This is a genomic window from Mycobacterium sp. JS623, from assembly GCF_000328565.1.
In the GTDB taxonomy this organism is placed as follows: Bacteria; Actinomycetota; Actinomycetes; order Mycobacteriales; family Mycobacteriaceae; genus Mycobacterium.
The window spans coordinates 1-394,147 of the sequence record NC_019957.1 but is presented as its reverse complement, the minus strand read 5'-3'; the positions used below and the strand labels follow the sequence as shown (position 1 = coordinate 394,147).

The 394,147-nt window shown below is 64.9% G+C and carries 319 protein-coding genes and 23 pseudogenes; 174 read left to right on the top strand and 168 right to left on the bottom strand.

Translation table 11 applies throughout. From position 1 onward, the window contains the following. Window positions 1-10: 10 nt before the first annotated feature. From MYCSM_RS33050 to MYCSM_RS32980, 15 genes are all read right to left on the bottom strand, one after another. On the bottom strand, window positions 11-976 hold the full coding sequence (locus MYCSM_RS33050) for a hypothetical protein (protein WP_157681579.1): 966 nt from the start codon (window positions 974-976) through the stop codon (window positions 11-13). 302 nt (window positions 977-1,278) lie between these two features. Further along, on the bottom strand, window positions 1,279-2,286 hold the full coding sequence (locus MYCSM_RS33045; RefSeq protein ID WP_015297871.1) for a glycosyltransferase: 1,008 nt from the start codon (window positions 2,284-2,286) through the stop codon (window positions 1,279-1,281). Next, on the bottom strand, window positions 2,283-3,740 hold the full coding sequence (locus MYCSM_RS33040; RefSeq protein WP_157681578.1) for a lipopolysaccharide biosynthesis protein: 1,458 nt from the start codon (window positions 3,738-3,740) through the stop codon (window positions 2,283-2,285). Before MYCSM_RS33040 ends, MYCSM_RS33045 begins: the two co-directional genes overlap by 4 nt. Then, window positions 3,727-4,521, bottom strand: coding sequence for a hypothetical protein (locus tag MYCSM_RS33035; RefSeq protein ID WP_442928553.1), 795 nt, complete (start codon window positions 4,519-4,521; stop codon window positions 3,727-3,729). The genes MYCSM_RS33040 and MYCSM_RS33035 overlap by 14 nt, the downstream gene beginning before the upstream one ends. Continuing rightward, a complete protein-coding gene (locus tag MYCSM_RS33030) occupies window positions 4,502-6,451 on the bottom strand; it encodes a PMT family glycosyltransferase 4-amino-4-deoxy-L-arabinose transferase (protein WP_015297868.1) in 1,950 nt (649 codons plus the stop codon). Before MYCSM_RS33030 ends, MYCSM_RS33035 begins: the two co-directional genes overlap by 20 nt. A gap of 61 nt (window positions 6,452-6,512) precedes the next feature. Further along, window positions 6,513-7,355 (bottom strand): glycosyltransferase family 2 protein, encoded by an 843-nt coding sequence (locus tag MYCSM_RS33025; RefSeq protein ID WP_015297867.1) that lies wholly within the window; start codon window positions 7,353-7,355, stop codon window positions 6,513-6,515. A gap of 913 nt (window positions 7,356-8,268) precedes the next feature. Beyond that, complete coding sequence (locus tag MYCSM_RS33020) at window positions 8,269-10,038, bottom strand: AAA family ATPase (RefSeq protein ID WP_015297866.1); 1,770 nt, start codon at window positions 10,036-10,038, stop codon at window positions 8,269-8,271. Window positions 10,039-10,056: 18 nt separating this feature from the next. Further along, the gene (locus MYCSM_RS33015) at window positions 10,057-11,979 is read right to left on the bottom strand and encodes a hypothetical protein (protein WP_015297865.1); all 1,923 of its coding nucleotides are present in this window, start codon (window positions 11,977-11,979) and stop codon (window positions 10,057-10,059) included. Next, a complete protein-coding gene (locus MYCSM_RS33010; RefSeq protein ID WP_015297864.1) occupies window positions 11,976-14,570 on the bottom strand; it encodes an ATP-binding protein in 2,595 nt (864 codons plus the stop codon). Before MYCSM_RS33010 ends, MYCSM_RS33015 begins: the two co-directional genes overlap by 4 nt. Next, on the bottom strand, window positions 14,567-14,923 hold the full coding sequence (locus MYCSM_RS33005; protein ID WP_015297863.1) for a hypothetical protein: 357 nt from the start codon (window positions 14,921-14,923) through the stop codon (window positions 14,567-14,569). Before MYCSM_RS33005 ends, MYCSM_RS33010 begins: the two co-directional genes overlap by 4 nt. Beyond that, on the bottom strand, window positions 14,923-15,201 hold the full coding sequence (locus MYCSM_RS33000; protein ID WP_015297862.1) for a hypothetical protein: 279 nt from the start codon (window positions 15,199-15,201) through the stop codon (window positions 14,923-14,925). Before MYCSM_RS33000 ends, MYCSM_RS33005 begins: the two co-directional genes overlap by 1 nt. Window positions 15,202-15,214: 13 nt before the next feature. Further along, entirely contained in the window at window positions 15,215-16,168 is a 954-nt protein-coding gene (locus MYCSM_RS32995; protein ID WP_232425882.1) for a conjugal transfer protein, read from the bottom strand. Further along, window positions 16,155-17,135: a hypothetical protein gene (locus tag MYCSM_RS32990; protein WP_015297860.1), complete on the bottom strand. Its 981-nt coding sequence runs from the start codon at window positions 17,133-17,135 to the stop codon at window positions 16,155-16,157. Before MYCSM_RS32990 ends, MYCSM_RS32995 begins: the two co-directional genes overlap by 14 nt. After that, on the bottom strand, window positions 17,128-17,421 hold the full coding sequence (locus MYCSM_RS32985) for a hypothetical protein (protein ID WP_015297859.1): 294 nt from the start codon (window positions 17,419-17,421) through the stop codon (window positions 17,128-17,130). The genes MYCSM_RS32990 and MYCSM_RS32985 overlap by 8 nt, the downstream gene beginning before the upstream one ends. Window positions 17,422-17,487: 66 nt before the next feature. Then, window positions 17,488-18,177, bottom strand: coding sequence for a hypothetical protein (locus tag MYCSM_RS32980; protein WP_015297858.1), 690 nt, complete (start codon window positions 18,175-18,177; stop codon window positions 17,488-17,490). Window positions 18,178-18,617: 440 nt separating this feature from the next. On the opposite strand from MYCSM_RS32980, the gene MYCSM_RS32975 reads away from it, so the two are divergent. The 3 genes from MYCSM_RS32975 (at window position 18,618) to MYCSM_RS32965 (ending at window position 20,347) form a co-directional block, all read left to right on the top strand. After that, window positions 18,618-18,839: a hypothetical protein gene (locus MYCSM_RS32975; protein WP_015297857.1), complete on the top strand. Its 222-nt coding sequence runs from the start codon at window positions 18,618-18,620 to the stop codon at window positions 18,837-18,839. 156 nt (window positions 18,840-18,995) lie between these two features. Next, window positions 18,996-19,802: a hypothetical protein gene (locus MYCSM_RS32970; protein WP_015297856.1), complete on the top strand. Its 807-nt coding sequence runs from the start codon at window positions 18,996-18,998 to the stop codon at window positions 19,800-19,802. After that, a complete protein-coding gene (locus MYCSM_RS32965; RefSeq protein ID WP_015297855.1) occupies window positions 19,799-20,347 on the top strand; it encodes a hypothetical protein in 549 nt (182 codons plus the stop codon). Before MYCSM_RS32970 ends, MYCSM_RS32965 begins: the two co-directional genes overlap by 4 nt. A gap of 373 nt (window positions 20,348-20,720) precedes the next feature. On the opposite strand, the gene MYCSM_RS32960 is transcribed toward MYCSM_RS32965, so the two are convergent. From MYCSM_RS32960 to MYCSM_RS38635, 3 genes are all read right to left on the bottom strand, one after another. After that, window positions 20,721-22,031, bottom strand: coding sequence for an adenylate/guanylate cyclase domain-containing protein (locus MYCSM_RS32960; RefSeq protein WP_015297854.1), 1,311 nt, complete (start codon window positions 22,029-22,031; stop codon window positions 20,721-20,723). A gap of 198 nt (window positions 22,032-22,229) precedes the next feature. Continuing rightward, the gene (locus MYCSM_RS32955) at window positions 22,230-23,546 is read right to left on the bottom strand and encodes an adenylate/guanylate cyclase domain-containing protein (protein WP_015297853.1); all 1,317 of its coding nucleotides are present in this window, start codon (window positions 23,544-23,546) and stop codon (window positions 22,230-22,232) included. 580 nt (window positions 23,547-24,126) lie between these two features. After that, window positions 24,127-24,345, bottom strand: a complete 219-nt coding sequence (locus MYCSM_RS38635; RefSeq protein WP_232425881.1) for a hypothetical protein — start codon at window positions 24,343-24,345, stop codon at window positions 24,127-24,129. Between the two features lie 751 nt (window positions 24,346-25,096). Here MYCSM_RS38635 and MYCSM_RS32945 point away from each other — a divergent pair. Then, window positions 25,097-26,467, top strand: coding sequence for a recombinase family protein (locus MYCSM_RS32945; protein WP_015297851.1), 1,371 nt, complete (start codon window positions 25,097-25,099; stop codon window positions 26,465-26,467). Between the two features lies 1 nt (window position 26,468). On the opposite strand, the gene MYCSM_RS32940 is transcribed toward MYCSM_RS32945, so the two are convergent. Both MYCSM_RS32940 and MYCSM_RS32935 read right to left on the bottom strand, forming a co-directional pair. Then, window positions 26,469-27,521 (bottom strand): polyprenyl synthetase family protein, encoded by a 1,053-nt coding sequence (locus MYCSM_RS32940; protein WP_015297850.1) that lies wholly within the window; start codon window positions 27,519-27,521, stop codon window positions 26,469-26,471. After that, window positions 27,518-28,207, bottom strand: coding sequence for a hypothetical protein (locus MYCSM_RS32935; RefSeq protein ID WP_015297849.1), 690 nt, complete (start codon window positions 28,205-28,207; stop codon window positions 27,518-27,520). Before MYCSM_RS32935 ends, MYCSM_RS32940 begins: the two co-directional genes overlap by 4 nt. An 85-nt stretch (window positions 28,208-28,292) precedes the next feature. Between MYCSM_RS32935 and MYCSM_RS32930 the strand changes: the two genes are divergently transcribed. From MYCSM_RS32930 to MYCSM_RS32915, 4 genes are all read left to right on the top strand, one after another. After that, a complete protein-coding gene (locus MYCSM_RS32930; protein ID WP_015297848.1) occupies window positions 28,293-29,738 on the top strand; it encodes a hypothetical protein in 1,446 nt (481 codons plus the stop codon). Next, the gene (locus tag MYCSM_RS32925; protein WP_015297847.1) at window positions 29,735-30,247 is read left to right on the top strand and encodes a hypothetical protein; all 513 of its coding nucleotides are present in this window, start codon (window positions 29,735-29,737) and stop codon (window positions 30,245-30,247) included. The genes MYCSM_RS32930 and MYCSM_RS32925 overlap by 4 nt, the downstream gene beginning before the upstream one ends. 215 nt (window positions 30,248-30,462) lie before the next feature. After that, entirely contained in the window at window positions 30,463-33,657 is a 3,195-nt protein-coding gene (locus MYCSM_RS32920; RefSeq protein WP_232425880.1) for an ATP-binding protein, read from the top strand. Continuing rightward, on the top strand, window positions 33,654-35,714 hold the full coding sequence (locus tag MYCSM_RS32915; RefSeq protein WP_015297845.1) for an FAD-dependent oxidoreductase: 2,061 nt from the start codon (window positions 33,654-33,656) through the stop codon (window positions 35,712-35,714). The genes MYCSM_RS32920 and MYCSM_RS32915 overlap by 4 nt, the downstream gene beginning before the upstream one ends. A gap of 12 nt (window positions 35,715-35,726) precedes the next feature. Here MYCSM_RS32915 and MYCSM_RS32910 read toward each other — a convergent pair whose 3' ends face one another. The 6 genes and pseudogenes from MYCSM_RS32910 to MYCSM_RS32885 form a co-directional block, all read right to left on the bottom strand. Then, complete coding sequence (locus MYCSM_RS32910; RefSeq protein WP_015297844.1) at window positions 35,727-36,977, bottom strand: saccharopine dehydrogenase family protein; 1,251 nt, start codon at window positions 36,975-36,977, stop codon at window positions 35,727-35,729. An 11-nt stretch (window positions 36,978-36,988) separates the two neighbouring features. Next, window positions 36,989-37,169 (bottom strand): annotated as a pseudogene (locus MYCSM_RS36510) (CGNR zinc finger domain-containing protein); the annotation flags it as partial. A gap of 276 nt (window positions 37,170-37,445) precedes the next feature. Continuing rightward, window positions 37,446-38,285: an energy-coupling factor transporter transmembrane component T family protein gene (locus tag MYCSM_RS32900; protein ID WP_015297843.1), complete on the bottom strand. Its 840-nt coding sequence runs from the start codon at window positions 38,283-38,285 to the stop codon at window positions 37,446-37,448. Continuing rightward, window positions 38,282-40,264: an ABC transporter ATP-binding protein gene (locus MYCSM_RS32895; RefSeq protein ID WP_232425887.1), complete on the bottom strand. Its 1,983-nt coding sequence runs from the start codon at window positions 40,262-40,264 to the stop codon at window positions 38,282-38,284. The genes MYCSM_RS32900 and MYCSM_RS32895 overlap by 4 nt, the downstream gene beginning before the upstream one ends. A 186-nt stretch (window positions 40,265-40,450) precedes the next feature. Then, window positions 40,451-40,657, bottom strand: a complete 207-nt coding sequence (locus MYCSM_RS36505; RefSeq protein WP_157681576.1) for a hypothetical protein — start codon at window positions 40,655-40,657, stop codon at window positions 40,451-40,453. Window positions 40,658-40,691: 34 nt separating this feature from the next. After that, complete coding sequence (locus MYCSM_RS32885; RefSeq protein ID WP_015297840.1) at window positions 40,692-41,246, bottom strand: CGNR zinc finger domain-containing protein; 555 nt, start codon at window positions 41,244-41,246, stop codon at window positions 40,692-40,694. A gap of 79 nt (window positions 41,247-41,325) precedes the next feature. On the opposite strand from MYCSM_RS32885, the gene MYCSM_RS32880 reads away from it, so the two are divergent. Further along, a complete protein-coding gene (locus tag MYCSM_RS32880) occupies window positions 41,326-42,309 on the top strand; it encodes an EamA family transporter (protein WP_015297839.1) in 984 nt (327 codons plus the stop codon). Between the two features lie 9 nt (window positions 42,310-42,318). Here the strand turns inward: MYCSM_RS32880 and MYCSM_RS32875 are convergent, their stop codons facing one another. Continuing rightward, window positions 42,319-43,326, bottom strand: a complete 1,008-nt coding sequence (locus MYCSM_RS32875; RefSeq protein ID WP_015297838.1) for a DUF4331 family protein — start codon at window positions 43,324-43,326, stop codon at window positions 42,319-42,321. Window positions 43,327-43,558: 232 nt separating this feature from the next. On the opposite strand from MYCSM_RS32875, the gene MYCSM_RS32870 reads away from it, so the two are divergent. Both MYCSM_RS32870 and MYCSM_RS32865 read left to right on the top strand, forming a co-directional pair. Beyond that, on the top strand, window positions 43,559-44,044 hold the full coding sequence (locus tag MYCSM_RS32870; protein ID WP_015297837.1) for a helix-turn-helix domain-containing protein: 486 nt from the start codon (window positions 43,559-43,561) through the stop codon (window positions 44,042-44,044). Then, the gene (locus MYCSM_RS32865) at window positions 44,044-44,514 is read left to right on the top strand and encodes a DUF6036 family nucleotidyltransferase (protein ID WP_232425879.1); all 471 of its coding nucleotides are present in this window, start codon (window positions 44,044-44,046) and stop codon (window positions 44,512-44,514) included. The genes MYCSM_RS32870 and MYCSM_RS32865 overlap by 1 nt, the downstream gene beginning before the upstream one ends. 101 nt (window positions 44,515-44,615) lie before the next feature. On the opposite strand, the gene MYCSM_RS32860 is transcribed toward MYCSM_RS32865, so the two are convergent. The 4 genes from MYCSM_RS32860 to MYCSM_RS38805 form a co-directional block, all read right to left on the bottom strand. After that, window positions 44,616-46,049: a type IV secretory system conjugative DNA transfer family protein gene (locus MYCSM_RS32860; protein ID WP_015297836.1), complete on the bottom strand. Its 1,434-nt coding sequence runs from the start codon at window positions 46,047-46,049 to the stop codon at window positions 44,616-44,618. A gap of 52 nt (window positions 46,050-46,101) precedes the next feature. After that, window positions 46,102-46,485, bottom strand: a complete 384-nt coding sequence (locus tag MYCSM_RS37950) for a hypothetical protein (protein WP_198345139.1) — start codon at window positions 46,483-46,485, stop codon at window positions 46,102-46,104. A 940-nt stretch (window positions 46,486-47,425) separates the two neighbouring features. Next, the gene (locus MYCSM_RS32845; RefSeq protein ID WP_015297834.1) at window positions 47,426-48,466 is read right to left on the bottom strand and encodes a protein phosphatase 2C domain-containing protein; all 1,041 of its coding nucleotides are present in this window, start codon (window positions 48,464-48,466) and stop codon (window positions 47,426-47,428) included. Then, window positions 48,463-48,594: a hypothetical protein gene (locus tag MYCSM_RS38805; protein WP_015297833.1), complete on the bottom strand. Its 132-nt coding sequence runs from the start codon at window positions 48,592-48,594 to the stop codon at window positions 48,463-48,465. Before MYCSM_RS38805 ends, MYCSM_RS32845 begins: the two co-directional genes overlap by 4 nt. 213 nt (window positions 48,595-48,807) lie before the next feature. Here MYCSM_RS38805 and MYCSM_RS32840 point away from each other — a divergent pair, with 213 nt between their 5' ends. From MYCSM_RS32840 to MYCSM_RS32825, 4 genes are all read left to right on the top strand, one after another. Continuing rightward, complete coding sequence (locus MYCSM_RS32840; RefSeq protein ID WP_015297832.1) at window positions 48,808-49,065, top strand: hypothetical protein; 258 nt, start codon at window positions 48,808-48,810, stop codon at window positions 49,063-49,065. Between the two features lie 116 nt (window positions 49,066-49,181). After that, complete coding sequence (locus tag MYCSM_RS32835; protein ID WP_015297831.1) at window positions 49,182-49,874, top strand: response regulator transcription factor; 693 nt, start codon at window positions 49,182-49,184, stop codon at window positions 49,872-49,874. Then, complete coding sequence (locus MYCSM_RS32830; protein WP_157681574.1) at window positions 49,871-51,301, top strand: sensor histidine kinase; 1,431 nt, start codon at window positions 49,871-49,873, stop codon at window positions 51,299-51,301. Before MYCSM_RS32835 ends, MYCSM_RS32830 begins: the two co-directional genes overlap by 4 nt. Before the next feature lie 662 nt (window positions 51,302-51,963). Next, on the top strand, window positions 51,964-52,410 hold the full coding sequence (locus MYCSM_RS32825; protein WP_232425878.1) for a nucleoside deaminase: 447 nt from the start codon (window positions 51,964-51,966) through the stop codon (window positions 52,408-52,410). Window positions 52,411-52,692: 282 nt separating this feature from the next. On the opposite strand, the gene MYCSM_RS32820 is transcribed toward MYCSM_RS32825, so the two are convergent. Further along, window positions 52,693-56,013 (bottom strand): helix-turn-helix transcriptional regulator, encoded by a 3,321-nt coding sequence (locus tag MYCSM_RS32820; RefSeq protein ID WP_015297828.1) that lies wholly within the window; start codon window positions 56,011-56,013, stop codon window positions 52,693-52,695. A 242-nt stretch (window positions 56,014-56,255) separates the two neighbouring features. Here MYCSM_RS32820 and MYCSM_RS32815 point away from each other — a divergent pair, with 242 nt between their 5' ends. From MYCSM_RS32815 to MYCSM_RS32805, 3 genes and pseudogenes are all read left to right on the top strand, one after another. Then, window positions 56,256-57,497, top strand: coding sequence for a cytochrome P450 (locus tag MYCSM_RS32815; RefSeq protein WP_015297827.1), 1,242 nt, complete (start codon window positions 56,256-56,258; stop codon window positions 57,495-57,497). Between the two features lie 24 nt (window positions 57,498-57,521). Continuing rightward, a pseudogene (locus MYCSM_RS38625) lies at window positions 57,522-57,623 on the top strand (IS21-like element helper ATPase IstB); the annotation flags it as partial. A 911-nt stretch (window positions 57,624-58,534) separates the two neighbouring features. Beyond that, complete coding sequence (locus tag MYCSM_RS32805) at window positions 58,535-59,377, top strand: COG4705 family protein (protein WP_015297826.1); 843 nt, start codon at window positions 58,535-58,537, stop codon at window positions 59,375-59,377. A gap of 9 nt (window positions 59,378-59,386) precedes the next feature. Here the strand turns inward: MYCSM_RS32805 and MYCSM_RS38620 are convergent. Continuing rightward, window positions 59,387-59,641: pseudogene (locus tag MYCSM_RS38620) on the bottom strand (hypothetical protein); the annotation flags it as partial. 835 nt (window positions 59,642-60,476) lie between these two features. Here MYCSM_RS38620 and MYCSM_RS32800 point away from each other — a divergent pair. After that, complete coding sequence (locus MYCSM_RS32800; protein ID WP_015297825.1) at window positions 60,477-61,328, top strand: C1 family peptidase; 852 nt, start codon at window positions 60,477-60,479, stop codon at window positions 61,326-61,328. Here the strand turns inward: MYCSM_RS32800 and MYCSM_RS32795 are convergent. The 3 genes from MYCSM_RS32795 to MYCSM_RS38800 form a co-directional block, all read right to left on the bottom strand. After that, complete coding sequence (locus tag MYCSM_RS32795; RefSeq protein WP_232425877.1) at window positions 61,307-62,233, bottom strand: TraM recognition domain-containing protein; 927 nt, start codon at window positions 62,231-62,233, stop codon at window positions 61,307-61,309. The genes MYCSM_RS32800 and MYCSM_RS32795 overlap by 22 nt on opposite strands. Window positions 62,234-62,676: 443 nt before the next feature. Next, window positions 62,677-63,225: a hypothetical protein gene (locus MYCSM_RS38615; protein ID WP_041315784.1), complete on the bottom strand. Its 549-nt coding sequence runs from the start codon at window positions 63,223-63,225 to the stop codon at window positions 62,677-62,679. A gap of 15 nt (window positions 63,226-63,240) precedes the next feature. Continuing rightward, entirely contained in the window at window positions 63,241-63,372 is a 132-nt protein-coding gene (locus tag MYCSM_RS38800; RefSeq protein WP_257720715.1) for a hypothetical protein, read from the bottom strand. Between MYCSM_RS38800 and MYCSM_RS32785 the strand changes: the two genes are divergently transcribed. Then, on the top strand, window positions 63,365-65,596 hold the full coding sequence (locus MYCSM_RS32785) for a YncE family protein (RefSeq protein ID WP_232425876.1): 2,232 nt from the start codon (window positions 63,365-63,367) through the stop codon (window positions 65,594-65,596). The two genes, MYCSM_RS38800 and MYCSM_RS32785, sit on opposite strands and share 8 nt — an antisense overlap. A 1,045-nt stretch (window positions 65,597-66,641) precedes the next feature. Here the strand turns inward: MYCSM_RS32785 and MYCSM_RS32780 are convergent. The 4 genes and pseudogenes from MYCSM_RS32780 to MYCSM_RS32765 all read right to left on the bottom strand — a co-directional run bounded on the left by MYCSM_RS32780 (window position 66,642) and on the right by MYCSM_RS32765 (window position 70,101). Beyond that, window positions 66,642-67,520 (bottom strand): sulfurtransferase, encoded by an 879-nt coding sequence (locus MYCSM_RS32780; protein ID WP_015297820.1) that lies wholly within the window; start codon window positions 67,518-67,520, stop codon window positions 66,642-66,644. Between the two features lie 4 nt (window positions 67,521-67,524). Beyond that, window positions 67,525-68,441 (bottom strand): annotated as a pseudogene (locus MYCSM_RS32775) (haloalkane dehalogenase). Between the two features lie 204 nt (window positions 68,442-68,645). Beyond that, window positions 68,646-69,548, bottom strand: coding sequence for an oxidoreductase (locus MYCSM_RS32770; RefSeq protein ID WP_015297819.1), 903 nt, complete (start codon window positions 69,546-69,548; stop codon window positions 68,646-68,648). 82 nt (window positions 69,549-69,630) lie between these two features. Next, a complete protein-coding gene (locus MYCSM_RS32765) occupies window positions 69,631-70,101 on the bottom strand; it encodes a nitroreductase/quinone reductase family protein (RefSeq protein WP_015297818.1) in 471 nt (156 codons plus the stop codon). A 428-nt stretch (window positions 70,102-70,529) separates the two neighbouring features. On the opposite strand from MYCSM_RS32765, the gene MYCSM_RS32755 reads away from it, so the two are divergent. Beyond that, a complete protein-coding gene (locus MYCSM_RS32755) occupies window positions 70,530-71,105 on the top strand; it encodes a TetR/AcrR family transcriptional regulator (protein ID WP_041315780.1) in 576 nt (191 codons plus the stop codon). 497 nt (window positions 71,106-71,602) lie between these two features. Here the strand turns inward: MYCSM_RS32755 and MYCSM_RS36495 are convergent. After that, a pseudogene (locus MYCSM_RS36495) lies at window positions 71,603-72,114 on the bottom strand (mammalian cell entry protein); the annotation flags it as partial. Window positions 72,115-72,268: 154 nt separating this feature from the next. Here MYCSM_RS36495 and MYCSM_RS32745 point away from each other — a divergent pair. Together MYCSM_RS32745 and MYCSM_RS32740 are read left to right on the top strand one after the other, a co-directional pair. Next, complete coding sequence (locus MYCSM_RS32745) at window positions 72,269-73,909, top strand: alkaline phosphatase family protein (RefSeq protein WP_015297814.1); 1,641 nt, start codon at window positions 72,269-72,271, stop codon at window positions 73,907-73,909. Between the two features lie 836 nt (window positions 73,910-74,745). Beyond that, the gene (locus MYCSM_RS32740; protein WP_015297813.1) at window positions 74,746-75,747 is read left to right on the top strand and encodes an LLM class flavin-dependent oxidoreductase; all 1,002 of its coding nucleotides are present in this window, start codon (window positions 74,746-74,748) and stop codon (window positions 75,745-75,747) included. Between the two features lie 14 nt (window positions 75,748-75,761). Here MYCSM_RS32740 and MYCSM_RS32735 read toward each other — a convergent pair whose 3' ends face one another. Both MYCSM_RS32735 and MYCSM_RS32730 read right to left on the bottom strand, forming a co-directional pair. Further along, window positions 75,762-76,178: an SRPBCC family protein gene (locus tag MYCSM_RS32735; RefSeq protein WP_015297812.1), complete on the bottom strand. Its 417-nt coding sequence runs from the start codon at window positions 76,176-76,178 to the stop codon at window positions 75,762-75,764. Window positions 76,179-76,274: 96 nt separating this feature from the next. Then, window positions 76,275-76,646: a nuclear transport factor 2 family protein gene (locus tag MYCSM_RS32730; RefSeq protein ID WP_015297811.1), complete on the bottom strand. Its 372-nt coding sequence runs from the start codon at window positions 76,644-76,646 to the stop codon at window positions 76,275-76,277. A gap of 97 nt (window positions 76,647-76,743) precedes the next feature. Here MYCSM_RS32730 and MYCSM_RS35530 point away from each other — a divergent pair, with 97 nt between their 5' ends. Further along, window positions 76,744-77,397: a TetR/AcrR family transcriptional regulator gene (locus MYCSM_RS35530; protein WP_015297810.1), complete on the top strand. Its 654-nt coding sequence runs from the start codon at window positions 76,744-76,746 to the stop codon at window positions 77,395-77,397. Window positions 77,398-77,545: 148 nt separating this feature from the next. Here MYCSM_RS35530 and MYCSM_RS32720 read toward each other — a convergent pair whose 3' ends face one another. Continuing rightward, window positions 77,546-78,295: an alpha/beta fold hydrolase gene (locus tag MYCSM_RS32720; RefSeq protein WP_015297809.1), complete on the bottom strand. Its 750-nt coding sequence runs from the start codon at window positions 78,293-78,295 to the stop codon at window positions 77,546-77,548. A 128-nt stretch (window positions 78,296-78,423) separates the two neighbouring features. Beyond that, on the bottom strand, window positions 78,424-78,921 hold the full coding sequence (locus tag MYCSM_RS32715) for a hypothetical protein (protein ID WP_015297808.1): 498 nt from the start codon (window positions 78,919-78,921) through the stop codon (window positions 78,424-78,426). Between the two features lie 29 nt (window positions 78,922-78,950). Between MYCSM_RS32715 and MYCSM_RS32710 the strand changes: the two genes are divergently transcribed. The 6 genes and pseudogenes from MYCSM_RS32710 to MYCSM_RS38610 form a co-directional block, all read left to right on the top strand. After that, on the top strand, window positions 78,951-79,355 hold the full coding sequence (locus MYCSM_RS32710) for a nuclear transport factor 2 family protein (protein ID WP_015297807.1): 405 nt from the start codon (window positions 78,951-78,953) through the stop codon (window positions 79,353-79,355). Between the two features lie 177 nt (window positions 79,356-79,532). Continuing rightward, window positions 79,533-80,270 (top strand): SDR family NAD(P)-dependent oxidoreductase, encoded by a 738-nt coding sequence (locus MYCSM_RS32705; protein ID WP_015297806.1) that lies wholly within the window; start codon window positions 79,533-79,535, stop codon window positions 80,268-80,270. Window positions 80,271-80,345: 75 nt separating this feature from the next. Then, window positions 80,346-81,329, top strand: a complete 984-nt coding sequence (locus MYCSM_RS32700; RefSeq protein WP_015297805.1) for an alpha/beta fold hydrolase — start codon at window positions 80,346-80,348, stop codon at window positions 81,327-81,329. A gap of 169 nt (window positions 81,330-81,498) precedes the next feature. After that, entirely contained in the window at window positions 81,499-81,858 is a 360-nt protein-coding gene (locus MYCSM_RS32695; RefSeq protein ID WP_015297804.1) for a putative quinol monooxygenase, read from the top strand. A 10-nt stretch (window positions 81,859-81,868) separates the two neighbouring features. Next, complete coding sequence (locus tag MYCSM_RS32690; protein ID WP_015297803.1) at window positions 81,869-82,870, top strand: aldo/keto reductase; 1,002 nt, start codon at window positions 81,869-81,871, stop codon at window positions 82,868-82,870. Window positions 82,871-82,905: 35 nt separating this feature from the next. Further along, window positions 82,906-83,025 (top strand): annotated as a pseudogene (locus tag MYCSM_RS38610) (hypothetical protein); the annotation flags it as partial. A 427-nt stretch (window positions 83,026-83,452) separates the two neighbouring features. Here the strand turns inward: MYCSM_RS38610 and MYCSM_RS32685 are convergent. Continuing rightward, window positions 83,453-84,043 carry a TetR/AcrR family transcriptional regulator gene (locus MYCSM_RS32685; RefSeq protein ID WP_015297801.1) on the bottom strand — a complete coding sequence of 197 codons (591 nt, stop codon included), beginning with the start codon at window positions 84,041-84,043 and terminating at the stop codon, window positions 83,453-83,455. A 168-nt stretch (window positions 84,044-84,211) separates the two neighbouring features. On the opposite strand from MYCSM_RS32685, the gene MYCSM_RS32680 reads away from it, so the two are divergent. The 6 genes from MYCSM_RS32680 (at window position 84,212) to MYCSM_RS32655 (ending at window position 88,400) form a co-directional block, all read left to right on the top strand. Further along, complete coding sequence (locus MYCSM_RS32680; protein WP_015297800.1) at window positions 84,212-84,619, top strand: nuclear transport factor 2 family protein; 408 nt, start codon at window positions 84,212-84,214, stop codon at window positions 84,617-84,619. A gap of 127 nt (window positions 84,620-84,746) precedes the next feature. Continuing rightward, window positions 84,747-85,496, top strand: a complete 750-nt coding sequence (locus MYCSM_RS32675) for an SDR family NAD(P)-dependent oxidoreductase (RefSeq protein WP_015297799.1) — start codon at window positions 84,747-84,749, stop codon at window positions 85,494-85,496. 38 nt (window positions 85,497-85,534) lie between these two features. Then, window positions 85,535-86,035: a nitroreductase/quinone reductase family protein gene (locus MYCSM_RS32670; RefSeq protein WP_015297798.1), complete on the top strand. Its 501-nt coding sequence runs from the start codon at window positions 85,535-85,537 to the stop codon at window positions 86,033-86,035. 13 nt (window positions 86,036-86,048) lie between these two features. Beyond that, on the top strand, window positions 86,049-87,059 hold the full coding sequence (locus MYCSM_RS32665; RefSeq protein WP_015297797.1) for an LLM class flavin-dependent oxidoreductase: 1,011 nt from the start codon (window positions 86,049-86,051) through the stop codon (window positions 87,057-87,059). Between the two features lie 139 nt (window positions 87,060-87,198). Then, window positions 87,199-87,936, top strand: a complete 738-nt coding sequence (locus MYCSM_RS32660; RefSeq protein WP_015297796.1) for an SDR family NAD(P)-dependent oxidoreductase — start codon at window positions 87,199-87,201, stop codon at window positions 87,934-87,936. Between the two features lie 107 nt (window positions 87,937-88,043). Beyond that, window positions 88,044-88,400 carry a VOC family protein gene (locus tag MYCSM_RS32655; RefSeq protein ID WP_015297795.1) on the top strand — a complete coding sequence of 119 codons (357 nt, stop codon included), beginning with the start codon at window positions 88,044-88,046 and terminating at the stop codon, window positions 88,398-88,400. A 257-nt stretch (window positions 88,401-88,657) separates the two neighbouring features. Here the strand turns inward: MYCSM_RS32655 and eccE are convergent, their stop codons facing one another. The 11 genes from eccE to MYCSM_RS38795 form a co-directional block, all read right to left on the bottom strand. Next, window positions 88,658-90,412 (bottom strand): type VII secretion protein EccE, encoded by a 1,755-nt coding sequence (gene eccE, locus MYCSM_RS32650; protein ID WP_015297794.1) that lies wholly within the window; start codon window positions 90,410-90,412, stop codon window positions 88,658-88,660. Beyond that, the gene (locus tag MYCSM_RS32645; protein ID WP_015297793.1) at window positions 90,409-92,043 is read right to left on the bottom strand and encodes a S8 family serine peptidase; all 1,635 of its coding nucleotides are present in this window, start codon (window positions 92,041-92,043) and stop codon (window positions 90,409-90,411) included. The genes eccE and MYCSM_RS32645 overlap by 4 nt, the downstream gene beginning before the upstream one ends. Continuing rightward, window positions 92,043-93,554: a type VII secretion integral membrane protein EccD gene (gene eccD / locus MYCSM_RS32640; protein WP_015297792.1), complete on the bottom strand. Its 1,512-nt coding sequence runs from the start codon at window positions 93,552-93,554 to the stop codon at window positions 92,043-92,045. The genes MYCSM_RS32645 and eccD overlap by 1 nt, the downstream gene beginning before the upstream one ends. Then, window positions 93,551-94,915: a MinD/ParA family ATP-binding protein gene (locus tag MYCSM_RS32635; protein WP_015297791.1), complete on the bottom strand. Its 1,365-nt coding sequence runs from the start codon at window positions 94,913-94,915 to the stop codon at window positions 93,551-93,553. Before MYCSM_RS32635 ends, eccD begins: the two co-directional genes overlap by 4 nt. Before the next feature lie 67 nt (window positions 94,916-94,982). Next, window positions 94,983-96,500, bottom strand: a complete 1,518-nt coding sequence (gene eccB, locus MYCSM_RS32630; RefSeq protein WP_015297790.1) for a type VII secretion protein EccB — start codon at window positions 96,498-96,500, stop codon at window positions 94,983-94,985. 43 nt (window positions 96,501-96,543) lie between these two features. After that, on the bottom strand, window positions 96,544-97,401 hold the full coding sequence (locus MYCSM_RS32625; RefSeq protein WP_015297789.1) for an ESX secretion-associated protein EspG: 858 nt from the start codon (window positions 97,399-97,401) through the stop codon (window positions 96,544-96,546). Between the two features lie 98 nt (window positions 97,402-97,499). Then, window positions 97,500-97,802, bottom strand: a complete 303-nt coding sequence (locus MYCSM_RS32620) for a WXG100 family type VII secretion target (protein WP_015297788.1) — start codon at window positions 97,800-97,802, stop codon at window positions 97,500-97,502. A gap of 62 nt (window positions 97,803-97,864) precedes the next feature. Then, window positions 97,865-98,200: a WXG100 family type VII secretion target gene (locus MYCSM_RS32615; RefSeq protein ID WP_015297787.1), complete on the bottom strand. Its 336-nt coding sequence runs from the start codon at window positions 98,198-98,200 to the stop codon at window positions 97,865-97,867. A gap of 84 nt (window positions 98,201-98,284) precedes the next feature. After that, the gene (locus MYCSM_RS32610; protein WP_015297786.1) at window positions 98,285-99,508 is read right to left on the bottom strand and encodes a PPE family protein; all 1,224 of its coding nucleotides are present in this window, start codon (window positions 99,506-99,508) and stop codon (window positions 98,285-98,287) included. Between the two features lie 15 nt (window positions 99,509-99,523). Beyond that, entirely contained in the window at window positions 99,524-99,829 is a 306-nt protein-coding gene (locus MYCSM_RS32605; RefSeq protein ID WP_015297785.1) for a PE domain-containing protein, read from the bottom strand. Between the two features lie 48 nt (window positions 99,830-99,877). Next, window positions 99,878-100,012, bottom strand: a complete 135-nt coding sequence (locus MYCSM_RS38795) for a hypothetical protein (RefSeq protein ID WP_257720771.1) — start codon at window positions 100,010-100,012, stop codon at window positions 99,878-99,880. 210 nt (window positions 100,013-100,222) lie between these two features. Between MYCSM_RS38795 and MYCSM_RS32600 the strand changes: the two genes are divergently transcribed. The 6 genes from MYCSM_RS32600 to MYCSM_RS32580 all read left to right on the top strand — a co-directional run bounded on the left by MYCSM_RS32600 (window position 100,223) and on the right by MYCSM_RS32580 (window position 103,443). Further along, complete coding sequence (locus MYCSM_RS32600; RefSeq protein ID WP_015297784.1) at window positions 100,223-100,738, top strand: sigma-70 family RNA polymerase sigma factor; 516 nt, start codon at window positions 100,223-100,225, stop codon at window positions 100,736-100,738. Between the two features lie 182 nt (window positions 100,739-100,920). Then, window positions 100,921-101,565 (top strand): TetR/AcrR family transcriptional regulator, encoded by a 645-nt coding sequence (locus MYCSM_RS32595; protein WP_015297783.1) that lies wholly within the window; start codon window positions 100,921-100,923, stop codon window positions 101,563-101,565. A 161-nt stretch (window positions 101,566-101,726) separates the two neighbouring features. Then, window positions 101,727-102,002: an anti-sigma factor family protein gene (locus tag MYCSM_RS37515; protein ID WP_015297781.1), complete on the top strand. Its 276-nt coding sequence runs from the start codon at window positions 101,727-101,729 to the stop codon at window positions 102,000-102,002. A 4-nt stretch (window positions 102,003-102,006) separates the two neighbouring features. Next, window positions 102,007-102,234, top strand: a complete 228-nt coding sequence (locus tag MYCSM_RS39185) for a hypothetical protein (RefSeq protein WP_051073987.1) — start codon at window positions 102,007-102,009, stop codon at window positions 102,232-102,234. 114 nt (window positions 102,235-102,348) lie between these two features. Next, entirely contained in the window at window positions 102,349-102,483 is a 135-nt protein-coding gene (locus MYCSM_RS38790) for a hypothetical protein (RefSeq protein WP_257720770.1), read from the top strand. A 354-nt stretch (window positions 102,484-102,837) separates the two neighbouring features. Then, window positions 102,838-103,443 (top strand): methyltransferase family protein, encoded by a 606-nt coding sequence (locus MYCSM_RS32580; RefSeq protein WP_015297780.1) that lies wholly within the window; start codon window positions 102,838-102,840, stop codon window positions 103,441-103,443. Window positions 103,444-103,457: 14 nt separating this feature from the next. Here MYCSM_RS32580 and idi read toward each other — a convergent pair whose 3' ends face one another. The 10 genes from idi to MYCSM_RS32530 all read right to left on the bottom strand — a co-directional run bounded on the left by idi (window position 103,458) and on the right by MYCSM_RS32530 (window position 118,699). Then, window positions 103,458-104,048, bottom strand: coding sequence for an isopentenyl-diphosphate Delta-isomerase (gene idi, locus MYCSM_RS32575; RefSeq protein ID WP_015297779.1), 591 nt, complete (start codon window positions 104,046-104,048; stop codon window positions 103,458-103,460). A gap of 28 nt (window positions 104,049-104,076) precedes the next feature. Beyond that, the gene (locus MYCSM_RS32570; protein ID WP_015297778.1) at window positions 104,077-105,003 is read right to left on the bottom strand and encodes a heme o synthase; all 927 of its coding nucleotides are present in this window, start codon (window positions 105,001-105,003) and stop codon (window positions 104,077-104,079) included. A gap of 541 nt (window positions 105,004-105,544) precedes the next feature. Continuing rightward, on the bottom strand, window positions 105,545-106,375 hold the full coding sequence (locus MYCSM_RS32565; protein ID WP_015297777.1) for a DUF3050 domain-containing protein: 831 nt from the start codon (window positions 106,373-106,375) through the stop codon (window positions 105,545-105,547). A gap of 821 nt (window positions 106,376-107,196) precedes the next feature. Further along, the gene (locus MYCSM_RS32560) at window positions 107,197-109,818 is read right to left on the bottom strand and encodes a helix-turn-helix transcriptional regulator (RefSeq protein ID WP_015297776.1); all 2,622 of its coding nucleotides are present in this window, start codon (window positions 109,816-109,818) and stop codon (window positions 107,197-107,199) included. A 22-nt stretch (window positions 109,819-109,840) separates the two neighbouring features. Next, window positions 109,841-110,044, bottom strand: a complete 204-nt coding sequence (locus tag MYCSM_RS32555; RefSeq protein ID WP_015297775.1) for a hypothetical protein — start codon at window positions 110,042-110,044, stop codon at window positions 109,841-109,843. A gap of 39 nt (window positions 110,045-110,083) precedes the next feature. Next, window positions 110,084-111,766, bottom strand: coding sequence for a hypothetical protein (locus MYCSM_RS38840; RefSeq protein ID WP_015297774.1), 1,683 nt, complete (start codon window positions 111,764-111,766; stop codon window positions 110,084-110,086). Window positions 111,767-112,299: 533 nt separating this feature from the next. Then, window positions 112,300-116,475: a type VII secretion protein EccC gene (locus MYCSM_RS32545; RefSeq protein ID WP_015297773.1), complete on the bottom strand. Its 4,176-nt coding sequence runs from the start codon at window positions 116,473-116,475 to the stop codon at window positions 112,300-112,302. A gap of 121 nt (window positions 116,476-116,596) precedes the next feature. Beyond that, entirely contained in the window at window positions 116,597-117,103 is a 507-nt protein-coding gene (locus tag MYCSM_RS32540) for a hypothetical protein (RefSeq protein ID WP_015297772.1), read from the bottom strand. A 260-nt stretch (window positions 117,104-117,363) separates the two neighbouring features. Beyond that, entirely contained in the window at window positions 117,364-117,756 is a 393-nt protein-coding gene (locus MYCSM_RS32535; protein WP_015297771.1) for a CDGP domain-containing protein, read from the bottom strand. 220 nt (window positions 117,757-117,976) lie between these two features. After that, window positions 117,977-118,699 (bottom strand): S1 family peptidase, encoded by a 723-nt coding sequence (locus tag MYCSM_RS32530; RefSeq protein ID WP_015297770.1) that lies wholly within the window; start codon window positions 118,697-118,699, stop codon window positions 117,977-117,979. 525 nt (window positions 118,700-119,224) lie between these two features. Between MYCSM_RS32530 and MYCSM_RS32525 the strand changes: the two genes are divergently transcribed. After that, window positions 119,225-120,319, top strand: a complete 1,095-nt coding sequence (locus MYCSM_RS32525) for a DUF2971 domain-containing protein (protein WP_015297769.1) — start codon at window positions 119,225-119,227, stop codon at window positions 120,317-120,319. Window positions 120,320-120,634: 315 nt separating this feature from the next. Here the strand turns inward: MYCSM_RS32525 and MYCSM_RS32520 are convergent, their stop codons facing one another. After that, window positions 120,635-120,910, bottom strand: coding sequence for a hypothetical protein (locus tag MYCSM_RS32520; protein WP_015297768.1), 276 nt, complete (start codon window positions 120,908-120,910; stop codon window positions 120,635-120,637). Between the two features lie 128 nt (window positions 120,911-121,038). On the opposite strand from MYCSM_RS32520, the gene MYCSM_RS32515 reads away from it, so the two are divergent. Both MYCSM_RS32515 and MYCSM_RS32510 read left to right on the top strand, forming a co-directional pair. Then, window positions 121,039-121,227, top strand: a complete 189-nt coding sequence (locus MYCSM_RS32515; RefSeq protein ID WP_015297767.1) for a helix-turn-helix domain-containing protein — start codon at window positions 121,039-121,041, stop codon at window positions 121,225-121,227. Continuing rightward, window positions 121,209-121,718, top strand: coding sequence for a hypothetical protein (locus MYCSM_RS32510; protein WP_232425873.1), 510 nt, complete (start codon window positions 121,209-121,211; stop codon window positions 121,716-121,718). The genes MYCSM_RS32515 and MYCSM_RS32510 overlap by 19 nt, the downstream gene beginning before the upstream one ends. 431 nt (window positions 121,719-122,149) lie before the next feature. On the opposite strand, the gene MYCSM_RS32505 is transcribed toward MYCSM_RS32510, so the two are convergent. Genes MYCSM_RS32505 through MYCSM_RS32475 form a run of 8 tightly spaced genes read right to left on the bottom strand, consistent with a single transcriptional unit; the run spans window position 122,150 to window position 128,247 of the window. After that, complete coding sequence (locus tag MYCSM_RS32505) at window positions 122,150-122,401, bottom strand: type II toxin-antitoxin system ParD family antitoxin (RefSeq protein WP_041315909.1); 252 nt, start codon at window positions 122,399-122,401, stop codon at window positions 122,150-122,152. A 50-nt stretch (window positions 122,402-122,451) separates the two neighbouring features. Next, on the bottom strand, window positions 122,452-122,763 hold the full coding sequence (locus tag MYCSM_RS32500) for a hypothetical protein (protein WP_015297763.1): 312 nt from the start codon (window positions 122,761-122,763) through the stop codon (window positions 122,452-122,454). Beyond that, the gene (locus tag MYCSM_RS32495; RefSeq protein ID WP_015297762.1) at window positions 122,760-124,403 is read right to left on the bottom strand and encodes a PPE domain-containing protein; all 1,644 of its coding nucleotides are present in this window, start codon (window positions 124,401-124,403) and stop codon (window positions 122,760-122,762) included. Before MYCSM_RS32495 ends, MYCSM_RS32500 begins: the two co-directional genes overlap by 4 nt. After that, window positions 124,400-124,714, bottom strand: a complete 315-nt coding sequence (locus MYCSM_RS32490; RefSeq protein ID WP_015297761.1) for a DUF2694 family protein — start codon at window positions 124,712-124,714, stop codon at window positions 124,400-124,402. The genes MYCSM_RS32495 and MYCSM_RS32490 overlap by 4 nt, the downstream gene beginning before the upstream one ends. Then, window positions 124,711-125,013, bottom strand: coding sequence for a type VII secretion target (locus tag MYCSM_RS32485; protein ID WP_015297760.1), 303 nt, complete (start codon window positions 125,011-125,013; stop codon window positions 124,711-124,713). The genes MYCSM_RS32490 and MYCSM_RS32485 overlap by 4 nt, the downstream gene beginning before the upstream one ends. A gap of 40 nt (window positions 125,014-125,053) precedes the next feature. Next, on the bottom strand, window positions 125,054-126,982 hold the full coding sequence (locus MYCSM_RS32480) for a DUF4226 domain-containing protein (protein ID WP_015297759.1): 1,929 nt from the start codon (window positions 126,980-126,982) through the stop codon (window positions 125,054-125,056). Beyond that, complete coding sequence (locus tag MYCSM_RS37510; protein ID WP_015297758.1) at window positions 126,979-127,140, bottom strand: hypothetical protein; 162 nt, start codon at window positions 127,138-127,140, stop codon at window positions 126,979-126,981. Before MYCSM_RS37510 ends, MYCSM_RS32480 begins: the two co-directional genes overlap by 4 nt. Before the next feature lie 60 nt (window positions 127,141-127,200). After that, window positions 127,201-128,247, bottom strand: coding sequence for a C40 family peptidase (locus MYCSM_RS32475; RefSeq protein WP_232425872.1), 1,047 nt, complete (start codon window positions 128,245-128,247; stop codon window positions 127,201-127,203). A gap of 245 nt (window positions 128,248-128,492) precedes the next feature. Here MYCSM_RS32475 and MYCSM_RS32470 point away from each other — a divergent pair, with 245 nt between their 5' ends. Next, window positions 128,493-130,175 (top strand): KAP family P-loop NTPase fold protein, encoded by a 1,683-nt coding sequence (locus MYCSM_RS32470; protein ID WP_015297756.1) that lies wholly within the window; start codon window positions 128,493-128,495, stop codon window positions 130,173-130,175. A gap of 124 nt (window positions 130,176-130,299) precedes the next feature. Here the strand turns inward: MYCSM_RS32470 and MYCSM_RS32465 are convergent. Further along, window positions 130,300-131,004, bottom strand: a pseudogene (locus MYCSM_RS32465) (polysaccharide deacetylase family protein); the annotation flags it as partial. A gap of 428 nt (window positions 131,005-131,432) precedes the next feature. Here MYCSM_RS32465 and MYCSM_RS32460 point away from each other — a divergent pair. After that, window positions 131,433-131,822, top strand: a pseudogene (locus tag MYCSM_RS32460) (DUF2127 domain-containing protein); the annotation flags it as partial. Between the two features lie 125 nt (window positions 131,823-131,947). Here the strand turns inward: MYCSM_RS32460 and MYCSM_RS32455 are convergent. From MYCSM_RS32455 to MYCSM_RS32440, 3 genes are all read right to left on the bottom strand, one after another. Then, on the bottom strand, window positions 131,948-135,118 hold the full coding sequence (locus MYCSM_RS32455; RefSeq protein ID WP_015297754.1) for an adenylate/guanylate cyclase domain-containing protein: 3,171 nt from the start codon (window positions 135,116-135,118) through the stop codon (window positions 131,948-131,950). A gap of 547 nt (window positions 135,119-135,665) precedes the next feature. After that, window positions 135,666-136,763 carry a hypothetical protein gene (locus MYCSM_RS35520; protein WP_015297753.1) on the bottom strand — a complete coding sequence of 366 codons (1,098 nt, stop codon included), beginning with the start codon at window positions 136,761-136,763 and terminating at the stop codon, window positions 135,666-135,668. An 89-nt stretch (window positions 136,764-136,852) separates the two neighbouring features. After that, complete coding sequence (locus MYCSM_RS32440; RefSeq protein WP_015297752.1) at window positions 136,853-137,566, bottom strand: helix-turn-helix domain-containing protein; 714 nt, start codon at window positions 137,564-137,566, stop codon at window positions 136,853-136,855. 207 nt (window positions 137,567-137,773) lie between these two features. Here MYCSM_RS32440 and MYCSM_RS32435 point away from each other — a divergent pair, with 207 nt between their 5' ends. The 3 genes from MYCSM_RS32435 to MYCSM_RS32425 all read left to right on the top strand — a co-directional run bounded on the left by MYCSM_RS32435 (window position 137,774) and on the right by MYCSM_RS32425 (window position 140,582). Next, window positions 137,774-138,058, top strand: coding sequence for a WhiB family transcriptional regulator (locus MYCSM_RS32435; RefSeq protein ID WP_015297751.1), 285 nt, complete (start codon window positions 137,774-137,776; stop codon window positions 138,056-138,058). 266 nt (window positions 138,059-138,324) lie between these two features. After that, window positions 138,325-139,704, top strand: a complete 1,380-nt coding sequence (locus MYCSM_RS32430) for an alpha/beta hydrolase (RefSeq protein ID WP_015297750.1) — start codon at window positions 138,325-138,327, stop codon at window positions 139,702-139,704. A 599-nt stretch (window positions 139,705-140,303) separates the two neighbouring features. Continuing rightward, a complete protein-coding gene (locus MYCSM_RS32425) occupies window positions 140,304-140,582 on the top strand; it encodes a WhiB family transcriptional regulator (RefSeq protein ID WP_015297749.1) in 279 nt (92 codons plus the stop codon). Window positions 140,583-140,609: 27 nt separating this feature from the next. Here the strand turns inward: MYCSM_RS32425 and MYCSM_RS32420 are convergent, their stop codons facing one another. The 3 genes from MYCSM_RS32420 to MYCSM_RS32410 are packed head-to-tail and all read right to left on the bottom strand — an operon-like array spanning window position 140,610 to window position 143,701. After that, a complete protein-coding gene (locus tag MYCSM_RS32420) occupies window positions 140,610-141,437 on the bottom strand; it encodes a hypothetical protein (RefSeq protein WP_015297748.1) in 828 nt (275 codons plus the stop codon). Continuing rightward, a complete protein-coding gene (locus MYCSM_RS32415; protein WP_015297747.1) occupies window positions 141,434-141,634 on the bottom strand; it encodes a hypothetical protein in 201 nt (66 codons plus the stop codon). Before MYCSM_RS32415 ends, MYCSM_RS32420 begins: the two co-directional genes overlap by 4 nt. Before the next feature lie 3 nt (window positions 141,635-141,637). Further along, on the bottom strand, window positions 141,638-143,701 hold the full coding sequence (locus MYCSM_RS32410) for a TPR repeat region-containing protein (protein WP_015297746.1): 2,064 nt from the start codon (window positions 143,699-143,701) through the stop codon (window positions 141,638-141,640). A gap of 215 nt (window positions 143,702-143,916) precedes the next feature. On the opposite strand from MYCSM_RS32410, the gene MYCSM_RS32405 reads away from it, so the two are divergent. The 11 genes from MYCSM_RS32405 to mobF all read left to right on the top strand — a co-directional run bounded on the left by MYCSM_RS32405 (window position 143,917) and on the right by mobF (window position 154,184). Then, a complete protein-coding gene (locus tag MYCSM_RS32405) occupies window positions 143,917-144,162 on the top strand; it encodes a hypothetical protein (RefSeq protein WP_015297745.1) in 246 nt (81 codons plus the stop codon). 62 nt (window positions 144,163-144,224) lie between these two features. After that, on the top strand, window positions 144,225-144,611 hold the full coding sequence (locus tag MYCSM_RS32400; protein ID WP_015297744.1) for a TA system antitoxin ParD family protein: 387 nt from the start codon (window positions 144,225-144,227) through the stop codon (window positions 144,609-144,611). A gap of 37 nt (window positions 144,612-144,648) precedes the next feature. Continuing rightward, window positions 144,649-145,230: a zeta toxin family protein gene (locus tag MYCSM_RS32395; RefSeq protein WP_015297743.1), complete on the top strand. Its 582-nt coding sequence runs from the start codon at window positions 144,649-144,651 to the stop codon at window positions 145,228-145,230. A 67-nt stretch (window positions 145,231-145,297) separates the two neighbouring features. Continuing rightward, a complete protein-coding gene (locus tag MYCSM_RS32390; protein ID WP_015297742.1) occupies window positions 145,298-146,050 on the top strand; it encodes a DUF2127 domain-containing protein in 753 nt (250 codons plus the stop codon). Between the two features lie 910 nt (window positions 146,051-146,960). Then, a complete protein-coding gene (nrdH, locus tag MYCSM_RS32385) occupies window positions 146,961-147,197 on the top strand; it encodes a glutaredoxin-like protein NrdH (protein WP_015297740.1) in 237 nt (78 codons plus the stop codon). A 3-nt stretch (window positions 147,198-147,200) separates the two neighbouring features. Then, window positions 147,201-147,554, top strand: coding sequence for a hypothetical protein (locus tag MYCSM_RS32380; protein ID WP_015297739.1), 354 nt, complete (start codon window positions 147,201-147,203; stop codon window positions 147,552-147,554). Then, entirely contained in the window at window positions 147,551-148,129 is a 579-nt protein-coding gene (locus MYCSM_RS32375; RefSeq protein ID WP_015297738.1) for a DnaB-like helicase N-terminal domain-containing protein, read from the top strand. Before MYCSM_RS32380 ends, MYCSM_RS32375 begins: the two co-directional genes overlap by 4 nt. 384 nt (window positions 148,130-148,513) lie before the next feature. Continuing rightward, entirely contained in the window at window positions 148,514-149,047 is a 534-nt protein-coding gene (locus MYCSM_RS32370; RefSeq protein WP_015297737.1) for a hypothetical protein, read from the top strand. A 50-nt stretch (window positions 149,048-149,097) separates the two neighbouring features. Further along, on the top strand, window positions 149,098-149,403 hold the full coding sequence (locus tag MYCSM_RS32365) for a hypothetical protein (protein ID WP_015297736.1): 306 nt from the start codon (window positions 149,098-149,100) through the stop codon (window positions 149,401-149,403). Window positions 149,404-149,826: 423 nt separating this feature from the next. Beyond that, entirely contained in the window at window positions 149,827-150,816 is a 990-nt protein-coding gene (locus MYCSM_RS32360) for a DUF4192 domain-containing protein (RefSeq protein WP_015297735.1), read from the top strand. 545 nt (window positions 150,817-151,361) lie between these two features. Next, entirely contained in the window at window positions 151,362-154,184 is a 2,823-nt protein-coding gene (gene mobF, locus MYCSM_RS32355; protein WP_041315893.1) for a MobF family relaxase, read from the top strand. A 310-nt stretch (window positions 154,185-154,494) separates the two neighbouring features. Here mobF and MYCSM_RS35515 read toward each other — a convergent pair whose 3' ends face one another. Together MYCSM_RS35515 and MYCSM_RS32345 are read right to left on the bottom strand one after the other, a co-directional pair. Then, on the bottom strand, window positions 154,495-154,803 hold the full coding sequence (locus tag MYCSM_RS35515) for a hypothetical protein (protein WP_015297733.1): 309 nt from the start codon (window positions 154,801-154,803) through the stop codon (window positions 154,495-154,497). Window positions 154,804-154,984: 181 nt separating this feature from the next. Further along, the gene (locus tag MYCSM_RS32345; protein WP_015297732.1) at window positions 154,985-156,625 is read right to left on the bottom strand and encodes a nucleotide-binding protein; all 1,641 of its coding nucleotides are present in this window, start codon (window positions 156,623-156,625) and stop codon (window positions 154,985-154,987) included. A gap of 346 nt (window positions 156,626-156,971) precedes the next feature. On the opposite strand from MYCSM_RS32345, the pseudogene MYCSM_RS38600 reads away from it, so the two are divergent. Then, a pseudogene (locus MYCSM_RS38600) lies at window positions 156,972-157,126 on the top strand (YegP family protein); the annotation flags it as partial. Window positions 157,127-157,721: 595 nt separating this feature from the next. Further along, on the top strand, window positions 157,722-158,057 hold the full coding sequence (locus tag MYCSM_RS32340; protein ID WP_015297731.1) for a WXG100 family type VII secretion target: 336 nt from the start codon (window positions 157,722-157,724) through the stop codon (window positions 158,055-158,057). On the opposite strand, the gene MYCSM_RS35510 is transcribed toward MYCSM_RS32340, so the two are convergent. Continuing rightward, complete coding sequence (locus MYCSM_RS35510; RefSeq protein WP_051073985.1) at window positions 158,012-158,581, bottom strand: phosphoribosyltransferase; 570 nt, start codon at window positions 158,579-158,581, stop codon at window positions 158,012-158,014. The two genes, MYCSM_RS32340 and MYCSM_RS35510, sit on opposite strands and share 46 nt — an antisense overlap. A 931-nt stretch (window positions 158,582-159,512) precedes the next feature. Here MYCSM_RS35510 and MYCSM_RS32330 point away from each other — a divergent pair. Continuing rightward, entirely contained in the window at window positions 159,513-160,622 is a 1,110-nt protein-coding gene (locus MYCSM_RS32330) for a hypothetical protein (protein WP_015297729.1), read from the top strand. Beyond that, a complete protein-coding gene (locus MYCSM_RS36470) occupies window positions 160,619-161,293 on the top strand; it encodes a WhiB family transcriptional regulator (RefSeq protein WP_015297728.1) in 675 nt (224 codons plus the stop codon). Before MYCSM_RS32330 ends, MYCSM_RS36470 begins: the two co-directional genes overlap by 4 nt. A gap of 30 nt (window positions 161,294-161,323) precedes the next feature. On the opposite strand, the gene MYCSM_RS32325 is transcribed toward MYCSM_RS36470, so the two are convergent. Together MYCSM_RS32325 and MYCSM_RS32320 are read right to left on the bottom strand one after the other, a co-directional pair. Continuing rightward, complete coding sequence (locus tag MYCSM_RS32325; RefSeq protein WP_157681572.1) at window positions 161,324-161,692, bottom strand: hypothetical protein; 369 nt, start codon at window positions 161,690-161,692, stop codon at window positions 161,324-161,326. Beyond that, entirely contained in the window at window positions 161,685-162,479 is a 795-nt protein-coding gene (locus MYCSM_RS32320; protein WP_015297726.1) for a ParA family protein, read from the bottom strand. Before MYCSM_RS32320 ends, MYCSM_RS32325 begins: the two co-directional genes overlap by 8 nt. 758 nt (window positions 162,480-163,237) lie before the next feature. On the opposite strand from MYCSM_RS32320, the gene MYCSM_RS32315 reads away from it, so the two are divergent. Genes MYCSM_RS32315 through MYCSM_RS38960 form a run of 3 tightly spaced genes read left to right on the top strand, consistent with a single transcriptional unit; the run spans window position 163,238 to window position 165,363 of the window. Next, window positions 163,238-163,771 (top strand): GrpB family protein, encoded by a 534-nt coding sequence (locus MYCSM_RS32315; RefSeq protein WP_015297725.1) that lies wholly within the window; start codon window positions 163,238-163,240, stop codon window positions 163,769-163,771. Window positions 163,772-163,810: 39 nt separating this feature from the next. Continuing rightward, window positions 163,811-164,647 (top strand): carboxylesterase family protein, encoded by an 837-nt coding sequence (locus MYCSM_RS38965; RefSeq protein WP_335337522.1) that lies wholly within the window; start codon window positions 163,811-163,813, stop codon window positions 164,645-164,647. Beyond that, entirely contained in the window at window positions 164,608-165,363 is a 756-nt protein-coding gene (locus MYCSM_RS38960) for a carboxylesterase family protein (RefSeq protein ID WP_335337521.1), read from the top strand. Before MYCSM_RS38965 ends, MYCSM_RS38960 begins: the two co-directional genes overlap by 40 nt. Before the next feature lie 175 nt (window positions 165,364-165,538). Here the strand turns inward: MYCSM_RS38960 and MYCSM_RS32305 are convergent, their stop codons facing one another. Then, entirely contained in the window at window positions 165,539-166,303 is a 765-nt protein-coding gene (locus tag MYCSM_RS32305; RefSeq protein WP_015297724.1) for a hypothetical protein, read from the bottom strand. A 445-nt stretch (window positions 166,304-166,748) separates the two neighbouring features. Here MYCSM_RS32305 and MYCSM_RS32300 point away from each other — a divergent pair, with 445 nt between their 5' ends. Together MYCSM_RS32300 and MYCSM_RS32295 are read left to right on the top strand one after the other, a co-directional pair. Beyond that, window positions 166,749-167,462, top strand: a complete 714-nt coding sequence (locus tag MYCSM_RS32300; RefSeq protein WP_015297722.1) for a ParA family protein — start codon at window positions 166,749-166,751, stop codon at window positions 167,460-167,462. Continuing rightward, window positions 167,462-168,304, top strand: a complete 843-nt coding sequence (locus MYCSM_RS32295) for a ParB/RepB/Spo0J family partition protein (RefSeq protein ID WP_015297721.1) — start codon at window positions 167,462-167,464, stop codon at window positions 168,302-168,304. Before MYCSM_RS32300 ends, MYCSM_RS32295 begins: the two co-directional genes overlap by 1 nt. 679 nt (window positions 168,305-168,983) lie before the next feature. Here the strand turns inward: MYCSM_RS32295 and MYCSM_RS32290 are convergent. Further along, a complete protein-coding gene (locus tag MYCSM_RS32290) occupies window positions 168,984-169,421 on the bottom strand; it encodes a hypothetical protein (protein ID WP_041315764.1) in 438 nt (145 codons plus the stop codon). Between the two features lie 187 nt (window positions 169,422-169,608). Between MYCSM_RS32290 and MYCSM_RS37505 the strand changes: the two genes are divergently transcribed. Together MYCSM_RS37505 and MYCSM_RS32285 are read left to right on the top strand one after the other, a co-directional pair. Further along, entirely contained in the window at window positions 169,609-169,785 is a 177-nt protein-coding gene (locus MYCSM_RS37505) for a hypothetical protein (RefSeq protein ID WP_157681571.1), read from the top strand. Window positions 169,786-169,803: 18 nt separating this feature from the next. Next, window positions 169,804-170,184 (top strand): thermonuclease family protein, encoded by a 381-nt coding sequence (locus tag MYCSM_RS32285; protein ID WP_015297719.1) that lies wholly within the window; start codon window positions 169,804-169,806, stop codon window positions 170,182-170,184. Window positions 170,185-170,242: 58 nt separating this feature from the next. Here MYCSM_RS32285 and MYCSM_RS32280 read toward each other — a convergent pair whose 3' ends face one another. From MYCSM_RS32280 to MYCSM_RS32255, 5 genes are all read right to left on the bottom strand, one after another. Then, a complete protein-coding gene (locus MYCSM_RS32280; protein WP_015297718.1) occupies window positions 170,243-173,752 on the bottom strand; it encodes a DEAD/DEAH box helicase in 3,510 nt (1,169 codons plus the stop codon). After that, the gene (locus tag MYCSM_RS36460) at window positions 173,737-174,588 is read right to left on the bottom strand and encodes a hypothetical protein (RefSeq protein WP_015297717.1); all 852 of its coding nucleotides are present in this window, start codon (window positions 174,586-174,588) and stop codon (window positions 173,737-173,739) included. The genes MYCSM_RS32280 and MYCSM_RS36460 overlap by 16 nt, the downstream gene beginning before the upstream one ends. Window positions 174,589-174,607: 19 nt before the next feature. Beyond that, window positions 174,608-175,810, bottom strand: a complete 1,203-nt coding sequence (locus tag MYCSM_RS36455; protein ID WP_015297716.1) for an XRE family transcriptional regulator — start codon at window positions 175,808-175,810, stop codon at window positions 174,608-174,610. Between the two features lie 870 nt (window positions 175,811-176,680). Continuing rightward, window positions 176,681-179,080, bottom strand: coding sequence for a tyrosine-type recombinase/integrase (locus MYCSM_RS32260; RefSeq protein WP_015297714.1), 2,400 nt, complete (start codon window positions 179,078-179,080; stop codon window positions 176,681-176,683). Further along, a complete protein-coding gene (locus tag MYCSM_RS32255; RefSeq protein ID WP_015297713.1) occupies window positions 179,080-180,303 on the bottom strand; it encodes a tyrosine-type recombinase/integrase in 1,224 nt (407 codons plus the stop codon). Before MYCSM_RS32255 ends, MYCSM_RS32260 begins: the two co-directional genes overlap by 1 nt. 21 nt (window positions 180,304-180,324) lie before the next feature. Between MYCSM_RS32255 and MYCSM_RS32250 the strand changes: the two genes are divergently transcribed. Then, window positions 180,325-180,618, top strand: a complete 294-nt coding sequence (locus tag MYCSM_RS32250) for a thermonuclease family protein (protein ID WP_015297712.1) — start codon at window positions 180,325-180,327, stop codon at window positions 180,616-180,618. 10 nt (window positions 180,619-180,628) lie between these two features. Here MYCSM_RS32250 and MYCSM_RS32245 read toward each other — a convergent pair whose 3' ends face one another. Then, the gene (locus tag MYCSM_RS32245; protein ID WP_015297711.1) at window positions 180,629-181,417 is read right to left on the bottom strand and encodes a DUF2637 domain-containing protein; all 789 of its coding nucleotides are present in this window, start codon (window positions 181,415-181,417) and stop codon (window positions 180,629-180,631) included. A gap of 203 nt (window positions 181,418-181,620) precedes the next feature. Between MYCSM_RS32245 and MYCSM_RS32240 the strand changes: the two genes are divergently transcribed. Then, window positions 181,621-182,574, top strand: a complete 954-nt coding sequence (locus MYCSM_RS32240; protein ID WP_041315756.1) for a DUF4226 domain-containing protein — start codon at window positions 181,621-181,623, stop codon at window positions 182,572-182,574. 434 nt (window positions 182,575-183,008) lie between these two features. Continuing rightward, the gene (locus MYCSM_RS32235) at window positions 183,009-183,218 is read left to right on the top strand and encodes a three-helix bundle dimerization domain-containing protein (RefSeq protein WP_015297709.1); all 210 of its coding nucleotides are present in this window, start codon (window positions 183,009-183,011) and stop codon (window positions 183,216-183,218) included. On the opposite strand, the gene MYCSM_RS32230 is transcribed toward MYCSM_RS32235, so the two are convergent. Beyond that, on the bottom strand, window positions 183,205-183,492 hold the full coding sequence (locus tag MYCSM_RS32230) for a hypothetical protein (RefSeq protein WP_015297708.1): 288 nt from the start codon (window positions 183,490-183,492) through the stop codon (window positions 183,205-183,207). The two genes, MYCSM_RS32235 and MYCSM_RS32230, sit on opposite strands and share 14 nt — an antisense overlap. 484 nt (window positions 183,493-183,976) lie before the next feature. On the opposite strand from MYCSM_RS32230, the gene MYCSM_RS32225 reads away from it, so the two are divergent. Continuing rightward, window positions 183,977-185,110, top strand: coding sequence for a VIT1/CCC1 transporter family protein (locus MYCSM_RS32225; protein WP_015297707.1), 1,134 nt, complete (start codon window positions 183,977-183,979; stop codon window positions 185,108-185,110). Window positions 185,111-185,348: 238 nt separating this feature from the next. Continuing rightward, window positions 185,349-185,983 (top strand): annotated as a pseudogene (locus MYCSM_RS32220) (VIT1/CCC1 transporter family protein). On the opposite strand, the gene MYCSM_RS32215 reads toward MYCSM_RS32220, so the two are convergent. The 6 genes from MYCSM_RS32215 to MYCSM_RS32195 are packed head-to-tail and all read right to left on the bottom strand — an operon-like array spanning window position 185,930 to window position 189,963. Then, window positions 185,930-186,406 carry a DUF2231 domain-containing protein gene (locus MYCSM_RS32215; protein ID WP_015297706.1) on the bottom strand — a complete coding sequence of 159 codons (477 nt, stop codon included), beginning with the start codon at window positions 186,404-186,406 and terminating at the stop codon, window positions 185,930-185,932. The pseudogene MYCSM_RS32220 and the gene MYCSM_RS32215 sit on opposite strands and share 54 nt — an antisense overlap. Window positions 186,407-186,454: 48 nt before the next feature. Then, on the bottom strand, window positions 186,455-186,727 hold the full coding sequence (locus MYCSM_RS36445) for a ferredoxin (protein ID WP_015297705.1): 273 nt from the start codon (window positions 186,725-186,727) through the stop codon (window positions 186,455-186,457). Further along, window positions 186,724-187,989, bottom strand: a complete 1,266-nt coding sequence (locus tag MYCSM_RS32210; RefSeq protein WP_015297704.1) for an NADH-ubiquinone oxidoreductase-F iron-sulfur binding region domain-containing protein — start codon at window positions 187,987-187,989, stop codon at window positions 186,724-186,726. The genes MYCSM_RS36445 and MYCSM_RS32210 overlap by 4 nt, the downstream gene beginning before the upstream one ends. After that, entirely contained in the window at window positions 187,986-188,546 is a 561-nt protein-coding gene (locus MYCSM_RS32205; protein ID WP_015297703.1) for a ferric reductase-like transmembrane domain-containing protein, read from the bottom strand. Before MYCSM_RS32205 ends, MYCSM_RS32210 begins: the two co-directional genes overlap by 4 nt. Further along, window positions 188,543-189,493 (bottom strand): FAD:protein FMN transferase, encoded by a 951-nt coding sequence (locus MYCSM_RS32200; RefSeq protein ID WP_015297702.1) that lies wholly within the window; start codon window positions 189,491-189,493, stop codon window positions 188,543-188,545. The genes MYCSM_RS32205 and MYCSM_RS32200 overlap by 4 nt, the downstream gene beginning before the upstream one ends. Continuing rightward, a complete protein-coding gene (locus MYCSM_RS32195; protein WP_015297701.1) occupies window positions 189,490-189,963 on the bottom strand; it encodes a hypothetical protein in 474 nt (157 codons plus the stop codon). The genes MYCSM_RS32200 and MYCSM_RS32195 overlap by 4 nt, the downstream gene beginning before the upstream one ends. Before the next feature lie 62 nt (window positions 189,964-190,025). Between MYCSM_RS32195 and MYCSM_RS32190 the strand changes: the two genes are divergently transcribed. Next, the gene (locus MYCSM_RS32190; protein WP_015297700.1) at window positions 190,026-190,703 is read left to right on the top strand and encodes a response regulator transcription factor; all 678 of its coding nucleotides are present in this window, start codon (window positions 190,026-190,028) and stop codon (window positions 190,701-190,703) included. Beyond that, the gene (locus tag MYCSM_RS32185; protein ID WP_015297699.1) at window positions 190,700-191,923 is read left to right on the top strand and encodes a sensor histidine kinase; all 1,224 of its coding nucleotides are present in this window, start codon (window positions 190,700-190,702) and stop codon (window positions 191,921-191,923) included. The genes MYCSM_RS32190 and MYCSM_RS32185 overlap by 4 nt, the downstream gene beginning before the upstream one ends. Here MYCSM_RS32185 and MYCSM_RS32180 read toward each other — a convergent pair. From MYCSM_RS32180 to MYCSM_RS32160, 7 genes and pseudogenes are all read right to left on the bottom strand, one after another. After that, a pseudogene (locus MYCSM_RS32180) lies at window positions 191,907-192,145 on the bottom strand (metal-sensing transcriptional repressor). The gene MYCSM_RS32185 and the pseudogene MYCSM_RS32180 sit on opposite strands and share 17 nt — an antisense overlap. Window positions 192,146-192,272: 127 nt before the next feature. Next, window positions 192,273-192,704 carry a type II toxin-antitoxin system VapC family toxin gene (locus MYCSM_RS32175; RefSeq protein ID WP_015297698.1) on the bottom strand — a complete coding sequence of 144 codons (432 nt, stop codon included), beginning with the start codon at window positions 192,702-192,704 and terminating at the stop codon, window positions 192,273-192,275. Further along, entirely contained in the window at window positions 192,685-192,939 is a 255-nt protein-coding gene (locus MYCSM_RS36440) for a type II toxin-antitoxin system Phd/YefM family antitoxin (protein WP_157681570.1), read from the bottom strand. Before MYCSM_RS36440 ends, MYCSM_RS32175 begins: the two co-directional genes overlap by 20 nt. Before the next feature lie 260 nt (window positions 192,940-193,199). After that, window positions 193,200-193,487 (bottom strand): annotated as a pseudogene (locus MYCSM_RS36435) (copper transporter); the annotation flags it as partial. 12 nt (window positions 193,488-193,499) lie between these two features. Continuing rightward, window positions 193,500-193,659 (bottom strand): annotated as a pseudogene (locus tag MYCSM_RS36930) (SteA domain-containing protein); the annotation flags it as partial. A 55-nt stretch (window positions 193,660-193,714) separates the two neighbouring features. Continuing rightward, entirely contained in the window at window positions 193,715-194,620 is a 906-nt protein-coding gene (locus tag MYCSM_RS32165) for an alpha/beta hydrolase (protein WP_015297695.1), read from the bottom strand. Next, entirely contained in the window at window positions 194,617-195,684 is a 1,068-nt protein-coding gene (locus tag MYCSM_RS32160) for a saccharopine dehydrogenase NADP-binding domain-containing protein (RefSeq protein ID WP_015297694.1), read from the bottom strand. The genes MYCSM_RS32165 and MYCSM_RS32160 overlap by 4 nt, the downstream gene beginning before the upstream one ends. Before the next feature lie 58 nt (window positions 195,685-195,742). Between MYCSM_RS32160 and MYCSM_RS32155 the strand changes: the two genes are divergently transcribed. From MYCSM_RS32155 to MYCSM_RS32150, 3 genes are all read left to right on the top strand, one after another. Continuing rightward, window positions 195,743-196,327: a TetR/AcrR family transcriptional regulator gene (locus MYCSM_RS32155; RefSeq protein ID WP_015297693.1), complete on the top strand. Its 585-nt coding sequence runs from the start codon at window positions 195,743-195,745 to the stop codon at window positions 196,325-196,327. Window positions 196,328-196,422: 95 nt separating this feature from the next. Then, on the top strand, window positions 196,423-196,605 hold the full coding sequence (locus MYCSM_RS37945; protein WP_051073983.1) for a hypothetical protein: 183 nt from the start codon (window positions 196,423-196,425) through the stop codon (window positions 196,603-196,605). A gap of 35 nt (window positions 196,606-196,640) precedes the next feature. Next, window positions 196,641-197,009, top strand: a complete 369-nt coding sequence (locus tag MYCSM_RS32150; protein ID WP_198345137.1) for a hypothetical protein — start codon at window positions 196,641-196,643, stop codon at window positions 197,007-197,009. A 330-nt stretch (window positions 197,010-197,339) separates the two neighbouring features. Here MYCSM_RS32150 and MYCSM_RS32145 read toward each other — a convergent pair whose 3' ends face one another. Together MYCSM_RS32145 and MYCSM_RS32140 are read right to left on the bottom strand one after the other, a co-directional pair. After that, on the bottom strand, window positions 197,340-198,065 hold the full coding sequence (locus MYCSM_RS32145; protein ID WP_015297692.1) for a polysaccharide deacetylase family protein: 726 nt from the start codon (window positions 198,063-198,065) through the stop codon (window positions 197,340-197,342). Window positions 198,066-198,864: 799 nt separating this feature from the next. Then, the gene (locus MYCSM_RS32140; protein WP_015297690.1) at window positions 198,865-199,605 is read right to left on the bottom strand and encodes a zf-HC2 domain-containing protein; all 741 of its coding nucleotides are present in this window, start codon (window positions 199,603-199,605) and stop codon (window positions 198,865-198,867) included. A 362-nt stretch (window positions 199,606-199,967) separates the two neighbouring features. Between MYCSM_RS32140 and MYCSM_RS38955 the strand changes: the two genes are divergently transcribed. After that, entirely contained in the window at window positions 199,968-200,339 is a 372-nt protein-coding gene (locus MYCSM_RS38955; protein ID WP_335337524.1) for a PIN domain-containing protein, read from the top strand. Window positions 200,340-200,617: 278 nt separating this feature from the next. Here MYCSM_RS38955 and MYCSM_RS32130 read toward each other — a convergent pair whose 3' ends face one another. The 3 genes from MYCSM_RS32130 to MYCSM_RS37495 all read right to left on the bottom strand — a co-directional run bounded on the left by MYCSM_RS32130 (window position 200,618) and on the right by MYCSM_RS37495 (window position 203,215). After that, a complete protein-coding gene (locus MYCSM_RS32130; RefSeq protein ID WP_015297689.1) occupies window positions 200,618-201,700 on the bottom strand; it encodes a helix-turn-helix transcriptional regulator in 1,083 nt (360 codons plus the stop codon). 411 nt (window positions 201,701-202,111) lie between these two features. Next, entirely contained in the window at window positions 202,112-202,465 is a 354-nt protein-coding gene (locus tag MYCSM_RS37500; RefSeq protein WP_051073981.1) for a hypothetical protein, read from the bottom strand. Between the two features lie 432 nt (window positions 202,466-202,897). Continuing rightward, window positions 202,898-203,215, bottom strand: a complete 318-nt coding sequence (locus MYCSM_RS37495) for a hypothetical protein (RefSeq protein WP_051073980.1) — start codon at window positions 203,213-203,215, stop codon at window positions 202,898-202,900. 22 nt (window positions 203,216-203,237) lie between these two features. Here MYCSM_RS37495 and MYCSM_RS36420 point away from each other — a divergent pair, with 22 nt between their 5' ends. From MYCSM_RS36420 to MYCSM_RS32100, 5 genes are all read left to right on the top strand, one after another. Beyond that, window positions 203,238-205,097: a S15 peptidase family protein gene (locus MYCSM_RS36420; protein WP_157681568.1), complete on the top strand. Its 1,860-nt coding sequence runs from the start codon at window positions 203,238-203,240 to the stop codon at window positions 205,095-205,097. A gap of 197 nt (window positions 205,098-205,294) precedes the next feature. After that, window positions 205,295-207,403 carry a prolyl oligopeptidase family serine peptidase gene (locus MYCSM_RS32115; protein WP_015297687.1) on the top strand — a complete coding sequence of 703 codons (2,109 nt, stop codon included), beginning with the start codon at window positions 205,295-205,297 and terminating at the stop codon, window positions 207,401-207,403. Between the two features lie 301 nt (window positions 207,404-207,704). Continuing rightward, a complete protein-coding gene (locus MYCSM_RS32110; RefSeq protein WP_015297686.1) occupies window positions 207,705-207,902 on the top strand; it encodes a hypothetical protein in 198 nt (65 codons plus the stop codon). Window positions 207,903-208,010: 108 nt separating this feature from the next. Beyond that, entirely contained in the window at window positions 208,011-209,453 is a 1,443-nt protein-coding gene (locus MYCSM_RS32105; protein WP_015297685.1) for a MinD/ParA family ATP-binding protein, read from the top strand. Window positions 209,454-209,543: 90 nt separating this feature from the next. Then, window positions 209,544-210,581, top strand: coding sequence for an IS110 family transposase (locus MYCSM_RS32100; RefSeq protein WP_015297684.1), 1,038 nt, complete (start codon window positions 209,544-209,546; stop codon window positions 210,579-210,581). A gap of 339 nt (window positions 210,582-210,920) precedes the next feature. Here the strand turns inward: MYCSM_RS32100 and MYCSM_RS32095 are convergent, their stop codons facing one another. The 3 genes from MYCSM_RS32095 to MYCSM_RS32085 all read right to left on the bottom strand — a co-directional run bounded on the left by MYCSM_RS32095 (window position 210,921) and on the right by MYCSM_RS32085 (window position 213,439). Further along, a complete protein-coding gene (locus MYCSM_RS32095) occupies window positions 210,921-211,361 on the bottom strand; it encodes a type II toxin-antitoxin system VapC family toxin (protein WP_015297683.1) in 441 nt (146 codons plus the stop codon). Further along, entirely contained in the window at window positions 211,358-211,612 is a 255-nt protein-coding gene (locus MYCSM_RS32090; RefSeq protein ID WP_015297682.1) for a hypothetical protein, read from the bottom strand. Before MYCSM_RS32090 ends, MYCSM_RS32095 begins: the two co-directional genes overlap by 4 nt. Window positions 211,613-211,864: 252 nt before the next feature. Further along, window positions 211,865-213,439, bottom strand: a complete 1,575-nt coding sequence (locus MYCSM_RS32085; protein ID WP_015297681.1) for an acyl-CoA carboxylase subunit beta — start codon at window positions 213,437-213,439, stop codon at window positions 211,865-211,867. Between the two features lie 138 nt (window positions 213,440-213,577). On the opposite strand from MYCSM_RS32085, the gene MYCSM_RS32080 reads away from it, so the two are divergent. From MYCSM_RS32080 to MYCSM_RS32060, 4 genes are all read left to right on the top strand, one after another. Beyond that, complete coding sequence (locus tag MYCSM_RS32080; RefSeq protein WP_015297680.1) at window positions 213,578-213,991, top strand: EVE domain-containing protein; 414 nt, start codon at window positions 213,578-213,580, stop codon at window positions 213,989-213,991. A gap of 724 nt (window positions 213,992-214,715) precedes the next feature. Further along, window positions 214,716-214,964 (top strand): hypothetical protein, encoded by a 249-nt coding sequence (locus MYCSM_RS32070; RefSeq protein ID WP_015297678.1) that lies wholly within the window; start codon window positions 214,716-214,718, stop codon window positions 214,962-214,964. A gap of 191 nt (window positions 214,965-215,155) precedes the next feature. Further along, on the top strand, window positions 215,156-215,377 hold the full coding sequence (vapB, locus tag MYCSM_RS32065) for a type II toxin-antitoxin system VapB family antitoxin (protein WP_041315748.1): 222 nt from the start codon (window positions 215,156-215,158) through the stop codon (window positions 215,375-215,377). Beyond that, window positions 215,374-215,805, top strand: a complete 432-nt coding sequence (locus MYCSM_RS32060; RefSeq protein WP_015297676.1) for a PIN domain nuclease — start codon at window positions 215,374-215,376, stop codon at window positions 215,803-215,805. Before vapB ends, MYCSM_RS32060 begins: the two co-directional genes overlap by 4 nt. Before the next feature lie 340 nt (window positions 215,806-216,145). Here MYCSM_RS32060 and MYCSM_RS32055 read toward each other — a convergent pair whose 3' ends face one another. Together MYCSM_RS32055 and MYCSM_RS32050 are read right to left on the bottom strand one after the other, a co-directional pair. Continuing rightward, a complete protein-coding gene (locus MYCSM_RS32055; RefSeq protein ID WP_015297675.1) occupies window positions 216,146-216,958 on the bottom strand; it encodes a ZIP family metal transporter in 813 nt (270 codons plus the stop codon). A gap of 1,159 nt (window positions 216,959-218,117) precedes the next feature. Next, window positions 218,118-220,325: an ATP-binding protein gene (locus tag MYCSM_RS32050; protein ID WP_232425885.1), complete on the bottom strand. Its 2,208-nt coding sequence runs from the start codon at window positions 220,323-220,325 to the stop codon at window positions 218,118-218,120. 461 nt (window positions 220,326-220,786) lie between these two features. Between MYCSM_RS32050 and MYCSM_RS32045 the strand changes: the two genes are divergently transcribed. The 3 genes from MYCSM_RS32045 (at window position 220,787) to MYCSM_RS32035 (ending at window position 222,476) form a co-directional block, all read left to right on the top strand. After that, window positions 220,787-221,854 carry a cytochrome P450 gene (locus tag MYCSM_RS32045; protein WP_335337525.1) on the top strand — a complete coding sequence of 356 codons (1,068 nt, stop codon included), beginning with the start codon at window positions 220,787-220,789 and terminating at the stop codon, window positions 221,852-221,854. After that, window positions 221,851-222,093, top strand: coding sequence for a ferredoxin (locus MYCSM_RS32040; protein WP_015297671.1), 243 nt, complete (start codon window positions 221,851-221,853; stop codon window positions 222,091-222,093). The genes MYCSM_RS32045 and MYCSM_RS32040 overlap by 4 nt, the downstream gene beginning before the upstream one ends. A 158-nt stretch (window positions 222,094-222,251) precedes the next feature. Beyond that, window positions 222,252-222,476 carry a hypothetical protein gene (locus MYCSM_RS32035; RefSeq protein WP_015297670.1) on the top strand — a complete coding sequence of 75 codons (225 nt, stop codon included), beginning with the start codon at window positions 222,252-222,254 and terminating at the stop codon, window positions 222,474-222,476. A gap of 82 nt (window positions 222,477-222,558) precedes the next feature. Here the strand turns inward: MYCSM_RS32035 and MYCSM_RS39180 are convergent, their stop codons facing one another. From MYCSM_RS39180 to MYCSM_RS32015, 4 genes are all read right to left on the bottom strand, one after another. Further along, on the bottom strand, window positions 222,559-222,723 hold the full coding sequence (locus tag MYCSM_RS39180; protein ID WP_157681566.1) for a cytochrome C oxidase subunit IV family protein: 165 nt from the start codon (window positions 222,721-222,723) through the stop codon (window positions 222,559-222,561). 427 nt (window positions 222,724-223,150) lie between these two features. After that, entirely contained in the window at window positions 223,151-223,813 is a 663-nt protein-coding gene (locus tag MYCSM_RS32025; RefSeq protein ID WP_015297669.1) for a 3-oxoacid CoA-transferase subunit B, read from the bottom strand. Continuing rightward, window positions 223,810-224,469: a 3-oxoacid CoA-transferase subunit A gene (locus MYCSM_RS32020; RefSeq protein WP_015297668.1), complete on the bottom strand. Its 660-nt coding sequence runs from the start codon at window positions 224,467-224,469 to the stop codon at window positions 223,810-223,812. The genes MYCSM_RS32025 and MYCSM_RS32020 overlap by 4 nt, the downstream gene beginning before the upstream one ends. Further along, window positions 224,466-225,677 (bottom strand): acetyl-CoA C-acetyltransferase, encoded by a 1,212-nt coding sequence (locus tag MYCSM_RS32015; protein ID WP_041315742.1) that lies wholly within the window; start codon window positions 225,675-225,677, stop codon window positions 224,466-224,468. The genes MYCSM_RS32020 and MYCSM_RS32015 overlap by 4 nt, the downstream gene beginning before the upstream one ends. A gap of 73 nt (window positions 225,678-225,750) precedes the next feature. On the opposite strand from MYCSM_RS32015, the gene MYCSM_RS32010 reads away from it, so the two are divergent. The 7 genes from MYCSM_RS32010 (at window position 225,751) to MYCSM_RS31980 (ending at window position 235,030) form a co-directional block, all read left to right on the top strand. Then, entirely contained in the window at window positions 225,751-226,635 is an 885-nt protein-coding gene (locus tag MYCSM_RS32010; RefSeq protein WP_015297666.1) for a LysR substrate-binding domain-containing protein, read from the top strand. 342 nt (window positions 226,636-226,977) lie between these two features. Further along, window positions 226,978-229,275, top strand: coding sequence for a CaiB/BaiF CoA transferase family protein (locus tag MYCSM_RS32005; protein WP_015297665.1), 2,298 nt, complete (start codon window positions 226,978-226,980; stop codon window positions 229,273-229,275). 7 nt (window positions 229,276-229,282) lie between these two features. Then, window positions 229,283-230,209: an alpha/beta hydrolase gene (locus MYCSM_RS32000; protein WP_015297664.1), complete on the top strand. Its 927-nt coding sequence runs from the start codon at window positions 229,283-229,285 to the stop codon at window positions 230,207-230,209. Between the two features lie 169 nt (window positions 230,210-230,378). Beyond that, a complete protein-coding gene (locus MYCSM_RS31995) occupies window positions 230,379-231,329 on the top strand; it encodes an AraC family transcriptional regulator (RefSeq protein ID WP_041315740.1) in 951 nt (316 codons plus the stop codon). A gap of 63 nt (window positions 231,330-231,392) precedes the next feature. Further along, window positions 231,393-232,964: a class I adenylate-forming enzyme family protein gene (locus MYCSM_RS31990; RefSeq protein ID WP_232425884.1), complete on the top strand. Its 1,572-nt coding sequence runs from the start codon at window positions 231,393-231,395 to the stop codon at window positions 232,962-232,964. A 129-nt stretch (window positions 232,965-233,093) separates the two neighbouring features. Then, complete coding sequence (locus MYCSM_RS31985; RefSeq protein ID WP_015297660.1) at window positions 233,094-234,146, top strand: maleylacetate reductase; 1,053 nt, start codon at window positions 233,094-233,096, stop codon at window positions 234,144-234,146. Beyond that, complete coding sequence (locus MYCSM_RS31980) at window positions 234,143-235,030, top strand: dioxygenase family protein (protein ID WP_015297659.1); 888 nt, start codon at window positions 234,143-234,145, stop codon at window positions 235,028-235,030. Before MYCSM_RS31985 ends, MYCSM_RS31980 begins: the two co-directional genes overlap by 4 nt. A 34-nt stretch (window positions 235,031-235,064) precedes the next feature. Here the strand turns inward: MYCSM_RS31980 and MYCSM_RS31975 are convergent, their stop codons facing one another. After that, window positions 235,065-236,573, bottom strand: coding sequence for an FAD-dependent monooxygenase (locus tag MYCSM_RS31975; RefSeq protein WP_015297658.1), 1,509 nt, complete (start codon window positions 236,571-236,573; stop codon window positions 235,065-235,067). A 338-nt stretch (window positions 236,574-236,911) separates the two neighbouring features. Here MYCSM_RS31975 and MYCSM_RS31970 point away from each other — a divergent pair, with 338 nt between their 5' ends. From MYCSM_RS31970 to MYCSM_RS31945, 6 genes are all read left to right on the top strand, one after another. Beyond that, window positions 236,912-237,322, top strand: coding sequence for a nuclear transport factor 2 family protein (locus tag MYCSM_RS31970; RefSeq protein WP_015297657.1), 411 nt, complete (start codon window positions 236,912-236,914; stop codon window positions 237,320-237,322). A 13-nt stretch (window positions 237,323-237,335) separates the two neighbouring features. Next, a complete protein-coding gene (locus MYCSM_RS31965) occupies window positions 237,336-238,100 on the top strand; it encodes an SDR family NAD(P)-dependent oxidoreductase (RefSeq protein ID WP_015297656.1) in 765 nt (254 codons plus the stop codon). Between the two features lie 78 nt (window positions 238,101-238,178). Next, the gene (locus tag MYCSM_RS31960) at window positions 238,179-239,927 is read left to right on the top strand and encodes a CocE/NonD family hydrolase (protein WP_198345144.1); all 1,749 of its coding nucleotides are present in this window, start codon (window positions 238,179-238,181) and stop codon (window positions 239,925-239,927) included. Between the two features lie 227 nt (window positions 239,928-240,154). Then, the gene (locus MYCSM_RS31955) at window positions 240,155-240,520 is read left to right on the top strand and encodes an oxidoreductase C-terminal domain-containing protein (RefSeq protein ID WP_041315737.1); all 366 of its coding nucleotides are present in this window, start codon (window positions 240,155-240,157) and stop codon (window positions 240,518-240,520) included. A 248-nt stretch (window positions 240,521-240,768) separates the two neighbouring features. Then, complete coding sequence (locus tag MYCSM_RS31950) at window positions 240,769-241,854, top strand: S-(hydroxymethyl)mycothiol dehydrogenase (protein WP_041315863.1); 1,086 nt, start codon at window positions 240,769-240,771, stop codon at window positions 241,852-241,854. Further along, window positions 241,851-242,471 (top strand): MBL fold metallo-hydrolase, encoded by a 621-nt coding sequence (locus MYCSM_RS31945; RefSeq protein WP_015297653.1) that lies wholly within the window; start codon window positions 241,851-241,853, stop codon window positions 242,469-242,471. The genes MYCSM_RS31950 and MYCSM_RS31945 overlap by 4 nt, the downstream gene beginning before the upstream one ends. A gap of 339 nt (window positions 242,472-242,810) precedes the next feature. On the opposite strand, the gene MYCSM_RS38785 is transcribed toward MYCSM_RS31945, so the two are convergent. Beyond that, on the bottom strand, window positions 242,811-242,942 hold the full coding sequence (locus tag MYCSM_RS38785; RefSeq protein WP_257720772.1) for a hypothetical protein: 132 nt from the start codon (window positions 242,940-242,942) through the stop codon (window positions 242,811-242,813). A gap of 76 nt (window positions 242,943-243,018) precedes the next feature. Beyond that, window positions 243,019-243,408, bottom strand: a complete 390-nt coding sequence (locus MYCSM_RS31940) for a helix-turn-helix domain-containing protein (RefSeq protein ID WP_015297651.1) — start codon at window positions 243,406-243,408, stop codon at window positions 243,019-243,021. Between the two features lie 311 nt (window positions 243,409-243,719). Here MYCSM_RS31940 and MYCSM_RS37485 point away from each other — a divergent pair, with 311 nt between their 5' ends. From MYCSM_RS37485 to MYCSM_RS31860, 18 genes and pseudogenes are all read left to right on the top strand, one after another. Next, window positions 243,720-243,881 carry a hypothetical protein gene (locus MYCSM_RS37485; protein ID WP_015297650.1) on the top strand — a complete coding sequence of 54 codons (162 nt, stop codon included), beginning with the start codon at window positions 243,720-243,722 and terminating at the stop codon, window positions 243,879-243,881. Between the two features lie 133 nt (window positions 243,882-244,014). Continuing rightward, window positions 244,015-244,851: an MlaE family ABC transporter permease gene (locus tag MYCSM_RS31935; RefSeq protein ID WP_157681563.1), complete on the top strand. Its 837-nt coding sequence runs from the start codon at window positions 244,015-244,017 to the stop codon at window positions 244,849-244,851. Then, window positions 244,848-245,705, top strand: a complete 858-nt coding sequence (locus MYCSM_RS31930) for an ABC transporter permease (RefSeq protein WP_015297648.1) — start codon at window positions 244,848-244,850, stop codon at window positions 245,703-245,705. Before MYCSM_RS31935 ends, MYCSM_RS31930 begins: the two co-directional genes overlap by 4 nt. 70 nt (window positions 245,706-245,775) lie before the next feature. Continuing rightward, a complete protein-coding gene (locus MYCSM_RS31925) occupies window positions 245,776-247,155 on the top strand; it encodes an MCE family protein (protein ID WP_083906454.1) in 1,380 nt (459 codons plus the stop codon). Between the two features lie 59 nt (window positions 247,156-247,214). Beyond that, the gene (locus MYCSM_RS31920) at window positions 247,215-248,243 is read left to right on the top strand and encodes an MCE family protein (protein ID WP_015297646.1); all 1,029 of its coding nucleotides are present in this window, start codon (window positions 247,215-247,217) and stop codon (window positions 248,241-248,243) included. Beyond that, complete coding sequence (locus MYCSM_RS31915; protein WP_015297645.1) at window positions 248,240-249,601, top strand: MCE family protein; 1,362 nt, start codon at window positions 248,240-248,242, stop codon at window positions 249,599-249,601. The genes MYCSM_RS31920 and MYCSM_RS31915 overlap by 4 nt, the downstream gene beginning before the upstream one ends. Then, entirely contained in the window at window positions 249,598-250,938 is a 1,341-nt protein-coding gene (locus MYCSM_RS31910; protein WP_015297644.1) for an MCE family protein, read from the top strand. The genes MYCSM_RS31915 and MYCSM_RS31910 overlap by 4 nt, the downstream gene beginning before the upstream one ends. After that, the gene (locus MYCSM_RS31905) at window positions 250,935-252,071 is read left to right on the top strand and encodes a virulence factor Mce family protein (protein ID WP_015297643.1); all 1,137 of its coding nucleotides are present in this window, start codon (window positions 250,935-250,937) and stop codon (window positions 252,069-252,071) included. Before MYCSM_RS31910 ends, MYCSM_RS31905 begins: the two co-directional genes overlap by 4 nt. A gap of 1 nt (window position 252,072) precedes the next feature. Then, window positions 252,073-253,521 carry an MCE family protein gene (locus tag MYCSM_RS31900; protein ID WP_015297642.1) on the top strand — a complete coding sequence of 483 codons (1,449 nt, stop codon included), beginning with the start codon at window positions 252,073-252,075 and terminating at the stop codon, window positions 253,519-253,521. A gap of 3 nt (window positions 253,522-253,524) precedes the next feature. Further along, window positions 253,525-254,172, top strand: coding sequence for a hypothetical protein (locus MYCSM_RS31895; protein WP_015297641.1), 648 nt, complete (start codon window positions 253,525-253,527; stop codon window positions 254,170-254,172). 158 nt (window positions 254,173-254,330) lie between these two features. Further along, window positions 254,331-254,897 carry a hypothetical protein gene (locus tag MYCSM_RS31890; protein ID WP_157681562.1) on the top strand — a complete coding sequence of 189 codons (567 nt, stop codon included), beginning with the start codon at window positions 254,331-254,333 and terminating at the stop codon, window positions 254,895-254,897. Further along, window positions 254,894-255,256 carry a DUF732 domain-containing protein gene (locus tag MYCSM_RS31885; protein ID WP_015297639.1) on the top strand — a complete coding sequence of 121 codons (363 nt, stop codon included), beginning with the start codon at window positions 254,894-254,896 and terminating at the stop codon, window positions 255,254-255,256. The genes MYCSM_RS31890 and MYCSM_RS31885 overlap by 4 nt, the downstream gene beginning before the upstream one ends. Before the next feature lie 48 nt (window positions 255,257-255,304). Continuing rightward, window positions 255,305-255,826, top strand: a complete 522-nt coding sequence (locus MYCSM_RS31880) for a CAP domain-containing protein (protein ID WP_015297638.1) — start codon at window positions 255,305-255,307, stop codon at window positions 255,824-255,826. A 109-nt stretch (window positions 255,827-255,935) separates the two neighbouring features. Further along, window positions 255,936-256,043 (top strand): annotated as a pseudogene (locus tag MYCSM_RS38595) (CAP domain-containing protein); the annotation flags it as partial. 75 nt (window positions 256,044-256,118) lie between these two features. Continuing rightward, window positions 256,119-257,006: an esterase family protein gene (locus MYCSM_RS31875; RefSeq protein ID WP_015297637.1), complete on the top strand. Its 888-nt coding sequence runs from the start codon at window positions 256,119-256,121 to the stop codon at window positions 257,004-257,006. Between the two features lie 565 nt (window positions 257,007-257,571). Then, window positions 257,572-258,567, top strand: coding sequence for a PDR/VanB family oxidoreductase (locus MYCSM_RS31870; RefSeq protein WP_015297636.1), 996 nt, complete (start codon window positions 257,572-257,574; stop codon window positions 258,565-258,567). Then, window positions 258,564-259,655 (top strand): Rieske 2Fe-2S domain-containing protein, encoded by a 1,092-nt coding sequence (locus MYCSM_RS31865; RefSeq protein ID WP_015297635.1) that lies wholly within the window; start codon window positions 258,564-258,566, stop codon window positions 259,653-259,655. Before MYCSM_RS31870 ends, MYCSM_RS31865 begins: the two co-directional genes overlap by 4 nt. Window positions 259,656-259,787: 132 nt before the next feature. Beyond that, window positions 259,788-260,256 (top strand): annotated as a pseudogene (locus tag MYCSM_RS31860) (transposase); the annotation flags it as partial. 1,255 nt (window positions 260,257-261,511) lie between these two features. Here MYCSM_RS31860 and MYCSM_RS31855 read toward each other — a convergent pair. From MYCSM_RS31855 to MYCSM_RS31840, 4 genes and pseudogenes are all read right to left on the bottom strand, one after another. Continuing rightward, window positions 261,512-262,834: a cytochrome P450 gene (locus tag MYCSM_RS31855; RefSeq protein WP_015297633.1), complete on the bottom strand. Its 1,323-nt coding sequence runs from the start codon at window positions 262,832-262,834 to the stop codon at window positions 261,512-261,514. A 667-nt stretch (window positions 262,835-263,501) separates the two neighbouring features. Then, on the bottom strand, window positions 263,502-266,498 hold the full coding sequence (locus tag MYCSM_RS31850; RefSeq protein ID WP_015297632.1) for a protein kinase domain-containing protein: 2,997 nt from the start codon (window positions 266,496-266,498) through the stop codon (window positions 263,502-263,504). 678 nt (window positions 266,499-267,176) lie between these two features. Continuing rightward, window positions 267,177-268,298 carry an adenylate/guanylate cyclase domain-containing protein gene (locus tag MYCSM_RS31845; protein WP_015297631.1) on the bottom strand — a complete coding sequence of 374 codons (1,122 nt, stop codon included), beginning with the start codon at window positions 268,296-268,298 and terminating at the stop codon, window positions 267,177-267,179. 121 nt (window positions 268,299-268,419) lie between these two features. Continuing rightward, window positions 268,420-268,630 (bottom strand): annotated as a pseudogene (locus tag MYCSM_RS31840) (GTP 3',8-cyclase MoaA); the annotation flags it as partial. A gap of 282 nt (window positions 268,631-268,912) precedes the next feature. Between MYCSM_RS31840 and MYCSM_RS31835 the strand changes: the two are divergent. Continuing rightward, window positions 268,913-270,094: an acetyl-CoA C-acetyltransferase gene (locus MYCSM_RS31835; protein ID WP_015297629.1), complete on the top strand. Its 1,182-nt coding sequence runs from the start codon at window positions 268,913-268,915 to the stop codon at window positions 270,092-270,094. A 12-nt stretch (window positions 270,095-270,106) separates the two neighbouring features. On the opposite strand, the gene MYCSM_RS31830 is transcribed toward MYCSM_RS31835, so the two are convergent. From MYCSM_RS31830 to MYCSM_RS31820, 3 genes are all read right to left on the bottom strand, one after another. Beyond that, window positions 270,107-270,970, bottom strand: a complete 864-nt coding sequence (locus MYCSM_RS31830) for an NAD(P)H-binding protein (RefSeq protein ID WP_015297628.1) — start codon at window positions 270,968-270,970, stop codon at window positions 270,107-270,109. Between the two features lie 79 nt (window positions 270,971-271,049). Continuing rightward, on the bottom strand, window positions 271,050-271,757 hold the full coding sequence (locus MYCSM_RS31825; RefSeq protein WP_015297627.1) for a CoA transferase subunit B: 708 nt from the start codon (window positions 271,755-271,757) through the stop codon (window positions 271,050-271,052). Further along, window positions 271,754-272,521, bottom strand: a complete 768-nt coding sequence (locus tag MYCSM_RS31820) for a CoA transferase subunit A (protein ID WP_015297626.1) — start codon at window positions 272,519-272,521, stop codon at window positions 271,754-271,756. Before MYCSM_RS31820 ends, MYCSM_RS31825 begins: the two co-directional genes overlap by 4 nt. Before the next feature lie 175 nt (window positions 272,522-272,696). Here MYCSM_RS31820 and MYCSM_RS31815 point away from each other — a divergent pair, with 175 nt between their 5' ends. After that, window positions 272,697-273,473, top strand: a complete 777-nt coding sequence (locus MYCSM_RS31815; RefSeq protein WP_015297625.1) for an IclR family transcriptional regulator — start codon at window positions 272,697-272,699, stop codon at window positions 273,471-273,473. 1,194 nt (window positions 273,474-274,667) lie between these two features. On the opposite strand, the pseudogene MYCSM_RS31810 reads toward MYCSM_RS31815, so the two are convergent. Next, window positions 274,668-274,889 (bottom strand): annotated as a pseudogene (locus tag MYCSM_RS31810) (VapC toxin family PIN domain ribonuclease); the annotation flags it as partial. A 205-nt stretch (window positions 274,890-275,094) separates the two neighbouring features. Here MYCSM_RS31810 and MYCSM_RS36390 point away from each other — a divergent pair. Then, window positions 275,095-275,298: pseudogene (locus tag MYCSM_RS36390) on the top strand (IS3 family transposase); the annotation flags it as partial. A gap of 174 nt (window positions 275,299-275,472) precedes the next feature. On the opposite strand, the gene MYCSM_RS38950 reads toward MYCSM_RS36390, so the two are convergent. The 4 genes from MYCSM_RS38950 to MYCSM_RS31785 form a co-directional block, all read right to left on the bottom strand. Then, complete coding sequence (locus MYCSM_RS38950; protein ID WP_335337523.1) at window positions 275,473-275,772, bottom strand: AAA family ATPase; 300 nt, start codon at window positions 275,770-275,772, stop codon at window positions 275,473-275,475. A 27-nt stretch (window positions 275,773-275,799) separates the two neighbouring features. Next, on the bottom strand, window positions 275,800-277,251 hold the full coding sequence (locus MYCSM_RS31795) for a toll/interleukin-1 receptor domain-containing protein (protein ID WP_015297624.1): 1,452 nt from the start codon (window positions 277,249-277,251) through the stop codon (window positions 275,800-275,802). A gap of 330 nt (window positions 277,252-277,581) precedes the next feature. Beyond that, entirely contained in the window at window positions 277,582-281,619 is a 4,038-nt protein-coding gene (locus MYCSM_RS31790) for an nSTAND1 domain-containing NTPase (protein WP_015297623.1), read from the bottom strand. Window positions 281,620-281,636: 17 nt separating this feature from the next. Next, complete coding sequence (locus tag MYCSM_RS31785; RefSeq protein WP_015297622.1) at window positions 281,637-283,913, bottom strand: WD40 repeat domain-containing protein; 2,277 nt, start codon at window positions 283,911-283,913, stop codon at window positions 281,637-281,639. A gap of 358 nt (window positions 283,914-284,271) precedes the next feature. Here MYCSM_RS31785 and MYCSM_RS31780 point away from each other — a divergent pair, with 358 nt between their 5' ends. Continuing rightward, window positions 284,272-284,946, top strand: coding sequence for a DUF5995 family protein (locus MYCSM_RS31780; RefSeq protein WP_015297621.1), 675 nt, complete (start codon window positions 284,272-284,274; stop codon window positions 284,944-284,946). A 75-nt stretch (window positions 284,947-285,021) separates the two neighbouring features. Here the strand turns inward: MYCSM_RS31780 and MYCSM_RS31775 are convergent, their stop codons facing one another. From MYCSM_RS31775 to MYCSM_RS31755, 5 genes are all read right to left on the bottom strand, one after another. After that, the gene (locus MYCSM_RS31775) at window positions 285,022-285,243 is read right to left on the bottom strand and encodes a hypothetical protein (RefSeq protein ID WP_041315725.1); all 222 of its coding nucleotides are present in this window, start codon (window positions 285,241-285,243) and stop codon (window positions 285,022-285,024) included. 33 nt (window positions 285,244-285,276) lie between these two features. Then, window positions 285,277-286,446 (bottom strand): hypothetical protein, encoded by a 1,170-nt coding sequence (locus MYCSM_RS35485; RefSeq protein ID WP_015297620.1) that lies wholly within the window; start codon window positions 286,444-286,446, stop codon window positions 285,277-285,279. Window positions 286,447-286,605: 159 nt separating this feature from the next. Next, window positions 286,606-287,703, bottom strand: coding sequence for a ComEC/Rec2 family competence protein (locus MYCSM_RS31765; protein WP_157681559.1), 1,098 nt, complete (start codon window positions 287,701-287,703; stop codon window positions 286,606-286,608). A 10-nt stretch (window positions 287,704-287,713) separates the two neighbouring features. Further along, entirely contained in the window at window positions 287,714-290,110 is a 2,397-nt protein-coding gene (locus MYCSM_RS31760) for a hypothetical protein (RefSeq protein ID WP_015297618.1), read from the bottom strand. 61 nt (window positions 290,111-290,171) lie between these two features. Continuing rightward, window positions 290,172-292,682: a hypothetical protein gene (locus tag MYCSM_RS31755; protein WP_015297617.1), complete on the bottom strand. Its 2,511-nt coding sequence runs from the start codon at window positions 292,680-292,682 to the stop codon at window positions 290,172-290,174. A 383-nt stretch (window positions 292,683-293,065) separates the two neighbouring features. On the opposite strand from MYCSM_RS31755, the gene MYCSM_RS31750 reads away from it, so the two are divergent. Both MYCSM_RS31750 and MYCSM_RS31745 read left to right on the top strand, forming a co-directional pair. Continuing rightward, window positions 293,066-294,058, top strand: coding sequence for a caspase family protein (locus tag MYCSM_RS31750; protein ID WP_015297616.1), 993 nt, complete (start codon window positions 293,066-293,068; stop codon window positions 294,056-294,058). A gap of 1 nt (window position 294,059) precedes the next feature. Next, window positions 294,060-294,347 (top strand): hypothetical protein, encoded by a 288-nt coding sequence (locus MYCSM_RS31745; RefSeq protein ID WP_015297615.1) that lies wholly within the window; start codon window positions 294,060-294,062, stop codon window positions 294,345-294,347. Window positions 294,348-294,352: 5 nt separating this feature from the next. On the opposite strand, the gene MYCSM_RS31740 is transcribed toward MYCSM_RS31745, so the two are convergent. After that, entirely contained in the window at window positions 294,353-297,133 is a 2,781-nt protein-coding gene (locus MYCSM_RS31740; RefSeq protein ID WP_015297614.1) for a toll/interleukin-1 receptor domain-containing protein, read from the bottom strand. A 279-nt stretch (window positions 297,134-297,412) separates the two neighbouring features. On the opposite strand from MYCSM_RS31740, the gene MYCSM_RS36920 reads away from it, so the two are divergent. Next, entirely contained in the window at window positions 297,413-297,541 is a 129-nt protein-coding gene (locus MYCSM_RS36920) for a TIR domain-containing protein (protein WP_015297613.1), read from the top strand. A gap of 60 nt (window positions 297,542-297,601) precedes the next feature. On the opposite strand, the gene MYCSM_RS31735 is transcribed toward MYCSM_RS36920, so the two are convergent. Beyond that, complete coding sequence (locus MYCSM_RS31735) at window positions 297,602-297,787, bottom strand: hypothetical protein (RefSeq protein ID WP_051073977.1); 186 nt, start codon at window positions 297,785-297,787, stop codon at window positions 297,602-297,604. A 75-nt stretch (window positions 297,788-297,862) separates the two neighbouring features. Between MYCSM_RS31735 and MYCSM_RS31730 the strand changes: the two genes are divergently transcribed. The 3 genes and pseudogenes from MYCSM_RS31730 to MYCSM_RS31720 all read left to right on the top strand — a co-directional run bounded on the left by MYCSM_RS31730 (window position 297,863) and on the right by MYCSM_RS31720 (window position 299,903). Next, complete coding sequence (locus MYCSM_RS31730) at window positions 297,863-298,765, top strand: hypothetical protein (RefSeq protein WP_083906447.1); 903 nt, start codon at window positions 297,863-297,865, stop codon at window positions 298,763-298,765. Window positions 298,766-299,027: 262 nt separating this feature from the next. Beyond that, a pseudogene (locus tag MYCSM_RS31725) lies at window positions 299,028-299,273 on the top strand (response regulator transcription factor); the annotation flags it as partial. A 267-nt stretch (window positions 299,274-299,540) separates the two neighbouring features. Beyond that, window positions 299,541-299,903 carry a nuclear transport factor 2 family protein gene (locus tag MYCSM_RS31720; protein ID WP_015297610.1) on the top strand — a complete coding sequence of 121 codons (363 nt, stop codon included), beginning with the start codon at window positions 299,541-299,543 and terminating at the stop codon, window positions 299,901-299,903. A gap of 630 nt (window positions 299,904-300,533) precedes the next feature. Here MYCSM_RS31720 and MYCSM_RS39175 read toward each other — a convergent pair. Further along, window positions 300,534-300,743: pseudogene (locus MYCSM_RS39175) on the bottom strand (hypothetical protein); the annotation flags it as partial. Window positions 300,744-301,485: 742 nt separating this feature from the next. Here MYCSM_RS39175 and MYCSM_RS31705 point away from each other — a divergent pair. After that, window positions 301,486-303,900 carry a DUF6185 family protein gene (locus MYCSM_RS31705; RefSeq protein ID WP_015297607.1) on the top strand — a complete coding sequence of 805 codons (2,415 nt, stop codon included), beginning with the start codon at window positions 301,486-301,488 and terminating at the stop codon, window positions 303,898-303,900. A 6-nt stretch (window positions 303,901-303,906) separates the two neighbouring features. Then, the gene (locus tag MYCSM_RS31700; RefSeq protein ID WP_015297606.1) at window positions 303,907-305,613 is read left to right on the top strand and encodes an ABC transporter family substrate-binding protein; all 1,707 of its coding nucleotides are present in this window, start codon (window positions 303,907-303,909) and stop codon (window positions 305,611-305,613) included. A gap of 229 nt (window positions 305,614-305,842) precedes the next feature. Here the strand turns inward: MYCSM_RS31700 and MYCSM_RS31695 are convergent, their stop codons facing one another. From MYCSM_RS31695 to MYCSM_RS31685, 3 genes are all read right to left on the bottom strand, one after another. Continuing rightward, window positions 305,843-306,406 (bottom strand): hypothetical protein, encoded by a 564-nt coding sequence (locus MYCSM_RS31695; protein WP_015297605.1) that lies wholly within the window; start codon window positions 306,404-306,406, stop codon window positions 305,843-305,845. A gap of 192 nt (window positions 306,407-306,598) precedes the next feature. Next, entirely contained in the window at window positions 306,599-307,672 is a 1,074-nt protein-coding gene (locus tag MYCSM_RS31690) for a DUF2235 domain-containing protein (RefSeq protein WP_015297604.1), read from the bottom strand. 628 nt (window positions 307,673-308,300) lie between these two features. Continuing rightward, on the bottom strand, window positions 308,301-309,500 hold the full coding sequence (locus MYCSM_RS31685; protein ID WP_015297603.1) for a hypothetical protein: 1,200 nt from the start codon (window positions 309,498-309,500) through the stop codon (window positions 308,301-308,303). A gap of 1,046 nt (window positions 309,501-310,546) precedes the next feature. On the opposite strand from MYCSM_RS31685, the gene MYCSM_RS31680 reads away from it, so the two are divergent. The 21 genes from MYCSM_RS31680 to MYCSM_RS31580 are packed head-to-tail and all read left to right on the top strand — an operon-like array spanning window position 310,547 to window position 343,812. Further along, a complete protein-coding gene (locus MYCSM_RS31680; protein WP_015297602.1) occupies window positions 310,547-312,283 on the top strand; it encodes a phage tail sheath family protein in 1,737 nt (578 codons plus the stop codon). 1 nt (window position 312,284) lies between these two features. Then, entirely contained in the window at window positions 312,285-312,809 is a 525-nt protein-coding gene (locus MYCSM_RS31675) for a phage tail protein (RefSeq protein WP_015297601.1), read from the top strand. 3 nt (window positions 312,810-312,812) lie between these two features. After that, complete coding sequence (locus MYCSM_RS31670) at window positions 312,813-313,556, top strand: T4 family baseplate hub assembly chaperone (protein WP_015297600.1); 744 nt, start codon at window positions 312,813-312,815, stop codon at window positions 313,554-313,556. Continuing rightward, complete coding sequence (locus tag MYCSM_RS31665) at window positions 313,553-314,317, top strand: hypothetical protein (protein WP_041315714.1); 765 nt, start codon at window positions 313,553-313,555, stop codon at window positions 314,315-314,317. Before MYCSM_RS31670 ends, MYCSM_RS31665 begins: the two co-directional genes overlap by 4 nt. After that, window positions 314,314-315,531 carry a DUF4255 domain-containing protein gene (locus MYCSM_RS35480; protein ID WP_015297599.1) on the top strand — a complete coding sequence of 406 codons (1,218 nt, stop codon included), beginning with the start codon at window positions 314,314-314,316 and terminating at the stop codon, window positions 315,529-315,531. Before MYCSM_RS31665 ends, MYCSM_RS35480 begins: the two co-directional genes overlap by 4 nt. Then, complete coding sequence (locus MYCSM_RS31655; protein ID WP_015297598.1) at window positions 315,528-317,411, top strand: ATP-binding protein; 1,884 nt, start codon at window positions 315,528-315,530, stop codon at window positions 317,409-317,411. The genes MYCSM_RS35480 and MYCSM_RS31655 overlap by 4 nt, the downstream gene beginning before the upstream one ends. Next, window positions 317,408-317,635, top strand: coding sequence for a hypothetical protein (locus MYCSM_RS31650; RefSeq protein WP_015297597.1), 228 nt, complete (start codon window positions 317,408-317,410; stop codon window positions 317,633-317,635). Before MYCSM_RS31655 ends, MYCSM_RS31650 begins: the two co-directional genes overlap by 4 nt. Continuing rightward, window positions 317,629-318,708, top strand: coding sequence for an eCIS core domain-containing protein (locus MYCSM_RS35475; protein ID WP_015297596.1), 1,080 nt, complete (start codon window positions 317,629-317,631; stop codon window positions 318,706-318,708). Before MYCSM_RS31650 ends, MYCSM_RS35475 begins: the two co-directional genes overlap by 7 nt. Then, complete coding sequence (locus tag MYCSM_RS31640) at window positions 318,705-324,164, top strand: eCIS core domain-containing protein (RefSeq protein WP_015297595.1); 5,460 nt, start codon at window positions 318,705-318,707, stop codon at window positions 324,162-324,164. The genes MYCSM_RS35475 and MYCSM_RS31640 overlap by 4 nt, the downstream gene beginning before the upstream one ends. Next, the gene (locus MYCSM_RS31635; protein ID WP_015297594.1) at window positions 324,161-324,817 is read left to right on the top strand and encodes a CIS tube protein; all 657 of its coding nucleotides are present in this window, start codon (window positions 324,161-324,163) and stop codon (window positions 324,815-324,817) included. The genes MYCSM_RS31640 and MYCSM_RS31635 overlap by 4 nt, the downstream gene beginning before the upstream one ends. Next, window positions 324,814-325,179, top strand: coding sequence for a hypothetical protein (locus tag MYCSM_RS31630; protein WP_015297593.1), 366 nt, complete (start codon window positions 324,814-324,816; stop codon window positions 325,177-325,179). Before MYCSM_RS31635 ends, MYCSM_RS31630 begins: the two co-directional genes overlap by 4 nt. Continuing rightward, the gene (locus tag MYCSM_RS31625; protein ID WP_015297592.1) at window positions 325,176-326,300 is read left to right on the top strand and encodes a hypothetical protein; all 1,125 of its coding nucleotides are present in this window, start codon (window positions 325,176-325,178) and stop codon (window positions 326,298-326,300) included. The genes MYCSM_RS31630 and MYCSM_RS31625 overlap by 4 nt, the downstream gene beginning before the upstream one ends. Continuing rightward, a complete protein-coding gene (locus MYCSM_RS31620) occupies window positions 326,297-326,824 on the top strand; it encodes a phage baseplate assembly protein V (RefSeq protein WP_015297591.1) in 528 nt (175 codons plus the stop codon). The genes MYCSM_RS31625 and MYCSM_RS31620 overlap by 4 nt, the downstream gene beginning before the upstream one ends. Continuing rightward, window positions 326,821-327,156 carry a hypothetical protein gene (locus tag MYCSM_RS31615; RefSeq protein WP_015297590.1) on the top strand — a complete coding sequence of 112 codons (336 nt, stop codon included), beginning with the start codon at window positions 326,821-326,823 and terminating at the stop codon, window positions 327,154-327,156. The genes MYCSM_RS31620 and MYCSM_RS31615 overlap by 4 nt, the downstream gene beginning before the upstream one ends. After that, a complete protein-coding gene (locus MYCSM_RS31610) occupies window positions 327,153-327,536 on the top strand; it encodes a GPW/gp25 family protein (protein WP_015297589.1) in 384 nt (127 codons plus the stop codon). The genes MYCSM_RS31615 and MYCSM_RS31610 overlap by 4 nt, the downstream gene beginning before the upstream one ends. Then, a complete protein-coding gene (locus tag MYCSM_RS31605) occupies window positions 327,533-329,941 on the top strand; it encodes a baseplate J/gp47 family protein (RefSeq protein ID WP_015297588.1) in 2,409 nt (802 codons plus the stop codon). Before MYCSM_RS31610 ends, MYCSM_RS31605 begins: the two co-directional genes overlap by 4 nt. Next, window positions 329,938-332,715 carry a hypothetical protein gene (locus tag MYCSM_RS31600; protein WP_015297587.1) on the top strand — a complete coding sequence of 926 codons (2,778 nt, stop codon included), beginning with the start codon at window positions 329,938-329,940 and terminating at the stop codon, window positions 332,713-332,715. The genes MYCSM_RS31605 and MYCSM_RS31600 overlap by 4 nt, the downstream gene beginning before the upstream one ends. After that, the gene (locus MYCSM_RS31595; RefSeq protein ID WP_015297586.1) at window positions 332,712-335,372 is read left to right on the top strand and encodes a hypothetical protein; all 2,661 of its coding nucleotides are present in this window, start codon (window positions 332,712-332,714) and stop codon (window positions 335,370-335,372) included. The genes MYCSM_RS31600 and MYCSM_RS31595 overlap by 4 nt, the downstream gene beginning before the upstream one ends. A gap of 37 nt (window positions 335,373-335,409) precedes the next feature. Beyond that, window positions 335,410-339,594: a kelch repeat-containing protein gene (locus MYCSM_RS35470; protein WP_015297585.1), complete on the top strand. Its 4,185-nt coding sequence runs from the start codon at window positions 335,410-335,412 to the stop codon at window positions 339,592-339,594. Next, complete coding sequence (locus MYCSM_RS35465; protein ID WP_015297584.1) at window positions 339,591-342,032, top strand: glycosyltransferase; 2,442 nt, start codon at window positions 339,591-339,593, stop codon at window positions 342,030-342,032. Before MYCSM_RS35470 ends, MYCSM_RS35465 begins: the two co-directional genes overlap by 4 nt. Window positions 342,033-342,066: 34 nt before the next feature. Further along, the gene (locus MYCSM_RS31580; protein WP_015297583.1) at window positions 342,067-343,812 is read left to right on the top strand and encodes a phospholipase D-like domain-containing protein; all 1,746 of its coding nucleotides are present in this window, start codon (window positions 342,067-342,069) and stop codon (window positions 343,810-343,812) included. Window positions 343,813-343,941: 129 nt separating this feature from the next. On the opposite strand, the gene MYCSM_RS31575 is transcribed toward MYCSM_RS31580, so the two are convergent. Next, a complete protein-coding gene (locus MYCSM_RS31575) occupies window positions 343,942-344,409 on the bottom strand; it encodes an RICIN domain-containing protein (protein WP_015297582.1) in 468 nt (155 codons plus the stop codon). 434 nt (window positions 344,410-344,843) lie between these two features. On the opposite strand from MYCSM_RS31575, the gene MYCSM_RS38835 reads away from it, so the two are divergent. The 5 genes from MYCSM_RS38835 to MYCSM_RS31540 all read left to right on the top strand — a co-directional run bounded on the left by MYCSM_RS38835 (window position 344,844) and on the right by MYCSM_RS31540 (window position 357,693). Further along, on the top strand, window positions 344,844-351,101 hold the full coding sequence (locus tag MYCSM_RS38835) for a DUF4185 domain-containing protein (RefSeq protein ID WP_015297580.1): 6,258 nt from the start codon (window positions 344,844-344,846) through the stop codon (window positions 351,099-351,101). A 46-nt stretch (window positions 351,102-351,147) separates the two neighbouring features. Continuing rightward, window positions 351,148-353,763, top strand: coding sequence for an MBL fold metallo-hydrolase (locus MYCSM_RS31555; RefSeq protein ID WP_015297579.1), 2,616 nt, complete (start codon window positions 351,148-351,150; stop codon window positions 353,761-353,763). A 61-nt stretch (window positions 353,764-353,824) separates the two neighbouring features. Further along, on the top strand, window positions 353,825-354,145 hold the full coding sequence (locus MYCSM_RS31550; RefSeq protein ID WP_015297578.1) for a hypothetical protein: 321 nt from the start codon (window positions 353,825-353,827) through the stop codon (window positions 354,143-354,145). A gap of 1,120 nt (window positions 354,146-355,265) precedes the next feature. Further along, entirely contained in the window at window positions 355,266-355,613 is a 348-nt protein-coding gene (locus tag MYCSM_RS31545) for a hypothetical protein (RefSeq protein WP_015297577.1), read from the top strand. Between the two features lie 334 nt (window positions 355,614-355,947). Next, a complete protein-coding gene (locus tag MYCSM_RS31540; RefSeq protein ID WP_015297576.1) occupies window positions 355,948-357,693 on the top strand; it encodes a hypothetical protein in 1,746 nt (581 codons plus the stop codon). A gap of 248 nt (window positions 357,694-357,941) precedes the next feature. Here MYCSM_RS31540 and MYCSM_RS31535 read toward each other — a convergent pair whose 3' ends face one another. From MYCSM_RS31535 to MYCSM_RS37455, 4 genes are all read right to left on the bottom strand, one after another. Beyond that, window positions 357,942-359,003 carry an FHA domain-containing protein gene (locus MYCSM_RS31535; protein ID WP_015297575.1) on the bottom strand — a complete coding sequence of 354 codons (1,062 nt, stop codon included), beginning with the start codon at window positions 359,001-359,003 and terminating at the stop codon, window positions 357,942-357,944. Between the two features lie 499 nt (window positions 359,004-359,502). Next, window positions 359,503-361,467, bottom strand: coding sequence for a serine/threonine-protein kinase (locus MYCSM_RS31530; protein ID WP_015297574.1), 1,965 nt, complete (start codon window positions 361,465-361,467; stop codon window positions 359,503-359,505). Window positions 361,468-361,528: 61 nt separating this feature from the next. Next, complete coding sequence (locus tag MYCSM_RS31525; protein WP_015297573.1) at window positions 361,529-362,770, bottom strand: DUF7373 family lipoprotein; 1,242 nt, start codon at window positions 362,768-362,770, stop codon at window positions 361,529-361,531. 491 nt (window positions 362,771-363,261) lie between these two features. After that, a complete protein-coding gene (locus MYCSM_RS37455; protein ID WP_157681557.1) occupies window positions 363,262-364,755 on the bottom strand; it encodes a methyl-accepting chemotaxis sensory transducer in 1,494 nt (497 codons plus the stop codon). A 603-nt stretch (window positions 364,756-365,358) separates the two neighbouring features. On the opposite strand from MYCSM_RS37455, the gene MYCSM_RS37450 reads away from it, so the two are divergent. After that, a complete protein-coding gene (locus MYCSM_RS37450) occupies window positions 365,359-365,595 on the top strand; it encodes a hypothetical protein (protein WP_157681556.1) in 237 nt (78 codons plus the stop codon). A gap of 146 nt (window positions 365,596-365,741) precedes the next feature. Here MYCSM_RS37450 and MYCSM_RS38570 read toward each other — a convergent pair whose 3' ends face one another. Beyond that, window positions 365,742-366,230, bottom strand: a complete 489-nt coding sequence (locus MYCSM_RS38570) for a hypothetical protein (RefSeq protein WP_442928552.1) — start codon at window positions 366,228-366,230, stop codon at window positions 365,742-365,744. Window positions 366,231-366,596: 366 nt separating this feature from the next. Between MYCSM_RS38570 and MYCSM_RS38565 the strand changes: the two are divergent. Then, a pseudogene (locus MYCSM_RS38565) lies at window positions 366,597-366,722 on the top strand (DUF4193 family protein); the annotation flags it as partial. 20 nt (window positions 366,723-366,742) lie between these two features. Here MYCSM_RS38565 and MYCSM_RS31510 read toward each other — a convergent pair. Beyond that, entirely contained in the window at window positions 366,743-367,855 is a 1,113-nt protein-coding gene (locus MYCSM_RS31510) for a hypothetical protein (protein WP_015297569.1), read from the bottom strand. A gap of 217 nt (window positions 367,856-368,072) precedes the next feature. Between MYCSM_RS31510 and MYCSM_RS31505 the strand changes: the two genes are divergently transcribed. After that, window positions 368,073-368,381, top strand: coding sequence for a hypothetical protein (locus tag MYCSM_RS31505; protein WP_015297568.1), 309 nt, complete (start codon window positions 368,073-368,075; stop codon window positions 368,379-368,381). An 11-nt stretch (window positions 368,382-368,392) separates the two neighbouring features. Here the strand turns inward: MYCSM_RS31505 and MYCSM_RS31500 are convergent, their stop codons facing one another. Then, a complete protein-coding gene (locus MYCSM_RS31500) occupies window positions 368,393-368,707 on the bottom strand; it encodes a hypothetical protein (RefSeq protein ID WP_051073973.1) in 315 nt (104 codons plus the stop codon). A 767-nt stretch (window positions 368,708-369,474) separates the two neighbouring features. On the opposite strand from MYCSM_RS31500, the pseudogene MYCSM_RS31495 reads away from it, so the two are divergent. Together MYCSM_RS31495 and MYCSM_RS31490 are read left to right on the top strand one after the other, a co-directional pair. Next, window positions 369,475-370,384: pseudogene (locus MYCSM_RS31495) on the top strand (UTP--glucose-1-phosphate uridylyltransferase). A gap of 1,431 nt (window positions 370,385-371,815) precedes the next feature. After that, a complete protein-coding gene (locus MYCSM_RS31490; protein ID WP_083906445.1) occupies window positions 371,816-372,766 on the top strand; it encodes an IS481 family transposase in 951 nt (316 codons plus the stop codon). Between the two features lie 13 nt (window positions 372,767-372,779). Here MYCSM_RS31490 and MYCSM_RS31485 read toward each other — a convergent pair whose 3' ends face one another. Next, window positions 372,780-373,628, bottom strand: a complete 849-nt coding sequence (locus MYCSM_RS31485; RefSeq protein ID WP_015297566.1) for a glycosyltransferase family 2 protein — start codon at window positions 373,626-373,628, stop codon at window positions 372,780-372,782. Between the two features lie 1,761 nt (window positions 373,629-375,389). On the opposite strand from MYCSM_RS31485, the gene MYCSM_RS31480 reads away from it, so the two are divergent. Together MYCSM_RS31480 and manA are read left to right on the top strand one after the other, a co-directional pair. Then, window positions 375,390-376,484 carry a sugar phosphate nucleotidyltransferase gene (locus tag MYCSM_RS31480; protein ID WP_015297565.1) on the top strand — a complete coding sequence of 365 codons (1,095 nt, stop codon included), beginning with the start codon at window positions 375,390-375,392 and terminating at the stop codon, window positions 376,482-376,484. 35 nt (window positions 376,485-376,519) lie between these two features. Beyond that, a pseudogene (manA, locus tag MYCSM_RS31475) lies at window positions 376,520-377,743 on the top strand (mannose-6-phosphate isomerase, class I); the annotation flags it as partial. Window positions 377,744-378,834: 1,091 nt separating this feature from the next. On the opposite strand, the gene MYCSM_RS31470 reads toward manA, so the two are convergent. Continuing rightward, window positions 378,835-379,788 carry an SGNH hydrolase domain-containing protein gene (locus MYCSM_RS31470; RefSeq protein WP_051073972.1) on the bottom strand — a complete coding sequence of 318 codons (954 nt, stop codon included), beginning with the start codon at window positions 379,786-379,788 and terminating at the stop codon, window positions 378,835-378,837. 241 nt (window positions 379,789-380,029) lie between these two features. On the opposite strand from MYCSM_RS31470, the gene MYCSM_RS31465 reads away from it, so the two are divergent. Continuing rightward, window positions 380,030-380,662, top strand: a complete 633-nt coding sequence (locus MYCSM_RS31465; RefSeq protein ID WP_015297562.1) for an SGNH/GDSL hydrolase family protein — start codon at window positions 380,030-380,032, stop codon at window positions 380,660-380,662. 317 nt (window positions 380,663-380,979) lie between these two features. After that, complete coding sequence (locus MYCSM_RS31460; protein ID WP_157681555.1) at window positions 380,980-382,131, top strand: acyltransferase family protein; 1,152 nt, start codon at window positions 380,980-380,982, stop codon at window positions 382,129-382,131. A 69-nt stretch (window positions 382,132-382,200) separates the two neighbouring features. Here the strand turns inward: MYCSM_RS31460 and MYCSM_RS31455 are convergent, their stop codons facing one another. Then, a complete protein-coding gene (locus MYCSM_RS31455) occupies window positions 382,201-383,376 on the bottom strand; it encodes an alpha/beta fold hydrolase (protein ID WP_015297560.1) in 1,176 nt (391 codons plus the stop codon). Between the two features lie 312 nt (window positions 383,377-383,688). Here MYCSM_RS31455 and MYCSM_RS31450 point away from each other — a divergent pair, with 312 nt between their 5' ends. Beyond that, a complete protein-coding gene (locus MYCSM_RS31450; RefSeq protein WP_015297559.1) occupies window positions 383,689-384,669 on the top strand; it encodes an endonuclease/exonuclease/phosphatase family protein in 981 nt (326 codons plus the stop codon). Window positions 384,670-384,903: 234 nt separating this feature from the next. On the opposite strand, the gene MYCSM_RS31445 is transcribed toward MYCSM_RS31450, so the two are convergent. The 7 genes from MYCSM_RS31445 to MYCSM_RS35455 all read right to left on the bottom strand — a co-directional run bounded on the left by MYCSM_RS31445 (window position 384,904) and on the right by MYCSM_RS35455 (window position 393,950). Further along, entirely contained in the window at window positions 384,904-386,094 is a 1,191-nt protein-coding gene (locus MYCSM_RS31445; RefSeq protein WP_083906444.1) for a polysaccharide pyruvyl transferase family protein, read from the bottom strand. Between the two features lie 102 nt (window positions 386,095-386,196). Next, the gene (locus tag MYCSM_RS31440; RefSeq protein ID WP_015297557.1) at window positions 386,197-387,159 is read right to left on the bottom strand and encodes a cellulase family glycosylhydrolase; all 963 of its coding nucleotides are present in this window, start codon (window positions 387,157-387,159) and stop codon (window positions 386,197-386,199) included. A gap of 80 nt (window positions 387,160-387,239) precedes the next feature. After that, complete coding sequence (locus MYCSM_RS31435; protein WP_157681554.1) at window positions 387,240-388,412, bottom strand: teichoic acid transporter; 1,173 nt, start codon at window positions 388,410-388,412, stop codon at window positions 387,240-387,242. Window positions 388,413-388,816: 404 nt separating this feature from the next. Then, complete coding sequence (locus MYCSM_RS31430) at window positions 388,817-389,824, bottom strand: glycoside hydrolase family 5 protein (protein ID WP_015297555.1); 1,008 nt, start codon at window positions 389,822-389,824, stop codon at window positions 388,817-388,819. A 152-nt stretch (window positions 389,825-389,976) separates the two neighbouring features. Continuing rightward, window positions 389,977-391,221: a glycosyltransferase family 2 protein gene (locus MYCSM_RS31425; RefSeq protein WP_015297554.1), complete on the bottom strand. Its 1,245-nt coding sequence runs from the start codon at window positions 391,219-391,221 to the stop codon at window positions 389,977-389,979. A gap of 57 nt (window positions 391,222-391,278) precedes the next feature. Further along, window positions 391,279-392,973: a GMC oxidoreductase gene (locus tag MYCSM_RS31420; protein WP_015297553.1), complete on the bottom strand. Its 1,695-nt coding sequence runs from the start codon at window positions 392,971-392,973 to the stop codon at window positions 391,279-391,281. Next, complete coding sequence (locus MYCSM_RS35455) at window positions 392,970-393,950, bottom strand: aldo/keto reductase (RefSeq protein ID WP_015297552.1); 981 nt, start codon at window positions 393,948-393,950, stop codon at window positions 392,970-392,972. The genes MYCSM_RS31420 and MYCSM_RS35455 overlap by 4 nt, the downstream gene beginning before the upstream one ends. Window positions 393,951-394,147: the final 197 nt, after the last annotated feature.

The following is a 394,147-nucleotide window of genomic DNA, read 5'->3' as shown; positions in this document are numbered from 1 at the left end:
CGATTTCTCGTTAAGCATGTGAGTTGGCGTTTCCATCCGAGCCTACGAAGTCCAGGAACTGCATCGGATTGGTCATGAGCCTGGCAGCATCGTCGATGAGCGCCCCGTCAAATACATTGTCGTGGAAGGTTATAGCGATATCGCGTACAGATTTCACCCGCCCGTTGAGGATGGTCAGGCTATGCGGACCGGCAGGGTCTATCAGAGCGGTAATCGTGCGCTTCTCGGGATCTTGCCAGGGCGCGTTGTCAAGATACGGAATGCGACCGAGGTCGGTAAACATGATGTCTGCGGGTGCATGTGTTTTCCTAGCAGTTGGCATGACCGTTTCACCGCCACCACCGATCAGTGATCGGATCCCGATCGCAGCCTGAGCCGCCAACGGAACGCCGGCGTCAATGAGGCCGCGAATCTGGTCATCGATCTCCTCAGGTGGTTCGTCGGCGGCGATAGGGAATGAGAGTCCGACGATGAAGTTTCCTTTGACCGCGTGTCGCTGCGCCAAATAGCGTCGTGAATCGAAGGCTACGAGAGCACGCTCCCGGACGGGAATGCCGACGGCCCGCAGCGCCTTGCGCACCACGTAGAGCCAAACCGCGGCGCTGCCGGGTGTGTCAGGATGCGACCGACGCCAATTCTCCACCTGCTCCTCGGTGGCCGCATCGACATGGACGATCCGTACGGCCAGCGACGATGCCCATGGAACGTGCTGTCTCGCATCAGAACCCTGGTCATCCTGGGCGGCGTATCGCAACTTAGCTGCCCTGCGAACTGCCATCAGTGCCCGACTAGGGTGGCGGCCGAATGTTGTGATTACCGCCCGTGGCAACGCCATTGGTGTAGTGCGCTTTTCAACCCACGCATGCCGGTTTCCGCTGACGAGATCGAAGACCGCCTCCAGCAATTCCATCGCGAACCGGCCGTCCCCCAGCCCGTGGTCGATGTCGAAGACGACGTGATTTCGGGAGGTGAACACCGTGAAGGGAGGAGTCGGCCCCGGCCGTCGGCGCACAAACTCCAACATCCCCGCAAGGTTGCCCTCGGCGACGTCATCGGGTAGTGCGGACACCACCGGTGCGGTTCCCCTTCTGCTCCAGATTCGCCGAGTCCTCCGCGGTTCCAGTCCAATCCGTGTTTGCGGGCCTGCTCGTAGGATCGTTTGCAGCGCTTCGCTGAGCTCCGAGTGAGACGGCACGTCAGAAAATTCACCGAAGCCGCCGATGAAGCGGGTGCCGGCGAGCAGGCGATCGCTGCCATTCGCCCACGTCGGAAGGCGAATCATCGCGCGCGACTGGCGGCGATGGCTGCAACCTCGGCAACCCAACCGGCAGCGGTAGTGCCGAATCCGATAACGATTGCGCCACAACGATCCAGTGCCGCGACGTCACGGCTGCGAAACGCCGTCCGCAGTTCGCGGCGCAAACCCCGCGGCAGCACCTTGGTTGTGTAATCCCGCTCCGACTCGATGCCGTCCGGTCCGACGAGCTGCACCAGCGCCGCCTTCCCGCGGCCCTCTTGCCAGCATCGCCTGAGAAAATACTTGCGGGTACTTCGTTGCGGCGGAACCAGATGCAAGACTTCGGCGTCCGGATCATAGAGCCAGACCCCCGACGGATGAGCCTTCTTGATCCGCAGACATAGGTCCGTGTCTTCCGGACGCGAGACATGGCCCACCTTCCCGAACCCGGAGCGGAAGCCGCCGACCGAGAGAAAGACGGATCGGCGAATTGCGGTGTTGCCACCCCACACGTTCCGAATCGGCGCGACCGTTTCCGGCATGCCGATATACGACGTGCTGATCACCCAGTCGAACTCGCCGGGAAACCATTGCGGCCGTATGTCATCCGGCCAATCCGGCACCAAACCGCCGCCGACGCCCAGGACCAGCGGATCGTCGAAGTGCCGGCACAGCATGCTGATCCAGTCCGACCGGATCGGAGTCTGGTCGTCGTCGAGGAACACAATGATCTCGCCGGCACTGTTCTCGACTCCGATGTTGCGAGTAGTCGACGCGCCTCTTGTGTCCGTGTTCTCGACCGTAGTGACACCGCTGATCTCGGTTCGGGCTCGTTGCGCGAGAGCGGGATTGTGATCGACGACCAGGATTACTTCTAGCGGAGGGGGGATCTGCGCCTGCGCCCCCTTGATGGCATTGACGATCCCGGGCCAGCGGTCTTCGCTGTGGGCCGCCACCACTACTGAAACCGTCTGTGCGCCAGGTGAACCGGCGTGGCCGCCGTCCTGGGCTGAAGCAGAGATTGGTGTTCGGGTGGATGAGCTCGTCATAGATGTTCCTCCAACGGGGTATCGCTGCGACGTCTGGGATTAAAAGGATGTTGCCGCGGGCTCGGCATCCCGGCGTACTGTCCGGATGATTCGGCCTGTGACTCATCGCCGAAGCGGGTATTGTCGTTGCGCGACATGTCATCTCCGCGTTTTGCGGCAGCAATTGCCGGCCAGAGGAATGTTGCCTCGACGGTGGCGGCCGCGCCCAATGCGATACCGAGACCTGTCACCCCGCCGATGAGCAATCCGACCTCAGCGGCGCCCAGTTCCCACGCCGCTCCTGCGACGGCGACTCTGGCGGCTGTCGTCAGGGCTCCAGTGGCGCGCCGGACAGCGATGTAGATTGCTTTGACGGCACCAGCGAAGGTGCAAATCGACAGCGCCATAAAGCAATAGTCGGCATGAACATATTCGGGACCGAACAGGGCCAATAATGGACGGGCGAGAAGCGGACCAGCGATCGCTGCGACGATTGACACTACTGCCGACAGCCGGATGGCCGCTTGCAAGCCTGCACGGAAGTGGGTCGGGTTGCCACTGTGCAGGGCGAACATCGCCACGCCGAGGTTGTTTGGGATTATCCAGATGAATGTGATCATCAACAGTGCCGCATAGAAACCCGCATTGGCCGCACTGCCGAGTTGGACGGCCACCATGATCGGGAGCAGGAGGCGCGGCGCCTGGATCGCCACGTTGATCCAATGGTGCGCTCCGACCGTGCGCCACATCGGCGCGAAGCCCTTCACCGACGGTGTGATCCAGAACCGTCGACGTGCCTCTCTAGTCCGTCGGCCGAGTAATACCAGCACGGATGCCAGATTCCCGAGTACCCACACCGACACCACTGTCTGAGGTGACAGGCCGGCGGTGAGCGCGGCGACCGGCAGTGCGGCCAGCTTCACTAACGCGAATACAAGATTCCGCAGTACCTGCTGATTGTGTAACGCGAACCCAACCAGCGCTCCGTCGAGAACGATCGCGACCGTGCTCACCGCGGTCCCGATAGCGAAGAGGAGAACGGATTCGGGCGACGCATACATCGACTCGCGGTCGTCAACGATGTGGTGCACGAGCGCGACGCACACTGCGCCAACCAATGCCATCCCGGCCGCCAGTGCGAAGCAGGTCACAACCAGTGACTCGGCACGCGCACCGTACCGGCGCGGCAACTCGGCGATCAGTAGGGTATGCAGGCCCAGGGTGGCGAACACCGCGATGAACTCGATGGTGGAGATCACGGCGGCCGAACGACCGATGACATCCGCGGTGGCCAGCCGTGCCGCGACGGCCCAGAACAGAAATCCGAGACCAGCCGTAATAGCCGTGGTGCTGCACAATGCGATCGCGATGCGGACCACTAGATGGCCACCCGATTTCACCCCTGAATCCGCGGCCGGGTCGCCACCGCGCAGCGACTGGCGCAGTTTCGCCCCCGCCGCTTTAACGCCGGGCAACCCACACCTTCCGATACGGATCGCCCTGCGTCTGGTCACCGAGATACAGCGCGGCGGACGCTTCGTCTCCGTCGATAGGTACGACCTTGGTCATTTCTTCCTCGGGGCCAAGCGTGAAATTTGTGGTGGTGACGTTTGCCCCGCTGTCGAAGACGAGCGTGTAGCGCCTCGACTCCCCTTCCTGGTTTTTAACGCCGACCGTCGCGTCAATCGCGCGGGTCGGGGAGTTGGACTCCAACACCTTGACCTGGGCACCCGCCGGATTATTCGGCACCAGCCACAGCTCAGTGAACTCACGATCCTTCGCGATGTTGCTGAACACCGAAACCAACACGGCCGCGATCAGCAAAGCCGCGGTGGCGCCGAGTTTCAAAACCGTGCGCCAGGTCGGCGCCCCAAACTCGATATGCCGCCAACTGAATACTTCCTGATTACCGCGGAAGCGGGCGATCAAATATCCGGCGATGCAGACGATGACCGCATATACCAGCCAATTCGTCCGGTTCAGGCCGGAAGGGAGGAAATTCAACAATAATCCGCCGACGATCGCCCAGCCGAGCGCGCAACTCGTAATCGCGACAAGTATCGTCACCACTGAACGGTTGGGAGTCAGGGGCGTAATCACCGCCGCCCAAATCACACCGACGAGTACGAAGCACAACACCACTGCCGCAGGGGAAGAGACAGCCACTGGAGCCCACGGCAGCGCGAACCCAAACGAGATGACTGCGGCTGCTGCGAACCCGTCGAGTTGTGTGAATTTACCGCGCATACGGCGCATTCCGTCCACCGCGTAGGTCGTACATCCGCGCTAGTCCCGAGTCATATACTCGCGACAGCCCGGGAATCCCGTCGAATTTTTCCAGCCGTTCGACGTCGATCGGCTTCCTCAACTTGCCGCCGTTTACGTCCGTGATGAAGTAACGTTCACCGATTGGCATATCCTGCGACATCCTCATATCGACGTCCACCATTATTATTGCCGACTGCTTTATGTGGTCTATTTCCTGAGCTGTGAATCGGTTTGACGGTTCCGAGTAATAGATTGTTCCCGGACTCTTCACGGGATCCATCTTGGCAACCGTGGAAAGCAGCCACATCGACGCGATGTCACCGGTATACCTGATACCGCCCCGCACGTATTTGTCTGCCCACTGCGCCCTGCTGACACCGACGTTGTCGATTCCTCCGGCAAATCCCTCAATCCAGAATCCACCGGGCACACGCTGATACCAGGCCGGCAAGCTGGTCATTATCGAGCTGGCGAGTAGCACGCAGGCGATCAGTGTGGCGACTGCCATACGGCCCGGGGCAGTGGCGGTGATCAGGCGCCTTATCCCGGTTGCGGTGATCACCTGCCGGAATCGGGAGGTGCCTGGCGGTGCGCCCTGGAATGCCGTCGACACGATCCGTGTCAACACAGTGCCGACCACCAAGGCGGAGAAGATCGCGGCGTACGTGAGGAGCCGCCCGGCCAACTCCGACCCATTGCTGACCAGCACCCGAATCAAACTCGCAGAACCGTAGAGACACAGCGCCAACCATGTCCAGCATTCCTCGAGGGGTCGGAGCGTTTTGGCGCGGCGGAGATTGTTCAGCGCCAGCATCAACGTAACCAGCACCCCGAACGGACCGAGCAACCGATCGATCAAAGGGGTGGGCGGCCCGGGCAATATCAACGGGGCCTTGCCGGTAAGGAACGCTCCGATGTTTTGCACCAGATCGCGGACGGGAGTACCTAGATATTCGATGGTGACCGGAGCAACCCCGAAGATCCAGACCGCCACAACAAGCGCCGAGCTGACCGCGCATATCGCCAACGCGGGGGCCAGGCTACGTGTCCACGGAAGAATGACAGCGACGATCGATACCGCCCCCAGGAGCGCGGCCGTGGACAAGGCCGTGACATGGTGAGTCATCACCACGAGTGCGGTGCTGACCAGCACAGCCCAATAGTTCAGCGGGCGGTGTTCGGTGCGCGTGGCGAAGCGGATCGCGAAAAGAACCGCGAGGATGGCGAACGGCAGGGCCGGCGCCTCGTACAGAAACGACGTGTTGAAGAACGACGCATGCGGATTCAGCAGATAGATCAGCGTGCCAATCGAGGCGACGTAGTTCGACCTGGACAGCTCTCGGAACAGCAGCAGAATGCACCCTGTCGACAGGAGATGTGTCAACGTCGCTACCGCTACACCGGCGGCGAACGGGTGAATGCTGGCCGTCTGTACCAGTTGGGCTGCAATATTCTCCAGCCCTGGGTAGTGGCCGCTCACCGGCAAGCTGTAGTTGTCGTTGAACAGATGGCCGGAGTCAAGGACGTTCCGAAGGGCCCGATAGTGCTGTAGTTCGTCGATGAACGTGAACATGTGCGGGCTGTAGGTCCATCGAATAAACGACTGGGCGGCCGCATACACGAAAACGAGCACGTCACGCTCGTGCTGCTTCGTGGATGGGGCCATCACGCGGTAGACGACGACAGCGAACAGTAAGAATTGCCCTGTCCAGTACAGCGGTGACGCAAACCCGATCTCCTCGCGGCCACGCGCATAGCCGTATGCAACGAGGAAGATTCCAAGAGCGACCAGTAGCAGTGAAGTCGGCAGTGAGCTCCTCTGGCCTCGCCTGCGTGAGAAAGGGCCGGCTTCCCGATGACGTTCCGATGGCGCTTGGAGATCAGAAGCGTCGGCAATCACGGTGTCCAGTGACGTCATCGACCCATCGCCCTTTCGAAGGGCGCCCGCACAACACGTCGGGCCGCTGCGGAATCAGCAGTCACGACGCACGTCCCGCCGCGGCACCACCCTCCGGCCCTGCCGTGCGGAGCTGTTTGGAGTCTTTCGCAAGCCGGACGGCCGATTTGCCCCTCTTGCGCCCGCTCTGGAATTCCCTGCGGATTGTGCGGAGCACCCGAATACCATCTGTGACGGCATTGAGGTTGCTCTCACCGTGAATCCGATGTGCTTCGTAACTACATACCTCGGCAATGGCGAGCCCGCTGGACGCGACCCGTACGTTGATCAACGTTTCAATCTCGAAGCCATCTCCCCACTGAGGTTCCGACTCAGCGGTCGACGGCAGTTGCATCGCATCCAAGCAACGCCGCCAGAACGCGTTGTAGCCGTAGCACAAATCTGTATATCGCGTCGAAAACAGCGCATTCACAATGACATTCAGTCCCCAGTTTCCCAGGCGCCGGAACCTTGTGATGTCGGCACTGCCACCGCCCTGGATGAAGCGCGACCCCTTGGCGAAATCCGCACCTGAGGTCAATGCCGCCACGTACCGCGGGATCTCCATTGGGTCGGTGCTGCCGTCTGCGTCGATCATCACGATGATGTCGCCAGACGCAGCGCGGAAGCCGCAAGCCAATGCGTTTCCCTTGCCTTTACGGGTCTGACTGACGTGCACCGCGTCAGGCCAAAGTTCACGCGCTACCGCCGCGGTATTGTCAATTGAAGGGCCATTGACGAATACGATTTCATCAATATCCCTTGGCATACGGGCCGCAACATGCGGTAAGTTGCGTTCCTCATTGAGAGCCGGGATGACGACTGTCACCGTCGGTCTATTCGTGCCGTGCGAAAGGCCTTCCCATATACTCACTACCTTAGCCATTGGGCTCTTTCTTCTATTGTTATCTAATTGTCTTCAGACGCGCATGATCGACGTGACTTCGACGTTGAAAGCCGACGTTGTCTGGCGCAAGCCCCCAGGGCTGAACTGAGGTTCCTGTCTCGCCGACAGGCATCCCCCAGTAGCCAGGCCAAGTGCCTGGCTGCTACCCCCATTCGCTAGTGCCCACCATGCGCTTCGATGCGCGTTAAGAAAGTCTTGGAATTGCGTAAAGAGTTGCACAGTGTCGACACTGCTGCAACCGCTGCCAGCAAAGAATGTGTATCACTACTGTGCGATTCCTCACCTTCAGGACTTGTCGAAGGCGTCAATAACTTCGCTGGTCAGCCTTGCAGCTCAAGAGGTATCACTCGAGAAACGTGCTTTTTAGAACACGTTCTATGTGATTGAGCTCACTTGCGGGTCACTGCGTCCCTCGGCAATCGTCTCGTCGCAACTCATCTGATACCGCCCGGTCACGCAGTGCAGCTCTAGCGGAAAAGGCACATTCAGAAGTTACATCGCAGTTAGCTGAAAAGAACGGGATGTTTCAGATCGAGCTACAAAATGTGATTGATCCGACGCGTCAATGGCGCAATGTTTCCTTCGTGCTACACAAAAACGACCACCTTGTGACGAAATCCCCGGCCGGTGGGGACCGTTATTAAATTTGGCCGTGGCCTGCTCGGAACCGGCACCTGTCGACGAAGTCGCCGTGCCTGCGGACTCGGGCTGCCGATCCATCCAATCTTTGCCTGGCCAGACGACTGCACTCGATAGAATCAACTATTGCGTATGACGATCGGAAAACCCCAATGTTCCAGACATTGCTCGCCAGGAAGAACGGCGATCTCTACAGCTATCTCCAAACGCGTCGCCTCGCTGGAGCGAGCTAGGGACTCGAACCCGCAAACCCTCAATCCGCCGCCGGACCCGACTCCGCCAACGCCCGCACCATGTCCTCTTCGTGCACACCTAGCACCGCCGGATCGGCGCGCACCAGTTCCTCGAGCTGCTGCGGAGACGGCGCCAACTTGTGCAGGCGTCGCGCCCGTTCGCGTTTGCAGGCGGCGACGACCTTGCGGGCATAACGGCCGTTGCCGGCGACATCGAGCAATGTGCCGCTGCCCGAACGGATTCCGCGCAGCCGCGCCGCCTCATCACGCAGCAGCGACCACGCTTGCGCGCTGACCGCCAGCCGTTCCTTGGCGGCCATCTGCTGGCCGATCGCGACGATCTCCTCGGGCGCGTAGCTGGTGAAGGTCAGCGTGAAGTGAAACCGTGAAGCCAGGCCGACATTGGCCTTCAGGAACGCCTTCATCTCCTCGGGGTAGCCGGCCACGATCACCACGAGTTCGTCGCGGAGATCCTCCATGTACTTCAGCAGGGTGTTGATCGCATCCAGACCGAAGGAGTGGCCTTCAGTCTTGGGCACCAGCCGGTAGGCCTCGTCGATGAAAAGCACTCCGCCGCGCGCCTCTTCGCAGACCTCCTTCATCCGGGTGGCGGTCTGCGACACGTAGCCGACGACGATGTCCTCCTCGGTGACTTCCTTGACGTCGGGGCGCGCGATCTTGCCCAACCCGAACAGCACCTCACCGACCACCCGGGCGAAGGTCGTTTTGGCGGTGCCGGGCGGGCCGAGGAACACCATGTGGTTCTCGTTGGCCGACTCGACGGGCTCGCCCTGGGCGGCCATCAGTTGCTCGATCTGAATCTCGGTGCGCCACACCGCGATCTGCTCCTTGGCGGCCTCCAGACCGACGAGTTCCTCGATGCGGCTCTGCGCCGCCGACAGCACCTTCTGGCGGTGGGAGGCGAGTTCGGCCTCGGCGCGCGCATCGGGGCTGACCTGGGTGGCGGGATCCCACTTGTCGGTGCGGCTCTCGATCGACTCAGGGTCGGTCACCACGATGCGGTAGTGCGGATTGTCCAGCGCGTCACGCGCCTGGCGGATCAGCTCACCGTCGATCACTGCGGCGCGAAAAGCGGCCTGCGCCTCGTCTTCTCGGCCCAACTCGCGCAGACACCAGCCGCGGGTCAGCGCGGTGTCGGCGGCGATCAGCTGATTCGGTGTGTCGATTGTCTCGGCGAGCTCCAATGCGGGCGCCAACCCACCCAGGCTGGCCAGCGCCGACGCGCGCAAAGCCGTTGTCGCGGCGGCAGTCTCGCGGTTGGTGTAGGTGGCGTGGCGCGGCGGGCTGACCTCGGTGACGGCGCGCACATCGGTCCAGCGGGCGGTCAGGTGATACAAGGCGGCCAGCACGAACTGGCGCAACTGCGCGGCCTGGGTGTCTTCCACCAATGCGGCATCGGCGAGCACCGCCTCGGCCTCGGCGTAGCGGCGCGCGGTGATCAGCGCACTGGCATACGCCAGCGCGATCGTCCCGCGCGACCAGACGGTCAGCGGGAGATACAGCGGCGCCGCCACCGTCGCCTGAAGGGCGCCGTCTTCGAGCCCGATGCGGCGGCTTTCGCGATACAGGGCGCGGGAGTTCTCGTGCGCACCCGCCAAGGCGGCCAGGCTGTGATCTCCGCAGGCGAGGCGGCCCATCCAGGCATCCGACATCGCCGGGTTCTGCGCGGTGATTCGAGTGAACGTGGCCAGCGCGCCGTCGCGGTCACCGCCCTGCAACCGGGTAATGGCCGCGTCGAACGCGCGGCGGTGCTCGGTCGGCGAATTCACGTCTGCGCGGCCCTCCTGCTAGCCGGTGATGGGGTCGACGGTAGTCGGTGACGCGTCCGCCTCGTCCGGCGGCGGCAGCAGATGGTCCTCCGGAGGTTCCTGCGGCAGCGGAATGTCTTCCCCGACACCGGTGCTCGCCGTGTCGCCGATGGGCTCGACCGTGACCACCTCCGCCACAGCACCGAAACCCGCTGCGCCCTCCAGCCCCGCACCCAGAGCCTCCAGCGTCGATCCCCGTCGGCCGCCCGAGCCCGCCTCGCCCACCGCTATCGGATCGACACCCACCACCTCCGCGCCGTCACCCGACGACCGGCCCGCGACCCGGTCCCCCGCCCCTCCCGAGACCCCGACGTCGTGCGCCGCCGCGGTGTCGGCGGCGGTCGGCACCGGATCGAAACCCTCCAGCGGTTCACCCAACACCTTCGTTGGCGCGCCACTGGCCATTTCGTCGAGCACCTCCCACGGCGCCTTGTCGCCCGACCCCAGCTTGCTGCGCAGGCCGCGCGCCCCACCCAGCGCGGCCGAGCTCACCCCGCCCACCGCGGCGCTCATCGCCAGACCGCCGACGACCTCGGCGCCGCGCACCAGCAGTCCCGGACCGGCGGGACGCCCGGCCAGATCGGCGCGGATGTGGTGCAACAGATACAGCGCCGCCACCGACGCCGCGGCCATCATCACCACGTGGGCAAACGGATTGGCGCCGCCGAGCTCGGCGGGCAGCGGCGCGGCGATGAGGCGTTCGATCGCCAGCCCGATCACGCTGACGAACACGATGAACACCGTCACCTCCAGGCCATGCTTGAAAAACTGCCACACCACCGCTTGGGCGTGGCGCTGCGGTGCACCGGAGATCGCACCGGCCAACAGGCTGGGCACCAGCTTGACGGTGGTGTACAGCGCGCGCAGCGACGCCATGAACACCGAGGCGCCTGCCGACACCATGAACCACCCGAACAGCAGCGCCGCGGCCACCAGCACCAGCCCCGTCCACACGTTGGTGCCGTCGAGGTGCTGCGCGTAGCGCACCGCCGCGCCGTCCCCGCAGCGCGCCATCGCGGTGATCGGCCCATCGAAGGCTCCGGCACGCACCCCCGCCGACCATTGCGCCCCGCAGCCGCCGACGCGGTCCACGACGTGCCCGAAGTTGAAGACCTGCAACGGTTCCCGCACCGCGTGGGTGATCAGGCTGGCCGTCAGCGCGTCGACCTGGCCGGTGAAACCGCCGCCGCTAACGGGCCCGTTATGGGTGGCGGCCTCGGCGGTGGAGAAGCCGATGCGCCGGCCGAACGCCAGCAGCCCGTCGGGCCCGTACATCATCCCGGCCGGATCGGAGAACACCGTCACCGCCAGCGCGGGCATGGTCAGCGCGGTCAGAATCAACGTCGCGCCCCGGCCCGCTTCACCGCGCCGCACGGCCAGCACCCCGAGGAACACGCCGACCGGCACCGCGACCGCGATCAGCCCCCACCGGGTCGTGACATTGATGACCGCGGTGCTGATCGCCCTGGCGACCTCGCCGATCACCGTCAGCCAATACGTCGAGATCGTCACCCGCATCACCCACAGCGCCAGCGTGATGACCCCGACGAAAAAGCCCACTTCGGCGGTCAGCATGCTGGCCGCGGCCACGCTGGTCAACAACACGTCCCAGCCGTGCACCATCCACGCACCCCACGTCGCGGGATCCCACGCCGACCCCTGCGGCCCGGCGGCGATGAGCTGATCGCGCACCGAGGCCAGCGACAGGTAGTAGTCGCCGACGGGCACCCCGTAGCTGTCGTGCAGACCCGTCCAATTGAGCACCACGGCGTTGGTGGACGCCCCGGCCGCCGGTGCGGTGCACACTGCCAGCACCGAAAGCGCCTGCAGCGCAACGAAAACCCGCACGTTGCATCGGACACGGGGGTGACGCGCCAGCCAGTACGCCACGCGCACCGTCACGGTGTGGTCCCGGTGCGCATCCGCCTGCGGTACGGGTTGGTGTCGTAAAGCTCGGCCAATTCCGGTGTCGGGGCCGAGAACAGCCGGATTTTGCCCCACCCGCCGAACTCGTCGAGCATCCACGCCTCACCTTCGCGGCCGGGAATCACCCGGCCGTGGCGGTGATCGATGGTGTCGTCGCCGTAGGCCATGATCTGGGCGGGGCTGGTGTTGGTGACGTAGTCGGCCAGCAGTTTGGGGTGGCGCGCCAGATCGCGGTTGCACCAGCGCAGGGTGTCCTCGGCGATCGCGGATTCCTTGAATCCCAAGCAGATTCGCTGCTCGATGAAGTGGTCCTCGAGCACACCGAAGTCGTGGCGCGGCGCCTGGCTGATCCCGACGAACTGTGTCCACGCCTTGCGGCCTTGGCGGATCAGGGTGTTGGCGCAGCGCTGCCCGCCTGGGGAGTGCGTCCAGGCCGCGCACTCCTCCACCACGAAGACGTCGGGTGTCGTGTCGCGGGCGAAGAACATCGACTGCGCCAGCTCGGCGGCCATCCCGTAGAGGGCCTGGGCGGCGCGCGCACTCGGGGTGCTCTGGTGGTGCAGGTGGGCCTGATATTCCTCGGTGACCGTGGGCAGCTTCAGTCCGCCGAAGTTCCAGATGACCAGCTGCCGTGACAGATCCGGCGGCGGGGCGGTGTCGTCGAACATCGGCGCCAGCAGCCGTTCGGCGCGCAACCCTTCCAGGGCGACCAGCAGGTCGTCGTCGACGCTGACGCGGTCGGGCCGCGTCCGGTCCCGCAGCAAGGTGATCAGCCCGTTGGTGGCGCCGATTCCGTTGGCGTGCCGCGACTCTGGTGCCAGCAGCCCCTTCAGCCGCGCGGCCTGCGGGCTGACCGGGGAAAAGCCCATCTGCGGCAACAGATGATCCACCGTGCGTTCGGCGGCTTCGGCGAATCCGAAGATGCGCAGCCCGTCGAGGGTGAACCGCGGCCGTCTGGCGTCGATGACGATCTTGCGGCCGTCGTCGAACATGCTCAGCGCGTGTTCGTGCTCGCGCGCCTCGGTCGGGTCGATGAGATGCACCCCGGCGCCCATCCGCAGCCAGGACAGGATCAAGTTCTTCGCGCACTGGCTCTTACCCCGTCCCGGTGAGCCGCCGATCACGAGGTTGCCCGGATTGTCGCGGGCGGGGGCGTTGAGCAGATCTAGCAGCACGACCTCGCGCAGGCCCGGGCTGGTGATCGTCTCCCCCAGCGGCACACCGGTGTTGTTGCCCAGCCCGGTGGCCAGCAGCGGAACGAACTTCGCGAACGCCGCGGTGGTGGTCGGATTGCGGATCTCCTGCAGCGCCGCAGAGGTTTCGGTGCCGGGGTTGAATGCGCGCCACCACGTCTGCTGGCTGCCGCGGCGCCGTCGCAGGTCCAGTCCCTGTCTGCGGTAGCGCCGGACGACTTCGGTGATCGCGGTGTCGACGGTCTGCGGATCGGGGGCTGCCGCGGCCACCAGCACGGCGGCGTTCACTCCGCGCTCGGCGCCGCGTTTGAGCGCGGAGGCAAGTTGCTTGCCCGACGCCAGCTTTCGGACCAGTTCGTCGTCGCTGTGGGCGTGCCGGCCGATCTGGCGGGCCTGGTCTTTGATGTTGAGGATGACGTTGTGCGCGGTGGCCACCGCCACGTCGGCGGAGTCGAAGGTCACGTGGATCGTCCAGTCCACCGTGGCGCTCGGTGTGCTCAGGTCATCGAGCATCTTGAACAGCGTCGACTGCGGCCAGCGCACGCCGGTGTCCGGGAACGACTCGATGCCCAGAAACGCTTGATACGAGTCGGCGATGCCGTCGTCGGGATCGCGGTAGGTGCGCAGGAACACCTCGGCGTCGCTGCGCGCGGCTCGCCAGCGTCGGCCCCGCGCGCCCGCACCGGAGGGGTCTGTCCACACCGGGGTGAACGCCGACCCCGGCAGCCGCGCATCCGGGTCATACGGTGTGCTCGGCAGCGGTTGGCGCCAGACGTGGCGGCTGGCGGTGTAGTTCCAGTGCCACCAGATCTGTTCGGCGCTGGCCGGTTTGGCGAACAGCGACGGCGGCAGCGCGCCAACCATGCCCGCCGCGAGTTCCCGGTACCGGTTCAGCGACTCGGCGCTGTCCTTGTCGGCGCCGACGATCGAGGTCAGCCGCCGCTGCCAGGTGCCCGTCGCGGTGGCCCCGCTCAGTCCGTAGTCCAGGGGCAGGCTCAGCCAGTAGATGCGGCGGCGTGATCCCCTGCGCCGCAACGCCGATTCCCACGTCCGGCAGTGCGCGACCCAGTCGCGGGTATGCGCGGGAAGCGCTGCGCCGCTGCCGATCTGCGCCGGGTGCAGGTCGGGGTGGGCGAACACCATCCGCCGGGCGATGTTGCGCGTTGACACGTCGGTGGTCAGCCCGCTGAGCATGGCGCCCGACGGCAGCGCCCGCAGCAGCTCGGCGTGCACATCGGCGACCCGGTCTTGGGCGTCTTTGGCCATGAAGATGAACGGCAGACCCGATACCAGGTAGTCGGCGTACACGCCGGTATCGGTGAACCGAAGGTTGCCGACAGCGGCGCGCGGGCAGTCGTAGCGGGCCGAACTCATCGCCGGGCAGCGTCGTTGGGCGGATGCGAGCACGACACGTGCGGCCGAAGGTCGGCGACAAACCACGCGAAGCGGGTGCGGATCGACGGCCGTGAGGCGGGCAGTTTCGACAGCACCCACACCGCGGCGGCGGTGACCGCCACACCGACGACGAGGATCAGCAGCGCACGCCCGCTGTCGAGGTTGAGTGTGACCGCGGTGCCGGTGACGATGAAGCCGATCAGCGCCGCGCACGCGTCGGGCAGGCGCCAGCGCTCCTTGAACGGCAACCGGAAGCCGTCGCCGGCGTCGCCGAGGTAGATCGGCAGATCACGTTGGTCGGACCAGACTTTGGCCGGTGACTCGTCGATCATCACTGGCCCCAGGGGTTGGGGACATTGACGTGGTTGGTCACGCCGTGGCTCTGGAATTCGTGGGTGATCAGTGCGGCGATGCCCGCGGAAAGGAAGATGGTGACCGACAGTCCGATGACGAGGAACTGGTGAGTCATTCCGGCGCCGGCGCCTTCTTTGGACGTTTTGCCCAGGGTGGTCATGGTGCCGGCCACCAGGGCGACCGCGGCGAGCAGGCCTTCGATCATGTACGCGATCGACGTGCCCGAGGTGAACAACCCATCAGCCAAATACCGCATGCAATAACACCTTTCAGCTGTGCGGAGTGCCCACCGGTGTGGCGGCGGTCTCCTCGCTGGTCTGTGGGATCAAGTCTATGTCGGCGATCATCCAGGTTCCGCCGCTATTTTCGACGGACAGCGGGAAGCTGAAGTTCAGCACCGCGAACTGCGATGTTTGCGCAGACACGCTGGCGCGCACGTGGATTCGGGTCCCCGAAGAGGCGTTATCGGGGATCGCAACGTCGGTCGCGGCGGTGGTAAGCACGGCGCTGTGGTAGCCGCCAACCGGTTTGATCCAGGAATCCGCCATCACATAACGGTCCAGCCCACTGGTGGCGGTCAGGTAGGTGGTGACGAATCCGCTGACGACCCCATAGACCGCGCTGGCGGTATCCAGCGGATGGGTGTAGCCGATCTTCACATCGGCGCCGGGGCCGGGGTCGCTGATGGGGGTGGGCATGTCCATGGCGCGCGGCTGATAGTTCCAGATCGCCACGGGCACACGGTAAAACGCGCGCGTCGCCTCCGCGGAGGCATAGGGCCGCTGCTGCACCTCGATGGTGACGCAGTACTCGCCGACATCCCCGGTCGAGCCGGCCGGGACAACCGACCACACCTTCGGGGTGGTGATGACCGCCGCGGGAAGCGAGCCGGTCGCCGGGGCCGGCGTGGGCGCCGGCGAGTCCGGTGGTGTGAGGTAACGTTGCAGGGCAGCGCTTTTCGAGCTCGGCGTCGTCAGCACCGCCCACACGAAATCCGCGGCGAACTCGCCGGCGGCGGCACGCTCGTTGGCGACCCTGGTGGCGATCGCCTCCACGTCGGCGTCGTCCGGGTGCGGTACGGTGAGAAAGTCTTTGGCCCCCGCGCACGCGCCGAGCACAGCACACACCACCAGAGTGGCCGCCCCGGCGGTGCGGGCGCGGCGCTGGCCGGTGTCGAGACGGTGGCGCCACGTCGCCGACATGGCCCGTTCAGCTGGGCGCATGACCCAGGAACTGCAGTTGGCTCATCGCGAACGTCGCATCCACCGGATCGGTGAACACCGTGGCGTCACTGGGGGTTTCGGTCGGGGCGGGCGTGGCGGTCGCGCTCTGGTCGTCAGTTCCCGTCGGTAGCGGGGCGGCCGGCGGGCGGCCGGTGTGCAGGACGAGCACGTCGACACGCGACGCCAGCACGCGGGTGGGCAGGGTGGCGGTCACCGGGCCGTGCACGCTGTTGGTGTCGACGAAGAACGGATCGGCGGCCAGCTGGTTGCCGTTGAAAAAGTTGAATTGCAGCCGGGTCACCACCCGGTGGGCCAGCCAGTTGTCCTGGCCGCCGACGGTTTTGGCGACCCAGCCCGGTGTGACCGACACCGAGGTGAGCATGTAGCTGCACGCCGACTCGGGCCGAGACTGCTCGCAGGTGAAGCGCACATGCAGCACCTGGCCGTCCAGGAAGCTCTCCTGGCTGCCGCGGGCGCACACCCACGCCGAGTCGGTGCTGGTGTCTGTGAGCGCTTGTGGCGAGGTCGAGCCGGGCCCGCAACCGGCGGTGGCCGCGGTGAAGGGCACGGCCGTCTCCCCCACTGGCGCCGATAGTGCGCTGGTCGTGGGAGCAGCCGAAAAGCCCGGTGGCACAACTATTCCCTGGTGTCGCAGGCCGGGTTCAGGGTCGGGCCCGCCGCCGAATACAGCGAACGCGACGATCATCAGCGCCGCCACAGCGACAGCGCCGGCGCACAGCCAGAGCCCGACGCGTTTGGCGCCGGCGTCGGCGTCGACGGGCGCGGCGGCGGGCTCTACGTCCAGTTCGACGGGCGGCTCGCTGGGCGGTGACTCGTCGTCGCCTTCAGGTAGATCGTCGTCACCGGCATGGCCAGCGGGCCTGGCGCGCAACGGAAGCGGGGTTTCGGTGAACAGTTGATTCACCCACTCCTCGTTCTCGGGCGCAGCGACCGTCTGCTCACTCACGGCGGGTGCCGTTCTCGCCGAGGACATCGATGTCGATGACCGCAGGCCGCGACGCCTCGATCGGCACCATCTGCACCGGCACCAGCACCCATCCGGCCGGCGGCGCTGCCGCGGGGCGCACCGGTGCCGGCGGTGTGCTGCGGCGGTCGAGCAGGCGCAGCAGCAGGACCACGACCAAAGCGACGGCGAGATAGGGCAGCGCCGCCACGAGCGCTTCGGCCACCGCGATCAGCGCTACGGCGAAAGCGATCATGCCCATGACGAGAAAAGCAAAGAAGATCCTCATGCCCGCAACCTAATCCCCCGGTCTGACACCACGACGGTCCCGGATTGCATTGACAGACGGGGTAATTCACGGGGACAGCGACACGTGCGCGTCATGGCAGCGTCCTCTCCCCCGCCTCGTTGAGCGGTGCGGCGGCAACGACGCCGGGCCGGTGAGATCGTAGCCGCCGAGAACAGCGGCGGCGTCCGCGGCGGTCAATGCGCGCTTGGCGGGTGTCAGGGGCCACCACTGTTCGGAGCCGCCAAGGGCCAACCAGCCGTTGGCGATCCCATAGATGCCGGCGACCACCGGCACCCCAGCCACCTGCAGGCAGCACCACGGCAACGCGGCGATCTGGCCGAATGACCCTGCGGGGTCATAGCACAACGCGTAGAGCAGCAGCCCGAGCAGGCCCAGCGCGGCTCCGGTCCACAGCATCGCCGCAATCGGAAACGCCCGCAGCGTGTGGGGAATCAGCCGCACGATCGCCTGGTAGGCCACGACGCCGGCTGGCCATCCGATCGGTGCGACCAGGGCAGCCAGCAGCACCGCGCACAATTCCACCTGGGCGCCAGGCGATTTCGACGCGCGCAGCCACAGTGGAGCGATCAAGGTGTCGTCGTGCGGGTCGGGCACTGCTGAGGTGCGGATCCGCTGGCGCTTGCGGACCACGCGACCCAGCTGCTCGGCGCGGCGACGCTGAATGGTCGACCAGCTTTGGTGATAGGCGATCCATTCGCGGCGCACGTCGTCGAAGCGGTCAGGCGGCAGCTGCATGCTTCGAGCCTAAGGGCAGTCAAACATGCTCTCGGACGCTATTTTTGCGGGCCAACTACCCGGCGCTGAGATGGTGCTAAGGCCCGATTGCGTTACGCCGTCTGGGTGACCGCGATCCGTCTTCGCACCCGTAGCAGCCGATTGCCAGGCAGATTCAAGTCCGCAATCGCCCGCCCGCATTCGCCCGGTGCGGGGTGCTCCGGACACGGGGTTAAGCCGCGGCCGACAGCGTGTCACGGCGAAGGTGATGGACAGGTTCCGTCCTCAGGTACGAAGGTTGGTTATGCCGTAACCGCGGGGCTCGGGAGCCATTTCGGGTACGGCCTGATGCGGCGGCTGCGGCGTTGCGGTCACCCTGCCCGACGAACCGGCGTCACGCGGCACGGTGATGGCCGGTCAGGTGATCGCGGAGCTTCACCATCCGTGAAAGACTTCCCGAGATGGGCTACCTCTACAACTTCCGTATTACGTTTGCCGATAACACCGTGGAGGTTTACGACGGGCTGGAACCCGCCAGTTACAAGATCAGTGAAGGCGGGGTTCTCACAGTCTGGCCGGAGGGAGATTTAGCAACCGCGGTCGTGTCCTATTCGCCCAACGTTTGGCGCTCCGTCGAAATCATCGGCATCAAGGGCGGGAACCGCCCTCCATCCGACGGTTAAGCCCACGCACGCCGCCCGACGCTGACGTTGGTTTCATCGAGGGTGACGAATCGGCTCCGCTACGCTGCCATTCTGCACTATCGTTTCGTATCGAAGCGTGAATCGAACACCCGGATTCGGAGTTCGAGTGGGCTTCATTGATCAAGGGGAACCCGCATGGGAGTTCTGCCACCGATCACCATCGACGCGACCTCCACTCCTCCGGACAGCCGCCTCAATTCCCCCGCAAGTTTGGCCTTCTTCGTCGGCAACCCGCCTCAGCAGATGCAAATCTTCACCGGCACCGTCGCAGTGCATCTGAAGAGCCATCGGTCGGTGACGCAACAAAAAGTCGGGGTCATACTTGGCAGCACGACACTTCAGGCTCAGGCCTGCTCCAAGGTAGACCTCGCCTCCATCACCAACTCGCATAGCGAGTTCATCTTTGCCGTCGATACCAACACCGTCGAGATCGACCCCAGCACTGGCCTCATCACCCTCGTCACCGACATCGGCGTGCAGGGAACCGATTCGATCTTTGAGCGATTCACCTACCACGTCGAGGTTCTGTCCAATCCGGTGGACACTCTCATCGCCGGAACTGTCCGCTGGAGCGAATCCCTCGGCGCGCCATCGCCTAGTGCCCTCGCCGGTCAGCCGCTATTCCGGGTCGATGCTGGGGTCTTCACCACTCCACCGACGGGTACCCCGCAAATGCAAGCTCCAAGAAGCGGCTTCAGCCACGGAAAGCCGGTCCTTACCGGAGGAACATGGGCCGTCGCCTATCAGATCGACAACGTCCCCCTCGGCCCCACCAATGTGGTGCTGCCAACCCTGCTGCCAAACGAACTCACCAACCTGCCTGCCGGGGCGACCGACAACTCCTTCCACTTCGCACCGCCCACCACCATCCAACTCACGCTCGCCGCCCCCTCCGCCGTCGGTGTCGATTTTGAAATGCTCCTCGACGCAGGCCCGCGATGAGCTACGCCGACTTCACCTGTACAGCGACCGGCTCAATCGACGGTCAAATCACCAATTTCTCCAGCATCCAGCTTCCCGTCCACGGCCACGGAAACCCAGGCAACCTGTGGGTCCGCGTAAGCGGTCATGCCCTGGCCTTCGGGGACGCGGACCCCCTCATCGCGAGCGACGGCCCACCTGTCCTGCGCGGGACTCTCTTCGCCATCACAGACCCCATCCTCGAGGCCGATGACAACTTGATTTCCGCCTGTGGGACCGCCGGATTCGCCCGCGTCGATAACCCCGAAGAGCACGACCCTGACTACGTCGCGGCCATCGACGAAGTCGCGGCGATCCAGATCTCAGGCGGAATCATCACCTTCACCATTCATGCCGCCTACGGGGGCGACGTCCAAATTGTCGCCTTCACCTTCGCCGCCGATCTCCTCATCTTTCGCCCGACTCTCCAGCCATCGCCTCCCGACAACAACCGCATTCGCCGGGTAGAAAGCGAGCGCGCCAAGGAAATCGGTCAACGTCTGGGATGTCTCACTCACCGCAAGTGATTCTCGCGAAGGGTCCTGGCGAGGGATTTCTCACCGGTCACAGGCACCGCGACGACTGTCCCACAAGGGCTTCCCGCACGGTCACCATCTACGGTTATCGAGAACCCCACATACGCACCGACATTGATCCATCCGCGCAGCAATAGCGCACCCATCCCGTCCCACCGACCAGAGACCATCGGTGGGGCGGTCCACCCCGTCCCGTGGGGCAGTGAACACGTGGCTGACACTGGTAACGGAGGTGGGCAGGCATCCGCTGGCGCAGGGCCGGTAGGCGCGGGTTGTTACCGCAATCCGGCGGTCGCACAGCGGTACTCGATCAGCGGTAGAAACGCCCGAACAAGTACACCGGGACTTATCGCCGTAAGTGCGGCTACGGGGCGACGGCGAAGAGTCGCCATTCGCCAGGCACTCCTTTGAGCGTGTGATCGCCTCGGTCTTCGAACTCGAGTCCTGACCCGATCACCAGATCGCGCAGCGTGCTCGACACGAGCACGTCGTTCGGTCCGGCCAGAGCGCTCACCCGTGCGCCAATGTGTACCGCGATGCCGCCGATGTCATCACCGCGAACTTCGCACTCGCCGGTGTGCAACCCGGCCCGCACCTGGATGCCGAGCGACTGCACCGCGTCGCGGATCGCCATGGCGCAACGGATCGCTCGTTGGGGGCCGTCGAACATCGCGAGGAAGCTGTCTCCCGAAGTGCTTACCTCGCGACCTCGAAAGCGGGCGAGTTGAGATCGGACGACGGCGTCGTGCGCATCGAGCAACGCACGCCAGTCACGGTCACCCACCTCCGCTGCCCGGCGCGTCGAGTCCACAATGTCGGTGAAAAGCACCGTGGCAAGAACCCGATCATCGGCCACGTCGGCCTGGTGACCGGTGAGAAACTCGGCGATCTCCCGGAAGGAATCCCGCCACGGTTCGACGACGTGGAAAATGTTGCGCCCAGGCAGCTCAACGTATTTCGCGGCCGGTATGTGATCGGCGACATCCTTGCCCATTGCGGGTGTGATCAGTGGGTCGTCGGCGTGCTGGAGGACAAGGGTGGGCACGGAGACGGCGGGAAGGATCGCGCGCACGTTCAATTCAGCCACAAGAGGCAGCATGAGAGCAACGGTTCCTGGGCTTGCCGCGAGGCGATTATGTCGTGCCCACGCTGCCCGGATCTCCTCGTTCCACGGCATGTCCGGGTTGAATAGATGCTGGAACTCTGCTGTACGCCACATGTCGACAAACGCAGGGAGAACTTCCTCTCTAAGCGACGGGGGGCTGTCTCCCGCATCTGCGTAGCCTTCGATCACGACGAGTGCGGTGGTGCGGGACGGATGTGTTGCTGCGAACAAGGCCGCTGTCGCGACTGCCCCGTCGATCGCGACGAGGACTGTTTCACGACTCCCGAGATCGTCAAGCACGGCGGTGATGCTGTCAGCCCATTGCTCCAAGGTTGGCAGTGCGGCCGATGTCGTGGGATCGGACGCTCCGGTGCCGGGCTGGTCGAAGAAGATTAGCCGACCGAGCGATGTCATCGCCTCGACCCATCCTTGAAGCGATGGCAGCTCCGGAAAGACCTCACAGTTTGTATACCAGTTAGAGACGAACACAATGTCGCAGGGACCCTCGGGCGAGGTGCGATAGGCGACACACAAGTCCCCGTTCATCGCATAGCGCGTCTCCGAGAACACGGCGGAAGTTTAAGACGGGAGCCGGGTCGAGTTTTTGGTCTCAAGAAAAAACCAGACGTCAGCACGAGCGGGATCAATCCGGTAACCACACGATTCCCCTAACACTTTCGCTGCGACCTTTGAGAAATTTCACGACGTTAGTTCTGGTACGCCCAACGCCCCGAGCGACCGCACCAGCCGTTTCACCCGCAGCGGCAACTACGAGGCGACGGCGAAGAGACGCCACTCGCCGGGCACGCCCTTGAGTTCATACGGACCCCGCTCCTCAAACTCCAGCCCCGACCCGATCACCAAATCGCGCAGCGTGCTGGACACGAGTACGTCGTTCGGCCCCGCCAGTGCGCTCACCCGTGCGCCGATGTGTACCGCGATGCCGCCGATGTCATCGCCGCGGACCTCGCACTCGCCGGTGTGCAACCCAGCCCGTACCTCGATGCCGAGTGCTTGCACGGCATCGCGGATGGCCATCGCGCAGCGGATCGCTCGCTGTGGACCGTCGAACATCGCCAGGAAGCTGTCTCCCGATGTGCTTACCTCGCGGCCTCGAAAGCGAGCGAGTTGAGATCGGACGACGGCGTCGTGCGCATCAAGCAGCGCATGCCAATCCCGGTCACCGATCTCCGCCGCCCGGCGCGTCGAGTCCACGATGTCGGTGAAAAGCACCGTGGCAAGCACACGGTCCTCGGCCACGTCGGCCTGGTGACCGGTCAGGAACTCGGCGATCTCCTGGAACGACGACCGCCAGGGTTCAACGAAGTGGAATATGTTGCGTCCCGGCAGTTCGACGTACTTCGCGCCAGATATGCGGTCAGCGACGTCCTTGCCCCACTCGGGCAGGACCACCGGATCGTCGGCGTGCTGGACGACCAGGGTTGGCACGCGGACTGCCGGAAGCAGCGCCCGCACGTCCATTTCGGACACTAGAGGCATCATGAGAGCAGCGGTTCCTGGACTCGCGGCCATACGTTCCAGCCGAGCCCACGTTGCCCGGATCTCCTCGTTCCACGGCATGTCCGGATTCAACACACGTTCGATGTCTCCCGTGCCCCATATGCCGACCATCGCGGCGAGGACTTCCTCGGGGACGAGCCCATCAGTTCGTTGAGCCATCGGATCCGCATAGACCTCGAGGGCGACCAGCGCACTTGTGCGAGACGGATGTGTTGCGGCGAATAGCGCTCCCGTCGCGAATGCGCCGACGCCCGCGATGAGGACCGCTTCTGGGCTCCCGAGATCGTCGAGCACCGCGGTGATGCTGTCGGCCCATTGCTCCAAGGTCGGCAGCGCGCCCGCTGTGACGGGATCGGAGCCTCCTGTGCCCGGTTGGTCGAAGAAGATGAGCCGACCGAGCGATGTCATCGCCTCGACCCACCCTTGAATGGACGGTAGCTCCGGAAGAACCTCACAGCACGTGAACCAGGTCGGGACGAACACGATGTCTCGTGGACCTTCGCGCGACGTGCGATAGGCGACGCGCAGGTCGCCGTTCAGCGCATAGCGCGTCTCCGAGAACACGGCGGAAGTTTAAGCCGGGAGCCGGGTCGAGTATTTGGTGTCGAGCAAACCCGCCAGCACGAACGGCGATCAAAGTCGTGACCCGCGCTGCACTGGATACTTTCGCCGCGGCTTTCGAGAAACCCATAACGTTACCTTTGAGACTTCTGCGCGGACGCGATAACCGGGAGGCGCGTTCACACAACGGATTACCGAACTGCGGTGCGCGCAGGCCCCCTACATGTTCTCGAAACTGCTCGGAAGACAGGCGATATAGCCGTCAAAAGTGCTTCGTGGCGACTGGCCGATTCCGATTGATTCCACCTCATTCTCGCCGAAAAAGCGGCAACTCAAACGGCTACGCGCGCAAGGATGGCGCCTGTGGGGTTTCTGGTGCTACACGTTCGTACCGGGCATGAAACGAGAATCGGCTAGCAGGCAGGTGCGCGCCTCTTGGCCGATGATGGGTTGCTGTATCCGCGCGCCTTTTGGCGGGTCAGAAGGAAGGCGCGATCCGCGATTCGCGTACTAGGTTGTCACCTGCCGTCGACACGAAAATGGCCGCCCTCGCGGTGAGGACGGCCATCTCGTTTCCGACAAGCTACGGCGTGTAGACGATGAACTGTCCGGGCGTGATCCAAACGCCCCATGCCGAGAGGTCAGGGTTCCAGACCAGCGGGAACGGAGGCGTGCCCGGGAGAATGCCGAGGTCTTCCCAGTTGTCGGGCAGCCAGGTGGACGGCAGACCTGCCCACGCCGGATCATTCCAATGGCCCGGCGGGACCCCGGTGAGCCCCGGAACCACTGGGTTCCCCTTCATCACCTGTCCGGGCGGACCGAACGGGTTATGCCCGGGGGGATCTCCCGGTGACCAACAACTAATCCCCGGCGCGCATGGATCGGAGCCATTCGGTTTGGCTTGAGCCACAGCACTTCCCACGCCAAGGACCCCCATCCCCAGCGCACCGGCCATGAGCGTTCCGACCGCAATCTTTTTGACTGTCACAGTGAACTCCTTGTCCTGCTGGTCAAGATTCGCCTCAGGCAAGCACCAGCGTCGACTTCTAGTCCCGTTGGGTGCCGTGTGTTTTGACCCCGCGTACACCCACTGAGTGACCCCCCGAGCAAAGTGCGAATACCCCTCGGCGGGCGCGCCGAAACCCCGACCATGCACTCCGCGGTGCCGTTACAGCACCTCAACGCCCCGCGGTGACGATCCCGCAACGCCCAACATCAACACCGGACAGTCCTTCACCTATCGCTTTTCCGCGCCACATCCGTCGTCGGCGGGGACTAGCTCGTCGCCGCCGGCACGCTCGGCCGCGTCCGCGGGCTGCAGACGGACGGGTCACGCCACCTGGCGCCACTGACGCCGGCGCTCGTCACGATGCTGCGCAGCAGCCGGGGACGGCGAAATCGGGGACCTGTTCGTCCCGAGCCAAACCGCCAACGGGATTGGCGATGAGGACAACGGTGACAACGTTTGAAGCGCCACATCGGGGGTTGATGCCGTTGGCGAGGTAAGACCGGGAACGGCGCTACCGTGGCAAGGTCGCGCCTAGTGTCTGCATATGGAAGCTGCGGTGTACCTGCGTCAGTCCGTCGATAAGTACGGTGACGAACTTGCGATCACCCGCCAGCGTGAGGATTGCCTCAAACTGTGCGGTGCGCGGGCGTGGATCCCCCACGAGTACGTGGATAACGACAGGTCGGCGACCAAGGGACCCCGGCCGGCCTACGAGCAGATGCTCGACGACATCCGAACCGGAGTCATCGGCGCGGTGGTCGTGTGGGACCTGGACCGCCTGCACCGCCGGCCGATGGAACTCGAGCACTTCATCGACCTCGCCGACGACAAGCATCTCGCGCTGGCCAGCGTGGGAGGCGATGCCGACCTGTCCACCGACAACGGTCGGTTGTTCGCGCGGATCAAAGGTGCGGTTTCGCGCGCTGAGATCGAACGCAAATCGGCTCGGCAGAAACGTGCAGCGCGTCAGCGGGCCGAGGCCGGCATCTGGTGGATAGGTCCACGACCATTCGGGTACACCGAGGCTGGCGAAGTCGTCGACACCGAGGCGGGAGCGCTGCGCGAGGCATACTCGGCCATACTTGCCAGCGCGTCGCTGTATTCCATTGCTGCACAATGGAACAGCGCGGGCATCAAGACCACTCGTGGCAACGCGTGGACCGGCAGATCGGTCAAGCAGACGTTGGTGCGACCGCGCTACGCCGGCTTTCGCTTCTACAGAGATGAAATCCTCGGCAAGGCGGACTGGCCGGCCATCGTGCCCGAGGCGCTGTGGCGCGCCGTGCGCGACATCCTCGCCGACCCGTCGCGGCGGGCTCCCTGGACCGGACGCAAGTACCTGCTCACCGGTCTCGCACGGTGCGGCAAGTGTGGCGCGACGGTCACGACCACCACCAAGGCTCAGGTGGGCCGGGTGGTGTACGTGTGCAAGCACTGCTACGGGATCTCGCGCAAACAAGCCGAGGTAGATAACTGGGTTATCTGGCGGGTGGCAAACGCACTGGCACAGCCTGATGCGTGGCGCGCCCTTCTGGGCGGCACCTCAGAGGACGCCGCGCTACTACGAGAGGAGCAGGCAGCGTTAAGGTCCCGACTTGACATGCTGGCAACCGACTTCGCCGACGGCGTGCTGACTCGCGATCAACTGCGCACCGCGACCGAACGAATCAGGCGGCGGCTAGCCGATGTGGAGTCACAGATGTTCGGTCCAGACGCTCACCGCTATTTCGGTGATGTGATCGACGCCGACGACCCGAGAGTCGCCTTCCGCGAATTGCCGCTGGACCGCAAACGTGCGCTGATCGAAACGATGGCCACCGTGACGATCATGCCGATTGGGCATGGCGGAACCAAAGTATTCGACCCGTTGATGGTAGAGATCCTGCCGCGCAATGGATTTGTCTGCCGGCCCTAGCTCATCGCCACCGGGCCCACACAAAGGGCACAAGGGCGCGCAGAAAATCCAGATCCGGCCCCGGCGTTGCGTCGGCGAAGGCTTGCTCGAAGTACTCCTCGGCGACCAGCAGTATTCCTTCGGCGTACTCGCGGGTAAACGCAATGCTGTCGTAAGTATCCATCAGCGCGCGAACACCGCGAACCATCTCGGGTGAACGCTCGGACCGCGTGCGGGCGAGATAATCACGAACGACAGCGAGGTCATCGTTCTGCGCGACGCTCAGCAAGTGCATGAGTGGCAGGGTGCGTTTGCCTTCGTACAGATCGCCCAAGATTTCCTTGCCATACATTTGTTCGTCGCCAACAAGATTGAGCAAGTCGTCGCGTATCTGGAACGCGGCGCCGAAATGAAACCCGAAGCGCACCAATGGACGCAGATCCGCCGTGCCCGCGGAACCGACGATCGCGCCGACACGAAGTGGGTGGATGGTGGTGTACCAGCACGTCTTGTGCATGATCAGATTCAAATAGTCTTCGGGTCTCAGCTTGTCCACATTGTCGAGTTGCCAACCGATCTCGGTGGCCTGGCCCTCCAGCGTCCGCAACGCCATGGTGTCGAACTCCGCCCAGACCAGCTCAGCGAGTTCACGATTCAGCCGGTGCGTCGCCCGGCGCAGCACCTGTCCTGCCACCACCGCGAGTCCGTCGCCAGCGTTGACCGCAGCCGCCGTGCCATACTGGGCAGCCAAAGTGGGTCTGCCTCGGCGCATTTCGCTTCCGTCGGCGACGTCGTCGTGAACGAGAAACGCGTTGTGCAGCAGCTCAATGGCAACGGCGAGGCCGAGTAGATCGTCACTGCTGGCACCGAAGGCGCGGCCAGCGGACAAACACAGCGCAGGCCGCAACGCCTTTCCCGGTCGCGAGGGGTATTCCCGCATCAGGGCATAGAGCCATTGGCTTGGTTCGCCGTCGGGCATCGCGTCGAGCATCGACCGGCGAACGAGCTTGGCGATCTCACGGAGTCGATTGTCCACGCCGACCACCAAGTCGGATGGGTCAGCGATGTCGGTCACGTGAGCGGCACGCGAACCGTGAGCACGACGGGCAGCCACAGCTTCGGGTGCCGCTGCGCCAGCAATGTGCCACGGTAGGTGCCTGGCTGAACCCCCTGCAGCACTTCAATGCTCATCTCGATGCCCCGACTCGACCTGCCGGGCATGGCAACTGCGGAGGGCTCGAACATCACCGCACCGGATTTGACCACACTGCCGTCGTGGGCCAGCAAGTCGCTGCACCGCAACTGAATCTGCCCAAGATCGGCTGTGGCCCTGTTATGCAGCCACACTTCGGCTTTCGCGGTACCAGGTGAGGTGGCCGCGAGCTCCAACCGCCCTTCTATTGCGGCGTTCGAAAAATCGAGGCTGGCTTCGTGCGCCGAATCCGGATCAGGCACACGGGGGGCAGATCCGAGCAGAAATTGGCCGATCATCACCCACCATGACCGGATCAACGGCTCGATGTCGGTGGCGCCGAAGAGATCAGCGCGCTGGTCATCGGTAAAGGGTCCAGCCGATGTCGTAGATCTGGCGTCGCGGCTTAAACCCGTCGTGGTGATGCGGGCGAAGCGATCAACAATCTCACTGGCTGCCCGAAATCCTTGCGCCTGTATCGCGCTGAGTGCACGTGCATTGGCGGCTGGATCAAATACCGACGCCCACGGCAGATCGTTGATGCTGCCGTCGCCAGTCCCCCGGTCCACCAGCAGTTAACCCTTCCCCCGAAATTTGCTCTGTGTGTGCACGTCTCACGGTATGCTAGCTGGGCAAACGGAGCGAGGGGGCGCTATGGCGGCGCTGCGTGATCTATTCGAGGTATACGGTGCGCTCGACGAGGCTGCCGCCAAATCCGGTAACCCCGCCGTTGGGACGACGCTGGATGAATTTCTCCCGAAGGCATCGCGGAATACCGGGTGGTACCGCGAGGTCGAGGACTTCTTTTTCCGTGAGAACGCGCAGCAGTCCCCGAATTTGGGTGAGGCCTGCGCCAGGCTCGGCGCGCAAGCCAAGCAAGCCGAGCAAGGCAACGCGCCACGCCTAACCGCGCCGCAGAAGCACCGGCTGTTCTATGGTCTCTCAGCTGCGGCACGCATACAGCAGGTCGCCCCTACGCCGCTGTTGGCATCGTCAAAGTCGGACCTCAAGGCTGCGATGGCGCCGGCGTTGGCCGCGGTAGGACCTGAGGAAAAGCCGTACGAAGCGCGGCTGCAGAACGTTGACGACCGCTTCGACGATTACCTCAACGGGGTGCAGTCTCGGTTTGTGGGCCGGGCGAACTACTACGGGTTCCGCGAAGCTGCCGCCGCGCCCGACATGGAAGTGGTCGACCCGTCGACGCTGAACATACCGTTGTGCCGATCCGGGATCGTGACGGTCGACCGCCTGCAGGCCGCGGTGGTCGACACCGACCTCTGTTCGGACGACATTTCGCTTAACAATTTGAAAGCGATCGTCAATCCGTTCAACTGGAACGAGAACTACCCCGACTTCTTCGTGAGGATGGCACCATTTCGTGACCCGTTCAGGAGCGACCGTTGGCGGCGCGTCCTCGAGACGGTCGGCTTCGGCGGCCTTGGCGCCCTCGAGATCACAACCGCGCTGAAGTACTTCCCGACCATAGGCGAGTGCGAAGCCCGCCTCGATTACGACCTGGACGACCCCACACCCGGTCCAGGCGATGGTCAGGTGCTTGTCGATCGCGGCTACATCAACATGTGGGTGACCAATCAAGACCGCAACCCAGATCTGCCCGGGGTCCGGGTGCGGACCCGGAAAGTGATCCACATCAGCGGCTTGTCGCCCTACGCGCAGCAGCGATTGGTCTGCCTGACGGGTTACGGCACAGCGTCATCGGAGTTTCTCTTCGGTCCCGCCGTCGATCCGCGGCCAGAGGCGCGCGGGTTCGACTACTACGATCACGAACAGCCGGAGGAAGATCCCCAGACCGCTACTTCGGGGCCATCGACGCACGTCGTCGCAACGGCCGTCAACCTCTGGACCGATTCGGTTGAAGGACTGGTGAGCGATTACTTCGACGTGGCCGAGAAGTGGATGGCCGGAGGTCTGCGGCTGAGCGACGTCACAGATTTCAGCCAGAAGGTCACTGGGCGACTGGTCAGCTCGCCGCTGGAGTTCCTGGAAAGGATTAACCAGCCCCGGAATCCGCGCGTTCGAGCCAACGAGGCGCAGCAAGGGGGCCAGGCGAACGAGACACAGCAAGGTGGTGCGCCATGACCGGCCCGAAGAACAGGATGGGGCACGCCGCCGACATGACGCGTGGCTATCTCCGCGAATTCAAGACCATCACGGAGAACGCGTCGAAAACCGACAAAGACGGAGACTGGGGGCTGGACGCCTGGGTGCGAATCATCCACGAACTCGTCGATCTTCAGGTGAGGACTGGCGCTTCGGTGCTTCAGGCCGCGATCTCCGGGCCATGGTGGACCGCACCATCCGACGACGAGCCCCAGCCGTCTGATCCGGTCACGGTGGACCCGACGAGCTATCCGCGGACCCTGCAGGCCGCCTCTGCGTTCAGTCGGGTCGGCTTACCCCAAACGAAGATTCCCGCATATTCGATCGGCTTCGACCCGGAGTTGCTACCCGCACAGGCCACAGAGTTCCGGGTAGTCCTCAAGGATCAACGCTTCATCGGCGCGAACTACACGGGAACGGTGCGCCTGACGAACGCGACCAATCCCACGGCTGCGCCCGCCGACAAAGAGGTCATCGTCGGACTGTGAGAGATCTTGAACGACCAGGCGCCGACCGATAAATCTGTCGGTTGGGAACGTTACACAAACCATGTATTTGTCAGCGACGGAACGGTTTCGGGCATGAACACCGGATGTATCGATGAGGCCACGCAGTCGGGGCTCTCGAGGTGGCCGCGCTCACGGCCTTGCGGCGCAGGAGACTTCCGCCATAGCTGGCCCAACATGCCAGCCACAATCGCAGAGTGCGTTCATCGGTGACCCAGCCCACGATCGATGAGTTGCTCGACCGCGCTGTGCAGGCGATCAACAGAGGCGATCGGGCGACTGCCGACGCTCTGGCCGGGCAGGTGCTGGCGGTCGACCGCAGCAACGCTGACGCAGAAGAACTGCTTGCCAGCCCCGGAGACACCGGGGAGATCCGTCGCCTGACGATTCTGTTCGCCGACCTGGTTGATTCCACCGCGCTGTCCACCCGCATCGAACCCGAGCTCTATCGCACCGTTCTCGGTAGATACCACCACCACGCTCATGAGGTCGTCGACCGTTACGAGGGACACATCGGCTCCACGCATGGTGACGGGCTGCTGGCGGTGTTTGGTCACCCGAAAGCCCACGAGAACGACGTGCACCGCGCGGTGCGGGCCGGACTCGACATCGTGCGTCAGGTCAGCAGGCTCAGCGAGCAGGTGCAGAAAGGGTTCGGGGTCGACATCAGCGTGCGGGTCGGTATTCATCGGGGACTGGTCTACCTCGACACCGCCGTCGATGACGTCTTCGGTTTCGGGGCCAACCTCGCCGCCCGAATATGCGACCTCGCTGAGCCAGGGACAGTCGTCATCTCCGAGACCGTTGAACGGCTCGTGCGGGATGCGTTCGAACTCGAAGCGCTGCCACCGAAATCCGTGAAGGGCGTGGAAGGTTTGGTCGCCCACTACCGCGTGGCCTCTGAACGCGACGCCGCGACCAGCACGCGCGGATTCTGGGTCGGCCGGGAGCGTGAGCTCGCCTCCCTTCGGAAAAGCTGGGCAGAGGCGACGGCCGGCACGCTGGCGACGCCGGGAATCGCGTTTCAGGGCGAGGGCGGGATCGGCAAGACTCGCCTCGCCAATGTCGCCGTCGACATGGCCGAACAAGCCGGCGCTGTCGTGCTGGGTCTGTTCGGATCACCATTTCACAGCGATGTCGGTTTGCGCCCGGTACGGCGGATGCTGGAAGTGCGGTGCGGGTTCAAGCGCAAATCGGATGCGGCGGACCGCATTCGCCGGCTGGAGGCCGAGGTCCGGAAGCGCTCGTTGGACCCGGCCGCGATCGTCCCGCTATTGGCGCCCGTCCTTGGCATCGATCCGGAGAGCGGCTATGAACCCGTTCGCGCCGGCGGCGGAAAGCTGTACGAACAGATCGCAGAGGGCATTCACGAATATCTGTTGGCGTGCCTGGGAACAGGACCCGGGCTGGTGCTGGCCGAAGACATGCACTGGTTCGATGAGGACACCATCGAGGTAGTGCGGGCGCTACTTCGTGAGGACAGCGGCCGGCTGCTCGTGGTCATCACCGGGCGCCAGCTTCCGGCACTGCCCGGCAATACCGAGGTGTTCGACTTGGAGCCTCTCAGCGACGCCGAAGCCGACAAACTGATCCTGGCACTGGATCCGGGGATGCCACCGGACGCGCGACAGGCGGTGCGAGACCGCTGCGACGGCATCCCACTGTTTATCGAGGAAGTTGTGGCCAAGCTCAAGGAGCACTCCTCCGATGCCGCCGAGTCCACTCTAGTACCCGACACTCTCTATGAAGCGTTGTTCGCCCGCCTGCGGTCGAGCACGGATGCGCTCTTCGTAGTCGAGGCGGCCGCGCTCATCGGCAGCCGTTTCGATCGACGCCTGCTGTCATCCGTGGTCGAGCTGAGCAAGCACCAGGTCGACGATGTGCTCCAGGAGCTCGGGCGTGGCCGGGTGCTCCAGCCGGTCGGCAAAGACAGCTGGCGCTTCCACCACGAGCTTCTGCGCGAGGTGGCCGCAGAGCTGTCGCCGCCGAGTCTTCGGCGCAGACTGCACAGTCGAATCGCAGATGCGCTCGTCGCGACGGCGGCCGACGGGGCCCCGGAATGGCCGCTGGTAGCGCACCACTACCAGCAAGCCGCGCGGTTCGACGAGGCAGCATCGGCCTACCAGAAAGCCTCTGCCAACGCCCGGCAGCGCGGCGCGCTCGGCGAGGCCCGCGCCCACCTCACCCGTGCACTGGAGAACATCGAGCGGCTCGCGGCTAATCAGGCGCGCGATCGGCGCGAGGTTGCCGTTCGCCTGGAGCGCGGGTTCCTCACCTCGGCGGCAGCGGGCCACGCAAGTACGGAGGCAGCCGCCGAGTTCGAACGGTGCCTGCAGCTCATCGGAGACGAGCCGACTCCGGAGATGTTCGCGACTTTCAGCGCCCTGTGGAGCTACTACGGCGCGGTTGGCGACCTCCACCGAGCGACACAGTTGGTGGAGGCGCTCAGGATGACGCTTGAGGACATGCCGGAGTGGTACCGGGTGGCCAACGACGCGTCGCGCGGCGCGCTGGCAGTGTTCCGCGGCCAGTACCACACGGCCCGGGCCACGCTGGAGGCAGCCGCGGCCGAACTCGATCACATCGGGTCGCCGGAAATCGAAGGGGCGTGGTTCGCGCCCAATGACCCGTTGGCGGCGATGTATAGCTTTGTCGCGCTTACGCGATTCATGCAGGGCGACCTGGCGGGCGTAGAGACCGCCTTCGCGCAGATGGACCGCCGGTGCGAAAAGCTGCCCTTCCCGCATGGCGCGTTCACCCTGTGCTATGGGCGGGCGATAGAAACAGGGATACGCAGCGAAGCCGGCCAATTTGATCGCGCCGCCGAACTGACCGAAGAGGTCGCCCGCCTTGGTGAGCAGAACGGCTTCGACGAATGGGTCGGGATCGCAACGTGCAACAAGGCCTCGTTGGCAGCGCGCGCCGCGCTCGTTGCGGGTACAGCCGAACCAGCTGCATTGCAGGAGCATATCGGCAACCTGACCGCGGTCGTCGAGGCGTGGCGCGCGATCGGCAGGAAGGCGTTTCTCGGGTCGTACGACGCCGCCTTGGCGCGGGTGCTCAACGCCGCCGGCATGAAGGACGCGGCGCGCGAACGCGTAGAGCTCGCGCTCCAGATGGCAGATGAAACCGGCTTTCGCATGTACGACGCGGACTTGCTGCGTATCAGGGCTCTAACGTATGACGACCCGCAAGCCCGGCACGCGGGCCTGCGGTCCGCCATTGAGCTAGCGCAAACCCAAGGCGTCCATGTATTCGAATTACGCGCCGCCGCAGATGATTTCGAGCTACTCGGTGAGCCCGCGCGGGCGGCGCTGGTCGACGCGCTGAGCCGATTTCCAGAGGACCAAACTTGGCCTGAGCTCGCGCGCGCGCGAGCGCTGCTCGGGTGAGGCGGCCCCGCGGACGGGTGGCCATCCTCGGCGGAGGCATGGCCGGCCTGAGCGCCGCATGGCGGCTGTCAGAACCCGGCTGGCGCGATCGTATCGAGTCGATCACCGTGTATCAGCGCGGATGGCGATTGGGCGGCAAGGCTGCCTCCAGCCGCGGGCAACACGGACGGATCGAGGAGCACGGCCTGCACGTCTGGCTGGGTTCCTACGAGAACGCCTTCGCGCTTCTTCGTGAGTGCTACGCCGAACTCGACCGTGCCACAACGGATCCCGCCGCACCCATCCGCAGCTGGGATCAGGCGCTGATTCCGGCGGACAACCTCGGTATGGCGGATCGGTCAGGCGATGACTGGCTGGTGTGGACGGGACGCTTCGCCCGCAACGACGAGCTGCCCGGTGAGCCGCACGCGACAGGCCGGGAACTGACCGTGATCGGATTCCTACGACGGGCCTTGCAGCTGATACTGGACTTCTCCGACTCGCTGATCGAGACGGCCGCTGGTCCCCTCGTCTTGTCTACCTCCCCTGACGCCACGTCGACACGCTGGCTTGAAGTGATCCAGCGCGGAGTGCTCGCCACGCTGGCGGAATTGGCCAATCCCCTTCCGCCCGAGGCGATTCGGGCCGGACTGCTCGGGGGGCCCCTCGACGCTGTGCGCCAAGCGATCGAATACGAGCGCCGACCCGACCAGAAACGATTCTGGCTGCTGATATCGCTTCTTACCGCAACGGTGCGTGGATTGATCGCCGACAGCTTGGTCACCGACCCTCGAGGTTTCCGAGCCATCAACGATGAGGACTACGGCGCGTGGATTCTGCGTCACGGCGCCCACCCCGATGTGCTGGACTTTCCGCTGGTGCGTGGCCTGTACGACATGGTGTTCGGCTACGAGGACGGTGACTACGAGCGCCCTGCGTTCGCTGCGGGGTTGGCCGTATTGCTCACCGGCATCGCACTTTTCCAGTACAAGGGTGCCTTCTTCTGGAAGATGACCGCCGGAATGGGCGACGTCGTGATCGCACCGCTTTATCAGGCGCTGCGAAGGCGCGGTGTCCAGTTCGAATTCTTCCATCGCGTTGACGCGTTGCATCTGGACGACCGCCGCCAGGTCATCGACGCGATCACAATCGGTCGGCAGGTGGGGCTTGCCGACGGTGTCGACCACTACGAACCGCTCACCAGGATCGGCGGCCTTCCGATATTCCCGAATACCCCGCTGGCCGACCAAATCGACGCAAAAGCCGGATTCGATGACCTGGAATCATATTTCGGTCAGCGCGAGGATGCCGAGACGAGGCTGCTGCGACGAGGTATCGACTTCGATCACGTCGTGCTGGCCGTATCGCTCGGCATGGTCGAGCTGGTGGCGCCGGAAATCATCGCCGACAGTCCGGAATGGCGCGAGATGACGACGCATGTGCGCACCGTTGCCACCCAGGCATTCCAACTGTGGCTGCAGCCCGACGAGTCGGCGCTGGGGTGGGCCAGCCCGGGCGTCACCACCAGCGGCTATGTTGCGCCCTTCGATACCTGGGCGTCGATGCCGCAGACGTTGTGGGCCGAGGAGTGGCCCGAACACTTTCGCCCACGAACTGTCGCGTACTTCTGTGGCGCCCTGGACGCGGAGTGGCCGACCACCGACGACCACGCCGACTATGTCGGCCAGTGCCGGCGGCGTGTGCTTACCCAGGCTGTCGGTTACCTCGACCGGCATGTGGGGCTGTACCTACCGGGCGCGATGACCGAACAAGGGTTCGGGTGGCACCTGCTGTGCGGGGCAAACGGCCACCGGGGCATCTCCGCGTTGAACACCCAGCACGTCAGCGTCAACATCGATCCCTCAGATCGGTACGTGCAGTCAGTTCCCGGCTCGGATAAGTATCGTCTGCGGTCGGATGAAAGTGGTTATGACAACCTCGTTTTGGCGGGCGATTGGACCGATTCCGGCATCAATGCCGGATGCATCGAGGCCGCTGTGATGTCGGGCTTGCAGGCAGCCAACGCGCTGCTCGGACGCGGCCGGTACCACCGGATCCGCGGCTTCTACATGCCCTGACCCCCAAGGCTGTCAGTTCAGGCGGGCGGTGTTGATCGTCACTCCGGCGGCGGGTAGCCGCGCCAACAGCACATCGCCCATCGCCGCAGCCGGCGTCAGCACACCCAACCTGTCGGGCAATCGATCCCGTTGGCAGGCAAGGGCAATCGCGCTCTCACCCACCATGGCCGCTGTGGCCGCATAGCCGGGGTCGCCCTGCTGAGTCATCGTGGCCACATACCGCGCCCCGCGCGTCGTCGTGGTGTAGGTCTCGACCTTGTAGTAGCCCCGCGAACCTTTGTTGTAGCCGGTGTCCGACGGCGGCATGATTCTCTTGAGCAGCTCAGGAGGGAGCAACCCCAAGTACCCGCCGCCGAATCGGGCGGCGCTGACGAGGCCCACGTTGCCCCACGCCGCGAAGGCGGGCGCGGCGAAGGACGAACCCATGCTCAACGTCTCGGTGTAGCGCAACCGGCGACCATAAGCCCAGTTGAGCAGCGCGTTGGTTCGCCGCACACACCGAGTGTTGTAAAGCGCCATCAGATACCCGCACATCCACAATCCCGTGAGCTCGGGCGCAATGTCTGTCCCCCTGCGCAACGGCAGATCCTGCTGAGGCCCGAGTTCGGGCTCGGCACTGCGGTCAGGACTGAGGCTGTACGGATCCTCGAGCAACCGCCGCATCGTGGGATCGCCCCAGCCGATTTGCATCAGTTCGACCATCGTGCCCACCGTGCCGCCACTGAAGCCGCCCGAGTACCCACGCAAAACGAAGGTGGTCTCGCCCAATTCGCCTGCGTCGTCGTCAAGGATGCGGCGGTGTAGGGCATAGACATTCAAATCCGAAGGAATCGAATCGAATCCGCAGGAGTGCACGATGCGGACACCGTTGTCGGCGGCCTGCTTGTGGTGCCCGTCGATGCTCTGGCGGACGAACGGAACCTCGCCCGTCAAATCCACATAGTCGGTCCCAGATGCAGCGCAGGCCGCCACGACCGGCAAACCACGTCTGCTGTAGGGCCCCACCGCACTGATCACCACCCGGGCTTGGTCCGCCATCGCCTCCAGCGCTGCCGGTTGTGACAGATCGGCCACGATCAGCGGCCAGCTCTGTGCGGCGGCGCCGAGCGAGTGCCGGACGGCGCGCAGCCGGTCAGCAGACCGGCCGGCCAACCCGACGCGGATATCCGGCCGTGCTTTGGCGAGGTACTCAGCGGTCAGCCTGCCGACGAAACCGGTGGCCCCATAGATCACGATGTCGAGGTCACGCCGCCCGTCGCGCATGGCAATCGACGCTAGCGTGCGCTACGCCTCCCTCGCACGCCGTTCGCGACATGCTGGAGGCTGCCGCAGTTGCCGGTGTCGCAGAAGATGCGGGATCGGTTGCGCGACAAGCCCAGTACGGCGGCATCACAATCGGGAGCCGCGCAGATCGTCAGCCGCCGCAGCTCCCGGCCGGATCAAGTCGGCCAGCGCCGTCGCCATATTTGCTCGCGGATGACGACCGCGGCGGTGAGGTGCAGCAATCGTACGACCGCCACTGCGAGGGTCAGCCGCATGTGCAGGCGTGGTAACCCTCGGCGTCGGCTGTGGTCGAACCGTCTTGGCTGGTGTGGCGTTCGACCACTGCCCGGTTCTGATTTACCTCACCCTGACTCGGCGACTGGCCGGTTTAGCGCCAGTCCGGCTGGCACGAACGCCGCAACGGGTTTGGGGCCCAGAGCACCGAATTGCAATTTGATCGCGGCTTGTTTAGTGCATCGTCGTGGGGAAGAGCATGAGTTCAGCGATCAGCGCGGCGCCACACACCAGCGCTACCACCGACAGAGCCACCCAGTCGCGGGTTTGAGGCCGCGACGGCATTGCCGAGATTTGGCCGGTGCCGCCCCGGGCGGTGATCGCGTCACCCATCTCGTCGGCGCGTCGCAGCGCTACCGTGATCGCGGCGGCCAGTACGTCGGTGATGTTTACTCCCCAGACGCGGATACGTGCCCGCCAGGTAGCCGGCGGGGGTGGTTTGGGCCGCAGCCGCCGAGCGGCGTAGAGGATCCGGAACTCCTCGAGAAGCATCGGGAACGCGCGCATCGCCAACGCAGTGGCCACCGCCCACTCGTCAATGGGAATGCGCATTAACCGTAGGGGACGACCCAGGACGGCAAGCGCTGGCGCGACATCGGCGACGTTAGTGGTCCACGAAACCATGCCGGCGAGTCCGAGCATAACGCCGGTGAGCGATGCGAACCGCAATACGTCCAACAGGCCGCCGAGCCCGACAGTGAACGGGCCGACGTCGACGAAGGGGCTGCCGCCGGCCAGCGCCGACATCGCTGCGGCCAGCACGGCGGTGATCCACAACCAGCGCGGTACCGACGGCAGCACGCCCCGCGGAATGTGCGCCAGTCGCGCGGCGACGATCAACAATGCGGCGGTCAGTGCGATCGGTGCCCATCCCGGATAGCTAGCCAGCAGTGCTGAAACCGCCAATGCGGTGATGAGTTTGGTGCCCGCCCAGAGGTCGTGGATCGGGGAGAGTCCCGGTACCGCGCGCAGCACGACAAGGGGCCGGTTCTGCCGCGGTTCGTCGTCCGTCATGAGTTGCCCCTACCGGCCAGGGTCGCGTAGTCCACTGTGCCGGCATGTAGATGTAACACCCGTGGGCACAGATCGCCCAATCCGGAGAAATCATGGGAGATGACGACTACCGTCAGCCCGGCGCGTCGCAGCCCGTGCAGCATCTGCACCAAAGAGCGCTGGCCAGCGGCGTCGAGTCCGGCCAGGGGTTCGTCGAGTACAAGAGCGCGCGGTGCGCGAGAAAGCAGTCCTGCCAGCACCACCCGACGCATCTGCCCGCCGCTGAGTTGGTCCACTCGCCGCTGCGCCAATTCGGGGTCCAACCCGACGCCGGCGAGCGCCGAGGTCACTCTATCGGCGTCTTCAGGTGAGAATCCCGCGGCCGACGCGACCTCGTGATCAACTCTGCCGCGCATGAGCTGTAGACGTGCAGCCTGAAACGAGATTGCCACCGCGCCAACTTGATTCGACACCGGCCTGCCGTCGAGCAGACAAGCGCCCTCGGTCGGTATGGTCAGCCCGGCCATGATCCATGCCAGCGTCGACTTCCCCGATCCGTTGCCACCGTGGATCAGCACACCGTCGCCCTCCTCTATCTTGAGATCGACTTTGCGCAACGCCGTTGCGGCCCAAGGGGTGCCACGGCCGTATTCATGGCCGACGCCGTCGATTTCGAGCAGCGGACCGGTCTCGGTGTGACCGATCGGGCCGTTGGCGATTGGCGGGGCAACCGTGTCAATCATGTCCGCCTCATGTGTCGGTTCTCGCCCTGTGAGCGCGATCATGCGGTCCGCGGTCTCGGCCTCGGCGTTGTAGTGGGTGATGTGCACCAATGCCATCCGCCGCCGGCCGGCGAGGTTGGAGAACACCGACAGCACGTCGTCTCGTCCCCGCTGGTCAATCATCGACGTCACTTCATCGGCGATGAGCAGTGATGGTTCGCGCGCCAACGCGGCCGCGACAGCCAGCCGTTGGAGTTCCCCGCCGGACAGGCCGCCGGTGTCGCGGTCGGCAAATCCCTCCAAACCGACTTCGGCGAGCAAGCGGCCCACCTCAGTGCGGTGTCCGGCGGGCAACCCCCACACCACGTCATCCGCGACTCGACTGCCCAGCACCTGACTCTCCGGATGCTGCAAGATCACCGCAGTTCCCCCGAATTGGCCGAGCCCGATTGCCCCGGGGCGTTCGATCGTGCCCGTGGCGGGATCGCGGCCCGCCAGGACCAGCATCAGCGTGGTTTTGCCCGAGCCGTTCGCGCCGGTGACGGCGACGTGCTCACCGGGACTGACACGTTCGGTCAGGGGACCAACAGCATCAAAGTCCATTCCCGGGTAGCGGAATGTCACCTCGCGCAGCACTACCGGTACGGGTGCGATCGGTGCGGACTCCGAGGGGACATCCAACTTGTGTGTGTCGGGGATCTCCCCCAGCCGACGTAACACCCGCGACAGCGCCCACCACCCGACGACCGTAGTACCGACCACACCCGTAGCCGTCGCGCCGCCGACGATCCACGGCCAGAAGTGAAGGCACGTCTCGAAAGTTCGCTTGATCCAGTTGGCGGCGCCGTGCAAGCCGGGGACGTGGCCCATCACCGCCGAGATACCGTCGACGTTGGCGCGCATCGATGCGAACGCCAGCTCGCGCAGCCTCGACAGCACCATCAGCGTCGCCACCGATGCGACACCGGCCAGCATGCCCGCCACCAGCGACACAACTAACACGGTCGTCAGCCCCCGCCCCCGGCGCTTGACGACACCGGTGATGCCACCGATGTAGGCGCAGCTCAAGACCGTGCTCAATCCACCGTTTCCTGCCGCCACGAACGCGATCACGCTTCCTGCCACTGTGCCGCCAACGAAGGCGCGGAAGCGGTAGCGGTACGCGAGCAACCCCATCGGGACGGTCCCCAGCACGGATAGTCCAGCGATCACAGGAACTAACGCGGACAGGATCGAAGTGGCTGCACATAGTGCAGCCATCACGGCGGCCTGGGCCATTTCCACGGGCCGCAATGGTCCACGGGACGCCGTTGGGGCTTGCGGCTTCCCCGACTCCGCTCTCTCATTTCGCGTGCACAGCACCATCGAGGCACGATAGGCGGTACGGCTGAAGAGAGGCTGAGGAGCACGTTGACACTAGCGCTGGCAGCCGAATGAACTACCCCACGCCTGCCCGCAATGGAACTACGAAACCAGCTCCTCGGCGGCCTGCTGCACCTGCCCGCCGCGCAGGCGGAGCCGATACTCGAGCTCGTCCCCGACAGCGCCGCCCGGCAGCCTGACAAGCGATGAGCCTACGAACTGATCGGTCACCTCGTGGCCGAGGCCCGCGGCTCCGACCCGGTGCTGGTGCGGCCACCGCACGGCACCGGCCGCCAGCGGGGCGCACAACGGAATCTGTTCCGCCCGTTGGCGTGCACCACAGCTAGGCCTGCGTGGCCCGACGTTCGCGATAAGCCGCCACATGCAGGCGGTTACCACAATTGCCGGTGTCACAGAAGATGCGGGACCGATTGCGCGACAGATCCATCACCACCGCGGTGCAGTGCGGCGCGGCACAGGTCTTCAGTCGCCGTAGCTCCCCGATTCGGATCAAGTCGGCCAACGCCATGGCCATCTCGGCGCCCATCCGTTGGGCCAGCGGGTCGTTCTGCGAGGCCAGATGCAGATGCCATTCGGGCATCTCGGGGTGGCGGGTGAGCCACGGTGAGGCGTTGGTGTCGGCCAATAGCGCGTTGACCCGCTCAACCGCGCGCTGCTCGTCGCCGGCCGATTCCCAGATCAACCCCAGCCGCCACCGCAGCGCGTGCACCGCCGCGAGCTCGGCGTCGTCGTGGTCACGGCGCCCGGTCCAGCCGAAGTAGTTCAGATAGTCGTCGAGCGCGGCCTGGTCGCCGAGGCGCTCACCGTCGTCGCGGTCGGTGTTGACCAGCATCGCCGCAGCTCGCAGGGTCAGCTCCGTGTCATGACTAAAAAGCATTTGACGCCTGACCCCTCTGCTCGCTAGCGTCGTCAGTACCAAAGATTATTTTACTCATGACGTCGACGGAGGGGTGCTGATGAACGCGAACAACACCTTCCGTGTCGGGCTGGCCTTCGCGTTCGCCTCCGCCGTCACCTTCGGCACCTCGGGGCCGTTCGCCAAGGTCCTGATGGAGGCAGGCTGGACACCGCTCGCGGCGGCCGCGGCACGGATGGCCGGCGGTGCGCTGGTGATGGCGGTGTTCGCCAGCATCGTGCGCCCGACCTGGTGGCGCGAGGCCCTCGCGCACGGCAGAACGGTCCTGTTCTACGGGGTCATCCCGATCGCCGGCGCACAACTGGCCTACTACAACGCCGTGGCCAACCTGTCCGTCGGCGTCGCCCTGCTGCTGGAATACCTGGCGCCGGTGCTGGTCGTCGGATGGGTGTGGGCCACGACGCGCCGCAGGCCGGCCACGCTGACCCTGCTCGGCGCCGCCCTCGCTCTGGCCGGGACGTTTGTCGTGCTCGACGTGTTCTCCGGGGCCCACATCAGCGGCGTCGGAGTCGCCTGGGCACTTGCCGCGGCCGTCTGCGCGGCCTGCTACTTCGTGCTCTCGGCCCGGGCATCGACCGACGAAGACGGGCTACACCCGCTGACCCTGGCCGCAGGCGGCCTGGTCGTCGGCGCAGCCGCCGTCGGCGTGCTCGGGGTCAGCGGCATCCTCCCGATGACCTGCACCACCACCGACACCGTCATCGCGGGCCACACCACGTCGTTCTGGGTTCCGGTGGTCGTGCTGGGCGTCGTGAGCACCGCGATGGCCTACGCGCTGGGCATCATCGGGGTGGCGCGGCTGCGGCCCAGCTACGCCTCGCTGATCGGCCTGGGTGAAGTGTTGGCAGCGGTGCTGTGGGCCTGGCTGCTGTTGGGTGAGGCGATCACCCCGACGCAAGCGGTCGGCGGCGCCGTGGTGCTGGCCGGCCTGGCGCTGGCCGGCCGCAGCACCGATCACCGCCTTGCCGAGTGGCCGGATCTGGCTGCACCGACCGACGCGAAGGAAGCCGAACCGATCGGCTGACCCGCACCGTCACCGATGGGGCGGCCCCAGATACGGGAAGACGTCGAGGGTGTCGGTGTGCGGGCTCAGCCCCGACGGCGGGCATTCGCCCTTGGTCAAAAACGCCAGCCGGTAGTCGATGACGTCGTCGGTGAACACGCGCCCGTTCGGGTACTTCGCCGGCTTGGACGGGTCGAAGGCCAGCATGTCGGGCAGCGTGCCCTCGGTGTCGATCGCCTCGATGGCTTCCTCGCGTGAATACCCGCCGGTGTGGCCCAGCTGATGGATGAACATGTCGATCCACCGCTCCCGGTCGTGCACCGGCTCGCTAGCGTTGTACTCCTCTTTGGTGTCGTCGGTGTTGAAAAAGCTGCTGACCGACGGGTGCCCTGCCCGATCGACGTGAAGCAGCTTGCCGTTTTCGCGCACGCTGCACCGGCCCCAGATCCGGATGTCGGGGTCGGCGCCCAGGAAGCTGGTCGGCATCTCGATAGCGGTGGAGAAGACGTTGGCCTGCGTGTTGGAATCCACACCGGTCCAAGGGGATTCGCCGGGCAGCGTCAAATCGGTGAAGTTGCGTTTGCCCGACGTGTCGAAGAGTTGCTTGACGCCGTCGAAGTCGAAGAAGAACGCGTCACTGCGGGCGCCCGCGAAGAACGTGAAGTCACCCGAGGTGGCGATGTAGGGCTCGTCGCCGACGAAGGAAACCGGGACGTTGGTAAAGATCCGTTCGCCGACGGCCTCGGCCTCCTCGGCTTCGTCGTTGGCCGCCAGGTACACATCGACGGTCTGCTTGCCGTCCTTCGGCTCGGAGAACACATAGCTGAATGCGATGTCGTTCAACAGATCTCCGTCGTTGTCGATCGCCACCCGGTAGATCGCTTCGGGGTGCAGCGCGTCGGCCAGCGGGTTGGCGTTGAGGATGATCACGGTCCGGCCCGGGTCGGCCGGAGAGACGAACGCGTAGAGGTCGCACAAGTCGAGTCGCTGATCACCCAGGGGTGGTCCGAGGGACAGGCCGGTGAAGTGGTTGGACATGCGCGATCGGCCCTCTCGATTGGTGTGGCGGCGGCACCCGGACGCTACATGGGCATCGATGCGCCGTCGCATCGAACAGGCGAAATTGAACGCAAAAGTCAGCGCCGTGGGCTGCCCGAATCGGTGGCTTCCCACGAGTATTGGACGCCCGGTCCGTACGGTAGCGCGCCGGGTATAGCATCCAGTGCTATAGTCGGGTATGAGCGATCGGAGTGACATACTCCGGACGGTGATGCACGAGACCGACACCACCCAATCAGAACTTTCTCGGCTCAGCGGTGTACACCAGCCGAGCATCAGCCAGTTCCTCGCCGACAAGGTCGACCTCAGCGACGAGCAGCTCGACCGGCTGCTGTCGTGCATGGGCTACCGACTCGAAATCACCCGCCAGCCTGTCACTCCTCACCTGACACGTTCCGAACGCCGCTCATGGAACCTGCACCGCGAGCTGGCCAGACAGCTGACCCGTTCCACCCTCACACAGTGGCAACCCACCATCGAACAGAACCTGCGTGGGCTACGGTCCGGCGTAACTGGTCAACCTCACATGAGAAACCTCGACCGCTGGGAATCGCTCGTGAAACACAGCGACCTACCTGGCCTTCATCGCGCTCTCACCGGTCTGGGTCGCGACTGCATAGAGATGCGCGAAGTCTCCCCGATGGGGGGACTGCTCCCCGATGAGGAGCGCATCCGCCTTCTGCGCACGGCTCACTGATGCGCCGCGACCAACTCGAGCACGCCATCCGGGCGGCATGCCAAATCGCCGGCATCAACGAAGTGATCATTGTCGGCTCTCAAGCGATCCTCGGCACATACACGGAGGATGAGCTGCCTTTCTACGCCACTCGGTCCGCCGAAGTCGACGTGATACCCATCGCCGACGATGCCTGCGAAATCGCTCGTCTCGCAGACGAAATCGAAGGGGTTGCAGGCGAGCTGTCCTCGTTTGCGCAGCTGCACGGCTTCGCTATCGACGGTGTGGATCTGAACACTTCAGCGTTACCCCACGGCTGGCACGATCGGCTGTTCAAGGTCCAGAACGAAAACACGGCCGCCCCATCGGGACAACCTCAGTTCATCGGATGGTGCCTCGACAAGGAAGACCTGTGCGTGGCGAAACTGTGTGCCCTTCGAGAGAAAGACCAGAACTTCGTCGACGCATTGATCACCGCCAAATCTTGTTGACCCGCAGGTGATCACTGTCCGCCTCGCGTCACTACCCGAACGGTATCGAGAAGCCACTGACAGAGCAGCCGCCTGGCTCGCTCACGCATAAAAAGCGCTGATTAACGCTCGGCCACGGCGCGCTCACTGCCCCAGCTCGGCGCAGCTACCGCCCCTCGGCGGCCGCCGCCGTCCGTCCGCCTCCATGCCTCCCGCAGCTCATCGAGATACACCACGAATTCATCGAAGTCGATGAGCTCGACCATCTGCCCGGGCTGTCCACGGGGAATCAGCCTGGCCTCTGAAGTGTTGCGGGGCAACAGTTCTGCGGCCTCCAGCGCATTGCCGAACTGACGGCCGGTGGTTTTGTCGTCGAGACCCGCGGCGTAGGACTGGTGGCTGCGGGTTGTCTTACCGGCCCACAGCGCGGCGGACTCCATCACGTCGCGTTCGTGGGAGCCGTACATCACCAGCGACGCCGGAGTCACGTCGCGGATCGCCTTGCCCTGCAGCGGACCGTAGACGGCGTCCAGTTGCGAACCCGCTTGCGCGGCAAAGCAGATCGAGCAGCCAAGCCCGCGGGACTCAGCCAGATACTGCGGCAGCCGCGGAATCGGCGTATTGGTGATCTCATCGAGAAACAGCCCGATGCGGGTGAACTCCTCCCACTGCGCCACCGTTGTGCGCTGCCGGTTGATCAGCGCATCCATCAACACGATCGCCTGCGCGGCGACCGTGCCGTCGGCCGGCGTCAACAGATACAGCGTGGCCGCCGGGTCATCGAAGAACGACAAGTCCAGCGCAGGATGGGACCGGTCCCGGCGCGCGGTCAGCAGCCAGGCGGTCAGCACCTTGGTCACCGTCATCTTCACCGAGTCCCGCTGCTTGGGCTCCATGTCCAGCACCGAGCGCACCCGCGCCTGCAACAGATGGTCTTGGCTCCACGCCGCCGCCTGCGCCCACCCGGGAGCAGTGCTGATCTGATACCCGCCGGCAGCGGCGGGACTGTCGACGTTCTCCGATGCCTCCAGCGTCCACTCCATCCCCAACCCGGTGGCCTGCGGGCTGGCCGCATACAGCAGACATGTCAACGGGGCTAGCGCCAGCTGATCCCACGGGCCGGTGTCCCCGCCGGTGCGAAACGCTGTGCCCGACAAGGCGACAGCAGAGGTGGACAGCAGACTCTGCGCGGTAGCGCTGGCATCGTCGAGAGTCGTGATCAACGCAGTCGGGTCGAAGCGTTGGGCGACAAAGTCTTTCGGATAATACGGGGCGCTGATCGGCCGCAGATCCAGCAGCGCAGCCGGACCCGCCCGCCGCGAGGCCACCATCTGCATCAGGTCGTCCTTGCTCGAGGACACCAGCGCCGGACCCGGCCACAGCACCGCCGCCTGCGACAACCACTTACGGGTCTTCCCGGTGCCCGGCGGCGCGTAGCCGCCAATATGGGGAGCCGATTCCAGCGGCACACGACGCCCCGCACCATCGCGGGTCCAGCCGGCGAACGCGGTGACCGGCGCCCGATACCGTTCGGCCAGAGCGCCATTCGCAGCCATGAGTCAACCGTAATGGCTCCTCAACCACGTGGCCGACACTAATTCAGCGCCGCTAGCTGCGCTGCTGCGGCGGGTGTTCCGGGCAAAACCCGTGCGGCTCAGCATCATCGAGCAGCAGCCAGCGCGCAGCGTCCACGGCGTCGGCAGGCTTGGTGCCGCAGACCTCACACCGCACGTACGCGCCCGCCTTGGACCACGCCAGGAAGCGCCGCAGATTCTCGCCCAACACGACCGACGTACGCACCTGCTCGCCGGTGTACATCCAGCCCGCGCCGTCCACCCAGGTCCGTGGCACCAGCTGCGCAATGACCGGTCCGGGCAGTCCGCATGCGACCGAGACATCCTTGATCGTGTAGTCCGCGCGGTCATCGGCGCGGCCGGTCACCGGGTCATCCATACTCGCTGGGCCCTGCGCATCCACACCGCCGCTGCTCACAGGCTCAAGATTAAAGCCTGCTGTCCAAGTCGCTGTGCACCTGTGAGTTGTCAACCCGCAGAGGTAACGGCATAGGGCCCAACAGGCAATGTGACTATCTTTGCCCCATCAACGACTCCGTCGGGGTACCAAACCGGGCAAGGGCACTGATCAGCTGGCCAGTGCCCGCATCACGGGGTTCACGATGGTGTCGGCGTCCTCCGCGGCATTCTCGGTGACCCGGGTAGCTGGAGTACGTGCCAGGCGTACGGCGCCGACTACGAAACCTCGGCCGCGGCGCGTTTCACCCCGGATCGTGCAAACCCACCTGTCCCGCGTCCACACCACTCGGCGGCATCGCCTGCACACACCTGGCGCCAAAGCTCAGGCTCGTCCCCGCGGCGGCCAACTGCATCCGTGTACACGCCGAATGGTGCGGATGGCGGCTACTTTCGGCGGCGGCGCAGACTGGCAGCGGCCGCGTCCACAGTGTCTGTGATGGTTTGGACTAACGGGCTGTCCAAACTTCCAGCACTGCCCGAACAGCGGCACGTCGAGGAGCTCGTCGAGGATTCGGACCAACGATCCTTCGCCCAGATGCGGTGCAGCGAGGCTGTCGGGGAACATGTCCCAACCTAAACCGGCGCGCACCGCGGCGCCGAATCCCGCAGCTGCCGGTACGAAATGTGCTGCGGCCGGGCGGTGTGCTGGCAAAACACGTTGCGCACCAATTCATCCTGGCGCACATCGTCGCGATTGCAGGCCGAGCAGGCGCAGCTGCGGCGGCAGTGCCGCCCGAAGTGATCGTCTATTCATCAGCGGTGACCACTAATCGATGGGAATCGCCGGGCTCTTATCGAGATCTGACCGACGTCAAATTCATTGGCGCCAAGTCGAAGACAGGCAGTACCGGGTCGTCGCGCGGACCTGACAAATCAGAATCCCTCGGCTGCACTTTGACCTAGGCATCCGAGCGGTGATCCCGAATGGCAAGAACGTCAACCACCAGTGCCGTTAGGTCGTCGTGGCCGCCGCCGTCGATCGCAGACGCGATCAGATTCTCGGCGGCGAGGTGCGGATCGGTGGTTGTCCGCAACACGTCTGCGATGAGGCCGTCGTCGAGCTCCCGCGTCAGACCGTCCGAACAGACGAGGATCCGGTCACCGGCTCGCATCGCCAGCACCGATATATCGGCCGGGTGCTCAGTCGCACCGAGTAGTGCACGGGTGAGCAGGTTGCGGCCAGGATGCGATGCGGCCGCGGACGGTGTGATCGCGCCGGCGTCGATCAATTCCTGAACGACGGTGTGGTCGATGGTGAGCTGCCGGAAGGCGTCTGAGTCCAACCGGTAGGTGCGTGAATCGCCGATGTTCACCACTATCCATGACGGAACGCCGTCGACGCGGGTGGCGATGACGCCACTGAGAGTGGATCCCGGGGGCCGTCCGCTGTCGACGGCGATGCGGTCAATCCGCTCCCTTGCATCGCTGAGGCAAGCCGTGAGCATCGCGACGGTCACCGGCACCCGGCCAACCAGTGGCAGGAGTGCCTGGATTACTTCGCGGCTGGCCACATCGCCGCCGCAGTGACCACCCATTCCGTCGGCCACGACGAACACCGGCGGTTCCGCGCGATAGGCGTCCTGGTTGCGTTCATGACGATGAACATGCACTGCACCCGCGTGGCTGGCCGCACCCCACTCGATCGCCGCGACATTCATCAACTCGCAATTTGGAATGCTCCGCACGGTCACGTGGTGTGCACCGATATGGATCGAGGAGCCCGCCGGGGCCGGAATACGCAGTCCTGGCGCGACGGCGGCCCGGTGGCCGTTCATCTCGATCACCGAGCCATTGGTGGAGGATCGGTCTCGGATCCACAAGCCCGATTCGCCGGTGCCGAACTCGAGGTGCGTCCTCGACACCGAGAGGGTGTCGTCGGCGAGGGTGATGAGATGTTCGAGTCGATCGCCGGTGGCGGGGGCGGGGTGGCGCCCGATCAAGCCCGCACCACGAACGCCGACCGCTGACCGTCATCGAACTCAAGCCAAATGCACGGCCGGTGCCGCGGCGCCATGACCGTAGGCGTGGCCGCCATGTCGATCGTGACCTCATCGTTTCGCTTCCGCATGGTCGGCCCCTTCGTACAGTTTCAGCCGTGTTCGGCTGCTGGCCTCAGCGTGCTCCGACCCGCTGACGCGACGCTGTGCCCGGCTGAGGATGCTCTCAGCTAGCGGGGATGACGGGGACTGTGAACGTTCTCAGGCTCGTTCAGCAACGACACAAGCCGCGGTTGCCATGTTGGATCCGACAGCCAAATTGGCTGCCACAGAAAGGATCGACAATGCTGAACCGAAAGAGCAGGGTCGTGGCGGCGGTGACGTCGGCACTTGCAGGCGCGGCGATCGGAGGAGGAATCGCGGTCGCCAACGCGGCACCGGCACCGCCGCCGCCGGCCCCGCCGACAGTGGTGGACGCTCCCGAACCGGGTGACAGCCCGGACGTTACGGGTGCCGCCGACACGGACAACCTCCAGGACGGCGACCAGAACGGCCCCGAGGTGCCCGACACTCCGGCTCCGCCTGCACCGCCGCCACGTTGACGCTCGGCGAACGCCTGGTGCCACGGCGGCGGACCCACGAAATCGTCGGGTCCGCCGCCGCGCGGCCACCCGGGAACCAGACTGGCAGGGCAGATCGGTGAAAGGCGGTTTTGGGTATGCGGGTTTTGCTCGTGGAAGACGAAGAGGCGCTGGCCGAAACGCTGGCTGCCGGATTGCGGGCGGACGGATTCGCCGTCGACATCGCCCGCGACGGCGTTCAGGCGTTGACCCGAATACGGAGCACCGAATACGACGCGATGGTCCTGGACATCATGTTGCCGGGGCCGTCCGGGTATGAGGTGGTGCGCAGACTTCGCAACGAAGGGGTCTGGGTTCCGATTCTGATGCTCACCGCCAAGGATGGCGAATACGACGAAGCCGACGCTCTTGATCTCGGCGCCGATGACTATCTGACCAAACCGTTTTCCTATGTTGTATTGCTGGCGCACCTGCGGGCGGTGATCCGCCGCGGGGCTCCCGAACGTCCGGCGCAGCTGGTGGCGGGCGACTTGATCCTCGACCCTGGAGCCCGCACCTGTCGTCGGGCCGCCACCGAAATCGACCTCACGCCAAGGGAGTTCGCGGTACTGGAGTATCTGATGCGTCACCGTGACCAAGTGGTGTCCAAGACCCAGATCATGGCCAACGTGTGGGACGCTTTCTACGACGGTGACCCCAATGTCGTCGAGGTGTATGTCGGCTATCTGCGCCGCAAGATCGATGCGCCCTTTGACCGGCGCAGCATTGAGACGGTCCGCGGGGCCGGATATCGGCTTCGCGACGACGTGGCACGACGTGTCTCTACGTGACTGCTGAAGCTGACCGGCCGCGCCCGACACCGCCGTGGTGGCGGCGGATATCACTGCGGGCCCGGCTAACTGCTGCCTCCACGCTGGTCATCGCGGTTGGGATGGCCGCCGCCGCAACGCTACTGGTGTGGCGGGTGGACAGCGTGCTGGCAGCCAATCTGGACGCGACCCTGACGCGGCAGGTCCGCGATGTGGCCGCCGACGTAGCCAAGGGGGTCGCCAATCCGAGGGTGGCGCGCTCCGCGGGAGAGTCGACCGTACTGCAGGTGGTCGACGGGGCCGGCACCGTGATCAGCAGTTCGGGAGACATTGACGGCGAACCCCGGTTGTTCTTCACCCTGCCTGCGGCGAGCGGCCCTACGCTCGACACGGTCACTCCTGCGGCATTGGATGGACCGTACCGGGTGGCCGCGCTCGCGGTCACCTCGCCCACTGGTCCGGTAACCGTGTACGTGGGTTCGCCGACGACCCCCCTGGCGGACAGCACAGCCGAACTGGGCGCTGCGTTGATCATCGGCGTGCCGACGATGGTGGCACTACTTGCACTGGTCGGCTGGTTGCTGGTCGGCAGGGCACTGCGGCCTGTCGACGTGATACGTCGCCAGGCGGCCGCCATCCCTGGGACAGATTTGCAGCAACGCCTCGACGTCCCCGCCTCAGACGATGAGCTGGGGCGGCTTGCCCAGACTTTCAATGACCTGTTGGAACGGATCGCGACCGCCGCAGATCGCCAACGCCGCTTCGTCGCCGACGCCGCCCACGAACTGCGCACTCCGCTAGCGACGCTGCGCGCCCGGCTGGAAATCGACCTCCGCCACCCACCCGAAGGAGAAAGCGACACCAAGACCACCGCTGCGAGACAACTGTCCTTGCAACAGGTCACGCGGCTCACCGCGCTGGTAGACGATCTGCTTCAACTGGCGCGCCTAGATGCTGATCCCCGCCTGCACCGCCGTCCCATCGACCTCGACGATCTGGTGTGGGAAACCGTGCGAGAAGCCCGCGAAGCGAGCGCGCCACAAATCGACACCACCGGCATCTCCCCGGTGCGCGTGCTCGGCGACCCGGTCGCCCTACACCGGATGGTGCGCAACCTCATCCGCAACGCCGTCCGACACGCCGACCAGACCGTGACCGTCCGCCTCGTCCGCCACACCCCAGCCGCGGATAGCCGCCCCTCCGCCAGTGAGGATGGAGCAGCGATGCTGACCATCGCCGATGACGGGCCGGGCATTCCGTTAGCAGACAGAGAACGAGTCTTCGAGCGCTTCGTCCGCCTCGACGAGGGACGGGCCCGCGACGCCGGGGGCACCGGTCTGGGCCTGGCGATCGTGGCCGACATCGTCGCCGCGCACGGCGGCCATGTGCGGATCGAGGACAACCACCCCGGGGCCAAGATCTCGGTGGAGTTACCGGCTCTGCCGTAATACACCGACCACCGATTGCCTCCGCAGCCCGACGACTGATTGCTTACTTAAGTTGTCGACGCGGGCTTTCAACAACGCACGAACTGACCTGGGTTGTGCGGGTTGTCTCACGTCATGTATCTGACTTTTGTCTCAGATTCGTGCCACCTTCTTCAGGACGACCCCAGCAAACGCCGATTGCCGCCCACGGCGCCGGCTGTTTTCGCGACGGTGACTGAGCCGAAGATTCCGTCACACCGGCAGTCGAATCTCTGGGGTTGCCGCGGCACGTTGCTGCATGGAGCCCGGGGCCTCCTGTCACGGCGTAAGTGAACCGACGCGAACCGTGCATAACGCGGAGTTCACATCCAAACGAACTTGCGTAACAGTCGGCTGGTTTAGTCTTCCTACGACTCACACCGTATGAGGCGTGTCTAGGGTTCCGCAGAATTCGTTGGACTTATCCGAGAGACGCAGGCGGTCGCCAATGATGTTCGACCGCTCCACGGCGGGACAAAAGCCCGGGGTGTCCCGTGGAGGGTGTCCTGCCTATGATCGGCGGTTCGTTCCTATCCGCGCTCGAGTGGGCACACCCGTGCTAGAGATACAGCGTCCGGATGTGTCCGAGCAGCGCATGCCAAATACCAAGGGCAGCAGGCAAACACGCAATGCACGATGAGTACATGCGGCTCGCACTGGCGCTCGCTGAGAAGGCGACGCGTGACGGTGAGCCGCCCTTCGGCGCCCTGGTGGTGGGCCCGGACGGAGATGTCGTAGCGGACAGCACCGATCGGGTCGTCGCGGAAGCCGACATGACCCGCCATGCGGAGGTGAACGTGGTGCGGATTGCTTCCCGCGCGATGGGACCGGATCTCACCGGTTGCACCCTCTACACGACTGTCGAGCCCTGTCCGATGTGTTTCACGTCGGCGTGGCTGGCCAGGGTGTCGCGGGTGGTGTTCGGTTGCACGATGGATGCCGTCCATTCAGTCACCCTGGGACAGCAGCGCGAGGTGCGAATTCCCGCCAGCGAGGTCAACGCACGTTCCGGTGAACCCATCGAGCTGCTGGGTGGCGTGCTGGCAGAGGCCTGTCTAAAACTATTCGAAGAACGCGACGCTGACCGTTGACCTGGACGCCACCCAACTTGCCGAACCGGTACGCACCGCCGCATACTCCGCGCTCGTCATCGACTTTCAGCGCGACTTCTGCGGAAGCGGGTGCATCCGGACGGCTTCCGAGTCGGAGTCGCGGGCCGGCCTCGGGTTCCCGGGTCACGCCAGAGGACGGCGAGTGTCCGATCGGCCCAGTCCTCGGAGAGCCCGGCACTGGTGAGGTACTGACCATAGAGGGCTCCGCACAGCATGCTGGTCGCGGCGTCGACGTCGAGGTGGGGTTCATGACGGTTGGGTTCAGGTGTGGCGTGCTGCTTCTTGGACCAGTTGTACGCGTGAAGTCAACGCGAGTTTGGTGTAGACGTGGGTGAGGTGGGTCTGCACGGTTCGCGGTGAGACGAACAGCCGCGCGCCGATGTCTTTGTTGGACAGGCCGTCGCTGACGAGTCGAACGACGTCAAGTTCGGTGGGCGTCAGCGATTCCCACCCGCGGGCCGGGCGCCCGCGAACGCCGCGACCGCGCTGCGTGTAGCCGATAGCCTCGCTTGTAGATAGCACGTTTCCTTCCGACCACGCGGCCTCAAAGGCTTTCTGTCCCAAGGCGTCTCGTGTTGTTGTCAGCGCTGTGTCGTGGGCGGCTTGGAAAACCTTGAATCGCTGGTTGCCATTACGCTGCCCGATGTTGTCGGCAGCACCGATGAGCCTGGCGGCATACTCGGGGCTGGTGTCGGCAGCTAGGGATGCCAGGCATTCCAGGGCATCCGGGAGGTATAGGTATCCGCCGGTGCGCTCGGCGATCGCGATGGCGTCGTGCAGGTCGGTTTCGGCTCGCCCCGGCTCGCTTTGGGCGATGGCGACTCGGGCGCGCGCGGTCAGCGCCACCATCCGGTGATGGCCGGAGGCGACCGTGACGGTGTCGTCGGCCCAGCGGCGGGCGGCGATCAGATCGCCGCAGCCCAGGGCGGCTTCGGCCATTGGCACGAGGCTTCTGGTGAACACCTCCTTCAACGGATAGGTGTGCTGCCAGGCCTTCTCGCATGCCTCCTTTGCGGCCACGGCATCGCCATCGGCCAAAGCCGAATTGGCCAGCGCGACATAGGCGGTGTCCTCGTGGAAACCGCCCAGCGCGGCTCCAATCTCTAGGGCAAGTTCGGCCGCGGCGCGCGCCGCAGTGGCGTCGCCGCTGAACGCGAGCGCTTGCGCCAGGGTAATCAGACCGAATACTTCCATCGGGCGGTCGGCGGTGGCCCGCGCCTCCCCGATCAGTAAACGGGGGACCAGGGCGCCCTCGATCAGCCTGCCTTGCTGTGCCAGCGCTGTCCCAAGGAACGTTCGGCTGTAGCGGGACGTGAAGCTGTCGCCGAGCGCATCGGCGAGGTCTCTACCTTCCTCGCCGGCCGCCTGCGCGGCGAGAGGCTCACCGGCGACACCGCCGACGAAGCATTGGTAGGCGCGCAGTTGAGAAAGGGCGGCAAGATCTCCGGTTGTACGGGCCAGATCCACCGCCTCGGCAAGATACGGGCCTGCCAACTCGGGGTTGAAAATTGCCAGCATGCCGCAGGTCGTCAGGCTATGCGCGACCAGTGCCCGGTCGTCGAGTTGGCGCGCCGCGGCCAGGGCTTCCTGCGCGCGTTGCAGGCTGAACGGCACTGAGAACCAGACCGCCAACAGCCCGGCGTCGGCGACAGCGCGCACCCACACCTCGGGCGCGACGTCGGCGTCCCGATATCGCTCGTCGCTGAAGACGGCGTCGAACCCGGCCACGCCCTCGCGGAACCGTCCGCGCGTGAGCCACAGCCGCTGCAACGCCGACACCAGCTGCAAAGCCGGCCCGAACTGCCCGACGTCGCAACTCCAGGCATGCGCTGCCCGCAGGTTGGCCATTTCGAGCTCGGCCCACGGAACCAACGGCGCCCCGTCGCCGCGTGCCTGTGCTGCCAGCGTGGCCGCGGCGGTCGTGTAGTGGTCGCGGTGGCGGGTGCGCACCGCTTCGGCTTCGCCGGACTCCGTGAGCTTTTCGAGACCGTACTGACGGACCGTCTCCAGCAGCCGGTATCGCATCGTGGCGTCGGCTTCTTCAGCGACGACCAGCGATTTATCGACGAGCAGTCCGAGCAGATCGATCAGCTGATAATGCTCGACGTCGGCGTCGGCTCCCACGGCGTGGGCGGCGTCGATGTTGAATTCACCCATGAACAGCGCCAGGCGGCGGAACAGGATGCGTTCGGGCTCAGTGAGCATGGCGTGTGACCAGTCGATGGACGCGCGCAGCGTCTGCTGGCGGCGAACCGCGCTGCGTGAGCTGCCGGCGAGTAGGCGGAAACTATGGTGCAGGCCGTCGACGATCTGGGTCAGCGACAGTGTGCGGGTTCGCGCGGCGGCCAGCTCGATCGCCAGCGGCATGCCATCCAGACGCCGACAAATCTCGGCGATCACCGACGAATTGTCTTCGGTGAGGCAGAAATCGGGCCTTGTGCGGCGGGCGCGGTCAACAAACAACTCGATCGCTTCGCTGTCCACCGACAGCGACGGCACCCGCCAGGTCAGCTCGCCGGCGATGCCGATCGGCTCGCGGCTGGTCGCCAGCACAGTCACATCCGGGCCCGCATCAAGCAGAACCATCACCAGATCCGCGGTGGCGTCCAAGAGGTGCTCGCAGTTGTCGAGAACCAGCAGCATCATGCGGTCCCGGACAAACCTCGACACCATCTCCATGGTGGAGCGGCCGGGTTGGTCGGCAAGACCCAACGTCCGCGCAAGCACGACGGGCGCCAGTAGCGGATTGGCGACCGGAGCAAGGTCGACAAACCAGACCCCGCCGGCGAATTCGTCGGCCACCTGGTCGGCGACCTGGACTGCCAACCGGGTCTTGCCCACGCCGCCCGCGCCGGTCAGCGTCACCAGCCTGTTCTCTTTGACGGTCTGTGCGATGTCGCTGATCTGTGAATTGCGGCCGACGAAGCTGGTCAACTGGACTGGAAGATGGGAATTGGCAACGTCATTGGCGGTGCGCAGCGGCGGGAAGTCGTTGGGCAGGTCGCGATGGTTGAGTTGGATCACTCGCTCCGGGCGAGGCAGGTCACGCAACGCGTGAACGCCCAAGTCGGACAACCAGGCATCGGCCGATAGCCGGTCAACGACCAATTGTTCGGTTGCGCCCGACAGCACCGTCTGTCCGCCGTGGGCTAGGTCGCGCAGCCGCGCGGTCCGGTTGATGGTGGGCCCGGCATAGTTGCCGGCGTCACGCAACTGCACTTCCCCGGTGTGCAGCGCAATCCGGATGCGGATCGGCGGGCGCACGGTCAACTGCAGCTGCAGTGCGCAGGCGACGGCGTCGCTGGCGCGGGCGAACGCAATGACGAAGCTGTCACCTTCGCCCTGCTCGACCGGCCGCACCCCGTCATGGGTACTGACCAGGTCGTCGACGGTGTGATTGAGCAGGTCGAGGGCGGCTGTCATGTCCTCGGGTTGGGTCTCCCACAACCGTGTCGAGCCCTCGACGTCGGCCAACAGCAGCGTCACCGTTCCGGTGGGCAAAAGCGCGCTCATGGCCAACTCGCTCCAGTCCACCAGCGGCATATCCGCGCGGCGATCGATCTCGCTCATGCTAGCCAGCATGCGGCCACCACGAACGGCAAACATCAGCGCAAACGCGCAGATTAGCGCCGCTCGCACGCGTATTGATGCGCCCTGGCCACACGTGTGGCGACCAGCCTCAGCGTCTAACCACACCGGCGTAGACCGCCACACGCGGCGCGATCTACGACCCCTCGGCGGGCGGATCTACGCGCTGGGGCGGATGGTCTGAGCCTTTGCTCACCGGATAGTCGACTCACACCCCGACAACCACGGAGGCCACCATGACCACCGACACCGTGCCCACAAACAGCGGCCCAACCGTTTTCGACGCTGGGCTGCCATCGATCGCTTATCTGCACGTACGCGACCCGTTCGAGGCGCACCACATCATCGCCGCAGCACGCCGCCGAGCGCCGATCGTGATCGGACCCTACGCCCCCGAGGTATTGACCTATGAGCTAGTGCGCACCGTGCTGCGCGACCCCAGATTCATCACCGCCCGCGGCCTTGGCCTTGACCTGCAGGGCGTGACCTCCGGCCCGCTGTGGGAGCGGGCAATCGCCAACATCCTCAGCCTCGACGGCGAAACGCACCATCGGCTGCGCCGACTGATCGCCAAGGCGTTCGCACCGCGCGGCGCAGAACGGATGCGCACGCTGGCCATCGAGGTCATCACCGAACTGATTGACCCGCTCACCGGACTCGGGCACTGCGACGTGGTCACCGACATCGCTCGGCGTTATCCGACGCCGATCATCTGCGCGCTGCTCGGTGCACCGCGAGAAGACTGGCCCCTTTTCGGCGCCTGGGCCGACGACATCAAGAAATTGTTCGACTGGAACATTGCCCAGGACGGGGCAGCGATCCTATCTGCCTGGCAGCAGCTCGACGCCTACCTCGAGGACATGATCACCCAGCGGCGTCACACCCTCACCGACGACATCATCTCGGATCTGATCCGCGCCGAAGACGACGGCGACCGCCTCACCCACGACGAGCTGCTCATGCTCGCCGCCACCCTGCTGGCCGCGGGCACCGACACCACCCGCAACCAGCTAGCCGCCGCGGTGCAAGTCCTCGCCGACCACCCCGACCAGTGGGCGCTGCTGGCCACGCATCCCGAACTGGCCCCCAACGCCGTTCACGAGCTGATGCGGTACTGCCCCATCATTTTCGCCGTCGGCCGCAAAGCCGCCCAAGACGTCGAACTGGCCGGGATCACCATCCCAGCTGGCACCGTGGTTTTGGCCAACACCGCTGCGGCCAACCGCGACCCCCTCGTATACCGCGACCCGGACAGCCTCGACATCACCCGCGACGATGCACCGGCCATAATGACCTTCGGCGGCGGCGCGCACTACTGCCTAGGCGCGCATCTGGCGCGAATCGAAATCACTGAAGCGCTCCGTGTCATCACTCAGCGCATGCCCAACCCACGCCGCGCGCATCCCGCGACCTGGAAGCCGATGACCGGAATCATCGGCCCAACCAGCGTGCCCCTCGAATTCGACGCTGGACGCTGAGCACGCCGCCGGCCACGACTGGCTAGGCGCGACGCCGGCTTTCCCCGCCCGAAGCGGTTGGAGGAGTTCTCCTTTGACGCCAACCCAGCCATCAACCCTGCAGTCGTCGGGCAATTGGCCAGCTGCGTTACCAGATAACTGATGCGAGTTGCCTTGCGTCACAGACGATTTCGCTTGCAATGGGGGCCTGAACGTTGACGCCGGTCACAGCCAAGACCGTCCGAGCTACCAGGCCAGGGTCCTCGACCATGGCGTCGTGACCGACGCCGGACAAAGTAATCCATGTCGTGCCGGGCAGACGTCCGCGTGCCCGCTTCCCGCAGGTCGCCCCAGCCGGGACAAGTCGATCACGTTCTGCCCACGCGAGAGTAGTGGGGCAGGGCTTGGGGTCTCACCGCCTTCAGGGCATCGCCTCAGCCCACGCGATATGGCCCTCGAAGCTAAGCGTTCTCGCCATATCGCGATAGCGATCCCGGAACTGTGCGTAAGCCCTGTCATCATCATGAGCCCGTGCTAGCAACGCCTGCAGGCGTAGCAGCCAGATGTCACGGATCACCGACCCATCAGCAGGCGCGGCCTCCAACTTGGCGATCGCCGCCTCCGCTTCGGCAATGTCACCGTCGGCACCACGCTCAAGCAAGGTCTCGACGAGCGCGCCTAGATAAGACGATCTCTCCGGCTTCGGGAGAGATGACCGATTCCGATCGATTCTCGGTCATTGGCGGTGAATAAACGGTGACCCGGAAGTCTTGGTGAGAATTCAGGGCGCCTCGATCCGCTGAGCGGCCTGGACCCGCGCTTCGGCGGCGCGGTTTGACTTCTTGCGTCGGAAGTCGCCTGCCGTTGCCGCCCACGGCGCAATTGCGGCCTGGCCGCAGGCCGGCCCAGCGGAGCATCTGGGCTACGTCACCGCAGGCGACGATCGGTGCGAATCCCACGAACAGCCTTGCATGCCCGGGACATACGCAGTCTGTGTGTTGACTGCCATCTCGATGTGATGGTGTGCCCGGCTCAGCGCCGTATGTCATCGTTCCGCTATGGTCCTGACGCCCGTCCAGTACGTCATGCGCAAGCTGCCGCACATCACCGCACTCTTCTGGGCGATGAAGATCCTCGCCACCACCCTGGGCGAGACCGCCGGTGACTACTTCGCCCAGACACTGGGGCTGGGCACCCTTCGTGCCGCGATCCTACTTCTCGCCATCTTCCTCGTTGCCGTGACAATCCAGTTGCGCGCCAAACGGTTTCACCCGGCGCTGTTCTGGACGGTCGTCGTGCTCACCAGCACCGCAGGCACCACCATCTCGGACTTCATCAACTACACATCACACCTGGGGCAGGCCACTGGTGCGCTGATTCTGGGTAGCGGACTGGCTGTCGTGCTGCTGATGTGGTGGCGCAGCGGCCAGACCCTCAACGTCGAGAACCTTGCAACGCTCACCGGTGAGGTGCTGTTCTGGATCGCCGTCGTGTTCTCCAACAGCCTGGGCACCTCCACCGGCGACTACCTCTCCGGCGGGCTGAACGTGGGACTGCGGCCGGCAGCGCTGATCCTGACCGCTGCCATGTTGGCGCTGTTGGCCGCGCACTACTTCACCAGCATCGACAGCATGCTGCTGTTCTGGATCGCCTTCATCCTGACCCGGCCGTGGGGCGCCGTGGTCGGCAACATCTTGAGCAAGAGCCGCGATCACGGCGGACTGAACTGGGGTAACGCCGGCGCCTCCGCGGTGCTCATCGCCGGACTGGTGGTCTTGGTGATCTACCAGACTCTCGACATCCGCCGCCATCCACTGGAGCCTTTGCCGATGCCACTTAACCGCCAGACCGGGCAGCCACAACGGCCCAACGGGGAAGTCATCATCGTCGCGCCAGCCTGAGGCGGTGCATCAGGAAGTCGGGCGCTTGGCGAGGTCGACTACCTCTTCGGGCGACAGCGGATTCGGCGGGCGGTAGGAGAGACATCACGGCGCGACGATGCGACGGACGGCTTCGCCTTCGATCGCGACGTAGAAATTGCCCGAACGCAGCCGGCTGATGTCGGGCATCAGCCGGCCCTTCGCCCGCGCCATCTCCTGCGCGGAGGCGATCTGCGCGGGCGCACTGAGCAGTCCGTAGAACTGGGTGACCGCGTTGCCGGGGATCTTCGTGCGTTCTCACGTTGGAGTTGTGTTCCAGAGCCAAGCTTTTGGGGCCCCGGTCGCAGTCGGTGGCGGTGTAGGCAGAGCGCGATGATGAGAAACTCGACCCGTCCTACCCCGTCCACGTCTGTTCCTGGCGGAACACCACCATCGCGATGTCGATGACGCGCGCGCCGGCGGTGATCCGCACCGTGTTCTCCGAGGTCTGATGGAACAACACGCCCACGGGCCGCTGATGGAGTGGGTATCACGCGCTGTCTCGATTCGCGCCCCGGATTCGAGTATTTCGTTGTGAGTCAGCGTAGCGTCGAGGTGTTACGCGGCAGAGCGCGATTCGCAAGACTTGCAGACGGCTATGCGGTGCCTGATGACGGGCAGGGGCCTTCGGACGACGGTGTTTAACGGCGTGCGGCGACGGTCGCGGTTGCGTTGCACGAACCGCTGACGCCTGCAAGCCGGACTGACCTGAACCAAGGAACCGCGGCAAGCCAGCGCGCGCTGGTGATGATTCCGCGCGGTACCCGCACCAGCGAAACAAGCGAAAACTCTAGCCATACATTCTTCCCGCTCACGCAGCATAAATTGCGCGAACGTAACCCCATCAGCCAACTAGTAAAGCGCCTTAAGTGATTTAAATTACTAACGGCGAAAATAATTTCATTTGAGTTGCTCCGGCCTGCGCACCGACGAATTCCGTAAAGGCCGTCAACCTCAAGCGACATCGGCGCGACCTCCATATGAAATTCGTCCTGAAACCATTTTCTATCGAGCGTCAATATCGTAAAACTAAGCATGCAGGAGTCACACGACACGATGAGAGCACCGAGGCGGTGAACCAATGAGCAGTACCGACCAATCCCCAACCATCAGCCCTGCTAGCGACATCTACCAGACGTTCGACTTCGGCTATGACCCGACCGTCGAGGAACCGATAACGCCCGCCGTGCCGCCCCGGCTTGCAGAGTTGCCGCCGGCAGCATCGGTCAATACCGAATGGTTGCCACCGGTCGGGAAGCAGACCGTCCCCAATTGTTTCGTCTGGTCATCGGTGTACGGCGCGACGACATTCTGGGCTGCGCAGAGCAGCGGCGTTGCCCCGACGTCACCGGACCGGCAGGCGGCGCCCGACTACACCTACATCCAAGTGGAAATGCAAAACGACATCGCGGCGGGCACTTGCCAGGGTGGGAAAATCACTGACTGCATGGGTTGGGTGGAAAAGAACGACGGCACCGCGTCACTGGCGGCCGCCCCCAATCTCAGCGCCTGCGGGGCTAACTGGAGCGCGTACGGGCCGGGCTCGCAGCCCATCCCGCCCGAGGCGATATTCGACCTCCCCGAGGTCGACGCGACCGAGCTCAAGGGCCCTGATGGCCTGCGGAATCTGCGGACGGTCATCGCCTCAGGTATGCCGCTTGCCTACGGCACGTTCCTTTACACCGACTTCCTGTCGTATAACGGCAGCCCCGACCCGTACGTCGGCAACGGCATCTGGCTGATCAACGAGAAGACCAAGCAGCGTGCCGGCCACTGCATGCTGATCATCGCCTACGACAACACGAAAGAAGCGGTGCTGATCCAGAACAGCATGGGCACCTCCTGGGGTAGTGATGGGTTCATGTGGATGGCCTACTCGACTCTGCAGACCACCGCCCAGGGACTGGGCTTCTACATCCCGGCCGGCTCGTAGTCGCGGGCGGCACACACGCGCGCTCCCCGTAGCTCGTCGAGATAGATGACGAATTCGTCGAAGTCGATGAGTTCGACCATCTGCCCCGGCTGCCCGCGCGGTATGAGCCGGGCCTCTGAAGTGTTGCGGGGCAACAGCTCTGTAGCCTCCAGCGCGTTGCCGAATTGGCGCCCGGTCGTCTTGTCGTCGAGACCCGCGGCGTAGGACTGGTGGCTGCGGGTGGTCTTGCCGGCCCAGAACGCCGCGGACTCCATCACGTCGCGTTCGTGTGAGCCGTAGAACACCAGCGACGCGGGTGTCACATCGCGGATCGCCTTGCCTTGCAGCGGACCGTACACCGCGTCCGGCTGCGAACCGGCTTGTGCGGCAAAGCAGATGGAGCAGCCCAGGCCGCGGGACTCGGCCAGATACTGCGGCAGGCGCGGGATGGGGGTGTTGGTGATCTCATCAAGGAATAGCCCGATGCGGGTGAACTCCTCCCACTGCGCGACCTTGGTGCGCTGTCGGTTGATCAGCTGATCCATCAACACGATCGCCTGCGCGGCGACGGTCCAATCGACGGGAGTCAACAGGTACAGCGTGGCGGCCGGGTCGTCGAAGAAGGATAGGTCCAGCCCAGGGTGAGGCCGGTCGCGGCGCGCGGTCAGCAGCCAGGCTGTCAGCACCTTGGTCATGGTCATCTTCACCGAGTCCCGTTGTTTGGGCTCCATGTCCAGCACCGAACGCACCCGCGCCTGCAGCAGGTGGTCTTGTGACCAGGCTGCGGCGTGCGCCCACCCCGGCGCGGTGACGATTTGATACCCGCCGCTACCCGCGGCGGTGTCGACGTTCTCCGAAGCCTGCAATGTCCAGTCCATCCCCCGCCCGGTGGCCTGTGGACTGGCGGCGTACAGCAGGCACGTCAACGGCGCCAACGCCAGCTGATCCCACGGTCCGGTATCGCCACCGGTACGAAACGCGGTGCCCGCCTACGGTCAGTACTGACGGGACGCGTTGGGAGATGGTGCGGCCCAAGTCAACATCCGGCAATATTCCCGGGCCGCCGTCGCCTGTTTGCCAGCTCTGGGGATCCATTTCGGCGGATGATTGGCCTGTGTCCTTTCGTTTTGCGGATAACGTTGCACGAGAAGCTGTTTGACCACCCGAAGAGCACCGCTCCCAGGTGACTCCCAGCCTTCCACTGTTTTCACGATTTTGCTGTCGGGTGTGGTAGTTATTGCTGCGGCAATTTCATTACCAGCTAGGGGGCCGCGGTGGCGGGTCGGCACAGTGCGCAGAGAACATCGAGGACACACCCTCAACGTGGCAAGGGCCGTCACCAGAAGACTAAGCAGCGCCTCGAGCCGTATCAGTGGTTGGGCGCCGGGGCAGTAGCGCTTGGTCTGGGTGCTGCTCTGGTCAATGGGTCAGGTTTTGCCCATGCCGACGACACTGGTTCGGCGCCCTCCTCGACTTCACCGAACGGCAGCGGCTCCTCGGACGCCGCGCGGACAACGGGCATTTCCACACCAGGTGGTGAGTCCGACGGCAAAAACGCCGGACCATCGACTGGTTCGTCGACCACCACCCACGAATCCCCGAAGAGCACTCTGTCCGCCAGCGGCGGCAACACCGGATCCACTACGACAGCCAACGCGGCAGCGGCCACCACGACCAGTGGCACCTCGCATTCCAATGCGACCGCTGGGACGAGTTCTCTTAACGCCACAGCGAATTCCGCGCCGACGGATTCGACGGCTACGGTCGGCTCGTCGACAACCACCACTTCGCCGTCGGAGCCGTCATCGAGTTCGAACACTTCGCCGAGCACGTCGACGGTTGAAACATCGTCGCCTACAACCTCGAAGAGCGCTGCGGCGTCGTCGCACACCGCCGAGACGTTAACCGCCACCGGCATAGCCTCGCTGGTCAGTCACCAAACCGTCGCGCCCGTGCCCTCATCCACCTCCTCCGCTTCCACCACGGTGGCGAGTGTTTCTGCGGCCAGCTCGGGCAGCACCTCGTCGACGGGTACTATGCCGACGGCGAATACGCCGGTGTCCACGCCCGCTCCTGTCGCCGCACCGGCGAGCGTGGCTGCCGCATCGCAGGCCGTTGCGCCGTCGTCGCCGAGCCTGCAGAGCCTGGCTGCGTCGGTGCTCACGGGCCTGTTCGGCGGGTTCGATCCCACCCAACCGGGTGCTCCAGCCGCACCCCTCACGCCGAACCCGCTCAGTGACGCTCTACTAGCCGCCTACCGGCAAACCCAAACCGGCTCCGCGATCCCGGCCACCGCTGCGAGCACCACCAGTCGCGTCGCCGCACCAACAGCGACCACTGACCTCACCGTCGCCAACACCATCCCCGTCGACCCCTACCAAATCGCACTGAGCCCCGACGGCAAAACGCTCTACGGCACCAGCGCCCCTTATGCGGTCAACTCGTCAGGTCAGCCCCAGGGGTTCATCGAGGTCGTCGACACCTCCACCAACACCCAGGTCGGCGCACCGATCCCCGTCGGCCAGGTCGCAAATGGTGTGGCGGTCAACCCGGTGACAAACCGCGTATACGTGACCGCACTGAATCCGTTCACCGTCAACGTCAACGGACAACACCTAACGGGGGCCACCGATTCGTTGGTCGTGATCGACCCAACAACCAGCAAGGTTATCGACACCATCCCGCTGACATCACTGACCGGGACACGGCTCACCGAAACGACACCGTCGTCTGCTCAGAACGTTGCGGTCAGCCCCGACGGCAGCCGCGTCTACGTTGCAGACACCACATACACCGTGGACCTTGCGAACCCGTTTAACCACACCTTCCAACCCTCGGTCTACGTCTTCGACACCACGACCAACACCCAAGTCGGTGCACCGATACCGATCGGGCCGTCGACCAACCCGCCGAGTTCCACGCCGTCTGCCAGCCAAATATTGGTCAGTCCGTCAGGTGACCGCCTGTACGTAACCACTGTTTCACGATCCGACATCAACAATCAGCTGGCTGCCACGCAGACGATCTACACCGTCAACCCGTCGACCGGAGCGACGGTCGGCACTCCCATCGTGCTCGACAACGGCTTGGCCGGGAGCGGCGCGGGTATGGCGCTGAGCCCCAATGGCAAGAAGCTCTACGTCGAAACCGTTCCCGCCAGTGCACTTACGACCTCACCGACTACCCCACCGACCCAGCCGCAAAGCGCCACTGTGCTGACTTATGACACCGCTACCGGACAACAGATCGGCACGCCGATCACCATCACCGGGTTTGGGCCGATGACGGTCAGTCCGGATGGCAAGACGCTTTACGTCGCCGACGTCTCAGACTCCCGCACCGGTCAAAGCGCCACCTTCCAACCCGTTCCAAGCGTGCCGAGTCAAACGGTGTACCTGGGCAGTGTGACTGGCTACGACTCCAACGCCGGCGCGGTAGTCAGCAACCCAGTCACCGTCGGCGTGATGCCGACATCCCTGGCGGTCAACTCCGCGGGCACCAAGCTCTATGTCGCCAACAGCGACAACACGATTTCGGTCATCAACATCACCCCAGCCACCACAAGTACTGGCAACCCGCTGGAGTTGGTGAGCAGTCTCGTTATAGGGCTCAGCAGCTTCGTCCAGGCCGCCACCACCGATTTTGGGGTGTTTCTAGGCAGCGTAGTCACAGCAGCAAACCGCTTCGTCCAGACGGCGAACACCAGCGTCGTTAACACGGTCGTACCGCAAGTGACGACGCAAGTGACGACGCAGGTGAACTCGGACGTGCACGCGGTCGCCGACGGAATCAGTTCCTTCGCAACACAAGTCGAAAACTTCTTTGGTTCGCTTCTTCCGCACGGCAGCCCGGGAGGTTCCTCGTCGAGTAGCGGTGGAAGTTCCGGCGGTTCCGGAAGCGGCAGCCACCCCGGCGATGTGCTTGGCAAGGCACTCGAAAACGGGGTCTCCGTCCTCAGCGGCGTGGTCGACGATCTCATCAAGACGACTGGTCAGGACTATGCTGCGGCGTTCAACGTGTCACCTCAAGTCGGCGAACTCCTTAAGAGGGCCGTACCTTTGGTCACCGGTGTGATCGACTTGGTTCAAGGTGGGTTTGACCTTCGCTCAGGGCATCAGATCACCGGCCCGCTGAAGATCGCCTCCGGCCTTCTGTCGTCGGCCGCTGGTATCGCCTTCTTCCTACCCTTCGTGCCCGGTGCGGAGGTCGTCGCGGCCGCGACCAAGGCCGCGTCGTTAGGCATCGACACATTGGTCTTGGTGCTCAACGCTGTCGATCCCAGGCTGTAACGCAGACAGCCGAATTGCGTTAGCGGGCACGCGACAACTCTGCACTGAGTACCTGTTCGCTCCCCTGTCACCCAGCCGCGGCACCGCCGCCAGGAGAGGAAATGAAAGCCACTCCACTGCACCGGTAACACGCAGATACGTCACCCGTTTTCGCATTAGGAAAGCTAATGCTACGGCGAATTATTAGCTCTGTTCACCGCCCCAGCTTTCCTTGCCGTCACAACGACGAGTCCCAGATCCTCGGCTCATTGGCCGACCGCTTCGCGCGGGGCATACGCGTCGCACTTGTCACCGGTGTCGCGCTATCGCCGCGTCAGCAAGTCATGGATAACATTCGTTATGCATGAGTAACGCCGCCGTATTCATCGGATGAACCAGCACCCGTCCGCCCCCAAGATCCGTCGCTGGAACCGCCTTTGAGTCCGAAAGGTGTTGGTAGATAAACTAGTTAATGTCGTCGACGGGGAGTGCCAATCGGGGCCATGCGTGCCTGAGCCCGCAATATCGGCGCCCCGCTGATAGCAGTCGCGGGCGTGTTGGACAAGGGGCACCTACAAAAATTCTCAAACTGGTGTCATAAAAGACATCGAGATGACGTCCTAATTGAGACTGCGACAAGGGTTTTGAGAAACTACTGTAGCTTCTCATTTCCGATGTCATATTGCGATCCCCTGACCTGGGGGGATGTAAGTTGTCTCAGGGCGTGTCATCTGCGTTTTGTCTCAAGCTCGTGTCATTTTTCCCGAGACCGCGGATGGTCGCCCATCGATGACGCACGTAGAGGCCGTTTCTCTGTTGGCCTGATATCGTTGATGACACGAAAGTGAGACTAGGACAAGGGTTTTGAGACCCGACAGGGTTGGAGGATCTCACATCAAGTGTCATCCGCCGATCCCTTGAACTGCGGCGATGCCGGTTGTCTCACACGCTGTCATCGAGCCCTTGTCTCAAACTCGTGTCATTTTTTCAGCACCCATCAGAAGCTACGCCGACAGTCCTGCCGTTCTGGGCGAACGTCATCGCGCCTTCGCGCAATTCCATCACGTCAGCCGACTTCGAGGGGGAGCTCGGGGTGGCTCGTCCATTCCTGTAGCGAGCCGTCGTAGACCGCCACGTCGGACTCGCCCAACAGGGTCAGCGCGAGCGCGTCACTTGTGGCCGAGATCCCGACACCGCAGTAAGTGACCTTGCGACCCGGTCGGGACAGAACGTCGGCGAAGATCTTGCGGAGTTCTCCGACCGACTTGTACGTGCCGTCGGCCTGGTTGAGCAGTGCGTCCATAAACACGTTGAGGCTGCCCGGGATGTGGCCGGCACGGGCGAAGTTGTTGGTCTCGACGGCGTGGTGGTCCTGCGGCGAGAGGCTGTTGATCAGGCAGGCGCCGGAACCGGTAGCGACCACCTTCTTGACCTCCTCGAGTTCGGCGAAAAAGCGCGGACGCGCCTCGCCGACGAACTCGGCCCCCGGGTAGCTATCCGCGCCGGTTGTGATCGGCCGCCCCTCAGCGGTCCACTTCCGCAAACCACCGTCGAGCACCGCGACGTTGTCAAAACCGTTGGCACGCAACAGCCACCATACTCGGGTCGCCCAGTGCACCTCGCGCGCATAGACCACCACCCGACTGAGCGGGCCGATGCCCAGCCGGCCGGCCGCCACCGCGAACCGCGCCGGGGACGGCTTGCTGAGCGCGCCCCCGTCGGGCTCGGATAGATCCTCGATGATGTCAGCGAACGCCGCGCCCGGAATATGTGCGGCAAGGTAGTCGTCGCGCCCGGGGCGCAGGCTCCACCCGACGGTGCTGCCAGACTCGGGCCCGGCCAGGTGCGCAGTCGCGTCCAGTACCCGCAGATCCGCGTCGCCAAGGTGGTTTGCGAGCCAGTCGGTGGACACCAGCGGGGTCGGCAGGATCGGTCGACTCGTCATCACGTCACTCAGTCAGAGGGATCGATTGTCTACTGGGGAAGCTGGAGTTTTTCCGGACGAATTCCGCGATGGCGGTGCCGATCTCGTCGGGGCTGTCCTCGGGGATGTATTGGGTTCCGTTGACGGTGGTCTCGGTCAGGTTGGGCCAGGTCCTGATGAGCTCGCGGATGGGTCCGCGCACGATGAAGCCCGGTTCGGCATTGATGAACAGCTTGGGCATATTGCTTTCGGCCAGCCAGCTGCTGTAGGCGTTGATCACCGCGACGACGTCGGCCGGCTCGCCGTCGATCGGAATGTTGCGCGGCCACGACAGGGTGGGGCGGCGGTCTTCACCGGGTTTGGCGACGGCGCCCGGTAGTGGTCCATTTCTTCGTCGCTGAGCCGGCGCTGTATCCGGGAGGGCAGCACAGCCTCGATGAACAGGTTCTGCTCCAGCACCATCCGCTCGCCCTCGGGGGACCGAAGGCGTGCAAACGCCTCCCGGAAGTCGCTGGGGAAATCCGCGGACGTCCTCGGGGTGACTATGGCTTCCATGAACGCGATGCCCCGTACCCGGCCGCGGTGCTGGTTGGCCCAGTCGAAACCCAGCACTGAACCCCAGTCGTGCAGTACCAGTGTCACGTTGTCGCCGAGATCCAGTGCGTCCCACAGCGCGAACAGATAGTCGCGCTGTTCGGCGTAGTGGTAGCGGTCCGGGCCCGACGGGTGCAGCTTGTCCGATCCGCCCATCCCGATCAGATCGCAGGCCACCAGCCGGCCCAGCTGCTCCAGGTGTGGCATCACATTGCGCCACAGATACGACGACGTCGGGTTGCCGTGCGCGAAGACGATCGCGTCGCCCTGGCCCTCATCGACGTAGGCCATCCGCTTACCGTTGACGTTGCGGTATCGCAAGTGCCCGTAGGGTTTTGCCCCAACCATGATCAGCCTCCTCGTTGTTTTCGTCGGGTTCGGTTCGGTGCTTGAGCCCACGATCGCTCGCTGCAGCCACACTGCCGAGTCCTGCGCGCCTTCCCGCGGAGATGATCCCGGGGGTGTCGATCACCGCAACCCGAGGACATCTCCTGGACAGCAGCGAAGGTGTGGCGCGATCAACCTCGTTCCACGGCGCAGGTTCGGCATGGTTCACGGCGCACGTCGAGGTGTCCCGCAGTCGAGTCGCGCGCCAGTCAGCGATTCTGATAGCTGCCAGAGCCGTTGTCCTAGTTCTGTGTTGGTGCCGATCTTCGACGACTTGACGATGCTGGGGAATCCGCGTAGTTGCTGAAAGCCCTTGGGGCCGATGAATGTTCCTCCGGGGATGTCCTGGGTGGCGGCGAACAGAGTGGGCAGGATGCCCTGATCGACGCCGTGGCCCACGATGCGTGAACCGATGTCGAGTAAGAGTCCCGATGCGCCCGCGACGTGGCCGAAGAGTCCGGTGCGCACAACTCCGGGGTGCGCGGCGACCGACAAGATTTGGCTACCGCAGGCCGAAAGCTGACGCTGCAGTTCGCGTGCGAACAGTAGGTTCGCCAGTTTGGAGTCTTTGTAGGCCTGGCTGCTGTTGTAGGGGCGCCGCAGCCAGTTGGGGTCGTCGAGGTTCAGTTTGGCGCCACGGTGGAGGGAGGAGCTTAGTGTGACGATGCGGCCGCGGATCTGGGGCAGCAGCAGATTTGTCAGTGCGAAGTGGCCGAGGTGGTTGGTACCGAATTGCAGTTCGAAGCCGTCGGGGGTGCGGGTTTCAGGTACCTGCATGATGCCGGCGTTGTTGATCAGGACATCGATGGGTTGCTGCCATGACGATGCGAAGGCACGCACCGACGACAGGGAACTCAGATCGAGTTCGCGGACCTCGGTGTCTCCCGTCATCCCTTTCGCCACGGCCCGTCCTTTGACGGGGTGGCGGACGGCCAGCACGACGTGTGCGCCTGCGTGGGCTAGCGCGTCGGCGGTGGCTTTGCCCAGCCCGCTTGTGGCGCCGGTGACAATGAACGTTTTGCCGGTCAAGTCGGGCAGTAGTGCTGCAGACCAGTTCGTGAGGGTCATGCGGGACTCCTTGAGAAGGTTCGGTTATGTGGTGGTGGGCGGGGCACCACGGCACCGCCACCGCGCCGGCCGGCGCGACGTCTCAGAGAGCTGGGGCGACCCGAAACACTGGATACTCGTCGACGATGCGCGCGAAGTCGCCCAGTGGCGCCCGGCGGGTGATCGGAAAGAATGGGCGGGCGCCGGCTGAGATCTCAAGGTATCGGCGCAATATCGCGGCGCGATTACTCGAGAAGTCCTCCACCACGGACACGTTTTCGCGCTTGCCCCGCTGCAAAACAGCATGATTGTCGGCGCGCAGGTTGCGCACCCAGTTCGTTTGGTCGCCCATCATGGCGACCAGGTAGCGCTCACCCTCGTAGTCGACGACAACGATGGGAAACGAGATCTTGCGCCCGGTCTTGCGGCCTCGCACCTCGATGGTGGCGGCTTGGCTGGGTCCGATGCCCGCGGCAAAGGCGATGCCGAGCAAGCCGCTTAAGACCTTTGCCGACCGATTTGGGCGCCCGTCGCGGAACTGCCACCGCTGAAACGCACTCACCGCCCCCCGCATCACACGAGCCTTCCGTTAGCGGCTACGACGGGGGTTGCGTTGGCGTTCTTGACGGTCATCGACCTGTCTGTCCGAGCCGACATGAGCAGGGCCGACATGGTGCTGGCACGCCTCGTCACACCGGTGGGCATGAGTATCTCGAGGCGAGTCAGTCCGCTGCAGGGTGGGTTCTCGGCGAGGAATTGATCAAGATCGGTATCGGTGCGTTTGTGCATCTCGATTCTCCTTGGTTGCGGTGCTCGTGCCGTTGGGGGAAGTCAGAGTTGGTAGAACGTCCACACCTCCATATGTGTCGATCACCCCGGCCTGCGCGGATGTCGAGATAGCGCCGGATTCTTGGATCACAGTCCAGACTGTAATCCCAGTCTGGATCAAAGTCCACACTGTAATCTCGACTCTGATCGAGATCGTGGCTTATGATTGGTCGCATGAGGAGGCCACCGTCCAAGCTGGTCGAGCGACTGGTCGGGGTGAGCGAGGAGGTGCTGCGCCCGGACCCGGCACTTCGGCTGGAGGACATCGCCGCACTGATTGGCTCAGCTCGCGCAACGCTGTACTACCACTTCTCTGGCCGCGACGACCTGGTCGCGTTCCTCCTGGAAGAGAACCTGCGCGTGGCGGCCGAGACCATTGAGCTCGCCATCACAACCCCTGGGCCACCAGTCGTCCAGCTGCGCTCAGCGATAACCGCGCTCGTCGGGTTCCTCGGCGAGCAGCCCGGAGTATGCGCCGGCCTGCTCTCCTTCGCGGGAGCCACCGGACGACTGGGAACCCTGATGGCCGCCAAGGACGCGAAGCTGGCCACGCCGCTTCGAAAGCTCCTCGACGAGGGCGCCGCCACCGACCAATTCACGTTCAGCGACTCTCGCGACGCTGCCAACGCCATCCTGGGGGCTGCAATGATCGCTAACCTCACCCGCTGGGAAGATGGCCGCGACACCCAAGATCCCGAGTTTCAGCAGGCACTAACAGACCAACTCGTCAGAAGCGTCGCACGTGCCTGAACAAGCGCGCCCCAAAGGGCAATAGGGCGGATACGGTGCCCAACGCCGGATGACCAAACGGGCCCGTCCGCCTTCGAGGCGACGAGGTTGTGGGTTCGAAGCCCGCCAGCCCGACGGCCCGGGGTCGGGGTCGGAGCCCACTTCGGTTACCAGTGGGTCGTTGTTGTCCAACTCGATCTATCGTTTCGATGATCAAGCCGCGCCTCCGCCGACTGCAGCGCGAACGAAAACCTCAGGCTGTCGTGCCATGACTACCTCCGCCGAGGCCTCCAGGCCCCACCGTGGCGGATCAAGACGTTGAGCGCCAACGTATCCGGCAACTGCGCGTAGATCGCATGTGACCGCAGCGGTGCCCGTCCGCCCGGAATCGACACGTTGGCGATACCACGCCACGACCCACACGCTGTCAGGACCGTGCCGACCACCGCCAGCGCCACGCTGCGACATGCGAGCCGCCCGATCGAGATGCTCCGTAGCCGCTTCACTGTCCCTGTCTTTCAGCTGGGTAGCTGCCGGGCCGGTGCCGACACGGGGGCTCCTAAGCTGGGCGGAGGCCCGGGAGCCACACCCGGCGCCGGCACCGGCGGCGGACCGGGCTGCATACACCACGGCGGCGGCAACGGGTTGTTCTCGCTGTAGGCGTCCGGCGGGCCTGGCAGGTTGCCGCCGGCCGGCGCCCCGAACGCGGGCGGAGCCTGCGGTATCGCAGCGTCGGGTCCGCCCATCAACTCCGAAGCGACTCTGGCGCCAGCATATTCGCGGTGAACGGCTGCACGTCGACACCCTGCATGCCTGGCGCCGTGACCCAGCCCGGCTCGTGGTTGCCGTGCGAGAACAAGGTATCGCGGGAGAAGATACCGGGCACCGTGGTGTCCTTGTAGCCCCCCGGCGGTTGCAGACGCGGCTCTGAGTACGCGATCTCCTTGGGCAGCGTCATCGCGGTGTTGAACTCATTGATACCGATCGGCGGGTAGTTCAACTTGATCGCGTCCAGGATCGGCGCCAGGTAATGCCGGAGGCTTCCGATCCCCGGCGCTTAGTCATGTGCACGTACGACAACACTCGTAAATTGTTCCCCGCAGTTCTATTTCCGTTCACCCGGCACTCGTTGTGTATCCCGTTAGATGCCTCACGACAGACTTTTCATAGTGATCGGAGTTCGGATGGGCATGCGTCGCGTCGGAGCCGTGGCTGCGGCGGTCTGCGTGGCGGCCGCGGGCGCGGGCTGTACGAGTGGACATGGTGGGCCCGGCACCGCCAAACCCGCGGAGAAGCACGTGGTGCTGGTATCGATCGACGGGATGCACGAATCCGATCTCACCGGATTCGTTGCCGCACACCCACAATCGGTGTTGGCGAAGCTGACCGAGCGAGGCGTGCACTACTCCGCGGCGCAGACACCGATCCCCAGCGATTCGTTTCCCGGACTGCTCGCTCAAGTCACCGGCGGAATGCCCAAGACCACCGGCGTGTACTACGACGACAGCTACGCCCACGACCTCGTCGAGGCTGGCACGACCAACTGTGCCGGTGCGAAACCCGGTGCCGCGGTGAGCTTCACCGAGGAGCTCGACAAGGACATCACCAAGATCGACGGAGGCCAAGGCCTGCCCAACCTGCCCGACGGGGTTCTGCAAATGACGCCAGACCCGACCCAGGTGATCGATCCAGCCAAACTGCCGGTGGACCCCACGAGCTGTAGGCCGCTGACCCCTGGCGCCTACCTCAAGGTCAACACCGTGTTCTCCGTCATCCACGACGCCGGACATCGCACCGCGTGGAGCGACAAGCACCCCGCCTACGCCATCCTCAACGGGCCTGGCGCCACCACGATCGACGATCTGTTCACCCCCGAGGTCGACAGCAGCCCCGCAGGCACCAGCGACGGCGATACCTGGGTCGACGACAACAACCTGACTCAGCGGTACGACACGTTCAAGGTCGACTCCGTGATCAACGAGATTGGCGGAAAGGATCATTCAGGCACACGGCAAGCCGACGTGCCCGCACTTCTCGGTATGAACTTCCAATCGGTATCCACAGCCGAGAAGCTCGCCACCTCCGGCAACCAACCGGGCGGCTACGGCCCCGACGGACACACCCCAGGCCCCGTCCTTGCGTCCGCACTCGGCTACGTCGACAGTCAAATCGGGCGCATCGTCGACGCGATCGATCACGCCGGAATCACCGATACCACCACCGTCATCGTCTCCGCCAAACACGGCCAAGCACCGATGCAGCCGCAGACCCTGACCCGTATCGACGACGGCCCAATCATCGATGACATCAACACCGCATGGGCCGCGAGCCACCCCGACACCCCCAAGTTGATCACGCATTCGGTCAACGACGACGCCATGATCATGTGGTTCGCCGACCGTTCCCCTCAGGCCGCCACCTTCGTCAAAGACCGCCTAGCATCCCGCACCGGGGTTGGCTACGACATCACGGGGAAACCCAAACCGTTCACCGCATCTGGCACCGACAAGATTTACGCCGGGGCGGACGCCGCGGCCTTCTTCGGCACCATCCCAACCGATCCACGCGTCCCCGATCTCTACGCAAGCACCCTCCCTGGAACCGTGTATACCTCGAAGACCAAGATCGCCGAACACGGCGGACTCGCCCCTGCCGATCGGAACGTGCTCCTCATCGTTACGGGACCGGGCATCACCCACCGCGACGACACCACGACTGTCAGCACCGCCCAGATCGCGCCCACCATCCTCAACCGACTCGACCTCGACCCGCAAAAGCTCCAAGCTGTCGCCATCGAACACACCCAAGCCCTGCCAGGGACATGAGCAGGCGGCGCGGCAGGGCCGTCAAATATCGCCGCAGTCGACGACACCCCGTGAGCATGCATCTGGCGCCGTTCGCGCGGTGGCGCCGCAGGGGCACGCAGCCTACGCCGGGTACCTCGCTCGGTGGGCGCCGCGCCCTCGCCGGACAGTCCGCGACAAGCGGGCCGCGGCCCACGTGCTCGCCGGCCTGTCTTCAGTGCGCGTAGGTGCGGCGATCGGGCCGCTCGACTGGCGAGTTGGAAGCCCACATCCTCACGAGGAACCGTATCGACGGTCCTTTGGCTCACCTAATGCCGCGGCAGCGCACCGACATGCCGCTGCTTCCTCGAACGAGTCACCGAATTTCGAGAATCTCACCTTGATGTCCAATTGGACGTCGGGTGGACATTTGGAAGGAGAATTGGACATAAAACTTGAGTAGCCACAACGGCCGACGACCTCCTACTGTAGGTTCCAAAATCGCGTGTCATCTCTCGATTCCCTGACCTGCAGCGATGCAGGTTGTCTCACGCGATGTCATCCGGGTTTCGTCTCAAATTCGTGCCATTTCTCCGGAGTGGCCGGACTGAAGGTTCAATCGGAAGTACGGGATGCCACGTGCGGCTCAGACGGGCGACTGCGGTTTCGTCACGTGACTCCCGTTCGCCTGCTCGGTAGCAACGGGCCGACGCCACCGCGCAACGTCGTTGAGACCGCCCCGTAAAGACGAAGGTAATCGGATTGATCTTTCGCCGATGTGCAAGCACTGGTGGCCGCCGCATCATCTCAGCCTCGGTCGTCGGGTTGGGTAGCGCGCCCCGCGGTGCTCCGATCGGCGTGATCGGTACGGTCGGAACGTGGACATCTCGTGCGCATTCGCGACGTCATCTGACAGCCCGGCGCATGTGGCATTAGCCGAAATGCTGGGCTACAGGCGAGCGTGGCTTTATGACTCTCCGGCCCTGGCGGCCGACGTGTGGATGGTGCTCAGCCGATGCGCGGAGCGCACGTCGCGCATCGGCCTAGGGCCAGGTGTGCTGGTGCCCAGCCTGCGCCATCCCATGGTTAACGCCGCCGCCATCGCCGAGCTTGTGGATCAAGCACCGGGCCGGGTTGTGGTGGCAATCGGCTCAGGCTTTACGGGTCGGCTAACACTGGGCAAGCGGCCGATGCCGTGGCGGCAGGTCGCCGACTACATCCGTTGCCTGAAGGCACTTCTCGCCGGCGAGACCGCGGATTGGGAGGGGGCCAAGATCCGCATGCTGCAGCTGCCCGGCTTCGGGGCTGAGCGACCCATTGATGTGCCGATCCTGATCGGGGCCGACGGCCCGAAGGGGCTGGCCGTGGCGGCCGAGTTGGCCGACGGCGTTTTCTCGGCGGCCCGACCTCAACCTGAAGCGGCGGGCGTAACCGATTGGCGGGCGCTGTTGTCCTTCGGCACGGTGCTCGACGAGGGCGAGGACCTGAACTCGCCGCGGGTCATCGACGCCGCCGGACCTGCCGCGGTCGTGCTGTATCACGCGAGCTATGAGCGCGGCGGCGCGGCCGCCGTCGACGCGCTACCGGGCGGGCGGGCATGGCGAGAGGCGATCGAGGCGTACCCCGAAAGTGAGCGACATCTCGTCATCCACGAGGGGCATCTGATCAAGGCGAACCCCCGTGACGAGCCGCACGTCGCTGAGCTCATGGCGTTTGCCAGCTCCATGGGGTTGACCGGCACAGCTGAGCAAGTGTCGGACAAGATCGCCGGAATGGCTGCGTTGGGAGTCACCGAGGTGGTGTACCAGCCGGCCGGATCCGACATTGGGCGCGAGCTCCGCGCCTTCGCGTCTGCCGCTGGCCTTCCGAGCCCCAACTGAGCCCATTCCGTGCGCTAGCTTTCCAGTGCCTTCGCGCAGCTGGCGAGGACAGCGAGGAAACTCCAGCGCAGCAGCCGACGGCTGACCGCCTCCATCAGCTTGCCTCCGGCGTAAGCAGGGTGCGTGTAGCTGGTCTGCCAGTCGACGTGCGTGCCGTCGGTCGACGGAGTGAACGTCAGTGTGCCGCCCTCGTGATCGAAGGGCGGGAATGAGCGCACGACGCGGTAGGAGTAGGCGCGCGGCCGATCGTGGGCCGTGATCTGTTCGCGAAACCACCCGCCAAACCCGATCGCCTCTCGCCGCGCGCCCACTTTCACCCAACGGACCGTGAGGATCACCGGAGCGGCGGTCAAGTTGGCCGGATCAACTAGCCAGTCGAAGACGCGTTCCGGAGATGCGGCGATCGTGCGATCAACGTGAAACTCGACCATGACACCTCCCGAGTTTCGCAAATGACATGCGGGCGGTGGCCGACACCGCCCGCACTACCCAGTCCGCGCTGCGGAGATGGGCAGAGCCCGTGCCGCTCACGTGGAGGCCTGAAGGGCGGCGAGGATCGGCGCGCTGTCGAAGATGTTGCGGCTGTAGGTGATCTTGCCGTCCTTGACGGTGACCCACTCGGCACCGGGAGCGCTTTTTACCGGCCCGGTTTCGGTGTCGTACATGACGAGCGCGGTGTCATCGTCACCGAAGGCGGCGATCATTGTCGAGCCGGTGAGGATCTGCAGGAACGGGCCCTGGAAACCGCGGTAGGCCTCGGCGCCCTGCAGCCGGCCAGCTGGCGTGTCGCAGACGAAGTCGTCGGCGATGTAGCTCATGGCCGTGTCCAGGTCGTGACTGGTCCAGGCCTGGTAGTAGGCCAGCCAGGTGCGCAGCGCGGGACTCGCGATATCCGTCATGGCTATCTTCCTTTCGTTATGGATGATCTGTTCGCGATTCTATACTAAGTACGCTACGTTGTACGCATAGTGACTGTCAATACGCTACGTTGTACGCATGCCGACGGTTAAGAAGCGCCCGGGCCGCAAACGAGGTGAGGTCACGGCTGATGACGTGGTCGCCGCCGCCATCGACATCGTCGACCGAGAAGGGGTCGACGCGTTGACCATCCGGCGTGTCGCCGAGGCGTGCGGGCTCAGCCCGATGGGGGTCTATCGCCACGTCCGAGACAAAGACGATCTGCTCGACCAGGCCGTTGACGCTGTTCTCGGACCGGGTCTTCGGGATCTCGACGCCGGCGGCTCCTGGGACCAGCAAGTGGCCGACCTGTTCCGGCATCTGCGGCGGCTCCTGCTCGAGCATCCCGGCATTGCCGTACTTTGTGTGCTGCGGCCCACGCCGGTCATCGGCGTCGCCCGCTTCTACGCCCGAATGCTTGCCGCACTCGCCGAGGGCGGGTTCACGGGCACCGAGGCCGTGCACGCCTTCGACACCTTGTTGATGTTCACGTTCGGATCGGTGCTCTGGGAAATCCCGCGCACCACCGATGTTCGTGTTCGCGAACGGCTCATCCCCATCGCGATCGGCGATGAGGCGGCGACCCAGATCATCGAGCGAGCCAATGAACTCAGCCAGCGTGACCCCACCGAGTATTTCGAAGCCGGCCTCAACGCCATCCTCGACGGACTCCGGGCCAGCCGCGAAAGCTAGACGGCGCCTGCGCCCCCCAACGTCCAGACATGCGCCCATCCCGGATCGACTGTGCGGCAACGAGATTCCTGCTCACCGCCGCCCGCAGCTCGTTTGGGCGCAGATGGTATGGGAGTCACACGTGAATGTCTGGGTGAGCGGTTCCCCCTCACCGCCCCACGGTGGTGGCAACGAATTGGGTGAGTAGCTTGCCGACCATTTCAGGCTGCTCGGCGTGAACCCAGTGCCCGGCGGTGCCCAGCGTGTGCAATATGGCGCCCTCAAAACGCGGCATCACTCCGGCGCGGATCACTTCGAGGGTGCTCACGGGATCCGCCCCGCCGCTGATGACCAGTACCGGCCCGGAAAAGGTCGACGGTTCTTGTCCCTGCGGTACCCCGAAGTTCCACAGATCAACGAGCCCGGGAATCGCGTCGGCCGCGATCTGTGCGCCCGCTTCGCTGATACGGACCAACTCCTGCTCCGGGAAATGCGGGCTCGCCTGCAGACGCAGTGCGCGCTGCGCGGCAGCGCTGCCGCCGACACTCTTGAACGGCGCAACCGCCGCCTCGGGCAGATGCGCACCTGCCAGCGGCATCGGGGTCAGAAGGGCCAACGCGACGACTCTGCCCGGGCGTTCGACGGCCGCCAATTCAGCGACCAGGGTGCCGATGCTGTGCCCAACCAGCACGACCGGTCCGCTGAGTCCGTCGATCAACTCGATCACATCGTTGGCATAGCGGCCCAGGGTGTAGGGCCCGGCCTCCTGCGGGCGCCCGCTCATGCCGGCCAGGTCGACGGCGCGGGACTCGCTGTCGGACACATGAAGCGCCGCGATCAACGGGCGCCAAACCGCTGCGTCGTCGAGGAATCCGTGGACAAACACAAACGTCGGCGGGCTCTTCTGCTGCGAGTTCACGATGAAACTTCCTTGCTGCTATGTGGGTTCACGATGAAACTTCCTTCGCTCGGGCGCTGGCAACGGCCCCGCCACGATTCGCGCTGAGCAATGACCTTGGGGCGAAGCTGCAATTGCTGTGCGTGGATTCAGATTTCGTAGATCGCGTCGTATTCGACCGTCGCGAGGTTCTCGACGACGAAGGGCAGGGCGTTGTCGATTCGTTCTCGGACGGCGTCGATGCTGGGTCCCTCGGCGAGCAGATAGAACCCTGGCCCTTCGGAGCGCCGGTATGCAGATCTGACGACACCCTCGGCCTTGAGATCTCCCAGTACCCGCATCTCGTCGTCAATAACGCGTGGTGTCAGTGCATCTGGACGAATCATCGAACCTTTGCCAATGACGATCATGTGTTCCTCTCCTATCAGGCATGGACGTGGAATCCGAAATTCGAACCAGCTGGTCAGCCCACGGTGATCGACTTCATCGCTCTCCTCGATCCAGTCGTCGGACTGCGGCGGCCGGTCAACGATGCCGATGGCCACGGCGACCACGTCGTCAGCGGTGACCTCGCCGCGTTCGCGGCCCGTGGGCTCCTTGACAGGCGCCCTGCGTACAATGTAGTGTACTAAGTACGAGATCGTCAACAGATCTCCGTAGCGAGAGGAAAATAGCCATGACAAACACCGCGGAGCAGAACAAGGCGCTGGTCCTGGAGGCGTTCGACACGTTGTTCAACCGGCGGGATTACGCTGCGGCGCAACGGTTCTGGTCTCCTGACTACATTCAGCACAGCGCGCACATCGAGCCGGGCCGAGACGGTCTGTTCAACCTGGTCAAAAACGCACCGGCGGAGATGCACTACGAGAACGCGCTGATCATCGCCGACGGCGACTATGTGATGGCCCACGGCCGGTTATCCAACACCGGCTTGGCGGCCAGCTGGATCGCCGTGGACATCGTGCGTCTGGAAGACGGGGTGTTCGCCGAACACTGGGATGTGCTGCAGTTCGAGGCCACCGCCGAGGAATCCAAAAGCGGGCTACCGATGTTCGGCGACAGTTTCCCGACCCGGGCCTGACGCGGCGCCGGCCACGATGCGCCCAGTGCACGAGCCGTGCCCGGTGAGCACATCGCGACCGCCCACATGGGCTGTGGCTTCGCATTACAACGTTGCGACGCATCGCCTGGGCGGCCGCACAAACGCACTCCGCATAAGCACGTCCACCACACCACACGACAATTGGAGGATCAACTGATGGCACGATTGGCTGGCAAGGCCGCCATGATCACCGGCGGCAGCAGCGGTATCGGGCTGGCGACCGCACAGCGGTTCGTCGATGAAGGCGCCCATGTCTTCATCGTGGGCCGCCGCCAAAGCGAATTGGACAAGGCCAAAGCGCTGATCGGCGACGGCGTGAGCACCCTCGCCGGCGACGTCACGGTCAACGCGGATCTGGACCGGCTGTTCGCGACCGTCCTGGCGGAGCAGGGCGGGCTGGACATTCTGCTGGCGGGCTCGGGACGGGTGGAGCCCGAGGAGCTGGGCAACATCACCGAAGAGAACTTCGATGCCACCTTCGACCTCAACGCCCGCGCAACGCTATTCACGGTGCAAAAGGCGCTCCCACTGATGCGGACCGGCGCTTCGGTCATTCTGATCGGCTCGGTCGCAGACTCCTTGGGCGTGCCCGGCAACACCACCTACAGCGCCACCAAGGCCGCCCTGCGTTCCTATGTCCGGACCTGGACTCGCGAGTTCACCGACCGCGGCATCCGATTCAACACCCTGAGTCCGGGCCCGATCGACACCCCCATGATCGACAGCACCGCCGACCCGGACGCGACCAGAGCGGCGTTCGTGGCGGCGATTCCCCTCAACCGGATGGGCCGCCCCGAAGAAATCGCCGCCGCCGCCCTGTTTTTGGCCTCCGACGACAGCAGTTTCGTGGCCGGAACCGAACTCAGCGTCGATGGCGGCATGGCACAGGTCTAACGACCGCACCCGCCTCTTCACCTCGGCTCACTCTGCGGTGCAGAGGCTTTGGATCAGTTCAGCGAAGGAGGCGTGATGTCACTCGACGCGCCGCGCTCGGGCGCCGCCATCGACATCCGGCACAGCGTCGTGCAGGTCAACGGAGCCCCGATGCGCCTCGCTGAAGCCGGGACCGGTCCGCTTGTCTTGCTGCTGCACGGCTTCCCGGAATGCTGGTATTCGTGGCGCCACCAACTGCGGGCGCTCGCCGAGGCCGGCTTCCGCGCCGTGGCACCCAACCAGCGCGGCTACCCGGGTACCCACACCCCAGCCGCTGTCGCCGACTACACGATGCTGCACCTGGTCAGCGACGTGGTCGGGCTCATCGGCGCGCTCGGTGAGCCCAACGCCACGGTGATCGGTCACGACTGGGGCGCACCGGTCGCCTGGTACACCGCCCTGCTGCGCCCGGATCTGGTCCGCGGCGTGGGCGGGCTCAGCGTGCCGTTTTCCGCACGCGCCCCGGTGCCCGACCTGAGCGCCGCACGGCAGCGCTACGGTGACACCTTTTACTGGTTCTATCTTCAGCACCGGGGCGCCGAGAAAGACTTCGAGTCCGATCTGAGCGGGGCGTTTCGGCGCATCCTGTTCGGCCTCTCCGGCGACAACCCCGAAGTCCGGCGGCTGCTGATCCCGCACGGGCAGCGCTTTTTCGACGGGTGGATCAACCCCGAGCAGCTACCCGCCTGGCTGACCGAGCGCGATATCGCCGCCTACATCGAAGAGTTCGCCAGGGCTGACTTCTTCGGGCCGCTGAACTGGTATCGCAACCTCGACTACAACTGGGCACTCGTCGCACCCTGGGACGGCGCCCAGATCACCCCACCCGCGATGTTTCTGGCCGGCGACCGCGACCCGGTGATCTCCGCCTACGACACCTCCACATTGGAGCACTCGCTGCGCGGACTGATCCCCAACCTGCGTCGCTTCGAGCTGGTGCCCGACGCCGGGCACTGGATCCAGCAAGAACGCGTGCAGCTCACCAACGCCGCACTGGTCGAGTTCGCAAGGGCCACATGACAAACCGATCTACGCGCGTTCCGACCGGCAACCACTGCCAACGCGCTCGCCGTCCGCACTAGTCGCTACGGCAGCAGGCGACCGGCGGAATTGTCCGGCCGGGCCAGCAGCAACGCAAAGAACACTGGCACGTCTGACAGGAAGCGTCACCTTCAGAAAGGGGCACATCATGGCCGATAGCACAAAGATCGTGGTAGCTCGGGTGTACCCGAAACCTGGTCGCCTGCAAGAGGTCATCGACATCTACGCCGGCATTGTGCCGCTCGTGTACCAAGAGCCGGGATGCGAACTGTTCTCCCTGCACACCGACGGCAAGACCGTCTTCGTGGTGGAAAAGTGGGCGTCGCCGGCGGATCTGCAGGGCCACGCCGACGGTGCGGCGTACGCGCAGATCCGCGCCGGGATCAGCGATCTCGTCGACCACCCCGCCGACGTGTGGGTCCTCGACCAGCTCCTGTTCGGCGGGGCAGCGAAGGGCACGATCGGCCCGGCGCCCATCACCAACCGGCACTCCAAAGACACAGCGTAGGAGCGTTCAGATGAGTATCAGAGACTTATTGGGGAACGGCCCGCTGGGTTTCGGTACTGCCCCGTTGGGCAACATGTTCCGCGACATTCCCGACCACGAGGCTGCGGCGACGGTGGATGCGGCCTGGAACCATGGCACCCGCTTTTTCGACACGGCACCGATGTACGGCGCCGGTCTAGCAGAGATCCGCTTAGGCAAGTACCTCGCCCAACACGACCGCGATGACTACGTGTTGAGCACCAAGGTGGGCCGGCTCGTCCTGGACGAGATCGACACCGACGAGCACGATTCCGAGATGTTCAAGTTCGGGCGGCCCAACCGTGTCGTCTATGACTACACGGAAAAGGGTGCACTGAAATCGATCGAGGGCAGCCTCAATCGCCTTGGAGCCGACCGGCTGGACTTCGTCTTCGTGCACGACCCCGCACAAGATTTTCACGGCGATGCGTGGCTGGCGCAGTTGGAAACCGCCCGCACCGGAGCATTCCGCGCCCTGACCCGGTTGCGCGACCAGGGCGTCATCAAAGGCTGGGGCCTGGGCGTAAACCTCACCGAGCCAGTCGAATTCACGTTGGGCCTGACCGAGGCACAACCGGACAGCGTGCTGCTGGCGGGCCGCTACACGCTGCTTGACCATGAGCACGCGCTGCAGCGTCTGATGCCGATCGCGGCCGCCCAAGGCATTGACATCGTCATCGGTGGCCCCTACAACTCCGGTATCCTCGCCGGCGGCACCCGCTACGAGTACCAAACTGCTCCAGCACAGATCAGTGCCGAAGTCGCCCGCATCACCGACATCGCACACCGGTACGACGTCCCCCTCAAGGCCGCCGCGTTGCAGTTCTCGCTCGCTCACCCGGCCACCGCCGCGGTCATCCCCGGCGCCAGCAGGCCTGAACGCATCGCAGAAGACTACGCGGCGCTCGATACCAAGATCCCCGACGACTTCTGGCACGAAATGCGCGACCGACGCCTCGTCGCTGCCAACGCGCCGCTGCCCACCAACCGATAAGCCAGGAGAAATGCCGGCTGACTAGGAGGCACGACGTGTTTGGAGCGAAACCGTATAGGCGACTGCAGTATCGCGAGGTCAACGGGAGGCGGATGGCCGAGGTCGATGAGGGCCAGGGCGATGCCGTCGTCTTTGCGCACGGCAACCCAACGTCGCGAGTCGATGGCCAAACTGCCAGCGGATATAGACAGACGGCTCGCTTATGTTCACGCCGCTAGGTGAGTTTGCACTCGGCTGGAAACGATCCGCCGTAATCCTCACACCGACAACGACTTTGACTCAACCCGGGAGCGCAGTGTTCGGCTCGACAGAGGACGTTCAGTGGTGGCCGGCACCGGCGCTTATCAACACGCTACTGGATGGTGCGCTCACCGTGTCGGTCAATCAGAAGTCCAAGTCCGAAGTCGCCGGCAGATTTCGCCTGAGCCCCCTGAGATTTCGGGGCTCGGGGGGACAGTCGAACGTCGCGAGGTCTCGCTACGTGATGCGGCCGCCCCTTCCGGCGCCGCCGCCAGTGGAGACTTCGGTGTGTGCTGGGCGCGCGTCAACCTGTGCCGCCGCCCGCCCAGCTTCTTGCCGGAATCAGACTGAGCTCGAGGCTTTCGCCGCTGCGAGGGTCAGCCGCGCAAGACGTTTAGCTGTCATCGCGGCGGCGCGCGAGGGCGGTCCCGTGTTTGCCGTCGCCAGCGCCCCGTTGTACAGGACGATGAGGGCTTCGGCCAGCGCCTGGGAGTCGGGCACTCCTGTGTCTGCGGCGAGTTGGAGTACGGACTGATGCAACCAATCGCGGTACTCCTTGATCGCCAGCACCTGGCACTGCCCTGTCGGCGCTTCGGCTGCCGCGCTGTCGAAGGGGCAGCCCCGGAACTCCGGAAGCGATACGTAATCAGCGAGCGCATCGAAGAGTGCCAGGATTTTGTCGGCCGGATCGTCGATACCGGACTGGGCGTTTTCGACCTGCTGGCGGAATCGTTCGTGGCGCCCACGGAGGTAGGCGGCGACCAGCTCGTCCTTCCCGCCGAAAATGTAGTACAGGGAGCCTTTTGCGACTCCCGCCTTCTCGATGACGGCGTCGATTCCGGTGGAATGCACGCCGTCGCGGTAGAACAGCTCGTCGGCCGCGGCGAGCAGTCGCTCGCGCGCCGATGGCCGTTCTGCTGTCTTCGTCGCCACCGCATCAGCCTATCAGACAGAGCTGTCTGATAAGTGTTGTCAAGTTTCCCGCCAACGCCTCGTGTCCTGGGCGTTTCTGCGTGGCATCGCGTGTCACGCCTTGACGCAGACCCCAGCAGGAATTATTGTTTGTACCGGTCTGTTCAAAGGTGGTGAAGGAGGCGGATCATGGCCACAGCAGTAGAGGATCGGAACCGTGCGTTCGTCCTGGAAGCGTTCGACACGTTGTTCAACCGGCGTGATTACGCGGGCGCACAGAGGTTTTGGTCGCCCGACTACGTCCAGCACAGCGCCCACATCGCGCCGGGGCGTGAGGGCTTGTTCGAGCTCGTGAAGGCCTCGCCGCCTGATATGCGTTACGAGAACGGGCTTGTCGTCGCGGGCGGTGACTACGTGATGTTGCACGGCCGGTTCCGCAACGTCGGGCAGCCCGCCGATTGGATCGTGGCCGACGTCGTCCGGATCGAAAACGGTCTTCTCGCTGAGCACTGGGATGTCATCCAAGACGAGGCAACCCACGATGAGTCCATCAGCGGGCTGCCCATGTTCGGCGCCGTTTTCCCGACGCGGGCCTGACCCGATGACACCCACGATGCGGGCGGGATGCCCTGGCATCCAACGGTTTCCGCGCAACGACAGCGTTGTCGCATAGACGGGCGCGGCTTGAAACGTCTCCCAACGCATTGGAAATGAGGATGAACTGATGGCACGACTGGATGGCAAGGTCGCCGTGATCACCGGCGGCAGCAGCGGTATCGGGCTGGCGAGCGCGCAGAGATTCGTTGACGAAGGCGCCTATGTGTTCATCACCGGGCGCCGGCAATCCGAATTGGACAAGGCCAAGGCGCTGATCGGAGAGGGCGTGACCACGCTCGCCGTCGACAGTACGAAAAGTGCAGACTTGGAGCGGCTGTTCGCGACGGTCCTGGCGGAAAAGGGTGGGCTGGACATCCTGCTGGTGAACTCGGGCCGGGTGGAGCCTGAGGAACTGGGCAAGGTCACCGAGGAGAACTTCGACCTGACCTTCGACCTCAACGCCCGGGGAGCCCTGTTCACGGTGCAGAAGGCGCTGCCTTTGGTGCGTGAGGGCGGCTCCGTCGTTCTGGTCGGCTCGGTGGCCGGTTACGTCGGGATTACTGGTTACAGCACCTACAGCGCCACCAAGGCCGCCCTGCGCTCCTACGTGCGGACGTGGACCCGGGAGTTCAACGACCGTGGTGTCCGGTTCAACACATTGAGCCCGGGCCCGATCGATACCCCCATCATGGACGGCCAGGCGAGCTCCCCGGAGGAAGCCGACCAGATCCGGGCGACGTTCGCCGCGGCGATACCACTGAAGCGGATGGGCCGCCCTGAAGAGATCGCGGCAGCCGCGTTGTTCTTGGCCTCTGACGACAGCAGCTTCGTGGCCGGCGCCGAGCTGAGCGTCGACGGCGGCTTTGCCCAGGTCTGACGGCCATCGACGACACCATTTGGGGCGAGGAGACGAGTTTGAACGCCGACTGCGACACCGGAAGCGGCGTTGATGGGCAGTACGTACCCAGCCAGTCGGAATGGGTACGTACGCAGGTGGCTGACTACGAAGCCAGCGGCGGCGTCGCGGGCGCACCGCTAAAAGGACGCCCGGTGGTGATCCTGACGTCGGTGGGTGCGAAATCGGGCAAGGTTCGCAAGAACCCGGTGATGCGCATCGTCGACGGTGACCGGTACGTCGCGGTGGCATCAGCGGGCGAGTCGCTTACCAACCCGTCGCGGTATGCCAATCTTGTTGCCCACCCCACGGTTCGACTTCAGGACGGTGCGAGTGTTCCGGTGTTTCAGGCCCGTGAGGTCAGCGGCAAAGAGAAGCGATACTACTGGACGGTCGCCGAGCGGTTCTGGCCGCACTTTCCCGAATACCGACGGCTAGCAGGTGGCCGCGACATCCCGATCATGGTGCTCGAGCCGATTGCACTCACGCATGCCGGCGCGACCGTCGGCGAGCAGACTTGATCGGGTGCCGGCCATGAAGATCTCGGCCCAGTTTGCGACCTCGTTGAGCTCAGCTGAGCACATTGTGGCCGCCGAACAGCTCGGTTACGACCGAGCGTGGTTGTTCGACACACCGCACGAAAGCCCCGATGTGTGGATGATGCTGGCGCTGGCGGCCGAACGCACCACCAGGATCGGCTTGGGCCCCGGTGTGCTCGTGCCCAGCCTGCGCCACCCCATGGTGAACGCCTCAGCCACCGCAGCACTGGAGGCGCTGGCGCCGGGCCGGGTCGCGGTCGCGTTTGGCACCGGCTTCGCGGGCGCCCGCGCGCTGGGCGCCGCACCGACCACATGGTCATATCTGCGCGACTATGTAGCCGCGTTCCGCGCTCTGCTCGCGGGTGCGACCGTCGCCTGGCAAGGCGACCGGATGCAGATGATGCACCCCGACGGGCATGCACCCGAGCGCCCCATCGACGTGCCGATCCTGATCTCGGCGCTGGGCCCCAAGGGGCTCGCCATCGCCGAAGAGCTGGCCGACGGTTTGTTCACGGTCAACGGCCAGACGGCCTTCGCCGCGCGGTTTGATTGGGCCGCGCTTGGCGTACACGGCACCGTGCTCGCCGACGGTGAGCCGCTGGACTCGCCGCGGGTGCAGGCGGCGGCGGGGCCCGGAAACGCCCTGGCCTACCACGCCGCCTATGAATTCGGCGGCGACGTCACCGCACTGCCTGGCGGGGCGGCGTGGCTTGACACCATCAACGCCACCCCACCGCGGGATCGCCACTTCGCCGTGCACGACCAGCATCTCATCGCCCTCAACCGCGCCGACACCGCCGCCTGGACAGCCGGCAGCTGGAAGGCCATCACCACGACAACCCTCACCGGCACCGGCCACGACGTCGGCCGCCGAATCAGACAGCTCTCCGCGCAACACATCACCGAGATCATCTATCAGCCGACCGGCCCGGACATCGACGGCGAACTGGAGGCCTTCCACGCCGCGGCACGAACCACGGTAGTCCCTGCAGCGCAAGATGATTGAGCGATCCGGCTGACCGTCAGCGCGACGACGAGCATGCGGGAAGACGTTCCGGTTGCGCGGGCGAGGCCGGAATAGTCGGCGACAGGCCTGCGTTGCGTCTAGAGGATTAGACAGGTCAGTACAAATTTGAGGAGTCACCATGACAGCCCCCACTGACGGCCGGGATTTGGTAGGCAAAGTTGCACTGGTCACCGGCGCGACGTCGGGGATCGGTCAGGCCGCGGCGCTACAACTGGCCGCGCAAGGCGCCACGGTGATCGTCCACGGCCGCGACGTCGGGCGGGGCGCGGCAGTGGTCAAAGAGATCGAAAGTGCCGGAGGCTCAGCGCGATTCGTGGGCGCCGACCTGACTCAACCTACAGAGGCGCTGCGACTGGCCACCCAGGTCGGCGAGGTGGACATCCTGGTCAACAACGCGGGATTCGCCTGGTTCGGCCCGACAGAAAAGCTGGCCGCCAACACCCTCAATCAATTGTTCGCCACGAACGTGCAAGCCCCCTACCTGCTGGTGTCGGTATTAGCACCGAAGATGGTGGCCCGCGGACACGGCGCGATCGTCAATGTGGCCAGCCGGGCCGGCGCTGTCGGTCAGCCCACAACCGCCGCCTACGGCGCCACCAAAGCCGCCTTGGCCTCGCTGACCCGTTCCTGGTCGGCCGAATTCGGACCCGTCGGCGTCCGCGTCAACTCCATCTCGCCAGGTCCGGTCTATACCAACGCAGCCGAACGGGAACTGTTCGACGCCATTGGTGAGACCACCGTGCTGCGCCGCGCCGGTGAACCACAGGAGGTCGCCGACCTCATCGGGTTTCTGGCGTCCCCCCGAGCGTCCTACATCACCGGTACTGACGTGGCCATCGACGGCGGCAGGCGATGAACACCACCGTCGCGACCCGACAGCACAGTCACCAAACCCCAACGACGGCAGGGAGTATCCCCCAATGGCCAAGAAAGCCATCTCTTGCCTGGACCGGAGGGACGTATATGAGCATCTCGGTACTGGGCATCAGCGTTGACGCCGTTGACGCTGCTGGACTCGCGAACTTTTGGGCTCAGGCCTTACATCGCACCGTCGACGACGGGGCCACCGAAGACTTCGCGTCGATCGCCGCGGGGGCCGACGCCGAGCGCGGACCCTTGCTGATGTTTCACAAGGTTCCCGAGGGCAAGACGGTCAAGAACCGGTTGCACTTCGACCTGCAGGCCGCCGACGTACGGGCCGAAGCCGACCGGCTGATGGGGCTGGGCGCCAAAGAGATCCGATCTCTGGCCGACAACAACAACCGGTGGATCAGCTTCATCGACCCTGAAGGCAACGAGTTCGACCTCGTCGCCCGCTGACCAACATGCATCGCGTGGCTTTACCGCCCTTGGCACACGAGGAGCCGCACCCGTGACCGCCCCGGCTGGCCGCAACGTCGCCTGCAATACAGAGGCTGGCGCCTGTTGGGTCTTCCACCGACATCGCCGATCACCGGCGGCCGCTCGGTCGTGCGCTTGACGGATAGGTCCGGTTTCACTGGGAAAGTTGCGATTTCGAACTTGAGCGAGCAGCCGATGACGAACGAGAGACGACGAGATGACGTCACTCGACCCACCTACCCCGTCCATGTCTGTTCCTGACGGAACACCACCATCGCGATGTCGACGACGCGCGCGCCGGCGGTGATCCGCACCGTGTTCTCCGAGGTCTGCTGGAACAACACGTCGGGTCGGGCGGCCTCAGATGGGTTGTGGCCCAACGTGATCACCGTCGAGGACAGTCCCGCCGAGGGCACGATCTGGGAGTGGTCGTTGACGATGATCGTCGGCACGAAGTCCGCATGCCTGCCCGGCTCGACGACGCTGAGGTGCCGCTGGGCCAGCGAATACCAGCGGCGCGGCTCCTCGGAGTAGATGACGATGCGCTCCCCGCACGCCGCGGCGCGGATCAACAGTTGCCGCAGATAAAACGCCGACGTGTCCATGGTGATGCGGGTGGCGCGCTGCGGATCGGTCAACGGCCACATCACCAGGTCGTCGCGCTGCATCGGTGGGCGTGCGGCGGGGTCGTCGCTGATCGCCGCGCCCACCAGCACACCGGTCGCCCCGATCGGGATGGCCAGCTCGTCGCGCGCCTTCAGCACCCGCCGCGGCAGGGCCAGCCGGGGCCGCGATGTCGGGGCGGCGGCGAGTGCGGCCGAATATTGGTCGCCTGGCAGCGGATTGAGGAACAGCGTGGGCGGCTGCTGGGTGGCTTGCGGGTCGGTGGTGCGTACCAGCGCCGACACCGCGATCTTCCCGTCGCGCTGCTTGCGCAGCGTCGTCATCTGGACCACGTGATCGCTGCGCAGCGCCCACATCGCATTCAGGCTCTCGGTGGTGATGTCCTCGGCGGAGAAGTAGTACGTCGTCAGATAGCCCGGCCTGGTGTTGATGGTGCGCCACCCCACATTGGCTGTGGGGCGCACCCGCACCGGACGTGCGTCGCTGTGCTCACCGACGTCGGCCACCGGCTCGGCGGGTGCGCCGACACCGGCGAACACCTCGGACTCCAGTTCGTCGTAGCCGGGCTCCTCGAGCACGTCGGGCGCGATCTCCTCGTCGGCCACCGCAACCGCAGGCCGCGGCGGCGGCGCCGCCAGCCCGACCCCCAGCGCAGCGAGCGCCGCGTCGTGTTCCTCGGCGTTGCACGGCACCGCCCGAATCCCCTGCTGCAGCAGAGCTTTGAGGATCCGGTCAGACGCCGCGGCCGCGGCCGTGCCGATCGAGTGCCGGTAGGACAGGCCGGCCACCGACTCGGGCAGGATCAGCCGCACGATCAGCCAGGTGGTGCGCTGCCCGGCCGCCGACCGGTCGGCCAGCAGCGTGGAATACAGCGGCGGGTATCCGCTCTGGGGCACCACCCGGTAGCCGTCGTTGACGATGTCGAGTTCCAGGTGCAGGCCGCCGGGCTGCTCGAGATGGTCGATGAGTACCCGCAGCGGCACCGTGTTGGTGGTGTGCAGGGTTGCCGCGCTGCGCAGAAACGTCGGGCTGTCGGCGCGCCCGTCGATGCGCAGCATCGTGACGGCCTCCTCGCCGGCGGTGCGCACCCCGTAGACGTGGCCGCCGTGGTTGATGTCGACCGCGGCGCCGACGGGGCTGGCGAATCGGCGCTGACGTCGCCAGCGTGCTTGGGCGGCAACCCAACTCACGGCGTTGCGCCGGTGCACCGTGACCACCAGCGTCACCACCGCCACCGCGGTGATCACCGCCGCCGGCCACCAGCCCGACCGGCCCGGCGGCAGCGCGGTGAACGCGGCCAGCGCGACGACCTCGGCGGCCACCACAGCACCCAGCGCCGGCCGCAGCGCCACGGTGCGCGCCTTCACGACATCCTCCTGCGGATCCCGGCCACCGCCGCGACGATGAGCGCCAACCCGATCGCGGCCCCCACCCCGATCAGCGCCACGTTACGCGGCCGCAGATCCGGCCCGGGCGGCGGCGGCGGCACGTGCAGGGCGCTGCTCAGATGCTCGGCGGGTTTCGGGTCGCCGGGCGTCACGTCGAAGGTCAGCGCGGCGACCGGATCGACCACCCCGTGCCCGACCTGGTTGTCCACCCCGTGCGCCGGGTTGTGCGCGGTCTCGGTGATCCGCCGGATCACTTGGTGCGCAGTCAGATTCGGAAACTTGGCGCGCACCAGCGCCGCCACGCCCGACACGTAGGCCGCCGAGAAACTCGTCCCCCACATGCCGTTGCCGGTGCCGGGATCCTTGGCCGGCGAAGCGTTGACCGCAGCGCCGTTGACGCTGGACAGGCCCATGATCCGGGCGCCGGGCGCGGCCACCCCCACCCACGGGCCGTTGATGGAGTCAGGCATCGGCAGCCCGCCCGGAGTGACCGCGGCCACCGAGAGCACGTAGTCGGAGAACCACGCCGGGCTGACGATCGTGCGCACCCCGGCCCAGTCCCGCGGGTCGGCGGGGTTGAGCGGATTGAACGCCGGATTCTGCCCGCAGTCGGGCTGCAGCGGATCGTTGCGGTTACCCGCCGCGGCCACGATCACCGCGTCCTTGTCGACGGCGGCATACCGCACCGCCGCACCCAGCGGGTCCTGGTTGACCGGCGCCGCGGCGTTGGTGCACGACGCCAGCGACACGTTGATGACCTTGGCGCCCAGATCGGCGGCGGTGCGGATGGCCTTGGCCAGCGACAGGATGTCACCGGCCTTGCGGTGCAGCGACTGCTCCTCCGGCGTCGGATGCGCCGGCGCGAACGCCACCGACGCCTGCCGGATCGAGATCAACGCGGCGTCCGGCGCCACCCCGACCACGCCATCGGGGCCGCCCGGCGGCGGACCGGGCACCAGCGGCGCGGCCGCGGCGGGATCGGCGGCTCCGTCGGCAGGCGCATCACCCTCGGGCGGCGGAGGTGGCGGGGGCGGTGGCGGCGGCGCGATCACCGTGATCGTCTGCGGCGGCGGGGGTGGCGGCGGCGCACTGGTCGGAGCCGGGTTGGCGGGCACCGCCGGCGGCGGCCCGACCGGCGGCGCACCCAGCGGCTTGGTCGGCGGGCGATCCGCCGGATTGGACGGCGCGGCGCCGATGATGCTGGCCACCGCGGTGCCGTGATTCTCGCAGTCGGTCAACCCGCCGCCCGCCAGCCCCTGCACGTAGTCGCCGCCGGCGAACAGCGCCGGAAACCGAGGATTAGGCGTCACCCCGGTGTCGATGACCGCCACCGTCACCCCGGCGCCGGTGGAGAACTGCCAGGCCTGCGGCACCGACAGCATCACGTTGCCCGGCGCCGGCTGGGTGACGTCGGGATCGGCGATCACCACCGGGTTGATGCAGGCCTCGGTCTGGCGCATCTCCTCGACGGGCCCCGGCGTCTCCGGCGGCGGCAGCGCACCCGGATCGATCACCGGCGGGCCGATCGCCAACGCCGCAGGCGGTGCGGCCACGTTGGCCCCCAGCAGGACCGCCGCGCCGAAACCCGCAGCGGCCGAACGCATCCGCATCAGTGGTACCTGACGAAATGCAGCAGATCGATCGCCCACGCCGCGAACACGATCACCGCGGTGGTCGCCACGTACTCGACATATTCGACGAGCTCGCGCACCGGTTCGGAGAAGTTCCGGTTCGGGATCACCGTCCCGCCGAGCAGCGCGCACACCGCGATGCCGAGCACGACCGCCCCGGCCCACAGCCCGGTCACCGACGCCGCGTCGGCGGCGATGCCGTAGTGGACCGGGATCGCGAACAACGACACCGCCCCACCCGTCACCACCGTGATCGCATGGCGGCGGTCGCGAAACGCGCGCGCCCGCAACACCAGGATCACCGCGACGGTCGCCACCACCACCACGAACGGCCACTGCGCACCCACGCCGGGATGAATGGCACACCACGACGACACCACCTGCACCAGCGCATTGCCGAGCAGCAGCCCGGTCAGCACCCGGTTAGAGCGGCGGGCCACCTCGGCGAGCTCCTCACCGCGCAGCGTGATGTCATGCGGAGCGTCGGCGACCGGGGTGATGGTGTCCTCCGGCTCACCCGGCGCCCGGGTGTACATGTCCTTGCCGGTGATCGAATCGAAGCTCTGGCGCGGCACCTTGGCCAGCTGCCTGCCGATCGCCGGCGCGGCCAGCGACACCGTCAGCACCGCGATCAGCATCACCGTCGCGATGCGCTGGCCGGGCACGGTGAAGAACATCCGGGCCGCCGAGGCCGCCAGCACCGACACCGACACGGTGATCACCGCCGCCGCGGCCACCCAGTAGCGACTGGTGAAACGCGCCACCAGCGCGGTGGCCACCAACGCCACCCCCGCCGCCAGAAACGCATGCGGCGCACCAGGATGCGGCCCGGGCGGTGCGCAGGCCCCCGCCGCCACCAGCGCCGCCACCGCACTCCAGCACGCCGCCGTCCTGGCCGGCAGCGGCGCCGACATCCGCACCGTCACCACCGTCACCGCGATCAGCACCAGGCCCGCCGCGCCGAAGATCACCGGTGTCAGCCATCCCCCCGCCGTGGCCCAGCGCTGCCGCCACACCAGCGCACCGGACACCATCAGCGCCACAGTCGTCAGCGCCACCGCCACCGCCGCGGCGTCGCCGGCCGACACGGCCGGGAAATGGCTCCTGGCCCACCTGGCGATCGCCGCCGACACGTTTTCGATGTTGGGTTCGTAGCGTTGCGCCGAAGCCGCGGGCACGAACGCGAGCAGCTCCGCGTCGCTGACGCCCTGCGCCGAAAGCGACAGATTGCCCGCCAGCATGGTCATGCCCGCGGCGCGGGCGAACACGAAGTTGCCCCGCGGCAGCTCCTCGGCGCCAATCGCGCGCAGCTGCCGGTTGATCGCGTCGCGGGTCGGGTCGGCCAGCTTGGCCAGCGGCACGGCCGCGGGCAACAACAGGTCGATCTGATGGCTCTCCCCCACCAGCAGCGACACCCGGCTCGAGGCGGGCACACCGGTGTCGGCCCGCACGTCGCGCCCGGCCACCCCGCGATCGGCGGTGGCGGTCATCGGCGCTCCCGGGGCCGCTCGGTGGTCGCGGTGAAGTGCTCGGCCAACGCCGCGGCGATCTCGAGCACCCGGCGGCGGGTGTGCTTGCTGAGCTCGTTGTCGATGTCGATCACCCCGGCCGGGCGCAAATGCCGGTCATAGGGCATCTCGATGACCTTCTGACCGCGGCTGCCGAACCGTTCGATCAGCAGCTTCACATCCCGCTTACTGGCCTGGTTATCGGAGTTGTTGACGACGACCACGGTGCGGTGCAGCAGGCCGGTGTAGCCGTTGTTGGCCAGCCACTCCAGGGTCTGACCCGCCGCCGACGCCCCGTCATACCAGCACGAGGACACCACGATCAGCGCATCCAGGTCGGCGACCGCGGCGCGGGTCACCGGTGCGTCCATCGTCGAACCGCAGTCCACGATCGACACCGTGAAGTGGCGGTCCAGTTGGGCCACGGCAGCCGCGTACACCACCGGGTCGAGCACCCGCCGGCGCGCGGTGGACATCTCCCCGGCCAGCACGAACAGCCCCGATGCGTTGCTGCCGACGCGGCTGCGCACATCGGCGAAGGTGTGCAGGTTGCGGTCACCGGCCAGCTCCCAGTACGACCCCGACGTTTTGGGGTCGATGCGGCTGGCGAGCTTGCCGAACGCGGTGTCGGCGTCGATGGCCACCACCCGGTCATCGGGGCGCATCTGCGCCAGCAGCGATCCCACACAGGCCGAAATGGTGGTCTTGCCCACACCGCCCTTGCCCAGGACGCCGATCTTGTAGCGGCCCCGCAGCAGCGAGCGGACCTTGGCCTCCAGCTCGGCCTGGTAGCGCTCGTCGGGTGACTGCCCGGGGTTGATCAGATGAAACGTCGCCGCGTACAAGGCTTTTCGCCATCCCCGCTGCGGCGGGATCTTGCGGGTGGGCACCAGTTCGCTGCTGCGGATGTCGTCGACGAAGTTGAAGCTGCCCGCGGCGCCGGGCGTCGGACCCCAGCCAGGTGGCGCGCTGCCCCAGTCGCCGGCAGGTCCACGCGGCGCAGGACCCTGCGGAGCGCGTGGACCCGCCAGCAGCTCATCGCGGTTGATCAGCGACGTCGTTTCCGACAGGCCCTCGGGGGCATGGCGCGCGGGCTGCTCGAGGTGACGCGCGCCGGTGCTCGGCGGCGGGGCCGCCGGATCCGGACGGAACGGCGCCGGCGCATCCGGCCACGGCGCAGGGGGCACCGGGCGAGTCACCCCCGGGTCCGGTGCGCCCGCCAGGTGGCGGGGCGCCTCAGGCGACTGCGCGGGCGCGGGTCGTTCGACGCTCTCGGCGCCGCCCGGCTGTGCTGTTGGGCCGGTCGCGTACTCGTCGGAGTCGTCCCGTTGCGGGTTACTCATCTCGTCATCCTAACGGCGCACATGCACAGCATGTGCGCCAGTCGCGGCGGCACCGATCACGTCATTCTCATTGCGGCGCCTGCGTTTTCGTGGGTAATGCCTCGGCCCCACCCACCGGGGTCAGCGAGTCGTGCTGGGTCAGCGCATCGGCTTTCGACAACGCCGCACCGGGGGCGAACGTGCGGATCATCGCCCACGGTGCCTGCCGCGCCGAAGCGGTCGCGATGCCCAGTGGCCGCAGCGTCGCGTCCTCGAGCGCGATGCCGTAGCGCACCCCCTCATCGGAGATCCACCACAGCGAATCCCGGCTGACCGACGACGGATCGGCGTTGGTCGTCATCACCAGGTTCGTCGACCCCGGCGCGATATAGACCTGATCGGCCTCATCGGAATCGGGGTCGTTGCGGCCGTCCTTGACCAGATGGATCAGCCGGTTGTCGGACTCGGCCGGGATCGGCAGCCCCTGGCCTGAGAGCACCGCCACCACCGCGGCTTTGTCGGTGGAGCCCTTCGACCACGCCATGCACGTGGTGACGGCCACCGAGGTGTCGACCAGGTGCAGCCGGGTGGCCGGGTAGTAGGACACCGGCAGCGTGTCGACCACCGGGACCGGGGCCAGCCGGTCGGGGGACACCGCGACCGGTGCGACGTCGCCAAAGGAGTTGGCCGCCCGCAGCAGCGACGCCACGAACGGCGAAATGCGTTGCACCCCATTGGCTAACAGCACATACAGCGATTCGCCGCCCCCTTGGGCGACGTCGCGCACGCTCAGCACCGACCCGACGACCGCGCCGGGCCCGAGGTTGTAGGGCGAGGGCGCACCGGCGTCGGCGATGGCCGGCACGACCAGCGGATCGGTCGCCGGGATGGCGTCATAGAGCGCGTTGGACATCGTGACCGGTTGTGGCGCAGCCGAATCCACGCCCAGCGCCAGGGCCACCGACTTGTTGGACAGGTCGATGTCGGAGCGGTGCCCGTCCCACACCACGAACGTTTTGTCGTTGTTGCGCGCCAGGATCGCGTTGGGCATCTGCAGCGGCGCCGACCGCGTGCCCAGTGTCAGCGGCCCGGCGATAGCGGTCACCACCGGGGCGCGCCCGGCCGACGCGGTCGCCGTCGCGCTGGGCGTGGTGTCGCACACCGCCCACTGAGACTGCAGCGCGGTGCGGATCGGCATTTGCGTTGGGGCACCGACGATTCCGACCCACGGCGCCTTGGGGTATTTGTCGAGCTCGGCGGCCTTGACGAATGTCGGGTTGGCGTTCTGCCCCGAGATCAGCCGCGCACTGGTCAGGTTCAGCGCGGGGTGCAGCCGGCCGTCGACGAGCACATAGATGGCGCCGGTGTCGCGGTCGGCCAGGACCGCCGACGTGCCGACCTGGCCGGCCGGTTTGATATAGGCCATCAGCGCCGCCAGCGCGATCGCCACCAGGGTCAGCACGAAGCCCAGGATCAGCGCGGCGATACGCCGCTGCTCGGGGTCGTAGTCCAGCCGAACGCCGTGATGGCTCAACGCCGCAGCGTTGCGCCGGTTCCAGAAGTAGTGCGCCGTGACCTGCAGGCGCGACGTCAAATTCAGCGCCACCGCGCCACCCCTACCGACGGTCCGCCCGCCACTGACCCAGTGCTCATGTCAGCTGCGGTACGGCCAGCAGGTCGGCCAGGTCGTCACGCAGGCTGGTTGGCGTGGCGGGAAAGACGGCCATCCACTCCCTGCCGTCGGCCGCCGTCGTCGTGGACAGGCTGATCCGGCCGTACTCGGTGTCGGCGACGGTCAGCACCCGCGGATGCGGGCGCGCTTCGGGCACGTGGTCGATGACGATCACCACCGCCATCGCCGAGGTGTCCAGTCCGCTGCCCGCCTGCAGCACCTCCACCTCCCACGGGCCCAGCCCCAGCGAACGCAGCGCTGCGGCCATCGCCTCGGGCCCCTTGCCGCCCGCGGCGTCCACCGCCGAGGTCAGCAGGTCCTTGGGCAAATTGAAGCCATCGATGTCCGCGGGCGGGTGTTCGCCGAAGGCGGGCAACAACATCCGGCACATGTGCGCGATCTGTTTATCGGCCTCCTCGGCCTCACCGACACCGCCGATGACCATGTCGGCGCCGTTCCGGGCCGCCATCGCCAGGAACCTGCGGTGCCGGCAGATCACCATCACCCGTTCGGCCACCGTCGGCCCGGCGGTTTCGGTGGCGGGCGCATCGGGGCGGCGGATCCGCAGCACCACCTCCCGCTCGGGCCGGCCCAACACGGTCATCCAGTCGGCCACGATCGGGTCGACCGCACCGCGATCGTCGATCACCCCGGCCTCGACCAGGCTCTGGTACTGCGCGGTACGTGCGATCGGTTGACGCCCGGCGGTGGTCTCCACGATCAGATCACCGTGCGCCGAGGGGATGAACGGCTTGAGCTGCAACGCCACTGGCATCGACTCCACGCCCACCAGCGCCTGCAGCACCCAGATGCCCTCGACCGATGTCTGCAACACCGTTGCCTCCCAAAGCCTTTCACTCAACACACGCGCAAGAGGGGCCCTGCCGAAGTCAGGCCCCCTCTTGCACGGTTGACGCTAACGTTGCCGACTTCTCAGATCGACGTGAAGGACTGGCCGATCGCGCCGTCGGTGGCCTGGCTGTTGCCTGCCGCGGTGTCGATGGCGTTGCCGTGGCGGGCGATGACCTCCTGGCCGTCCTGCACGGCCTGGTGGATCAGACTCATCACCTGCTGGTAGGCCGGCGCGCCCTGGGGCCCGGTGAAGTACTCCGGGGAGGCGTTGACGGCGTTGATCGCTTCCTGCCCCAGCGATTCCAGTTCCTGGCTGAAGCTCAGGTGCCCGGAGGCCAGATCGGCCATGCCCGCCAGATTGGCGATGATCGTTTCGTTGTCCATCAGTGAAATCCTTTGTCTCTCAGTTCGATTGAATGGCTAGTGCAAGCTCGTGACGTCCAGATTCACTGGAACTTGATGGCACCGGCGACCTGCTGGTACAGGCTGGAGTTGTCGTGATCGGTGTTGGTGGTGTGCGAACCGGCCTGGCGCAGCGTGTCATTGACCTGCTGGAAGCGATGCTGGATCTTGGTCTGCGCGTCGTGGATCTCCGCACCGGTCGCCACGCTGGTCATCGCGGCGTTGCCGCCCATCGTCTGGTTGGCGATCGATTCCTCGTTGGCGTGCTGGTAGCGGTTGAGGACATCCTGCATGCGCTGCGAGATGTCGTCCATGGTGTTGGCGAGGTTGTGAACATTCGCGGCATTGACCTTGATCGTTCCGCCGCCGGGCTCCGTCATCTGGTGTCTCCCTCGAAATCGGTTGGTATCAGCTGGTTTTCAGTTTAAGAGCCCCGCGGGGCTGCTCCGGACGCTAATTTTCATTCAGATCCGTTGCTGCTCCCCCCTGCTCGGACGCCCAGTGATCTGCATCGTGCGCCCCGGACGCTGCTCGGAGCGCGAGTCGGCACCGTCGCGGCCCAACGCCGCCGGCGGCGCCCCGTACAGCCCACCGCCGCCCAGTCCGGCCGGGCGGCCCGCCCCGGCCTCCGCTGCCGGGCCGCCACCCTGCCAGCCGCCGGGCAACGTCGGGGAGGTGGGTGCAGAAAAGCTGCTCGCCGGACGCACGAAGCTGCTCGACAGCGCAGCGTTGCTCAGCGCGCCGCCGCCACCGCCGCCCAACGAACCCAGCGCACCGACCCCGCCCAGCCCGGGCCCGATCGCTCCCGCGGCCTCGGGCGCCAGCGCCGCCGCGGCCTGCGCCCCGTTGGCGCCGGTCATCGATTGAGTCAGCGGGCCCAGCATGCCCGACAGCAGCTGCGGGGCCTGCCCCAGCATCTGCGGCAGCTGCCCGCTGACCTGGCTGATCTGCCCGAACGAGGACCCGACCTGGCCGAACACGCCGCCGAGCTGGCCGACCATCGACGACATCATGCCCTCAGAACCCGACCCGCCCTGCACCGTTGCATCGCCGGCCTGCGTCATCGTCTTCGCGCTGGCCTGCAACGCGCCCTGAGTGCCGTCGGTTGCGGCGGCCTGCGCCACCCCCATCGCCGGGCCGGCCGGGTTGGCGGCGTCCGGGGAGAACGGCGCCGGGGTGCCCAGCGCGGCCAGCGCCGTCGACACCACCGATCCGTAGCCGGTGCGCGCCGTGGCGTTCTGGATCCAGAACTCCTGGTATTCGGCCTCCAGTGCGGCGATCTCACCGGTGTGGATGCCAAAAGCGTTGGTGGCCACCAGCGTTGCCTGCGTGGTGCGGTTGGTCACGACCACCTCGGCCGGGATCATCGACTCCAGCGCGCTGCTGTGCGCCATCGCCACCTCGGAAGCCTGCACCATCGACAGCCGGGCCCACGCCGAGGCGGTCTCGCACAACAGGATGAATTCGTCGGCGCTCATCGTCATCATCTGCCCGCCGGGCCCCTGCCAGGACACCGACGCCGTCGAGTGGACGTTGATCCCCATCGCGGCCATCTCGGCCAGCAGCATGTCGGCGATCGACTCATGGCCCGTGGCGGCATCCAGCAGGCTGGCGCCCAGGTCCCCCGAGCGCATCAACACATGGTTGGTGGCGGGATCGACCGCAGCCGCGTCCCCGAATCCCGACATACCGCCTTCAGCCGATCAGATCGACAGCGTGGCTTCGTTGATGGCGTCAGTGGCCACGTAGGCCGCCGCACTGGTGCCCACCGTCTCGGCGAACAGCCCGCGCACCATCACCAGCTGCGACAGCATCGCCATCGTCTCGGCGCCGCGCGCACCGAAGGCCGCCGCCGCCGCGGCCGAGGCGTCCTCGGCCCCGGGCGGCAGGATCGCCGTGACCGGGGCGGCCGCACCCCCGCCGGTGCCCGCCATCGTGGCCGTTCCGCCGTTTTCGATCGCCGACGCGACGCCCACCGCGGGCGCGTTGATCAGCAACGGACTGCTCATCTGATTCCTCCCCAACACACGTTGAGCCTGGATAGAAGGTGTTGTTGATTAGTGTAAGACCTGTAGCCAGCTGCCCTGTCCGCCTTTTTCTGCTCCCCCGGCACCGTGCCAGCCCCAGTCCGCCGCCCGATCCATGACGGCTGGGTCGGCGGCGATGATGCTCACCGGCACGTCGTGGCTCACCCCCTCCCCTCGGCGCTCGCGCAACTAGACCGCCTCGGGCAGTGCCGCCACCACGTCGCCCCGACTGGGTAACCCCACCGCGACCGCGACGGCTAATGAAGGGTCGGCGTCGTCCGGCAGTTGGTGAACCGGTCACGGTGCTAGTTCGTGACATTAGGAGAGTCCGGGGGCGATGCCAGCTACGTAGGGCGTTTCCGGCAGGAGCGCGCGATGAACGGTCCGGATTCCGGCGAATTGCGGGGGATCCCCGACGAGCATGCGGCCGCGCTGTACCGTTACGCCCTGTTGCTCACCGGTGACCGCGCCCGGGCGACGAACGTCGTGCAGGAAACCGTGCTGCGCGCCAGGCGAGACCCTGAAGTCGCCGATTCCCCTGCGCCATCGGCACGGGCGTGGCTTTTCACCGTCGCCCGCACCATGATCCTCGACGATCAACGCCGCGCGGGCTTCTCGAACGAAATCGGCGCTCCCGACTCGGTGTGGCCTGATCGCGCCGCGCCCGAGGAAGTCAACGCCGCCGTGGACCGGCTGCTGCTCGGCGACGCGTTGGCGCAGTTGCCCGCTGACCATCGCGCCGTGGTTCGCCGCGCCTGCTACCAGGGCTGCACAACAGCCCAGATAGCGGCCGACCTGAACATTGCGGAAGGGACGGTGAAGTCGAGGCTGCACGACGCCCTGCGGGCGTTATGGCTGCAGTTGCGCGAAATGGGAGTCGCGCTGCAATGAAACTCCGGCGTCCTGCCACCGTTATCGCAGGTGAGCGAGGACCACCAACGGTCGCCCGTGTCGGCGGGGCTTGGCGGTGGCGCTGGACCGAAGTGAACCGACCGGCATCGCTACTCGTGTTAAGAGGCGGGAGACTGACTGGTCGATCAGGCAGTGGTCCTGTCAGGAGTGATGAGGAATCGATGTTGACGGCAGCAGTTTCGGAGGCTCAGGACAGTGCTGGTTCCGCGGTCACTGCCGGCGACGCCCGGCAGCGAATCCTGGCGGCAACGGTGCAGTGCTTCCGCGCGTATGGGTATGAAAAGTCTTCGATGAAGCTGATCTCGGCAACGGCCGGGGTTTCGCCGGCGCTGCTGCACTATCACTTCGAAACCAAGGAAAGACTCTTTCAGGCTGCGATCGACGACATGGCTAAAACATTGTTCGCCACCGCGTCGGCCCTACTGTCGCACGGCGTGTCCGTGCGTGATGACCTGACCGAGGCGGCCGGTCTGCTGTACGCGCTGTTCATCGACAACCTCGCCGCGGTCACGTTCATGGTCGAGTTCGCCGCCGCTGCCAATCACAACGAGTTCTTGCGGACTGCCTACGTCGACTATCGCGATACTCAGCGTCGGCAATTCGCGCAGGTGCTGCGTACTATCGTTGGTGAAAATGCGCCGAAGGGCTTGATCGACGAGTCAGTGCATCTCGTCGAAATTGTGCTCCTGGGTATGTCGATGCAGCGCCCGTTCGTTTCCGACACTCCGGGCTTCCGCGCCGATTTCGACGCTTTGATTCACATACTCATCTCCCGCCTCACTGAAGGATTGAATTCGAGGCACTGATGACCTCCAATGTCAACATTCAGGCACTGCCGCCGAGGTCGAAGACGCGGTGACCGGATCGAGCGCCAGACGTATCTTCGTGCGCCGCTACGACAACGACGACGACGACCATGTGTTGGTGCTAGTGCATGGCACCAAACTGGAAGAGTTGGGGTGACGCGATGAGCACGTTCGGCGGTCCGGGCGGCTTGTCGTCGTCGCCCAGCGACACCCACGAGTACGCGCTGTGGGACGCCGCGTATGTGCTGGGCGCCCTGTCATTTTCGGAGCGGCGCGAATTCGAGGCGCACTTGAGCGCCTGCCCGTCGTGCCGTGAGGCCGTCAGCGAGCTCAGCGGCATGCCGGCGCTGCTGGCGCAGTTGGACCGCGACTATATCGCCTCGATCGACGAGCGCGACGCAAACGCTTCCGCGGCGCCGCCGCCCTTGCGGCACTGAGCTGTTGGCGTCGCTGCTGGCCAAGGTGAACTGGCGGCGGCGGCGTTCGCGTCTGGTGACACGGACGCTGGCCGCTGCTGCGGCCGCGGCCATGGTGGTAGGTGTGCTGGTCGCGGTCCAATTCAAACCGGGGGCGCCGGTTGCGGTGCCGCCGCCGGCGGCACGGCTGTGCCCGCTGGAGACGTGGGATGCGATGGTCGAGGAGATGGAGACGGTCCTGAGGGCTAGATAATCAAGAAGGCACTACTCGCTAGTTTTCACTGCATCTCGCCAGCGACAACAGGCGGTCGTATCGACAACAACAACAGCATTCACCTCCACCGCGCGGCGGCTGATCCTGTGCGGCGTGTATGCCGCGCTGGCCATCGTCGGCTTCAACGTCAACCGCCGACACCTCACCGCAACACTCAAGGCACCCTTCGATGACGGTGCTCGACACGACAGCAGGCAAACCGTCGAGGTGATCACCCACCCGGGGTAGGCACCGAGCACCGCTCGGGTTACCCGATCCTGCTGCGTGATTCGCGTTGTTGCTCAGACGTGCGCGCTGTCATCGCGGCAGCCAGGGAACGTTCGGCACGCCGGCGTGTGTCGCCGAAACCCACTATCACGTTGACCGCCATTGGGGCCATCACGTCGCGCAGTCCTTGGGAGTCGATGAGTCCGCTCTTCGCCAGCGGCACGAATCCGTAGAGGTGACACCGTGTCGACCGGGGCGCACACGCTGGCCAGCGACGCGGCCGACACTGCCATCGGCGGGCCCGCAGTGTTGTCGGTGGTGGTGGTGTGAACTGTGAGCGGTGGCGTTTCGTGTTGCCGGATGAAGGGAAACACGATGGCTGCTGTCGCGCTTGTGCTTTACATCGTTTTCGGCGTGCTGGCTCTGGGCTGGCGCTGCTGGATGCAGTGGCGCCGCACGGGTTCCACCGGTTATCGGGGGATCAGCCGCCGGTTGGGACTGCTCGGGCTGGTCGGCGGGATCGGTTTCATCGTCGCGATGGTGGGTGGGCTGGCCGCTCCCCTGCTGCAACTTCTCGGAGCGGTGTCACCGCTGCAGATCCTCGATCATCGGTGGGTCAATGCTGCCGGGTTGACGTTCGGCCTGTGCGGGCTGGCCGCCACACTGCACGCACAGCTCGACATGGGCGAGTCATGGCGCGTGGGGGTCGACATCGACGAGTCGACAACGTTAGTGCGCACTGGCGCGTTCAGGCTGGTACGTAATCCGATCTTCGCGGCGATGCTTGTGTTCATGCTCGGCGAGACACTGCTGGCACCCAATCTCGTTGCGGTCGTAGTGTTCGCGATCTTCCTCGCGGCGATCGAGGTATCTGTACGCAGCAGTGAAGAGCCGTACTTGCTGGGGATACACGGCGACCAATACCGGGACTACACCGCCAGCGTCGGCCGGTTCGTACCGGGAATCGGTCTGACCCGTTGACTCGTCGAACGCCATCAGCCTTCGGGAGCCGGCGCCTTCGCCAGCGGTGGCACGGCATGCTCACGCAGGATGCGCCGCCATGCGAGCTTGAACCACGGCGTGAACGTTTCGGGTGCGCATGCGACCTCGCCGCGCAGCGCTTGCGGGGTGACGTAGCGCCAGGCCGCGACCTCGTTGACGTTGGGGCGCGGTCGCTCGGCGCTGGTCCCGGCGAACACCCAGCACAGCTCATGCTCGGCCCCTTGCAGGTCGTACTGCGCCCGGTAGCAGAACTTGAACTGAAATCCCAGCTCTGCGGTGAGACCGAGTTCCTCGCGCAGGCGGCGGTGGATGGTGTTGTCCATAGTCTCCCCACGGCGCGGATGCGAGCAGCAAGTGTTGGACCAGTAGCCCGGCCACAGCCGCTTGCCGTTCGCGCGCTGCTGCACAAGCAGTTCGCCAGCGGGATTGAACACGAACAGCGAGAACGCGCGGTGCAGCGTGCCGACGCCGACGTGCGCATCGGCCTTGGCCAGGAAGCCGACCTCGCGGTCATCGCTGTCCACCAGAATCAACTGCTCATCATCGCGGGATACGACTGGGCTATCGCGTTCCGGGTTTGCCATGCTGCCCACCAGCCCCGAGGTCAGCTGGTCAGTGTCCCAGGAGTGTCGGCAGGGCCAGTGCGGAATCCGCCGCCAGCGCGCAGAACACCACGGCCAGGTAGTTGTTGGACTGCCGGAACAGTCGTAGCGGCTCCAGCGGCACACTGCGATGCGCGCGGGCGCGTTGACCGTACGCGGTCATCAGGAACGACACCCCTGCCGCCAGCGCTACCGCCGCATACAGCCACCCGGTGGCCACGGACAGCGCCAGCGTCGCGACGACGGACAGCCAGGTGTAGACGAGGATCTGGTTGGCCACCTGAGCCTCGGTCGCCACGGCCGGCAGCATCGGGATACCGGCTGCCCTGTAGTCCTCGGTGTGGCGCATCGCCAGCGCCCAGCTGTGCGGCGGCGTCCAGAACACGATGATCGCAAACATGCCCAGCGCCGGCCATCCGATGGTGCCGGTGACGGCCGACCAGCCGATCATCACCGGCATGGCGTTCACAATTCCGCCGCAGACCACGTTCTGGGAGGTGCGTCTTTTGAGCAACAGTGTGTACACAACCGCGTAGAACGCGATTGTGGCAACGGCCAGCAGGCCCGCCAGCAGGTGGGTGGTCCACCAAAGCCACGACAGCGACGCGACACTCAGCGCCAACCCGAAGGCCAGCGCATGCCGGTTCGAGATCGCCGCACGCGCCAGCGGCCGACCTGAGGTGCGCTTCATCAGTTTGTCGATGTCGGCGTCGGCAACGCAGTTCAGCGTGTTGGCCCCGGCCTGCATCAGCGTCGCGCCGATAAGCGTGTTCAGGATCAGCAGCGGGGCTACGGTGCCGCGCTCGGCGAGCAGCATCGCCGGAACCGCGCCGATCACGACGTGGATGATCCGCGGCTTTGTCAGGGTCAGATAGTCAGACAGCTTGGCGCGGACGCGATCAGTTGTTGATAGGTCAGCCCGTTCGCGAGTGCTCACGTCCGTCTCCTCGGCTTTACTTCACTGCCCGACCCAATGTTTGTGACACGGATGACGAGTAGCTGGGGTTCAAAAGTCAGACGCCACAAGCTGTTTGCTGCGAAGCGCCTGGGAACGACCTGGCTAGGGTGATCGCGTTGACCGCACGGATGAACTGGCGGCCGGCGCGGACCGTTATCAAGGTATGGACGCTTTCGAGGCGACTCCTGATGACCAGCGCGCGAGCGTGACCGTTGATCGAGAGGGCATCATTCATCAATGGGGTGATGCAGTCACCGAGGTCGTGAGCTATTCAGCCGACGACGCCGCCGGCCAAAACATCAATGTCGTAGCAGCACGCCGAAACTTACGCCAGCGTAATGGATTTCGGTGCTCCCAATCCCGCAATGCACGCGTTGGGTTCGGTAAACCGTCGGACAGGCGGGTGCGTGATACAGGGTATGACCACCCAACAACCCGAGGCGGACTTGGACACCGTTCTTCGCCGGACCCAGAGTGTCGGTCGACCAGCTGATCGCCGGACTGCCCTAAGAGTCTCGAGCTAGGAAGCAGGTTCAGACATCTGGTTGCGCGTGGGAGCGATAACGCGCTGAGCGGTGATAGCTGTGAGGATGCCGTCCCACAGCCGAGAGCGCGCGGCCAGCGCCGCACCGGCGGTCTGGGTGCACTCGCGCCACTTGCCCTTGTCCTCGTCGCACAGGTCGGCGAGCATCTGCATAGCCATCGGGGTGTGCGAGTCGCCGTCGACCTCGATATGCCGCTGGAGGTATTCAACGAACGTCTCAAGCCCACCGCCGTCCTGGTTGACGGCGACCACCTGGGTGAACATGTCGGGGATGAGTTCTTCGCGGCCAAAGGCGAAGGCCGCGGCCTGACAGTGAACCGGAGCGGACGCGATGAAACCCCATGTGGCTGTGACGAACTCCGCCGCCGCACGCGGTACGCCGGCATCCTCCAGCGCGCACGGCACCGGCTCTTGGGCACGTATCAGATCGATGAAACGGTCGACGACAGAATGGTCGGCCCCAGCTTCAGCCATGCCGGCGACATACCACTCGAAATGGCTGATATGACCGCGTTGGAACTCGTCGCTTTCCTCTGCCAGCACGATGTCGTTGATAAGGCGGCGGCTGCCGGCCGGCCCGGTGGGGACCCACGGCACTGTGACGCATGTCAGGTTGGATTGGAGGGACTTCAGCAGCGACATAAAGTCCCACACCGCGAAGACGTGATGCTCCATAAACGTGAGGATCGCGGCACGGGTGTTGAGGCTGGCGTAGAGCGGATGGGTGATGACACGCCTACGGGGCGACCTAACCGCCGCCAACAGATCAACTCCCGGGTGTGTCCTACCCCACGCCTCCGACGACATAACTCGCCCTGTCTTCCTCCCCGACCCACGCCATTGTGGCTACCCGCGGCGGCGGCTTCGTTCTGTTCACGAACGGGCCCGCCGCGAGGTTCAATAACGCGCCGCGGCGGTGCCGCCGCCGGGGATGTTCGACAAGGGCGACACTCACTTTTTCAGACAGCGTTACGTCACCCAGTCGCACCGCGTTCGTTTGAAGAGCACGGACCCAAGGGGGTAATCGTTGCGCGGCTCGCGTCCCTGCTCCGACGATCAATGGAGCGCGATCGGCTCGCCGAAGTTGTGGGCCGGTGCAGTATCCCGGCCAGTACCAACAGTTTCCGCCGACCGCGGCGCTGTGCTGCTGCAGCGAAGCCTCTGACCCACCACACCGCGCATTGAAACGCTGCTAGTCGGTTACGGAGACCGGCGCGCGCTAGATAAACAAGAATGCCCTACTCGCTAATCTTCATTGCATCTCCACGTGGTTGTCGAGATGCAGCAAAGATTGACAAGACACGCCTGTCTACTTTGACAAAAGTCGGCGTGTCTTCGTGGCTGTTAATCTTCGCTGCAAAGGCGCAGCTCAAGGGCAACCGACTCAACTCCAGTCCACCCGTTTCCAACTCGATCAGGCCCTTCTCATCATGTCTCACCATGGGTCCGACGGCGAACTTCGACAGCGCTGACTCGCTCGGTTGGGGAGTCGGTCGGGCGAATCGAGCTGAATGATCCGTCCCGGCACGCCATCAGATCGACAAAGCCGTCGACCAGCGTCTGGAGGCGATGTCGATGTTGGCGCAGTTGGCGGAGCGAGTCCGGCAGAGCCTGCCCCGCAGTGTCGGCTAGATCGTCGGTGCCCCGACCTCGTTGAATTGGCGGACCAGTGTCGACAGTTCTGATCGCGAGGACACGCCGGCCTTGGCGCTGGCCTGGTAGATGTGTCCCTCGATGGTGCGGATCGATAACGAGGTGGCTTGGGCGATGTCTTTGTTCGACATCCCACGCGACACCAGATTGGCGATCTCATGCTCTCTTCGGGTGAACGGAAGGGGCACCCTGCTGGCGACCAGCGCTGGACTGAGCGCACCGCCGCACTGCTTTGCCAACAGCTGCGCACGACCGCTTGCGCTGAGCGCGCTGCCCCGCCGGCCGGCCAGCCGGTGGGACGCGGCGGCCTGTGCCGAGGCGTCGGCGGCGGCCAGAATATCGCCCATGGTCTCGAAATCGCGTGAGACCGCCTCTAATCCGGCACTGTCGTCGCGGGCCAACGCATCCGCGTACTGCGCCGACAGCGGCGCCCTTGGCCCGTCGACCTGGTTCGCCAATTCGGCTAGTCGGTCGGAGCCAGCGGCGTCGCCGAGTTGGACCGCCGTCTGCAAGGCCAGCACCTCGCGGGCCGGCTGTCCATGTGCTCGGGCGAATTCAGCTGCCCGGCAGGCGGACTGGCGAGCCTCGGCGGTCCGTCCGTGTGCTGCGCCCACCCATGCGCTGGCCAATAGATAGCCGGACTCGACGTATGCGAACGAGGGATGTCGAAGTTGGCGCGTGGCCTCCATAGCGGCGGCCGCGGCATCGATGCGACCCGAGCGGGCCAGCGCCTCGGTGTGCATGATGCTGAACCGGTACAACAGGCCAGAGATATCGTTTTGAGTGTCAAGGCCTTTGCTTGCCGGGCCCAGATGCCGTATTGCGAGGGCGAGATCGCCTTTCGCCAGCGCCGCCATGCCTACGGTGGCGATGGCCATCCATCGCGACATGTCGGGAAACTGGGCGCGACTTTGGTACTCGCGTTCGGCGATGGCGAACGCTTGGTCCACATATCCCGCAGCCAGCAGCGCGTAGGCGTGGAACTCTGCCAAACCGGTGCCGTGAAACGAGTACTCCTCGGGTGTCTCCTCGAGTACGCGATACCCCGCAGCCGCCCTCTGGTTGGCTGCTTCTATGCGGCCGACGTCGCCGAGAGCGATCGTTTCGGTGGAATAGCCGACGGCACGTCCGTAGTCATCAAGATGGTCGTAGTCGACCGCCGCCATTGTCCGGATGGTTTGGTCGGGTTCGGCGGCGGTAGCTTGGATGACAGCGAGAAACGTCCGCAGCGCATGGTTACGGTCGTCGTCGCCGAGGGCTATCGCACTGTCGATGACGCGGCGGGCTTCCCCCGGATTTCGCTGCGGCCACAATAGATTCGCTGCGCGCACGATCGCTTCGTCGAAGAAGCCGGCTGTGACACCCTCGTCCGCTTCGAGGGTGTCGAGGAGTTCCTCGGCTGCCTCGCCTTTGTCGTGCAGAACCAGGATGCGGGCCAGCGCAAGCTTGGCCTCCGGACTAGCGTTGGCGGCCACTGCGGCCCGGCCTAGACGCTCGGCGAGTGCAAGGTCAAGCCGTGAGGCCGATATGTTGGCAGCGCGGGACAGGATGTCGGCATTTGGGGGCAGGTCAGACTCCATCCACAGCAGCGCCAGCCGAATCGGGTCCGCTGCCTTCCCCTGTGCCATGGCGGTGGCCACTTGTCCTCGTAGCCGTCGCAGCCGCGAGGGCCCGCATTGGCTTAGTCGAATCTCGCCATACAGCGGATGTCCGACGAAGACGACGTCGGAGGCGGACGGTGCGGTGATAAGCCCGCGTTGTTCAGTGGCCTCGATGGACAGCGGGTCGGCCAGTGCCGCCAAAAGCACTCGGTCGATAGGTTCGGCGATCGCCACCAGGTCAACGACTTCCTGTATCTCGTCGGGTACCGCGCCGATTTGCTGCTCTACGAGTTCCACCAGCGACGGCGACGCCGATGGTGTTCCCGCCCAACACCATTCGCCGTCGACGCGGACCAGCCGGCCCGATGCCCGTTCGTGTTCGACGAGATGATGTAGAAACAGCACGTTGCCGCGGCTCAGTTTCCACATCCGATCGGTGCAGTCAGTGCTGATCGGGCCGCCAAGGACGGCGTTCAGTAGGTCGTCGGATTCGTTGCGCGACAATGGTTGCAGCTCCAGCCGTGGCAGCAAGCCGTCCTTCCATAGTGCCCTCACAGCGTCGGGTGCGGGTTCGCCCGTGCGGATGGTGGCGATAACGCTGGCCACATCCTGCAGCACCAGTTGGTGCACCAGCATGGCCGACATGTCATCTAGGAGGTGGGCGTCGTCTACGAACACCAACAGCGGGGCGCCCTCCGCCCCAGCGGTCAGTCCGCTGAACAGCTTCTGCGTCAAGTGAGTTGGCGATGAATCGGTGTCGTCGACCCAGCGCGCGAACGCCCCGAGACTGACCGGGCGCCCCGTTGTGGTGCCCGCGATACGGCGCACCGCCCATCCCGCATGCGCGGCAGCTTCGGTCGCCGCACGTGCCAACCGGGTCTTGCCGACACCGGCCAGACCTGCGACGACCATCCCCTTGTGATGTTCTTCTGTCAGGGTCTCGCTGATGAGGCGAAGCTCTTCCCCGCGGCCCGTCAGCGGCCACCGGTGCACCATTGCGCAGATGTTAGTTGCTTAGTTAATTAACGGTTCGAACATTGTCTAATGCCGTCTGCAACTTTCTGCGGGCCACATCGAGCAGGGTGGCCAGGCCTTCGGGCTCGATGTGCAGATACCCGCAGATGACCTCGTCGGCCACCCCGGCATCGATTAGGCGCAGCGCGATCGAATGCGCATCGGGCAATGCGCGCAGCGCCGCCTCATACTCGTCGCGCGTGCTCACTGTTGCCTACGACGATGCCGTGGCGTCGCCCGCTCGCCTTTAGCCGTGGCTGCCTGGACTGCCGGTAGAGCCGGTGGTCCCGGTGCCGCCGGTGTGACCGGAGGCCCCTGCGCTTCCGGTGCCGAGTCCGCCACCGCCGCCGGTGCCACCTGCGGCGGTGCTGCCCGCGCTGCCGCCGTTACCACCCGTGCCACCGGGGCCAGCGGCGCCGGTCAGTCCGGGCGTCCCGCCCCCACCGCCGTTGTTGGCACCGATGGTGCCGCCGTTGCCGCCGGTGCCTCCGGTGCCACCGGTGCCACCGGATCCAGCCGTGCCGCCGGCGCCGCCGCTGCCGCCGGTGCCGAACACGCCGCCAGCCCCGCCCGACCCGCCTTGTCCGCCGGCCCCGCCGCTGCCGCCCGTGCCGCCGGTTCCCCCCTGCGCGCCGGCGCCGGCGTTGCCGCCCACACTGGTGCCCCCACCGGTCGCGTCGCCGTTGTTGTCGCCGATACTGCCGCCCGCGCCGCCGGTGCCGCCCGTGGCGCCGGTCCCGCCGGTCCCGCCGACCCCGCCTTGCCCGCCCGAACCACCAGAACCGAACAGCAGCGCGCCGTGGCCGCCGGCCCCACCGGCCCCGCCCGCCGTGCCCGCAATACCGCCGGTTCCGGTGCCGCCAGCACCACCCGTGCCCGCGTTACCGCCGTTACCGACGCCGGCTTGGGAACTGTCGCCGTTGTTGTCGCCGATACTGCCGCCCGCCCCGCCGGCCCCGCCGCCCGCCCCGCCTGCCCCACCGTTACCCGCATTACCGCCGTTACCGATGGCACCGCCAAACGTCCCTTGGCCGTTGTTGTTCCCGATACTGCCGCCGGCGCCGCCGGTCCCGCCGCCGGTCCCGCCGGCCCCACCGTTACCCGCGTTACCGCCGTCGCCGATCGACGCGCCGGCGCCGCCAACGCCGGTGCCGTTGTTGTCGCCGATGCTGCCGCCGGCGCCCCCGTTTTGGCCGGGCCCCCCAGGCTGACCGGGACCGCCGTCGACGCCCACGGCGCCGTTGTGGCCGTTGAGACCGCCGACGCTGGTGCCCTCGCCGGCGGTATCAGTCGGGGTTGGCGGATTCACCCCACTTGCTCCGGGGAGTCCGGCGCCACCCTGCCCACCGGCCCCGCCAGTGCCGAACACCAACCCCGCGTTGCCGCCGTTACCGCCGCTGCCGCCGGCCCGCCCCGCCACGGTGGCATCCGCACCCGCGCCGCCGGCACCGCCGTTGCCGAAGATCCCACCGTTGCCGCCGTTACCGCCGTTCGGATTTAGTGCGGTTCCGCCGCCGCCGGAACCGCCGTTGCCCAACAACAAGCCGCCGTTACCGCCATTGCCGCCGTCGGCTGCGTCATAACCGTTGCCGATCAACAGCCCGGCGTTGGGGTGATCAGCGGTGCCGTTGCCGATAAACACCGCTATGAACGCGGTGATTGGATCGAGCGCCGGCGCGGCCGGGTCGACCGCAGGCATCAGCGCCACGGCCAACTTCGGCGGGTTGCTGTTTCCGGTCATCACGCACAGTGGATCAGCGCCGCAAGTCACCCCAACGGCAACCGGGGGCGCCAACGGTGCGTCGACCGGCGTCGACACCAGCGGCGGCGCGGCGTGCGCTTTGGCAGCGCCCGGCGATGCGACCAGCCAGAAACTAGCTCCGGCAACGGCAATCCCAGCCACAAGAGCGGGGCGAACAACATTGGTCATCATCAATCCTTAACGAGGGCAGACCGACTCCAGCCAGTTGACATTGACCCATGCAGCGGGCGAACCGCCCCGGACCCGACTACCTGGATTTACGACGGTGACAGCACACAACTACTTGGTTTCTGTACGTTTCGCAGGCCGGGGCTGCCCGATGACCTTGGTTCCACCCTCGGAAATAGAAGATCACCAGCTCGTCCAGTCCGCTACGTGAGTCGGCGGCCTGCGTTGCGGCAAACAGCAGCGATATTGAGGAGTCGGTGGGCCACGGCGTGACACGCCACCTCTGCGGGTTTGCGGCGTTCGACCCGCCGCCGCAACACCACGATCGACGATAAATCTGACATAACTACAAAACGACGAATCCGAAGGCCAGCGCATAAGACGCGGCCAACGCCCGCGGGCGTCCGAATTCTGGTACGCGCCATACCCTTAGCGATCGAAACCGCATCTAGACCTAGCTAGGAAGACCGGCGCGCGCGCTAGATAAACAAGAATGCCCTACTCGCTAATCGTCATTGCATCTCGACGACCCATCAGCGCCGCCGCGCAATGACCGGCGGATCCGACCACCCCACCAGCACACCGTCGGTGCCGCGCCGGGTCCACAGCAAGCCCTTGCCGGGGCGCTGCGGTGCGGCGAACACCCCCGGCACGATCGCGCCGTAGGAGCGGTGACCATCCATGATCACCACCGGGGCCTGCATGTTCATCATCCGGCCCAGCACTCCGCCCTGGGACTGGTAGCTGAAGGTGCGGATGTCGGCGCTGGCCACGATGTGCAGACCCAGGTCATCGCCTTCGTCGACGTAGGCCAACAGCTTGGCCAGCGGGCTGCTGGCGTGCGACCACGAAGTGATGCCGTCGATCACGACGAAGAACTCGCGGCCCTCCCAGAACCGTTTGGTCGCCAGGTCGTGCTGACTGGTCCCCGGGGGCGGGCGGCGCTTCTCCAGGATCGCGCACAGTTCGTCGACCACCGCGGTGATGGCCGTCGGCGTCTGCGCATACGCGCCCAGCCAGGTGTCCTCGGGCACCACCCCGACCGAGGTGCGGCGCGGGTCGATCAGGATGATCGTCGCGTCCTGGCTGCGGTAGGACGCCATGATGCCCTTCATCATCGCGCGCAGCCACGCCGTCAGACCCGAACCGGCAAGCCCGGTCGCCACCACGTGCGGGTGGTCGTGAAAGTCGATTGTCGCTGTGCCCAAAGTGGATTCAGCCAAACCGAACGGCACCACCCCGGGCTGCAGATCCAGCGCGCCCGCGAACACGTCGGCCAGCGGCACCGACTCCGGCAGCCGCACCACCGTGGTGGCCTTGTCCACCCCCGACACCCGGCGCACCACTTCCGACAGCGCATCGCCCTCGACCGGGCCCGCGACGGGCCGGCCCTCGGGCTGCGGCGGTGCGGCCAGCACCGGGGCCCCCACCATCAGGTGATGACCGTCGCGGGTCAACCCGCGCCCCGGCAAGTCCGGCACCTCACGCACCGGGTTGCGTTCCGGGTCGCGCGGGTCCCGCTTGACCTCGGTGTCGTGTTCGTTGACCAGCTTGAGCTCCAGGCGCTGACCGGTCTCGGCGCGCACCGCTGACTGCAGTCCCGACAGCGAGCTGGTGTGGGTGATGATCACCCGCACGCCGTAGTTGCGGGCCCGCTGCAACGCCAGCACCCGATCGACGAGCGCCGTGTGGCCCTCGGTGAAGTTCTTCCAGCCGTCGACGATCAGCACCACCTCACCGCCGGAGATCCCGATGTCGACGGGGTTGGGGCCGAACTTGGCCGCGCGCACCTTGCCCATGTCCAGGCCGCGGGTGGTGAACGCCTTATCACGTTCGGTCACAATGTTTTCCAGCGTGGACACCATCCTCGACACCCCTTCGGCGTCGGAGACTGCGACCACCGACGCGACGTGGGGCAGGTCCGCGACCCGCGCCAGCTGCGGGCCGCTGGCGGCGATGCAGTAGAACTGCACCCGCTCCGGGCGATAGAGCAGCGCCCCGGCGGTCACCATCGTCATCACCGCGGTGGTGGCGCCGCGGCCCGGCGCGGCGACGACCAGCGCGTTGTCGTTGAGCATGTCGAGGCTGTACACCTCTTGGCGGGCGCCGCGCGGATAGTCGGCCAGCGCCACCGGCAGCACCAAGCCCGGATTGTTGCCGTAGTCCTCGTACCAGGGCCGGCCGCGCCAGCGGGCCACCAGCTCGTCGGCCGGCGTCGGGTCGCCGAGCACCGGAAGCCACAGCGAGCGCGGCGGGCGCTCCTTGGCCGCCTGCAGCGAGTCGGTGATCGCGGTGGCCAGTTTGAACGGCGTCTCGACCGGACGCACCGGCAGCGGGATCACCTCCGGTGCCGGCGGCGCGGTCAACCGGTTGTCGACGTCGCGCGCCTCGGCGGCGGTGAACACCCGCGGCGCGAACTCCGCACCCGGGCGCTGCGGAGTCGCCAGCACGCCGGCGTCGTCGGTCTTGGGCACGAAGTCCGCCGAGGTGTAGAAGTAGCGGAACTTGCGCGGCTCGCGCAGCGCCACCCGCAGATAGGCGGTGCCCTCCTCGCCTTCCGACGCGATGTGGGCCGCGGCGTTGGACCCGATCGCCGCGCGCGACTCCTCCTCGGTGCCGGTGCGCGCCGCGATGCTAAAACCCAAGAGCTTGTTGATATCCCGCAGGTTCTGGGTGTCCTTGGTCTGCCCGACCAGCTGCAGGAACACATGCAGCGAGCGGCCCACCCGCGCGATGCGCAGATACAGCTTGCGGAACTTGGGACCCCAGATCGGGTCGGCGAACACCTCGTTGTACTCGTCGGTGATCACCCACAGCGCGGGGATCGGCGGCAGCGACGGATCCACCAGGCGGCGCTGGTTGTAGGTGGTGATGTCGGGGCAGTCCTCCAGGTCGGCGATGATCTTGCCGCGCCGGTCGATCTCGCCGTCCAGCGCGTCGTAGAGCCGGCCCACCAGGTGGCGTTCCTCGGCCAGGTTGCTCACCGCGGCCACGACATGCGGGAAGCGCCCGATCATGCCCGCGGCCGACTTCAGCTTGAAGTCGGTGAACACGATGTTGAGCACCTCTGGCGAATGCGTCAGGCACGCCCCGGCGACCGCGGTGATCAGGCCTTCAGACTTGCCGGCGCCGGTGGTTCCGATGAACAGCGAGTGCATGCCCATGCCGCCCTGAGAGCCCTCGCGCAGATTGAACTCCGCGACCTCCCCGGTGTCGCTGTACACCCCCACCGGAAAGCGCATCCACGCCGGCCCCTGCGCCCGGGTGGCCGCCCACAGCCGGTCGGTGTCCAGGCGGCGCGGGTCACGAATCCCCAACACGTCCAACAACGTTCGCTCCTCGGCCGACGACGCGGAGATCGTCACGCTGGCCGAGCCCGGCGCCCGGTAGCGGGCCAGGCTGCGGGCGAAGCGTTCGGCGTCATCGATGCTCATCGCATCGGCGGTCGCGTAGAACGCGTCGTCGAGCTCGTCGCTGGCCGCGGAACCCTCGTACAGGCTTTGTGCCACCCGCTGCCGCGGATCGGCGCTGACCTGTTTCCGCAGCACACCGTCGCGCAGCCGGTAGGTGGTGTCGGGGGTGAAGCCGACCCAGAACCGGGCGCCGCCGGGGGCGGCGATTGACGGGCGCGGGGGCACGTCGGTGGCCAGCCGGACGAAACACGTACTGGCATAACCGGATGCGCCGGTCAGCCCAGCCCAGTCCTCGGGGCTGCCGCAGTTGTCGTCGATGATCACCCGCAGCGGCATCGCCGAAGCCAGCCCGGCGGTGACGCCGCTGGACGGGGGCGACCAGGCGGGCCGGGCCTCGTCGACCTGCTCGTCGAAGAACGCCTCCAGCTCAGCGGGAGAGCCGAAAACCATCCGGCGCTCGCCGCAGCCGTCGCGGCGGCTGTCGTGCTGAACGTGCGGTAGCCACTTCACCCAGTCCCACTGCTCGACATCCGAACTGACGACGATCAGTTGCAGGACGGCGGGGCTGTGGAAGGCGGCCAGCTGGCACATCACCGCCCGCGCCAGGCTGCGGGCCTCGTCGAGGTTGCCGACGAAGGACAGGCCCGGAAACCGTTGCAGCCAAATCACCTTGGGCATGTCGTCGACGTATTCCTGGGCGTTGAGGAATTTACGCAACGCGTGACCGGTGGCGGGTTCGAGGTCGGCGGCCGGCGCGATCTCGGGCTTCTCCAGCGTCATGGCCAGCTTCACCTTGCCGACACCGACCCGCACCACGGCGAACATCGGCTCGCCGGGTTCGCGGTCCCACATCCGCTCCGAGCCGGCGACGGCGAACAGATCGATTGGGTCCCAATGGAAGTGGCGGCGATGCGCCCACTGGCGGTGCCGTTGCACGTCGACCTCGTCGCGGATCTCGTCGAGGCGGGAGAACCACTTGCGCCGGCGCCCCAGCAGCTCACCGAACGACATCTTCCGACCCGCGCCGCGGTTGCGCACGAGCAGGCCGATCGAGCTGATACCGGCCATCCCGCCGAACAGACCGAACCCGCCGGCGAGCTGGCGCTGCCCGGAGGCGTACATCACGACGATCAGACCGACGATGCCGACCAGCAGACCGATCGGCAACACGATGCCCCAGATGCTGCGCGGGATCGGGATGGGCGCGACGATCGGGGCCTCGAGCTTGATCTTGCCGCCGCCGGTTTCGGGATCGGGAACACGCTCACCAGGGCGCACGAAGCTCTGCGTGGTCACCGGATCACCCTAACGTGATGTGGCGCACCGCATTTGCGCCAATTTCTGCGATACGCCTAAGCAAACACGTCACCGCCGCCGACGGCCGATGTACGAGGGCCGATGGCGGATTCGACGAAATCTAGACAGGTGCGCGGCCGGCTCCAGAGCCGCCGCCGGCGGCCCCGCCGGGGTCCAGCGGCACAGAGGGGGCGTGGAAGTGACCGAACTCGTCTTCTTCCATGTCGGGCGTGATGCGGAACGGCTCACGGGGCTCGTCCCAACCGTCGCTGACCTCCATCACCCGGCCGGTAGCTCCCCCGGAACCGAGTCCACCGAGGCCGCCGGTACCGGGAACGGCGCGATATCGCTCGGCGTTCTGCTCGTCGGTGGCCTCGGTCTGAGCCACTCCGCTGGACGTGGTGGCCTGCAGGGCAGGGCCTTTCGCGGCGACCTGGGCGGTCATCTGGGTGACCTGGGTTCCCATCGCGGTCGCGACGCTGGCGGCCGCGGCGTCCATCGGAGAGCCGGGCTTCGGGATCGGCGCCGCACCGGGATTGGACGTGGCGACCTGTTCGGCAGTCGCGGCAACCGATGCGCCACTCTGCAACATCCGCGACGGGTTCACCTTGATCGGCTCGGCAGGCATCAGGCACTCCTCCTTACGCATTTAGCCTAAGGCCGGCGAGACGGTGGTCCGGTCATGACTATTGCTCAGGGCTATTTGGGTGTCAGCTGCAACGGCGGCGATTGGACCTCGCGTGTTGACACTACAATCGCAGAGTCGAATCCTGCCGGGGCACGGCTTCTACCAGGCGTTTTACTGCCAGCCAGGAACCTCTACCCGAACCTGCCCTCTAGCCTCTTCCCTGGCGTGTGCCGAACTGTTCGCTGGCTGGCTGCCCGCCGCTAGTTGAAGTTCAATGGCGTGAAACCACCGGCGTCGGTGTAGGTCGGCGGCAGCCAACCGGGTTCGCCGGGCGCGATCGTGTCGTCGGTGACCGGATACTTCACCTTTTCAAAAACCTGCTGTTGCTGGAAGTAGCCGCCGGTGGTGGTACAGCTGTAGGTGCCGCAGCTCGTGGTAAGTGGCACGTTGTGCGCCGGTACCCAGACCACGCGGAACCGCACCCAGCTGCCGTCGGCTGCCTTGGGCCCATCGCAGATCGTGCGAGTTTGGCTGCCGAGGAATCCCCACAGGTCGTTTTGGCATCCAGGCTGCACGTCAGCGTTTGCCGAAGGCGCGAAACCGGCGGCGGCTGCGCCAATAATGAATGCGACACCAGCAAATTTCACGACCATGATTCCCCCTATTGAATAGCTGTTTCAACGATAGCAAGCAACTTCCGATGGAACCGAGGTTTGCCGGAAATTGCATTGCGCCGGGTGTTAGCTAAGGGGCCGGAGTTACTGCCGTTACGGGTGGGTCTGCTCGGCAGCTATATCGCTACGGTTGTGGATTGACCGTGGAAGAAGACAAAACCATCCGAGTCACACGAACCGTCAGATGCGAGCCGGCTGGCTAGGGCAACGATCCGAAAACCTCGTGGTACAACGGTTTTAGGTGGTTGATATCGACAGCTAGCCCCTGGGGCAACATGTATTGGCGTTCTTCGATATATGTGTCATCGTCAGCGACGAGACTGATGATCTGCGCCGGAATCGCGTGGTAAGCCACGTTGGCTGCTAGAACGCCCACAATTCCCCACTTCAAGTGCTCTGCAACGAACGGCGTTGATTCGATCAGAACCGGAGCACCGCTAGCACCGCTCAGCGCAGGAAACGAGAGTTCAAGCGCGCTTAAACCACCTATCGCACCGAGCTTTTCGGCGTCGACGTTGCGCGTTTTGTGTCCGCGTCGCATCGCTGGATTGAGAATAAAGATGCCATGTTCTCGAACGGTCTGCGCGTATTCGAGCGCCACAAGGTCGGTGTTGTAGCTCACGTGTGCGTCGAACGCGACCTGCAACGGATCATCGACTTGGTAATCGTGGACGCGTAACAGCGCCAGATCACGTTGCCGGTCGCTTTTCAACAGGGTCAACGGAAATGCTTGGGGTTCGTTGTCGATGATGACGATGAAGGCAAGTTGACCGTTCACGCCGCGAATGACGTGTTCGCACGTCAGTACAACGGTGCCGTCCCCGATGATCGATCCGGTGCCAAGATGCTTTTTTGCTCGCTGGTCGCCTTCGAAGACGGCACCGATGACTCCTCGCGGGTCTACTTCGCCAGTCGTTTTCACTGTATGCACCTCTGTCGATTCAGATTTCGGTGTAACCGTAGCCGGCGTGTTTCACTATCTCGATGTGCTCTTGCGCTACGCGGACTGCGTCGGCTATCGGTGAAATGGGATTGGGCGTGAAAAACCAACATAGACGACGGATTTCGGCCATCGGGAGCGCTGGCAACGTATTTACGCGGGGCCATCACAATCCTGTTTGGCAAGACTTCCAGTGGCTTGGAAACGGTGTTGGCGAGCGCACTTATCTATCGAGCCGGATTTGGGGACTCGTAGCGTGCTCAAGCGAGTCGAATCCTGACCTGATGCCAATCCATACACCAACGGCCAAGTCTCCCCCGAGCAGTCAAGAGGTGCACCGCCACCTGTGCCGGGCACTGGAATGTGACCGGCTGGGCTGGCGCGCCCCATCAGCGCTCGCCAGCGTTGATCGGGACGGCGCGACGGCGGGCGCAGTCGAGCGTTGAGGTCGGACACACCGGGTACGACTGAACCAAAAGCGGCGGAGTGGTTCTACCGTGGAGCGTTGTGCGAGACAAGACGACCCCATTCGCGAGAAGCGCGGCCGCCGCGGCGCAAGATAGAAACGAGATCAAGGCACGCTTCGAAAAGGCGCACTCCGAGCAGAAAGACGCATGGCGGGAACTGCAAGGCAGCCCCCCAGACCGGCTCTATCATTACACGACCGTGGATGGCATGCGTGGAATTGTAGGCGCGCAGTGCATCTGGGCATCGGATGTGCGTTTCATGAACGACTCTTCCGAACTTTCGTACGCGAGAGATCTCATCGAAGAAGAGATCCAGGCAGTGCTGAAAGAGGCGACCGCTCAGAGGTTCATCGGACCCCTCGCGGACCGCGAGCGCCTGACGACGGGGGTCTTCGAAAACGTCGTGCCGTTCATTGCGTGCTTCTGTGAGGTCGACGACCTGCTCTCGCAGTGGCATGGATACGGGCAAAGTGATGACGGAAGTGTCTCACTCGGATTGGATCTGCGTCGGTATTCAGATGACTCAGGATCGCACGACGCGACGCTGCGGAGAGTCATCTATGATGAGACGTTGCAGCGAAATCTTGTGCGAGAGAGCGCAAATCAATGGCTCCGGGTCGCTCGAAGTTTGGCCGACGAGATCCCGGCTGACGAGATCCCAACGCACGGTCCTCTTCGGTTCTACGCGCTGTCAGCGTTGCAGACCGCAATGCTTGAGTACTACCTATGCTTCAAGCATCCCACTTTTGCAGAGGAGCGGGAGTGGCGCCTTATTGGTCTTGTCGATTTGCGCAGCCATCTTCGACGGATGGGGGAGATTGAGAAGAACAAGTATGCGAAACGGATGGACTACCCAGCAATCGACCCCACACCGTCATCGGAGTCCAGTGGGTCGGAGATGCCGATACATATTTTATTCCGCCGATCCGCCTACGGCCTCACACCGTACATCGAACTCCCTCTGCGAGACTCCGATGGAGACTACGCTAATCGCTTGGAAATCCTTGGTGTTACTCAAGGTCCGCGTGCGCACGCGGAGTTGGCGCTTGAGTCGCTGAGAATGTACCTGCAATCGGCGGGCTACCTTTCCCATCCATCCGACGTCAGAGCCACCTCGGTTCCACTACGCCGCTAGGCGTAGCCATCTGTCCACGGGCGAGCATCATGCCGTCGCTGGATACACAAATCTGATCGACTCAGCTACAAGGCTCTACAGCCGGGCTAATCATCGATCAGCTGCGGCTGGCGTACGTTGTGCTACAAGAGCTATCCGGTCACGGTCAAGAAGTCTGAGGCCATCAGGGCTGACCGTGTGGCTGAACTTGACCTTCTCCGCGTCGGCCATGTCGTCGAAGCCGGACGCGTCGAGAGTCACGTCGGCTCCTCAGGGGGCCGGGTGACGATGCGCCGCCGCACCACCTGATCGGCCTTGGCCGGCGGATCGTCATGGTCAAAGCCGGCAGGAGCTTCCGGGTGTGTCCGCGAGCGGCGGCCCGACGGCGAGCCGGCTGGTGTCGACGCGCTGTACCTCGATGTCGTCGACGGGTGTGTTTGTCACTGTGGCTATGTAATCGCGGGCCATGTCTTCAATCTCGGTCCGGAAGCGGGCTTGAGTGGTGTCACCGATGTTGACCGAGCCGTCCGCGGCCACATAGCCGTCTAGTCCTGCAACGGTAATCATCCACCAGCGGCCGTCGCGGGTGACTTCGATGTCGTAGGTAGGCACATCAGCCTCCTTCGGGACTCCGCAATGGCGAAGAGGCCGAGATTACACCAGGCGCTCGGCCACTGCTCTCCGGCCGAGCTGTCGGTCGCGTGTTGACTGCTATACACGCAACGTGTATAGTTGTATACATGGACATGAGCGCACTCAAGAAGGCCTCAAGCGATGTAGCCAAGGCGCGACGCCAGCTCGACTTAGCCATGACAGCCGCGAAGGACGCCGCCATCGCAGCTCACCGCGACGGCGTAACCGAGGTTGACCTCGCACAGATTCTTGGGGTAAATCGGATGACGATACGAAAGTGGCTGGGCAAGCTGTGAATACGACGAAACTGTGTGTGGGCGCCGCTGAAATGATGGCTGAGCCGAACCCATTCCGGGCGGAGATTGAGCTGATCCTCACCGAGCATCCGCGTACGCGCTTCGCCAAGGTTCTGCTCGGCATGCGACGTGGCCTCACCGACGGTGAGATGGCGCAAGAAGCTCACGCCGCAAAGGAATCCATCCGGGCCGACAGCATCGCAGCCGTGCGCAGGATCGTGCGGCTGACTCTGAACGACGAACTCGTCACCGCGCCATCCGAGGCTGAGGAGCAGTCCAACCTCTATCGCGAGTTACTCAACTACCCACGCTCTCCTGAACTGCGTCAGCACATCAGCACTCGCCTGACTCAGCTGCGCGCCCTCAACCCCAACGTCAGGATGACACCCCTCGGCGATGTCCGCCTAGGCGCTAACGACCAATCTCGCCCCGAACGGCCCGAATCGCGATGTGAGAAGTGCTTCATGATTCATAACGGAGAGTGCTTATAGCCGAACGCTGAGCGTCGTTTGAGCGCACTGCCCTATGCCCATCTCACTCACTAGTCAGCCTGATGGTGCTGCTTTTGGAGGGGCGAACCACTAACGTTCGCAGCGCCACGCTTCAGCGGCGATGTCGAAGGCGGCACCCGTTATCGCGATCCCGGTGGCGGCGTAGGGGCGAACTGTTGCCATGACGACTCCTCATCTCGGGCTGCGCGGTAGGCATATCACAGGGGGCAACAGTCGGTAGTGGAAAAGGCAAAGATTCCGCCGATGTTCGCCGAGTGCGCGAACCGCGATCATCTGCTGCCGCAATGCCTTCGAGGGAACCGCAACGCCGGGCTGCGTGGGCCGCGTCGCACGGCTTCGCATCACAGCTACTACGTAAGACGCGCACCGCGCTGGCTCTCTGCCGTCCGAGCCCGCCGGGGGAGCTCCGGTCACCGACCGCCGGACACCTGGTTGCGCTTGCGCTCCACGAACTCGTCGAAGTCGAACGGTATTGAGATGCCGCTGCTTTCGCCGGCGTCGAGGGCTTCGCGTACAGCTCGCAAGCGGGTTCCGCGGTCTTCGAGTAGCCGCAACGCGGACTGCACCACCGCGCTGGCCGACCGGTAGCGGCCCGCGGCGACCTCGCCGTCGATAAAGGCGCTGTAGTGCTCGTTGAGACTGAGCCGCGTGTTCTTCCCCACGAACACACGATACGGACCATCGGTACCACGCAAGCGTGACCACCCACCCCTCAGAACAGCTCCGCCCGCATTTGATCCACCCCGTCTTCCCCGGCCGCGATCAACCGGTTGAGCCGGGCTTCGAGTTCGAGGTTGGTCATCACGTACCCGACGGCGTCGGCGATCTTCAAGTCCAGCAGTCGTCCGTCGAATCCCAAGGCGAACGAGATGTACCCGTCGGGGTCCTCGACCGTGGCGCGCAGGCCATCGAGATCGGCGAGCAGCTTGTCGAGGCGGGCGAGGGTGGCCGCGGATTCTTCCTGGCTGAACTTGACCTTCTCGGCATCGTCCATGTCGTCGAAGCCCGACGCGTCGTGACTCACGTCGGCTCCTCGGGGGGTCGGGTGACGATGCGCTGCCGCACCACCTGTTCGGCTTTGCCCGGCGGGTCGTCGTCATCGGGGCCGTCCGACGACCTTCCCCGAGTCGCGGCCGCCGCGGCCGCCAGCCGGTTCGTGTCGACGCGTCCGGTGACGTCCTCGGTGTGCGGAATATCGCGTCCGGCAATCTTTTTCGGCCGACCCGCCTCACTCTTATCGCCGCCGCCCTGACCGCCAACACCGCCGAGGCCGCCCATCCCACCCATCGGCATGCCCATCGGCATCCCCGACACACCGCCTCCGGCGGGCCCGAGCGCCGACGGCGGCCCGGAGGCCCCAGCGGGCTCCACAGCCGGTGTCGACGGTGCACCCGTGGTCGGCGCCACGGACAACGGCCCCGCCCCCCCGGCCGGGCTGACACCCGCACCCCCTCCACCGGCGCCGCCGCCCGAACCGCCTGCGCCATCACTCATTTCGGGCATGTGCGGCACTTCGCCGGCGGCATTGAGCTTGGGCTCGCCCACCCCTTTCATCGCCTGGGTGGCCTGCTGCGCAGCCTGAGATGCCGCCTGCATCAACGCTTCTGGCGCCTTGGTCACCGCCCCCAGCAGGCCGCCAGCCACGCCCCCGACCGCGCCGAGCACCGTGGGAATCATCTGCGCCATCTGCCCGGCCATCTGCCCGGACTGATCCGCCGACCCCGCGGAGGCCGGATCCTTCCCAGAGCCCCCCACACCTTCGCCCGCCGCGCCACCGGCGCCCGAAGCGCCACCAGGATCGCCGGGATCCGAGGCGCTCGTCGCCGCGTCGGTGTTCGCGTGGTAGTCGCTGTAGCCGGTGACCGTCTGGTTGTTGAGCTGGGTCTTGGTGGCCACCGCCTGCGCAAGCGGCGCAGCGTATTTGCCACCGGAGGCGATGTTGTTGGCCTGCATGATCCGCACGTTCTGGTCGGCGGTGGCCAGCTGCTCCGGTGAGGGGATCGCCTGGCGCGCGGCCACCTGATTCTCGGCATACGCGCTCGCCTGCGTCACCAGGGTGCGTGCCCGCTCGGCGTAGGTGTCCAACCCGTCGGCGAAGGCCAGCAGGTGAGCGCTCACCGCAGGCGTGGACACCTCCGCGTCCAGCGACTCGGGTAGCGCACCGACCGTTGCGCGGATCGTGTCGGCGCCGTCATGCGCGCTGGCCGCCAGCTGCGACCAGGCCGAGGTGAAGATCTCCCCCGCCGACGGGTCACCGGCGTGCGCGGCCGCCGAAATCGCCTCGGGCGGACCGGTCATCGGCGGTGGCATCGGCAGCCGCACATCGGGGGGCACCGGCGGCGCCGGTGGCGCCCACACCCCCGACACCGGCAGGCCGGACGCGCGGCCACCGGTGAGCGCCAGCAGCGCCTTGTTGAACTCGTCCATCGCCACGAACGCCGCGGCCGTCCCCGTCAGCGCCTCGACGGTGCCGATCAGCGCGGCCACGTGAGCGGCCAGCCCCGCGCCCAACTCCCCGCCCGCGGCGCTCAACCGCGCCGCGGTACCCACCGAAGCCACATCCGCCGCCAACGGCGGGTGCGGAACCTCGGCGCCGCCGACGGCGATGACCGCGTCGAGCAGCCGCTGTGCGGCAGCCACCAGACCGGGCGCGTCGACCTTCACCGCAGGCTCCTCAACCGCGCCCGGGCTTCGTTGAGGTCGGCGGCCGTCGGCATCCAGCTGATCCCGTCGGCGGGTGCGCCGCGCTGCTCGAACTCGGCGCGCAGCGCGACCTGGCCCTCCAGGTAGGCGACGTCGGCGCAGGCCTGGATGGCCGCGGCGATCTCGCTGCCCGGCCGACGCATCACCGGCGGCTCCAGCTGCACCCCCAGCACCCGGCCGCTGCCCAGCACCCGCACCCACACCATCTCATCGGGGGTGTGCGCGGAGTACTCCCGCTCGGCGGCGGGCAGGGCGGCCGGGTCGTCGGTCACAGGTTCCGCAGGGTCGCCGCGTTCTCGTCGTCCATGTTGATGTAGGTATGAACGGCGTGGTGCAGCTCGTCGCTGGCGGCCCGGTGGCGCGCCGCGTGGTCGGCCAGGGCGGTGTCGCGGTCGGCCAGCAGGTCACCGACGGCCGCTTTCACCTGGTGCATGATCGGACCGTAGCTGTCCACGGCGGCCGCGATGTCGGCGCCGGCCTCGCGTGCATCGTCGATGATGCGGGCCACGTCCTCGTGGTTGGCGGCGACCTCGCGCAGCACGGCGGGGTCGATGCGGATGGGTTCGGTCATCTCCAGGTTCCTTCCATTGCAACTAATTGTGCGCTGTCCGCTAGCCTGCCGGGACCGCTGATGCGGCGTCGGCGAGGGCATCTGGGGCCGGCGACGGCGGGACAGCAGGTGGTGGCGGGGCGGGATGGGGACGTGCCGCGGTGGCGGTCGGGTCGATCCAGCCCAGGAAGTCGGGGCTCGACGCCACCGAGCCCAGCGGGACGACCTGTCCGTTGGCCAGCGCCTTCACCGAGCTCAGCGCCACGACGTAGTGGTCTTTGAAGATGCCGACGTCCCCGCATGCCAGCTGGCTGGGATCCACGGGGTCGGTCACCGGTGTTCCCGGCGGCGGCAGCGCCAGATTGTTCTTGCTGTAGGCGGCGTCCACGGTGTCGCCGCCGAGATAGGCCGTCACGGCTTGGGCCGCCGCCGGGGTGCGGGCAGTGGCGCTGGACCCGTCGGGTAGCCGCACCGTGCTCGTCGGCGGCGCGGGCGGCGCCAACGGCGGGGGTGGCCCCGCCGCCGGGGGTGCGCCGGTGGCGTGATCCGCCCCAGCAGGGTCCTCGCCGACCGGCTCCGTCTTATCGGCGGCGCCGCCAGTTTCCTTGCCGTCCTTGGCTTCTCGGGGTGTGCCAGTGCTGTCGTCGGTCTTCTGGACGGCATCTGGGGAGCGGTCACTACCGTGGTCGCCGGCCTGCGAAGCCAGCCCGGCCAGCGGCGCGATCGCCCCCGCCAGTCCCCCGAGCCCGTCCAGCGGTGTGCCCGGTGCCCCGCCCAGGCCGCCGAGGGCACCGGGCAGCGAGCCCAGCGACGACAACGGATCGGCACCCATCCCTGTGCCCAAGGGGACCCCGCCGAGCACATCGGACAACGACGGGTCGGGCATCGGCTCCGCAGAGCCCAGTCCGGCATCCGTCGGCTCGGCCTCCGGTGGGGCCGCCGCAACGGGTGGCGTTGGCGCAGTTGAGGATTCGGTCGCGTCGGCACCCGAGTCGTCGACCGCGTAGAGCTTCGAGAGCGCCTGCGTGGTCTTGGCCTGGTCGTCGGCCGTAAGGCTGCCGGAGGTCACCAGGTCGTTGATCGCGCCGACCTGACTGTGCAGGAACGTTAGAAACGACCGCTCACCGGCGGGGGTGTCGATCGACATCGCCGTGTTGTTGACCGCGTCGATGATCTTGGTTTGAATCTCGCCCAGTCGTCGCTGCCCGGCGGCGCTGGCCGCGTGGGCGCTGAGCAGCACCTCCGACAGCTTCTCCTCGGCCTCACTGATCGACGAATACTTCTTCTTGAGCTCGCCCTGCAATTTGCCGACGGCGTCGGCGGCCTTGCCGGACTGCTGCTCGTCGGTGGCCAGAGCCGGATCCGGCGCCGGCGAAGCGCTGCCCTTGGTGTACTGGTCCTCGGTGATCGGGTGACCGTCCTTGTCGAAGAACGACTTCTTACCGTCGGGCCCCAGCGTGAAGTAGGCGCCGTCGGCGTTCTTCGGGGTCAGCACCCCCGTCGCCGGATTGGTGTGAAAACCGTTGTCGCTGCTAGGAACTCCACCGACCTGAGGTGCGATCTGTTGGCCGTGAGCGTCGATGGGGGCGTAGCCCGAGCCGACCTTACGGTAGCCGGCCGGAGCCATCGGCGGGCCCGTTATTCCGTCCGGGCCGACGAGAGCGACTGTGCCGTCGTCGTTTTGGGCCCAGTTCTGCTTGGTCGACGAGTCGTGGTAGACGACCGTCGCGTCTGTGGGCAGCGGCGTCTGATCGCCGAACACGAGGTGACGCTGCCGGCTGGCGTTGTCGGTGTCGTAGTGGATGTTCGGATCGCCGTAGGCGTGGCGAGCGTTGTACAGCGCCGCGGTCCAGTAGGGATCGTCCTGGCCGATGTAGCGGGTGGGGTCCGAGGGCATCGCCCACCCCGGTTGCGCCAGGCCCTGGGTGCCGCGGGTGGAATCCCAGATGTCCCAGTGGGTTTGGCCGTCGAAGTGTTTCGGTCTGCTCATCGGCAGAAGTGTCCGCGGCCCAGATTGTCTTCGAGGTCGCGGCGGGGTGTGAACGCCGGTGGATCGGCGGGCGGGGTGTCACCGCCAAAGAGCTTGTGCGCACGAGTGACAACGTTGAGCACGCGGTCGATTTCGCGTTCGATTCTGGGGTTCACCACGGTCCTTTCCTGCGCTGGTTCTAGCCTAAGGCTGCCGGCGGGCGGCTCGGTGCGCGAATTTCACGCCTCGACCGCCACCGGCACGGGCCGGCGGGCGATGAAGCGGGCCGGCATCGGGGCGATCCTGACCACGTCGCCGGTGGTCGGCGCGTGCACCACTTGCGAGCCCGAGATGGCGAGCTGCACGTGGCCGGGCCCCGAGCGCCCGTCTTCACCGAAGTTGTCCAGCGGGAAGATCAGGTCCCCGGCCCACACCTGGTCGGGCGCCACCGGCACGCCTTGGGCGATCTGGCTGTAGGTGTCGCCGCCGAGATTCACCCCGGCCTGCCGCCACGCCCACTGGGTCAGGCCCGAGCAGTCAAATGCATTGGGCCCCTTGGCGCCCCACACGTAGGGGCGGCCAAGACAGCTCAGCGCCGCCTTGGCCGCAGCGTCGCCTGGCGCGCCGGGTATGTCCGCGGCCCGGGGAGCGACCCGCGATGCCAGCATGGTGCGCGGTCTCGCGACTGCAGCCGGGGCTCCGAGTGGTATACGCGCTCCGCCACCGCCCATCCCGCCAGCCCCAAATGGCATGCCGCCCAACGGCATGCCGCCGCCTGCTGCGCGTCGACGGCCGTAGACCAGCGAGCCCACGACGGCGGCCAGCCGTGCGTCGTGGGCTCGCTGGGCTTCGATGATGTGCTGTTGTTGAGCCAGGCGAGCACGCAGGGCGGCAACTAGAGCACGCTGACCCGCCGGAGTGCCGGACACCGGCGACAGGGCGGCGGTATCTCCGGCGGCACCGCTGCGTACGGCACCGGAGTCCGCGCGCCCCAATTGATCAGAGTCCACGGCTGCCTGCAGCTGCCCGCCGAGGCCCTCGTCGGTGCCGGCCACGCCGAAGAGTAGCGGTCCTGCGCCAGCGCCGAATCGGCTGTAACGAGACGCCAAATCACCAGACAGCGGGGCCATGCGCGCCTGCCCCGTGCGCACCAGATCCCCCGCCGCGGCCACGCGCGCACCGGAGTCCAGGGCTGCGACATGACCGGCGGGCACCGGATCGCCGAACAATGCGTGCGCCCGGGCCAGGACGTCGCCCACCTGTTGAACCACCACGGCAATCGACACAAACCAAGTATCAAGCCGCCACCACACCGCCCAGGACACAAATCTTTGGCCGCCTCGGGAGGCGAGCTGGTGGGAGTGCGCGCTGACTTTCCTGCAAGATTCGAGTAGGGCGCTACGCGTGTGCTTCACCAGACGGTCGACGACCATCAGCATGTGGCGGCAATTCGCACAGCGTCGCCGAACGCGGACCGGCTCGGCCGTCGGACCAACGCGTCAGTGCCCCGGCGACGGTAGGAGGTCTCTGGATGATCGCACCCACGGGCGGGGACCAATTCGTTGGCCATATCGTCCTCGACATACCGGCCGAGAACCCGATATTCAACTTCCAGAAAATGGCCAGCGCTCTCGCCGGGACTATCAACGCCAGTGAGCCCCGCTTCGCGGTGGGTATCTTTGGCGGCTGGGGGTCGGGCAAGAGCACGCTCATGCACGCGATACGGCAGCAAGTGAATCCGGCCGAGGCTGTCGTCGTCGAGTTCAACGCCTGGCGATACGAGCAGGAACCTCACCTCATCGTGCCGCTGCTGGACACGATCCGCGACGGTCTGTCGAAATGGGCGAAGAGCTATCCTAACGATGTCCGGAGTAAAGAGATCAAGTCCGTCGCGGCGCGGATCGGCCGGGTCATCCAGGCGCTGGTGCGCGCCACCAAGTTCGAGGTCGGACTTCCCGGTGCTGTCAAGGTCTCGGTGGAGCCCGAGAAGGCACTCGACGCGCTCAACGAGGGCGACAGCGATGAGACCACGATGCCGCAGTCGTTGTACTACGCAGCTTTTCAGCAACTCGATATCGCGTTCCGCGAAGTCCACGACGCTGGCTTGTCACGGATCGTGGTTTTCGTCGACGATCTCGATCGCTGCCTACCCGAGCGTGCGCTGACAGTTCTCGAGTCGATGAAGCTGTTCTTCGACACGGCGGGATTCATCTTCGTCGTCGGCCTCGACGAACGCGTCGTGCAGTCCGCGGTGCGGACGAAATTCGCGCTCCAGCCCGAGGAGGAACTAGACACTGACCGGCAGGTCGAGGGCGAGTACCTCAACAAGATCTTCCAACTTGGGTACAGCCTTCCGCGGATCGCTCCCGCCCAGCTCGATCAGCTAGTCGGGTGGTTGGACAGCAACGCTGCTCTGAGCGACTGGCAGCGCACGGATCTCAACGGGCGAGTGAAGGACTATCTGCGCTATGTCGCGAAAGAGGGGCGCATCAATCCTCGAGAAGTAAAGCGATACATCAATGCATACACGCTGCAGAGGATCATCCGTCCAGAATTGGTGGCAGACACCACGCTTGCGTTGCAGACGATGGATTTTCGCACGGATTGGGAACGGTTCTACGAGCAGGTCGTGCTAGCAGAGCCCGATGTCTTCCCAGGGATACTCCAGAGCTTTCGAAACGGTGAGGACTCTGCCTTCGAGGATGTCTGGCCCGACGTCGGCGTGCTGCCCATGGAGCTATCCGAGTTCTTACGTTCAGATCTCGCTCAATCGCTGTCGTACGCGCACGACCTCGAGCTCTACATAACTTCGCTTGAAACCACCCGTAGTACAAAATCAGGTGTGCCGGACGCCATGAACAACGTCGGACTGCTTCGGCGCCAGCTCCGTGATAACGTGCCCGACTCGCTGCAGTTCGAGAGCCCCGGCGCCCGCACCGTCGTCGAGCAGGCGCTGTCCATTCTCGGTCACCTTGACAGCTACGCGATCTCGTCGGGAAGCCCCGCCCCGCGATTGACGTCCTTGCTGCAGAAGCTCACGGACCAATACCAGCTTCTTGTTGCGCCTCAGCGGGTTCCTATGGATCCCGCGACGTCGCAAGAGCGCCCAGCCGACCGCATGCAGACGTGGAAGAAGCAGACCGCGGACCACATCGACGCACTCCAGCAAGAACTGCGTCTCATCCGGCGGTCCTCCGCTGTTGGCCCCCGATAACGTACGGTCTGCAGAGCAAAAACACTGCCCCGCAACAGATTCCGCTATCGATCCTCTCTCCTGCATGGCGGATTGTCCACCGGCGCTGGTAAAGCGCTGGAACACCACGCATTTCACGCCGTTCTCAGCGTGGCGGGACGCCGGGCCGCGCGAAAACGTCGTCGAGGGTGACCGTGCGCAGTCCGCGGTCGCTGATCAGACCGCTGAGCCGATGGAAGACGTGCGTGACGGGCAGGTGGTTGAGGTGGCCGATCACGATGTTCTGGGGCTTGAAGTACGTGTCGGCCATCTTCAGCAGGTAGTCCTCGGCGATTACGGTCGAGTCCGACAGCGAGCCAGACCACATCGTGGTGATGGTGTAGCCGAGATCCGCGGCGACCGCCCGAGTTTTCGCATCGTGTCTGCCGAACGGCGGCCGCAGGTAGGGCCGAGCGTCGACACCGTAGGTTTTCGTCAAAAACGCGTCGTTGCGGCGTATTTCATCGGCGATATGCGCCGGTGTCAGGGTGGTCAGGTCCGGGTGGGTGAACGTGTGGTTGCCCAGTTGGATCTGACCGGAATCGACGAGCGGCCGCAGGAGCGCTGCGTTGTCAGTCCAGGAGCGATACGTGCCGTTGACGAAGAAGGTCATCCGCAGGCCGGTTCGCCTGGCGAACTCGATGTAGAGACGCACGACGTCGGTATTCACCCCGTCGTCGACGGTGATGGCCAGCAGGTCGCCCTGGCCGGGCAGGGCACTCAGCACACCGTTGCGGGGCAGCGCCACCTGTTCGATAGGCGCGGGTGAAAGCCGCAGCGGCGGCGACGCATGCCCCGTTGCGGCCACCGCCTCCGGCGTGGAAATTGGCTTCGGTATGGGCCGACGATGCGGTGCTCTGCCCGGGCGTGCCCAATACCGAGCGCGCCACCTCGGCGGTAGCCATCAGAGGCGGCAGCACCAGGGCGGCCCCGGTTCCCACCAGGAAGCCTCTGCGACTCAGCAAGGACACAGCAAATCTCCGGAAATCATTCAGCCGCATGCGGTTACGCGATGACTTCGCGGTGCGGGCGTGTTGACAACCAGCAGGCAACTTACCCTCACCACTTGCTCCGGCATGCTTTGCTGGTGTCCGTCTACCTTTTGGTCACCGCAGGTTCGCCAAGCGTTCGTACAGCCGTGGCGGTTTTCGACAACAGAATGCCCGGTGGCTCCGCCCGAACGCCAGAAGCGTCAGCCCGTCGGCATCAGGGATCGACGGCGCAATTGGTAGCCGTTGCTCCAAGATTCTCCACCGAATCGATGAGGCATTCTCGTTGTCACCGACCATCTTGGCGTGGATCGCCATCGGGTTATTCGCCTACGCTGCAATCGAACTGATCGAAGCTGTCGGACGATGGCTGATCACGCGGCGGGCTGAATACTTCGTGGTGATCGCAACCAGCGTCTTCCTGCCGTTGGAGATCTACGAAGCGACCGAGAAGGTCGCGGCATTTCGCGCCGTCGCTTTGGCCATCAATATCGCCGCCGTCATATGGCTGCCGTGGACCAAGCGGCCGTTCGGTCTCTCCGGCGGTTCCAAGGCCTACCACGCCGAACATGACCCCGCGACACTGCTTGCCGTCGAACAGGCCGCATTGGCCATGCCGCAGTCGAAGTCGCCGGCATAGCGGCTGTTCGAACGGTCTGAGTCGGCGTGACACACCGCTCGTCACACGACTCAGACCGCGTTCAACGGCGCGTGTGAGCGATCACGTGCAGCCGCCGCATTGAAGTACGTCGCAAGGACGCGCGCTCATGGCATCGCCTGGGCCCACTGCAGATGCCCTTCAAAGCGAAGCGTTCTCGCCATCGCGCGGTAGCGATCCCGGTAACTCTGGTAGCCGACCTTGTCACCGGATGCCAGGCTGCACAGCACACGCATCCTCAGCAGCCAGATGTCCCGCATCGCCAGTCCCTCACCGGCTGGTGCGGACGCCAACCGCTCGATTGCGGCTTTGGCTTCGGCCACGTCACCGTCGGCGCCGCGGTCGAGCAGCGTGTCCACCAGCACACCCGTCGCGGGAATGGCCCATAGCAGAAGTTGTCCGTCGCGGAACAGAAGGTCCACGGCGTCGCGGATCAGCCTGAGAGCGTCATCGCGGTCTCCGCCCCTGGCCTTTTCACGTGCCAAGAAGACCTGGATACCGGGCAAATCGCACAGGTTGTGTCCTTCGGTCAGGAACGCTTCGCTGACCTCAGCTGCAAGTTTCTGTCCTCGCTCGCGGTCGGCGGCGTCCTGGCGATGCATCAACGCAAGTCCCAGCGTCGCCTGGGTGAAACGCACCACGACATCATCACTGGATCGCTCGGCAATCTGTAGCGCATCTTCAATCTCGCGCAGCGCAACATCAGACGGCCTCAGCACCCCAAAAGGCACACCCAGCAAGTAGACATAGCCCACGACGCCGGCGTAGGACGCGGGGTCAGCGCTTTGGGCCATGCTCATGCCGTGCCGCAGGTCTTCTGGCCATCCCGGCTGACCAAGGAAATAGCGGGCCATACCGCGCGACGTAACGGCCAGCGCTAACGGACAGCCGACCAGAAAGTTGCCCGTTGACGGATCACCGTCGGCAAGGTCGATAACGGTTTGTGACCAGCCCAGCACGTCATTCCACTCGGCGCTCTCGATCTTGCCGTAGATAACCGGGAAGGACAGCCCTACCGTCAAGGTCGCGTCTGCGACCGCCTCGGCGAGGGCCCATGTTTCCGACGCCAGTCGCGATGCCTCGCGCATCCGATTCTGATGCGCGTAACCAACCACCAACCCTGCCGACGCGATGCCCAGTGACGGCTTGTCCCCGGCGGCGCTGCACAGCTCGCGCAGTTCGTCGAACCGGTCGGAAACATCGGCGTGAATTCGCCAACCGGTACCGCACAACATGGTGCGCGTGGCGATGCGCATGGTCGTGCGGCCTGGGTCGCCGGCGGGCAATGCGTCGGCGATCGTTCGCGCACGCTCCCAACTCAGCCGCGCTCCTGCGATGTCGCGGTTGGTTGCCCATGTCGCCGCACGCATGTGCCAGCCGTAGGCGGCATGCAAATCACCCGCAGCTTCTAGATGTTCGGCGATCAGCGCAGCATTCTCATCAGCCGACGACGGGTGACGAGCCTCAATGGCCGCCGCGAGCCGCCGATGCATCTCGGCGCGGTCCGATTTGAGTTGTGATTCATAGGCCACCACGCGGATCAGCGGATGGTGAAACACATATTCGGCATGTGGCGCGAATCTGATCTGATCGATGAGCTCGCCAACCACCAGATCGTCGAGTGCGGGATCAATCCTTAACGTTTCCAATAGATCTCGGCTGAACTTCGCACCGATGACCGCCGCGGCGTTCAGGGTGTGTTTTGCCTTGGGGTCGAGTCGATCGACACGCGCGGCGATCGTGGCCTGGACGGTAGCCGGGACGGTGACCTCGGCGGCGTTGACCGTGCAGATGTAGGCACCGCGGTTGCCGTGCAACACAGCGCGCTCGGCCAGGTCTCGCACGATCTCTTCGGCGAAGAACGGATTACCGGCGGCTCTTTCGGCGACCGTCTGGCCTAGCCTGCTCACCGATGGATCGGAACCGAGTAGTTGTGAAACCAGTGTGGCGGCTTCTGGATCGCTAAGTGGCTCAAGGGTTATCGTCTGCGTGCCTCTTCCCCGCGTAAGCGCACCACCGTACTCGGGTCGGTACGTAACGAGCACCAGCGAGGACGTCTGCGGGATCACGGTGAACAAGTCCGCCAGCATCGACTCGCTGGCCTCATCAATCCAGTGCGCGTCCTCAACGACGTAGACGGTCGGAGTTTCGCGGGTCAACGAGACGGCGTTCACCACGCCTGTCAGGCGCCGTCGGCGGGCATCCGGATCGATCCGAGGCAATAGAGCCTCCGGATCCCCGATGCCCAGCAAGTCGTGAAATAGCAGCAAGTCCTCCGGCTCTGCTTGGCCCACTTTGCCGCGTAACCGATCCCGAGCCGTCTGCGCGTCGAGACCCGCGATCCCAGTAATTGCGCGCATCAGTCGCGCTACGACATGGAACGGCACCTGACTGGCATGAGATTCGCAGAACGCGGTGACGACCTCGGCGCCACGCGCCGAGGCTATCCTCGAAATTTCGCGTGTTAGACGGCTTTTGCCAATGCCGGGTGGGCCGACGACACCGACTACCCTGCCGTGGCCACCGATCCCACTTTCCAGGAGAGCCTGGACTGTCGACATCTCCCGCTGACGACCGACGAGATCGGACTCGGTGCGCCGCACGGTTGCGTGCCGTTCCACGCCCAGCAGGCGATAGGCGGTCACTGGCGTCTTGGCACCCTTCATCCGGACACTCTCCGGTTCGCTCAGAGTCGCTGAACCCTCGACCAATCGCGCGGTCGATGTGCTGAGCATGACCCCGCCCGGCGGGGCGACCGACTCCATGCGCTGAGCCATTCCGACTTGCTCACCGATCGCGGTGTAACCGAAGTAGCCGGAACTGATCTCGCCGGCGATCACCTGACCGGAGTTCAGACCGACCCGAAGGCGCAGGTCGACACCGTCGCGGTCTTCGAGCTCGTGTGCAAGCCGCCTTGCGGCCGCTTGGACAGCCAACGCAGCCATGCAGGCTCGAAAAGCATGGTCCTCCAAGGCTGTTGGCGCGCCGAATACCGCCATGATGCCGTCGCCCGTGAACTGGTTCACTGTGCCGCCGTAGCGCTGTACGGCTGCAGCGCAGTGGTCCGCGAGGTCGGCCATGATTTCGCGCAGCCGCTCCGCGCCTACGGCTGCAGCGATATCCATCGACCGCACCACGTCGGCGAACAACACGGTCACCTGCTTGTACTCAGCCGAACTGGTCGAATGCGTGAGTCGCGCACCGCACTCGCTACAGAACTTGGCTGTCAGCGGCAATTCCTTGCCACATGAACCGCAGCACAGCCTGCTCGGTGTCACTTCATCGCCATCGTCCCCCGGGCGCCCACCTCGATATCCTGGCACCGGCGGCCAGCGCTGTCCGTCATATCGACTGAGTCTTTGCTGTGACAACAGCTGCGCAGGTCCGCGAACCGGGCGTTGCTGTCAGGTTCGTCCGACAACCACTGGTCGCACAGCAGCACAACGCCGCTCGACCGGCGGACGTTTCTGACCATCAATGCAGTTCACAGGAATCGCGCGCAATACAGAAGACGTGACCGGTGCCCTCGTCGCTACAGGTGATACCCGAAGGTGCACTGCCACAAGTGATTCGGCCGAGGGTGTGGGCATCGCTGTACTCGAGAATCATCGCGTTCGGGTCACGCACGGGTCACCGTGGCACGGCATATTCGAAAGCGCTGCCTGGTCGATCCAGACCCGATCACCGAACGGGCATTCGGCCAGCTGCCCCTGGCAGTCCTGCGGGCGCGGGGCGCCACCCAGGTGTGATTGTCGACATCACAACCGGCCGGCGGCGCGCGTCGGCGATCACGAAGACGAGAATTCCGCCATCAAAAATGCGAACCTACGCCTCCGTGTCGCCGGCGATGCTGCGGTAGACCTGCGCGGCATGCCCCTGCTGACTCATGATCTCGGTGAGGTAGTCGCGGCGCCCGTGGGCGTAGGCGGCTTGCGCCGATGGGTCGCCCGGACGCTGTTGCAGCCAGAAGATCGACTTCCAGATGTCGGGGGAGGACGGGCCGCCGTGGCGGTCAAGGCGGTCGAAGAACGCGGCGATCGCCAGATTCGGGTTGTCCCTGCCCGCGTAGCTGGCATCCTGCTGAAAGATGCTCCGCCACAACCGGTTCGGGCTGACCGCTTTCGGGTTGAGCCCGCTTTCCTGCATCGCACAGGACAGGATCGCGATCGTCTGCTGCGGCGTATACCCGCGCCGCCATGCCTCATGGATGATCGCGGCGGCCACTTCTCGGGGACTGGATTCGCGCGTCAGCGCACCCAGCGGGGTGCCCAGCGACCCGACCCGGGAGCGGTCACCCGCGCGCTGGGTGAAGACCGCGGGCTCCAGTGAGCCGACCAGCATCGGCTGAAACGCTTCACCGCCGGCACGGCCCAAGACGCTGCTGAGCGGCCCGGCGCCACCGGCGGCGACGACGCCCGTCGCAGGCCGACCGGGCGTCGCGTTTGACCGATACGCCAGCGCACGCAAAGCCGCCGCCAACCGGGCATCGCGCAGCGTGTAGGCGCTGATGACGCGGTGTTGTTGGGCAAGGCGGGCACGCAGCGCGGCGAGCATCGCGCGCTGGCCGGCAGGTGTGCCGGATACGGTCGCAAGGGCGGCCGTGTCGCTGGCCGCACCGGTGAGCGCAGCGCCAGAGCCCGCGTGCCCTGCCCGATCGGCGTCGGCCGCGGCCTGCACCTGCCCCAGCAGTGCGGTATCGGTACCGGCGGCGGCGTCGAGCGCCTCGCCTGCCGAGGCGGCGAAGTCGCGGTAGCGGCTGGCCCATTGTCCAGAAAGGGCCGCCACCTGGGTCGGGTCCTCGCGCAGCGCATCTCGTGCCGCGCCGAACCCCGCCCTCTCAGGCCGGCCGGCGGGCAGCGGATCGCCGAACATGGCGTGTCCGCGGTGTAGCGCCTGATTCACCTGTGCAACCAACGCGGACATCGACACTCACCCAGTATCGAGGCCTCCGGATGCTGCTCCTGACACGAATTCCCATGGCACACAGCCGCAGCCCGCCGACGCAGGTGCGATCACGCCTTGTTCAGGTCGACGATCAGCGCTTCGATCCGTGCAGCGTTGGCGCGGCTGACGGCCTGCTCGCTTTCCACCGCGCTGATCACCTCCGGTGCCATGTCGAGGATGCCCGCTGTCTCCGCCATACTCAGGGCCGCCCGGTTGCGGGCCACATACAGGCGCTGGCCCAGGGTGGCGCCGGGCGCCGCGGCGGATCGGGTCACCAACTCGTCGTAGCGGGTGCGCACCAGCCGAAGTGCCTTGATGACCTCGGGCGAGCCGTGGCTGCTGCGCACGGCGCGGGCCGTGATGGATTCGAGTTTGCGCAGATCGGCCAGGACCGCACGGACACGTTCGGCGAACGCCGGATCGTCGTCGCCAGGCAACGCCTCGATGGTGGAGACGACATTGGCCACCGCAACCAGCACCGCGTCGGTGACCAGTGCCGCGGACTCCGACCCGGCATGCGCAGCAGAATCAGCGCTTGCGTTCGGCTCGACACCCTCACGCAGCTTCGCCAACGTGCCCGGTGGCCAGCGCGCGACCTGCTCGAGCTTGGCTCGGGTCTTCTCCCGCGGCCAGGCCCTTCCCTTTTCGAAGGCGACCAGTGCGGGCTGACCCATGATCTTCAGCCCGGCGATATCACGTTGTGTCAGACCCAATTCCACGCGGCGGTCGGCGAAAGCCGACCCAGCGCGAAGCACGCTGGGATCGACCGCAACCTGCGCCATCGCGCCAGTCTAGCTCCCTAGCCGCGTGGTTAATGCGCACCGGATGCGGTTCGCTCGCGACGATCTACCGCTTTCCTCGCCGGCGCAGCCACGGCCGCTGCCGATTCGGTTTCATATCTCATGATTCTGTTTAGTGCTTGTGTTGATTCTGTTTTGGCGCTAGGGTGGGCTCATCAGGACGCGAGACGCGCAGCGGGAGGAGTGACCGTGACCGTGACGATCGACAGGCCCTCGACGGTGATGGTGACGCCGTGCATGGCAGACCCGGACCGCTGGGACGCCGGTGGCGACGACCCCGAGCTCAAAGCGCTGTGCCGGGGCTGTCCGCGCCGGTTCACCTGTGCCAAGGACGCCCTGCACTCCCCGGGTATCGCGGGGATGGTCGCCGGCGTGCACATTCCCGGTGACGGCCGGGCACGCAGGTTCGCGCTGCGGCAGCTGCAGTCACTGGCCGCCCACGGCGGCTACGGCAGCCAACCCGAGGTCCCCTAAGCGTGCGCGCTAGCGATCACCGTCGCGGGCAGCTGCCCGCGCACACCGCTTGACGCGCCGCGCCGCATGGGCAGGGCAAACTATGCTCGAGACATGACACCGGCCTGAGGAGTCGGCAAGTCTTGCCCCTCGCCAGGATCGGGTGCTGTTAGAGTCCCGTCGTCTGGCGTTCAGCAAACAGTCAAATCGCTCAGCCACGATGGGGGCATGTCAGTGTCGACAGTCGGAGCCGGCGCCGGCGCCGGCGCGCGTCTGCGGGGCGCGGCGTGAACGGTTCGCTGACCCACCTGTCGCTGATGCACGGGTGGCTGCCGGTGACGCTTCAACTAGCCGCGGGCCTGGCACTGATCGCTGCGACAGGCTGGCGCACCCGGCGCTGGCGCGCGATCTGGGTCCCATCGATGGCCGCCTTCGGTGCGGCGGTCGCCGCCACGGCATACCTGTACGTGCAGTCAGCCGGGATCATCGGCGACGCCGCACCGGCCATGCTGTGGGCGTGGATCGCGTTGGCCGCGCTGAGTACCGCAGTCCTGCTCGCCGGGTGGCGAACCAGCCGCTGGTGGCGCCGGGCAGTGTCCGTCGCGGCCGTGGTGCTCAGCACGCTGAGCGTCGTTGTGACGGTGAACAGTTGGGTCGGTTACGTTCCCACGGTCGCCGCGGCATGGACCGAGCTCACCGCCGGCCCGCTGCCCGACCAGACCGACCCCGCGACACTGAGCGCGATGCGGCAGCGCCCCGTCCTTCCCCGCAAGGGCAGCATCGTGTCGGTGACGATCGACCCGAGCGCGTCGGGTTTTCGCCACCGCACCGAACTGGTCTACCTGCCGCCCGCCTGGTTCGCCTCCCAACCCTCTCCCCCGCTGCCGGCCGTGATGATGATTGGCGGTGAGTTCAATACGCCGAGCGACTGGCTTCGCGCCGGAAATGCGGTCGCCACCTTGGACGCCTACGCCGTCGCGCATAGCGGCTACAGCCCAGTGGTTGTCTTCGTCGATTCCGGCGGCGGCTTCAACATCGACACCGAATGCGTCAACGGCACGCGCGGCATGGCCGCCGACCACTTGACCAAAGACGTGGTGCCCTACCTGATCGGCCACTTCGGTGTCAGTGCGGCGCCGGCGAACTGGGGTGTAGCGGGGTTCTCGGCCGGCGGCACCTGCGCGGTGGATCTGGCGGTGATGCATCCCGAACTGTTCGGTGCCTTCATCGACATCGCCGGAGATCTGCGGCCCAATTCAGGCACCGACGCCGAAACCATCCGACGGCTCTTCGGTGGCGACCGGTCAGCGTGGCAGAACTTCGACCCCAGCACGGTGATCAGCCGCCACGGCCACTACCCCGGGCTCTCGGGCCTGTTCGTCGTGTCCGGCGCGGGCACCGACAACCGCCGGCAGGTGCAACCCGTCCACAACGCCGAGTACGACGCGGCCACCACACTGTGCAGCCTGGGCAGCGCCCACGGCATCGACTGCAGGATCGTCGCCGTCGCCGGTCGACACGACTGGCCTTGTGCCGGAAGGGCTTTCGCCGCGACGCTGCCGTGGCTGGCCGCCCAGATCGGCACGGCGGGCAGCCGCACGCCCACCGTCGTAGGCGACGTGGGATTTACCTCACCACCGCTGCCAGTGGCTCGCGCCCCGCAGTAGCCCGCCACTGGATTCCTGATCGACAACAGGGTGATTATCTGTGTCGGCTGCCGGGAGCGTTCGTCGGTGTGCTGCTGGCCCAAGGGTGCGCTGTCGCGCTCACCCAGGAACTGGTCGCGCGGGGTCGTGTTAGTCGAAGCAATGACGCGGTGAGGCAATAGCCGCCGACGCGGTGCCCGGCGAGTGAAACGGGTCGAAGCGGGGCCGCATATGCAGCGCCGAGGGTCGAGCTAGCGCTCCAGACCGGCATCAACGCGGCGACGACCTCTTCGCTCGCCCCCACAATCCCAAAATTGTTGTCAGATACGCCGAGCTGCGCCCACAAATCCGCTGCCGATCCGTGGTGAAGGCCGATCCGATCTGGCAACAAAGCGATAGCGATTTGCATTCGAAATGCTACCGCTCAACGGCGCGTTGCCCGTTCATTCACGCGCCCACGCAATCCTGTGGATCCCATCTGCACTGCTCATACGGCGCTGTAAACACGGAACGACGCGTCATCGCGGACATCGCTTGCGCTCTCGTTCCGCTCTCGCTATTGTCCAAAACGATAGCAATGCGATAGCGCCATCGGGGCGTCTTCGACCATCAGGACGGAAATGAACGCAGCACCCGACACCGCTCAGCACATCCCGGCCGGTCTCCCGTGGCCATGCGCAGCCGACCCCGACCGGTGGCTGGAGGCCGGTGACGACCCCGAACTCAAGGCGTTGTGCCGCGCCTGCCCTCGGCGCTTCCCGTGCGCCAAGGATGCGCTGAACACGCCTGCCGCCGTGGGAATGTGGTCGGCGGTGTACCTGCCGCCCGACGGCCGGGCCCGCCAGTTCGCGCTGCGCCAGCTGCGCTCACTGGTCGCGCATACCGAAGCCACCGGATGACCCGCCCAGCCGACGGCGCGAGCGCCGCTACTGTGCGCTGCCCGCCGGCCAGCCGGGAAACGCCGGCAGGGTGGGGTAATCCGAGCGCGGGTGCACGCCGGCGGACAGGAACAGCCGATGCTCGCGCGTGTCGGGTGCCTTCGCCTGGCACTCGTTCGTGTCGTCGACCATCGTCGGCCACTGCGGCGGCGGCCCGTGGAGGTAGGTGGCGGCCGCCATCTCCTCGGTGATTTTCCAGCCGCCGAACACGTCGTCGACCGGCGCCGATGCCGGCCCTTTCTGCGGCGGCAACGGTGCTGACCCAGCTGGCGGCGGGGTCAACGCGAGCCGGAATACACCGACCGTATCGGTGGGTCGTCGGTTGGGGTCGTCCGTTCCGTACCTGCCGTCACCGAGATCGTCGGCGATGCCGTAGAACCAACCGCAGTACACCGCAACCAGATTGGTGCCCGACGGCTCGATGCGCAGGATGTGCAGGCGGTCGGTGCCGACCAGGGGGTAAATATTGGCCCGAGGGTTGCGGGGATAGTGCGGGGCCGGCGGCGGGGTGCCCGGCGGCGGCAGCGCGTGCGCGTAGCCCGGATAGAGGAAGTCCTCGCGGCCCCCAAACGTCACACCCGTGCCGGATTCCTCGAATGCGCGCACCACCACCGCCGGTCCGGTCAGCAGATCGACGCCCGGCTCAGCGCTCCACACCACCCGCACCTGCGCCATCGTTCCGGTCCAGGGTCCGCTCGGCGGTGGCGGCGGTGTCGGCCGCTGCCCGGGGGTCCCCGAATGACAGCCCGCGACAAGGGCAACCGCGCAGCCTGCGGCCACCGCGCGCAGCAGGCGGCGCCGCTGACCGCCGGTCATCGATGGCCGGCTTTCCACGGCTGCGGGTCTTTGATCACGTTGTTGTAGTCGCCGGTGACGTGGGTGTCGATCAAGCCGGCGTTGTCCGGGCCCACGAACGGCACCAGCGCGTTGTGCAGGAAGTCGCGGTAGTCCTCCGGACCGTGCCACTTCATCTGGCCCCTGAGGTCTTGGGGCAGCTGGTCCCAGCCGGCCACCTCTCACCCCCGGCTGGGATCGGTCGGGTCGACCGGCCGCAAGAAGGTGTCGGGACTGAAGCCGTCGATCGGGTGGGTGGCCACGATCCCGGTCAGCGCCTCGCGGTAGGGCGCCTCCCCAGGCATGTCCGGCATCACCGGCGACGCGCCGACTTTCGGCTCCGGACCCAGGACGATGTCTTTGAGCGCGGTGCCCGCGACGTCGGTGGCCAGTCCGCCGGCCGGCCCACCCACCACACCGGCTCCGGTGCCCGCGAATTTGGTCGCATATTCGTAGGCCGATTTCTTCAGGTTGTAGGCGTCGATCGCCCGTTCGGCGGCGTTGGCGTGATTGGCGTCCAACGCGTTGCGGGTGCCGATGTCCATCAGCGCCTGCAGCCTGGCGGCCCGGGCAAGGTCGGCGGTGTTCGACGCCATCGACGGGTCGGCGGCCACCATCTGTGCATAGGCATGCTGGTCGGCGGCGATGTCACCAATGACCGCGCCGTTGAACACATTTGACGCGTCCTTGTCCGTGGACAGCACCGAGAACACACCCTTGGCGATCGGCAGCGTCGAATGGTCGATGTCGTAGGCGGTGTCGGGTGGATAGAAGTTCTCCAGCCCCGGCACATTCTGTTCTCCGGCGATCGCCGGGGCGTACGGTGCCAGACCCTGGGCGAAACCCTGCGTCAGCGCCGGGTTGAGCTGCCCGAGGGTCCGATGGCCGGGCAGGTCCAGCAGCGGTTTGGCGTGCTCGCCAAGATATTTCGAGTACGCGTCGGCGGTCTGGCCCGGCATCACCGCCTTCGGGCCGGTGGTCTGGCTGGTCCAGTTGAACAGCCCCGCCGCGGCCTGGCCGTGGTCGTCCCACGGATGGTGGGTGAGCGCGTCGAGGAACTGACTGGTCGTCATGTTCGGCAGGTACTCGCTGGTGCTGGAGCCGGTGATGATCCCGCGGTCGACCATATGGTCGCGGCCCGCACCGGAAAAGATGGTCTTGATCGTGTCGTCGGCGCTGTGGTCTCCGCCCGACATCCCGGGCCAGCTGCGGTTGCCCTCTTCGCCTGCCAGCATTTCCGCGCCGCGGCCCATCAGCGCGTTGTCGATGTCGCTGTCGTGCTGCAGCGCCGGGCTGCCCTGCTTGACGATGCCGCCGATGACGCCCAGGGCGTCCTTGTTCGGCAAGTCGTTCATCGCCAACCCCGAATTCGGATCGATCTTCATCACCGAACCCGGCTGCGTCAGCGGGCCCTGCATGCTGCGCGGCAACTGGGTCAGCCCACCCGTGACGCGGCTGCCGGCGTCCTCGGTGGCGCCCACCTTCAGCGGGGTGTTCGGGAACGAGACGTTGCGGTTGCTCATCAGCTGCCAGGAGTCGCCGATCAGCCGGCTGTCGGGGCCGAGCCGGTCCTGCGCACGCTTGAGGTCCTCCAGCGACATTCCGTTCTGCTGGGCCTGCAGCTGAGAGAGCACCGACGCCTGCTCGGGGGTCAGCGGGGCCTTGCCGGCCAGCTGCTCGGGGGTGACGCTTTCCAGCACCCCCTGCACCCGGTTGGCGGCGTTCTTGTCGCCGCCCAGCGCGTCGTGGACGTCGTGTTCGGCCTGTTCAGGTGTCTCGACGCCATGGCCGGCCAGCTCGTCATCCAGCGCCTGGGCCGACGCGTCGCCGGCGGCGGTCTTGATCGCCTCGGCCAGCTCCTCATCGGCGATGCTGGCGAGGGCATGCAGCTGGTGGATGCGGCGCTCGAGCTCGGCGATCTCGTTGTGCAGGCGCACCCGCGAGTCGCGGTCGGCGGGTTCGACGTAGCTGAACGTCTCGGTCTCCGGATCGATCGTGATGCCGTGGCCGGCCTCCTCGGCCTTGATCGCCTCCCAGTCGGCCTTGATGGCACGCACTTGGGTTTCGGCGGCGCTGGCCGCGCGCCCGACAGCCTCGGCGTCGGCGGCGTGATTGTTCAGATCCTGGCGGATCCGGTCATGGGCGCCCATCGCCGCATCATGGGCGGCGCCGTCCCACGGCACCGCACGCATCACGTCGCCGAAGTTGTCGGCCGCCGCGCGGGTGCCCTCCCACGCGAAATGCACGCCTGAAACACCGTGTGGATGTCGTCGGGATTCCAGCGTTCGATGTCAGCCAGCGTGAGCCCAGACACCCCTCACCTCTTGTTCGCCTTTTCAAACAGAATCTACCGGCCGCCCGACGCTGCTCCCGACGGCAATGTGTGCACCCCCTCGGCCGGGGCGACGGTGTTGACTGGTTTGCCCGTGGGGCGACTCGTGGTCTGGTTGACTGAGTTGCCATGGGGGCTTCCAGGGGCGGGAACGATATGTCGGACAACGGGATTGCCGTCGGGACGGCGGTGAGGGTGTATCCGGACACCGACCGGGAACGGCTCGGAACTGTCGTTGAGGACTTCGGTGAGAGCGCGGGGCTGGCGGTCGACGTGGGTGGCCACACCATCGCCGGGGCGGCGCGGCGCTGGGGTGTGCAGCTCGGCGACGGTGACCTGGTGTTCGTCGACAGCGCCGACCTCGCGGTCGGGTGAACCGACAGCACTCGCGTAGCATTCTGCTACACTCGTTACAGATTGCTACACGAGGAGGAGTGGTGGCCGAAACCGCCGACCGGGTGACCCGCTTCGCCGCCGACCTGCTCGACGCCGCGGCGGCCGAGGGTGCGCGCCAGAGCCGCTCGGCCAAACAACAGCTCGACCATTGGGCCCGGGTGGGTCGGGCGGTCTCCAGCGGGCAGACCGCCGCGCGCCGTCGAGTGGAGGCCGCGCTGGCCGGCGACCTCGGGCTGGCAGAGCTGAGCGAGGAAGAGGGTGTGGTGTTCAACGCCGAGATCTCCGCATCGATCGAGGAGCATCTGAGCGCGGGCGACTACGGCCGGGTGCTGGCCGGTCGCGGCGTCACCACCGTTGCCCTCAACGACAAGGGCGAGATCATCGAGCACCGTCCCGACGGCACCTCGGCCGTGGTGAACGGCCGGTGAGCCCGGCCCCAAGGAAGATCAACGCCGCAGCCACGCCGTGAACCGGCTCGACCTGGTCGCCGGACCCAACGGCGCCGGTAAGTCGACCTTCGTCGAACTGACCCTGGCGCCGCTGCTGAAAGGCAGCGTGTTCGTCAACGCCGACGAGATCGCCAAAGTGCGCTGGCCCGACGATCCATCGGCCCACGCGTATGAGGCGGCGCTGATCGCCGCCGAGACCCGCGCGAAGCTGATCGAGCTGAGCCGCCCGTTCATCGCCGAGACGGTGTTCTCCCATCCGTCCAAGCTGGAGCTCATCGACACCGCGCACGCCGCCGGCTACACGGTGGTGCTGCATGTGCTGCTCATCCCCGAGGAGCTGGCGGTGGCCCGCGTGGACTACCGGGTGCGCGCCGGCGGACACCCGGTGGCGCAGAACAAGATTCGCCAGCGCTACCACCGGCTGTGGCCACTGGTCGCCGAGGCGATCACCCGCTGCGAACAAACCACCGTCTACGACAACAGCGCCATCAAAGGCCCACGGATCGTGGCACAGTTCAACCAGGGCTTCATTGTCGGCTCCCCCGACTGGCCGGCCTGGACACCGCAGCCGTTGCAATCCCGTTGGCCGCACTCATGATCGCGGCCGCGCAGCGGCCGGACCACATACATATAACCATTGCGATTGGGCCGTAGCCTGTTTCACCATGGATTTCGCACTGCAAGCCTGTGGCTGGCGCGGTCATGCCACCTTCGCTCCGGACGAGCCCGAACTGCAAGCCAGGCTGCGGGTCCAGACCCCAGCCGGCGAAGCCTGGCGATGTCTGCGATGCGAAACCTTCGTCATCGGCCCACCCGCCGCCCACGGGCCTGCAGCCAGCGCACCGCACGTGCGGCGCGGACGCCACCTGCGCGACGTCATCATCATGCGCGCGCTGGCCATCGAACGCGTCGTGCGCGCGGTGATCTTCAGCTTGCTCGCCGCGGGCGTACTAGCCGTGCGCGGGACCAACGGCCGATTACAAACAGCGTTCGAAAACGAACTGCCACTGATCCGCCCGTTGGCCGACCAGATCGGATGGAATACAGACAACTCCAAGATTCTGCATCGCATCGACCAGGCATTCTCGCTGTCACCGACAATCTTGGCGTGGATCGCCACCGGGTTATTCGCCTATGCGACAATCGAATTGATCGAAGCAATCGGACTATGGCTGATCACGCGGTGGGGCGAATACTTCGCGGTGATCGCGACCAGCGTCTTTCTACCCCTCGAGATCTACGAACTGACCGAGAAGGTCACGGCGTTTCGCGCTATCGCTTTGATCATCAACATCGTCGCCGTGATATGGCTGCTGTGGACCAAGAGACTCTTCGGCCTCAACGGCGGCGCCGAGGCCTATCACGCCGAACACGACGCCGCGACGCTGCTCGCCGTCGAACAGGCCGCATTGGCATAAGACGCGTCTGCCAGGACTGAGACTTCGGCGTCGACAGTAACGCGGTGGCAGCATCCCGCCCGGGTAAGTCGCCAAACATGTGCCCGCCGCAGGCTTACGGTCCACGGCTGACAATCGCGTGGCCCCTGAAATATCCAGTTCCGCAACGAGTTATGTACCGAGCATCAACAAGACTAGCTGAAACAACGATGGTTCTGATCTTGGCTGACACGCCGAGAGTCACCTTTGCCTTCTGGCCTTCCGATTGTGGCCGGCGCGCCGCTGCGCGCAAGGCACCGGCCTTCGCTGCGCTACGGGCCCCAGGGGGCTCGCGGAGTTCTTTTCAAACGCCGGGCTCCTGCGGATCGGGCGAAAAGAGCTCCGCGCCCGGACCATTGCGCTTTCGCGTCGCCTGCCGGCCGGGATCTCCAGTGCCAGAAGGCAAACAAAAACGGGCGGCCCACGCCCACGACCCGAAAGGGAGATCATGACCGGAACCTTGGAGCACCTCGATCCCACGGCACTGGTGATCGGTGAGAACGTACGCGACGACACCGCACTGGACCCACGTTTCCTTGCCAGCGTGGCTGGCAGGTGGTCGCGGATCCAGGCGCGGCGAACCTCCGAGGGCCCGGTCTGCTGGTCGACCACGCTGCGCAGAAAGGCCGATGCAACGATATCCGCGTTGTCGGAGCCATTCGCTACAACAAATCATGCCCACATTGCGCTCAAACGCGGAAGTCACGTCAATTCAATTGCCGCGCGCGGATATCCAGCACCAACAACACCAACGCGGATATCACCGCCGAAACCCACATCGACGACCTTTGTGCACAAATGTCATCGTGTGGATATCACAAAAATAACGTAACTGAGTTGCTGCCAACGCATTTAGAATAGAAATACGAAGCACCCATCGAAAAGGTCTCTCATGCAACACATCACCGTTTACACCAAACCCGGCTGCCCACAATGCCGCGCCACCCTGCGCGCACTCGAACGCGCCGGCTTGGACTACGAGACTGTCGACCTCAGCACCGACCCGCACGCGCGCGACTTCGTGATGAGCCTGGGCCACGTGCAGGCCCCGGTGGTGCTCGCCAACGACCGGCACTGGAGCGGATTTCGCCCCGACCACATCGACGACCTGGCTAGCGAGGTCGCCTGAGACATGTTCACGCGCACTATCCACCATCCACAGACATCGGCGCTGACGACGCACCCGGGACGGGAAGTGGCACTTGCAGCGCTGGAACAGTTCCTGCGAACTACCGGGCAGCACCACCGCATCAGCACCGCCATCTGGACCCACGCCGACTACGAGATCCTCGACGGGGATGGCGGCATCGTGGGCTCGGCTGCGATCGACGAGATCTGCGTGTGCAGCCACGCCGCGCGCGACCACGACGAGATCGGCTGCACCGCAATCACCTTCGCTGCCGGACCGCTCGCCGAGTGCCCATGCCAGGGGCACCGCCCCGTCATCGCCGAGGCAGACCTGTTCGCACCTGAGGTGCCGACATGAGCAGCGCACCCAAGCTGACCGTCGTCGAGCACGACACCGCGGCTCCCGCGCACCGCGCCGAAGCCACCCTGCGCCACTGGGATCCCGAAGCCCAGCTGATCGGAGCGCTGCTGCACCTACCGGCCGCCAAAGCCGCGCCCATCCTCGCGCTGGTGCCCGACACCGCTGTGTGGCATCCCGATCATCGCTGGGTCTATGAGATCGTCCGCCACCTCGTTGACACCGGCGCCGACCCGGATCCAGTCGTAGTGTTGCGTACCGCCCGGCATCGCCCGCCTGCTGATGGTGGGCGCACCGTCACCGCCCGCCGCCACCACGCTTTCGCAGTGCGCCTCGCCGAGCTCTACACCAACACCGTCAACCCCGCCATGATCGACCAGTACACCCGCGAAGTGCTCGAGGACACCTACCGCCGCGCCGTTGGATTCCACGGCACCCGGATGACCCAACTCGCCGAAAGCGACTGTTCCCGAGAAGAACTCACCGACTACTTGACCACGATGCGCGCCGAGCTGGCGGAGCTGTGGCGGCGAGCCGAGGCCGCCGGATCCCGTCGACGCGGCGCCCGACGCTGACATCGTCGCCGCGGGCAGCGCGATGATCGTCGCGACGGACTGCACGCTGGCCTCAATCATGTAGCGCCGTGCGTACGCCCTTGGCCGCCTGCGGCGGCCAAGTCAAGATCCGTAGCCACTCACCTTCTTGCCGTCAGCGCTCGCCCATTGTGGCCGGCGGGGCCCCGACCGCGTCAACCCACGCCGCTTCTCGCGCTCGCCCGTTCTCCGCTGCGCTACGCCCGTGCGGCTCCGACGAATTTCGCCAACCCCCGACTCGCTGACGCTCGCCGCGAAATTCGCCTCCTGCGCGGCGGCTTACAGGGGTTGACCCGGCCACCCCACCGGCCCGACCCGGCGCCGCCAACCGGCACTGTCCTTCGACCAAACACGAGGTGAATCACCATGACTCAGACACTGCACACCGTTCCGGCGGCCACCATCACCCACACCATCGCCGTCATCCGCGGCGAAATCACCACCGATGTGACCGTGCATCACGCCCGCACCACCGATGCGCGCATCGGCCTGATCTTCGGCACCGCGCTGATGAACCTCTACTCCGCGTCGGCGGCCCAAGGCCTGCTCGAGGCGTTCGCCGCCGCCCGCGCCGCCATGACCCGGGTGCCCCGCGAGATCGCCGCCCCCACCACACCGCCGTATGAGCCGTTCGCCCGCACCACCCTGGCCATCGACTGGACCCGCCGACCCGCCTATTGCGTGGTGCCGCAGTCAGGCCGCAACAAGTTGGGCACCCTGACCATCCACTGGGTCGACCTGCACTGCGGGCCAATCACTTTCCAGATCCGCGACCAACTCGGCCTCAAATCGACACTGGACCTGCTGGCCCGGGTGCACCAGACCGCGGTCGCGGTCTTCCTCGACGGGCCCGAGCACGCCGCCGACCCCACCGACGACGACTACCGGTGCCCGCGATAGCGGCCACACCGGCGCACCGGCTACCGGCGGCCACCCACCACAATTGAGAAATGGACATCGACTACGCGCTGGCGTGGCAGTTCGTCGACCTCGACGGGCGGCCACGCCGGCTGCGGTTCCGCCGCGACGACACCGAAACCGACGACGTCTTATCGGGCGCCGGCCAACTCGTCGCGGTCATCGCCGACCCGCACCGCGCCGACCACGACGACACCATCGCGATCAGCCGCCCCGGCGTCGACTTTTACGCCGTCGAGCAGGCGCTGGAGGGCTGGCGCGAATGGGCGATGCTCGGCGACGAAGCAGTCAACCTCGCCGAAATCCAGCGCCGCATCCACGCCGCAGACTTGGACTGACGCTGCGGTCCCCCGCTGCTCGGACACCGGGGCGGCCAGACCGACAAACGCAATCACAGGATCATCCGGTGATCCGATCACCGGATCACCACCGATGACACGGCGCCTGCGGCGCCGTAAGCGTCCGTAGCCCCTCACCTAACTAGCCGTCAGCGTGCGCCCAGTGTGACCGGCGGGGCCCCGTCGGCGTCAACCCGCGCCGCTATCCGCGCTCGCCCGTTCTTCGCGCCGGCTCGCTGACGCTCACCGCCGCTGCGCCCGTGCGGCACCGTCGAATTTCGCCACCCCCGTGCTCGCTGACGCTCGCCCGGCGAAATTCGCCTCCTGCGCGGCGGCTCAAAGGGGTTGACCCCGCCACCCCACCGGTCGCCCTGTTCTCACGCCAACCGGCGCACCGATCACCTTCGACAAACGAGGAACATCATGAACACACCAGAGCTGACCCTCACCACCCCCGCAGACCTGCTCGCCGCACTGCCCCACCTGCTCGGATTCGTGCCCACCGACGACCTGGTCGCGCTTATGCTCGGCCCCGCAGGCCACCACGACGACAGGACAGTCGCGATGCGCTCCGCGATCCGCTGCCCGCTCACCATCGATCGCGAAGCGGCCGAACGGTTCCCGCGGGCGTGCGGGCTTGACGCCGACCACTTCCCCAGCGCCATCCTGGCCGCGGTCTGCGGCAGGGGTCGCGACGAGCACGCGCGCATGCTCCTGCACACGGTGCGCGCCGCGCTGCACCGCTGCGGCATCGTGGTGCACCGCACGCTGATGACCCACAGCGTCACCGCACCTGGACACTGGCTCGACCTCGACACCGGCCACACCGGCACCACCACCGCCTACATCGACTCCGCGGCCACCGCGCTGGGGGTGATGCAAGGCCGCGTCATCGCCGCCTCCCGCGACCACATCCAACGGGAATTCACCACCACCGACCCGGCCCCGGCCGTGGATGCCGCAGCTCAAGACATCGTCGCACTGGCCGACGCCACCGTGATCGACCTACAGGAGGCCATCACCCGAAACAGCCCGCCCACAACCGATCTGGCGATGCGCGCCGCGCTCGTCGTCACCGCGCACGTCGGATGGCGTGATGCGCTGCTGCGCCTGGCGGCCGGCCGTGAACTCGTCGCGGGTCGGCTGTGGACCCAGATCGCGGCCCCGCACCGCGGGCGCGCACGCGCCGAACTACTGACCATGGCCGCATTCGCCTATTACTGCGGTGAAGACACCGTGCGCGCAGGCATCGCACTGACCCACGCGGCGGCAGCCGCCCGCGACGACGACAGCGCACCCCCGCGCTTGGCGGTCATGCTCGACACCGCACTACGAGCAGGCATGGCGCCCAGCAAGATCTGCCACCTCATCGTTACCGAGCCCACAGCCCCCAGACAGAAACCGCACATATAGTCCCGACACTGCGGCCGGCCGGACTCGACCCCCCCGAAGAGCTGGCCGGCCGCAGCCCTCTCCCGGCCCCGGCCCACGCCCGCCGATCTGTGACTGGATCATCAGACAAGCCGGCCGACATATCCACGTCCTCACCCGCGGTGTCCGCTGCACGCTCAGACGCAGACTCGAATCACCCACACCCCAGCAACTCCCCACCACTCACCGCGCTCCACACCATCCCCGCCGACTCCAACCGCCCCGATCTACATCCATGCGCCCAACCCAGTTCTCCACACCCCCAACACCATCCACACCCCCAGCCCCCAACCCACCCAACCAAAAAACCGTCCGGCACATTGGCACAGCAGTGCAATACTGGTTTCGGACGCGTTGTGGCGCCGCATGATTGCGGCACCACAGCATCCCTGGCGGGATGCTGCACGCGCCCGAAACCGCTGCCCCACAAGGGTCGCCCGGTCACGGCCAGCGGCCACGACGATCACACCTCAGCGAAACCACCTCCACCCCAAACGATCTCACCGACAACGATCGAAGTGTCGACATTGTTGACTATCTCGCGCTTGACGAAGTTCAGCATCAACTACTACAACGACACCGCTGATGCGGCCAAACAAGCCGCCATGGATCGGCGGAGCGCCAACGGCGGGTTGGCCGAGTATTACTCGGAGGGTGATACCCGCACACCCACGTGGCTGGTCGTCGGTGACAAGGAAGCCATCGGCCGCACAACGGGTCTTAGCGAGGCCGCGATGGAGGGCGGGGATGCCGATATCGATGATGCCCGCGTCTGGCTGGATGACGGCACCGCCCCCAACGGAGCCACGGGACGGCAGTTCACCGAGAAGTCGATCCACGGTTTCGATTTGACGTTCGCGGCCCCGAAGTCGGTGAGCCTGATCCGGGCGCTGACCGACGATATCGCCGAAAAAGTCCTCGTCACTGCCCACACCAAGGCCGTGCACGCCGCGATGACCTACCTGAAAGAGCACGCCGGCTACACCCGGGTACACAATCTGATCACCGACACCAAGGACCTGCAGCGGCTGCCGGGCCTGGTGGGGATCGCCTATCAGCATGAGACGTCGCGGTGCGGTGATCCGCACCTGCACACCCATGTCATCGTCCCAAATCGTCAGCCCCGCCGGGACGGCCGGCTGGTGTCGATCGATTCGAAGAGCCTGTATCACGAGGCCAAGGCCGCCGGGGTGATCTATCAGGCGACCTTGCGCCACGAGCTCCACGCCGAACGCGGCTTCGAGTGGGCACTGGTGGACCCGCACACCGGGATGGCCGAGATCGCCGGCGTCACCAAAGAAACCATCAAGGCGTGGTCGCAGCGCTCCACCCGGCTGCGGGAATGGGCCAACGACAATCTGGTGATCGTCGACGGTGAGCCGACGGCCGCGCAGTTGGCGGCCGCGCAGAAAGCGACCCGACCGGCCAAGCCGGAGTCCCTCGCCTGGACCGAGCTCAAAGAGCAGTGGCGCGCCGACGCGCGCGGCCTGGGTCTGGACCGCGCCGCGCATGTCGCGGCGCGCACACTGCGCCGCGCCGCCGCGCGCGGCGCCCACCGCGGTGCGGCCGACCGCGCGCACATCGCCGCGTGCGCCGCGCAGATCGACAAGGCCGCGTTCACCCGCGCCGACATGGTGGAGCTGATCGGCGCGCAGCTGCCGATCGACGCGCCCGGCGACCCGCGCGCACTGATCGAAGAGCTGGTGGAGGCGGTGAGCGTGCGCATCAGCGCGCCGCGCGCCGCGCACCGCCGCGAGGGACACGAGCGCTTCACCATCGACGCGGTCATCGCCGAGGAGCAGCGCGTCCTGGACATGGCCGACGCGGCGCACACCGGGGCGCGCCTAGATGTGCGCGCCCAGGACCTCGGCGACCTGTCGGTCGATCAGCAGCGCGCGATCGCCGCGATCGCCACCTCACCGTTTCTCGTCCAACCGCTGCAAGCTCCCGCGGGCGCGGGCAAGACGCACTCCCTGAAGGCGCTGCGCGCCGCGGCGCACCGCGCACGCAAACAGGTGCTGGTGCTGGCGCCGACCGGTAAGGCCGTCGATGAGGCGATGGCCGAAGGCGCCGGCGACCACGGCCTCACCGTCGCCAAAGCACTCACACTGATCGAAGACAACCGACTGGGCGTCGACGCGCGCACGGTGGTGATCGTGGATGAGGCCTCGATGCTCGGCACCCCGGAGCTCAAGAAGCTGCTGGCGTGCGCCACCCTGGGCCGGGCCAAGATGGTGCTGGTCGGCGACGCCTATCAGCTGGCGCCGGTGCGGGCGCGCGGCGGCATGTTCGAGCAGTTGTGCGCCGAGTTGCCGTGGAGCCAGCGCCTTGGTGAGGTGTGGCGGATGAAAGATCCCGAGGAGCGCGACATGTCGCTGGCGCTGCGCGCCGCGCACGGCAACCGGTTGCGCAGCGCGGTCAAGTGGTATCGCGACCGCGGCCGGCTGCACACCGGAGATCCCATCGCGATGGCCGCCGACGCGCTACAGGCCTACCTCGACGACCGCGCCAACGCCAAAGACGCGCTGGTGATCTGCGACACCTGGGAAATGGCCGACGCACTGAACCGCCGACTGCACGACACGCTGACCGGCCCGGGCCCAGCCGTGACAGCCGCGCGTGAGCAGCAGATCCGGGTCGGTGACATCGTGATGAGCCGGAAAAACGACGCCACCATCGCGGTGCATCCCGGCCCGCAACACAGGCCCACCGACGCGGTGGATCAGGTGCGCAACGGTAACCGGTGGCGAGTGGCCGGCATCGACACCGCAACCAATCGGATTGCCGCCCAACGGCTCAGCGATCAGGCCCGCGCGGTGTTTGACGCCGACTACCTCACCGAGCACATCACGCTGGGCTATGCGGCCACGGTGCACTCCGCGCAAGGCGTCACCGCCGACAGCTGCTATGCCGTCCTCGGTGAGGGCGCCACCCGGGCGATGCTGTATGTCGCGATGACCCGCGGCAGGCACAACAACGAGGCGTTCTTGTATCAGCGGCTGGCCCAGGAGGGCGACCATGAACACGCCGCACCCCTGACGGCGCCCGGGATCCACCAGGTCCGGCGCGGCGACAAGCATTCCGCCGCTTACCATTTCCGCCAAATCCTGGGCAACGACGAGCGGCCCCGCACCATGCACACCGAGGCCGAACGCACCGAACCTCACTTGCTTCCCGAGGCGGTCGCCGAGGTGATCCAACGCAACCACGTACGCCGCCGCGTCCGCCGCGCCATGTGGCAGACGCACCGCAGAACCGCTGAAGCCTGGCGCAGCGGTTATGAACGGGTGGCCGCCGCAGCGACCCGCGACGCGGGTATAGGCCTGGAGGTCAGTGGTCTCGAGATGTGATGGGCCACAGTGCTATGTGTCGTTGACGAGAGCGCCGAGTCAACCACCGAATCCGCCGCCGATCGTGCCGCCCGCGCCGTACGGACTCGCCCCGCTGCTATAGGAGGGAAGTCGTCTCTTCTTCGCGATACCGGCACCGACCCAAAAAATGCTCCACGGACCCAAGACAGGACCCACAACGATTCACAACGTGAGCGGGCGCAGCTTCACGCCAACCGCGGCCCCGATCCCGAACAGGCTGAAACCAGCCAGACGAGCCCGACAATTCCAACGGTCACATCGGTCAACCCCGCCGACCGCAACGCTCGTTCTACTTCACGAGGGTGGGCGCGTGGCTGGCGACCGGCTTGGTCGTCGGTGTTGCAGCGCCTCGCTGGGGCTCGACGTCGCTGCCCGGTATGGAGTCGTCGCAGAACCCGTCGGGCCCAGCGCATTGCCCACTGGTCTCGGCGCTGTTGAGTTGGTCTTGCACCTTCTGGTGCCCCGCATCGACGCGCAGGCAGTTCGGCGTGCCCTCGTTGCAGACTGCGAACGCGGGGGCGGCCGGCACCGCAGCGAACAGCGCTCCGGTGATGACGGCGCCGGTGCCGACGAGGGTGGCGATTGTGAAGTGCTTCATGGATGTCTCCTTGGTGCTGAGCGGCTTTGCCCGGTTGTTGGGCGTGTTCGCAATATTCGCGCTCAGAAGGCTGTCGGGAAATCGCCGGAAAGCCAGAACTCACCAGCCGGGAGGGAAGAATGTCCTATCCGATCGGAAAGCCTGCCGCGTCGGCCACCCCGGGAGCCGCTACCCCGAAACCTCAGCGGTGTCCGCGCGGCGCATCGGTGGTGCTCGGGAAGTGCTCGGCGATCGTCGCCGCGATCTCGAGGATGCGCCGGCGGGTGACGCGGTCGAGCTCATTGTCGATGTCCATCACACCGCCGGGGCGCAGATGCCGGTCGAACGGCAGCTGGATCACCGCCTGGCCGTGCTTGCTGAAGTAGCCCGCCAGTTCGGCCCGGGCTTCGGCGTCGGCGTGGCCGTCGGAATCGTTGAGCACGACGACGGTTCGGTGCAACAGGCCCGTGTAGCCGCGTTCGGCCAGCCAATCCAACGTCTGTCCAGCCGCCGACGCGCCGTCCACCCACGTTGAGGACACGATGATCAACGCATCGAGGTCTGCCAAGACCGCTTGCATCACAGGCGAATCCATCGTCGTCCCGCAGTCGATGATCGAGATCGTGAAGTGGCTGTCCAGCCGCGCGGCGGCTTCCCGGTAGGTGGCGGGATCCAACGCCCGGCGCCGCGCTGTCGAGGTTTCACCGGCCAGCACGAACAGGCCGGCGCTGTTGTTGCCCACCCGAGTTCGCATGTCGGCGAAGGTGTTTAGCTGTCGGTCGCTGATCAGCTCCCAATAGGAACCGGATGTGCGGGGATCGATGCGGGTGGCGAGCTTGCCGAACGCGGTGTCGGCGTCGATGGCGACCACCCGGTCGTCCTGGCGGAGTCGGGCGAACAGCGATCCAACGCAGGCGGCGATGGTGGTCTTGCCGGTGCCGCCCTTGCCCAGCACGCCGATTTTGTAGCGGCCCCGCAGCACCGTGCGAACCTTGGCCTCCAGTTCGGCCTCGCGTCGCTCGTCGGGTGACTGGCCGAGGTTGATCAGCCCGAAGGTGGTTCTGAACAGCACCCGCCGCCAACCACGTGAAGGCGGCACCTTACGGGTAGGAACCAGTTCGCTGCTGCGGATCTGGTCGACGTAGGACCAGTTGCCCGCATCGCCGCGACCCGGGCCGCCCGTCTGCGAACTGGGCGCAGCCCACTGACTCGGACCCGGACGTGGCCCCGGATCTGTGTCAACCCAGGGGTTTCCGGGTCGGCTTGCCTGTGCAGACTGGGAGGGCGTCGCACCCTCACCGGACGGCGCGATCGACGTTCGGCTGAAATCGCGGGGCGAATACTCGTCCGTCGCCCCGGCCCACCCGTCGCCCAGCCGATCTTGCTGCTCGCGAACAGGCTCGGTTGGCCCCGGACCCCAGCGCTGCTGACCGGGCTCGTCGGCCGGTGACTGGCTTGGCGGCGGCGCGTAGCGGTCCTCGTCGGACGACGCCCCATTACTTGCGGGCCTAGGGCGTTGAGCATCATCGGTGCGTTGTTCGTTGGCCGGCGCGAACACGGGCTCGAACTCCGACCGGCCGTTGCGGGCTTGATCATCATCTGACGTTGTCGACGCGTCGATGCCGTAATAGCCGGCGGGTCCGCGGGGAGCCGCGGAGGAAGCAGGCCGCTCGGCGGCCGAATCTTCCTCCGCAGAACCAGTCCGGGAGTGCAGCCGCTCCCACGGAGGCGCGGCGTTCGGCTGCGGTAAATCCGGTCGTGCCGGTGCCTGCGCCGGGGGCTCAGCGTGCGCGTTGTCCTCCGGTGCAGCCGACACGTCGGTACTGCTTTCGGAGTCGCTCACGTGCTCATCCTATCGACCATCAACACAGCGCCGCGGGGCCGAGATCTGGGGGCATGGCTCGGGCCACCCCGCTTCGACACCCGCCTGCATCGGCTCGCCAAGCGCTCAACTGTCCGGAACGCGCTGACGTCGTTGCTGTGTCGTCGGTAGCGCGCAGATTAGCGTGCGTGTCGGCTTACGGCGCGTCGCAGGCGAATTCCCCCGCCGCGCAGCTGATCGAGCGGTGGTCCGCCAGCCGCCGCGCGCCCGCACAGCCGGACCCGTGTTCACCCATTGCGACAGTTCTTAGCGTGAGTGCTGGCAACCGGTTGAGCGAGGACAGCCAAAAAGGGCGGCGAAGTTCGAGCTGTACAACGACAAGGCCGGCAAGTACAGGTTTCGGCTGAAGGCCGCCAAGGTGAAGTCATCGCCGTGGGCGAGGCCTACGAGTCAAAGGCCTCGGCCGAGAACGGTGTTGAGTCGGTGAAGAAGAACGCCGCCACCGCCGACGTCGTCGATCTGACGGAGAAGGAGGCACCTTTCTCGTCGGGACCTGATGCTGTTCGGGCCGTAGCACGGCGGACTCGTGCCGGGTTGTGCCTCGGCGGGGTTCGAGGTCCGCAACTGCGACCGTCGAGGTCTTGGACAACCGGACAGCCGACACTCGGGATGGCACTGGATGACGCTCTTCCTGTGCGAGATGCGTTGACTGCCAACAAATTCCTGGTGTCATTGCGTTGTGTCGTGAGAAGTACGCAAGGGCATCCCCCGCCGCGTGCCTCGCATCGTTTGCGCACTTCGCGACCCAAACTCTCCGCGCGACTCAGCGGCGTAGCAACGTGACGCTCTGAGTATTGGGCTGTCCGGCGAACCGGCGGTGCACCAAAGTTTCCAGCGCCCGAGAAAAAAAATGTGTACAAGTGGCCCTCCGCGCCGACTTTATGGTCGTCATCGACCAGTAAAACCGACGATGGACGGGACAGACATGTCACGAGGTATCAACAGCGTTCATACAGGCGAAGCGTCGAATGCCATTTTCGGGCAATCGATTACGGCAGCGGCGCCGTCGCCGCGCAGTGCTCAGGTGGGGTGCCGGTGAACGGCAAGCTTCGACTCAGTGACGTCGAGCGGTGGGATCCCGAATCGCTACGCCAGGTCGCTCGCGCGTCCCGCCTTCGCGCCTGCATCCGACGCCAATATCTATGCCGCCCACGCAGGCATGGTCGGATCGTCCGCGGCGGCCATGGAAGCCAAGCTGGCGCAATGGCAAAGCACAACGGTCGCGCTGACGAACAAACTGACCGAACATGCCCAGGCGCTGACCACGGGCGCCGACGAATTCACCGAGAGCGACCGACACAACGCGGCGATCATCGCCGGACTGACACCGCAACCACCGCGGCCAGATCACGCGCAACGACGTCCGGTGATCGGGCACACCCGCGGATCGTAATGTTCGTCGAGCTGATCGCGAATGAGTCGCACGCACAACGGATGACGCGCATCGAGCCACCGCGCGATGACGACCACACTGACGGCCGAAGCCCCGGCTCGGCGCAATGCCAACGACGCGGACTGGGCATTGGATCCGGTTGTCCAGACATCATCGATCACCATGACGTGCTGGCCGACCACAGTGCCCTCGACGATGAATTTGTCGGCTTCTACGGCGCGATCGCACCGCGCATCGAGTGAGGGCCTCAACACCACGTCGCCCAGCAGGTCCAACGAGTGTGCGATGGACACCATCGGGTGGGTCCCCGTGCGGCTGGTTAGCGACGGAACCACGACCCGCGTCGCGACCGGTTGACCGACCGCGGCGGCAACGCATCGCTGATGGTGAGATATCGCCAAGCGGAGAAGTTCACCGATGATGCGCGTGCAGCGTTCGCGCTCAGCACGCTTGGGGTGGTTCTTGTAATTGCGCAACACCTCTGCCGAGCTGGCGCCGTCTAAGGCATAGATCAGCGGCGCCACGAGATCGGCAGAGCGGGGTGCGCGCCGGTGCTGTCGACAACGCCAGCAGAACCGATAGCCGTCAACCGGCGTTGTGCAGACCGCGCAGTTGCGGAACGGCCTTCGTCGGGCATTGCGTAGCGACGCGACTGGGAGAACGGACGAGTGTGTCCTTATCGGCGCAGTCATGTCCGGCCCTCCAATCACGCGGATCCCTCGACCACGTGACCGCAAGCTATGGCTGCACACCGACGAGATTGCGACGCTATGGACCGATGGTTAACACCAACCGGGCTATCCACAGCCTGTGTAGCGAGGACGACGAAGAGTCGTGTCGCCGCCCGACGTTCCTACGCGTCACTGCCGCGCTGCGACAGCAGAATAGAAGCCCGGTGCTGACGCCCGCCAACTGTCGCGTAACCCGTACCGAACGAATTTCTGCACCTGGCATCCTCCCGGCGGGCAGAGAATAAGACGATGGCAATTAGTCAAGCCGGCCCACCCGGCCCCGCGACGCGGATGACAGCCGTGACTGATGTGACTATTGGTGCGGCGTGTCATCACCGGATGGGCCGCGACCTGCGGCATGCTGCCATGTAGCGCGGATATCCGCGTCGGACGGACACAAGTACAAACGCGGATATCCGCGTCGACCAGGCGCCAGATAGGAGTCCTCGACACCAGCCGGCTCGGCTGAAATCCCATACCGCACAACTTCATACGCATACGCGATAGCCCACCTACGGCGAAACCCCCGGTCCTGCGGACCGAGGGTCGTCGGGTTCGAGTTGCCGCTCGAACCGTCGTGCTTTCGCGCTCTCCCCATCGCTGGAAGGGAATCGTCATGAAAGACGCATTCCACGGTAGCGCACGCCCATCTGGCGGTCTAGTTATCGCGCACCGTGTTCACGGATCGACCATTACCCGTCCATATCACGGCTCGAGCCAACGGATGCGGCGGCGCGGCACCGCCCACACCGCACCGGTCTGGATACGCCGCGCGGGCGCGCACTGTTTCGACCGACTGCCCCGCATTGTGCTGGAAGTCGACGCGGCCTGGGGTGCGATTCCCTGCTGGAGCGGGCGGGCACGACGCTGGGCGCACGAGGTCGTACCTGCGGCGTACCGCGAGCGCTACGACAGCCATGTGCGCCCCGCGATGCCGAACAATCCGGTGAGCTTGAAATCGCTTGTGGCGGTGGCCGAAGCGCGCGCCTCGTTCGCCGAACACCGCACTGGGCGCAACTGCCGAGCCACCAACGAGCGGCTTGCGGCCATCACCGGACTGTCGGTGCGCACGGTGCAGCGCGCCTCGACGGCGCTGCGACTGTTGGGGGTGGCGACTGAGGTGATGCGCGGCAGGCAGCGGACCCGCGCCGAGCGGTTCGCCAGCTGGCGGGTTGGGGATAAAGGCCGGGGCTGGGCCTCGGTGTGGGCGTTGCACGACAGTCGGATTCAACCGCTGTCACCCCATCCCGAAGGGTCTTATTTCCCTAAAAAAACCTCACCTAAATCAGTACTCACTACGCGCACCCGGCGGCAAGCCACCGGTAGCAGCGCCGCTACGCGGCGCACCTGCCCCGACAAAAGAGCATTGGCGCTGGCAAACAAATGGATCGCCGACGAGCAAAGTCCGCCATGGGCCCGCCGGTACCGCACGGGCACGCCATGGGCGTGGGTGCTGGTCAAGCCGGCCCAACATGGCTGGACCCCGCGCGATGTCAACACGTTGATCAGCGACTGGGTCGGTACCGGACACTGGCTGCCCGAATCTCCCCACAAGCCAATCGGATTGCTCGGCGCAATGCTCGCCGCCCACGGTGACCTCGACAATCGTCCGGCGGCCTACGAGGTGGCGCGCGAGCAGGAAGAACTGGCGAAAGCGCGGTCCCGCGTGGCCGAGCAACTCGCTGCCCGCGAGGCCAACGCGGCCGCCCGCGATGCGGGGCGCGCCGCGCTGTCGGGCCCGGGGCGTGAAGCCGCGCGGCGGGCGCTTGACGAGATCCTTGAACGCGCCAAGCGGCGCCGCCGCGGACAGCCCGACGCCGACGGTGCGCGATGACGCGCGCCACTCCCCCGCCGCGGCCGAATGTGCTGCCGTGCCAACGCGATCCCGAGCGGTGGTTCGAGCGAGGCCGTCACGCCGACGCGCTCGCCGGCTGCCTATCATGCCCGGTGCGGCGCTGGTGTGCCCGGGAGGCGCTGGAATGCCGTGCATCCTGGGGTCTTTGGGCCGGCGTATGGATCGATGGCCGCCACGAGGACGCGGTGCCTCACCTGCGCGCGATCGCGACCGACGTGTTGCAACAGGCGGTCCTGGTCGCCGCGGCGTCCGAGGAGCGGCCACACGCAGCCGACCGAGTACCAGCCCCGCTGCGTCGGCCCGCGGGCTCGCCAATGCCTGCGTCGGCGCGGACTCGAGTGCTTGCGCGCAGCAGCGGACACTGTGAAGTCCTCGCCGAGGACTGCCAACTGTCTTTTGATCGCATAGTGAGTCGGCGCGCCCCGGGGAGGTCCGAATCGCCCACTCCCCCAGACCTGTTCGCGGCGTGTCACCGCTGCGCGGAGATGCTCGCCGCACTGGACCCGAAACTGTCGAATCGGTTCGGCTACCTCGTCGACGGTCATCGCGATCCCGGTCAGGTCCCGTTCTACTGGCGCCAGAGCCGGTGGGTGCTACTGGATCGCGACGGCTGGCTGACCGAGCAGCTCGATCAGCAACAGACGGCGTGAAATCTTTACCGCGGTAAAGATTCCGGGTTGCTACGACGTCGCATCGCGCAGCAGTTCGCGGCGTGCCAACGCCTCTTCCACGAGATCCGATGCGAAATCCTGTGCAGTCAAAAGGACATCGTCACGCTTGGCCGCCAGCCACGCATCGCGAACTCGCGACGCCGCGCCCGGCCGCAGCCGCAGAGTGCGTGGCGCCTTCGGGGAGGCCGTGTCGGCTGGTAGCGGCTGCGGGGCGGTGTACAGCGGGCTTACCGAGGCCTGCGGCGGTTCCGTCACTGTGACGGTCGGCGTGAACGGGGGCTCCTCGCCCCGTTGGGCGCTCTCCTCGGCGCGACGCGTTTGTGCCCCCGCGGTGGAGAGCATGCTGAGAACCGCTGTAGCGGTGTCCTTCTTAGGCATGATGTTTCCCTCGATTCCGTCGGCCCTCATCGACGAGGGACATGACCTCCACGGTGAAGCTGGCATACGCCTGCGCCAAATCAGGATCGGCGTCCTCGTCACCGAGCACCACCTGATCGCTGACCATCCGTTCTGCCGCAGTACGTTTCGGGATCATCGTGTCGAACATCGGCAGGCCGTCACCCTGCAAAGCCTTGAGCGTCTCGCGGCTCACCAGCGTGCGGGGCTCGTACTTCGTCAGCAGCACACCGAGGAATGTCGCCGAAAGTACTTGGTGCTGACGCAAAGTGGTCGACCACTCGAGGAACATGTTCACCCCTCTCCTGCCCCACTTGCTGGCATCGGTCGGCACGATCAACCAATCCGCGGCGTTGAGCGCGGTGATCACCAGCTGCCCGAGATTCGGTGACAGGTCGAGCACTATCGCGTCGTAGTCCTGATAGATCGGCTGCAGCGCCATCGCGAGCTGTTCCTCGCGACGGTGCATGGTGACGAGTTCCTGGTCGAGCTTGGCCACCGCCAGCGTGGACGGGACCAAGTCGAGGTTGTTCAACCGAGTCGGGCGAATCACCTTGCTGACCGGTGTCTCTTCCCGGATGAGGTCGTAGATGTCGAACTCGACGTCATCTTCGGGATCGAACATGGTCGTCGAGTTGCCCTGCGGGTCGCAGTCCACGAGCAGGGTGCGCCATTCGCCCCGCGCCAGGCCGGCGGCGAGGTTCACCGCAGTGAAAGACTTGCCCACCCCACCCTTGTGATTGGCGATCGCGATCACTTCCGCTTTCACAGCAGTCACTCCTTTAACTTGGGTTACTCGAATTAGAGCAGAGTGATTCGGTGTTGAAGTGGCGCCATCACGGCGTGTTGGGGTGATGTGATCGCCTTGTGATGTCATCACCTGGCGACCCGGCGACTGAGTGATTGCGTGACCAAGCGATCGCAACACCGAGTGATCGGGTCAGTCGGCGACCCAAGCACCCAGTGACGCGATGATCTGGTGACGTGATCACCGAATCATCAAGCGATGGGATGATCCGATCACGTCGCGACTCGGTCACGCGGTCACCTAGTTACGTGATGATGCGGTGATGCGATCACAGCGTGACCTCATCATCGCGTGATCAAATCGTGCGGTGATGGGGTGATCCGGTCACGCAGTGGCGTCGTGATCGTGTTTTGGGATCACCGAGTGGCGGTGTGACGTAATCACGCTGTGCCGTAATGATTGTGCGATTCAGTGAGCCGATAACGGAATCACGTTGTCACACGGTGACCGCGCGACGGGATGACAGGATCACGCAGTGACCGTGTGATCGTGCGACGACCTGGCCGGTCGCGGTGACGCCTATTCGGTGCGTCATTGCACTACCGCCGACGAATTTTCACAGTGTCACGGTGACGAAATTGGGCGGTACCGTCCGAGCCTTCGGATCCGGAGTCACTGAACGATTCTCGCGTTTCGAGCACAGCGATGGGGGAGCGCACCAAGCGGAGGTGCCTTCCGGCGGGTGAGACATCTAGACGTACGCTTAACTCGTGGTCGACATGGCGGTCACCGTCGTCGAGTACGACACCCACTGGCCCCGCCAATTCGCCGAGCAGCGGGATCAGCTGGCGCACCTTCTTAAACCCTGGCTCGCCGCACCGGTCGAGCATGTCGGATCGACGTCCGTGCCGGGACTAGCCTCCAAGCCAGTCATCGACATCCTCGCCCCAGTCATCTCGCTGCCGGCATCACGCGCGGCGGTATCGGTCCTCGAGAACGACGGATGGCTCTACTGGCCGACGGACCCGAACGGACGATGGCGGCTATGGTTCCTGCGGCCCCGGCCCGAAGCTCGAACGCACCATCTTTATCTTGTCCAGCACGACTATGCCCACGTGGCTGAACTGCTGGCGTTTCGAGACGCACTGCGCGCAAACGACGGCCTACGCGATCAATACAGGACGCTGAAACGACGTTTGGCCAATGTATTTCGTGATGACCGCGAGGCCTACACCCGAGCCAAGGCGCATTTCATCGACCGCACGTTGCGTGCAGGAGGCGTCGATCCGCTACCTCGCCCAGGGCCGGGATGAAGCTTGCCGATCCGCGAGAGCAACCGTGGGGAGTCCGTGATGCGCGCCGAAGTTGACGTACGAACCGCGGCAGGCGTCGTGCGCGGCAGCAGGTGGGAGAGCGGTGTTGCGGTGTTCCGCGGGATCCCCTATGCCGAGCCGCCATTCGGCCTACGACGGTTCGCAGCGCCCGTCCCCGTAGCGCGCTGGGACGGCGTTCGCGACGCCATCACCTTCGGTCCACCGGTTGCCCAGGCCGGTCACAGCGGTGCGGTGATGTCTTCGGTGTCTGGCAGCGTGGCAGACGGCTCGGTGGACTGCCTGACTCTCAGCGTCTGGTCGCCCGTCCTGGGAGCCGCGAGGCTGCCCGTGATGGTGTGGATCCACGGCGGCAGGTACCTGCAAGGGAGTTCTGCCAACCCGCACCATGACGGCGCGACGCTCGCCGCTCGCGGCGTGGTCGTGGTCGTGGTGAGCATGAACTACCGCGTTGGCGCTGAAGGCTTCGCGCATATCCACGGAGCGCCGGACAATCGCGGCATCCTCGACCAGCTCGCCGCATTGCGTTGGGTCCAAGACAACATCGCTGCGTTCGGGGGAGAGCCGAACACGGTCACCATCTTTGGCCAATCCGCCGGCGCCGGCTCCGTCGCTACCCTACTCGCAATGCCGATGGCAACCGGACTCTTCCGGCGGGCAATAGCCCAAAGCGTTCCTGGAACGTTCTTCTCGCTGGGCCTGGCGTCCGCGGTGTCCGAATCGATCGCCGCAGAACTCGGGGCGCGACCGGCCGCGGCCGAGCTCGCGCGTTTCTCCCCGCGTGCGCTGATCGAAGCCACCGAGACGGTGATTCACAGATGCCAGAATTCGTTGAGGCGTGGGGGCCTATGGCGCTGACGCCCACGCCGTTCTCGCCCATCGTCGACGGAGAAATCATTGCGGAGGCGCCCTGGCGGGCGCTCGCGAGCGGCGCCGCCCGCGACATCGAGCTACTCGTGGGCCACACCCGCGACGAGTACTCGCTCTTCAACCCCTATCTCGGTGCCGAGGTGACAGAGGAGCAAGTGTCCGCCAGGATCAGCCAACTTGCTCCAGCCATCCGCCGCGACGCTTACTGCATCGAATATCCCGATGCGAATGCGGGCCAACGGTATGAACTTCTCAACTCCGACTGGCTGTTTCGAATGCCGACTCTGCATATCGCCGACGCCCAGCACAGCGGCGGCGGCCCGGCGTGGATTTACGAGTTGTGCTGGAGCTTCAACCGGGGCGAGGGCGCCTCGCACAGTTTGGATCTGCTGCTCGTGTTCGGAACGCTCAGCGCCGACGACGTGCGCAACCATGTGTCCGCCCTACCGCACGCCGCAGAGGAGCTACGGAGCGTTTCGGACCGGATGCGCAGCGATTGGGTGCGCTTTGCGACCTCCGGCGACCCCGGATGGCCGCGCTACCGCCCGGACACCCGGACCACCCGGGTCTACGACTCCGAGTCGCATACCGGGCCCTACCCGGAGGAGGCCTCGCGCCGGATCTGGTGCGCACACGACTTCGGCACCCTCGACCTACCAGGACGCTCGGTGGAACTCCGCCCGGCTGGCATGCAGACGCCATGAATTCTGTTTGCCACTTTACCGCGGTAAAGATTCTGGCGGCCAAACTCGCAGGACTCCCGCCGTACTAGCACCAGATCGCGCGATACCTTGACTTTGCTGGAGGGTGCGGCCCCCTCGATCGCCTCCACGGATCGGTACTCATCTGTTGCTCCCCCACGGAGTGAGCCGCGAGGTTCTAGGCCGGAAGCCGTGCCGTCGTCTTCGCGCCCAGATCGGCGAACTGGCTGCGCAGGTTGTCGGCGCGGGCGAGGAATGTGTGCACCGCGTACGGCCGCGTGCTGTCCAGTTCGAGGACCGCGGGCGCGGTGCGCAACTCGGAGGCCGCCAGCCCGAGGATCACCATCGTCGAGGAGGTGAACTGGTCGTCGCGGCCGTCGATCTCCAGTTCGTCGACCCATTCACGTTCGTCGATCTCGAAGCGGTCCGCCTGCTGCACGAAGCCGTTGATCACGTTCATCAGCTCGTCGCGGCGGGCGTGAAGCCAAGCCTCCTCGGTCGGCATTCGGGCCTCGCGCTCCCGTTCGGTCTGGCGCGCTGCGCGGCTGAACTTCTCGTCGGGCCGGTCGTAGCGCAGCAGCGCCTCGAGCCGGTCGATGCGATCGATCAGCCCCTGCTTGCCGACGCCGACTTGCGCGCCGATCTGAGAGAGAAACAGGCCACGATCGCGGCCGGCCTTGAGAAAGTACAACTCGCGGCGACGGTCTTCCCACCACAGCCAGTTGTTGAGGGTCAGGGCGTCGCAGACATCGGCCTGCAGCACCCAGCGGGGGATATCCGGGCCGCTGAATCTGCGTAGATAATCGAGTACTTCGCGAGGGTCGGAAGCGGCTGAATCGGGCAACAATTCGAGGTGTCGATCGTCGATTTTAGCCCTGCGACGTGCGATTCTAGTGATGGCAGTGGCCACCTCCGAGCGATGCACCTTGGGCCGGGTAGCCACCCTGTCAGTATTTCACTGACGGATAGAACGTGCTCAGTGCGACGCGCCGGGCTTTCCGGGGGACCAGCCGAATTCCAGGTCGCCGCAGCGCATTTCAACGGCGTCGATGCGACGGGAGCGACGCCGCTCGGCGTCCGACCGCGAACGTACCCGGCACGCATCGTGATTGAAAACCTGGCTGCAATAGCCGCATCAATTGCGCGGCCGCAGGTTGATGCTTGACTGGGATTCCAATCTTTACCGCGGGTAAAGAATGGAACCGTTCAAATCTTTACCGCGGTAAAGATCGTCAGGCCTGGCTGTGGCCTCGGCTGCACCGACAACCGGTGCGCCCTTACGCTTTTCGACCAGCGTGTCGCCGCGAAAGATTCGACGCACCACCGTAGACTGCGGCTGTCTCATCCGAAGTACTCCGCCCTGCGGGGGAAGCATACGGAAGGCCTTCATGGCTGTTCACGTCGTTCTCAATCAGAAGGGCGGCGTCGGCAAGAGCACCATCGCGGTCAACCTCGCCGCTGTCACCGCCGACGTCCTCAATCGCAATGACGATCCGGACTCCAGCTCTCCAGTCGCCGCCGTGTCGATCGACCCGCAAGGGTCGGCGATCTGGTGGGCGTCTCGAATCAACGACCTGCCATTCCACGTCGTGCAAGCACACGCGGATCTGGACAGGCTTAAGCGCCTGGGCGAACTTCCTGGCATCAAACACGTTTACGTCGACACACCCGGCTGGATCGATCTCGAGCCCGGCAATAACTCTTCCGACCCGTTGGGTCGCGGGCCAGGCGCGGACGCGCTACGCGTGGTCCTCGATGTGGCTGACCGTGTCATCATCCCGATCGAACCTGAACCGCTGAGCTTCGACCCAACTGCGCGAACCATCAACAAGGTGGTCGCCCCGCGCCGCGTTCCCTACGTGGTGGTCGTCAACAACTGGGACCCCCGCGACGGTGAACACGACCTCAATGAGACGAAGGACTTCGTAAAAGCCAACGGATGGCCGTTGGCGCACACCGTAATTCGGCACTACAAGCTGCACGCCAGGGCCAGTGCCGATGGTCTGGTCGTGACGGAGTATCCGCTCAATCGCACGGCCCTTCAGGCGCGCGAGGACTTCTATAAATTCGCCCTCGAACTCAATGTCGGCGGAGGCAGCTGATGGCGCGCGGAGGACGCACGAGCCTGGCGAGCCTCGTAGGCGAGGTGGGCGACAACTCACCCGTCGACCAGCCCGGCGAAACGCCCAGTCGCTCAGCACCACTGAGCGACCTGACACCGAACCCGCGCAACCCTCGCGAGGATCTCGGGGACCTGTCGAACCTGGAGTCGATCGCCGACATGCAGTTGCAGCCGGCGGTGGTGGTCACCAAGGGCGCATACCTCAAGTTGTATCCCGAGGACCGCATCACTACCCGCTTCGTCGTTATCAACGGATGCCGGCGCTTGGCGGCCGCGCACAAATTCGGCCGCACCGATCTCGACATTGTCGTCAACGACGAAATCGCCCGCGACCGCGTCACACTCATCTCAGCATCGATCGCCGAGAACGTCGACCGGCAGGACTTCGATGTCATCGAAGAAGCGAAGGCGGTTGCAGCGCTGGTGAAAGAATGTGGGAGCGCCGCCGAAGCAGCCAGCAGGCTGCGCAGGCACGAGACCTGGGTTTCACAGCGGCGGGCGCTGCTGCAGCTGGCGCCCGAATTGCAAAGAGCTTTGCGCAGAGGCGAATTGGCGATCAGGGAAGCCCGCCAGCTGGCACGCGTGCCGCTCGAGCAACAGGTCGTGCGGTGGCAAGCCGCGTTTGACAAGAAGAACGACAACACCGCGAACAACGGCGCATCCGATAAGCGACCGCCGAGCCCATCGCGCGTAATCGTCAGCGCCCTAAAGGAATTTAACTCGAAGCCACATCTGCTCGCTGACGCGTTGCGGTCACACCTTGGACCCGACGGTGTCAAGACGTTGCTCGCCGCACTCGCCGACGAAGCGGCGGCGGTGTAGCGGCACACACTCTACCGTCACGTGACAATTAGCGGCCGTGGGTCGCAAGTCTGGCGGTGCAACTGCGAAACTGCCCGCAGTACAACCGAGTCGAAGCAGGCGCGGCAAGCGTTCTGACGTTGACCACGACAACACGTGGACCGAGGGCCTCCCTGCCATCTTCCAGGGCTCCGCACGCTTCTTCGTCCAGCATCGGGGAGGACATTCGGGGCGCCAGACGCACGTTGACCTCGGCGACAATTGCCAACCGGCCCGGCGGACGACAAGCCCGGCTCTGTGCTGAACCAGGGACGACCCCGCCGAACGCCTCGCGCCAGGCCTTGCGGCGTGAGGGACCCGACAGCACCGACGCTCCGGACACCATGCCCCGCCAACTGCCGCAGTTTTGATGTTCATCTCTTGCGATCGCCAGCGAAGGACCTCGATCGTTGCCGTCGCGTCCACGTCGAAGATGGCCATCAGCATCCCCTTGGCCCGCCGCTATCCACGCTTCTTCCCTACGCGCCGCGAGGGGTCTAACCTCGAACTAGCAGCGGAATTAGGGCCGGTTGCGTTCGTCTTTCTGCTGCTAGATGGCCGTTGGTGCAACTGTGGTGTTGAGCACCCAGCATCAGACTGGCCGCCGTCGAGTTCGCTGTGTGCCCCAACGCAGAACACCACGCCGGTTAGCTCACCCCACCTACAACTGATCGGCGAGCTCACCCAAATTTCCGGGAGTCATGAACTGCGACAACGCATTCAGGTACTCGCGGGCGACCGCGCGGTACTTATCGGCGGCTTCGCTAGTCGAGCGGTCGGCGTCAAGTAGATCCTGTTGGGCGGCGATCAGCAGCCGGTTGGCTTCGATCTGCGAGACGAGTTGGGCGCGCAACTCGTCGAGCTCGCGACTGACGGGTGGGGGAGTGGGACCGGGCGGTGGCGGAAGCTCGTCGGTGTAGACATACCAGCGCAGGCGTTCGGGGCGCGGAATCGCACCGCCGCGGATGTCGCCGGCGGTGATCGCGCGGATGACGGTGCGCGGATCCTTGCCCAGTCGGGTTGCAGCCTCCTGCAACGGCACCACTGGTCCTTGTGGTGTCGTCTCAACGCCAGGGGGTGGTTGCTTGGGCGGCGTCATCCTCGATCCGGTCGGGCGCGGACCGTGCGTTCGGTCCGTAAGAGCATTATGCTCCTAAATAACGGCAGGGTAGCGACATCCGCAAAGTGCTCTGCGGCAGATGTCGCTAATTAAGGACATCGATGTTGTAAACTAGCAGCACGCGCACCGCCGCGCAGATGATCACGACGGCGCCAGAGGAGTGAACATGAGCCGTGGGACCGAGACCCGCAAGCTCACCGAGGGCGTTTATGTGCGCCTGAGCCCGGCAGACTACGACGTGCTGCGGGGCGAGGCGCAGCGCCGTGATGTCAGCATCGCTCAGCTGTTGCGCGACCTGACGCTTCCTGCATGCCGCGCTGACCGAGAGGCCAGCGTCGCGTAACTAGCCGGCGATGCCGGCATGTATGTCGGTGTCTTGCGGGATATTGCGAATGTGCATCGCCTGACTCGACTCGTCCTCGCCGCGGCCACCTTCACCGTGGTCGTTTCCTTGGTAGATGTCACCGCAGCGCGCGCCGATCCGGTCGCGACGACGGCGACGGTGTTGAAGGTGGTCGACGGCGACACTGTCGACATTGTCGACGACGTCCGCGGACGGCTGCGCATCCGCCTGTTGGGAATCGATACACCCGAAACCAAGAAGCCCGGCTACACCGTCGGCTGCTGGGGACCCGAAGCATCCGAGTTCGCGAAGCAGACGCTGCTCGGCCAGCGCGTCGCGTTCATCACCGATCCGGGGCAGGGCACCTACGACCGGTATGGCCGCACTTATCTGCAGTAGTCAAGAGCCAGTCCATATCGAGGGTAGGGGAGTTGTTGACGTCTGCGACCTACAGTCCCTAGTCGTCAACAATTGGTAAGGCCACCCGTAGCGACACCGAGTCTTGGCTAGCCTCGAGCGTCAACTCAACGTCGAGTCCGGTGTCAAGGATCGCATCTACGTCAGCCTGATCCTGCGAAGCGATTACGGAGACAAATTCTCCATCGACATAAACGGCCAGCGGCTCCGGCAGCGGCTCGCCGGCGACCGGCAAAAGCGTGACGGGACCATCGTATTTAGCCGGGTTACTGGGGCCTGCGGGCAGATGGACGGAGACACTGCCATTTTCGAGCAGCGTCTTTAACAGGCTGCGACTACGTGGTCGCGTGAATTCGAGGAGATCGAGGACTTCCGTCGACGTGGCGCCAAAGTTCTGGCGCCACGCTGAGATTGACATCGTCCCGAGCCACTCCCGGAGACCAGCCACCCCCGGCGCCAACCCGCCCGGTAGATGAGAGGTCACCGCATGGGCCAGGCGACGCGAGCGTATGCCCGATGTCATTAGCAGCAGTGCTTGCGGACTGTTGACGCCGTACCGTATGTATCCGCCGAGTTCTGGACACACCTCAACGTTGAGCGAAGCCTCTGCCAGGCGTCGGTTCACTAGCTCAATCAAAGCGCCAACGGTCCATGAGAAATAGTGCTCGAAATGTGTGGTGACTACATCCACCATCTGTTCAATGCGCCACGCACCATCGGAGGCTGCGCGTAAGAAGCCATTGGCCAGCTCGGGCAGCGACCTCCCCGCCACCCATCCTGCGAGTAAGTCCCTGGGTTTAACGTCTATATCACCGCCCTGGACGCTCGTTCGAAAGCGCCACAACGGAGCTTCGTTCAAATTCAACAGTTCGATAAATACGTCGGACAGCCATGAAATGGCTACCTCGGGAATCACGAGTTCGGCCGCGGAACTACCCTCAACGAACTTCATCGCGGCATTGGCTACCTCGCCTGCCATGTCGTCGATCGTCCGTGCCGACGCAATGGATGTGCCTGTGCGAACCCATCTTCGACGCGCTGACGAGTCGGTCGCCACATATCGATCTCGTGTGCGCGAGGCGATCTGTACACAAAGCTCCCGCATAGCCGAGGATTGATGGGCGGCCAATGTAGAGTCGACCACGCGAGTAAGGTCAACAGTGTTCGGGTCAACACCGTGCGCCTCCTCGGTTGCCAACACCAACCAAACAAAACCGACAAAGTCGGCCGCCTCTGCCGCCGCCTGAAAAATGGCATCTTGATCATTCCGCAGTGCTTGCTCAAGTTCGGCGAACGACTCGAGGGCACCATCAGTGATCATGGAGGATGTCACTGCAAGGGCGTCTCCATCCGGATTGAGGTCGGAAAAGTCTGTTTCCGAGGGAGCGGCAGCGCGTACTAAGACGATCCAACCCTCGGTTTCCTTCCCCGCACGACCCGCACGTCCCATCGCGTTCACGAGGCGTGCTCCACTGAGATGACTATCTTCGTGCTGACCAGGAAACGGTTGGTCATAGATGACGACGGTGCGAACCGGAAGGTTAACTCCATCTGTCAAGGTAGAAGTACACGCAAGGTAGGGGAGTTCATCGCGCCGCACTGCTTCCTCCAGCGCTTCCAACACTTCGATTGGTAGTCCTGCATGGTGAAATCCCACTCCGCGTCGGAGCATCCAAACCAACGGGTGATTCGCGCTGAGCTGTTGCTCGACGAAGTTCACCAGTAGCGTCAGAGATGGTTGCTCATCGCGCGATGCAGCCAATGCACCCGCCAACTGCTGCGCTTGCTTTCGTGTAGAGGCGACAATTAGTACAGATCCGGCATGCCCGAGCTCGCCAATCATGTCACTCGCGATCTTGTAGTTGGGGGTTTGGCGAGTCCTATCTATCTCGATCTCACTAGGAAAGTCGCTGCCGTCCTTCGACTTCCGAACAAGTCGCCATCCAGTGTCCCCTGTAGTTACAAGCTGTTTAACTTGGCCGTTAGCCATTCGCAGCCGGATGACGCCTTCCAGTTCCGTCGTGTGCCGGTATTTCCACTTGCTGCCCGTGGTGGGCTCGACCTGCGTCGTGCCCCAGAGTGCCTTCGTGTTGAACACAGCGTGAAGACGCCGCGGGCCGCGCCAATCCGATTCATGGAGTAGACAATTGCCCGCAGGGTCCAGCCACTGCGCGATGCCACCACCGTTGCCCATCGCTGCCGAGATAAGTGCGATTTGGTGCTCTGTATCGGCGGTCAGGTAGTCGAGAAACGCTATGACGGACTCGAGCACGAAGCCACGTCCAGCCTCCTTAATCAACTGCGCCTCGTCGAATATGAACATTCCGAAGCGATCGAGCACGCCATTAGCGTCATGACGCAGTAGGTGACCAAGCCGCTCTGGTGTCATGACCTCCACATCTGCCTGTGCGCCGGGATCATCGAGACTCCACAAAAAGCTCAAGAACGGCGAGTAGTCGGGCTGATCGCTCCCGGTCTCGCGCTGGAGGATCCGTATACGGCTAGACATCGATCTACGAACTTCTCGACCTAGACTCCGGGTAGGTGCGACGTAACAGACGCTTCGGTTAGTCCGCGCGAGGTGTTCGACCGCAAGCATCTGAGCAACAAGGGTTTTCCCGCCACTTGTCGGCACTGACAAAACCATCCGCCGAACGTCTTCGTCCAAGGGCGACCGCGAGCCACTCAACAGTTCACGTTGAGGTTCCCATAGGCAGAGAATCGGAGGATTTCCGATCGTAAAGGCCTGGCGGACGAGTGTCGGGACAGAGGGAGGAACGACCTCTGGGTTCCATAGCGATCCAGCCTCAGCCTCACCGGAGAACCGCAAGAGGTGAGCCGCGACCCATCTAGAATTCAAATCTTCCGGGCCGGCATCGCCTGTGGCAACCATCCGCAGTCGCTCTCGACCCCGCGCCAACCTTTCTACGTCTCCTCGCGAGAAGTAGTTCAGAAGGTCTTCTGCGCCAAGTACAACCATCTGGGTCGGTCCGAATACGGTAGCCGTCAAGTCCGAAAGTTGAGAGTCCACCGCGATCGTCGCCAGCTGCTGACGCCACGTCCGGAACCACGTGAATAGCGTCCTGGTCTCAAATCCGAGGAATGCAAGTCCTGCCTCGAGCGACAGTGTTCCAAAGTGGTCGACAACTGTGGATTCGACGTCAACTACATCCCTAAGCCTGTTCATCATCGCCGTGGCGTTCGGATCCCTATTACCTCGGCGGTATCCGATCGCCGCTGCGAAGCCCAAAGACAGCCGCTCGGCAGGTGTCCACCCAGACTGATTGAGCGTCAGATCAAATATATGGGCGCTGACTAGGAAAGCCTGTCGCTGTCGTCCCAACGTGTAGCGTTGTCGCGCCTGGTCGATCGAAGCGACGCCGTGTAGATACCACGCCGTGTCGATGAGCTGTTGATCGATACTCGATTGTCGAAGCAAGAGTTGAACTTCGGCGTCAGCCATCAGCTGCTGTAGTTCTTCGGGCGTGGGCAATCCTGTTCGACCGCCAAGCGCCTCATCGAGAAGTTGAAGATCTAGAGACCGCTCCACACGATCTCCTTCACCCGCTCGACGAAGCTCGGGAAGTTGGGCACTGCGACGACTAATCCCTCTGTCTGCGCTGGCTCCGAAAACTCGGGAAATCGCGTCCGAATCGATCGGAAGACAGTGGCTTTCTTCGGTGCGTGGTGATCTGAAGTGCCGACCGACACACCAACACCGGCGCGATCACTACGGTCGTACCAGAGCTCAACCATGTTGTCGTAGAGGTCACCAAGCGCGGCATCGTCAGTTATCGTTTCCGCACCCGCGAGTTTCGCCAGGTATTCCGGTCCACGATCTACCAGTTGACTACTAGCCCTGTTGATCGTCGACGACAGGTATCTTCTTGCGTCATGCTTTTTGATCTCCCATAGCCGGAAAACCAACATGTCCGATCCTTTGCGGTATACCACGAGTCCGTCACCCCCCGGCTCCAAGGGATCAACTTTGACTGAGTGCACACGTACAAGCTCTCGTCCATCGCGGCATCGGGTTCGCTCTTGCATCAAGCGATTCCACAAGAGTTCAGCGACATGACCTTGGACGTGGTTCTCGTTTGCCGGAGCATCAGGTAAGCCAAAGGCTATGGAGACGTACGTGGCGACGGCTCGCTGTCGCGATCCGCTCAAAGACGATCCGCCATCGCGACGGTTGCGCCAATCGGCGAGCACCTTCGAATGGGCGCCACACGCGATTGTCATCGCGTCGTCGGCGAGCATCTGTGCAGCCATTTCGCGTGACTCTTCCGAAAGCCTTGTGCCGCCAACAACATACTCGACGTTGGCTGTTGCACTACCGTCAACAAGCTGCAAGAGCTCTGTGAGACTGGTCCCCGCGGTACTCACGATCAGAGGTGACCGGCTGTCACGAGGAGCATGTCGACTTGGCCCGCCGAGAAGGGTTGTGCCCGGTCTGCAAGAGCGAAATGACTTGGCGGTTATCGAGATCGAAACCTTGGCAGCGATGAGTATCGGTTTGCGGTTCGATACTTGTTGGCTTACGGCTGGTGATTATCTGGAAGAGGTCGACCGGGACCCTACTCTGGCTACGGAGCGCGTCATCATCGAAGCCCTCAGCACTTAGCAGCTCGATTGCCTTTGGCAACAACGACGGTTGCTCCATGATCTCCACTTCTCCAGGCTCGGCTCGTCGCCACCCTCGTGCTGATATCGTCGTCATGGCATTGCGGTAAGACACGTCTCCGATGCAACCGAGCCGTCTGGCGCGAAATAGCAGTGCTTGCATGCTGACCCCCCACTCTTCCTTGAGCCGCGCCAGATCTGCCCAGACTCCGCCTCCCATCGCTATAGGTAATGACTCGCGAATTTGGTCAGCCGGCATCAGAAACTCAGCCGCAAACCGGTTCGCCTGCTCCTCGACGATTCGGCCGCCAGGATCGGCGTCACCGTGCATGACGAGGTGACCGAGTTCATGCGCGCTGTCGAAGCGCTGGCGGTAGTAGTCGCGCTTGGTTGGGTTGAGAATTACGACTGGGCGGATGTCTGATCCGAAAGAGTATGCGTCGACCGCAGCTGATTGCGACGGGCTGAAAATCACTAACACGCCATGGTTTTCGAGTAGTCGAATCACGTGGCGTACCGGCCCATCGCTCAGCTGCCATGCGGTTCTAACAATATGTGCAGCCGTCTCGGGCGTGCGATCACTGGAGTCTTCTGTGTCAGAGGGGACCTCGGGAAGGTCCACTGATGGGAATTCCACGTAGCGCTCGATGGATGAGGCAACATCCAGCGCCAACTGTCCGTATGCGACAGCTTGGTCCCGACTGAGCTGCGTAGTCGAACGTAGAGAGCGAAAATGCGGAACGCCAGCAAGAAGTGAGTAGTCACGCTGCCGCGCCGCAAAAAACCCGGGTTCAACTCCCAATGCCAAGGCTAGCTCTCCGACATTGGCGGCAACAGGACGCTTCGCACCAGATTCCCACGCTGCCACTGCATTCGGGCTCTTCCGCACAATCTTCGCGATGTCGGCCTTCCTGAGTCCGGCGAGTTGTCGTGCTAACGCGAGGCGCGACCCATCGAATAGTGCCGAGGCGTCGGCCGACGACATTTCGGTCACCGCTGGCCGCTAGCGCTCCGTGGACTTTGCGTCTTCGGCGCAATGCGAAGACGGACGACCGCATCAGGTTCAGAGTCAGGTGGTGAAGGCGGCTGAGGTAGGGACTGACGGTTCCCGCCTGACGGAGGCTGACCGAGAAGGTTTTCGCGCCAGTGCCATGCGGTACCTCCGCCGTCATTTGATCGTGGACGCCCAAGGACGAGCTCGGCCTGTTCGCTGACGGGATCGAGCGAATGCGCCACAACATACGTGTCCAGATCGAGTTCCTTCTCCGCTAATGCCTCCGCGAGCCCGCCCACTTCGTCTTCAGGAAGTTCGTCGAATAGAGATGGTGCCGGTTCTGTCGCTCCCTGCTTCGCCACTAGCTGTTTCGTACGACTCTTTTGCGGCCAAGGAATGTGGTCCACATCGCCGAACGCGGACGACGCGAGTAGGAGCCGAGTCTCTGCGAGCGCCCAGCCGGGGCTCTTATTTAGATCTGCCCTACGCACCCTGTCATGGGGTAGAACGGGCATCGCCTCTACATCTTGCTTTGTCAACTCAGCGTGGACTAGGTCTAGTCCAGCAGTCGGCTCTGCTCCTCGCCGGACCTCGTAGCGTCCACACGAGAAAACGCGGTCGAGCCTGTCACGGAACAATGCGAAGCGAGTGCTGCCAAGCCAAGCCGCGTCGTAGCCAGCGTCTTCTGAGTAGTCCTCGAGCGTTCGAGCCTTCGCCGAGGTAAAAGCCCACCGGATCGCATCGATGACTGCAGAGGTGCGCATAAGCTGAATGATCCGTTCCTGTTCACTCACTGTTTCAGAATATGCGGAACGTCAGCATTTTCTGCGCCAGAATGAACCATCGGCGTGTCGGGGCCACTCAATCCGGCGGAACAGCGCGCGACGACAATCCGGCAACGACGAGTGGAACCTGCGCGGCAACGCCGCCGGCGATACGTTCAGCTTTTCGATCCGCATGCTCGATGGTGATCCTGAGCTGATTGACATCTCCCAGCCACTGGTTCCGTTGGGCCTCCTTGACCCGAATGTGTAAGTTGTCACGGATTTCGTCGAGTCGACCCAACTGACTTGGATCGACTTGGCAGAAGTCGCAGCGGATACACGCGTGTTCGTGCACGCAGTCCGCTCCGTATGGTCGGTGGCAGTTGCCGAGCGCGATCTTGCGCTGACCGAAGTGCTCGATGAATTCGTCCCATTCGGCTTCAGTCGGTTCCCGGTATTCGGCAGACGGGCGCGCTTGTCGGCGTTTGTCGATGAAACGTTCGTAGGCATCGAAAACATCCTTTTGATACACAGCCGTGTAGCCGCGCGTGACCTCGATGTTGTTGTGGCCAACGATCTTTGCGGCAAGGTGGATGGGGAAGCCTGCGTTCACGATGTCGGTGATGAAGATCCGCCGAAAGTCGTGCGGAGTGAAGTGTAGTGGAGTTCCATCGGCGTCCGCCAAGCCAAGGCTGTTGGCCAATTCGGTCAACCACTTTTGAACTGTGGTTTCGTGGATCACCCTGGACCGACCTGCTTCTCGGAACTGCAAGAGATGCGGCATGGGCGCCGAGACCACTCGTTCACTCCGGTCGACGCGGCAGCACAGTGGAACTCGGTCGTCGATGCTGACGAAGGTCACCAGTCGCGCCAACGCCGCGGTGAGATCGGGACTACACGGGAAGACGCGTTCTTGATCGGTCTTACTTGGTGCGATCTGTAGGAGCGGAAGAACGGTGCTATCGGGTTTTCGATACTGCTTAATGCTGACATGTGTCAGTTCCAGTAGCTCCTCGATCCGGATGCCGGTATGACGCAGGATCTCGATGATTGTCCACGTCATGAATGCGCGGGTGACGGCGTACTGAGTGTCAAGACGTTTCTCCGACCCGCCGTGAACAACATGAACCCTCGACTGATCGGCCTGCCGTCCCGGCTTGTGCTTGATGTACGAGGTCCCATGCACCGTGAATGGCGCTCCGAAGGAAGGCGCCTGGGCGGCAGCTTGGAGCTCCGTTGCCTCGCGGTAAGCCTGTTCGGCGGCGGCGACTAGCGCATCGATGTGCGGCGCGAGAGTCCTTGTGCGCGCCTGCATGCGGTGCGCGCGGTGGGCGCGGCGCTTCTCTTGTCCCTGAACGTCTCGGACGCTGACCGGGCATGAGACCGCCGAGGTGGCCCACGCGGCGGGATCCTCGTGCGCCCAGGCCGCGATGTCGAGGTAGAAGCTGCGCACCGCACCGAGGATGCTTTCGGCGTGCCGACGCGGCGTGCCGTCAGGCTTGGTGCGTAGCCAATTCTTCCATTCGGCTGCCTGGGCCTTGGTGAGGTTGATCGTGTCGATGCCGGGGTTGGCCTCTTCGATTGGCTTCCAGAAGAGTTTCACGAGATTGCGACTCGTCCCGTCGAGGCTGCCGTAGTCTTGCGTTACAGCGATTTCGGCGAGGTATGCGATGAGCAGTCGCCGCACTGTGGGTGCTTGGACGTTGAAGCGGTCGACAAGTTCGGCGGGCGTAAGGCGCTTAGCGATGATGTAGTGCCGCAGGTCGTCCGCCTCCCCAGCGAAGAGACCTGCGCGCCGGCCATAGTGCCACATCGCAAGGAGGGCGCCCGGTGTGCGACCGGTTGAGGTGAGGAAGTTGCGGTAGGCGATCACATGTTGACTTCGTATCGCTGTGATCGGCAAGCCGTTGACGATGCTGATGCGCACCAGGTGCGTCGCAGTGCCCCATTTTTTCGCTTCGGGTGCGCGCTCTTGCTCGGCGGCGTCGAAGTATCTGTCCCACGCGTCGGGTTCGTGCGTGGTCGTCCAGTCGCGGTAGAAGCGCGCTTGCTTGTTTTCGATGAGCCACTCGTGGCCAGGACGGATTACGCCGAGCAGGATGAGTGCGTTGATCGACAGCCGTGCTCCCAACCGAGTGTGCGAGCCCGTCGACAGCGCTGGACACCACGACTGCGGTTGATCGTCTGAATTGCTTGCGATCCAGCGGTCCTGATAGCTCTCACCCGGAAATGTGTCTAGCCAGTCCAGCAGACGGCTCAGCCACAAACGTGCGCCCGACAGGGCGACCGCTTCGCCGCGATACCCTCTGCTCATCCTCGCCATGACAAGTGGTGACGCCGCGGCGATGATCCGTTCCCGCTCATGAGGATTGACCTGATTGCCGAACCACGGATGGCCTCCGCGGGTTGGCGACAATGACGGCAGGACTTCGACCGGATAGTTGAAGTAAGCCTGACCGCTCGTCGTTGACTGTGCGCGCGTTAGTACGCGCGGCATCAGAAGGCCCGTCCAAACAAGATTCGAAGATCCTCTGCGGCATAGCCATTGGCAGGTTTTGGTGCTGGTGTGGGTGGTCGATTCCAGTGGCTGTCCAGTTTCTCCACCAGATCATCGAGGGTCGGCCTGAGGTATCTAGTCGTGCTGGCAATCGAGGAGTGTCGCATCAGTTCCTGCATCTCAGCGATAGTGAGGTTTTCGTCCTCGGCTAACCGCATGCAGAACGTGTGGCGGAAGTCGTGCATCGTGATGTTGGACCCCAATACCGCGTTCGTCCGCTCGAGGACCTGCCTCATCGCCCAATATGTCAGCGGTCTTGGCTTTCCACGAAGCGTCATCCAGACCGGTTCTTCGGGAGGCTCGATGGGCCGCTCAGCGAGGTATCGGGCGATCCAGAGATACGCGGCGGGGCTAATGCGGACAAGTACTCGGTTTCCGCGTCCGCCTTTGGGAATGATGTCTGCGGTCTGATCGGCAGCGTGCAGCATTCCGCGGCGCATGCTGAGCAGTTCACTGGCGCGAAGACCTGCGGACACGGCGGTCGCGACGATCGCTCGGTCCCGGTTGGTCGTCAGGGCGGCGAACACCTCTTCATACAGGGCATCACTGAGCGCTCGCGGGTTGCGGTCCACCCGCTTCTGTCGATACGGAGCGCGTTTGGCGTGCCGTGCGGTGTCGAAATGCTGTCGGTGCGCATCCACCCTTGTCAGTTCCCCGCGTGACTTCGGTACTGGGTTCACCAGTGGTCCGAGGTCCGACTCGACGGCGAATTCGTAGAAACTGCTCAGCGAGGAGAGTCGGCGGTTGATCGTTGACCGTGAGTACGACTCTTCGAGATAGGTCTTCCCGGTGAGTTCATTGACGGAGCCGGCGGCTGGCCGGTGATTTCCAGAACTCGACCCGCGCCGGCGCTGCGGGTTTTCGCAGGACCGGTACCACCGCACCCAGTCACGAACCTCCCATCGCGCTGCTCGGGCCCAGTGGATCTGAATGGCTTCGAGGAAGCGCGTCCAGGCGAGCAAGTCATAGCTATATGCGCGCAGCGTCGCAGCCGAACTATCGCACGCGTACAGCTCTGCCAACCACAGGTTCACATGCTCGATGCCGCCGCCTGATCCATCGACGAGTCGCCACGGCAATGAGATGGTCTCGCCGCGCATGACCGCGCCAGTCTTGGGCACGTCCAGGTCTTCCACGGCCCTCAATTCGGACCCATCGTCCATCGCTGCCTCCGGGATCGGAAGATGTCAATTTGGATGGAGGCTAAGCGCGGCAACAGACAAATTCCGGCTGCTCAGTCGCACCTGTGGATAAGTCGAACTGCAGTTAACAGGACGTTGGCTTATCTGGACAAGGCCGACGGCTGGGACTACTCGGTCGAAGCGGCCCGCGCCGGCATGGCCCATTCCTACATCTATCACAACCATCCGTCGGCTCGGGCCGACGAGATCGCCGCCGCCGAAACAGAAGCCAAGGCCGCGGGCCGCGGACTGTGGGGTCCGCCGTGTTACGGCCAGACGGCGTCGGTCCCGAACTGATCGTGTTCGCCTAACGTGTCAGCGCCGCCGCGCCGGCCAGGATGCGGCCAACGGTGCTGTGATGCACGCCGCTGCGGCGGCTGATGGTGCCGGGCGGGGTGCCGGCAGCATGTTCAGCGAGGATCGCGGCGACGATTTCGGGGTCCTTGGATGTCGTTCCGTTGCGGACCAGCTGCTGTGCTGTCGGCGTCCACTCAACGATGTCCTCCGATTCCGCGACCGAAAACGATGGACCGGCTTCTTGGCCCGCTGCCGCATGGCGCGCATCGTCGGGTGAAAGATGTTCCGGCCCTTCAGATGCTGGCGCCCGGCTCACCGTCGACCGATCGTCGGCCGCAACAGCCCGCATAAGCGGTGAAGTGGCCGCCGGGGGAGCCAGTGCCAACAATCCGAATGTCGCCTGCGCGATGGAAACATCGATCGCGAGGGGGAAAAGCCATGCCCGTCCCGGTGACCACCCAAGGATCACGGCGAGCCCGCGCAGCGCATCGAAAGACAAAAAGAATGCGCACGCCGCGACTCCCATTGTCATCAACAGACCGAGTACGTAGATCGGTGCAAACCGGCGCATCCTCAGGCTCAACGCCACCGAGTGAGTCGACCCCAAGACGAATGCCGGTGGTACGACGGAAGCGACTGCGGCGAGCATGCGCAAGGGGCTCGGGGCGACCAGAAGGGCATGCGTAATATTGCCGAGCACCGACACCGAAGTGGCGAAAACCAGCCAGCCCCAATAGAACCGCACAACACCCGGCAGCGAGGAGCCGACGACCGTGGCATCTGCCGGCGTTCGGTCCAATTGTGTCCTCTCTTATCCGCGCCGCGAATTCACCTGTGGCGCTGAGACTCCAGCGCTTTCGAACCCGATCTCTGTTCAGCGTATTCGACGGTGGCCGTCGCACCATGCACAAATTTTGGATTCAACAGTCGCCGCCGATGCCCGCCCCTGGCACGCCGCTATATGCGTCGGCAGCACGGCCGAGCATGGGCGATACTAGATCGGTGACCGTTGCGCAGGCCGCTGCCGAAGCCGTGGCCCTGGTCGAGCGCGCCCGCTCGCTGTTTGGACCGTCGCCCCTGCAGACGGCGCCAGCGGGAGCCCAGCTACATACCGCCTCGGAGTCGGTGGGCGACACGGGCCGGCGCACCGCGGACCTTTCCGGTGACCTGATCGACCGACACAGCGAGTTCGTCACCGGGCAGACCCAACGCCTCTCAGACGCCGGCCGCACCGACAGCGCGCTGGAATCTCAGCTGAGCGCCGCAGTCGCGGCGACTCAGGCCGGCGCGCGCCAGATGGATGCGATCGCCGCCCAGACGCGCGTGATCGCGCAGTCCGCGGCGACTGCGCAGACGCCGGCGGCCCAGCGGACAGTGCTGGCCGCGCTGCGCTCTCAGGTGGCACAGGCCAACGACGTCGTGAACTCCACTCAGCGCCAGGCCGGCGACATCGCCGGTCACGTCCGCGCACTCAGCTACGGGTCGGGTAGCCGCAGTGAAGCGGTCGGCTCCGGCCACGGCGATGCGCCGCAAACACCGGCATCAGGCGATCCGCCGCACGGTAAAGATCCGCGGTACTGGGTCGATGTCACCAAGATCATCCATGTCCCGCCGAGCCAGACGGCTCCGTACGGATACACCCAAATCGGGCCCGATCTGTACTACCCGTACCAAGACAACAGCCTGACGATGCACGACCCGCCGCCGCCGGCGCAGTACCCTTTAGACATCTCCAAGATCACGACGGTCAAGCCGGGCGGTCTGGGCCCGTACGGCACAAGCGAACTCATACCGGGCGTCTTTGTTCCTGACCCACGCCAAAGCTACCAACCCGAACCACCTTGGGGCGCACCACAACAACCCATCGACGTCCGTGACGTCATCCACGTGCCGCCGGGCCAGCTCGCCCCATCGAACTACGTGGAGTACCTGCCCGGCTGGTGGTGTCCGGACTAAGTCAATCCGCCCGCGGACGACTGTTGTCGCCTCAGGTGCTGCGGTGAGCGACAACTCGATTCGAGTACGTCGGGGCTGCATGCCCGGGTACCTCGAGGCCAGACTCGCCGAACTCGAGATCGCCGGACAGTTCACCTGAACGTTAGCTGTGAGTTTGAATGCCCTGCGCGCCAGACGTCTTGCGCATATCCCTCTGCCGGACAGAAACACCTCGAATAGGCCCGGCTGTCACGTCGATTGAACGGAGGTCGTGGACGGGATCACTCGTCGCGCCCGGCCCCGGATTCCATCATAGTAATCGAAAAGCGTTAGGCCCGAGGTCATTTCATTGGTAAGCATCGATCGGACGGTTCCAGCCACCTAATGGCCATGCCTGTCACTTGGCACCTATTGACCAAGTTGACGGCAGGGTGAACGGACGTCAAACTTTGGGGGTGATCGAGTTGAGCGAACAGACGATCATCGACCAGCTAGTCCTGCGTCTGATGGGTCGATATCCCACCATTTCGGAATCCACGGTGTCGTCCGTCGTTCGTGACGTGCACTCCAGATATGACGGCAGGCCGCTACGCGACTTCGTCCCCCTATTCGTCGAGCGCCACGCAAAAAGCGAGCTCGAAAAGCTGACCGCTACGACTGTGTGATGGTCCAAGACGCCGAAAACCGGCGGTCGATCGCGCCGATCATCCGGTCGAGCTGACGGATTTCGGCCTCGTTCTCACGGACCTGGCGCCGCAATCGCGTGATGGCCAGTTCATTCGCCCCAGCCGCCGTCATCGACTGCAGCTTGCTGCTTTGCCGGGCCATGTGGGCCGCGATCAAGGCCCGTTGATCCGCCAGCGCGCCCCGAAAGTAGGCAGCCTGCAGGGAGTCGGAGCCCTGCGCGACAGCTGCTGGGGGCATGCTGGGAGTAGCCATCGCCAAAAACTAGCCGACGGCCGCAGTAGGTGCTACTCGATCGCGTCAATCACCTGTGAGCGTCGGCTCGGCAGGCACCGCGTGCTGACCGTTGGTGATTGGCGCTTCCACCGGCCGGCACATCTCGATGGCCTTTCTCTATGTACCCGTAGCCGAAATCGGGCCGATAGCCATGGATTCGGCGTCGCGGTAACAGCGACGTCAGGAGGCTATTGACCATGGACCGCGCGGCCTGCGGCGCGCTCGTCCTGGGAAGTAGACGGGGTCGGGCTTGGCTAATCTGTCAGGGCCCTTCCTAGTTGTGTTCCGCTCTCCGCCCTCGCGTCCCTGTCTGCCGTGATGATCATCATTCCCGCGATGACATCTTGAGTGGAATCATTCCAAAAAATCGAGGCGTTAATCCCCGTGTAGCCGTGGGTGGCCGTTCTGGCTTAACGCCTCCCGCTGGCGCGTGTGCCGGGATCAACAGCGCGAAGGAGCGATCGTGGGCAGCGGGGAAGCGAATCGGTTTCGGGAGCTACTAGCCGCCGAGCAGCGCAGCGCCGACCTATATACCGGATTGGCCGAAGCGGCAACGGGAGACCGGCGCGATGTCCTCAACGAACTCGCCGCCGTGGAGCGCCGTCATGCCGCGCACTGGGCCGACAAACTCGCCGAACTGGGGGAGCCGGTGCCCGGGCCGCGATCGCGGGGCATCCGCGCCCGCGCCGTGTCGTGGCTGGCGCGGCGGTTCTCCTTGGACGCGGTATTGCCCTTTTTAGAGCGCGCCGAGCACGCTGACGCCGGGCTCTACCACGACGATCCCGACGCCACCTCGGCGATGGCCATCGACGAGCGTTCGCATGCTCGTGTGCTGACCCACCTGCGGAGTGGCGGCGGCAGCGATGACCCAGGCAGCATTCGTCGCCTCGAACGCTGGCACCGTGGTGATCGTTCAGGTGCGTTGCGGGCCGGGGTTTTCGGCGTTAACGACGGCCTGGTGTCCAACACCTCGTTGGTCATGGGCTTCGCGGGCTCAGGTGCCAGCGCCGCCGTCATTCTGTTCGCCGGCTTGGCCGGACTGCTCGCTGGAGCGTTGTCCATGGCCGCAGGCGAGTACATCTCGATGCGCAGCCAGCAAGAGTCCTACCAGCGTGAGATCGCCCTCGAAGAGGAGGAACTGCGCGATGACCCAGAGGCAGAAACCGAGGAGCTCGCCTTGATCTATCGGGCCAAAGGACTGGACCAAGACGAAGCCGAGCGCGTCGCGATCACCATCATGAAAGACCGCGAGTCCGCCCTTGACACCATGGCGCGCGAGGAACTCGGGCTTGACCCCGATGAACTCGGCTCACCGTGGTCGGCAGCGCTTTCCAGCCTTTTCGCGTTCGCCGTTGGCGCGGTCGTGGTGGTGCTGCCGTACATGTTCGGGTCGGGTGTGGCTGCGCTCGTCGCGGCGATTGCGCTGGCAGGCCTTGCCCTTTTCGGCGTCGGTGCCACCATCGGCGTGCTAAACGGTCGCGGCGGACTGCGATCGGGGACACGCCAACTGCTCGTCGGCGGAATCGCTGCACTGCTCGTCTTCCTCATCGGACACTTGGCCAGCGCGATCACCGGGGTACGGCTCGGCGCCGGATAGTCACTACGCGGTTGTCATGCTGCAGTCATACAACAGCGCCGCGACCGGAAAATCATCGCGGGATAGACGTCACTCCCACCTCATTCCCGAGCCCGACAATTTGGAAGACACAACGTCTGTGCCGCTGCATCGATGTGTCGACCGCGGTATACAAGCTGAGCGACTCGCGGCCGCACGGTGCGTTCGAAGTCGTCTCGAAGGCAGCTGAACAGCGCTGGTCGGAGTTGCGGCAGCGGCGGTGGCGCGAGGCCCGATCCTGACCGCGGGAATCGCCGGGCTGGCGGCCGGCGCTGCGGCGATGGCGTTGGGAGAGTATGTATCGGTCAGCACCAAGCGTGACACCGAGCGGGCACTGCTGAACAGGAACGCGGGGAATTGGGCGACGACCCGGCTGCCGCAGCTGGACGAGCTTGCTGCGCTGAATGAGGCCAAAGGATTATCGACACCGACAGCGCGAACGGTCGCCAAGGAACTCACCGATCACGATGCGTTCGCTGCGCACGGTGAATTAGAGCTAGGTATCGATCCTGATGATCTGACCAACCCCTGGCAGGCGCCCTATCATCTGCGCTGGCGTCCACTGTCGGCGCACTGTTGCCACTGATCGCAATCCTGTTGCCGCCCAGCACAGTCCGAATTCTGGTGACCGTCGCAGCGGTGCTCGTAGCCCTCGTGGTGACAGGAGCGGTATCGGCAGGTCTGGGCGGGGCGCGCAAGCAACGCGCAGTCACACGACATTATCGGGGGCAGCCTGGCTCTGGGTATCACCTATGCCATCGGGCATTTCGTGGGCGCCGCGGCAACAAATACTCCGCGTACCTAGCTCGACGGTGCCACGGCTACGGTTTTGCTCCATGTCGCTTTGGCCCCTGAGTCCCCGATTCGGTAAACCTGCACCGTCGTCGCGATGCTGGCGATGACTACGACGGCTGCAATAAGCCACCGCGCAACGGGTTTCAGTGATTTCCCACGCCCTTCCCGAAGGTGGACGAAGACGATCAGTACTGCCGCGGCCACCAATGCGATGGAGAAGTACGCCATCGTGTCGCCTAGGTGGGTGTGTGCATGCAGTAGTGGGGACCGGGCTTTGCGTTTCGCCAGCCATTCGCCTGCATCCGTGGTCAATGGCGTGAGAATTGCGGTAATCACCGCCAGCGCGAGCACCAGCCATACCAATCGTTGGCGTGCGGCCGGCCAAAACGTGCAGATGATCGCGAGGGCGGCGGTGAGCGGGGCCAAGACAACGATGAAATGCACGAGCAAGACGTGGGCGGGCAGCCCGTTGAACGTCGACAACTATCACTCCTCAATAGACGCACAGGGATTCGGACACTCGGCTACCAATTACAAACTCGTGCCTGCCTTTCGGTTACCGGGTCCATGGGTCGCGTCGGTGATCAGTGAGAGCGCCAGCCGAGGACACAGATCGACTGCAGTGCGCGCCTCGGGCAGCGCTGTGGGTGGGACGGCGGGCTCGCGGGAGCCGTCTCGGGCGAGGGGGTAGCCCCAGTCGTCGCGGCCAAGGATACGGGGCAGGAGTTCGGTGCACAGCCCGCGGCCGTGGCAGCGCGTCCAGTCGATGTGCAGGCGCGTGGCTGGTTTGGATTGCTTTCTCATCTTGTTCCCGAGATGTGTTGTGGTGGGCGCCCGGTGGCGTGCATCGGCGCTAGGGCCCCTTCGCATCGGCCGTGGCGATGGTGCTCGATGTCGGAGGCGAACGTGTCGAGGGCACTGCGGGCCAGGCGGGCGGTGCCCTCGGGATGGCGACACGAGCCCCGGCCGTCGATGATGTCGATCATCCGGCTGACCTCCTCGAGGAGTTGCTCGTCGACGCGACCGTAGGCGAGATCGTCGAAGAGTCGGGCCAATTGGGGCAAGCCGTTGAGACACGGTCCGCACTGGCGGGCGCTCTGTCCGGCGAGGTAGCCGAGAATGTCTGCGGTGCGGGCGAGTCCACACTGGTCGGCGGGCAGCGCGTGGATGATGCCGGCACCGGGGCTGGCGCCGAGATGGGCCAGGCCGGCACGCGACAGTCTGGCGTCGGTGAGCATTGCGCCGGGAATCCAGGTGCCGTGGTACCCGCCCAACAGTACGGCGCGAAGCGCGCCGGAGTCGGTGACACCGGTGCAGCGGACGAGGTCGGTCAGTCGTGTGCCCGTCGGCACTTCCAAGACTGAGTCCGTCGTTGGTCCGCCCGTCAAAGTGACGAGCATGGTTCCCGGCTCGGACGGATCGCCAACCGATGTGAACCAGCGAGACCCGTACCGGGCAATCAGTGCGATGTGGGCTAGCGTTTCGACGTTGTTGACCACTGTCGGGCGTCCTCGCAGCCCGGATATTGAGGTAGGTACGGTCCGATCGCGGGGCAGGGCCGGGCCACCCTCGACCCGCCTCACCGCAGCTGATTCCTCGCCCGCGACGAATCCGTGGGGGGCCGCGACGACGGTGACCCGGTGGCGGTCGACCTTCGCCGATCTTCGCTCGCTGATGGCAGTCTTGATCGGCGCTATCGCGCCGGACGGAACGTACATGACGACCTTGTCGGCCGACACCGCGGCGGCGACGAGCTTCAGACCGTCAAGTACGAGATGTGTTGCGCGGGAGAGCAGTTCGGCGTCCTTGTGGCTGAGTGGCTCGCCCTCGGCGCCGTTACCAATCACCACTGCCTTGCGCCCGGTGACTGATGCGATCTTGCGGCCGGTGGGGAAACCGGCGCCACCGCGCCCGGTTAGTCCGGACCGGTCGAGCACCTGCACCAGGGTCGTTGCGGCTGAGTCGGGCAAAGCTCCGAATCGCTGTTGGTGTTCGACCAGGCCCGGGCCGTTCGCCGCGAACAGGCGCTGACTGGTCGGGGCGCCGGGCCGTCGTGAAATCGTCATGGGCGCCACGATGTTCGTGTGCCGGTGTACTCGGTGTAGTTGGTGTGTAGCCGCCACACCAGCGCGCCGCACACGGTGACGGTGCAACAGCCGGCGAACACCAGGAACCAGGTGTGGCCGGCATCGGTCCCGTTGCCAAGCGCGTGCGAGATGGCTATCGGCCACAAGGCGTAGGTCGCCCAGTGCACCGTGTGGAAGGCCCGCACGCCGAGCCGGTGGCGCAGCAGGCTGGTCACGATCACCACCGCGAGTAGGTCGAAGGCCAGCGTCCCCAACCCGAGCCAGAGTGGCCGGTAGGCGCCAAGGAACGGCACGACCAAGTCGAGGAGTCGAAGCTGCGCGTAGGGGTCCAAGAACAGCAGCACAATGTGCAGGACGACGAGGAGAGTTCCCGCCAGCGAAGTGAAGCGATGGACGTCGGCGACAGCGAATCTCGGCAACACGACCAGCGGACGCCCCGACCGCGTGGCGATGCCCAGGAAGAGCGCGACGGTCATGAAGGCCAGTGCCGTGACGCCCGTGCCCCGGCCCAGTGCCCACAGCGCCTGGTCGATCACTGCCAAGCTCCGTTAGCGTCGGCCGGCCACCCGCACAGGGTGTGGACGTTTCGCTCGCTGTCAACAAGTCGCGCGGGAATGTCAAGTGCGCGAATCCAATCCAGCGCCCGCCAGCCGCGGATGATCGAAGCAGTGCTGACTGTGTTGGCGGCCAGGCAGGTTTGTCCGGCCACGCTTACCGTGCGCCACACCGGATCCGCAGACCACCCAGTGCGTGGGTCGACGATGTGGTGGACAAGATCCGCACCGCGGCGCCATCGACGGTGAATCGTGCTCGAGGTGGCCAGCCCGGCTCCTGATGAAAGAGCCACTGAGCCCGCCGGATCCTCGGCGTCATCGAGGACCAGTACCCGCCACCCGCCGTCGGGCTCGGGTCCCGCTGTGGCGATGTCACCACCCAGGTTGATGAGCACGCCGCTGTCGGTGACCCGGTGTGCACGATCGGCGCACCGGTCGGCTGCAACCGCTTTGGCAGTCGCTCCGAGGTCGAGCCGAATGCCCGGCGGCACGGTCACGACGCGATCCTCGAGTCTGACCATGGACCATCTCGCCGGAACGCTGATCGATGCGGTCACCCGATGGGTGTCATCGACAGCGCCGATGTCGCCGTCGTATCCGAGGGCGATTAGTGTGGCGCCGATCGTGGGATCGACATCGCCGTCGGTCTGACGGGCCGCCGTCATCGCGGCGCCGAGCAGCTCCGCCAGTAGCTGACTTACCGGAGTTGGCCGTCCGGCCGACGCGGCGAGGGCGTTGATCTCGGAATCGGGCCGGAATCGCGAAGCGGCGACCTCGATGGTGTCGAGTTCGGCGTCGACCTCCCGGCGGGCGACGGCCAGCGAATCGGGATTGGTGACCACGATCTGCATGCTCATGCTCCAGCGCTGCCACCTCGTTGTCGCGGTGCCCGCACCGGAGTCGATGAGTTGCTCGGACGGGTTCGTCACGAGCCGTGCGAAATCGTCACGTGCGGCGAGTAGTTCGGCGCCCTCACTGTCGTCGGGGTGGGACTGCGCCGCTTGGTTGTCGGGGGAGCTTGGGCCTGGGATGCCGGTGCCTGAGGGGTGAGCGGCGGGGACTGCTCGATGGTCGGTGCGGAGGTGTACTGGGGCGTGTAGTCCGGCGCCGGGGTGTACGTCGGTTCCAGGGCCTGTTCAGCGGTCGTCTGCGGGGTGTATTCCGCAGCGGGTGGCGGGGTTGTCGCCGGCGGGACGTCGGCCGTCGTCACGAGGCCCGGCGCTGGCGGTAGCTCCTCGGGTGCAGGCACGGCCGCATCTGCGCCGACGTCTGCCACCGCCGGCTTAACGGTATCGCTGTAGGCAAGCGCCGAAGCGCCTGCGACACCTGCCATGCCGACGCCGACCAACGCCCACGAAGTGGCCGCCGCGCGGCGCAAGCCCAGACGAGGTGAGTCCACGTATCGCAGGCTGCCAACACTTTCTTACAGCCCTCGAAGAAGTAGCGTGGCAGGCTCTGTAGGTGGCCGAGCGACGCCCAGCACCGACATTGCTGATTGTCGAGGACGACCGTGCACTCGGCGAGATGCTCGCCGACCTGTTCAGCAGCGAGGGCTACCGCGTCGACGTCGCGCACGACGGCCAGCAAGGGCTGCACCGTGGCCTCACCGGCCGCTATGACGCCATGATCGTCGATCGCGGACTGCCGGTCATGGACGGTTCCGAGCTAGTCGCCGTACTCCGATCGCGCGGAATCGCCACTCCGGCATTGCTGCTCACTGCGCGGGGGTCGCTCGCGGACCGAGTCGAAGGCCTCGACTCCGGGGCTCAGGACTATCTGGTCAAACCCTTCGAGGTAGCGGAACTGCTCGCCCGAGTGCGGGCATTGCTGCGCCGACCCGACGGTCGATCGACACTGCGCGTCGGCGAACTCTGCCTGGACCGCCTAACGCGCACAGTCAGCGGTAGCACCGCCGATGGCGACGCTGTCGACCTATCAGAGCGCGAGGCAGCGCTTCTCGCAGTCCTGATGAGCGCGCCGCGTCAGGTCTTCACACGCGGTCAACTACTCGATGTGGTGTTCGATGGTGTCGACTCGTCCGGCACCGTCGACACCTACGTCCATTACCTGCGACGCAAGCTCGGCAGGAACATCATCCACACGGTGCACGGCACCGGCTACCGCCTCGGAGCCGAATGAGGACCGACAGCGATCTCAGCGTCGTTCACCGCGCGGGCCGGATCGCCGCGTCGCAAGCCTCCCTCGCACTTGCCGCAGTTCTGTTGGTGGTCGGAGCTGTGGTGTATCTCGTTGACATCCGCGTGCAGGAGCAGCAGATCAGGTCCCAACTGTCGTCCGTCGCTTTAGCGGCCGACGACGCCACCGATCCGCCGCCGGGAATGATCCTGGTGCTGCGCGACCTCTCGGGGAAGGTGCAGGCCAGCGGCAACGGAATTCCGACGGCGCAGCTGCTCGCGCGCCCTGCCGGATTCTTCGAAACTCAGATCGAAGGCGCCCCCTACCGCGCGGTGGTCGTGGACAGGCCCGGCGGCAGAGTGGTCGCGCTGCTCGATCTGGGGCCGTACAGGGCGGGGCGGAGCCGTCTGCTGTTAGCGCTGGGTATCGCCGAACTGGCCGGGATCGTGGCCTCCATCGGCGTCGTCAGCTTGCTCACTACAAGGTCGATCCGGCCCCTTGTCGAGGCGCTGGCTCTGCAACGACGTTTCGTCGCCGACGCATCACACGAACTTCGCGCCCCATTGACGGTGCTGCACACTCGGATCCAGCTACTCGCGCGCCGCTTCGAAGATGGTGACGCCCAACAGAACAGGGAACAGATCGACGCCCTCGCGTCCGACACGCGCGCGCTCGGTGAGGTGATCGAGGATCTGCTGGCCTCGGCATCTATGACCTCAGACAACGCTCCGCAGGAGCGCATCGATCTCGCCTCAGTGGTGCAAGCGGCCTGTGAGAGCATGGCTCAGCACGCCGAAACGGCTGGCGTGAACCTCGTGGTAGAAGCGAATGACCCAGTGCCCGCTGGAGATTTCGTCGTTCTCGGGTCGGGTTCCGCGCTTCGCCGCGCGATCACCTCCCTCATCGACAACGCGCTCGCGCACGAGCATCGCGGCGGAACGATTGCCGTCGCCCTCGGACGCCACCAAAACGACATCCTGATCGATGTGCGTGACGACGGAGTGGGCATCGACCCAGGCGCCATGGAAACATTGTTCAACCGCTTCTCGCGCGGAAAAACCCACACCGCCCCCGGGGATCGCCCGCGCTACGGCATCGGCTTGGCACTCGTGCGAGAGATCGCTCACGCCCACCGAGGGCACATCGCCGTCGCGCAGACGCCTGGCGGCGGCGCCACTTTCACCCTCACAATCCCCGCTGCACCGGTCAGGCCAGTGCCATGAAGAGCTTCTCCAACTCGGCTTCGGGAGTCTCGCCGTCGGGTCCTACGCCGGTAATGCGTTCTCAGAGCCCGGTTGCGACCATTTGAATCCGGCGCGGTCCAAGGCGCGCGACGCGGCGGCGAGCTGGGTCACGACGTCGTTGCAGTTGCGGCCCTGTTCGATCATCGAGATCACGAGCGCCGTGCCGATGCTTGTTCCGCCGACGGTAGCAATGCACAACAGCTCGTCGGGCTGGCGGCTCGGTCAGCGGGCATCGTCCGAGTGAAATATCTGCTTGAGCGACACACCCCGAGTTCTCACCGGAGTGGGCGAGGCCGAAGCGAAAATGGCCGACACGATTCGCCTTTCGCTAAACGGCGATGATAGGTACGAGATGCTCGATTCCGCGAAAGTCATTGGCGTTACGGGTGATAAGCGGGAGGTTCGCACCGAGCGCGGTCGCGGCAATCAGTAAATCCACGGCTCGCGGACCGCGGGCTTTGCGTCCCGTCGCGGTGATCGCGGCGTAAATCCGGCCATACGCTCTGGCGGCGGCACTGTCGAAGGGCAATGGATCAAATGTCGCCTCCGCGCGTTGCAAACGGTCTTGGCGTGCTGCGCGCTCGTCGCTGTCGGTCGTTGCGTGAGGGCCGGCCGCAAGCTCAGCCATCGTCAGGGCGCTCACCGCCAGCTCCCTGGGTAGCTGGTCGGGGTCGAGGTGCTCTAGGGCAATCACGACCGAGGTGTCTATGAGCCCTTGCCGATGCACGTCGAGCGCGTCGTCAGCCACGCGGCGCAGCATCTTGGTCGGCCCCGTGATCCAAATCGGCTCGTAACCGGTCGAGGTTCACCGGCGCAGCGCCTTGGAAAGCCCTCAGTGCCACCGCGGCACTGACAAATCTATGCCGACGTAGCGGCGAAAGCTCGCCCACAGCAACTCCATTGCGGGTCACCACAAATGACTCGCCCTGGTCGAGTTGCCGCATTATCTCTCCGCTGTTGTTGCGCAGCTCGCGTTGCGTGATCTCGGTAGTCACTTGACCAGTGTAGCACCCGTGCTACACGGCCGCGAGAATGTGGCGGCGGACGCGATCACGTCGGCGCAGACCACACCAGTCATGCGCACGTTGAAGGCGGCGTGAGTACGTCATGTCCGTCTGCCGGTGAGGTCAGTGGTCACTCAGTGCGCTGCCTTTGCGCCACAACGAGGTCGTAGTGCGCTTCGGGCAAGGCATAGTTCAGCGCGTCGCCGTTGATCCACGTGACGTTGGCCGAAGTGCTGAATTGGGCGCGGGCCCTCGTCGCTCGCGTCGGGCGTGCGGAACACCACCGACTTGCCGTCGAGCGTATTGTGCAGAATCCGCAGCGACATCTGCGCGTCGAATTCACCTGCAGCATTAAGCTTTTCGTTCAGCGCGTTCTTGTCGTCGGTGAGCGTGTCGATCTGGTTCTGCAGCCGGTGTTTGTCATCTCGCAGCCCTGACAGCAGCGTATTGGGCAGCAGGCCAGACCCGAGCTCCACGCCGATTGCCAATGCAACTAAAACGACGGTAAGAGAAATTGTATGTGTGCGTAGGGAAATCAGGACGACTTCGTAGGTGACCAAACCCTGAATCACAGCGAGAACGTATTCCAGTAGTCGGAAATCCAGTCGAGCACCGGGCATCGGCGCGCGACACCCATGGTGCGGCGATCACCGCGATGAGCATCGCCAGCACCGGCAGCGAAATCGCCCCGCCCGATACCCGGCTGCGGTAGGACGCTAACCCCAGGCGCGGTGGTGGCTCACCACCTACGGCTAATCAGGGGTGGTCACACCTGCGCGTGCCGGCGCAGAAATTCCATCTCCACGCGCAGCACGTTCTCGTGATCCAGTCCGCCGGCATACACGTCGTAGTGGCCGCCTCGGCTGCGATACAGCTCACCGCGCGGGGCCTGCGCTGCAACGCGGAGCGCTGGTCGGGTCGGCGCCATGGTGTCGTGTTCAGCGACCACCATGAGCAATGGGCATCGGGCATGCGGTGCGCGACGGACCGGCCGATGCATCGTCACATCGAGGACAGAGCGCGCGGTGATGTCGTTGGGCCACGAGTCGTCTCCTGGATCGAGTCTGGCGAGGCCGGTCATCGCGTCTTCCGTCGCGATCACCCCGAAATGACCTGGGGGCACGCTGACTTGGAGGTAGTGGGGCGCCCGCCCTAGTGCCGACCCAATGAGGTCGGCGAGCCCATGAGCAGTCAGGCGAAGCCCACGCCACAGAGGGATGTTTGCCACTGCGGCCAGGCCGTCCACCAATGGACATTGCGCGATGGCGCCGGCCAGCCCAGGTTGGCTGGCGGCGAGCTCGACGATATGCATGCCGGCAAATGACGTGCCCCACACGAAGATTCGAGTGGAATCCAGCCGATCGTCGGCGTGCGCCCACGCTAGCGCCGTGCGATAGTCCGCCAGCTGGCGGCGAACCGACAGTAGTTGCCGTGGCTTGCCCGTCGACGCCCCCCAGTGCCGGTAGTCGAACACCAGCGCCGCAAACCCGCCCTCAGCGAACGTCTCGGCGAACGGGGCCAGGCCCGCGGCTTTCACCCCGCCGATGCCGTGCGCCATCACCACAGTGGGATGAGGCCCGGGGTCATCGGGCAGGTACAGCCAGGCGTCGATCTCTTCGCAGCGGCCCGCGGATATGCGAATCGCGCTGCGCTGGTGCACTTCTCGGGTCACGCGCCCACCTCGTCGGATGAGAACAGCTCCGCGCCGGCGACTCTGGCCAAGTCGGCGCCGAACAGCGCTCCTGGGGTGAACGCTCCTGGCTTGCCGGATCCCTCGATCAACCGGGTCGCTACCGAGGCGGCGACTCGTGCGGTAAACGCGTAGCCGTCGCCGGCACGCAGCCAGGCTTCCCTGCGCGTGCCATCGGCCCATTCCAGCCGGGCGTATGCCCACGAGACATCGCCACCGGTTGCCGGGGGAGTGAGGCGCATGCGGCCGATCAGGCGCTGAACGCCGGCCCGGACCGGGCGCATGGCCAGAGCCGCGGAGGCCACTGGCAGGACTGCCCGAATCAATCGTCCGTTGGGTACCTCGGTGGAATATGCGGTTACGTGAGCGGCGCCCGAAGCCCGGTGCGCGGCTTCGAGTTCGCCTGTCGGTACGGCCAGTGCCCCTCGGGCAGGTTCGTTCGGGACCGGAATCTGTTCGTAGTCAGCGCCCAGTCGCCGGCGTTCCAGCCGTGCGTCGCGATATCGCCTGCCGCCGTAGGCAATAACATCGACGGCGCTCGCCAGGACCGACGAACCCAGCCCCTGCACGGCTGGCACGGCGGCGACGACAGCGCGTGCAGCCGGAGGTCGGTCGCCGCGCAGCTGAATCACCAGTGCCTCGGTCGCCAGTACGCCGAAGCCCGCGCCGGTCATCAGTGTGACACCCCGGTCGCGTGCGTCGGCGTGCCGATGGAGCAGTTGTTGCACCGGCTCGAGCTCGTTGGCCTGATCGACGTAATGCACCCCGGCAGCCAGGCACGCCGGTAGTAACGGCGGGGTCGTCGCACCGTACGGGCCAACGGCATTGATGATGACACGGGGCTTCTCGGCGAGAATCCGTTCGCTCAGATCGGCCGGGCCCGAAACCACGCGGCGACCGACCGCTGCTCCGATGGATTCGGCCGTGGATGCCAGTCGCGCGGAGTCGCGCCCGACGAGTACCACGTCGGCGCCGCCGACGACCAGGTCGTTGGCGATCGCTTTGCCGCTCAAACCCGTTGCCCCGAAAACCCATATCTCAGCCATGCGATTTACGGTACAGTGTGCATCGTAAATACGTCAACTCATAGGATGCTCAGCGGTTATGACTGCATCACGGGGGCGGCCTCGCGACGGCGCGCTGGACGGCGCGATCGCCCGCGCCACCGAATCGGTGCTGCTCTCAGACGGCTACGGGGCGGTCAACATCGATCGCGTCGCAAAGTCCGCCGGCACCACCCGCGCGGCGATCTATCGAAGGGCGAAAACGCGGGGCGAGCTTGTAATCGGAGTGCTGGTGAGCCGCTTCGGATTCGACCCCGCGCCGGACACCGGCGACTTGCGCAGGGACCTGCAGTTGCTGCAGGAGCTTCAGCGCACGTTCTTCACCGACCCCGTGATCAAGGCCGGGTTGGCAGGAGTGCTCAGTGATTTCGGGACCGAGGAAGGTCTCGGCACGGCGCTCTATGACCGCTTTATGGCTCCACGCCGCCGCTCGGTCGCGGCGATGATCAGTCGAGCGGTGGACCGCGGCGAGATTGCATTGGTCGACCGCCCCGACGTCGTCTCGGATCTGCTGACTGGTCCCTTGCTCCTTCGCGCGGTTCTTCCCGCCATCGGCCCGATAGACGACAAGCTGGTCGCAGAGACCGTTGACGCGGCACTCAATGCGTGCGGGGCCAAAAGCTAGCGGATCGGGCCGTCAGGAAGCCGTCCCGCACACCACAAAAGCATGCCGACAGGACTTTGACGCCATCGTCACATTGCTCGCCGACGAACTCTCGCGTGCCGCTTACCCCGACCGTCACGAAGCTGTTTCGATCCGGCGCTGCTGGCGAGTACGGCGATGGGTGGGTTCCGGCGTGGCCGATGAGCCCCGCAAGCTACGGCGAGAAACGCCGCACCATCGGCGAGCACGCCGATCGGGCCGGGCGCCCGATGCCGGTGTGCGCGCTGCACATCGCGTGATCATCGGTAAATCCCGCGAACATATCGCTGAGCTGATGGAACGCGATCCCCTGGGTAAACCCCACGCGCTCATGTGCTCGGCCGAAATCTGGGCCAAGTACGGAATGAAACATCCGTCCGGAGAGCACTGCCGCGGTCTGGTCGACCTGATCTACCACGACCTCGATCCCGAACAGCTCCGCGAGCTCGCGCCCACGATTCCGTTTGAGCTTGCCGAAGAGTTCATGTTCATTGGCAACGCGACCGAGATCGCTGAGCGAGTCAGCGGATACGCGGACAATGGTCTAGAACATGTCATCCTGGGCAACGGAACCGGCACCGTAGGCGGCCTCGACGAAATCAACGCCAGCGCAACACAATTTCCCGAGATAGTTGCCGCCCTCGGCGAGTGCAAATCCATGTGATCGGGTCGCGATCCGATCCGGTGTCCACGCCGGCTCTGTAGCCCGGTCCGCCGCCGGCTCGGTCACGGTCAATCTCAGATCGTTGCAGCGTGCGAGGTGCTGTCTCGGGCCGGCATTCAAACCAGGACTTCACGAGGCGAGATTCGCCCGATCCAACGGGGAAGGCCTTGTGTGGCAACGGATCTGACTTGTCCAGTGGTGCGCCTTGGCATTTAGACTGCGACCGCTGGCCGGCGCAGCCAGGAGCAGCTGAACGGGACAGCCTCGACCACCTCGCCATCGACGCCGCCGCACAGTACGGCATCATCCTCACCCACAACCCATGTGGCGCTATGCGAAGACGTCGTTGAGTGTCACGGTCTGCAGGTTGCGGCTGGCGATGATGCCGCTGAGCTGATTGAAGCAGTCGGTGATGGTGGGCAGGTTGGCGTGTGCGAGCACGATCTGCTGGGGTTGCAGCGCGGCGTTGGCGTTGGCGATGAGGCTGGCCTCATTTTCCGGGCGCGAGTCGCCGATGGTGCTGCTCCACATCGCAATGGTGGGATAGCCCAGATCAGCGGCGACCCGGTCGGTATCGGCGGTGTGCACGCCAAACGGCGGACGGAAGTACGGTCTGCCGTCGGTGCCGTAGGTGTTGGTCAGGAAGTCGGCGTTGCGGCGGATCTGGTCCTCGACGGCCGGCAGCGGAATGCGGTTGAGGTACGGGTGTGACCATGTGTGGTTGCCGAGTTGGATCTGTCCGGAGTCGACCAGCGGTCGCAGCACGGGGGCGTTGACTGTCCAGGAGTCGTTGGCCCCGTTGACGAAGAACGTCAGGCGGGTACCGGTGTCGCGGCAGAATTGCACGATCGCGGCGACGACGCTGACGCTGGCGCCGTCGTCGATGGTCAATGCCACCTGGTTGCCGTCGCCGGGCAGCCTGCTCAGCACACCGACCGGCGCAGGCACCCGCCCCAGCGGCCGGCTGGTTCCCCTGTTGGCGCGTGCAGACGTAGGGCGCCCCAGACCGGCCAACGCCCCGAACGCGATCGCCGTCAACACTGTGCGCCGGTTCATACGCCGAGACCCTCAGGAGCGGGACAGCCCAACATGCCTACAACGCTAAGGCCACGAGTGCCGACAGGACCACGCAGAAGGTGAACACTGCTGTCCCGCAAGGCAAACGGACGTCGACGCGAGTCAAGCCCCGCGGCGGCTCGCGTTGACGTCACCGCCGTCCGCCGTGTTCTTAGCGTCATTCGTCAACTCCTTTCCGAACGTCGTGCCGATCGGCAACGTCCCACGCCCTGTGATGAAGCCCCGGGAAACGCAGTTAACCCCGGCCCACTGGCGTACCCAGTTGCTGGGGCGTGAACCGTCGCTTGGAGATTTGTTTTTCGAGACTGTCGCGGCCATGGCCGGCCGTCGCCTCCGGCCACGCACCCAACAGGAAATAACACCGCGGGAGCCCTGCGAGAACCGTGGCTCGTCGTCCGGCGGACGGACCGAACGCGAAGTCTCTTTGTTTCAAGACGTTTATCGGTGCGCCCGCTCGGTACGGCACGGTCGAGACGGCGCTCAGAGCTTCGCTAGCGCAGCGGTGCTGCCCTCATTTCGGATCTCGCGCGCCGGCTCGAATTGATCCCGACCGCGACCCCAGTCGCACATCGACGCTAGGCAGCGCCGAGGCAAACCGCCACATGCAAGCACGCCCTATATCACGGGCAGCGCCAAGACACTAGATCTGCCCTTAAAGATTTACGGAATCGCGTTGGGCGACTGGACCATACCGTGGGACCAGTGGCGGGGCCGGCAGCGCCGTGCGCTGCCAACCGCCTGACGACGCAGGGCAGTCGTCCTAGCGGATGTGACGGCATCACAGCGGGCGCTGCAAGAGCACTTCGCCGCTATCAGCGGCCACGATCTGCACCGCAGAGATTTGGTCGATGGGTGTCGGCGTGTTGCCGTTGGGGCGTGCGGTAACGCCCGGGACCGCCAACCACGTCGCCAGCTGGGTATGGCTGCCGTCGCGGCCGACTATCACCATTGCCAGCGTGTCCCCGCGCTGGCCGGCGTTGTCGGCTTCTTTCGGGTAGGTGCAGCTCATGTCGATGTCGGTGCCCCAGGCCTGGCGTGTCAGGCTCACCGTCGCGGTTATGGAGTTTGGCGCCACCGGATTCATGGTCAGTGGCGATGCCGACGTTGCGGGCGGGACGGCGGATGGTGACGTCCCTCCGACATGGATTCCCACGATCAACGCGATGATTGTCGCCGCGGCGGCTGCGACGGCCATCGACCACGACAGCGCCCTTGTGCGTCGCCGTCGGCGGCCGACCTTCGCCAACAGCGACGTAAGCAGTTCGGGCCGCGGCTGCCATAGCTCAGGGGCCCCCTCGTCGAGGGCCGCGACCTCGTGTGGCTCCAGCATTGCGAGCAAGGCAGGCATGCCGCTGACGTCAGCGACGGCATCGTGGCATCGAGTGCAGTGAGTCAGATGTTGTTCGAACTGACGTCGGTCTTCGGCACCCAATGCGCCGAGCACGTAGGCGGCGTCCCACATGGCGAATGGATCGCCCGTTTGCGATCCTCCACCAGCTCGCCCGTCAATGCTCGTCATCGCTGTTACCTCACTATTTGTAGGGTAACCGCGATTTGCCACGCCGCGTCGTGCAGCCCCGACGTGACGCTCTGCAACCGCTAACCTGACCTCTGCCCCCGGGCGAACGTAACGGGCGTCGAGGGTTTGACGAATCGTCAGGTAGACAAGAGCGATTGCTTGTGTTCGCTACTCGGAGGTGCAACTAGGCGTTCTACCGGTCATGATGACAGTCTCTGAAGCTCTCCACTCCCTCAGCGCCGAGCATCGCACCGCGGTCATTCGGGCGTACTACCTCGCCCAGGCCGTCCCCCAGATCGCCAGACTGGAGCAGCTGCCGGAAGACACAGTGAAGTGTCGCCTCCACGAGGCGCTCCACGCGCTTGCACGCAGTACCTGATGAGCGAAACGTTTTCCCTCTCGCGACATCACTGTGTGCACAAACGTTCAAATGCCGCCAGGCTCTGATCGTCGATCATCAACCGCTGGTCCGTATTCTCCAGGGGCGTCAGCAAGCACTGGCGCCGGTGGAGCTGGCAGCGGCGGCCCAGGAAACCCTAGCGCCACTAGCAGCGGTTCATTCGGTAGCAACGGCGCTGTTGCGCGTTCATCTGGCCGAGACGGGCCGCCGGGTCCGGATTAACGACTTATGGATCGCTGCGATTGCGGTTTCTAAGCATCTGCCAGTGGTGACACAGGATGACGACTTCGATGCCCTCGAGGGCGTCGCTGATCTTTCTATCATCCACGTCTGAACACCGAATGCTCTGAGCCGCAGCGCGTCTCGAATGAACCCGACGTTTCGCCGCCGGATCGACGAGCGACCTAACCCGGGCATTCGCGTCAAGACCGTGTCACCGGGGTTCATCCAGGTGGACAGTCGCCGCCATCCGCTCAATTCAACGCAGCCGGGCGATGGAAACGACTACCAACCATGTTGCGCCCGATCGCCCACCTCCCTGATCGCAACATGCGAAAACTCGCACACGCCCCCTGGACGGGAGTCAGGTAAGCCGTGGACGTGTTCTGGCGTTCAGGGCAGCAGGTTGGTGAGAAGGCGCGCGAGGTCAGCTTGGCGGTGGGTGTCGGTCTTGTCGAATACGTGCTGCAGATGGGTCCGCACAGTAACCAGAGACACCGACATCTCCTCTGCAAGTTGCTTTGGTGGGGCACCGCGCGCTATTCCAGACGCTATCTGGGATTCGGCCCGGGTAAGTGAGAAGAGCTGGGCAAGCAGCGCTGGCGCGGCCATGGTTTGGTGCTCGGGATCGACGATGATCATCAACGCACCGGCGTCGTCTGGCTGCGACGGCACTATGTGCACAACGTAGGGTCGCCGACCGGAGGGGCGAGCGCACAGCATCGAGCGCCCGCAACGGATTCCGTCTCGGTCGCCCACGATCGCGGTGTGAATTGCTTTGCCCAGTTGGGCCTGCGCGGACCCAACGGTCGCGGTGATGCACTGCGCGTGCAGGGATAGTCCGTCGGCTGTCTGAAGAATGAGCTCGGCCGACGAGTTGAGGCAACGGAGAAACCCAGCCGGCCCCACCAGGGCAGTCCCGTGGCGCATTCCATCGACCATCGCCACGAGTCCGTTGTTGACCCTCCCGCTTTCGGCGAACTTGTCATAGGTGCGCAACGCTTGCTGCAGATGACCGGTCAGGGCGTTCATGGCTTTGAGGCGCTCCGCTGAGCCAAATGGTTCGGTGCGTCGTGGTGCCGTCACCAGGAAAGTTGTCGTAGCTCGGCCCGAGGTGAGTCGGACGAACATGCCGTCTTCGAGATCGTTGGGGCGGTTCCACTCGTTGAGGAACTCCGAGCGGTGATCTGGTGTCATCAACTCGCTACCGGTGCGCACCACGCCAACGGGTCCGGCCTCGACGTCGTCCAACACGTGGTCGACCCGCCAGTAGTGGTGCCGGTAGGTCTCGGCGGCGTCGGCGGGGAGCACCGCCGCGATCTGGTTTCGGACCGCGCCTTGGGCCACCAGCAGTGCGCCGCCTCTGGCCCCGAGTGTCTGGTAGATCGTCGTGATCGACTCGGCTGCTTGTCCGGGGTCGACCGCGCACGCGTACACGGCAGAGACCATTTTGGAGAAGTCGTCTACTGAAACCACGCCCGCCCCGCCAACTGTTCACCAACGCCTGCCTGCTCAAGCGTTTAGGTGCACAAAATAATACGCAGAAATCATCAATTCATATGAGGTAACGCGCTGCTTGGGGTGCCACCCTGCACATCGAACACAGCACCGCGACGGTAGCGGTGCTTACTGCAGATGCTGCGGATTCAGGGGGAGATCCGATGTCCAGCAAGACGAATACGAGCGCGGCGCCTCACAACCACCAGGTTGAGCATTACTCAGTGCGACGTACTTCCTCGGCAACCCCGTGACCTCCGCATCGCGAACTGACTGCGATGACGTTGCCCGAGTCCCATACGCCGTTGCGGTCCTGCACGAGGCGCAGCGTCTGTGTCCGCCGGGCGCCGCGGTCAACACGGTGGGGTCGCAAGACATCGCCGTCGACGGCTACCGCATCAAGCGTGGCGCTCTTGCATCGGAGATCACTTCGCGCTGCTGGAGACCGCCCTGGGGCTGGCCACCATCATCGGGCGAACCGAAATCCGTTCCCTTCGAGACGAGTTCCTGTTCGCCGTACCGTTCACCACCGTCGCCGCAGAACCCGTGCACGCGATGCTGGACCCAGATGCCCACCGACACCACCAACGAGGCCATCGGCCGCCGAGCGTCGCGCCCGAAGCGATCCACCGCACCCAGCCGGTGCGGAAACAACGAAGTCCTGGATGCCGCCGCGGGGCGGCCTGAGCTGGTGAGGTGCACGATGTCGGCAGTCAAGAACCGTTCTGCGGCAAAGAAATCCATCAAACGGTCACACGGCCGTCACCGTCGCAGCGCCACACCGCGCTCGGTCCTGTGGCTGCGCGCCGGGGCGGTCGCAGCCGGCCTGGGCGCCGCGGTGGCCGCCGGGCACGGCGTGGCCGCCGCCGCACCCGATTCAGCGCCTCCAGCCGACACCAGTCCCGCTGGATCAGTGTCGGCGCCAACGTCATCGACGTCACCACAGCGCCAACCAATCGCGGCAACGAGGGCCCCCAACACGCGACAACATCTCATCCCCGCCACGGCGTCGCAGTCGCCCCAAAACACTGTCGTGTCTGCCGCGCCAGTATCGTTGCGGCACAACACTTCCCGGGCCGGCGACGACGACCCCGCGACGGCTACTTCCAGCGTTGACCCCTCGCCTACGAGCACCGCCGGTCGCCACGCGGCTCGACCGCCCAAGGACACCATCAGTCATACCGACCCCAGCGGTGATCCCACTACGGGGACCGCTGCGGTCGTGAACACCCCTGGTGGCCAAACCAATTCGACGACACCACGCAACATCGGTGCCGCGGGCAGTTCTACCATCGCGACCCAGGGCAGTGCCGACATGCGCGCACCGCTGACAACGCCGGCCACAGTCGGTGGCCGCTTGGTCGCCGCGACCAACGTGGTGTCATACCCCATCGCCGCAAACACCTCGGCGCCGTCGGCACCGGCGGACGCGCCCAGCGCGGACCCGCTGTCGGCGTCGGCGCGGCCCGGTTCATCTACTATCGCAGCCCCCACCGCTTCTGGTGGTGCGCTGACTGTGAATCCGGTCGTCGCGTTGATCGACGGAGTGATCACCGGTTCGGCCGGAGCCGCGGATTCCAAGGGTTACCCGCTGAGCTACACGCTGGCGGGGTCGCCGAACCAGGGCGGCTATGTTCTGCTCGATAAGACGACCGGCAACTTCGAGTACGTGCCCAATGCTCAGTTGGTCAGCTCCAAGGGAACTGAGCAATTCTCGGTGCTGGTCAGCGAAACAACACCGTTCGACACGGCGTTGGCACAGCTGCCGGTAGTGGGGTCCTTGGCACCCCAGCTCCTGGCGGCCCTTCACCAGCTGCCGATGGTGGGCGATCTGCTGACACCCCTGATAGGTGCAGCGGTGACCGAGCCGATCAGCGTCGACATCGCCGACGTCGTACCCGACGGCGCCCCGGTCGCGCGCACCATCACGGTGACGTCCTTTGACGGCACCACGATCAACGCCCACTTCTACCCGGCCTCAGGACTGCAGGCGGGGCAGACCGCACCCACCGTCTTCAACGGCGCCGGGCTGGGCTTCGCCGGGGACACCGACCCCAACTCGGGCTGGGGCAGTGACCCGTGGAACCTGTTCAAAGGCGACGCCCCGCTGCGCGCCGCCGGCTACAACGTAGTCACCTGGGACCCGCGCGGCGAGTTCGGCTCGGGCGGTCAGCTCAACCTTGATTCGCCCGACTTCGAGGGCCGTGATGTCTCGGCGATCATCGACACGGTCGCCACCTTGCCCGAGGCCCAGCTCGACCGCCCCGGTGATCCGCGCATGGGCATGATCGGCGGATCCCTGGGCGGGGCAATCCAACTGGTGACCGCAGCCACCGATCACCGCATCGACGCGATCGTGCCGGCGATGACCTGGCACTCGCTCACTACGTCGCTGTATCCAAACGACGCATTCAAGACCGCCTACTCCGCGCTGCTGGTCCTGGGTGAGGTGAACATCGGCGCCAACGTCATTCCCCAGCTCTACGAAGGGCTGCTCACCGGCGCGCTGACCGGCACGCTGACCCCCGCCCAACTGCAACTGCTGGCCAGTCGCACCCCCCAAGTCGAGTCCATCACCGCGCCCACGCTGCTGTTACAGGCCGCCGGCGACCCGCTGTTCGGACTCGCCGAAGCCCAAACCACCGCGCAGGTGCTGGCCGCCGACGGCGTCCCGGTCAAGATGGTGTGGTTCTGCGGCGGCCACGGTGTCTGCTTGAACCCCGGCGACGCCGGTGCTGCGCTGGTCCAAGCCGACACGCTGGCCTGGCTGGACCGCTACGTCAAAGGCGACCCGTCGGTCGCCACCGGGCCGGCGTTCGAGTGGGTCGATCAGAAGGGGCAGTCCCACTCATCGAGCCTGCTGCCCTCCGATCCGGCGTTTTACGGCGCGCCGATCGTTGCCTCCGGCAGCGGCGGCACGCTGCCGATCGTTCCGCTGTTCGGCGGTTCGGGCCCCCAACCCCGAGACGTGTTTCCCTATTCGCTCACCGAAGCCTCCGCGGCCACCCCGGCACTCAATCTGACTGTGACTGCTCCTGCCACCACCCAGATCGTGGGGGCCCCGCAGCTCACCATGACCTACTCCGGTGTCGGCACCAGCCGCCACGTCTTCGCCCAACTCATCGACAACAGCACCGGACTGGTGATCGGCGACATCGCCACCCCCGTCCCGGTGACCCTGGACGGGCAGACTCACACCGTGACCGTGGCCCTCGACGAGGTGGCGCAGACCATGTCCCCGGGCGACACCCTGACCCTGCAACTGGTCGGCTCGGCAACCGCCTACGAAAACGTCACCGCGGTCGGCCTCATCCACGTCTCCGACATGCAGCTTGCGCTGCCCACCGTCGCAGCCACATCGAGTGTGGGGCCGTGATCACAGGGTTCCGCGCCCCCGTTGCCGATGCAGGGTCTGACACCTGCAGCGGGCGCGCACCCTGGGGCACCCGATGTCAGAACAGGTAGCCGACTACGCGATCGGCTCGGGTGCTGGGCGGTTAGCGTGAGGTTCGGCAATTGTCAGGTGGTCAGCGTGCCACACCGTGTGCGTGCCGCCTTGGAGGGCTGCCCCCAATGACTCTGAACGAGACGCCGCGGGTCGCGGTTGCAGACAGCGGCGCGGGCGACGACCCGTTTCTGTGGCTTGAGGCCCTCGACGGCGAGAAAGTGCTGGGCTGGGTGGCCCGGCACAACGAGCCGACGCTGGCACGGCTGTCGGGTGAACGGTTCGAGCAGATGCGCGCTGAGGCGCTCGAAGTGTTCGAGGCCGATACTCGCATCCCCGGGGTGTCGCGCTGCGGGGAGTACCTTTACAACTTCTGGCAGGATGCAGACCATCCGCGAGGGGTGTGGCGGCGCACCACCCTGGCCGAGTATCGCAAGGACTCCCCGAAGTGGGATGTTGTTATCGATGTCGATGCGCTGGCCGCCGCCGAGGACCAGAACTGGGTATGGGGCGGCGCCGGCATTATTGAACCCGAGAGCACGCGCGCGCTCGTCGGCCTGACGCGCGGCGGCGGGGACGCCGGCATTGTGCGCGAATTCGACATGATTACGCGACAATTCGTTGTCGACGGGTTCTACCTCCCGGAGGCCAAGAGCGACATCAGCTGGGAAGACGAACACACCGTACTGGTGGGCACCGACTTCGGCGAAGGCTCGCTGACCGAATCCGGGTATCCACGGCTGATCAAACGGTGGCGGCGCGGAACGGCGCTCGAGGACGCCGAAACGGTGTTCTCCGGTTCCGCCAGCGACGTCTCGGTGAGCGCGATGTGCTACCGCTATCCGGGGCAGGAGCGGACCTTCTTCTACCGCAAAGTCGACTTCTATAACAGAGAGACCTTCGAACTGCGCGACGGCGAGCTGATCCGCCTGGACATCCCCACCGACGCCAGCATGGCGGTGCACCGGCAGTGGGCAATGATCGGACTGCTGACGGATTGGGCGAGCGGCGACGCCGTCTACACCGCCGGTTCGGTGCTGGTCACCGACTACGAGCAACTTGTCGCCGGGACAGCCGACCTGCGCGTAGTTTTCCAGCCCGGCGGCGGCGACTTTTTCGCCGGGGGAGCATTTTCCGGCGACCGGTTTGTGAGCATCAAGCTGCGCGACGTCGCGACCGTGGTGGAGGTCCTCACCCCGGGCATCTGGGAACCCCAGCCGCTGGCGGGTGTGCCCGCCAACACCACAACCAACCTCGCCGGACTCGATGCATTCGGTGACGAAATCTTCCTCCACAGCAGCGGTTTCGACAAACCCTCTCGGCTGCTGCACGGACCGTCGGCGGGACCGGTCGATGAAATCAAGTCCGCACCCACACTCTTCGACGCCGACGGCCTCGTCGTCACTCAGTGTTTCACCGCCTCAGCCGACGGCACCCGGGTGCCGTATTTTCTTGTCACGCATCGGGATTCGACCGGCCCCAGCCCCACCCTGCTGGACGGGTATGGCGCCTTTCGTGTGGCGAATCTGCCGGGCTATCTGGGTGTGTTCGGCCGACTGTGGCTGGCCCGCGGCGGCAGCTACGCGCTGGCCAACATCCGCGGCGGCGGTGAGTTCGGACCCGCCTGGCATGAACAGGTGCTACGCGCCAACAGGCACAAGGTCGCCGAGGACTTCGCCGCCGTCGCACAGGATCTGGTGGAGCACGGTGTCACGACAGCCGCCCAGCTCGGCGCCATCGGCGGCAGCGCCGGAGGCTTGCTGATGGGCGTCATGCTCACCCAGTACCCGGAGTTATTCGGGGCGATTGTCTGCAATAATCCGCTGCTGGATATGCGCCGCTACCATCTGCTGCTGGCCGGTGCTTCCTGGATGGCCGAGTTCGGCAACCCCGACGAGCCGGCCGACTGGGATTTCCTCAAGCAGTACTCGCCCTATCACAACATCAGCGCGCAGCGGCGCTACCCGCCGATGCTGATCACCACCTCCACCCGAGACGACCGGGTGCATCCCGGCCATGCACGCAAAATGACCGCAGCGCTGGAAGCCGCAGGCCATGACGTCCTGTACTACGAGAACACCGAGGGCGGCCACTCCGGGGCCGCGAACAACGCCCAAGCCGCCTTCGAACGCGCGGTGACCTACGAATTCCTACTGCAGACGCTGTTTCACAATCATCCGCGGGCTGCGGAAGCACACCCGGCTGCGGGCATCGATGGTGGCCGTCGTGTCCACTGACTCGGCCTACTGGGGGACTCCGCCGCGAGTCGGGCGGGCAGCGCGGGCGCAATCGGATCTATTGGTGGCCTGCGCGCGCTCACAGACCGCCCCACCCCGAATAGCCACCCAGGCCCGCGCAAAGGTTGGTGTCGGCGGTCGTCGCCGCCGTTGTGGTGCCCGTGTTGGTGCGCTCACGTAGCGACGCCGCCGGGGGATGGCAAATAGGGGTTGGCGGCGCTGTCCTATCGGCAGCCGCAATTGCCGTCAAAACACAACGACTGCCCCGAACCCCGGATACCCGTGAGGAGTGCTCCACGCTATGACCGCGATTCAGGTCGTCATCGTTATCGGTGGCTCGTTGCTGTTGCTGACGGCGATGATCGCCCTGATGATCCGGGCCAACACCGCCGAGCAGCGATACATGCAGCGTCGACGTGCCCAGTGGATCGCCGAAGGACGCATCCCCGAAGAGGAGCCGAACTTCTTCTCCGGCTCCGGTGGCGGTTCGAGCAGCTGATATCGACGGGCAGCGAGCGGCGGTGCATCCGTGGGGCCGGTGGCGCGTAGTCGATACTGGGTGTTGGGCGCAGGTTTGATACTCATCCGGACTCTAAGGAGGCGAGCAGTGACCGACCGCGACGACGTCCCAGGCCGCGAACTGGGGTGGACCGGCGCGGACGACGCCGACGACCAGCCCGACACCGGACGCACCAGACGACGCGAACCGTTTACACAGCAGGGTCCCGAAGCGCCGCGACAACCGTGGACCGATCCCGGCCCACCGCCCAGCGGGCCCGGCCGCGCAGCGCCGCCGGACTGGTCGCAACCATTTTCCACCGGCGCCCACCGGATTCCGCCGGAGCTGGCGCGCCCGCCGGCCGAACCCGGACGGTCCTACCCCGAACCCGACGACACCCAGGGCCCTTACCGCGAACCGCCGGAGGTTGGCCCACCAGGCGCTGGGCCGTCCTATGCTGCACCACCGCCGCCGGGATCGCCGGAAGCCCGGCCACCCCGGCGGCAGCCGCCAGCTGCGCCCGGCTATCCGCCCGCCGACTCGCGCGGCGTCCCGCCTCAAGGTGGCGTTCCCGACTTCAGCCGCCAGCCGGCCGCGGCGCCCTCGTCCTACACCGACCGGATCCGCGCCGAGCAGCTGGTGCCCACCCGCAAGCCGGTGCCGACGCGCGGCTGGCGAAAGGCCCTCTACAGCGCCTCTTTCGGCACGATCAATCTGGGCCCCTCGCCCGACGAGATCAAAGAGGCGCAACTGAAGGCCAAGATCAAGTCGGTGTTGCGTGGACACTACAAGGTCGGCGTGCTGGGCAAGGGCGGGGTGGGCAAGACCACGGTGTCGGCCAGTGTGGGTTCGGTGTTCGCTGAGTTGCGCCAAGACGACCGGGTGGTGGCCATCGACGCCGACACCGCCTTCGGCAAGCTCGGCAGCCGGGTCGATCCCAAAGCCCAAGGTTCCTACTGGGAACTGGCCTCCGACCGGCACCTGGACACTTTCGCCGATGTGCGCTCCCGGGTGGGCAACAATTCCGCGGGGCTGTTCGTGCTGGCCGGCGAGGCCACCCCGGCGCGCCGGCGGGTGCTCGACCCGGCGATCTACCGGGAGGCCGCCGAACGGCTGGACCGCTACTTCTCCATCTCGATCGTCGACTGCAGCTCGACCATGGACAGCCCCGTCACCCAGGAGGTGCTGCGCGATCTGGACGCGCTGATCGTGGTGTCCTCCCCGTGGGTGGACGGTGCAGCCGCGGCCGGGCAGACGCTGGACTGGCTGGCCGGGCGGGGCATGACCAGCCTGCTGGCGCGCACGGTGATCGTGCTGAACGACTCCGACGGTCACGCCGACAAGCGGACCCGCTCCATCCTGGCGAAACAGTTCGGCAGCCATGGCCAAAAGGTGATCGAGGTGCCCTTCGACGGGCACCTGCGCCCCGGCGGGGTCATCGACGGCACCGCCCAGATGACACCGGCCACCAGACGGCGCTTCATCGAGATCGCCGCGGCGCTGGCCGACCATTTCCCCACTCAGGGCGACCGCGAACGCGAACGGCAGTAGCACTCCTCCGTATTGCAGATACTGCACGTCTAAGTGGTCAGTCCCGGGTACTCCACGGCTGGACAGTTCAGCGCACGGAGGCCGCACGAGGTGACAGTCATCGGAGTCGACTCCCACAAGAAGACCCACACCCTCGTCGGGGTCGACGATGTCGGCCGCAAACTCGACGAGCACACCGTCAAGGCAACCGACGAGGGACACGCCGAGGCGCTGCGGTGGGCGCGCAGTAAATACGGCGCCGAGGTGTTGTGGGCGATCGAGGATTGCCGCCAGGTCACCACCCGGTTGGAGAGTGCGTTACTGAAAGCCGGTCAGCGCGCGGTTCGGGTATGGCCGCGGCTGACCGCGCGCACCCGCCGGTCGGCGCGCACACCGGGAAAATCCGACCCGATCGACGCGTTGCAGGTGGCCCGCGCAGCTTTACGGGAACCCGACCTGCCGGTGGCCTTCCATGACAAAGCTTCTCGGGAGATGAATCTGCTCGTCGATCGGCGCGAGGTCCTCGTCGAACAGCGCACCGCAATGATCTTCCGGTTGCTGTGGCGCATGCACGAACTCGACCCGGCCCGAGGCCTGAAAGGATCGCAGCTGACCAAGATCAGCCACCGCAAGGCGGTTGGCGCCTGGTTGTCGCAGCAGTCCGGGGTGGTGGCCGAACTGGCCGGCGCCGAGCTGGCCGACATCGCCGCCTTGTCTGAACACATCGATGTGCTGACCAAGCGGATCGTGCATCGGGCCCGCGAGGTGGCGCCATCGCTGGTCGCCATGCCCGGCTGCGGCGAGCTGACCGCAGCCAAGATCGTCGGCGAGGTCGCCGTGGTCACCCGTTTCCGCAGCGCCGACGCGTTCGCCGCCTATGCCGGTGTCACGCCGGTTCCGCACTCCTCGGGCGGCTATGTCCGCCGGCGGGCCCCGGTGCGGCCGGGCAACCGCCAGCTCAACAGGGCACTGCACACGATTGCGCAGACCCAGTGCCGGTGGGGGCATGCGGGAAAGGCGTACTACCAGAAGCGATTAGACGCCGGTGACTCACCGACCAAGGCGCGCCGCGCGCTCAAGCGCCGCATCGCCCACGCGGTGTATCACCGGCTGCTCGACGATCAGCGCCGGTCACAGTGGAGCGCTTAAGACCCGCCGTCGCGGGGTAGCCCGATACCGTCGCACTCGGTCAGGTGGGTGGCTGTCAGAGACTAGTGCCGCCCACGCGGTTGGCTCGTTGATCCAATGCCCTGCTTGGCCGCCGCGAAGCGCTGCACAACGCCCTTGTGCGGCGAACATCCGACACCTGGGGCCTGGCTACACCAACTGCTGCCGCCGCCGTCGGCTGGCTCGGCTATCGCGTGCCGGCGCCGGGGGTCGGCTCACGAATCGCGTGCCGGCGGCAGGGTGCCCGATCGCGGCGACGCGCCGATGCATGCAGCCGCGCCGGCAGCCGGTCACCGAGGTAGCGCTGAAGTCGGAGGGCCGTCACTGCTTCATCAGCGCATCGGGCGTATCCCAGCGCACGCCGTCGAAACGGCCGAAATCGCTGTCATAGCTGACGATCCCGCCACGGTGCTCCAGCGCCAGAGCTGCCAGGTGTGCGTCGTTGACGAGGTTTCCGCCCGTCCCGACGTGGGCCAGCAGCCCGCTGAGCAGTTGGGGGTGGCGCGGGGTCGGACCGATCACGACCGCGGCTGGCGCGCCGCACCAGTCCTCGACCTGCTGCATGGCTGCGCCGGGGTGCAGCGGGGACGGGAAGAGTCCGATCTTGGTGCTCAGCCGCACGAACGCCAGCAGCGGCACCCACGCCAACCCGACCGTGTCGGCGCCCGACAGTGCAACGTCGAGCCAGCGCCTGCTGGCCTGGTGGTGTTCGGCGGCCGAATTGACCGCGTAAAGCAGGACATTGGCGTCGACGATCTTCACGCGCCGCGGCGCTGCCGGCGCAGCAGCTCCTCGTCTTCAAGTTCGGCGGCAAGCTGCAGGGCACGGTCGAGATTGATGTTCGGAACGCCGAGGTCGGCGGTCTTGGTGACGAACCGTGTCGGAGACGGTCGGCCGTGGGCTCCGTCGCGAATCGCGTCGTTGAGGGCCTGCTTGAAGGACACGCCGCGCGCACGCATCCGCTGGCGCACCAACGCCAGCGTGTCGGCGTCGAGCGTCACCGTCGTGCGCATGGTGACAGCATAGCATCAATCTTGCTGATTGCATGCTGTCAAATTAGAGAACGGCGTGTGCTGCGCTGGTTTTGCAGGACCCTGCGCAGTGCGCGGCGCCCTGGCCCGGAGCGTTGGAATACTGCGACGGTGGCGCGAGTTGACCACGTCGACGCTGCCGGGCATGCCCCGGGCCCCATCCAGAACCGTCGCTTCGAGCGACCACTCGCCGAGAGGCGCCATGACGGCAGCGTCCCCACTTCGCTCGTCGGGTCACCACGTGTCGACGACTCGGCCCGACCGAGTGCCGGGCTCGTGCAGGGTGGCCGCGTTGAGGGTGGCCGCGATCAATGCGCGGGTGTCGGCCGGGTCGATCACGTCGTCGATCTCGAAGATCGCAGCGGCGTTGAGCGCCTTGGCGTTGTCCTGCGCGACCGCGGTGGCTTGGCGCACCCGCTCTTCGCGTAGCTGCTCGTCGGCGATCGCGTCGAGCTCCTTGCGCAGCCCCAGCCGCACCGCGCCCTCCAACCCCATCGGGCCTAGGTGCGCACCGGCCCAGGCCACCGTGAGCAGCGGCTCGTGCAGGGAGCCGCCCGTCATCGCTTGTGCGCCAAGGCCGTAACCGCGCCGCAGGATCACCGCGATCAACGGCACGCTCAGCGCGGCACCGGCGACCAGCATGCGCGACGCGCGGCGCACCAGCGCTTGCGCCTCGGCGGCCGGCCCGACCATGTAGCCGGGGCAGTCGACCAGCGAGAGCACCGGCAGGCCGAACGCCTCACACAGCTGCAGAAACCGGGCGGCCTTGTCCGCGGCGGCCGCGGTGATCGCCCCGGCCATCACCATGGTGTTGTTGGCGACCACTCCCACCGCACGGCCCTCGACGCGGGCCAGCGCGGTGACCATCTCGGGTGCGAACCGCTCACGCAAAAACGTCACCGAGTCATCGTCGGCGAGCGTCTCGATGACCGGATTGACTGGGTAGGCGCGCCGGGCGCGCTCGGGAACCATTGTGCGCAAACGGGTTTGGTCCCGTACGGCGCCGGGCGCCGTCGTGCCCTGGAAATAGCTCAGCAGTCGTTTGGTGAGGACCACGGCTTCGGCCTCGTCATCGACGACGACGTCGACGACACCGTTGGGCGCCTGCATCGAGATCGGTCCGACCTCGTCGGGGGCGACCTCGCCCAGACCGCCGCCGGCGATCATCGCCGGGCCGCCCATGCCGATCGATGCGTCGGCGGTGGCCACGATCAGATCTGAGCAGCCCGCGATCACTGCGTTGCCGGCAAAGCAGCGGCCCTTGACGACCGCGATACGCGGCACCACTCCCGACAGCGCGGCCCACAGTTTGAAGGCGCGGGTGTCCAGCGCCGAGACGACGGGATAGTCGGTGTCGCCGGGCCGGCCGCCGCCGCCTTCGGCGAAGAACACCGTCGGCAGCCGCATCCGCTGGATCAATTCGAACAGCCGATCTTTCTTTCGATGCCCGACGGCGCCCTGGGTGCCGGCCAGCACCGTGTAGTCATAGGACAGCACCGCACAAGCGCTGCGCTGTTCCCCGAACAGGGCGCCGTTGATGCGCGCGGTGCCGCCGATCAACCCGTCGGCGGGCGTGCGGACGATCAGGTCGTCCACCTCGCGGCGGAAGCGTTGAGCGGCAATGGCGAAGCGGCCGTACTCGACGAACGAACCGGCGTCGACGAGGTCGGCGATGTTCTCCCGCGCCGTGCGCCCACCGGCGCCGTGGCGGCGTTGCACGGCCTCAACTCGGGCAGCGTCCTCGGTCAGCGCGCGGCGCCGGCGTAATTCGGCGAGGTCAGCGCGGGGTGGCTCGTCGGGATCGGTCACTGTGCGCGGCGATCGGAGACGGCACTTGCCTGCGTCGCGGCGGTCAAGCCAGTCATGGTGCTCGATGCTAAACCCGCGACCCAGGGACGTGACGTCGGAGTTGGGGGTGCTGTCGGGGGTGGCGGCTAACCTGCCGCCATGACGAACTGGGTGAACACCGTCAGCCGCGACCACGTGCAGCGCGGCGTGGCCGGTGGCTTCACCCAGGCCAACCACGGCAAGCCGCACATGCTGGCCAAGATGGCCCGCGGCGACTGGATCGTCTTCTACTCACCCAAGACCGCGTTCGGCGGCGGCGAGCCGCTCCAGGCGTTCACCGCGATCGGCCAGGTCGCCGACGATGAGCCCTACCAGGAGGCGATATCCGCCGATTTTTATCCGTGGCGCCGCCGCGTCGATTTCGTCGAGTGCGTCCAGGCGCCGATTCGCGCGCTGCTCGATGAGCTCAACTTCATCGAGGACACATCGCGGTGGGGTTACAAATTCCGGTTCGGGGTGTTCGCCATCGACGATCACGATCTGGACGTGATCCGCTCGGCGATGACGCGATAACGCCGCCCTTCAATCCGTCTGTGCACCGACGAACCCGGTACGCGATAAGCGTGCGACCGAAATGCGCGATGAAGCGCCCGACATGCGCGGCCCATCGAATGCGAGCGATGCCGCAGTAGAACCTGATTCGTACTAGGGCCGCTGTCGATCTGGGTCGACGAGTTCGTAGATGGGGGTTGAGTTCCGTGGCAGTCTTGGTATCCGCGCCGGCTCCGTCCACATAGCGCTGTGACGTCACCATGGACTCGCGGCCGTGCAGCTTCATCAGCGTACAGACGCTGACGTTTGCATGGCGAGTTCGGCGGCGAAGGTACAGGACTCCATCGCTGCTGTCGGCTTGATCAACCGGCATCGTGAGTTCGTCACCACGCAATCCCAGCGCTTGTCGAATGCCGCTGGAACCGGCACCGCGCTGGAGACGCCGCTCAGCGCTGCGGCGATAGCGGCTGAGACCGGCGCGCGTCAACTGGAGGCCATCGCCGCGCAGACTCGCACGATCGCACGAGCTGCCGAGACAGCCCGGAAGCCCGCAGCACCACGGACAATACTGGCCGCGCTGCGCTTTCAGGCGGCCCGGGCCCACGACGTCGTGAGCGCGATCCGGCAGCAAGCCGGCGGTCGACGTCAGCAAGATCATTCATGTCCCACCGGGGCAGAACGCCCCCTACGGGTACAAACAGATCGGACCTGATCTGTAAACCCGTACCAGCACAACTCGCGGAGGATGCACAACCCGCCGCCCCCGGTGCGGTACCCGCTGGACATCGCCAAGATCACGACCGTCAAGCCGGGGGATCTCGGCCCACCCGGTACGAGCGAGCTCGTACCGGGTGTGTTCGTCCCTGACCCGGGCATAGCTATCAGCCCGAGTCTCCAACCCATCGATGTCCGCGACGTCATTCACGTCGCGCCCGGCAAACTCGCCCCATCCAACTACGTCGAGTACCTGCCCGGCTGGTGTTGCCCGCGCTAAGTCAACCCACCGCCGCCGCTGTTGTTGTCACCACTACCCACCACACCACCGTTTCTCAGGTGCCACGGTGGCTACAAGTCGATCGCTACGTCGGGCTCGTCGCGTCGAATCCCTTAGACGCTGGGAATCTCTCCCGCTGCGCTGCATTTAAAAAGCCTGCGCCCCACGATATCGCACGATATCATCGAGGCGTGAGTGACGTGTTGATCCGAGACATACCCGATGATGTGCTGGCGGGTCTCGACGCGCGAGCCGCTGAGTTGGGCTTATCGCGCGTTGAGTACATTCGCCGCCGCCTCGCCCAAGATGCCCGGATGACGCGCGTTGCGGTGACTCGTGAGGACCTCAAGCGGCTCGGACAGGCCGTTTCCGGCCTCGCTGACGAGGAGTTGATGCGCGAGGCGTGGGAGTGAGCGAACCGGAGTGGCTCATCGACAAGTCCGCCCTGGTCCGACTTGCACACAGCGACGACCCGGACCTGTGGGCCAACCGCATCGAGCGCGGACTGGTCCACATCAGTAACGTGACGCGGCTGGAAATCGGCTATTCGGCTCAATCCGGTGAAGTCGCGCGCCGCGAGTTCCGTGAATCACCCTTGGCGGCAATGTCTGTCGAATATTTGACACCGACCATTGAGGATCGCGCGTCGGAAGTCCAACTCCTGCTCGCAGACCGGGGTCAGCACCGCGGTCCGTCAATTCCCGACCTCATCGTCGCGGCCACCGCCGAGCTCGCCGGGTTGACCATCCTGCACGTCGACAAAGACTTCGACACCATCACCGCGATCACAGGACAACCCACAACGCGCCTAGCCTTCACCCACGCGGCCAGTCCGGAATAGACGCAGTTGTCGGACCGGAGGCGACGCCCTCCACCTGCCACCTACGTACACGTCCGATCCAATACGGTGGGATCTCATTACGCCTGGCCGGCCCTGCATCTCACGTCGCACGAGGCAGACAAACTGAGTCAAAGGCGCAGTCACGCTACCCCTTTCCAGCTCGTATGGCGTAGCCACCGGCCCGGCACGTATTCCCGATACGCCCCCTCACCCACATACCTCGGGGTAACCCAGCGCACGCCCGCGGCCTCGACAGGGACCGCAAGCGGCGAGTCCAGGCGGCGCATCGGATCCAGCAGCCCGAATACGTGGCGCCGCAGTCCGCGGCGGATCGGGGCGCTTACGCGCCGGCGGCGGTGATGATGGCGTCGGTGGCGAATCCGGCAATCAGCCCGGCGAAAATGCCGCACGTGGTGACGGTTTTCAGGTCGGCTCGCCGCGCCACGGCCAGCAACTCGATGACGACATAGAGGATGGAACCGGCGGCGAGGCCGAGGAACGCGATCGAGACTGTCTCGTTGACGAAGCGTTGACCGACCAAGGTGCCGACGAAGGTCGGGCCGCCGCCGATCAGCCCGAGCAGCGCCAAGAATCCCCATGATGGTCGCTGACCCGTTAACGGGGCGACGATGCCGAATCCTTCGGTGGCGTTGTGCAGCCCGAACCCGACGACCAACATGATCGCCAGCGAAAGTTGCCCGGCTGCAGCCGAATTGCCGATCGCCAGTCCTTCGGCGAAGTTGTGCAATCCAATCCCGACGGCGATCATCATTGCCAGCCGACCCGCATGCGCCACCGGCGGTGCGGCGAACTCACCGACCCCGGCCGCGCCTGGCCCCGGCCGCTGCGAAGCGTCGCGGCTGCGGCGCTGGTCCACCCACACCAGCCCCAGCAGTCCGGCCCCGACGGCGGCCGCCAGGACGGCGCCGTTGCCCACTGCATCACCGAACTCGTGGTGTCCCAGCGCGGTGTCGATCGGTTCCCAGGCGTGGGTTAGCACATCCCAGAGCAGAAAAATCAGGATGCCGGTCGCGACCGCGTTCAGCGCGGTGGTGAGCTGCGGCGCAGGGGAGGACAGCCGCCCGACCGGCAAACCGAGGTAGATGGTGAAGCCGGCGATGGCACCGAGCACAGCGATCTGGGCGGCGGACATGACCCTCGTTCCTACGGAGCTACACGGAATACAACCTGTCCCCGGCAGCGTAACTCAGGGCAGCCTCGCCTTAATACGTCTAGCTTAGATGGGTGTAGTTCGCCGAATGCACGGGCAACCTCAGGGCAGGCGGGCGCGGTGGTGGCCTGCCTGCACCGTGGATGGAGCTTGATCGGCCGATCGCGGTGCTCAGCGGTCGCCGCAGCGCCGCGTTGGCCTAGGCGTGGTGTGATTGTGCGACGCCTACGTAGCACTCAGCCGCGAGCTGTGACGGCCCGGCAACGTAGACCGCTAGCCGAAGGTGCACGCAGTATTGCCGGAGCCGTCGGTACGCAAGTCAGCCGGAGTCGAGCGTTTAAGGGCCGGAAGTTCTGATCGGACGAACATGAAGTTTGCGGATTCGCACCCGCCGCCACGCCGAAGTCTGCGTACTAGAAGTGCGACATCTTCATCGAGCGTGTCGAAACCAATGCGGCAACTCAAGTGAGCAAATCACCGGTTTCCTGGCCGAGACAACACAGTAGCTGTCCTTGCTCAACAGACCCGTCGCACGAGGGAGCCGTGAAGTGCGATGCGACAACTATTCTGAGCGGTCAAACGGGGGATCGCCCAACCGGGTTGTCGCAATTGTTCAAAATCAGCGCCCGTCGGTCGAAGCTATGGGCTCTTGGCACCGTGGATGAGTTGATCTGGACGCACACCGTGCGATCGAGTGCTCCGCCTGCACCCACCCTGACGCACTAAAGCGTTGCGGGAAAACACAATTCATTTCAAGTGCTGACATGCACCGCCGCGACCACCCGGTATCAGGTTATCGATATGATGTGGGGATCGGTGTCCGGCTGTCGAGGCGTACCGGAGAAGCGGTGGGAATTCTCATGGATAACGAATGTTATCCATGATCCCGCACTCAGGCGCCGTCGTCGACGGTGAACGTGCGTACGAGGCCAAGGCCATTTACGGCGTCGACCTCGTCGACGACCCTCAGTTGTCCAACGTCGACCATCACGGTGGCGAATCAACTGCACCTGTCGCGGTTCAGACGACGTTATTGGCCATTATTATTTTCGTGTGTGCTGGGGGGTCGGGCCAGCCGCGCTAGGTCTACGCCGGCTACACCGAGCGCGACTACGAAGCCGATACGTGACGTTCAGGGACTTTAACGGTTGCGGCTAGTTTCCGGTTTGGGCTGGGAGACCCACGCTGCTATCTGGGTGCGGGATGTGAATCCGAGTTTGGCCAGTACGTGCTCCACGTGTCCTTCGACAGTGCGCCTGGACACGGACAGTCTCCCCGCGATATCGCGATTACTGAGTCCGCGACCCACCAAAACCGAAACCTCGTGCTCTCTGGGGGTCAGGCGCACACCGGCCTCGCCGTCTGCGAAAGTGGCTGGATTCTCTTCCAGCGCATAGCCGATCACTTCATCGAGTGTCATTCTGGAACCTCGCTGAAACGCGGACTGGTAGGGGCGATCTCCGAGATGTCGAGCGGCGCGCACGCACCGATCGCGGTACCGCGCCAGACCGGGGAAGTTCGTCAACGAGATTCCCAGCCGTTGCCATATGGACTCCGCCGCGCCGACAAGCGTCGCCGCTCGCTCGTACCGCTTGGCGGTCGACTCGACGCTGGCCAGACCTTCGATGCAATAGGCGAGGCCCAGCCGATCATCGAAGGTGCGTTTGATTCGCAGACTTTCGCGGAAGTGTTCGATCGCTGCGTGCTCGTCGCCACGCTGCCACGCGTCGAAGCCGACAACGCACAGGCAGTAGGACCATCCCCATGCATCGCCGGTCGAGCCCGACAGTTCTTGGCACTCCTTGAAGACGCTCGCGACTCCCTCGTGGTCTCCCACGAGTACCAATGCCAGGCCCAGCAGGGTAAGTGTGAGGTACCTGCCGGTGTCGTCATGAACACGTTCGAAGTACTGCAGTGATTCGCGGAAGAGGGTGATCGCCGCGAACTGGTCGTCCACGACCAGCGCGGCAAGGGCCCTCGCTTGTGCCACGTAAGCAAGGCCAGCCTCGTCATCGATGCTTCGCGCGATACCTTCGGCCTGGTCAAGCAGCTCCGAAGCGGTCGAGGACGCACCCTGCAAAACAGCGAGACTCGAGGCCACATAGAGCGCTTTGACCCGACATGCGTCGAGTGCCTCATATCGACCAAGTAATTGCTCGATCCAATGGCGTCCCTCACCCAGAAGGCCGCAGGTGATCCAATAGAAATACAGACCGCTTGTCATGCTCAGGCCTATGCCGGCTTCCCCGGGCTCAGTGGCGCTGAACTCGAAAGCCGCGCGGATGTTGGCGTGGTCTCTCCGCAGCCGGCTGAAGCTATCCGCCTGTCCTGTTCCTACCCAGTTGGCGACGACCTCTTTGACGATCTCGGCATAGAAATCGCGGTGTCTTGCCCGCCATGACAACCGCTCGCCAGCATCGATCAACCGCTCGGCGCCGTACTGCCGAATTGTTTCCAGCAGACGGTAGCGGACATGGCCGAGCTGCTCATCTCTGAGGAGGATCGACTTGTCGACCAGCGACGCGAGCAATCCGAAGATCGCAGAGCGTGGCAACCGGTCATCCGAGCAAATACTCTCGGCCGCGTCGAGTTCGATGCCGCCCGAGAAGACTGACAGCCGCGCCCAAAGGCGTTGCTCGTCAGGAGAGCAGAGGTCGTAGCTCCACGTAATCAGCGAGCGAAGCGTCTGTTGACGAGCAGGAGAGTTGCGACTGCCGGCCGTGAGCAAGCTGTACCTGTCGGTGAGACGCGTGAGGATCTGATCGAGCGAAAGCGCACGGAGCCTGACCGCTGCCAGCTCTAGCGCGAGCGGTAAGCCATCGAGCGCGCGGCACAGGGTGGCGACCAGGGCATGGTTGTCTTCCGTGAGCCGGAATTCCGGCACTGCTGACACAGCTCTTTCCAGGAAGAGGTTCACCGCGTCGTACTGAGGCAGCGCAGCCATTTCCACAGGTTCGGCGCCGGGTGTGGACATGGGTGGAACTGACAGCGTGCTTTCTCCGGCAATCATGAGGGGTTCTCGGCTGGTCGTCAGGATCCAGAGCCGGGGGCACGCCGCAAGCAACGACCCAACGAGTGCTGCGCACGCATGAAGTAGGTGTTCGCAATTGTCCAGGACAAGCAGAAGCTGTTTATCGGCAAGGTGCGCGGTGAGCGTATTGATCGCAGTGTGCTGGGACTGCTCGCGAAGACCCAGCATCTCCGCGACAGCGGTCCCGAGTAGCTGCCCGTCGGAGAGCTCCGCCAGCGAGACGAAACAGGCACCGTCCCGCAACTCCCGGCCCATGTGGTGTGCGAGTCGAATGGCAATGCGCGACTTGCCGACTCCGCCCACGCCCGTCAGCGTCACCAACCTCGTGTGGGTGAACAAGCGCCTGGCGTCAGCCATCTCTCGCCGTCGGCCCACGAATCGGTTCGCTTCCAACGGCACGCTATTCACCGAGGTGAAAGCGCCTGAGGTCATCCACAAATCGTAGACCGCAGAGCACAGGGCTGATGCGAAGTCCGGGGTCCGAGGACATACCCAATACAGGTAGTGCCCCCCGGGTATTCACGGTGTTGTAGACCAGCGACCGGTGCCACAGTGATGGCTGCCACACACTCAATCCGGCTTCCTGAATCAGGCTCGAGGTAAATCAATTGGTCTCCGTCACGCCCACAGCGTCCAGCGACATCTTGAACGCCATTATTGCGGGGGGAGTTCAAGATCCCTTTCCCCTCTATGAAGAGCTACGCGAGTTCGGTAACGGAGTGCACTGGTCCGATTTGCTCAATGGATGGTTTCTGACAAGGGCTGACGACAGCCGCGCGATGCTCTCCGACGCCGAGAACTATTCGAATGAAATGCACGAGGTGACTGGAGCTGGGAGCCACAATCCGGACGACCCGCGTCAGCGGCGGTTCGCGGAGATCCAGTCGAACTTCCTCTTCTTCGTCGACCCGCCTCGGCACCCTGTTGTCCGTTCAGTCTTCCGCAGTGCGTTCACCCCGAGGGCAATCAGCAGTTGGCGGCCCACGGTGGAGCGCATGACCGATCGATTGCTCGCTCAGTTCGAGGCCGGCGACGAGGTCGAATTCATGGAGCAAATCGCTTGTGTCGTGCCGGTGGAGGCGATTGCCACGGTGCTCGGAGTGCCCGAGGAAGATCACGAGCGCTTCCGAGCGTGGTCGGAGGCCTTGACCCGGGCCAACAACCCCGCAGTACAGGGAGCGGAGCGAGACAGTGCGATCACCACGAGCATGGAACTCGTCGACTACATGGCCGCGATCGCCGACGAGCGCAGGGCTCACCCCCAGGATGACCTCATCTCCACGGTGGTGAACACACCGACGCGTGACGGAAGCCCTTTGGACGCCACTGAAGCCCTCGCCCAGTTGGTTGTCCTGCTGGCAGCGGGGAACGAAACGACGTCGAACCTGCTGGGCAACGGCATCACGATCCTGCTGGACCGACCGCAAGTGAAGCGCAGGCTCGTCGAAGATCCGTCGCTGATGAGTTCGGCGGTCGAGGAGATGCTCCGGTACGACCCGCCCTTTCACCTCGACTTCAGAAAAGCGATCAAGGACAGTTCTATCTCCGGTACCGCTATCAAGGCGGGGACGCCCGTCTATTCGCTGCTGCCCGCCGCCAACCGCGATCCGCGAGCGTTCGACAATCCGCTCGAGTTCGACGTCGAGCGGCAGAACAATAAGCACCTCGCCTTCAGTCACGGGATCCACTTTTGTGTGGGGGCACCGCTCGCGCGGCTTGAAGGTGAAGTCTTCTTCACCAAGCTGCTGCAGAGATTCCCGAACATCAGCCGGGGAATCGACGAGCCCGTGCGAAGGACTGTCAATATCCTTTCGCGCGGTTGGGAGACAAGGCCGGTCCGGCTATGACGTCGGCTGATGGCTTCGGCGCCGACGTGACGGTCACCGTGCATCCGGAGCGCTGCATGGCAAGTGGAATCTGTCGTGAGGTTGCTCCTGCCGTCTTCGGCGCGGACGCCGAGGGCTGGGTGACGCTGCTCGATGCAGCGCCCGGTCATGAACTTGTTGACGGCGTGCTGGAGGCGGAGAAGCGGTGCCCGACCGTGGCCATCGAAGTCGAGTCACGTCGCCCATCAATGGAGGGCTAAAGCGATGACGACGTTGAACCACGTTGAAATTACATTCTGACCGTCGGGGCCGGCGATCTCACGGTTGTGGTTTAGCGGCGCAATCGGAGCCGACGGCAGCCGCGGAGACGAGGGGCCGGCTCGGCGCAAGTCGTCACAGATACTGAGGACATCCCGTCATGAACATCAACGATTTGTTCGACCTGATCGGGAAGGAAGTCGCCATGGTCACCGGAGCTGGCTCTGGCCCGGGCGTCGAATTCGCAGTCGCGTTCGCGCAGGCTGGCGCGGACATCGTCTGTGTCGACGTAGATTTCGCTGCAGCGAAACAGACCGTGGAGATGACGCCGGCGACACACCCGTCGCTACGAACCTCGGTGCACGATCCGGGCCCGGCTGATTGACGTCGCGGACGCCGGCGCCGCCTAAACTCGTGCCCGCCACCAGTACCTCGATGGCGGTGATACCCAATCAGAGAGTGGGTCTTCACGCTCTGCCTGCCGTTGCCAGGTAGAGGACGACCAGTAGAAGTAGAACGCCAACGATCCACGCTCGCATCGCTATTCGTAAGAAGCGAGGTGCTGAGCGAAGCTCCATGAAGTCTTGTGCCAAGTAATTCACCTTTATGAAGGCAACCGCCAAGATCGTCACCGCACCCGATACTCATTGGCGATGCGGGCGATCGCTTGTACTTCGTCGACAGTGGTTGGGCTGACTACCCCCGATGGGACGTTTGTGGCGGACCCTGGGAATTGGAAGGGATCCTGGAGGTCGACAAGGCTTTCGGCGTCGGTGGCCACCTTGTCGTCCCCGATCGCAGCGGCGATCGCGGCGAGGGCGCAGTCGAGGTCGCCGCCGGTGATGCCCGGTGGGACAGGCCCGGCCGGTGTCAGTAATCGCGTCGGTCATGGCTCGTCTCTCCGTTGAGTGCCTCGCTACACGCTTTGCGCATGTCGCGCTGGGCCAGCGTGTACGGTTTGGTCACGATTGGCGCCGCCATATGTGGCCGCGGCGGGCTTGCGATCTCGCCGCCTTCAGTGAGTCTCTCTGGTGGCGTGCGCCACTAGAAGGCGGGTAATCATCCAATGACCACAGCGGTTTGACCTACAGCATCGAGCAGTGGCACGTTGAGGCGCTGCGCCAGTTCGGTATGGCTGATGCCGTAGGTGTCGCGGACCGTCACGCCGTTGGTGGTGATGTCGAAGACCGCCAGGTCGGTGTAGACGCGGGAGACGCATCCGAGGCCGGTCAGCGGGTAGGTGCACGACGGAACCAGCTTCGGCGAACCGTCTTTGGCGAACAGAGTCATCATCACGAACACCTGTTTGGCGCCGATGGCCAGGTCCATGGCACCACCGACGGCGGGTATCGCGTCGGGTGATCCGGTGTGCCAGTTGGCCAGGTCGCCGTTGGCTGACACTTGGAAGGCGCCGAGGACGCAGACGTCGAGGTGTCCGCCGCGCATCATGGCGAAGGAGTCGGCGTGGTGGAAGTAGGCGGCGCCGGGCAGTTCGGTGACGGGGACCTTGCCGGCGTTGGTCAGGTCGGGGTCGATCTGGTCGTCGACGGCGGTGGGTCCCATGTTGAGCATGCCGTTCTCGGTGTGCAGCACGATGCCGTCGCCGGCACGTAGGTGGTCGGCGACGCTGGTGGGTTGCCCGATGCCGAGGTTGACGTAGGAGCCGGCGGGGATGTCGCGGGCGACGAGGACGGCCATCTGTTCTTTGGTCAGTGGGCTCATACCGCTATCACCTTGTCGACGTAGATGCTTGGAGTGATGACGGCTTCGGGATCGAGTGTGCCGGTGTCGACCACTTCGGTGACTTGGGCGATGGTGGAGGTCGCGGCGGTGGCCATCACGGGTCCGAAGTTGCGCGCGGTCTTGCGGTACACCAGGTTGCCCATGCGGTCGGAGCGGTGTGCGCCGATCAGGGCGATATCACCGGCTAACGGGTACTCCAAAATGTAGGTACGGCCGTCGATCACACGTTCCTCTTTGCCTTCGGCCAACGGGGTTCCGACTGCGGTGGGGCAGTAGAACCCACCGATGCCGGCGCCGGCGGCCCGCATTCGTTCGGCGAGCGTGCCCTGCGGCACCACCTCGAGCTGGATCTCGCCGGCACGGTAGAGGCCGTCGAACACCCAGGAATCGGACTGCCGAGGGAACGAGCAGATCACTTTGCGGACACGCTTGGCGGCCAGAAGGGCGGCCAAGCCGGTCTCGCCGTTGCCGGCGTTGTTGGACACGACGGTGAGATCCGTTGCGCCGTTATCGATCAGGGCGTCGATGAGCTGGACGGGCATGCCCGCCATGCCGAACCCGCCGATCAGGACCGTGCTGCCGTCTTTGATGTCGGCTACTGCCTCGGCAGTGGTGTCACAGATGGTGACCGTCATCGGACCACCTCGAACACGGCGGCCAGGCCTTGGCCGCCGCCGATGCACATGGTTTCCAGGACGGTGCGCGCGTCACGGCGGCGGGCCTCGTAGGCCGCTGTGGCCAGAATTCGGGCGCCGGTTGCGCCGATCGGATGCCCCAGCGAGATCCCGGACCCGTTCGGGTTCAACCGGTCATCGAGGGGATCGATCTTCCATTCGGCGAGCACCGCGAGCACCTGCGCGGCGAACGCCTCGTTGAGTTCGATGAGGTCGATGTCGTCGAGGGTGAGCCCGGCGCGCTGTAGCGCTGCCGCGGTGGCATTCACGGGACCGACGCCCATGACTTCGGGGCCGCAGCCCGTCACGGCCCACGAACGCAAGGCGAGCATGGGTGTTAGGCCCAAGCGGGCGGCGTCTGCCGCGGTGGTGACCACACACAGTGCGGCGCCGTCGTTTTGGCCCGACGCGTTGCCGGCGGTGACCGTCGACTCGGCGTCGAGTTTCGCCCGCATGGGTCGCAGCCCCGCCAGCTTCTCGACACTGATATCCGCGCGTGGGTGTTCGTCACGGTCCACGATGACATCGGGCTTGCCGCGATTACCCGGAACAGTGACTGGCACCAACTCGTCGGCGAAGCGGCCTGCCTCATGGGCGGCTATGGCTCGCTGATGGGAGCGCACCGACAGCTCATCCTGCTCGTCACGGGTGATGCCGTATTCGCGGCGCAGATTCTCGGCGGTCTCGATCATGCCGCCGGCAATGGGATGCGTACTGCCACCGGCGGTTTCGCGGGCACGATCCAGGCGGTCCAGCAGCGCAATCCCACCCTGACGGACACCGGTCCGCAGACCGAGGGCGTAATGCTCGACAGTAGACATCGACTCCGCCCCGCCGGCGATCACCACCGTGGCCGCTCCGGTGGCCACCTGACCTGAGGCGTATAGCACGGCCTGTAAGCCCGAGCCGCATCGTCGGTCAATCTGCAGGCCGGGAACCCCGATACCCAGTCCGGCGTCCAACGCGGCGATACGCCCGATGGCCGGAGCCTCACCATTGGCGTAGCCGTTACCGAGGATCACGTCGTCGACGTCATCCTCACCGAGCCCGGTGCGGTCGATCAGCGCCCGCAGTGCGGTGGTGGCCAAGTCGGTTGCGGTCACCGTGGCCAGGGCCCCGCCCATCCGACCAACGGGGGTCCGGAGGGGATTGCAGATCACAACATCCATTCCCCAACGGTAGGCCGCGCTGCAGATACTCTGAAGTATCTAAATCCGCCGTTTTGATAGGTAGGAAGTCTTAATGGAGTTGCGACACCTGCGCTACTTCCGCGCCGTCGCTGAGGAGCTGCACTTCGGCCGCGCCGCGCAACGACTGCACATCGCCCAACCGCCGTTGTCGCAGCAGATCCGGCAGCTCGAACGCGACTTGGGCGTTGCGCTGCTGACCCGCTCCACCCGCAACGTTGACCTGACCCCAGCCGGCAAGGCGTACCTGGACCGCACCATCAAGATCCTCAACGCTGTGGACGAGGCCGCCGATCTGGCCCGCCGCGTCGCCGAAGGCTCGATCGGCCGGCTCACGATCGGGTGCGTCGGTTCGGCCACCTATTCGGTCCTGCCGCGGCTAGTCCGTGCGCTGAGCGAGCGGCTTCCCGACGTCGACGTCCGGGTGCGCGGTGAAATGCTTGTCCCGGCGCAACTGGCTGCGCTGGCGGCCGGGGAGATCGACCTCGCGCTACTGCGCCCGCCGGTAGTCGATCCCGGCCTGTCCACCGAAATCGTCCGCCGTGACGCACTGCTGGTCGCACTGCCCGAAGGGCATCGGCTGCGCAAGCGAAAAGCGTTGAGAATGGCCGATCTTCGAAACGAAGACTGGGTGGCGCATGCTGGTGGCGGCCGCTCGGTCATGGGATCGCTTCTGACGACCCTGTGCAACGACGCCGGGTTCACTCCCCGGGTCCGCCACGAAGTCGAGGAGACCTCGACTCTGGTCACCCTCGTGGCGGCCGGACTCGGCGTAGCGATCGTGCCGGCCCCGACAGCCGCCCTCGATGTCGTCGGTGTCAGTTACCGGCCGCTGCAGCCCCGCAGCCTCACCGTCGAGTTGGTGGCGGCATGGCCGACCTCACCGCACGACCAGTTGGCCAGAAAAGCCATCGCAACTCTCCGCGAAATTGGGTCCTGACGACGATCGGGCCGCTGCGGATTCGGCCCGCCTCGATGTTCTCTGCAGCGCGCGACGCGGACCTTCACATACCGGCGCTACCTCCCCGACAGAACAGGGGACCACACCAACGACACCGCCTGAACGATCATCTCGCAGAATCACACGACGAACGTCGTACATCACGTCCAGCGCACTTGACCCCAGCGGACACGCAAAGAACGAACTGCGATTTATGGACAATCGCCTGCCAAAAACGGACAGTTCGCCGATTTCGAGGCCCTTAGTGTGATTTGAGTCTGCCCAATGTGCGATCACCATCGCATCGCTTGGCTCAGATTTGTTGTGGACAGAAGGAAGTGCATGGTGCCCGGTGCCCTGGAGGGAATAACCGTCATCGACTTCGGTTGCTTTATCGCGGGTCCTTTGCTCGGCGAGTTGCTAGCGCAGAATGGCGCCGATGTGTTGCACGTGGACCCTCCCGGCGGCCCAAGACTCGCTGGCCTGCCGGACGCGTACCTCAACCGTGGGAAGCGACGTGTCACCCTCGATCTTCGCAACGACCAAGACCGGCGCTCGGCGCGTCAATTAGCAACGTCTTCCGACGTGCTCATTGAGAACTTCCGTCCTGGGGTGATGGACCGGCTGGGGCTCAGCTACGACGAGTCGCGCGCTGTGAATCCCGGTCTCGTCTACTGCTCGCTGCCCGGCTTCGCGGCGACTGATCCTCGCGCGTCGATTCAAGCGTGGGAAGGCGTCGTCATGAGTGCGACGGCTGGATATCGAAGGCTGGGTGAGCACTGGGATTGGAAAGCCCGGGTGAACGCCGAACCCCTCGAACCGGGTCGGCCATTGTTCACGAGTCTGCCAATCGCCTCGACCACGGCAGCAATGCTCGGCGCTCTGCGGGTCGTGACGGCGCTGCTGCAAAGGGACCGAACCGGCCGGGGTACCTGGATCGAGGTCCCCCTGTCGGAGGCAATGCTCGAAGTGGTCGGTTTTCACCTTGAGTTTCCCGATTTCGTCGGACCGCGCGAGGACCTACCTCGGCCGTTTCTCGGCTCCTACAAGAGCTCTGACGGCCAGTTCGTCGATAGCGTGTCCTACCCGCGGTTCATCGAGCGTTTCCTCATCGCAGCTGGGGTGTGGGACGAATGGCGGGCGGCCGGCCTATCGGATCTGCCAAACGTCTTCGTTGATCCGGACCTCAAGGTGCATGCTGAGGAGCGCTTCGCCGCACTGATCCGAAGCCGACCCGCTGCGGACTGGGAAGCAATCGCCGCGAATCTCGGGATCCCGTTCGCCATGGTTCGGACGCCAGGCGAATGGTTGACCAATGAGCACGCGCGCAAGTCCGGAGCGGTCGTAGAAGTGGACGACCCCGAATTTGGGCCAATCACTATGGCAGGCCAAGCTTTTCACTTCAGCGACACTCCAGTTCACCTCGCCCCTCGATCGCTTCCGGGCAGCGGTGGCCGCGACCGAATTTCCGACCCCGTGCGGGTGTCTGTTGGTCAGGCCGGCGAGTGCCCCCGAGATGACGAAGCTCCCTTGGCAGGTATCTCAGTCCTCGAGATGTCGCAGGTGGTCGCCGGTCCCATTGCAGGGCGACTTCTTGCCGACTGCGGCGCCGATGTGATCAAGGTTGCCAACCCTCTTCCCGGCGGAAACAACGGCTTTCACGGCTCCTACACGAATCGCGGGAAGCGTACTGCCCTCCTCGACGTCCAAGACCCAGCCGACCTCGGCATTCTGCGGTCGATTGCGGGGGGTGTCGATGTACTTCTGCAGAACTACGCTTTCGGTGCCATCGAACGCTACGGCCTGGGTTTCGAGACTGAGTTGCAAAGCGCACGAACAGATCTCGTTTACGTCTCCCTGAGTGCGTTCTCCCGAGAGGGGCCGTGGCGGGGCAGGCGTGGGCACGAAAATCAGGCTGTCGCCGCCACTGGACTGTCTTCCCGGTACGGCGGCCCCGGTGGGTGGCCGATCTACCAACCTTATCTGGTGAGTGACGTCGGCACCGGAATCATGGGAGCACTTGCCGCCGTTCTCGGCCTGTACCGTCGGCGAAAAACGGGACGTGGACAGCACATCAGCACCTCCCTCGCGCACATCGCCACGATGCATCAAGCCATCTACCTTTTCGGAGGGTCAGACGCGAAGCGGATCGCGGAGCCAACCGGCCTTGGAGCGCTGGGCTGGTCGGCGCTGCACCGCCTGTACGAAGCCTCGGATGGTTGGCTGTTCCTGGCTGCGACGCCGGACCAGATCCCTGCACTCAGGCACGCCCTCGGCCTGTCGGACCTCGCGGCCGACCCCGATCAGTTCGATGAACCCGAGGGTCCGCTTGCTGTCACCGTGGCGTCGCGCCTTAGCGAAGAAACACGAGAGCACTGGGTCGAAGCATTGGCTCGAACGGGGATCACTGTCCAGAGAGTCCGTGAGATTTCTGAGGTAGCCAACGATCCAGCCTGGCACCGTCGGGGAGTGCTTCGGTATCACCGGAACGGTGAAGGAAAGGATAACGTTCCGGTCCTCGGATTGGGGGCAGCGCCCTGGCTGGTTTCCGAACACTCCGTGCGTCATCTGGGCCCACTTGGTGCGGACACCTCGAACGTCCGCAGCGAATATCTGTTCGACACACACGTCAACATCTAGGATGTTTATGCGGAGCAAGGAGTCCGAAGCTTTGAAGGAGCACTACCAAGGGACCGTTGCGATACTGTCGGGCGAGCCGAACCTGGATCTCGCTCTGAACCGCGCGCTGTTAGACCTCGTCCACGTCGTCGCCGCCGAGCCCACCGGGGTTTCCTACGACGAAGTCAGAGCGGGTGACCGGCCGGCGATCTGGTGTATCCCCGAACGGGCGAAGCACGATCGGGTCGTCGTCTACTTCCACGGCGGCGGATTCGTGGTCCAAAGCGTTCACAGCCACCGCAAACTGGCGGGCCATCTGGCCAAGGCCGCCGGTTGCCGTGTGCTCCTACTCGATTACCGGCGCGCTCCCGAGCACACGTATCCGGCGCAGATCGACGATGTTCAGCACGCCTTCAGCTGGCTGATTGACAAAGGCCTCAGTCCGTCGCGCATCGCTTTCGCTGGCGACTCCGCGGGCGCGTGTCTGGCGATTTCAGCCACGGTACGACTGCGAGATGCCGGGACCCCGCTGCCAGCGGCGATCATCGGATTCTCTCCCTGGTTCGATCTCGAGTGCGACGGCCCGACCCTGTCCACGAACTGCGAGAAAGATGCACTCGTCCAGCGACCTCTGGTCGAGGAAATGGCAATGACCTACTTAGGTCAAGACGTGTCACCGAGCGATCCGCGCGCGAATCCTCTGCACTCCGACCTCAGCGGCTTCCCTCCCGTCTACCTCACGGCAGGCAGCGACGAAGCCTTACTGGACAACGGCGAGAGGTTCGCCAAGAGGGCACGCAGCCAAGGAGTAGACGTCACGTTCGAGGTAGAACCGGGCCAGCAACACGTTTTTCAATTCATGGCGGGCCGTGCCCCGGAGGCCGACCGGTCAATCGCTGCAGCAGGTGTATGGGTTGCCGAACGGCTTGAGACCGCGATCGCGGTGGAGGCCTGATGCGGTATCCAGATTTCGACACAGTCAACCGAGCCGGTGCACACCCATCGGTGACGAAGGCAGGTGGCCAGTTCAAGCCGACCAATCGGTTCCTGGTTTCTCAAGAGGAGGCAACGTGAATCGTTTGCAGGATGCGAGTTCTGGTGGAACCCAGCTGATGGTCAGTAATATGACCATCTCGAATCCCGATGCAGCACTGCATGCCATCTCCCAGGCATACGCCCCGTCGAACCTCGACGTATACGGTGCGCCCCGGGACTTCGGCCTTCGCATGCATGTGGCGTCGGTACCAGGTATCACGTTCGGACACATACGGTTTGGTACCGACGTTCGCGTTACTGCCCTACCGCCGTCCTGCTACGTCGTCTGCTTCGCGCTTACCGGTGGGCTACACGTCGCCACCACCCACGGCGTTCAACGGGTGACTGGCACCCAGGGCGCCGTGCTGTATCCGTATGAGGCAACCTATTTCGAGGAATGGGGCGCTGACACCGAACTCGTGTCTCTGCGTATCGAGACCCAGTACCTTGAGCGCGGACTCATCCAACTGATCGAGAGACCGCTGCGCGAGCCGATCCGCTTCGACCCGGGATGTGATCTTGGGACGGCGCAGACCGCTTCCTTCCGAAGGGCCCTTCACCTGCTCGAGGCAGAGCTTTTCGAACCTACCGCACTGGCCACGAACCCGAGGGCCAGCGCCATGCTCGGCGAACTCATCACCACCTCACTGCTGATGTCGCAACCGAACAACTACTCCGGAATCATTCACGAACCGGCCAGGCCCGCACCCTTGGGACCTGTTCGGACAGCCCAGGAGCTGATCGAAGCGGATCCCATGTCGATCAGTACCGTCGGTGAGCTGGCCGGCAAGGTCCACGCCAGCGTGCGAACCCTCGAACAAGGGTTCCGTAATCATCTGGACACATCCCCCATGGCCTACCTACGCCGCACTCGACTGCACCGTGCCCACCGAGACCTGCAGCTGGCGGATCCTGCAGCTACGACGGTCAGGCGGACCGCGAACCACTGGGGATTTCAGCACCTTGGTCGTTTCGCTCAGTGTTATCGCGATGTCTTCGGTGAACTTCCGGTGGAAACGTTGAGGCGTACCCGACGTTAGGCACAACGACAACTTGAGTGCGGCACTTTGTCCAGCGCCGCGCTGTGAAATGCGTTCAGGCACATGGATTCTCCTTCCCGCACCAAGACACGAACGGATATGTACACCACGATGAATGGTCCAGGCGAGATTCTGACTGGTATCGCCGCGCAGTACCAGCAGAAGGTCGCCCTCGTAACTGCCGCCCGAACAATGACATTTGCCGAGCTTGATGCGGCTAGCAGCAGCGTTGCCGCAGCCCTCCACGCGCGCGGAATCCGGCCCGGTCAGGTTGTCTCCCTTTATGCCCAGAACCGGTGGGAATGGCTCGTCGCCTACCACGGAATCCTCAAGTCGGGTGCGGTGGTCAACCCCGTCAATGTCATGCTCATTCCGGACGAGGTCGAGTACGTCTTGAAGGATTGTCGCGCCGCCGGGATCTTCGTCGGAGAGAGTCAGGTGGCTGCAGTTGTCGACGTCGTCGCTAACCTCCCTCACGAATGCAAAGTCTTTACGTTCGGGCCGCCTACGTCAGGTGCCGTTCCGTTCCAGGAACTGTTAGACGAGACGAACCCCGCACCGTTTTTTTCGCCGAAGCCGGACGAGCCGTGCTCGATTGGCTACACCTCGGGCACGACCGGGCATCCGAAGGGCGCTGTGCAGAGCCACGAAGCGGTCCTGCGTAACTGCGGTTTGACCGCCACGATGCACGGCCGCACAAGTCGGGATGTGGTGTTGACGGCGCTGCCGGCTCCCCACGTGTACGGCAACGTCGTGATCAACTCGACTTGGATGGTCGGTGGCACCGTCGTTTTGATGGAGCGTTTCTCGCCGTCGGAGGCGTTACGTCTCATTGGCGAGCATGGTGCAACGATGTTCGAAGGCGTCCCGGCGATGTATGCAGCGATGCTTGCCGACCCGGCGATCGGTGACGCCAACCTGGGATCGTTGACGCGATGCACCGTCGGCGGCCAGACGGTCTCAACGACGACCATCGATAAGTGGGAGCAGCGTTCCAATGCGCCACTGATCGAGCTGTGGGGGATGACCGAACTGTCAGGCCTCGGCGCGACCCATCCCTTGCATATGCGCGGGCCGCGCGGGTCTATCGGCATTCCCCTCCCTGGAGTTGAGGCACGTATTCGTTCCTTGAGCGACTCGACCAAGAACGCGAAGCCCGGCGAAGCCGGTGAACTTCAGATCCGAGGACCGATCGTGATGCTGGCCTACCTCGGCAATCCCCAGGCCACCGATGAGGCGCTCGACGCGGAAGGTTGGCTTTCGACAGGTGATGTGGCGCACATGGACGACGCGGGTTACCTGTTCATCGTCGACCGGCTCAAAGACTTGATCATCACCGGCGGTTACAACGTTTATCCGGCCGAGATCGAGCGGGTACTCAGCGCTCACCCCGACGTGGCGATGGTGGCAGTTGGGGCTGTCCCAGACTCGATCAAGGGTGAGTTGGCGTGCGCCTACGTCGTACGCACCAGCGGAGCCACGATTGCTGAAGACGATCTGATCACGTTCTCGGCACATCACCTGGCTCCGTACAAGCGGCCCCGAATGGTCCGGTTCGTGGACGACCTACCTAAGACCTCCAGCGGCAAGATCATGCGACGCAAGCTCATCGAAGTCTTCAACACCGCCTCCTGAAGACGAGGCAAAGAAGAACGGCGATCCACGGACACCGCCCGGCGAACCGTGGACTCTCGTCGCGATGATCCCCGCTTAAAGTCACCAGCTGACAGAATGTGCCGCTGACCAGGACCCGGAGGTTGAAACGTGCGCTTCACGCATGACACCCTTGCCCAACGGGTCGTCTTTGCGTCGGGCCAGGCGGCGACAGGTATCGCGGCTGAGGTCGAACGGCTCGGCGCCAGGCGATGCATGGTGGTCGCTGGGCCCGCGAACGCCGAGCTGGCCGGCCGGATAACCGCCGGCATTCCCGTAGCCCACCTTCACGATGAGGTGGCGATGCACGTACCAGTTGAGACAGCGAATCGGGCACGGGAAGCGGCTGCGGCCCACCGGGTCGATGCGATCGTATCTGTGGGCGGTGGTTCCACCACCGGCCTGGCCAAGGCCATCGCTCTTACCAGCGGTCTGCCGGTGATCGCCGTTCCTACCACGTACGCCGGCAGCGAGGCCACAGATGTGTGGGGGCTTACTGAAGGAAGGACCAAAACCACCGGTAGCGACCCACGCGTGTTGCCGCGATCGGTTGTCTACGACGCAACTCTGACGTCAACCCTTCCGAAAGACATGGCCGTCGCTTCCGGACTGAACGCCTTGGCGCACTGCGTCGACTCCCTATGGGCACCGCGCGCAGATCCCATCAACACGGTTCTGGCGACAGAAGGGGCCCGCGCGCTCAACACAGGTCTGGCGCGAATGGCCAAAGACCCGACCGACTTGTCGAGTCGCGAGCAGGTTCTCTACGGCGCGTATTTGGCAGCAGTGGCGTTCAGCTCGGCGGGCGCCGGCATTCATCACAAGATCTGCCACGTTCTAGGCGGCCGCTACAACCTCCCCCACGCACAAACCCACGCCGTCGTGCTGCCCTACGTCGTCGCCCTCAACATGCCTAATGCCCCGGATGCGCAAGCGCGACTCGCCACTGCATTTGGCTCGGCATCAGCGCTCGAGGGCCTGCAGGCCCTACGGGTCGCCGTAGACGCACCGCGACGTTTGCGCGATTACGGGTTGGCCGAAGAGGACCTACCCGACGCCGTCAACGCCATTCTGCCTGTCGTCCCGTCCACAAACCCCACGCCAGCCACCGTCGACAACATCGGCGCGCTCCTGCACGCTGCTTGGGAAGGAGCTCACCCATGACCGAAACCTCTTCCGAACAACGGGTTCGCGAACAGGCTCTCATCGAACGGGTACTGCGCTCATTCGATGATTGTCGGAGTCCCCGCCTCAAGGAACTCATGCACGCCACAGTGCGACATTTACACGCATTGCTGATCGAAGTGCGCCTGACCCAGGAAGAGTGGACGAAGGCAATCGAATTTCTCACCGCGGTCGGCCACATCACCGACGACAAACGGCAAGAATTCATCTTGCTGTCGGACACCCTTGGCGCCTCCATGCAGGTCGTCACGATCAATCATGAGGCCGACGAAAGCGCCACCGAGGCTACTGTCTTCGGCCCGTTCTTCGTGGAGGGCAGCCCGGAGGTGGCGCTTGGTGACGACATCGCGTTCGGGGCCAGCGGACAGCCCTGCTGGGTTGAGGGCACGGTAACCGACACGGCCGGAGTGCCGATCGCAGCGGCACGAATCGATGTGTGGGAGGCCGACGCCGACGGACTCTACGACGTGCAATACGACGACGATAGAACTGCGGCGCGCGCACACCTGTTCAGCGACTCCGACGGTCGGTACGCGTTCTGGGCAGTCACGCCGACGCCGTATCCGATCCCGCACGACGGTCCGGTCGGCCGCATGTTGGATGCGACCGGGCGAAGTCCCATGCGCGCTCCGCACCTGCACTTCATGGTGACCGCGCCGGGGAAACGGCGTTTGGTGACGCACATCTTCCCAACCGGGGATTCGCTGTTGGATTCCGATAGCGTCTTCGGGGTCCGCGATTCCCTGATGAAGGATTTCGTGGAAATGCCGGCCGGGACACCGGCGCCCGACGGCAGAGACCTCAGCCGTCAGCCTTGGTCACGAGTGCAGTTCGACATTGTGCTTGCGCCGACCGACGATTGAGGCAATAACCCGCCCACACCGACGAATCGGTGAATCAATCGATGAATGCCAGACTTCGTCGCAGCGCAACCCGAACATCCTCGTGCTCGCAGTCCAAAGCGGTTGTCGCCCAAGCCACGTAGGTGTCGGGCCGGATGATCAACGCGCTCGTGCCCCGAAGAATGCGTGGCGTGTGAACCGGATGACCCTCGATGGTGAGCGCTGGAAGACGTCCCAGGTCGAGACCTCGCAGCATGCCGGTGCCACTCAGGTCGAGAACGACGAACGGCGTCTCCCGCAGTACCTCGTAGAGGCGCACACTCGATCCGTCGCGAAGAAAGAAATCGAAGTCCGGCGCAGGCAACCCCACTGCGGGGTGGCTTCCGTCCGGTGAGGGATATGGGCGTTCGAGACCGTTCAATTCGCGCCACAGCTGAGCGGTGACCTCCGACGCCGTCAACATGTGCTTCTCGAACCGGTCCTTGAACGCCAGGCCCTGCGGGCTGAAGTCGAACTGAATCGCCACTTGCGAGTCCACGCTACGGAGAAGGTCCTCGCAGATCGGACGGCGCTCAGACTCATAGGAATCGAGCAAGCACTCTGCCGCTTGCCCGTTGATGACGGCGCCCAACTTCCAGCCGAGATTAAAGGCGTCTTGAATGCAGTAGTTCATGCCGACACCGCTTGCGGGATAATGGATTCGCGCAGCCTCACCTACGAGGAAGACGCGCCCCTTGCGGAAATTGTCGGCAAGGTGCTGCGCGTCTCCATACCTGCTGGCCGCGGCAAGGCCCGGAATGAGGACCTCCTCGCCGAGGATCTCGCTGGCGCACATACCCACCTCCTCGGCCGTCACGGCTTCGTCCTGGCGCGCCGACCGACGCTCCGCATGAACCATGGTGAAACGAGTCAGCCCGGGACCAAAGGGATAGGCTGCCACCCAGCCGCGAACGTTGTGAGCCACCTTCATTCCCCCATCCCAGGGGAATTCGAGTTCGGCAGTCGCGATGACCCCCGTGAAGGACTGCGGGCGGCTCGCATACCCGATGCCGGCCGCGTCGCGCACGACTCCGCGGCCACCGTCCGCCCCGACGACGTAACGTGCACTCGTCGTGTGTTGCCGGCCATCGGCGGAGCCCCACACGACCTCGACATGGCCACCGTGATCGACCACCGATTCGACTTTGGATTCGAAGGCCGTGTCGACACCGACTTCCTTCGCCCATTCCCGCAAGATCGCTTCGGACTCATGCTGTGACAAGAAAAGGGTGAATCCGAATCGGGAATCTCGGTCAGTCCAGTCCACCGGATGCATACCCGCCCAGATATGCCAGGTCTGGAATGGGTGCGGATTCTGCTCGCAGGTCCGTCGGATGAAGCGCTCCGCAATGCCGCGAGCATCGAAGAGTTCGAGCGGCCTGGGCAAAACCGTGCCGGCTCGCGGAACGGGTGCGACAGTCCGCTTCTCGATAATCAGTACTTTCGCTCCAGTACGGGCGACTTCAGCGGCAACCGTCATCCCCGATGGACCTCCACCAACGACCACGACGTCTACATCTGCCACTGCGGTTCTCCTTGCTGCGCTGAGCCGCACCCTCTGCCGTTCTTTCTAGGGCGTGGTGCGGTGGTCAGGGATTGGCCTCCCGTTAGTGGTGACACTAAGTGGGCGGGATGGAACCAAACGTCCCCTGTTCGCCTAGGTCTATCCGACAATCGCGCGTCTGTCGGCATCAACACCGCGTGTTCGATCCGCTACGAAACTCCGCTGCGATCCGTGGTTATTGCGCTGCGATTTCGGGACTTCCGGGTCCCACATGCTGCCGATAGCATCGGGCAACCGAGGCCCACCTGTGACTCCGCTCACGAGCGGGCAACGCAACAGATGAAAGGCGAGACAACACCGTGACAACTCCCGAGGAGAATAAGAAGCTGGTGCAAGGATTCGTGGACACGCTCCTCAGCGACGGGCCCGAGGCAGCATTCGACAAGTATTGCGATGCCGAGAAGTACAAGCAGCACAATCCTCGTCTGGTGAACGGACGAGAGGGGTTCCTTGAGTTCGGTCGCACTGCCGGTTTGTGTAAAGGCTTTTCTTTCACGGTTCGCAGGATGGCGGCCGAGGACGATCTGGTCTGGATGCAGGCCGAGACGACGGGGTTCCATTGGTCCGACGAGCCTGACCCGGTCGACCCGGCCTCTCTGCGGCACGTGTTCATGGACATCTTCCGTGTCGAGAATGGGAAGTTGGTGGAGCATTGGGATATCTACCAGCGCATCCCTGCGTACACGGCCAACGGCAACGACATGATCTGAGTGGAGAATCGTTGTGCTACTGAAGGATAAAGTCGCCCTGGTAACCGGCGGCGGACAAGGTATCGGCGCCGGAATTGCATCCTGTCTGGCGCGCGAAGGCGCGAAAGTGGCCATTCTGGATATTGTTCCCGGCCCAGCAAAGAAGCTGGCCGATGACATCACAGCCGCAGCCGGTACCGCGCGAAGCTGGGAACTCGACGTCACCGATTTCGCGGCGTTCGAGGCTGTCGTCCAGGACGTCGAGCAGGTGTGGGGAACCATCGACGTCCTCGTCAACAATGCCGGCGTCGTGATACCCCCAGGCCCTTTCATGGACAGCGATCCGGCCGACTGGGATCACCTTCTCGACGTTGACTTCAAAGGTGTCCTCAACGGAGTGAAGGCTTGTGTTCCACGGATGCAACGTGCCGGTGGCGGCGCGATCGTCAACATTGGATCGGACTCAGCCCGATTCGGCGAGCCGGGCATCGCTGTCTATGCCGGAGCCAAGGGCGCGGTGAACTCGATCAGCAAGAGCCTTGCCAAGGAACTCGCGCCGGCCGGCATCAGAGTCAACGTCATCACCCCGGGAATCATCGAGACCCCGATGATCGACCTCGCCCGGTCCACACCAGACGGACGCGCCATGATCGACGCCACTGTCGCCACGATCCCACTGCAACGCATGGGCACGCCGCGCGAAGTCGGCGACGTGGTCGTCTTTCTTGCCAGCGAGCAATCGAGCTACTTGACGGGACAGAGCATCAGCGTCAATGGCGGGATGTTGATGTTCGGCTGACCGAGCCTACGGGCAACGACAAAACGTGGCCGAAATGCGAGGAAGAAGTTGGCCTCGAAGAAACAGAAAGCAGGAACCTTGACGACTACGGATTGCAGGCGGTCAGCCTATCCGGCGGAGTGGAAAGTGGAGTTCCGCCCGTCGACACCGTTGCCAGAGGGTTATCGGGTCGGTGCGGAAACGACGTTTCTCGAAGCAGGGTCGGTGCTCATCGAGGGCGGCAAGCCGTTGACGTGTGACGTGGTTTGGGAGCAAGACATTCCGATCACGCTGCGCGACGGCGTCGTCATCTACACCGACGTGCTGCGCCCGGCAGATCAGGATGAGGACCTGCCGGCCATCGTGAGCTGGAGCTCATACGGGAAGTCGTTGCCTACACCGCCGCCGAGTGGGGTGCTACCGGAGAACTTTTCAGGACTGGGGAAGTTCGAGGGAGCCGACGGGGCTTTCTGGCTGGACAAGGGATATGCACTTGTCAATCCCGACGTTCGAGGCGCGGGCAAGTCCGGCGGAGACATCCACTACTGGGGTTCCGTGGATTCCCACGACGGTTACGACGTTATTGAGTGGGCCGCCGAGCAGTCATGGAGCAACGGCAAGGTGGCGCTGTACGGCGCATCATGGCTGGCGATGTCGCAGTGGGGTATCGCAGCCACCAGACCTCCGCACCTCGCCGCGATTGCGCCCTGGAACGGCATATACGACATCTATCGCACTCATATGGTGTGGGGAGGAATCCCGGACCCCGGATTCTTCGACTTCATCAACGGCATTCTTCCCGGGGAATCGAGTTCCACAGAGCAGATCGGCGCCATGAGCGTCTGCGAGCCGTTGATGAACGAGTATTGGGAAGACAAGACCCCCGACCTTTCTGACGTCACCGTCCCTGCCTATGTCGTTGTGGACGGCGTGACCGGGCTGCACTCCATGGGAGGACCGGAGGCATTCCGACGGTTGGGATCGACCCGGAAATGGTTGCGGATCAACAACACTCAGGAATGGATAGACCAGTACGCCGACGTTTACCAGAACGACGTATCGCGGTTCTTCGACCGCTATCTCAAGAACATCGAGAACGGATGGGAGCAGACCCCGCGGGTGCGGGCGTGCATCATCAACGCCGGCGGTGAGGACTTCGTCGACGTACCGTATGCCCGGTGGCCGGCAGCTGAGACGCGTTACGAAAAGCTGTATCTGGATGCCGGCACCGAATCCCTGTCGACGAGTGCTCCGGCAGCCGTGTCGTCAGTGAGCTATCCCGGCGTCGACGGGTCGACCGCGTTCACGGTCAAATTCGATCAGGACACGACTCTTTTCGGGTACATTTCCGTGCGCTTGTGGGTGGAGGCCCAAGGTGCCGACGACCTCGACCTGTTCGTGCTCGTGGAGAAGCTCGACGCTGACGGTAACCTCCTTGCCCCGCACCCGGACATCGCCGACACCTATCCCGTCTCGCCTCCCGGCGCACCGGGTCGACTCCGGGCGTCGCTTCGTGAACTGGATCAGGAGCTCTCGACCGAGTTCCTCCCGGTCCACACTTTCCGCAACCGCAGGAAACTCAATCCCGGAGAGATCGTCCCCGTCGACATCGGGCTAACTCCTCGCGGGTACTACGTCGCGGCGGGACAGCAGCTGCGGCTCACCGTTGCCGGATGGAACATCCGCGGTACGGGTGTGGACGTCCACGGGCCAACGAACCCGCTTGTGCTCGGAGGTCGCTTGGCTGCGGCGAATCCGCATGCAGAAAACCGAGGGACCCACGTCATCCATACCGGCCCAGAGCACCTTTCGTACCTGCGTGTACCGGTGCTGGACAACCCGCGCTGACGCCGGAGATGGCTTCGCGATCCGAGTCCGCTGAAGGGCCGGCTCGGTTCTCGAACCAACAGACCTACGACCGAAGAATAGAGACCCCATGATCGGTCGTTTGCCAGTTCTCGCACCGTCGACTCATCGCGCGCACTGCGCTCGCCCCACTTGCTAAAGGGACAGGAAATGACTATCACCGACCCCGCCGTCGTCGCCAACGCTCATCTCGACGGCAAACCGTGCGGGTGGAGCATTGGACTCACGCCATCGAACACGGTCGCCACGTCGGCTTGAACGTGGCCGGGGGATTGAGTGCGCCGTACTCACGTGCGCCGTACTTCTGGACCGAACAGTACGGGCGACGATTCCACAGCTACGGTCGGGTGCGTCCCGGCGACGACGCCGTCGTGGCCGAAGGCGCCCTCGATGAGGACCAGTACCTCGTGCTGTATGGAGCCGATGGTGAGTTTCACGCCGCTGTCTCCTGCGGATGCGTGAAGTCGTTGCGCGGCTATCGCAAGCTGCTGGAGCGAGGTCAGAGCTGGAATGATGCACTCGACCTCGCCGCCGCAACCGATCCAACCTTCTCGCGGGTCTCGGGGCTGATGTGACTGTCAGCAGCGAAAGTGAAGGCGTCGAACCCCATATCGGTGTACACCCCGGTCACGACGAGATGAGTCCCATGATGCGGGTGCCCGGGGGCGGACGTAAGCAAACGGTAGCTCCGCGGCAGATTAAATCTCGGGACTGCGACGGGAAGCCTCGCGGTCTGGGAAGACGCCGCCGATGGCGAGGCCACGCTTTCGTCGCCATCTGCTGAATCCGTGTCAGTGGCAACGTAATGAAGGAAGAGGAGCTCATGAGTCAGACTGTGCGCGGTGTGATTTCGCGGTCGAAGAAGCAGCCCGTCGAGTTGGTCGACATCGTCATTCCGGATCCGGGTCCGGGTGAGGTGGTGGTCGACATCATCGCATGCGGGGTGTGTCATACCGATCTGACCTACCGTGAGGGCGGGATCAACGACGAATATCCGTTCCTGCTGGGTCATGAGGCCGCCGGCACGGTGGAGTCCGTCGGCGAGGGCGTCACCCATGTGGCGCCCGGCGATTTCGTGATCCTGAACTGGCGCGCGGTATGCGGTGAATGCCGGGCCTGCAAGCGCGGTCGCCCGCATCTGTGCTTCGACACCTTCAACGCCACGCAGAAGATGACGCTGACCGACGGCACCGAACTCACCCCTGCCTTGGGCATCGGCGCGTTCGCCGACAAAACGCTGGTGCATCAGGGCCAGTGCACCAAAGTCGATCCCGAGGCCGACCCGGCGGTAGCCGGGCTGCTGGGCTGTGGGGTGATGGCCGGGCTGGGGGCGGCGATCAACACCGGCGCAGTCGGTCGTGATGACACGGTGGCCGTCATCGGCTGCGGCGGGGTGGGGGATGCCGCGATCGCCGGTGCCGCACTGGCGGGAGCGCGGACCATCATCGCCGTCGACCTTGATGACCGAAAACTCGCCCTCGCGCGGGAATTCGGTGCCACGCACGTGGTGAATGCAGCCCACGCTGATGTGGTGAAGTCGATTCAAGACCTGACCGACGGTTTCGGCGCCGACGTTGTCATCGATGCCGTCGGTCGGCCCGCCACCTACGAACAAGCCTTCTACGCAAGGGATCTCGCGGGAACCGTTGTCCTGGTGGGGGTACCGACACCCGATATGCAGTTGCAGCTACCTTTGGTGGACTTCTTCTCCCGCGGTGGCGCGCTGAAGTCCTCGTGGTACGGCGACTGCCTGCCCGAACGCGACTTCCCCACCCTCATCTCGCTCTACCGCCAGGGCCGGCTACCGCTGCAGAAATTCGTCTCCGAACGCATCGGCCTGGACGCGATCGAGGACGCCTTCCACAAGATGCACGTCGGTGAGGTGCTGCGATCGGTCGTCGTCCTGTGAGCGTGCAACGCGTCGTCACCTCCGGCACGTTCAGTCTGGACGGCGGCACCTGGGACGTCGACAACAATATCTGGCTCGTCGGGGGCGACGAGGAGGTCATCGTATTCGACGCCGCCCACACCGCCGCGCCGATCATCGAGGCCGTCGGAGGCCGCAACGTCGTCGCGGTGATCTGTACCCACGGGCACAACGACCACATCACCGTCGCCCCCGAACTAAGCGCAACCCTCGACGCGCCGGTGTTCCTGCACCCGGCCGATGAGATGCTGTGGCGAGAAATCCACCCCGACAAGGACTTTCACCGTGTCGAGGACGGTCTGGTGCTCACCGCGAGTGGTATCGAGCTGCATGCCCTGCACACCCCCGGCCATTCACCGGGCTCGATGTGCTGGTCGGCCCCCGCCCTGGGCGTCGTCGTGTCCGGCGACACCCTGTTCCAGGGCGGACCCGGCGCCACCGGGCGCTCCTACTCCAGCTTTACCACCATCCTGGAGTCGATCTCCGACCGCCTGGGCACCCTGCCCGACGAAACCGTCGTCTACACCGGCCACGGCGACACCACCACCATCGGCGGCGAACTCGTGCACTACGACGACTGGGTCAAACGCGGACACTAAACCTCTTCGTGCCCCCGCACAGACGCCAACTGCGTCCGCTGGGAATCGCCGACGCCGCTGCCGAAACTCCTGGCATTCGTTGACATCTGCGGCAGCGAGGGCTGCTTAGGCCGATCTGGAGTGACGCGGCGCGTGCTCAGCTCGACGGCGGCCGCGTCGGCATGCTGGTCCCGAGGTTGCGGCCCTCAAAGGACGCTGTGATCTCTGTGTACTCACCCGACAGTCGTGGATCTTCGTCACCTGCCCGCTCTGCCTGTCGATCGTTGACATCAGTGCGTTGCCGGCGCTGATGATGGACGAGATGACTTGAATGTTGGTGCCCGTCAAGCCTGTGCGATCTCAGGCGAGGCTGTAATCCTGACGGTCGTAACCGGTGAACCCCGCAACGCTGGGTTCAAGGAAGTAGTCCACGAAGTTGGGCGACGACTGTTTGAAGTAGTCGTACGCGGACTCATCGTCATGTGCGGCCATACACGACGGGTCGCGATCGCCGGGGCATCTTCTGCGCCACAGGTCGACGATGTCTGTCGTTTTCGTTCGTCGACCATCACTGACCCTCGCGTTCTGGATCTTGACCCATTGTGTCCCTGCTCCCGAGCTGCCGCGCATGCGTCCGCTCCCTCGCACCGCACGAAGGAACAGCATTTTCACCACACATGAGGTTTGCTTGCGATGGGAACAGCAAGCCGTTCCAGTACGCGAACCTCATGTCCAGCGCACCGACGTCGAGTTGCCACTTGTCACCGGCCTCGCGGGCGAGCCCGCCGGACCGCAGGCTGCACAAGAACCTGTACGCCACTGTGCGGTCCAGGCCGGCCATCTCGCCGATGTGCCGCGCGGTCATCGGCTCCATGGCGTTCTTGAGAACGTCCAGAATCTGGCATGCAACACCGCGCGCCTCGGCCTGCATCCAGACCAGATCGTCCTCGGCCGCCATCCTGCGAACCGTGAAAGAAAACCCTGTACAGAAACCGCAATTGCGACCGAACTCAAGGAACCGAAGGGGACGTTGGTTCCATCCCGCCCACTTAGCGTCACCGCGTGCTCGATCCTCTATGAAACTTCGCGGCGATCCGTGGTTATTTCGCTGCGATTTCGGGACATCCGGGTCGCAGATGCCGCCGATAGCATCGGCAACCGAGGCCCACCAGGCGTCCTTTGGCCATAAGTTCCTGACACGAATTCAGCGATGAGTTCCCACCGACCAGACATCCGACCAATCCGCTCCGCGGAGAATGTGAGAAAGCCATGTTGTTCCCGATCGTCATTTTCCTGATGGTGCTGTCCCCACTGTTCATCCCGGTCGCCGTCACCGTGGTCCATCAGTTCGGCAACTGGCGCGAATGGCTCGCTGCCCGCTCGGTTCGTTCGTTCCGACCTATGGTCATCCCTGTACCCGCAGCCGCCTAGTACGAATAAATCCCGCGAACGTGTGCAGTGTCGCAGAAATGAAAAGAGACCTAGATGGCTATATCGAGCGCGTCGTCTTCGGTCGGTTGGTCTCGCCTGATCGTGCTGAGCATCAAGAATGGGTGGACTCGGCATGACGGTCGACGTCGAGGATTCTGGACTCGCCCGCAAGGGTGACAGCCGCGACCACACGCAGGCCGTGCCGTGGTCGCAGGCGGCACCGCTGAAGCCTGTACGGGGGATCGGTGAGTTTTTCGCGCTGGCGCTGGACATCTTGGTGGCGATGTTCAAGCCGCCCTTGGCGTGGCGCGAGTTGTTGGATCAAGCTCTGTTCATCGCGCGAGTGTCTCTGCTGCCTGCGCTGATGCTGTCGATCCCCTACGTGGTCATTTCGGTGTTCGAACTCAACGTGCTGATCATGGAGTTCGGCGCGGCTGACTTCTCGGGCACCGGTGCCGCGCTTGCTGCGGTCAATCAGATCGGGCCGTTTGTCACCGTGCTGGTCGTTGCCGGCGCCGGGGCCTCTGCGATGTGCGCCGATCTGGGTGCCCGCACGATTCGGGAGGAGCTCGACGCGATGCGGGTAATGGGAATCGACCCTGTGCAAGCGCTTTTGGTGCCGCGTGTGCTGGCGGCCACTGTGGTCGCGCTGTTGCTTTCGTCGCTCGTCACGCTGACCGGCCTCACAGGTGGCTTCTTTTTCGCGGTGTTCTTCCAGCACGTGGCCGCGGGGTCCTACGTGGCCAGCATGACACTGATCACCGGGTTGTGGGACGTGGTGGTGTCGATGGTCAAGGCGACGCTGTTCGGTCTGACAGCCGGACTGATCGCCTGCTACCAGGGCACGTCGGTGACCCGCGGCCCGGCCGCTGTCGGCAACGCGGTCAACGAAACGGTGGTGTTCTCCTTCGTGTTTTTGTTCGTCATCAACCTCGTCGTCACTGCCATCGGTTTCGAGCTGAAGAAATGAGCGCGACTAGGGTGATGGCCCAACGGTTTCCCCGCGTCGTCGGCTCGGCGCGAAGGGTTCGAGCGGGGTGGCGCCAGGTTGGCGATCAAGGCCGCTTCTACGGCCAGACTCTGGGATCAGTGGTGGATGTGGTCGTGCATTACCGGGCCGAGTTTCTCCGCCAGGTCGCCGTGATGAGCCTGGGCACTGGAGCTCTTGCGATCATCGGCGGCACCGTGGCGGTGGTGTCGTTTTTGAACATGTCGACCGGCGCGATCATTGCGGCCCAGGTATACCCCCAGTTCTCTCAGGTCGGGGTGGAAGCCCTGACAGGGTTCGGCTCGGCGTTTCTCGTCACCAGACTGATCAGCCTGGGCACCGCCGTCATCGCGTTCGCCGCCACCCTGGGGGCCGGCGCCACCGCGCAACTGGGCGCCATGCGGATCAACGAGGAGATCGATGCACTGGAAGTGATGGGCGTCCGTTCGGTGGCCTACCTGGCCTCGACGCGCGTGCTCGCCGGGACGATCGTGGTCGTTCCGCTGTATTGCATCGCCCTGCTGATGGCGTACTTTGCGGCCCGGTTCGGGACCACAGCGCTGTACGGCCAGTCGGTCGGTGTGTATGACCACTACTTCCGAACCTTTTTGGTCCCGGGCGACGTCTTCCGGTCATTCGCCACGGTACTGGTGTTGGCAGTCGTGATCATGCTGGTGCACACCTACTACGGCTACACCGCCACCGGAGGACCCGCAGGGGTCGGGAGGGCCGTCGGTCGTGCGACCCGAACATCATTGGTCGCAGCGGGTTTCGTCATTCTGTTCGTCACCCTGGCCCTCTACGGCCAGACCGGCAACTTCAACTTTTCGGGATAGCAGCGTGATCTTCAAGCGACACAGAACAGCGGGTTCGCCGCGCATCTCATCGGAATGGCTGGCTTTCCTGATGGTCGCCGTCATCGTCGCCGCGGTGGCGGTGTGCATCGGTGCCTTCAACCGCGATTTCTCCCCGACGGTGCCGGTAACGCTGACCTCGGACCGTTCCGGCCTGGTCATGGAGCCCTACGCGAAAGTGAAGATGCGTGGAATCCAGGTCGGCCGCGTCGCCACTGTTTCCGTCAACACCAACACCGTGAGCCTTCGTCTGCTCATTGAGCCCGACCAGATCGACCACATTCCTGCCAACGTCGAAGCCCGCATCAATTCGACATCGTTGTTCGGGTCGAAGTTCGTTGATCTGATCTACCCGAGCGACCCCAGCGCCAAACGGCTGGCGGCCGGCGCTGTATTGCAGTCACAAAACGTCGCCATCGAAGTCAACACCGTTTTTCAGAATCTGGTTGCACTGATCAAACAGATCGACCCGGCCAAACTCAACGCCGTCCTCACGGCCGTCGCCGATGGGGTGCGCGGGCAAGGCGAGCACATCGGTGAATCGATCACGGACTCCAACGAGGTTCTGCTGGCGCTGAACTCACGAACTGACACCCTGCAGGCCGACTGGCGTGCGATCAAAGACGTCGCCGATGTCTACGACGGTGCCGCGCAGAACATCATCGACACGTTGTCAGCGGCCAGCAGTACCAGCACGACGATCACTGCTCAAGCCAAACAGCTCGACGCCCTGCTGCTCGGGGTGATTGGCCTGTCCCGCAGCGGCATCGACGTGCTCGGCCCCAGCAAGGACAACCTGGTCAAGGCTGTCAATCTGCTCGAACCCACCACCAACTTGCTGATGAAATACAACCCGGAACTGACATGTGTGCTCACCGGCGCCGACCGGGCGCTCCCCGATCACTCCGCGATCAGCGGTGGCGCTAACGGCAAATCGCTGATCATGGACGCCGCATTGCTGTTCGGTGACGACCCCTATCGTTATCCCGACAATCTTCCCGTCGTCGCGGCTAAAGGCGGCCCCGGCGGCAAGCCCGGGTGCGGCTCGCTGCCCGATGTCGCGAAGAACTGGCCGGTGCGTTACCTGGTCGCCAATACCGGATTCGGCACCGGCCTAGACGTCCGGCCCAATCCTGGGATCGGATTCCCCGGCTGGGCCGACTATCTGCCGGTCACGCGTGCAGTACCCGAGCCGCCGAGCATTCGTTACCCCGGTGGACCGGCGCCCGGCCCGATTCCTTATCCGGGCGCCCCGCCCTACGGTGCCCCGCAGTATGGGCCCGACGGCACCCCCCTGTACCCGGGCGTCCCCCCGGCTCCGGCCCCACCAGCGGACGGGGGGCGCCCGCCCACCCAAACCGATTCAGTGTCAGCCGATCCCGTGGCAACAGCGCCGCCGCCGGCCGGACCGGTATCTGCGCCCCCGCCGTGATCCAAACCGCACTCATGACACGTACTCCAGCCCACAACGGCCGCGAAAGGTGAATCATCTTGCCGGGAAACCTTTTCAGCACAATATGGCGCCTGTCGGCGTTCGTTGTGGTGTGCCTGCTGGGAGCCGCAGCACTCGTCATTGTTTTCGGGCAGCTGCGTTTCGAGCAAGCGCAGGTGTACAACGCGATCTTCACCAATGTCAGCGGTTTGAAATCCGGCAACTTCGTCCGCATTGCCGGCGTGGAGGTCGGCAAGGTCCAGAGCATCAAGATCCGCGACGACGCGACCGCGATGGTCAGCTTCACCGCCGATGATTCGGTTGTCATGACCGAGGGCACCAGGGCGGTGATCCGGTATGACGATCTGATCGGCGGCCGCTATATGGCGTTGGAGGAAGGTGCCGGGGGAATTAAAAAACTGCCTGTCGGAGCTACCATCCCGGTGGACCGCACCGCGCCGGCGCTGGATCTTGAAGCGCTGATCGGGGGTTTTCGGCCGCTGTTTCGCGCCCTGGACCCCGACCAGGTCAACGCGCTTAGCGGACAACTGATAGCGGCCTTTCAGGGGCAAGGCGCCACGATCGGGTCCATCTTGACCCAGACCGCGGCTCTGACCAACACTCTGGCCGACCGCGACGCGCTGATTGGCCAGGTTGTGGTCAACCTCAACACAGTGCTCGGGTCGCTAGGCGATCACAGTGACAAACTGGGTACCGCAGTCGACTCGTTGTCGGAACTGGTCCACGGCCTCGAAGGTCGCAAACACGACATCAGCACCGCAGTGGCCTATGCCAACGAGGCCGCCGGCTCGGTTGCCGACTTGCTGTCCCAGGCCAGGCCTGCGCTGCAGAAGACGGTGACAGAAACCGACCGCACCGCCGGCAATGTGCTCGCCGACCACGACTACTTCGACAATCTGCTCAAGACACTTCCCGACGCCTACCGCGTGCTGGGCCGCCAAGCACTCGGCGGCGACTTCTTCAGCTTCTACCTCTGTGACCTCGTGCTCAAGGTCAACGGGAAGGGCGGCCAACCGGTGTTCATCAAGATGGCCGGCCAGGATACGGGACGGTGCACTCCCCAATGAGGCCCTTCCGTGAACGCAATCCCATCGTCATCGGCGTCGTCGCTGTAGTAGCTATCGGCGCGATCACCCTGGGCACCTTGAACTTCAACCGACTCCCGTTTATCAATACCGGCGACACCTACTCGGCATACTTCGAGGAAGCCGGGGGCCTCACAACGGGTGCGCCCGTGCAGGTTTCGGGTTTCGACGCGGGCCAGGTCAAAGGCATCACACTCGAACCGCAGGGTGTGCTCGTGACTTTCACCGTCGCCGACGACATCCGCTTGGGTGAGCGCACCGAGGCGGCGATCAAAACGATCGCCCTGCTCGGGAACAAGGTGCTGTCGATCAACCCTCGCGGCGAAGGCCACCTGTCGGGCCCAATCCCGCTGCAACGCACTGTCTCGCCGTATCAGCTTCCTGATGCTGTCGGCGATTTGTCGGCCACGATCAGCGGCCTGAACACCAACCAACTCTCCGATTCGCTGAAGACGCTGTCCCAGACATTGCAAGACACCCCGCCGCAACTGAAACTGGCTGTCGAGGGTGTCTCCCGGTTCTCGGAGACCCTCAACGAACGTGACACGGAGCTGCGAAACCTGCTGGCCAATGCCAGCAAGGCGACCACTGTGCTTGCCGAGCGCTCCGACCGGATAGTGCAATTGATTCACGACAGCAACGCCCTCCTGGCCGCCCTGCGTAACCAAAGCGCCGCGCTCGACCAGATCTCGGGCAACATCTCCTCGCTGGCCCAACAGATCCGCGGCTTCATCGGTGAGAATCGGGCGACGCTCAAGCCCGCACTGGACAAGCTCAACGGCGTCCTGGCCACGATCGACAACCGAAAGGCTGAGGTCCAAAAATCCATCAAAGGCCTGAGCTCTTACGTGATGTCGTTCGGAGAAGCGGTTTCCTCCGGACCGTTCTTCAAGGCGTACGTCGCTAACCTGCTACCCGGCCAGTTCGTGCAGCCATTCATCGACGCGGCATTCTCCGACCTTGGCTTGGATCCGCACGTTCTGCTGCCCTCCCAGCGCACCGATCCGCAGATTGGACAGCCCGGTACTCCCGCGCTGCCGGTGCCCTATCCACGCACGGGCCAAGGCGGTGAACCGAACCTGACCCTGCCCGACGCCATCACCGGAAAGCCTGGCGATCAGGGGTGCGGTCCGCCGGGCTTGCCGTTACCCGGTCCTACTGGGTGCTATCCGTACCGAGAGCCGCTGCCGGCGCCTCCGCCGGGCGGCCCGCCGCCTGGCCCGCCGGCCCTGCCGCCCGGCCAAGACCATCTTCAACAACCCGCGCCGACGCCTGTCTATGTGCCAGCGCCGGGTGAACCGGCGCCCACGCCTGCACCAGCCGCGGAGGGTGACCGATGACTCGATCACGTCTGCTTCGACTCGCCCTGGCGGCCGTGCTTGTCGCCGTGATCGCCTGCGCGACAGCGGTGGGCATCTCGCTGACGCGGAAAGCGAGCCGTATTCACGCAGTCGCCTATTTCGACAACAGCAATGGCGTGTTCGTCGGTGACGACGTGCGCATCCGCGGGGTCGACGTCGGCAAAATCGATGCCATCGAACCCGAACCCACCCGGGCGAAAATCACTTTCTGGGTAGACGACAAATATCCGGTACCTGCCGACGCCAAAGCGGTGATCCTGTCACCAACCCTGGTGACCTCTCGCGCCCTTCAGCTGACGCCGCCCTACCAGGGAGGCCCGACCCTGCCCGACAACGCCGTCATCCCACAAAATCGCACCGCGGTACCCGTTGAGTGGGACGACTTCCGCGGACAACTCGAGAAACTGGCCGCGACGCTGCAGCCCACCCAGCCCGGCGGCGTGAGCACGCTGGGTGAGCTCGTCAACACCGCCGCGGACAATCTGCGCGGTCAGGGCCCGAGCATCAGGGACGCAATCGCTCGCCTGTCCCAAGCGATTTCGGCGCTGGGCGACCACAGCGGCGACACATTCACCTCGGTGAAAAACCTGGCAACGCTGGTCTCGGCGCTGCAGGACAGCACCGATCTGATCCGTCAGCTCAACCAGAACCTGGCATCGGTCACTGGACTACTCGCCAATGACCCCGGTGAGGTCGCCGACGCAGTGAAGAACCTCAACGACGTCGTGGGAGAAGTCAGGGACTTCGTCGCCGAGAACCGCGAAACGCTAGGCACAACGTCGGACAAATTGACGTCGGTCTCGCAAACCTTGACCGAAAGCCTCGATGACATCCAACAAGTACTGCACACCGCGCCCACCACAGCCGCCAATGTGGTGAACATCTATCAACCTGCTCAGGGCACCCTCAGCGGGGCGGCGGCGATCAACAACTTCAGCGATCCGATCACCTTCCTCTGCGGGGCCGTTCAGGCGGCGTCGCGCTTGGGTGCCGAGCAGTCGGCGAAACTGTGCGTGCAATACCTGGCCCCAATCGTCAAGAACCGCCAGTACAACTTCTTGCCGATCGGTCTCAACCCGTTCGTGGGACCGATGGCCAGGCCCAATGAGGTGACCTACAGCGAGGACTGGATGCGCCCGGATTACATTCCGCCGCAACCCAACCCGCCGGCAGCCGCACCACCACCCGCAGGCCCGCCGCTGCCCGCTGAGGCGCCGCTGCCCGCAGATACCGCGCCCGTGGCGACGCAGGCGCAGCAAACCGATCCGGCCGCAGGGCTGCCGGGCATCATGGTGCCGCACGGGGGAGGATCGTGAACACCACACGTCGATGGGCCGCGGCGGTGATCGTGTTGGTCGTGGCCACCGTTGGATTGTCCGGATGCGGATGGCGTGGGCTGAACTCGTTACCGCTGCCGGGTACGCAAGGCCGTGGGCCTGGGTCATTCTCGATACAGGCGCAAATGCCCGATGTGAACAACATTCAGCCGAATTCACGGGTGCGCGTGGGCGACGTGACCGTCGGCACTGTCACCAAAATCGAACGTCAGGGCTGGCATGCCTTGGTGACCATGCGGCTCAACGGCGACGTCGACCTACCGGCCAACTCGACCGCGAGGATCGGTCAAACCAGCATTCTGGGCTCATTGCACACCGAACTGGTGCCCCCGGCAGACGCACCACCAGCGGGCAAACTGCACGAGGGATCGCTGATCCCCTTGTCGTCCGAAGGCACGTACCCCTCGACCGAGCAGACCCTGGCAGCCGCCTCGATGCTGTTAAACGGCGGCGGACTAGGTCAAGTACAAGACATCACCAAGGCGCTGACAACTGCGTTCGGTGGCCGTGAAGATGACCTGCGAAGCCTGCTCGTTCAACTGGACACGTTTATTGGCCGAGTCAACACGCAAACCGACGACATCATCGCGGCCACCGACAGCATCAACCGGCTGGCGGGGAAGTTCGCGGCCCAAAAGCCGGTCATCGACAAAGCCTTTGACACGATCCCCGACGCGCTGGCCGTGCTCAATGGTGAGCGGGACAACCTCATCGAGGCGGTCGACCAGCTCGGCAAGTTCAGCGCTTTGGCTGCCGACTCGGTCAACCAGACCAAGCAGCCACTTGTTCAGGAACTCAAAAACCTTGGCCCCGTTCTCGAATCGTTGGCCAACGCCGGAAAGTCGTTGACCCGATCGTTGGGGCTATTCAGCACCTACCCATTCCCCAAAGACACGTTGACCAAGTGGTTCCGCGGGGACTATGCCAACATCACGCTCGTCGTCGATCTCACCCTGAGTCGGCTCGACTCCTCCTTCTTCACCGGCACCCGGTTCGAAGGCGACCTGACCGAACTGGAGATGCAGTGGGGCCGCACTATCGGCGTGCTGCCGAGCCCCTACACCGCGGGCAACCCGCTGCTCGCGCCTTACCGCCACGATCAGGGGCCCTAACATGCATCTGTCGAAGCGAATTCAAGTGCAACTGGCAGTCTTTGCAGTGCTGACCCTGGTCGCGGGCGGGATCATGTCGTTCGCCATTCTCGGCTTGCCCAATCTGCTGTTCGGTGTTGGGCATTACCAGGTGACCATGGACCTACCCCAAGCTGGCGGGCTGTATCAGAACGCCAACGTCACCTATCGCGGCACCGAGGTCGGACAGGTCAAGGCGCTAGAGTTGACCCCCGGCGGGGTGCGCGCGACGCTCTCGCTCGATTCAGACGTGGCCATTCCAGCCGATCTTGACGCGCAGGTCCACAGTCAAACGGCCGCGGGCGAGCAGTTCGTCGCGCTGGTGCCGCGCAGTGGCGGCGGCGCGCTGCTGAAGAACGGCGACGCGATACCTCGAGACCGGACCAGCGTGCCACCCGATATCAACTCGCTACTGACCGCGACCAACCGCGGGCTGCAAGCGATCCCGCACGACAACCTCAAGACAGCGATCGATGAGGCCTACACGGCGGTCGGCGGATTGGGTCCGGAATTGTCTCGCCTAGTCAAAGGCACCACCACCTTGACGCAGGACGCGCGTACCAACCTTGATGCACTCACCACGGTCATCGACCAATCCAAACCCATTCTGGACACCCAGACCGACACCTCCGACGCTATTCAAGCCTGGGCGGCCAACCTCGCCCAGATAACAGGAGAACTCAAGTCGCAGGATGACTCGCTTAACGGCATCCTCGCCACAGCGCCTGGCGCAGCTGATGAAGCGCGGCAATTGCTGGACCGGGTGCGCCCCACGGTGCCCATTCTGGCGGCCAACCTCGTGAGCGTCGGTCAGGTCGCGGTCACCTATCAACCCAACCTCGAACAGCTCCTCGTCCTGCTTCCCCCCTTTGTAGCGCACGTTCAGGGTGCCGAGCTGGCCAACCGCGACACCAAGCAGGCCTATAAAGGCGCCTACCTGTCCTTCAACCTGAATCTCAACCTGCCACCGCCCTGTACAACAGGATTCCTGCCCGCCAACCAGGTGCGCCCGCCTAGTGAGGTGGACTACCCCGAGCGGCCGGCGGGCGACCTGTACTGCCGTGTCCCACAGGACTCGATGCTCAACGTCCGCGGAGTACGCAATACACCGTGTGAAACGCGCCCGGGTAAGCGAGCAGCGACGGTCAAGATGTGCGAGAGCGACGAAAACTACGTGCCACTCAACGATGGCTTCAACTGGAAGGGCGACCCTAACGCCACCCTGTCCGGGCAGCCCGTTCCGCAGTTGCCTCCTGGATCGCCGGCACCGGCGGCGCCACCGCCACCGCCGCTGGCCGTCGCCAACTACGACCCCGCCACCGGCACGTATATCGGCCCAGACGGCCGCCAATACACCCAGGCGAACCTGGCAGCGGAGAGACCCGAGCAGCAGACCTGGCAAGACATGTTGCTGCCACCGAAAGGGAACTGACCGTTGACCATCGAGACCGACCGCGACATCACGACGGCTGACGCCGACTCAATCGCCGATCCTGAGCCAATAGAAACCGTCGGAAACGCCGACGAACTCGGTGAGGAGGAACACCATGCGGATCCGCCAGAGGTAGGCGGCCGCAAACGCCGTCGCCTGCGTTTGCCCAAATCGCCTCTGCGCCAAGCGTTGATCGTCGTGGTGCTCATCATTGTCGTGCTCATCGGCGTAGCTGGTTGGCTGGGATGGCATGTATATCAGTCAAACCGACTCAGTCAGGACCACGCTGCACTTCTTCAGGTTGGCCGCCAAGGCGCGCTGAGTTTGACCACCATCGATTGGCAGCACGCCGACGCCGACGTCCAACGAATCCTTGATTGCGCGACGGGAACCTTCTACGACGACTTTTCCAAGCGCTCAAAACCCTTCATCGATGTGGTGAAACAAGCGCAGTCAACATCGGTAGGCACGATCACCGCGGCAGGGTTGGAATCAGCGACGGCCAACGACGCGCAAGTACTGGTCGCCGTCAGCGTCAAGCTTTCCAATAGAGCTGGGCCCGAGCAGAACCCGCGTGCCTGGCGAATGCGGATTTCGGTGCAGAAGGTTGGTGAGGACGTGAAGGTGTCCAATGTGGAGTTCGTGCCATGAGTGATGAGCAGCTATCTGTCGACGAACCCGTGAACACCGCCGAACAGGCTTCCCCGCGCGCTAGCCGCTCGCGATCGAGGAGGATAACGCTCAGGCGCCGCCGACACGCCGATGCCGTCGCACACCAAGATACAGCAGCCGATGTCGTGGAACCCCCTGTGCCGAAAAGCAATTGCGAAACCGACGAGGGCGAGCAGAGAGGCTCAGCATCCGATGGCACCGAAGAGAACCGATCGCGTCGAGGCGGGTTCACTCGCGTCATCTGCTTCGGCGTTCTGCCCGTTGTGGCGTTGCTGTCGACACTAGGTGTGGCGTACTTGAAGTATCAGGAGGCCACCAACACCGCGGCAGAGCGAGCCAGCATCGAATCGGTTCAGGTCGCCAAGGACAGCGCCATTGCGATGCTCTCCTACACCCCCGACACCGTAGAGGCCAAGCTGACCGCGGCCCGCGATCGGCTCACCGGAAACTTCCGCGACTCCTACACCTCGCTGACCCACGATGTGGTAATCCCGGGCGCCAAAGAACAGAAGATCTCAGCCACCGCCACCGTACCCGCGGCGGCCACGGTATCGGCCAGCGCCAACCACGCTGTCGCGCTGATCTTTGTCAATCAGGCGATCGTCATTGACAACAGTGCTCCCTCGGAAACCAGTTCGGTCGTGCAAGTCGCCCTCGACAAGGTCGACAATCGTTGGCTCATATCAGGATTCGATCCAAAATGAAACGCCTCGCCTTAGGCTTGACAGCAGCAACGACCACCGCAGCCGCCATTCTGGGAATCGCAACGTATCCGCCGGCGGCTCGCGCTGACGCGGTGGCATACCTGGTGAATGTCACTGTGCGGCCCGGCTATAACTTCGCCAACGCGGAACAGGCACTTACGTATGGCCGCGGCGTGTGCGACAAGATCGCCGCCGGCCGCGGATACGGCCAGATCATCGCCGACGTGAAAGCCGATTTCGCCACCTCCGACGAATACCAGGCGTCCTACCTGATCGCCCAGTCGGCCAACGAGCTGTGCCCGGCGCAGATCTGGCAGTTGCGCAACTCCGCGGCCAACTACCGTCCAGCTGCAGGCTGAAAAGCATGCCGGGGCTGGGGATGTCAAAAACGATTGAGGTGTAAGCCAATGGGCACCAGGAGCATCATCTGCCATTCGCGCGATATCCGGCGCCGGCGTGCCGTCGTTGCCGTCATCTTGTTGGCACTGTGTGCCGGCACCACGATCGCAGGTCCCTCCGCCCACGCCGACAACCATCGCCTCAACGCCAGTGTGGTCTCCAACGTCTACACGATCCAGCGCCAAGCCGGGTGCACCAACGAACTCAGAATCAACCCGCAGCTGCAGCTAGCAGCGCAGTGGCACAGTCGCGACGTGCTCGGCGACCGGACGCTCGACGGCGATATCGGCTCGGATGGTTCGACGGCGCAGGACCGCGCCAACGCGGCCGGATACCACGGGACAGTCGCCGAAACCGTAGCCATCAATCCGGCGCTGGCCATCAGCGGCATCGAATTGCTCAACCAGTGGTACTACAACCCGGCATACCTGGCCATCATGCAGAACTGCGCTTTTACGCAGATCGGGGTGTGGTCGGAAAACAGCATCGACCGCACCGTCGTGGTCGCTGTGTACGGGCACCCCGCATGACAAGGCATCCCGGCGGGCTCGTGCCGATTACCTCAGCAGGCGAACTGAACAGAGCAGGGGCCCAGGGTGTTTCGGTTCTTCCTAGTGTCGATTGGAGACAGATCACATGGATCCCAACCCCGACTATGACGTCAGCGATGAGCTGGAGTACGGCATCAACTGGTTCGCCTGGATCCTGCGCGGCGTGTACCCGCCGCCTGCCTACCCGCCAGTGTGATCTCCCATTGGCTAAATACCGGATGAGGCATCCGAATTGGAGTCCGAGCCTCCTCACATGCGAAGGAAGCGTGCAATGAAGCTACAGGTCATCGTGCTGCGGGCCCTACTTGCTGCAGCACTCACACTGTGTTTATGGAACGCCGCGCATGCTCGAGCAGCCGACATGGAGTATTTGATGGTCCCGTCGAGCGCGATGGGCCGCGACATTCCGGTGGCCTACCTGGCCGGCGGGCCGCACGCGGTGTATCTGCTGGACGCCTTCAACGCCGGTGACACTGTCAGCAATTGGGTCAGCGCGGGTGACGCAATGAACACCCTTGCCGGCAAGGGCATTTCAGTGGCTGCCCCAGCCGGGGGCGCCTACAGCTTCTATACCGACTGGGAGCAGGACGGCAGCCGTCAATGGGAGACGTTCCTGTCCACCGAGCTGCCGAACTGGTTGGCGGCCAACAAAGGTCTCGCACCCGGCGGCCACGCCATCGTCGGCGCAGCCCAAGGTGGAACCGGCGCGCTGATGATGGCCGCATTCCACCCAGACCGCTTCACCTACGCAGGCTCCATGTCGGGCTTCTTGACTCCATCAAACACCACTTTGAATGGGGCTATCGCCGACGGTATGCAGCGCTTCGGCGGAGTGGACATCCGCAATATGTGGGGTGCGGCACAACTGGGCCGCTGGAAGTGGCATGACCCCTCAGTGCATGCCCAGTTGCTGGTCGACAACAACACCCGGCTGTGGGTGTTTAGCCCGGCGACCCTGACATGTAGTGATCCGGCGGCGATGATCGGCTATTGCGATCAGGCCCAGGGCAGCAACCGCAGTTTCTATGCGCAGTACCGCGCCGTGGGGGGCCACAACGGACACTTCGACATCCCAACTACGGGCCAGCAGCATGACTGGGGCAGTTGGGGTCCGCAGCTGGCGGCGATGTCGGGTGATCTGGCTTCGGCCATCAGATAGCCGCCAATTGTTGGGAGGTGCACTGAAATGTGGCGACGCGCTTGGATGTTCGTTGTGCTAGCCGCCGGGACGTTCGCGGCGGGGATTCCGTTGGCCACTTCGGCCCATGCCGATACCTGGTCCAAGTCAAGACACATGAAGGTAAGTCGCGGGTGCTGTGTCCCTGGGAGCTTGTCAGGATGCGGGGTTCGCACAGTGAGGTCGCTGGAGGCGACGCGAATTTCGTTGCTGCGTTACGTGTTTGGCGTATCGTCGGTCGATCTTGGCGCGACGCCAGGTGTGGTCCTGGGACATCACGAAACTGCAAGGCCCGCAACGAGGTATCTGCTATCAGCTGTATGTGATCATCATGTCTTTAGGTTGCGATGGACGGGGCGAAGCCACGCAAGCCTGCGCAGTGGCCGCTCGGCTAGCCGGGGCTTCAGGGTCGGGCCGGACGCGAACCGTGGGTCCTTCGCCCAAGATTTGAGCGAGGCTGGTTCATTCAAACACCGTGTTCGCCGAGTTGGATAATAAAGCGAGAGTGCCTCGTGAAGAGACCTTCGCTGGATCGGAGCAAGTATCAATGGCTGCGCCTATCGGCACGCAATCCAGCGCAAGCGTGCATGAATTCACCGCCGATCTGGTTGTTCGACGCCGCAGCGCACCCGCAGAAGGTGTGGTCGTGGTGGACCTTGCCCATCCGAAGGACCAAGACCTGCCTCGCTGGGAACCGGGAGCCCATATCGACCTGCTCCTCGGCGAGGGCTTGACGCGCCAGTACTCGCTGTGTGGTGATCCTCGCGTTTCGGGGGTCTGGCGCGTTGGAGTGTTGCTGGACCCCAACAGTCGCGGTGGTTCTCGGTACGTTCACGACAACCTCGAAGAGGGAGCCACGGTGCAGGTGCGCGGCCCGCGGAACCATTTTGAGCTCGTCGACGCGCCGCGCTACCGGTTCATTGCGGGAGGCATCGGCATCACGCCGATATTCGCGATGCTCGAGGCGGTGCAGCGGGCAGGCAACGAGTGGACCCTGCTCTATGGCGGGCGGACCCGAGCGTCGATGGCGTTCGCCGAAGACCTTGCCGAGCGCTATCCCGAGCGGGTAACGGTGTGGCCGCAGGACGAGCGGGGCCTGCTCGATTTGGAATCGCTACTCGAGGATCCCGAGGACAACACCTTGGTGTACTGCTGTGGGCCCGAAGCGCTGCTCAGCGCGGTCGAGCAGCAATGCGCGACATGGCCACCCGGGATTCTCCATATCGAACGGTTCGCGGCCAAGACCCCCACCGCCGAGGAGGCCGCCGAAGCGCTGAAGAGCTTTGAGGTGGTGTGCCACCGTAGCGGGCTCACGCTGGAGGTGAGCTCGGAGGCGTCGATCCTGGAGGTCCTCGAGGATGCCGACGTCCCGATTATGGCCGCCTGCTATGAGGGTGTTTGTGGTACCTGCGAGGCGAGGGTGCTGGAGGGCACCCCGGAACACCGAGACTCGGTGCTCAGCGTGGCTGAACAAGCCGCCGGTGAAGTGATGTTGGTCTGCGTGTCGCGCTCACGCACTGAAAGGTTGGTGCTGGACCTGTGACTATCAACTACCCAAAGAAAAGCTGGTATGTCGCGGCCACCTGCGACGAGATCACCGACTCGCCGCTGGGTCGACGCCTGCTCGGAGAGGATGTCGTGCTATGGCGCGGGACCAGCGGACGGATCACCGCATTCGAGAACCGTTGCGCGCACCGGGCTTTCCCGCTGTCGCATAGCAGGACCGATGGAGATCGATTGGTCTGCGGCTACCACGGATGTACATACGACGCAGACGGCAAGTGCGTATACACACCGACCCAACCACAGGTCCCGACCGGGATGAGCGTGCCCGTATTTCCCGTCCTCGAGGAGCCACCGTTTATCTGGATCTGGCTGGGACCGCCGGCCGCTGCCGCTGGCAGCCAACCGCCACGCGCGCCGTGGATCAACGACCCCGCGTGGTCGTCATTCGCGAGCACCTGGGAGGTCAGCGCCAATTACATGATGGTCCACGAACATTACCTGGACTTCAGCTACGCCCCCGTCCTTCATGCGAGCGATCTGCCCCCGGGAATCCGCGCTATGCCGGCATTCAACGACGTCGAGGTGACCGAAACGACCGTCTCTTACACCCGCCTCTTTCCGCAAGTGCCACTCGCCGAGTGGGAGGCCGAGGCCACCGGTCTCGACCGTGCCGCTACATATAAGCGTCGCGAGAGCGGCACGTTCGCCTCGCCGGCGCTGCATTTCCAAAGTTGGAATATTGAAACCTCCACGGGCGAGGTGTACTCCACCGCTCGGAGCCACTGCATCACTCCCGAGATGGAAACCTCCACGCACGTCTTCATGCACGGGTCGCGTAACTACGCAACCGATCGTGGCGCGGTGACCACCCAACTGCGGTCGTTTCTGGCCGAGGTTGCCCGACGCGACGAGTCCATCCTGGAAATGGCATCCAGCCACTCCGGCTACGAGGCCTGGCGAGGCGGAGTGGAATTTCAGGCCGACGCGGCCATCCTGCGCGCTCGACGCATTGTTGCGGTAATGCTGGCCAAAGAAGCGGGCCGGTCCGCGATTCGGCCCGGTCTCCGGGGCACCCCCGGTAGCGACCCGTTCCACCACCTTCAACCCGTCACAACCAGAAGTTAGCCACAGTTCGCGCGGTCACTACTTCGTGAAAGGACCGGGCCGGATCGGGCCTGGTCGTGTCCCTCCGGCGGTGTAAAAGGAGTCAGACGTAGGTTCCGTCGAAGACCAGCAAGTCTGAAGGAACCCACGTCCGTGTCGAAGAGGATATCGCCTGCGCGAGGGTTGCAGGCAGAGATTGATGAGGTGCTCGCCGGCGGCGAGGACCTGGCGGGTGCGATCGAGCAGGTCGCGGTGCTCGGCGCGCGGTTGCTGCTGCAGGCCGCGATCGAGGCCGAGGTGACCGCGTACCTGGGCCGCGACCGCTACGAGCGGGCCGCGAGCTGCGACGACGCCCGCGCCGGGATGCGCAACGGGTACTGCCCGACCACGGTGAAGACCACCGCGGGCCCGGTGACGCTCGCCCGGCCGAAGGTGCGCGGCACCACCGAGCGGTTCGCCTCCCAGCTGTTCGGGAAGGGGGTGACCAAGATCGACGCGCTGGAGTCGCTGGTGATCGCCGGGTTCGTCCGCGGCCTGTCCACCCGTCGATGTGGAGGCGACGCTGGTGGAGGCGCTCGGCGAAGCCGCGGCGGTGTCGAAATCGACGGTGTCGCGGGTGTGCTAGGACATCAACACCCAGTGAACCAGCGACTGTAGCCGCGGTGTGTGCTGTGTCCGATCTGCTTGCCACCCTTGATGGTCCAGTCAAGCCAGGTCGACATGTACTGATTCTCAGGCGGGTCCATCTCCTGATAGACCGGCCCGTTGTCGAGAGCGAAACATGGATCCGCTTCATGTCCTCGGCATCGAACTCAGAGGTGATCACTCACCCACGGGCGAAGCGGCTTCGAGCTCGAGCGCCTTGCGCCACGGACCTCGTAATCGAACGAGATATCGCGTCCCACACCCCATTTCGATGGGGAGGCGTAGAGATCCTCGATTGAGAAGTTGTACCGCATCGGGCCGTTGAATGGCGTGGCCTCCGGTTCGGGGGAAGTTGTAGTCAATGAACTCGCTCGCGGAACTCGGTTTTGCCTTCGGAGAGGGCGTTGAAGAAGTGCATCGCACCGGGGGAGAAACACGCCTCCAGCGAAAGAAGTGCGACCGTTGACGTTCCGCCAACGTCGTGGACGCCCGTTGATCAGTGGCGAACGCGGCAGAATGATGCCCGGCACCGAGGGCCGGCTGCTCGGTACGGCGCCGATCGGCCGGCAAGAGCCGCTGCTTGTGCGTCGCTCCGAAGGTCAGTTGCAGGCTTATGACCGTTCTCGTAGATGTCTGGCTGAAGCCGCTTCTTCGTCGGTGACGCTGTCGGGATAGCGCTCCGCGAGTTCGTCGGCAAAAGCCATTGTCGTCGTCGTTCGTCCGCCGTAGAGCAAGGTCCAGTCGCTACCGTCCTGCTACGCCGCCTCGATCATCGCGGAGATCGGAGTGATGCCGATACCGCCTGCGATGAAGCGATACTGCGCCGCGTCGACGAGTGGAAAGTGGTTGCGAGGACCGCGAACCCGGACTTTGGCTCCCTCGCTGAGCGCGTAGTGAACGTACTACGATCCGCCGCGACGGTTCGGGTCGAGTAGAACCCCGACGCGCCGCACCGCAGAGTCGCTGGCATCGCCGCCCGACGATCAGGTCGATGTGGGCGCCCGGTCCCCAGTCGGGGAGCTCGGCGTCCTGCGGATGTGCCAGGTCGAGCACCACCACGCCCTCGGCCGGTGTGCTGCGGAGCCTTACGACCAGGTCGACCGTGCAATCGCCGACGCTGGCGATAGGCGTCGTCATAGACACCGATGATGTCGTGCCCGGCGACGGCGGTTGAGCTGCAGCCGATATAGAGCTTGAGAGTACTCGATTATGGGGATTCGAAGATCGGTGGCTCAGGAGAAGTTGATCTTGACGGGCAGGTGCTTGAGACCGCCGACGAAGTTGGTCTGCGTGTACTGTCCGGGTCCGAGCAGCTCGATCGACTCCACCTTCGGCAGCAGCTCTTCGAACATCACCTTCAGTTCGAGCTTGGACAGGTGTTGGCCGATGCATATGTGCGGGCCGTGGCCGAACGCGATCTGCTTGTTCGGCTTGCGGTCGATGTCGAACTCGTCGGGACGATCGAAGACGTCTTCGTCGCGGTTGGCCGACTGGAACAGCACCATCAACCGGTCACCCTTTTTGATGGTTTGCCCGCGCATCGTGTAGTCCTGCTCGGCGCGGCGCATGAAGTGTTTGGCCGGTGCGACGATCCGCAGGGACTCCAGGATCAGGTTCGGTATCAGTTTCGGATCCGATTTGACACGTGCCAGGACATTGGGGTGTTCCGACAGCAGCTTCAAAGTTCCGGCCAGGGTCGCCGAAGTGGTGTCATGTCCCGCGGTGACAATCGCTATGTAGTAGCCATAGGCGTAGGACTTCGGCAGGAACTCCCCGTCGGGACCCTTAGCCATGGCGATGATGGTGGCGAGGTCCTCGCGGGGATTGGCGCGGCGGTCCTCGACCAGTACATCGAAGTAGGCGCAGATCTCCTGAAAGGCCGCCACGAACTGCTGGGCCATCGCCTCGGGGCTGGGCTCCTCGACCTCGCGTTGGTGTTCGGGGTCGCCAGCGCCGAACATCTCCTGCGTCACCTTCATCAGGATCGGCTCGTCCTCGGCTGGGACCCCGAACAGCGTCATCATCACATGTAGGGGGTAGCCCATGGCCCAGTCGTCGACCAGGTCGATCTCCTTGCGCTCTGCGGACAGCTTCTGCAACTTGTCGATGGCCTCGGTGGCGATGCCGCGGATCTGGTCGGTCCACTTCTGAAGCGGGGTGGGCCGGAACCAGTCGTTGGTGATGAACTTGATATCGGTGTGCTCCGGCGGATCGAGGTAGGGCAAGGAGTCCATGAGGCGCAGGTGGCCGCCGAGCAAGCTCTTCATGAACCCGTCGCCGGCCCGGTTCTGCAGGACTGGGTTGTTGCCGCCATGATCGTTCGGGCCCCCGCCGGCCGAGAAGATCGCGGGCTGGCTCTCGACCTCCCGCACGTCGGCGTGCTTGCTGACGAGCCAGAGAGGATCGAATCCTTCCACGACTGCCTGGGCCAGCGGCGCGTTGTTGCGCACCCATTTGTAGGCCTTATGCAGCGCGTCGATGTCGCCGTGACCCTCGGGGAGCACGATTTGCCGTGCGACATCGTCTGGAACGATTGCGGCGCCGGTGTTCGTCATGCATGTCCTTCTTTCCTGCGGAATCAAATATGCAGTCTCCACTCGCAGATGCGTCGGCGAGCGCGTTTCTTGATTCAAGTCTCTTTGCGGAGAAATTGTCAATACCCCCGATATGTCGCACCTATTTTGAGCGGTCGTCCGGCATGGCGCGCTCGGCGTGTAGAGCGACATCGACATGGCTATGGATGGGTGCCGCACTCAACAAAACGCCAGTTCAGACGCGCGGTGCATCTCCAGTAATCGGCACGAATGTCCACTCAATAATTCCGGATGTCCATTTATCGAAGCCGGGAAGAATGACGAATTCAAGAAAGCGTGCGCGGACTGCGATAAATGGACAGCCTTTCGCGGAAATCGGATATTTCGGCGAATGCGTCGCGCTTAGCGTATGCGATCACGCGAAGGAAATGGCGCTCTCATCTCGGTAATACTTGCCGAACCCTGACTGAGGATGAGTGTTTAGTGCCCGGCGCACCTCGAAGCCATCACCGTCTTGAACTTCGGTTGCTTCATCGCCGGCCCCTGCTTGGCGAGCTGTTGACACAGAACGGCGCCGACGTCGTGTGTGTGGGTCCACCCGGTTGACCTAGTCTTGCAGGTTTGCCAGATGCCTACCTGACGGCGACTCACGCTTGATGTGCGCAACTCGCGGGGGAGTTCATTGCGGTCACCCGCTGAGGGCGAAGGCAACCGCCTCATCGAATTGCATTGAATGGCCATCTCGCCGGGCGGCCTCGAATTCCTTGTGGCCCAGTGCCTCTCGGGCCTGTCGTTCACACTCATCGTGGAAGACCGCCAAATCGGGGAGTATGACGGGCGAAGCCCCTTGGGCGCCGCCCAGCGTGTCCGCTGCTGCCATCAACACAACGGCTCGCTTGGGCTCGTCTTTCGCGCGGGTGACCCAGGCCAGTGCCTCCAGGCACGCCGCGCCATGACGCGGGTCATCGACCAGGCGAGTCAACTGCAGGCTCTCTTTGAGTAGTTGCTCAGCGCGTTCAGGTTTGCCCTGCCGCCACCAACCAATCCCCACGGACCACAGCGCCCACGAGCTATACACCGACTCCCCGAGCGATTTGGTCAACGTAAGCGCCTTTTCCTGCCAAACGAGTGCTCGGCCGACATCTCCCTGAAATTCCAGGGCCCAACCCATCAACGTCATCGCCGCTGCGCGGGCCGTTGGATCGTCGGTGGCCGCGACGGCCTTCTCGAAGTGTGCACGGGCGCGCTGATACTCCCCGCTGAGCAATGCTGCGTAGCCGACGGCGACGGCGGTCAGACCCTGTGCTATTGGGTCAGACATGTGCTGGACGAGGCGCTCCGCATCGGCCGCCAGAGCTGCACCCGCCTGGATGTCACCGGGGAGACCGTGGAGGTTCGCTGCTAAGGCCGCGCCGTACAGCGCTTTTACTCGAACTGTCGTCGGCTCGGCCTTCGCCGCGGCCAGCGCGCGGTCCAACCATCTGCGTGTCTCGGTGAGAGCTCCGCGGGCGATCCCAAAGGGATAGAACGCGGCGGCGATTTCGAGCGCGATTTCGGGAGCATCGGTAAGGCTAAACTCCCACGCCTCCCGCAGATTGGCCCCTTCCCGCCGTAGCCGCCGGATCCAATCAACCTGGTGCACACTAAACCAATCAGTCGCGGCGTCGTTCACCAACCGCCGGTACCAGTCCAGGTGGCGCAGGCGGATTTCGGAGTACTCGCCAGTCTGCCGAAGCTTCTCCTGGGCGTAGTCGCGAAGCGTCTCGAGTAACCGGAATCGGACTTGGCCGTTGGATTCCGTCCGGATCAAAATCGACTTGTCCACCAGTGAGGCGAGCAGATCATCGACATCCACATCGGGCCCGTCGCCACCACAAATGTCTTCTGCCGCTTCTAGTTCGAAACTTCCCGCGAATACCGACAGCCGGGCCCACATCTCCTGTTCTGCCGGGGTGCACAGCTCGTAGCTCCAGTCGATGCTCCAACTGAGTGTTTGTTGCCGCGTCGGCGCGGTGCGGCTGCCGCGGGTCAGCAGCGTGTATCGGTCGGCCAACCTTTCCAGGATCTGTTCGGGTGACATCGTGCGCAGCCGTGCGGCCGCCAACTCGATGGCCAACGCCAGTCCGTCCAGCCGCGTGCAGATCCGGGCAATGGTGGTCTTGTTGTTCTCGGTGAGTTGAAAACCTGGCACCGCAGTAGCTGCTCGCTCGGTGAACAGCGCCACCGCGTCGTATTCGGCCAGTCCGCGCAGTGTGGGCTCGTCGTCGGTGTCAGGAACTGTGAGGGGGGTCAGCTGCAGCACCGATTCGCCATCGATGCCGAGCCGCTCTCGGCTGGTGGCCAGAATCCGCAATTCCGGACACTCCCGCAGCAGGCTCTCAGCCAGTTCCGCAGCTGCGTTCACCATCTGCTCGCAGTTATCGAGGACCAACAGACGCGGGCGCAAGCACAGGAAGTCCACCAGCACGTCGCGCAGCGACCTTGCGGACTCATCGCGCAGGCCCAAGTCGGCGGCGACGATCTCGACCAACATCGACGCGTCGCGCAGCTCACCCAACTCGACCAGCCGCGCGTCGGGGAAGTCGGCTGAGGCCTCGGCTGCGGCCCGCACTGCGAGGCGGGTCTTGCCGACCCCGCCAACCCCGGTCAATGTCACTAGGCGTGACGTTGACAGCAGCCTCTCCACCTCCAACAGCTCGGCACGCCGGCCGACGAAGCTCGTCAGGTTTGGCGGGAGACTCCCAGCGGGCCGCCGCGCCGGACCACGCGACCCCGGTTGATCGGAGTGCGGTGGCGCATGCAGCGCCATGTCGTCGACGGGTAGCTCGTGGCGGGCCTGCAACTGCCGGAGCTCTTCACCCAACATGTGCGCGGACGGCCGCTCCACAGGGTCGCGGGCCATCGCCTTCTCAACCAGAGTGGAGACGTCGTCGGAGATGCCGCTTTCCCGCAGATCCGGTACCGGCTCGCTAGCGATCCGCAGGAACTGCGCCACCACCTGCTCGCCGCTACGCCTTTCGTAAGCGGCGTGCCCGGTCAGGGCGGCAAACAGGGTTGCGGCAAGCCCGTACACGTCGGAGGCCGCGCTGGGCGGATCGCCGCTGAGGATTTCCGGGGCCGTGAATGCCGGCGAACCGGTGAAGGTACCGGTAGCGGTCCTGAAGCCGCCGGCGATATGGGCGATTCCGAAGTCGCTCAATGCCGGCTCGCCATAGTCGGTCAGCAGGATGTTCCCCGGTTTGACGTCGCGGTGCACGATCCCCAGCCGGTGAGCCGATTCCAGTGCGCCGGCCATCTTCACGCCCAGCCGCAGCACCTCGTCGAGCGGTAACACCCCCAGCCGCTTGATCCGCTCATGCAATGAACCCTTGCGGTGATAGGGCATTACCAGATACGGGTAGCCGCCCTCGGTTTCCCCGACCTGCATCACGCCCACGATGTTGGGGTGCCCCGTGAGCCGGCCCATTGCGCGTTGCTCACGTAAGAACCGCTCCCGGTTCTCGTCGAGTTCAGCGGTGAGCACCTTCACCGCAATCGTGCGGTCCAACGCGACCTGTGTGCAGCGGTAGACGATGCCGAAGCCGCCGCGGCCGATCTCCTCGGCGTCGTCGAACCCGACTACACGCAACTCCGTGACGACGGCGGGGCGCACGTCGCGCTGCGTCTCGAACGGATCGCTGTTCATCGCTGTCCGATGCTCTTCGCGCAAGCAGCTAATCGCCGACTTCCCGCGATGAAATCGAGCATAGACCGCGGGCAAACTACCTGGACGATTATGAAAACCCGCAGTACCTGTCCTGGATATCGCCCACCGCGATCTTGCCGTCGCGACGGTCAGCGGACCCGACGTCGCGCCGCGGAACGCACCCGTACGAATGCGCGTATCCAGCTCCACGCGCTGACCGAGGACGAACAGCGGGCCCTGAGTGCCGTGCTCAAGCGTGTGGTGGCATCCGTCGTAGTTGAGTCCGCCGTGTATGAGCGCGAGTGATGGCTTGGTTCACGGCGTAAGTTGGTCGCGGAATACCGCCATATCCGCCCGCGAGGGCGTCGGTAGGCGGATCCCGAAACACTTTGCGCCGTAACCTTGCCCAGAGTGGCTGCGCCGTTGTCGCCGCCACCAGCAGCAGACAAAAAGCGCTATGCTCCGAATGACGTTGATCCAACCTCGTTTCGTTCACCTTGCGGATGGCAAAATTATCGGCACACGAAATATACTGTGAACCATAATATTTCGCGGTAAACCGTCGACGGCACTCCGACGGCGACGCGCAATGGGATCGCCTGCTGTCAAACCGAACCAGTTCGCCTGCCAGACAATGTGTTCCGATGGCCTGGGCGCACGGGAAGATCCCGCGCCGAATTACGAAATATGCTCCGTCGCTGCCCGCGTAGCCCGGTAGAGTCGCACCTCGCTGCGAATGCCCTTGAGGTGGCGTTGATCATGGAAAGTCCACTCAAGCTCTGCATCATCAATCACGTTACGAGCGGATTCGTCTACTAGGACTGTGCCGGGCGGCGCTTCGTCGGTAACCCGGCTGGCGAGATTCACTGAGTTGCCGTACCAGTCGCCTGTGCGGCTTATCGCCGGCCCGAAGGCGACACCGACTCGGATACTTGGGAAGGCAGCGGCGTCCGCAGCCTCTACTAGATCGAGGACCGTCATCAACAACCGTTTCGGATCGGTACAGACCAACATCACCGCATCGCCGATGGTCTTGACGAACTGAACCGGGTGGGCCACGACCTCGCGTGTGAGGTCGCTTAATCGCCTCGCGAGCAGCCCGAGATCCTCTGGTGACAGGGCCTCGCCCAGCCGCGTGAAGCCGACCACGTCACCGAAGGCGACGGCCACCTGGCGTGCACCGGGCAGTACGCCCGCGGCGCGCTCGGCAGCATTGATCGCCTCCGTTTCGAGCGAATGTCGAAGCGCCAGGCGAAGCAGATCACCGATCATTGGGTCCAACATCGGGGTGCCTTCCTTTACCAGAGCCTCCATCGCCTGGGCGAGTTCTAACTCTGTGGCACCTGGGCGTAGCAGTGTCTTAAGTGCTGCGCGGCGCAGCATGACCGCCGTACGGCTGAAACCCTCCATCAGGAGCTGTGCGATCACGACGATATGGTCGGGATGAATACCGAGTTCAACGAGCCTCGCGGCGCTGAGGACGGATTCGGCATCTGCGCGAGGCTGCACTTGGGCATCGGGGTTCTCCACGCGCGGAAGCCCGACAGCACGTTGCCGTCGCTGCAGAAGGTCAAGATCGACGCCATTGGATTCCGCGACTTCGCGTGGCGATACCAGTGTTCCGTCCTCGCCGATTATCCGGTTGGCCGGCAGAAGCATTGGACTAAAGGCGCTGCGAATCTGGCCGATATCAAAGCCGCGTTCGAGCAGCCACTCGATTAGCTCGCGACGTTCCTGGCGTGCCGGGCCAATGAAGTCATCGAGCAACCCCGAATCATCGACATCGACAGGTCCCTCCACGGCGCAAAGATACAGCGTGAGGACAATTCAAGTCATGACGTCCGGTGACATCACCCGGTGTAGCGAACGCCGGACTTACCCTCCGATGGCGCTCATCGGATGCTGTGGTTGATGGAAGTCCGCAATCACCGCAGAACGGTCTGGTTACCGATGCAATAACGCCCACCTTCGTGGGGCGCCGTTGACATGCCACAACTCTGCGGCCGCGGCACCACGCCGAGAGTGGTCGGCGCGGTACGCAGGCTGGCCAGGATGGCATCGGCATCCACCAGACGGTGGCGGTCCCACTCGTGCTGCGCGTCTAGCGGCATCTGCTCAATAAACCGCAGCCAAAAACGGGAACAAGAGGCGCTGGAAGACATGATGGGCCAAATGCCTTGCCACCTAGTGCGACTGACGATCGCCTCGACATCCAATTGGTCGCATGCCGCCGACGGGATCAACGAACGCTCACTCAGTGGACGCGAACAGCCATGACCTCTCACCGCGTGAAAGCCTCCGGCGACATTGTTGCAGCATCAGCCCATCTAGGTGCACTGTGAGCGTGAACCACCTGGCGGACGCCGTCCGAGGTGATTAGGACCGAGACGACATCCAGCTGTTGGAGGCATCAAATGACGACGTCGGTGATTGTTGCTGGAGCACGTACTCCTGTAGGCAAGCTTATGGGTTCGCTGAAAGACTTCTCCGGCAGCGATTTGGGTGCCATCGCCATTGCTGGTGCGCTGGAGAAGGCAAAGGTTCGGGCGTCCCTCGTTGAGTACGTGATCATGGGTCAGGTGCTGACCGCGGGCGCGGGTCAGATGCCTGCCCGGCAGGCCGCTGTCGGCGCGGGGATCGGCTGGGATGTGCCGGCGCTGACGATCAACAAGATGTGCTTGTCGGGTATCGACGCGATCGCGCTGGCCGATCAGCTCATTCGCGCCGGCGAATTCGACGTCGTGGTGGCCGGCGGCCAGGAGTCGATGACCAAGGCGCCGCATCTGTTGATGGACAGCCGCGCGGGTTACAAGTACGGCGACGTGACCGTGCTCGACCACATGGCCTACGACGGGCTGCACGACGTGTTCACCGACCAGCCGATGGGCGCGCTGACCGAGCAGCGCAACGACGTCGACCAGTTCACCCGCGCCCAGCAGGACGAGGTCGCCGCGGCCTCGCACCAAAAGGCCGCTGCCGCATGGAAAGACGGCGTCTTCGCCGACGAAGTGGTGCCGGTGAAGATCCCGCAGCGCAAGGGCGATCCCATCGAGTTCACCGAGGACGAGGGCATCCGGGCCAACACCACCGCCGAATCGCTGGCCGGGCTGCGGCCGGCGTTCCGCAAGGACGGCACCATCACCGCAGGGTCGGCGTCGCAGATCTCCGACGGCGCCGCTGCCGTCGTCGTGATGAACAAATCCAAGGCCCAGGAGCTGGGCCTGACCTGGCTGTGCGAGATCGGCGCCCACGGCGTCGTCGCAGGCCCCGACTCCACCCTGCAGTCGCAGCCGGTCAACGCCATCAAGAAAGCCGTTGCCCGCGAGGGCATCTCGGTCGATCAGCTCGATGTCATCGAGATCAACGAGGCGTTCGCGGCGGTGGCGCTGGCGTCGACGAAGGAGCTCGGCGTCGACCCGCAGAAGGTGAACGTCAATGGGGGTGCGATCGCGATCGGCCACCCGATCGGCATGTCCGGGGCGCGCATCACCCTGCACGCCGCCCTTGAGCTGGCACGACGCGGCTCGGGCTACGCCGTGGCGGCACTCTGTGGTGCGGGAGGCCAGGGCGACGCGCTCATCCTGCGGCGTCCCTGACGGCGGCGAAGGCTAGTTGAAGGTGAGGTATCCCTGCAGGCTGGTCGCAGGCCGGCCGATGAGCTTGTCGGTATCTCCCAGCGGGGCCTGCATGAGCCCCGTGCGGACGCTGATGCCGAAGCCGGTGAGGAGATTTGCCTCGGCAGCAGGTATCCCGGCTGCGAGCGACTCGTTGTAATAGTCGTCGTCGCTTGCGTGAAACACGGCGACTGGTCGACGATATTGCGCGGCCAAAGCCGCCGCGACCGCCTCGTTGTCGAGTAACTCCGGGCCGGTGATGTCGTACACGCCGCCATCGTGGCCCTGGCCCACCAGAACGGCGGCTGCTGCAGCGGCACAATCATCACGTGAGACGGCTGCGTGACAGCCGGAGCCGTAGTTGGTGACCAGCTGTCCGGTGGCGGCAGTGTCAGAGAACAACCGTGCGAACGCTTCGAAATAGAAAGCGTTGCGCAACAACGTCCATGACGGTCCGGCCCCGCGCAGCGCCTCCTCGGTCGCGGAGTGATCATCGGTGAGCGGTTGCAGCTGTGTTGGGAAATCGTGATCGGCGTTGGTCGTTGATGTGTAGACGATGCGGGCAACTCGTGCGGCGGCGGCCGCGGTGATCGCCCCCTGATGTTGCGCGCTGCGCTGCCCTATGGCGTCTGTCGAGATCAACAGGAGCACGTCGATCCCACGGAATGCATCGACGAGTCGTTCAGGTTCGTCAAAGTCGGCGTGCCGCACGGTTACTCCCCGCGGCGTGGAGAGCGCGACCGATGCTGGTGTGCGGCTCAGTAGCACCACGTTGTTAGTCGGATAGCTCTGCAGAACGTATTGTGCGGTGAGGCGGCCGAGCGCGCCCGAGGCGCCGCTAATCCCGACGACGGTCACGGATGTTCTTTCAGGTCAATGGAGCGGTCACTCAGTGATACCGGCGTGATCATGCAGCCACAGGCCTCGACTCAAACACTCACCCAATGGGCGATGACATGACTGTGTCCTGGCTTCGTTGCGTCAACGCGTCGCTGAGTGTCAGCGGTGCACCCGTAGCGGACAGGACGTGATCGATCGTGACACCTGGTGCCGTCTCGACGAGGGTCAGCGACCCGTCTCCGTCGACGTCGATGACGGCCAAGTCAGTCACGATGCGGTGCACGACGCGTTCGCCGGTCAGCGGAAGCGTGCATTGGTCGACGATCTTGGGTTGACCGTTCTTGTCGACGTGTTCCATCAGGACGATGACGCGGGTGGCGCCGTGTACCAAGTCCATGGCGCCGCCCATGCCCTTGACCATCTTGCCGGGCACCATCCAGTTGGCGAGATCGCCGTGGCGTGATACTTGCATACCGCCAAGCACAGCGACGTCGACGTGTCCGCCGCGAATCATCCCGAACGACAGGGCGGAGTCGAAGAAACTAGCCCCGTTGAGCACGGTCACGGTTTCCTTGCCCGCATTGATGAGGTTGGCGTCCACCTCGTCTTCGGTCGGATAGGGGCCAGTCCCCAGAATCCCGTTCTCCGAGTGCAGCGTGATGCGCAGCGCGGGATCCAGGTAAGCGGGAATCAGCGTCGGTAACCCGATCCCGAGGTTCACGTACTGGCCATCCTGCATTTCGAGGGCGACGCGGCGCGCCATCTCGGCTCGACTCCAACCCACGGCTGTCGAATCGTCGGTCATGAGTGGGCTACCACCTTGTCTCGCACGGTGCGTTTCTCGATGCGGGTTCGCTGCGGCCCGGTTTCGACGATGCGCTGCACGAAGATACCGGGAAGGTGAATCGCTTCGGGGTCGAGTTCTCCTGGCGCAAAAAGTGTTTCGACCTGTGCGATGGTGATCTGGCCCGCCATCGCCGCCAGGGGGTTGAAGTTCATCGCGGTCTTGTCGAACACAAGGTTTCCGTCCGCGTCCCCCAGTTTCGCGTGTACGAGGGCGAAGTCGGTGCGGATGCCTGTCTCGAGCACGAATCGCTGGCCATCGAATTCGCGTGTTTCCTTGGCGGGCGACGCGACGGCGACGGTTCCGTCGGTGGCGTAGAGCCATGGCAGGCCTCCGTCGGCCACAGGTGTTCCGATCCCAGCGGGTGTGTAGAAGGCTGGGATTCCGGCCCCGCCCGCACGCAGCCGTTCTGCCAGTGTGCCCTGGGGGGTCAGTGCGACCTCGAGCTCGCCGGCGAGGTACTGCCGAGCGAACTCTTTGTTCTCCCCGACGTAGGACGCGGTGACTCGACGGATTCGGCCGAGGTCAAGCAGGACGCCCAGCCCTTCGCCGTCAACTCCGCAGTTGTTCGAGAAGACTTCGAGATCGCCGGAGCCCAATTCGGCCAGGGCGGCGATCAGCGCGTCGGGGATCCCGCACAGGCCGAAGCCGCCAACGGCCAGCGACGAACCATCTCGGATATCGGCGACGGCCTCATGGACGTCTTTGACTTGCTTACCGCTCATGACAATCGGTGACTCCCTACTCGGCGCGTTCGTTCATCGAGAACGCGTCTCACCCCCACAGGAGAGCACTTCGCGCTGGTTGGATGCAATATCTGGCTCAGGTTGAGCCGAAAGTGTTCATCGATGTGGACGGCCAGTTGAGGGTACGTCCACTGAGCGGACGTAAGATCGCGGCGTGGGCGTCGAGCGCGTTTCGGGTACGCCGGTCATCACGCGGGCCGCAGCGATCCTGCGCGCACTTGGCCGCGACCCGTCGGCGGGTGCCTCGACCACCGAACTTGCGCAGCGCACCGACATCCCCCGCGCGACCGCTCACCGCATGCTCATGGCACTGAGTCGCGAGGGTCTTGTCGATCGAGCCCGCGACAGCGGTCTGTGGTTTTTAGGTCCGGAGATCTACCTGCTCGGCTCCGTGGCCGCCACCCGCTATGACGCGGCACCATTGGCGGCAGACATCTTGCGCACTCTCGCCCGCGACACAGGGGAGAGTGCCTTTCTCTCGGTGCGCCGCGGAGACGAATCGGTCTGCGTGTCAGAAGAAGAAGGCAGCTTCCCGCTGCGCTCCCACGTGCTGTATCCGGGCAAGCGGTTCCCGCTCGGCGTCGCCTCCGCCGGGCTGGTGATGCTCGCCCACCTCTCAGACCGTGAGATCGACGACTACCTTGGTCGCGCCGACCTTCGACGGGAGTTCGGAAAAGTGCACTCGCGTAGGGCAATTGGGGAGCGCATTGCCGAGACGCGCAAGAACGGATATTCGCTCAACCCCGGTCTGGTTGTCGAAGGCAGTTGGGGCATCGCAGCAGTCGTGTTCAACGAGGTAAACCAGCCGACGTGGGCCCTGAGCCTGACCGGCGTGGAATTCCGTTTCGCGGGAGACCGACACCGACAGTTAGGGGAGACGCTGATGCGCGCAGCCCACGCCCTCACCCGCCGCATTGGTCGCAAACACTGAACTACTCGCCACGTGCGCCAACACCCGAGCCGAGATCGCAGAAGCCACGGCGCATTCCGACATAGAGTGTCCCGCATCGTCGACGCTCCGAACACGTACCCACAGCCTGCTGGCCACCAAAAAAGTGTTCCTGCAACGGTGTTACCGGCGGACATACTTGGGCATTATCGGCGCCGGATTTTTCATGGATAATAGAGATTATCCATGAAACGTCATGAAACATGCTGGGGCGCAATAGTATTCTCAGCGCGAAGCGCCACAGTGACGTATTGACCGTGTGCCAGAGGGCAAAGGCAACACGCGTCGAACCGCATTGTGAATGGCTATTCGGCCACCCCCGCGCACCGAAGGATCAAAATCCAGCGCAATGAGATGGTCCCTCTCATACCATGATTCGAATGTCACGTGACGTTTCGTGCGAGCGAACCACCAGAAACCGCAATAATTCCGCTGACCCCGAAAGGGCCGAATGCCTCGGTGCGCCGCCGCGGTGCAGTCGAAAGCGACCGCACCCGCTGCGGTCGCGCTAACGCACGTCTCACCCGAGCTGTACGGGAGTCGATAGAACAATGTGTCCGACTCGGCCGCAGTGCGTGCCCAGTGATTAGCAGCTGCCGCAGCAGTCACAAAATCAACTTAAGCACCACTTCGGCTAGAAGGGCGACACCTTCATTGAGCGTGTCGGAACAAATGCGACATTTAAAGTGAGCAAATCACCGATTCACTGAGCTGGGACAACAACACAGTAGCATTATCAATTAATCAAATGCCTTATACACCAAGGGATTATACGCCTAGTTGACATAAGATAAACTATCGGCAGGTGGAATCCCTTGGCCAACAGCGCAATTCCAGTCCCTAACATTACGTCACTGTGACGTAAGGGTGGGATGTTAGGACGCGATTCTTAGCCAGCACCGAAATACGCTCCCATTCAGCGTATCCCGTTTTCACATGCGGATGACAGCAATGCGAGCGACTCCCTCGAGGACGTCGAAGTCGTGATGCTGTGTCACTATCGGCAGATGCTTGGAGGCGGCGATCGCAGCGATCCAACTATCGGCAGATGGAATCCCTTGGCCAACAGCACAATTCCAATCCCCAACATTACGTCACTGTGACGTAAGAGTGAGATGTTAGGGACGCGATCCTTAGCCAGCACCGAAATACGCTCCCACTCAGCGTATCCCGCTTTCACATGCGGATGACAGCAATGCGAGCGACTCCCTCGAGGACGTCGAAGTCGTGATGCTGTGTCACTATCGGCAGATGCTTGGAGGCGGCGATCGCAGCGATCCATAGGTCTTTGATGCCGACCCTGTGGCCGGTCTCAGCGAGGTGGACGCGTAACAGCGCCCAGAGCTGGGCCGCGTCCTCGTCGACTGGTAACGCGGTCATGTCGGCGACTGAGTCCAACGCACCGTGTTACCGCCGAGAACCGGAGCTGCGGGGGTGGGGTCGATTCGACCAGGGCGACGAACGGACGATGGAGGCAAACGGCTGGACAAGAAGACGACGCGCACACCCGGCGGGACCCGACGACTCATACCCGAGCGGTAAGATCGTCCTAAGTACTTTGACGTACAATGTATTTCGCCACTAACTGTGATTTCGTCAAACCTGGCTTCGCCAGTACGCCAAGGACCACCCTCGGCTTGAGTTCCGACCTGCGTATCACGACGCCCGCGCTGAAGGCCGGGCAGTCAATCACCAGAAGCTGCAACGCCTTTGGCGCGAAGAAGGGCTTCGAGTACCGCAGCGCCGCCGCCGCAGACGCCACGGCGGCTCCACCGCACCAGCGATTGAAATCGCCGATGCGCCCAACCGGTCGTGACCGTGCGCCCAGCGCGCGGTGTGGATTAGTACGGGACAAGGAAGTGGCGGCGATCGGCCCCGACGTCCCATTTGCTGTTCAGAAAGTGGTGCGGCACCGCATCCCCACTCGGTGACGGTGATACCGCCGCTGACCGGTACCGCCGCCGCGACCGTGTTGCCGCGTTCAGTCAGCCGATTGTGTTGTGTGACGGGAGACGGATTCCTGTCGACGGTGACGGCGCTGGTGGCAAATGAGAGCGAAAACGCCTGCCGCGGTGGCGATCACCGCCAATGCGGTGCCCGTCCAGCGCAGTCGGGCATCGCGGGCGATATCGCCTCTCTTACCGAACAGGCTGTCGGCCTCGTCGAACAACAGCACGCTGCCTGCGTTCTCCGCGGCGTCGAATGCGTGCTCGAGCGCGCGTTCGGTCTCTCCGACATACTGGCTCACCACTGCGGCGAGATCAGAGGCTAAGGGGGTCACCAGGCTTCCTCGGTCATCACGCGGTTCTCAGCCCCGCTCTGACGCTGTCGCATTCACAGCCGCCGCATCCTGTTCATCGGCGGCGCGGCCGGTGGAGAAGAGCTTGCCGTAGCCGGTCGCGCCAAGCTGCCGAAGTGAGGCCCGCGATTCGCGGAACATCAGGATCGCGACCGCGAGCAGAACGAAGTTCTGCAATACGAGGAAGGAATCCGCGATCGGAGGTACCTCTGAATGGCGCCTGGCCATGTACGACAGCACGGTCATCACGAGTCCGCAACCGCCCCACGCGGCCAGGATCACGGCCCACGCCAGCCGCTCACCGCGCAACACCAACCACCCGAACGTAATCGCGACCATTGACGCCAACGCGAGCAGAGCGGGATATGCGTAGACGGTGGCAAGCTGGTACACCTGGTCATGGGAGAGCCGGCGCGCGGCCGCCACCACGTGATCAATCGTCTGAAGGATCGCGATCGGCAACATCAAGTAGCCGATCGTCATGAGCAACTTCGACGAGAAACACTCGGCCTTCAGAGCAAGCAGACAGAATGTGACACCGACCAGAATCCTCGAAATATCTTGGAAGTACCACACCCCCGGCGGGTAGGCATAGTTCGTGCTCAGCGTCGTGAGCGGCGGGATCGCCCCCGTGATGGCCGCGACGGCGGTCACGATCGCCGGGACCGCGAGATTGGACTGCCGGAAGCACTGAACCTCCCTGTCGGAGGCTTCTTTTCGCTGATCGTCTGAATCGGCCGGCGGAGCGCTGTCGGGAGTGTCCTTCAGCAGGCCCTTGTGTGCCGATTGGCCCAGCGCCGGCTCCGCACTGAGCCGCTTGAGTTCCTGGATCCGGCGATCGACGTCGGCGAACAAGTCACCGCGGATCGCGAACCGCTCGAGGATCCGGCGTCCTCCGCGCCGCTCGTCGGGATCGACCGACCGAAGCGCCGGTTCGAGACTGTCGACGACTTCTCGCTGCTTTTTTTGGCTGAGGGGGTTCGGCGAGGAGACGCGCTCGTCGAGGTCGGTCAGATACGACAGCGGCGCTGCGGGCGGTGTGGGCAGCGGGTCAGCCAGCGGCTGCGGGGCCGGCAGTGTGAGCAGGGCGGCAGCCAGCTTGCGCGCAGCCTTGTCACGGTCGGCGGGAACGGAATAGTCGACGATGTGCTTGCTGATAAGGCGCCGGTTGAGCCCCGCCGGAACCGGTTCGGTGGCCACAGGCAGGACTGGCTTGCCCAGCGTTTCGGCCCATTCGAACTCGCGGGCGCACGCGACGGAATTCAGCCCAGCTTCGGAGACGATGGAGATGAAGACGTCACAGTTGCGGATCTGCAGCAGGATCTCCTGCCACCAGTCTTGTCCTCCGTGCAGCGAGGCGTCGAACCATGGCCGGCAACCCATCTCTTCGAGGTGGTCGACCAGTTGCTGCAGGTCTGCCCTGTTAGCCCGCGGATATGAGATGAAGATGGTTTTCTCCACGCAGCCCCCCGGCGTCGTCTCTGGTGGTCAGTATGCGCCGATCCAAGCGGTGTTGGTCCTGATACGGGCCGCTTCGTTTGTCACCGGCGTCAGCGGTGCGAAGTTTCGACCAGTCGACGAGCCCCTTTAGTCTGCGCGTCTCGTCGACTGGCGCCTAGGTGCTCAGGGGCGCTCGGATCAGCTCCGCGGCTTGGCGTTGGCCACACCCGAGCAACCTCAAGCACCTGGCGGGCGACAGTCCAAGGTATCGGGCTCCCCCACGATGTTTCAGCCGGAGTGAGCGGCTACTTCATTCCCGGGTAAGGCGAGGGCGCCGCTGACGGTAGCGGGTCAGCTCCCGGGGTCGGGCAGATTCGGGCACAGTTTGACGGGGTCGCTATCCGGCGTGACCCAACTGTGCCACTGGTCGCGGCTCATGTTGGTTGTGAGCTTGTCGCACAAGGTTTCCGGCGTCACGTCGGCGGGCCAGAACCGTACTGTCCTGTCGAGGCTGGTCGTGGCGAGCCGCCGCCCGTCCGGGCTGAACGCGACACTGCCCACGGTGTCGGTATGGCCAGTGATCGGGGCGCCCGCCGGTTGGCCGGTGTCGGCGTCCCACAGCCGTACCGTCTTGTCCCACGCGGCGCTAGCCAGGCGGTGCCCATCGGGGCTGAACGCCACGGCCTGAATCGAGCCGGTATGTCCGGTCAGCGGCGCGCCGATGGGCTGGCCGGTGTCGGCGTCCCACAGCCGTACGGTTCTGTCGTCACCCGCGCTGGCGAGGCGGTGCCCATCGGGGCTGAACGCCACGGTCTGGATCGTGTCGGCGTGACCGGTGAGAGGGGGTCCTATTGGCTCGCCGGTTTCGGCGTCCCACAACCGGATCGTCTTGTCGCCGCTGGCGCTGGCTAGGCGACGCCCATCGGGACTGAACGCCACACTCATCACTTGGGCGCTGTGGCCGCTCAGCGGCTGGCCAATCGGTTGGCCGGTGTCGGCGTCCCAGAGCCGTACGGTCTTGTCGTAGCTGGCGCTTGCCACTCGGTGCCCGTCGGGACTGAACGCCACACCGCTCACGTTGTCGGTATGGCCGATGAGCGGCACGCCGAAGGGTTGGCCGGTGTCGGCGTTCCACAACCGCACCGTTTTGTCGGCGCTGGCGCTGGCCAGCCGACGCCCATCGGGGCTGAAGGCCACACTGGTGACGCTGCCGGTATGGCCGGTCAGCGGGAGGCCAAGGGGTTCTCCGGTAGCGGCGTCCCACAGCTGCACCGTCTTGTCGAACCCGGCGGTGGCCAAGCGGTGCCCGTCGGGGCTGAATGCCGAGTCCAGTGCTATTTCTGCAAGGCCTGTAAGTCGTTGCGCCGCATCGGTTCTCCAGAGCCTGAGCTCTCCGTCGCTATCGCCGGAAGCCAGACGGTGCCCGTCGGGGCTGAACGCCACACTGAACACTTCGTTGGTGTGCCCTGTCATCGGAGGGCCGACAGGTTGTCCCGTTTCGGCGCTCCACATCCGCACGGTCTTGTCGTAACTGCCGCTGGCCAGGCGGCGCCCGTCGGGGCTGAAGGCCACACTGGTCACCTGCTCGGTGTGGCCGGTCAGCGGTGCTCCGATCGGCTGGCCGGTGTCGGCGTTCCACAGCCGCACCGTCTTGTCACTGCCGCCGGTGGCCAGACGGCGCCCGTCGGGGCTGAAGGCCACCGCATTCACGTAACCGGTGTGGCCCGTCAGCGGTGCGCCGATCGCCTGGCCGGTGTCGGCGCTCCACATACGGACCGTCTTGTCATTGGCGGCGGTGGCCATCCGGTGGCCGTCTGGGCTGAATGCGATGCCCTCGATGCCCTCGGTGTGGCCGGTGAGTGAAGTGCCCATCGGTTTGCCGGTGTCGGCATCCCAGAAACGTACGGTGTTGTCGAGGCTCGCGGTGGCCAGGCGGCGCCCGTCGGGGCTGAACGCCACAGCCGATACCCCGTCCGTGTGGCCGGTGAGTAGGCCGCCGACGGGCTTGCCGCTCGCGGTGTCCCACATCAGCGCGGTGTGGTCGGCGCTGCCGCCAGCAAGGCGCTTCCCGTCAGGGCTGAACGCCAGGCCACGGACTCCACTGCTGTGCCCGGATAGCGGCGCGCCGACGGGTTGACCGGTGGCGGCATCCCAGATCCGGACCATACCGTCGTCGCCGCCGGTTGCGATGCGCTTTCCGTCTGGGCTGAACGCCACGCTGTCGATTCCTGACTGGGCGTTGACAATTTTGTCGGTGGCCATTTCTCGTTCGATTACGTCACGCATCGGACCGTCATCTGCATCGTGGGCCAGAACGTGCGCGTCAAGGTCTAGCGCGTGCGCGGCGAGTATCTTGTATATCGCTTGGAAGTCGGCGCCGGGTTTGGTCTCGGACAGAATGTCAGCAGCCTCGTTTTGTAACCGCGACGCCATGGCCTTCTTCGCGCTCGCCTGGGCGTTGTCTCGTTCGGTGTTGGCGCGAAAGTACAACGCCACCGAGGTCGCCGTCGCGATGGCGAGGATGGCGATGACTGCGACTACCTGCGTGGTGAGGCGGCGACGGCGAGACTGGTCGGCGCGGATGCTGGCTTCCAGGAATGCGCGGCCGTCGCGATTGAGGTCGACGCGGGTGACGAGCTGACGGCGGCCGGGCCACCATTTCGGCGCCCTCGTTCGCTGCTTCCGTCCGGCAGGTGGTGCCTTGATTTCGGTAGTGTGTTTCATTTCTGCACCGGTGTCGACCTTCGCCTTGGCGAGCTGGCCGCCGGCCAGCAGGGCCCTTTGGTCGCGACCGCTGGCCACCCAGTCGCTGGCAGCGTTTTCCACTACCCGACGCGTACGCAACGCGGTTGCCTGCGTTTCGATTTCGGACTTCAGCGGTGACCAGTTGACCAGAAAAGCATCGTGGGCCACGCCGATGACGTTCTGCTCGGCTTCGGCTTGCGTGGCCAGCAGCCGGCGCTCGACGAATGGCTGCAGCCCGGCGGACACCTCCGGCGACATCTGATCGAGGGCTACCCGCCGCTTGGCGGGTCGACCGTTTTCATCCATTGACACCAGGCCCAAGAGCGTCGAGAGCACCTGTTGGCGGGTCAACCCGGTGTTATCGCACGCGTCGGCCAATGCTGCGTCGGCCTGGCGCTGCAGCGCCCCGCGCACCCCGCCCAGATCGGTGTAGCGCTGTTCGGTGATGGTGTCACCCCGCGTGAGGCCGGCGGCGAGTTGTTCGAGCGTAAAGGCCAGCAGCGGCAGCGCATCACCGGTACCGGTGTCGGTCACCAGACGAGTGGCCAGACCCTGCTCAAAGCTCAGGCCGGCAACCTTGGCGGGATGTTCGATCACCTCGTGCAGCGCATCGGCATCCAATGGGCGAATCTCGTTGTAGCGCAACGCGATCGACGACAAGTCGGCGTCACTTGCGAAGGCATCGAGGAATTCGGGGCGCAACGTGGCCAGCACCTGAACCGGACCACCCAGCGCGGGGGCCAGCGCGGCGGTGAATGCGGCGCGTTCGGCGGGCTCGGCGTGGGTGAGAAGCTCCTCGAGCTGATCGATGACGATCAGCAGCTTGCATTGATCATCGGCACCTGCGGCCAGCAGCAGATCCGTCGAAACAGCCTTGAGCCCATGGTGATCGAGCTCTTTGCGCAGCGACGCGACGTCGAAACCGATCCGGTGTTCGCGGATCGTCGCGGCCATCGCGCGCACAAGGTTACCCAGCGGATCGGTGCCCGGCAGCATCGGCGGCAAAGCCAGCCAATAGCTTTCACCCGCGATCCGCGGCAACACCCCGGCACGCACCAGCGACGACTTGCCGCAACCGGACGCCCCGACCACCGCGAGTATTGCGGCGGCCGCCCGCTCGGGGGAGCGCAGCCGCTCGGCGACCTGGGTGGTCTCGCGGGATCGGCCGAAGAACACGCGGTGTTCACCCAGTTCGAACGGGCGCAATCCTGGGTACGGGGATTTGCCGTCCGGCCAGCCCCAGCCGCCGGCCCCGTCGATTGCCGACAGCCGCAACCTCAGACGGCTGCGCGCCTCAGCGGGATCTGCCGCGGCATCGACGTACTGCTGCAGCCGCAGCAGCTTCTCATCGAGAGGCTCGGCGTTGACCTGAACCGGCAACAGTTCAGTGCCCAACGCGCGTGCCGCACCAATTTCCGCGGCACACCACACCGACTCCAGGTACGCCGGGGACAGGATGCACACCATCGCGTCGGCCTCGTGGAGCCGCTCAAACAGCAGGCGTTCCCAGTCGACTCCGACCGGCACACCGTCGTGCTGGTCCACATCGAGAAAGACATCGTGCCGGTCTTCGGACAGCCATTTGTGGATCTGCCGGGCCCAAACGATGTCGGCGCCAGTGTGACTGATGAAGACGTTCGCCACAGGTCCCCCACCCAGCCTCAGTGCGTCCCGTCGCCGGCGATTGGCAGGCCGGGACATGCGGCGACGTAGTCGATCTGGGGTGAGACCCATCGCTTCCACTGCTCGCGGCTCATATTTTGCGTCAACTTTGCACATAGCGTCTCCGGCGAACCCGTTGGCACCGGCCAAATCCGCAGACTATGGTCGACGCTCGCTGACACCAACTTCGTGCCGTCAGGACTGAAGTCCAAGGCGGTTACCGGCTCCGTGTGACCCGCGAGCGGTGCGCCGATAAGGGTATGGCGTCCGACATCCCACAACCGGATGGTGCCGTCGCCGCTCCCGGTAGCCATGAGTTTCCCGTCGCGGCTGAACGCGGTGGCCAGTACGGCGTAATCAAACCGGATCGGGTCGCCGACCGGTTTGAAGTTCAGAGTCTCCCAGAGCCGGACGGTGTTCGGAGTGTTGTCCACCGCTCCCTGAGATCCGGCGACGAGCAGGTGCCCGTCGGGGCTAAAGGAGACCTGAATGATCATGCCGTTGCCCTTCAACGGTTCACGCAATTCCTTGCCTGTCTGCACAACCCATAGCTGAATCGCCGAATCGGTACTGCTGGTAGCGAGGATGTGGCCATCGGGACTCAGATCGAACCCCATGACGGGCTTACGCGGCCATATCGGCATTCCGACCGTGGCCATGGTGTTCGCATCGCGCACCTCGATGGCGCCGGGCTCGGCTTGAACGACGATACGGCCGGTCTTCTCGTACCACGCGGCCGAAGGCAGCATAGGGTCATTCAGCACGTGCATTGGGTCTCCGATGGGTTTGGCGGTGCGGGCGTCCCACAACCGCACGGCCGAGTCATCACGGGAGAGCAACCGATCGTCGCCGAATGGGATCAGCCACTTCACCGGACCGGTGACACGTAGCGGCTGACCGATCGGGTGCCCGGTCGTCGCGTCCCAATACCGGGCGGTCCCGTCTTGGCTGCCTGAGCGGATGCGCTGGCCATCATCGGAGAATTCGGCACTGATCACCATGTCGGTGTGCCCGAGCAGGGGCTGCCCGCTGCTGGCGTCCCAGACTCGCACTGTCTGGTCGTCGCTTCCGGAGACGATCCGCCGACCATCTGGGCTGAAGGCCACACTCTCGATAGCGGAGTGGTGACCGGAGAGGGCACCAAGTGCGCTGCCGGTAGCGCTGTCCCACAGGTGGATAGCGTTGTCGGCACCGCCGGTGGCGATGCGGGTGCCGTCGGGGCTGAAGGCAACTGCCGCCACAGCGCTGTTGTGGTGCAGCGGCTGGCCGATCGGCTGGCCGGTGGTGGGGTCCCAAAGTCGGACTGTCTTATCGAAGCTGCCCGTAGCGATACGGGTGCCGTCGGGGCTGAACGCCACACTCATGATCCAGCCATCGTGGCCGAGTAGCGGCTGCCCGACGGGCTGGCCGGTGGCGGTGTCCCAGAGTCGGACCGTCTTGTCCGTGCCGCCCGAGGCGATGCGGTGCCCGTCGGGGCTGAACACCACCCGCGTCACACCGCCATCGTGGCCGAGTAGCGGCTGGCCGACCGGCTGTGCGGTCGCGGTGTCCCACAACTGGATCGTCCCATCCCCGCTGGCTGAGGCGATGCGGCTGCCGTCGGGGCTGAATGCCACGCTCAACAGGCCCTTGTCTGGGCCGCGCAGCGGCTGCCCAATGGGTTGTCCTGTGCCGACACTCCATAGCCGGATGGTGGAGTCGGCGCCGCAGGTGGCGATGCGGGTGCCGTCGGGGCTGAACGCCACCGCAGTGACCACGCCTTCGTGGCCGCGCAAGGGCGCACCGGTCGGCTGGCCGGAGGGGGCGTCGAATAGCCGGACTGCCGCATCGGAGCCGGCGGCTGCGATCCGCGTGCCATCGGGGCTGAACGCCACACTCATCACTTGGGCCTGCGTGTCGATGACCTTGGTCAGCTCGCGCTCTTGGTTGAGTGCGGCAAGCAGGTAGTCGTCGCCGGGCACCGACGATCGGATGGCGCGCGCGGCCAGCAGCATCTGCATGGCGGCCACATCGTCGCCGCCGCCCGGTGAGAGCCCGGACAACTGCAGCTGCGAACGGGCATACAGCTTCGCGGCAGCTGCGTCCCGCACATCGGCTGTGGCGTGGGCACGCTCGGTTTCGTATGCCCACCCGAAACCTACCGCCGCCGCGACGGCGCCGACCACCACGAGGACCATTGCGATGCGCAACACCCGCGCCCGAGTGAGCCCTACCCGCGCCGCCGGAGGGTCGGCCTCGACTGCCCGGGTTTCGGTTTCACGGCTTTCGATCTCCATAGCCCGATTGTGACCGCGAACAACGCCGTCGGAGCGAGTAAGGAAATACTCGAATTGACCCGCCTTCCGCGAGGTGCTTCGAGCAGGCGGCCAGCGCACAGCGCGGGCTCGCCGGGCGGGTATCTGGTCATGCACCGTGAGCGCGGACTCGACACTAAGTGCGAACACACCGGTGCGTGCCTCGGTTTCGCGATTTTGATCCGCGCGATGAGCACGAGTAGTCCAATACGCGGGTCTTCGGCACCGAACGGGCGCAGCATGGAGACAGATCCGGGGAACTCGGGGGAAGGCGGCACATGGACACAGGCGTTGCACGACAGGCGGACCGGACAATTGCGAGCACGGGATCGGTGACGCGATGAACCCCGACGCCGTGGCCGAGGTGATCTCCCGTTTGCGCGCCATCGACACGGAGCATCAGCCCAGTGACGGTGCCCGCGTGTTCAATTCCGTCTACCTCAAAGTGACCGAGATGATGCTCGATCGGCTCACCACAGGCGGTGTATTTCACGACGCCTCGTTCGTCATCGACCTCGACGTGCGCTTCGCCGGCTACTGGTTCGACGCCTACGATGCTCCTGGCGACAAGCCGCGCGCCTGGGCGCCGCTGTTCGACGCTCGCGCCCGCACGGACCTGGCGCCGATCCAGTTCGCCCTCGCCGGCATCAACGCCCATATCGAACACGATCTGCCGCTGGCCGTGGTCGATACCTGCGCCGCACGCGGATGTACACCGACAACCCAAGGCGTGCAGCAGGATTACGACAAGATCAACGAGCTGCTGGCCTCCATCGAGGCCGGCATCCGGCGCTCCTTTCTGACCCGGGTCGAACAATGCGTCGACGATCATCTGGAGTCAGTTGCACACCTGATCAGCTCCTGGGACATCGCGAAGGCCCGCGACTTCGCGTGGATCAACGTGGCCACGCTGTGGGAGTTGCGGCGCATGACGCCGATCTTCGACTCCTATGCCGAGACATTGGCCCGCACAGTGGGAATGGGTTCTCGACTGCTGCTGACACCGCTTCTCTGAAAGGGCTCAGCGCGTCTAGGCGGCGCGCTTCGCCGTCGCGGCCCGCTTCGCGGTCCTTCGTGGCCCCCGCAATCTTCACCGTGCCTTAACGTTGGTCTTACCGCCCGCAGCCCGCACGGCCGGCTTGGCGGCCTGCCCGTTGGTTCCCGAAACCTGTTGCGCGGCACGCAGACTGTCCAACTCGGCGCGCAGTGTGGTGGCGTAGTCACCGACTTCGGCGACGTAGTCGATGAGCGACATACCGCCCAATTGCGACCACCCGCTGCCGCCGCGACCGCGCAACTGATCCCAGATCACTTCGAGGAGTTGGCGGTCCGTGCGGCTGTCGCCTCAGGGCGCCGCGGCATCCTGGTGCTCTGTGGCGGCTGCGCGGTCCCGGGACGGGAGGCTGTCCAGGACCGTTTGGGCTTGCCGGTCGATGAGCCGGGTGAACGTCTGCTGGGAGGCACCGAACAGCAGCGCGTATGCGAGGATCTGCGCGGTGGCCGACGCGGCGACGGCGGGCCCGAGAACCCCCGCGCGGATGAGTAGCAGACCGCCAACGGCCGTCAGCGCTCCGGTGGGTAGCTTCACCGCCAGCGAGGCCATGGGAACCGCGTAAGGCGTTGAGGTGCCGCGCATCTTGCGGATTGCCACCGACCCAATGAGCGCGGCACTGAACAGTCCGATGAGTTCGACTAGTTGGATGTCCAAGCCGCTGGGAGTCGCTGTGCCGCTCGGGCAGGTGGGTAGCGGCTTAGGAGCTGCCGCGGATGACGCCGAGACGTCGCGCGGGGCACAGAGATTGATCGCGGTCGGCTGTGACGAACCCAGGACGGCCAGCCCGACCGCTAACAGGGTGAGCACCATGGTGGCTGCCAGCAGGATGTTACGGAAGCTGCGGGCCCGCATGTGCTCGCTAGCTGTGGCGGCGTGAACTGCTGACGCGACCTCCGCGATGGCTCCCCGTGCGGCGACGTCCACCGCTTGCCCGTCGGCGAACGCCGACAACCGCTGAAGGCGAGGATCGTTGGGCGGCAACACTTGTCGAGCACCGGCGATGAGGCCGGGCAATTTCGCCGCCACCGAGCCCGGCGGCCCCAACCGAATGAGCGTGACTTCGACGGCGTGCGCGTTGACCCAAGCTCGTTCGACGTCTGCCCCAGTCCAGGCGGACCACGGGGTTGGTGTTCTCTCGATCGCTGCTGCGGCGACGGCCAGGCGGCGCTGGGCGCAGGCGATCTCGCGCACCTCACACGGGGGCGGCGATCCGTTGGCCAGGCAGTCGACCGCGACGGACAGGTCGACGACGCGACTGTAGAGGTGTTCACGCCACGAGGCCGAGAACCGGCCAAGGCCGGGGTCGAGCGCAACCGTCGCGGGCGCGGCGTCGCTCGGGCCTGCCGGCGGAGCGACCGGCTGCGGGGCGAGCCCGGAACCGTTGCCCGTGAGCGGCGTTGGGGACGGCTCGCCGTGTGATCGGCCCGGCGGCGTGATGTCACCGCGTTCTGTACTGGTCACCGTCGGCCCTCCCCTGCCGTCGTGAGCCGACCCCGATGTGTCTGTGTGGGCCACCTCTTCTTCGCATTCTGCGCCAGTGCACGCCGACCTTCGCGCGTACCGCGGTACCCGATATCGAGTCGAGACGGAATCGACTCCTGCGGCGACGGCGTGACAGCACTACTGGCACGGGATCGTGATGCCGTAGTCACCCTCTCGCGGTGGGTGCATGGCGGTGTATCTCTTGGCTTCTTGACGCGCCGGGTCACACCACGGCTTGGTCTGCTCGGAGAGGTAGTTGAACCACAGCTGCGGGTCGCTCTCGGCGGGCAGTGCGTTGAGCAGGGCGTCGATGGCGCGGCTGTTGGGGTGCCCGAAGTACTTGCCGTTGCTGGAAATCGCGAATGCCGCGCAATTGACCGCCTCGATCATCTCGTCGGTCATGTTGCGGATGCTGCCGTGGTGGGGCAGCTTGAACACCGCCAGGTCGATCGGTGTGCCGCCGGGATACCGTTCGAGCGCGCCGACCAGCACGTGGGGAAAGGCATCGCCGGAGAGCAGGATCCGGTGACCGCCGTGTTCGAAGATCACGGCGATACTGCTGCCGTTGGCCACCGATGAGTCGCTGCCCGGCGGGTCGTCGGCCTCGCCGAGGACGTCCGGAGGCACCGGGTCGCCGAGGGTGTCGACCGGCTGTAATCGCTTCTGCCCCTTCAGCTTTTTCAGAGCGGTCGCGGTGTCACCGGTGCTGAAGCCCTCCTTTTCGACGATGTCGACCCAGTGCCCCGCCAGTGTGCGCAGCTCTTTGGCGGTCGGCGACACCACGGTCAGGGTGGCACCGCCGGCGAGGGTCGCGACCGGGAGGTCACCGGTGGCCCGAACGTAGACCACTTTGCCGTCGAACGCGTCGTTCCATCGCTGGCCGGAGTCGGTCAGCAGCGCCTGCAGGTATTCGCCCTGGCGTTCGTCGAGCAGGTCACCCTGGTCCAGCGCGGCGTTGATCTGCGTGGTGCCGTTGAACCAGACGTCGCCGAAGCTGACGCCCAGGTGTGGCTCCTGTAGCAGCCGCAACACGCCTTCGATGTGGTCGGCGTCGACGTGGGTCACGATGAGCAGTTCGAAGTGCCGGTCGCCTTCGTCGAGTTGCTCCACCCTGTCGCGCAGATGTTTGTAGCTGTAGTACGGGCCGCCGTCTATCAGGATGCGGCGCACCGGATCGCCGTACTCGATCCACAGGCAGTCGCCGTGACCGGCCGGCAGCATTTCGATCGTCAGCAACCTACGCTCCTTAGGTGGTGAGGCGGTAGTCGGCGTCGCCGAACGCGTTGAGGGCCATCGCCATCACCGATCCCTTGGCCAGACCGGATGCGCGCGCCTGGCGCAGCATCTCGCCCAGCGGTAGGCGCCCCGCGGCGGCCGCCACGGCGGCGATGAGATCGGCGGTCACCGGGCCAGCCTGCCGGCCGAGAACCGTCGAGGTAGTGCCGATAACCACGGAGGCGTTGCGCTGGCGGAATTCACGAGCAAACGTCGCCTGTTCGGCGCCTTCTGAGGCGGTGAGGCAGCCGAACAAGAACACCGCCGGGCCGGGGATGTTCGGCGGGGCATCGACAAATTCGGGGAAGACTCGGGTGACGTACAGGTCGCTGCTCTCGCCGATCTGCATGCTCCATTCACCCCGGTCATCGTTGAACCTGGCGTGGCCCAACACGATCAGTAGGTCTGGCTGATGGTCGTTGATGAGTTGCTGCCATGTTTTCCAGTCCGGGACCGGCCCGTCGAAGGGGATCGCCGCGTCCGTCAGAGCCTGTCGGATACGGGCTGAGGGCGCGGTGTAGCTGACCTCCGCGCCGCGAGGCGGCTTGTCGGCCCGGTTGCTCAGCGCCACGACCGCTCGTTTGATCGGCAGGGGTGTCTTGGTCGCGACGTCGCCGCGGCGCAGCCGGGCCTGAGCGTGACTCTCGTCCGTGCTGACGGCGTTATGCCGTTCGATGACTTTACTCAACCCCCAAAAACCGAGCGGGCACAGAATATTGCGGTTATCGGCGCCCTCGCCATGACAACGTGGGCATTTACCGTCGCCGATGCCGGCGGTCCAGTCGGTGCACAGCTCGAAGTCGGGTGGCGGGCTGTCCAATTCGTAGACGAACTCGTATGGAAGCTCAGGGGCGGCGTCGTGTAGGCGCAGCGCCTGAAGGAACCTCTCCTTTTTGACCGCCTCCCGCTGAGTCTCGTTGGGGAACAGCGCCTTGAGAAGCAGACTGCCTTGCACGGCGGCGTACTCGAGCAGCGCACGGGCGCGCGGATCGTTGAGGTCGTCCGCCTCGTCGAGGTCGACGGCCATATCGCCCAGCTTCGCGGCGATCCGGTTACTGGCGGCCCGCATCTCGTCGTCGCGAGGCTCGATCAGGTAGTCGCCGGAGCCGCAGTAGACCGCCGGTTTGCTGTCCAGTTCGAGGACCGCACCGCCTTCGGCGCGCGCGTCGAGTGCGGCCATCGGGTGGAATTCGCCGTCGATGGTGAGGCTGGGTCGGATGCCATCTGCTAATGCGACGTCGGATTCGATGACGGGTCCGCACAGGACCGCGCTCTGGATCGCGCGGGCGTGGTGCAGCACGGTGATGCGGCCCCGCCAGATGTCGGCAGCGGGGTCGACGGGTATCGGGAACTGCACATCCGCGCTGGGTCCTGTGGTGGGCAGTCGCAGTGCGCGGCGCTCGATTTCGCCGGTCTCGGGCTTGAGCATCACCTCAAGCTCCCATCCTTCGGGGTCGGGCTCACCGAGTTGCGTCTCGTCGAAGGCCACGTCGGCCACCAGCCGCGTGGGTCCAAGAGGGCCGATTCCGACGAGAAGCACCATCGGTGCGGTGCGCAGGAATCCGTGCTCGACACGCTGCGCCGCGCCGCCGTCGGATCCGGCCCGGTGCAGTGCCGCCTGCAGGAACCGGCAGACGCCGGCAGGGCCGGTGCGGCGCCGATCGAGTTCGTCGACCGCCTGCTGCGCGGCGCGGGCGAGGTTCGCCGCCGGATCCGCGTGCCCAGCCCGGACGCCTCGTTCCTCTACCCGACTGGGCTGTTCAAATCCACGCGGTCGTCCCCCGTCGGGACCACGTCGGTTCCCACTGCGCGGCAAGGGCGGTGCGGTTTCCAGTTCCCGGCGGATGTCGCCGAGCGCAGCAGAGAACGCCCATCGGGGTGCAACCGCCATCTCGGCGGGGTCGGCCACGACCGTGTGCGGGCCGCACTCCCCCAAGGCATCAGCGACTGTGGCCCCACTGACGAGTTGCTGGATCAGCTGCGGAAGGCGATCGGCACTGAATCGCGCGATCACGTAGCCGACGGCACCGAGGCTGCGTGCGGCGGCGAACGCGGTCGCGGAATCGACCCCGGCGTCGGACAATCCAAGTGTCAGCACAAGATTGGCGGACATGCTCACCGATCCAACCAGCGACTCGAGGTCTGCGATCGTCTGCGCGATCACGATGTCGCAGTCCAGGCCGTCCACGCCGAGCCGGACAAGGCGGACATCGTCGATGCTTGAAGCCTCGGAGATGGCCGCGGCCACGGCGTCGGTTCCGGCGGCTACGCGACCCGGCGGAAGTCCCAGTCGCAGGGGGATCCGCCAGTCCGGATCGCCGTCGAACGTGGGCCTGTCTGAGCTACCCTCGGCCACCACCGCTCTCATCGGGTGATCGCCTCGTTGTCGGTGGCAGGCCTGGTGTGAAGGAGACGCGCTGCTGCACTGGTCATTCCGATGGCACCGGATTCTGTTCGGGCAGCAGGCCGGTGAACGCATCGAGCTCGTCGAGGGTGTGGCTGAGCAGGTCATCGTCGACCACAACGCGCTGAAATCCCTGCAGTTGCGGTGCCGTCGCCGTCGCGATTGGCGTCGGGTCGGGCAGACCCTCGGTGAGAAGCGCAGCCAACGACCGGCGCTCCTCGATTTCGTTGGCGCTCGACGGCGATGGGATCACCACGACTGTGCGGTCTGCCCTAGCACAGGCTTTGATGGTGTCGAGTTCGCTCAGGACGCCCGGCGCCAGCGTCGCGCATTCGACGACGATGAGGTGGGCGGCAGAGATGATCAACGCCACCGCCCGGCCCCAATCCGAGTCTGCCAGTTGCAGCTTGGGCAGCGACGACGTGGGTTCGCCCGGGCCGGCGGCCGGATTGGACACGGTGATCGCCGCTATCCGCTGCGGCAAGGTGGCCGCCAGGTATCGCTCAACTGCTGAGACCGTACCCAGCCGAGTCAGCCCGCTTTGGAAGCTGCCCGCCCTCACGTGCCCGGCGTCGGCGGTGTAGGTCGGCAATCCGGCCACAGTGGCGTTGCGCAGCAATTCGGCTTTGGTTGGTGTGAATCGCGGCGACATCCCGGCGGCGCTGATCTGCTGTGCCTCGATCTCGAAGCTGCGCAGGAACAGTGCGAACGGTCGGCGGTCGGTCGCGAAGGCCTGGAGTATGCCAAATGCGCGACCGTGGGTGGACGCGTCTTCGTGCAATGTGTCTAACGCTTCGAAGATTTCGCGATCGGCCCGCGACGCGCGTGACCATGCGGCCGCTGCACGCGTGCGAGTGACCCACCACCAGCCGAAGAGGCAACCTGCAGCACCGAGCGCGAGGCCGGTAACGATCCAACTCAGCGTCGTCGACCCGGCCGCTAGAACGAGAATTACAAGGACGACAACACCGAAAGCCAACGGCGGCAACACCAGCCGGCGCCAATACCGACCGGCGTACAGCCGGTACGCGTTTCTGCTGGAGATCTCTTGATGAGTCGGCGGCCGATGGGGTTCGCGGACGATGTCGAAAACCGTTGACGGCGTGTCGAATCGGTATTGCGCTGCGGCGAAGCCGGCCTCGAAATCTGGATATCGACGTTCGAAGGGCATAATCGCCTGGGCCAGCAGGGCCCGGCAGCCGTCTTGTGAGCTTAACTTCGTGCGGAGCCGTTTGCGTCGCCATCGTTGCACTGGACTAGTTGCATCGCCGATCGACACGAGGTCGGCGCCGTGCGGAGAGGGCACGCCGCGGCGTTCGCGCATCGCCAGGCAAGCCAGGATCGCCTCGGGCGCTGCGCCCAGGTCGGTCAGCGCACGTTCGATGATCATCAGCGCCTGGGTGCGGCCTTCCTCATTACCATCGCGGTCGAACAAGTCCATCGACGCTCGTGCCGCCAGCAGCGCCGGCCCAGTCTGGGCACGCCACAGTAGGTAGCCCGCCAGGCCTCTCCAGATGTCGGCTGCTGTGTAGTCCTCGGCCTGTCCGGACATCGCCAGCGCGGCGCGCAACTTGTCTTCGGTACCGGGCCGCCACGCCATAGCGTCCTCGATGGCCTCCCCGAGAAGGCGGCGGCCCTCCGAAACACGGTCTGCTTCTGCGGCTTCGTGGGTGTCGTCGATGTAGGCCAGCGGGACGACGTCACGGGTCTGTTCGAGCGTGATCTCTTCCGTTTCGAACCTCTCGACGAATCGGGGAATGGCTGACCTGAATCGGTCGACCAGATCGTCAAGGACCGCCCTCACGAAGGCGTCGTCCTCGAAGGCGTCCAGCAGGGCGGGAGAGGGCGGTGCGCCGGCGTCGGTGTACAGCTGGACGATGTCGGCGACCGGAGCCACAGTGATGAAGCTGTCGGCGAGTGCGCCGCGATTCTCCAGCAGCTTCGAGATCGCGAGGTATCCGCGTATCTCGCCCAACATGTCCAGGACGACGAACTGTTCACGCAGTGACCTGTCGGCGTCACCCTGTTCTCCCGTTGGGTCGGCGTCGATGCGTTCCTGATGAAACAGGAACGACGCGACAGCAAGGCCGCGACGGCGGCAATATCCACCCAGCGCCAGGTAGATGCTGCCGCGCAGTTCGGAGTCGTCTCCTGGTGCCGCGACGAGCGCCTCGCGGAACGTGCCCTCGGCGGCCTCGTCGTCGAGGAGTGCGTCCATGCGAGCGATCTGAAGGAGCAGAAAGGGTTTCGCCGACCGCGGAAACTCAGTGCGCGACGAAGCTTCGAGTGTCTGCAACGCCGCGCGGTAATGTTCGCGTGCCGCCTCACGGTCACCGGTCTGCTCGAACAGTTGGCCCACCATGGCGCAGGCCCTGAATTGCCCGAGCACGTCTGAGGTGTCGCCGCGCATGCGCGCGGCGCGGTAACCGGCCAGCACCTGGCGATAGGTGTTGATCGCGCCGTCGAGGTCACCGCCTTGCGCGGCTGTGTCGGCGCATGCCGCGAGTCGCTTCACGTCCCCGAGCTCATCCGGCATGGCGCTGCCTCCCCCTCACCCGTGCCCAATTCGGCGCACAAGCTGTCCCTTGGTGCAAATTATGATCGGCTGCTCTGAGCTTTGTCGGCGAATTGCACGGCCAGCTGCGGATTCGAGCGCGCTTCGTGTCAGCGAAGAATTGCCCTTACGTCGATGAGATATGTCGGCCAGACAGGTGGAAACTCGGGCAAAAACCGTCAAAAGCGGATACCAATGTGTTTGCCGCTAATAAGATTTCAGCCGCGAGGCTGGCGGATTTCTCAAGGGGGGCACATGCCGGGCGCCAAGAATGTCGTCGTCGCTTGCCAGTGCGGCTTCTCGTGGCCTACGTTTCGCCCGCCAGGACCATCAGCGCTTTGCGCGGGTATGTTTAGGAACCGGCGATGCGCAAAGCACTGATCGTCGGCATCGACTACTACGAGGACATCGGGCCGCTGAGTGGGTGCGTTCACGACGCCAACGCGGTGAGGTCTGTGCTGGCCCGCCACGCCGACGGCACCACGAACTTCACCACACCAGAAGTTCTCCTAGCCGCCGATGCCGACTCAGCGGTGACCAAGCAGCAGCTGAAGGAGTCGGTACGGGAATTGTTCAGCGACGACGCGGACATCGCGCTGCTGTACTTCGCCGGGCACGGCTATCTCGAGGACACCGGCGGCTTCCTGTGTGCGAGCAACTGCGCGACCGGCGATGACGGGCTGTCGCTGGACGAGGTGATGACGCTGGCGAACAACTCGCCGGCCAAGAACAAGGTGATTGTCCTCGACAGCTGCCACAGCGGCATCGCCGGCAACAGCCCGGTTCACGAGAAGTACGCCGAAGTCGTCGAGGGAACGACGATTCTGAGCGCCTCGGGAGCCAACCAGTACGCGCTGGAAGTGCCCGAAGGCGGCGCCGGCGTCTTCACCAGCCTCTTCGTCCACGCACTGCAAGGCGCCGCAGCCAATCTCGTCGGCGACGTCACGCCCGGAAGCGTTTACGCGCATATCGACCAGTCCCTCGGGCCCTGGTCCCAACGGCCTGTCTTCAAGACGAACGTCAAACGTTTCGTCTCGCTCCGGCGAGCAGAACCACCGATTCGGCTGGAGAATTTGCAAGCGCTGACCGAGTACTTCCCCACCCCGGACTATCAATTTCCGCTGGATCCCGCGTACGAGCCCGAACGTTCACCTGAGCAGGCGGCCGACAGCTCGATCCCCCCGCCGGACGCGGCCAAGACAAAGATCTTCGCCGTATTGCAGCAGCAGGCCCGCGTGAATCTCGTGCGGCCGGTGGACGCGCCGCACATGTGGCACGCCGCGTGGTACCGGAAGAAATGCGAGTTAACCGTTCTGGGCCAACATTATTGGAACCTTGTTCAGAAGGAACTGCTCTAGCGTGGCCGCCACCCCGGAGGGTCTCGCGCGGGCGCTGTGGCGGGAGTCGCTGATCGATTCTCTCGCCGCGATCGAACATGACCGATGGTCACATTGGCAGGAGTACCTGCATGCGCAGTGTCGTCCGAATGACGATGGCTCGCTGACGATTCCGGCAGATTTGGTGGCACGGTGGACAAAACAGATGTCGACTCCGTACGCCAGGCTGTCACCCGCGGAAAAGGAAAGCGACCGAGAGCAAGTGCGTCGCTATATTCCGGTGATCGAGTCTGCTCTGACAGAGACGTAGCCCGATCAAAGCCGGTAGGGACACGCCGGAACGCGACCTGGCGGCATGTAGGAAATCACTTGGGCTTTGGTCACGTACGGCTCCGCGAGCTCACACGCCGTCCCCGTCTCCCAGATCGGCTGCCACAGCCGCACGCTGTAATCGGCACTGCCCGAGGCGAGTAGGTGGCCGTCTGGCCGGAACGCCACGGCAGTCACCGCATCGCTGTGTCCGGTGAGCGGGTCACCGATCGGACGTCCCGTGGCCACGTCCCACAGCCGTACGACGTGGTCCGCGCCGGCGGAGGCGAGCAGTCGGCCATCGGGACTGAACGCCACGGCCGATGCCCAGCTCGTGTGCCCGATAAGCGGTTGGGTCGCGGGCCGTCGCGCCGCCACGTCCCAGAGGATCACGCCGCCGGTGCCCGCGGAGGCAAGGAGGCGTCCGTCGGGGGAAAATGCCACGGCATGCACCCACGTGTTGCTTTGAGCGGTCAGTGGTTGGCCCACTTGTTGACGAGTCGCGGTGTCCCACAGCCGCACGCCGTCGCCGCCGGCGGACGCGAGTAGCCGGCCGTCGGGACTGAACGCCACCGAATACACGTCTGCGGTGTGGCCGAGAGGAGCTCCGACTGGACGCCGGGTCGCGGTCTCCCACAGCCGCACGCTGTGATCGTTGCTGGCCGTGGCCAGCAGGTGCCCGTCGGGGCTGAAGGCAATCCCCTGCACCGTGTCCGTGTGACCGGTGAGAGGGCCCCCATCCTGCCTATGTTGACTCAGGTCCCAGAGCCGTATTCCGGCGTGCATATCACCTATGGCCAGCAATTTTCCGTTGGGGCTGAACGCCACTGCACTGACCGGCACCCCGATGGTGATCGGTTCGCCTATCGGACGTAGCGCCGCGGGATCGGACACCTGCACGGTGAAATCGAAGCTGCCCGAGGCGAGCAGGCGGCCGTCGGGACTGAACGCGAGGGAGCTCACCGATTCGGCGTGGTGGGTGAGGAGTTGTCCGGTCGGCTGCCGAATCGCCGTATCCCACAGCTGCACAGTGCCATCCATGCCGGCCGACGCGAGGATCGATCCCTGAGGGCTGAAAGCCAACGCCGAAATGTTGTTTGTGTTGGCGGCCAGCGGTTCACCGACCGGTCGACGTGTCCCCGGATCCCACAGCTGGATGCCGTTGGCGCCAGCCGAGCCCAGCAGATGCCCGTCACCGCTGAATGCCAGCGCACTCACGTCTCCAACGGCATCGGTCAGCGGCGGACCGACAGGCCGGTGAGTCACTGAATCCCAAAGTCGCACACTGCCGTCCACGCCACCGGAGGCCAACACGCGGCCATCAGGGCTGAACGCCAGCGCGTTGACGCTGTCGACGTGACCGGTCAACGGCGGACCGACAGGCCGGCGGGTCACTGGATCCCACAGCCGCACGGTGCCGTCAAAGCTACCCGAGGCCAACAGGCGCCCGTCAGGGCTGAACGCAACGCTGTTAACTGGGCCGCTGTGGCCGGTGAGCGGTTCGCCGACCGGTTGATGCGCCGCAGGATCCCACAGCCGCACACTGCCGTCGCCATCGGCCGCGGCCAGCAGCCGGCCGTCGGGGCTGAAAGCCACGTCGAAGACGGTTTCGCCGTGCGCGTTGAGCGATTCACCGAGCTGCTGGCGGGTGTCCGAATCCCATAGCCGTACATTGCCTTTGTCGTCGCACGAGGCCAGCACGTGACCATCGGGACTGAACGCCACCGCATAGACCTTGCCGGTGCCTCCGGTCAGAGGCTGGCCGACCTGCTGACGCGTCACCGGGTCCCACTCTCGCACCGTCCCGTCGTCGCTCGCCGACGCCAGCACACGCCCGTCCGGACTGAACCCTAACGAGTCGACGATGGCCCTGTGGGCGGTCAGTGGCTCGCCGATCTGCTGGGCGGCCGCCGCGCTCATGGCCGCGCGAGCAGATACCAGCGCGCCCCTGGCCTGCCACGTCGGTTCCGGCGTCGCCAAGGCGCTTTCAGCGGCCAGCGCAACACCGAGCGCCGGATTGGCATGAGCGGATTCGCGTGCCGCTGCCGCCAACGCGAGTGCCACCGCTTCGTCACGCTGCCTGTCAGCTTCGCGCTTCTGCGTCACGGCAATCCCCGCGGCCGCCACTGCACACACCGTCACCACGGCGAGTGCCGCGACGGCCGCTCGCCTCAGACGACGGGAACGGCGCTGTTCGCGCAAATCTTCGCTGGCCAGTTCGTCTTTGGGTTTGCCGTGTATCGGCGCGGCCAAGTCAATGAGCTTCTCCCGAAACAATGGTGCATCCGGATTCCACGGCGCATCGCCGCTGACATCGACGTACAGCGGTTCTGTCGGCAGAACACCGGATTCGGTGAGGGCCGCCGGGGCCGCATCCGAGTGATCGGGATCGAATCGTTTCGTGGCTTCGTCCCAGGCGACGCGACCGGAACCCACGACGAAGAACATGTACTCAGGCCCGCGCTCCAGAAGCCAGTGGGCGACTTCTCTTTTGACCCACTTCGAATCGGCTGCATCGGGCGACAGCACGACGATGAGATACCGCGACCGTCGCATCGCCTCGACTACCTTCCCCCATAGATCGGGGCTGGCCGTCAAATCGGTGGAGTCACGGAAGACCCGCAGCGCCCGCAGCGCGCCGACACGTCGCCCTACCCGATGCAATCCCCGCTGTACCCCGCGGGCGACGGGCTGATCGTCATGGGCGTAGGAGATGAAGGCGTCGTAGAGGAACGACGATGCTTCTGCCCGACCGCCCAGTCGGGCCGGCTTGCTGTCAGCAAGCATTACGTGCCTCCCCCACCGCTGGGTTTGCGGCACACCGACGTGCCGCGGACCGCTGCGTTGTAAGAAAAGCATGCGCCGAGCTGCGAGCATTGACATGCGTATGGCGCTACTCGCTAACGGCAAGCAGTTCGCGGTGAGCCGTGCGTTCGCCTCGCGGCGTCATCGTGGCGACGTCGCCGGCTAACCGAGTTTCGAGTATGCCGGTACTCGACCGCGGCGTGTGCGTAGCCCGTAGTGTCCTAGTCAGCGCCCGGTTCTTGCGGCTCTGGTGGACAGCAAATGGCGAACGTCTTCATCAGCTATTCGAGCGCTGACGCTGAGTGGGCTAACCGCATCCATCAGTGGGTGGTCACGGGCGGCCACGAGGCGTTTCTGGATCACGATGAGAAGCAATCGGGCAGCAAGTAAAGCAAGCCAAGCACTGCGGAGACCGCGCCGATGGCGATTGCCGTTGCCGGAACATTCGGTTCATCGCCGCGGCTTGCCTGCCCACACAGCCTCTACGGCGGCTTGGGCGGTGTATCCCGCTTTCCACATCTTTCGGAAGCTATCGATGGAATGCCCGTCACGGGACATGTCGCCCAGTGCACTGTGACCGAGCAAGTCTTCGACCTCGCTGATCCAGCGTTCCCAGTTCTCACCCGTGTCATCCATGTTGGTTGTCAATCCCCATCCCATCATCGCCGCGACGGTTAGGAGCCCTATCGTTTGTGGGTGCTAATTGGCTTGATGTCTGCTTTCGGCTGCGCACTGTGTTATGGCACGGCGACAGTCCTTCAAGCTGCAGCGACGCGATCAGTGCAAGCCGGCAGTGGCTCCGGTGTCGACACCGTATTGCTGCTGCGGGCCGCGCGTCAGTGGCGCTATCTCGCAGGTATTGCTCTCGACGGCCTCGGTTTCCTCCTACAGCTCGTCGCGCTGCGGTTAGTACCCATCTATGTCGTTGGCGCCGCGCTGGCCGCATCGCTCGCAGTCACCGCCCTTGTGGCCGCGTGGATGCTGTCAGTGCGGCTGACATCGGCCGAATGGACGGCGGTGGCCGTCGTCTGCGCCGGCCTCGCGCTGCTCGGACTGGCTGCCGGACCCGAGGGTTCCGGCCGCGGGCCCGCGGGGTTGAGCTGGGCGCTGCTGTGTGTCGTGAGCGCAGTGTTGATACTCGGCGGCGCCGCAGGCGGGTTGCCACACGGCCTGCGCGCGCTCGCGCTCGGCTTCGGCGCAGGAAGCGGGTTCGCTGTTGTTGAGGTAGGCGTGCGCCTCGTCGATCCGATCGACTTCACCAAGGGCGCGTTCTACGCGAATCCCGCCCTTTACGCAATCGTGGCTGGCGGTGCCGCCGGCTTCCTGTTGCTCACCTCCGCCCTACATCGCGGATCGGTGACCACGGCCGTCGCGGGCATGGTCGTTGGTGAGACGATTCCGCCGGCGCTGGTCGGAGTGGTCTGGCTCGGTGATCAGACACGCGTGGGTTTCGGCTGGATGGTTTGGATGGGCTTCGCTGTAGCAATCGCAGGAACACTTGTGCTCGCCCGATTCGGGGAAGCACCCGAGGCTCGATCCCCGGATGGGGCGTCCCAGCTCTCAAAACCACACGACAGCGGCTCCTCGGACAACACAGAAGCTTCCTCGGCATAGTCGCAGCCGCGCGCGTTCACGGTGTAGACGAGCCGTCACTTTGTCCAAATCTGGGCCCGGCGACACCCATGACGGCTACCGATATGGGGTGGTCGACGGGTCGCAGCGCTGGCCCTCGAGCGCGGAACGTGCGAATGGGATGCACCACTGTCACCTCAGGTGATGCGGCGCAGCTCCCGTCCCGGGGTTATGACGCGGCCGCGTGTTTCTTCGACGGGATGATGATCACGGCAATTAACGTCAAAATGCTAAAGAACAAGCCCAGGCCGTCGCTTATGCATCCCGTGGCCGCAGTGAACGCAATCGACCCAGCAGCGGCTGGGACTCATTGACCCCCGCCGAGCACGACGTCGTGCGCTTGGTGTGCGAAGGACTGGGCAACAAAGAGGCCGCCGCACGGCTTTTCGTGTCGCCGCGCACCGTGCTGGCTCACCTCAGCCACATCTACACCAAACTCGGCATCAGCACGCGTGTCCAGCTCGTCACCGAGGCGGCCCTCCACCGATGATTTCATTTACGGCGGATGCTGAAATACACTGCAGTGCAACATAGCTCGGAGTAGTTGACTGGTAACGGTGCGTGTTCGATCAGGTGCGAGTTCGGACCGTGAGCCAGCACCGGGCGCGCTCTGGCCGCCGACCTTCGTTCCGATCAGCACGTCGCATTGGAATTCCGGGCGATTCTGGGCTGCCCGGCTGAAACCCCTACGGGATGTTTCGAGCTGCACTAGTGTCGCGCTGTGGCAGATTTGGTTTGCTAGGACTGTGGAGGAACGGTGAGCCCCGAGGAGATTATCCGCGCGGAGTTGAGCGCATGGGATCGTCTCGATGCTGACGGGATTGTGAGCCACTTCGCCGAAGACGCCGTCTGGGAGTTCCCTGGCGGGCTGTTCAGCGGGCCCGATGAGATCCGCAAAGCTGTCAAGGGGTACCTGGCGCGCACTGAGCGCTGCGACCTCGAGGTCGTGAATCTTGCGGTTACTGACAACGTCGTCCTGACCGAGCGCGTGGATCACCTACTCTTTGACGGGAAAGTGATCGACGCCTGTGTTATGGGCGCCTTTGAGGTGAAAGGCGAGAAGATCACCGCTTGGCGAGACTACTTCGACACCTCGGCTTATCAAGCGCAATCCAACTGATACTCAACCTCGCAATCTTTGCGATCACTAGTTAGATCCGGTGTAGCACAACGTAACTCGCTACCTTTTAACTCGTACGGTGCTTGCTCATGAGGCGCGAGTTCCTCCGTGGTGCCGACGGCCTTTGCGGGTGGCCACGGGGATGTCGCCGTCGGCGCGAGATTGCCAACAACGCCTACGACCAACGGAGTGGTCGGCTTTGAGCGGGCTAACAAACTATTTAGGTGCGAAAATCGGCGCGGCGCGACGGGGGCTTGACGATGCGGTCCAGCGGCACGTCGCTGGAGGAGGCGCAGGCCGCCCCGAGCCTGGCCGACTATCAGCTCAACGCGTTGCTTCAATAGCTCTGCGCCACAAGCCAATTCGTCACAATCACGTCTTGACGTTTGCGACGGGGAAGAGGGAGGGGATGGGCGATCGCCGGCTCTCAGGCCGGCCGACTGGGGCATTCTCAAGGTAAGTGGGCGAACTGTACTGGCAAGCTCGTTGTACGCACAACGGATGCAAGGCGCTCGTTCGGGGAACGAAGACCCGGAATTAGCGTCGCGACGTACTCAGATCACCTAATCGTCAAGAGATGCGGGCACTTTCGTCTAATGCCACTCGCATCAGTTGTTTGCCGATAGTTCAGTTCGAGCTGCGGCGACTGACACCGAACCGCGCGTGCATGAACGGCACGACGTCGTGGGTCAGATGGTCGTCGACGTTGCCGGGCGCGCAGTCGACGCAAGCGGTGTCGTTGTTGAAAGAGCCACCGATGTCGACGAACACAAGCACCGGGGCGTTGTCACGATGGACGGCCGCCAACCGGTCGACCGTTGACGCGTCCCCTTGGCCTATCCTCCTCGTGCTGAAGCGCTGATTTCCCGATCGCCCATCAAAACGAGGCCCCTGGTTTACCGTCGGTGTCAGTCCTCGGCAAACGCTGAGCACGCCGATCTGTAGAACATCCCGGGCACAGACATCCACGACGCGATCCGCCGAAGTGCATTGCTGGACCGCCGCTGCGCCGAGGTCGGCAGCGAACCCCGCGACAATCACCCGGTTCATTTTTTCTTCACATGTCCGACGAACAACTCGAATGTCACACTGGACGCGATCAGTGGAGCAGTCGAGGCCGCCATCGAGCTGTCGCAACATTGCCCGAAAAGCGTCTCTCACCAAGTCACCGATGACCTGACTATGCCGTCGCTTCAGACACAGCCGCGCAAAGCCGTTTTTGCCCAGTGGCTTTGAGGCGCATCACTCTCGAGCCAAGCCTCCATTGCCGATTTAGACGCATGCATCGCCGGTTGCAGCGGCAGGTCTGCCCCCGCCTGCGATGCCACCTGCCCGACGCCGGAGAACAGGGCTACGAGCGGGTCGACTAAGCCTCCGTTGGGGCGAAGGCGGGTGGCGAACACTGGCATGCGCGCGAATTCTTAAATTCGGCTGCCGAAAGTAGCCAAGACCAATAACGTAATCGAAAGCACTGCGCTATTAGGGGGAGACAATGGCATCCGAACTGGCTATCGCGCGTGATGCGTTATCAATATCAATTCGGCTGCGTGTAACCGCGCAGTTCCACGGTTCGTGAGTCGCGATGGCTACCGTAGAAAAACCCCCACGAACATCACGCCAGACTCCGCATTCGCGTCTCGCGTTCCTGAAGAGCTGGCCCTTCTGGATCGCATTAGTCAGTTTTCCTATTGCGATATGGGCCGGTTGGGTCCATCAGCCGCCGCACGGCGAAGTGCTGCTCGAGCCCAAGGGCGACAACTGCCCCGACTACTCAACCCTCACTTCGACATCGACAACCACCGTGGGCGCACCATCGACCACGCTCGAGATCTCTACCGAACTGCATTTGACGCTGACGGGCGTGACTCCGGCCAGTCCACCCGTTGACGAGAACCTCGGTGAGCTCGATTCCCCGAACAACTTCACCGGCTGTTTCCTGGCGACCGACGCCCGGATCAAGTCGATTGTCTGGGCGGACGGTCGCGTCGACGCGGTGTTCGAGTTGGCCGACAGCGACCCGACCGTCTCCAGGAAGCTCGGCCGTGATCACTCGTCGCTGACCGTGGATCCCTGTAACCCCACCCTCTTCGAGACCGATTGGATCCCAGCGGTGTGTGAGGCCAAGGCCGACAACACCGTTCTGGTTCGCACGACACGGCCCATCGGCACAGTGCTCACGGCGCCGTTTCCCACTCAGACGAAGACTGATGGCGACACCGTGGAGACCACCTGGCACTTCATGGGCTCGACACCACCGCTGACAATTGACATCGATGTGCCGTTCACGGTGATGGCGACCTCGTGGCTCTATGGCAGCGAGGGAAGCTATTACACACTTCAATCCGCTCATTCGAAGCTCGGCATCGATTTGCAATACCTGACCGACGTGAGCGCGTTTTGGATGGCGGTGCTGGCGACGACGTGGATTCTGCGACGCCGCAACCCGGAACTGCGGTGGTGGCAGAGGTTCAACTATCGCATCCTGCTCGTGTTCGTCGCGGGTGCCTTGCTGGCGGTCTGGGTGCCGAAGGTCGGGCACTTGGGCTCCGACATGACGGCAGGTTTCGTTACCGTCGCCGTCTGGGGAGTGCTGTCAGCGGCTCTGGCTCCCAGGAAATGGCTCTCGGCGATCGGCACCCTGGTCGCGGCGCTGGTTGCGATACTGGGAATCCTGGCGGTTACCCTACCGCCACATCCGGTCCAAGACGTTCTGCTGAACCTCTACTTGGCGTTGTTGCTGATCCTCGTCGGTACCGGCGCATGGACGCTGTGGCAGCAGATGACAACCATCTTCACACTCACCCAGGTGGACGAACGGCCCACCCAGTGGCAAGTCCTCTACGGAAAGGTGCTGTCCTGCGTGGTGATTGGCGCATTCGTCATCGCGGTGGGATTCCCGATCGGAACGGTGCTGAACCGGGGCGGGTACACCTATGACCAGTCCGAGTACCTTGCTGCGAACCTGACGATGTCCACTGGCATCTTGTTCCGGGAGGCGCTCGCCTGGATGTCGATCCTTCTGCTGGTCTCGTTCCTCACGGCCTACTGCGTCGGCAATGGCACCGCAGCCGCAATCCCAATCGCCGCTGTCCTGGCGCTCATGCTCAGTTTGAGCGCCCCATGGACCGACCGGATGTCGATCGTCGTCGTCACCGCAATACCCGTGTGGCTCTTGCAGTTCGGGGTCCTGTGGGTGGCCTTCAGGCGGTTGACGATGCGCGGCGATGACCGCTACCTCGCGCACGCGGCCGAGGATGTCGAGGACACAGAACTGTTGCGGGTCGCCATCGGAAAGGCGCTGATACCCGCAGGCGCGAGCGGCACTGATGACCAGGGCCAAGCATCGGCTGACGACGCCCTGACGAAACGCACCAGGGCGGCACGTCAGCGGCTGTTGGCGCTGGGGCCGCGCAAGAACCGACTGGACAACGCCAAGGTGTCCGCTCAGATCTCCGGTGTGGTGGCGATTGTCCCTGTCGCCTACATGATCTGGACGACCCTGTCATCGCTGGGCGACCGATTCAGCACCAACACCGGCCTGCTGATCGTGGTCGTGTTCGCCTTGCTCGAGCTCGTCCGCTGGGTGGTCAGTGGCTTTGTCTTCGGCTACCTGTACGCCGATCTGCCGGGGCGCATCGGTCCGGTAAAGGCCCTGAGCTTCTCGGCGATTTACATAATCAGCTGTGCGGCGCCATTGATGGTCGCTCAGGGCTTCGGCCGTGATCTGCTGCACGAGGCCATCTACCGCAGTTCGCAGTTTGCCTTGTTCACGATCGTGCTCGCCGTCCTCTACGACTTGTGGACAGTCCGTTCCCGAGACGGAGACTGGCAGGAGTTGCAGGCGATCTATGACCTGCAGGAGGACTACGGCCGCATAGCCGCCACCGTCGCGCCCGCCGCAATCCTCCTTCTCACCGTCGGACATCAGATCGTCGCCGGATCCGGCTTCGACGTCGCCAATTCACTGTTGAGCGGAATCACCAGCGTTCTGAAGTAGGAACTCATGACACGTCGAATCGTCCCGTCGAGGACCAAAACTGCTGAATGGAAAGCGCCGCGTGCACTGGCGGTGACCGTTGCGGCGGTCACCCTTCTGTTAACGGGATGCTCCGGATCGGGCGGTGCCACGTCAGCCGACAGTCAGGCCGCGCTCCGCAGCATCAATGACCGCGACCCGACAACACTGATGGACTGCGGCGATCTGCGCCTGCCGATCACTCAGTTTCCGAAGAACTTCAACCCGCTGTGGGCTGGAACGCCATCCGATTTCGCGAACTTGATGAGGGCGGCGAGCTATCCGCGCGCGTTCAGCATCCAGGCAGACGGGTCGCTCGCGCTAGACACCGATTACTTCACCTCGGTGCAGGAGACCGCCGCCGACCCGCAAGTCATCACCTACACCATCAATCCGCAGGCGCAGTGGTCCGACGGAACCCCTATCACGTGGGAGGACATCCGTGCCCAGGCTCATGCGCTGTCGGGAACGGATCCGCGTTACCAACCGATCAGCACAGCCGGTTATGACCGCATACTTTCCGTCGAGCGAGGTGCCAACGACCGGCAAGCGATCGTCACCTATCGCGCGCCCTTCGCTGAGTGGCGCGCGATGCTGTCTGGGTACAACGTGCTGCTGCCACAGTCGATCACGGCGCAACCCGACACCTTTATCAGCGCTACGTCGAGCACCTCCGGCCCATCGGCCGGCCCGTTCCTGATAGCCAACGCCGACCCCAAGGACCAGCAGATCAGGTTGTTGCGCAATCCGAAATGGTGGGGCAGAAAGCCGCGTTTGGCCTCCGTCACGCTCGTCACGGTGGACCCGCACGGCACGTCCGCAGCGTTGCACGACAACAAGATTGATGCGCTCGACTTGTCGACGGCGATGCAGGTCGCTGCCGCCGAACGGATACCCGGAATGGCGATCCGTCGATCATCGGCGATGGCGGTCTGGGGTGTTTTCTACAGCGCATCAAAGGATTCGGTGTTGTCTGACGCCGCGTTGCGGCGCGCCATCACGCGGGGAATCGATCGCAAAACGATCGTCGATGTCACCCAGCGCGGGCTTACCGATAACCCGACGCCGTCCAACAATCACCTTTTCGCCAACGGGCAGACCGGTTACCGGGATAATTCGGCGCCCTACGACTACGACTCCGACCAGGCGAACAGGGATCTCGACGCTTTGGGCTGGAAGCGCGGCGACGACGGTTGGCGATATAAGGACGGCCAGCGACTCAGGCTGCTCGATTACTACATCGATTCTCCTGCCGATGATCTGCTGGCACAGTTGCTTCAGAATTCGCTGGACGCAATCGGTGTCGACCTCGAAATCAACGACGTGGCGGCGCGAGATGCCCAGACCTACCGTCCAGCCTTTGATCTGATCCAAGACGTCCGCTATACCGGACCGTTCCCGCTTTCGATCATGGCCTCCACTTTGCGAAGCGGCGCGATGTGGAACCTCATCGGCGCGGACAACCCCGCCCTGGATGACAAGATCGCCAAGACGCTGGACGAACCCGGCGAGGGGGCAAGCGCTGTGGCCGACTCCGTCGATAAGCAGCTGTGGCTCGACGGCTACAGCGTCCCACTCGTGCGGCTGCCGGGGATCACCGCGGTGCGCGGCGATCTGGCCAATTACGGTGCTTTCGGCCAGTCCGACATCGACTTCACCGCGGTCGGCTACATTCCCGGCACGACGTCCTGTTGAATCGGGCCGAAGCTGACCTCGATGTCGATCCGGTTTGTACATAGCCGTCCGGGGACACCCGTTCCGTCGATCGAGTCACGGTCGAACACCTCGGTTATTACGCGACGCTGTCGGTGTGGAACGGTCGGAAGCATCCGCACGTGAGCGCCGCGGCCTCCTCCAGGAACCTGCCCGGTTCCACTCACCGATTCCCGCCCAGGCGAATTGGGACCGCCGCAGTGACAGACCCTCACTCGGTGACGCTGGAGCCGTCAGCGTCGGCATCTGGAAACAGTTCATTGGCCATCGACTCAAGTGTCGCTAGGTGAGCTTGCGTGACCGAGGCCAGTTGTTCGGCGTCGTTGGCCAGTCCTCGTGCCGCTGGTCCGGCTTTGATGGCAGCGGCCAGCGCTCGGCCACTCGCAGCCTCCTGGTCGTTCTGCGACGCCTTTGTATGTGCGCGCAACGCCTCGCTATGGGCTCCGGCCGCTTCATCCTGCGAGGCCGCCGCCGCTCCTCTCGCCGAATGAGCAGCAGCAGTGGCGACTTCGGCCGTGCCGCGGTGCACTTCGCGTCCAAACACCCAACCGATCGCAGTGGTCACCAAACCACCCAAGCCGCCAGCTACATACACCACGCGACTCCAGTGAGGCTCCGCGATCTGGTCAGCATTGGTATATAGGAAACCGAGGAGTACTAGATACGCACCCGACAGCACCGCCGCGAAGAGAACGGGCGCCCAGAAGATGGGTCCGGTAGAACCAGAATTGGGCTGAATCAGCTGCTGTGGCAGCGACTTCGGGTCATGATCCATTCTGTCGTCTCCTCGGTGTCGGAGCTGGTCTCGTGGTTGCGCCGACACTTCGTCCCCTTCCATGCGCCTCTTGGAATCCTTACCTGGACCCGGGCCAGCGGGTTATGCCCCGCGCCCTGACTAGGTTTTCGGTCATCTACGGGCCCGCGAAGCCTATTACCCGCCACTGCCGGGGTCCTCACCGCCAGTCGATCACGCTTGCGGCACCGGACGCGGACTACGCCAGTCGTCGCATACGTACTTGGGCGCTTGAGGAAGCCGGTTGGCGTACGTGGGATCCTTGGCGACGCGTTCGCGCACACTGGCATGAATCGATGCAGTTTCGGGCACCGTGCGGCGGCCCGAGCCGAGGAGCTGCCACACCCACGGCATCTTGTGCCACGGTCCCGTCGGATCGACGCCGTCGAGTTGTGACATCTGCGCATAAGCGTTGGGGCGCACCAGAAGACCGCTCGCCACCGCCTCGTCGGCCATCCATTTCAACGGGATGTCCGACAGCCGCGTCCCCTCGGCGAACATGCCCCCCACGTCGGAATGCACACCCGTGAACCAGACTTCCAGCAGATCCTGATTCTTCTCCACGCGCAGATGCTTCGGGTTGGGCAGATTCACCAGGTACGGGGCGAACGGCCGGCGAATCTCATCGATCGCAACAGCGTGGCGAATCGTCTTCGCATGCGGAAGTTGCCGAGTGAAGGGCCATTTCAGCTGCCGGGTCAACGTACCCGCGGATTTGACGGTGTCCCAGATACCGACGAAATGCACAGGCGTATGACCATCTCGAGTGACGCTGTGCGTCTCGGCATATACCCGAAGCCCTTCGAAGAACTGGGGGTCGTCCTTGCGTTGCTGTTTGGCGTAGGCGTTGACCGCGTACGGCACCAGGGTCTCAGAACCGGGCCTGAAAACACCGAACACATCGAGCATGCCGGTCAGCGCCCGAGCGTTGTACGCGCCGCGGCTGAAACCGAAGACGAAGATCCGATCCTCGGGCTCATAGGCTTCCATCAAGAATGAGTACGCCTGTCCGAGGTTTTCGCGCAGCCCGGCTCCGAACATCAGTCCCGCGTACCGAGAGATCAACCGCGCAGGCGGCGACCACGCTCCCGGCGAGCTGAACGTGCCGACCCCGGGGTCGTAGTAGGCGACCTGTTTGGTCGGATCCTTCAAATCGAGCAGATTGAACAGCCGCACGACGTTGGTGTTGTCCGCTGCGCGCAGTTGGTTGTTGGTGCCATCTAGGCACACCACGATATTCTTCGCCACGGTGCTCCTCCCCTAGCTCGCTCAACATTAAGCATCGCCGACGACGCAGACCTGCGTAGTGCACTACGCAAATTTGTTTGCCCTAACAGGGCTAGTTCCTCGTTGTCACCGAACCGCCCTGCGCCCGATGCGCACAGGATGAGAACCACGACCAGCAGGCTTGCTCGTCGAGACGTTCGTCGGAACGACCGAAGACAAACCGAAGGGTTGGGGCTGGACCGACCAGCGGTGGATTCGATACCGCACAGCCATGGCCGGGCTGGACGGCTCGCTGACAAAGTAGAGCGGCCTACAACGCCGCCGCACCGAAGCGCCGCGTTATGCCTAACTTGCCGGACCCGACGCCTACGCGGCGCAGCCGTCATATAACTTCACGTGCGCTGACTGTGGCTTCGTTAATGCACCTAGCCACGAACTGCCCGCCACGGCCACCACGTGGGCTTACCGATAATGCCTTGACCGACAACGCCACTCGGCCCGCGCCGCAACTGCGGTGAGTGCCGGATGACGACGTGGCCAGCAGTGTGGGTGAATGCGCCTCCGATGCGCCGACGGCGCACTGAGCCGCGCAGACGATCCCGGCCCCGGGGCGATCGGGCCAGTGATGGAGTCCAACATCAAACTCGACTCAGCCGCCCTGCAGCCGGATCGCGACATCGAACTGGAACAGCTGATCCCAATTACTCCACGTGCCGGGCAGCAGGAACAATGTGCAGCCCGCCGGCGCCACCTTGCGGATGTTGGCTGCGGCGTGATCCACCGCGGTCATGCCATCCCAGAACGCGTGGGCCGGGTCGCCGTACATGCCGTGGGCCTGGGTGGCGATGAACTTCACCGCGTCGAACAGCAGCCAGATCACCGACGGCAAGGCGGCCAGCACCCCAGCAGCTGAGAAGAAGTCGCCGATGACGTTGGGGCCACCGGTGCTGATGACCGTGGCCAGCGGCGCCAGCACGCCGTGCAGTTTCTGGTCCTCGGGGTTCTCGCCGGCGGGTTCCTGGCCGGTGAGGATACGACCGGGCAGCGTGGGCAGCACTTGCAGCAGGAAGGTGGCGAACTCGAGCGTCAGCTCGGCCTTGGTCAGGATCGAGTACAGCAGGAACAGCAGTCCACGGGCGCGTGGGTACCAATCGCCGTCAATACTGTAGGACCAGTAGCGGTCCCATACCCATTGCGGCTGCGGCATTTTCGAGATGCCCTCGCCTGGATCATCGCCCAACAGCGAGCCTTGGGCCGGCATGGACGGATCACCGAACGTGGTGACCCCGACGACGAAATGACGCCACTCCGGGGGCAATGCATTGAGGCACTTGCAGACCGACACACCACCCATGGAGTAGCCGAGCAGCCAGATATTCGTCCCCGCCATTGAGCGATACAGCCGCATGAACTCATCGCGGAACTGGTCGGTGGCCTTTTCGAAGCTGTGCGCATCGGGCGGGTTGAGGAACGCGCGGCTGTCGGCCCACACGCCCTGGATCGGATACGGGGTGCGAAACGGCGGCGGAATACCGGCATCCGGTGGGAGGTAGGCGCCAATTGCCTTGCGGAACGCCAAGTCCGCCACACCGAGGTCTTCCGCCCTGGCCAGCCGCTGCCCGCCTGCCATGCGCTGCAGCAGGGCTGGGTCATTGTTGATGTGCTTGGCCAGCTCCCTCACCGCGGCCGCAGTCTCGTCGGTGTAGAGATCGTCTTCTATCACGCCGAGCGCTTGGGCGTGACTGTTGGCCGGATACGCCGCCAACAGGCGATGCTCGATCTTGGTGACTTCGGGGCTCCGATCGCCTGGGCCATAGCCGATCCACTTACCCGACGCGTCCTTGGCCATCAGTCGGCGCTCCCCGCATGTGGCCCGCAAAACTTTCGGGCCGGTTTCTCCCCACCGGTGTCGATGCTGCCCACGTCACCCGGAATGTCAATGTTGGTCGTAGCCATGTCTCCCCCACTGCAACGATGGACCGCTAGCCAGACAGTATCGCCCCCAGGCCCGGTTGCACTGCGTAGTCAACTACTCGATTTCGGGCGATCGCAACAGGGCGACGGTAGGGCAGGGATTGCTTCGACGACGTCGGGTCTGCTGGCTGCCAGGGGTTGACACCGAGACGGTATGACTGGCACCCCTTCGCCACGACGATGTATGGAATCCGCCAAACGTATTTCACTATTGTGATACCACCAAAAATCCGGAATCACATGTTGTCACGAACTCGACGGTGGAAAATGACCCTTTTCTGTTTCGCTCGCCGGATAATCAGAGACACGTACAGGAATCTTCAGAATGGGTCGAGCGGACGCGCAATGTGCTGCCACTCAATCGCCGGTTGTGACGCACGTCCGCAACGCTCGCCCGGCCTCAAGGGGCCGCCGCATCACACGGAAGCTGACCAACAGTTCGTGCCCTCGTCCTGATCGTCGTCGGGCTGGCGGGCCGCTCGGGGAGTGTCTCGTTCGACGCCCCCGCCGGGTGCCATCAATTGCAGCGCCCGAAACCAGCAGATAGACACCATATTGCGGCAGCGAATTCGACGTCAGCGGCAGCCGGGCGGCTGACCTCCCACATGCACCGCGATCCAGCGTGTCAGCAATCAACCGCGATCCAGCGCCCGTCCCGCTCCCGGCGTCGCGATGTACCTGACGAGAAGTTGGACGCAAGGTTACAGATTCTGCCTCGGCCATATCCGGGCTCCGAACACGGAATGCCTTTGTGCCGGTAGCGCGGGTTGCGCGGTTCTCGTTACGTAACTAACCATTCGAAGGACCTTTTTTTCGAAGCGCATATCGTAACCGAAGTTATTGATTTAGCATTCCATTTGACGGCGGCTGCTCTGGGGGGCCGCGAGCGTCGGAAGCTCTACCGACAATCGAGGAGGCGTCATGCCAACTGCCTTTCGCGCGCCCGGTGTCTATGTCGAGGAACTGCCAAGCGGGGTCCATCCCATCGTCGGGATCAGCACCGCCACAGCGGCTTTCGTCGACGTCTTCGACAAGGGCCCGGTCGGTGTGGCCGTGAAGGTAAGCGGGCCAGGGGAATTCGAACGCACCTTCGGTGGTGTCTCGCCTGGTAGCGAAGCCAGCTACGCGATCACGCAGTTCTTCAACAATGGCGGCAGTCAGGCCTGGGTCGTTCGAGTCCTGCCCACCGGCGCAGGCAACGCCGTGGCCGCGTCGGCGAAGCAGGAACCCAAGAGTGCCGTGGTGACCGACGACGGCAAGCCACCCGACCCCGGTCCCAAGTGCCTCACCGTCACCGCGCTGAGCGAAGGGCAGTGGGGCAATGCCCTGTGCTTCGGCATCCAGCTGCTGCCGGTGGCCGGCGGCGGGGACCCCACCCGGTTCGACTTCGTCGTCGGTGAGGTTGTGCCGGTGCCCGGCTCGTCGAAAGTCAAAGTCGTTGTCCGCGAGGCGTTCCGGTCACTGTCGATCGATCCCGCCGATCCCCGCTACTGCCCCACGATAGTGTCGGGCTCCCAGCTGGTGCGCGCGACAGTTGACGACGGCGCGACCATCCCTGCGCCAACCCTGTTCCGCAACAAGGACGACTCCACCGGTATGCCCGACGGGGACGCCATGACGAAAAACCCGCCGAATCCCGCGCCGACGCCCCCGGGCGACATCGCCAAGCAGACCAGCATCGCGCATTTCCACCGACTAGACGGCGGGAAGGACGGCAAACCCGCCGACACGACGACCGCACTGGCGAAGATGCTGCTCGGGGATCCCGCCGCACAAACCGGCATCTACGCGCTGAACACGATCGCACCCGACATCTTCAACATCCTGTGCATCCCGGCGATGGCGAACATCACCGACGACACCGCGCGCCAAAGCCTGCTCGCGCCGGCCGAGCAGTTCTGTGCCGATCACCGGGCGATGTTGCTCATCGATCCGCCGGCCGCGATGGACACCAAGACGACAGCCGCCGACGTCGGCAGCGCGATGAAAACCTTCGTCGAGACGCTCGACCCCACCGAAAACGCCGCCACGTATTTCCCTCGGCTGGTCGTGGCCGACCCGGTCACCGGCGGCACCAAGAACATCGGTCCCAGCGGAACCATTGCTGGAATCTGGTCTCGCACAGACACACAGCGCGGGGTGTGGAAGGCACCCGCAGGAACCGAAGCCACCCTGATGGGTGCCCGTCCGGCGGTCACGATGACCGAGGACACCAGCGACGAGTTCAACCCAATCGGCATCAACGTGTTGCGCACGCTGCCGGTGTTCAACAACGTCGTCTGGGGCTCGCGCACCATGCAAGGCGCCGACCTGATGGCCAGTCAATGGAAATACATCCCCGTGCGCCGCACCGCCCTCTATATAGAGGAAAGCCTGCGCCAAGGTCTGCAATGGGTGGTCTTCGAACCCAACGACGAACCGCTGTGGGCCCAGATCCGGCTCAACGTCGGGGCTTTCATGCAGAACCTGTTCCGCCTGGGTGCGTTCGCAGGCCAGACGCCACAAGAGGCGTACCTCGTCAAGTGCGACAGCGACACCACCACTGCGTACGACGTCAGCACCGGTGTGGTCAACATCCGGGTCGGCTTCCAGCCACTGCTGCCTTGCGAATTCGTCGTCATCCAGATCCAGCAACTGACCCTGCCGGCGGAGGTCTGACATGGAGTTCACCGCTTCAGCCAAACGGCACGATCCGTACAAGAACTTCAAGTTCCGGGTGAAATGGGACGGTCGCTACGTCGCCGGCGTCAGCAAGGTCAGCGCCTTCAAGCGCACGACCGAGGTCGTCAAGCACCGCGCCGGGGGCGACCCGAGCACCAGCTACAAGTCCCCGGGGCGCACCGAATACGAGGCCATCACCCTCGAGCGCGGCGTCACCCACGACAAGGCGTTCGAACAGTGGGCCCACAAAGTCTGGCACTACGGCGCCGGCCTGGGCCGCGAGACATCGCTGAAGGACTACAAGAAGGACATCATCGTCGAGCTCTACAACGAGGCCGGCCAGCTGGTGGTTGCCTACCACGTCTACAGCTGCTGGCCATCGGAGTACCAGGGGCTTGGCGACCTCGACTCCAACGCCGGCGCAGTCGTTTTCGCCCACCTCAAGCTGGAGAACGAGGGTTGGCTTCGCGATGACTCCGTGGTCGAGCCGGCGCCGCCGGCGTTCACCGTGCCCACCGGGTGACCGATGCGTCCGGGGGCTGCGCCACTCGCCGGGCTGGGCGGCGAGGAGATTCTTCGCGCGTGGGAAGCCGCGGCCGCAACCGAACCTCTCGGCCGCAGCGCTGCTGTCCTGCGTGAGGTCCTGACCGACCTGCCGGTCGATGCCGCGGCGTTGCCCGTCGGCCGGTGCGACACACTGTTATTGGCGCTGCGTGTCGGCACCTTCGGATCGCGGCTCTCGGGTGTGAGCTCGTGTCCGGCGTGCGACGCCGATGTCGATGTCGATGTCGACATCGACGCAGTCCTGAGCTCGCTGCCCCCACTGGACACCGCCTACGCCGAGGAATACGAACTCCAGCACGGCGGCTACACCGTGCGCCATCGCCTGCCGACTACCGCCGACCTCCTCGCCGCCGCCGACGCCGATGACCCCGCGGTGCGCATCGCCCAGCTTTGCGTCAGAACGATCGAACCCGACGGCGTGACCGCCGTTGCCGAGCTGCCCCCAGAGATGCTGGCCGCCATCTCCGAGCAGATGGCGGCCGCCGACCCGGCCGCCGACATCCGGCTGGGCGTCAGCTGCCCCGAATGCGCATCCGAATGGTCGGCCCCCCTGGACATCACCACCATCTTCGACGCCGAACTGACCGGCGCCGCACGGCAGATCATCGCCGAGATCGACCAGCTGGCTTCCCGTTACGGCTGGAGCGAGCAGCAGATCCTCGCGCTGAGCCCGACCCGGCGCCGCACCTATCTCGAGCTTCGATGACCGGGTTCCTCCAGCGCCTGGCGGCGCGCATCGAACCGGACCGCTCCAGTGTGCGGCCCAGACCCGACGTGTTGCTGCTCGCGCAGCTGCAGCCGGGCATCGGTACGGCCGCAGAACCTGACGAGCCCGACGACGAGCTGGCCGCCCCATCACCGCGCGCGCACCGCCGCAGCTCCGCACCGTCGGCACAACCCGCCGCCGGTGAGCAGCCGGCCCCGCAGCAACCCGCCGCGTCCAGCCCCCCGGCGCCGCGGGCCATTCAGCACCGCGCACTCGACCGACACGGCCCACCACAACCACCACCACCGACTCCCGCCGCTGGTGCCGAATCAGCCGTTGCGCCAACACCATCGGCGGCGATGCCACCGGCGGCTCCAACCGCTCAGCCCACGCCGGCCCCAGCCAGCTCGCGATCTCGCCCGTCGGCCGACCCGGCCATCGCGGCCGAATCACGGCGAGCGCTCACCGCGCGACCCAGCAGCGACCCGGCTACCCAGCCCGTGACGCACCGCAGCGCGACAAGCGCCACACCACCCGTCTCGATTACCGCCCGCCGCAACGAGTCTCGCGCGCGCAGCGACGCCGAGCAGCAGCAGCACCGGCAGACCGTAGAGACGCCAGTTGAGATCACCATCGACCGCATCGACGTCCGGTTGCCCAGCGCACCGCAATCATCGCAGCCGCCGCGCAGCGGGCCACGGGAACCGATGAGCCTGGAACGCTACCTGCAATCCCGTCAACAATCCCGGCAGGCGCCATGAGCACCACCGCCGCGCTGGCGGCGACCACGCAGATGCTGCGCTCGGTGCTGCTGGATGCGACATCAACGCTGTGGGCCAAACTCGGTTCGACACCGGCGATCTCGGCGGTGCCCCCCGACCGGATCACCACCGAGGACGGCGACCAGCTCAACGTCTTCCTCTACCGCACCTCGCTCAACTCGGGGTGGCGCGACGAGGGCCTGCCGGTGCGCAGCGCCAACGGCACCCGGCTCACCCAGCCGCCGCTCGCGCTGGACCTGCACTATGTGATCAGCGCGCACTGCAAGACCGACCTGCACGCCGAACTGCTGATGGGCTCGGCGATGGAAGCGCTGCACGGCATGTCGGTGCTGACCGCAGCCGCGATCACCAAGTACTACAGCCAGGCCACCCCAGCAGGCATCTCCGGTGACATCTGGACCCTCATCAGCGGTGCCCAACTCGACCAGCAACCCGAGCAGGTCACCGTCTCATTCGAGAACATGAGCATCGACGACATCTCCAAGCTGTGGTCGGTGCTCGGCGAGAAGTACCGGCCGTCAGCCGCCTACGTCATCACCGTTGTCCTGCTGCAGCCGCTAGGTCCGGTGCGCGCCGCGCTGCCGGTGACCCAACCGGCCGGTTTGCAGGTCGATTCGCTGCTACTGCCACAGCTGGCCAGCGTGACGCCCGAGCGGATCACCTGGGGAGACACCAAGCCGCTCAACGTGATCGGCGCGAACCTGCTCGGCAGCGGCACCCAGGTGGTGTTCGGCGCCAACGTCACCGCGGCGCCCGCGGCGACGAGCACCGCGATATCCGTCGACGTCGTGCTGCCTTCCACCGCCCGCGCCGGCCTGCAACCGCTGCGCATCCGCCACCAGGCCCCCCCGTCCGGCGGCGGGGCCCTTCGGACGTCGGACCAAAGCAACCCGCTGGCATTGTTCGTCTCCCCCAAACTCGGCACCCTCACCGCGGCAGCCGATCACGTCGAAGCGCAACTCGAGCCGTCGGTGGATCCCGGGCAGCGCGTGCAGCTACTTCTCTACGGCACAGCCAACTTCACCGTCGACGCCGCGCCCCGCACCGCCGCGGCCGCGCAAGTCGAATTCGACACCAGCGCTGTACCCGCGGGCACATACCTCGTCCAAATCGACGTCGACGGAGCACAATCGGCGCTGACCCAGCCGTCGGCGGGTGCCCCGTTCAACAAGCCGACCGTGGTGATCCCATGAGCACTCCGACCGACTGGCTAGACGTAAACCGCCGCGCCATGGCCGACGCGCTGACCAGTGTGCGTGGCCACCTGCAGGACCACATCGACCGCGCCGCAGGAACAGAACGCCCCAAGACGAGCGACGCTCCCGTGGCGGCCGACAGCGCGCTGGGCCTCCTTCAGCAGATCTTCTCGCTGACCCCGTTCGAGACCGCGGTGCTGGTGCTGTGCGCGGGTGTCGAACTGGACGCCGGCATCCCACTGCTGTGCGCGGCGGCCTCGGGCGACGCCACCCGCGCCGAACCGACGTTCTCACTGGCGCTGGCCGCGATACCCGACGCGCACTGGAGTGCGCTGGCTCCCGACGCCCCGTTGCGCCGTTGGCATCTCATCGAGCCCATCGCCGCCACCGGCGCGGTCACCCTGCTCACCCGCGCTCCCCTGCGCATCGACGAACGCGTTCTGCATTTCCTGGTCGGCCTCGACGTTCCCGACACCGCACTCAACGGCCGGCTGCAGCGGCTCAGCGCATCGGCCGACACCCTGCCCGCCCGCCACGAAGCGCGCGCCCGACAGCTCGCCGACCTCTGGAGCGGCCCGTCGCCGTTCGTTGTACTCCTCGGCGACGCGGCGACGGCCACCGAGATCGCCGGGCGCGCCGCGGCGCTGCTCGGTTGTGCCGCACGACAACTCGACGCCGCAGCGACAGCGGCCGACGCCGCCGACCGGGCACAGCTCATCACTTACGTCAACCGCGACGGCATGCTGGGCGGCGGCCCGCTCGTGGTGCGGGCCGCCACCGTCGAGACAGCCGAGCTGCACTGGCTGGCCGAACTGGCCGGACCGGTCGCGGTGATCTCGCCGACGACGGTGCACACCGGTCGCGGCGTCACCCTCGATGTGACCGCATTGGACGCCGACGAGCAGGCCGGTGTGTGGCACGCGTCGCTGATCGGCGATACCGATGTCACCGCCCTGGCCGACCAGTTCAACATCACCTCCGCCACCATCCGCGCCGCGGCCACCGAAGCCAACATCACCGGCATCAGCGCGTGGTCGGCTGCCCGAGCCCACACCCGCCACGGGCTCGACGCGTTGGCGATGCGAATCGACACCACCGCAACATGGGACGACCTGGTCTTGCCTCCGGCAGAAGAGCAGCTGCTGTGCGAGATCGCTGCGATGGTTCGACACCGCCGCACCGTCTTTCACACCTGGGGGATGGACACCGGCAGCGGGGTACGCGGCACCGGTGTCAGTGCGCTGTTCGCCGGACCCAGCGGCGTCGGCAAGACGCTGGCCGCCGAGGTCATCGCCGCATCCCTCGACCTCGATCTGTACCGCATCGACTTGAGCCAGATCGTCAGCAAGTACATCGGCGAAACCGAAAAGAACCTGCGGATGGTCTTCGACGCAGCCGACGCCGGAGGCTGCGTGCTGCTTTTCGATGAGGCCGACGCGTTGTTCGGCAAGCGTACCGAGGTCAAAGACAGCCATGACCGCTACGCCAACCTCGAAGTCAGCTATCTGCTGCAGCGCATGGAGTCCTACCGCGGCCTGGCAATCCTGACCACAAATCTCAAAGACAACGTCGACAAGGCGTTCCTGCGCCGGCTGACCGCGATCGTGAAGTTCCCGTTCCCCGACGTCGCCGAACGGACCCGGATCTGGCAGCGGGTGCTGGTACCGACCCTGCCCACCGAGGACGTATCGGTGGCCGCGCTGGCCCAGCTCGCCGTCACCGGTGGAGTGATCCGAAACATCGCGCTAGGTGCCGCTTTCCGCGCCGCCGAGGCCGGCACAGCCGTCGGCATGGCGCATCTGCTGGCCGCCGCGCACCGCGAGTGCGCCAAGCTTGAACGCCCACTGTCGGAGGCCGAGGTCGGTGGTTGGGTATGACGGCGCCGCGCACGATCCGCATCAACCGGCTGGTGATCGAGGGCATCGAGCCCCACGAAAAAACCGCGTTCGCAACCGCTTTCACCGCAGAACTGGCTCGCCTGCTGCGCGAGCACCCCGACTCGGTGCCAAAGGGCCGTCCCGAACCGAGCGCCACCACCCCGGTCGATGCCGCCAAGCGCACCGCCGCCGCGGTCCACGCCAAGGTGGTGCACGCATGCTGACCCACGACACCACCGCGAGAAACACCCGGGCCCGCAAGATGCCTGCGGCGGTGCATCGCTGCGGCACCTGGCACGGCAGCGGACCCACCTGCCCGTGCCACGTCGACCGCTTCACGGCCGGCCTCGACACCGCCGCCACCGTGGTCCCCGACTCGGTGGGAGCCGTCGTGCGTGAGCCCGGCCGCGCCCTCGACGAACCCACCCGCCGCTTGATGCAGGCCCGCCTCGGCCACGACTTCGGTTCAGTGCGAGTACATTCCGATGACCGCGCCGCCACCAGCGCCCGGGCGGTCGAGGCCGTGGCCTACACCGTCGGCGAGCACGTCGTGCTCGACGAGCGGCGCATGCCCTCAGCGCCCAGCGAGCGTGCCAGCGTGCTGGCCCACGAACTGGTTCACACCGTGCAGCAGGGCAGGCTCGCCGGCAGACGCATCCCCGAGCGGGCCAGCGCCCCCAACGACGCCGCCGAGACCGAAGCCCACCGCATCGCCGGATCACGCCAAAACCCCACCGCGACAACCGGTGCTGGCGTACATCGCCAGCCCGCGCCGGCTCCCGGCGTGCAGACCGTCGCGGGCGTCAGCCTGACCCTGCGCGAGGACGGGCGCCTCGATGTCGTCGCCAGTGGGCCGAAGCTGCCCGCAGTCGGCAAGCCCGCAGGCGGGCTGCGCCGCAACGCCGACGGCACCTACACCGTCACGTTTGGGGCCGACGAAAAGGTCGTCGCTCCCTCGGAGGTGCCGGCGATGTTGCGCGGCGCCGTCGGCCAGGTCGCCAAAGGCGACGTCACCCCACGTAGTTTCCGGATCCCGAACTGCTCCTCGCTGCGCAGCGCCAGTGGCACGCGCTGGATGACGTTCGACGAGTACCGCGTCTCGCAGATGCTCAGTCCAGATCTGATGCCGCTGACACCCCTGTTCTACGACGGCCTGGTCGCCAACTGCACCAGCCGTCGCACGCCACCGCCGACTGCGCCGATGGCCGCTCCGCCTGCGGGCTTGTCCGATGTCCCCCGCACCGCACCGCAGGAAGCGCTGCCGCCGATCGCCCCCGAAGGGCAGGCGATCGCATGACCACCACCACGGCGGCGCGAGAAACGCGAACACCGAAAAAGCGGCGCACCGACCCGCCGCGGCGCACTGCGCCCGTCACGGACAACCCCCTGCTATCGGCTGGGCGGCCGCTGTCCGTGCTGGTGCTTCGCAGCCTCGAACGACACCTCGGCCACACGCTGGCCGACATCCGCATCCACGACGACGACGAAGCCGCCCAGCTCACCGACGCCGCGGGCGCAGAAGCCTTCGTTCTGGGCTCTCATGTGTTCTTCGCCGCGGGCCGCTTCGACGTCTCCACCGAACCGGGGCGACGGCTGCTCGCCCACGAAGCAGCCCACGTGGTGCAGAACCGCCGCGGCGGACTGGCCCCCGACCACCTCGTGCCCTGCCATGAAGCCGACGCCGAGCACGCCGCGGCGCGAGACTGGCTGCCCGACAAGACAATCCCCGACGGCCCGGCACCGACCGACGGCCAAGGCGCCGTTTCCCTTCCGGCCCTTGAGCTTCCCGCCCTGCGCTACAGCGGCGGGGCTGCCACCGGCTCCAAAGGCACCGTCAAGGTGGCCGACCTAGTGCTGCGGATGATCAGCCGTACCCTGCGGCTAGACCCCGAGGACCGCAACGGCCGGGTGCGCGCCCAGCTGGCCCGGCTGGTGCCCGACGTACGCGAACAGGTCATCGATCTCGCCCGCGCGACTCTGTCGGCCGCCGACTACACCCGACTCGAGACGGTCCTGGACAAGGCCGCCCCGGCAGCAGAGATCTCCACACCCGTTGTTGGCGCCGATCCCGACGACGTCGCCGACGCCGAAAAGGCACGGGCCACGCCAGATCACGAGCACGCACAGACCGACGAGACCACGCACACCCACGCTGACGGCACCACGCACACCCACGGCGACGGTGAGGCGCACACCCATGATTATGACGGCGCCAAGAAACGTGGTGGCCTGCTGGCCGGGATCCTCGGCTTCCTGTTCGGCGGCCCGATACTCAGCCGCTCGGCAACCGCCCACACCGACACGAAAACCCCTGACGCCCAGAGAGTTCCAGCAAAAACAGCACCAGCACTGGCCGAGAAGAAGGACGAGCCGGCCGCCGCACCAGTCACCGACGAGCAAGATCAGCTCGCCGAAGGCAAACCCGCCCCAGTGGGGCTCAAAACCCCCGAAAAAGAGCCGCCGAAGGACGCCGCCGGCGGCCCACCGGCTGATCCCGGGTCGGCTCCCGGTTCGCCGGACCCGCGGGTCAGTGAACCCGAGGCCGCGAAGAACGAAGTGGCTGCCGGTGCGAGCGGGGGTTCAGGCGGCGCACCGGCAGCAGCCGAACAGCCCAGTACCGAAGAGGCTGCGCCGCAGGACAAGAAGGCCGACGCCGAGGACCGCACGGTGCTGGAGGCACACGGCCACGACATGGAGGCCCAAGCCGCTTCGCCGGCGGCACCGAACGAGACCGACGGACCCGAGGCTGCGGAGGCCGAAGGCGCGGCACCGGAGCCCGCGGCATCCGAGGGCGCAACCGCCGAGCCCGCCGCTACCGAAGGCGCGGCACCCGAGCCCGCAGCTACGTCCCCCGAGCCCGCCGAGCAAGACGGCGTACCCGCTGAATCAGGCCCGTCCGAACCGGCCACTCCAGCCGAAACCGCAAACACAACAACCGAACCCAGCGAGACTCAGGCAGGCGAACCTGAACCGCCGTCGCCGACCGCGACCGAGCCGCCGACGACTGCCGCGGACGAAACCGTCGGCACTGCAACCGAACCCGCCGCAGCGCAGCCCACTGCGCCGGAAACCGCCACACCCGAAGAGGCGCCGCCTGCCCAGAGCGTCCCACCCGACGTCGAAGCCGACAACGCCGGTCCCGAAGGCCAGCCTGAGGAAGCCGGCCCCGAGGCGCAGGGAGCCGAAGGCGGCGGCCCGGCCGCCTGCATGGGCGGCGGCGCAGAAGCAGCCAAACCACCCGAATCCGAAGCAGACGGACCCAGCGGCGCCTGCGGAGGTGGCGGCGGCGCGGCAGGCGGCGACACACCGGAAGCTCCAGCGACACCGGATGTTTCGGGCAGCACCCCCGACGCCGCACTGGCCACCGTGTCGTCGCTGCCCGCCACCGATATGCAGAACGCGCTACCGCAAGTCGGTACGGCAGCAACCGCCGATGTCAGCAAGCAGCGCGACGCGATGCCGCCGCCAACGATGGACCGCCCCTCAGGTGCGGCCGCTGGCCTGGACGTCAGCGCGCCGATCCCGCAGCGCGCCGTTACGCCCTACACCGGCCCCGCTAAGCCCGACAAGGTCGACACCCCGGCAGGCACGCCCACCGATGACCCCGACCTCACCCCGATCCCGTCACCATCGGCCAAACAGGTCACCGTCCGCGCCCCGCGGCTCGGCGGAGATCAACAACTGTCCGAGGCCGACGCCGCCAGAGTCGCCGAAAGCATCGACGAGGTTCCGGTCAGCGACCCCGAATTGGCCGTCGACGCAGGCGATCCCGGCGCTGTGGCGCTAGAGGCCGACGCCGACCCGGCGCTGGTCGCCAAGCAGAAGGCGGCACTGGACGGGCAGATCGCTGACGCCGCAACCCAAGGCGCCAACGACGCCGCGGCACCGCTGGGCGAGGCCGACATCCGACCCCACGTGCCGCCCAAGACTCTGACCGCCGCGCCCGATCAGGGTGCCAGCTGCCCCGGCCTGGACAGGGGAAAGGGCAACGCAGCCAATGCGGCGAACTCGAAATATCCGAAAGTCGCGCTCGACGCGATCGCAGCCGAGAAGAGCAAAGGTGATATCCAAGCCGGAGTCACCAAGGCTAGCAGCGATTTTCAGGCTGCCCGCGACAAGCGCGACGCGGACACGGAGCAAGCCCAGGCCGACGCCAAACAGAAGATGGACGACGCAGTCACCGAAAACAACGGTGAGCAAGTCACATTGCGCCGCGACGCGATCCACACCTCCACCACGCTGCGCGGCCAGTGGACCGACGAACAACACAAAGCCGTCGATGAGGCTGTCGACAAGTCAGAGACCGCGACGCATACCGCCACCACCGACATCGGCAACCACAAACGCAAAGCCGACGAAGCCGCCCAAACGCACATCGACGACGGCAACCGCGAAATCAAGACCGCCCGAGAGGACGCCGAACGCAAGGCGCGCGAAAAGAAGGCCGATGCCAAAAAAGAGAAGAGCGGCATCCTCAGTTGGATCGGATCCAAGGTCGCCAGCTTCTTCGACGCGCTCAAGAGCGCCATCACCGGATTCTTCGACATCGCGCGCAAGCTCGTCCGCAAGGCCATCGACGGCGCCAAGAAACTCGCGCACGAGGCAATCGAGTTGGGCCGCAAGGCCGTTGTTGGAGCGATCAAGATTGCCGGAGACGTCATCATCGCCGCCGGCGACGTGGTGCTAGCTGCGTTCCCCGAGACACGCGCCAAGTTCCGCGAGAAGGTCACCGAAGTCGTCGACACCGCAACCCAGAAAGTCAACGACGCGGCCGATGCTCTCGAGCGCGGCATCCAAGCGTTGCTCGACGGCTTGGCGGCCGCGCTGGATTGCGCGCTGCAGTACCTTCAGGCGGGCTACCTGGCAGCAGTCGACGTGCTTGCCTCGGTGGTGAAAGCGGCCCTCGACGCTGCCCAGGCGTTCCTTGACCTGCTCGCCGAGTGGGCCGCCATCGTCGCGGACGTCGCAGGCAATCCCATCGGCTGGCTGAAGAACCTCGGTCGCGCGGCGATCGACGGCGTGCGCAACTGCCTGTGGGGCGCGCTCAAACGCGCGGTCAAACAGTGGTTCAACGACAAGGTCGAAGAGGTCATCGGCGTCGGCAAGATGATCCTCAACATCCTGCTCAAAGGTTGCCTCAAGTTCGCCGACATCGCACGCATGGCCTGGGACGCCATCAAGGCCGCGCTCCCCGGCATCCTCATCCAACTGATCATCGAAAAGCTTGTCTCCCTCCTGATTCCCGCAGGCGCCGCGCTGATGCTGATCATCGACGGGCTACGCGCGGCATGGGGGGCGGCCAGCCGCATCCTTGCCGCCTTCCAGAAATTCATGGCGTTCCTCAAGGCCGTCAAATCCGGCAGTGCCGCAGGCGCTTTCGCCGAGCTGATCGCCGCCGCGGGGGTCGCGGTGCTCGATTTCATCTCCAACTTCCTCATCGGCCGCCTCAAAGGAGCCGGCAAAGGTGTCGGCGGCACGCTCAAGAAGATGGCAGAGCGCATCGGCAAGTCACTCGGCAAGGTGGGCCGTGCGATCGGTCGCGGCGTGCGAGCTGTCGGGCGCGGACTGGTGCGCGGTGCGAAGGCCGGGGCCGGACTCGTGAAACGCGGTGCCGCAGCGGTGGTGCGCGGCGGCAAACGCGTTGTCGCCGCCATCGGACGCGGTGTGCGCAAGGTCGGCGCGATGGTGCCGCGATCCATCGCACGAGGTGTGCGTGCAGTGGGACGCGCCGTAGATCCGCGTCGGTTGGCCCGCGCGATCGCCCGCTCGCGGCTCGCGAAGGCGATCGGCCGCGGCTACAGCAAGGTCAAGACGACGGCAAAGGACAAGTGGAACAAGGCCAAAGACAGGCTCAAGAAGAAGTGGGAAGAGTACAAGGCAAAGAAGGAGCAGCGCCGCAAGGAAAAGGAGCGCAAGGCCGAAGAGCTGCGGCGCCGCGCACCGGGCGAAACCCGACAGGCAATCGAGCGACTGCTATCGGCCGGCGTGGGTCGCGTGCGTCTGATGGCATCCCTGTTCCTGCTCAAACGAAAGTATCGGTGGAAGCAGCTGCGACTCGAATCGCACCCAAAGTCGCACGACTTCAAAGTTGTTGGTTCGCTAAGCCCGCCGCAAACAGTCACAGTCGGTTCAATCAGCATCGTGCCGACAGGAATCACCACCCGTCAGGTTCCCAGCGAGGTGCGAACATTCGCCGGTCCACAGGCCACGACTTCTGGAAAGCATTACGAGCAGGCCGTCGGTCAGGAGTTCGTGCCCGAGCTCGCGAAGGAATTGTTCCCCGGCAAGAAGGCAGTCGTGACAGTGCCCTGGAAGCCCCGGGCCAAATCGTCGCTGACGCAGGTCGCGATCGACGCGCAAAAGGAGCAGCGTAAGGCCAAGTTGCCCGGGCAGGCCGGTGGGTTCCGCCCCGACTGGGTCGCCGAGGTGTACGACCGCGATCCTGTCACCGGCCGCAAGATCGAACATCCGACAGAGGTCCACGCGATTGAGGCGACCCTCGTAAGCGACTGGAGCTACGGCAAATTCGGCGAACACAAGCAGAAGCAGTCGTGGGGCACCCTGGCGGCGCTGGCGTCGAGGTACCGTAATTCGAAGATCACCTACCACATCGTCTGCCCGGAGCGGCCTTCGCCCGAAACGCGCGCTTACATCGAACAAGAAGTTCTTGCCGCCGGTAAAGCAAACGGTGCGCAAGTTAGGGTTGTGTGGCGGGTCGTGGGCTTTGTCAGTGCTGCCGGAGGTGCGGCATGAACGGAAATCCGCAGTCCCCCAAGACAGTCAGCGGTGGCCTGGTGCTCGTCGACCCCAACAACTCAGCCGTGGTGCGGGTCATCGTCCTGCAATACAACCCCGACACCCTGAGCCGGACACTGCAGGTGCAGGGCGCAGGCGCAGAGTCCGGTGATCGCCTGGATGTGTTGCGGCTCAAGGGCGCACCCATCGAGACGATCAAACTCGAAGCCGAGATCGACGCCGCCGACCAGCTCGCCCAACCCGATGCGTTCCCCAAGGCCGTGCAGTACGGCATCAGCCCGCAACTCGCCGCGATCGAGGACTGCGTCTACCCGAAAAGCGCCACCGTGCAAGCCAACATCGACAGCGCCGCCAGCGGAACCCTGGAAATCATCCCGGCTGAGACGCCGCTGGCCTTGTTCACCTGGGGCGCCAACCGGGTGCTGCCGGTGCGCATCACCGAACTGTCGGTCACCGAGGAAGCGTTCACCCCACAACTGAACCCGCTGCGCGCCCGGGTGTCGCTGACCCTGCGGGTGCTGACCACCAACGACGTGCCGCTCGGGCACCGGGCCGCGTCGCTGTTCATGGCCTACCACCAGGCCAAGGAACGCCTGGCGGCTGGCGCGTCCGGCCAGATCGCCGCACTGGGAATCGGGAGGCTGCCATGACCAACCCCGCCGCCAACCTGCCGCACCTGCCCGGCACCGCAGGCACCCCGCCACCGGGCTACCCACCGGATAGCAGATACGCCCAAACCCACAACGCCACAAAGACTCTCGCCGACGGCCGCACTGTGACCTACCTGCGGCGCCGGTTCATCCCCGACACCGCCGCACTGCCGACCCAGGCGTTTCACGACATGAGCGCGGTGGACCGCCTCGACACCGTGGCCGCCACCTACTACGGCGACTCGCAACTGTGGTGGCGCATCGCCGACGCCAACGCGATCAGCGACCCCGACGAGCTGCTGCACGCGGGCCGCCGGGTGCGCATCACCGCACCACAGGATTCCGGGGGTGTGCCCCTGTGATCAGCAAGCTGCAGCTGACGCTGCTCATCGGTCCGGTGGTCACGGTGCCCGCGCCCGCCGAAGTCGTCGACGCGTTCCAGAGCGCGCAAGTCACCGTGACAGCGGGCCAACGCACCGGCTTCCAAATGACATTCGCCGTCAGCCGCACCTCGCTGCTGATGACCACACTGATCCCGGCCGGCTACTTCGACCCGGGGATCCGCGTCATCCTCGTGGTTACCGTCAACGGCATCCCCACCCCGGTGATCGACGGCCTGATCACCCGCCAGGAGATCGGCGTCAGCGACAGCATCGGTCAGTCGGTGCTCACCGTCACCGGCGAAGACGTCAGCGTCGCAATGGATCTCATCAAATGGCAGGGCATCCCCATGCCGCCCAGCCCAGCCGCCGGGCGCGTCACGATGATCATCGCCTTCTACGCGATGTTCGGGATGATCCCGCTGGTCATCCCCGAGCTGTTCCCGTCGATCCCGCTGCCCACCGACCGCATCGAGATGCAACAGGGCACCCACCTCGAGTACATCAACAAGCTCGCCCAGGACAACGGCTACGTCTTCTACGTAGACCCCGGCCCGGTTCCGGGCACCAACACCGCCTACTGGGGGCCCGAGATCCGCATCGGCATCCCGCAGCCCGCCCTCAACGTCGACTTCGATTCCGACTCCAACGTGACGTCGCTGAACTTCAGCTACGACGGGCTGGCCCGATCGACCTACATCACCACCATCCAGGAGCAGATGACCAAACTGCCCATCCCCATCCCGATTCCCGACATCGACCCGCTCAAGCCGCCGCTGGCGATCAAACCGGCACCCGCGCTGCGCGTGGACCTGACCGACGACACCGCGAAACTCAATCCCGTTGAGGCCCTGGGCCGCTCGGTCGCGCGCGCGTCGGCATCCGCCGACGCCGTCACGGCCCAAGGCCAGCTCGACGTCGCCCGCTACGGCCACGTGCTCAAAGCCCGCTCCCTGGTCGGCGTGCGTGGCGCGGGCACCGCCTACGACGGCCTCTACTACGTCAAAAGCGTCACGCACAACATCAAACGCGGCGAGTACACCCAGTCGTTCACCCTGGCCCGCAACGGGCTCATCTCGATCACTCCGAAGGTAGTGCCATGACATCAACCGAATCTTCCCCGACCCGCTACTACGGCAAGTACCGCGGAACGGTCATCAACGTCGAGGACCCGATGCGGATGGGCCGCATCATGGCCGAGGTGCCCCAGGTTTACGGCATGCTGCCCTCGACGTGGGCGATGCCGTGCGTGTCGTTCGCTGGGATCCAGTCCGGCGAGTGGACGGTTCCCCCGCTGGGCGCCGGCGTCTGGATGGAATTTGAGCAGGGCGACCCCAACTACCCGATCTGGACCGGGGGCTACTGGGGTTCGGCCGCCGAACCGCCTGCGATGGCGCAGCTGGCGCCGGCCACCGTCAACCACTACGTCGTGCAGACCACCCTGCAGAACACGCTGCAGATCAGCGACCTGCCCGGCCCCACCGGCGGCATCCTGCTCAAAACCACCACCGGAGCGATGATCTCGATCAACGACATCGGCATCACGATCTCCAACGGCAAGGGCGCCACCATCGTGATGGCCGGGCCCGCGGTGACCATCAACGCGGGAGCGCTGACCGTCATATGACCGGACCCATCGTGCACGTCGGCGCGGCCATCACCTGCACCCACGGCGGCCCGGTGACCGTCGTCCCGGGCAGCCCCCGCGTGTTGGTCAGCGGTATGCCGGTGGCCACCATGGTGGACCAATTCATCGTCGCCGGTTGCGTTTTCCAGCTCGTGCCGCCCACACCCCACCCCTGCGTGCTGATCCAATGGCTCACCCCCGCGACCCGGGTCTTCGCCAACGGCGCACCGGTCATCACGCAGACCTCGATCGGGCTGGGACTGGCCCCCGACCAGGCGCCGCAGGGGCCGCCGATCGTCGCCAGCACACAACCACGGGTGCTCGCACAATGACCGGGCCCAGCGCGCAGAGCTACGTAGCCGACCCGCTGCACATCGACGCGCGCGGTGCCACTGCCCGCACCGACTACGCCGGCTGGATCCGCGACCAGATCTGGGCGGTGCTGTTCACCGCCCCCGCCGAACGGGTGCACCGGCCCGACTTCGGCAGCGGTGTGCCCCAACTGCTGTTCGCGCCGAGCAGCGGCGAGCTGGCCGCCACCGTGCGGCTGCTCGTGCAGGGCGCCCTGCAGCAATGGATGGGCCACCTGATCGAGGTCGAAGGTATCGACGTCGCCACCGAGGACACCACCATCACCGTCACCGTCGCCTACCTGATCCGCGGAACCGGCGACCGCAAGGTCGACGAATTCAGCTCGGCAGGCGCCCAATGATCTTCTCCTGCGGCACATCTGCGCGGCGGCGCCTGGTGCGCGCCAGCGCCGCCCTGAACGGCATCGACTACGTCGAGGTCGGCACCGGCAACGGTCCCGACGCGCGCCGCACCCTGCTGGTGCACTGCCTCAAACCGTTCGCTGCACCGGTGCCCGCGGCCGGGCTGTGGCACATCGACGGTGGCGAACGCTACCGCGGCATCACCGTCCTACGCGTCGAACAGACCACCGACCCCTATGTGCTGCGGCTGACCACCAGCGCGATCGGCGACCTGTCCTGGTACACGCTGCGGCTGGCCGACGACTCGCTGCCCCTTGACCTTCCGCCCGCCGGCTATGACCCCGCACTGGCGCAAGTCGACTTCACCTTCCGGCCCGGCTGTGGCACCGACCTGGACTGCCACGAGAGCTGGACGCCCGGCGCACCGGCGGTCGTAGCCCCCGACATCGACTACACCGCAAAGGATTACCTGGCCTTCCGGCGGGTTCTCAAGGACCGCTTCGCCATCACCCAGCCCGACTCGACCGGCGACGAACCCGCCGACGTGCGCACCACGCTGCTGGAACTGCTGGCGTATGCGGCCGACCGGCTCAGCTACATCCAGGACGCCGTGGCCACGGAGGCCTACCTGGGCACCGCGCGCCGCCGCATCTCGGTGCGCCGCCACACGCTGCTTGTCGACTACGCCATGCACGACGGCTGCACCGCCCGCGCCTGGGTTCGGCTGTGCGTGAAACCCGGCCCTGCCATCCCCGCGCCCCAGCGCACGGATCTTGTTCGGCTGGTCACCGGACCCGAGGGCCAAAGTTGCGTCGTCGACACCGGCTCATCAGAAGCCCAAGCGCTGCGGCTGTCGGGGGCGCAGGTGTTCGAGATCATCGCCGCGCCAAAGGATCTCCACCACGAGCACAACGCCATCGACTTCTACACCTGGAGCGGCGTGACATGCCTGCTGCCCGCCGGCGCCACCTCCGCGACACTGGCCGGTGCACTGCCCAACCTGGCGCCCGGCGACGTGCTCGTGCTGGCCGCTGTGGACCAGAAGTCACCCGACGACGTCGACGAACAGGTGAACCTGGCGCACCCGGTGCGGCTGACCTTCGTCCAGACGACCACCGACCCGCTGGTGCCCGGGCCCGGCGGCGCGGTGACCGAGGTGCGCTGGGCCGACAACGACGCCCTGCCGTCCGCGCTGCGACTGACCAAGCCTAAGACCGCACCCGACGGCACCCCGACCGGCGACAACCTGCCCGCGGCAAAGGCTTTCGGCAACATCGTGCTCGCCGATCAGGGTGAGCACGTCCGTGACGCCACCGGCGCGGCCACCACCGAAGCGCTGGCGCCGCAGGACTACCCGTCGTTGGCCTCGGGTCCGGTCAGCCAGCGGCCGCCGCTGCCCGATGCCGCCGCGCCGGCGGCGGCGGCCATGACCTGGGCCATCGGCGCTGTCCACCCGTGCCTGGATGTGACCGCCGGCCAGGCGAATTGGACCATCGTGCGCGATCTGGTCAATCCCGACCCGACCGGCCAGCAGGCCGTGCTCGAGGTCGACGACGCCGGCGTCGGCTGGCTTCGGTTCAGCAGGCCCCCCGACCCGCACGACAACCCGCGCGCCTCCTACGCCGTGGGCAACGGCAGCCTGGGCAACGTCGGCGCGCGCACCATCACACGGCTGATCCACGATGGCAAGTCGGCAGGCCTGGCGCCCGCGCTCACCCGGGTCAGCAATCCGCTGGCCGCGTTCGGCGGGGTCGACGCCGAAACCATCGCCCACGCTCGCCAGCATGCGCCGTTCGCCTTCCGCACCCAGAGACGGTGCATCACGCCGGCCGACTACGCCGCACGCTGCACCCAATTCCCGGGCGTGCAACGGGCTTTCGCCCAACTGTTGTGGACCGGCAGCTGGCATACCGTCTGCCTCTACGTCGAACGCACCGGCGGCGCGCGCGTCGACCCCGATTTCGCCGACAAGCTGCGCGGCTTCCTCGAGCCGCAGCGGATGATGTGCTCAGACCTCGAGGTACGCAACCCGATCTACGTCCCGCTGGACCTGACGCTGACGGTGTGCCCGAGCGCGAGCGCCGACTGGCCGACGGTGCGTGCCACCCTGGGGCGGCTATTCGGCGCGCGCGTGCAACCCGACGGCACACCCGGGCTGTTTCACCCCGACCGGCTCTCGCTGGGCTCCCCGGTCTACACAGGTCCGCTGATCGCCGCGGCGGTCGAGGTACCCGGCGTGGTGTGGGCCGAGATCACCGACCTGCACACCGTAGGCACCCCCACCCCGGTCGTCATGGCCGACGGCCGGCTAGCCCTTGACCCACCACTGGTTCCGCTGCTCGACAACGATCCCAACTTCCCCGACCGCGGAACCTGTCATATCAAACTGGCGGCGGCATCATGAGCGAGGACGTGCAGCAGATCCGCTACGCCGACGTGCTGGCCCGCCTGCAGACCGAGATCGCCGCGGCCACCCCCACCACGACGGTGGACGGCCAGATCCTCGACGGCCTGGCGCCGCTGCGCTCGCGCAGCAGCGCCGACTTCACCCTCGCGCTCGCCGACGCCTGGGCGGTGCTCGCCGAGATTCTGGGGTTTCACTCCGCGCGCCACCACGAGGAGGCCTGCCTAGGGCTGGCGAGCGAACTGCGCTCACTAATCGAACTATCCCGACTGGTCGGCTACCGCCCCGACCCCGGCGTCGCCGCGTCGGCGTCGCTGGCGTTCACCATCGACGACGCCGGCAGCGCGCCGGTCGTCACGATCCCGGTGGGCACCGCGGTCACCAGCGTCCCCAATCCGGGTGAGCAGTCGGTGACATTCGAAACGGTGCAGGCAATTTCTGCGCGCCCGACCTTCAATCAGTTGCTGCCCAAGCGATCCCGTCCGCAAACCTTCACAACCCCGCCGAAATCGGTGCTGCTGGCCGGCACCGCCACCAACGTCGCGGTCGGCGACGGCATGCTCGTGCCGATCGGGTCCTCGGGCCACGCGTTCGGCATCGCGACCGCGGTCACCGTTCGCCCCGACGACACCCCCGTGGCGGGCATCCCAGCGCGGCGGGGCTGGACCCGCGTCGAGCTGAAGATGCTGCCCGACGAAACACCAAGCGCACACCCGGTCCCCGTCGGCCTAAACCTGTGGCCGTCGCCGTTGCCGCGCGGTCCGCTATTGAGCGCGCTCAGCCCGCAGGGCGCAACGATTATGGACACCGAAGCGCTGCGCGCCGCCGCGGTCAACGGCGGGTTCGACACCGCCGACGTGTTCGCCGCGCTGCGCGCATCACAGGCACTACCGCAGTCGGTCCTGGTTTTCCGCGCGCAGGCCGGCATTTTGGGCGGGTCCACGCCGATTAAGCAGACCCCGCCCGCGCCGACAACCGGCGCCGTCAAGGCCGTCCTGTCACCGTCCGCCCTGGAAAAGGCAGTCGCAAGAGCCGGCGCAGAGACAGTCGTGGCCAAAGTCGCCCCCCCACACGCCGCGGCCGAAAAAGTCGTCCCATCGGCCGCGCTACAAAAAGCCGCGATGGCCAAAGCCGCTGTGCCACCGGCCATCCGAGCGAACTTGCCCGCGCTGGACGCGATCTGGACCGGCGCCTCGCTCAACGACTTCCTCACGGTGGTCGTCCCCAAACCGTCGAGCACGGACGTTTACGTCTACTGCGACACGGTGGTGCGCGCCGCCAAACCCGGCCCGATCGTGCTGCGCGACGGCGGCGTCTGGCGCCTCATCGAAGCCGTCGGCGTGGACACCCGCTCGGCCGCGGTGTTCACCGTAGCGGGCAAATCGACCGTCCTGCGCGTCACCGACGACGACCTCACCAAGTTCACGATCGCCGGCACGAGCGTCTATCTGGCCGGCGAACTACTGCCGCTGGCAGGCGAGCCCAACACCATCGACCTGCCCGCAGGCGCCACCAACATCGGCCTCGACGACTGGGTCGACGGGTTGGCCGCCGACCGGCTGGTGGCGATCACCGGCATGTCGGCCACCCACCCCGGGCTCGCCGTCGCGCACGTCAGCGCGCTCAAGGCCGTTCGCCACGAGCTGTCGCCGACCGGGCAGACCGCTATCGACCTTCTCGACCCGCTGCCCGACGCTTTGTCGCGCGAAAGCGTGCGCATCAATGCCAACGTCGCCCCGGCCACCCACGGCCAAAGCCGCTCCGAGGTGCTCGGCAGCGGGCAGGGCCAAGACCAGCTGCCCGTCTTCACCCTCTCCGCCGGCCCGCTGACCTACATCTCCGACGCCTCGGGCTCGACGCCGGCGCTCACCGTCTACGTCAACGGGGTGCGCCGCGACCGCGTCGCGGCCCTGCTGGACCCCGGCGAACGCGGCTACACCGTCAGCCAGGATGACAAACAGATCACCACCATTCAGTTCGGGTCACCGCTGCCCACCGGGGTGATCAACGTGCGCGCCGACTATCGGATCGGGCTCGGCGCCGGCGCCGCGGTCCGTGCCCGCCAGCTGTCCATGCTCGCCTCGCGCCCCCCGGGCGTGCGTGCCGTCATCAACCCGCTGCCCGCCCGCGGCGGTGCCGACCCCGAAACCGTCGACGAGGCCTCGCGTAACGCCCCCGTGTCGGTGCGCGCGCTGGGCCGCGCCGTGTCACTGGTCGACTACGCCGACTTCGCCCGCGCCTTCCCCGGCATCGCCAAGGCCAGCGCCCGCTTCGTCGGCGTCGGCGCCGCGCGCGGCGTCCAGGTCACCGTCATCGGGCCGCGCGGCACCGAAATCACCACCGACAGCGGGGTTTACACCGGACTGGTCGCGGCGTTGGCCGCCGGCAGCGACGAGTTGATAGCCGTGCGGGTGCTGCCCGCCCAGCGGGTGCCGATCCGGGTGGGCGCCGACCTGCGCATCGATCCCGACCGCATCACCGCCGACGTCGTGGCCGCCGCGCGCCGCGCCGTGGTGGCCGCGTTGTCATTCGGCGTGCGCGACCTCGGCCAGCCGGTGTGGTCCAGCGAGATCGTCGACGTGCTGCAGTCGGTGCCCGGGGTGATCGCCGCCGACGTCACCGCCCTGTGCCGGCTCGTCGACGGGAAGCCCGAATACGGCAAGATCTACCGCTCCTACCTGCGGCCCGACCCGCCGGCCGGGTCGACCTCGACGGCGGCGGTGCTGCTCACCCTCGACGTCACCTCGCTGACACTCAAGGTGGTGACACCGTGACCGGCCCGATCGTGTCGAACGGACGCGCGCTGGCTGACCTGTTACCGGCGTTCTATCTGGTGCGCGACGCGCAGGCGGCCGGCGGCAACGGCATGCTCGGCGCCCTGCTCGAGCTGCTCGACGCCGAAGTCGCCCAGGTCGAGTCCGAGCTGGCACGCCGCTACGCCTCGCTGTTCATCGAGACCTGCACCGACGACGACCTGACCCACTTCGCGGCCCTGCTCGGCGTGCGCCAGCTGCCCGGCAACCAGCACCCGCGGGCGCTGATCGGCAACATCATCTCCTACCGGCGCGGCAAGGGCACCATCGCCACCCTCGAGCGCGTCGCCGCGGCCGTCAGCGGCTGGAACGCCCACGCCGTCGAGTACTTCCGGCTGCTGGCCACCACCGCCAACCTCAACCACCTGCGCTTGGGGAACACCAATGTCTCGGTGCGCGACCCGGCGCCGCTGGACTGGTCGGGCACACCGTTCGACCCGCTGGCCCACCTCGTCGACGTCCGCTCCATCGCCACCGACCGCGGCCGCTACAACATCCCCAACGTCGGTGTCCACCTGTGGCGGCTGGAACCAGTGACCACCGTGGACGCCAGCGACGCGGCCCCCGTCGACGCCACCCGCTTCCGGTTCCACCCGCTGGGCATCGACACCGCGCTCTACAGCATCGGCGGGCTGGTCGACGACATCGGCGCCGCCCCGACGGGCCCCGCGGCCCCCAAAGACGTCACCGCCCCGATCGGTCTGCTGCAGATGCGCCGCGACCTCGCCGCCTACTACGGCACCGCCGCTCGCCAGAGCGTCTGCGTGTTCATCGACCACACCGCGGTGCCGATCGAGTCCGTCTGCGTCTGCGACCTCGCCGACTTCGGCGCAGGCTGGCGCAACACCCCCCCGCCGGGCAAGATCGCGATCGACCCGACCCGCGGCCGGCTGGCATTCGCGACCGCGCCAGACGGGCCGGTATCGGTGCGGCTGACCCGTGCGCGCCCCATGGAGATCGGCTCACGCGACCTCGCCCCGGCCACCGACGCCGCCCACCCGCCCGTCGTCGTCCCCGACCAGGCCGCCACACTTGGCGCCGCGATCAGCGAGCTGCCCAACGGCAGCGGCGTCGTGGCACTGCGCGGCAGCACCCGCTACGCACCGGCCGGCGCGCTGGCCATCGGGCCCGACGCCGACGTCACCATCACCGCCACCACCGACAACTGGCCCGTGCTGGACGCGACCGCCACCACGTTCGACTGCGGTGACGGTGCAAACCTGACACTGACCGGGCTGCTCATCGACGGCGGGCCGGTGCACATCACCGGCTCACCTGCCAGCGTCACCCTGGACAGCTGCACGCTGGTGCCCGGCTACACCCTGGCGCCCGACGGCACCCCGCGAACACCCGACGGGCCGTCGCTGTGGCTCGACCTCGCCGCAGGCGCGGGCACCGCCGTGATGATGACGCGCTGCGTCAGCGGGCCGATCCGCGTCGGGGCGCCCGATGTCACCATCTCCTTGGCAGATTCGATCGTCACCGAATCGGGCCGCGGCGGGCACGCCCATCCTGAGCCCGCGCTCATCGGGGCCGCACTGACGAACTTCCCCGCCTGGCCCGCCGACGCCACGGCGCTGCGGCTGCAGATCGGCGTCGAAGCGGCACTGGACCTACATCTGACCACCACGCCGACCTCGCCGCAGTCCGCCGCGGCCGCGCTGCGCGCAGCCCTGCAAGCCGCCATGACCGACCCCACCTCGCCATCATCGGTGGACCTTTCCGCCGTCAGTGTCCTCGTTCACGATCAGCGGCTGGTCATCATCGCGCCCGGCACCGGTGCGGTCAGCGCCGCGGATGCATCTGAAACCGACACCGCCGCAACGCTTCTCGGTCTCACCGAAGCCGCAGGCGGCTACTGGGCGTGGAGCCTGCTCGGCGACCCCGTCGCCGAACCACTGGACCTGGGCACCGCGCTGCCCGCGCATCTGACCGGCGCCCTGGGCGCCCCGGGAGCCGGTAACGCATTCGACGTGACCCTGACCGCGGCGCCCACCTCGGTCAACGGCGCAGCGCCCGCGCTGCAAACGGCACTGGCCGCCGTCGGTAACGGGACTCCGCTGGTGGTCGTCGACGACGGGCGGTTGCGCGTCATCCCCGGCGGCAAGGACGAAGCCATCCGGTTCTTTGACGGCCCCGCCGCCCGCGCGCTGGGCCTCTACGCCGCAGCCCCGGTGCTCGCCGGCTCCTCTGACGCCATCCTGCCCGCCCCCGCGCTGACGACCAACCGTGTCACGCTGCTGGGCGCCGTGCGCGTGGAGACCGCCGACGTCTCGGACAGCATCATCACCGGGACCCTGCTGGCCGACCGCCGCCAGACCGGCTGCATCCGCTACTCCTACGTCGGCGCCGGCTCCCAGACCCCCCGCCAATTCCGTTGCGTCCAGGGCGGACCCGGCGCACCCACACCAGAGTTCGTCAGCCTGCGCTTTGGCAACCCCGGCCTGGCCCTGCACAGCCCCGGCTGTGCACGCCCGATCGCGCAAGGCGCCGAGGACGGCTCGCAGATGGGCGCCTTCTGCTCGGTGCGCCAACCCCAGCGGCTGGGCGCGGTGGCCTCGGTGCTCACCGAGTTCGTCCGCGTGGCCGCGGTGAGCGGAATCGTCCTGCAGTCATGAACATCAACAGCACCGCCCCGGCGGACCGAGGAGCGTCATGAAAGCCGATTTCTCCCGACTGCACACCGACGCAGCGCTCGACGAGTGGCTACAACAACAAGGCCGCGTGTGGCTGGACTCCGACAACAACGAGGCGGCGCTGGCCCGCCGCGCGCAGCTGCACATGCAGATCAGCGACATCGTCGGCGCGCGCGGGCGCCCCGAGCCGGGCACCGGCTTCCTAATCAGCGCGCCGCCGCCCCCGCTGCCCACCCACACCACCGAAAACTCCGACACCGAAGGCGATTTCATCATCGGCGGCGGGCCCGGTGCCGCCGGACACCTCTATCTCGACGGCATCCTGGCCGCCAACCCGACCCCCACCACCTACTACAGCCAACCCGACTACCCGCAGCCACCGCCGCTGGTGCTGCCCGACGACGTGCAGACAGGCTGGGAACTGGTCGGCGACCTGGCCACCGAGCGGGCCGCCCATGCCATGGTGACGCTGCCGCACCCGCACGACGACGGCGCACAGCAGGTCCTGGTCTGCGGCGGGTGGTCGCGAGGGGTCCCCAGCGCCACCGCCGAACGCTACAACTCAAGCAACGGCGACTGGTCAGCCACCGGGTCGATGACCGTGGCCCGCTTCGGGCACAGCGCCACCACACTGGACAACGGCGCCGTGCTCGTCGCAGGCGGCATGGGCGGCGCGGCCCTGACGCTGGGATCAGCAGAGCTGTATGACCCGGCTGCCGGCACGTTCACTTCGACGGGCTCGATGGCCAAACCACGCGCAATGCACACCGCCACCCTGCTGCCCGACGGCCGGGTGCTGGTCTGCGGAGGCTTCGGCCAGCGCCTGGGCTCGATCGGTTCGGTTCCATCGTCGGTGACAGTCGACGCGGTGATCGCCGACGCGGAGATCTACGATCCGGCCAGCGGCACCTGGTCCTCGGCGGGCACCATGGCGCATGCGCGCGCCCTGCACCAGGCGGTGTCGGTGCCCGCCGGCGCCGCGCGCGCGGGAACGCTCGGCGGGACCGTCGTGGTCTGCGGCGGCCGCGGCGCCGCCGCGTCACTCTCGGCGACCGAAGCCTACGACCCGGCCACCAACACCTGGCAGTCGATCACCGCCATGCACGCCACCCGCGAGGGCCACAGCGCCGCCGTCCTGGCCGACGGTCGGGTCCTGGTTGCCGGCGGCACTTCGACCGGTGTCGTGCTGGGCTCCGGCGAGTTGTTCGACCCCGCCACCGACAGCTGGTCGGCCACGGCGCCGCTGACCGCCGCGCGGGCCAACCACATCGGCCTGCGGCTGCACGGCAACCGGGTCCTGGTCGCCGGTGGCTATTCCGCGGGCCAGCCGCTGAACTCCGCGGAGCTATACGACGTCGAGACCGACAGCTGGCTGAGCACCCCGGCGATGAACGAGGCTCGCTCGGCGCACGCCGCGGCGATGCTCGACGGCGGCTCGGTCGTCGTCGCCGGCGGCACCAGCGCCCCCGGACAGCCGCCCGCACTGCCGGCCCCGGGCTCGGCCGACGAGATCCCCTCGGCCGAGGTGTACCACCCGGCGGCCACCACCAACGCGGTCGCCTTCCTGGAGGTCTGGGATCGGCTGATCACCTACCTGCAGGAAGACCACCGCGAAAAAGCGCTCGGCGGTCCCGACACCACCGTGCTGCTGCGCACCGTCGCGCAGGTCAAGCTCATCAACGTCGACGACGAGGACCTGCCTGACGAGATCGACTGCGCACACGCCGGGGCCTACCTCCCCCACGACGGCGCCGGCCTGTTGTCGACCTTCCTCACCGACCCTGCTGTGGGCACCGCGGGGCCCTGCGATCTGTCCGATCAGGGCACCTACGCCGGCGGCGAGAACCGGCTGTACCGCGTCGAGATTCACGATGCCGGGGAGATGCTGGGCGCCCAGGCCCCCAGCGAGTTGCCGCTCACCCAGGACGCCGCCGCGGCAGCGACCACGCTGCAGGTCGGGCCGCTGACTGCCGCCCAGATCACCGCGCTGAACGTCGGCCGGTGGGACCTCGTGTCCACCAGCGGCGCAACGACCTACCGCGAAGCGCTCGACGTGGCGGGCGCCGATGCCGGCGGCGCGGTGACGCTGGGTGTCGGCCTGCGCCGCGGCGCGCCTGCGGCAGCCAGTGCGCGCCTGGTCGCCCACCGCGACCCGATCCTGCTCATCAGGGCCGCCGCCGTCGGGGCGACCTCCATCCACATCGACCCCGGCGATCTCGATCGCATCGCGCAAGCGGCGCTGGGCCCACTCGCCCACGCCGCCTGGTTCCTGCGGTCTGGCGCGACATTCGAAGAGGTGTCGCTGGGCAACGTCGATCACGAGATGGGCACCATCGACCTGGGCTCGGGTTTGAAGAACGCCTATCCCTACGGCGCCGAACTGGTAACCCGCGCCCGCTACAAGTGGTCATCGGACAACGCGAGCTGGGCGACAGCGGTCGCCAACGTGATCGCGGCTGACACCACCGCCGGGACGACCACCCTGCAGCTGGGCAGCCTGGGACCCGATGCCGCCCACCGGCTCAAGGCCGGCGACATCGTCGAGCTGATCGGCGACACCGCCGATCTGCACACCGGCTGTGGGCTGCTGGGCCACATCACCACCGAGCCCGACCCCGACGCGCTCACCGTCACCGTCGACGTCGTCAGCGGCGACCTGCAGCCGGCCAACAACGCCGATCTGATCGCCGATCACCTGGTGCTGCGCCGCTGGGACGGCGTCGGATTCGTCACCACCACGACCGTCGACCTCGGTGCCGGGGTGCGCATCCAGTTCGCCGGCTACGACTTCCGGGCCGCCGACTACTGGTGGTTCACCACCCGCGAACGCGACGCCTCCGTGGAAGCCCTGTCGGCCGCCGCGCCCAACGGGATCCGCCGGCACCGCACGCCGTTGGCGCTGCTGCGCTGGCGCGGCGACGCCGAAACCGGTAAGACCCTGGACCGGGCCACCAACTGCGTCCCGATCGTCGACCCGCTGACCGGACTGCAGGCCGAGCGCATCGCCTACGACGACACCGTCACCCACCTTGGCGCCACCAACGTGCAGGATGCGATCGAGGCACTGGCAGGACACCGCCATCCGGCCGTCGCATCCGGCGGGGTGAGCTGGCGCAACGACACCGCCATCGCGATCGCCGACTTCAACGCCGGGCTGACCGTGTCCTTCACCGAACCGCTGAACCCCGCCACCCTGTCCGAGCGCACCTTTTGTGTGCAGCTGCACATCCCCGACCCGTCCGCGCCCGTCGTGCATCTGGTGACGCTGCCCGGCACCGTCACGTCGCTCACCGCCGGGGACGGGGACAACGAGGGTGCGGTCGCGGTGACCTATCAGCCCGATCCACCGCTGGACCCGGGCCTGGTCGGGCAGTGGCAGAACCGCCTGCGCGAGATCAGCGCCACTCTCGACGTGCGCGCCGACATCGTCCTGAAGTCCGACAAGATCCTCGACCTCAGCGGGACCCGCGCTCTGGATGGCGACGCGTTCGCCATCGTGGGGCAGGATGGCTACAACACCTACCTCGACCTCCGGCTGCCCTCCGGCGACGGCGTCGAAGGCGGCGACTTCGAAAGCTGGGTGTTCCTCTCGGCGCCGCCGGTGCCCGCGCAGGTCTCGGGCAGCGACCCCGAAGCTGATGCGGTGCTGACCGTGCCGCCCCTGGCGGTGCACGTGATGTTTAGCAAGGACGTCCAGCGCAACAGCGTCACCACGCAGACCGTCACGATCACCGACCCCAACGGTCACGCGATCGAAGGCACCGTCGAACCGTTCCCATTCGACCCGAACGCCGTTCTGATCTCGGGGTTCACCTTCACGCCCAGCAACGCGGAAGCGTTTAGCGCCGAGGGCGTCTACCAGATCAGGCTGCGCGGTACCGGCGCGGGACCGATCGTCGACTCCGATGACATGGCGCTCGACGGGCAAGCCGACGGGCGCTCCGGGGACTTCGTCGCGCGGTTCATCGTCATCCCATCCTCAGCGACAGCCAAATTGGCCGCCCCGCCGGCCGAGCCGCCGCCGGCCAAGAAACAGCCGCCGGTCAAGCAGCCACCAGGCAAGAAGATTGGCGGTCCCGTGCTGCAGCCTCCACCGCCGATCGTCAAGAAGCAGCCACCGCCGGTGGCCAAGAAGGCCGTGCCGCCCCTGCAACCGGAGAAAACGGTGCCATTCAAGTTGCCGCCCGCGCCGGGGCCGGGATGAGCCGACCCCAACGCGCATGGCCGCGGGTCAGCGGCCGCGCCCCGCTGATCGGACACCTCGACGCCGCCGGTGACCGGTACCTGCGCCGCTGCGTGGCCGTGCTGCAACAAGCGCTGGGCGAGGATCTGCTCGGCGCGTACTTGTACTCCTCGGCCGTGCTCGGCGACTATGTGCCCGGCCGCAGCGACCTCGACATGGTCGCGGTGGTACGCGCGGGGCTGCCGCAGCCGGCCCGGATGGCCCTGGCCGAACAGATCCTCGGGGTGCCCCGACCGTTTCCGACCCGCGGGCTTGACCTAGAAGTCATCACGGCCGACAGCGCAGCCTGCGGCTCGGTGCGACCACCCATCGAGCTGAAGGTGTTCAGTTTCGCCGAATACGTCCACACCGCCGCCGACGAGCCGCACGGCGACCCCCGACTGGTCATGCACTTCGCCTGCTGTCGCGATCACGGTGTGGCCCTCGTCGGTCCGCCGCCTGCCGAGGTGTTCGCGCCGGTGTCACACGACGTGTATGTCGCCGAACTGGGCCGCGAACTCGATGCGCACTGGATGACCCCGCACTATCTGGTGCTCAACGCCTGCCGCGACTGGCGATACATCGAAGAAACGGTGATCTGCTCGAAGGTGGCCGGCGGCCAATGGGCCCGCAGCAGGCTCGCCGATCCGTGGCTTGTCGACGCCGCCCTGTGCTGGCAGACACGAGGCGTCGGCCCGGTGATGGATCCCGTACTGGTCGAGGGATTCCTGGGCAGCATCGCCCAGCGACTGCGCGGGCCCGACGGCCAGCGACCCACCGCAGAAGTCAACCAACAGCTGCCCTCTGCGTGGCGCGCGGTCGCATCGGTCGGCGACGCCATCGAAGCGCTGCAACGCCGCCCGGCGATGCACCGGCATGTCGAGGCGCCGCTCGTGTCCTGCATCCACGTCTGCTCGCACGACCTGGACGCCACCGACACCGCCGTCCGCGCCTTCTGCGACCAGGAATACGCCAAACGCGAACTCGTCGTCGTCACACCAGAACACCTCTCAGCCGCCACCGCCCACCGACTGCCGCGCGACGTGCGCATCCGGGCGGTGACCCAGCCCGCCGACCTCGACCCCGGTGCCGCGCGCGACCTCGGCTGCGCGCACGCCGCCGGTGATCTCATCGCGCTGTGGGAAGGCGCCACCTGGTATGCGCCCTGGCGGCTGCGTTACCAGGTGAGCGAACTGCTACGCAGCGGCCATACGGTCTCGGCGGCCACCTCAACCATCGTGTGGGACCCGGCGCACGACGAGAGCTGGATCGGACGCACCGATACCGACACCAAACGCCGGCTCATCGTCGGCGCCACACTGTGCCAGACACGCAGCGAGTGCACCGCCTACTCCTTCGCCGCGCGCTACGCCAACGCGCCACGCTATCGAAATTCCAATGCGCCGTTTACCTTCGGTGCTCCCGAGCGCCCATTTCATGTGCCACGCGACGCTCATTTCGCTGTCGTGGTCGCGCCCTGGTCATTCCAGAAGGCACCCAGCCACGCCCGCTACCCGAAAGGTGTGGTCAGCACCCTGCTCGGGGGTCGCGCCCCCGAATTCGCCGCAGCAGCAGGCGAAGTGGGCTCAAGCGCACCGGAACCTGCGCCGCCGTTGACGCCGCCAGCCCCCCACCAACCGCGGTTCACCACAGCCAATGTCGCACCACTGGTCACCTGCATCATGCCGACGTTCAACCGGCGCCGGTTCGTCGCGCAGGCGGTGCGCAACATCGCGCGCCAGGACTATCCGGCCATCGAACTCGTCGTTGTCGACGACGGCAGCGAACCCGTCGCCGACCTGCTCGCACCCCTGCCCCACACGAAGTATCTGCGCCTGGACCGGCGCCACACCATCGGGCACAAACGCAACCTCGCCTGCGAAGCCGCCTCCGGAAAGATCATCATCCAGTGGGATGACGACGATTGGTACGGCCCGCAGCGCGTTAGCCGCCAGGTCAGCGAGATCGTGGACGGCAACGCCGACGCGACCGGGATCGGGGTGAACCTGCTGCTGGACGTGCGCAGCATGCAGATCTGGTCGACGCGGGAACGCCAGGCCTCCGACCCGCTGTTCGGCCCCGTCGAATCGCTGGCCGGCGGCACAATCGCGATGCGTAAAGACATTTGGCGTCAAGTCAACGGCTACCCCGACGCCTCCAACGGTGAGGACGTCGGGTTCCTGCAACGCGTCGCCGAAGCAGGCGGCAGCATCCTGGCGATCAGCAACCAGGGCGCCTACGTCTACGTGCGGCACGGGCGCAACTCGTGGCGTTTCGACTTCTCACCCGACGAGGGCCCACCGACCTGGCGCCGCAACGACCCACCGCCAGGGATGGACGACGTCGACCTGAACTTCTATACGTCGCTGTCGAACGGCGCAGCGGTTCGACAGCCATTGGCCACCAGCGACCTACCGTAACGACCCCCGCCCCTCAGATGAAAAGGTGATCACCATGAGCGACTTCTCCGCCTTCAACGAGGTCGGCGGCTTCCGTGTCAAGCTCTGGCGCGGCGAGTCGACTTGTCTGCTCGGCTTCGACGTCGACGACCCCGAGCCTGACTTCGTCGGCTTCGCCGTCGAATTCCGCGAACCCGGTGCCACCGACTTCGCGCCGCTGAACAACCGTCTCTCGTTCGGTGATCCCAGTGCTGTCAACGGGTTCCGCAACTTTTCGACCCTGCAGGCGCCCCTTCAGACCTACCGCTGGGTGCACTTCCCATGGAACCCGAAGACAGGGATCTACACCTACCGGGTCACCAAGATCCACATGCCCACCGACAACGAACTCAAGACAGGGCTGTCCATCGAACTGCCCATCGAACTAGGGCCGGTGACACTCGACGGCTTCCTCGACATCGGATTCACCCGCAACTTCGCCTCATCACAAGCGTTCGAGGACAAGAAGACACAGTACGGCTTCGGCGACGACATCATCCCCGCCGACGCCAAGGAGGGACTGGAATTCGCCGACCAGAAGGCCGAGATCACCAAGAAGTTCGACATCTACTCCTGGCTGGGGTTCCAAGCGTACCGACTGCTGTTCGACTTTCTGGACTGGGCGGTCGCCGACCAGACGGTGCGCATCGACGCGATGGCATACGACCTCAACGAACCCGACGTCATCACACGACTGGAAGCCCTCGGCGACCGGCTGCGGATCATCATCGACGACTCCAAAGGCCACGGCGGCGACGGCACCTCCGAAACCAAGTCCGCGACCCGGCTGCAAGCCAGCGCCGGCGAAAACAACGTCCACCGCGGTCATTTCAACAACCTGCAACACAACAAGGTGCTGATCGCCCGGCGCGTCAGCGACGGCACACCGCTGCGGGTGCTCGGCGGGTCCACCAACTTCTCCTTCCGCGGCCTCTACATCCAGGCCAACAACATGTACGTGTTCAACGACCCGGACATCGCCGCACTGTTCGCCGGGATGTTCGACGAGGCGTTCACCGACATGGCCGGCTTCTCGGCCAGTCGGGTCGCCGCGGTGTGGAGCACCGTGAAGAAGACCGGCCAGCCGACGGTCAAGGTGTGCTTCTCTCCGCACCAATCCTCGGATCTGTCCCTCACTCCGGTCGGCGGAGCGATCGAGCAGGCGACCAGCAGCGTCTTCTATTCCTTTGCGTTCATGAACCAGACCAAGTCCGGGCCGGTGCGCAAAGCATTGGACAACCTGATGGAACGACCGGTCTTCAGCTACGGCATCGTCAACGAATCCACCGGCATGAAGATCCAGAAACCCGACGGCACAGTCGGACTCGTCGACTTCGCGTTCCTGTCCGCGCACGCCCCCGAACCGTTCAAATCGGAATGGTCCGGCGGTAAAGGCATCAACATCCACAACAAGTTCGCGGTCATCGACTTCGACCAACCCGGCGCCAAGGTGTACACCGGGTCAAGCAATTTCGCGCCGTCCGGAGAACTGGGCAACGGCGATCACCTGATATCGATCGAAGACCAGCGCGTCGCGGTGGCCTACGCGATCGACGCGCTGTGCATGTTCGATCATCTGGCCTTCCGCGACCGGATGAAGGTCGCCGCGACCCAAACCGATGCCACCGCAAGTGAAAAGAAGGACACGCTGCAACTGCAGAAACCGGTCGCGATCTCAAGCGCCGCCGAGTCGTGGTTCGCCAAGTTCTACGTCAAGGACAGCCAGCGCGAACGCGACCGTCTCACCTTCTCGCGACGGTGACACATCGATATCGTGGGCTGATCGGCGACCCCGCAGGCGTGCGAATCGCTCCAGTCCATCAACCGGGTGTCCTTCGTGACGGCACCGGATCGCCCCCGCACGCGATGCTGCCACCCGCCGACGTGTGTCCTAGTTGTCGTCGAAGCGCACCGGGTCGCCCACTGGGCCCCACTGCTGGTTCGGCCCGCCGTGGCGGCCCCACTGGGTGACCGCGGCACCATCGGCCTTTGACGCGCCGGCCACGTCGAGCACCTTGCCCGAATGCTTCGCCGTGATCACGAAATTGCCGTCACCGACATCGTCGAGCGAGAAACGCTGGTTGTCGCCACCCTTCCAGTCGTACTGGATCAGCGGCGCTCCGTCGTCCATACTCGCTTGCTCGATGTCGAGTACTTTGCCCGAATGCCGGACCACGATCCGGTAATAGCCGTCATCGAGACGTTCGAACGTGAACTGCTGGTTGGGGTGATTGGCGATCTGCGTCCACTGCTCCAGATGTGTACCCGCACTTGTCGATCCGCCCGTGACGTCAAGCACCTTGCCCGAATGAGCGGCCCGCAGGCTGCGCCAGCCTCCGTTGAAAACCGAATCGCTCATGATTCCCTCCCTCTATTCGGACCCTGAAGGTCCATGTCATCAGTCAACGGCGCTCACGACGCGTCGGCTTGAGTAGTCGGCTACTCGACTTCTAGGTGCAGACCGGCAGACGCCGGGACGGATGAGTCGTTCGGCTGTCTGGGTCACCGTTGAATCGGCCGAGATCGCGCGAACCGAAAACAGGTAGTGCTCTACGCGTTCCTCCGGATCGCCCCGCTGCGACGATGACAATGTTCCACGACGAAGGCCGACGCATCGTTCATGCGACCCGCCGGCCACAGGGAGGCGTCATGGTCGACAGCGCAGCCGTCTGGCGAAACACCGTGAGCAAACGCTACGCGCCGACTGAGCGCCGGGAATTCTGCGCCGGCATCGTGCCCGCGCTATATGGCTGATCCGCTACGCCGTGTCACACAGAATGAGACGATGCTGAAATGGCTGCACACACCACCGCCACGTTTGCCCGGCCGCAGGCTAAGAGGATTGAGCGGCTGGGAAAAAAGATCTTCAAGGAATGCATTGCCGGCGACGACTCGCTGCTGACACCCGGCGTTCAGGTCTGGACGCAGGACAACCTGGCCGAGCTTCATCGCCGTGTCATCGACGCATCCGACGCCGCTCGCGGAACCATAAGCGACAGAGCCGATGCCGCCCTGGCGGACGCCTCGAACCAGGTCCGTCAATTGTTCGCTGAAATCTGCATCCTTCATCAACTCCCCCTGAGCAATACCGTTGCTAAGCGGGCCGCCAAGGTTCGCTTGATAAAAGAGATTCTGCGCCCAATCGAGCCTCCGGTGGCGCTGCCCGCCGACATCGACGAAGCGTTTGCCGACGGCATGGTTGATGTCAGTCGATCGGCGGGCAGTCGGCGCTGGGCGCAACTGGGTGTGATCGTCGCGTTCGCGGAGTATTTCAAAGCCCAGGAACTCCGCATTCGCCACCGCGCAGCATCGGATCCGGCAACGCTGCGGCAGCTCATGCTGGCGGCGCCCAGCGACCCCGAGCCGGCGCAGCGCCAGGCCTTGTTGTATCTGCTCAAGCCCGACTACTTCCTGCCCATCGTTGGCCGCCGAAACCGGGCGCGGCTGCGTGACGCATTGGCGGCCGAATACCTGCCCGGCGGCGCGAGCCAGGACTTGGACGCCGACCTGCGCGCGATCGACGACGCGGTCCAAGCCGAAGCGGGCGGCCCGGTCGACTACTACGTCGCGCCGTGGCGGGAGCGCTGGCTGCAGGACGGCTCAGCTCCAACGCCCACCAATGGCGAAGTGGCGCAGAACGGAAACGGGCACGCAGCCGTCGGCGCCGACGCCATCGGCATCGCCGCGGACGCTATGCCTGCCGCCGTGGACGCGCCGCCCGCGCCTCCAACGCCGCCCGCGCCTCCGGCTCCCCGGCGCAAATACCTCCCAATGGTGCCTGGCACCTACCGGCAGAGCAGTGGGTTCCGCCCGCCAGACCGACCCGACCACAACGGCATCGACTTCGCCGCCGATTTGGGTACGCCGATCTACGCGGTATCCGACGGCTTCCTCGCCCACGTTGGAATCAACGACGACCCAACCGGATTCGGGTCCTGGCTGGTGCTGGACGCCCAGGAGCAGTGGCACCTGGACTTCGTGTTCGGCCACATGCCGCCTTCCTCGTTCATCAATCCCGATACCGGCGCGCGGTGGCAGGAAGGCGACCGAGTCCGCGCCGGACAGCAGATCGCCGTCGTCGGCAGTGAAGGTGGCTCCACCGGTCCGCACCTGCACTTCGAAACCTGGAGCCCGCCAGGCCGTTTCGGCGGACAAGTACTCGATCCAGCGCAGTCCTGGCTGCCCGACGCCACCGACCCGCGGCAGGCCGAAGCCGACCGGGCCGCCGCCACATCGGCGCCCGCCACCCCAGTGCCGCCCGCACCGGCGCGGTCCCTGGTGGGTGCCATGCTGGTCGACTACTCCGCCGGGGTACCGTCGGCGACCGCCATTGCGGCACAAGGATTTGTCGGCGCTGTCCGATACGTCTCCGACCGGCGTGCCGACTGGATGGTCGGCAAGCCGCTCACCAAAGCCGAAGCCGACGACCTGCGTTCCCATGGATTGGCCGTGGTGTCGAATTTCCAGTTCGGCAAGCGCGACTGGGACGGCGGCGCCGAGCAGGGCCGCACCGACGCCCAACGCGGCATGCAACTGCACCACGACGCCGGCGGCCCCGACGACGCGGTGATCTATGTTTCGGTCGACGCCGACCCCACCGACGACGAGTGGAACACCAAGGTGGTGCCCTATTTGCAGGCCTGGCAGGAGCGCCTCGGCAAACAGCGGATGGGCATCTACTGCAATGCTCCCTGCATCGACCGCGCCCAACGCGACGGACTGGGATCGTATTTCTGGCAACACAATTGGGGCAGCGCTGGCCGAATCCACCCCGATGCGCACATCCATCAGTTCGAGATCGACCAGCAGTCGGTCGGCGGGATCGGCGTCGACCGCAACCACATCCTCAAAGAGGACTTCGGGCAGTGGGACCGCGGCGCCGCGGCGGGGGCGCCGATCGCACAACCCGGCGCCGACAAGTTCCCGCTGCCGCCCGGCTTCTACTGGGGACCCTTGGATGGACCCGAGGAGTCCTGGTCCAACAGCGCCGGCACCGAACCGCAGTACTCCAAGGACGGTTTGCGGCGCTGGCAGCAGACGCTGGGGCTGCCCGCCACCGGTGTGTTCGACGACGTCACCAAGGCCGCCGGCCTGAAGATCCAGCGGGCGATGGGCTGGTCGCCCAACGGCAGTGTGCACGAGGCCGAGTGGAACGCCGTCATCCGCGACGGCTGGCGGCCGCCTGCCGGCGAACCGTGGCCGCCGGCCCCCGCGCTGAGCACCAAGGACAGCTACGCCCAGGCGATCATCGCCGAAGGCATCCGCCGCCACGTGACACCGCGCGGCATCAAGATCGCGCTATCGACCGCGCTGGTGGAAACCAACATGCGGATCTACGCCAACTCGAAAGACCAAGCCAGTCTGTTGCTTCCGCACGACGCCGTCGGCAGCGACGGCATGTCGGTGGGCCTGTTCCAACAGCAGAACTTCGCCGAGTGGAAATCACTGGAGTGCCGGATGGACGCCGCGTGCTCGGCCGGCACGTTCTACGAGCATCTCGAACAGCTCGACTACAACAACGAAGCGATGTCGCCGGGCAGCTTCGCTCAGGCTGTGCAACGCTCGAAATTCCCCACCAGATACGACGACCGCTTCAGTGAGGCCTCAGCGCTCTACGACCGCCTCGCCGCCACCGTGGACGCCCAACCCGACCCGACGCCGGTCGATGCCAACCGTTATCCGCTGCCGCCGGGCATCTATTGGGGTCCACTGGAGGGGCCCGACGAGTCGTGGTCCAACATCGCCGGCACCGAGCCGCAGTACTCCAAAGACGGCCTGAGGCGTTGGCAGGAATCCGTCGGCATCAAGGGCACCGGCATCTACGACGACGCCACCCGCAACGCCGCGGTGCAGATGCAGCAGCACTTCGGAACCGCCCGGACCGGCACCGTCGGCGCCGACGAGTGGGACGAGGTCATCCTTAAGGGGTGGCACCTGCCTGCCGGCGACGGACAAGCCACACCAACACCGACACAGACGCCCACGCCAACACCCGCGCCCACGCCAACACCGGCGCCGCAGCCCGCCGGCGGGGTGAAATCGCCTGGGGGTTACCCGATCACGCGGGTCGACGGCCCCGGGTTCAACCGGGGTCACGGTGACTATCTGCGGATCTACCTGCACACCACCGAAAGTCAGGACTGGATCACCACCGCCGACAACGTCGCGGCCTATCAGGCGCGACAACAGGACGGCAGCTATCACTACTTGGTCGACGACAGCCACATCATCAACACCGTGGCCACCACCGACACCGCGTGGGGGGTGTTGTCGGACAACGGGGTCAGTGTGCAGATCGCGATGGTGGGCACCTCCGGTGAGATCGAACGCTGGCAGGGCGACAACCCCAACAGCGAGAACCGGCCCAAGAGCCGTGAGCAGTGGCTGGCTCACGACACGATGCTGGACATGGTCGCCTACATGATCGCGATCGTGTCGCGCGACCACAGCATCCCCATCGAGCGGGTGGACATCGACGGTGTGGGCGCCAACCGGCGCGGGGTGTCCAGCCACAACAACTACACCTACGGTTCGGTGAAACTGAAGGGGTTCAAAGACGGAACGCACTGGGACGTGCCCGACACGTTCCCCTACGATGTGGTGCTCGCCGCGGCCAAAGGCTACGAGCGCATCGTCAACGACCCCGACCGGTTCCCGTTGCCCGCAGGTATCTACTGGGGTCCGCTGGACGGCCCGGACGAGTCGTGGTCAAACCAGGGGGGCACTGAACCGCAAGCCTCCATCGACGGCCTGCGCCGCTGGCAGCTCGCCGTCGGCGTGCCGGGCTCCGGCATCTATGACGACGCCACACGGGATGCCGCGCTGCAGATGCAGGCCCAGTTCAATTGGACCCCAACAGGAACCATCGACGGCAACGAGTGGGACCAGGTGATCCGCAAGGGCTGGCACCTGGGCGCCGCGCAACCGAAACCCCAGCCGGTTGCCCAACCACTGCCGGTTGCCCCACCACAGCCGGCTCCCACACCGGTTACTCCTGCTGTCGCCGTGGCTCCGCCGCCCCCGCCACCGCCTCCGCCGCAGCCGGTGCAGCCCCAGCCAACAGTGAAATCGCCTGGCGGATACCCGATCACCTGGGTCGCCGGCCCCGGCTACAACCAGGGCCACAACGAGTACGTGCGTATCTATCTGCACACCACTGAAAATCAGGACTTCGTGAGCACTGCGGAGGCCGTCGCCGCCTACCAGGCCCAGAAACAGGATGGCAGCTACCACTACATCGTCGACGACAACCACATCATCAACACGGTCGCCACGAAGAACACCGCCTGGGGTGTGCTGTCGGACAACGCTTTCACCGTGCAGATCGCCATGGTCGCGACGTCCGGGGAGATCGGGCAGTGGCAGGGTGACAACCCGAATCGCGAAGAGCGGCCCAAGAGCCGTGAGCAGTGGCTGGCTCACGACACGATGCTGGACATGGTCGCCTACATGATCGCGATCGTGTCGCGCGACCACAGCATCCCCATCGAGCGGGTGGACATCGACGGTGTGGGCGCCAACCGGCGCGGGGTGTCCAGCCACAACAACTACACCTACGGTTCGGTGAAACTGAAGGGGTTCAAAGACGGAACGCACTGGGACGTGCCCGACACGTTCCCCTACGACGTGGTGCTCGCCGCGGCCAAAGCCTACCTGGCGACCATCACCGATCCCGACACCTTCCCGCTGCCACAAGGCCACTACTGGGGGCCGCTGGACGGTCCCGAAGAGTCGTGGTCGAACATGTTCGGCAACGAGCCGCAGTCCTCCAAGGACGGCCTGAAACGGTGGCAGCTCGCGCTCGGCATCCCCGGTTCGGCGATCTATGACGACGCCACCAAGGACGCGGCAACTCAGATGCAACATGCGATGGGGTGGCCGCAGACCGGCACGGTCGGTGAAGCCGAATGGAACGAGGTCATCAAGCGGGCCTGGCGGCTGCCGCCACCGACGCCGCCTGCACCGATCCCGGCGATCGATCCGGGGCCGGCAGTCGGGTCGTCGAAGAAGATCAAAGACGCCACCGGACCCGGCCTGACCGACCAGTTCGGCATGGCCGCAACCGATCTCGGCGTGATGACCCGAACCCCGTCCGGACGGATCCTGGCGGTGTTCGGCGACACGTTCCGCGGTCCGCGTGTCGGCGACGGCGACTGGCGAGCACCCGTGGGGTTGTTCAGCGACACCAAGAAACTCGACGACGGCATCGTGTGGAGCGAGGCATCAGGCGGCGTGGCCGGCTACGCCGCGCAGCTGTGGCCATACCCACACGACAACCCGGTGTTCTCCACCGTGTTGCCCTCAGACGTGATCACCGTCGGCGACACCATCTATCTGCACGCCATGGTCAACGAAGGCCTGGGCAACGTGGTGTGGACGGAGATCTGGAAGTCCACCGACGACGGCCACACCTGGCAACACAGCGGCGCGAAATTCGACGCCGGACTGCACAACGGCCTGGCCCAGATGTGGACCTGGGATCTCTGCGAGGACGGCTGGGTTTACATCCTGTCCACCGGCTTCCAACGCGACAAGCCGCTCATCCTGCGCCGCGTACAACCCACCGGGATCACCGATCCGAGCGCCTACCAAACGTGGGGTGTCACCGACGGCGTCGGCGGCTGGGGCAATGCGCCGACCCCCGTGCTGCAAGGCGCCGGCCAAGACGACAAGTTCGGCGAACTATGCCTGCGACGCATCGACAATCAATGGGTGCTGGTCGACTTCGACTCATCCGACGCCGGCGGCTACGACATCGATGTGCGTGTCTTCACCGACATCACCGGCAATCTCAACGACGCGCACATCAGTACCCCGATCCGGGGCGTTGGTTGGGGCCAAGAAGGCGACGACGCGGTAGCCCAGCTCTACGGGCCGTCCATCGTGCCGGGCTCAACACTCAACGGCGGTTTCCACATCCTGTTGAGCCAGTGGAAGACCGACGGGCCCGACAAAGGCTGGCCGTATCGGGCCATGCAGTTCAAGATCCCGGTGACCTGCGATGCGGGATTCCGCGACGACGGCGCGGTCAACCCGCACGGCGGGCGGTAGCCAAGGCGGTGCGAACGTCCCCAACCCATACGAGAGGTGACCTCTGATGGCCGGCGCTGAAGTTCACCTACTCGATGTCGGCACCGGTGCCTACGGCGATTGCGTTGTGCTGCAGTTCAACAGCAGCCGCAAAACCCGCCACGTGCTGATCGACGGTGGCCACTCCGACGACAAGGAGCTGCTCCTCGAGCAGTTCGCCGACATCATCGGCGGCACAGCACCGTTCACGTTCGACCTCGTCATGATCAGCCACGCGCACGGCGACCATATCGGCGCGATGCCCGAGCTGATCACCGAGGGACATATCGTGGCCGAGCATGCGCTGCTACCCGATGTCGCGATGGCGTTTGGCTCCACCGCCACCGACGCGCTACCCGATGCCATCGCCGGCGCCGTTGCGCTGATGCGCGAAGAGCCGCCCGATGACGACGAAGTCGCCGTCACCGGCCTGGACGCGCTCGCCGTCGACGCCGCCGCGCTGCTGCCCCGCTACAACAACATGATCAGCAAACTGACCGACGACGGAACCAACGTCGTGCATTTCGGTGACCGCAACGGCACGGCCGCGCTCGCGCAGCTCTCAGATACGCTGGCCGACATCGGATTCGAGGTTCTGGGCCCTGCGCAACAAGCCCTCGATCGCACCGCCAAGCTGCTCTCGGGAACGCAGGCCGACCTGATGGACAGCGCCCAGAAGCTGCGCACCGATGCGGTGGACGCCGCGGTGAAACTCGACAGCGCCGACGTCTACGCCGATCTGGACACCGACGCCGCCACCCGGCTCGGTCACCTGGTCAACGCACAGTCGATCGTCTGTGTATTCACCCTACCGTCGCGCAGCCGCACCAAGCGGCGGATCCTGCTCGGCGGCGACTTCCAATTCGCCAACCCGCAGACCAGCGACGCGATCATCAAGGCTGAACGTGCCCGGCTGCTGGGCGAGATCGGCGCCCGGGCGCCGTATGCATTCGCCAAGCTGTCCCATCACGGCTCGACCAACGCCGTCGATGAGGCTTTTCTCACCGCGATCGGCGGCACCGAGGTTGTCGGAATCTGCTGCGGCAGAGGTCATCCTAATCATCCCGCCAAGGACACCCTTGACCTGCTGGCCGGCCACTCGAAGGCGACGTCGTGGGTGCGCACCGACCGGTCCGGACATGTCACGTTGACCATCGACGCCAACGGCACATCGATAAAGCCGCGCGACGCAAAGGATCTCAGCGAGCTCAACCGACCCGACGCCGCGCCCACACCGACGATCACCACACCCGCTGCCGCTCCTGCGGCGGCCAGTGCCGTGCCCCCTGTCGCCTCGACACCCGCGACACCCGCGGCGACCCTACCCAAACCCGCGCCGATCTCGGCGATCACCATGGTCCGTGACCGCGACGTATTTCAGTGCGAGATCCCCGCCCGGGCGACGGCGATGACGATCCAGTTCGACCTCGCGGCGACCGACGGCACAGCCGGCGGCGGCGACCAGGGTCAAACCGCCGGCGCGGATGCCTCGTCGTCGGGCGGCCCCGCGCCCAATCCGTCGCCGCGCCGCAGCCAGTTCCAGATCGGCGGCGGCCGAGAACTGCCCAAGCTGTTGTTTTTGACCGACACCAAGCGCCTGGCCGACAACCTCGATGGGACAGCGGTCGGCATCATCGTCGACGCGATCAACGACGGCGGCCACCGGTTGTGCGACCTGGCGACAACCAACTACGACCCCGGATCCGGTGACGGCATCGACGACGCCGTGGGCGACGCCCTGGACAAGGACCCCGACGTCAAGCAGGTCGTCATTGTCGGTAGTTACGACGTCGTTCCCGCTCAACAGGTCGACTGCGTCGCCAAGGAAACCCCCGCCGACATCGCACAAGAATTGCGCGCCAACGAATCTGACGGGCTGGTGGTCTGGTCGGATGACCCCTATGTCGACATCGACAACGCCGGGCTGGCAGATATTCCGATTTCGCGGATCCCAGATGGCCACAACGGCAAGTTCACACTGAATCAACTGCAGGCCGAACCGATTACCGGTGAGCGGCGCCACGGCATCCGCAACGCCAAGCGCGCCTTCATCGAAGAGATCTATAACACCTTGCCGGGCCAAAGCGCGCTGCTGGTGAGCTCGCCCATCCTGTCGGCCAACGTACGGCCAGAGCAGCTGCAGACCTCACTGGTGTATTACATGCTGCACGGTATGGCGAAGTCGGCGACCAGCTTCTGGGGCGAGACCAACGAGGGCGAGTTCGTCGAGGCGGTCAACATCGCGCAGATGCCGAAGTCCGGCGTCGACATCGCCGTGCTCGGATGCTGCTGGGGTGCGCTGCCGGCCTCGAGCACCGCGTTCGACTGGAAACCGGGTCAACCTATCGCCGGACGGCTGCAGAATCAGTCGATCGCGCTGACCTTGCTCGCCGCGGGCGCGCGAGGAGTCATCGGCTGCACGGGAGCCCACTATTCACCCACCACACCGCCCTATGACAGCGGGGCCGGCCCATTGCATAAGGCGCTGTGGAAGCACCTGCTGGACGGCGCCGGCCCGGCCGAGGCCCTCTATAAAGCCAAGTACGACTTCGCCTCCAAGATCGCCGCCCTGACCAGCCCCGACGAGCTGGCCATCGCCAACAAGTCGCTCAACCAGTTCACCTGCCTGGGGCTCGGCTGCTGAGCGCACACTCCGGCATCGGCTGGCCGGCGATGGCTAGACTCGAGTGTGAAGGAGGCGACGTATGGCGCGATTGAGCGACGAAGAGCTAAACGAGCTGCTGGTTCGCAACAACCCGGACCAAAGGGTGGACCAATCGCTGCCACCGCAGCCCAAGCAGGCTCCCCCGACCGCCCGCACCACTGCCGACCGGGCGAAACTCGCCGAAAAGGTCCGCCAAAACCGTGGCATCGCGTCCGACGCCCCGGCACCTGAGCCCGAAGAGCTCCACGACGACGAGGCGCAGATCACCACGCTGACCGTCACGGGCCCCGATGGGACGCCGCGGCGCAAGGGCGCGATCGTCGATACACACACCGGCAAGATCATCGCCGAGCAGGGCTAACGGCGCAGTCGTCAGTTGGGCTCGGCGGTTGCGTCCGGTTTGGCAAGCCCAGCGCTATTGCCTGCCTTAACGCCGCGTGCCACGGCAACGGCAGTCTCACCATCGGCGGCGGGATCACAACGCCTATCGTCGGTGCCACCGCGGTCTCAACGGCTACATCCAAGGGTGAAGCGATGCACTTAGCTGCAGTTCCATCGCGTGCGATTGTCGGCGGCCGCGACGAGGGGTCGCCGGAACGGTAATCGCACTCGGCGGCGACATCTTGCACGATCACAGGCGCGCATCAGCGACGTGCGGTGATCACCACGTCGCCTGGGTCGGGGATCCCGAAAAGCCATGCTGGGCAACCTCTACCGGCGGTGCGCACGACCTCTCGCATTAGCGTTGATGACCTCACATGGCGCGAATCCTGTCGCTAGCGTTCGTGTCGGTCGAACGTGCGACACGGCGCCCAGGGCACACCCAGAGAGTGAGATCGGATCATCCGTCTGTTTGCTGAAACGCCTGCACGGCCGCACTGAGGCGCTAATATCACCGTGCTCGGGGTCTTTCCTGCTAGTGGCAGCTGCGCACCAGCCGTCAGGCCCCGGCCCCAGCTTCTTGACCGGAAGGCCGGGCCCGCGGCGTGCCGGCCTGCGCGACGACTTGCGGGTGACATAGCCGTTGCCCCCAGGGCTTTAAGCGCCTACCGGAAGGGCGAGCACATCCCGGACCGGCTCTGCGCCAGCCCCCCACCCCCAGTCGCGCCGCCAAGCCGGCTCAGCCTCGCAGGCGAGAGTCCCTGTGCCACAGGGGCATCGGCGTCATCCAGCGGTGAGTGGATTCAGTCCAATCACGTGGTGACGCAGTGACAGGATCACTCGGTTCCACACGCCACGCTGACGCCTCTGCGCACGCTTCGCCCGTAGAAGGCCGCAGCAGCGATCGGCGTCGCAATTGCTCACGTCGCGTGCAGGGTAAACGGCAGCTGACGAACCGACGGATTCACGTTTGACCTGCTCGCCGTCGCGGTGTGGCTTGGGGGGTCTAGGCCGTAGAGGCTGTGTGGGCAGGCAAGCCGCTGCGATGAACCGAATGTTCCGGCAACGGTAATCGCCATCGCACGAGGAGGATTCATTGTATGAGTGACGGCGACGGCACTTCAGCTGAAGCGGCGTTCTACATGAAGCCCGTAGATGTCATCGAGGGATTGGCCCGTCAATTCGTCAGCGACCAGCGCAGGCTTGCCGAGATGCGACAGACGTTCGAGTCGCTGCCAGCCAGCACGCCCGACGACGCCGTGGCGCAGGCCCGCGAAATCGTCGACGAAACGGTGTCCGACTGGAATAACAAGTATCTGCCGAACCTAGCGGCCAGTTTCCGGCTAGCTCTGGAGGTGTTGGACACGTATGGACCTGACGGCGTCAGCGTAGAGGATGCGACCGAAGCCGCAATATGGAACAACAAGTACTTCGCCATCGCTCCGTGAGTTCGGCGGCGTGGCACCGGCAGACAGCTGATCAGCCAGCCGGCCGGTCTTGACCGTCGACATATGGCGCTGAGGAGAGCGCTGTGGATGGATACGAGTTCGCGAACAAATTCGAGAACGGCCGTGGCCGCCCAGCACCGACGTGCACGCATTGCAGCTTGCCGCCAGGGTCAGCATTGGCGCCGCGATGGCGGGCGTGCGTCGACCGGTGTCAAGGTGATCGGCGCGGTGGCCGCAGTGCTTGGCTTACTCTATTCGGCCGATTGCTTCTCATCGGCGGGATTGCGTTCTGAAATAGCAGCCGCCGTCAGGTATAACGACGGGTGGTAACGACATGACGCCCGTAATCAAACTGATGGTGCCAGCGAACGCGCACACCCCGCTGAGGGAGCTCATCGTCGGTCTGGATACCGTCGCGGGCTTGGCGATTCCGTATGCGCACATGCCACGCCGCACAATTAGGGCGTTCGCGGGAGAGTTCGCATGCTGGTCAGACATCTCCGGGCAAACGGTGAATTCTCTGCTCAGCCGGCCCGCGGCGGGCGCGGCCACGGTCCGCGCCGTGCTGACGGCGGCCCGGGACGCCGTGGCGAAGCAACAGTCGGTCGCGACGATCGAGCCCGTGGGGGCGCCCGCCGCGGTGCAGCGCCTTTTCGATGAGCTCGACGAGCGGGACCGGGTGATGGTGGCGTCTCGGCTGTGGGCGCAGCCGCCGCTACCGCAAGTCATGGTCGCGCAGCGTCTGGGTGTCACCAAAGCCTGGGTGAACCGACACCACCCTCGATCAATGGCCAGGTTCGCCGAGTTACTCGCTGATCCGGCCCACCAGGAGGTCACCGCGCTGGCCGCCGGAGTTAGCCGCCGGCTCGGCCCGTACGTGCCCGGCGATGTCGTCGACGCCGAGTTGCGTCGCCTCGACCTTGATCCGCCCAGCGAGTCCGCCAGGGCGCTGCTGCATCTGGCGGGTCCGTATGTGCACCGCGACGGCTGGTTTGAGAACACCGCAACCGGTGGAGCCCAACAGGTTTCGGTCGCCGTCGACGCGGTTTTCGACCGCGATCCCGCACCGTCGACCGAATCACTCCTGCACGCGCTGATCGTGGAAGGGATGCCACTCGACGTCGCCGCCACCTACATTCGTTCGCGCACCGACTGGCGCTGCTTCGGTGATGAGGTGTGGGTGCGGTGGGGCGAGTCCGCCGCCAGCAAGGCCGAGGCAATCTTGCACGTTCGTGGTGCGCCCGCGACCCCCGAGGAGATCTTCGCCGCGATCGACGCCGGTCCCACAACATTGAAAGCTATTCGGGAAGCGTTGTACGCCGACAAACGGTTCGTCCGTGCCAGTCGTGCAACCTGGGGTCTGCGCATCTGGGAAATCGATGCCTACGCCGGAATTTCGGAGGCACTGAGGGCCCGCATCGACGCCGCCGGCGGGACAATGGGGATCGAGGATCTGGTCGAAGACATGCTGTCGCACTTCCCCGACGTGGCCGAAGGATCCATCAGAACTCAGCTCACCGGCAGCCTTGCCTTCATCACCGACGGCACCACGGTTCGACGCCGAACCGCCGCCGATGCACTGCCTGCGATCCCCCCGCTTCATTCGGTACGTGGGGCTTTTCGCAACGGCGACAACGAAATACGGTTGGCGATGACCGTCAACGCCGACGTGCTCAGAGGGTCGGGACAACCGATCCATCCCGCAGTGGCTTACGCGCTGGGTGTTAGCCCGGGGCAGCGCCGCCAGTACACCACGCCGCACGGCCCAGTCCCGGTGATCTGGCGGCTGTCGTCAACCAACGGGCCCAGCATCGGCTCAATCCGCGCACCGGTCAATGCGCTCGGCGCTGAGATTGCCGACACCCTTGTTCTGGTCTTCACGCTCGACGACACCTCACTGAACGTGCTGCGGATCGATCCCGAAGGTTCCGGGGTTGCGCGGCTACGACAGCTAGTCGGTCACACCGTGCGCAACCCCGGCTCGGCGCTGGCCGCGAGTCTGGGCTGCCGGCGCGCAGATGTGGCCGCGGTGTTGCGCGAGCGTGGTGACGATGACCTCGCCGCTCTCGCCGAGAGCTGAATCGCGTCGGGGCGGCTGCGGCGGCTATCGCGGGTATTGAGGTGGCGTCTGTGCAGGAATTTTTCGCCAAAACTCACCGCAACAACCGCCCGGGCCCAACGGTGCGGCGAAGCCGGTCAACGATGCGCTGGCGTGCGAGATCCTCAGTCTGACAGCGTCTTTGGACGAGCGACTCGCGCACGCGGCGCCGCCCGGTATGCGGGGCACCTCGCCGACGGCGTGACCTAGGGGTCACCTTGGTGCGCCGGTCAGTGTTGTGCGAGTTGGGCGATCAACGATTCCAGCGCTGCCATATCACCGGGCGACACATGGCGGTCGGCTTCGGCGTCGGCGACGGTTTGGGCGTCGACGCCGGCTGCATTGGCGGTTTCCTCAACGGTGAGCGCAGCGCGATGACGCGCGGCGTAGAGCCGGTGGCTCAACGGGGCGCCCAGAGCGCCCGCCGCACGGACGATCAGATCGTTGTAGGTACGCCGGATATCGCTGAGCAGCAACGCGATCCCCGGTCCTTTCGAGCCTGCCGCAGCCTCGTGCGCGGTGGCTTGCACTTGGCGTAGCTTGGTGAGCAGTTCGGCGGCCTGGGGGCCGAACGCGGGCGCGCTCTCCGAGGGCAGCGCCGAAACCCGCCCCTTGATGTCGTCGAGGTGCAACCTGATCGCGTCAAGGAACACCGAGACCCGCACACTGTCAGTGAGCACTTCGGTGGCCGTCTCCGCCGATTCTGTCGGGATGGGTCCGCCACGGCGGATACGGGCAAGGGTCCCGGCCGGCCAGCCAACAGCCTGTTCCAGTTTGGCCAGAGTGTTGTTGCGGGGCCAGCTGCGTCCCTTCTCAAAGGCGACCAGATTGCTTTGTCCGATGACATTGTCGTCGGACAACTTTCGCTGCGAGAAGCCCATTTCCTCGCGGCGCACGGCGAATGCACGACCGGCCCGCGCGATTCCAGGATCATTGGGGTTGCGCCGTTGATGGCTGAAAGTCACCGGGATGCCGTTGGCGTCGCCGAGGTGAACGGTCAGGCCGTCAGTGACCCACCGCGCGGTGATCAGCGCACCGTCGAGGTAGGTCCCGTTGGTGCTGCCGTCATCCCGCAACGCCCAATGCGCGCCATTGGACTCGACGCGTAGATGCCTCTCCGACACTCGTGGGTCCTGGATGCGGATGGTCGCCTCCGACCCACGCCCCACGGTGATCGGCGCATCGACGACGTCAACTGTGTAGGGCGCGGTGTCCCCCACCGTGATCGACAATGCCGGCGCCTCGATTTGGCGGTGTCCGTTGACGGTTGGACCGGTGGATGCGTGGGTCATCGCGCTCCGCTTCTCTGTGTCCGCATGCTGCTGTAATGCTATCGCTTCAAAGGGCGCGCAGGTGCCGCTAATGATAGCAACGTGTACCCTCGACGAGGAAGCGGAATCGAAACTCGCTCGACGTTTGCGGCGGGTATCGATTTCACCACGACGTTCATATCCTCCTCCTAACGCTTGTAATGAGGTCAACGCGTTTTGCGGCTCTTGGTGCTGTCAGTACGCTGTGCGATCGAACGATGACGGCTCGCCTTTGTTCGCTTTCGTTTATGGTGTGTCTAACGACAGCATGTCAATAGCATTAATTATCGGAACGGGAAGGGCCGCAACGACGGCAGCGCACCCCCTCAGGCTCCTGGGCTCTCGCGTGAATCTGCCCTCGCCCTGTGTGGCCGATCCCGATCGTCGGCACGAAAGCCGTGCGGACCACGCTCCCCCGCCGCTGCCATGCACATACCCGTTCACGTCGGTTATGTGACGCGCTGGCGGGGCGTGGCGGCTGCTACGGCGCCGCGAGCTGGCTGACCATGTGGTCGTCGAGGTATCTCGTGGCGAGGTAGCTCCCGGGTTCATCCGTCAGCGCGGCGACGGCGTTGGGGTCGTCGACGATCACCATGTGGCCGGAGTAGCTGGCGAGGGGTTTGGGTAGGCCCGCGTACCCACCCTGGCCGGCTGCAGAGTCGGTGCGGATGACCAGCAGTGTGTCAGTTTGGATTTGGTAGATCTGGTTGAGGTCGGCGATGGGCTGGGTGCTACCGGCTGCGCCGGGGTTGCGGACGAGGGCGGTGTTGTAGCGGAACCCCAACGATTCGAGGTAGTCGGCAGCGAAGGACGGGGTGAGTACTTCGGAGACGCCGGTGTCGGAAACCGTGACTGCCTCAACGGATTTGCCGCTGAAGCTAGAGTTCCGGTTGCTCAGGTCGCCTTGCCGTGAGCGCACCGAGTTGAGCAGCTCTTCTGCTTTGGGTTGGCGGCCCAGGATGCGGCCTATCCAGGTGAGCTGGTTTTGCCAGGTCCAGCCGTCAGTGGCGTGTTCTATTGGGCGGGTGACGGTTTTGGCGATCGCGGCGAGCTTGCCGTAGGTGTCGTCGGTCAGTCCGCCGGTGGCGATGATGAGATCGGGTTTGGCCGCAGCCACCGCAGCGGTGTCGATCACCGAGAGCACCGTGGGGTTGCCGGTGACCGCTGACTTCTGCCAGCTGGGGAGTTGCCCGCTAGGGGCGGTGAGCGCGACGGGTTGCACGCCGAGGGACAGCACCGCATCAGCATCACCGGGTCCCAGAGCGGCGACCCGCGCCGGCGTTGCGGTGATCTCGGTGTTGCCATGGACGTGGGTGAAGGTTTGCGCCCGGTAAGTCGGCTGGTCCGGGCCAGCCAGCCACAGGACCGCTGCCCCGGCGGCCGCGGTGACGATGACCATCAAGACAGCGGCGATGATCACCGTGCGGCGCCGCAGCCGACGGGGTTTCGTGGGCGGCGGCGTGAAGGTGGGCGGGCTGAACGGTGCAGGAGCGGGGCTGGGTCGGCTGAAATGCCCACTGGGGTAGGTGATCTGGGCGGTCACCGGGTTCGGGTTAGGGGGCGGCGTGGGTTGCCATGGCTGGGCGCGGGTAGGTGGCTCGGGGGCTGCGGCAAGGGCTTGGGTTGCCGCGTCGGCGAGGTCGCGGGCGGTTTCGTAGCGCTCGTTGGGGTCTTTAGCCATCGCCTTGGCGACGACGGCGTCGATGGCTGCCGGCAGTGTGGGAGCTTTCTCGGTCACTCGTGGTGGCGGCTCGAACAGGTGAGCGGCGGCTAGGCCACCCGGGCCGCCTTCGGCAGAGCGGAAAAACGGTATCTTGCCGGTCAGCAGGTGATACAGCGCGCCGCCCAGTGAGTAGATATCAGAGCGGTGATCGACAGCGGCGGTTGGCTTGAGGCTTTCCGGGGAGGCGTAGGGCAGGCTGGCGATGACATTGCCGGCCTGGGTGAGTCGGGCGGCGCTGGGATTGCGCACGCGGGCAATTCCGAAGTCGGCCAAAAAGATTCGCTCGTCGTCGGAGCTGAGCAGGAAATTGGCGGGCTTGACGTCGCGGTGCAGGATGTGCCGCCGGTGTGCGTAATCCAACGCGGCAGCCACTTCGCCGATGATGCGCACCGCGCGTTGTGGGGTCATCCGGCCGCGCTTGATTTCCTTCTCGGCGTCGCTGCCGTCGACGTACTGCATCGAGATCCATAGCCGCCCATCGGTTTCGCCACGATCGTGCACCGTGACGATGCCGGGGTGCTCGAGGCTGCTGGCAAGCTCGGCTTCGTTGAGGAATCGGCGGCGGATCTCATCGTCGCCGGAAAGTTCCTCCGAGAGCACCTTGATGGCGACGCTGCGCGGCAAGTTGGGGTGACGGGCACGGTAGACGACACCCATGCCGCCGGAACCAACCTTTCGCTCGATGGTGTAGCCGGCGAACACGCTTCCGACCTCTAGCGCCATGGCTGCCTGACCTCGCAGCGCCCCCGCCATGCCAGGCAGTCGGGTGATCGATATAGCGGGGTCATCGGGCCATCAGCAGCGCGTACTGGGCCGCGGTCTTCTGTTGCGCGTCATGCAGTTGGGCGGCTTGGGCTTCGATGGCGTAGCGATCGGCGGTTGCCAGACAGTAAAAGCTGGCGACCTTGCCCTGGGAGATGTCCAGGCAGCGGCTGCTGGGCATCTGTTTGACCGGCGCGGCCGGCATGCCGGTCGCCGACGCTTCGGCGAAGAATCCGTCGGTAATCCGTTGGGCCGCTTGGGCGTCGCGGGCTTCATAGACGGAGGTTGCGGCGTTGGCCATCTGGTTCATATCGGTGTCGTTGAACAGCTTGGAGCTGCGCGTGGGGTCGGTTTGAAGCTGCAGCGATCCGCGTCGTTGGTACACCGCGAGCTGGTTGACGCTGGCCGCGGCGGGGCTGATCGGCACGGTGCGGGCCAATAGCCCGGTCGGGTCGATGGGCAGTTCGGCGAGTTGGGCCGGGTCGGTGGGTGTGAATTGGTCGATCAGCGGCACCTGCAGGTCAAGAGCCGTGGCGATCAGCCTGACTGCGGTGTCCAGGTTGTCGGTGGCCTGGGCTGACATCACCAAGACGAAGGGCCCATGAGCGGTGAACGCCCGTACCTGGGTCCACTGCAATTTCTTGGCGGATTCGGTGAACATCTGACTGAAGCCGGCGGTGTCGGGGTGCCCAGGTATGGGCACTGGTGTTACCGGTGGATTCACGACGGGTTCGACCGCGGCGGCGTCGCTGATTTCTTTGGCGGCGTCGGCTGCTGAGGCTGGGTCGGCGAAGCGAAGGACCGCGTTGTCGAGCTCCTGATGGTCGGTGTCTTCTCGGGCGGTGTAGTACCCGGTGATGAAGTTGTGTCGGGCGGCAGGGGCGGCCAGCGATTCGGGCAGTACGAATTTCACTGCGCCGGCGTTCTTGATGACCAGGGCGCTGTTGGCGTAGCCGCGGATGAGGGTGGGGTCGACTTCCCATGGGCCGGTGACGTAGTTGGCCATTCGTTGGCCTTCGGCGATGGCGCCGAGTTCGGGGGTGCCGGCGGTGCCCAGTGGACGCGGTTTGGTCGGGTAATTGCCGACGTCGAGTAGGGCGACGTCGATCTGCCCGGGGGGTGGGCCGTCGGCTGCCTTGACGGCCTCCCCGGTGATCGCGGTGCTGCACGAGGCCAACAGCATCGCGGTGGCCGCCAGCGCTGCGGGCGCCGTGAGGAGCTGTGCCGATCGGTTGCGTGTCGGTGTGTCACGGACACTGCGCATGTCAGCAACCTACCGCGAGAGGCCAATTAGGAACCGCCGGAAGGTCAGTCGCTGGCGGATCCGCAGGCGATCAAGTTGTCGTCGGCGCACTCATCTCTGGATCGTTTCTGAACCGGCCCATCGTTGAGCGCCGATACGTCACCGTGCTCGGGTGCCTCGTTTTGGCGCCCTTCAGGACGGAAAAGTCTTGTCTGCCGGCGCGTCGGCGAAAGGCAGTGTCGCCTCGGCGTTCCCGCGAGCCAATGATGCCAAATCGCCCCTGTACCGCTCGCATATTCCGTTCTGGCGCCTAAGTCGCTCCGGCCCCAGGTGCTGATGACGAGGCCGGAGCGCAAACTGTCCATCATTGCGGCAGCACCGCTGTCAACAGCCAAGTAACACAGTGGCTCACGATCAGCCACTCGGTAACCACTAGGACAACCCCCGCGGCGACCATGCCTGCCTGAATCTTCCGCATCTCCACCGTCCCGGCTTATCTGGCGCGGCTGGTTTCACTCCGTAGCCGCAGACGACTCGATTTGTCTTGCCAGATAAGCAAGTTCGGGATACTTGATCTCGTTATCGGTCTCATCGAGGTTCCACAGCAGCAGCATCTCCATCAGGCGTGCCAAATCGTGATAGGAGCGCGCATGCGCGGAGGCGGGCATATCACCGTGCATCCGGCCGGGACGCAGCGCCGCACCCGTGCCCACCGCCTCCAGCATCGCCGACTGGAGGTTCACCCAACGGTCGGGCGGCACCCGCACGCCCTTTCCGAGCAGGTCGACGACTTCTCGAACCACTGGTGGCACAACGAAGTCCAGGAGTTCGCCCGCCCGGCGCATCGTGGTATCGGCCGCGGTCAGCGTCGTGCGCCACGCCTCGGACTGATCGGGGCGGCGGCCGTCTCCCAAGCCGATCAGCCGCGTGTACTCGGCGTGGTCGAGGGTTTCCAGCCGATGCAGATGCTCGCTGTCGAGGGCCATCGCGGGGGCGTCGTCGCGGATGGCCCCGGCCGAGTTGACCGAACACTCGGCGAAATGCGGTACCCCGGCTTCGCGGGCCGGTACCGACGATCCACCGTGGTCAGTCGAAACGGCCAGCGCCCATAATCCAACGTTCGGATTGTTGGTCGTCACCAACTCCGCGAACGCAACCATGGTCTCTGCCGGATTGGCCCAACTGAACCAGCGCGAGGCAAACTGCGGACCCAATGTCGGATCAGAGAACAACATTCGGGCCGCGCGCGGCACGAAGACACCCTGCGGGATGTAGCCGGTGCCTTCGCTGCTCACGATGATCGTTTCGACCCCCGAGCGGGTGCGGAACATCCCGACGCACCAGTCCAGAAACAGGTACAGCCGCGAGGCCTGCAGCAGCTGATACACGATCTGTTCGGCCGAGTCGAGCAGCGGATCGGGAAGTGAGGAGCGAATACCCTCGGTCGCGGCACCGGCAGAGGCCCCGACACCGGACCCGACCACACCCGGTGGAAGGGGGGCGACGGGAGCCGACGACGACGAAACACCGCTAGCGGCGGGGCTTCCACTAGGGCCGCCGGCCGCTGAGCTGACAGCGCCCGAAGATGCTGGCGCGCTTGGGATGTCGGACCCGAACGGCGGTAGCGGCCCGACCGGACCGGCGGGAACGCCGGCTCCGCTGGGGCTGGTCGGAGGCGATGGTGCCGACACCGGGGCCGGCGGCTCGGTCAGGCCAGGAGCACCAGAAGCCGCTGACACCGGCGCGGGTCCGGAAGCGAATCCACCACTGGGTGCACCGCCACCCGCTGTGGGCGGTGGGCTTTGAACCGGTGGCATCAGCGGAGCCGCCGGACCGCCCGAGGCCCCAAACCCTGCATTGAAACCGCGAGAAAGTTCCGCCGCTGGTGTTGCAGGCGGCGCCATGCCGCCGGCGGCGTTGGTCGGCAGGCCTTCCGACATCGGCGACGTCAAACCCTGCGTGGGCATACCGCCGCTCATACCGCTTGGCGCGGAAGGCAGCGGCATGCCGCCACGGGATGGACTGCTGACCGGTGCAGCGGATGCGCTGGGTCCGCCCCGCATCGGAGGCAACCCCCTAGGAGTGGGTGGCGAATACAGGCCCACGTTCTGCAGATGGTTGGTCGATGGGGGCGTTTCGGCATCACCGGTCGCGGATGCTTCGTGGCCACCGACTTGACTAGTGGCGCCAGCAGGACGATTGCCGTTGCCGCTCTTGCCGACTGGCTCGTCACCCTTCACGCCTTTGGGCTGCCCCGACAGAGCATCACTCTGCTGTGATGTGGAGTGAGGCGGGTCCGCCACGGAATCGTCACTCTTCGGCGGCGGTGCGACCGGCATTCCACCAGGACCGCGTCCGCCGCCCATACCGCGACCGTCGTTCACGAGCTGACGAAGCTGAGGGTCGACTTGATGACTTGTGCCCGGCTGCTGTGAATCCGCGCCCGGGGCGGCCTTGCCTGAGTTTGAATGTGCGCCAAGGCCTGCCACTCTAGGTGCCAGGCTCTCCATCGCCCCAGTCGCGGTCGCAGATTTGGTCATAGCCTCGACTCGCGCCGTCGCTAACACCTGCTCGATCTGCGGCCAGATCAGGAGGGATTGGCCAAGCCCGTGCGGTTGCTGCTCGAGGCTGGCGATTTCCTCATGAGCCTTCTGATCGATTTCATCCAGGTCGGCACGCAGGCCATAGAGCAGCCGTCCCCCTTCCTCGGACGTGCGAGCCATCGCGAAATACCTGTCGGCCTGCTCGGTGCATGTGGCGGCGAAGTCGTAGCACCAGTTGCAAAACCCATCGACAAACTGCCCGGACTGCTCGTTTGCGACTTGCCTCGCATCGTTTCGGATTGAATCGGCTGCCTGAAGTCGCTTGACACCTTCGCTGTGTTGAATTTCCGAAGCGGCGTGGAATGTTTCGGCATCAGTCAGCGGCCAGAGGCCCCCGACGATCATCGCCGAGTATTTGCGCGTTGGCATGCCCGCTGGGGCGGTCGCCGCTACCACTTGACGCCGAGCTTCCAGCAGACAGAGACGGGTCCCTCGTATGCGGTCATGCTGTCCGACCAGGCTTCGTCATCAGTCGGTTTTGACGGTCCCGGCTCGATATTACGAACCAGCAAGATCCGATCGTCGATATACCGCTGCAGCGTGCGCTTCAAGAATGGGTCGGCATCCGGATGTGCATCCAGCGCGTCCTGTATCCGACGCGCCCAATCTTCGGTATCCGAACGGTATTTCGGTAATGCCGCATCTCGTGCGGGCGTACCTGGCTCACCGCTCTCAGTCCAGTTGTTCGATGTGCGGTCATAGTCGGCCATTAGTGGCGCGATGGCAGTGCAGAGGGCGTGGTCAGCCGTGGACGTGTCCTGCCCGGCAGCGGTCCTGGTTGGCGACGCAATCGACGTTGCAGGTGCAGAACCTGAACTCGGCCGGAACAGGCCGATGATTCCCACCACCAGTGCGGCCACCGCGATTACCGCGGCCACCAGCGCCAACCACGAAAACCGAGGCCGCTGTGGCGGACCGCCGACTGTCTGTTGAGGAGGCGATGCCCACGACTGTTGCGGCGGGCTCATTCCACCGCCCTGCTGAGGGTGCATTTACCCAGCGTAAGTCATCAAGCGGAGAGGTCTCTGCGGCAATATTCGCTGTTCCCGGTGGGTGGCCGGACCGCCGGCAGCTGGTCCTGAAAACGATCTCATGCGCCGATTCGAACCTGGCTCGCAAGTAGCTATCGACGCATTATGGGGGTCAACACATATCCCCGGGCGCGGTTGAGTCGCTGCCCTCCTAGAATCCCTTGGAGCCCAACACGATCGGATACCAAACATGATCCAGACGCTTCACGCCTGCTCTCGGTCCGGTTAGTTGCCAAGCAGGCCGACGAATTCACGTGTTCCAGCTGCTTTCTCGTGCAGCACCGCAGCCGGCTGGCCCGACAAATTGGCGGCAGGCTCGTCTGCGCCGATTGCGTCTGACGACAGCATCGCCCGGCAGGCTACGCAGCGTCGCGAGCGATCTTGGCCGCAGGGCGCCGCGGAGGGATCGGCGTTGAGGGCCACCGCCGCGACCCAGACCATAGTGCCGGCGGCGCGTCGAGCTTGCGCGCCAGCGCCAGGGCCGCGGCATCGTAGTTGGCGCGCCAACCCCGAAAGTGCGGCCAGGCTTCGGCGTCGGTGACCTCGACCGGATAACCGAGCGCACGCAGCATCGCCGTCGCCGAACAGAACTCGTCGTAGGACACCGAGATCGGCTGGTCTGGGTCCGGGTCATCAGGCACCGGCAGGCGCATCGTGCGCGCGATCTCGTCGAGAGCGACGAAACCCATCCGCAGCGCCAGGCGCGCGGCGAGCTTCGGTTCGGTCGTCGGCGCCAGCGACAGGTGAAGCGCAGCGGCGTCGAGCACGGCGATCAGCGAGGTCAGCCAATGCGACATAGGCCGCGGCGAGCGGAACCGCGCCAACGTCAGATAGGTGGTGTGAGATTCGGCGACCTCGGCGGCCCAACGCTCCCAGCCGACGAACAACTCCGTCAGCACCGACCCGGTGTCGGCGTTTTCGATGCCCCACCGGGTGCGGGCCAAGATTTCCGCACCCCATGCGGGCACGCCGGCGCGTGAGCCCAGCAGGCTGACTTCGGTCTCGCGTCGATTGAAGGCGGCATACAGCGCGGGCAGATAGCCGACCTGCAAGCCGATCACGATCAGTCCGGTGAACGCCGCCAGATACTCCAGTGTCGTGCTGCCGCTGCCCGTCGGTGCGGCATAACCGAGGGTGAACACCGACGAGCCGGCATCCGAAAAGGCTTGCCCCAAGCGGCCTTCCAGGCTTGGCAGCAAAAGCAGCGCAAAACCGACGACGAGCAGCCCCAGCCAGGTCGCAAGCCGGATCATCAGCGACAGCGGCGACTGCCAGGCCAGGATGCGGTCGCGGCGCTCGAAGGAGCTCACGAGGCGGGCCAGTTGGACAAAGACCCCATCCAGGACCAAGTCGATGGTGACCGAGATCCGGGAGTTGATGCTGCGCGGCACCACCAGGGTGCCTACCACGCTGCCCAACGTCCCCGAGACGACGAAGAGCCCCAAGGCGAACCCTATCCACTCACCGACCATCCCTGCATTTAAGCGAGGCCGCTCGCGTGCCGCGCAGCCCGGTGCCGGCGCCAGTTACCTCCGGCGTCAGTGACGAAGCCCGGCGCGGTCCAATGTCGTTTTCTTGGGGCACAACCGGGATCTACCGGTATCTCAGTTCGGCGCTGGCGGCCAGCGGCCGGCGTTGACCACGGCCGCTCGGCGGGCAAGGATCACGCGGAGGACCGCAGGAGGAGCCGTGATCGGTGTCATCGTCACCTTCCAGTACCAGGATTCGTTCGACCGCGCACGGGTGATCGGCATCGCCGACAACGCCCGAGCGACGTTCGTGGGCATGCCTCATCTGCGCTTCAAGTTCTTAAGCTTCGATGAAGCCGCGCGGCGGGCGAGTAACTTCTACATCTGGGATTCCAAAGACGCTGCACAGCAGTTCTTTTCCGAGGAGCTGCGGCAGACGGTGACCGAGCTGTACGGCGTCGCACCGACGATCGAGTACGTGGAGATCGCGCAGATCGTCGACAACGCCGGGCCCATCAAACTGGGATAGTGCGGCGCCGGTTAGCCGGGTTGGGAGCCGGCGGGTTCGCGACGCCGCATCCCGGCGACGGCGCGGGCCATCCCCCGGGTGCGCAGGCGTCGCGGCAGCATGAGCAGGGCGGCGGAGAGGATCTTGGCTGACGCGCCGGGCACTACCGAGCGACGTCCCAGCGCCCCAACGGCGGATTCGGCGACACTGCGCGGAGTCGCAGCGCCGTCCATGGCTAGCCCGGCGCGTGCGCCGAAGCCGCTGTTGACCGGCCCGGGCAGCACGCACAGTACATCGATTCCCGCAGGTGCGAATTCGGCGTTCAGCCCCTCGGCGAACGTCGCCACGTAGGCCTTGTTATCGTTTAATCCATTCGAGCCATCAGCACCGTTGCCGCTTTCACCCCGGTGGCGCCTGTGTTCCCCATCCCGTCACCGTGGCCGATGCAGTTCTCGGATCGTACTGCGGCCCGAAACTTTCTACTGGTCCAAAGTGGAACAGCTGGATAGCCGTTTAGTCTTCTCAGCGCCGCGCACGCGGATCTCCTCAACGAGATCGTGGCCTCTGTTCGACTCTGCACGTGCCTATTCGGTCGGCTAGCGACTCCGTATCACTTCCCGGATGCCCCGAAGGACATGTCGATCATCAGTCACGAGGTGACCCAGAATCTCGGCAGCTCACCGCCTCACCCAGGTCGTGCGGTCGCCGTGGCTCGGGAACCCTTGGCGGTCAATGCTTGTCTGTCCCCAGTGACTACCGCACACGCCAGGACTTTGGTAGTCAGTCCCCGGCCACGGCGACCTGATTCATCATAACGCCCCGATTTTTCACTTTCGTTAATTCACTTACCCATTTCGGCTATCGGGATCTGTAGGAGTGGCCAGGGATTCGGCTCCGTCACTAAGACGGTCGTTTCACCGCCCGTCGCATTTTGAGCGATCGTCCACACTTGTGGATCCGGCGGTTGCTAGTTCGCCGCCGACCGACGTCGCATAAATCTGTCAACCAATGTCGCTCTACCGCCCGATCCCATGTGCACCTGAGCGGTCCATGACCTGCGCCACACCAGCTTTGCTCACGCTGACCGCCTGACCTAGCCACGTTACGGTGAATCATGGCGCAAGCCCGGGTCCAGGTTCCTTACACCGCGATCGCCAAGCCGCGGGCCTCGGCACCCGAGTCCTACCCGCCACGAAAACCGTTCCTAAAGAAACGTTGCCGGTCGTCGATACCCCGGGCATCGAACTGGTCGCCGGAGGCCGCCGAAACGGGGGCAGAGCGCCTGGTCATCGTCACTTCCAAGGGTAAGGACGGTGTCGTCGCCCACTTCATCGAAGACCTCGTCCTCGAGGGCATGCTCGAAGCTCGCGGCAAGCACCTGATGCTCGAAAAGGTGCGTCGTGCACCGGCGCTCATCAAAGTCGAGTCCGTTGTCCAGGCCGAACCGCTGGGTCTGGGCCACGCGGTGAACTGCGTCGAGCCAACACTGCTACCCGATGAAAGCGCCGTCGCCATACTGCTACCCGACGACCTGGTGCTTCCGACGGGCGTATTGGAGACGATGTCGAAGGTGCGTGCCAAGCGTGGAGGTTCGGTCCTGTGTGCCATCGAGGTGGCGCGCGAACAGATCAGCGCCTACGGCGTATTCGATGTCGAGAGCGTGCCCGACGCCGTCAACCCGAACGTGCGACCGGTGAAGGGCATGGTCGAGAAGCCCAACGCAGATGATGCGCCGTCGTTGTACGCGGCGGCTGCCCGATATGTGTTGGACCGCGCGATCTTTGACGCTTTGCGTCGAGTCTCCCGCGGTGCGGGCGGTGAGATTCAGCTGACGGATCCGATCGCATTGCTAATCGACGAAGGCCATCCGGTCCACGTCGTAGTGTCACCGTGGCTCACGGCATCACGTGGGCGACCCGGGCGGCTATCTCAAGGCGGCGCTGGACTTCGCGCTGCAGCGCGACGACTACGGACCCGAGCTTCGACAGTGGCTGCTCGAGCGACTGGCCCTGACTGACGGCTAGGACTGCGGCGCCTGCGTCATGGCCGACACGTGTCGTACAAAGGTGTAAACCCGCCCAGCCGCCGGGTGCGCGGTGCCCGACGCCAGTTGCCGCGATAATCGGCTGCAGCCCCGACTTCGTTCTTAGCCCCGGCTTCGCTCTTGACTCCGGGAACCCTGTGCGCGGACGACCAGAGATCGCCGCGTTGCGCTTCTTCGCGATAGGCGCTCTGCGGTGACCGGATTAGGCCGCTTCTGCCGGATCTGCGCTTTTGACCTGCAGACATCCAATGCGGGCGTACAGTGTGGCGGTGCCTGACAACACGTGTATATGCGGCCACGACCGGGCAGCGCACGAACACCACCGCAAAGGATCCGACTGCGCGCGCTGCGTGCCGGGGCAATGCCCCCGATATCGCCGTGCGACCATGCTGCGTCGCCTGTTCGGACGAGGCACCACGGGCGTTGTTGTACAGGACCCAGACAGACAGCAGCGCAAGGCCGAGCCGCCGCCCAGTGAGTCCAGCGGTCCGTCACGTGTCTCCATTGCCAACCGAGGCGCCAGGCGCCATGCGTCACTCGGGGTTGCTACGCCGCTACCGCACGCGACCTGATTAATAACGGGTGCGCGCAGTCGACACGCCGGAAACCGCCGGTGCCGGCGTCCCCACAAGCGAATTAGGCTTCGGCACGTATTGCCGTGAACTTCAACATCCCGGCCGCCGTCGCGGCGGGTGCTCCGCAGCGAGTGTCTGGACGGCTGGCGTCAAAGCAAGCCAATCTCACGCCGGCCAGTGCCAACGCTCGGGGCCGGGTCCGTGGCGATCGTATGCGTCAACGGCCCAGCGCAGCAAAGGTCCAATTCTGAAGGGACGCAGTCGCCCAGACTAGTGTTGCTGCTGCCACCATGGGGCCGACTGCGAGCGATCCCCGGACCGCATGCAACCATCGAATGGTGCAGATTGCCGCCGCAAATTAGGCACAGACGGCACGGCTGTAGAACAGGCGCTGACCGCGGCTGTAGAAGTGTGATCGATCCGTTCCGGCCGCGGCAGCAAGGCGGTGTAGGCGTCGCCCACTCCGGTCGAAACGAGCACCCCAACCCACATGATCACTGCCAGGACTGCTGTCATGACACCAAGATTTTCAGGCGGGAACATCTTCGCCGACAAGACCCCAAAACGCGAGTCCCAGTACAACGTTGGCGACCGACGAGGTGGCCAACGAACCTGCAACGGGGTGAGGCGCTCCTCGCCAAAACCTGGATGTCCGTGTGATGATCAGTTGGCCCAGAGACAGGATGCTAGCGATGGCCGATGTCGTTCCAGTAGTTCATCCCGCCTTCTAGGTGTAGCTGGACAAGACGTTGGTAGCAGGCGTGTCGGCTTGATGTGAAGAGAACCCCCGGGTGGGGTGTGGCTTGTCGAAGGCCCATCACCGTCCGGAGGTTCTCGTGTCCCACCGTAATGCCCGCACGACTTTTCATGGCCGCCTCCTGATGGTGCGTCGGTATCAAGCGGGCTGGGCCAAAGCTCATATCGCCACCGCCATGGGGGTGTCACGCAAGAGCGTGCACACCTGGATTAACCGGTTCGAAGCCGAGGGAGAGGCTGGTCTGTCAGACCGTTCTTCGAGGCCGCATTCCATGCCCACTCGCACACCGCGTGCACTGGAAAGCCAGATCGTGGCTTGGCGCCGCCGTCAGCGATGTGGCCCTGATGAGATCGCCGCGAAGCTAGGAGTCAGTGCCCGCACAGTTTCGCGGGTATTGCGTCGACGTGGGGTCGCTTACTTGCGGGATTGCGACCCGATGACCGGCGAGCTGATCCGTGCGTCGAAGGCCACCGCAGTGCGTTACGAGAGAAAACATCCGGGCGAGTTGGTCCACATGGATGTCAAAAAGCTAGGGCGCATCCCTGACGGCGGCGGTTGGCGTGCACTCGGCAGAAACAAGGTTGCACGACCCCCCAAGGCAGGCAGGGGATTTGACTACGTGCACTCACTCGTCGACGACCACTCCAGGCTGGCATACTCCGAGATCCTGCTCGATGAGAAAGGCCCGACTTGTGCGGCATTTCTGCGTCGCGCCGCCGCCTATTTCCACGACCACGGCATCATCCGTATCGAGCGGATCATGGCCGACAACGCGTGGGCCTACCGCTACTCGCTGCGCCAAGTCTGCGCCGATCTGGGCGCCAAACAGATATTCATCAGACCCCACTGCCCCTGGCAGAACGGAAAGGTGGAACGCCTCAACCGCACCCTGCAAACCGAGTGGGCCTACCGCCAGGTCTTCGCCAGTAACAACGCAGCCCTTGCACCCTGGATCGAGAACTACAACACTCAACGACGCCACAGCGCACTCGGCGGCCTCCCACCGATAAGCCGACTGCTACCAACCTGATGGCTCGGTACACCTAGGCGGCCGGTTCAGGACCGCCGAAGACGACCGGTTGTTCGACCGTCAGCGGCCGGACTGCCGCCAGCGGCCTGTCGGCCCGTTCGGACGATGTCACCTGTCGGGTATAGGCGAATTCCTGCCGGATCGTTTTCAGCACCCGCAGCCCGTCCTTTACGGCGTTGAGATTGCTCACACCGTAGATGCGGCTGGCCTCGTAACTGCACACCTCGGCGATCTTCAACCGGTTGGCAGCGACACGGACATTGATGAGCGTCTCGATCTCGAATCCGTCACCCCACTGCGGTTCCGTTGCCGCGACGTCTGGCAACCGGATCACGTCAATGCAGTGGCGCCATAATGCGTTGTATCCGTAACACAAATCGGTGTACTTGGTCGCGAACAGCATGTTGACAAGTGCGTTCAATCCCCAGTTCCCAAGCCGCCGCAGGAAGGTGATGTCCGCGCTGCCCCCGCCCTGGATGAATCGGGATCCCTTCGCGAAATCCGCCCCAGAGATCAGTGCAGAGACGAAGCGTGGGATCTCTCTCGGATCCGTACTGCAGTCGGCGTCGATCAGTACGATGATGTCACTCGAGGATGCAAGTATCCCGCAAGCCAACGCATTACCTTTGCCCTTACGGGTTTGGCTGACATGAACTGCGTCCGGCCACAACTCGCGGGCGACCTCCGCAGTGTCGTCGACCGACGCCCCGTTGACGAAAACGATCTCATCGACGTCGTTCGGCATGCATGCCGCGACGTGAGGAAGGTTCCGTGCCTCGTTCAGCGCCGGAATCACGACCGACACCGTTGGACGCGTGGCGGTGTGCGTCACGCCCTCCCAAATACTTACCAGCTTCGCCATCTTGCTTGGCTCATTCCATGTTTCGTACGGACTCATTAGGTTAAGCGCTTGTAAAAATGGAAACCTTCGACGTTGGAAGTCCAATGAACTGCTCGCGAGTGGCATTCCTCGATGCTGTGGATCTGAGCTAAGACATGCCGCGTGCCAGTGCATCCGGCGAGCTCAGCTGTTTTCGCGAGCACCCCCCGGGGTGCGCAACCCCCTATGCGCGACCGCTCCAATCGATTCGAGATTTCTTACACCAGTGTTGAATTCGCCTTAGATTCGCATAAGGGTAGCTGGCGCGCAACCCCTGGCTCTTGCGTGACCGGTGGTACCACCCCCCGGGACTAAGGCCGTCCGACATACCTCACACGTGGAATCGCAGACGCTATCCCCGCTGGTTAATCCGCTCGCGCCAGTTCTATCTCGGTTGCGCGCGACACATAGGCTTTTCCTCCATCGGCCAAACTCTCGGGCCCGTCATTGTCGCGTGGGTAAATTTGCTAGCTGCCGCGCGCAGGTATCGGCTCGTTCAACATGTTGAAGGTCGAGCTCCTGAATTGGAAACTGCTGTGCTGCAGGTAATGTAGTCGGGAAGCGATGTGCGAGTGCAGGGAAGTACAGCAAGTCCAGTAGCTTGCCAGTCATCACACATTGTTCTTTGATGCGATGCATTGACATCGTGAAAACACGAGATCACCGTGCGTCCCGACGTCTGCCTCGAGTTGCCGGATAGTCGACGGGCGACTTCGCGCAGCTGGCCACTGCTACTGCCGTTCAACAGGATTAACATGGATGGTCCGGCTGTCAGGGCCATCCGGCCGCGTACTGACGTGGGTCGGATTCTGCTGCTGCCCAACCGCCGGGCAGGCGAGAGAGCGGCTCTCGTGAGACTGTCTTGCACTCTACGCCAAACGCCTCGGCGCTTTTATTACATTTCAGCACAATATGTTTGAGGTGGTGCACAGAGGTGCGAGCAGTAGTTCACGAGGATGGTTCCCGCCGTAAAGTGTTCGACGTCGAGCTTGAATCCCGTCGTGTGGCGGACCGCAGCCAGCATGCCAGCCCGACCAGAGGCGGGCGAAGTGATCTCGAGGCATCCACTTCCAGTTCAACAGAACGCACGCGTACCGCAAGGTCCAGTGATTTCAACCACACTGTGCCACAGCTGGATCACGCCGCTGTTCGTCCCGAGGGCAATGGCGCTTCTTCGGGGGCAACAGACAGGATGAGAACGAGGCCGTCGAGTTCACCACTTCAGCCGTAGGAGGGACCGGTGGCGCGCCGCGGACCTGTCACCGGGTTCGACGAAGTGATCATGCCCACACGGAACGCGTGGCGCGACCGATGTCCAAGCCTGCGCTGGCGCGCCGACATGCGATTACAGCAGGGGCCCCCGCGACAGGTCAGCAAGCTGAGACCTGCGACCATGCCACCGTGTTCGGCCTCGCCGCCCAGTCGTGCCCCAAGCGGAGAATGCGGCGTCGTGTGGACCGGTATCGACAGCAGGCGCAGGGCGACAACCGCTTTCATCATCCGATGGGGTCCGCACGAGAAATGACCAAGCGGCCTTCACGAACTGACGATGCGGTCTTGGCCTGTCGCTATGGTCGCCCTGGCAAAACGCGGTAGACCAACATTTCGACTCGGCGAACCGGTCCGGGCATGCGGCGAACTGGTACCTCTCGCGACGGCGCCTGTCTTCCTATGAGTCGCCGTTGTCGCGTGCAGTGATCAATATGGTCTCGTAGGCCACCAAGAGGAGGACGTGGGCGCGGTATGGGTACCAGTTCCGAGGGGATTGCGCACGCCGTCGACGCGGTGGTGTTGGTGGGGGGTAAGGGCACCCGGTTGCGCCCATTGACACTGTCGGCGCCCAAGCCGATGCTGCCCACAGCCGGCTTACCGTTCTTGACCCATCTGCTGTCGCGAATCGCCGAAGCCGGTGTCGAACATGTCATCTTGGGTACCGCGTACAAGGCTGAGGTGTTCGAGTCGGAGCTCGGGGACGGCTCCAAACTGGGGCTAGAGATCGAATATGTCCATGAGGACACGCCGCTGGGCACCGGTGGTGGCATCGCCAACGTGGCAACCAAGTTGCGCCACGATACAGCGCTCGTGTTCAACGGCGACATCCTCTCCGCTGCGGATCTGGGACAGCTGCTGGTATCTCATCGCGCGCACGACGCCGACGTGACAATGCATCTTGTACGGGTAAGCGATCCCCGGCCGTTTGGTTGTGTGCCCACCGATGCCGAGGGCCGCGTAACAGCATTCCTGGAGAAAACGCAAGATCCGCCGACCGACCAAATCAATGCCGGCTGTTACGTATTCGCACGCGACGTCATCGAGAAGTTACCTCGCGGACGAGAGCTGTCGGTCGAGCGCGAAGTATTCCCACAACTACTCACCGATGGGTACAAGGTCTGTGGCTACGTCGACGCGACGTACTGGCGCGACATGGGGACGCCGGAGGATTTCATCCGCGGATCGGCCGACCTGGTCCGCGGCATCGCTCCGTCGCCCGCCCTTGGCGGAAGAACTGGTGAGGCAATCCTCCATGACGGGTCGTCAGTCGCTCCGGGTGCGGTGCTTGTCGGCGGCACCGTCGTCGGTCGTGGTGCCGAGATCGGCCCCGGCGTGCGCCTCGATGGTGCGGTCATCTTCGATGGCGCGCGAGTGGAGGCAGGCACCGTCATTGAACGTTCGATCATCGGGTTCGGTGCACACGTCGGTCCACGAGCGGTGATCCGCGACGGAGTCATCGGCGACGGGGCCCACATCGGGGCCCGCTGCGAACTACTCCGCGGCGCTCGCGTCTGGCCGGGAGTTCTTCTCCCCGAACACGGAATCCGCTATTCCAGTGACGTGTAACGCCACTTACCTGCGACTGGTTCGAGGTTAAGCGAGTGCACTTGCTACGTGGAGCGGTGCGGACCTATGCATGGGGTTCGCGAACCGCCATTGCCGATTTCACTGGACGACCAAGTCCCACAGCGCATCCCGAGGCGGAGTTGTGGTTCGGGGCGCACCCGGGTGATCCGGCGTGGCTGGAGACCGGCAAGGGTGAAGTCTCACTGCTCGACACGTTGCGAAGCGATCCCGAAGGCCAGTTGGGTGCCGCGGTGCGGGGCCGCTTCGGCGACTGCCTGCCGTTCCTGGTCAAGGTGCTTGCCGCCGACGAGCCGCTGTCGCTGCAGGCACACCCGAGCGCCGAGCAAGCGGCCGACGGCTTCGCCCGCGAGGAGAAGCTCGGCATCCCCATCACGGCGGCCACCCGTAACTACCGCGACCGCAGCCACAAGCCCGAACTGTTGGTCGCGCTAGGGCAATTCGAGGCGCTGGCCGGATTCCGATCGGCGGCCAGCACCGTCGAGTTGATGCGCGCGCTTTCGGTCTGCGATCTCGACCCGTTCGTCAACCTGCTGTCCGGTCAGTCCGACGCCGACGGCCTGCGGGCGCTGTTCACCACGTGGATCACCGCCCCGCAGCCGGACCTCGATGTGCTCGTGCCCGCGGTCATCGAGGGCGCGATCCAATACGTTCGGTCGGGCAACAAAGAGTTCGCGGCCGAAGCCAAGACCGTGCTCGAGCTCGGCGAGCGCTACCCGGGGGACGCCGGTGTGCTGGCGTCGCTGCTGCTGAACCGGATCAGCCTCAAGGCGGGCGAAGCGATCTACATGCCCGCAGGCAATCTGCACGCCTATCTGTACGGTGTCGGCGTCGAGGTGATGGCCAACTCCGACAACGTGTTGCGCGGCGGGCTCACTCCCAAACACGTTGATGTGCCGGAGTTGTTGCGGGTGCTGGACTTCACGCCTGCCACCGACGACGTCATTCATCCCCGAGTCACCAGGGACGGAACGGAACTCGTCTACAACACGCCCGCGCCGGAGTTCGCGGTCTCGGTGTTGTGCATCGACGGCGAGAATCTCGGCCACGAGATCGACGCACCGACGCACCACGACGGCCCCCAGATCCTGCTCTGCACAGAGGGTTCGACGGTGGTGCACGCCAAGTCCACCGCGGTGACCCTGATGCGTGGCGGCGCAGCGTGGGTGGCTGCCGACGACGGCCCGATCCGGCTGGCTGCGCAGACGCCGACGAAGTTGTTCCGGGCGACCGTCGGGATCCAGTACCGTCTGCGGTCAGATGTCGCGGCACTCTTCGGCGAGACCTATTTCGCCGATTGGATCAGTCCTTGCGCCGCCTATCGCCTTAGGCAGAGAGCCGCCGGTTTTCAACGCTACGATTGGAGGGCGACTTCGCGCTTTCATGAAATGACCTGCGGAAAGGCCGGATCAGCCAGTTCTGCTTGGCGCCGCGGTATCGCTTGCAGTGTCCTGGAGGGCATTCGGCGCACTCGCTCCCGGCTCGGTAGTGAGCGTGCGCGGCATGTGTGTGCTGACACCGGCATATATCGGCCATGAAGCCGAAAATACCCGGTAACACTGCACCTCCACTTCGAGATGCCAAGGAAGACCCTGGGAATCCCGCTCAATTTGCCAAGACGAAGTTGTAGACACCGGCGTTATCGTGCAGTGCGCCTGATGCTTTCCCGCGCACCACGGTGCCGCTCGGCGCTGGGCAAACCTGCGCGCCAATGCTGACGATGCTGGCGGTATCCGCGCCGGGCCCTCGGCGATCCCCGCTGCCCTCATTCCTGCTGACGAGCGGTTCGCTAGAGGGTGGCATGTTTTCCGGGTGGGGTGCTTCCGCACTATGGGCTGGGGCGGTGAACTGCGCCGGTGTGCAGTATGCCATGACACCGATTCGGTCACCGCTACCCAATCAGCTGAACCATCGTCGGCGACGGAAGTCACGGCCTAGTGGTCAGATGCTCGCCGTGCGCGAGCGTCCGCTCGCCGATGGGTGCAAACACCAAGGGCTACGCCTGCTCTCAGCCTCGGTCCACTGCCCGCGTCCGGGGAACCCGGTTTACCTTCGACCGCTCCAGCTTCCCGGACCAGCCTGCTGTGCGCCGTTCTGTCTGGTCACAACTCTGTTACTCATGTCCAACATTGGCCGAACCGAAGACATATCCCTGCAGTGGAACCCGGCAGAATCCGCTGACCGGCAAATCCGGCCAACAGGTTATTCGGTGGACATAAAAGATTTGCGTTTGGCTCACACACCTGGACCGAGTATCCGGATGCCGTGCTGGATATGTCCTGTGGTCAGGTGCCGCTATCAGCGACCGCCGCAGCCATCTATGTGGAGACGCTCAGCCGAGGACAGGCTTCATCGATTCGGTGATCGCACCCGTGAGATACTCGACGTAGCGGTTCGTAAAGTGATACTGGTTCGAATACACCAGGGTGTCAGCGATGATCGGCTCGCACGTACCCGTGCAAACCCACTGTGTGGTGGGTATGTAGAGAGCTCCGCTCGATTCGGCGGCGTTCTTCTCGGCATCGAACCGTTCCTGATGGACAGCGTCGGCGACGGGCGTACTGCATGCCTGAACGTTCCGCAAATGGGCGGCAAGACAATGTGCATCGTTGTTTACCCATCCGGGGATATCGCCGAACATCGCGAGCTTGGCACCGATGGGTGCCAAGTTGCTGAATGTCGTCTTTAGCCCACCCGCCCATTGGGTGGGAGTCGGCCACGTTCCATCGGCGAGCATCTGGTGACTTATACTTGCGGTGATGATCAGGTCCGGCTTCAGTGCGGCGATCGCATCGACGGCCACTTTATGGAACTTATCGCAGTTGGCGTTGGGCGAATTGGTCTGGTACGAGAAGAACTGCAGATCCGCTGCGGGACAGCCGTCCAGCCCGAACGCACGTAACTTCCAGCCATTCTTCGCCGCGATGTTCATCAGTGCCGCCGACCACATCCAGGCATGAGAATCGCCATAGATGACCATCAGTTTCGACCCGTTCTTATCGCCAACGGCGCAACCTCCGAACGGTTTCGCATGTGTTCCGCCGTCATCGAGGGTCTGGCAGTCAAAGTAGTCGGGGCTAAGGTCCTTGTTGGGACTCTGCAGCGTCGCGGCGACGCTGTCAGGAACCGTTGCGGTGTTCTGCGCGGCCTTAACCGCGTCGAGGACCTGCGCGGGGGTGGCGAAAGCCGTTTCTGGGCTGGCCGGAAGGTCGGTCGGCGTACCGCCCCTGCTCGTCGAACAACTCGTTAGCAGCAAGAGGGCAGAAGCCAACAGGCACAGGGACATTCGTGTTCTTGACATTGTCCCCCACTACTTTCGGTAACGCGTGCGAAACTAACCCGCAATAATCTCCGGGATTGAATCATGTTCATTCACATCTGAGTGCCGAATGGCCACGACCAAGATCACGCTAACCGGAGGTTTCACGGCCCGCAACACGAACGCTGGCAGGTGGTTGGGTGCGTGAGGAAAGCATACTGACGCTTTTCGCGGGGCGCGACGTCCGCGAGCCGGGCATGATCAACCCATGGTGCGCGCGTGGCTGGTTGCGGCGATTGCTGTTTTCTTCGCCTTTGGCGATAGCGCGCCAGTGGATTTGGTCGATCAGCCGACACCGGTTGTCAACGCAGCCTTCCTCGGCGATTCCTACACCGCGGGTTCGGGAGCCTCGCAGCCCGACCGACGCTGGACCACCCTGGTTTCCACGTCTGAAGGTTGGATCGAGCACAATTTCGGGCTAGGTGGAACCGGTTACTCAACCCGAAACAACTATCTGAGTAGGATCCCCGAAATCATCGCCAGCAAGCCGGATGTGGTCGTTGTATCAGGCGGAATCAACGACTGGCCCGATCTGAACTCCGACCCGACAACTCTCTTTCAGGAGGTCAGAGATACCTATCTCCAACTGCGCCAAGACCTTCCGATGGCAACTATCATCGGCGTCGGCCCGACGTTCACAAGCGACTTGACGCCGGCGCGGGTGGAGTTCAATCAGACTGTCAGTGAAGCCGTGACATCGGTCGGCGGGGTTTTCGTATCGCTCATCCTCCCCACAGTGGTGATTGAACCGGCAATGGTGAACCCCGATCGGACCCACGTCAACGACAGCGGGCATGCCGCCATCGCACAGCGGGTTATCTCGGCGCTCACCAAAAAATAACTGCCAGAGGCTGTCATCCGTTTCACGGCGCACCACGGTTATGAGTAGTCGTAGCCGGGACTCGAGCCACCGTTCTCGGCGAGATTGTCCTGGGGCATCCAAGGGCACAACAGTTTTCGCGATATTACCGAGTGCTGGTACGCGTCGGGCTGCACTATGGCGGGTGACTTGCGCTGCGTGTCGCCGCCCTGGCTGTTACGGTTCGAGCGACAATGTTGGGGGTGTGACAATTGGATGCTCGAGCCGCCGTAGAGCCGACGCCCGTCAGTGCACCGCCCCAAGTCTCACGTCCTTTGTTTCGCCCTGATATCGAGGGCATGCGCGCGGTCGCGGTCGGCTTGGTTCTACTCTTCCACGCGTACCAGCGGCCGTTCACCGGCGGCTTCGTCGGCGTCGACGTGTTCTTCGTCATATCTGGCTTCCTCATCACCAGCCTCCTCGTACGCGAGCACACCAAAACGGCCCGCGTGTCCATTGCGCAGTTCTACGGACGCCGAGTGCGCCGCATCCTGCCGGCGTCCACGGTGGCCGTTGTCGCCACCCTAGGGGCCACCTTCTACTTTCTGGGATTCATAACCGGGAATTCCGTTGCCACCGATGCGAAGTGGACGGCCATATTTGCGGCCAACATCCACTTCGGGGTTATCGGAACCGACTACCTTGGCTCCCAGATGCCACCCTCCCCCTTGCAACACATGTGGTCTCTCGGCGTCGAGGAACAGTTCTATCTGATATGGCCCGCACTCTTTCTCGTTGTGTCCCTGATCGTTCGTGGCCGGTATCATCGGACGGGCTTAGCCGCAGCGCTCGCCGCCATCGCCGTCGCGTCATTCGCCTGGTCAGTCATCCAGACCAAGTCAAACGCCACATGGGCGTACTTTTCACCGTTCACGCGCGCATGGGAACTCGCTCTGGGCGCCTTAATCGCGGTATCAATCCCCGCCTTTCAGCACATCAACCGCGACTGGGTCTATCAGACGGCGGCACTACTCGGCATCATCAGCATTGCCACGAGCGCACTCGTCCTGACGCCGGCAACCCCATATCCCGGCTCGGCGGTAGCGCTTCCGGTGGTGAGTTCAGGCCTTATCATCGCGGCCGGCTGCGGTAACCCGGCAACGCTGGTCGGGCGAACACTGGCTACCCGGCCTATGCAGTGGATTGGCGCCCGCTCCTACAGTCTCTACATCTGGCACTGGCCGGTCCTCATCATCGCCGAGCAATACGCCGGTCATACGCTCAGCTTCTGGCAGAGCACAGGCCTGGTAGCGTTGGCGCTGATATTGTCGGCGCTCAGCTATCGTCTCGTCGAGAATCCGATACGTCATTCGAGACTTCTGGCATCCCGGACCTGGATATCGCTATTGTTCGGTGCCGCAATGGTTCTCGGCACTGTTTTCATCGCCCAATGGTTCACTGCGACGCACTATGGAACGTGGAACGTCTTCGGTGGGCAGATGGCTATCTGACCCGCTAGTGAATGGAGCTTGGGCCGAGCGGTCTCCTAGTTGACGCGGATCCTGCCGCTGCGGTAGCGGTCAAGAGCAATTCGGCGTCGTCGGCTTATCGGAGAAGCGATCGGCGATCCAATCGGTGGTCGTGCGATATACCGGGGGGGCGCCGAAGAGGTCGTTGTGTCCTACGTCGTCGATCACCACATGTTCTACTTGCACATCTAGATCACAACTGCGCTTGACCGCCGCGTCCGTCCATGCCGGCATCACCGTGAGGTCCTTTGAGCCATTGATGACCAACAACGGCACATCCGACGGCCGTTGCGGAAGTTCGATGCGCTGCAATGCCCGAGTCAATGTGTCGGAGCCCGCCTGTGTGGTCGGCCCGACATCCTCGGCACGTACCGCGGCGCGGGCCTTGTCGGCGTCGGGTCCGCAACCGTTGATGGTTTCGAGCTTCTCCATCGCTTCGCCACGAAGATAGTCCGATAGGACCACGGTCGGGTCGTACGTCGCCAGACCGGCGATCACCATCGGCACGATCGGAAGTTGTTCCTTGGTCAGCTCGTGGCGAAGCGCAAGTTCCGCGAGGCCGGTGATGTTCGCTGCCGGGGCGAGTGCGACCGCCCCGAGCAGCACTAAGCCGTCACCGTACTGCTTATCCTCCTCGGCGGAAGCCCAGGATGCCTGACCCCCCTGCGATAGTCCGTACGCGATCCACCTCGGGGACACCGACGGGTCGAGTGCACGCAACGCCCGTACTGAGTCGACCACGTTGAACGCCGCGGTTCGCGGTTCGAGGAACGGGTGCTTGCCCTCGTCGTCAAGGCCCTGGTAGTCCGTAACTGCCACTGCGTGACCGCTCTTGAGAAAATCCGTGATGGTCGCCCCATGGTTGCGAAGGTCGGGCTGAGACGACAACCCGCAACCGTTCGCGGTGCCGGTAGTGCCGTGGGCGATCGCTATGACCGGCCAGCCCCCATCTGGAGCGGGTCCGTTCGGCACGAAAAAGGCGCCCGATACGTGCGTTTGCTCACCTGTGAAGGCCGACACTGACTGGTACGTCGCCCGCCAAGCGTGGCTGAATGCCGAAATGCGGTGGTCGAGATTGGTGAGTTCCGACTGGCTGACGATCTCGCCGCGCTGCTCCAAGGCCAATGGCAACGCTGGCGCAGGCTCGGTCAGGATGGGCGGGAAGTCTTGCGTGGTCGGAAGTTTGACTTCTGGGGTGCAGGACACGGTGAATGTGAGCGCCGCCACAAGAGCGATCCTGAATATGTCAATGCTTCTTCCTGGCCTCACCGACAGACCCTAACCCGTTCGGATCGATTGAACACCCGAGACTTGAGCTCGCCAGTGTCATCGAGCTTCGTTTCGCCGTTCTCGCAGTGGTGGTGTCGCATTGAGTGCGAACACAACTGGATACGACCATGGGCCAATGCCAGTGTTATTTGTCACCAAAACTGACCCCGCGGCTTCACCGGGGGACCGATAAAATCGGCTGAGCTGGTGCCGCGAGGCGAGCAAACCGATCCCGGCAAGGATTGCTGGGCATCGCACAGGAAGGCGAGCATGCGGTCGGCTCTGAAAACGACGATTCTCGGCCTCGTCGCGTCGTTGGGGTTGACCGTCGCAGCTGCCGGCGTGACGGCCCGCCATCTGCCGATTACCAACCACATCGCGCTGGTCGCCGCGGCTTTCTCGCTGTATCTCATTGTGGTGGCGCCGCTGGCCGTCAGCGTAATTCTTGTGAGCCTGAGCCGGCACTGGGCCGTTGTGACGACGGCCGTCGCCCTTGTGGTCTTTTCAGTGTTCTCTCAGACGGGCGCCACGCGCACGATTGCGGCTGCGCCATCCCGAGGTATCACGCTGCGAGTGATGACAGCCAATCTGAGGTTGGGGAATGCCGATTCGAATACCCTGGTACGTAACGCGCGAGACAATGCAGACATCTTTGCGGTGCAAGAACTTACCCCGGAAGCCGCACAACGACTCAAGGCAGCGGGCTTGGAAGCGAGCTTTCCATATCACTTCGGCTACCCGGTGGAAGGTGGTGGTGGAACCGGTCTTTGGAGCCGCTACCCCTTGGTTTCCCCGACGTTTGTCGCAGGCTTCCAAATGGTGTTCATCAGCTCACGAATTGCGCTGCCCCGGTGGGCTTCCGACATTCCCTGGGTACTGGTGACACACCTTTCAGGACCATGGCCGCAAGCGATCAAAGACTGGCGCGGGGATATCGAGGCGCTACGACGAACGATGAGGAGCACCGCAAAAGCAGCCGGCCATGGTGCCGTAGTGGTGGTAGGCGACTTCAACAGCACGCTCGACATGCGTCCGTTCAGAGAACTCCTGGGCGAGGGCTACACCGATGCCGGCCAGTCGACTGGCGCTCCCTATCTTCCAACCTTTCCGGCGGATGCCGCCCCAGTACCACCCTTCCTCGGTATCGATCACGCACTCCTGAGGAACTGCACTGCGACCGCCGTCCGAACCATTCCGCAACTCGGTTCGGACCACCGAGCACTGATTGTCGACGTGGATTTGCCCAAGTAGGAGGGCGTACCCGGCGAAGTGAGATTTGAAGCACCTCGAGCATACTGCGGACTGGAGACGCCATAGCACGCCCCAAACCGGTTGGAGTATCGATAAATTCGTCCGCTCGGCCCGCCGTTATCGCATCATCAGCATGCAGACCGGCAACCACACCTCACCGCGCACGAACCTGGGGAACGCGCCGGGGTCATCACGCAGTTCACGACCATGCGCGCTAGCCTGACAATAGCTGGGTCAGATAATGGGCAGGCCAATGCTCGATCGGACCTTTGCGTAATCGGCCGCCAATCGCTCGCGATACATTTTCACGGCGGCGCCAACGGTGCGCTTGATAGTGTCCGCATTCTCCAATGCGTCGCTGACCCGTTCGACCACCGCTCCCGCAGTCAGGGAATCGGTGCGAATCAGCGATCGCTCGTCGTCGACGGATCGCGCGAAATCACGGCACTTCGGCTGGTACTCAAGAGAGATCACGGGGGTTTCCGCTAAGGCGGCCAGAATCCCTGCGTGCAGGCGGCTGACAACCACGGCCGAGCACCGAGCGAGCTCAGCAACCGCTGACACGGCATCCTCCGGCTGAACAATTCGTGCCGCGACACCACCGAGAGCGCGTTCGGTCCGATCCCGATCGTCCTCGTGCATCAGGATGCCCACAATCCGATGCCCCCGACTGACAAGTTCGCGGACCGCCCCGCCTACCTCGGTGACGAGCCGTTCCGGGTCGTGACCCCACAGGTCGTCGCCGAAACCGAGATTCACACCGATCAAACCATTCTCGGATTCGATCTCAGGCTGGGGCAGCAGCAGCGCCGGATCACCGGAGACTTCTACCTCCAGCCCGATGTCGGCGAGAAGCTCGGCACTTCGCGGTCCACGCACCGACACGGTGTCGAATCTTGACAACAATGGCCGCCAGCGCCGGAGCTCATCGTCCTCTGATCCGCTTTTGAAACCTTGAAACACCGGATCTTCGACCCCAATACCAACGGCGAAACAGTCACCGTCGCCGATGGTTTCGATACCCCGGTCGAGCAACCGCCGGAAGTAACGGCGCCCAGCCAGCGTGCCACCTCCGATGACCAAAGAACTGCCCCGCGCCCAGTGATCGAGCCCCGTGGCACTTGCAAACAGCTGTTCATGTGGATGGTGCGGGATGTCTACGAAGACTGCACCGCACAACTGGGTCTGAACAACGTCGTATATCGCATCATCGCCAAGGTTGCCTCTCCCGTGCCAGCCGAGATAGGAAACCACGTGGCTGGATGCTCGTTCGGGACGGCGAACCCAGCCGTGACGGCGTGCAACATAACCACTGACCAATGTCCGCGGAGGTTTACCCTGCGCGGACGGCGGATCGCTCAGACGCGGCCACCGCGGCGGTGGGAGCGACAAAGCCTCAAATATCGACGTCTGGTCAAGCCGCATGCGCCAAACGTAGCGCAGGATACTAATCGATGTGCGGTGAGAACAATGTGAAACCGGTTGTCTGCGAAGTCCTCCGAACTACCGGCATTCGACTTGCGCCGGTCAGCGCCCGTAAACAGTCGCCGGTGCGGAGGTCTGCTTGATTCCGTCGCGGCCATTGAATAGCCGCTGCCCCCAATAGGTGAGTCGGTTGGGATCGAAATCCACTACCTGATCCAGATGCGGCGCAAGGCTCGTAATTGGGTTCCCGCTCCAGCACCAGCCCAGATAGCCGATACCACGCCGAACAGACTCAGCCATGATCGTGTCCGCGTCGGACCGGACTGCGAGGTTCACGTCGTCGGCGCTGTATCCGAATTCCCCTACCACCAAGGGCAGTCGCCGCGTTTGAAACGAATCCATATAGGAAATCACCTTGTCGGGGGATACAAAGGCCCCGTACATGTGCACGGAGAAGACCACGTTGTGCTCCGGATCGCTGGCAAGAACCTGGGATGCGTTGTCCCTCATGATGAATTGGGTATCCTGACCGTAGTTCGGTGGATCGATCACCAGTGTGTGCCTCAACCCGGCGCCACGTACCTTCTGGATCGCCGACTCGGTGTCAGCCACCCATTTGTCGCCACCCTCATCCGTGTACGGCTCGTTACCCAGGTTGATCAGCACATAGTCCTCCTGCCCGATCAAAGCTCCTTTGAGAGAAATCCAGTAATCGGCCGCGCGATCCAGGGTCCACTCGGTCTGCGCCGTCGGATACTCGGTTGTGTCGTGGTCCTCGAGCACACACACCAACTTGTTCTGTTTACATAAGGCAACCACCGAAGCGACCTCCGCCGTTCCGTCGACCTCCCACCTCCCACCACTGAGGACGACCCGTAGCGTGTTGGCGCCCAGAGCCTTCACCGCCGCGAACACGTCGGTCCGCTGCCGATTCCACGTGTACATGTGATTGGTGCCGCGCATCACAAACGGCGTCCCATCAGCCTGCATCAAACGCCCGTCGACAACACGAAATCCCTCCTCGTCAGCCCGATGCCAACGTTGCGCCACCACCGAGACGACCACGAGGACGAAAACCGTGACTGCAGCAAAAACGACTATGCGAAACCTGAAACCACCGACCGATCTAAGCACCGTAATGCCGATTAGCTGTGCACTGGCACGGGGATGGGGCGCAGCGCAGCAAGGGGCACCGGGAGCAAGAGAACAGCTTCGATGAACAAGACGATGTTCAGCGCCACTGCCACGTGCGCAATATCACCCCACTGACGTAGCGCGACGACAACGACGCCGAGTTCGGCGATCGCCGCGACGGAACAGAAGAAACCGGCTTTCCCAACATTTCCTCTTACTCTGGAAATAGCTGCGTAATGCAGCTTGATTATGAATGGGAAGTACATGATGGACAGCAATGCCAGTGTCGCGGAACCCATTTCGGCATACTTACGTCCGAATATCAGCAGTAAAGGATACGCGAAAAGGGTCACGGCAGGTACCGCGACAACGCCGATAACGAGGGTGGCAGGAAAAGTGAAATGCAGTTTCTTCCGGAGCGCCGTCGAATCCCCACTTGCAACTGCATATAGCACAGTCGATATGTGCGACGGGATCATGTAAAGAAAGCTCGCCACCATCCAGCAAACGTAGAAGACCGCGGTGGTTGTACCCGGCGCGTATGTGGCCACGACGATCGGCATTGCGAGGCGCGGAACGCTCAGCGCGATATTGAGTGTGTTGTGGTGCACCGTGTGCATGAAGAGGCTACCCAGATGCCGTGGTGACCGAAGGCGCAAGAACGGCGCGCCGCGTCTGTGCATCGGCCAGGCGATAGCGACAATCGACACGATCACTGCTGCGGTCCACGCGATCAGCACATTGTCCGCCGTTTTGCCTAGGGTTAGGCCCAGCAATATTGCACTCGGGATGCATAGCACTGGGGCGATGATATTTCTTAGCCACTGAATATTGCCGGCATTCAGGCCGATCGTAGCCTGGTCTATGACCAGGCCGCCGCTCGAGAATGCAACAGCGGCGATAAAAATGGCGTTGGTGGACCAATGGTCTCCAAATGAATGATTGAGACCGGAATCCGGCAGAAGATAGACGGCAACAGCGAATATGCAGGCGAGCGCAGCGGACAAGACCACACAGATGCCCAGTGCCGCCGGCAGCAGTGGGTCTACACGCTTGGGGTCGAGCGCTAGTTGTCCGATGAGCACGGTGCCCAGGCCGAAAACTCCAATCACGCTTAAGAAGGTGATGGCGGACACTATCGCGCTCGCATGACCGACCTCAGTCGACGGGAAGAGCCGTGCCACCACAACCCATAGTAGGAACCCTCCCAGGGAAGTAACGACCGTCGTCCCCATCAAAGACATCGAACCGACCACTAGGTCTCGGTGGGACGCAAGCAACCGCAGCCGACTCATGACCGAGCCGGATTTGACCGGTTCGCCGGGGACGGCTCGAGGCCGCCGCGCGCCGTTAACTCTATGTGAAATTGCCCACCAACTCTCCGATAAACCAAATGCAGCAACGGCGCGCTTTGGCGAGAATGTCGAAAGCGATATTACTGCAGGGGGGGTGGGTCCGCATGGCTGCGCGATCTCGCGCGAGACGCGGTTTACACCGCCAGGCGGTCACGAATACGCGGGTTTCGATAACCCTGGACTATCAAGACTCGAAACGGACTAGCCGCAGGCCGCGCATGCCTCGTGCTGCGTCACCCGTAGACCGTCGCCTCTATGGAAGTTGCTCCGATCCCGTCGGGCCCTTCGAATATTCGCTGTCCCCATGGGGTAAGTCGGTTTGGATCAAAATCGACCGCCTGGTCGAGATGCGGCGCGGGACCACCGGGATCATTTCCGCTCCAACACCATCCCAGATACCCTATGCCGCGACGAACCGCCTCCGCCATGATGCTATTCGCGTCCGATTTGATGTCTTGATTCGGGTCATCTGAGTTGTCCCCGAATTCTCCCACCAGCAATGGAATGCCCCGGGTCTGGAAAGAGTCCAAATACGAGGCTACTGCGGCTGGGTTATTGAATGCGCCGTACATATGCACTGAGAAAAGAATATTGTGGTCGGGATCGTCATTCAATATCCCCGGCGCATTGTCGCGCATTGCAAACGATCTATCTTCACCTGCATCCGGCCCGTCAACAATCAACGTGTGCCTGAAGCCGGCGTCTCGAAGCTTGTGGATCGCGGACTGAGTGGCCGACGACCACTCAGCGGTGTCGACAGTTCTGTACGGCTCGTTACCGATGTTGATAAGGACGTAGTTCTCCTGGCCGATCAGTGCGTCTTTAATCGAAATCCAGTAGTCCGCCGCACGATCCAAACTCCATTCGTTCTGTGTCGTGAGGTACCCACTGGTGTCGTGGTCTTCCAGAACACAGATCAGCCTATTTCGCTTGCATTCACTGATGACTGCCCTGACATCGTCGACACCGTTTGGAGTCCATCGCCCGCCGCTGAGGCTGACCCGCAACGAGTTCGCCCCGAGCCGCTTGACGTCAGCAAAGGTGGCCCACTGGTCCGGATGCCAGGTAAACATATGGTTTGTTCCACGCATCACGAACGGCGTACCGTTCGACTCCACCAACCTCCCGGCCACTATGTGGAACCCCTGGCCCTCTCCGGCCGACGCGGGCGCACAGATCATCGACGTAGCGATCGCGGTGACGATTCCGACGCAGGCACGCAGGACGAGTCCTGGTTTCACGGCATACCTCTCCATAGCACGGCGCTTTCGCGCGGACTCTACCGGCGTTTCGCTGAGGTCACTCGGTGGGCGCCGACCAGGTGTGCGATCCACTCGGGGGGATCCGGCGAGGGCGTGACAACGCACAACTCCGTCCTGGATCGCCTTGGCGGCTAGCGTAATTCCGACGGTTCCAACTGCACAGCGGACGGCAAGTGCCGCTGCCGCCGCACCTCGCGGAAGTACAGGAAGGGACCTGCGATCAAACCCTTCCTGCGCGCACGCCGCAGCGCTTCGGGAAAATCCTCTGGCAACGCATTGGCTGACGAACTGACTTCTCTTGAACCTGGGGCGAAAACGATCCGAATCCCGGCAGGCACAAAGCTCAAGATCCGGGTTAGATACTTGGGGTAGGCGACGAGCACAGCCGTGAAATAGGCGGTTAACGCAGCTGTGTAGCCGAAGAATTGGCGTTCGAGCTCCGCGTCGGTTCGCCGGTGATAGTGCCATGTCACCGCCTGCGGCCAATGTAAGACGACCGACCCGAGTTCGAGCGCCAAGGCGAGCACCCATGTGTCCTCACCACCATGAATGTTAGTAGTGCCAAGCCGATTGTTGAAACCGCCTATCCTGCGCAGGAGTTCGGTCCGGAACGCCATGTTTCCCCCTGCGCCGTAGTTCGGAAGTGGTAATAGCGGATCTCTCACTTCGGGCGTATGAGCGCGAAGTTCGACGGGTTGCATCGGGCGGCCCTTGTTGAAGCCGCCGTACCTCTCGAAATTCACCTGGGCGTCGGTTTCCAATTCGGCAGGTAACATCACCCCCGCGACGGCGCCCGGCTTCGCGGGCACCGAGAACCCGCGCTTGATCCAAGCTATCCAGTCGGGATCTGCACGCTCGTCATCATCGATCCATGCAACGAATTCGCTTGTCAGCTCGGCTAACCCGCGGTTTCTCGCTCGTGCGACGCCGGGAATCGGTTCATGGCAATACCGAATCCGCAGATCCTGGAAGGCGGTCAAGGCCTGGGCGACACTGCCGTCGGCGGAGTTGTCGACAATCAACACGTCGAAATCCTGATCCGTCTGTGCCGCCAGGCTTTCCAGCACAATCGGCAGCATATCCGGACGGTTCGTAGGGATCACAACCGTCAACTCACTAACGAAATTGCAGGCCGGTCCTACCGGTTTCGGTAGACCGACATCGACAACATAGTCGCGCAATGCGGCCATCGGCAGTCTCGATTCGGTTTCGATATCGAAGAACTTGGCAGCGACGACGACACCGCGATCTCGGATGAGGCACCACGCCGTCGAATAGCGGTCGACGTCCAGTACGTCATCCCCAGGGGATTGCGCAATATCAAGGTCGATCACGCGCGCCGGCGCACGGAGTTCTGCACGCGTGATTTCATGCATGGTTCAGCCCACTCTTCCACTCGATCTGCAGGACCCTCGACGCTCCGGTCACCCGTATCATGCTGGACCGTAAAGGTGTTCGATCAGCCGGACCGCCAGCGCCACTACCAAGAATGTCGAATTCGCCTGGCCTGACGTCACGAACACCGAGCTACTCACGATATGCACGTTCGGGACGCCATGAACCGCAAGATTCTCGTCGACGACGCCATCTGCGGGGTCTTTCGCCATGCGAGTGGTCCCAACCTGATGGAAACCGCCACCGCTACGTTCTCGTATCGCCGCGCCGGTATCGTCGCTTCGGTACTCGAGCATGCCGACACCGCTAGCGCGTAGGTAGGCGTCCCAATGGCGATGTGCGTCGATGACGCCCTGTATGTCAGCGTCGTGGAAGACGATGTCTACTACCAGTTTCCGCATGCCGAGGGCATCGGTGTCGGCCGAGAGACTCACACAGCTTTGATAGTGCGGCAGGTGTTCGGCGTGGTATTGAAACGGGTACCGGTTGATCGGGCTGTACGCGAAAAACCCTGGTGGCTTTCGACCGCGGCTGAGAACTCGCTTGGCGCCGAAGTTGATGCAGAATGCCGCCGTCGTGAGCGGATGACGCACGATATTGCGGATATGCGCGAATACAGAAGATTTGTGCGTCATCCCGTACGGTGTGCCGGGAACCTTCGTGCCGGTAAGGGAAAGCCGTTGCGCCGGCGAAGCAAGGAAGCCGCCCAACGGCGAAATCAACGACAAGTACGTCATCGACAACTCCGCGTTGCCGTGCGACGCGTCCGCCAGTTCGGGGTTGGAGATCCATCCGGCGATGTTGGGCAGCGAATGTTCAAGTTGGTACACCTCGGTGAAGGCGAACCGACGGCGCACATAGGTTCCGTCGACGTCACGCTCATAGCCGTAGACGGTCGCCTTTGCAGGAGTCGCCAGCACCAGATCAGCGACGACACCTTCCAAGTGGGCCATGTACCAATGGCCCAAGTGACCAGAATGATCACCGAGACTCTTTCCGTAGCGGCCGGGTGAACACATCAGCAAGCGCGTGGTTTCCAATCCGCCCGCCGCGACGATCACATCGCTGGCGTTGATCGTGAAAGCCGATCCGCCGACGGTCCGGCATTCAATGCTTTCCGCGCGATCCTGAGCTTCGTTGAGATTGATCTGCACACACGTGGCGTCGGTGACGAGCCGAAGATTGGCCGATGATCGCAGTTGTTCAAGGTAGACCTCGCCGAAATTTGTAGGAAGCGACCATCTTTCAAGCGAGGAAGTGGTGACTCCGCAATCTACCAGCCCTGGAATCATCTGCGCCGGCAGGTGACTTATCTCCGCGCTGTTGAACACCGCTCGGCCACTGCGTGACCAGTCGCTTGCGCGCTGGTAGTAGGGCTGGACGTCCTCGAAACGCAACGGCCAGGAGGAATCCGGGGCAATCGGGCGGTCAACGAAGTCGATAGGGTCATAGGGGACGCATCTGCCACCCCAAATCGACGAGGTACCCCCGATCTGCCTGCTTACCGTCAACTCGACCGGTGCGTGCACATCCACGTCCTTGATGTTTGCCGACGAAAGCTGCTGGTTCTCGTTGGTGGGCTTCGTGTTCCCCGTCTCTACCAAGATGACGTCTTGACCGCGGGCGACTGCTTCCAGCGCAGCCACGATCCCCGCCGGGCCGGCTCCGATCACAACCACGCCCGTCTGCAGACGTGCGTCAGTACTGATGTCGTGTGCAGAAATGATCGTCATTGGGCAAGCAACCCCCGGAATCTGTTGCGGATGATGGTGGACACTTGCGTCTCGTTCTTCATAGGAGTTTGCGCGGCCTGGCAAATGGCTCCTACATTGTGAGGCTTGGTTGAGGAGATCAACACAGTCGCACCGTGATTGCTCAAAAGCGAATCACGAACCAAAAACCGGACAACGTTGCGCTGTTCCAACAGATCCACATCCAACAGATCACTACAGCGCCGCCGAAGCGGCGCATCGCCTTCGAATAAGGCAACGAGGTTGGGCAATGCCGAAGACATAAACCCGTAGACGATTACGGTCTGCTTGGGGCCGGGCACGGGCCCGGAGTGTCCGCCCATCAGATCGTATGCCGACTGTCGCACCGTCGCCCGCTCGATGAGCTCGGCCAGCTCGGAGTCCACCTGGGAAAGATCGCCTGCCGGTCCCCACCTACCGATCGCTCCTCTTTGCTGTTCGACGTCGAGAAAGTCCCCGATCGCCGCGCTGTCACCCGGGCACAGCATTCCGGCCGGCTCGTGCAGGAAGAAATAGTCGATTCGGTCAACTTGCATCGTCCGCAGACTCGCTGCAAGAGCCCGACTTGCGGCATCGACGGAATAGTCTCTGTCTGTGTAGAGCACGCGCCCGATTACTCCGGCATCAGGCTTCGCACCGGACTGCTTGACCTTGGCCTTCGCCTTTGCAGACGATGCCAATACCCGTCGTATCGGCGCCTGCACGCATCCGGCAAAGCGCCCGAAGACGGTGGTCCTAATTCCAAACTTAGTTGCTACCTTGACATCTGGCCGATTCCGGATGAATCGACCGAGTTCACGCTCGGCCCGGCCCATGCCGTACATCGGAGCGACGTCGAAATGTCGAATGCCTGTGTCGTACGCAACCTCCAAAACCTCCCGACGTTCACGTTCCGTTGGCAGACCGAATAAGCCGGCGCAACCGAAACCGAGAGACAGAACGCGTGAATCAGAAGCCATAGACAACCTGGGGTAGATACCGGCCGACGTCACTCCTGACCGCCGTGCCCTCGAAACTCGATACAATGACCCACCTGAAACCGGTACCGCACAGAGCTATCCCGGACATTTCGAACTTCCCGCGATGGAAGCTCGCAGCCATAGTTGCGCACCTTCACGCCTAATCCCCCTTGTTTCAATGGCTTTCTGCCCCTATT

Bases quoted from the DNA above. Each gene is read 5' to 3' on its own strand.
- MYCSM_RS33045 (WP_015297871.1), bottom strand. From the start codon at position 2,286: ATGACGAGCTCATCCACCCGAACACCAATCTCTGCTTCAGCCCAGGAC.
- MYCSM_RS33035 (WP_442928553.1), bottom strand. From the start codon at position 4,521: ATGCGCCGTATGCGCGGTAAATTCACACAACTCGACGGGTTCGCAGCA.
- MYCSM_RS33030 (WP_015297868.1), bottom strand. From the start codon at position 6,451: ATGACGTCACTGGACACCGTGATTGCCGACGCTTCTGATCTCCAAGCG.
- MYCSM_RS33025 (WP_015297867.1), bottom strand. From the start codon at position 7,355: ATGGCTAAGGTAGTGAGTATATGGGAAGGCCTTTCGCACGGCACGAAT.
- MYCSM_RS33010 (WP_015297864.1), bottom strand. From the start codon at position 14,570: ATGAGTTCGGCCCGCTACGACTGCCCGCGCGCCGCTGTCGGCAACCTT.
- MYCSM_RS33005 (WP_015297863.1), bottom strand. From the start codon at position 14,923: ATGATCGACGAGTCACCGGCCAAAGTCTGGTCCGACCAACGTGATCTG.
- MYCSM_RS33000 (WP_015297862.1), bottom strand. From the start codon at position 15,201: ATGCGGTATTTGGCTGATGGGTTGTTCACCTCGGGCACGTCGATCGCG.
- MYCSM_RS32995 (WP_232425882.1), bottom strand. From the start codon at position 16,168: ATGCGCCCAGCTGAACGGGCCATGTCGGCGACGTGGCGCCACCGTCTC.
- MYCSM_RS32985 (WP_015297859.1), bottom strand. From the start codon at position 17,421: ATGAGGATCTTCTTTGCTTTTCTCGTCATGGGCATGATCGCTTTCGCC.
- MYCSM_RS32980 (WP_015297858.1), bottom strand. From the start codon at position 18,177: ATGCAGCTGCCGCCTGACCGCTTCGACGACGTGCGCCGCGAATGGATC.
- MYCSM_RS32975 (WP_015297857.1), top strand. From the start codon at position 18,618: ATGGGCTACCTCTACAACTTCCGTATTACGTTTGCCGATAACACCGTG.
- MYCSM_RS32970 (WP_015297856.1), top strand. From the start codon at position 18,996: ATGGGAGTTCTGCCACCGATCACCATCGACGCGACCTCCACTCCTCCG.
- MYCSM_RS32965 (WP_015297855.1), top strand. From the start codon at position 19,799: ATGAGCTACGCCGACTTCACCTGTACAGCGACCGGCTCAATCGACGGT.
- MYCSM_RS38635 (WP_232425881.1), bottom strand. From the start codon at position 24,345: ATGAAGGGGAACCCAGTGGTTCCGGGGCTCACCGGGGTCCCGCCGGGC.
- MYCSM_RS32945 (WP_015297851.1), top strand. From the start codon at position 25,097: ATGGAAGCTGCGGTGTACCTGCGTCAGTCCGTCGATAAGTACGGTGAC.
- MYCSM_RS32930 (WP_015297848.1), top strand. From the start codon at position 28,293: ATGGCGGCGCTGCGTGATCTATTCGAGGTATACGGTGCGCTCGACGAG.
- MYCSM_RS32925 (WP_015297847.1), top strand. From the start codon at position 29,735: ATGACCGGCCCGAAGAACAGGATGGGGCACGCCGCCGACATGACGCGT.
- MYCSM_RS32910 (WP_015297844.1), bottom strand. From the start codon at position 36,977: ATGCGCGACGGGCGGCGTGACCTCGACATCGTGATCTATGGGGCCACC.
- MYCSM_RS32900 (WP_015297843.1), bottom strand. From the start codon at position 38,285: ATGACGGACGACGAACCGCGGCAGAACCGGCCCCTTGTCGTGCTGCGC.
- MYCSM_RS32895 (WP_232425887.1), bottom strand. From the start codon at position 40,264: ATGGCCCAGGCCGCCGTGATGGCTGCACTATGTGCAGCCACTTCGATC.
- MYCSM_RS32885 (WP_015297840.1), bottom strand. From the start codon at position 41,246: ATGCTTTTTAGTCATGACACGGAGCTGACCCTGCGAGCTGCGGCGATG.
- MYCSM_RS32880 (WP_015297839.1), top strand. From the start codon at position 41,326: ATGAACGCGAACAACACCTTCCGTGTCGGGCTGGCCTTCGCGTTCGCC.
- MYCSM_RS32875 (WP_015297838.1), bottom strand. From the start codon at position 43,326: ATGTCCAACCACTTCACCGGCCTGTCCCTCGGACCACCCCTGGGTGAT.
- MYCSM_RS32870 (WP_015297837.1), top strand. From the start codon at position 43,559: ATGCACGAGACCGACACCACCCAATCAGAACTTTCTCGGCTCAGCGGT.
- MYCSM_RS32865 (WP_232425879.1), top strand. From the start codon at position 44,044: ATGCGCCGCGACCAACTCGAGCACGCCATCCGGGCGGCATGCCAAATC.
- MYCSM_RS32860 (WP_015297836.1), bottom strand. From the start codon at position 46,049: ATGGCTGCGAATGGCGCTCTGGCCGAACGGTATCGGGCGCCGGTCACC.
- MYCSM_RS38805 (WP_015297833.1), bottom strand. From the start codon at position 48,594: ATGCGGAAGCGAAACGATGAGGTCACGATCGACATGGCGGCCACGCCT.
- MYCSM_RS32840 (WP_015297832.1), top strand. From the start codon at position 48,808: ATGCTGAACCGAAAGAGCAGGGTCGTGGCGGCGGTGACGTCGGCACTT.
- MYCSM_RS32835 (WP_015297831.1), top strand. From the start codon at position 49,182: ATGCGGGTTTTGCTCGTGGAAGACGAAGAGGCGCTGGCCGAAACGCTG.
- MYCSM_RS32825 (WP_232425878.1), top strand. From the start codon at position 51,964: ATGCGGCTCGCACTGGCGCTCGCTGAGAAGGCGACGCGTGACGGTGAG.
- MYCSM_RS32820 (WP_015297828.1), bottom strand. From the start codon at position 56,013: ATGCTGGCTAGCATGAGCGAGATCGATCGCCGCGCGGATATGCCGCTG.
- MYCSM_RS32815 (WP_015297827.1), top strand. From the start codon at position 56,256: ATGACCACCGACACCGTGCCCACAAACAGCGGCCCAACCGTTTTCGAC.
- MYCSM_RS32805 (WP_015297826.1), top strand. From the start codon at position 58,535: ATGGTCCTGACGCCCGTCCAGTACGTCATGCGCAAGCTGCCGCACATC.
- MYCSM_RS32800 (WP_015297825.1), top strand. From the start codon at position 60,477: ATGAGCAGTACCGACCAATCCCCAACCATCAGCCCTGCTAGCGACATC.
- MYCSM_RS38615 (WP_041315784.1), bottom strand. From the start codon at position 63,225: ATGCCGGTGGCGGTTAACGTCTCGGCGGTGTGCGACGACGCCGCAGCG.
- MYCSM_RS32780 (WP_015297820.1), bottom strand. From the start codon at position 67,520: ATGACGAGTCGACCGATCCTGCCGACCCCGCTGGTGTCCACCGACTGG.
- MYCSM_RS32770 (WP_015297819.1), bottom strand. From the start codon at position 69,548: ATGACCCTCACGAACTGGTCTGCAGCACTACTGCCCGACTTGACCGGC.
- MYCSM_RS32765 (WP_015297818.1), bottom strand. From the start codon at position 70,101: ATGCGGGGGGCGGTGAGTGCGTTTCAGCGGTGGCAGTTCCGCGACGGG.
- MYCSM_RS32755 (WP_041315780.1), top strand. From the start codon at position 70,530: ATGAGGAGGCCACCGTCCAAGCTGGTCGAGCGACTGGTCGGGGTGAGC.
- MYCSM_RS32745 (WP_015297814.1), top strand. From the start codon at position 72,269: ATGGGCATGCGTCGCGTCGGAGCCGTGGCTGCGGCGGTCTGCGTGGCG.
- MYCSM_RS32735 (WP_015297812.1), bottom strand. From the start codon at position 76,178: ATGGTCGAGTTTCACGTTGATCGCACGATCGCCGCATCTCCGGAACGC.
- MYCSM_RS32730 (WP_015297811.1), bottom strand. From the start codon at position 76,646: ATGACGGATATCGCGAGTCCCGCGCTGCGCACCTGGCTGGCCTACTAC.
- MYCSM_RS35530 (WP_015297810.1), top strand. From the start codon at position 76,744: ATGCCGACGGTTAAGAAGCGCCCGGGCCGCAAACGAGGTGAGGTCACG.
- MYCSM_RS32710 (WP_015297807.1), top strand. From the start codon at position 78,951: ATGACAAACACCGCGGAGCAGAACAAGGCGCTGGTCCTGGAGGCGTTC.
- MYCSM_RS32705 (WP_015297806.1), top strand. From the start codon at position 79,533: ATGGCACGATTGGCTGGCAAGGCCGCCATGATCACCGGCGGCAGCAGC.
- MYCSM_RS32700 (WP_015297805.1), top strand. From the start codon at position 80,346: ATGTCACTCGACGCGCCGCGCTCGGGCGCCGCCATCGACATCCGGCAC.
- MYCSM_RS32695 (WP_015297804.1), top strand. From the start codon at position 81,499: ATGGCCGATAGCACAAAGATCGTGGTAGCTCGGGTGTACCCGAAACCT.
- MYCSM_RS32690 (WP_015297803.1), top strand. From the start codon at position 81,869: ATGAGTATCAGAGACTTATTGGGGAACGGCCCGCTGGGTTTCGGTACT.
- MYCSM_RS32680 (WP_015297800.1), top strand. From the start codon at position 84,212: ATGGCCACAGCAGTAGAGGATCGGAACCGTGCGTTCGTCCTGGAAGCG.
- MYCSM_RS32675 (WP_015297799.1), top strand. From the start codon at position 84,747: ATGGCACGACTGGATGGCAAGGTCGCCGTGATCACCGGCGGCAGCAGC.
- MYCSM_RS32665 (WP_015297797.1), top strand. From the start codon at position 86,049: ATGAAGATCTCGGCCCAGTTTGCGACCTCGTTGAGCTCAGCTGAGCAC.
- MYCSM_RS32660 (WP_015297796.1), top strand. From the start codon at position 87,199: ATGACAGCCCCCACTGACGGCCGGGATTTGGTAGGCAAAGTTGCACTG.
- MYCSM_RS32655 (WP_015297795.1), top strand. From the start codon at position 88,044: ATGAGCATCTCGGTACTGGGCATCAGCGTTGACGCCGTTGACGCTGCT.
- MYCSM_RS32645 (WP_015297793.1), bottom strand. From the start codon at position 92,043: ATGCGGATGCGTTCGGCCGCTGCGGGTTTCGGCGCGGCGGTCCTGCTG.
- eccD (WP_015297792.1), bottom strand. From the start codon at position 93,554: ATGACCGCCACCGCCGATCGCGGGGTGGCCGGGCGCGACGTGCGGGCC.
- MYCSM_RS32635 (WP_015297791.1), bottom strand. From the start codon at position 94,915: ATGAGTAACCCGCAACGGGACGACTCCGACGAGTACGCGACCGGCCCA.
- MYCSM_RS32620 (WP_015297788.1), bottom strand. From the start codon at position 97,802: ATGGACAACGAAACGATCATCGCCAATCTGGCGGGCATGGCCGATCTG.
- MYCSM_RS32615 (WP_015297787.1), bottom strand. From the start codon at position 98,200: ATGACGGAGCCCGGCGGCGGAACGATCAAGGTCAATGCCGCGAATGTT.
- MYCSM_RS32610 (WP_015297786.1), bottom strand. From the start codon at position 99,508: ATGTCGGGATTCGGGGACGCGGCTGCGGTCGATCCCGCCACCAACCAT.
- MYCSM_RS32605 (WP_015297785.1), bottom strand. From the start codon at position 99,829: ATGAGCAGTCCGTTGCTGATCAACGCGCCCGCGGTGGGCGTCGCGTCG.
- MYCSM_RS32600 (WP_015297784.1), top strand. From the start codon at position 100,223: ATGAACGGTCCGGATTCCGGCGAATTGCGGGGGATCCCCGACGAGCAT.
- MYCSM_RS32595 (WP_015297783.1), top strand. From the start codon at position 100,921: ATGTTGACGGCAGCAGTTTCGGAGGCTCAGGACAGTGCTGGTTCCGCG.
- MYCSM_RS37515 (WP_015297781.1), top strand. From the start codon at position 101,727: ATGAGCACGTTCGGCGGTCCGGGCGGCTTGTCGTCGTCGCCCAGCGAC.
- MYCSM_RS32580 (WP_015297780.1), top strand. From the start codon at position 102,838: ATGGCTGCTGTCGCGCTTGTGCTTTACATCGTTTTCGGCGTGCTGGCT.
- idi (WP_015297779.1), bottom strand. From the start codon at position 104,048: ATGGCAAACCCGGAACGCGATAGCCCAGTCGTATCCCGCGATGATGAG.
- MYCSM_RS32565 (WP_015297777.1), bottom strand. From the start codon at position 106,375: ATGTCGTCGGAGGCGTGGGGTAGGACACACCCGGGAGTTGATCTGTTG.
- MYCSM_RS32560 (WP_015297776.1), bottom strand. From the start codon at position 109,818: ATGGTGCACCGGTGGCCGCTGACGGGCCGCGGGGAAGAGCTTCGCCTC.
- MYCSM_RS38840 (WP_015297774.1), bottom strand. From the start codon at position 111,766: ATGACCAATGTTGTTCGCCCCGCTCTTGTGGCTGGGATTGCCGTTGCC.
- MYCSM_RS32540 (WP_015297772.1), bottom strand. From the start codon at position 117,103: ATGCCTGCCGAGCCGATCAAGGTGAACCCGTCGCGGATGTTGCAGAGT.
- MYCSM_RS32535 (WP_015297771.1), bottom strand. From the start codon at position 117,756: ATGGTCGTGAAATTTGCTGGTGTCGCATTCATTATTGGCGCAGCCGCC.
- MYCSM_RS32515 (WP_015297767.1), top strand. From the start codon at position 121,039: ATGGACATGAGCGCACTCAAGAAGGCCTCAAGCGATGTAGCCAAGGCG.
- MYCSM_RS32485 (WP_015297760.1), bottom strand. From the start codon at position 125,013: ATGACCGAACCCATCCGCATCGACCCCGCCGTGCTGCGCGAGGTCGCC.
- MYCSM_RS32480 (WP_015297759.1), bottom strand. From the start codon at position 126,982: ATGAGCAGACCGAAACACTTCGACGGCCAAACCCACTGGGACATCTGG.
- MYCSM_RS32470 (WP_015297756.1), top strand. From the start codon at position 128,493: ATGATCGCACCCACGGGCGGGGACCAATTCGTTGGCCATATCGTCCTC.
- MYCSM_RS35520 (WP_015297753.1), bottom strand. From the start codon at position 136,763: ATGTCCGCGTTGGTTGCACAGGTGAATCAGGCGCTACACCGCGGACAC.
- MYCSM_RS32440 (WP_015297752.1), bottom strand. From the start codon at position 137,566: ATGGCGCAGGTTGCGGTCGATCCCAGCGTGCTTCGCGCTGGGTCGGCT.
- MYCSM_RS32425 (WP_015297749.1), top strand. From the start codon at position 140,304: ATGAACGCAGCACCCGACACCGCTCAGCACATCCCGGCCGGTCTCCCG.
- MYCSM_RS32420 (WP_015297748.1), bottom strand. From the start codon at position 141,437: ATGACCGGCGGTCAGCGGCGCCGCCTGCTGCGCGCGGTGGCCGCAGGC.
- MYCSM_RS32405 (WP_015297745.1), top strand. From the start codon at position 143,917: ATGGGGGCTTCCAGGGGCGGGAACGATATGTCGGACAACGGGATTGCC.
- MYCSM_RS32390 (WP_015297742.1), top strand. From the start codon at position 145,298: ATGGATTTCGCACTGCAAGCCTGTGGCTGGCGCGGTCATGCCACCTTC.
- nrdH (WP_015297740.1), top strand. From the start codon at position 146,961: ATGCAACACATCACCGTTTACACCAAACCCGGCTGCCCACAATGCCGC.
- MYCSM_RS32380 (WP_015297739.1), top strand. From the start codon at position 147,201: ATGTTCACGCGCACTATCCACCATCCACAGACATCGGCGCTGACGACG.
- MYCSM_RS32375 (WP_015297738.1), top strand. From the start codon at position 147,551: ATGAGCAGCGCACCCAAGCTGACCGTCGTCGAGCACGACACCGCGGCT.
- MYCSM_RS32370 (WP_015297737.1), top strand. From the start codon at position 148,514: ATGACTCAGACACTGCACACCGTTCCGGCGGCCACCATCACCCACACC.
- MYCSM_RS32365 (WP_015297736.1), top strand. From the start codon at position 149,098: ATGGACATCGACTACGCGCTGGCGTGGCAGTTCGTCGACCTCGACGGG.
- MYCSM_RS32360 (WP_015297735.1), top strand. From the start codon at position 149,827: ATGAACACACCAGAGCTGACCCTCACCACCCCCGCAGACCTGCTCGCC.
- MYCSM_RS35515 (WP_015297733.1), bottom strand. From the start codon at position 154,803: ATGAAGCACTTCACAATCGCCACCCTCGTCGGCACCGGCGCCGTCATC.
- MYCSM_RS32330 (WP_015297729.1), top strand. From the start codon at position 159,513: ATGCGGCGGCGCGGCACCGCCCACACCGCACCGGTCTGGATACGCCGC.
- MYCSM_RS36470 (WP_015297728.1), top strand. From the start codon at position 160,619: ATGACGCGCGCCACTCCCCCGCCGCGGCCGAATGTGCTGCCGTGCCAA.
- MYCSM_RS32325 (WP_157681572.1), bottom strand. From the start codon at position 161,692: ATGCCTAAGAAGGACACCGCTACAGCGGTTCTCAGCATGCTCTCCACC.
- MYCSM_RS32315 (WP_015297725.1), top strand. From the start codon at position 163,238: ATGGCGGTCACCGTCGTCGAGTACGACACCCACTGGCCCCGCCAATTC.
- MYCSM_RS38965 (WP_335337522.1), top strand. From the start codon at position 163,811: ATGCGCGCCGAAGTTGACGTACGAACCGCGGCAGGCGTCGTGCGCGGC.
- MYCSM_RS38960 (WP_335337521.1), top strand. From the start codon at position 164,608: ATGCCAGAATTCGTTGAGGCGTGGGGGCCTATGGCGCTGACGCCCACG.
- MYCSM_RS32300 (WP_015297722.1), top strand. From the start codon at position 166,749: ATGGCTGTTCACGTCGTTCTCAATCAGAAGGGCGGCGTCGGCAAGAGC.
- MYCSM_RS32295 (WP_015297721.1), top strand. From the start codon at position 167,462: ATGGCGCGCGGAGGACGCACGAGCCTGGCGAGCCTCGTAGGCGAGGTG.
- MYCSM_RS32290 (WP_041315764.1), bottom strand. From the start codon at position 169,421: ATGACGCCGCCCAAGCAACCACCCCCTGGCGTTGAGACGACACCACAA.
- MYCSM_RS37505 (WP_157681571.1), top strand. From the start codon at position 169,609: ATGAGCCGTGGGACCGAGACCCGCAAGCTCACCGAGGGCGTTTATGTG.
- MYCSM_RS32285 (WP_015297719.1), top strand. From the start codon at position 169,804: ATGTATGTCGGTGTCTTGCGGGATATTGCGAATGTGCATCGCCTGACT.
- MYCSM_RS36455 (WP_015297716.1), bottom strand. From the start codon at position 175,810: ATGTCGTCGGCCGACGCCTCGGCACTATTCGATGGGTCGCGCCTCGCG.
- MYCSM_RS32260 (WP_015297714.1), bottom strand. From the start codon at position 179,080: ATGCCGCGCGTACTAACGCGCGCACAGTCAACGACGAGCGGTCAGGCT.
- MYCSM_RS32255 (WP_015297713.1), bottom strand. From the start codon at position 180,303: ATGGACGATGGGTCCGAATTGAGGGCCGTGGAAGACCTGGACGTGCCC.
- MYCSM_RS32250 (WP_015297712.1), top strand. From the start codon at position 180,325: ATGTCAATTTGGATGGAGGCTAAGCGCGGCAACAGACAAATTCCGGCT.
- MYCSM_RS32230 (WP_015297708.1), bottom strand. From the start codon at position 183,492: ATGGCTACTCCCAGCATGCCCCCAGCAGCTGTCGCGCAGGGCTCCGAC.
- MYCSM_RS36445 (WP_015297705.1), bottom strand. From the start codon at position 186,727: ATGAGAAAGCAATCCAAACCAGCCACGCGCCTGCACATCGACTGGACG.
- MYCSM_RS32210 (WP_015297704.1), bottom strand. From the start codon at position 187,989: ATGACGATTTCACGACGGCCCGGCGCCCCGACCAGTCAGCGCCTGTTC.
- MYCSM_RS32185 (WP_015297699.1), top strand. From the start codon at position 190,700: ATGAGGACCGACAGCGATCTCAGCGTCGTTCACCGCGCGGGCCGGATC.
- MYCSM_RS32175 (WP_015297698.1), bottom strand. From the start codon at position 192,704: ATGCTGCGCCGCGTGGCTGACGACGCGCTCGACGTGCATCGGCAAGGG.
- MYCSM_RS32160 (WP_015297694.1), bottom strand. From the start codon at position 195,684: ATGGCTGAGATATGGGTTTTCGGGGCAACGGGTTTGAGCGGCAAAGCG.
- MYCSM_RS32155 (WP_015297693.1), top strand. From the start codon at position 195,743: ATGACTGCATCACGGGGGCGGCCTCGCGACGGCGCGCTGGACGGCGCG.
- MYCSM_RS32150 (WP_198345137.1), top strand. From the start codon at position 196,641: ATGGAACGCGATCCCCTGGGTAAACCCCACGCGCTCATGTGCTCGGCC.
- MYCSM_RS32145 (WP_015297692.1), bottom strand. From the start codon at position 198,065: ATGAACCGGCGCACAGTGTTGACGGCGATCGCGTTCGGGGCGTTGGCC.
- MYCSM_RS32140 (WP_015297690.1), bottom strand. From the start codon at position 199,605: ATGACGAGCATTGACGGGCGAGCTGGTGGAGGATCGCAAACGGGCGAT.
- MYCSM_RS37500 (WP_051073981.1), bottom strand. From the start codon at position 202,465: ATGGATTTCTTTGCCGCAGAACGGTTCTTGACTGCCGACATCGTGCAC.
- MYCSM_RS32115 (WP_015297687.1), top strand. From the start codon at position 205,295: ATGACTCTGAACGAGACGCCGCGGGTCGCGGTTGCAGACAGCGGCGCG.
- MYCSM_RS32110 (WP_015297686.1), top strand. From the start codon at position 207,705: ATGACCGCGATTCAGGTCGTCATCGTTATCGGTGGCTCGTTGCTGTTG.
- MYCSM_RS32090 (WP_015297682.1), bottom strand. From the start codon at position 211,612: ATGCGCACGACGGTGACGCTCGACGCCGACACGCTGGCGTTGGTGCGC.
- MYCSM_RS32080 (WP_015297680.1), top strand. From the start codon at position 213,578: ATGACGAACTGGGTGAACACCGTCAGCCGCGACCACGTGCAGCGCGGC.
- MYCSM_RS32070 (WP_015297678.1), top strand. From the start codon at position 214,716: ATGCACAACCCGCCGCCCCCGGTGCGGTACCCGCTGGACATCGCCAAG.
- MYCSM_RS32055 (WP_015297675.1), bottom strand. From the start codon at position 216,958: ATGTCCGCCGCCCAGATCGCTGTGCTCGGTGCCATCGCCGGCTTCACC.
- MYCSM_RS32045 (WP_335337525.1), top strand. From the start codon at position 220,787: ATGCTCTCCGACGCCGAGAACTATTCGAATGAAATGCACGAGGTGACT.
- MYCSM_RS32040 (WP_015297671.1), top strand. From the start codon at position 221,851: ATGACGTCGGCTGATGGCTTCGGCGCCGACGTGACGGTCACCGTGCAT.
- MYCSM_RS32035 (WP_015297670.1), top strand. From the start codon at position 222,252: ATGAACATCAACGATTTGTTCGACCTGATCGGGAAGGAAGTCGCCATG.
- MYCSM_RS32025 (WP_015297669.1), bottom strand. From the start codon at position 223,813: ATGAGCCCACTGACCAAAGAACAGATGGCCGTCCTCGTCGCCCGCGAC.
- MYCSM_RS32020 (WP_015297668.1), bottom strand. From the start codon at position 224,469: ATGACGGTCACCATCTGTGACACCACTGCCGAGGCAGTAGCCGACATC.
- MYCSM_RS32015 (WP_041315742.1), bottom strand. From the start codon at position 225,677: ATGGATGTTGTGATCTGCAATCCCCTCCGGACCCCCGTTGGTCGGATG.
- MYCSM_RS32010 (WP_015297666.1), top strand. From the start codon at position 225,751: ATGGAGTTGCGACACCTGCGCTACTTCCGCGCCGTCGCTGAGGAGCTG.
- MYCSM_RS32005 (WP_015297665.1), top strand. From the start codon at position 226,978: ATGGTGCCCGGTGCCCTGGAGGGAATAACCGTCATCGACTTCGGTTGC.
- MYCSM_RS32000 (WP_015297664.1), top strand. From the start codon at position 229,283: ATGCGGAGCAAGGAGTCCGAAGCTTTGAAGGAGCACTACCAAGGGACC.
- MYCSM_RS31995 (WP_041315740.1), top strand. From the start codon at position 230,379: ATGACCATCTCGAATCCCGATGCAGCACTGCATGCCATCTCCCAGGCA.
- MYCSM_RS31990 (WP_232425884.1), top strand. From the start codon at position 231,393: ATGGATTCTCCTTCCCGCACCAAGACACGAACGGATATGTACACCACG.
- MYCSM_RS31980 (WP_015297659.1), top strand. From the start codon at position 234,143: ATGACCGAAACCTCTTCCGAACAACGGGTTCGCGAACAGGCTCTCATC.
- MYCSM_RS31950 (WP_041315863.1), top strand. From the start codon at position 240,769: ATGAGTCAGACTGTGCGCGGTGTGATTTCGCGGTCGAAGAAGCAGCCC.
- MYCSM_RS38785 (WP_257720772.1), bottom strand. From the start codon at position 242,942: ATGGCCGCACATGACGATGAGTCCGCGTACGACTACTTCAAACAGTCG.
- MYCSM_RS31940 (WP_015297651.1), bottom strand. From the start codon at position 243,408: ATGGCGGCCGAGGACGATCTGGTCTGGATGCAGGCCGAGGCGCGCGGT.
- MYCSM_RS37485 (WP_015297650.1), top strand. From the start codon at position 243,720: ATGTTGTTCCCGATCGTCATTTTCCTGATGGTGCTGTCCCCACTGTTC.
- MYCSM_RS31935 (WP_157681563.1), top strand. From the start codon at position 244,015: ATGACGGTCGACGTCGAGGATTCTGGACTCGCCCGCAAGGGTGACAGC.
- MYCSM_RS31930 (WP_015297648.1), top strand. From the start codon at position 244,848: ATGAGCGCGACTAGGGTGATGGCCCAACGGTTTCCCCGCGTCGTCGGC.
- MYCSM_RS31925 (WP_083906454.1), top strand. From the start codon at position 245,776: ATGGTCGCCGTCATCGTCGCCGCGGTGGCGGTGTGCATCGGTGCCTTC.
- MYCSM_RS31915 (WP_015297645.1), top strand. From the start codon at position 248,240: ATGAGGCCCTTCCGTGAACGCAATCCCATCGTCATCGGCGTCGTCGCT.
- MYCSM_RS31910 (WP_015297644.1), top strand. From the start codon at position 249,598: ATGACTCGATCACGTCTGCTTCGACTCGCCCTGGCGGCCGTGCTTGTC.
- MYCSM_RS31900 (WP_015297642.1), top strand. From the start codon at position 252,073: ATGCATCTGTCGAAGCGAATTCAAGTGCAACTGGCAGTCTTTGCAGTG.
- MYCSM_RS31885 (WP_015297639.1), top strand. From the start codon at position 254,894: ATGAAACGCCTCGCCTTAGGCTTGACAGCAGCAACGACCACCGCAGCC.
- MYCSM_RS31880 (WP_015297638.1), top strand. From the start codon at position 255,305: ATGGGCACCAGGAGCATCATCTGCCATTCGCGCGATATCCGGCGCCGG.
- MYCSM_RS31875 (WP_015297637.1), top strand. From the start codon at position 256,119: ATGAAGCTACAGGTCATCGTGCTGCGGGCCCTACTTGCTGCAGCACTC.
- MYCSM_RS31870 (WP_015297636.1), top strand. From the start codon at position 257,572: ATGGCTGCGCCTATCGGCACGCAATCCAGCGCAAGCGTGCATGAATTC.
- MYCSM_RS31855 (WP_015297633.1), bottom strand. From the start codon at position 262,834: ATGACGAACACCGGCGCCGCAATCGTTCCAGACGATGTCGCACGGCAA.
- MYCSM_RS31850 (WP_015297632.1), bottom strand. From the start codon at position 266,498: ATGAACAGCGATCCGTTCGAGACGCAGCGCGACGTGCGCCCCGCCGTC.
- MYCSM_RS31835 (WP_015297629.1), top strand. From the start codon at position 268,913: ATGACGACGTCGGTGATTGTTGCTGGAGCACGTACTCCTGTAGGCAAG.
- MYCSM_RS31825 (WP_015297627.1), bottom strand. From the start codon at position 271,757: ATGACCGACGATTCGACAGCCGTGGGTTGGAGTCGAGCCGAGATGGCG.
- MYCSM_RS31820 (WP_015297626.1), bottom strand. From the start codon at position 272,521: ATGAGCGGTAAGCAAGTCAAAGACGTCCATGAGGCCGTCGCCGATATC.
- MYCSM_RS31785 (WP_015297622.1), bottom strand. From the start codon at position 283,913: ATGGAGATCGAAAGCCGTGAAACCGAAACCCGGGCAGTCGAGGCCGAC.
- MYCSM_RS31780 (WP_015297621.1), top strand. From the start codon at position 284,272: ATGAACCCCGACGCCGTGGCCGAGGTGATCTCCCGTTTGCGCGCCATC.
- MYCSM_RS31760 (WP_015297618.1), bottom strand. From the start codon at position 290,110: ATGAGAGCGGTGGTGGCCGAGGGTAGCTCAGACAGGCCCACGTTCGAC.
- MYCSM_RS31755 (WP_015297617.1), bottom strand. From the start codon at position 292,682: ATGCCGGATGAGCTCGGGGACGTGAAGCGACTCGCGGCATGCGCCGAC.
- MYCSM_RS31750 (WP_015297616.1), top strand. From the start codon at position 293,066: ATGCGCAAAGCACTGATCGTCGGCATCGACTACTACGAGGACATCGGG.
- MYCSM_RS31740 (WP_015297614.1), bottom strand. From the start codon at position 297,133: ATGCTTGCTGACAGCAAGCCGGCCCGACTGGGCGGTCGGGCAGAAGCA.
- MYCSM_RS36920 (WP_015297613.1), top strand. From the start codon at position 297,413: ATGGCGAACGTCTTCATCAGCTATTCGAGCGCTGACGCTGAGTGGGCT.
- MYCSM_RS31735 (WP_051073977.1), bottom strand. From the start codon at position 297,787: ATGGATGACACGGGTGAGAACTGGGAACGCTGGATCAGCGAGGTCGAA.
- MYCSM_RS31730 (WP_083906447.1), top strand. From the start codon at position 297,863: ATGTCTGCTTTCGGCTGCGCACTGTGTTATGGCACGGCGACAGTCCTT.
- MYCSM_RS31705 (WP_015297607.1), top strand. From the start codon at position 301,486: ATGGCTACCGTAGAAAAACCCCCACGAACATCACGCCAGACTCCGCAT.
- MYCSM_RS31700 (WP_015297606.1), top strand. From the start codon at position 303,907: ATGACACGTCGAATCGTCCCGTCGAGGACCAAAACTGCTGAATGGAAA.
- MYCSM_RS31695 (WP_015297605.1), bottom strand. From the start codon at position 306,406: ATGGATCATGACCCGAAGTCGCTGCCACAGCAGCTGATTCAGCCCAAT.
- MYCSM_RS31685 (WP_015297603.1), bottom strand. From the start codon at position 309,500: ATGGCCAAGGACGCGTCGGGTAAGTGGATCGGCTATGGCCCAGGCGAT.
- MYCSM_RS31680 (WP_015297602.1), top strand. From the start codon at position 310,547: ATGCCAACTGCCTTTCGCGCGCCCGGTGTCTATGTCGAGGAACTGCCA.
- MYCSM_RS31675 (WP_015297601.1), top strand. From the start codon at position 312,285: ATGGAGTTCACCGCTTCAGCCAAACGGCACGATCCGTACAAGAACTTC.
- MYCSM_RS31670 (WP_015297600.1), top strand. From the start codon at position 312,813: ATGCGTCCGGGGGCTGCGCCACTCGCCGGGCTGGGCGGCGAGGAGATT.
- MYCSM_RS31665 (WP_041315714.1), top strand. From the start codon at position 313,553: ATGACCGGGTTCCTCCAGCGCCTGGCGGCGCGCATCGAACCGGACCGC.
- MYCSM_RS35480 (WP_015297599.1), top strand. From the start codon at position 314,314: ATGAGCACCACCGCCGCGCTGGCGGCGACCACGCAGATGCTGCGCTCG.
- MYCSM_RS31655 (WP_015297598.1), top strand. From the start codon at position 315,528: ATGAGCACTCCGACCGACTGGCTAGACGTAAACCGCCGCGCCATGGCC.
- MYCSM_RS31650 (WP_015297597.1), top strand. From the start codon at position 317,408: ATGACGGCGCCGCGCACGATCCGCATCAACCGGCTGGTGATCGAGGGC.
- MYCSM_RS35475 (WP_015297596.1), top strand. From the start codon at position 317,629: ATGCTGACCCACGACACCACCGCGAGAAACACCCGGGCCCGCAAGATG.
- MYCSM_RS31640 (WP_015297595.1), top strand. From the start codon at position 318,705: ATGACCACCACCACGGCGGCGCGAGAAACGCGAACACCGAAAAAGCGG.
- MYCSM_RS31635 (WP_015297594.1), top strand. From the start codon at position 324,161: ATGAACGGAAATCCGCAGTCCCCCAAGACAGTCAGCGGTGGCCTGGTG.
- MYCSM_RS31630 (WP_015297593.1), top strand. From the start codon at position 324,814: ATGACCAACCCCGCCGCCAACCTGCCGCACCTGCCCGGCACCGCAGGC.
- MYCSM_RS31620 (WP_015297591.1), top strand. From the start codon at position 326,297: ATGACATCAACCGAATCTTCCCCGACCCGCTACTACGGCAAGTACCGC.
- MYCSM_RS31615 (WP_015297590.1), top strand. From the start codon at position 326,821: ATGACCGGACCCATCGTGCACGTCGGCGCGGCCATCACCTGCACCCAC.
- MYCSM_RS31610 (WP_015297589.1), top strand. From the start codon at position 327,153: ATGACCGGGCCCAGCGCGCAGAGCTACGTAGCCGACCCGCTGCACATC.
- MYCSM_RS31605 (WP_015297588.1), top strand. From the start codon at position 327,533: ATGATCTTCTCCTGCGGCACATCTGCGCGGCGGCGCCTGGTGCGCGCC.
- MYCSM_RS31600 (WP_015297587.1), top strand. From the start codon at position 329,938: ATGAGCGAGGACGTGCAGCAGATCCGCTACGCCGACGTGCTGGCCCGC.
- MYCSM_RS35470 (WP_015297585.1), top strand. From the start codon at position 335,410: ATGAAAGCCGATTTCTCCCGACTGCACACCGACGCAGCGCTCGACGAG.
- MYCSM_RS35465 (WP_015297584.1), top strand. From the start codon at position 339,591: ATGAGCCGACCCCAACGCGCATGGCCGCGGGTCAGCGGCCGCGCCCCG.
- MYCSM_RS31580 (WP_015297583.1), top strand. From the start codon at position 342,067: ATGAGCGACTTCTCCGCCTTCAACGAGGTCGGCGGCTTCCGTGTCAAG.
- MYCSM_RS31575 (WP_015297582.1), bottom strand. From the start codon at position 344,409: ATGAGCGATTCGGTTTTCAACGGAGGCTGGCGCAGCCTGCGGGCCGCT.
- MYCSM_RS38835 (WP_015297580.1), top strand. From the start codon at position 344,844: ATGGCTGCACACACCACCGCCACGTTTGCCCGGCCGCAGGCTAAGAGG.
- MYCSM_RS31555 (WP_015297579.1), top strand. From the start codon at position 351,148: ATGGCCGGCGCTGAAGTTCACCTACTCGATGTCGGCACCGGTGCCTAC.
- MYCSM_RS31550 (WP_015297578.1), top strand. From the start codon at position 353,825: ATGGCGCGATTGAGCGACGAAGAGCTAAACGAGCTGCTGGTTCGCAAC.
- MYCSM_RS31545 (WP_015297577.1), top strand. From the start codon at position 355,266: ATGAGTGACGGCGACGGCACTTCAGCTGAAGCGGCGTTCTACATGAAG.
- MYCSM_RS31540 (WP_015297576.1), top strand. From the start codon at position 355,948: ATGACGCCCGTAATCAAACTGATGGTGCCAGCGAACGCGCACACCCCG.
- MYCSM_RS31535 (WP_015297575.1), bottom strand. From the start codon at position 359,003: ATGACCCACGCATCCACCGGTCCAACCGTCAACGGACACCGCCAAATC.
- MYCSM_RS31530 (WP_015297574.1), bottom strand. From the start codon at position 361,467: ATGGCGCTAGAGGTCGGAAGCGTGTTCGCCGGCTACACCATCGAGCGA.
- MYCSM_RS31525 (WP_015297573.1), bottom strand. From the start codon at position 362,770: ATGCGCAGTGTCCGTGACACACCGACACGCAACCGATCGGCACAGCTC.
- MYCSM_RS37455 (WP_157681557.1), bottom strand. From the start codon at position 364,755: ATGCCGCTGCCTTCCGCGCCAAGCGGTATGAGCGGCGGTATGCCCACG.
- MYCSM_RS31510 (WP_015297569.1), bottom strand. From the start codon at position 367,855: ATGGTCGGTGAGTGGATAGGGTTCGCCTTGGGGCTCTTCGTCGTCTCG.
- MYCSM_RS31485 (WP_015297566.1), bottom strand. From the start codon at position 373,628: ATGGCGAAGCTGGTAAGTATTTGGGAGGGCGTGACGCACACCGCCACG.
- MYCSM_RS31480 (WP_015297565.1), top strand. From the start codon at position 375,390: ATGGGTACCAGTTCCGAGGGGATTGCGCACGCCGTCGACGCGGTGGTG.
- MYCSM_RS31470 (WP_051073972.1), bottom strand. From the start codon at position 379,788: ATGTCCCTGTGCCTGTTGGCTTCTGCCCTCTTGCTGCTAACGAGTTGT.
- MYCSM_RS31465 (WP_015297562.1), top strand. From the start codon at position 380,030: ATGGTGCGCGCGTGGCTGGTTGCGGCGATTGCTGTTTTCTTCGCCTTT.
- MYCSM_RS31460 (WP_157681555.1), top strand. From the start codon at position 380,980: ATGCGCGCGGTCGCGGTCGGCTTGGTTCTACTCTTCCACGCGTACCAG.
- MYCSM_RS31450 (WP_015297559.1), top strand. From the start codon at position 383,689: ATGCGGTCGGCTCTGAAAACGACGATTCTCGGCCTCGTCGCGTCGTTG.
- MYCSM_RS31445 (WP_083906444.1), bottom strand. From the start codon at position 386,094: ATGCGGCTTGACCAGACGTCGATATTTGAGGCTTTGTCGCTCCCACCG.
- MYCSM_RS31425 (WP_015297554.1), bottom strand. From the start codon at position 391,221: ATGCATGAAATCACGCGTGCAGAACTCCGTGCGCCGGCGCGCGTGATC.
- MYCSM_RS31420 (WP_015297553.1), bottom strand. From the start codon at position 392,973: ATGACGATCATTTCTGCACACGACATCAGTACTGACGCACGTCTGCAG.
- MYCSM_RS35455 (WP_015297552.1), bottom strand. From the start codon at position 393,950: ATGGCTTCTGATTCACGCGTTCTGTCTCTCGGTTTCGGTTGCGCCGGC.